Annotated in this window: 391 protein-coding genes, 17 tRNA genes, 6 rRNA genes, 5 pseudogenes, 4 riboswitches and 4 other annotated features (2 of these 427 cut by a window edge); of the genes and pseudogenes, 116 read left to right on the forward strand and 303 right to left on the reverse strand. The window is 42.9% G+C overall.

All coding sequences use genetic code 11. The features are described 5' to 3' along the window. From lonB to AC1MBV_RS12365, 6 genes are all read right to left on the reverse strand, one after another. Positions 1 to 1,113 carry the 5' portion of an ATP-dependent protease LonB gene (gene lonB, locus AC1MBV_RS12340; RefSeq protein ID WP_480948398.1) on the reverse strand. It extends 606 nt beyond the left edge of the window, so 1,113 of the gene's 1,719 nt are visible here — the first part of the coding sequence; it begins with the start codon at positions 1,111 to 1,113; its stop codon lies beyond the left edge, outside the window. Positions 1,114 to 1,546: 433 nt separating this feature from the next. Continuing rightward, a complete protein-coding gene (gene ltrA / locus AC1MBV_RS12345; protein ID WP_255749773.1) occupies positions 1,547 to 2,875 on the reverse strand; it encodes a group II intron reverse transcriptase/maturase in 1,329 nt (442 codons plus the stop codon). A gap of 906 nt (positions 2,876 to 3,781) precedes the next feature. Continuing rightward, a complete protein-coding gene (gene clpX / locus AC1MBV_RS12350) occupies positions 3,782 to 5,050 on the reverse strand; it encodes an ATP-dependent protease ATP-binding subunit ClpX (protein WP_255745604.1) in 1,269 nt (422 codons plus the stop codon). 562 nt (positions 5,051 to 5,612) lie between these two features. Beyond that, a complete protein-coding gene (gene tig, locus AC1MBV_RS12355; RefSeq protein ID WP_255745606.1) occupies positions 5,613 to 6,920 on the reverse strand; it encodes a trigger factor in 1,308 nt (435 codons plus the stop codon). A gap of 218 nt (positions 6,921 to 7,138) precedes the next feature. Continuing rightward, a complete protein-coding gene (locus AC1MBV_RS12360) occupies positions 7,139 to 8,197 on the reverse strand; it encodes a tetratricopeptide repeat protein (RefSeq protein ID WP_255745607.1) in 1,059 nt (352 codons plus the stop codon). A 90-nt stretch (positions 8,198 to 8,287) separates the two neighbouring features. After that, positions 8,288 to 9,532, reverse strand: a complete 1,245-nt coding sequence (locus AC1MBV_RS12365; RefSeq protein ID WP_255745608.1) for an aminopeptidase — start codon at positions 9,530 to 9,532, stop codon at positions 8,288 to 8,290. A gap of 176 nt (positions 9,533 to 9,708) precedes the next feature. On the opposite strand from AC1MBV_RS12365, the gene AC1MBV_RS12370 reads away from it, so the two are divergent. Further along, entirely contained in the window at positions 9,709 to 10,056 is a 348-nt protein-coding gene (locus AC1MBV_RS12370; protein WP_255745610.1) for a YolD-like family protein, read from the forward strand. Between the two features lie 39 nt (positions 10,057 to 10,095). Here AC1MBV_RS12370 and AC1MBV_RS12375 read toward each other — a convergent pair whose 3' ends face one another. Continuing rightward, positions 10,096 to 10,587 carry a hypothetical protein gene (locus tag AC1MBV_RS12375; RefSeq protein WP_255745611.1) on the reverse strand — a complete coding sequence of 164 codons (492 nt, stop codon included), beginning with the start codon at positions 10,585 to 10,587 and terminating at the stop codon, positions 10,096 to 10,098. Positions 10,588 to 10,711: 124 nt separating this feature from the next. Here AC1MBV_RS12375 and AC1MBV_RS12380 point away from each other — a divergent pair, with 124 nt between their 5' ends. Both AC1MBV_RS12380 and AC1MBV_RS12385 read left to right on the forward strand, forming a co-directional pair. Beyond that, on the forward strand, positions 10,712 to 11,383 hold the full coding sequence (locus AC1MBV_RS12380) for an SOS response-associated peptidase (protein ID WP_255745612.1): 672 nt from the start codon (positions 10,712 to 10,714) through the stop codon (positions 11,381 to 11,383). Between the two features lie 87 nt (positions 11,384 to 11,470). Continuing rightward, positions 11,471 to 11,572, forward strand: a complete 102-nt coding sequence (locus tag AC1MBV_RS12385; RefSeq protein ID WP_253064976.1) for a YjcZ family sporulation protein — start codon at positions 11,471 to 11,473, stop codon at positions 11,570 to 11,572. A 153-nt stretch (positions 11,573 to 11,725) separates the two neighbouring features. Here AC1MBV_RS12385 and AC1MBV_RS12390 read toward each other — a convergent pair whose 3' ends face one another. Together AC1MBV_RS12390 and AC1MBV_RS12395 are read right to left on the reverse strand one after the other, a co-directional pair. After that, positions 11,726 to 12,889 (reverse strand): iron-containing alcohol dehydrogenase, encoded by a 1,164-nt coding sequence (locus tag AC1MBV_RS12390; RefSeq protein ID WP_255745615.1) that lies wholly within the window; start codon positions 12,887 to 12,889, stop codon positions 11,726 to 11,728. A gap of 113 nt (positions 12,890 to 13,002) precedes the next feature. Next, positions 13,003 to 13,527 carry a cyclophilin-like fold protein gene (locus AC1MBV_RS12395; protein WP_255745617.1) on the reverse strand — a complete coding sequence of 175 codons (525 nt, stop codon included), beginning with the start codon at positions 13,525 to 13,527 and terminating at the stop codon, positions 13,003 to 13,005. 214 nt (positions 13,528 to 13,741) lie between these two features. Between AC1MBV_RS12395 and AC1MBV_RS12400 the strand changes: the two genes are divergently transcribed. Then, on the forward strand, positions 13,742 to 14,383 hold the full coding sequence (locus tag AC1MBV_RS12400; RefSeq protein WP_255745619.1) for a TIGR01906 family membrane protein: 642 nt from the start codon (positions 13,742 to 13,744) through the stop codon (positions 14,381 to 14,383). Positions 14,384 to 14,561: 178 nt separating this feature from the next. Then, complete coding sequence (locus AC1MBV_RS12405) at positions 14,562 to 15,353, forward strand: SDR family NAD(P)-dependent oxidoreductase (protein ID WP_255745620.1); 792 nt, start codon at positions 14,562 to 14,564, stop codon at positions 15,351 to 15,353. Positions 15,354 to 15,466: 113 nt separating this feature from the next. Here the strand turns inward: AC1MBV_RS12405 and AC1MBV_RS12410 are convergent, their stop codons facing one another. Further along, the gene (locus AC1MBV_RS12410) at positions 15,467 to 17,407 is read right to left on the reverse strand and encodes a fructose-1,6-bisphosphatase (RefSeq protein WP_255745621.1); all 1,941 of its coding nucleotides are present in this window, start codon (positions 17,405 to 17,407) and stop codon (positions 15,467 to 15,469) included. Between the two features lie 596 nt (positions 17,408 to 18,003). On the opposite strand from AC1MBV_RS12410, the gene AC1MBV_RS12415 reads away from it, so the two are divergent. Then, a complete protein-coding gene (locus AC1MBV_RS12415; protein ID WP_255745623.1) occupies positions 18,004 to 18,930 on the forward strand; it encodes a YczE/YyaS/YitT family protein in 927 nt (308 codons plus the stop codon). Between the two features lie 71 nt (positions 18,931 to 19,001). Continuing rightward, complete coding sequence (locus tag AC1MBV_RS12420) at positions 19,002 to 20,006, forward strand: zinc-dependent alcohol dehydrogenase family protein (protein ID WP_255745625.1); 1,005 nt, start codon at positions 19,002 to 19,004, stop codon at positions 20,004 to 20,006. 87 nt (positions 20,007 to 20,093) lie between these two features. Here AC1MBV_RS12420 and scfB read toward each other — a convergent pair whose 3' ends face one another. The 3 genes from scfB to AC1MBV_RS12435 all read right to left on the reverse strand — a co-directional run bounded on the left by scfB (position 20,094) and on the right by AC1MBV_RS12435 (position 22,081). Next, positions 20,094 to 21,500, reverse strand: a complete 1,407-nt coding sequence (gene scfB / locus AC1MBV_RS12425; protein ID WP_255745626.1) for a thioether cross-link-forming SCIFF peptide maturase — start codon at positions 21,498 to 21,500, stop codon at positions 20,094 to 20,096. A gap of 74 nt (positions 21,501 to 21,574) precedes the next feature. Continuing rightward, positions 21,575 to 21,724 (reverse strand): six-cysteine ranthipeptide SCIFF, encoded by a 150-nt coding sequence (scfA, locus tag AC1MBV_RS12430; RefSeq protein ID WP_255745628.1) that lies wholly within the window; start codon positions 21,722 to 21,724, stop codon positions 21,575 to 21,577. 216 nt (positions 21,725 to 21,940) lie between these two features. Continuing rightward, the gene (locus tag AC1MBV_RS12435) at positions 21,941 to 22,081 is read right to left on the reverse strand and encodes a hypothetical protein (protein ID WP_255745630.1); all 141 of its coding nucleotides are present in this window, start codon (positions 22,079 to 22,081) and stop codon (positions 21,941 to 21,943) included. Positions 22,082 to 22,829: 748 nt separating this feature from the next. Here AC1MBV_RS12435 and AC1MBV_RS12440 point away from each other — a divergent pair. Both AC1MBV_RS12440 and AC1MBV_RS12445 read left to right on the forward strand, forming a co-directional pair. Then, entirely contained in the window at positions 22,830 to 23,462 is a 633-nt protein-coding gene (locus AC1MBV_RS12440; protein ID WP_255745632.1) for a DUF3862 domain-containing protein, read from the forward strand. 54 nt (positions 23,463 to 23,516) lie between these two features. After that, complete coding sequence (locus AC1MBV_RS12445; RefSeq protein ID WP_255745634.1) at positions 23,517 to 23,855, forward strand: DUF4064 domain-containing protein; 339 nt, start codon at positions 23,517 to 23,519, stop codon at positions 23,853 to 23,855. 207 nt (positions 23,856 to 24,062) lie between these two features. On the opposite strand, the gene AC1MBV_RS12450 is transcribed toward AC1MBV_RS12445, so the two are convergent. Further along, positions 24,063 to 24,136 (reverse strand) — tRNA-Arg (locus tag AC1MBV_RS12450). A 163-nt stretch (positions 24,137 to 24,299) separates the two neighbouring features. On the opposite strand from AC1MBV_RS12450, the gene AC1MBV_RS12455 reads away from it, so the two are divergent. Next, positions 24,300 to 24,659: a hypothetical protein gene (locus tag AC1MBV_RS12455; RefSeq protein ID WP_255745637.1), complete on the forward strand. Its 360-nt coding sequence runs from the start codon at positions 24,300 to 24,302 to the stop codon at positions 24,657 to 24,659. A 147-nt stretch (positions 24,660 to 24,806) separates the two neighbouring features. Beyond that, positions 24,807 to 25,577, forward strand: coding sequence for a 2-keto-4-pentenoate hydratase (locus AC1MBV_RS12460; protein WP_480948399.1), 771 nt, complete (start codon positions 24,807 to 24,809; stop codon positions 25,575 to 25,577). A 272-nt stretch (positions 25,578 to 25,849) separates the two neighbouring features. Here AC1MBV_RS12460 and AC1MBV_RS12465 read toward each other — a convergent pair whose 3' ends face one another. The 5 genes from AC1MBV_RS12465 to AC1MBV_RS12485 form a co-directional block, all read right to left on the reverse strand. Then, complete coding sequence (locus AC1MBV_RS12465; protein WP_480948400.1) at positions 25,850 to 27,427, reverse strand: DUF4153 domain-containing protein; 1,578 nt, start codon at positions 27,425 to 27,427, stop codon at positions 25,850 to 25,852. A 56-nt stretch (positions 27,428 to 27,483) separates the two neighbouring features. Continuing rightward, complete coding sequence (locus AC1MBV_RS12470) at positions 27,484 to 27,696, reverse strand: helix-turn-helix domain-containing protein (RefSeq protein WP_255745642.1); 213 nt, start codon at positions 27,694 to 27,696, stop codon at positions 27,484 to 27,486. A gap of 11 nt (positions 27,697 to 27,707) precedes the next feature. Beyond that, positions 27,708 to 28,175: a DUF2975 domain-containing protein gene (locus AC1MBV_RS12475; protein ID WP_480948401.1), complete on the reverse strand. Its 468-nt coding sequence runs from the start codon at positions 28,173 to 28,175 to the stop codon at positions 27,708 to 27,710. Positions 28,176 to 28,338: 163 nt separating this feature from the next. Beyond that, the gene (locus tag AC1MBV_RS12480; RefSeq protein ID WP_480948402.1) at positions 28,339 to 30,081 is read right to left on the reverse strand and encodes a DUF4153 domain-containing protein; all 1,743 of its coding nucleotides are present in this window, start codon (positions 30,079 to 30,081) and stop codon (positions 28,339 to 28,341) included. 422 nt (positions 30,082 to 30,503) lie between these two features. Further along, positions 30,504 to 30,866 carry a 3D domain-containing protein gene (locus tag AC1MBV_RS12485; protein ID WP_255745646.1) on the reverse strand — a complete coding sequence of 121 codons (363 nt, stop codon included), beginning with the start codon at positions 30,864 to 30,866 and terminating at the stop codon, positions 30,504 to 30,506. A 215-nt stretch (positions 30,867 to 31,081) separates the two neighbouring features. On the opposite strand from AC1MBV_RS12485, the gene AC1MBV_RS12490 reads away from it, so the two are divergent. Both AC1MBV_RS12490 and AC1MBV_RS12495 read left to right on the forward strand, forming a co-directional pair. Continuing rightward, positions 31,082 to 31,429, forward strand: a complete 348-nt coding sequence (locus AC1MBV_RS12490) for a hypothetical protein (RefSeq protein WP_480948403.1) — start codon at positions 31,082 to 31,084, stop codon at positions 31,427 to 31,429. 199 nt (positions 31,430 to 31,628) lie between these two features. Further along, on the forward strand, positions 31,629 to 32,069 hold the full coding sequence (locus AC1MBV_RS12495; RefSeq protein ID WP_480948404.1) for a hypothetical protein: 441 nt from the start codon (positions 31,629 to 31,631) through the stop codon (positions 32,067 to 32,069). A gap of 156 nt (positions 32,070 to 32,225) precedes the next feature. On the opposite strand, the gene bsh is transcribed toward AC1MBV_RS12495, so the two are convergent. The 8 genes from bsh to AC1MBV_RS12535 form a co-directional block, all read right to left on the reverse strand. Then, positions 32,226 to 33,215, reverse strand: a complete 990-nt coding sequence (gene bsh, locus AC1MBV_RS12500; protein WP_255745649.1) for a choloylglycine hydrolase — start codon at positions 33,213 to 33,215, stop codon at positions 32,226 to 32,228. 79 nt (positions 33,216 to 33,294) lie between these two features. Beyond that, positions 33,295 to 34,194 (reverse strand): non-homologous end-joining DNA ligase, encoded by a 900-nt coding sequence (gene ligD / locus AC1MBV_RS12505; RefSeq protein WP_255745650.1) that lies wholly within the window; start codon positions 34,192 to 34,194, stop codon positions 33,295 to 33,297. Next, positions 34,191 to 35,144, reverse strand: a complete 954-nt coding sequence (locus AC1MBV_RS12510) for an ATP-dependent DNA ligase (RefSeq protein WP_480948405.1) — start codon at positions 35,142 to 35,144, stop codon at positions 34,191 to 34,193. The genes ligD and AC1MBV_RS12510 overlap by 4 nt, the downstream gene beginning before the upstream one ends. A gap of 3 nt (positions 35,145 to 35,147) precedes the next feature. Further along, positions 35,148 to 35,963: a non-homologous end joining protein Ku gene (ku, locus tag AC1MBV_RS12515; RefSeq protein WP_480948406.1), complete on the reverse strand. Its 816-nt coding sequence runs from the start codon at positions 35,961 to 35,963 to the stop codon at positions 35,148 to 35,150. Positions 35,964 to 36,824: 861 nt separating this feature from the next. Then, the gene (locus AC1MBV_RS12520; RefSeq protein ID WP_480948407.1) at positions 36,825 to 37,349 is read right to left on the reverse strand and encodes a metallophosphoesterase family protein; all 525 of its coding nucleotides are present in this window, start codon (positions 37,347 to 37,349) and stop codon (positions 36,825 to 36,827) included. After that, complete coding sequence (locus tag AC1MBV_RS12525) at positions 37,346 to 37,951, reverse strand: XTP/dITP diphosphatase (protein ID WP_480948408.1); 606 nt, start codon at positions 37,949 to 37,951, stop codon at positions 37,346 to 37,348. Before AC1MBV_RS12525 ends, AC1MBV_RS12520 begins: the two co-directional genes overlap by 4 nt. Beyond that, positions 37,948 to 38,700, reverse strand: a complete 753-nt coding sequence (gene rph / locus AC1MBV_RS12530) for a ribonuclease PH (RefSeq protein ID WP_255745997.1) — start codon at positions 38,698 to 38,700, stop codon at positions 37,948 to 37,950. The genes AC1MBV_RS12525 and rph overlap by 4 nt, the downstream gene beginning before the upstream one ends. 200 nt (positions 38,701 to 38,900) lie before the next feature. Beyond that, positions 38,901 to 39,920: a GerMN domain-containing protein gene (locus tag AC1MBV_RS12535; RefSeq protein WP_255745656.1), complete on the reverse strand. Its 1,020-nt coding sequence runs from the start codon at positions 39,918 to 39,920 to the stop codon at positions 38,901 to 38,903. Positions 39,921 to 40,129: 209 nt separating this feature from the next. On the opposite strand from AC1MBV_RS12535, the gene AC1MBV_RS12540 reads away from it, so the two are divergent. Continuing rightward, positions 40,130 to 41,515 carry a methyl-accepting chemotaxis protein gene (locus tag AC1MBV_RS12540; RefSeq protein ID WP_480948409.1) on the forward strand — a complete coding sequence of 462 codons (1,386 nt, stop codon included), beginning with the start codon at positions 40,130 to 40,132 and terminating at the stop codon, positions 41,513 to 41,515. A gap of 436 nt (positions 41,516 to 41,951) precedes the next feature. Here the strand turns inward: AC1MBV_RS12540 and AC1MBV_RS12545 are convergent, their stop codons facing one another. The 4 genes from AC1MBV_RS12545 to AC1MBV_RS12560 all read right to left on the reverse strand — a co-directional run bounded on the left by AC1MBV_RS12545 (position 41,952) and on the right by AC1MBV_RS12560 (position 47,420). Beyond that, complete coding sequence (locus tag AC1MBV_RS12545; RefSeq protein ID WP_255745660.1) at positions 41,952 to 42,932, reverse strand: glycosyltransferase family 2 protein; 981 nt, start codon at positions 42,930 to 42,932, stop codon at positions 41,952 to 41,954. A 36-nt stretch (positions 42,933 to 42,968) separates the two neighbouring features. Then, entirely contained in the window at positions 42,969 to 45,131 is a 2,163-nt protein-coding gene (locus AC1MBV_RS12550) for an ArnT family glycosyltransferase (protein ID WP_255745661.1), read from the reverse strand. A gap of 105 nt (positions 45,132 to 45,236) precedes the next feature. Further along, complete coding sequence (locus tag AC1MBV_RS12555) at positions 45,237 to 46,985, reverse strand: glycosyltransferase family 39 protein (protein ID WP_480948410.1); 1,749 nt, start codon at positions 46,983 to 46,985, stop codon at positions 45,237 to 45,239. Between the two features lie 174 nt (positions 46,986 to 47,159). Continuing rightward, a complete protein-coding gene (locus tag AC1MBV_RS12560) occupies positions 47,160 to 47,420 on the reverse strand; it encodes a hypothetical protein (protein ID WP_480948411.1) in 261 nt (86 codons plus the stop codon). A gap of 195 nt (positions 47,421 to 47,615) precedes the next feature. Here AC1MBV_RS12560 and AC1MBV_RS12565 point away from each other — a divergent pair, with 195 nt between their 5' ends. Continuing rightward, positions 47,616 to 48,290 carry a hypothetical protein gene (locus AC1MBV_RS12565; protein WP_480948412.1) on the forward strand — a complete coding sequence of 225 codons (675 nt, stop codon included), beginning with the start codon at positions 47,616 to 47,618 and terminating at the stop codon, positions 48,288 to 48,290. A gap of 210 nt (positions 48,291 to 48,500) precedes the next feature. Here AC1MBV_RS12565 and AC1MBV_RS12570 read toward each other — a convergent pair whose 3' ends face one another. From AC1MBV_RS12570 to AC1MBV_RS12605, 8 genes are all read right to left on the reverse strand, one after another. Continuing rightward, positions 48,501 to 49,142, reverse strand: a complete 642-nt coding sequence (locus AC1MBV_RS12570; protein WP_480948785.1) for a response regulator transcription factor — start codon at positions 49,140 to 49,142, stop codon at positions 48,501 to 48,503. A gap of 7 nt (positions 49,143 to 49,149) precedes the next feature. Then, positions 49,150 to 50,298, reverse strand: coding sequence for a sensor histidine kinase (locus AC1MBV_RS12575; RefSeq protein ID WP_480948413.1), 1,149 nt, complete (start codon positions 50,296 to 50,298; stop codon positions 49,150 to 49,152). Between the two features lie 130 nt (positions 50,299 to 50,428). Continuing rightward, on the reverse strand, positions 50,429 to 50,614 hold the full coding sequence (locus tag AC1MBV_RS12580; protein WP_480948414.1) for a hypothetical protein: 186 nt from the start codon (positions 50,612 to 50,614) through the stop codon (positions 50,429 to 50,431). A gap of 2 nt (positions 50,615 to 50,616) precedes the next feature. Continuing rightward, positions 50,617 to 51,084 (reverse strand): hypothetical protein, encoded by a 468-nt coding sequence (locus tag AC1MBV_RS12585; protein WP_480948415.1) that lies wholly within the window; start codon positions 51,082 to 51,084, stop codon positions 50,617 to 50,619. Between the two features lie 23 nt (positions 51,085 to 51,107). Next, entirely contained in the window at positions 51,108 to 52,277 is a 1,170-nt protein-coding gene (locus AC1MBV_RS12590; RefSeq protein WP_480948416.1) for an ABC transporter permease, read from the reverse strand. Next, positions 52,255 to 53,496: an ABC transporter permease gene (locus AC1MBV_RS12595; protein WP_480948417.1), complete on the reverse strand. Its 1,242-nt coding sequence runs from the start codon at positions 53,494 to 53,496 to the stop codon at positions 52,255 to 52,257. Before AC1MBV_RS12595 ends, AC1MBV_RS12590 begins: the two co-directional genes overlap by 23 nt. Positions 53,497 to 53,512: 16 nt before the next feature. Next, on the reverse strand, positions 53,513 to 54,448 hold the full coding sequence (locus AC1MBV_RS12600) for an ABC transporter ATP-binding protein (RefSeq protein WP_480948418.1): 936 nt from the start codon (positions 54,446 to 54,448) through the stop codon (positions 53,513 to 53,515). A 211-nt stretch (positions 54,449 to 54,659) separates the two neighbouring features. Further along, positions 54,660 to 56,300: an L-lactate permease gene (locus AC1MBV_RS12605; protein ID WP_480948419.1), complete on the reverse strand. Its 1,641-nt coding sequence runs from the start codon at positions 56,298 to 56,300 to the stop codon at positions 54,660 to 54,662. A gap of 667 nt (positions 56,301 to 56,967) precedes the next feature. Between AC1MBV_RS12605 and AC1MBV_RS12610 the strand changes: the two genes are divergently transcribed. Further along, the gene (locus AC1MBV_RS12610) at positions 56,968 to 57,339 is read left to right on the forward strand and encodes a hypothetical protein (protein ID WP_480948420.1); all 372 of its coding nucleotides are present in this window, start codon (positions 56,968 to 56,970) and stop codon (positions 57,337 to 57,339) included. 133 nt (positions 57,340 to 57,472) lie between these two features. Then, entirely contained in the window at positions 57,473 to 57,847 is a 375-nt protein-coding gene (locus tag AC1MBV_RS12615) for a FlxA-like family protein (protein ID WP_480948421.1), read from the forward strand. A 71-nt stretch (positions 57,848 to 57,918) separates the two neighbouring features. On the opposite strand, the gene AC1MBV_RS12620 is transcribed toward AC1MBV_RS12615, so the two are convergent. The 3 genes from AC1MBV_RS12620 to AC1MBV_RS12630 are packed head-to-tail and all read right to left on the reverse strand — an operon-like array spanning position 57,919 to position 59,626. Next, entirely contained in the window at positions 57,919 to 58,374 is a 456-nt protein-coding gene (locus tag AC1MBV_RS12620; RefSeq protein ID WP_480948422.1) for a 2-thiouracil desulfurase family protein, read from the reverse strand. A 34-nt stretch (positions 58,375 to 58,408) separates the two neighbouring features. Next, positions 58,409 to 58,990, reverse strand: a complete 582-nt coding sequence (locus AC1MBV_RS12625) for a GNAT family N-acetyltransferase (RefSeq protein ID WP_480948423.1) — start codon at positions 58,988 to 58,990, stop codon at positions 58,409 to 58,411. Between the two features lie 18 nt (positions 58,991 to 59,008). Then, positions 59,009 to 59,626, reverse strand: coding sequence for an AraC family transcriptional regulator (locus AC1MBV_RS12630; protein ID WP_480948424.1), 618 nt, complete (start codon positions 59,624 to 59,626; stop codon positions 59,009 to 59,011). Between the two features lie 590 nt (positions 59,627 to 60,216). On the opposite strand from AC1MBV_RS12630, the gene AC1MBV_RS12635 reads away from it, so the two are divergent. Then, positions 60,217 to 61,818, forward strand: a complete 1,602-nt coding sequence (locus AC1MBV_RS12635) for an AMP-binding protein (RefSeq protein WP_255745998.1) — start codon at positions 60,217 to 60,219, stop codon at positions 61,816 to 61,818. 169 nt (positions 61,819 to 61,987) lie between these two features. Here AC1MBV_RS12635 and AC1MBV_RS12640 read toward each other — a convergent pair whose 3' ends face one another. After that, positions 61,988 to 62,212: a helix-turn-helix domain-containing protein gene (locus AC1MBV_RS12640; protein WP_010026148.1), complete on the reverse strand. Its 225-nt coding sequence runs from the start codon at positions 62,210 to 62,212 to the stop codon at positions 61,988 to 61,990. A gap of 306 nt (positions 62,213 to 62,518) precedes the next feature. Further along, complete coding sequence (gene fumC, locus AC1MBV_RS12645; protein ID WP_255745684.1) at positions 62,519 to 63,907, reverse strand: class II fumarate hydratase; 1,389 nt, start codon at positions 63,905 to 63,907, stop codon at positions 62,519 to 62,521. A gap of 196 nt (positions 63,908 to 64,103) precedes the next feature. Between fumC and AC1MBV_RS12650 the strand changes: the two genes are divergently transcribed. Continuing rightward, positions 64,104 to 64,571, forward strand: a complete 468-nt coding sequence (locus AC1MBV_RS12650) for a YslB family protein (RefSeq protein ID WP_255745687.1) — start codon at positions 64,104 to 64,106, stop codon at positions 64,569 to 64,571. Between the two features lie 448 nt (positions 64,572 to 65,019). Here the strand turns inward: AC1MBV_RS12650 and AC1MBV_RS12655 are convergent, their stop codons facing one another. The 10 genes from AC1MBV_RS12655 to AC1MBV_RS12700 all read right to left on the reverse strand — a co-directional run bounded on the left by AC1MBV_RS12655 (position 65,020) and on the right by AC1MBV_RS12700 (position 77,954). Beyond that, entirely contained in the window at positions 65,020 to 66,252 is a 1,233-nt protein-coding gene (locus tag AC1MBV_RS12655) for an aspartate kinase (RefSeq protein ID WP_255745690.1), read from the reverse strand. A gap of 174 nt (positions 66,253 to 66,426) precedes the next feature. Then, positions 66,427 to 66,620: riboswitch (Lysine riboswitch) on the reverse strand. Between the two features lie 60 nt (positions 66,621 to 66,680). Continuing rightward, positions 66,681 to 68,462 (reverse strand): excinuclease ABC subunit UvrC, encoded by a 1,782-nt coding sequence (gene uvrC, locus AC1MBV_RS12660; RefSeq protein ID WP_480948425.1) that lies wholly within the window; start codon positions 68,460 to 68,462, stop codon positions 66,681 to 66,683. Between the two features lie 150 nt (positions 68,463 to 68,612). After that, positions 68,613 to 69,548: an AEC family transporter gene (locus tag AC1MBV_RS12665; protein ID WP_255745696.1), complete on the reverse strand. Its 936-nt coding sequence runs from the start codon at positions 69,546 to 69,548 to the stop codon at positions 68,613 to 68,615. Between the two features lie 255 nt (positions 69,549 to 69,803). Next, positions 69,804 to 70,121 carry a thioredoxin gene (gene trxA, locus AC1MBV_RS12670; RefSeq protein WP_253058713.1) on the reverse strand — a complete coding sequence of 106 codons (318 nt, stop codon included), beginning with the start codon at positions 70,119 to 70,121 and terminating at the stop codon, positions 69,804 to 69,806. A 95-nt stretch (positions 70,122 to 70,216) separates the two neighbouring features. Further along, positions 70,217 to 72,574 carry an endonuclease MutS2 gene (locus tag AC1MBV_RS12675; RefSeq protein ID WP_255745698.1) on the reverse strand — a complete coding sequence of 786 codons (2,358 nt, stop codon included), beginning with the start codon at positions 72,572 to 72,574 and terminating at the stop codon, positions 70,217 to 70,219. A 36-nt stretch (positions 72,575 to 72,610) separates the two neighbouring features. Continuing rightward, positions 72,611 to 74,338, reverse strand: a complete 1,728-nt coding sequence (gene polX, locus AC1MBV_RS12680) for a DNA polymerase/3'-5' exonuclease PolX (RefSeq protein WP_480948426.1) — start codon at positions 74,336 to 74,338, stop codon at positions 72,611 to 72,613. 33 nt (positions 74,339 to 74,371) lie between these two features. Beyond that, a complete protein-coding gene (locus AC1MBV_RS12685) occupies positions 74,372 to 74,923 on the reverse strand; it encodes a CvpA family protein (RefSeq protein ID WP_480948427.1) in 552 nt (183 codons plus the stop codon). Between the two features lie 322 nt (positions 74,924 to 75,245). Then, complete coding sequence (locus AC1MBV_RS12690; RefSeq protein WP_255745706.1) at positions 75,246 to 75,953, reverse strand: fructose-6-phosphate aldolase; 708 nt, start codon at positions 75,951 to 75,953, stop codon at positions 75,246 to 75,248. Positions 75,954 to 76,154: 201 nt separating this feature from the next. After that, positions 76,155 to 77,108, reverse strand: a complete 954-nt coding sequence (locus AC1MBV_RS12695; RefSeq protein ID WP_480948428.1) for a sugar-binding transcriptional regulator — start codon at positions 77,106 to 77,108, stop codon at positions 76,155 to 76,157. A 78-nt stretch (positions 77,109 to 77,186) separates the two neighbouring features. Beyond that, positions 77,187 to 77,954, reverse strand: a complete 768-nt coding sequence (locus AC1MBV_RS12700) for a DeoR/GlpR family DNA-binding transcription regulator (protein ID WP_255745712.1) — start codon at positions 77,952 to 77,954, stop codon at positions 77,187 to 77,189. Between the two features lie 272 nt (positions 77,955 to 78,226). Here AC1MBV_RS12700 and AC1MBV_RS12705 point away from each other — a divergent pair, with 272 nt between their 5' ends. After that, positions 78,227 to 80,536: a formate C-acetyltransferase gene (locus AC1MBV_RS12705; protein ID WP_480948429.1), complete on the forward strand. Its 2,310-nt coding sequence runs from the start codon at positions 78,227 to 78,229 to the stop codon at positions 80,534 to 80,536. Between the two features lie 15 nt (positions 80,537 to 80,551). After that, a complete protein-coding gene (locus AC1MBV_RS12710; RefSeq protein ID WP_255745716.1) occupies positions 80,552 to 81,331 on the forward strand; it encodes a glycyl-radical enzyme activating protein in 780 nt (259 codons plus the stop codon). 120 nt (positions 81,332 to 81,451) lie between these two features. On the opposite strand, the gene AC1MBV_RS12715 is transcribed toward AC1MBV_RS12710, so the two are convergent. Next, entirely contained in the window at positions 81,452 to 83,896 is a 2,445-nt protein-coding gene (locus tag AC1MBV_RS12715) for a glycyl radical protein (protein ID WP_480948430.1), read from the reverse strand. Between the two features lie 147 nt (positions 83,897 to 84,043). Beyond that, entirely contained in the window at positions 84,044 to 84,802 is a 759-nt protein-coding gene (locus tag AC1MBV_RS12720; RefSeq protein ID WP_480948431.1) for a DeoR/GlpR family DNA-binding transcription regulator, read from the reverse strand. 140 nt (positions 84,803 to 84,942) lie between these two features. Here AC1MBV_RS12720 and AC1MBV_RS12725 point away from each other — a divergent pair, with 140 nt between their 5' ends. Beyond that, complete coding sequence (locus tag AC1MBV_RS12725) at positions 84,943 to 85,755, forward strand: glycyl-radical enzyme activating protein (RefSeq protein WP_480948432.1); 813 nt, start codon at positions 84,943 to 84,945, stop codon at positions 85,753 to 85,755. 93 nt (positions 85,756 to 85,848) lie between these two features. On the opposite strand, the gene pheT is transcribed toward AC1MBV_RS12725, so the two are convergent. From pheT to AC1MBV_RS12740, 3 genes are all read right to left on the reverse strand, one after another. Beyond that, positions 85,849 to 88,266: a phenylalanine--tRNA ligase subunit beta gene (gene pheT / locus AC1MBV_RS12730; protein ID WP_480948433.1), complete on the reverse strand. Its 2,418-nt coding sequence runs from the start codon at positions 88,264 to 88,266 to the stop codon at positions 85,849 to 85,851. 15 nt (positions 88,267 to 88,281) lie between these two features. After that, positions 88,282 to 89,319, reverse strand: a complete 1,038-nt coding sequence (pheS, locus tag AC1MBV_RS12735) for a phenylalanine--tRNA ligase subunit alpha (RefSeq protein ID WP_255745727.1) — start codon at positions 89,317 to 89,319, stop codon at positions 88,282 to 88,284. 646 nt (positions 89,320 to 89,965) lie between these two features. Continuing rightward, entirely contained in the window at positions 89,966 to 90,724 is a 759-nt protein-coding gene (locus AC1MBV_RS12740; RefSeq protein WP_255745999.1) for a TrmH family RNA methyltransferase, read from the reverse strand. A gap of 110 nt (positions 90,725 to 90,834) precedes the next feature. Between AC1MBV_RS12740 and sspI the strand changes: the two genes are divergently transcribed. Continuing rightward, on the forward strand, positions 90,835 to 91,038 hold the full coding sequence (sspI, locus tag AC1MBV_RS12745; protein WP_253058754.1) for a small acid-soluble spore protein SspI: 204 nt from the start codon (positions 90,835 to 90,837) through the stop codon (positions 91,036 to 91,038). An 80-nt stretch (positions 91,039 to 91,118) separates the two neighbouring features. Here sspI and AC1MBV_RS12750 read toward each other — a convergent pair whose 3' ends face one another. Next, positions 91,119 to 92,285, reverse strand: a complete 1,167-nt coding sequence (locus AC1MBV_RS12750; protein ID WP_255745730.1) for a GNAT family N-acetyltransferase — start codon at positions 92,283 to 92,285, stop codon at positions 91,119 to 91,121. A 539-nt stretch (positions 92,286 to 92,824) separates the two neighbouring features. Between AC1MBV_RS12750 and AC1MBV_RS12755 the strand changes: the two genes are divergently transcribed. The 4 genes from AC1MBV_RS12755 to AC1MBV_RS12770 all read left to right on the forward strand — a co-directional run bounded on the left by AC1MBV_RS12755 (position 92,825) and on the right by AC1MBV_RS12770 (position 98,227). Next, positions 92,825 to 93,541 carry a LytR/AlgR family response regulator transcription factor gene (locus AC1MBV_RS12755; RefSeq protein WP_255745732.1) on the forward strand — a complete coding sequence of 239 codons (717 nt, stop codon included), beginning with the start codon at positions 92,825 to 92,827 and terminating at the stop codon, positions 93,539 to 93,541. Continuing rightward, positions 93,538 to 94,266, forward strand: coding sequence for a sensor histidine kinase (locus tag AC1MBV_RS12760; protein WP_255745734.1), 729 nt, complete (start codon positions 93,538 to 93,540; stop codon positions 94,264 to 94,266). The genes AC1MBV_RS12755 and AC1MBV_RS12760 overlap by 4 nt, the downstream gene beginning before the upstream one ends. Before the next feature lie 236 nt (positions 94,267 to 94,502). Then, entirely contained in the window at positions 94,503 to 96,347 is a 1,845-nt protein-coding gene (locus tag AC1MBV_RS12765; RefSeq protein ID WP_480948434.1) for an ABC transporter ATP-binding protein, read from the forward strand. Further along, entirely contained in the window at positions 96,344 to 98,227 is a 1,884-nt protein-coding gene (locus AC1MBV_RS12770; RefSeq protein WP_480948435.1) for an ABC transporter ATP-binding protein, read from the forward strand. Before AC1MBV_RS12765 ends, AC1MBV_RS12770 begins: the two co-directional genes overlap by 4 nt. Before the next feature lie 164 nt (positions 98,228 to 98,391). Here AC1MBV_RS12770 and rplT read toward each other — a convergent pair whose 3' ends face one another. The 20 genes from rplT to citZ all read right to left on the reverse strand — a co-directional run bounded on the left by rplT (position 98,392) and on the right by citZ (position 118,317). Beyond that, positions 98,392 to 98,748 carry a 50S ribosomal protein L20 gene (gene rplT, locus AC1MBV_RS12775; RefSeq protein ID WP_255745739.1) on the reverse strand — a complete coding sequence of 119 codons (357 nt, stop codon included), beginning with the start codon at positions 98,746 to 98,748 and terminating at the stop codon, positions 98,392 to 98,394. Positions 98,749 to 98,825: 77 nt separating this feature from the next. Further along, a complete protein-coding gene (rpmI, locus tag AC1MBV_RS12780) occupies positions 98,826 to 99,020 on the reverse strand; it encodes a 50S ribosomal protein L35 (RefSeq protein ID WP_255745741.1) in 195 nt (64 codons plus the stop codon). 78 nt (positions 99,021 to 99,098) lie between these two features. After that, the gene (gene infC / locus AC1MBV_RS12785; protein ID WP_255745744.1) at positions 99,099 to 99,602 is read right to left on the reverse strand and encodes a translation initiation factor IF-3; all 504 of its coding nucleotides are present in this window, start codon (positions 99,600 to 99,602) and stop codon (positions 99,099 to 99,101) included. Positions 99,603 to 99,658: 56 nt separating this feature from the next. Beyond that, positions 99,659 to 99,777: a sequence feature (ribosomal protein L20 leader region), on the reverse strand. A 59-nt stretch (positions 99,778 to 99,836) separates the two neighbouring features. Further along, a complete protein-coding gene (locus AC1MBV_RS12790; protein WP_255745745.1) occupies positions 99,837 to 100,418 on the reverse strand; it encodes a DJ-1 family glyoxalase III in 582 nt (193 codons plus the stop codon). A gap of 159 nt (positions 100,419 to 100,577) precedes the next feature. Continuing rightward, on the reverse strand, positions 100,578 to 100,820 hold the full coding sequence (locus tag AC1MBV_RS12795; protein ID WP_480948436.1) for a hypothetical protein: 243 nt from the start codon (positions 100,818 to 100,820) through the stop codon (positions 100,578 to 100,580). Between the two features lie 441 nt (positions 100,821 to 101,261). Then, positions 101,262 to 102,089, reverse strand: coding sequence for a putative sporulation protein YtxC (locus AC1MBV_RS12800; RefSeq protein ID WP_255745747.1), 828 nt, complete (start codon positions 102,087 to 102,089; stop codon positions 101,262 to 101,264). 144 nt (positions 102,090 to 102,233) lie between these two features. After that, positions 102,234 to 103,166 carry a primosomal protein DnaI gene (gene dnaI / locus AC1MBV_RS12805; RefSeq protein ID WP_255745748.1) on the reverse strand — a complete coding sequence of 311 codons (933 nt, stop codon included), beginning with the start codon at positions 103,164 to 103,166 and terminating at the stop codon, positions 102,234 to 102,236. 27 nt (positions 103,167 to 103,193) lie between these two features. Further along, positions 103,194 to 104,576, reverse strand: a complete 1,383-nt coding sequence (locus AC1MBV_RS12810; protein WP_255745749.1) for a replication initiation and membrane attachment family protein — start codon at positions 104,574 to 104,576, stop codon at positions 103,194 to 103,196. Positions 104,577 to 104,647: 71 nt separating this feature from the next. Next, positions 104,648 to 105,127 carry a transcriptional regulator NrdR gene (gene nrdR / locus AC1MBV_RS12815; protein WP_255745750.1) on the reverse strand — a complete coding sequence of 160 codons (480 nt, stop codon included), beginning with the start codon at positions 105,125 to 105,127 and terminating at the stop codon, positions 104,648 to 104,650. Between the two features lie 82 nt (positions 105,128 to 105,209). Continuing rightward, positions 105,210 to 105,815, reverse strand: coding sequence for a dephospho-CoA kinase (gene coaE / locus AC1MBV_RS12820; RefSeq protein ID WP_255745751.1), 606 nt, complete (start codon positions 105,813 to 105,815; stop codon positions 105,210 to 105,212). Further along, positions 105,812 to 106,651: a DNA-formamidopyrimidine glycosylase gene (mutM, locus tag AC1MBV_RS12825; RefSeq protein WP_255745752.1), complete on the reverse strand. Its 840-nt coding sequence runs from the start codon at positions 106,649 to 106,651 to the stop codon at positions 105,812 to 105,814. The genes coaE and mutM overlap by 4 nt, the downstream gene beginning before the upstream one ends. Positions 106,652 to 106,683: 32 nt before the next feature. Beyond that, positions 106,684 to 109,314, reverse strand: coding sequence for a DNA polymerase I (polA, locus tag AC1MBV_RS12830; RefSeq protein ID WP_255745753.1), 2,631 nt, complete (start codon positions 109,312 to 109,314; stop codon positions 106,684 to 106,686). A gap of 69 nt (positions 109,315 to 109,383) precedes the next feature. Next, a complete protein-coding gene (gene pnpS / locus AC1MBV_RS12835; protein WP_255745754.1) occupies positions 109,384 to 111,096 on the reverse strand; it encodes a two-component system histidine kinase PnpS in 1,713 nt (570 codons plus the stop codon). Beyond that, a complete protein-coding gene (locus AC1MBV_RS12840; protein ID WP_255745755.1) occupies positions 111,077 to 111,772 on the reverse strand; it encodes a response regulator transcription factor in 696 nt (231 codons plus the stop codon). The genes pnpS and AC1MBV_RS12840 overlap by 20 nt, the downstream gene beginning before the upstream one ends. Before the next feature lie 71 nt (positions 111,773 to 111,843). Then, positions 111,844 to 112,647: a phosphate ABC transporter ATP-binding protein PstB gene (gene pstB, locus AC1MBV_RS12845; protein WP_255746000.1), complete on the reverse strand. Its 804-nt coding sequence runs from the start codon at positions 112,645 to 112,647 to the stop codon at positions 111,844 to 111,846. Positions 112,648 to 112,671: 24 nt separating this feature from the next. Beyond that, positions 112,672 to 113,556, reverse strand: coding sequence for a phosphate ABC transporter permease PstA (gene pstA, locus AC1MBV_RS12850; protein WP_255745756.1), 885 nt, complete (start codon positions 113,554 to 113,556; stop codon positions 112,672 to 112,674). Next, on the reverse strand, positions 113,553 to 114,518 hold the full coding sequence (gene pstC, locus AC1MBV_RS12855; protein WP_255745758.1) for a phosphate ABC transporter permease subunit PstC: 966 nt from the start codon (positions 114,516 to 114,518) through the stop codon (positions 113,553 to 113,555). Before pstC ends, pstA begins: the two co-directional genes overlap by 4 nt. A gap of 129 nt (positions 114,519 to 114,647) precedes the next feature. Further along, positions 114,648 to 115,583, reverse strand: a complete 936-nt coding sequence (locus AC1MBV_RS12860; protein ID WP_255745760.1) for a phosphate ABC transporter substrate-binding protein — start codon at positions 115,581 to 115,583, stop codon at positions 114,648 to 114,650. Between the two features lie 262 nt (positions 115,584 to 115,845). Next, the gene (icd, locus tag AC1MBV_RS12865) at positions 115,846 to 117,129 is read right to left on the reverse strand and encodes an NADP-dependent isocitrate dehydrogenase (protein WP_480948437.1); all 1,284 of its coding nucleotides are present in this window, start codon (positions 117,127 to 117,129) and stop codon (positions 115,846 to 115,848) included. Between the two features lie 72 nt (positions 117,130 to 117,201). Beyond that, on the reverse strand, positions 117,202 to 118,317 hold the full coding sequence (gene citZ, locus AC1MBV_RS12870) for a citrate synthase (RefSeq protein ID WP_304654715.1): 1,116 nt from the start codon (positions 118,315 to 118,317) through the stop codon (positions 117,202 to 117,204). Positions 118,318 to 118,680: 363 nt separating this feature from the next. On the opposite strand from citZ, the gene ytvI reads away from it, so the two are divergent. Continuing rightward, positions 118,681 to 119,820, forward strand: coding sequence for a sporulation integral membrane protein YtvI (gene ytvI, locus AC1MBV_RS12875; RefSeq protein WP_255745765.1), 1,140 nt, complete (start codon positions 118,681 to 118,683; stop codon positions 119,818 to 119,820). A gap of 5 nt (positions 119,821 to 119,825) precedes the next feature. Here the strand turns inward: ytvI and AC1MBV_RS12880 are convergent, their stop codons facing one another. The 10 genes and pseudogenes from AC1MBV_RS12880 to AC1MBV_RS12925 all read right to left on the reverse strand — a co-directional run bounded on the left by AC1MBV_RS12880 (position 119,826) and on the right by AC1MBV_RS12925 (position 132,047). Continuing rightward, on the reverse strand, positions 119,826 to 120,227 hold the full coding sequence (locus AC1MBV_RS12880; protein ID WP_255745767.1) for an FxsA family protein: 402 nt from the start codon (positions 120,225 to 120,227) through the stop codon (positions 119,826 to 119,828). Positions 120,228 to 120,246: 19 nt separating this feature from the next. Then, positions 120,247 to 120,669 (reverse strand): acyl-CoA thioesterase, encoded by a 423-nt coding sequence (locus tag AC1MBV_RS12885; protein WP_255745769.1) that lies wholly within the window; start codon positions 120,667 to 120,669, stop codon positions 120,247 to 120,249. A 277-nt stretch (positions 120,670 to 120,946) separates the two neighbouring features. Then, positions 120,947 to 122,383: pseudogene (pyk, locus tag AC1MBV_RS12890) on the reverse strand (pyruvate kinase); the annotation flags it as partial. A 21-nt stretch (positions 122,384 to 122,404) separates the two neighbouring features. Beyond that, positions 122,405 to 123,364 (reverse strand): 6-phosphofructokinase, encoded by a 960-nt coding sequence (gene pfkA / locus AC1MBV_RS12895; RefSeq protein ID WP_255746003.1) that lies wholly within the window; start codon positions 123,362 to 123,364, stop codon positions 122,405 to 122,407. Positions 123,365 to 123,394: 30 nt separating this feature from the next. After that, complete coding sequence (gene accA / locus AC1MBV_RS12900; RefSeq protein WP_255745771.1) at positions 123,395 to 124,402, reverse strand: acetyl-CoA carboxylase carboxyl transferase subunit alpha; 1,008 nt, start codon at positions 124,400 to 124,402, stop codon at positions 123,395 to 123,397. Next, entirely contained in the window at positions 124,402 to 125,259 is an 858-nt protein-coding gene (gene accD / locus AC1MBV_RS12905) for an acetyl-CoA carboxylase, carboxyltransferase subunit beta (RefSeq protein WP_255745774.1), read from the reverse strand. Before accD ends, accA begins: the two co-directional genes overlap by 1 nt. A 324-nt stretch (positions 125,260 to 125,583) precedes the next feature. Continuing rightward, on the reverse strand, positions 125,584 to 128,976 hold the full coding sequence (gene dnaE / locus AC1MBV_RS12910; RefSeq protein WP_255745776.1) for a DNA polymerase III subunit alpha: 3,393 nt from the start codon (positions 128,974 to 128,976) through the stop codon (positions 125,584 to 125,586). Between the two features lie 62 nt (positions 128,977 to 129,038). Next, positions 129,039 to 129,968 (reverse strand): DHH family phosphoesterase, encoded by a 930-nt coding sequence (locus AC1MBV_RS12915; RefSeq protein WP_255745778.1) that lies wholly within the window; start codon positions 129,966 to 129,968, stop codon positions 129,039 to 129,041. A gap of 60 nt (positions 129,969 to 130,028) precedes the next feature. Then, entirely contained in the window at positions 130,029 to 131,342 is a 1,314-nt protein-coding gene (locus AC1MBV_RS12920; protein ID WP_255745780.1) for a DRTGG domain-containing protein, read from the reverse strand. A 21-nt stretch (positions 131,343 to 131,363) separates the two neighbouring features. Then, a complete protein-coding gene (locus AC1MBV_RS12925; protein WP_480948438.1) occupies positions 131,364 to 132,047 on the reverse strand; it encodes a metal-dependent hydrolase in 684 nt (227 codons plus the stop codon). Positions 132,048 to 132,300: 253 nt separating this feature from the next. Here AC1MBV_RS12925 and AC1MBV_RS12930 point away from each other — a divergent pair, with 253 nt between their 5' ends. Further along, complete coding sequence (locus tag AC1MBV_RS12930) at positions 132,301 to 133,398, forward strand: M24 family metallopeptidase (protein WP_255745784.1); 1,098 nt, start codon at positions 132,301 to 132,303, stop codon at positions 133,396 to 133,398. A gap of 260 nt (positions 133,399 to 133,658) precedes the next feature. On the opposite strand, the gene AC1MBV_RS12935 is transcribed toward AC1MBV_RS12930, so the two are convergent. The 17 genes from AC1MBV_RS12935 to refZ form a co-directional block, all read right to left on the reverse strand. Further along, positions 133,659 to 134,861, reverse strand: a complete 1,203-nt coding sequence (locus AC1MBV_RS12935) for an acetate/propionate family kinase (RefSeq protein ID WP_255745786.1) — start codon at positions 134,859 to 134,861, stop codon at positions 133,659 to 133,661. Between the two features lie 22 nt (positions 134,862 to 134,883). After that, positions 134,884 to 135,858, reverse strand: a complete 975-nt coding sequence (locus AC1MBV_RS12940; protein ID WP_480948439.1) for a class I SAM-dependent methyltransferase — start codon at positions 135,856 to 135,858, stop codon at positions 134,884 to 134,886. A 539-nt stretch (positions 135,859 to 136,397) separates the two neighbouring features. Next, positions 136,398 to 136,859, reverse strand: coding sequence for a GerW family sporulation protein (ytfJ, locus tag AC1MBV_RS12945; RefSeq protein WP_480948440.1), 462 nt, complete (start codon positions 136,857 to 136,859; stop codon positions 136,398 to 136,400). A 4-nt stretch (positions 136,860 to 136,863) separates the two neighbouring features. Next, on the reverse strand, positions 136,864 to 137,454 hold the full coding sequence (locus AC1MBV_RS12950) for a DUF2953 domain-containing protein (protein ID WP_480948441.1): 591 nt from the start codon (positions 137,452 to 137,454) through the stop codon (positions 136,864 to 136,866). A gap of 98 nt (positions 137,455 to 137,552) precedes the next feature. Next, positions 137,553 to 138,224, reverse strand: a complete 672-nt coding sequence (gene hisIE / locus AC1MBV_RS12955) for a bifunctional phosphoribosyl-AMP cyclohydrolase/phosphoribosyl-ATP diphosphatase HisIE (protein WP_255745793.1) — start codon at positions 138,222 to 138,224, stop codon at positions 137,553 to 137,555. After that, positions 138,221 to 138,979, reverse strand: coding sequence for an imidazole glycerol phosphate synthase subunit HisF (gene hisF, locus AC1MBV_RS12960; RefSeq protein ID WP_255745795.1), 759 nt, complete (start codon positions 138,977 to 138,979; stop codon positions 138,221 to 138,223). Before hisF ends, hisIE begins: the two co-directional genes overlap by 4 nt. Beyond that, complete coding sequence (gene hisA, locus AC1MBV_RS12965; RefSeq protein ID WP_255745797.1) at positions 138,979 to 139,701, reverse strand: 1-(5-phosphoribosyl)-5-[(5-phosphoribosylamino)methylideneamino]imidazole-4-carboxamide isomerase; 723 nt, start codon at positions 139,699 to 139,701, stop codon at positions 138,979 to 138,981. Before hisA ends, hisF begins: the two co-directional genes overlap by 1 nt. Then, the gene (hisH, locus tag AC1MBV_RS12970) at positions 139,701 to 140,360 is read right to left on the reverse strand and encodes an imidazole glycerol phosphate synthase subunit HisH (RefSeq protein WP_255745799.1); all 660 of its coding nucleotides are present in this window, start codon (positions 140,358 to 140,360) and stop codon (positions 139,701 to 139,703) included. The genes hisA and hisH overlap by 1 nt, the downstream gene beginning before the upstream one ends. Then, positions 140,357 to 140,950, reverse strand: coding sequence for an imidazoleglycerol-phosphate dehydratase HisB (hisB, locus tag AC1MBV_RS12975; protein WP_255745801.1), 594 nt, complete (start codon positions 140,948 to 140,950; stop codon positions 140,357 to 140,359). Before hisB ends, hisH begins: the two co-directional genes overlap by 4 nt. After that, entirely contained in the window at positions 140,943 to 142,226 is a 1,284-nt protein-coding gene (gene hisD, locus AC1MBV_RS12980) for a histidinol dehydrogenase (RefSeq protein WP_480948442.1), read from the reverse strand. Before hisD ends, hisB begins: the two co-directional genes overlap by 8 nt. Then, on the reverse strand, positions 142,213 to 142,863 hold the full coding sequence (hisG, locus tag AC1MBV_RS12985) for an ATP phosphoribosyltransferase (protein ID WP_480948443.1): 651 nt from the start codon (positions 142,861 to 142,863) through the stop codon (positions 142,213 to 142,215). Before hisG ends, hisD begins: the two co-directional genes overlap by 14 nt. Then, on the reverse strand, positions 142,860 to 144,056 hold the full coding sequence (locus tag AC1MBV_RS12990) for an ATP phosphoribosyltransferase regulatory subunit (protein ID WP_480948444.1): 1,197 nt from the start codon (positions 144,054 to 144,056) through the stop codon (positions 142,860 to 142,862). The genes hisG and AC1MBV_RS12990 overlap by 4 nt, the downstream gene beginning before the upstream one ends. A 326-nt stretch (positions 144,057 to 144,382) precedes the next feature. Then, a complete protein-coding gene (locus AC1MBV_RS12995; RefSeq protein WP_093671926.1) occupies positions 144,383 to 144,574 on the reverse strand; it encodes an alpha/beta-type small acid-soluble spore protein in 192 nt (63 codons plus the stop codon). Positions 144,575 to 144,680: 106 nt separating this feature from the next. Further along, the gene (gene thiI, locus AC1MBV_RS13000; protein ID WP_255745811.1) at positions 144,681 to 145,880 is read right to left on the reverse strand and encodes a tRNA uracil 4-sulfurtransferase ThiI; all 1,200 of its coding nucleotides are present in this window, start codon (positions 145,878 to 145,880) and stop codon (positions 144,681 to 144,683) included. Positions 145,881 to 145,885: 5 nt separating this feature from the next. Then, a complete protein-coding gene (locus AC1MBV_RS13005; RefSeq protein WP_480948445.1) occupies positions 145,886 to 147,028 on the reverse strand; it encodes a cysteine desulfurase family protein in 1,143 nt (380 codons plus the stop codon). A gap of 110 nt (positions 147,029 to 147,138) precedes the next feature. Continuing rightward, on the reverse strand, positions 147,139 to 148,827 hold the full coding sequence (locus AC1MBV_RS13010; protein ID WP_255745815.1) for a septation ring formation regulator EzrA: 1,689 nt from the start codon (positions 148,825 to 148,827) through the stop codon (positions 147,139 to 147,141). A 357-nt stretch (positions 148,828 to 149,184) separates the two neighbouring features. Then, entirely contained in the window at positions 149,185 to 149,823 is a 639-nt protein-coding gene (refZ, locus tag AC1MBV_RS13015) for a forespore capture DNA-binding protein RefZ (RefSeq protein ID WP_255745817.1), read from the reverse strand. 172 nt (positions 149,824 to 149,995) lie between these two features. On the opposite strand from refZ, the gene AC1MBV_RS13020 reads away from it, so the two are divergent. The 3 genes from AC1MBV_RS13020 (at position 149,996) to AC1MBV_RS13030 (ending at position 154,221) form a co-directional block, all read left to right on the forward strand. Next, positions 149,996 to 150,445 carry a GAF domain-containing protein gene (locus AC1MBV_RS13020; RefSeq protein ID WP_255745819.1) on the forward strand — a complete coding sequence of 150 codons (450 nt, stop codon included), beginning with the start codon at positions 149,996 to 149,998 and terminating at the stop codon, positions 150,443 to 150,445. Between the two features lie 266 nt (positions 150,446 to 150,711). Then, positions 150,712 to 151,314 (forward strand): 30S ribosomal protein S4, encoded by a 603-nt coding sequence (rpsD, locus tag AC1MBV_RS13025; protein WP_255745821.1) that lies wholly within the window; start codon positions 150,712 to 150,714, stop codon positions 151,312 to 151,314. A gap of 276 nt (positions 151,315 to 151,590) precedes the next feature. After that, positions 151,591 to 154,221 (forward strand): transglycosylase domain-containing protein, encoded by a 2,631-nt coding sequence (locus AC1MBV_RS13030; RefSeq protein ID WP_255745823.1) that lies wholly within the window; start codon positions 151,591 to 151,593, stop codon positions 154,219 to 154,221. 134 nt (positions 154,222 to 154,355) lie between these two features. Here the strand turns inward: AC1MBV_RS13030 and ccpA are convergent, their stop codons facing one another. The 8 genes from ccpA to AC1MBV_RS13070 all read right to left on the reverse strand — a co-directional run bounded on the left by ccpA (position 154,356) and on the right by AC1MBV_RS13070 (position 162,577). Continuing rightward, the gene (ccpA, locus tag AC1MBV_RS13035; protein WP_255745825.1) at positions 154,356 to 155,354 is read right to left on the reverse strand and encodes a catabolite control protein A; all 999 of its coding nucleotides are present in this window, start codon (positions 155,352 to 155,354) and stop codon (positions 154,356 to 154,358) included. A 256-nt stretch (positions 155,355 to 155,610) separates the two neighbouring features. Further along, complete coding sequence (locus AC1MBV_RS13040; RefSeq protein WP_255745828.1) at positions 155,611 to 155,898, reverse strand: YtxH domain-containing protein; 288 nt, start codon at positions 155,896 to 155,898, stop codon at positions 155,611 to 155,613. A gap of 17 nt (positions 155,899 to 155,915) precedes the next feature. Next, on the reverse strand, positions 155,916 to 156,341 hold the full coding sequence (locus AC1MBV_RS13045) for a DUF948 domain-containing protein (protein WP_255745830.1): 426 nt from the start codon (positions 156,339 to 156,341) through the stop codon (positions 155,916 to 155,918). Between the two features lie 156 nt (positions 156,342 to 156,497). Further along, positions 156,498 to 157,805, reverse strand: a complete 1,308-nt coding sequence (murC, locus tag AC1MBV_RS13050; protein ID WP_255745832.1) for a UDP-N-acetylmuramate--L-alanine ligase — start codon at positions 157,803 to 157,805, stop codon at positions 156,498 to 156,500. A 303-nt stretch (positions 157,806 to 158,108) separates the two neighbouring features. Next, entirely contained in the window at positions 158,109 to 160,403 is a 2,295-nt protein-coding gene (locus tag AC1MBV_RS13055; RefSeq protein ID WP_480948446.1) for a DNA translocase FtsK, read from the reverse strand. A gap of 38 nt (positions 160,404 to 160,441) precedes the next feature. Further along, the gene (ytpR, locus tag AC1MBV_RS13060; protein WP_480948447.1) at positions 160,442 to 161,065 is read right to left on the reverse strand and encodes a YtpR family tRNA-binding protein; all 624 of its coding nucleotides are present in this window, start codon (positions 161,063 to 161,065) and stop codon (positions 160,442 to 160,444) included. A 65-nt stretch (positions 161,066 to 161,130) separates the two neighbouring features. Continuing rightward, positions 161,131 to 161,946, reverse strand: coding sequence for a DUF1444 family protein (locus AC1MBV_RS13065; RefSeq protein WP_480948448.1), 816 nt, complete (start codon positions 161,944 to 161,946; stop codon positions 161,131 to 161,133). Between the two features lie 109 nt (positions 161,947 to 162,055). Continuing rightward, positions 162,056 to 162,577 (reverse strand): DUF84 family protein, encoded by a 522-nt coding sequence (locus AC1MBV_RS13070; protein WP_480948449.1) that lies wholly within the window; start codon positions 162,575 to 162,577, stop codon positions 162,056 to 162,058. Positions 162,578 to 162,800: 223 nt separating this feature from the next. On the opposite strand from AC1MBV_RS13070, the gene AC1MBV_RS13075 reads away from it, so the two are divergent. Continuing rightward, complete coding sequence (locus tag AC1MBV_RS13075) at positions 162,801 to 163,124, forward strand: hypothetical protein (RefSeq protein WP_480948450.1); 324 nt, start codon at positions 162,801 to 162,803, stop codon at positions 163,122 to 163,124. Between the two features lie 42 nt (positions 163,125 to 163,166). Here AC1MBV_RS13075 and trmB read toward each other — a convergent pair whose 3' ends face one another. From trmB to thpR, 4 genes are all read right to left on the reverse strand, one after another. Next, complete coding sequence (gene trmB / locus AC1MBV_RS13080) at positions 163,167 to 163,808, reverse strand: tRNA (guanosine(46)-N7)-methyltransferase TrmB (protein WP_255745842.1); 642 nt, start codon at positions 163,806 to 163,808, stop codon at positions 163,167 to 163,169. Positions 163,809 to 164,042: 234 nt separating this feature from the next. Beyond that, the gene (locus AC1MBV_RS13085) at positions 164,043 to 164,774 is read right to left on the reverse strand and encodes a phosphotransferase family protein (protein WP_255745843.1); all 732 of its coding nucleotides are present in this window, start codon (positions 164,772 to 164,774) and stop codon (positions 164,043 to 164,045) included. Between the two features lie 193 nt (positions 164,775 to 164,967). Next, positions 164,968 to 165,753, reverse strand: coding sequence for a hypothetical protein (locus AC1MBV_RS13090; RefSeq protein ID WP_480948451.1), 786 nt, complete (start codon positions 165,751 to 165,753; stop codon positions 164,968 to 164,970). Between the two features lie 160 nt (positions 165,754 to 165,913). Continuing rightward, the gene (gene thpR, locus AC1MBV_RS13095; RefSeq protein WP_480948452.1) at positions 165,914 to 166,471 is read right to left on the reverse strand and encodes an RNA 2',3'-cyclic phosphodiesterase; all 558 of its coding nucleotides are present in this window, start codon (positions 166,469 to 166,471) and stop codon (positions 165,914 to 165,916) included. A gap of 344 nt (positions 166,472 to 166,815) precedes the next feature. Between thpR and cysK the strand changes: the two genes are divergently transcribed. From cysK to AC1MBV_RS13110, 3 genes are all read left to right on the forward strand, one after another. Next, the gene (gene cysK / locus AC1MBV_RS13100; RefSeq protein ID WP_255745848.1) at positions 166,816 to 167,748 is read left to right on the forward strand and encodes a cysteine synthase A; all 933 of its coding nucleotides are present in this window, start codon (positions 166,816 to 166,818) and stop codon (positions 167,746 to 167,748) included. Positions 167,749 to 168,174: 426 nt separating this feature from the next. Beyond that, positions 168,175 to 168,393, forward strand: coding sequence for a DeoR family transcriptional regulator (locus tag AC1MBV_RS13105; RefSeq protein ID WP_253058988.1), 219 nt, complete (start codon positions 168,175 to 168,177; stop codon positions 168,391 to 168,393). A gap of 121 nt (positions 168,394 to 168,514) precedes the next feature. Next, entirely contained in the window at positions 168,515 to 168,949 is a 435-nt protein-coding gene (locus AC1MBV_RS13110; RefSeq protein WP_480948453.1) for a hypothetical protein, read from the forward strand. Positions 168,950 to 169,078: 129 nt separating this feature from the next. Here the strand turns inward: AC1MBV_RS13110 and AC1MBV_RS13115 are convergent, their stop codons facing one another. Next, positions 169,079 to 170,671, reverse strand: a complete 1,593-nt coding sequence (locus AC1MBV_RS13115) for a putative polysaccharide biosynthesis protein (RefSeq protein WP_480948454.1) — start codon at positions 170,669 to 170,671, stop codon at positions 169,079 to 169,081. 442 nt (positions 170,672 to 171,113) lie between these two features. After that, the gene (gene leuS, locus AC1MBV_RS13120; RefSeq protein WP_255746008.1) at positions 171,114 to 173,534 is read right to left on the reverse strand and encodes a leucine--tRNA ligase; all 2,421 of its coding nucleotides are present in this window, start codon (positions 173,532 to 173,534) and stop codon (positions 171,114 to 171,116) included. A 165-nt stretch (positions 173,535 to 173,699) separates the two neighbouring features. After that, positions 173,700 to 173,936 (reverse strand) — a binding site (T-box leader). A gap of 317 nt (positions 173,937 to 174,253) precedes the next feature. Between leuS and mnmL the strand changes: the two genes are divergently transcribed. Continuing rightward, the gene (gene mnmL / locus AC1MBV_RS13125) at positions 174,254 to 175,228 is read left to right on the forward strand and encodes a tRNA modification radical SAM protein MnmL/YtqA (RefSeq protein ID WP_255745852.1); all 975 of its coding nucleotides are present in this window, start codon (positions 174,254 to 174,256) and stop codon (positions 175,226 to 175,228) included. Here mnmL and AC1MBV_RS13130 read toward each other — a convergent pair. Further along, positions 175,225 to 176,292 carry a tetraprenyl-beta-curcumene synthase family protein gene (locus AC1MBV_RS13130; RefSeq protein ID WP_480948455.1) on the reverse strand — a complete coding sequence of 356 codons (1,068 nt, stop codon included), beginning with the start codon at positions 176,290 to 176,292 and terminating at the stop codon, positions 175,225 to 175,227. The genes mnmL and AC1MBV_RS13130 overlap by 4 nt on opposite strands. Before the next feature lie 166 nt (positions 176,293 to 176,458). Further along, on the reverse strand, positions 176,459 to 177,679 hold the full coding sequence (gene metK / locus AC1MBV_RS13135) for a methionine adenosyltransferase (RefSeq protein ID WP_480948456.1): 1,221 nt from the start codon (positions 177,677 to 177,679) through the stop codon (positions 176,459 to 176,461). A gap of 129 nt (positions 177,680 to 177,808) precedes the next feature. Next, positions 177,809 to 177,927: riboswitch (SAM riboswitch) on the reverse strand. Positions 177,928 to 178,181: 254 nt separating this feature from the next. Between metK and pckA the strand changes: the two genes are divergently transcribed. Continuing rightward, positions 178,182 to 179,765 (forward strand): phosphoenolpyruvate carboxykinase (ATP), encoded by a 1,584-nt coding sequence (pckA, locus tag AC1MBV_RS13140; RefSeq protein WP_480948457.1) that lies wholly within the window; start codon positions 178,182 to 178,184, stop codon positions 179,763 to 179,765. Between the two features lie 52 nt (positions 179,766 to 179,817). On the opposite strand, the gene ytkD is transcribed toward pckA, so the two are convergent. From ytkD to AC1MBV_RS13160, 4 genes are all read right to left on the reverse strand, one after another. Then, positions 179,818 to 180,321 carry an RNA deprotection pyrophosphohydrolase gene (ytkD, locus tag AC1MBV_RS13145; RefSeq protein ID WP_480948458.1) on the reverse strand — a complete coding sequence of 168 codons (504 nt, stop codon included), beginning with the start codon at positions 180,319 to 180,321 and terminating at the stop codon, positions 179,818 to 179,820. A gap of 87 nt (positions 180,322 to 180,408) precedes the next feature. Further along, positions 180,409 to 180,585 carry a Fur-regulated basic protein FbpA gene (gene fbpA / locus AC1MBV_RS13150; protein ID WP_255745857.1) on the reverse strand — a complete coding sequence of 59 codons (177 nt, stop codon included), beginning with the start codon at positions 180,583 to 180,585 and terminating at the stop codon, positions 180,409 to 180,411. A gap of 414 nt (positions 180,586 to 180,999) precedes the next feature. Further along, a complete protein-coding gene (tagH, locus tag AC1MBV_RS13155; RefSeq protein WP_480948459.1) occupies positions 181,000 to 181,794 on the reverse strand; it encodes a teichoic acids export ABC transporter ATP-binding subunit TagH in 795 nt (264 codons plus the stop codon). Positions 181,795 to 181,808: 14 nt separating this feature from the next. Further along, complete coding sequence (locus AC1MBV_RS13160; RefSeq protein ID WP_480948460.1) at positions 181,809 to 182,645, reverse strand: ABC transporter permease; 837 nt, start codon at positions 182,643 to 182,645, stop codon at positions 181,809 to 181,811. 223 nt (positions 182,646 to 182,868) lie between these two features. On the opposite strand from AC1MBV_RS13160, the gene AC1MBV_RS13165 reads away from it, so the two are divergent. From AC1MBV_RS13165 to AC1MBV_RS13200, 8 genes are all read left to right on the forward strand, one after another. Then, positions 182,869 to 183,072 carry a hypothetical protein gene (locus AC1MBV_RS13165; protein WP_480948461.1) on the forward strand — a complete coding sequence of 68 codons (204 nt, stop codon included), beginning with the start codon at positions 182,869 to 182,871 and terminating at the stop codon, positions 183,070 to 183,072. 21 nt (positions 183,073 to 183,093) lie between these two features. Continuing rightward, on the forward strand, positions 183,094 to 184,599 hold the full coding sequence (locus AC1MBV_RS13170) for a spore germination protein (protein ID WP_480948462.1): 1,506 nt from the start codon (positions 183,094 to 183,096) through the stop codon (positions 184,597 to 184,599). Between the two features lie 32 nt (positions 184,600 to 184,631). After that, positions 184,632 to 185,741, forward strand: a complete 1,110-nt coding sequence (locus AC1MBV_RS13175; RefSeq protein ID WP_480948463.1) for a GerAB/ArcD/ProY family transporter — start codon at positions 184,632 to 184,634, stop codon at positions 185,739 to 185,741. Continuing rightward, complete coding sequence (locus AC1MBV_RS13180) at positions 185,738 to 186,853, forward strand: Ger(x)C family spore germination protein (protein WP_480948464.1); 1,116 nt, start codon at positions 185,738 to 185,740, stop codon at positions 186,851 to 186,853. Before AC1MBV_RS13175 ends, AC1MBV_RS13180 begins: the two co-directional genes overlap by 4 nt. Positions 186,854 to 186,967: 114 nt before the next feature. Continuing rightward, positions 186,968 to 187,150: a cold-shock protein gene (locus tag AC1MBV_RS13185; RefSeq protein ID WP_253059030.1), complete on the forward strand. Its 183-nt coding sequence runs from the start codon at positions 186,968 to 186,970 to the stop codon at positions 187,148 to 187,150. A gap of 311 nt (positions 187,151 to 187,461) precedes the next feature. Then, the gene (locus AC1MBV_RS13190) at positions 187,462 to 188,013 is read left to right on the forward strand and encodes a ribonuclease FAU-1 family protein (protein ID WP_255745866.1); all 552 of its coding nucleotides are present in this window, start codon (positions 187,462 to 187,464) and stop codon (positions 188,011 to 188,013) included. Positions 188,014 to 188,034: 21 nt separating this feature from the next. Then, on the forward strand, positions 188,035 to 188,499 hold the full coding sequence (locus AC1MBV_RS13195) for a GNAT family N-acetyltransferase (RefSeq protein WP_255745868.1): 465 nt from the start codon (positions 188,035 to 188,037) through the stop codon (positions 188,497 to 188,499). A gap of 55 nt (positions 188,500 to 188,554) precedes the next feature. Beyond that, complete coding sequence (locus tag AC1MBV_RS13200) at positions 188,555 to 188,692, forward strand: hypothetical protein (RefSeq protein WP_255745870.1); 138 nt, start codon at positions 188,555 to 188,557, stop codon at positions 188,690 to 188,692. Between the two features lie 54 nt (positions 188,693 to 188,746). On the opposite strand, the gene AC1MBV_RS13205 is transcribed toward AC1MBV_RS13200, so the two are convergent. The 9 genes from AC1MBV_RS13205 to AC1MBV_RS13245 form a co-directional block, all read right to left on the reverse strand. Continuing rightward, positions 188,747 to 190,072, reverse strand: coding sequence for a (Fe-S)-binding protein (locus AC1MBV_RS13205; RefSeq protein ID WP_255745872.1), 1,326 nt, complete (start codon positions 190,070 to 190,072; stop codon positions 188,747 to 188,749). Next, a complete protein-coding gene (gene glcD, locus AC1MBV_RS13210; RefSeq protein WP_255745874.1) occupies positions 190,069 to 191,499 on the reverse strand; it encodes a glycolate oxidase subunit GlcD in 1,431 nt (476 codons plus the stop codon). Before glcD ends, AC1MBV_RS13205 begins: the two co-directional genes overlap by 4 nt. Positions 191,500 to 191,734: 235 nt before the next feature. After that, a complete protein-coding gene (gene copZ / locus AC1MBV_RS13215; RefSeq protein WP_255745876.1) occupies positions 191,735 to 191,944 on the reverse strand; it encodes a copper chaperone CopZ in 210 nt (69 codons plus the stop codon). A 34-nt stretch (positions 191,945 to 191,978) separates the two neighbouring features. Continuing rightward, positions 191,979 to 194,390: a heavy metal translocating P-type ATPase gene (locus AC1MBV_RS13220; protein WP_480948465.1), complete on the reverse strand. Its 2,412-nt coding sequence runs from the start codon at positions 194,388 to 194,390 to the stop codon at positions 191,979 to 191,981. A gap of 3 nt (positions 194,391 to 194,393) precedes the next feature. Beyond that, positions 194,394 to 194,744, reverse strand: coding sequence for a metal-sensitive transcriptional regulator (locus AC1MBV_RS13225; protein WP_255745878.1), 351 nt, complete (start codon positions 194,742 to 194,744; stop codon positions 194,394 to 194,396). Positions 194,745 to 194,951: 207 nt separating this feature from the next. Beyond that, a complete protein-coding gene (locus AC1MBV_RS13230; RefSeq protein WP_255745880.1) occupies positions 194,952 to 196,646 on the reverse strand; it encodes a glycerol-3-phosphate dehydrogenase/oxidase in 1,695 nt (564 codons plus the stop codon). A 181-nt stretch (positions 196,647 to 196,827) separates the two neighbouring features. Continuing rightward, the gene (gene glpK, locus AC1MBV_RS13235; RefSeq protein WP_480948466.1) at positions 196,828 to 198,318 is read right to left on the reverse strand and encodes a glycerol kinase GlpK; all 1,491 of its coding nucleotides are present in this window, start codon (positions 198,316 to 198,318) and stop codon (positions 196,828 to 196,830) included. A gap of 99 nt (positions 198,319 to 198,417) precedes the next feature. Then, positions 198,418 to 199,260, reverse strand: coding sequence for an MIP/aquaporin family protein (locus AC1MBV_RS13240; protein WP_255745883.1), 843 nt, complete (start codon positions 199,258 to 199,260; stop codon positions 198,418 to 198,420). Between the two features lie 253 nt (positions 199,261 to 199,513). Next, positions 199,514 to 200,083: a glycerol-3-phosphate responsive antiterminator gene (locus AC1MBV_RS13245; RefSeq protein WP_255745884.1), complete on the reverse strand. Its 570-nt coding sequence runs from the start codon at positions 200,081 to 200,083 to the stop codon at positions 199,514 to 199,516. 727 nt (positions 200,084 to 200,810) lie between these two features. Here AC1MBV_RS13245 and AC1MBV_RS13250 point away from each other — a divergent pair. From AC1MBV_RS13250 to AC1MBV_RS13265, 4 genes are all read left to right on the forward strand, one after another. Beyond that, complete coding sequence (locus AC1MBV_RS13250; RefSeq protein ID WP_255745886.1) at positions 200,811 to 201,311, forward strand: cation:proton antiporter regulatory subunit; 501 nt, start codon at positions 200,811 to 200,813, stop codon at positions 201,309 to 201,311. Further along, the gene (locus AC1MBV_RS13255) at positions 201,312 to 202,535 is read left to right on the forward strand and encodes a cation:proton antiporter (RefSeq protein WP_480948467.1); all 1,224 of its coding nucleotides are present in this window, start codon (positions 201,312 to 201,314) and stop codon (positions 202,533 to 202,535) included. It abuts the gene before it with no gap. A gap of 141 nt (positions 202,536 to 202,676) precedes the next feature. Then, on the forward strand, positions 202,677 to 203,672 hold the full coding sequence (locus AC1MBV_RS13260) for an aldo/keto reductase (protein WP_255745890.1): 996 nt from the start codon (positions 202,677 to 202,679) through the stop codon (positions 203,670 to 203,672). Positions 203,673 to 203,758: 86 nt separating this feature from the next. After that, positions 203,759 to 204,655 carry a YitT family protein gene (locus tag AC1MBV_RS13265; protein ID WP_255745892.1) on the forward strand — a complete coding sequence of 299 codons (897 nt, stop codon included), beginning with the start codon at positions 203,759 to 203,761 and terminating at the stop codon, positions 204,653 to 204,655. A 40-nt stretch (positions 204,656 to 204,695) separates the two neighbouring features. Here AC1MBV_RS13265 and AC1MBV_RS13270 read toward each other — a convergent pair whose 3' ends face one another. After that, positions 204,696 to 205,925, reverse strand: coding sequence for a multidrug efflux MFS transporter (locus AC1MBV_RS13270; protein ID WP_255745894.1), 1,230 nt, complete (start codon positions 205,923 to 205,925; stop codon positions 204,696 to 204,698). Between the two features lie 203 nt (positions 205,926 to 206,128). Between AC1MBV_RS13270 and AC1MBV_RS13275 the strand changes: the two genes are divergently transcribed. After that, the gene (locus AC1MBV_RS13275) at positions 206,129 to 207,031 is read left to right on the forward strand and encodes a LysR family transcriptional regulator (RefSeq protein ID WP_255745896.1); all 903 of its coding nucleotides are present in this window, start codon (positions 206,129 to 206,131) and stop codon (positions 207,029 to 207,031) included. 11 nt (positions 207,032 to 207,042) lie between these two features. On the opposite strand, the gene AC1MBV_RS13280 is transcribed toward AC1MBV_RS13275, so the two are convergent. From AC1MBV_RS13280 to liaF (AC1MBV_RS13300), 5 genes are all read right to left on the reverse strand, one after another. Further along, positions 207,043 to 207,747, reverse strand: a complete 705-nt coding sequence (locus AC1MBV_RS13280) for a TerC family protein (RefSeq protein WP_255745898.1) — start codon at positions 207,745 to 207,747, stop codon at positions 207,043 to 207,045. A gap of 104 nt (positions 207,748 to 207,851) precedes the next feature. Beyond that, positions 207,852 to 208,553 (reverse strand): TerC family protein, encoded by a 702-nt coding sequence (locus AC1MBV_RS13285; protein ID WP_255745900.1) that lies wholly within the window; start codon positions 208,551 to 208,553, stop codon positions 207,852 to 207,854. A 280-nt stretch (positions 208,554 to 208,833) separates the two neighbouring features. Beyond that, positions 208,834 to 209,472 (reverse strand): response regulator, encoded by a 639-nt coding sequence (locus tag AC1MBV_RS13290; protein ID WP_255745902.1) that lies wholly within the window; start codon positions 209,470 to 209,472, stop codon positions 208,834 to 208,836. Further along, a complete protein-coding gene (locus AC1MBV_RS13295) occupies positions 209,469 to 210,506 on the reverse strand; it encodes a sensor histidine kinase (RefSeq protein WP_255745904.1) in 1,038 nt (345 codons plus the stop codon). The genes AC1MBV_RS13290 and AC1MBV_RS13295 overlap by 4 nt, the downstream gene beginning before the upstream one ends. Positions 210,507 to 210,509: 3 nt before the next feature. After that, positions 210,510 to 211,328 (reverse strand): cell wall-active antibiotics response protein LiaF, encoded by an 819-nt coding sequence (gene liaF, locus AC1MBV_RS13300; RefSeq protein ID WP_255745905.1) that lies wholly within the window; start codon positions 211,326 to 211,328, stop codon positions 210,510 to 210,512. A gap of 261 nt (positions 211,329 to 211,589) precedes the next feature. On the opposite strand from liaF (AC1MBV_RS13300), the gene AC1MBV_RS13305 reads away from it, so the two are divergent. Then, a complete protein-coding gene (locus tag AC1MBV_RS13305; protein ID WP_255745907.1) occupies positions 211,590 to 212,024 on the forward strand; it encodes a ferritin-like domain-containing protein in 435 nt (144 codons plus the stop codon). Positions 212,025 to 212,079: 55 nt separating this feature from the next. Here the strand turns inward: AC1MBV_RS13305 and AC1MBV_RS13310 are convergent, their stop codons facing one another. The 3 genes from AC1MBV_RS13310 to AC1MBV_RS13320 are packed head-to-tail and all read right to left on the reverse strand — an operon-like array spanning position 212,080 to position 215,731. Further along, positions 212,080 to 213,300, reverse strand: coding sequence for an ABC transporter permease (locus tag AC1MBV_RS13310; RefSeq protein WP_480948468.1), 1,221 nt, complete (start codon positions 213,298 to 213,300; stop codon positions 212,080 to 212,082). Then, positions 213,288 to 214,040 carry an ABC transporter ATP-binding protein gene (locus tag AC1MBV_RS13315; protein ID WP_480948469.1) on the reverse strand — a complete coding sequence of 251 codons (753 nt, stop codon included), beginning with the start codon at positions 214,038 to 214,040 and terminating at the stop codon, positions 213,288 to 213,290. The genes AC1MBV_RS13310 and AC1MBV_RS13315 overlap by 13 nt, the downstream gene beginning before the upstream one ends. Positions 214,041 to 214,054: 14 nt before the next feature. Continuing rightward, positions 214,055 to 215,731 (reverse strand): hypothetical protein, encoded by a 1,677-nt coding sequence (locus AC1MBV_RS13320; protein ID WP_480948470.1) that lies wholly within the window; start codon positions 215,729 to 215,731, stop codon positions 214,055 to 214,057. Positions 215,732 to 215,927: 196 nt separating this feature from the next. Here AC1MBV_RS13320 and AC1MBV_RS13325 point away from each other — a divergent pair, with 196 nt between their 5' ends. The 3 genes from AC1MBV_RS13325 (at position 215,928) to AC1MBV_RS13335 (ending at position 217,575) form a co-directional block, all read left to right on the forward strand. Next, positions 215,928 to 216,359, forward strand: a complete 432-nt coding sequence (locus AC1MBV_RS13325; RefSeq protein ID WP_480948471.1) for an HIT family protein — start codon at positions 215,928 to 215,930, stop codon at positions 216,357 to 216,359. Positions 216,360 to 216,487: 128 nt separating this feature from the next. Further along, on the forward strand, positions 216,488 to 217,030 hold the full coding sequence (locus AC1MBV_RS13330; RefSeq protein WP_480948472.1) for a tryptophan transporter: 543 nt from the start codon (positions 216,488 to 216,490) through the stop codon (positions 217,028 to 217,030). 140 nt (positions 217,031 to 217,170) lie between these two features. Then, a complete protein-coding gene (locus tag AC1MBV_RS13335) occupies positions 217,171 to 217,575 on the forward strand; it encodes a YtxH domain-containing protein (RefSeq protein WP_255745917.1) in 405 nt (134 codons plus the stop codon). A 99-nt stretch (positions 217,576 to 217,674) separates the two neighbouring features. Here the strand turns inward: AC1MBV_RS13335 and AC1MBV_RS13340 are convergent, their stop codons facing one another. Continuing rightward, positions 217,675 to 218,907: an aminopeptidase gene (locus AC1MBV_RS13340; RefSeq protein ID WP_480948473.1), complete on the reverse strand. Its 1,233-nt coding sequence runs from the start codon at positions 218,905 to 218,907 to the stop codon at positions 217,675 to 217,677. 112 nt (positions 218,908 to 219,019) lie between these two features. Further along, a complete protein-coding gene (locus AC1MBV_RS13345) occupies positions 219,020 to 219,619 on the reverse strand; it encodes a YpmS family protein (RefSeq protein ID WP_255745921.1) in 600 nt (199 codons plus the stop codon). Between the two features lie 335 nt (positions 219,620 to 219,954). On the opposite strand from AC1MBV_RS13345, the gene AC1MBV_RS13350 reads away from it, so the two are divergent. Beyond that, entirely contained in the window at positions 219,955 to 220,836 is an 882-nt protein-coding gene (locus AC1MBV_RS13350) for a peptidylprolyl isomerase (protein WP_255745924.1), read from the forward strand. A 94-nt stretch (positions 220,837 to 220,930) separates the two neighbouring features. Here AC1MBV_RS13350 and AC1MBV_RS13355 read toward each other — a convergent pair whose 3' ends face one another. From AC1MBV_RS13355 to AC1MBV_RS13445, 19 genes are all read right to left on the reverse strand, one after another. Then, complete coding sequence (locus AC1MBV_RS13355; protein WP_480948474.1) at positions 220,931 to 221,464, reverse strand: hypothetical protein; 534 nt, start codon at positions 221,462 to 221,464, stop codon at positions 220,931 to 220,933. Positions 221,465 to 221,649: 185 nt separating this feature from the next. Further along, positions 221,650 to 221,943 (reverse strand): sporulation YhaL family protein, encoded by a 294-nt coding sequence (locus AC1MBV_RS13360; protein ID WP_370645899.1) that lies wholly within the window; start codon positions 221,941 to 221,943, stop codon positions 221,650 to 221,652. Positions 221,944 to 222,028: 85 nt separating this feature from the next. Next, complete coding sequence (yhaM, locus tag AC1MBV_RS13365; RefSeq protein ID WP_480948475.1) at positions 222,029 to 223,021, reverse strand: 3'-5' exoribonuclease YhaM; 993 nt, start codon at positions 223,019 to 223,021, stop codon at positions 222,029 to 222,031. 68 nt (positions 223,022 to 223,089) lie between these two features. Then, entirely contained in the window at positions 223,090 to 224,463 is a 1,374-nt protein-coding gene (locus AC1MBV_RS13370) for a HAMP domain-containing sensor histidine kinase (RefSeq protein ID WP_480948476.1), read from the reverse strand. A 14-nt stretch (positions 224,464 to 224,477) separates the two neighbouring features. After that, complete coding sequence (locus AC1MBV_RS13375; RefSeq protein WP_255745931.1) at positions 224,478 to 225,155, reverse strand: response regulator transcription factor; 678 nt, start codon at positions 225,153 to 225,155, stop codon at positions 224,478 to 224,480. Between the two features lie 97 nt (positions 225,156 to 225,252). Then, positions 225,253 to 228,060 carry an ATP-binding protein gene (locus AC1MBV_RS13380; protein ID WP_480948477.1) on the reverse strand — a complete coding sequence of 936 codons (2,808 nt, stop codon included), beginning with the start codon at positions 228,058 to 228,060 and terminating at the stop codon, positions 225,253 to 225,255. Positions 228,061 to 228,105: 45 nt separating this feature from the next. Further along, positions 228,106 to 229,347: a metallophosphoesterase family protein gene (locus AC1MBV_RS13385; RefSeq protein WP_255745935.1), complete on the reverse strand. Its 1,242-nt coding sequence runs from the start codon at positions 229,345 to 229,347 to the stop codon at positions 228,106 to 228,108. 229 nt (positions 229,348 to 229,576) lie between these two features. Next, positions 229,577 to 230,413 (reverse strand): HAD family hydrolase, encoded by an 837-nt coding sequence (locus tag AC1MBV_RS13390; RefSeq protein WP_255745936.1) that lies wholly within the window; start codon positions 230,411 to 230,413, stop codon positions 229,577 to 229,579. A 178-nt stretch (positions 230,414 to 230,591) separates the two neighbouring features. Beyond that, a complete protein-coding gene (locus AC1MBV_RS13395; protein WP_253059171.1) occupies positions 230,592 to 230,786 on the reverse strand; it encodes an alpha/beta-type small acid-soluble spore protein in 195 nt (64 codons plus the stop codon). 111 nt (positions 230,787 to 230,897) lie between these two features. After that, the gene (locus AC1MBV_RS13400) at positions 230,898 to 231,437 is read right to left on the reverse strand and encodes a beta-class carbonic anhydrase (protein WP_255745939.1); all 540 of its coding nucleotides are present in this window, start codon (positions 231,435 to 231,437) and stop codon (positions 230,898 to 230,900) included. Positions 231,438 to 231,571: 134 nt separating this feature from the next. Next, entirely contained in the window at positions 231,572 to 231,772 is a 201-nt protein-coding gene (locus tag AC1MBV_RS13405) for a cold-shock protein (RefSeq protein ID WP_023511572.1), read from the reverse strand. A gap of 571 nt (positions 231,773 to 232,343) precedes the next feature. Further along, a complete protein-coding gene (locus tag AC1MBV_RS13410; protein WP_255745944.1) occupies positions 232,344 to 232,802 on the reverse strand; it encodes a DUF986 family protein in 459 nt (152 codons plus the stop codon). A 227-nt stretch (positions 232,803 to 233,029) separates the two neighbouring features. Further along, a complete protein-coding gene (locus AC1MBV_RS13415; RefSeq protein ID WP_255745946.1) occupies positions 233,030 to 233,356 on the reverse strand; it encodes a bacteriocin immunity family protein in 327 nt (108 codons plus the stop codon). Between the two features lie 272 nt (positions 233,357 to 233,628). Further along, positions 233,629 to 234,012: a DUF956 family protein gene (locus AC1MBV_RS13420; protein ID WP_255745948.1), complete on the reverse strand. Its 384-nt coding sequence runs from the start codon at positions 234,010 to 234,012 to the stop codon at positions 233,629 to 233,631. A gap of 226 nt (positions 234,013 to 234,238) precedes the next feature. After that, the gene (locus tag AC1MBV_RS13425; protein ID WP_480948478.1) at positions 234,239 to 235,150 is read right to left on the reverse strand and encodes a PTS system mannose/fructose/sorbose family transporter subunit IID; all 912 of its coding nucleotides are present in this window, start codon (positions 235,148 to 235,150) and stop codon (positions 234,239 to 234,241) included. A gap of 19 nt (positions 235,151 to 235,169) precedes the next feature. Continuing rightward, positions 235,170 to 235,976 carry a PTS mannose/fructose/sorbose transporter subunit IIC gene (locus AC1MBV_RS13430; protein WP_255745952.1) on the reverse strand — a complete coding sequence of 269 codons (807 nt, stop codon included), beginning with the start codon at positions 235,974 to 235,976 and terminating at the stop codon, positions 235,170 to 235,172. Between the two features lie 35 nt (positions 235,977 to 236,011). Continuing rightward, positions 236,012 to 236,983 (reverse strand): mannose/fructose/sorbose PTS transporter subunit IIA, encoded by a 972-nt coding sequence (locus AC1MBV_RS13435; RefSeq protein ID WP_255745953.1) that lies wholly within the window; start codon positions 236,981 to 236,983, stop codon positions 236,012 to 236,014. Between the two features lie 189 nt (positions 236,984 to 237,172). Continuing rightward, on the reverse strand, positions 237,173 to 237,670 hold the full coding sequence (locus tag AC1MBV_RS13440) for a PTS sugar transporter subunit IIB (protein WP_255745955.1): 498 nt from the start codon (positions 237,668 to 237,670) through the stop codon (positions 237,173 to 237,175). A 207-nt stretch (positions 237,671 to 237,877) separates the two neighbouring features. Beyond that, entirely contained in the window at positions 237,878 to 240,730 is a 2,853-nt protein-coding gene (locus tag AC1MBV_RS13445; protein WP_480948479.1) for a sigma-54-dependent transcriptional regulator, read from the reverse strand. A gap of 339 nt (positions 240,731 to 241,069) precedes the next feature. Between AC1MBV_RS13445 and AC1MBV_RS13450 the strand changes: the two genes are divergently transcribed. Together AC1MBV_RS13450 and AC1MBV_RS13455 are read left to right on the forward strand one after the other, a co-directional pair. Then, on the forward strand, positions 241,070 to 241,843 hold the full coding sequence (locus tag AC1MBV_RS13450; RefSeq protein ID WP_255745958.1) for a DeoR/GlpR family DNA-binding transcription regulator: 774 nt from the start codon (positions 241,070 to 241,072) through the stop codon (positions 241,841 to 241,843). 36 nt (positions 241,844 to 241,879) lie between these two features. Then, positions 241,880 to 242,707: a Cof-type HAD-IIB family hydrolase gene (locus AC1MBV_RS13455; RefSeq protein WP_480948480.1), complete on the forward strand. Its 828-nt coding sequence runs from the start codon at positions 241,880 to 241,882 to the stop codon at positions 242,705 to 242,707. On the opposite strand, the gene AC1MBV_RS13460 is transcribed toward AC1MBV_RS13455, so the two are convergent. Further along, on the reverse strand, positions 242,701 to 243,411 hold the full coding sequence (locus AC1MBV_RS13460) for a type 1 glutamine amidotransferase (RefSeq protein WP_480948481.1): 711 nt from the start codon (positions 243,409 to 243,411) through the stop codon (positions 242,701 to 242,703). The genes AC1MBV_RS13455 and AC1MBV_RS13460 overlap by 7 nt on opposite strands. A 112-nt stretch (positions 243,412 to 243,523) precedes the next feature. After that, entirely contained in the window at positions 243,524 to 243,841 is a 318-nt protein-coding gene (locus tag AC1MBV_RS13465) for a TFIIB-type zinc ribbon-containing protein (protein ID WP_480948482.1), read from the reverse strand. Between the two features lie 242 nt (positions 243,842 to 244,083). Between AC1MBV_RS13465 and pflB the strand changes: the two genes are divergently transcribed. Both pflB and pflA read left to right on the forward strand, forming a co-directional pair. Beyond that, positions 244,084 to 246,339 (forward strand): formate C-acetyltransferase, encoded by a 2,256-nt coding sequence (gene pflB / locus AC1MBV_RS13470; RefSeq protein WP_255745963.1) that lies wholly within the window; start codon positions 244,084 to 244,086, stop codon positions 246,337 to 246,339. 43 nt (positions 246,340 to 246,382) lie between these two features. Further along, positions 246,383 to 247,144, forward strand: coding sequence for a pyruvate formate-lyase-activating protein (gene pflA, locus AC1MBV_RS13475; protein ID WP_255745964.1), 762 nt, complete (start codon positions 246,383 to 246,385; stop codon positions 247,142 to 247,144). Positions 247,145 to 247,206: 62 nt separating this feature from the next. Here the strand turns inward: pflA and AC1MBV_RS13480 are convergent, their stop codons facing one another. After that, entirely contained in the window at positions 247,207 to 247,779 is a 573-nt protein-coding gene (locus tag AC1MBV_RS13480; RefSeq protein WP_255745966.1) for an LOG family protein, read from the reverse strand. Between the two features lie 182 nt (positions 247,780 to 247,961). Between AC1MBV_RS13480 and AC1MBV_RS13485 the strand changes: the two genes are divergently transcribed. From AC1MBV_RS13485 to AC1MBV_RS13500, 4 genes are all read left to right on the forward strand, one after another. Further along, complete coding sequence (locus tag AC1MBV_RS13485; RefSeq protein WP_255745967.1) at positions 247,962 to 248,810, forward strand: MurR/RpiR family transcriptional regulator; 849 nt, start codon at positions 247,962 to 247,964, stop codon at positions 248,808 to 248,810. Between the two features lie 134 nt (positions 248,811 to 248,944). Continuing rightward, on the forward strand, positions 248,945 to 249,838 hold the full coding sequence (murQ, locus tag AC1MBV_RS13490; protein ID WP_255745968.1) for an N-acetylmuramic acid 6-phosphate etherase: 894 nt from the start codon (positions 248,945 to 248,947) through the stop codon (positions 249,836 to 249,838). A gap of 5 nt (positions 249,839 to 249,843) precedes the next feature. Beyond that, positions 249,844 to 251,223, forward strand: coding sequence for a PTS transporter subunit EIIC (locus tag AC1MBV_RS13495; RefSeq protein ID WP_480948483.1), 1,380 nt, complete (start codon positions 249,844 to 249,846; stop codon positions 251,221 to 251,223). Positions 251,224 to 251,389: 166 nt separating this feature from the next. Next, complete coding sequence (locus AC1MBV_RS13500) at positions 251,390 to 252,454, forward strand: DUF871 domain-containing protein (protein WP_255745972.1); 1,065 nt, start codon at positions 251,390 to 251,392, stop codon at positions 252,452 to 252,454. A gap of 87 nt (positions 252,455 to 252,541) precedes the next feature. Here the strand turns inward: AC1MBV_RS13500 and AC1MBV_RS13505 are convergent, their stop codons facing one another. The 7 genes from AC1MBV_RS13505 to AC1MBV_RS13535 form a co-directional block, all read right to left on the reverse strand. Next, a complete protein-coding gene (locus tag AC1MBV_RS13505) occupies positions 252,542 to 252,769 on the reverse strand; it encodes a hypothetical protein (protein ID WP_255745974.1) in 228 nt (75 codons plus the stop codon). A gap of 151 nt (positions 252,770 to 252,920) precedes the next feature. Beyond that, positions 252,921 to 254,339 (reverse strand): SpoVR family protein, encoded by a 1,419-nt coding sequence (locus AC1MBV_RS13510; protein ID WP_255745976.1) that lies wholly within the window; start codon positions 254,337 to 254,339, stop codon positions 252,921 to 252,923. 169 nt (positions 254,340 to 254,508) lie between these two features. Then, positions 254,509 to 256,815, reverse strand: a complete 2,307-nt coding sequence (locus AC1MBV_RS13515) for a transglutaminase TgpA family protein (RefSeq protein WP_255745977.1) — start codon at positions 256,813 to 256,815, stop codon at positions 254,509 to 254,511. Positions 256,816 to 256,820: 5 nt separating this feature from the next. Further along, complete coding sequence (locus AC1MBV_RS13520) at positions 256,821 to 257,978, reverse strand: DUF58 domain-containing protein (protein WP_480948484.1); 1,158 nt, start codon at positions 257,976 to 257,978, stop codon at positions 256,821 to 256,823. After that, a complete protein-coding gene (locus AC1MBV_RS13525; protein ID WP_255745980.1) occupies positions 257,975 to 258,940 on the reverse strand; it encodes an AAA family ATPase in 966 nt (321 codons plus the stop codon). The genes AC1MBV_RS13520 and AC1MBV_RS13525 overlap by 4 nt, the downstream gene beginning before the upstream one ends. Before the next feature lie 254 nt (positions 258,941 to 259,194). Further along, positions 259,195 to 260,481, reverse strand: a complete 1,287-nt coding sequence (locus tag AC1MBV_RS13530) for a protoglobin domain-containing protein (RefSeq protein ID WP_480948485.1) — start codon at positions 260,479 to 260,481, stop codon at positions 259,195 to 259,197. Between the two features lie 152 nt (positions 260,482 to 260,633). Next, positions 260,634 to 262,490, reverse strand: a complete 1,857-nt coding sequence (locus tag AC1MBV_RS13535) for a putative bifunctional diguanylate cyclase/phosphodiesterase (RefSeq protein ID WP_480948486.1) — start codon at positions 262,488 to 262,490, stop codon at positions 260,634 to 260,636. 220 nt (positions 262,491 to 262,710) lie between these two features. Beyond that, positions 262,711 to 262,823, forward strand: a riboswitch (SAM riboswitch). A gap of 95 nt (positions 262,824 to 262,918) precedes the next feature. Between AC1MBV_RS13535 and metE the strand changes: the two genes are divergently transcribed. Further along, positions 262,919 to 265,225, forward strand: coding sequence for a 5-methyltetrahydropteroyltriglutamate--homocysteine S-methyltransferase (gene metE, locus AC1MBV_RS13540; protein ID WP_480948487.1), 2,307 nt, complete (start codon positions 262,919 to 262,921; stop codon positions 265,223 to 265,225). Between the two features lie 110 nt (positions 265,226 to 265,335). Here the strand turns inward: metE and AC1MBV_RS13545 are convergent, their stop codons facing one another. The 5 genes from AC1MBV_RS13545 to ltrA (AC1MBV_RS13565) all read right to left on the reverse strand — a co-directional run bounded on the left by AC1MBV_RS13545 (position 265,336) and on the right by ltrA (AC1MBV_RS13565) (position 271,988). Continuing rightward, positions 265,336 to 265,980: a class I SAM-dependent methyltransferase gene (locus AC1MBV_RS13545; RefSeq protein ID WP_480948488.1), complete on the reverse strand. Its 645-nt coding sequence runs from the start codon at positions 265,978 to 265,980 to the stop codon at positions 265,336 to 265,338. Between the two features lie 52 nt (positions 265,981 to 266,032). Further along, positions 266,033 to 267,610, reverse strand: a complete 1,578-nt coding sequence (locus AC1MBV_RS13550; protein WP_480948489.1) for a peptide chain release factor 3 — start codon at positions 267,608 to 267,610, stop codon at positions 266,033 to 266,035. Positions 267,611 to 267,820: 210 nt separating this feature from the next. After that, a complete protein-coding gene (locus tag AC1MBV_RS13555) occupies positions 267,821 to 269,560 on the reverse strand; it encodes a phospho-sugar mutase (protein WP_480948490.1) in 1,740 nt (579 codons plus the stop codon). A gap of 132 nt (positions 269,561 to 269,692) precedes the next feature. Then, on the reverse strand, positions 269,693 to 270,367 hold the full coding sequence (locus AC1MBV_RS13560) for an HAD family hydrolase (RefSeq protein ID WP_480948491.1): 675 nt from the start codon (positions 270,365 to 270,367) through the stop codon (positions 269,693 to 269,695). 244 nt (positions 270,368 to 270,611) lie between these two features. Further along, positions 270,612 to 271,988, reverse strand: coding sequence for a group II intron reverse transcriptase/maturase (gene ltrA / locus AC1MBV_RS13565; RefSeq protein WP_480947509.1), 1,377 nt, complete (start codon positions 271,986 to 271,988; stop codon positions 270,612 to 270,614). A gap of 1,020 nt (positions 271,989 to 273,008) precedes the next feature. Between ltrA (AC1MBV_RS13565) and yhbH the strand changes: the two genes are divergently transcribed. Next, positions 273,009 to 274,169 carry a sporulation protein YhbH gene (yhbH, locus tag AC1MBV_RS13570; RefSeq protein ID WP_255749684.1) on the forward strand — a complete coding sequence of 387 codons (1,161 nt, stop codon included), beginning with the start codon at positions 273,009 to 273,011 and terminating at the stop codon, positions 274,167 to 274,169. 87 nt (positions 274,170 to 274,256) lie between these two features. Here the strand turns inward: yhbH and AC1MBV_RS13575 are convergent, their stop codons facing one another. Beyond that, on the reverse strand, positions 274,257 to 275,636 hold the full coding sequence (locus AC1MBV_RS13575) for a sensor histidine kinase (protein ID WP_480948492.1): 1,380 nt from the start codon (positions 275,634 to 275,636) through the stop codon (positions 274,257 to 274,259). Beyond that, positions 275,633 to 276,331, reverse strand: a complete 699-nt coding sequence (locus AC1MBV_RS13580) for a response regulator transcription factor (protein WP_255749680.1) — start codon at positions 276,329 to 276,331, stop codon at positions 275,633 to 275,635. The genes AC1MBV_RS13575 and AC1MBV_RS13580 overlap by 4 nt, the downstream gene beginning before the upstream one ends. Before the next feature lie 297 nt (positions 276,332 to 276,628). On the opposite strand from AC1MBV_RS13580, the gene AC1MBV_RS13585 reads away from it, so the two are divergent. Both AC1MBV_RS13585 and AC1MBV_RS13590 read left to right on the forward strand, forming a co-directional pair. Next, the gene (locus tag AC1MBV_RS13585) at positions 276,629 to 277,606 is read left to right on the forward strand and encodes a glycosyltransferase family 2 protein (RefSeq protein WP_255749679.1); all 978 of its coding nucleotides are present in this window, start codon (positions 276,629 to 276,631) and stop codon (positions 277,604 to 277,606) included. Positions 277,607 to 277,679: 73 nt separating this feature from the next. Beyond that, positions 277,680 to 279,881: a glycosyltransferase family 39 protein gene (locus AC1MBV_RS13590; RefSeq protein WP_255749678.1), complete on the forward strand. Its 2,202-nt coding sequence runs from the start codon at positions 277,680 to 277,682 to the stop codon at positions 279,879 to 279,881. Between the two features lie 128 nt (positions 279,882 to 280,009). Here AC1MBV_RS13590 and lepB (AC1MBV_RS13595) read toward each other — a convergent pair whose 3' ends face one another. The 7 genes from lepB (AC1MBV_RS13595) to AC1MBV_RS13625 form a co-directional block, all read right to left on the reverse strand. Then, positions 280,010 to 280,573, reverse strand: coding sequence for a signal peptidase I (lepB, locus tag AC1MBV_RS13595; RefSeq protein ID WP_480948493.1), 564 nt, complete (start codon positions 280,571 to 280,573; stop codon positions 280,010 to 280,012). Positions 280,574 to 280,771: 198 nt separating this feature from the next. Continuing rightward, positions 280,772 to 281,341 carry a signal peptidase I gene (gene lepB / locus AC1MBV_RS13600; protein WP_480948494.1) on the reverse strand — a complete coding sequence of 190 codons (570 nt, stop codon included), beginning with the start codon at positions 281,339 to 281,341 and terminating at the stop codon, positions 280,772 to 280,774. 66 nt (positions 281,342 to 281,407) lie between these two features. Beyond that, the gene (locus AC1MBV_RS13605; protein ID WP_255749676.1) at positions 281,408 to 283,303 is read right to left on the reverse strand and encodes a PrkA family serine protein kinase; all 1,896 of its coding nucleotides are present in this window, start codon (positions 283,301 to 283,303) and stop codon (positions 281,408 to 281,410) included. A gap of 199 nt (positions 283,304 to 283,502) precedes the next feature. Then, positions 283,503 to 283,976: a tRNA (cytidine(34)-2'-O)-methyltransferase gene (locus AC1MBV_RS13610; RefSeq protein ID WP_255749675.1), complete on the reverse strand. Its 474-nt coding sequence runs from the start codon at positions 283,974 to 283,976 to the stop codon at positions 283,503 to 283,505. A gap of 140 nt (positions 283,977 to 284,116) precedes the next feature. Beyond that, positions 284,117 to 285,034 carry an amidase domain-containing protein gene (locus AC1MBV_RS13615; RefSeq protein WP_480948495.1) on the reverse strand — a complete coding sequence of 306 codons (918 nt, stop codon included), beginning with the start codon at positions 285,032 to 285,034 and terminating at the stop codon, positions 284,117 to 284,119. A 54-nt stretch (positions 285,035 to 285,088) separates the two neighbouring features. Next, positions 285,089 to 285,625 (reverse strand): methylated-DNA--[protein]-cysteine S-methyltransferase, encoded by a 537-nt coding sequence (locus AC1MBV_RS13620; protein WP_255749673.1) that lies wholly within the window; start codon positions 285,623 to 285,625, stop codon positions 285,089 to 285,091. Between the two features lie 29 nt (positions 285,626 to 285,654). Beyond that, the gene (locus AC1MBV_RS13625) at positions 285,655 to 287,127 is read right to left on the reverse strand and encodes an ATP-binding cassette domain-containing protein (protein WP_255749672.1); all 1,473 of its coding nucleotides are present in this window, start codon (positions 287,125 to 287,127) and stop codon (positions 285,655 to 285,657) included. Positions 287,128 to 287,330: 203 nt separating this feature from the next. On the opposite strand from AC1MBV_RS13625, the gene AC1MBV_RS13630 reads away from it, so the two are divergent. Beyond that, on the forward strand, positions 287,331 to 287,999 hold the full coding sequence (locus tag AC1MBV_RS13630) for a B3/B4 domain-containing protein (RefSeq protein ID WP_480948496.1): 669 nt from the start codon (positions 287,331 to 287,333) through the stop codon (positions 287,997 to 287,999). 38 nt (positions 288,000 to 288,037) lie between these two features. Then, complete coding sequence (gene yvfG, locus AC1MBV_RS13635; protein ID WP_255749670.1) at positions 288,038 to 288,283, forward strand: protein YvfG; 246 nt, start codon at positions 288,038 to 288,040, stop codon at positions 288,281 to 288,283. A gap of 69 nt (positions 288,284 to 288,352) precedes the next feature. Here the strand turns inward: yvfG and AC1MBV_RS13640 are convergent, their stop codons facing one another. Both AC1MBV_RS13640 and AC1MBV_RS13645 read right to left on the reverse strand, forming a co-directional pair. Continuing rightward, complete coding sequence (locus AC1MBV_RS13640) at positions 288,353 to 289,291, reverse strand: thermonuclease family protein (RefSeq protein WP_480948497.1); 939 nt, start codon at positions 289,289 to 289,291, stop codon at positions 288,353 to 288,355. 76 nt (positions 289,292 to 289,367) lie between these two features. Then, positions 289,368 to 290,093 carry a Crp/Fnr family transcriptional regulator gene (locus AC1MBV_RS13645; RefSeq protein ID WP_255749668.1) on the reverse strand — a complete coding sequence of 242 codons (726 nt, stop codon included), beginning with the start codon at positions 290,091 to 290,093 and terminating at the stop codon, positions 289,368 to 289,370. A gap of 1,590 nt (positions 290,094 to 291,683) precedes the next feature. Between AC1MBV_RS13645 and AC1MBV_RS13650 the strand changes: the two genes are divergently transcribed. Next, positions 291,684 to 292,550 (forward strand): CvfB family protein, encoded by an 867-nt coding sequence (locus AC1MBV_RS13650; RefSeq protein ID WP_480948498.1) that lies wholly within the window; start codon positions 291,684 to 291,686, stop codon positions 292,548 to 292,550. A 48-nt stretch (positions 292,551 to 292,598) separates the two neighbouring features. Here the strand turns inward: AC1MBV_RS13650 and AC1MBV_RS13655 are convergent, their stop codons facing one another. The 5 genes from AC1MBV_RS13655 to rpsN form a co-directional block, all read right to left on the reverse strand. Next, entirely contained in the window at positions 292,599 to 293,408 is an 810-nt protein-coding gene (locus AC1MBV_RS13655) for a metal ABC transporter permease (protein ID WP_255749719.1), read from the reverse strand. 67 nt (positions 293,409 to 293,475) lie between these two features. Then, the gene (locus AC1MBV_RS13660; RefSeq protein ID WP_255749718.1) at positions 293,476 to 294,246 is read right to left on the reverse strand and encodes a metal ABC transporter ATP-binding protein; all 771 of its coding nucleotides are present in this window, start codon (positions 294,244 to 294,246) and stop codon (positions 293,476 to 293,478) included. A gap of 37 nt (positions 294,247 to 294,283) precedes the next feature. After that, the gene (locus AC1MBV_RS13665; RefSeq protein WP_480948499.1) at positions 294,284 to 294,439 is read right to left on the reverse strand and encodes a hypothetical protein; all 156 of its coding nucleotides are present in this window, start codon (positions 294,437 to 294,439) and stop codon (positions 294,284 to 294,286) included. Between the two features lie 12 nt (positions 294,440 to 294,451). Then, positions 294,452 to 295,339 (reverse strand): metal ABC transporter solute-binding protein, encoded by an 888-nt coding sequence (locus tag AC1MBV_RS13670; protein WP_480948500.1) that lies wholly within the window; start codon positions 295,337 to 295,339, stop codon positions 294,452 to 294,454. Positions 295,340 to 295,582: 243 nt separating this feature from the next. Beyond that, a complete protein-coding gene (gene rpsN / locus AC1MBV_RS13675; RefSeq protein WP_255749716.1) occupies positions 295,583 to 295,852 on the reverse strand; it encodes a 30S ribosomal protein S14 in 270 nt (89 codons plus the stop codon). A gap of 189 nt (positions 295,853 to 296,041) precedes the next feature. Between rpsN and AC1MBV_RS13680 the strand changes: the two genes are divergently transcribed. The 4 genes from AC1MBV_RS13680 (at position 296,042) to AC1MBV_RS13695 (ending at position 300,332) form a co-directional block, all read left to right on the forward strand. Then, positions 296,042 to 297,088, forward strand: coding sequence for a permease (locus tag AC1MBV_RS13680; protein ID WP_480948501.1), 1,047 nt, complete (start codon positions 296,042 to 296,044; stop codon positions 297,086 to 297,088). An 11-nt stretch (positions 297,089 to 297,099) separates the two neighbouring features. Beyond that, positions 297,100 to 297,951 carry a TIGR03943 family putative permease subunit gene (locus tag AC1MBV_RS13685; protein ID WP_480948502.1) on the forward strand — a complete coding sequence of 284 codons (852 nt, stop codon included), beginning with the start codon at positions 297,100 to 297,102 and terminating at the stop codon, positions 297,949 to 297,951. 96 nt (positions 297,952 to 298,047) lie between these two features. Further along, positions 298,048 to 298,524 carry an RpiB/LacA/LacB family sugar-phosphate isomerase gene (locus tag AC1MBV_RS13690; protein ID WP_480948503.1) on the forward strand — a complete coding sequence of 159 codons (477 nt, stop codon included), beginning with the start codon at positions 298,048 to 298,050 and terminating at the stop codon, positions 298,522 to 298,524. A gap of 815 nt (positions 298,525 to 299,339) precedes the next feature. Beyond that, positions 299,340 to 300,332 (forward strand): acyltransferase family protein, encoded by a 993-nt coding sequence (locus tag AC1MBV_RS13695; protein WP_480948504.1) that lies wholly within the window; start codon positions 299,340 to 299,342, stop codon positions 300,330 to 300,332. Positions 300,333 to 301,691: 1,359 nt separating this feature from the next. Here AC1MBV_RS13695 and thrS read toward each other — a convergent pair. Next, positions 301,692 to 303,620, reverse strand: coding sequence for a threonine--tRNA ligase (gene thrS / locus AC1MBV_RS13700; protein ID WP_480948505.1), 1,929 nt, complete (start codon positions 303,618 to 303,620; stop codon positions 301,692 to 301,694). Positions 303,621 to 303,660: 40 nt separating this feature from the next. Next, positions 303,661 to 303,881, reverse strand: a binding site (T-box leader). Positions 303,882 to 304,094: 213 nt separating this feature from the next. Between thrS and AC1MBV_RS13705 the strand changes: the two genes are divergently transcribed. Together AC1MBV_RS13705 and AC1MBV_RS13710 are read left to right on the forward strand one after the other, a co-directional pair. Next, positions 304,095 to 305,282: a hypothetical protein gene (locus AC1MBV_RS13705; RefSeq protein ID WP_255749710.1), complete on the forward strand. Its 1,188-nt coding sequence runs from the start codon at positions 304,095 to 304,097 to the stop codon at positions 305,280 to 305,282. Positions 305,283 to 305,307: 25 nt separating this feature from the next. Beyond that, positions 305,308 to 306,495: a metal-dependent hydrolase family protein gene (locus tag AC1MBV_RS13710; protein ID WP_480948506.1), complete on the forward strand. Its 1,188-nt coding sequence runs from the start codon at positions 305,308 to 305,310 to the stop codon at positions 306,493 to 306,495. Between the two features lie 125 nt (positions 306,496 to 306,620). Here AC1MBV_RS13710 and AC1MBV_RS13715 read toward each other — a convergent pair whose 3' ends face one another. Next, the gene (locus AC1MBV_RS13715; protein WP_480948507.1) at positions 306,621 to 309,542 is read right to left on the reverse strand and encodes a PAS domain S-box protein; all 2,922 of its coding nucleotides are present in this window, start codon (positions 309,540 to 309,542) and stop codon (positions 306,621 to 306,623) included. A 234-nt stretch (positions 309,543 to 309,776) separates the two neighbouring features. Next, positions 309,777 to 310,103, reverse strand: a complete 327-nt coding sequence (locus AC1MBV_RS13720; protein WP_480948508.1) for a YnfA family protein — start codon at positions 310,101 to 310,103, stop codon at positions 309,777 to 309,779. A 224-nt stretch (positions 310,104 to 310,327) separates the two neighbouring features. On the opposite strand from AC1MBV_RS13720, the gene hisC reads away from it, so the two are divergent. Next, positions 310,328 to 311,383, forward strand: a complete 1,056-nt coding sequence (hisC, locus tag AC1MBV_RS13725) for a histidinol-phosphate transaminase (protein WP_480948509.1) — start codon at positions 310,328 to 310,330, stop codon at positions 311,381 to 311,383. Between the two features lie 222 nt (positions 311,384 to 311,605). On the opposite strand, the gene AC1MBV_RS13730 is transcribed toward hisC, so the two are convergent. After that, positions 311,606 to 312,619: a hypothetical protein gene (locus AC1MBV_RS13730; RefSeq protein WP_480948510.1), complete on the reverse strand. Its 1,014-nt coding sequence runs from the start codon at positions 312,617 to 312,619 to the stop codon at positions 311,606 to 311,608. Between the two features lie 364 nt (positions 312,620 to 312,983). Between AC1MBV_RS13730 and AC1MBV_RS13735 the strand changes: the two genes are divergently transcribed. Both AC1MBV_RS13735 and AC1MBV_RS13740 read left to right on the forward strand, forming a co-directional pair. Further along, positions 312,984 to 313,463, forward strand: coding sequence for a DUF2975 domain-containing protein (locus AC1MBV_RS13735; RefSeq protein ID WP_255749228.1), 480 nt, complete (start codon positions 312,984 to 312,986; stop codon positions 313,461 to 313,463). 10 nt (positions 313,464 to 313,473) lie between these two features. Further along, positions 313,474 to 313,683 carry a helix-turn-helix domain-containing protein gene (locus AC1MBV_RS13740; RefSeq protein ID WP_480948511.1) on the forward strand — a complete coding sequence of 70 codons (210 nt, stop codon included), beginning with the start codon at positions 313,474 to 313,476 and terminating at the stop codon, positions 313,681 to 313,683. 229 nt (positions 313,684 to 313,912) lie between these two features. On the opposite strand, the gene AC1MBV_RS13745 is transcribed toward AC1MBV_RS13740, so the two are convergent. The 9 genes from AC1MBV_RS13745 to AC1MBV_RS13785 form a co-directional block, all read right to left on the reverse strand. After that, the gene (locus tag AC1MBV_RS13745) at positions 313,913 to 315,151 is read right to left on the reverse strand and encodes an aspartate aminotransferase family protein (RefSeq protein ID WP_480948512.1); all 1,239 of its coding nucleotides are present in this window, start codon (positions 315,149 to 315,151) and stop codon (positions 313,913 to 313,915) included. A 40-nt stretch (positions 315,152 to 315,191) separates the two neighbouring features. Then, a complete protein-coding gene (gene prdB, locus AC1MBV_RS13750) occupies positions 315,192 to 315,917 on the reverse strand; it encodes a D-proline reductase (dithiol) protein PrdB (RefSeq protein WP_480948513.1) in 726 nt (241 codons plus the stop codon). Positions 315,918 to 315,971: 54 nt separating this feature from the next. After that, complete coding sequence (locus AC1MBV_RS13755; protein WP_480948514.1) at positions 315,972 to 316,229, reverse strand: CBO2463/CBO2479 domain-containing protein; 258 nt, start codon at positions 316,227 to 316,229, stop codon at positions 315,972 to 315,974. After that, on the reverse strand, positions 316,184 to 317,899 hold the full coding sequence (gene prdA / locus AC1MBV_RS13760) for a D-proline reductase (dithiol) proprotein PrdA (RefSeq protein WP_480948515.1): 1,716 nt from the start codon (positions 317,897 to 317,899) through the stop codon (positions 316,184 to 316,186). Before prdA ends, AC1MBV_RS13755 begins: the two co-directional genes overlap by 46 nt. 30 nt (positions 317,900 to 317,929) lie before the next feature. Then, positions 317,930 to 319,216 (reverse strand): proline reductase-associated electron transfer protein PrdC, encoded by a 1,287-nt coding sequence (gene prdC / locus AC1MBV_RS13765; RefSeq protein WP_480948516.1) that lies wholly within the window; start codon positions 319,214 to 319,216, stop codon positions 317,930 to 317,932. Continuing rightward, the gene (locus AC1MBV_RS13770) at positions 319,200 to 320,243 is read right to left on the reverse strand and encodes a proline racemase family protein (RefSeq protein ID WP_480948517.1); all 1,044 of its coding nucleotides are present in this window, start codon (positions 320,241 to 320,243) and stop codon (positions 319,200 to 319,202) included. Before AC1MBV_RS13770 ends, prdC begins: the two co-directional genes overlap by 17 nt. A 1,154-nt stretch (positions 320,244 to 321,397) precedes the next feature. Next, complete coding sequence (locus tag AC1MBV_RS13775) at positions 321,398 to 323,146, reverse strand: sigma-54 interaction domain-containing protein (protein ID WP_480948518.1); 1,749 nt, start codon at positions 323,144 to 323,146, stop codon at positions 321,398 to 321,400. A gap of 393 nt (positions 323,147 to 323,539) precedes the next feature. Beyond that, positions 323,540 to 323,827 carry a coiled-coil domain-containing protein gene (locus tag AC1MBV_RS13780; RefSeq protein ID WP_480948519.1) on the reverse strand — a complete coding sequence of 96 codons (288 nt, stop codon included), beginning with the start codon at positions 323,825 to 323,827 and terminating at the stop codon, positions 323,540 to 323,542. Between the two features lie 219 nt (positions 323,828 to 324,046). Continuing rightward, positions 324,047 to 324,373, reverse strand: a complete 327-nt coding sequence (locus tag AC1MBV_RS13785) for a hypothetical protein (protein ID WP_480948520.1) — start codon at positions 324,371 to 324,373, stop codon at positions 324,047 to 324,049. A gap of 224 nt (positions 324,374 to 324,597) precedes the next feature. Here AC1MBV_RS13785 and AC1MBV_RS13790 point away from each other — a divergent pair, with 224 nt between their 5' ends. From AC1MBV_RS13790 to AC1MBV_RS13805, 4 genes are all read left to right on the forward strand, one after another. Continuing rightward, positions 324,598 to 325,356, forward strand: coding sequence for an ABC transporter ATP-binding protein (locus AC1MBV_RS13790; RefSeq protein ID WP_480948521.1), 759 nt, complete (start codon positions 324,598 to 324,600; stop codon positions 325,354 to 325,356). A 10-nt stretch (positions 325,357 to 325,366) separates the two neighbouring features. Then, entirely contained in the window at positions 325,367 to 327,352 is a 1,986-nt protein-coding gene (locus tag AC1MBV_RS13795; protein WP_480948522.1) for an FtsX-like permease family protein, read from the forward strand. 102 nt (positions 327,353 to 327,454) lie between these two features. Next, positions 327,455 to 328,105: a response regulator transcription factor gene (locus tag AC1MBV_RS13800; RefSeq protein ID WP_480948523.1), complete on the forward strand. Its 651-nt coding sequence runs from the start codon at positions 327,455 to 327,457 to the stop codon at positions 328,103 to 328,105. After that, positions 328,047 to 329,027, forward strand: a complete 981-nt coding sequence (locus AC1MBV_RS13805; RefSeq protein WP_480948524.1) for a sensor histidine kinase — start codon at positions 328,047 to 328,049, stop codon at positions 329,025 to 329,027. Before AC1MBV_RS13800 ends, AC1MBV_RS13805 begins: the two co-directional genes overlap by 59 nt. Positions 329,028 to 329,218: 191 nt before the next feature. Here AC1MBV_RS13805 and AC1MBV_RS13810 read toward each other — a convergent pair whose 3' ends face one another. The 5 genes from AC1MBV_RS13810 to AC1MBV_RS13830 form a co-directional block, all read right to left on the reverse strand. Continuing rightward, positions 329,219 to 329,467 carry a hypothetical protein gene (locus tag AC1MBV_RS13810; protein WP_480948525.1) on the reverse strand — a complete coding sequence of 83 codons (249 nt, stop codon included), beginning with the start codon at positions 329,465 to 329,467 and terminating at the stop codon, positions 329,219 to 329,221. 192 nt (positions 329,468 to 329,659) lie between these two features. Beyond that, on the reverse strand, positions 329,660 to 330,712 hold the full coding sequence (locus AC1MBV_RS13815) for a hypothetical protein (RefSeq protein ID WP_480948526.1): 1,053 nt from the start codon (positions 330,710 to 330,712) through the stop codon (positions 329,660 to 329,662). A gap of 104 nt (positions 330,713 to 330,816) precedes the next feature. After that, positions 330,817 to 331,347 (reverse strand): DUF1643 domain-containing protein, encoded by a 531-nt coding sequence (locus AC1MBV_RS13820; protein ID WP_480948527.1) that lies wholly within the window; start codon positions 331,345 to 331,347, stop codon positions 330,817 to 330,819. A 295-nt stretch (positions 331,348 to 331,642) separates the two neighbouring features. Then, positions 331,643 to 332,653 (reverse strand): helix-turn-helix transcriptional regulator, encoded by a 1,011-nt coding sequence (locus AC1MBV_RS13825; RefSeq protein ID WP_480948528.1) that lies wholly within the window; start codon positions 332,651 to 332,653, stop codon positions 331,643 to 331,645. A 226-nt stretch (positions 332,654 to 332,879) separates the two neighbouring features. Further along, the gene (locus AC1MBV_RS13830; RefSeq protein ID WP_480948529.1) at positions 332,880 to 333,296 is read right to left on the reverse strand and encodes a hypothetical protein; all 417 of its coding nucleotides are present in this window, start codon (positions 333,294 to 333,296) and stop codon (positions 332,880 to 332,882) included. A 266-nt stretch (positions 333,297 to 333,562) separates the two neighbouring features. Continuing rightward, positions 333,563 to 333,821, forward strand: a binding site (T-box leader). A 62-nt stretch (positions 333,822 to 333,883) separates the two neighbouring features. Between AC1MBV_RS13830 and brnQ the strand changes: the two genes are divergently transcribed. Continuing rightward, positions 333,884 to 335,284: a branched-chain amino acid transport system II carrier protein gene (gene brnQ / locus AC1MBV_RS13835; protein WP_480948530.1), complete on the forward strand. Its 1,401-nt coding sequence runs from the start codon at positions 333,884 to 333,886 to the stop codon at positions 335,282 to 335,284. A 111-nt stretch (positions 335,285 to 335,395) separates the two neighbouring features. Here the strand turns inward: brnQ and AC1MBV_RS13840 are convergent. Beyond that, positions 335,396 to 335,521, reverse strand: a pseudogene (locus AC1MBV_RS13840) (YdeI/OmpD-associated family protein); the annotation flags it as partial. 326 nt (positions 335,522 to 335,847) lie between these two features. Here AC1MBV_RS13840 and AC1MBV_RS13845 point away from each other — a divergent pair. Further along, positions 335,848 to 336,075, forward strand: a complete 228-nt coding sequence (locus AC1MBV_RS13845) for a hypothetical protein (RefSeq protein WP_480948531.1) — start codon at positions 335,848 to 335,850, stop codon at positions 336,073 to 336,075. Between the two features lie 275 nt (positions 336,076 to 336,350). Here the strand turns inward: AC1MBV_RS13845 and rrf (AC1MBV_RS13850) are convergent. The 9 genes and pseudogenes from rrf (AC1MBV_RS13850) to tnpA form a co-directional block, all read right to left on the reverse strand. After that, positions 336,351 to 336,467: ribosomal RNA gene (rrf, locus tag AC1MBV_RS13850) — 5S ribosomal RNA — on the reverse strand. Positions 336,468 to 336,539: 72 nt separating this feature from the next. Then, positions 336,540 to 339,467, reverse strand: a 23S ribosomal RNA gene (locus AC1MBV_RS13855). A 208-nt stretch (positions 339,468 to 339,675) separates the two neighbouring features. Continuing rightward, a 16S ribosomal RNA gene (locus AC1MBV_RS13860) occupies positions 339,676 to 341,224 on the reverse strand. The 16S, 23S and 5S rRNA genes sit together here, the layout of an rRNA operon. A 546-nt stretch (positions 341,225 to 341,770) precedes the next feature. Next, positions 341,771 to 342,214 (reverse strand): annotated as a pseudogene (locus tag AC1MBV_RS13865) (YdeI/OmpD-associated family protein); the annotation flags it as partial. A 102-nt stretch (positions 342,215 to 342,316) separates the two neighbouring features. Beyond that, complete coding sequence (locus tag AC1MBV_RS13870; RefSeq protein ID WP_010025795.1) at positions 342,317 to 342,748, reverse strand: hypothetical protein; 432 nt, start codon at positions 342,746 to 342,748, stop codon at positions 342,317 to 342,319. A 65-nt stretch (positions 342,749 to 342,813) separates the two neighbouring features. Beyond that, the gene (locus AC1MBV_RS13875; protein WP_010025794.1) at positions 342,814 to 343,050 is read right to left on the reverse strand and encodes a hypothetical protein; all 237 of its coding nucleotides are present in this window, start codon (positions 343,048 to 343,050) and stop codon (positions 342,814 to 342,816) included. A gap of 586 nt (positions 343,051 to 343,636) precedes the next feature. Further along, positions 343,637 to 346,945, reverse strand: a complete 3,309-nt coding sequence (locus tag AC1MBV_RS13880) for a DEAD/DEAH box helicase (protein WP_010026317.1) — start codon at positions 346,943 to 346,945, stop codon at positions 343,637 to 343,639. A 5-nt stretch (positions 346,946 to 346,950) separates the two neighbouring features. Next, positions 346,951 to 348,141, reverse strand: a complete 1,191-nt coding sequence (locus AC1MBV_RS13885) for a sigma-70 family RNA polymerase sigma factor (RefSeq protein ID WP_010026316.1) — start codon at positions 348,139 to 348,141, stop codon at positions 346,951 to 346,953. A gap of 182 nt (positions 348,142 to 348,323) precedes the next feature. Beyond that, positions 348,324 to 348,754: pseudogene (gene tnpA / locus AC1MBV_RS13890) on the reverse strand (IS200/IS605 family transposase). A gap of 555 nt (positions 348,755 to 349,309) precedes the next feature. Between tnpA and AC1MBV_RS13895 the strand changes: the two are divergent. Together AC1MBV_RS13895 and AC1MBV_RS13900 are read left to right on the forward strand one after the other, a co-directional pair. Further along, on the forward strand, positions 349,310 to 349,948 hold the full coding sequence (locus AC1MBV_RS13895; RefSeq protein ID WP_480948532.1) for a transposase: 639 nt from the start codon (positions 349,310 to 349,312) through the stop codon (positions 349,946 to 349,948). After that, positions 349,945 to 350,841: a transposase gene (locus AC1MBV_RS13900; protein ID WP_480948533.1), complete on the forward strand. Its 897-nt coding sequence runs from the start codon at positions 349,945 to 349,947 to the stop codon at positions 350,839 to 350,841. Before AC1MBV_RS13895 ends, AC1MBV_RS13900 begins: the two co-directional genes overlap by 4 nt. Positions 350,842 to 350,845: 4 nt before the next feature. Here the strand turns inward: AC1MBV_RS13900 and AC1MBV_RS13905 are convergent, their stop codons facing one another. From AC1MBV_RS13905 to AC1MBV_RS13990, 18 genes are all read right to left on the reverse strand, one after another. Beyond that, complete coding sequence (locus tag AC1MBV_RS13905) at positions 350,846 to 351,271, reverse strand: DUF1643 domain-containing protein (RefSeq protein WP_480948534.1); 426 nt, start codon at positions 351,269 to 351,271, stop codon at positions 350,846 to 350,848. A gap of 109 nt (positions 351,272 to 351,380) precedes the next feature. Next, positions 351,381 to 353,438, reverse strand: coding sequence for a protease Lon-related BREX system protein BrxL (gene brxL / locus AC1MBV_RS13910; RefSeq protein ID WP_480948535.1), 2,058 nt, complete (start codon positions 353,436 to 353,438; stop codon positions 351,381 to 351,383). A 17-nt stretch (positions 353,439 to 353,455) separates the two neighbouring features. Beyond that, positions 353,456 to 356,014, reverse strand: coding sequence for a BREX-1 system phosphatase PglZ type A (gene pglZ, locus AC1MBV_RS13915; RefSeq protein ID WP_480948536.1), 2,559 nt, complete (start codon positions 356,012 to 356,014; stop codon positions 353,456 to 353,458). 112 nt (positions 356,015 to 356,126) lie between these two features. Next, positions 356,127 to 356,792, reverse strand: a complete 666-nt coding sequence (locus AC1MBV_RS13920; RefSeq protein WP_480948537.1) for a hypothetical protein — start codon at positions 356,790 to 356,792, stop codon at positions 356,127 to 356,129. Positions 356,793 to 356,805: 13 nt separating this feature from the next. Further along, positions 356,806 to 357,351: a hypothetical protein gene (locus tag AC1MBV_RS13925; RefSeq protein ID WP_480948538.1), complete on the reverse strand. Its 546-nt coding sequence runs from the start codon at positions 357,349 to 357,351 to the stop codon at positions 356,806 to 356,808. A 96-nt stretch (positions 357,352 to 357,447) separates the two neighbouring features. Further along, the gene (gene pglX / locus AC1MBV_RS13930; RefSeq protein WP_480948539.1) at positions 357,448 to 360,915 is read right to left on the reverse strand and encodes a BREX-1 system adenine-specific DNA-methyltransferase PglX; all 3,468 of its coding nucleotides are present in this window, start codon (positions 360,913 to 360,915) and stop codon (positions 357,448 to 357,450) included. A gap of 14 nt (positions 360,916 to 360,929) precedes the next feature. Further along, positions 360,930 to 364,499, reverse strand: coding sequence for a BREX system P-loop protein BrxC (brxC, locus tag AC1MBV_RS13935; RefSeq protein WP_480948540.1), 3,570 nt, complete (start codon positions 364,497 to 364,499; stop codon positions 360,930 to 360,932). Further along, positions 364,489 to 365,085, reverse strand: a complete 597-nt coding sequence (locus AC1MBV_RS13940; RefSeq protein WP_480948541.1) for a DUF1788 domain-containing protein — start codon at positions 365,083 to 365,085, stop codon at positions 364,489 to 364,491. The genes brxC and AC1MBV_RS13940 overlap by 11 nt, the downstream gene beginning before the upstream one ends. 12 nt (positions 365,086 to 365,097) lie before the next feature. Then, a complete protein-coding gene (locus AC1MBV_RS13945) occupies positions 365,098 to 365,691 on the reverse strand; it encodes a DUF1819 family protein (RefSeq protein WP_480948542.1) in 594 nt (197 codons plus the stop codon). A 37-nt stretch (positions 365,692 to 365,728) separates the two neighbouring features. Beyond that, on the reverse strand, positions 365,729 to 371,251 hold the full coding sequence (locus AC1MBV_RS13950) for a DUF3320 domain-containing protein (protein WP_480948543.1): 5,523 nt from the start codon (positions 371,249 to 371,251) through the stop codon (positions 365,729 to 365,731). A 345-nt stretch (positions 371,252 to 371,596) separates the two neighbouring features. Next, complete coding sequence (locus tag AC1MBV_RS13955) at positions 371,597 to 372,076, reverse strand: hypothetical protein (protein WP_480948544.1); 480 nt, start codon at positions 372,074 to 372,076, stop codon at positions 371,597 to 371,599. A 35-nt stretch (positions 372,077 to 372,111) separates the two neighbouring features. After that, entirely contained in the window at positions 372,112 to 373,044 is a 933-nt protein-coding gene (locus AC1MBV_RS13960) for an HNH endonuclease (protein WP_480948545.1), read from the reverse strand. Between the two features lie 984 nt (positions 373,045 to 374,028). Next, positions 374,029 to 374,157, reverse strand: coding sequence for a putative holin-like toxin (locus AC1MBV_RS13965; RefSeq protein WP_480948546.1), 129 nt, complete (start codon positions 374,155 to 374,157; stop codon positions 374,029 to 374,031). 553 nt (positions 374,158 to 374,710) lie between these two features. Next, positions 374,711 to 375,172 (reverse strand): hypothetical protein, encoded by a 462-nt coding sequence (locus AC1MBV_RS13970; protein WP_480948547.1) that lies wholly within the window; start codon positions 375,170 to 375,172, stop codon positions 374,711 to 374,713. A 134-nt stretch (positions 375,173 to 375,306) separates the two neighbouring features. After that, positions 375,307 to 376,422, reverse strand: coding sequence for a GTPase (locus AC1MBV_RS13975; RefSeq protein WP_480948548.1), 1,116 nt, complete (start codon positions 376,420 to 376,422; stop codon positions 375,307 to 375,309). A gap of 287 nt (positions 376,423 to 376,709) precedes the next feature. After that, positions 376,710 to 378,071, reverse strand: a complete 1,362-nt coding sequence (locus AC1MBV_RS13980) for an IS4 family transposase (protein ID WP_480947869.1) — start codon at positions 378,069 to 378,071, stop codon at positions 376,710 to 376,712. Between the two features lie 309 nt (positions 378,072 to 378,380). Beyond that, a complete protein-coding gene (locus AC1MBV_RS13985; RefSeq protein ID WP_480948786.1) occupies positions 378,381 to 378,458 on the reverse strand; it encodes a putative holin-like toxin in 78 nt (25 codons plus the stop codon). Positions 378,459 to 378,624: 166 nt separating this feature from the next. After that, positions 378,625 to 379,035, reverse strand: a complete 411-nt coding sequence (locus AC1MBV_RS13990) for a YkvA family protein (protein WP_480948549.1) — start codon at positions 379,033 to 379,035, stop codon at positions 378,625 to 378,627. 147 nt (positions 379,036 to 379,182) lie between these two features. Between AC1MBV_RS13990 and AC1MBV_RS13995 the strand changes: the two genes are divergently transcribed. Beyond that, positions 379,183 to 380,109 (forward strand): DUF5655 domain-containing protein, encoded by a 927-nt coding sequence (locus AC1MBV_RS13995; RefSeq protein ID WP_480948550.1) that lies wholly within the window; start codon positions 379,183 to 379,185, stop codon positions 380,107 to 380,109. 673 nt (positions 380,110 to 380,782) lie between these two features. After that, the gene (locus AC1MBV_RS14000; RefSeq protein WP_480948551.1) at positions 380,783 to 381,049 is read left to right on the forward strand and encodes a hypothetical protein; all 267 of its coding nucleotides are present in this window, start codon (positions 380,783 to 380,785) and stop codon (positions 381,047 to 381,049) included. A 204-nt stretch (positions 381,050 to 381,253) separates the two neighbouring features. Here the strand turns inward: AC1MBV_RS14000 and AC1MBV_RS14005 are convergent, their stop codons facing one another. From AC1MBV_RS14005 to AC1MBV_RS14015, 3 genes are all read right to left on the reverse strand, one after another. After that, complete coding sequence (locus AC1MBV_RS14005; protein ID WP_480948552.1) at positions 381,254 to 383,452, reverse strand: glycoside hydrolase family 15 protein; 2,199 nt, start codon at positions 383,450 to 383,452, stop codon at positions 381,254 to 381,256. A 134-nt stretch (positions 383,453 to 383,586) separates the two neighbouring features. Then, a complete protein-coding gene (locus tag AC1MBV_RS14010) occupies positions 383,587 to 383,769 on the reverse strand; it encodes a PTS sugar transporter subunit IIB (RefSeq protein ID WP_480948553.1) in 183 nt (60 codons plus the stop codon). A gap of 534 nt (positions 383,770 to 384,303) precedes the next feature. Continuing rightward, positions 384,304 to 384,561 (reverse strand): YkvA family protein, encoded by a 258-nt coding sequence (locus AC1MBV_RS14015; RefSeq protein ID WP_255749192.1) that lies wholly within the window; start codon positions 384,559 to 384,561, stop codon positions 384,304 to 384,306. Between the two features lie 190 nt (positions 384,562 to 384,751). Here AC1MBV_RS14015 and AC1MBV_RS14020 point away from each other — a divergent pair, with 190 nt between their 5' ends. Further along, positions 384,752 to 384,907 carry a DUF1731 domain-containing protein gene (locus AC1MBV_RS14020; RefSeq protein ID WP_255749231.1) on the forward strand — a complete coding sequence of 52 codons (156 nt, stop codon included), beginning with the start codon at positions 384,752 to 384,754 and terminating at the stop codon, positions 384,905 to 384,907. Positions 384,908 to 385,108: 201 nt separating this feature from the next. Here the strand turns inward: AC1MBV_RS14020 and AC1MBV_RS14025 are convergent, their stop codons facing one another. From AC1MBV_RS14025 to AC1MBV_RS14120, 20 genes and pseudogenes are all read right to left on the reverse strand, one after another. Next, positions 385,109 to 385,186 (reverse strand): putative holin-like toxin, encoded by a 78-nt coding sequence (locus AC1MBV_RS14025; RefSeq protein WP_370646141.1) that lies wholly within the window; start codon positions 385,184 to 385,186, stop codon positions 385,109 to 385,111. 243 nt (positions 385,187 to 385,429) lie between these two features. After that, positions 385,430 to 385,591, reverse strand: coding sequence for a hypothetical protein (locus AC1MBV_RS14030; RefSeq protein WP_480948554.1), 162 nt, complete (start codon positions 385,589 to 385,591; stop codon positions 385,430 to 385,432). 10 nt (positions 385,592 to 385,601) lie between these two features. Continuing rightward, positions 385,602 to 385,730, reverse strand: a complete 129-nt coding sequence (locus tag AC1MBV_RS14035; protein ID WP_480948555.1) for a putative holin-like toxin — start codon at positions 385,728 to 385,730, stop codon at positions 385,602 to 385,604. Between the two features lie 235 nt (positions 385,731 to 385,965). After that, complete coding sequence (locus AC1MBV_RS14040; protein ID WP_480948556.1) at positions 385,966 to 389,175, reverse strand: DEAD/DEAH box helicase; 3,210 nt, start codon at positions 389,173 to 389,175, stop codon at positions 385,966 to 385,968. A gap of 298 nt (positions 389,176 to 389,473) precedes the next feature. Then, the gene (locus AC1MBV_RS14045) at positions 389,474 to 390,505 is read right to left on the reverse strand and encodes an acyltransferase family protein (protein ID WP_480948557.1); all 1,032 of its coding nucleotides are present in this window, start codon (positions 390,503 to 390,505) and stop codon (positions 389,474 to 389,476) included. A gap of 363 nt (positions 390,506 to 390,868) precedes the next feature. Further along, a tRNA-Leu gene (locus tag AC1MBV_RS14050) sits at positions 390,869 to 390,950 on the reverse strand. A 34-nt stretch (positions 390,951 to 390,984) separates the two neighbouring features. Further along, positions 390,985 to 391,058: transfer RNA gene (locus tag AC1MBV_RS14055), tRNA-Cys, on the reverse strand. A 7-nt stretch (positions 391,059 to 391,065) separates the two neighbouring features. After that, positions 391,066 to 391,140 (reverse strand) — tRNA-Gly (locus tag AC1MBV_RS14060). A 6-nt stretch (positions 391,141 to 391,146) separates the two neighbouring features. Next, positions 391,147 to 391,218, reverse strand: a tRNA-Gln gene (locus AC1MBV_RS14065). Positions 391,219 to 391,225: 7 nt separating this feature from the next. Beyond that, positions 391,226 to 391,301 (reverse strand) — tRNA-His (locus AC1MBV_RS14070). Positions 391,302 to 391,316: 15 nt separating this feature from the next. Beyond that, positions 391,317 to 391,387, reverse strand: a tRNA-Trp gene (locus tag AC1MBV_RS14075). A gap of 12 nt (positions 391,388 to 391,399) precedes the next feature. After that, positions 391,400 to 391,481 (reverse strand) — tRNA-Tyr (locus AC1MBV_RS14080). Positions 391,482 to 391,537: 56 nt separating this feature from the next. Then, positions 391,538 to 391,613, reverse strand: a tRNA-Thr gene (locus AC1MBV_RS14085). Positions 391,614 to 391,622: 9 nt separating this feature from the next. Further along, positions 391,623 to 391,698, reverse strand: a tRNA-Phe gene (locus tag AC1MBV_RS14090). Between the two features lie 67 nt (positions 391,699 to 391,765). Next, positions 391,766 to 391,841, reverse strand: a tRNA-Asp gene (locus AC1MBV_RS14095). 4 nt (positions 391,842 to 391,845) lie between these two features. Beyond that, a tRNA-Met gene (locus AC1MBV_RS14100) sits at positions 391,846 to 391,919 on the reverse strand. Positions 391,920 to 391,925: 6 nt separating this feature from the next. Further along, a tRNA-Val gene (locus AC1MBV_RS14105) sits at positions 391,926 to 392,001 on the reverse strand. Between the two features lie 74 nt (positions 392,002 to 392,075). Beyond that, positions 392,076 to 392,147: transfer RNA gene (locus AC1MBV_RS14110), tRNA-Glu, on the reverse strand. 261 nt (positions 392,148 to 392,408) lie between these two features. Then, positions 392,409 to 395,504: an EAL domain-containing protein gene (locus tag AC1MBV_RS14115; RefSeq protein ID WP_480948558.1), complete on the reverse strand. Its 3,096-nt coding sequence runs from the start codon at positions 395,502 to 395,504 to the stop codon at positions 392,409 to 392,411. A gap of 325 nt (positions 395,505 to 395,829) precedes the next feature. Beyond that, positions 395,830 to 395,952, reverse strand: a pseudogene (locus AC1MBV_RS14120) (PhzF family phenazine biosynthesis protein); the annotation flags it as partial. Between the two features lie 153 nt (positions 395,953 to 396,105). Between AC1MBV_RS14120 and AC1MBV_RS14125 the strand changes: the two are divergent. Further along, a complete protein-coding gene (locus AC1MBV_RS14125; RefSeq protein WP_255749780.1) occupies positions 396,106 to 397,464 on the forward strand; it encodes an IS4 family transposase in 1,359 nt (452 codons plus the stop codon). A gap of 274 nt (positions 397,465 to 397,738) precedes the next feature. Here the strand turns inward: AC1MBV_RS14125 and AC1MBV_RS14130 are convergent. From AC1MBV_RS14130 to bcp, 8 genes are all read right to left on the reverse strand, one after another. Further along, positions 397,739 to 397,829 (reverse strand) — tRNA-Ser (locus AC1MBV_RS14130). A gap of 112 nt (positions 397,830 to 397,941) precedes the next feature. After that, a 5S ribosomal RNA gene (rrf, locus tag AC1MBV_RS14135) occupies positions 397,942 to 398,058 on the reverse strand. Between the two features lie 73 nt (positions 398,059 to 398,131). Beyond that, positions 398,132 to 401,059: ribosomal RNA gene (locus AC1MBV_RS14140) — 23S ribosomal RNA — on the reverse strand. A gap of 151 nt (positions 401,060 to 401,210) precedes the next feature. After that, a tRNA-Ala gene (locus tag AC1MBV_RS14145) sits at positions 401,211 to 401,286 on the reverse strand. 8 nt (positions 401,287 to 401,294) lie between these two features. After that, positions 401,295 to 401,371: transfer RNA gene (locus tag AC1MBV_RS14150), tRNA-Ile, on the reverse strand. Between the two features lie 79 nt (positions 401,372 to 401,450). Continuing rightward, a 16S ribosomal RNA gene (locus AC1MBV_RS14155) occupies positions 401,451 to 402,999 on the reverse strand. Between the two features lie 1,644 nt (positions 403,000 to 404,643). Next, positions 404,644 to 405,123: a peroxide-responsive transcriptional repressor PerR gene (gene perR / locus AC1MBV_RS14160; RefSeq protein ID WP_255748835.1), complete on the reverse strand. Its 480-nt coding sequence runs from the start codon at positions 405,121 to 405,123 to the stop codon at positions 404,644 to 404,646. A gap of 378 nt (positions 405,124 to 405,501) precedes the next feature. Next, positions 405,502 to 405,969, reverse strand: coding sequence for a thioredoxin-dependent thiol peroxidase (gene bcp, locus AC1MBV_RS14165; RefSeq protein WP_255748836.1), 468 nt, complete (start codon positions 405,967 to 405,969; stop codon positions 405,502 to 405,504). A gap of 234 nt (positions 405,970 to 406,203) precedes the next feature. On the opposite strand from bcp, the gene AC1MBV_RS14170 reads away from it, so the two are divergent. From AC1MBV_RS14170 to AC1MBV_RS14205, 8 genes are all read left to right on the forward strand, one after another. Continuing rightward, positions 406,204 to 406,830, forward strand: a complete 627-nt coding sequence (locus tag AC1MBV_RS14170) for an NUDIX hydrolase (protein ID WP_480948559.1) — start codon at positions 406,204 to 406,206, stop codon at positions 406,828 to 406,830. A gap of 95 nt (positions 406,831 to 406,925) precedes the next feature. Then, on the forward strand, positions 406,926 to 408,221 hold the full coding sequence (locus AC1MBV_RS14175) for a glutamate-1-semialdehyde 2,1-aminomutase (protein ID WP_255748838.1): 1,296 nt from the start codon (positions 406,926 to 406,928) through the stop codon (positions 408,219 to 408,221). Between the two features lie 65 nt (positions 408,222 to 408,286). Further along, positions 408,287 to 409,351 (forward strand): FUSC family protein, encoded by a 1,065-nt coding sequence (locus AC1MBV_RS14180; RefSeq protein ID WP_255748839.1) that lies wholly within the window; start codon positions 408,287 to 408,289, stop codon positions 409,349 to 409,351. A 319-nt stretch (positions 409,352 to 409,670) separates the two neighbouring features. Continuing rightward, positions 409,671 to 410,009, forward strand: coding sequence for a lmo0954 family membrane protein (locus AC1MBV_RS14185; protein ID WP_255748840.1), 339 nt, complete (start codon positions 409,671 to 409,673; stop codon positions 410,007 to 410,009). A gap of 64 nt (positions 410,010 to 410,073) precedes the next feature. Then, positions 410,074 to 410,712 (forward strand): PspA/IM30 family protein, encoded by a 639-nt coding sequence (locus AC1MBV_RS14190; RefSeq protein ID WP_480948560.1) that lies wholly within the window; start codon positions 410,074 to 410,076, stop codon positions 410,710 to 410,712. 122 nt (positions 410,713 to 410,834) lie between these two features. Further along, positions 410,835 to 411,563, forward strand: a complete 729-nt coding sequence (liaF, locus tag AC1MBV_RS14195; protein WP_480948561.1) for a cell wall-active antibiotics response protein LiaF — start codon at positions 410,835 to 410,837, stop codon at positions 411,561 to 411,563. Continuing rightward, positions 411,560 to 412,600, forward strand: coding sequence for a sensor histidine kinase (locus AC1MBV_RS14200; protein ID WP_480948562.1), 1,041 nt, complete (start codon positions 411,560 to 411,562; stop codon positions 412,598 to 412,600). Before liaF (AC1MBV_RS14195) ends, AC1MBV_RS14200 begins: the two co-directional genes overlap by 4 nt. Continuing rightward, positions 412,593 to 413,225 (forward strand): response regulator transcription factor, encoded by a 633-nt coding sequence (locus tag AC1MBV_RS14205; protein WP_255748844.1) that lies wholly within the window; start codon positions 412,593 to 412,595, stop codon positions 413,223 to 413,225. Before AC1MBV_RS14200 ends, AC1MBV_RS14205 begins: the two co-directional genes overlap by 8 nt. A gap of 559 nt (positions 413,226 to 413,784) precedes the next feature. On the opposite strand, the gene AC1MBV_RS14210 is transcribed toward AC1MBV_RS14205, so the two are convergent. Together AC1MBV_RS14210 and mutY are read right to left on the reverse strand one after the other, a co-directional pair. Continuing rightward, complete coding sequence (locus AC1MBV_RS14210; RefSeq protein WP_255748845.1) at positions 413,785 to 413,940, reverse strand: gamma-type small acid-soluble spore protein; 156 nt, start codon at positions 413,938 to 413,940, stop codon at positions 413,785 to 413,787. A 45-nt stretch (positions 413,941 to 413,985) separates the two neighbouring features. After that, on the reverse strand, positions 413,986 to 415,065 hold the full coding sequence (gene mutY, locus AC1MBV_RS14215) for an A/G-specific adenine glycosylase (RefSeq protein ID WP_255748846.1): 1,080 nt from the start codon (positions 415,063 to 415,065) through the stop codon (positions 413,986 to 413,988). A gap of 155 nt (positions 415,066 to 415,220) precedes the next feature. Here mutY and AC1MBV_RS14220 point away from each other — a divergent pair, with 155 nt between their 5' ends. Further along, a complete protein-coding gene (locus tag AC1MBV_RS14220; RefSeq protein ID WP_480948563.1) occupies positions 415,221 to 416,210 on the forward strand; it encodes a metal-dependent hydrolase in 990 nt (329 codons plus the stop codon). Positions 416,211 to 416,320: 110 nt separating this feature from the next. Here the strand turns inward: AC1MBV_RS14220 and AC1MBV_RS14225 are convergent, their stop codons facing one another. The 10 genes from AC1MBV_RS14225 to AC1MBV_RS14270 form a co-directional block, all read right to left on the reverse strand. Further along, positions 416,321 to 417,139, reverse strand: a complete 819-nt coding sequence (locus AC1MBV_RS14225; protein ID WP_480948564.1) for a RecX family transcriptional regulator — start codon at positions 417,137 to 417,139, stop codon at positions 416,321 to 416,323. 145 nt (positions 417,140 to 417,284) lie between these two features. Then, positions 417,285 to 418,355 (reverse strand): ABC transporter substrate-binding protein, encoded by a 1,071-nt coding sequence (locus AC1MBV_RS14230; protein ID WP_480948565.1) that lies wholly within the window; start codon positions 418,353 to 418,355, stop codon positions 417,285 to 417,287. Then, a complete protein-coding gene (locus AC1MBV_RS14235; protein WP_480948566.1) occupies positions 418,352 to 419,161 on the reverse strand; it encodes an ABC transporter permease in 810 nt (269 codons plus the stop codon). Before AC1MBV_RS14235 ends, AC1MBV_RS14230 begins: the two co-directional genes overlap by 4 nt. Next, entirely contained in the window at positions 419,155 to 419,958 is an 804-nt protein-coding gene (locus AC1MBV_RS14240; protein ID WP_480948567.1) for an ABC transporter permease, read from the reverse strand. Before AC1MBV_RS14240 ends, AC1MBV_RS14235 begins: the two co-directional genes overlap by 7 nt. Continuing rightward, positions 419,951 to 421,051, reverse strand: a complete 1,101-nt coding sequence (locus AC1MBV_RS14245) for an ABC transporter ATP-binding protein (RefSeq protein WP_480948787.1) — start codon at positions 421,049 to 421,051, stop codon at positions 419,951 to 419,953. Before AC1MBV_RS14245 ends, AC1MBV_RS14240 begins: the two co-directional genes overlap by 8 nt. Positions 421,052 to 421,173: 122 nt before the next feature. Beyond that, complete coding sequence (locus AC1MBV_RS14250) at positions 421,174 to 421,716, reverse strand: helix-turn-helix domain-containing protein (RefSeq protein WP_255748853.1); 543 nt, start codon at positions 421,714 to 421,716, stop codon at positions 421,174 to 421,176. Positions 421,717 to 422,147: 431 nt separating this feature from the next. Further along, a complete protein-coding gene (gene pdaA / locus AC1MBV_RS14255) occupies positions 422,148 to 422,927 on the reverse strand; it encodes a delta-lactam-biosynthetic de-N-acetylase (RefSeq protein WP_480948568.1) in 780 nt (259 codons plus the stop codon). Between the two features lie 52 nt (positions 422,928 to 422,979). Then, on the reverse strand, positions 422,980 to 423,183 hold the full coding sequence (locus tag AC1MBV_RS14260) for an SE1561 family protein (RefSeq protein ID WP_255748854.1): 204 nt from the start codon (positions 423,181 to 423,183) through the stop codon (positions 422,980 to 422,982). 71 nt (positions 423,184 to 423,254) lie between these two features. Next, on the reverse strand, positions 423,255 to 424,034 hold the full coding sequence (locus AC1MBV_RS14265; protein WP_480948569.1) for a YfkD family protein: 780 nt from the start codon (positions 424,032 to 424,034) through the stop codon (positions 423,255 to 423,257). A gap of 124 nt (positions 424,035 to 424,158) precedes the next feature. Continuing rightward, positions 424,159 to 425,334: an aminotransferase class I/II-fold pyridoxal phosphate-dependent enzyme gene (locus AC1MBV_RS14270; RefSeq protein ID WP_480948570.1), complete on the reverse strand. Its 1,176-nt coding sequence runs from the start codon at positions 425,332 to 425,334 to the stop codon at positions 424,159 to 424,161. A 211-nt stretch (positions 425,335 to 425,545) separates the two neighbouring features. Between AC1MBV_RS14270 and AC1MBV_RS14275 the strand changes: the two genes are divergently transcribed. Further along, positions 425,546 to 426,763, forward strand: a complete 1,218-nt coding sequence (locus AC1MBV_RS14275; RefSeq protein ID WP_480948571.1) for an MFS transporter — start codon at positions 425,546 to 425,548, stop codon at positions 426,761 to 426,763. Positions 426,764 to 426,876: 113 nt separating this feature from the next. Continuing rightward, the gene (locus AC1MBV_RS14280) at positions 426,877 to 427,314 is read left to right on the forward strand and encodes a TlpA disulfide reductase family protein (protein ID WP_255748858.1); all 438 of its coding nucleotides are present in this window, start codon (positions 426,877 to 426,879) and stop codon (positions 427,312 to 427,314) included. A 59-nt stretch (positions 427,315 to 427,373) separates the two neighbouring features. Here AC1MBV_RS14280 and AC1MBV_RS14285 read toward each other — a convergent pair whose 3' ends face one another. Further along, a complete protein-coding gene (locus AC1MBV_RS14285) occupies positions 427,374 to 427,823 on the reverse strand; it encodes a VanZ family protein (protein WP_255748859.1) in 450 nt (149 codons plus the stop codon). Positions 427,824 to 428,171: 348 nt separating this feature from the next. Between AC1MBV_RS14285 and AC1MBV_RS14290 the strand changes: the two genes are divergently transcribed. Further along, positions 428,172 to 430,097: a heavy metal translocating P-type ATPase gene (locus AC1MBV_RS14290; protein WP_255748860.1), complete on the forward strand. Its 1,926-nt coding sequence runs from the start codon at positions 428,172 to 428,174 to the stop codon at positions 430,095 to 430,097. 62 nt (positions 430,098 to 430,159) lie between these two features. On the opposite strand, the gene AC1MBV_RS14295 is transcribed toward AC1MBV_RS14290, so the two are convergent. The 3 genes from AC1MBV_RS14295 to AC1MBV_RS14305 form a co-directional block, all read right to left on the reverse strand. Beyond that, the gene (locus AC1MBV_RS14295; protein WP_255748861.1) at positions 430,160 to 431,011 is read right to left on the reverse strand and encodes a YihY/virulence factor BrkB family protein; all 852 of its coding nucleotides are present in this window, start codon (positions 431,009 to 431,011) and stop codon (positions 430,160 to 430,162) included. A gap of 41 nt (positions 431,012 to 431,052) precedes the next feature. Continuing rightward, positions 431,053 to 431,598 carry a hypothetical protein gene (locus AC1MBV_RS14300; RefSeq protein ID WP_480948572.1) on the reverse strand — a complete coding sequence of 182 codons (546 nt, stop codon included), beginning with the start codon at positions 431,596 to 431,598 and terminating at the stop codon, positions 431,053 to 431,055. A gap of 116 nt (positions 431,599 to 431,714) precedes the next feature. Next, on the reverse strand, positions 431,715 to 432,179 hold the full coding sequence (locus AC1MBV_RS14305) for a low molecular weight protein-tyrosine-phosphatase (RefSeq protein ID WP_255748863.1): 465 nt from the start codon (positions 432,177 to 432,179) through the stop codon (positions 431,715 to 431,717). A gap of 120 nt (positions 432,180 to 432,299) precedes the next feature. Here AC1MBV_RS14305 and AC1MBV_RS14310 point away from each other — a divergent pair, with 120 nt between their 5' ends. From AC1MBV_RS14310 to AC1MBV_RS14330, 5 genes are all read left to right on the forward strand, one after another. Further along, entirely contained in the window at positions 432,300 to 434,087 is a 1,788-nt protein-coding gene (locus AC1MBV_RS14310) for a M3 family oligoendopeptidase (RefSeq protein WP_480948573.1), read from the forward strand. Between the two features lie 224 nt (positions 434,088 to 434,311). Then, positions 434,312 to 434,989, forward strand: a complete 678-nt coding sequence (locus AC1MBV_RS14315; protein WP_480948574.1) for a VIT1/CCC1 transporter family protein — start codon at positions 434,312 to 434,314, stop codon at positions 434,987 to 434,989. A 126-nt stretch (positions 434,990 to 435,115) separates the two neighbouring features. Further along, positions 435,116 to 436,852, forward strand: a complete 1,737-nt coding sequence (gene ade / locus AC1MBV_RS14320) for an adenine deaminase (RefSeq protein WP_480948575.1) — start codon at positions 435,116 to 435,118, stop codon at positions 436,850 to 436,852. 35 nt (positions 436,853 to 436,887) lie between these two features. Beyond that, positions 436,888 to 438,264, forward strand: coding sequence for an RsmF rRNA methyltransferase first C-terminal domain-containing protein (locus tag AC1MBV_RS14325; protein WP_480948788.1), 1,377 nt, complete (start codon positions 436,888 to 436,890; stop codon positions 438,262 to 438,264). Positions 438,265 to 438,288: 24 nt separating this feature from the next. After that, positions 438,289 to 439,161, forward strand: coding sequence for a S66 family peptidase (locus tag AC1MBV_RS14330; protein WP_480948576.1), 873 nt, complete (start codon positions 438,289 to 438,291; stop codon positions 439,159 to 439,161). A 218-nt stretch (positions 439,162 to 439,379) separates the two neighbouring features. On the opposite strand, the gene AC1MBV_RS14335 is transcribed toward AC1MBV_RS14330, so the two are convergent. Together AC1MBV_RS14335 and AC1MBV_RS14340 are read right to left on the reverse strand one after the other, a co-directional pair. Beyond that, positions 439,380 to 439,670 (reverse strand): DUF5316 family protein, encoded by a 291-nt coding sequence (locus AC1MBV_RS14335; RefSeq protein WP_480948577.1) that lies wholly within the window; start codon positions 439,668 to 439,670, stop codon positions 439,380 to 439,382. Between the two features lie 571 nt (positions 439,671 to 440,241). Further along, on the reverse strand, positions 440,242 to 440,781 hold the full coding sequence (locus AC1MBV_RS14340) for an isochorismatase family protein (RefSeq protein WP_480948578.1): 540 nt from the start codon (positions 440,779 to 440,781) through the stop codon (positions 440,242 to 440,244). A gap of 145 nt (positions 440,782 to 440,926) precedes the next feature. Between AC1MBV_RS14340 and AC1MBV_RS14345 the strand changes: the two genes are divergently transcribed. After that, positions 440,927 to 441,724 carry an arginase family protein gene (locus AC1MBV_RS14345; protein ID WP_480948579.1) on the forward strand — a complete coding sequence of 266 codons (798 nt, stop codon included), beginning with the start codon at positions 440,927 to 440,929 and terminating at the stop codon, positions 441,722 to 441,724. A 96-nt stretch (positions 441,725 to 441,820) separates the two neighbouring features. Here the strand turns inward: AC1MBV_RS14345 and AC1MBV_RS14350 are convergent, their stop codons facing one another. The 3 genes from AC1MBV_RS14350 to AC1MBV_RS14360 form a co-directional block, all read right to left on the reverse strand. After that, positions 441,821 to 442,330 carry a type 1 glutamine amidotransferase domain-containing protein gene (locus tag AC1MBV_RS14350; protein ID WP_255748872.1) on the reverse strand — a complete coding sequence of 170 codons (510 nt, stop codon included), beginning with the start codon at positions 442,328 to 442,330 and terminating at the stop codon, positions 441,821 to 441,823. A 129-nt stretch (positions 442,331 to 442,459) separates the two neighbouring features. Then, complete coding sequence (locus tag AC1MBV_RS14355) at positions 442,460 to 443,308, reverse strand: TIGR03943 family putative permease subunit (protein WP_480948580.1); 849 nt, start codon at positions 443,306 to 443,308, stop codon at positions 442,460 to 442,462. Between the two features lie 13 nt (positions 443,309 to 443,321). Next, a complete protein-coding gene (locus tag AC1MBV_RS14360) occupies positions 443,322 to 444,290 on the reverse strand; it encodes a permease (RefSeq protein ID WP_304654883.1) in 969 nt (322 codons plus the stop codon). 162 nt (positions 444,291 to 444,452) lie between these two features. Between AC1MBV_RS14360 and AC1MBV_RS14365 the strand changes: the two genes are divergently transcribed. After that, positions 444,453 to 445,223, forward strand: a complete 771-nt coding sequence (locus tag AC1MBV_RS14365; protein WP_255748875.1) for a MerR family transcriptional regulator — start codon at positions 444,453 to 444,455, stop codon at positions 445,221 to 445,223. 52 nt (positions 445,224 to 445,275) lie between these two features. On the opposite strand, the gene AC1MBV_RS14370 is transcribed toward AC1MBV_RS14365, so the two are convergent. Then, on the reverse strand, positions 445,276 to 446,118 hold the full coding sequence (locus AC1MBV_RS14370; RefSeq protein WP_480948581.1) for a CAP domain-containing protein: 843 nt from the start codon (positions 446,116 to 446,118) through the stop codon (positions 445,276 to 445,278). Between the two features lie 39 nt (positions 446,119 to 446,157). Continuing rightward, a riboswitch (cyclic di-GMP riboswitch) is annotated at positions 446,158 to 446,244 on the reverse strand. 293 nt (positions 446,245 to 446,537) lie between these two features. On the opposite strand from AC1MBV_RS14370, the gene AC1MBV_RS14375 reads away from it, so the two are divergent. Further along, positions 446,538 to 447,173 carry a cupin domain-containing protein gene (locus tag AC1MBV_RS14375; RefSeq protein ID WP_255748877.1) on the forward strand — a complete coding sequence of 212 codons (636 nt, stop codon included), beginning with the start codon at positions 446,538 to 446,540 and terminating at the stop codon, positions 447,171 to 447,173. A gap of 5 nt (positions 447,174 to 447,178) precedes the next feature. Here AC1MBV_RS14375 and AC1MBV_RS14380 read toward each other — a convergent pair whose 3' ends face one another. From AC1MBV_RS14380 to AC1MBV_RS14395, 4 genes are all read right to left on the reverse strand, one after another. After that, complete coding sequence (locus tag AC1MBV_RS14380) at positions 447,179 to 447,556, reverse strand: DnaJ family domain-containing protein (RefSeq protein WP_255748878.1); 378 nt, start codon at positions 447,554 to 447,556, stop codon at positions 447,179 to 447,181. 17 nt (positions 447,557 to 447,573) lie between these two features. Continuing rightward, a complete protein-coding gene (locus tag AC1MBV_RS14385; RefSeq protein ID WP_480948582.1) occupies positions 447,574 to 449,136 on the reverse strand; it encodes an FAD-dependent oxidoreductase in 1,563 nt (520 codons plus the stop codon). Positions 449,137 to 450,035: 899 nt separating this feature from the next. Then, positions 450,036 to 450,899, reverse strand: a complete 864-nt coding sequence (locus AC1MBV_RS14390; RefSeq protein WP_480948583.1) for a DUF4097 family beta strand repeat-containing protein — start codon at positions 450,897 to 450,899, stop codon at positions 450,036 to 450,038. 126 nt (positions 450,900 to 451,025) lie between these two features. Further along, positions 451,026 to 452,006, reverse strand: coding sequence for a Gfo/Idh/MocA family protein (locus AC1MBV_RS14395; RefSeq protein WP_480948584.1), 981 nt, complete (start codon positions 452,004 to 452,006; stop codon positions 451,026 to 451,028). A gap of 184 nt (positions 452,007 to 452,190) precedes the next feature. Between AC1MBV_RS14395 and AC1MBV_RS14400 the strand changes: the two genes are divergently transcribed. The 4 genes from AC1MBV_RS14400 to AC1MBV_RS14415 all read left to right on the forward strand — a co-directional run bounded on the left by AC1MBV_RS14400 (position 452,191) and on the right by AC1MBV_RS14415 (position 459,124). Then, positions 452,191 to 453,483 (forward strand): O-antigen ligase family protein, encoded by a 1,293-nt coding sequence (locus tag AC1MBV_RS14400; protein WP_255748882.1) that lies wholly within the window; start codon positions 452,191 to 452,193, stop codon positions 453,481 to 453,483. Between the two features lie 87 nt (positions 453,484 to 453,570). Continuing rightward, positions 453,571 to 454,392, forward strand: a complete 822-nt coding sequence (proC, locus tag AC1MBV_RS14405; RefSeq protein ID WP_480948585.1) for a pyrroline-5-carboxylate reductase — start codon at positions 453,571 to 453,573, stop codon at positions 454,390 to 454,392. A 529-nt stretch (positions 454,393 to 454,921) separates the two neighbouring features. Next, entirely contained in the window at positions 454,922 to 458,569 is a 3,648-nt protein-coding gene (locus tag AC1MBV_RS14410) for a GH92 family glycosyl hydrolase (protein WP_480948586.1), read from the forward strand. Positions 458,570 to 458,614: 45 nt separating this feature from the next. Continuing rightward, the gene (locus AC1MBV_RS14415; protein ID WP_480948587.1) at positions 458,615 to 459,124 is read left to right on the forward strand and encodes an N-acetyltransferase family protein; all 510 of its coding nucleotides are present in this window, start codon (positions 458,615 to 458,617) and stop codon (positions 459,122 to 459,124) included. A gap of 56 nt (positions 459,125 to 459,180) precedes the next feature. Here the strand turns inward: AC1MBV_RS14415 and murB are convergent, their stop codons facing one another. The 3 genes from murB to AC1MBV_RS14430 all read right to left on the reverse strand — a co-directional run. Next, entirely contained in the window at positions 459,181 to 460,104 is a 924-nt protein-coding gene (gene murB / locus AC1MBV_RS14420; protein ID WP_480948789.1) for a UDP-N-acetylmuramate dehydrogenase, read from the reverse strand. A gap of 204 nt (positions 460,105 to 460,308) precedes the next feature. After that, the gene (locus tag AC1MBV_RS14425; RefSeq protein ID WP_480948588.1) at positions 460,309 to 461,247 is read right to left on the reverse strand and encodes a GGDEF domain-containing protein; all 939 of its coding nucleotides are present in this window, start codon (positions 461,245 to 461,247) and stop codon (positions 460,309 to 460,311) included. Positions 461,248 to 461,253: 6 nt separating this feature from the next. Continuing rightward, positions 461,254 to 461,373, reverse strand: partial view of a chemotaxis protein CheC gene (locus AC1MBV_RS14430; protein WP_480948589.1) — the end only. Its footprint extends 510 nt past the window's final position; only the last 120 of its 630 coding nucleotides appear in the window; the start codon falls outside the window, past its right edge; it ends in the stop codon at positions 461,254 to 461,256.

A 461,373-nucleotide genomic window follows, 5' to 3' on the forward strand; every position in this document is an offset into this window, starting at 1 on the left:
AAGCAGGACGCCTAATCCCGGCCCGTAAACAGCCAGTCCATTAACGAGACCGATTTCAGGTGCAGAAGGCACCTTGCGATTTGGCTTCGGCGTGAGCCTGCTGGAACGCACGACCCATTCGATTTGTTCCAGACCAATAGTGCCCGGCTTGGAATTTTTCGATGCGGCTACACCTGCAGCAATCTGAATCATGTTCACGGCCTCTCTCCCGCTCTTCGCGTAATCAGCAATTTTCTCTAAGCATCCATCTGCCACATCAAGATTTAATTTCGTTGCAGCTCGCTTAGCAATCATACGAATATCCGAGCGGCTCAAATCAGAGAAGAAAATTTCAAGACAGCGTGAGCGGATAGCCGGAGGAATTTCTTCGGGGCGACGCGTTGTCGCGCCAATTAAGCGAAAATCCGCAGGTAATCCATTCTTAAAAATATCATGGATGTAGGCCGGAATTTGACGATTTTCTTCATTGTAATAAGCACTCTCCAGGAATACTTTGCGATCCTCCAATACTTTCAAAAGCTTGTTTAATTGAATCGGATGTAATTCACCAATTTCGTCAATAAAAAGAACACCGCCATGCGCATGTGTCACAGCGCCTTCTTTCGGCTGCGGAATACCTGCCTGGCCCATTGCTCCTGCCCCTTGGTAGATTGGATCATGAACGGAGCCAATCAATGGATCAGCAATTCCGCGTTCGTCAAAACGCGCAGTTGCTCCATCCAATTCCACAAATGGTGCCGACGGCTTAAACGGCGATTCCGTATTCTTTTTCGCCTCTTCAAGAACAAGTCGTGCTGCCGCTGTCTTGCCGATACCTGGCGGCCCGTAAATAATCACATGCTGCGGGTTTTTGCCGCATAAAGCAGCTCGTAAAGCGATAATTCCGTCGTGCTGTCCGATCACATCTTCAAGCTTTTTTGGGCGAATACGCTCAGAGAGCGGTTCAGACAGTGATTGACGACGCATCCTATTCAATTCATCCATTTCCTTTTTTGATTCCTTATCAATTGAAATTTTTTGCACATGCTGATTGCGCAGTAAACTCCAAAAATACAGACCAATAATCGCGCCAAAAAATATTTGTGTGAAAATCAGCAATACCATCCAATTCATAAACTTCTGCCTCCCATTTCAGCTGCGCTTTAACGCCTGCTTGCCGTATCATCATTCTTATAAGGCATTATTTCCAAGGCTGAAGCGAGTTAAACAGAAGGCAATAAGAAAAAAATCCAACTGCTCTCTTCAATTATGTGTTTATAAATCGTTTACCATTTCCGAGTAATACGTTTCCGCTAACCATGTTTTTGTACCTTTTCTTCATGTTTCGTAACAGATCCGAGCTCCAATTAGGTAAGGACTGTCACTTCTTTTCATTTACACATTAGAAAACTTGGCTTAGCCAAGCCTCTGACGAAGGCGAAGACTTAGTTGCACTTACACTAAATTCCTCTAAATCTTGTCGAGTAGGGCAGTGATTCACATCCTCTGTCCCCCTCACAGAACCGTGCGTGCGCTATTTACGCACACGGCTCTTCTTGTTCATGGTTCACAGAATATAGCTAAGTTCTGGGCGAAGTTGATAGATATTGACCTTGATTCGTGGTTGAGGCAATGGGCATCGTTTTAGAAATTGATTGAACTTTTCCCATGTATAAGATCGTTTTTGGCTTCTTCTGTTTAACCATTTATACAACAGCCGAATCACCTGTAATCGAAACGCATTCACACTTGGAATGTTGTCGGTGACACAATAGTAGTTGTAATAGCCGATCAGCGAGCGCTTGATCCGATCCATGATGGAGTCTATCTCTTTCGTTCGATGAGCTTTAAGCCACTGCCCGTGGGCTTTGAGCTTGGCGCAGACTTTCTTTCGACTGCTTTTTCGTTTTACTCGAAAGTGTCCACTTTTACTCCACCCACAGTAGTGGGTGAACCCCAGGAAGTCAAAGGTCTTTGGCTTCCTGTTTTCAATTCGTCTGGCATTTTCCCAAGCAAAACGTCCAAAAGGAATGATCCTCGCTTTTTCCTCTGCTAGCGTCAAATTAAATTTACCGATTCGCTGCTTGAGTTCACTATAGAATTGCTCCGCTTCCTGTTTGTACTGAAAGCAACAGACAAAGTCATCAGCGTAGCGCACCAAGTAGGCCTGTCCCTGACACTGCTTCTTCACCACTTTCATAAACCATAGATCAATCACATAGTGAAGATAGATGTTGGCTAGAATCGGCGAGATCAGTCCACCTTGCGGCGTCCCTTGTTCGCTTGCGTACCACGTCCCCTTCTCCATGTATCCAGCCTTCAGAAAACGCGCAATGAGTCTGAGTAGACTTGGATCATTAATGCGATGATTTAAGAAACGCATCATCCATTGGTGATCAACATGATCAAAGAAACCTTTGATGTCTACATCAACGATGTAGTTTGTATACCGTTTTTCGATGGAGACATTGAGCACTTTGAGCGCATCATGACAACTTCTATTTGGACGAAAGCCAAAGGAACAGTCAAGAAAATCCTGTTCATAGATGGCATTAAGGATTTTCGCAAGTCCTCGCTGTACAATTTTATCTTCATAAGCCGGAATGCCCAACGGTCTTTTCTTCGTTGAACCCGGCTTATCAATGTACACGCGACGCACCGGAAGCGGCCGATAGCTTTTCTGCTTCAGTCGCATGACTAGGTGGGAGAGGTTATCCGCCACGTTTTCTTGATAGGCAACTTTTGTTACTTGGTCAATGCCTGTTGCTTTGTTGCCTTGTAACTCCCGATGACACTGTCTCAATTCCTCTTCATCCATTAAGTGCGCCAGTGACGTGAACGCCATCCCCGGATTCGCCTTCGCTAATTCTGCTATTCTTACCTGTTTTGTGTTCATCTTTACTGCACCTCCGTGTGTGCCGATGTGTCCCCGATAAGATTCATGAACAAGAGAAACACCTTTCCTCGACTGGCATTACCCAGCGTCATTAGTACTATGTGTTTCCTCCGACTTCCCAGTAGACATTTAGCGTCCTCACATTTGATTGCTTGGTTCACTATACTTTCATTCGAAAGATCCGCTGGGATCTCCCGAGTTGCCGTCCCTTATCAATGCTCAGCGTGCCATGGTCTCAGACCCCGGGGAACCCCCAATCCTCTTACCCTATCGATGATTGGAGTGTTGCCTTCTGGAAGTATAACGCCATCGGCGTTCCCGTTTTCATAAGTTTTCGAGGCTCATTCCCTTCAACCACATGGCTTACGGCCCACTGACTCGCTGTCTACGCTTAAAAACTAACGTTGCCCTTAGTTCTCCAAGACTCGCTACGGATGAGTGGCTAACTCTTTTCCGACGGGATTCTCACCCGCTATAAGGCACGACCTTGCTCGGTCGCTCTATACTTTCTTATTTGTGTAAGAAAAACCGAGCAAAAAGCGCCCGGTCTTTAATCTCCAGCCATGTGTGATTGGTTTGTGTCTTTACAGTGTTGAATCATCACTACGATTGCTCGCATCAACTGAGCGCGACCGCGGGCGCACCGCGAGCCTCCACAGACAAGCAGAAATCTGCGGGGTCTCGCTGGCACCTGATCCCGCAGGCGTCTCGCACCTCTGCTTTGATTCTCGGCCAAGACACTGGTTTATTTGTTTAATTATGGGGCAATATCTTATACTTTTGCACGTAAATACATCACACTTTCTCACAATGGTATTTTCATTCAAGTGGGTCATGAATGTTTCTTTTCTTGCAAAAAAGCGCCCCTAATTTAGGGACGCTTGTGTTTTCAATGATTCAATTGGCTTAAGCACTTTCCTTCGGCGTTTCAACGTTGACCTCAGTTCCATCCGTCAAAATCAAGGTCGGTCGCGCTTTGCCTTCAACAGTCTCTTTTGTAATGACACACTTTTCAATATCATCACGTGAAGGGAGTTCATACATCACGTCGAGCATCATACCTTCAATGATCGAACGCAAACCACGAGCACCGGTCTTGCGCTCAATGGCCAGTTTAGCAATGGATTCAAGCGCATCGTCTGTAAATTCCAGATCGACATCGTCAAGTTCAAGCAATTTCTTATACTGCTTTACCAATGCATTCTTCGGCTTGGTTAAAATATCAACAAGCGCTTTTTCATCGAGCTGTTTCAATGTGCTGATTACCGGAAGACGCCCAATGAATTCAGGAATCAAGCCGAATTTCAACAAGTCTTCAGGAAGCACATTTTTCAGTGCATCATCGCGATGCATTTCTTGACTCTTGCTGCCCGCTCCAAATCCGATGACCTTCTTGCCGAGACGGCGTTTGATGATCTGTTCTACACCGTCAAACGCGCCGCCGCAGATGAACAGGATATTCGTTGTATCGATTTGAATAAATTCCTGATGCGGATGCTTGCGGCCACCTTGAGGCGGAACACTCGCCACTGTTCCTTCAAGAATCTTAAGCAGAGCCTGCTGCACGCCTTCGCCGGAAACATCACGCGTAATTGAAGGGTTTTCCGACTTACGCGCAATTTTATCAATTTCATCAATGTAGATAATACCTTTTTCTGCCTTCTCGACATCATAATCAGCCGCTTGAATTAATTTCAGCAGGATATTTTCCACATCTTCACCGACATAGCCGGCTTCAGTGAGTGAAGTCGCGTCCGCAATTGCGAACGGTACGTTCAAAATGCGTGCCAAGGTTTGCGCGAGCAACGTTTTCCCGCTGCCGGTCGGTCCGATCATCATAATGTTACTTTTTGACAGTTCGACATCATCCGGCTTCTGTTTGCTGTTGATACGTTTGTAATGATTATATACGGCTACAGACAAACTCTTCTTCGCGTCATTTTGGCCGATCACATAATCTTCCAAGATGGAGCAAATTTCCTGCGGCTTCGGAATATCTTTAAATTCAACTTCTTCGTCCGTGCCTAATTCTTCTTCCACGATTTCCGTGCACAGTTCAATACATTCATCACAAATATAGACGCCCGGTCCGGCTACAAGCTTGCGTACCTGATCCTGGGTTTTTCCACAAAATGAGCACTTTAATTGCCCTTTTTCTTCATTAAATTTAAACATTCTTTCACCCCTATTCATGCTTTCATTACCGAAGTTTCAGACAAGAGCGAAACCTTGACCAATTGAACCAATCAGCCATCGAAAGCCGTATTCTATAGCTTTCCCTCTTTCTCACAAATCGTATTACCGATGGAAAAGCATTTCATGCCGAAGCAAATGTCGTCTCAGCCGCCTTCAACATTAGTTTAAGGCTAACCAGCCGACCAAAAAAACGAGCAATCAGACCATGGTAAGTTTTCACAACCCTGTCAAAATGCCGATCGTTCATGCACCTGACTTCTCGCCAATCAGCAAGTTTTCTATGTAGGCATTGTAACATAAAAAAATGCTTCCGATAAGCCATATGCCTTATCCTGTAAATTATGTATGATAAAGAAAAACTTAGCGAGGCCAAGTCTTCGACGCCGGCCAAGCTTTAGTTTTTCTTATACTAATACCGCTAATCCCTTATCTTATATATGTTCTTTTTGTGCAAAGAAAAAAGCATTGGTTTCTTTGTCTGTAAAAAAATAATCATTGGGGACGAGACCGGTCGCCCGCCAACGATTTATTATGTCTTGCCTTATTTTTCTTCAGCTGCTGCTTTCGGCTTGCTGTTTTCAACAAGGAAATCAACTGCTTTACGTAGTTGAAGATCACCCTTAATGAAATCGGTGCCGCCCATTGCTGCTTTAATCTGATCAGCACTGATCTTGTATTGTTCAGCCATCTTCTTCAGTTCTTCTTCAACTTCTTCGTCCGTTGCTTCGATTGATTCCGCTTTGGCAATGGCTTCAAGTGTCAGATTGGCACGTACACGTTTTTCTGCATCGTCCTTCATCTGATCGCGAAGTGCGTCTTTGTCATTACCGGAAAACGAAGTATACATATCGAGCGTCATGCCTTGACCCTTCAGACGCTGTTCGAATTCCTTAAGGATGTTGTCCTGTTCATTGGAAATCATAATTTCAGGAATATCAATTTCAGCATTTTCGGCAGCTTGTTGAACAACGCTGTCACGTTTGCTGTTCACTGCATCTGCTTCTTTATGCTCTTTTTCATGATTCTTGATTTTTTCCTTCAGTGCGGCAAGCGTTTCAACTTCTTCATCGACATCTTTGGCGAATTCATCGTCAAGTTCAGGCAATTGTTTCTGCTTGATTTCATGAACGGTCACTTTGAAGGTCGCTTCTTTGCCTTTCAATTCTTCAGCGTGATAATCTTCCGGGAAGGTTACAACAACATCTTTTTCCGCGCCGGCTTTAACACCGATCAGTTGGTCTTCAAAACCTGGGATAAAAGATCCGGAGCCGATTTCGAGCGAATAGTTTTCTGCTTTTCCGCCTTCAAATTGCTTTCCGTCGACATAGCCGTCAAAATCAATAACAACTGTATCGCCTTTTTCTACTTCACCGTCTTCTTTAACAACGAGTTCTGCATAGCGTTCTTGAAGATGCTTGATTTCGTGGTCAACGTCTTCGTCGGTCACTTCTGCGCTTTTTTCCTCAACTTCAAGCCCTTTGTAGTCGCCGAGCTTTACTTCAGGCTTAACCGTTACGTCTGCCTTAAGCACTAATTTCTTGCCTTTGCCGATTTCTTCGACATCAACTTGCGGCTTGTCTACAGGTTCGATACCCGTTTTGTCAATCGCTTCAGAATATGCGTCTGGAAGGACAAAATCAATGGCGTCCTCATAAAGAGCTTCTACACCGAACCGTTGTTCAAAGAGCACACGCGGTACTCTGCCCTTACGGAACCCGGGTACATTAACTTTCTTAACTACCTTTTTGAAGGCTTTATCCAATGCTTGGTTAAAACTTTCGGCATCCACTTCAAAAGTCAGAGTGCCGACATTGCCTTCTTTTTTTTCCCATTTTGCTTCTACAGTCATTTATTTTTTACCTCCAACATCTATCTTCATGCTTTTTCAGCATATTGGCTTTCTGCCTGAATTGCGCACAAACATCCGCCATTTGTTATGCCGACTCGAGAGCGCCGCAAGCAGTGCTCTTCAGCAAAGCAATGACAACCCTGTTATTATAACATAAGAGTTTCCTATGAAAAACTTATTTGTAACAAATTATCGACATAAGTGCCCGTTTCAATACCTTAGGACCAAATGCCATGCGCCTCCGCCTCGCGCAGTAATTGCTCAGCCAGCTGATAGTCATCATCATTCACTTGAAAACGTTCAAGCACCCTGCTTATCTCACGTTTTGATTCTGCAGCCATTGCACGTATGCAGAACAACGCTGCCCAAACCTTTGACGAATCCGGTCTGAGCGGCTTCGGATAGAGATTCATAGTAAACGTCCGTTCCATTTCAACCGCCAGATCCGCAAGTGTTGGATTATCCGAATCCATTTCCATCCTGATTTCTTTTTCGATTTGATCGGCAAACTTCTTATGAAGAAATTCTTCGCTCTCCAATTTAGCTTTATAAATGTGTCCAAACTTTCGAACCGAAATCTCCTTTGCAAGATCGCCTTCTTTAATCGCGCAGAGAAGCATTGTCTTTATTTCAGAGTGCTGCTTCTCATCAAGAAGAAATCGTTTGATTTCCGGAAGGTGAGATGCTCTTAATTGGTTTGCCAAATTATGAAGCAGCAGCATCTGATTTTTTGAATCTGCTTTTTCAAGTGCTGGCCAATCCACCGATTGTACTTCATCATGTTCCGAGTACTCCCGATTTGGCTCATCTTCCACCTGATCGCCCAAATCATCATTGCTCCATTCAGGTTCATGAAGACGAATTTGACAGAATTTCTTCATGTGACGAAGAAATTCCTTAAGTTCCGGAGGAATCGGTCTCTTTTTGCTCACGGCCATAATTTTATGGAGTGCAGTTGTATAATCTTTACGTTCAATAAGAATCGTCAAGTAGAGACGAAACACGTCATAATAGTAAGATGTATTCTCTTCCAGCAGCATAATGACCGCTTCTTCTGCTTCACGGTAATCGCCAAGTTCAACGGAGCACACAGCCCATCCGTACAGTGCACGAATGTCATGGATGTCTTGACCAAGCAATTCCCCAAACAGCTCGCGCGCATTGCCGTATTTTTTCTCTTCAACCAGTGACATTGCCTTACTGAGCAAATGATCCTCCAAATTAGGAAACATGATCAGCTTATTATTGTCACCGTTTCGCTTACCTTTATTTTTCATCTTGCCCGTCCCGCTTCCATTACCTTTTTTTTAGAATATCAGTTTCCTTTCAGCTTAGCAATGAGTAACTTGGAAGCGATCCGTCTCTTTTCATTCAAATGAAAATGCCCATGCACCTTTTCGGAATACCGGCACTCGGGAACCATCTTCCATTATTCCATCAATATCGAGTTCACCTGACCCAACCATGAAGTCTTCATGGATCAAACTGTCATTGACGCCTGCCTTATCCAAGCCTTCTTCGTCTAAGTCATTTCCGCCTTCGATACAGGTTGGATATGCCTTCCCAAGAGCTAAATGACAGGATGCATTTTCATCAAATAGTGTATTGTAAAACACGAGCCCCGACTCAGATACCGGGGAGTGATGCGGTACAAGTGCAACCTCGCCCAGACGCCGCGCATTCGGATCTGAATCCAGCAAATGCTTCAGTGCTTCTTCACCTTTTTCTGCCTTGAAATCAACAACTTCGCCATCTTTAAAAGTCAATGAAAAATGATCAATGACACGTCCATCAGCATTCAGCGGCATTGTGCTGGAAACCGTGCCGTTTACGCCTCGCTTATCAGGCAGGGTAAAAACCTCTTCAGTTGGAATATTAGCATTAAAAGGAATTCCTGATGTTGAAGGACCTGAACCGCCGCTCCAAATATGTCCGACCGGCAAGTTGATGGTCAGGTCAGTACCCGGTGCATGATAGATCAATTGTTTGAACCTTTTGCTGTTCATAAAATCGCTCGCCTTATGTATGGTTTCATTATGAGTATCCCATGCAGCAATAGGATCGTCATTTCCGCTCACTCTGCTGATGCGAAGAATTTCTTCCATTAGAAGTGTCTGTGCTTCCGCCAGCGCTTTATCAGGGAAAACCTTTTTTGCCCATGCCTTTGTCGGATAAGCGATGATTGACCACTGTGTCTCATCCTTCATAATGCATGCCATATATGATTTGAGTCCGTTGCTGGTCGCTTTCATAAATGCGCCGACACGTGCTCCGTCCATTTGATCCAGCAAATCGGGATTTGGTCCGTAAATATGCAATACCGCATAGTTATCCTTAACCGCTGAATTCTGCGCAACGAATTTCCATTCAGGAATTTGTTTCAGGGCCTCTTCCGGTGCATATTCCAAACGAAGACGTTCGATTTCGTCATCACCCCACCGCAATGTCACATCTTTTGCGCCCGCTTTATATGCTTCTTCAGCCACAAGATGTGCAAATGGAGCTGCTTCAATCGGACAAGTAAGATAAAGTCCTTGCCCCGGTTGCAGATTAACACCTGTTTTAATTGCCAATTTCGCAAATTTTTCTAATGCTTCCTTGAATTGATCCATGTCATTACCTCCGCTTCTATTGTTTTATTATAGCGAACTTGCCGCGTATGGAAAACATTGGACACTAAAGGTGGCCAGTACAGCATGACAAGAACGTATATTCGTGTATAATAATCGTAAGGAATCTTGCTGTACCGCAATAGAAAACAAATGATTACGGAAAGGGAAGGCAAGGTATGAAAAATAATAAACTGACAAACGGATCGAACATGCGCTGGGAATCAAGCCGCATGATGCTGCCCGAGCATGTACAAGCGCTCCGCGAATTAGCACGTGAAGAGTCAAAAAGAGAACGTCCTTACTTAGATGAACAGAGACTCGAGGAGATCGAGCAGATTGTTCGTGAAGCAGCTCTCACCAAAAAGTCAGTGAATATCGACTCCTTTCATAACGGAGTCATTCAAAAGATCCCCCAATGCCACTTATCGATTGATGAAAATAAGCGATGTCTTCATATCAGCGATCAATGGGGTATGCTCCATAACATATCTCCTCGTGATATCATCGACATTCGGTTCAACTAAAAAAACCGGCATACATGAATTGCCGGTTTAAACAGACATTCAATTGTTGCGGTCGCGGTGACGCATCATTCGCAAATGGAGCGGAATGACCAGCCAATATACGAGTACGAAGACAATGAGCGAGCCAATGCCGCTCCATCCTTTATCTCTAAAATAGCCGACCCATTCAATGCCCCAGTAGGAAAGCATTGAAATCATTGTGAACAGAACAACCATAAGCCATCTATTCTTCTCCGTTCTAAAATTCGAGAAGATAACGGCTAATGAAGAAGGAATAAAAGAAAAAGCCATGAAGTCGCCCAAGCCTGTAATATGTGCACTGCCTACATCGTAGAAATCGAGCACATTCCCGGTGATCGTATCCAGCATCCATGTAATGAACCCGAATACACCATAGGTCAAATAAATTTCTCTCCACGTCAATTGCTTTTTTTTCATAAAAAGCGCAAACAAAAGGAGCAAAATTGAAAGTGTAATTGGAAACCATGAACCTTTAGATGTTAAATCCAGATTTTTCACAATCGTATTCATTTTGTTTTCTCCTCAGCAAGGATCTGCACGATTCACTTACGATTAAAGAATAGTATTTCCGTAATGAAAGGTTTCAATTCACATCAATGGATTTGTTATACTTAGAACAAGGTGAGGTGATTCCATGTGCGGTCGATTTACGCTGATTGCGCCCTATGAATACATTGTTCATCGTTTTCAAATACAACATGCTGCTGAAAAAGAAGACTATACAGCTAATTATAATATTGCACCTGGTCAAAAGATTCTTTCTGTTGTTAAAGGGAGTAAAGGAAACCGCATGGGCTATCTTCACTGGGGGTTGATTCCATCCTGGGCGATGGATGACAAAATCGGCTATAAGCTGATTAACGCTCGAGCCGAGAGCCTCTTGCAGAAGCCAAGCTTTCGAGAGCCTTTTCTCAGAAAGCGCTGCCTTATTATCGCCGATTCGTTCTATGAATGGGACCATCATGCTTCAAAGCAAAGAATTCCCTACCGGTTTACCATGAAGTCCAACGAACTCTTTGCTATGGCGGGCTTATGGGATTCATGGACGACAAAGGACCATCAATTGGTTTACAGTTGCACAATTATTACTACAGAAGCAAATGCATTAATGCAACCCATTCATGACCGTATGCCGGTTATTTTAACCAAAGAGGACGAAGACAAATGGCTGAACCCCGATACGGAAACAAAAGAACTGATGCGCATGCTTAAGCCCTTCGATCCTGAACACATGCAATCCTATGAAGTCTCGCAAGATGTAAATGCAGTGCGCAACAATGCGCCTTACCTTATCAAGAAGATGTAAGGCTACATCGGTAAATGGGCATCCGCTCAATCACGAAAACCCATCTCTTCATATAATAAATTATCAAGTGATGAGGAGGTGTCTGCCATGGGTTGCGAAACGAGCGGATGGGGCTATGGCAACGGTTTTGCGCTGCTGATTGTTCTATTTATCTTGCTTGTCATCATCGGTGCTGCTTATTGCTATTGATTCTGAAACGCCGCCCTGGCTTTACCTGTAAACTCTTTCTTTAGAGCTGCCACATGAACTAAGCCGTCTTTTAGAACTATGTGACACATACAAGTCAAAAAAAATCCGCCGTTCATCTTGAGCGGGCGGACTTTTTGATCTTGTTATTTAGTATTAAAGAGATGCCTTGTAAATAGCAAGTACATCCTCACGATTTAATTTCTTGAACTGACCAAATATACCTCTGGCCATCGCGCGATCTGCAAGCAGGTCCAGTTTGCTGTCATCAATTTCGTAATCTGCTAGCCTGCTTGGTGCACCGATCTTCGACCAGAACGAACGCAGTGACTCAATACCCTCAAGTGCAACCTCGCGATCCGTCTTACCTTCCGATTGAACATGGAAAACACGCTCAGCCATCTGTTTGAAACGGCCGACATTGACATCAAGATTATGTTTCATCCAATTTGGAAATAAAATAGCTAATCCGCCGCCATGAGGGATGTCATACACTGCAGAAACAGCATGCTCCAAATTGTGTGAAGCCCAATCTCCATTGAATCCCATCGAGACCATACCGTTCAGTGCCATCGTCCCGCAGTAAAGGATCGTTTCGCGAAGATCATAATTTTCAAGATCATCGACAAGTTTCGGAGCAGCCTCTATAACGGTTTGAAGGATGGATTCGCACAGCCTGTCTTGCAGCGGCGTATGTTCTGTCGGATGAAAATAATGTTCAAAGACATGTGCCATCATATCCACCATGCCATAAATTGTTTGATTTTTAGGCACAGAAAAGGTAAACGTCGGATCCAAGATTGAGAAAGCCGGATACGAATTGGCACAGCTCCACCCATACTTTTCATGTGTTTCCCAGTTAGTAATCACTGAGCTAGGATTCATTTCCGATCCCGTTGCGGCCAATGTTAGGACTGTACCAAACGGCAGTGCATCTGTAGGCAGTTTCTTACGGGTAATAAATTGCCATGGGTCACCGTCAAACTTTGCACCAACAGCAATCGCTTTGGTACAATCAATGACGCTCCCGCCGCCGACAGCAAGCAGAAATTCGATTCCATTATCTGCGCATAGAGCAATTCCCTTCTTAACCGTGGAAAGCCGTGGATTCGGTTCTACACCTTGCAGCTCATAAACCTCCGCATCAATTCCATTCAAGATGTCCTTGACTTGGTCATATAAACCTGAGCGTTTAATGCTGCCTCCGCCATAAACAAGCAAAACGCGCGTTCCGTATTTAGGCAGCTCGTCCTTTAATTTTTCCAGTTGACCCTTACCAAAGATCAATTTCGTCGGATTGTGAAAAATAAAGTTATCCATGATTCTACCGCCTCACTGTTCAATGTACACACGAAGAAATGTGCAGTTACGTTTCTATTATATACGCAAAACTGATCGAATCGCACCATGGAAGCCCATGCTTTGAGCTAAGATTACTTCAACTTTACAGTTACATCGACCGATCCGTCCATTGAACTGAGAGCAGAAACATCGGAGGTTATTTTTCCGAGAGGTATACCTGGGGAGTCCATCTTCGGCTGATTACCTTTGCTAACCGGTGTCGGGCCGAAGAAAACGCAGAAGGAATTTCCTTCCGGCCATAGTCCGACTTCGCCAACATCAAATTGATCTGTTTTCTTGCCTTCAGAAGGAATGGATTTTGGAATTTCACCATAGTATTCACCTTCACCCCAACGGCTGGCTTTGATTTTCATTGGCATCGTCTTGATTAGCGCCTGTGCCGAGGGGTTGTCATAGAGATCCATTTCAAACGTTTTGCCGTCAATAGTCACAATGGCCGTTTTTCCACTCCGTTTTTGGGTTGTACTAGTGCTGGTGTCACTTTTCGCCGATACCGTTGAATGCTCCGTATCCGATTTTGGACTCGAGGAAGTGTTTGATCCGCATGCAGAAAGGAGCAAAAAAAATAAGAGCATTGCTATGGCTAACTGCTTCATGAAAAAGTCTCCTTCATTCTGACTTTAACATTAATTATAACAGTAAATTTTTTATTGACTAAATATTCTGCTTATATGTGATTTAAAGTCATCATCCTGTCACAATTTTTCAAACATCCGTATCCTGATTTTTGAATTCTTGTTCCCAAAGGCGGATAATGATTGTACAAAATAGTGACAATTAATGAACATAAGCTTAAGGATGTGTTTCTGCTTGTTTTTGACCAACTATCGATTTCTCCAATGGAGTATTGCAATCAGTGTCGCCGTATTCGTTATTTGCTTTGCCATTATCGCTACGCTCGGCTTTACACCGCTGTATTATTTTGATGTCCGGCATTTAAATATTGCCGAACAAACCGGCATCGGCAATGCACGTATTGCTGAAAATTATAATTACACGATTTTATATTTGTTAAATCCGTTTTCACAGTCATTTGACCTTCCCTCACTTGCCTCTTCGACTGGCGGGCGCATTCATTTTCAGGATGTGAAAAGAATTTTTACGGCAATCGAAGTCCTGTTTGTTTTATCGGCAGTCATCAGTGCCATCGGTATCAGAAAGAATATAAGATATCGCGACTATTCTTTTTTAAAGCCGGCGGCTATCGTGCTCACTTTATTTACCATCATACCGCTGCTCATGTTCGCTATCGATTTTAATCGTACATTCATCATGTTCCATAAACTATTTTTTAGGAACAATTATTGGATTTTCGATCCAAGTACAGACCCGATCATTAACATCCTTCCGGAAACATTCTTTCTACACGCAGCCCTGCTTATTCTTGGTATTATCGCGATTTGCATTACGGCAATGGTTTTAATCAATCGAAGACTGGCAGTAAACAACTAAATCTTTGGATCTGATCGCTGTTTCAGCACGAAATCCCACTTCTCCATTTTCCATTGACACGGATCGGATACGTACTTATTCTTCGTCTCATGTCCCAGAGCGACAGCCGCTCATGTTTCAAATTCCTCAAAAAAGGAATAAGAATAAAGAGCACGACATCAAGGAGGCATTTTTTTATATGGATTTAGGCTTGGAAGATAAAGTAGTACTTGTTACCGGCGCCAACAATGGAATGGGACTTGCGATTTCAAAAGCTTTTCTAGATGAGGGAGCAAAGGTAGCGGGAGGGGACTTAAGTGGTGAACACTTAAAGGACCTTGAACCTGCAGATTCGATCTACCCCATAATTGCTGACCTAAGCACAAAGGAAGGCACTGAAAAACTTGTTCAGGAATGTGTTGATCATTTTGGCAAGATTGATATTCTGGTGAACAATGTTGGTATTGCGAACTATAAAAGCAGCTTTCTGGATTTGACTGATGACGATTGGAATCGAACGCTGCAGACAAACCTGTATGCGATGATTCGAACCTCACGAGCCGCGTTGCCGCACTTGAAAAAGCAGAGCCATTCGGCGATTATTTCAATCGGTTCTGAAAGCGGACATGTTCCGGATGAATTCGCTATCGACTACAGTGTCAGTAAAGCAGGTGTGATCAATCTGACAAGTGCTTTAGCTCATGAATTCGGCAATGACGGCATCCGTGTAAATTGTGTCTCACCCGGACCAACGCGAACAAACATGTGGGAGCAGCCTGGCGGGATGATTGATATGCTTGCCGAAAAATTTTCAATGGACGGCGAGGATGCAGTTAAGCATTTTGCTGCAAATGTTCGTCAAATACCGCGCGGCGAGATTGGAAAACCGGATGAAATTGCGCAGACAGTACTTTTTCTTGCATCAGAAAAAGCATCGTATGTTAATGGCGCTGAATTTGCCGTTAATGGCGGCTCAGTAAAATATCACTAACACACAAAAATCAATTAAAAGAAACGTTCTGAATCTTGTTGATGGATAAAGAAGAACCGGGAAACGAATCAATCATTCGATTCCCGGTTCTTTTCCGGAACATATTCGCATGATCAGCCAGACAAACCGTTTCGATATTTATAGGTCAACAGATCATTCAAAACCGCAATCTGCTCTAATATATTTTTACCGATGTTCGTCTCGCGTACCTTTTTTCTTCGCAGTTCACGATCCACAAGTCGGCGAACGGAGAGCACATCCGTTCCATTTTCCAGGACATCCTCCTTAGAATGAAACCGTTGATGCGCCACGAGCTGCATGCCATAAGAATTGTATAAGAGTGTATAGCCTGCAATGCCCGTTTTCGACTGATATGCCTTTGAAAATCCGCCGTCAATGACAATCATTTTGCCGTTCGCTTTAATCGGATTCTCTCCATTAATTTCTTCTACCGGCGTGTGTCCGTTAATGATGTGTCCTTCTTCAGCATCCAGATCAAATTCTGTGAGCATTCGGCGACATATTTCCTCTTTTTCACGAAGCTTGTAATATGGGTTTTTCTGTTCTGCATGAGTTTCCTTATCCTTAATAAAATAGCGTTCGAAGGTCGTCATATCCTTCTTTCCGAATAAAGATGAATTTTCTCCGGTCCATAGATACCAAACCATATCCGTCGCAAAGTCATCGGTTTCCGGACGGTGTGCACAGCTGTACCGCAGATAATATTCAAATACATCGAGAAGCTGCTTTCCCGAATAATCCTTGCCCTTAATGACCATATGCTTCATACTTCCGTCTTCATTAAGCGGCAGGCAGCCATGAATCAGCAAATTACCATTGTATTTTAAATAGAGACTGCCTTTCCCAATCAGAAAATTCATATGTCTCGCTAATTTTTCAGAATGGCGAATGGAAAACAACAGTTTCTCAATAACCTGTTCTTCCTCAGGCAGCAACTGCTCCGGATGATCAGAATTTACCGTCGCAAAACATGTATTCGACAGTTTGTACACCTTACCGTTAAGTCGAATGGTCTGATTGTCATAGTCAATTTTATCAAGGAGCAAGCGGTGCTCCATTTGGAATTCTGGTCGCCTTTTAATTATTGGCATTTCAAGTTTGAATTGAATCATTGAGATCGCTTGATGCATCTTCGTAATTTGCAACCGCTCACTCTCTGAAATTTGACAATCAGTGCCCATCTTCGGACGGAATGCAGGGTTATCATCGTAGTATTTTTCCGCAAGATTAAGAAGCGGAATGAGATTAATGCCATAGATATCTTCAATAATATCGAGATTGTTATAACGCGCGCAAATTCGGATGATATTGGCAAGACAAACCTTTGATCCCGCATAGGCGCCGATCCACAAGACGTCATGATTTCCCCATTGAATGTCTACAGAATGATAATTCATTAAAGTATCCATAATGCGCTCCGGATGCGGTCCACGATCATAAATATCACCAACGACATGGAGGTGATCAACAACCAGCCTCTGAATCGTGTAAGCAATCCCGATAATCAGTTTGCTCGCCTGACCCAATGCGATAATACGATTAATTATTTTTGAGTAGTACTCTTTTTTGTTGGCAAATTCATCTGTTTTATATAAAAGTTCTTCAATGATGTACACAAACTGCTCAGGCAAAGCCTTTCTCAGCTTGGAACGTGTATATTTTGATGAAGCAAAAGCTGCTAATTTGATCATTCGGCCGATTGTCGTTACATACCAGTGGTTCAATTGTTCAACAGTGAGTGATCTTTTTATCAATTGCAGCTTATCTTCAGGATAATACACGAGCACTGCGAATGAATTCACTTCTTCTGTAGAAAGTTCGTCCTTAAATAAATCGTGAATTTTCTGCTTCACATTTCCCGAACCATTTCGCAGAACATGCTGAAACGCGTAGTACTCCCCATGCAGATCACTGACAAAATGTTCTGTTCCCTTCGGCAAGTTCAAGATTGCTTCCAGGTTAATAATTTCTGTCGCCACTTTCTCTTCACAATCATACTTCTCAGCGAGTAAATCCAGATACTTTGTCTCCATCGATATCCCCTTAACCCTATGAATAATGAGTGATCGTTCACATTGCAATTGATGCTATTTTTTAGATTTCAGCCTGATTTCAACTTAAATAAATCCATTAAATCACAGTTTATAGTATAACATATTAGTTTGAATTCCGATCAATATGACATTTTATTCAATCATATATTACATACTATTAAACATTTCAAATAAATAACTCATTTTTGTCACTTCTTCCAGTTTTACTTCTAAAGAATACCAACCAATCATCAATTTCAGAATGCGCTTTCATTAAGATGATCAAGGTAAATTTGCCGCCGAACCATCGTGGATGATATTCAGTAAAAAGAGCATCCTAATTCAATGAAAAATGAAACACAATCATTTTGAAAAATTTTTTCACCCACCAAAAATACAAATGCTGTAACGAAGGAACTAATAGCGCCTTGACAAAGGAAAAAGTTATTGAAACAATAAATATAAAGTTAATTATGTGAAAATTGTTTTCTTAATAGGGAGAATAAACGACAGATTCTGCCAGTCGTATATTCAATTAATTAGTCCGCTGTTGTCATGAATTCAGCGTACTAAAAGAAGAATTGGGGGATTAACTTGTGAATGAAGATGGAACTAATCCGCATCGAAAATTTGAACTCGTAATTAAATCAATGGTTTCGCTTATTGGCGTCGCAATCCTTGCCGCCGGTGCAACATTATGCAAAATGGGTAATGTCGGCCTCGATCCGTTCACAGCACTTAATATTGGGGTATCAAACAAATTACATATGAGTCTGGGCTTATATCAGCTGCTCACGAATATCGTTATCATCATCTTCGTACTCTTGCTTGACCGAAAGAAAATCGGTATTGGTACTGTTTTTAACATGGTTTTTGCCGGTTTTATGATTGATTGGTTTTCAACACTCTACGGAACACTCTTCCACTACCAGCCAACCCTTCTGACCGCAATTGTCAATGGACTGCTCGGGTTGCTTTTATTTACACTTGGAACATCACTTTATATGACTGCAGATCTTGGTGTTGCTCCCTATGATGCGTTGGCGCCGATCGCTTCAACTCGTTTGCATATTAAATATAAATACTGCCGAATTGTTCAGGACCTTGCATTCATGATTGCAGCTTTAATCATGGCTGGACCGATTGGTCTCGCAACCATCATCATTTCATTCTTCGCCGGTCCGCTGATTACGTTCTGGGACCACAAATTCAGCGAAAAATTGATTGATTCAGTTGCTGATTTCAGCAGGGAGCCGTCCAGCAAGAAAATTGGACATGGGTTCGATGTTGCCGGAAAATCCACCTATAACTTTGTTAAAGACAGCTATTTCCATACGGTGGAAATTCAAAAGAAGCTTTCGCACTACTCCGACCAGGAACTGGAACAGAAACAAAAACAAGTGCGACAAACCGTCAGTCAAGCGCGAAGCATTCTGAAGGATTCTGTTATTCAGTTAGGTCTTCTGAGAAAAGAACAGCATCGACGAAAACAAGAGGAAAAAAGCAGTGAACATGAAAAGTAATTGACGACACGCATGTTTGCTCTAACGAATTATTTTTTTTCGTTTTTGATTAAGAAAGGAGTTTGCTTTTAATGAACGCACTCGTTTTAACGGAAAAAGAATGTCTGGAGCTTCAAAATCTTCCCGATGTTCCGCTCAAAAATCATGAAATCAAAGTTAAGGTAAGCTATGTCGGCATTTGCGGTACTGACAAGCACCTTTATAAAGGACTCCCAGGATCCGGGGATGCAAATATGCCGGTCGTGCTTGGCCATGAGATTTCCGGTGTGGTCGCTGATTTAGGTCCAGAGGTGCACAGCGCGCTGAAAATTGGCGACAGAGTTGCCATTGATCCGAATATTCCTTGCGGATTCTGTCACTATTGTCACGAAGGCCGTCCGCAGCTTTGTGAACATAATCAAGCAGTCGGCGTGACACGCCACGGTGGCATGGCCGAATTCGTGAATGTACCGGAAACGAATGTCTACCAAATTCCGGACAGTCTCAGCTTGAAGGCTGCAGCAATGGTTGAGCCGGTTAGTTGCGCTGTGCACGGACTCGATGAACTGGAGATTAAGTCTCATCAAACCGCACTGGTTATTGGCGACGGTTTTATTGGTCAGATTTTCACTGCGATGCTGGCAGCAAAAGGTTTGAAGAAAATTGCAGTCAGCGGCCGCAACCCCAAAAAAGTAGAATTGCTGAAACGGATCGGCGCCGACGAAGTTTTTAATCCGGAAAAAGTGGAGCACACTGAAACCTATGATGTTGTGATCGAATGTGTCGGTTTGCCGAAAACACAGGAGCAAGCGATTGCTTCAGCAAACCGAGGCGGTCAAGTCCTTATGTTTGGTGTTTCCGGACCCGACGATACCATCAACGTTAACTCCTATGACATCTTTTTTAAGGAATTGACCATTAAGGGTGCTTTTATCAATCCTCACGCCATGCAGGACGCGATTGAACTTATGGCAAGTGGGCAACTTGATGTTGAATCTCTGATTACCCATGACATGGAGCTTAAAGATATCCCGGATGTCCTAAGCGGCCGTATCCAGGAAAAAATCACTAAGGCTGTTGTGCAAATCAATAAATAATCGACAAGTGCGGATTCAGTCGTTTAAAAAAACGGATCAAAAAAAGCTGTCCATCGAATTGATGGGCAGCTTTTCCTACATTGTCACTTAATTATTGACCGCTTCTTTATCTTGATCCGTCACTCTCATTGATTGAGCAACCTTGATCATCATCGCGCATTCAATACGTTTGCGGAAAATGTCGCAGCTGAACTCGAAATTTCCGGTCAGTGATCCCGTCGCGTGAAGTGAGTTTGCCGGGCATCCGCCACTGCAATAGAGCTTCGCCCAACAGTCTTGGCATTCCGGTTTGGAATAGCAATTTGTTTCCTTAAATTCATCTTGAATTTCCGGAGTCTTCACGCCGTCCCAGATGTTGCCCATACTGTAGGCTTCATCGCCGACAAATTGATGGCAAGGGAACAATTCGCCCCATGGCGTGACTGCCATGTATTCCGTACCTGAACCGCAACCTGAAATACGCTTATGGATACATGGCCCTTCTGACAGATCAAGCATGTAATGGTAGAATATGAAGCCTCTGCCCTCTTCTTCGCGTTTAAGCATTTCTTTTGCGAGAAGTTCATATTGATCATAGATGACTGGGAGATCCTCTTCTTTAAGCGCATAGGGTTCTTTCGGATCACAAATCACCGGTTCCATCGACAGACGATCAAACCCAAGATCCGCCATATGGAAAAGATCATTAGTGAAATCAATGTTATTATGTGTAAACGTTCCACGCACATAATATTCCTTATCCCCGCGTTTCTTGACGAAATTCTGGAATTTAGGAACGATATAATCATAGCTTCCTTTTCCAGTGATCGTTTTGCGCAGCCGGTCATGTACTTCTTTGCGTCCGTCAAGGCTGAGAACGACATTGTGCATTTCCTTATTCAGAAAGTCAATGACTTCATCTTTGAGCAGCAAGCCGTTCGTAGTCAGCGTGAAACGGAAATGCTTGTTGCATTCCTCTTCTTTACTGCGCGCGTATGCGACAATCTGTTTCACAACTTTCCAGTTCATCAGGGGTTCGCCGCCGAAGAAATCCACGTCCAGATTGCGGTGAAAGCCGCAATTCTCAAGCAGAAAATCAATCGCCCGTTTACCGACTTCATAACTCATGATTGCCCGTGCACCATGATACTTTCCCTGGCTTGCGAAGCAATATTCACAAGTCAGATTGCAGGTGTGTGCAACGTTTAAGCACAACGCTTTGACATAGGTTTTTCTCTTCTTTAAATTAAAGGACAGATCCTTAAACTCATCTTCAGAGTATAGCTGACCATCTTTTTTGAGCTTCGCAACATCACTGATTGTTTCGCGAATGCTATCTTCCGTTACATCATCATGATCTGCATACTTATTCAGCATCCGAGCAACTATGGTTTCAGGTTTCGTATCCTCATAAAGTGCAATCACATCGTAAGCCAGATCATCGACAACATGCACCGATCCACTGTATGTGTCAAGGACAATATTGTATCCATTTAATTTATATTGATGAATCATGCAATCAGACTCCTTCTTGCAAAAAATTGCCGCCCATCTGCATAGAGCAGTTGGGCGGTACACAGTTTTCTTACTTATCGATTAGACGGTTCAGCACATTGCTGATTTGCAACACCGCAAGATGTTTTACATGCGGATTGGCAAGAAGTTTGGCATTCGCCGTGTCCGCCATGATTTGCTGATTCTCTCAGATTCATCGTGTTCAACGTTACGATTCTTTTCATCATAAATGACCCCTTTTCGTTGTCTTTTAAATAACCCGGATCCATGAGTTTCTGCTTGCATCATTACCCGATCTAGTCGCCACAGCACGGTTTCCACATCATCAACGTTCACAATCAAAAGTCAGTGAAAACCTACTTTTTTCAGTATACAAAAAGAAAATTAACTTTACTGTGATGTTTGACATTGAAAAGGAAGAAAGATGAAAAAAATAATGATTATTTTATACATTCCATAGGTTTCCGACGCTCAATCTGTTCACAGACTTCATTGACATGAATTAAGTCCCGCTCTACCCGATCCAACCGATCATGTGCATCCTTCAGCAATTCGATAAATGAACGATACTCCTGACTCATGAGTTAACCGCTCCTCTGCCATAATATTTTTCCCGTATTGAGAACTAGTCTTTTTTCCTTATTCGATAATCCAATCGTAACATTCATGCGTCCAAAGGACCTATTATGTCCATTATATTCACTTTATTAGGATAAAAGGCCTATAATTATTTACCGTTAAATAATAGTTATTATTAATAATCCGGAATCAATGACAGTTAATGGGAGTACGTTGGGAAAAGCCTCGAAAAAAACAAAATTTTAACGATTTATTTATACAATAAATGGAATAAAAGAACTATTGATATTGATAAATTGTACCGATCACTTTAAAATAAACACAATGGCATGGTTCTCAATACATCTTTAATGAATCTATGATGACAGCCCTGAGTTTCCACAGACCATACTGTATACGCAATGTATAGGTACTACAATCTAATCTTTTAATCTGAGCTATCCTATTTTTATTCCTAACGAAAAATACAATGTACTATATTCCGTGTAAGGTTTTGTCGTTTTTGAATGAGAATATAGTTTATTAAGTTCAACATAGAATAAACCCACCATGAACAACTACATTTCTAAGGCACATATCGAGACAAGTGAATCAATACCTCAAGTGCCGTTTTAATTCCAAAAGTACCCTTTATGCACAAATTGGCAAGACATACGTTTACACCTTAAATTGGACTGTATATTTCATGTCATAGGCTGATTTCTTTCTATTAGGGAATGACCAATTTAAATCAAACAGGAGGAGTTTAATGTGAAAAAAGGAATGATATGTTCACTATTAGCTGCTGTTATGCTGATTGCGGGTTTTTTAAGTGCGTGTTCAGATGGAGGTTCTACCAGTTCAAACATCTCAAAAGATTTATCATCCACTTCGACATCGACAGGTGCTTCACACTCACAAAAAAGCTCTGATCGGTCATCAATTACAAAAACAGAATTCAATAAAATTAAAGATGGGATGACTTATAAAGAGGTTGCCACCATTGTAGGCAGCAATGGTGAAGTCATGAGTGAAGCTGGAGAAAAAGGTGATCCTGCACATACAGTCATTTACTCATGGAACGGAGATAAAGGATGGGGTGCCAATGCCAATGTAACTTTTCAAAACAATAAAGTAATAAACAAAGCGCAATTTGGTGTCGATTCCGGATCCAGTGCAAAAATAACAATGAAAAAATTTGATCAAGTAAAAAATGGTATGACATACGATCAAATTAAATCAATTATTGGTGGGGACGGGGCAAAAGATTCTGAAAGTGGTACAGAGGGATCTGCTGATTATACGGTTATTTACAGCTTTCAAGGATCTAATTTAGGAAGCAATGCCACATTCATGTTTCAAGGTGGAAAACTAATTAATAAGGCGCAAGCAGGATTAAAGTAAGATGTTTACTCATTTTTGAGTTTACATATAAAAAAGTTACTGGGGGAATTTATTATGGCAATAAAAAGCACTACCGGACGTGTACCGGAGATGGTCTTGGGGATTATCGGGGGTGTATTTGGAATTATCGCTGGTATATTAGCCATGTCTATAGGTTCATTAGCAGGAGCATTTGGACAAGGTGGATCCGATGTTATTGGATTGGGTCTTGGATGTATGTTTGTTTCCGTTCTTGCAATTATATTTTCATGTATCATCAACAAAAATCGCATCCTATTTGGTGTGCTTATTTTGGTTTGTGGAATTTTGAATATCATATTCGTCAGCATGTTTGGCATTCTGAGCGGCCTATTGATTATTATCGCCGGCATACTTGCCCTAGTTAGAAAATAATTTGTTGAAAAGCCGCTTCAGCGGCTTTTCTTTTACACATTATCAGCAGGCGAGCGTTTGGGATAAGCAGGATAAGATTATTTGAGATAATATTAAGCTATTGAGAGGTCTTTTTGTCAGCACACAAAGTGAATTTGAGTCTGAATGTCTGCATTATAAAATTAAAAATATACAAAAAAAAGCCTTAACTATCAAGGCTTTTCGGTATGTCCCAGAAGGGATTCGAACCCATGACCCACGGCTTAGAAGGCCGTTGCTCTATCCAGCTGAGCTACTGGGACAAAATTAAGTTTTTTTAATGACGACCTATATTATTTTAGAGAATATGACAGGATCTGTCAATGGCTGATGAAAAATAATTAAAACTCGACTTTTCTACTGTTTATCAGTTTACCATTTTTTGAATCACCTGCAAAAAAGTAAAATTTAAAGGAGCGTTTTAGAGTGAAACGGAATGCTGAGTTTATTCTATCTTTAATTGGTTCAATACTGTCAACCATTGTTTGGCTCTTTCTGTGCATTGTTATTATCGCAACAGCAGCGGCTTATACCGGCTCAGCAGATGATGATGCGTCAATTACCATTTTTTTAATAGGCAATATCATTAGCTTACCTATAATTGTTTTTGCCTGGTTATCTACATTTAAAGTAAGAGAGGCCTCATCCGGGTGGAGCATTTATTTAATAGTCGGCGGTTCAATTTTTATCTTCTCTCCATTCTTTGTTTCTGGTGTTTTATTTCTCATCGCCGGTATTTTGTCCGTCACACATAAGACACCTACAACTCATTCAATTTCCGAATAACGATTTGTCCGTTTGTGTCCAAAATAATTCACTTTTTCTTTTTCTGATTTTTTCATCAATATGGGTTGACTCTTTTCCTGTTGGTATTATAATGGGCATTACAAAAAAGATAGAGATACAAACAAAACAGAAAAGAAGGCGTTTAGGATGTTGTTTACGAAAGATGATTTATCAGAAAAGCTGTACAATGCATTGAGCAAAAATCAACCGCTTGCGTGGAAGGATGTCGATCATTCCGATTTGACGCTTGAGCGCGCCTATGACGTGCAGCACGCATTTAACGAAAAAAAAGGTGATCCGGTCAAGGGGTACAAAATCAGCTTGACAAGCAAACAGACACAAGATATGTTCCATTCGGACTCTCCGCTCTATGGACAAATCGTTGCCTCCAGCGTCTTGAAGGATGGTGCAGAGGTTGATCTTAGTACATTGAATGAACCGTTGCTCGAACTTGAATTGGAATTCACCGCTCTGGACGATTTGTCTCCTGAAGATGATGAGCAAGCCTTGCTCGATAAAACCGAAGTTGCGCCTGGTATCGAAGTCCCCGATTCACGCTTCAAAGATTGGTTTCCTGTATTGCCTCTCGAACTCGTTATCTCAGACAGCGCCGTTTGCGGTCGGGTTGTTGTTGGCAAAGCTGCATCGAAACCGTCCGTTGAAGCATTGGCAGATGTAAAATCGACAGTTACCTTGAACGGAAAACCATTGACGTCAGGCGTTTCCTCAGAAGTGCTGGGTAATCCGCTGCACGCTTTGAAATGGCTGGTGCAGAAATTAGATCAAGAAAGTAAGAAGATAACTAAAGGCACGACCGTTTCAACCGGCACCTTCTGTTTGCCGAAGAAATTGGAAAAAGGAACTTATGTTGCGACGTTCGACCATAACCTTGGCAGCGTCACACTACATGTAAAATAAGTTGATATATTGTTAAAAAACGGTCGGATCCTGTGCTTAGGACTCGGCCGTTTTATTTTTTTGATGCGCAGTACTATATGAACCGCACATTATCTCTATTTTCGTCCTTTTGAATTTTGAAAGTTATGTTAAAACATTTGCTCTGTTCGGTTGAACTTTTTATTCGTTAGGTAGAACTTCTTTTCTTCGGTTCAACTTTCGCTCTCTTAGGTTGAACTTTCCATCCGTTAGGTGGAACTTTAGTCGTACTTTTTCTGAATCATTCCTTCGATTTAGTCACCAGATGGATCCTGTGTGTAAAAATCATAAGCTTTATTAAGGTGCAGTTCAAAATTTGCGAGCACCTTTTTCGCATGCAAGCTGGACAGGTTGAACGCTTGCCATGAACGATCCTCGTTCAATTCCTTTTTGCGTTCGTATAAATAGTTTTCTGTCTTAGCACGCACCGCCTCATCCTTTGCCTGAAGCAATCCGGTAAGCTGAGGAATAGCACTGTCAGAAAGTGAAGATAAGTAACCCACATCAATTTTTCCTGTCTGCTCATAGCGTTCTATGTTCCATTTAGTGATCAGCACGTCACTATTGATGTAGTTGATCAATACGAAAGCGGCAATCGCAGTAAGCAAATAGTATTTAAACAGCTTGACGCGCGTATTCCAGATTCTGTACAGCGTAAAAATGAACAGGATAAAGAGTACTATCATAAACGCATGAGTCAGTACGCGAAGATAAGTAAATCCATACATCTGCTCATATAAATACATGCGGATAAACGCAGAGCCGAGCATAATCAACGTACAGCCGACAAGCAATGATTCAAGAGCCTGAAGCGTTTGATCCATGATTTTGCCACTTTTTTTCGTCCAATAAACGAGTGCGAGTAAGATGCTGAAATTGATCAATGTTACAAGGACAAGCTCAAAGAATCCGCGGCGCGCGTATTCCGCATAGGTAAATGGTTTGGGGAGTTCAAGCGAAAAGCCGCCGAACAGATATGAAAATTGAATCAACGTGAAAAATACATAGATTGCGTTAATAATGCTCAAGATTGTGGCAGCAATAACTTGGTCAAAACTATTTGTTAAACTTACATAGTCCTCGGGTTGCCGGAACGTGGTTAACGGCCTTTGTTTCGTGATTAAGCTCCAAATATAGCTGAATGAACACAATGCGATCACTGTCGCAAAAATAAATCGAGGCATAAATTGATCAAGATTAATCGCTGCGAATACCTCTGGAATCGACCCTAGAAAATAGCTGAATACCTCATCTGCAGAAGCAAGCAGAGTAACAACGATAACAACGAGCGGAACCGCAATCAGCACCCCGATAAATACTTTGGTCAACGGACTGCTTTTCCTAGCGGACAATCCTCTGTTCAAACGTCTCGCAACCAAGCGGAACGGCAGAAAAAGAAAAGCAAACGGCCGATAAAAGAATCCAAGAAATACATCGCCGATGAACTTAGCAGAGTCCCAAGCGAATTTGGAGCGTCCTGCGGCGAGAGTGGTTTGCATTACAATCAATACCGATATCGCCAAAATATTTAATGCATTGAAAACCATATTTGAGAAAATCAAGTAAGTTAGTGACAGTAGAATAATCGGTATCATTAAGAACCAGGCGAAATCCCTGCGTACCGTCACAAGGTTGCGCGTATTCCATAGAAATACGCTGTAAAATGCAAAAACGAATAATGGAATTGAAATACCGGGAAGCTGTTCAAAGAAGAACCAGTTGGCCAAAATGCCGAGCAGCACAGTACAAAGTAAAAGTCTGCTGCTCCTATTATGTAGCATGGGACGATCACTTCGTTCATATAGTCTATTTGCTGTTGAAAAGTCTTCCATTACCTGACACCTCTTTTAATTAGTAATCAAAGCTGTTACGCGCGATACGTCTTTTTTTACGTTTCGTCCGCTTCATAAGCCAGCAGCTCGCCGGGCTGACAGTCGAGCGCTTTGCAGATCGCCTCAAGCGTGGAAAAACGGATCGCCTTTGCTTTATTGTTTTTCAAAATAGATAGATTTGCAGGTGTGATCTGTACCTTTGCTGCAAGTTCGGTCGCGCTCATTTTTTTCTTTGCCATAACGACATCAAGATTTACAACTATAGCCATCCTTCGCACCTCTATACTGTTAAATCATTTTCTTCTTTGACAACCACGGCCTGCCTGAAAACCTCTGCAAGGATGATGGAGAAGAATCCCGCGATAATAAAAATCATTGCAATGATAATTGTGAAAAAAGAATTGAAGCACACAACCTTAACCACATAGCAGAATGAAATAATAAAAGAAGCCATCGCGATTCGTCTCAGGCTGTGTACATTATCCATCATGAACGGATTGTGTCTGTTTAATGTCTTAAAAATCCGTCCGACTTCATACACAATCTGCAGAGCAAAAATACCCGTGACATAAAGAAAAATAAGTAAAAACCAATAATTGCGGTTCGTCTCATAGCTCAATTGATTCATATACCAATTGACCGACCATGGAAGACTTAAGAGTATGCCGATCCCTCCAAGAAAAATCAGATCAAGCATGTGCTTGACATAACCCGAAAGCCCTTTTTCATCAAGAATAACCATTCTCATTCACCTCTCATCTGATTTCCAAAATGATTATAGCATAAGAATTATTGAATAACAGCATTTATTTATTGTTTTTCGATAATTAATTTCCGTTTAAAGATAACTAACACAACTTAGGCACAAAAAAAACGGTGCAGCTAAAGTTCGCACCGATCGAAATTCATGATTATTTTATTGTAATGAGAACATAAATAGTGGCATCAAATGAGGTATTAGCTGATGCTCCCTCAATTGTGAGATTTTGAAAAACCACCTTTATTTTTGCCTTATCGTTCTCTTTTTCGAAAGACATCTGATCAACAGCTACCGTATCTGTTCCCTCAATTTTTTTACTTTTTTCTACGTGATTAATCATTGGGGCAAGCGGTGCGGATAGAATAACTCGTTCTTTCGAATCAGTAATTTGAATGGCACCGTATTTCGCATTAGGATCAAAGGACACCTGATAGGTCGATCCGCCTACCGACATCCTGCTTATCGAAAAGTCGCTCTTTCTCCCCGATTTACTGATTGAAAGACTCGCTAAATGATCATAACCGGTAATACCCACTGCATGATTCGTGCCGATGTCATAGCTTTGGTAATCGCTCTTAGCATAGGGCGAGAATCCAAAGGTTTTTTCAAAATCAGTTGAGAAGTCGAAGTTCTTCGGTAAATAGGACAAGCGTTGGAGTGCGCCAATCTGATCAAGATAGTTGATCGAACGAGCAATGGCTTCCTGATCCTTTCGATCTATATTTGGATTCGAATGAATTTGTTGATTCCGAATCATTTGATTGTGCTCAAGAACCGTGTAAAGTTGAGAAGTCTGACTGATCCGGCTGACCGTAAACGCGTCAATTGGCGGCGTCACTGCGATTACGGAGCAAACAATCGCGAGAACGGCGATATATCCCTTATTTTTCAGCGATGAGATACTTAAAAGGACGCCGCTTACTGCCGCATAAAGACAGAAAAGCAAGACAAGGTAACGCGTATGCGTCATTCCTTGATTTAAAACAATGATCAAAGTCGACACAAACTGGAAAAGGGCTACAGGGATCAGTAGTTTAGGGGCCAAGTTGCGAAAAAGCACTGTAAACCGATTCAGTAAGCTATTCGATAAAATATAGATCATCAGCACCGCGATACAGTAAGACAAAATGAGCGGTTCGAGCAAATTTTCATTCCAATCGCTGAGCACCATGGTTTTAATCATATAGATGAGCAGTACAAGACTGTATATTGCCGCTACTGGGATCATGACATAAGAAATCAGCACATCAAGGAATTTGGGAACTTTTGCTGCACGTTCGATTTCCGCTGAGTTCTCACGAAATACGGGAATCAGAGATAGAAAGAGTGTTGGTGCCCCCACCGTCCACAGAATGACCCCCGTATATGAATACGGTCGTGATCCGATTTGAACGAGCAGCGTATCCACGGCAACAAGAATCAGCAAGATGCCGCCATAAAGGATTGTGGAGAAAAAGAGTGAAATAAATACGGATTTAAATAAAATCATAAAGTTTGCATAGTAAGAACTGCCTCCTCTAAGTGAGGGAAGCCAAGCAAAAGCAATAAAAAGTCCAAAAACAACGATACTCGTTCGCGTAATCACGATTGTGCTGAAAGCCGGATCATGGCGAATCAAAAGAAAATTAAGAAAAGTGAGCAACGCTGCTCCTGCCATTGGCAATATGCATGTCCGCCATGAATGCGCATATCGCTCGACAGATACTTGAGCTGCACTAAATGCAAGCGCAGCAAAAATCAACGTAACAATCACGCTACCATATTCATGACCGGACTCAATGGTCATGCACTGCATCACTGCAAGAACAATAAGCAGCAGAAAGGTTATCGGAAATCTTACAATCGTTGCATTCAAACCTGTCAGTCGCCTTGTCATCGCAACGAGCATTTTCATAATGATCACCCCTGTGGGCTATTCTGTGTTCCAACGTTCTATTTACGAAAACAAACGCTGAGCAGCTTCATTTAAACACGATTATCTGCAAAGATAAGCAAGGTTTGATTGAAAAAATGGACGCCTTCCGGCTTGCATTGGACAAAATAAAGGGTGTAAACTATATATATGAAAGCGCTAACATTTTAACTTAGGGAGCGTGACAGAGATATGATGATACTAGGTGTGTTTGGAACGGTTTGCGTTATTATTCCGGTCGTTGGTGCTGTAATTTGGGATCGCTATCATACCCGTGTTCAATAAAAATGGGTTATCCCAAACCAGATAGAGATTTTTCCCCAATAAAAACGAATCGCTCATGCCTGCTTCCTGCAGACATGAGCTTTTATTTATTCGAGCAAATGTGTTGTTTATTGGTTCAATTAATTGTGATAAACCCTAACCTTGATCTTCTTTCTTCCCCACTTAATCGCTTGTTTTCTTGTTTTATAGTGAACATCGATGACTTTTCCTTTAATTCGTCCGCCTACATCTCTTGCGATCGCATATCCATAGCCTGGTACATATACTTTTGATCCAAGCGGAATGACGCGAGGATCAACGGCAATTGCTTTTGCCGTCGGATATTTTTTATAATTAAAACCTGTTGCGGTTCGTCCAAGCTCACAGTATGAAGTCGCGCTGACCGTAATATTTTTATATTTTGATTTTGCTGTCGCAGCATTCTCCGGAATTCCGGCCAACAGAACAGCGATCATGGCGATTAACAAAATGATTTTTTTCATGTTCAACATCCTTTGTTTTCCGTCTGACTATAAATTTACCAATTTTATATAACAGCCATGTATCATAACTGTTCTCGTTTGATTACAGCCACATAACAAATTGATTGCTCTTTTTAGGAAGGTATATAACAAATTCTGTTTACTTACTGATAGCTGTCAGAAAAACGGCGATATAGTCATATACTCTCCTTATGGGAATCATGGGAGGCATGAACATGTTGACTCAACTTGAGAAACTGGTAGGCAACACATTTAAACCGCATGAGCTTGATGAACTTTGTGCACGGATAACCGGTGGACAGCGAGAATTTCGACGCTTATATTGGGAAGATATTGTTGGCTTGGAAAATATGTCCTATCAAACAAAATCCGGAATTACCTATGTCATTGAATTTAATCTGTATAAAGATGACGGGGAGTTCGATAGTGTTCTTGAGGTCAGTGATGTTGAAGAGCTGGATCGTACAGCACCTCCTGCGAATTACCATAAGCTGTACATAATTCTTTTCGGCATTATCATTATTTCTGTAGCTGTTTACTACTTATTCTCCCTATTTCATTAGATGATGATTTAACGTAATTTGCACAAACAAGCAAACAGTGTCTTAAATGAGCGAAGGTTGCTTCCTGCGCTTGCTTGGTTCATAATAATTAACAACATGATCTGCTGGAAACTATTGCTGATTGACAAGCTGTTATTAGTCCAATCATTTTTGCCGAGCTGCCAATCTTAAAGATACGGCAGCATTTTGTTTATCTTCTGTGATTGATTATTTGGAGGTTTTTAAAATTCAATTGGAACCAACACGTATTGTAAGGCTCCCTTTTGTCACTGACTTGAAGTGTGATCAATTAATTCCCTCAAAAATAAATGATCGGAATCATTTTTATCCCTATGCCATTCATGATAACGAACGTATTTTTTCAGGAACGTTCGCTCTCAATAACCGTGACGTTGCTCTTGTCGATTACATTGGCATTAAGAACTTCAACATATGGATTATCGAACCGCGCCGCATGTTTATCGAGGGAGACCGTGTCATCGTACAAATGAACGATCGACGTCTTTTTGCCGGAAAGTCGAAACTTCTGACCGATCGTTCATTGATTTTAAGGGATAATGAAGACATTAATTGTGACGTGCTTGATTTTGCTGATGTCCTTTTCATCGGGCGATTTGCTCGCGGCATCAGTACACTGTGAACCGCATCTCGCATCTCTGTCTGTTCGAAAATGAAAAAAATATTCTTTCAATCATTAGATAAACCAAAGCCTCCAAAAGTTAGCATTGTGGTCCAACTTTTGGAGGTCAGTTCATTCTAGAGCTTTCAGTTTATATTAATGAACGAAACGATGTGATTAATTTTCGTAATGGAAGGCTTGCTCACGTATGAATGGATAGGTTTTAATCGAATGAGCGTCCAAGTCTTCATGAAACAAATGAATGGCTGTAATCTGCCGGTTATCATATCCATGATAATAGAAAGTACCCGATTCAATGCACATTGCAGAAGTATAGATGGTCACATCCTCTAAACCGTCCGGAGTCACAACAGCTCCCTTTGGAAGATCGCATGTTGATAAAATGTGAAAGAGTCCGTTGATACCATCACGTTCCGTTTCGATACCAGTAATATTATTTTTCCAGTAGGCGGCACGCACAAATCGAGACGGTGGTGTGAAATCTCCGGGCAAACCGACTGATCCAGAACCTTGGCCGAATGCAGACAATTCCAATCCTTCCCATCGAACAGGTTGCAGCTGGTTCGTCTGTAATCCGATATATTGTCTCAGATTGGTTAAATGCCACGAAAAATCAGGACTGTTTGTCATGACACCAGCCGGATTGTCATAGACTTTAATCGTCTTTTCCAGTGGCTCGACAACAATACTTTTGCCCGTCTTGTCAGATAGAATCCAGTGAAGCGGCGGGATAACACCCATCTGTTCAACCAGAAAGTCTACAAATGTGACATGAGCAAGTGCCTCTTTTAGTTCTGTAATGCTGCCGAATTGGGACAAGCTCCAGAGCACAAAATCATGAGGGGCAACTGCCTCCATTCCCTGACCACGCACAGCATTGTAAGATGCAAAACCCGAGAAATAGAGTGTTGCGCAAGTCAAGCCGGCCTCATTCATACCGTCTGCGTACACAACAAAATCGTCTGAAACCGATGCCATTCCGATTATTCCGTACTTAGTTTTTATACGATTTCCAGAAGCTGCAGACATCCAAGAATAATTTCTCGGCATAATGGTGACCGTCTGACCCAGATCCATTGCAAAGTCCATCGTTCTGCCAAACAGGTGATGCCCATCCGTTGTTTCAAGTGTCAAACTTGTACACATTTCAAGCTCCCCCTCACAATGCTATTGATTTTTTCAGTATAGCATACCATTATGGTCATTTGGGAACCTTGAAATCCTATCATCTAACACTTTTCAGATGCTTAATGATCGGAAGCAACGACTCATTTCTTTGTTCAAAATAACCACGCATCGGATTGATCCCTTTAGAAATACGTTCCAGTACCGTCGCAATCGTAAATAATTCAATACGGAGCGCATCATTTACTTCATCCCAAAACAATGGAGCTGCTACGGTTGCGCCTTCCTTGCCTCTGGGAGAGTAGGGACAGATGATTGTCTTTCCTTCTGCATGCTGAACATAATCGATATAAAGCCGACCGCCCCGATACTTTTTCAATCGCTCGGTTGTAAAGTGTTCCGGTGACTGACTCACGAGAAGATCGGAAATGAATTTAGTGAACAATCGCGTGTCTGAATAGCTGAGCCCAAGTCCTGAAATGGGAATATGGATCTGAATCCCTCTGCTTCCTGACAATTTTGGGAAGCTGACAATGGAAAGACGCTCGAAAAGCACGGACATCGCTACTGCTGCCTTAATTGCCAGCGGGAACGCCGAGCGATCAGGTGGATCTAGGTCAAAAATAATTTCTTTCGGTTGTTCCTCTCCTGCCTGTTGAAAAGGAATATGATATTCAACAGCGAGTTGATTGCCAAGCCAGACCAGAGTTGTCGCGTCGTGACACACAATGTAGCGAGTCCCGTCCTCTTCATAAGTACGAATGAATTCGGGTGCATAATCCGGACAATTTTTTTGAAAAAAAGACGTTCCGGGAACACCATGCGGAAAGCGGATAACGGTTAACGCACGATCAGATAAAAACGGCAACATCATCGGCGCCGCTCTATTTAAATAGTCGATGAATTGTTGTTTATTTATTAATGGATGCTGCCATATCGGCTTCTCCGGATGGGTAATCTGGATGCTGCGATCCAACAAAATCGATTCCGCTGTTTTCATTCATTCATCTCCTCAATCCTGCATTGTTCGGGACTTACATGAACAAAAGCCTGTATGCTCGGCTGTCTGAGTACCCCGCTAGCTGTCCATTCCTGATACGCAACCTTGACAGTAAGCTGAGGCTGCATCCATTGTGCTTCCGCACTTCGGTCCACTCGATTAACAAACGGATTCTCTTCTCGTCTCAATCGGTTGGCGAGCACAGTAACCAATTTCCAATCTTCTTCTGTTAATTTACCTGTCCCCACATGTCCAATATAAACAAAATGTCTTCCTGAATCATACAATCCGAGAAGCAGAGCATTAACTGTACCCGATCTTTTGGTTACTCCTCCAACAATTGCGATTAAATCACGTGTCACTTTAATTTTTCGCCAATTTTCATTTTTACCGTTAATAAGGTATGTGCTGTTTTGTTCTTTTGAAACAATGCCTTCCATGTGCCGCGCCTTTACAGATGCAAACAGTGACTCACCATCTTTAAACATCGGCACAAGTTGAACTTGATCACTCACCGGCAGCCATTTCTTCAACAGTTCTATGCGTTCACAAAGTGATCGCTCATTAACCCATTCTCCATTACAGAAAATCAAATCGAAGACCATATAAAAGACAGGAACGGCATGCATCAGCATTGGAATACGTGACTGATTGTGCACGCTGTCCCTCTTCATGACCTCGTGAAAAGATGGCTTTCCATGAGAATCCAACGCAATAACTTCCCCATCCAGGATGAATGAATTCGCCTTCGTGTTTTGACGAATGATATCAAGTTCAGGATAGTTTTTCGTTCGTTCATTTTTTCTTCGGTTAAACAGTCGCAGTTCATGTCCATCGTAATAAGTTAAGATGCGTATGCCGTCCCATTTCACTTGATGAATCCAATTCACTCCGGTTGGAATTTCCGTTTCACGAATCGGTTCGAAGGGTACAATTGGTTGAAGATTCATCGTTTAGACCGTCTTTTTCCGGCGTGCGGTTGTTTTTCTTTTTGGTTTGGTTTCCTTTACACTTGCTTCAAGTGCGGAAAGCAAGTCGACGACATTCGGTTGTTGCGCACGACCTTTCTTCTGTTTTGCAGGCATCCCTGAAACCTTGTCTTCAATTAATTTTTCCAGCTTTAATCGGTAGTCGTCTTTATAATGCTCCGGTTGAAAAACAGTTGTCAGCTGATCAATCAACTGATTCGCAATCATCATTTCTTTCGGTGCATTATCTGTCTTCAGGTCACCGAGGCCGGGAACCTCACTGACACTGCGGACCTCATCCGGGTAATACAATGTTTCAAGCAGCATTCCGTTCTCAAAGCTGCGGATTGCAGCAAGATGCTGTTTTGAGCGAATGATAATATTAGCAATCGCGATTTTATTTGAATCCTGAATAGCCTGCTTCAATAAAGAAAACGCGCGCAAACCATTACCACTGTCCGGACCAATGAAATAGGATTTTTCGTAATATATGGGGTCAATTTCATCTAATTTCACAAAATTAATTATTTCTACATGCTTGTCTCCGTCCTCTTGGAGATCATTTAGTTCCTGTTCGCTGATTGGTACAAACTGCCCCGGCGAATATTCGTATCCTTTAATTATTGCTTCATTCTCGACTGCTTTTCCGCATTTCGAACAGGTACGTGTATAATTAATCGGTGCCATACACTCCTTATGCAGCATTCGTAAGCGAACGTCTTTATTTTCGGTCGCTGTATATAATTTGACGGGAATATAGACGAGCCCAAACTGTATGGAGCCTTTCCACATTGTTCGCATCTTGTTCACCTCGGCATTAGTATGTGCGCGTGAGCAATCCAATAACTGCGAACTGACTATTTTCATTATTTTTACAGAAAAAGGGCAGAAAAAAAGCCTCTCAAATTATTGAGAAGCGAAAAAAGGATGTTACATATCAGAAACAGAAGGCAATTCATATTATATAACTTGGAATAAAATAAGCACAAGTTTTTTGTTTTTAAAAAATCACCCAAAAATTTTTAAATGAACAGCAACCAAGTGCAGAAACAAAAAAAAGGATCTTTCTCAAGATCCTAAAAGGGGGGTTATTACTTTCACGAGTTACAAGTTTAGCATAACAGAGAATGAACAAAAATTCTACAAATTTGCAAATATTTTATTATAATAATGTTTTTTCTTTATTATTTGTTTTTTCCCAATGCTGTAGCTCTTGCTGCACTCCTGCCTTTTCTCTAATTGTTACAATCAAACAAATAGAGCTTACCAGAACGCAATCATCAGGCTGATGACAATGACCCAAAATGGTATGCAGATCACCATTGCCCATAACGCACCTTTAAAAAAATTACCCTCCATGTCCATCACCTCGTTACTCCGAATCAAGAATGACCTTCATCGGCAGTATGTCCGTAACGACAACATGAGATACGATTTTACCCAATTTATTCAAAAGGTGCAAAAAAGGCGATTTGGCTCGTTCATATCCCCATTCAAAAGACTTGAACCAACATAATATGTATTATCAGGCAAAAAGTTCATGATGTCTGATAACCGCCATATGAGTGCCCCTCCTCATCACTCCCTAAACGCAGCGGTGTCGCTTCCGCGACAAAAAGAGAGCCGGACTGGATATCCGACTCTCTTTTCTATTGATCACATTTATTTCTTCAGCTTAAACGATTGGGAAAATGCGTCAACCGGCTTGCCGTCAAACGTATAATAAGTGGCTTGAGCAGTCTTTTGTTCATTATCATAATCAAAAATAACGAATGTTCCTTCTTGATAATTACGCGGAAGCCGCAAACTTCCGGGATTAATCACAATCATACCGTCCTTTTGGAATGCACCGGCAAAATGTGTGTGACCAAAACAAACAACATTCGCCTTCACTTCAAGTCCACGGTAGCATAGTCGTGCGGGAGATTGGCGGACGCCGAGCAAATGCCCATGCGCAACAAGAAAGGTCAATCCACCAATCTTTTTCACACATTCATTAGGATAAGCACCAGGATAATCACAGTTTCCTTCAACAGCTGCTGCAAAGCCTTCCATTTCCGGACAATCCGGCTGCAGTTCGGAATCGCCGCAATGGATCATAAAATCGACCTTGCTTGCATAGCGTTGCTTCAACTCAGCTAATTCATGAGTAAAACCGTGGGTATCACTGACAATTAAACACTTCATTCAGTGTCACCAACCCAGCTTGTCCATCGTTCTTGCAACTGCTTCAATGCACGAGCACGATGGCTGATCTTGTTCTTCTCATCATCGCCCATTTGTGCAAAGGTCAATTGCCGTTCCGGAATCAGGAATAGCGGATCATAACCGAACCCATCTTCTCCGCGTCGTTCCATTGTGATGAATCCGTCACAGCGGCCTTCGGCAAAGTGAGTCGGTTGGCCGGGCTTGCTGATTGCGAGTACACAGACAAAATGTGCTGTTCGCTCGCTTTCAGGCACGCCTGCAAGTTTTTTCAACAACAGATCAATATTATGCTCACTGTTCTTATCCAGACCTGCGTAGCGTGCGGAAAAAATCCCCGGTTCGCCGTTTAACGCATCGACACACAGCCCTGAATCATCTGCCAAGGTGATCATGCCTGTCTCTTGAGATAATGCTTCCGCTTTTAATGCAGCATTCTCACGAAATGTTGTTCCAGTTTCCGGTACATCCGTGTGAATATCCATATCTTTTAAAGAAAAAACTTCTGCATCGAATTCAGCAAGCAGTGCTTTAAATTCTTTTATTTTTCCTGGATTATTTGAGGCAATCAATACTTTAATCACTTATTTGTTCCCACCTTTTGTTCGACAACTAAATCGCCAAGAATGGTTTTTTCTGCTTCAATCAATTCATGGATTCCTTTTTTTGCAAGTGAAAGCAGTTTCGCCAATTCCTCTTCACTAAAGGTCGCTTCCTCGCCGGTTCCTTGAATTTCAATAAATTCGTCGCGACCGTTCATGACAATGTTCATATCAACATCAGTAGTCGAATCTTCTTTATAACAGAGATCCAATAACGGACCATAGATCGGATGGATGCCCACCGAGGTCGCTGCAAGATAGGATCTGATCGGCATATGGCTGATCTGCTTCCGTTCAAGTGCATGTCTGAATGCCAGTACCGCCGCGACAAAAGCACCTGTAATGGACGCGGTACGCGTACCTCCGTCCGCTTGGATGACATCGCAATCAATCCACAATGTGCGTTCGCCCATCGCCTCAAGATCGACAACGGAACGCAGCGCGCGGCCAATCAAACGCTGAATTTCCATGGTTCTGCCGGTCACTTTTCCTTTAGTAGATTCACGCATATTGCGCTCAGGCGTGGCGCGAGGAAGCATCGCATACTCTGCGGTAACCCACCCTTTTTTATGCCCACGCAAAAAAGGCGGCACGCGGTCTTCAATGCTCGCATTGCAAATCACTTTTGTTTTGCCTACCGAAATAAGTACCGAACCTTCTGGATGAATAATAAAATCCGGTTGAATTTGAATAGACCTTAGTTCGTCGCTTGCTCTGCCGTCTGGTCTCATTACTTCAATTGCCCCCGTGTCCATTATTAGGGCTCCTTTTTTAGCAATCAGCTTTGTTAAAGGATCTCGTTGTTCATACTATTATTGACTCATTCAGTGCAAATGAGCCAATAAACAACCTCATCGTTTAATCACCTAGTGCAAAAAAGAAGAGAAGCCCTGTCTGCTCCTCTTACTATACCATATTTTCATTAATTAAATTACAGGCCGGTCGCATCAACCCAATCGCGAGAAACCGCTCCGGATAATGTTTTCCCGGATTCCAAAGTCATCTTTGTCGCATGCCCTACTTGTATCGACACCTTTTGAATCGCTGGGTCCCCTGTAAGTGTGAGAACAAGACTGCGAACGACTTGATCATTGATTGTCTTCGCCTTTTTATTATCATAAATAGCACTGTTAAAATGGAGATATACCGTTCCATTCTTGATTTGCGGTTTTTCAGTCAACTGAATATCGGGGTTCATCGGTGAAATGAGTGCCCCTGCCGCCGGTTCGTGAATGAGTGCATTGACGAGGCCGGTTACGCGATCCGAACCGACAGTCCCACGAACTGTTACCGGAACATCGTAGGTTTTTCCTTTGTTGGCAGCCATATAATAGACCGTAAGCGGTTCACTGCCGCTGACATCAGCCACATCGCCGGTGACTTGATTAATCCCGTCCGCACGTGTAAGTCCTCTGCCAACTACATTTTTAGTTGACGGCCATGCTTCCATTGCTTTGCCGTCAACTGTGATTGTCACTGATTTTACAGCCTGAAATTGAGTGAGCGTCCAGACAATAGACTGAATGGCTTGCCTCTGACTCGCTGCGGGTGTATCAAGCAGGTCCTTAGAAAAATCAGCTGTTGCATTACCCCTTTGATCTGTAGATACATTCTTTACTTCCGTCCCCGAAGGCAGTGTTGCCTGAAATCCGTTTGGTAACAAGTTGGAGACCGGTCCGTCAGCAACCAAATAGTTTAATACCTGCTTTGTCACCGCATTTGTTTTCGGCAAACCGACCATTTGTGGGACAACAAATCCATTGGCATCAGTTAAATACAAGACTCTTTCAGTAAATTCCTGATGCTTGCTGGTTTTAACCAAATCGGACTTGCTGTTTACATACTTAACGCTATCCGGTTCACGATCAGCCATGCCGCCGCAACCTGCAAGCAGCGCCATCGATACTGCAAGACAAGCGCCAGCCAAAACGAATGATGTTCGACGATACATAATGTACCCTCCTCGTAAATCCCTATGGGTTGTACTAACATGTATACGAGCCATCCAATCGAATAGACCTTTGTTTTTTTGAAAAGCTGTTTTTCTTAATTCTGAAACTAAGGTTTCATTCTTATTATTTAAACAATGAGAAAATTACACCAAATAATGATATACTTTTGTATAAAATAGTGATTTTTTTACATACCTGCTTGTATCACGTGGAGGTGTTTCCCCTGATCCTTTTTAAAAGAAAGCAGCAGCACAATGAAATCCATTCACAAAATCATTCAAACAACCGTAATTCAATGGGCAGAATACAAGTGGCTGCCGATCAGCTGAAAGGCGTTGTCGAACAGCTGAAGCTCGCTGCAGAGGCTTTGAACGAGTCCTCTAGTTCAAGCCAAACCAGTGTTTCAGAGTTCAAAAGACATACAACGCATACTGCTGAAAGCGCAGCGCAAGTTAATGAACAAATGCATGTAATTCAAAACTCCGCACAAACAATACTTTCAATTGTGAGCAGTGTGCAAGCAGACAGCGAGCAGGCTTATCAAGATCTTGGTTCTTCTTTAGAAGCGGTCAGCGGATTAGAAAAGACCATGTCAGGCATCTTAAATGGTCATCGCGAGCTTATGAGTCAAATGAATGAGCTTGTCGCACATTCAAGAAAAATAGACCAAGTCTTCCAATTGATCGGTTCCATCTCCGAAGAAACGAATATTCTTTCGCTAAACGCTGCTATTGAGGCTGCCCGGGCAGGCGAAGCAGGAAAAGGATTTTCCGTTGTCGCGTCTGAAATTCGCAAACTTTCTTCTGAAACGCAGCAAGCGGTGCACGACACAAAACAGACCACACAACTGATACAGAAGGAAATCAGTCGATCGACTGAACGTGTCAATAAGGAAACAGCCGAAATTGACAAAGGATCAGAAAAATTGCAGCACATTGTCGCAAACTTAAGCGACTTTAAAGAAAAATTGGAGACGATCATGCTCGGCAGCAAGGAATCTGCAGCTTCTGTTAATGAACAAACAGGAAGCATCTCCACAATTTCTGATCTAATTAATCAAATTTCAGCAATGACACAGACGAATCAAGCGCTTGCAGAAACAGTTGAACAAGACGTGTCGAACCAATTCACCAGCATTGATCAAATGCTGGCATTGAACAAACTGCTAATTGGCACCTCAAATGAGCTTCATAACTCGATTCAACAGGATGAACGTATGGCCATTCAAATCAACGCAAATCAACTGAAATCGATGAAGCAGTCAATCCTGCAATTCAGTGAGGAACACCCGCTCGCGCCTATTGAACCTGCACAGCATAAAAGGATCCTGAGCATTCTTAAGGAAAGTTATCCCGAACTTGAAGCGGTCTGGTCGAATTTTCCCGACGGTTCGTTTGTTTATTCAGAGCCGGCAGCTGCTCTTGCAAACGCAGGTGCGCGAACTTGGTTTGTGGAGGCAATGAAGGGTTCGCCATATGTGTCAAAACCTTATTATTCTGCGATTACAAAGCAGCCTTGCGTTACGTTGTCCTTTCCTATTTTCCAATCCGGACAAGTAATCGGTGTTTTTGGAACAGATTTAACGGTTCATTGAAATGGTGTAACATAAGAAAAACCGAGCAAAAAGCGCCCGGTCTTTAATCTCCAGCCATGTGTGATTGGTTTGTGTCTTTACGGTGCTGAATCATCGCTCCGGTTGCTCGCATCAACTGAGCGCGACCGCGGGCGCACCGCGAGCCTCCTCAGACAAGCAGAAATCTGCGGGGTCTCGCTGGCACCTGATCCTGCAGGCGTCTCGCACCTTTGCTTTGATTCTCGGCCAAGACACTGGTTTATTCGTTTAAATACGGGGCAAATTCTTATACTTTCTTTACTTGTTAGAAAACTCGGCTTCGCCAAGCCTCTGGAAGGTGCGAAGCCTTAGTTGCACTTACACTAAAGTCCTCTAGATCTTTATATCTTATTTGTGCAAAAAGTCCGAACAGACTATGCGTCTATTCGGACTTTTTATTTCTATACATTGGTAATGGTCAGCCATGCTTGACACTGGATATGGAACGCACGCGATTGGCGGCACCGAATCCTTTGGCTTCTTTAATAATATACAACGGACGATCTTTTGTTTCGTCATAAATTCGACCGATATACTCTCCGATCACGCCTAGAATGAACAATGTGAACCCGCTAAACAAGAGTTGAATAACGATGAGCGAGGTCCATCCAGGCACGGTGCTTGATGTGAACAGCTTTAACGATAAGGCAACGATCATATAGACAAATCCTGCCAAAGAAAGAAATGCGCCGCCATAAGTGGCTAATTTCAGTGGTTTATATGAGAACGAAGTCAAACCATCGATTGAAAGCTTCAGCATTTTCTTCAATGGATACTTTGTCTCGCCGGCCAGCCGTTCATCACGAACATACTCAATCGCCGTTTGCTTAAACCCGACCCAGCTGACAAGCCCGCGTATAAACCGATTTTTCTCGGGTATGCGCTTCATTTCATCACATACGCGCCGATCAATCAAGCGGAAGTCACCTGTATCAAGAGGAATATCGATGTCTGTTGACATTTTCAGTGTTCGGTAGAAAAGCGATGCCGTGAGTTTCTTAAAAAAGGTTTCACCTTTTCGTTCTACTCGCTTTCCGTAAACAACATCATAACCTTCCTCCCATTTTTCAATCATTTTCAGGATCAATTCAGGTGGATCTTGAAGATCCGCATCGATGACAACGACAGCCTGGCCAGTCGCGTAATCCATGCCTGCCGTTATCGCAATTTGATGTCCGAAATTACGTGAGAACTCGATAACTTTTACGTTCGTGTCTCCTTCGGAAATATAATTCAGCAGCTCCGAAGTTCGGTCACGGCTTCCATCATTGACAAACAGCAACTCATAGGATTCATAAGTTCGATCCATGACTGTTTTCAATCGCTTATAGGATTCGTAGATCACTTTTTCTTCATTGAATACCGGCACCACTATTGAATATTTAACTGTCATGGCCATGCCTCCTTTTTCTTTTATACCGCACTGCACCATTTTTTATTTGTTATAGACATAGAGCGTCGATTGCCCTCCTGATCCGTTTTGACTGCTTGAACTCGAATCCGAACTCGACCATTCACTTGCCTTGACCTCTGTGCAGTTCTTCTTAATCCAGTTGGTTACGGATGCGTTCTGTGCACCGCCTTGATTTCCTGAGATCAGGAAGTATTTAATCTCTCCAGCCTTCACCATCTTTTCCAATTTGCTTACGGTTAATGCAGGATCACTGCCTGCGAATCCGCCCATTGCCATAACCGCATAGTTTGTTTTCATCATGATGGAATATGCGGATTGAGCGCTTGGCACGGCAAGAATAAACTTTTCACCCGTGTAATGCTTGCGCAGATAAGTAAGCAGTTTAGTACTGACTTGTTGACGCATTCCGCCACCGCGATTCATGCTTCGATCCGAAGTGCTGGTTGACGATTGGTCGGTTTGATTTTGTGACCATTCATTTGGACCTTGTGAAGCCCCTGAGGCACCAGATTCGCCATCGATCGATGGTGCCTCTCCTTGACTGCCGCCAGGTCCTCCGGTTCCGCCTCCAGGGAAGCCTTTCCCATCTGAACGTTGGCCGCCCATACCTGACTGTGTTGAACTCGGCCCGGCAATAGGAGTCGAACTATCCGTCTGATTAAACGTTGATGGAAGTGTCCAATACAATGGAGCAAACAGCATTAATAGTACACTTGATCCGGCAATTGCTCCTTGAACTTTCCGATCGGCCGTTCGCCAGACAATTCCAAAACCAATTGCTAGTATACCGGCTACAATAAGCAACACAGTCCAGATCGTTTCAATACTATTCTGGTAAAAGATAATTGCCTCAAAAAGAAGCGTTACACCAAAAGCGATCGGGAGAAGATAACCGCGCCAAGAGCTCTTTGCATCACTGAAGTCTCGCCACAGATACGAAAATCCGATACCGACCAACGCCGCAATCGGTGGTGCCATCAAACTTAAATAATATTGGTGGAAGAAACCGGCGATGCTGAAGAAGACCATTGCCGGAGCAAGCCATGCAAGCCAGAAAATTGCAAAACTATGTTTTTCATTCAGCTTTCTGCGACGGAACCAGTCAGCCACAATCGCAATAACTCCGAAGAGGGCAAAAGGTAGAAGCCAGCTTGCTTGTCCGGATAATTCTTTTGAAAAGAGGCGCAACGGTCCTGCGCTCCCGGTGCCGAACATCGACCCCTGATTTCCGCCGCGATTGCCACCCATTCCGCCTGGCGGTGTTCCGCCCATCTCGCCTCCGAAACTATTTTCTCCGGAAGAAGAATTTGGATTCTGTAAATTCTCTGATGCATTCGTTCCGGTTTGCGTTCTCGCTCCACTTGGCATTGTTCCCGTTTTTTGCCCTCCGGCACCCTGTTGACCGGTCAATCGTGATACGCCGTTATAGCCGAGGGCTAGTTCAAGAACCGAATTGGTCTGACTCCCGCCGACGTAAGGACGCTTACTGGCTGGAGTAGAATCAACAACAATCGCCCACGAAAGAGAGACTCCTGCCAAAACAACGGTTGCAGCGAGAAGATGGAGTATTTTTTTCTTCCAATTGATCTTCATAGCCATCCAATAAAAAAGATAAATCGCAGGAACAATCATAAATGCTTCAAACATTTTTACATTAAAACCAACGCCGATCATGGCAACACTGAGTAAGAGCCAGCGAAATTTAGTCGTCGATGCCGCTTTCACCACTGCCCATGCCGCAATGACCAGACAAAGAATCAGAATACTGTCCATGTTATTTGTTCGTGTTACGGCTATAAAGATCGGCGTGACCGACATGACAATACCTGAAATAAATGCAGCAAGTTTGCCAGCCTTATGCTTCACCATTTGGTATACAATCACTGTGGACACAACCGCCGCAGCGGCTCCGGGAAGCAGAACACTGAAATTGCTGAATCCGAATAATTTGGCGCTTATTGTTTGCAACCAAAGCGCAACGGGGGGCTTGTCAACCGTAATAAAACCTGCAGGGTCGAATGATGCATAGAAAAAGTTATGGAAACTTTTCATCATACTCTTTACAGCTACTGTGTAGTACTCATTTGTATCTGCTTTATTAAGCAGAAAGAAATTCATGAATCCTGAAAAAAGAATGACACCGATTAAATAAAAATCAATTCGTTTACTTTTAAATAAGTTCATCTTGAACTCCTCCTCAGGCAACAATAGATCTGAAATAAACACCTGTACTCGTCAGCACGAGCTTTTTGCTTAACAATATTATGACAAGCCAATCTTAAAGAATGCTTAACTTAATTCACTTTTTTGTTTTACAGTGAATGCTGTCCAGACAAGATACCCAAACAGCAATACATTGACTAACGAAGTGACAACAAGCGACACACTGTACGAAGCTGCCATAGTTCCAGATAAAAAATAAATGAAATAAAGATTCATAAAGTTCGTGAAGCTATAGCCGATCGCAAGCACAGCGAATCGATGATCTTCATTGATAAGCGAGCAGATGAGTGCAAGCGCCATTGCAGGATACAAATAGCGTTCATGCATTCCTGATGCAAAGGTAAAGACGCCGGCAATTTGTATTAAGCCTGCAATCATCACCATCTGGATCGAATGCTTGCGCAGTACCAGCCATAAGGACACAAGAGAAATAAGAACAATAGCAAGCATACCCCATGTGTGATAGCTGAAGATAAAGAGTTTCGCGCTGTCCGATTGAAAATTACCTCCGATTAAGCTGAAAAAATTAAAGGCGTTTACCGACGCGTAAGGATATTCGCTGATCGTTCGTTTCATCAGCTGAACAAGCCATAATACACCACCGCTTGCAAGAAAAGAAAACGGAAGTGCAATAAGCGCTGTAATCAATGCGTACCAGCCAAGCGCGAGAAAACCTTTGCCTATCCTTCGATCCTTAATAAACACATAAGCGAGCAGTGGCAGAAAAATAATTCCTTGAGGCTTCATCATGACTGATGCCGCAAAGAGCGCCGTTGAGAGAAAATAGTTGCGTTTAATTAAGAAATTCAGTGCAAGAACAATAATTAATGTGAAAAATGAATCCACCTGTCCCCAAATCACTGAATCCATCCAAATAGCAGGATTAAAGAGATAAAAAGCTCCTGCAGCCAACCCAAGCCATTCATGCCCCTTTTTTCGTGCGATACGGTAGATCAGCCAGGCGGTCAGCACATCGGCAAGGATTGAAGGAAGTTTGAGTAATAACGTATACCCGCCACTCAATCCAGGTAAAGTGACTGCTTTTCCAATTCCATAAAGAACATAAATATAAAGGGGAGGATAATCAGCATTGCTGTTTTGATAAAAATTCGTTAATCCGGAAGCCGCAGATTGAGCCCAGTTCTGGAACAGCATTAAATCCATATGCCCGGAAATCCATGGTGCCAATGCTAATTTAGCGCAGAGTGCGACTACTAAGAGCGTACCCATTGATGCGCTTATCGTTTGTTTATCCATCCTAAATTTTCTTTTCCTGTTCAAAACAAAGCATGTGATGATCGTGATCAGAAATAAAATCGAGTAAACAGCAATTAAACTCTTGGTTATAACGCTTTGCGCTCCGGTTTGCTGGTCTGGCATTGAACCGCCAGATCCGGAAGTGACCGAATGAGGTGGACCATTTGAATGATTAGCACCATTCTTAACCGTTTGCCCACCCACAGTATTCCCTGATGGGCGGCCATTTTTAGAACGCTTTCCATTCGGCGGAGCATTTTGACCGTTCACGTTCGGCAAATTATGCGTCGCAGATTTGCTATTCATCGATTTTTTCTCCTGCTTCTTTGCAGGCATTCGCGCTCCGGTGCCTCTTCCTGTTCCTGTATCGGAAATGGCGTGGGTCTGTCCCATTCCCTGACTGTTTCTCGCCGAATGTGAGGATGATAAGCTGCTCGTAATTGAAAAAACCGCTGCAGCAACGACGACAATCATGACTAAAATAAGACTTGCAGCGAATTGCTTATTCAATCCTTTCATCGTATCCCACACATCCCTTCCGTTTTCCAACCTGATCATAGATGACAAACATTAAGGAATTCTTAACTCTAGCCAGCAAATGGGTGGCAGGGGCCGATCTTTTTTTAATAATTGATCGGATTAGTTACATTGTGTTAGAAAACAATCATCTATTTATCAGCATACAAAAAAAAGCAAGCTCCGATGATTTCAGAGCTTGCCATTTTCATTTTGTTAAGGTGTAGCTAAAGTAATCACTTGAATATCCGATGCGTTAACATATGTTGTTGCTCCTGCTACAGAGAAGGTTACGACCCCTGTCAGTTTGTCATAATTCAAAAAAGTTGGAGCTGCCAAAGCAGTGCCGTTATCGGGAACAACCGAACCCAGTACTTCACCAGGATCCAATTTTGCCAGCACCGACTGAAGTTTTGAATTGTTCAACCCTGACAAACTGCTCAAGCTGCTTAAAGCGCTCAATCTACTTAATGTCATATTAATGATCATCCTTTCAGTTTTGATACTACATGTTTATGTATTTAAGTAAGTGATGCATAGACAAACTGAGTAGTCATTTGCGTTAATTCACAAGGAAGAAGTGAAAATGTGCGAAACGACTGCGTGAACTGTCCATGCAATATTGTCCCTGTGCAATAAGATATAGTATCAAAACAAAGGAGTTGATAAGCAGTGGGTTATGATTTCTTTGAAGAAGATACTCACAGTGTAAATTGCGGTTGCAACAAATGTAAAGGTGGTAAAGGTTCAAGTCATTCGGGTTTGCTGAATGATTTTGCATCAGACCAATTAGCTTCTAATTCTGACAGTCCGAGACCGAAAATCAGCAATAAATTTGCCGAGGTCAGTGTCAATGTTCAGGACCCATGTGCGCGTGTCGTACTTGATGGCACCGTTACATGGAAACCGGAAAGCATCTCGTTGCTGGAAAGCATTATTGGAATCATTAATGCAGGTATTATTTTCGGCATCCCGGCAGTTGTTCGGGTATGGAAGAAAAATGACAACGGACGCAAAGTGATCGGTGAAAGTCGTGACGCGAGTCAGTTGCTCTCTACAATTGGTGACTTGTTTAACACAACACCTGATGATGAGATTGGTTTTGTTGACTTTGCTTTCGCGACGACCCCGATTCATGCCGTTGATGCGAAACCAACATGTGGTAAAAATCAATATTTTCTAACAATTGATTTGGATACTTCAGTCATTCCAGGATCATTCTTAACGAATATCCTTGGCGTTTCTGCCGCTCCGCCGCAGCTTACTAAAGACGATGTCCGCAACTTCAGTTTTAATGCCATGGAAATTAGCGAGAATGTGAAAAAAAACAGCTGTGATTGTGATTAATGAAACTCATTAATCGCTGCAAAAAGCCTGCCTTAATTGGCAGGTTTTTTTTATGCAAATTAAAAAAACGGATGTACAGTTCGGAAGCTGCTAACAATGTATTAACATCGGATGATCCCCTCACGCTTTTGCACAAGGTATATATCACATTCTCAACGCAGATGCAAAAAGTGTTGCAACTCAAGCTCATTCGTCTAGATACTCTTCATTTTAAGTGTTCATCTGTCGCATATAGATCACTAGCTCTGAACGATTGTACAGTTCAAGTTTATCAAGAATTCGTGACACATAATTTTTTACGGTTCCTTCTGTAATGAATAATGTTTGCCCAATCGCTCGATTACTTTTCCCAAGCTTCACTTCATTCGCCACGTCGATTTCCCGCTGAGTCAGAAGAGACAGCTTTTCCTTATCAGCTGCACGTTCCGTAGTCGCTTTTGTGTGCAGTGCGGAAACAACTTTCAACGCGATCTTTTCATTAAGCAACATGCTGTTGGCGTTTGCCGCTTTAATCGCACCGACAATCTCCTCTGAGCCGGAATCTTTTAAAATATAGCCATCTGCTCCATTCTTCAGACCACCGAAAATATAGTCGTCTTCATCGAACGTTGTCAGAATAATAATCTTTATTTGAGGGTAAAGTGATTTAATTTGTTTGGTCGCTTCAATGCCATCCATGACCGGCATGCGGACATCCATAAGGATAACGTCCACACACATGTTTTGCAGCATGTCGAGCAGCTTCTGTCCATTTTCAGCTTCAGCAACAATTTGGATTTCTTTATGCATGCTTAAGATCATTTTCAGCCCTTCTCTGACAATCTTCTGATCATCACAAATCATAACGCGAATCATATTCTCATTTCCCTTCAGAGCTGCCCTTCATCGGAAGTGAACCCTCTATTGTAAAGCCAGCTTCTTTAGATGAGACAAAATGAACCATTCCACCAAGATCTCTGAATCTATTTTCAATTCCCTTTAAACCATTGGACTTAATAATCTCAGAATCTGTGACTCCATTGTTCGTCATATTCAGGATTATTTTGTCTTCATGGGAAGCGATATCAATGGTGAATAGTGTAGCACTGCCATGCCTGCATCCATTGGTAATTCCTTCACGTACCGTCTTATAAAGACAGTTTTTTATTTTGGGATCTATTATTTCATCAAGAACATTCAAGTTCAAATCAAAATGAACCTGATTGTTTTCTCTAAAAGCATCAACAAGCGCATGTAATGCTTCACTCAAATCAGGAACAGCATCGTCTTTAAGCAGTTTGACCACTTGTCTTAAATTTGTCATCGACTGTTTGGTCAATTCACGTGTTTTACCAAGTACTGCCTTTATTTCTACAGGCCTATGATCAACCACTTTTTCAGCATACTCAAGATTCATATTCAGTGCAACAAGTGCATGGCCCATCGAATCATGCAGCTCCTGTGCGATTCTCGTCCGTTCCTTTATAATCGTCAGCCTTTCAATTTTCTTCGTGTACTCTTCAAGTTTACGGTTCGATTTCCGCAGTTCCAGATTCAAGCCTTCAACGCGACGCTTTTCAATCATCAGATTACGAAACAATAGGATCGTAAGAAGCGTCAGGCCATAGGAAATCAATTCATGACGGAGCGCATGTAAAAAGTCAAATTGCAGCATGTCAACAGAAAAAGCCATCGTAAAGTGGGCTGCAATAAGGAAAATGGGCAATTTTTTATGGATGACAATTAACTCAACCAGCAAATAGATGACATAGACTTCTGCACCCGTGGAATCTTGTAATGTTACAATTAACACGATACAGAGCAGACTGAACAGGAAAGAAACCTGATGTGCAACGGTTTGCATGGTTAGGAACCGATATCGGATCAGATCATTAACATTTAAAACAACTACAGCTGTCATGAGTCCAATAAATAGTCCGGTATTGCGCTGGGCAAGTGGAATAAGTGAATAGATAATCATCACCAGCGCTATATAGCGAATGAATTTACTATAGAAATGGTTGGACATGGTAACGGCACCTTTCGCTGATGAAATACCTCATACATTCTTTAGCAGCATTCATCTGCTCCATTAATCCTTTTATTTTACAACAAGGCAAAGCAACAGTGAATAAGTGCTCTTCACTGCCGCTCGTTTTTTAGAAAAGATGAATATGCAGAATACCTAACAGTCCGTCGATCAAGAGATAAACACCGATAATACGAATGATAATCCGAGAAGTCTGCGTTTTTTTTCGAAACAGCAGAACTTGCAGTTTACCGATAAAAAGATTAATCAGCAGCCCTGCAATCAGTTCAATCAAATTCATTGTTATTAATGACATTTTTACTCCCCCACAGAATCATTTTTTACTAGTCTCCCACTCCGCAGCCATAATGCCAGATTTCTGCCGGAGAAGGATCCGAACAGTTCAAAGAAAAAACCTGCCTGGACTACTGAAAATAGATGCTCAGCGCTTCCTGAAATGGTCATTTTTTCAATCACAACTTTCGCGAAAATTAAAGCAAGTAATAGTACAACAGTGAGTACACTTCCTTTTTTCATCAATTGTTGCGACTGATCATCGAATCTGATCCTATAGAGTGAACCGCGTATTCCACCAATAATCAGGCCTAAAAAAGTCAACGCAACTATTGTAAGCAAATCAATCATTTGAAAATGATTTACTTTCTCGAACGCTGACAGGCTGATATAAAGCATGAGCATCGGCAGCAGCCATAATTTATTCCGATTCAATGCCCGTTCCCGAAGTTGCAATAAAACGATAATCAGCAGGACAAAAATAATATCCATTACGAATCAATAGCCCCCTTTCCCTACTTATTTTGCATCCGAACTGATACGCGCATCGACAATAGAGAAAGCACGGTCCCAATGCATCCGGCACCTACGAGAACTAGTAAAGGTGTCAGCTGAGCGCTCAGCAGCTGTCCGTCAAGAGTTACTCCATTCATTGCTCGAATCGCCCAAGACTCCGGAGTCAGATGGGAAAGCCATACAATAAACCGTGGCGCAAATGTTTCAATCGAGAAAAAAGAACCGCCAAGCATTCCTGTTAAAACAACAATCATCGTTGATAGAATAGTGAACTGCTGCTGTTTTCTGAAGAATGGTACAAAGACTAATGACACACCAATCAATGCAAACAGGTAAGCAGCAAATAGCACGCAAAGGGTAACGAAATGAGCAAGCAAATGAAGTTTAAAAAAATAGCCGGCGACAAGCACGATCACTGCAACATGAAAAGCAGAAAAAAGAAACGTAGCAACTATTTTCGACAGTACGATTTGACGATAACGCGCTGGCGCACTGATCATTCGGTCAAAGGCGTGATTCTCCTTCTCTTCAATCATCGTTCTTAATCCTTGAAAAACAACAAACCAGACAAACATGACGAGGAATCCGATCAGTGTGCGAAGGTTCTGTTGTCGCATTTCGTTTTGCCTACTTGGAGAATGATCGATAACAGATATGGTCGCAGATTTTAAGCTATGTCTGTAAAATTGAGACAGAAGAGTCGTTTTGACAGAATGAATGTAACGCGAGACGGTTGCTGCGTCCACCACCATCCTCTTCTGCGTGCCCACGGTTTCTGCGACGACCTGATCGATCAACGCGCTGCTGCCACTTGATTGACTTTGAATTAAGCTCAGATCAGTCTTTTGATTTGAAAGCAGGGTGCGCTCATAATGATTGCCGATTATGAGACCTTCCGAAATCGATTGATTGCCAACATCATGTTGCATTGCCGCTCTGCTTAAATGAATGAGCTGCACATTTTCCTGATTCTCAAGCAATCGAATGAGTTGTTTGGAAGATACGCTGTGATCCTGATCAAGCACTCCAAGTTGTGCTTTCCCATCACCGGACCCCACTATTGAGAAAAGCAGAGTCAACACTACAGGAGCTGCAATCATCATAAAAATAGCCAGCCGATTTCGAAACAGCAATTTCAATTGATACTTAATCATGAGCAGCAGCTGCATGACCGGATGCCCCCTTTCTGTTGAAAGCCACTAGTGCGAGAACAAGAAATACAAGACCGGTGACAAGCAGTTGTAAAAGTTCGGGAAGGATTTTCATTAATTGCTCGCCCTGCCCGATCGCTAAATAAGCGTTTATCGCCTGCCCATTGGGCAACAGCTGATGAATAACTTTCATCGCTTGCGGAAAGCTGTCAGTGTTCACCATACTTCCTCCAAGAAAGCTAAAAATATATAAAATCGGCGCGCCAAGGCTGGAGACAGTGGTCTGATTCTTTGCTAGAAAGCCGCAGAGCAGAACAATCGATCCGACCGCAAAGGCATAGACACATGTGATCAGCAGAATCTCCGGCAAACTGCCCCAGACGACACCGTAGAGCGCCCGGCTGATCAGAATAACCGCAGACATTTGCAGAAGTACAGCAACAATAATGCCGCCAAGCTTGCCAAGCGCATAGTGCAAGGATCGAACAGGCATCGCGCGAATGCGATATAATGTATGATTCAGCCGTTCCTCAACCACATTGTGGATAATCGCAAAGGCCGTACTTATCGAAAACATGACCGCCATGCCAATTGCATAATACTGCATCGCTCTGACCGGTTTGGATGAGAGATTGGGTGAGCGTTTTTCAATCATCGGTGTTTGAACTGAAACACTGGAAAACTCGCTGATGGCTGACTGAATATGTGCCGCATCGATGACATGACTTTTTGCGTAAGAAGTTAAGGACTGTCGTTCCTCACGAATCGTGTTCAAATTATTAGTGAATCCTTCTAAAACTGATTGGACGATTTTCTTCTCAGTTAACTTATCCTTATTGCCAATCAAGGTAATGTGAACATTCTTATCCCCAACATAAGCTGTGGTGAATGACTTAGGGACAGAGATCACAGCAGCTACTCTACCCTTTCTAACCCAACGCTTCGCCTGCGCAAGACTTGCCGCTTTTTTGACGTTGACCAGCTTTTTCAACTTAGCGCTCGAAAACACCTGATTTTCAAGTATTTGTCCAAGATTGAGCTGCATGTGACCTTGTGATACGGTCTGATCCGCACTGACAAACGCAACCGGGAATTTTTTTATCGGTGTTGCTGTCTTGCCAAAAATAGTCCCCAAAATCAAAATAAACAAAGGCGGCAGCAAGATGAGTCGCCATATCGTTTTATTTTTCACCAATAATTTAATGTCCAGAAAAAAGAGTTTCAGTAATTTGCTCATGCACTCGCCTCCCTCATTACTCTCTAAGTGTCTTCCCCGTTAATTTTAGAAAAATACTTTCTAGATTCGCCTCCACATAGTTGAATCCGGTCAATTGAAAGCCAATATTCTTCAATGCTTCAATCAGTGTCAGCGCATTACTGCCTGCCCTCGGATTGATTAATAGTTTCATTTGTAATCCACTGTTGGTGACGCGTGCCACACCGGACAATTGTTTCACTTGCTCATCCGCATGCGCCGGAGCCGATGTGTACGTGACGGTCAGCGTATCATAGGCTTCCGTCGTTTTTTTCAACTCATCCTTTGTTCCGATGGCGATTAATTGACCATGATCGATAATTGCGACCCGCGTGCAGAGATATTCAACTTCCTCCATGTAATGGCTTGTGTAAATGACCGTCATTCCCCGATCACTGTTCAGTCGCCGAACCGTTTCAAGAATATGGTTGCGTGACTGTGGATCAATGCCGACCGTCGGCTCATCAAGAACGAGCAGCTTCGGGTGATTCATCAGCGCAACACCGATATTCACACGTCGCTTCATGCCCCCTGAGAATTCAGCAACATCCTGATTTTGCTTATCGCGTAGTTCAATGATCTCCAATACCTCATCCACTCTGCGCCTGAGTTCTTTACCCTTCAGTCCGTAAAGACTGCCGAAAAACGATAAATTATCCTTTGCGCTCAATGATTGATAGAGTGCCAGATCCTGCGGTACAATCCCCATGATTGCCTTAGCAGCACGCGGATTCCGCCTGAGAGACTGGTTTTGAATAAATATCTCCCCGCTACTTGGCGTCACTACTGTGCTCAACATTGACACAGTCGTCGATTTTCCAGCACCATTTGGGCCAAGTAATCCGAACAATTCTCCATCTTCGATTGATATAGAAAGATCCTTTACGGCTTGAAAACTTCCATAGCTCTTCGATACATGCTTTAAATCAAGCATCCGAGCGCCTCCTTTTTTTGCTATAGGAAAAGTTTAATGCACCTGTTAATCCTTAACGACGTACTTTAGCTACAAGTTTTACGGTGCGGAAAGGTACCTTTTTTGTATGACGAAGGTCATATATTACGAGTAATCGCAGGAAAAAAAGCAAAAAGAAAGAGACGTGGGCGCACCCGCATCTCTTTCTTAATTAATCTCACGAGGAACTTATTTATGGAATCATCCACTTCAGCACGTAAGCCTGAATAAGTGTAATGATGCCGGTAATCGCGACGAAAAGCAGACTATGCTTAATTGTAAATCGGAATAAGCTGCCTTCCTTACCGACCAATCCGGTTGCCGCTGTCGCAACAGCAATGGATTGTGGTGAAATCATTTTTGCAGCAACACCGCCGGTTGAGTTGGCCGCGACAAGCAAAGTCGGATCGACACCAATTTGCTGTGCGGACACCTTCTGCAGATTAGAAAACAATGCATTTGACGAAGTATCCGAACCGGTGAGAAATACGCCGATCCAGCCGATAAACGGTGACAAGAATGGGAAAATGGTGCCCGTCGAGGCGAGCCCAAGTCCAAGTGTCGCGCTCATGCCCGAATAGTTCTCAATGTAAGCAAAGCCGAGAACAGATACAATCATTACCAAGGGAAGAGCCAGCTTTTTTAATGTTAGGCCAAAGGTTAGTGCCCACTTCTTCCAACTGATACCAATTAAGAATTTACTTAGTATACAGGTCACTAAAATAGCCGTTCCGGTAGCTGCAATCACATCAAATTTATAAATGGCACCATAAGCCGTCGTCTTGGCAACAATTGGCTTCACTTGTTCGATCATCTGATCCAGTCCGGGTATTGGAATCATTAACGTTGCTTTGCTCAGAAGCGCCTTAATGCTTGCGGATCCGCCCCATACACAAATGACAACAACGAGCAAAACGAATGGTGACCATGCTTGCACGATTCTGCCAAAAGAAAAACTGTTTTTATTTTGCAGTTGTGCCGGAATTGGCTCTTCTTTTTCATCCTTGAATCGGAAAATGGATTTCGGTTGCCAGAATTTAAGCAGAAGGATAAGACATACCATACTGACAATTGATGAAGTCACATCCGGTAATTCCGGTCCTAAGAAATTCGATGTTACGTATTGCGTACCGGCAAAGGAAATCCCGCATACAAGAATTGCCGGCAGCACTTCAATTGTCCGTTTCCAACCTGCCATAATAAACACCAGCCAGAATGGAACAAACAAGGATAAAAAAGGGACCTGCCGACCAACCATTTGGCTGATTGAAAGTACATCAATGCCAGTGACTTGCCCGGAGGTAAGAATCGGAATACCGACACCGCCAAACGCAACCGGCGCCGTGTTGGCAATTAAGCACAACCCTGCTGCATAAAAGGGATTGAAGCCAAGTCCGGCAAGCAATCCCCCTGCAATCGCTACCGGCGTGCCATAGCCCGCCGTTCCTTCAAGAAATGCGCCGAATGAAAATGCAATCAATAATGCCTGAAGACGGCGATCCTGAGTGATCGATGCAATCGAATCACTAATAATTTGGAACTTGCCTGATGCCACTGTTAATTCATACAGAAACACTGCCGTGACAATAATCCATCCAATCGGCCATAGACCCTGCAATCCGCCTAATGCAGTTGCTTCAATGGCTAAATGGACCGGCATCTTATAGACTACAATTGCTTCGACCACAGCAATTGCAACCGTTAATAAGCCCGCCTTATACCCCTTCATCTTCTTAATCGCTAAACACCAGAAAAAGAAGACAAGTGGAATACAGGCTGCCACAAACGACAGAAACATATTACCCATTGGATTGTAATTCTGGGCCCATTGCATTGATTCATTCCCCTTCCGCACGTTAAATTAGCTTGATCAGGAAAAATAAATAAAGCGCTTACATTTATTGATTTTACATGTGCACATTCAAATATGCAATTTCGGCGGCCATTTTTTGAACATTACGTGAACAAGAAAAGACAGGCTGGATCAACCCATTCGAGTAATTTGTCGAACGAATAATACTTTAGTCACATATCAGTTTTTATTAAAATCAACGATAATAAGAGGTGAAAAAATTGCTAAAGGAATGACTATTTTGAACTTTGAGTACCGGTTGACATTATTTTATAAGAAACTTTCAGTCTGGAATCTCGTATTTCGGCATATGAAAAGCCATCTCTGCATCTTTTTGGGATTAACCTTTTGCCCTACGATTGGCGTATCACTTATTGCAGCTTACATCGTCCCAATTTTTGTACAGCTTTCCTGGTTTGTCAATTCTCTTTTTTGTCTTGTCACTTTTGAAATCGCCTTCTTGATAAATCTCAACTATTTCTTATTTCCTCTAGCTGTGAAAAAAAGCAAACAGTTATATCACACATCTTTTCATTTAGAGGAATGGCGTGTTCTTATTTATGCAGCCGTCAAAGATTTTTTGAAAACGAATAATTCCATTAAAGATTTATTTTTTTTAATCAAGGATTTCAATGAACAAAAAAAGGAAATGACAAAGTCATTTAAGAAAAAAGCTTTTTATCACTTATCGTTAAGTGTGTTCATTCTTTTTACCTGCATCTGGCTTTCGTTCAATTTTTGGTTTTTTGATTATATTGTCGCTAATCGTGTCCCTGACGCTTTTCTTTATCTCGTTCTTTCTTTCATCTGTTTACTCCTATTTGTTCTCATTTTGTGGTGTATTCATAATGAACTAGATAGTTTGTTCCATTTTCCTGTACCAACTCTGTCCAATCTCATCCGGATTCTGGAAAATATAGAACTTGCGCAAAACAATGAAAGAGTCGCTGACATCATCAATAAAAAAACAGCAACCGTTGATACAGAGATTGTCAGACGCATTATTGCTGAAAACACATGACATTGCAGTATTATTTAGGAGCATCACGCCGTCAAAAGAAAGATAGAATCAAAAATTAAGGATTTATTAATAATTAACTACTATTATTAAAAATGTGTATCTTTGTTCAATAAATGAAGGGAAGCGACTCTGTATGAACATTCAATCCATTGGGTCTTCAAGCAGTACATATCAAACCGGAAGCACCTCCGATTCAAGCACAAAAATTGAAGCGCTTGAAAAGCAAGAAGAAACATTAGAAACTCAATTAAAGCAATTGGAATCCCAGAAATCGGATCAAGAGGATCAACAAAAACAAGTTCAAGTGATTCAAGCACAAATTCAACAAATTGAGGCGCAGATCCAGCAGTTAAAATCCCGTTCTTCACAAAATGGGAATACAAGCGGCGCGCAGGCACAGTCGCAGGTTGCTTCAAATCAAATTGAAGCCGGCGCTGCTGTTTCCGAGCAGTCACAGGACGGCGATCAGCTGACGATTAGTCAAAACAGTCTTGCACAAAGTGAATGAGTGAAATGAAACAGCGAGCATCCTTTAGGGGATGCCCGTTTTGTTTTATTTACTTTTTACATGGGCAGTTATTAGAAAATCTCAGCTAACTTTTCTTCCGAAACAACCTTTATCCCATTCTTTTCTAACAGGGCAGCTGTAACACCGCTGCCTTCAATTTTTTGTCCATTAAATGCACCATTATATATTTTTTTGCTCCCGCACGAAGGACTATTTTCCTTGAGAACAACCGTCGTCGCATGAAGCTCCGTGACTTTTTTCAAAGTCAGATTGGCACCTTTAATATACTGCTCTGTTACGTCTGTACCCGATTTAGTAACTACTCGAGCAGTTCCTTCAAGGACATCCTTCCCGTCACCGCCTACAATTTCTGCCGGTTCCCTGGGAATTGCAAATCCTCCCAATAATTCAGGACATACAGAAACAGCCTCTCCACGATCAATCAGCTGTTTGATTCGATTATCTAAACAATGTGTTTCATTGTACCTTACCGCGAGTCCTGCAAGGCAGGAACTTACAACAATCATTATGAACACCTCATTTTTTAATTTCAGCCATGACTCAAATGTTTTTTCGATAACATCGGCATTCATGGACCCGGTTGAATTTTTCTTTAATCATTTCCTCTTCTTCTCCTGCATAGTGTGCAAAACAACTAATTGGTCTCACTTTTTCTAGCGATGATTCAATAATACCATTCAACTCATCGTTCTCCATAAAAACATGCAGATAATGATTCACTTGATGAAAACCGTTTTTCTGATACCAGCGATTAACCCATTCATCGTCACGTGTATAGGCTTCCAGCTGATTAATATTCCGTATTTTGAGTCTCTTTTCCGCTTCATGCAGCAATTGCTGCCCAATGCCTTGACGCTGAAAGTCGGGGTGAACAGCCATATGCCAAATCATCCCGCCCAGTGACGAGCATTCTGCACAAACGGTCTTGATTTCTTTTTCACATTCAATGTCAATCAAGCCAACAATTTTCCCACCTTCAACCGCAACAAGTTCAATCGATGGATGATCATAAGTTTCCTTTTCCTGTAAAACATTATCATAATAGGCTGTATGTAAAAAGGACAGAACGCGGCAGCGCAGCCAGCCTTCTTCATCATCTGTCTGGTATTCTCTAATTAACAATTGAGAAGCTCCTTTTTATTAGGCATTTTTTATCGTGTTTATGATTTTTATGTATTGCAGATCTCCCAAACCATATTGAGGAAAAACACGAAATAATTCGTTTACGAGTTCATCTTGAGAACGATCTCTATTTTTTTTTATAAACGCCGTGATCTCGTTATCTTTCTTTAGATACTCTAAATAGAGCTTGATTCCCTGGTACATAACAGGCATTAATTGAAGATTTGGCAAACAATGATGGATTAATACCTGCACATAAATTTTTTTATAACCATCCGGAACAAGTTCCGTTTCTTCAACCTCATAAGTCGTTTCGTTCACTTTCTGGAAGAATACCTTTCCTTTGTACTCGATTTGATCCAAATAGGCCAATACAGTTAAAAAATTCATTTGACAAAACATGTCATCCCCGAACCACAAAACAAAACACTCATAATGTTTTTCAAAAAGAGGTTTTAAAGGAGCAATCGTGAGCTTCTCATATTCTGCTAATGATACTTGATGTCCGAACGCTCTCATTTTATTAAAAGGTTCACTAAAAATTGTTTGATGTGTGTCGTTTGAACACATGGCTTCATTGAAGGGAGCAAAATCACCCCTGCCCATTAACCCTTGTGTAGAAAATTCTTTATACATCATTTCGCCGTTTAAGATATTCAATATGCTCTGATCAAACTGATCCGAAATTTGATCCTGCAACGCTTCAATCGCTAGCTTCCGAGAAACATCCACCAAAACACCGCCTCCCGTATCCTGCATAGTTATTCACTATTGAACGAAGAAACCGTTCTTCTCGCAATAACTTTGACATTTTCCATATATCACAGTATCAGTTTACTTGTAGACTTAATGATTAGGATAATTTAATCTTATCGCATTTCAGAACAAAATAAAGCCGCAAAACTGCCTGTTTTCTAAAGCTAAACTTTTCACTGCCGAATCACGATACTTCACTGATTTAATTCAAATGAATCAACAGAAGCACCTGTGAAAATAATCAGTAATTCCTCTTGTAATAAATTGAAACTATCCGCAAAAAATAACGTATTTAGAAGGGATATTAAAAACTAAAAAATTATGCTCTCAATCCATTGCCTTTTGGCAACTGGATGAAAAATTGACTTAGATAAATTGCTGAATATTCATACATGACAAACAGGCGAAGGGGCAATAATTTGAGAACAAAACAGTTCAACAAAGCCACACGGTATACTGATTTTCGGGAAATGATTTACGCAAGCGCAAAGAAGTTCAGGAAAAAGTCTGCCTTCCAGATAAAGATTGGGAGCGGGAGCTACCGATATGTGAGTTATTCTCAATTTAAAGAGGGGTACAGGGCAGTAGGCACGCTTTTTCTAGATCTTGGCTTGTCCGGTAAGCGAATCGCAGTCATCGGTAAAAACAGCTATGCATGGGTGCTGCACTATGCGTGCGCCGCTTCAGTCGGTGTGGCAGTTCCAATCGATCGCGAACTGTCGCCGGAAGATATGCATCAATTCATTGTCAGTGCTGATTGTGCCGCGGTATGTGCGGACAAAGAGATACTCGAGCAATTGCAACCGATCATCAGCAGCAAACGATTACTTCTGCCTTTGCAGGACACCATGTCACCGATCCCTGCGGATGACACGCGAATTGACACGATTCCGATTGATGAAAATGAAATGAGTGTGCTTATTTTCACTTCAGGCACGTCCGGAAATCCAAAAGGTGTGTGCCTTTCTCAAAAGAATATTTGCGCTAATATTTTTGCGACTTCGCAAATCGTAAAGATCACGTCGCGCGACAAAACGCTTTCCATTCTGCCCCTTTGTCATACGTACGAATGCACTTTGGATTGCTTGCTTATTCTGTCACGCGGAGCCTGCATTGCTTACGCCGACAGTCTGAATGCCATACGCCGCAACATTCTTGAATACAGCCCAACGATTCTCGTCGTCGTTCCCGCGCTGCTTCAGCTTTTAGACAAGCGCATTCAAGCGGCTATTGTAAAGAATAGTCCGGTAAAATATCAAACCATGCTCAAAGCATCTTCAATCTCGATGACGCTTCCCAATTTGCCTGCGCTTGTAAGGATGGCGATCCGGCGAAAAGTGAAGAAATCACTTGGGGGAAAAATTCATACATGCATTGTCGGCGGAGCAGATCTTCCCTCTGCTGTGGTCGAAGATTTTCTGGCGTTTGGTATTCGAGCGTTGCAAGGCTATGGGCTCACTGAAACCGCACCTCTTTTGGCAGGAAACAATGATTTTTATTTCAATGCCAAATCGACAGGCGTTGCTGTTCCCGGCGTCGAATTGATGATCGACAGCCCCAATGATGCCGGTGTCGGCGAAATTTTGGCCAAAGGCGATAACATCATGCTTGGTTACTATAACGATCCGGTGGCCACGGCAAACACATTCCGCAACGGCTATTTTCGGACAGGTGATTTGGGATGCATTGATAAGGACGGGGCTTTATATATCAAAGGACGCATGAAGAATGTGATTGTAACAGCTAATGGCAAAAATATTTATCCTGAGGAATTAGAAGCGCGGCTCTTGGAAAAAGAGACGATTAGCGAAGCGCTTATTCTTTCTGGAAATGACCATAATGGAAGCATCTGTGTGAAGGCCAAGATATTCCCGAATTTAGATTCCATGACCGAACTAATCGGTCATCTGCCTGCAAAAGAAGAACTTCAAGCCATGATCAAATCAATTATTGATGAAGTAAACAACAAAATACCGGATTATAAACACATCCGTGTGTTCGAAATTCTAGAAAAAGAATTTGAAAAAACAACAACAAGGAAAATCAGGCGATGCGGGATAAATCTCGTTTGATAGAATTCGTCAAACAAAAACGTTCTAAAAAGACTGCACGGCTCTTACAGAACAGCCGGCCTAACGGCTACATTTAATAGGTAAACCATCTTTTTTCAGAGGAATTTTTAACTTTCTCGAATTACGATAAAAAAACAACAGCCGGCCCTTTAACAGGAACCGGCTGATGCTATAATTTGAGTTCTCCGAGCCTGAGCAGTTCAACGACTGCCTGGGAGCGTCCTTTCACACCTAATTTTTGCATGGTGTTTGAAATGTGATTACGAACAGTCTTTTCACTTATGAAGAGTTCTTTAGCTATGTCTCGGGTCGTCTTGTCTTGGACAAGCAGTTCGAAAACTTCTCTTTCCCTCTTCGTCAGCAAAGGCTTTGGACGGTGATATTCTTCCTTCAAAAATTCCCCCTCCTTGCTCAGCAAAAGAACGGTTGGGGAAGGCTTTTAGTCATTTACATTTTATGAAAACAAGGTCGATGCGTGCCAAGAATAAGTATTTTACGCAAACGCCCGTACAATGATTGCACATTGAAGATATATAGCGTTCGAAACCGCATTCAACTGCTCGATGTCGAATGTAATTCCAATCATTTAAAGCTTTCTGAGTGATTCTGCTAGGCATGGTATCACAGAACATTTTGTGACAAAAAGACCGTTCATCCGCGAATTACTGCGAATAAACGGTCGATTTAACAATCAGTGTATTTATTGATGCGGGTGCACCATTTCTTCAGGCTTAACATAGGCATCGAACTCTTCACTGGTGAGCAGGCCAAGTTTCAGAGCTGCTTCTTTTAAGCTGATGCCCTCCTGATGGGCGAGCTTTGATATTTTCGCTGATTTTTCATAGCCAATTTTGGGATTCAAGGCAGTAACCAGCATCAATGAATGATGAAGGAAATAGTCGATTTTTTCCTGATTTACTTTCATCCCTACAGTACAATGAATCGTAAACGACTGCATGACATCAGTCAATAACTTGGCAGATTGAAGAAAATTGTACCCGATAACGGGCTTGAATACGTTTAATTCAAAATTACCCTGGCTCGCTGCAAATCCAATCGCTGCATCATTCCCCATAACCTGGACGGCAACCATTGTAACGGCCTCGGCCTGGGTAGGATTTACCTTGCCGGGCATAATGGAGCTGCCCGGTTCATTTGCCGGGATCTCTAATTCGCCGAATCCGCAGCGCGGTCCGCTCGCAAGCCAGCGCACATCGTTGGCAATTTTCATTAGATCTGCCGCGAGTGCCTTTAATGCACCATGTGCCGCCACCAACGCGTCATGGCTGGTCAGCGCATGAAACTTATTATCCGATGCATAAAACTCTTTGCCAGTCATAATGCTGATTTCTTTCGCGGCCTGATCACCAAATTCCGCAGGTGCATTTAAGCCGGTTCCAACAGCAGTCCCGCCGATTGCTAAGCTCTTTAAATGATTTAGGGTTCCTTCGATGAGTGCCTTCGATTCTTTAAGCATGAACGCCCATCCGCTGATCTCTTGACCTACGGTGAGCGGAACCGCATCCTGCAAATGTGTACGACCGATTTTAACCACCTCGGCGAACTCCTGCGATTTTGCGTCAAGTGTAGCCTTCAGCTCGTCCAATGCCGGCAACAGTTGATTTTCAATCGCTTGTACGGCAGCAATATGGAGCGCAGTAGGGAACGTGTCGTTTGAGCTTTGCGCTTTATTAACATCGTCATTGGGATGAACGCGTAGGTCACTGTCTTTATCCTTCAACAGTTGATTTGCGCGATTGGCAAGCACTTCATTCATATTCATATTTGATTGCGTGCCGCTACCGGTTTGCCAAACGACAAGAGGAAACTCATCATTCCATTGTCCTGCAATTACTTCATCAGCGGCAGCTGCAATTGCCTCTGCTTTCGCTGTATTCAATGTTCCCAGTTTTTGATTTGCCAATGCTGCACTTTTTTTTAAAATTGCGAACGCATGAACAATTTCCAATGGCATCCTTTCCCAGCCTATTTTAAAATTATCCTTACTTCTTTGTGTCTGAGCTGCCCATAAGCGATCAGCCGGCACCTTAACTTCGCCGAGTGTGTCATGCTCCAGTCTATATTCCATGAATTTGTCTCTTCCCTTCCATTAATTCTATACTCAGTGTCACATAAATTACCTGATTTGTGAAATACCAATTATTAATCATTCACATTTCTGTTCATTAAGTAAAGCAGTATCGAAAAAATAAAACACATATTACGTTTATCTGTCGTAGTGAAACAGAGAAAAGACAGTTATAATAGTCAATGGAGGGATGAAGATGACGAGAAACAATACCTGTCCGCAGCCGGAACACTATGGAGACGCGACCGTACCGGCTTTCGGTTATGAACTCATAAGAAATTTACTAATTCCCGAACTGCTCGGCAAGGAAACGGCATCGATCCTGTATTGGTCGGGACGTAAAATAGCACGTCAATATCCGCTCGACAATGAGCAGCAGATTATTGACTTTTTTGATCAAGCCGGATGGGGCGTTTTGGAGCAAGTGAATAAGGAAAAAAATAAAATGACTTTTGAATGTAGTTCTCCGCTCGTTGAATCGAGAATCAAAGATTATTCGGATTCAAGCAGTTTTGCATTAGAATCAGGGTTTATTGCCGAACAGATACAGCGGCAGACCGGCTGCGTTGCTGAGAGTTATATGGAAACAAAGACCGGACGTCAAAAGAAGGTAATCTTTCTCATTAAATGGGATGTAAAGGATCCGGTTGGTACAGAAAATTAATGGTTGGCAATGATCTCAAATAAACAGCACCTCAGGGAATGAAACCCTTGAGGTGCTGTTTGATTAACTTCTAGCAAAACAGTTTACTTATATGCAGTCCACATCTTCAAACGAAAGTATCTAAGAAAAACCGGGCGAAAAGCGCCCGGTCTTTAATCTCCAGCCATGTGTGATTGGTTTGTGTCATTACAGTGTTGAATCATCGCTTCGGTTGCTCGCATCAACTGAGCGCGACCGCGGGCGCACCGCGAGCCTCCTCAGACAAGCAGAAATCTGCGGGGTCTCGCTGGCACGCGATCAACAGGGCCGCACCCGCAGGCGTCTCGCACCTCCGCTTTGATTCTCGGTCAAGGCACTGGTTTATTCGTTTAAATATGGGGTAAAATCTTATACTTTCTTTACTTGTAAAAAAAGCAGGCGGGCTGCCTGCTTTTAAAAGCCGTAATTTTTATAAACTCATGGATTCCTCTTCTGCCAAATGAAAGGTTTCATGAAGGGTATCGAGCGCCAGCATCAGTTTATTTTCATCAATAATCGTTGAGACTTTGATTTCCGACGTACTGATCATCTTGACCTTAATATCCTTTTCAGCTAAGGCATGAAACATTTCTGCCGCGACACCTGGATTTGATGCCATACCCGATCCGACAATTGAAACCTTGGCAAGTTCGGACTCAAAGATCATTTTATGATATTCAAGTTCTGCTTCCTGAGCGCGCAGCACGTCAAGTGTTTCATTGAGTACATCATGATCAACAGTGAACGAAAGACTTGTTCTTGCTTCATCGAGGACGTTCTGAACAATGACGTCAATGTTAATATGTTTCGCCGCAATTGCATCGAACACGCGCGATACCGCTGCTACATTATTTGGAAGTCCAAGCAGCGTCACCTTCGTCACATTTTTCTCAAAAGCAAGTCCTCTAACCGACTTTGTCTTCTCCATTGACACTTCCTCCTTAATTACCGTACCCTCTTCTTCGGAGAATGATGAGCATACGACCAGCTCAAGATGGCTGTTCTTCGCATACTCAACAGCGCGCGGATGTAGCACACCAGCTCCAAGATAGGCCATTTCAAGCATTTCGTCATAACTGATTTCCTTCAGCTTTCGCGCCTTTTTCACGTAGCGCGGATCTGTTGTAAAGACCCCGGTCACATCCGTGTGGATCTCACATCGCTTCGCACCGAATGCCGCTGCAATCGCCACAGCTGAAGTATCCGAACCGCCTCTGCCCAGCGTTGTGATTTCGCCGTCCTCTGTCACACCTTGGAATCCGGCCACAATCACAATCGATCCTTTCTTCAACTGTGGACGGATCAATGAGGTGTCAATTGACGAGATCTTCGCACTTTCGTGAACTGCTTCCGTTTTGATCCCGGCTTGCCAACCGGTAAATGATATTGCATGATAGCCGCGTTCGTTCAGAACCATGGACAGCAATGCGATGGTTACCTGCTCTCCTGTCGACAAAAGCACATCCATTTCCCGCTTTGACGGCCGATCGGAAATCTCTCCGGCCATTGAAACAAGTGTGTCCGTTGTTTTCCCCATTGCTGAAACAACCACAATTACTTGATTACCGGCCTCTTTTTTCTTAATAACTTTATCCGCTACCTTCTGCAACCGTTCCACTGACGCAACTGATGTTCCGCCAAACTTCATTACCGTTAAAGCCACTGCACTCGCTCCTTTAAACTATGACCGGCATTATTATCTTCGCTCTTTCCGGATCCTCTGTAATGAAGACACGGGATCACTTGATAAGAACGTGCTCCTCATTATTCGTTATCGTCAGTGACAAAAAGAACAGCGAGAGATCCCCGCTGTTGAACAGTCAATCGTTTTTCAACATGCTGAGATAGTTCTCCACACTTTTAAAAGTAATTTTAAAAAAGTATGACAGCCCTGCACTTGTTCAGTGCAGATCCAGCCCGGAACGATGATGAAGTCGTTCCGGCTTCGGCAGGTTTCCCTTTCCGCCGCGGTCAATGAATTCCATCTTTCTCGCGCGGCTTACTAATGAAGACTGCTCCTCTATCACTTCAGATATTTGAAAATTAAGTTACGGAAATTATAACAAACCTAGCGAACCGAGACAATACCCTTTATTGCTCCGTGTCCAAATAGTTTCTCATTGATTCAGCCACTTTTTCAGGTAATCCGGCTTCTTGCAATTCTTCTCGGCTTGCTTCGCGTATTTTTTTCATCGAACCGAATTTGCGTAGCAGCATTTGCTTACGCTGCCTGCCGATTCCCGGAATGTCGTCCAGCAGAGAGTGAATCATCGATTTCGCGCGGACCTGTCGATGGAAAGTAATAGCGAATCGATGCACCTCATCTTGGATACGCTGCAACAAGTAAAATGCTTGACTGTTTCGCGCCAGTGAGACGAGCTGAGGAGGTTCGCCGATGACAAGCTGTGATGTTCGATGCTTATCGTCCTTCACAAGTCCGGCAACAGGAACATAGAGGCCAAACTCATTTTCGAGCACGTCAATCGCTGCGGAAAGCTGCCCTTTACCCCCGTCAATCAGAATCAAATCGGGCAGCGGTTTGCCTTCTTTCAAAATGCGTGCGTAACGCCTGCGCACAACCTCGCGCATCGTCGCATAATCGTCCGGTCCATTTACTGTCTTCACACGATATTTCCGGTAGTCATTTTTCTTTGGGCGCCCATCCTCGAACACAACCATTGCTGAAACCGGATCGGCCCCTTGGATATTCGAGTTATCGAACGTTTCAATGCGGCGCGGTGCCGGCATGTCCAAGGCTTCTCCAAGCTGTTCAACTGCTCCGATCGTCCGCTTCTCATCACGCTCGATCAGGGCAAATTTTTCCTTAAGTGCGATGCCGGCATTTTTGACCGCCATCGCAACAAGATCTTTTTTTCGTCCGCGCTGAGGTTGAAGGACTTCGGTTTCCAACATCTGTTCAATCAGGCTCTTATCGACCGAATTCGGGATCAGAACTTCTTTCGGCTTAATGTGATTTTGATGGCTATAAAATTGACCGATAAAAGTCAGGAAGTCTTCCTCAGGCTCTTGATAAAATGGGAACAGTGACACCTTACGCTCAATCAATTTTCCTTGGCGCATGAAGAACACCTGGACACACATCCATCCTTTGTCAAAGGCGTAGCCAAAGACGTCGCGATCATCCAAATCATTAAAAATAATTTTTTGTTTCTCCATTACCGTTTCAATATTGCTAATCTGGTCACGCAGTTCCTTCGCCTTTTCAAAATTGAGCTGTTCGGAGGCTTCAAGCATTTCTTCTTTCAGGCGTTTTTTCACATCCTGGTAACCGCCATTGAGAAAACGCGTAATGTCATCGGCCATTGACTCATAGGTTTCTTTCGGAATATCGTAAACGCATGGTGCCAAACACTGCCCGATATGATAGTACAAGCAGACTCGGTTTGGCAAAGTGCGGCATTTGCGCAATGGATAGAGATGATCGAGCAGCCGCTTCGTCTCGTTTGCGGCAGTAACGTTTGGATAGGGACCGAAATACTTGCCGCTCTTTCGATTCACCTTGCGCGTAATAATCAGCCGTGGGTACTTCTCAGTCGTCAGCTTAATAAATGGATAGCTCTTATCATCCTTCAGCATGATGTTGTATCTCGGCTCATACTTCTTGATTAAATTGATCTCGAGCAGCAGTGACTCGATTTCTGATGAAACAACAATATACTCAAAATCAGCGATATCCGCAACGAGCCGCTGCGTCTTCGCATCATGGGAACCGCTGAAGTAGGAATGGACGCGATTGAACAGATTCTTCGCTTTCCCTACATATATAATCTCTCCTTGAGTGTTCTTCATTTGATAGCAGCCAGGCTGCTTCGGAAGCAAGCTCAGCTTTTCTTTTATTTTCTGATTGACCATCAGTTATCGATCATCCTTTGTTTCTTGATTCTTGCATACTATCTTTTATTATCTAAGAGATCAGAAAAACATTCAACTTTTTAGAGTCCGGAACAAAAAAGGACAGTGGCGAAAAAATAAGCGCCTCTGTCCAAGCTTAGATCTATTCGTTTAAAAAATAGTCATCAGAATAGGAATTTCAATCATACTGAGGAGCGTTGTTTCCGTCACCATTACGGCCGCATAGTCCGAATCTGCATGATACAATTCTGAGACAACCGGGGCATTCGTCATGACCGGCATCGCCGACTGCAAAATAAAGACCTCCTTCATGAGTGCGGGCATCGGTGCCGGCAGCACCAACAGGGTCATAATTGCAGGTGCTGCAACAAAACGGCCGATCAGGACACCAATATTGTCCTTATTAAGACGGAGTTTGCTCAGACCCGCCTGATGAATCGCAATACCAATAAAAATCATCGATAACGGAATGGTGAGCCCGCCGATATAGTTAAAATCGGACATTAAAAAAGCGGGCAGCTTCACATGCAGAAGAACCAGAATAACACCTACTATAAAGCCAAGCAGCGGCGGTGAAAAAATTTTACCGAGCGTTTGCTTCCAACTGATTTTGCTTAGATAGTTTCCATCACGTTGAATCAGGTAGACACCCAGTGTCCAGAAAAAAGTCGTATTGGCCATATAAAATACAAGAACATAGGGAAGACTTTGCTCACCGAACAGAGCAAGATTAACAGGCAGACCGATGAAAACCGTATTCGAGTTGCAAAACATTGATTTGAACAATCCGCTATGATTTTTCTGAACAGAAAAGATCTTAACTGCCCAAAATGAGATGGCGAACAAAATCAGCATCGACAGAATCGGGAAGCGCAGGTTCGGCAGTAATTCAATTAATTCTTTACTTGTAAAATGGTTGGTAATTGTGCTAATCATATAAGCAGGAAGCGCAATTTGCGTTACCAATTTAGCAATTAATTTACTTGTTTTTTTATCAAACCAGCCGCGATGAGCCAATACATAACCCACGCTGATCATTATAATTATGACTAAAATCCCTTGAATGCCTTGAAAAAAGGTGCCCACCTGAGTGCCTCCACAACTGACATGCGTCAACTATTCACTGTCATTTTTTACTTTCTTGTATCAATGAGCATACCTCTTAGCCAGAATCATAGTCAATAACTATTTTAAAAATTAAAACAATAATTTGTGACAGTATATTGTCAATGGTTTACAAGCCGGCATGCTGATCAGCGCACGAAAAAACCGGGCGTCGCCGCATATAAATGCGATACGTCCCGGTTTTCCATGGATTTCACTATATTTTTTACTAATCAATCAGCCGATATGCTGTTTGATGCGTTCAGCAAGGGCTTCTTTCGGTTGGAAGCCGACAACTTTGTCAACCACTTCGCCGTCTTTGAACAAGAACATGGTAGGAATACTCATAACTCCGTACTTGCTTGCTGTCGCTTGATTTTCATCAACATCCAGCTTTACGATTTTAAGATTATCTGCTAATTCGGAATTCACTTCTTCCAGAACAGGTGCCATCATTTTGCATGGTCCGCACCAAGTAGCCCAAAAATCGGCTAAAACAAGTCCCTTTGAAGTTTCATCCGCAAAATTTGCATCGTTTACCTGACTAATTGCCATTACAGAAAGACCTCCTCAAATAGTTCAATATGCTCTATGTCACACAGTATAGCATGTGCCAACACGAGATTCCATTATTCAGCTTGGCGCACACATTACTTGAATTCAACGACCGTCACGCCGCTGCCGCCTTCACCCTGGGCACCGAGACGCGACGCCTTCACACGCGGGTGGCGATCGATTAATTGAGTGACACCCTTGCGCAGTGCACCGGTACCCTTACCATGAATGATCGAGACGCGTGCATAGCCTGCAAGCAGCGCTTCATCCAAGTATTTCTCAACCTTCAGCATCGCATCTTCATAGCGTTCGCCGCGGAGGTCAAGTTCCGGACGCACCGTTTGTCCTGAAGTACGCACATTAACGACCGGTTTAACCTTCTTCTCTTCTTTAACTTTTTTCAAATCGCTTGCTTTGACATTCATTTTCAAGATACCGGCTTGTACCAGATATTCTTGATCACCGATTTTATTGACAATGTATCCGGTCTGACCGAAACTGATAATCTTTACTGCGTCGCCAGGCTGAAACCCAGATACCACTTTTTGAACAGGCTTCGACGTATTGGACGAATCTTTTTGTTCAAGAGAATCCAGCGCATGCGCCAATTTGGTCTTTGCGTCAATGAGTTGATGCTCCTTGACCAAGCCGTTATTTTTAAATTGGTGCAGCTCATTTATAATTTCCTCTGCCTCGCGCCGTGCATCTTTAAGCGCCTGCTCCGCTTTCTCGCGCGCTTTCTTCAGAATGTCCTCTTTTGAGCGTTCCAATTCATTCAAGCGCTTAGACAAATCTGCTTCTTTTGCTTCTACTTCAAGCTTCAGATGACGTGCTTTTTCTTCCTCCATCTCGGCAGCTTTCCGATTCTTTTCCAATGAAGCGATCATCTTATCGACCTGGTTGGTCTCGCGGCTGATCTGGAGTCTGGCGCCGTCAATAATATCGGCCGGTAAGCCTAATTTCCGTGAAATTTCAAACGCGTTGCTTCGTCCCGGAACACCGAGAAGCAAGCGATAAGTCGGGCTCAGTGTTTCCACATCGAATTCAACACTAGCGTTCATGACACCCGGCCGTTCATATGCATATGCTTTTAGCTCGCTGTAATGGGTCGTACAGACAATTGTGGCTCCTTTACCATAAACGGCATCGAGAATCGACATAGACAAAGCTGCACCTTCCTGAGGGTCAGTTCCTGCACCCAGCTCATCGAAGAGAACAAGGCTGTTAAAATCGACCATCTTCAAGATTTTAACAATGTTCGTCATGTGTGACGAAAAGGTACTGAGACTCTGCTCAATCGATTGTTCATCACCAATATCAGCAAAGACTTCGCGGAATACACTCGCTTCCGATTCTTCGTCAACCGGTATTTGAAGCCCGGATTGTGCCATGAGCGTAAGCAAACCAATCGTTTTCAACGATACCGTTTTGCCTCCGGTATTCGGTCCTGTGACAATTAGTGCATGTGTGTGCTCGTCAAATACAACATCAATCGGGACAACTTGGTCCTGATTAATCAATGGATGACGTGCTTTCTTCAGACGGATAATGCCGCTGTCATTCAGCTTTGGACGTGTCGCTTTCATCTGGTGTCCGTATGCGGCTTTGGCAAAAATAAAGTCGAGCTGTGCCAATCCCTCAACGTTTTCCAACATCGGTTCGGCAAATTCTGCTGTTTCTTCCGAAAGGACACGCAAGATCCGCTCAATTTCATGCCGTTCTTTTGCCCGTGCTTCACTGAGCTGATTATTTAAGTCAACGATCGCTTGTGGTTCAATAAATAAGGTTGCACCTGAAGCAGACTGATCATGGACAATACCGCCGAACGATCCGCGATATTCCTGTTTGACCGGAATTACCTGACGATCATTACGAATTGTAATAATCTGTTCGGAAAGCATTTTTGCTGTTCCACTCGAACGGACGATACTCTCCAGTTTCTGCTTCACCCTGCTGTCACAGGTTCGGATCTGGCTGCGAATATGACGCAAAGCCGGACTTGCCGAGTCCATAACACCGCCTTGATCGTCAATTGTGCTACGGATTTTCCGTTCCAGGCTGCCCGGAGGATCAATCGAATCTGCGAGTTCCATCAAAATTGGAAGTTCAAGTTCTCTTTCCTCGATCAAATCCGTAATAAAATTTTTCATCAGACGGGCGCCGCGAATGGTGTCGGCAATATCAATCAGTTCTTTTGCCTGAAGAATACCGCCTATTTTGGAACGTTTCAGCGCTTGACGCACATCAGTAATACCGCCAAAAGGTACAGATCCCCTTAATCGGAGTACCGTTGCTCCTTCATCAGTTTCCTCCTGCATTCGTTTAACTTCATTCAAGCTGTCTGCAGGCGTCAGATCCGCAATTCGGTTTTTTCCTAATGAAGAAGCTGTATAATGCATTAATTGCTGTTTGATTTTTTCATATTCTAGAATTCTCAGTGCATGTTCATTCACAAATAACATCTCCCTCTATCTGAGGATGGTCATCATTCAAAAGGCCTTTTTATTCTTAAAAAAGTCCATAAGCCGATCTGTCGGCCAAGTATTAATAACGTTCTGCGGCTCGATGCCGGCACGAATAGCCGTCTCAACACCCAATTTCATGTCTTCCATCATTTTCAGCGAGTGGCTGTCCGTATTAATCGCGATTTTCACGCCTGCCTCTTGCACCTTGCTGAGCCACTCTGAAGATAAATCCAATCGGAACCGACTGGCATTCAGTTCAAGAGCCGTTCCGGTTTCCTTAGCTAATTCAATCAACCGACTCACATCAACAGCATATCCGTGACGTTTTCCGAGCATTCGTCCGGTCGGGTGTGCAATCAGACGAACATAAGGATTTCGACAGGCGTTCTCCAAACGCTTCATAATTTGCTTCTTATCCTGCGAGAAAGAAGAATGGATGGATGCAATCACAAAGTCCAGTCTGCTCAGAACTTCATTTGGATAATCCAGTGATCCGTCAGGCAAAATATCCATCTCAATGCCCGAGAAAAGTGTAAAATCATCATAATGCTCATTAATCTTCTTTACTTTTTCATTTTGTTCTAATAAACGTTCTGAACTTAGCCCATTTGCAACACGAAGCGACTGAGAATGATCGGTCAGACATGCGTAGAGATAACCTCTTGAGCGCATTGCTTCGGCCATTTCAGAGATCGTATGCGATCCGTCGCTCCACGTTGAGTGCATATGAAGATCGCCTTTGATATCCGATAACTTTATTAAGTTCAACGGTCCCTTTTTCGCAAGATCCAATTCAGATTTTCCTTCTCGCGCTTGTGGAGGAATAAAAGACATGCCAAAGTAGCGGTAGATATCTTCTTCGCTTTTAAAAGTTTGCACGGAACCGTCTTCCCGTTCAATCCCATATTCGCTGATTTTTTCGTTGCGTTCCTTTGCCAATCTACGTAAAAGAACATTGTGCTCCTTGGATCCGGTAAAGTGTAGCAGCATCGATGCATAGATTTCCTGTGTCGCAAAGCGAAAGTCGATGGATACTTGATTCGGATCATCAAGTTGCACCGTCATTTTTGCATCACCTTGCCCGACAACCTCATGAATCGGCAGTTTCTCAATAAGCTGTCGCGACACAGCCTCAGGATCAGCAGTCTCAATCACAAAATCCAGATCCTTCATTTTCTCTTTTGCTCGTCTGAGGCTGCCTGCGTGCGCAAAACGGCTTACCGTTTCGATTGAACACAATACACGCTCGACTTTTTCAGCCAGATCAAGCATATAAGGGATTGGCAGTTCTTTCGGCCGATGAAGCTGTTCATTCAGTGATTGCAACAGATGTTCTTCCGTTTTTTTCCCGAATCCTGCCAATTGGCTGACTTTCCCCTGCTCGCAGGCATCTTTCAATGTATCACGATCAACAACGCCGAGCTCTCGATACATTTTCCCAATCTTTTTCCCGCCGAGTCCAGGCAAGCGAAGAAGATCGAGCAAACTATGAGGTATGTCTTTTTCAAGTGCCAACAAGACAGACGACTCGCCTTGCGCCATTAATTCCTCAATGACCTGCGCCGTTGATTTACCGATTCCTTTAATTTTACTTAAATCACTCATTCCTGCCATCGAACGCGGATCATTCTCCAAGGCAAGACCTGCGCGATGATAAGCAGCGACTTTAAATGGGTTTTCACCCTTTATTTCCAGATACAGTGCAATGGTATCCAGCTGATTTATAATTTGCTTTTTATTCACAATCTTCACCTTTTATATCGTGCAAATGAAAGCCCTGTTTTCTTAGCCCACCCAACCTGCGAATGCGACCCACATCTCTTTTAACATATCTGAAAAGTAGGGGGTGCTCGTAATCATTGATTGTGCCAGCGTTGATTGATCAATCGCCGATTGAATTCCGCCGACCGGTGTCAGTGAACCGGCGTACAGCAAGAAGAAAATAATCAAATAGGCTTCAACGAAACCAATCAGCGCTCCGCTCAAATGATTGACAGAACGAAGAATCGGCAGTTCAGCAAGGAAATTCAGCATTGAACCTAGGATTGTCAATACAATCTTTGTGGCGATAAATAATATAATAAAAGCGATCGCCCGATAATAAGCAGTCTGCAAATCCATATTTCCGAGGAATTGAAACAGATCACTTTGAGAAGCCGACGAAGGGAATGGAATCCAAAATTTCAACGTTCCCGCAAGCGGCTTAAAATAAATCATCGCAATGATATAGGCAACGACAAAGCCCGCAAGATGCACCAATTGCAAAATCAGACCGCGACGAAATCCATTAAAGAATCCGGATGCGAGTATGATCAATATAATGAGTGTGAGAAGCATAAGATCGATCCCAACTTTCTTTCCTATGTAAAATGAGCACCGTCCCAATAAAACAAGGCAAACGTTGACACTTTTTAGTCTTATCATATCAGAAACGGCGGCAGATGAAAAATGTGAGTATCTGTCGATTCGCCGATACTAAGAACCGTTTTTGTGAGGTTTCATTGTGATTACAGACCATCAGGTATTCATCACAATGATTCCATTCATGATCAATGATCAGCCTGTCTTTGCACCAATCAAATATCTCCTGTAAGTAACCAAAAAGGATGACAAAATTGTCATCCTTTTTAATGCCATATAACCTTGTTTATTTCACAACTTATTTACCCGTAGTAATCGTATCCTTTGCCAAGGTATAAATCGTTTCCCCTTTTCCGAAAACGGATTCCCAATCGGCAGTGAAATCAGTGACCGCTTTATTGATGGCCGGCATGCCTAAAGCGGAAGCCAAAATATCCGCGCTCATGGTCGCTGCCTGAGCACCCACTTCAAACGCTGTATTGACCTGACCGACATTTTTAAAGCTGGCGGCAAGAATTTTTGTGCGGCTGCCTGTTCGTTCAATGGCTTTAGCCAGTTCTGCTATTGATGCTTTGGCATCAATGTTCATGTTTTCCATCCGGTTGAAATAAGGGGCAATATAATCAGCACCTGCCTGGATAGCCAGATAGCCTTGAAATTTCGTATAGATTGCTGTTGCGGTAACGTTTACATTTTCTTGTTTCAAACGTTTGATGGCAGCCAAACCCGCCTCGGTTACCGGAACCTTGATGTACACATTGCGATCCACATTTTCTAACACGGTATGTGCATCCTTGATCATGTCTTCCGTATCTTCCGAGACAACCTGTACATGAAGTGTTGCCTGATCGCCAATGATCGACCGAACCGTTTTTAAGTGCGTGAACAGATCAATTTTGCCTTCTTTTTTAACAATTGACGGATTAGAGGTCACCCCGGCAAGTGGAATCACCTTAACATATCTCTTAATTGCGTCCAAATGAATCGTATCAAGTAGAAACTCCATATCGAACACTCCCTTTTCAGTATTTGCACATTTGTGATCTTATTATCCATCTCTAATGATTACGCTTTCATCGTAGCATGAAATGAATTATGAATACATACTCTCACATATTTAATATTCTTCTGTGCATAATAAATCCTGATAATAAGCGATTTTTTGGAATAAAAAGCAGATATTCATGCACATATGTGCACAAGTCAATCATAATCGTGCTATTTTTATAATCGCTTGGGCAGTTTCACTATCCGTTATAAGCGTGTTCATATAGGGAGTCTTTAGCAAAGCATGAATAGACGGCACTTTGTTTAACGAACGTGCCACACCAATTGAGTAAGGTACTTTTGCCAACAATTCCGGATCAATTCCGATCGTACGATTATAGATGCTCTCCTTCAGAATGTGTCCATCCTCATCAAAGAATCCGCAGCAAAAGTCGCCAATTGCTTGATGATTTGCCAAGTTATGATTATCCACAACCGTTAAATAATCACGCCAGCTGCTTTCTTTACTGTTCAATGGTCCGCCAGTGCCAAACATAGCGATGTCCAGTTGCTCCCAATAGGACTTAATCTCCTGAAAATCATGTCCATTCATGATCGCATCGCGCAGCATTTTGGAATCTTGAATGGCTCCCGCATTAATAAAAATGCTTTCTCCACCAAAATGCCTGGCAAGATCATAAATAATTGCGTTCACATGATAGCGTGAATTCACATGGCTCGGCCCACCAACAACAGGGACAAACGTCGCATTTGTTTTTTTGACTCCTTTCAGCTTGCCGATCATGCTTGCAAGTGAGGAACCCCAACTCAATCCGACCGTTTCTCCACCTTTGATCAGCTGCTTTAAATAAAAAGCCGCTTCTTCAGCCAGTTTTTCATCCTTTTCGGTTTCCGTATCATTCCGGCTCGTTGAAATGACCACAACCTCTTTCATGTGAAAAATCTTTTGCAGTTGAGACTCGAGTTCATAAATTTCAGGATCAAAATCGTGGATCTGAATAGCGACAATGCCCTCGGCTCTCGCCTGAGTCAACATGCGGCTGATGCTCGTCCGGTAAATGTTCAGTTCCTTCGAAATCTCGCTCTGCGTCTTGCTCTTAATATAATAAAGATAAGCGATTTTAGTTAACAGACGCTTTTTATTATTTTCCACAGTACCTCACCCTCAAATCACAGATCAACGTAATGCCAACTGATTTGGACTATACCAGTATTCGCCGATTTGCCCATCTCAATTTGCAATGATGACTTTTGTCTTTGTTGCGATTGGTTCAAGCACTTCTTCAGGTGCCCGCTTATCCGTAATCACACAATCAACGCTTCCCCAATCGGCTGCCTTTACAAATGAACTTTTAGAAAATTTCGAGTGATCAAGCAGAACAATTTTCGTCTGACATTTTGCAAGCAGTGCACGCTTCATTTCGGCATCTGCAAAACTCGATGTACAAAAACCATCTCGGTTCATGACACCGCTGGATCCGAAAAATCCGATATCAATGCGGATATCATTGAGTGCCTGACTTGTAAAGTTTCCTTGAAATGACATATCTGCCTTACTGTAATGACCGCCGACACAGTAAAAGTCATTGCTTCCATTCATTAACTCCATGATTGCGGTCAAAGAACTGGTGAGAACAGTCTTTCCCTGATAATGATTAAGATATCGTGCGAGAAGAGCAACCGTACTCCCTTGATCAAGTCCGATGACACAAGAGGTTTCAGGTAAAAATTCAAGCGCAGCTTTCACAATTTTTGTCTTGTCATCCAGAAATGTGGTCGTTCGATTGATTACCGGTTCGATTGCATCCGATTGATCAAGCACTGCTCCTCCATAAACCGTTTTAGAAATTCCTTGTTCTTCCAAGTATTTCAGATCTTTTCTAATTGTCTCATCAGACACATGGAAGTGTTCAACCAGTTGCCTAACCTTTATTTTTTTATTTTCAATGAGTAGTTGCGTCATCTGTTCGCGCCGTTGCTGAATTTCTGATGCCTTCACATGTAAACGCCCCGATCTTTTAACTGAACCAATTATACCATGAAATCGTTATAATTCATTATAAAATTTGGCACTTATGTGTTATATTCTATCAAATCCAAGTTTCTCATTGAATGTTTCTTTATATTCTTTATAATAGGGGATGTAGATGAAAAGGTTGCAACGGGTCTTAAACTCTGCACAAAATACTCAACTAAACACGATCTTCTTATTCAATTATGAAGGGGCGAACATCAACGGCTGAAATGTATGCGGTTTCAAATAATAACTTCATGAATATAAGAAAAAAAAGTCTTCTTGATGACATGAAAACCTTCCTGTTTCAAAACGAACGGCGTATTTCTCTTGAACGGGCAATTCTTTTTACGAAAAGCCATAAGCAAACGGAGGGAGAGCCGCAGATCATTCGACGTGCAAAAGCAACGGCTTATATCCTTGACCATGTAAAAATCAGCATTCGTCCCGGTGAACTATTGGTCGGCAATCGAACCGTCAGACCGAGAAGCGGCATTTTGTCTCCTGAGATGGATCCCTATTGGATTATGAAGGAAATGGACACCATCCATGACCGTCCGCAAGATGCATTCTATTTTACCGAAGCGGACAAACGTGTCTATCGTGAACAATTACTGCCCTATTGGTCCGGACGTTCCATGAAGGACTTTATAAATGGAAAAATCCCGAAGAATGCCCAAAAGGCCGTAGACGATCTTGTGATTAAACTGAACCAAACCGACAAGGGGCAAGGACATATTATTATGGATTTTCAAGCCATCTTGAACCATGGTGTCAGTTACTATATTGATTTATTAAGCAGAAAAAGCGCGGCGCAGCCTGAAAATAACTTTTTCATAGCCGCTAAGGTTATTTTTGAAGCAATGGCCCGTCACTTCTTACGCTACCGCAATGAGGCATTTCGAGAAGCCAAGAGCGCCGAAATTACTGAAGCACGGAAAGTGGAACTGCTGGAAATGGCTGACATGTGCAAGCGACTGAGCAGTCAGAAGCCGCAAAGCTTCTATGAGGCGCTGCAGCTGCTCTGGATGACCAGCATCGTCGGTCAATACGAATCGAACGCTTCTTCCCTTTCACTCGGGCGGATGGACCAATACCTCTATCCTTTTTATAAAAAATCCGTTGAGGAAGGTGTTCCGGGAGCTTTCATTCGTGAAGTGCTTGGGGATTTCTATGTTAAAACCAATGATGTCGTGCTTTTAAGAAGTCGCGAAAGTGCCAAATGCTTCGCCGGGTTTCCAACCGGTTATACGGTGGCACTGGGCGGTCTCGATCAATACGGTCAGTCATCGGTAAATGAGCTCTCTTACCTGATGCTGGATCTGTATCATAGCATCCGCTTGCCGCAGCCGAATCTGTCTGTCCGAATCAATGAGTTGATTCCGCGTCGATTCCTGAACAAGACGTGCGAAACCATTCGTCTCGGCACCGGCATTCCGCAAATTTTCAATGATGAGGTCATTATTCCTGGGTTCCTCAGCAAAGGTGTTTCTCTGGATGATGCTCGCGATTATGCGGTTGTCGGTTGCGTGGAAACAACGATTCCTGGGAAAACCTACGGCTTGCACGACATTGCCCTATTTAACTTCTTGCGCATCATGGAAATCAGCCTTTACGAATTACGCGATCGTGATGACTTGACCTTTGACCAGCTTGTTGCGTATCTCTTAAAACGAATTGACGGTTACGTAAAAGATGTCACCATCGGATCTGACATTGTTGACCTTGCTCACCGCGAATTCGCACCGATTCCCTTTCTTTCAGCGCTTGTTGAAGATTGCATCGACAACGGTAAAGATATTACCGAGGGCGGCGCGCGCTACAATTTTTCCGGAGTTCAAGGCATCGGCGAAGCAAATCTGGCAGACTCACTTTTTGTCATTAAGAAGCTTGTTTTTGAACAGCACGAAATGAAATTCAGTGAATTAGTGGATGCACTGGAGGCTGACTTTGAGGGGAAATACAAGAATCTGCAAAACCATGTGATCCATGATTTCGATAAATACGGCAACGATAATCCTGAAATTGATATGATCGCCGCAAAAATTTTCCGTCATTATGCACTTGAGCTTGGCAAATACCGGAATATTCGAGGTGGTGAATTCAACGCAGGCGCATACACCGTTTCCGCACATATCCCGCTCGGCGAAGATGTCGGAGCAACGCCGGATGGAAGAAAGGCTCATGATCAGCTGGCTGACGGGGGACTCTCGCCAATGGTCGGACGCGACAGACTCGGCCCGACAGCTGTCCTAAAATCGGTCAGCAAGATTGACAATGTGCTCTGCGTTAACGGCAGTCTGCTCAATCTTAAATTTCAGCCAAGCACGCTGCAGGGTTCATCGGGAATTCATAAATTTGCCGATTTTCTCATGGCTTTTACCAAATTGAAAATCAGACATGTCCAGTTTAACGTTCAATCACGGGATACACTGTTCGACGCACAGAAGCATCCGGAAAACTATGCCGGGCTAATCGTCCGCGTGGCCGGTTATTCAGCGTTCTTCGTTGATCTGAACAAAAAGATTCAGGACGATATTATTGCTCGCTGCGAGCATGTCCTATAAGGAAGGAAATGCGTTATGACACGAGGCCTTGTATTCAACATCCAGCGCTACTCGATTCACGACGGAACCGGCATACGCACGATTGTCTTTCTCAAGGGCTGTCCGCTCAAATGTCCCTGGTGTTCAAACCCTGAATCACAAGGTCCTGTTCGCCCATCTGTCTGGATGAAAGACGGTGCGGAAGAACCTTTAGGCAAGTGGATGTCAGTCGATGAGGTACTCCATGAAGTGGAAAAAGATGAGATTTTTTACCGCACGTCAAATGGTGGCGTGACCTTGTCCGGTGGTGAAGTTCTGATGCAAGCCGATTTTGCGGCGGAACTCTTAAAGGAGGTAAAAGCGCTCGGGATTAGCACAGCGATTGAAACCACTGGCGCGCTTCCTCTGAAACAAATCCGCAAAGTGCTGCCCTACACCGACCAAGTCCTATTTGACTTAAAAATTATGGATCCGGACAAAGCCAGACAGATCATCGGTGAAAAGATCAGCACGATCAAACAAAATTTTGAAGAAGCATTGAATTCACCAGCGCACGTTATTCCCAGAATTCCGCTGATTCCCGGATATACGACACCGCCGGAAAACTTGAGGCAGATCAGAGATTACGTGACCGGCCTCGGAATTAAAGAGATTCATATTTTGCCCTTCCATCAATATGGAAGCGGCAAATATGAGTATTTGAAGCGCAGCTATCGCTTGAAGGACACACCACTCCTCAAGCAGGAAGAAGTCAACACAGTTAAAGCCTTCTTTGAAAGTGCTCAGATCAAAACAGTTGTCAGCGGCTTGGAGTAAAAAAATGTATCGACAATGACAATAATTAAAAGACATGAATCCTATTTTCGGGCAGGATTCATGTCTTTTATTTTATTTAATATGAGTTTCCAAAATTTTAAATTTTGTTCATCTCTGCTGTTACAAGGCCTGCTCCGTTCGAGCGATAATATCATCCTGTGTTTCTTTTGAAAGACCGGTGAAGAATGCAGAATAACCGGCGACGCGTACAATTAGATCACGATAGTTTTCCGGATGTTTTTGCGCATCAATTAGCGTTTCACGAGAGACGATATTATATTGAACATGGTACCCATGCAATCTGTTGAAAAAGGTTCTAATTAGCAATACCAGCTTCATGCAGTTTTCTTCATTCTGCAGAATCTGCGGCGACATTTTTTGGTTCAGTAGCACGCCGCCTGTAATATCTGCTGTCGGCAATTTTGATACGGATTTAAAAACGGCTGTCGGTCCGTCATGATCCATCGAATGCTCCGGCGAGCATCCTTCAGCAAGTGCCGTTCGGGCATGACGGCCATCCGGAGTGGCGAGTGTGCTGTGACCTTGCCCGACATTCGCAGAAATAGAGGATGTGCCGGCATAGCGAAGTCCGCCGATTGGTCCGCGCCCGTAACGTGTATTTTTATATTTTGAAATCTCATCAATATACGGCTGATAAGCATTCTGAATCAGTTCATCTACATAATCAACATCATTGCCGTATTTTGGTGCGTCATTGAGCAGTGTCTGACGGATTTTTTCCCCTTTTTCACCGGCAAAATCATTGGTAAGCGCATCCCAAAGCTCCTTGCGGCTGATCTTCTTTTCATCATAGACCAGTTTTTTAACGGCACTCAGCGAATCGGCAAGATTAGCGATTCCAACCTGCAAGCCGCTGATAAAATCGTAGACGGCACCGCCCTCTTTAATTGTTTTTCCGCGTCCGACGCAATCATCGGTCAGCGTGGAGCAGAGAATATCCGGACAATCCTGTTCAAGCACCAGATCGCATGAATTTTCAATGATTACACTCTGCCTTGTAATTTCGCGAAGCCCTTTGTCCCAAGCTTTTTCAAGCTCCTCATAGGATTTCATATCGACAAAGTGACCACTGCCTTCGAGCAGCTTCTTTCCCGTTTCCGGATCAACGCCGTTGTTCATGATAATGAGCAGTGTACGTGGAAAGTTAATGAAGCTCATACCCGTGCAACGATAACCCCATTTTCCCGGTACTGCCGTCTCCACACAGCCGATCGCACTGTAATTGTACGCATCCTCTTCTTTTACCCCGCGTTTGATAAACGATGAAATAATGATTTCATCGTTGTTAAACGCGGGCATGCCCATCCCCAGCTTAATGACCTCGATGCACTCACGCATGAATGCGTCACTTAAACCGCGGTGATAGCGAACGGTTAAATTCGGCTGCGTCAAATGTGCCTGAGCGACACTCCGCAAAATAAGATAGGACAGACCGTTTATCGCATCCTTCTTATCCGGAGTCTGACCGCCAATGGTAACGTTTTGATACAATGGACTTCCCGCACTGAATTCTGTGTGTCCCCATGAACGTACTTTGTTAATGGTCAGCGTCTTCATCCACAGGTTAGTCAGCAATTCCGTCGCCTGTTCATCTGTCAGAATTCTGCGATCAACATCACGCTGATAGAAAGGAAACAGGTACTGATCCATCCGTCCGTAAGATACCGAATGACCATTTGATTCAATCTGAAGGACAAGATGAATGAGCCAAATCGACTGCACAGCTTCATAGAAAGTATCAGCCGGTTCGTAAGGAACCTTATTCAATATCTGAGCCATATTCCTTAATTCTGTTTGACGCTGCGGGTCCTTTTCCGTCTCAGCTTTCTCTGCTGCCAAATTTGCATAGCGCTTTGCAAAATCCCGTACTGCCTTAATTACGTTCAGACTCGCTTCATAAAAATACAATTTCTTTTGATCTTCAATATCAGTCAGATTCAAATGATCCAATGCGTCTTTGACACGTTTTTCGTACGATTTCAGCCCGTAATTGATCACATTTTTATAGTCGACGGCAAGATGACCGTCACCTGAAGTAATGTTGCCGTCTGCTCCGATGATGCCCAGATCATAAAAAATTTTGCTATGCGGCGGAAAGGCTGCCAGTCCGCGATCTTCTAGTGTATTATGTTTCCAGAAAGGCGCAATCTCTTTTAATTGTTTCTTTGTTTCTTCAGTAATATAGAAGACGTCACCCGGACGTTTTTCAAACCGGTCCAGTTCATCAATCACCCAGTTCATTGAGTATTCCGGAAAAACAGGTGCCCAGCGATTTTTTCGTGCCTGATTTCCTGCAATCAAAGTGTCGTCTTCGATGTAGATCGTCATGTGTTCCAATATATTCTCAAGCATATAAGCACGCTTAAGATCCAGCTGTTTATCTGCATGTTCTTTATAACTCTGTGTCACAAGAACTGCACGTTCAGCATCAATAAACGGTTTGGCATCAAGGATTGAATTACGGAATCGTTCCATTTTCGGTGTTAATTCTCCGAAATGCGCCGATCTTTTTGTTTGCGCTTGAATCATTGAGTCTGCTGTCATAATTAAGCCCTCCTGATCATTTTCATAAGAATCAATATAAGCTTTCTTTCGTAATCATAATAGCATCTAATGTAAGCGCAAACAATATGATTTTGTGATTCCATTAATCTTTAAAAAATAATGGTCATTTGTGCATTTTCGACTTTTTTACGCGATATGCACACATATGCCATGACCAGAGAGAAAGGCGCTTGTTTCTTCATCCAACCCACTGTCCGTGTAGATCTCGTGAATGTCTCGGACATTAAACTGCTTCACAAAGCTTTTCTCATTAAACTTACTGGAATCCGTAAGAATAACGACATGCTTGCTTGATTTTGCCATGGTCTGAACCATCTCGGCTCTCATAATGTCATTTCCAAAAAAGCCGGCATCTCGATCAAATCCATCCGTACCAATAAACAGTTTGTCAACAAAAAAATCAGCTAAATTCTGTTTTGCAATGGGCCCGACCGTTACTTGCGACTCACTTTGATAGGACCCGCCAAGCAGTTCAATGCGAACGCTGTTATATTTACCCACAAGAGACGCAATGAAAAATGAATTCGTTATGATTGTGACATTTTCTTTAACCATGGCAATTTCTTCTGCCAGCAGGGCACAAGTTGAACCTGATTCGATCATAATTGTTTCATTATCTTGTATTGACTGAACTGCAAGTTGTGCGATTTTCTTTTTCACCTCGTAATGATTTGCTAGCCGATAGCTGATATCATCAACATTATTCATCATTGCGTAGCCATGTTTCCGTTGCAACAGACCTTTCGCTTCCAAGCGATCTAAGTCTTTCCTAATCGTCACCTTGGATACGCTTAACAGCTCTGCTAATTCATTAACATCTATTTTCGTTCGATCAGTAACAATCGTTAACAAATCATTTTCACGTGTCGTTAATTCTGATGTCAAAATGACGGCCTCCTATACATTGTTTTCTTCAGTTTATCACAATTGATTGATCATCTTATTTCTTTCACAGCTTATTAACATTTCTTACGTAAATAATATGCTAAAATAAAAAAGATGAAAAGGAATTGAGGCGGTCTTAATTGAAAACGCTTACTAATGATGAAACGAGCCATTCAAAAGGACTCATCTTTAATATTCAGAAGTTCAGTATTAACGACGGACCCGGAATACGAACGGTCATCTTTTTTAAGGGCTGCCCGCTACGATGTCCTTGGTGTGCTAATCCAGAATCTCAACGAGCGTGTCCAGAAAAGATGCACGATCATGCTAACGGCAATACTACGCTTGTTGGTGAATTCAAGAGTATCGCGGAAATTATCAAAGTGATTTTACAGGATCGTGATTACTATGAGGAATCAAATGGAGGTGTCACCTTTTCAGGCGGAGAAGTGCTTAATCAAGCACCCTTTGTGATTGAACTTGCGAAAGCAATTAAAAAAGAAAACATTCACATCATTTGTGAGACAACCGGATTTACCAGGCCTGCTGTCTTTCGAGAATTCATTAAGTACATGGATTTTATGTTCTATGATGTAAAGCATTGGAACGGCGAAGCACATCGCGCCGCCACCGGCGTGGATAATGAATTAATTATCCATAACCTTGAGTCCGCATTAAAAGCACAGAAGAAGCTTATGGTCAGAATTCCGATTATTCCTTGCTTTAATGACGCCTTGAGCGATGCCGCGCATTTCGGTCAATTGTTTAAACGTATCGGTGTCACAATGGTTGAACTGCTCCCTTTCCATCAATTCGGCTTGAACAAGTACACAGAATTGGGGCGGGAATACGAAATGAAAGATGTCCGTCAATTACATGCGGAAGATCTCCTAGATTTTAAAAAAGTATTGAACGAAGCGGGAATCGCGGTCAAACTGAATGGATCTTTTTAATCCACGTCCTCGCAACAATTTATTTTCAGCTGTAATAAGTAAAAAGCCAATGTGACGAATCACATTGGCTTTTTACTTATATATATTTAGTCGTTATCCACGAAGCTCCGCGCCTAACTGCTCCGCACAGGCACTGACAATCTTTTCATGAACGACGTTCACTTCATCATCGGTCAAGGTCCGCTCCGGATCAAAATAGACAAGTGAGAATGCCATAGACTTCTCATCCGCCGCTACATGACTGCCTTCATAGACATCAAAGAGCTGTACCGATTTAAGAAGCGGAGTGCCATTCTCGCGGATGACCCGATCAAGATCAGCCGCAGCTACAGTCCGTTTCACAACAAGCGCAATATCACGTGTTGTCGATGGGAATCGCGGCAAGCCATGATACTCAATAGCAGCCTCTCCGTGACGGAGCAGCGACTCAATGGCAACTTCGAATACAAACGTTTCATTTAACCCGCAGTTCTTCTGAACTCTAGGGTGGAGTGCACCGATATAACCAATGACTTCACCGTTTAATAAAATATCTGCGGTTTGTCCCGGATGCATCCCCTCCCGTTTCGAAGGAGAATAAGTGATATGATTAGCGACACCCAGGGAATCGAACAGCGCTTCAACAATTCCTTTCACTGAGAAAAAGTCGACTGTATCCGGATCGCCTTCCCAATTTCTTTCCGTACGCTTCCCGGTAATGATTCCCGCTAAATGCTCTTCCTCAGCCGGTCTCGCTTCTCCTTTAACCGGAAGGAACACCTTGCCGATTTCATAGAATTTAATATCCGGCATCTGTCTGTTCAAGTGATATTGAGCAACGTTAATGAGTTGAGGAACAATACTCTGACGCAATGCTGCATGCTCTTCGCTCATCGGCCAAATGACTTGTGTCGGTTCTATTCCTTTATTGCTTACCGCGTAGGAAGAAGCACTTTCCTTCGATGTAAGCGAATAAGTATAAGCTTGGCTCAAGCCCATGCCGTTCATCAAGCCTTCTACTCTTCTGCGGATCTTTTGATAAGGTGTCAACGATGCATGTGAGGACGTGCCCTCAGGCAGCGTTGCCGGAATATGATTGTACCCATAAATACGTCCGACTTCTTCGACGAGATCCTCAGGAATGGTCACATCGAAGCGTCTGGCAGGTACGGATACCTGCATTATTTCGCCTTCCACGTTAACTTTAAAATTCAGCCGTTCAAGTATCCCGACGATCTGTTCGCGTGCGAATTCCGATCCTAAAACTTGATTGATTTTTTGCCAAGGCATCATAATCTGATGCTCTGCTACCGTTCGTTCACCGGCTTCGACAATACCTTTAAGTACCGTCGCATGGGCGTACTGTATTAACAGTTCAGCTGCTCGATCAGCGGCCAGAGCGACTCGATTACGATCAAGCCCTTTCTCATAGCGGCTGCTGGCATCCGAGCGCAATTGGAGCCTCGCCGCTGTTTTGCGGATTGAAATTGGATCGAAGACTGCTGCTTCAAGCAGAACATTTTCCGTATCACTTGAAACCTCTGTATTTTCACCACCCATAACGCCTGCAACAGCGACACCCTTTTTGCCATTTGTTATGAGCAGATCCTCATCTGTCAATTTTCGAAGCTGGCCGTCAAGCGTAGTGATTTCTTCATGATCTCCGGCAAAACGAACGAGTACATGATTCGAACCGAATTGATCAAAATCAAATGTATGGAGCGGCTGTCCGTATTCGAGCATCACGTAATTTGAAACATCAACGACATTGCTGATCGGGCGAACACCGGCCGCAATCAGACGCAGCTGCATCCAGCGTGGTGCCGGAGCGACTTTAATGCCGTTCATAACGCGTGCGCCATAATAAGGAACCATTTGCTCGGCATCAACGGAGACACTTATTTTTTCGCTTGCCAACTGGTCTGATTCAGCTACTACCGGCTTTTTCAGTTGGATCGGACGATCAAGAATCGCACCGACTTCATAAGCGACGCCGATCATATTCATGCAATGCGCACTGTTCACCAAAATATCCAAATCAAGAATAGCGTCGTCAAGATTCAAATAAGGGAGTGCATCTGCACCGACCGGCACCTCATCATCAAAGACATAAATGCCGTCCGCATATTCCTTAGGTACAAAATTATGATCGAAGCCCAGTTCATCAAGTGAACAGATCATGCCGTTTGAAATCTCACCACGCAGTTTTGCTCGCTTGATTTTCACATTATTCGCGATTCTTGCACCGACAGTCGCAACCGGTACCTTTTGTCCGGCGGCAACATTTGGTGCACCGCATACAATCTGAACGGTTTCTGTTCCCAGATTAACTTGACACAAATGAAGCTTTTCCGCTTCCGGATGCTGCGCGCAAGACTCAACCTTGCCGACCACAATACCCTTCAATCCCTCTCCCGGATAAACAATGTGCTCCACTTCAATTCCCGAATTTGTTATTTTATCCGCTAATTCTTCCGGCGTGACACCGCCTAAATCTATATAGTCCTGCAACCAATTATAGGAAACCAGCATCGTTCATTCTCCTCCTTATGCCCGATCAAATTGTTTCAAGAAACGAATATCATCTGTATAAAAATGACGAATGTCTTCGATGCCGTACTTCAACATCGCAATACGTTCCGGCCCCATGCCGAATGCAAAGCCTGTGTACTCGCTTGGATCAAAGCCGGACATGCGCAGCACATTCGGATGAACCATGCCGGCACCAAGAATTTCAATCCAACCTGTGCCCTTGCAGACATTGCAACCATGACCGCCGCACCTAAAACAAGAAATGTCCATTTCTACTGACGGTTCGGTAAAAGGGAAGAAGCTTGGGCGAAGACGAATTTCACGGTCCGCACCGAACATATGCTTCGCGAATACGGTCAGAATCCCCTTCAAGTCGCTCAATCGTACATTGTGATCGACATAAAGACCTTCGATCTGCATGAATTGATGCGAATGAGTCGCGTCATCATTATCGCGGCGGTACACTTTTCCAGGGCAGATAACCTTAACCGGACCGACACCCTTATGCTTTTCCAAGGTGTGCGCCTGTACAGGAGATGTATGCGTACGCATCAGTATTTCATCAGTTATATAGAACGAATCCTGCATATCACGAGCAGGATGATCCTTCGGAAGATTTAACGCTTCAAAGTTGTAGTAATCCTGTTCGACTTCAGGGCCTTCTTCAATGGAAAAGCCAAGACCGATAAACAGATCCTCAACCTCCTGAATAATTGAAGCGAGCAGATGAGGACTGCCTGTCGCTATTTTTCTTCCCGGAAGCGTTACATCAATTTTCTCATGCTCAAGCTTCAGCTCAAGCAGCTTCGCTTCCAAGTCCGCTTTCTTTTCTTCAATTTTTGCGGCAATGAGTTTACGTACTTCATTCGCCAGTTGTCCGACAATCGGGCGTTCTTCAGCAGAAAGCTTGCCCATGCTTTTCATAACTTCTGTGATCGGTCCTTTTTTGCCTAAAAAACGGATCTGTGCTTCCTGGAGCGCCTTCAGACCATCTGCTGAACCAATGTTCGATAAAGCCTGTTCGCGCAGCTCAAGCAATTTCTCTTTTAACATGTTCTTCATCCCTTCACAAACTTTTTTAAATGAAGCTTTTCAAAAAGGAGGACAAAAAGGGCCGAGAAGATCAAGGAAGTGCAGTTTCGAGCACCGGAACGTACTGCTACAGGATGTAGTGACTTCGACGTTACTCACAGGACGTGAGTGTAATTAGTCGAAGATCTCCTGTAATACGTGAGGAGCAAAGAAACCAGCTGACACAGAACTTCCACAGGATGTGGTGACTTCTGCGTTGTGCACATGACGTGCACGTCATTAGCAGAAGATCCTCCTTACTTTTTTCCCGGACTTTTTGAACATCCTCTAAAAAAAACAAAAAAGCCCCGCCCCTAAAAAGGGACGAAGCGTCGCGTTACCACCCTTGTTGACCATTCAAAAAAAACAAATAGCCCACTCGAAAACATTTAACGGCGAATGCCGGCCAATCCTAGGCCGGCTGCCCGCCGGCGTTCAAACGGCAACTCAAGAGTGAATTCGTTCGGTCCGTATCATAAGCACGCTTTCAGTCGACGACGCACTCTCCCTGAACGGCGGATACCGAATTACTATTCTCCATCACGGTTTTTACATCTATTTGGATTCATATTACCCATGAATCTAATCATTCTTTAAGTCTTTTCCTAGTATAGTCAATTGCAATCCGTTATGCAAGTCCTCCCGACTCCAACCAATACAGTAAAATACCTGATGCCACAGCGACATTCAGCGATTCCGCACGACCTGCCATCGGAATTTTCACCTGTTGATCCATCTGTGCGAGTAATTCGGGTGATGCGCCATTGCCTTCATTGCCAACGACCAAGCCATAATGAGAGCTGGCTACTTTAACTTTATGAAGTTCATCGCCTTGCAGTGAAGAACCATATAAAGGAATATTCAGTGCTTTCATCTCATCGGCAAGACTGAATAAATTTTTGTGAATGACCGGCAGGTGAAAATGGGAACCTTGAGCAGAGCGCAGAGTCTTTGCATTGTATCCGTCAACACAACCGTCGCCAAGATAGATAGCATCCAAGCCAAAAGCATCTGCAGTTCGAATCAACGTTCCAAGATTTCCTGGATCCTGCACACCGTCAACGAGCAAGTAGCGGCCGGACCGCAGGGAAACTGCTGCCTGACTCATGTCGCACACGGCGATAATGCCTTGAGGTGTCTCTGTTTGTGACAGTTCCGTAAATATTTTATGTGTGACCTGAAAAACTTCAATCGAATCAAGCGGCCAATCCGTCGGCAAATGAAACGCTTCATCAATCAAGATCGCGTTAATCTGCTGTTTTGCGGAAAAAACCGCTTCCTGCACTAGATGCGGCCCTTCAAGCAAATATTTTTGCTCACGATCACGCCACTTTCTTATTTTTAACTTTTTCCATAGTTTTACTTTTTCATTTTGCAATGACACCATTCGTCTCACACATAAGAGCCCCTTTAAAATCGGTACATATTTGTCCGTTTACTACCCATACTATACCATATCACCAGCTTTAAATGCTCACAGAAAGGGGTCTCCTATTCATGGATTTAGACATTCGCCGCGCAGTCCTGCACAATCTGTCCGGTAACGACAAGAAACAGCTTCAAGACACAGTCGTTGACGCTATTCAGGACGGTCAAGAAAAGATGCTTCCCGGACTAGGCGTTCTATTCGAAGTTCTTTGGAACAAATCGGACAATGCCTTCCGCGATCAGATGCTCACGCGACTTGAACAAGGGGTGTAAAGAAATAATCGGGGGCTTCTGGCTCCCGATTTTTCATGCGGCAATTCCTTTATAGTGGACTTTCTTGCATAGAACACTACTTAAAATCGATCCGTTTTCCAAAAAGCGTAGTCATTCTTAGGAAACAGTGCTGCATAGGTTTCCGATTGCACAGAGGTGCCAAGCAGCACATCGCTCACCAATTCGCTTGGCCTCCGCTCAATTGACGTTTGGTATGTAACTGAATCTCCCGGAACTTCAATCTCCGCTTTCCCATTCATGAGATGAACGAGCAGCTCATTGTCTCCGCTTCTGAGCAATAGTGACGTCTTGTTCCCAGTGTAATGAATCAGTCGCTCTGAAAGAACCGGTTCAATCTTCTGAAAAAAATTATGGAAACGCAGAATTTTCCACATTGCACCGTTATAGTTCTCGATACGAGCACCACACTCTTGAAATAACTTCCAGAGCGCATGGTGTTCCGGCATCTGCACCATCAGACTGCATTCCGGTGCCAGATGTTCTTTTAAATGATACACGAGCGACGCAACTGCCGCCTCATGCTCCGGCAAATAACAGCATTCAACCAATCCGATTTTATTTTCACCGAATGCTTCCCACCTGAGATAAGCAACCAGTTCATCATGGTCAAAAGCATTCAAAAATGCGCCTTTGCGATTCTTATTCCATGCCAGCTGCCCTTTCCAGTACGCATCTGTTCGAATTCTAGAACCACAAAGCGGCCCAATAAAGTGCCGATACATCTCTTGTACAGCATTAAAGTCACATTCGTTAATAGGTCGAATATGACATTCCCGCCGCTCAGCCATCTCAGGAATCTGGCTAACATCCATGACCAGTTCGTCCATAGGCAGCGTTTGCCAGCCTTCTTTTTCATAGAACGAATTGATTCCGGTAAATAAAAGAGACAAATCGTAGCCATGTTCAGCCATCCACTTCGTCTGGTGGTTCAGAATGGTGCGAATCAAATGTCTCCCGCGATACTTAGGCAAAGCCGCAACGTTTCCAATCCCTCCGCATTTAAGCTCCACCCCATGATAAGAAAGAGGAAAAGGGAAAATCTGAACAGCTCCGGCCATTTGTCCGTTCACCTTAGCAATCCACGTATGATACGACTGACAATTTGGGTCAAGCCGGATTCTTTCTTCAAAAAATGCCCGATTTTTCGGGAAAACGTTCACCCATAAGTCAAGCGCTTCTTGCCATTCATGATCGTCATGAATCTGCCTAATTTCGATTGTGTCCATAGTAAAATCACCGCCCCGCCGCTGCTTAATTATGTTTCAAAAATACTTGTTATTTGATCAAGATTAACTTTTTTAACTAACCCATTCATTTCAACTATTGTGCTCTTTTTCTTCTAGAAATTATCCTTTTTCTTATTCATTAAATAGTGCAATGCGCGTGCTGCATCAATGGCATCCCGATAATTTTTAAAATCAAAATCAACACTCCAATCAAGGTGTTGGTAATTTCTTATTGATCTTGTGCTTCATCCTTTGACGTAAACTGTAAGATCTTTGCTTTATGAATTATTGCAACATAAATTAATTATATTGGGGAAACAAGAATGAGCACAATAGAATTTCCAAGTTTATTACATTGTTTTTTAAACCTGCCTTCAACTGATTGGAAACGCTCAAGGTAAAGCCTTCATTTTAGGCAGTCAAGCGTTAATCTGACTACTCCATCTCAAGGCGGATCTCATTTGCTTCCCACGCCTCTTGGCTGATTAAAATATAGTACTGTATAATCAAGTTAATTGATGATTCCGGAGTCGAAAAAAATGAAAATCGCAATCTGTGATGATGACAAAACGCAAAGAGAATACTTGGCAACTCTCGTAAAAGAATGGGCGAGAAAGAACAACAAGATTCTTATGCTCGAACTCTTTGAAAACGCACAGGGATTTCTCTTCTCTTGGAGTACCGATCAGAGCTATGACGCGCTGCTTCTGGACATTCAAATGCCCGTTTTAAATGGAATGGAACTCGCCAGGAAAATTCGCGAGCGTGATGAACTGCTGGCGATTATCTTCATTACCGGCTTCTCTGATTATATGGATGAAGGCTATGAAGTCTCCGCATTGCACTATCTGATCAAGCCAGTGAAAGAGGAAAGACTCTTTACTGTTCTCGATCGCGCTTCAAAAAAAGTCACTAAGCAGAAAAAAACGCTGCTGATTGAACAAAACGGAGAGATGATCCGAGTGAATCAAGAAGACATCCTTTGTCTTGAGGCTTTTGCTCATACGATTGACGTGACGACGGCGGAGCAGCACTATCAAGTCAAAGTGAGCATCGATCAGTTCGAACGACAGCTTGATCCCCATCTCTTTGTGCGTCCGCATCGCTCCTATCTTGTTGGATTAAAATACATCAGTCAGCTTCGCAAAACAGGCCTTACCTTGGACACCGGCAAGAAAATTCCGGTTAGCAGACGCCGTTATCAAGCAGTGAACCAGGCGTTTATCCGCTTTTTCAGAGGAGGTACCGAGCAGTGACCGATTATCTCATTTACGGACTGATTACTCTTGTTCTGATCGTTCTAACTGCAATCATCACACACCGCCAAACCCTGCGCGCAGGCGAACGCCAGCTTGATACCTACCAGAAAGATCTGCTTGCCAAACACTATGATGAAGTCCAGAATATCTACCACAAAATGCGCGGCTGGCGCCATGACTACCACAGCCACATCCAAACGATGAAAGCCCATCTTGCTCTTGATCAAATGGATGAACTCAAATCCTATTTAGACATGCTGGACAATGATCTAGAAACTGTTGATACAGTGATTAAGACCGGCAACATTAAGCTAGACGCGATTCTGAACAGCAAGCTTTCACTGATTGCAAGCAGTAATATTAAAGTAAATGCTAAAGCCCAAGTTCCGGAAAAGCTCTCTGTAAACGAAGTCGATCTGTGCATCATCATCGGCAATTTGCTCGATAACGCGCTTGAAGGTTGTCGAGAGCTGCACAACGAAGATCAACCGTTTATCCGCATCTATATCGGTGTGTTTAAAAAGCAGCTCTACCTTTCCGTTACAAACTCGGCCCCGGAAATGCTTAAGAAAATAAGCATTGGGCGCTACCTAACCACTAAAGGCGACGGCCATGGATTCGGTCTGATGCGCATCGACACTTTAGTTAAAAAATATGACGGCTACCTAAATCGCCAAAACGAGCCCGGTGTGTTTGCCACAGAGATCATGCTCCCCCTTTAGCTATGGAGGGGTCGCAGATGGAACTATGTTGTGCTTCCTTTGTAACAAGGGAGAGGAAGCAGATAGAACTAAGTTGTGCTCCCCTATAACTAGGGAGGGATCGCAGTAAGATCTAATGTGTTCGTTTCATGCAATAGTTTTTAACCATTCGTGTCTCATTTCGTGCCATTCGTGCACGATTTTATTTTTGAAACGATTTCTGTGCTAGTTTATAGCCATGAAGGAGTTGATGTGTTGTGAAAAAAACAGAGCAAAACCCGAGTTATTCGACAATACAAAATGTCGGCTTCGTTTTGAAAAATATGTGGCGTTGGAATAAAAAGCTGTTTTTCGCTTCGGTTGCGCGCGTTCCTTTTCTGGTACTTCTGCCTTTTCTCGGTATCTTGATGCCAAAGCTCGTGATTGACAGTTTGACCGAAAAAGTAAGCCCTTTGCATTTTGCCACAGTGATCGCTTTCATGACACTTGCCATCATGATTTGCAATGTTGTTGGACGTTCACTTGATGCTTGGCTACAATGGAACGTCAACCATAATCGAATCAATTACATCGTACTCATGCAGCGGAAGATGATGGATACGGATTATGGCAACCTTGAGAGCCCTGAAGGACAGAACAAGCTGGAAAAGGCACATCAGGCTACAAATGGTAATCGTAAGGGAACAGAAGCGATCATTATGGCTTTAGTAACACTTGCCGCCAATATTTTCGGAATAATCCTTTATGGCGGGGTACTCGCCACGTTGAATCCGTTAGTCATTGCTTTTCTGCTGTTCACCGCAATTGTTGGATTCCTTTTCTCTCGTCATGCACAAGTCTATGAACATGTACATAAAGACGACTGGACACCCGTTGAAAACAAACTGGACTATCTGATTCGGGAATGCGACGACTATTCGACCGGTAAAGATCTACGTCTTTACCAAATCACACACTGGTTCAGTGAACGATTTGACACACTGATGAACGACCGAACCATTTGGCATAAACGTATCGCGCTGCGCCACTATTTTTCAGATGGTGCCGTCGGCGTCATGGCACTTTGCCGCGATGGTGTTGCTTACGCTTATCTGATTTATCTCGTGCTGAATGGACATTTGACGGTTGCCAATTTCACTCTTTATTTTGGAACGATCGCCGGTTTTTCCACTTGGCTGACCAGTTTGACCGAACAACTGGCAAAAGTACAGCATATGAGTCTAGAAATCTGTGATGTCCGCAATTATCTGAATATGGAGGATACATCCAACCGTGATGAGGGGCTGCCGCTTCCGCCTAAAAACAGCTGGCCCTGCTCGATCACCTTCGACCATGTATCCTTTTCCTATCCTGGAAATGATCGGAAAATTCTCGATGATGTCAGTCTTCATATCGATGCAGGAGAAAAAATGGCGCTTGTCGGCTTGAACGGCGCCGGAAAAACAACCTGCATTAAATTATTGTGCGGATTCTACCAGCCGACATCCGGTCACATTTTGATCAACGGAAAAGATATGACTTCCTTTAATCGTGATGATTACTACAAACTGTTTACGGCTGTTTTTCAGGACATTCATATTTTGCCGGTTTCGATTGCACGTAATATCGCGCCAAAGCTTGATGAAGCAATTGATGAGGAGAAAATGGAGCGTTGTCTGCAATTAGCGGGTTTCAAAGAGAAAATGGACAGCCTCGAACAAGGCTTAGACTCAATGATGGTTAAAGAGGTCCATGAACACGCAGTACAGTTCTCCGGCGGTGAACTACAAAAAATGCTGCTGGCACGCGCTCTGTATAAAGAGTCGCCGATCCTAATTCTCGATGAACCGACTGCGGCGCTTGACCCCATCTCCGAAAATGATCTTTACGAGCGTTATGGGACGTTAACTAAAGGACGGACCTCTCTGTTTATCTCCCATCGTCTGTCGAGCACACGCTTTTGCGATCGGATTATTTTTCTTTCTGACGGAAAAATTACTGAAATCGGCACACATGACGAACTAATGAGACAAGGCGGAAAATATGCGCAGCTTTTTGCGATTCAAAGTCATTATTATCAAGATCAGCTTCACGGAGAAGTGATAGGAGGCGAGCAGCTTTGAAAACCAGCACTCAGCAATCAAAATTCAAAACGAAATGGCATTATTTATGGCGTGGGATGGGATTTATTCAATCCAAGGTGCCTTCCCTGCTGCCAGCCGTTGCTTTTGGCGCGCTGCTCAAAGCGTTCAGTCCATTCATCACCATTTATTTAACCGCCCGGATTATTGATGAATTGTTTGGCTCGCGCTCCGTGATTCATCTTGCATGGCTGACCGGAGCAGCAATTGTATTGAACTTAATCGTTTATCTGCTGCAAAAAGCGATGGAACACATAAAGGATACGGGCGAATTTCGTTTGAATTACTTCGGTGTATTTGAGATGGATCAATTGATTCTGAACACCGATTTTGAAAATGTAGAAAAACCCGATTTTCACTTGAAGAAACAGAAAATTGATGAAGGTGCCAACATGAATATGCGAGGAATCTGGCAGCTTCCTGAATTGACGAGCTTGTTTATTTCTAACCTTTGCATCGTTGTTTTTGCTGTTATTCTTTCCTTTCCGCTGTTCTGGGCCTTTTCAACGCACTCGGATTCTTTGTTGGATTCACCTTGGCTGTCTTTGCTGTTTCTTGGGCTAGTCTTTGCTTCGTCCATCTATTCTGTCATATCAAACGCTCGCTTCAGCAAATGGGTATTCCATAAAATGGACGGCATGATGATCATTAATCGCGCGTTTAGCTTTTACGGCAATCTAATGCGCGATCATCAATTAGGGAAGGATATAAGAATTTATCAAGAACAAAAATTGATTGGAAAAGCCTATGCTGATTTTAGACAGCAAAGTATGCGTCTCTTCGGTATTGAGATGTCTAAGCGTCAAAGCCGTTTCTGGGGAATCAGCGCTGCTATTTCTTCACTGATCAGCGGATTTGTCTATCTTTTCGTCGGTATGAAAGCGCTGGTTGGACTAATCAGTATTGGTTCGGTTGTACAGTATGTCGGCGCGATCAGTCAATTCACTACTGGCTTTTCTGAACTGATTACTTCGGCAACCGACATTTGGCAGGATATTGATTACGTTGAGCTCTATTTCAATTTTCTTGATACGCCGAACCCAAAGTACCAAGGCAGCCTACCTGTTGAGAAGCGCAATGATAATGAATATGAGATTGAATTCCGCAATGTGTCCTTTAAATATCCGGGCTCTGAAACCTACGCTTTGAAAAATCTGTCACTCAAACTGAAAATAGGCGAGCATTTCGCTGTGGTTGGTCGCAACGGTTCAGGAAAAACAACTTTTATCAAGCTGCTTACCCGACTCTATGATCCGCAGGAAGGCGAGATTCTGCTCAACGGCATTAACATTCAGAAATACGACTACATCGAATATCTTCGGCTTTTCTCTGTGGTCTTCCAAGACTTTAAACTGTTTGCTTTTTCCGCCGGGCAAAACGTTGCAGCAGACGTGCATTACGACAAAGAACGCGCAATGGAATGTCTTGACAAGGCGGGCGTTGGCGATCGAATCCGTAAAATGAGCAAAGGTCTGGATACACCACTCTATAAAATAGACGCTGACGGTGTTGAGATTTCCGGTGGAGAAGCTCAGAAAATTGCCATTGCTCGCGCACTCTATAAAGACGCCCCGTTCGTTATTCTTGATGAGCCAACTGCAGCATTGGACCCTGTTGCTGAGTTTGAAGTCTATTCAAAATTCAAGGAAATTGCCAGTGATAAAACTGCGATCTATATCTCACATCGGCTCTCTTCATGCCGCTTCTGCGATCATATTCTTGTCTTCGATCAAGGCGAACTGATCCAAAACGGCAGCCATGACCAACTGATTCAAGACATAAACGGTCAGTATTATAAGCTGTGGAATGCCCAGGCGCAGTATTACCGAGAAGATCCTCGGAAATCGAGATTACTTGGGTAAGCTTATTCCCATTATTGAACGCTCTCATAAGTTTATCGAGCATTCTGGTTTTTTCTCATCGCTCAACAGATTAGATCAATCTCTCGTACCTATTTCCTATACAACAAACAACACCCCCGCATGCACCAATAGGCATGCGGGGGTGTTTATTCATTCAATCGCTCTTATTTAGCGACTGCTTTAGCTTTTTCTGCGAGTGTTGCAAATGCTGCTTCGTCATGAATGGCGAGATCAGCCAGCATCTTGCGGTTTACTTCAATGCCTGCTACCTTCAAGCCATTGATCAGCTTGCTGTAAGACAAGCCGTTGATACGTGCCGCAGCGTTGATACGCGCAATCCACAGTCTGCGGAAGTTACGCTTCGTTTGACGGCGGTCACGGTATGCATAAGACAGGGATTTGAAGACCTGTTGTTGTGCAACTTTGAATAATTTATGTTTTGCGCCGAAATAACCTTTTGCTAATTTAAGTACTCTTTTGCGTCTGCGACGAGTCACATATCCGCCTTTAACTCTTGCCATTGTAAAAACCTCCTGGAATAAACCGCCCGGCTGTACCGTGACGGCATAGAAAATAAATCTTAGTACATTGTTTAGAATCAGTTGTTGATGATTTTCTTGAGCTTCTTAGCTAGAGTTGATGTTGCAATCGTGCTCTTGTCGAGGTTGCGTTTCTGCTTATTCGACTTGTGGCTGAACATATGACTCGTGAAGCCGTGTTCCCGTTTGAACTTGCCGGTACCTGTCTTCTTGAAACGCTTTGCGGCACCTTTGTGTGTTTTCATTTTTGGCATAAAAAGAATCCTCCTAGTAAGATCAGCATCTAATAGCAGCCGAAATCGCTAATAGAGCTGTTCCGTTAAATTGCTGTATTACTTCTCGGCTTTTGGCGCAAGCACAAGAAACATGCTGCGTCCTTCCATTTTCGGCTTTGCCTCGACAACACTGATATCTGCACATTCCTCAGCGAGTTTTTCCAGCACCTGCCGTCCAAGATTAGAGTGCGTGATTGCACGACCCCTGAATCGTACGGAAGCTTTTACTTTATCGCCTTTTTCAAGAAATTTCTTGGCATTGCGCATTTTCGTATTAAAGTCATGTTCTTCAATACTCGGACTAAGCCGAATTTCTTTCAAACTGATGACTTTCTGGTTCTTTCGCGCTTCACGTTCTTTTTTCTGTTGTTCGAACCGGAATTTGCCGTAATCCATGATTCGGCAAACCGGAGGCTTAGCGCCGGGAGCAACCATCACCAAGTCAAGATTCACATTGTGAGCCATAGCTAGTGCTTCTGCTTTCGACTTAATGCCGACCTGTTCTCCGTTCTGACCAATCAGACGAACCTGCTGCGCACGAATACCTTCGTTGACAATCATATCTTTGCTAATATTGAGCCACCTCCAAATAAATTTGAGCAAATCGCTGGCTAAGTGAGCAAACAAAAATACGGGCGTGAAAACGCCCGTATTGACTATTTATTCCTTAATTCATACCTGGCAACAGCATTTCTGCGTCGAACAGGTGAGAAGCCGGGCGCCTCTGCTTTACTCATTGTCAATTCCTCAATTACTATATCATGTCTGAATCCTTATTGCAAGTTTTACTTTGCTTTAAGAATGAACTTTTTCACAATTTTTCATTAGAAAATCGAACAGCATGTCATGGCTGACTTTCTCTGCTTCTTTCTCCAATCCAAGCTGACGCAGTATTTCAAGACCGATTGGCAGCGTTGTTCCTGCAGCTCGAGATGTAATAACTTTTCCCGAAACAACCACAGGATCCTCGCTATATGTCGCATCTTTAATATGGTCCTTGAAGTCCGGATTGCTTGTTGCCGTTTCGCCTTTCAGCACTCCGGCACGTTCCAAAGCAATCGGAGCGGCGCAAATAGCAGCAACGAGTTTCCCATTCTTTTTGTAGGAACGAATCAGCTTCTGAGCACGTTCATCGTCGCGCAAAGTCGTCGCACCCTTAACGCCACCCGGAAGGTAGATCCCATCAAAATTGTGCAAACCATCACTATCAATGCTCACATCTGCTTTGACGACAATATTTCTTGAACCTTCAACGAGCAAGGTCGGGGCAAGTGAACAAAGAACAACCTTAACTCCGCCTCGACGAAGTACATCGACCGCTGTTACTGCTTCCGTCTCTTCAAATCCTTCTGCAAGCAATACGAGAAATTTCTTCATCAACACGCGCTCCCTTTTTCTTTCATCGTACCACATCAATTCGACCAATCAAAGCAGAGCGCAGTCAAAGGAATTGTGTACCCTTTCCGAAACGTCCGCGAACTGCTGAAGTCATGTTGATCATCATTTAAATCTCCTCCTCATTATTTTTTTGATTGATTATCGGATGTATCGTTCATATTCAAAACGTTTGTCAAGCATCTTATTTCTCAGCGCGTCAATACGCCTACGATCTTCATAGCGTTCACGCAACGGTCTTGGTCTTCTGACCGTAATCGTAAAGGTCAATGCAAATAAATTGAATTTCATCATGGTATGACCTCCCTCCCTATTTATTGGTCTTTCATTGAAAAATTCCTTTGCTTCAATCGGCATACTTAAATGTGCAGTTGCTGTTGACATAGTCTTCATCCTTTCATTTTAGTTGTTGGTTTAACCGCTCGGAGCCATGCTGCGCATGCCCGAGGGCAAGAATGGTTTATATAAAAGCGGAGCGCTAAGCGCTGAGCTTTACACCCAAAAGGCAAAAAAAGACCGTAACGACAATGCCGGTACGGTCAAAAAAGAGCATAAAAAGACCGCAGTCATTCGAGACCTGCGGATCCGTTCTTATTTTATACTAATCATATACTCATCATTGTTAGCGCAATAAGGAATTCGTTGAGGTCACCCGGACAGTATATTCAATTGATGATACGGCAACGTTCATTCCAAGTGTCATCATGTCTTGATGACCTCCTTTCAATTCGTTTTTTGCTCTTTCATTATATATGGTAAATGTTTCATTGTAAACCTGAAAATGAAGAATAGGCAAACTAATTCTTTAATCAATACTCATTCTCATTATTGGGACACTCGATTTTCACTGCTCAGATGCAGCGTTGAGTGAACAAAACAGACACGATCCTCGAACACACGGTGCAATGTCTTCATCATCCCATGCTCCGGTCGGTCCGTATAAACAATCACCTGTTTCGGTGCAAGCGCAATTAAGGATAGCACGATGGAAGGCTCAGCCTCGATGCCCCATTGCTTCAACAGCGGATAAAAAGAGCGTACCGATTGTACATTGCGAATCAGTCGATGGTGATCGTCAAACAACCGAAACGGATGTTCATCATAAACTTCAATTTTTTCACAGAGCGGTTTGTATGCTCTGATAATGCGTCTCAGCTTGTCTATAAAAACCTGATATTCTTGCTCCAGCTTATATTCATCAATCGCAATTTCGACATATTGGCGCAATGCTTTTTTATAGGCAGTCAAACGAAAACGAATAATGGATTCGAAGGAAAAAGAATTGTGTTCCTTCAGAATACCTTCCAATGATTCCATAATCGTTTCGCGCCGATCCTGAAGGGCATCCATCTGAGGCAAGTCATTCTTCTCACCGGCAAAAATAGCCGAAACAATATTTAAAATAGCCACCTGTTCTTCCGGCTCGGTGAAATAATAATAGCGTTTAATAATGGTCATGATCCAATCTTTTTCATGTTCTTCGATAATATAACGCGTAATTAACTGGGCAAACTCTTTATAATCTACCGTTTTCTCCGGAAAAACGGCTAAACGGCTGTTAATCAGCAGCACACCGGTTACTTGTCTGAAGGAAGAAGGCAATCTGCGATAAAAATCTGCCGCCTCCTGCTGGGTATCAAAAACAATCTCCAATGGTTCATCCTCCCCGTCCCAACTTATATTATGACTATATGGGGGGAAGTCCTCATTCATGCTTTCAACTGAAAAATTATTTTTAATATCTAAATCTTAGTGCTGTTTTTTCAAAGCAATTGTTCTGAACCCTGAACATAATTTTTATCGACGATTAGAGCCTTCCATTTTGACAAGCTTCGTAAAATGGCGAATCCGTTCCATCAGCCGCTTCGCTTTGACGTTCTCAATGCCGCTTTTCTGTGAATAAGAAAAATGGTCTTCCAATTCATCATAATTAAAGTTGGACGTGTATAGTGTCGGCAAATGATCCATCATTCGGTATTGAAGAATGCTGCCGAGCACCTCATCGCGCACCCATGGCGTAATGGTTTCAGCTCCGATATCATCAAGAATCAGAACCGGAGTTTTTTTCAGAACGTCAAGCTTAGCATCAACCGTATTATCTTGTATCGCACTTTTTATTTCTCTGAAAAAGTCGGGAACATAGACAATAAGCGAAGCAATATGGCGCCGTTCGGCCAATCGATTCATGATTGCACCCATTAGATATGTTTTCCCGATCCCGAACTGTCCGCATAGATAAAGTCCCTTAGTCTCGGCAGGATCAGCTAAATAGTCCTTAACGAACTCGCCCGCTGCAAGAATAGCCTCTTGGCGTCCGCCTTCTCCCTTGTCAAGCGTAGCAAATGTGGCGCTTAAAATATCTTTAGGCACGTAATAGCTTCGAATTAATTCGCTCTGATGCTCTTTTGATTCGCGTTCGTGAAGCAGAGGACAAGGTGAGAAGGTCAGCGAAGGTGTGCCCTTATCATTTACTAATTGCGGCCGATATCCCTTCATCATATTTGGACATTGGTCCAGTCCGGGACAATGCGCACAATGCTTCTGTTCCGAGACAAATTGATAAAGTCGCGACAAGCTTCTTGTCCACGCAGCCGAACTGATCTCCGGATTTTTTTCAGCGAATTGACGGATAGCCGGATTATTCTTAAGCGCACCCGAAAGCTGATCCCATTTTTCTTGCATCGCCTGCTGAGCGGCTAAATCTTTGAAAAAAGAATGAATCGGTTCCATCCAAACGCTCCTCCCTTATCTACATGTTCATATATTATTTAAGTAATCCTCAAGCCATTTTGCTCTCTGTTTTACAGCTTCGTCGTCATCCTTGGATTGTTGTTCCGGTTGTTTCGGATTCTTCATCCATTCTGGAACGACCTCATGATGCTCATTCTGAGATGATTTTCTTGTCCGTCGTGTACTTTGCGCTTGCCCTGATGCCTTGCCTTTCTTCTGTTGCTCTCGTTTCCTTTGCTCTTCGCGTGCGTAAGCCATTGCCTCGGGCACCGTCCGCACATTTGCCCTTGCCCATTGCGCAGCAACCTTCTCCACAAATGATTTATTAAGATTATGATCGTTCACCTGAGAAATGTAGTCAATTAATACATTGATTACTCCGGGATTCAGTTTTGTATCGAACATCAGGTTTTCAATTAAACGTAAATCGGGTGCTGCCGGCTTACTTCCCTGTCCAAGCGCTTCAAGCAATTGATAGGGCGAGTTCCGTTCATACCATGCAATCAGTTGTTCCTCTGCGTTCTGCGGCTCTCTGTCCACAATCTTCCGCTCTTCATGTGGCTGTGTTCGCTCATAAAGAGCAGGCATCTCGTCCGAGCCATGCTCAAGCAAATAAAAGTCGCGTACTTCTTTTCGCAATGCGGAGATGTCAACCGTGCCTGTATGCAGTGCTGCGGACTGCACCGCACGGCTCATATCATAGGGCTCAGTCTGATAGACGAACGCCAGCTTATCAATGGCGAGCCGCACCTCATCAGTCAGCGCATCTTCGCTAAGGATCGCATCAGAGAGATACGTCAGCATTTTCTTAAAATCAAAGTGATTGCTGAAACGGACCTTAGGGGTTTCCGACCGCATGACCCAAGATCCGTTTGAGGCCGTATTTAGCCTTTCATCTGTTGTTTCTGCAGACGGCAATGACTGAAACACTTCGTCAAAATGAGCGGATACATCTTCATAGTCATCCGTGCTGATCGATTTACTTTCAAAAAGGCTGCTCAATCGTTTATACTCTCTCGGACCAACCTGACGATATAAAAATAAATTTAAAAAACCGTCTTTAAAAAATAAATCCGGTGTCAGAGGCGGCTCAAGATAATAGGCAAATCGGCCGGGGGTTGCTCCCTTTTTCTTCAAGGTTTGCAGCAGCCCGACGGCCTCTAATTTTTTTCTTGCTTTAAGTATTCGATCCAATGGCAGGTTCATCGATCCCATGAGATGATGATGCGTCAAAAATTCCTCCGTATCATCAATTTCCTGCCAAAATGTAAAGTACATACTCGCCGCATCGATGCCGATCAGAGGCTGGTAAAGGCATGTAATAATCCTCTGGTCAAAAGGATGAAGCAGTCCATTCGTCAGTACATGATAATGATCTCCGGGCAGCACTTCTTTCCATGACTGCATCATGTTCATTCCCCCATTCTGCGTCTGTTGCGCAGAAATCAAGGATCCGTTCTTCGTCGGCCTTCCTCAATCTCTTACTTCTTGCTTTTCTTTTCTTTCTCTAATTGATCTTTCAATTCCTGGATCTTCTTGGCGAATACATTAATATCCGTAAACTGTCTATACACTGAAGCAAACCGGACATAAGCAACCTCGTCCACTTTTGCTAATTCATTCATCACAAGTTCGCCGATCTCATGGCTGTTCACTTCCGAACGTCCATCATCGCGAAGCTTCTTTTCCACATGATTTGCGAGCTGTTCGAGCCGTTCAAGGGGAACCGGGCGTTTTTCGCAGGCTTTTATAAGTCCGCGCAGCATTTTTTCATGACTGAAGGCTTCTCTCGTTTCTCCCTTTTTTACGACCACTAAAGGAGTTTCCTCCACCTTTTCAAAGGTCGTAAAACGGTGATGACATAGCTCACATTCTCTACGTCTGCGTATCGCCCGTCCATTGTCAACGGGACGGGAGTCAAGCACTTTCGTCGCCATTTGTTTACAGCTTGGACAGCGCATTTTTCTTTTCACTCCATTCGCTGTTTTCGATAAATCTATTGTATCCTACATGGCAACTTATGAAAAGGCAGGCAAGTTATGCTCATGTCTCATCCAAAATAGACCAGCGGCGCAGCAAACGGCGAAGCTGAGCTTCAGACTCCTGAATCGAACCATTATTGTCAATCACTGCATCTGCTCTTTTCACTTTATCAAGCAGCGGGATTTGCGAAGCGATACGTGCACGCGCCTGATGCTCAGTCAATTTATTTCTGGACATGAGCCGATGCAACTGATTTTCTTCAGTCACAGCTACAACCAAAGTCTGATCAACCCAAGATTCCAAGCCGTTTTCATACAGGAGCGGAATATCCAAAAAAACAACACGGGCACCTTGTTTCTCAAGTTGATCCAGTGTTTCGTTCATCCGACAACGAATGATGGGATGTAGAAGTTCATCTAATTGATGACGTTTAATGCTGTCCTGAAAGACAAGAGCACCCAATTTTCTCCGATCCAGTTCACCTGTCGGCAAAATCATCGTTTCTCCAAAATGTTCAGCGATTTTTGCAAGCGCTGGTTCTCCCGGAACAACGATCTCACGCGAGATTTTATCGGCATCAATAACCGGGTAGCCGTGTTGTATCAGCCAGTGTGAAATGGTGCTTTTCCCGCTTGCGATCCCGCCTGTCACTCCGATTTTCTTCATTTTTTCGAACCTCTTGGTTGGCAAACCGGGCAAAAATGTGTCCCGCGTCCGCCAACTTTTATTTTTTCAATTGGCGTGCCGCAACGTATGCAAGGCTCACCCGTTCTTCCGTACACATTTAATTGCTGTTGAAAAAGTCCCATATGACCTTGACTGTTCACAAACGTGCGGATTGTGCTGCCGCCCTGCTTAACGGCTTCACTCAATGTCTCAACAATTGCCTTTATAATTCGACTCAATTGATCGCCAGTTAGTGTGCAAGCGACAGTCGTCGGGTGAACACCAGCCTTAAATAAGGATTCATCAACATAAATATTCCCAAGTCCGACAAGAACGGTCTGATCAAGTAGCACTTGTTTTATCGTTCTCTTTGTATTTCGGCAGGCAGCCGCAAGATATTCTTCGGTCAGATCTGAGGACAGCGGCTCGGGACCAAGCTTTGAAAGCGGCAGATGATTCCATTCATCACCTTTATCAAAAAGATGCATGGTGCCGAATTTGCGAACATCCCGATAACGAAGTGCAGTATTATCGGTAAAGTGAAAGATCACATGAGTATAAGCATCAAGTGGCTCACTTTCCGGATCCAAGCGATATCGCCCTTCCATCCTCAGATGTGATACAAGGACAAGATCATCGAAATCAAGCAGCAAAAATTTTCCGCGACGCTGCACATCCGTCAGCGTTTCCCCAATCAATTGAGCTTTGAATTGATTAATGTCTATTGGTCGACGGATAATATTCGGCCAGCGTACGTCAACACTTTTCACCGTTTTTCCAATAACAAGCTCATTCAACGTTCTCTTCACAGTTTCCACTTCTGGTAATTCCGGCAAACGACTTCCCCCTCAACACCTGTGCTGCGACTTTATTTTGCATCATACCAAGTTGGTCCATAGGAACGCTCAACCTTTAGCGGAACGCTCAATTGAATCGCATGTTCCATGACTTCGGGCACAAGTTTGCTCATCGTTTCTAGTTCTTGCTCTGGCACCTCAAAGATCAACTCATCGTGTACCTGAAGCAGCATTCGCGATTTGAGTTTTTCTTCTTTAAGCCGTTGATCCATGACGATCATTGCCTTCTTAATTACATCGGCCGCGCTGCCCTGAATCGGCGTGTTCATCGCTGTGCGTTCAGCAAAGCTTCGGCTGTTAAAATTGCGACTGTTGATGTCGGGCAAATAGCGACGACGGTTGAGCAGTGTTGTCACATATCCTTCTGATCTCGCCTGCTTCACAATATTCTCCATATATTGGTGAACACCCGGATAGCTTTGCAGGTATTTTTCAATAAATCGAGCAGCATCTTTTCGAGTGATTCCAAGGTTTTGCGAAAGCCCATAATCGCTGATTCCGTAAATAATGCCGAAGTTGACTGCTTTCGCATGACGGCGCATTAGCGAGGTAACCTCATCCTTTTCGACGCCAAATACATCCATCGCCGTTTTCGTATGGATATCCATACCATCAATAAATGCCTGTTTCAAGTTTTCGTCATCAGCAATATGTGCCAAGACGCGCAGTTCAATTTGTGAATAGTCTGCAGAGAAAATCTGCCAGCCGTCTTCGCTTGGAAGAAATGCTTTGCGGATTTTTCTGCCTTCCTCAAGTCGAATCGGGATGTTCTGCAAGTTCGGATCGGTCGAACTGAGTCTTCCGGTTTGTGTTAACGCCTGGTTATAACACGTGTGCACTCGTCCCGTTTCCGGATTGATGACCTTGAGCAGGCCCACTACATACGTTGATTTTAATTTGCCTAACTGACGAAAATCCAGAATTTTGTCAATAATTTCATGTCGGCCGCGCAGCTTTTCAAGAACATCTGCTGCAGTTGAATAGCCTGTTTTCGTTTTCTTGACCGGCGGAAGCATCAGTTTCTCAAATAAAATTTCACCCAGCTGTTTCGGTGAATTAATATTGAAGGTTACACCTGCCATCGAATAGATATCCTGTTCAATAATATTCAGCGTTCGGTCAAGCTCATCGCCCATAGCTTTCAAGGTTTCACTGCTTGCTCGGATCCCTGTAAATTCCATCTGTGCAAGTACTCGTGCAAGCGGCAGCTCTAGATCAAAAAGCAATTTTTTCTGCTTATTCTCATTCAGTTCCTGAATCAATTTCGGTTCCAACTGCAGCAGCGCCGCTGCCTTTCTGCCAAGATGCTGCGCTTGCCCATCTCCTTCAGGTATCTTTCTTTTCGCACCTTTTCCATAGAAAGCATCGTCGGTTTCAATATTAGAAATACCGCGTTTTGTGGCAAGAAGTGCCAAGTCTTGTCCTGCTTCTGATGAATCAATCAAATAGGTGGCTAAACGGACATCAAAAGCAATGCCCTTTAGCGAAATACCGCGCCATTTCAAGGCAACTTCGGCCTGTTTGCTGTCAAGAAGCACCTTTTTCTGTTTGGGATCTTCCAGCCACTTGCGGAAGCATTCGTCTTTCAGTGCGTCTTCGGTATCAATAAAATATGTACCTGTGTCGTTTGCGACAGCAAAACCATTGATTTCGCCGTAATGATAGTTTTCCTCAAGCATTTGAACGATCAGCGCACTTGGTGAAACAAGTTGCTCTGATGAAAATTCGGTCACGGTGTGAACAGAAATAGCCACAGCCTCTGTTTCACTTTGATCCGATCCATTTGCATCTAATTTATCAAGAAGAGATTGGAAGCCTAACTCACGGAATAAATCTTTCAATTGATCGTTAAATTCATGTGTATATGCGCATGAATCGGTCGTCACTTCTATAGGCGAATCATTGTCAATCGTTGCAATTCGTTTACTCAGCAATGCCTGATCTTTATTTAATTCCAACTTTTCTTTTAGCTTTTTACCTGACACTTCATCAATATGATCATAAACGCCCTCAACGGTTTTAAACTGCTTAAGAAGTTTGATTGCTGTTTTTTCTCCGACACCGGGAACACCGGGAATATTGTCTGATGCATCGCCCATGAGCCCCTTTAGGTCAATAACTTCCCGCGGGTCGATTCCATAGCGTTCGCGTACTTTGTCTGCATCATAATCAACGGTATCAGTAATACCTTTGCGTATCAATGACACCCGAACATCTTCATCAACAAGCTGAAGGTAGTCTTTGTCCCCTGTCACAATTCGAACTTCGAATCCATCATGATGGGCTTTTCTGGCAAGCGTCCCGACAATATCATCTGCTTCGTAATTGTCAAGTTCATAGCGTTTGATTGCCATTGCATCGAGCAATTGATGTACAAGCGGAAATTGCTGTGATAATTCCGGTGGCGTCTTCTGACGACCGCCTTTATATTCTTTATAGGTTTCATGACGGAACGTCGTCTTGCCTGCGTCAAAAGCAACAAGCAAATGAGTGGGCTGTTCTTCCTCAATAACTTTCATTAACATCATCGTGAAACCGTAGACTGCGTTGGTGTACATGCCTTGATTATTGCTAAGCAGCGGCAAAGCAAAAAAAGCGCGGTATACAACATTATTTCCGTCAATTAAAACTAATTTTTTCATCATGTTCCTCCTGAAAGCAAAAGAAAACCTGTGTTGCTTATTCTTATATTCTAAAGCAACACAGGTTATTTATCCAATTAGATATGGGGATTTTTTAAAGGTGATCGTGAACGTCGACCCTTTCCCAAGTTCGCTGTCCACATGGATTTGTCCTCCATGTGCCTCAACGAGATGCTTGACTATCGCAAGTCCCAGACCTGTACCTCCCGAGTCTCTGCTCCTAGCTTTATCTACACGATAAAAGCGTTCAAAAATACGAGGTATCTGATCTTTTTCGATTCCCATTCCTGTATCAGCGACGATGAAATCTGTCTCCTGATCACGTTCGTGAATCGAAACGGAAACATCGCCATTTTCCGGTGTATATGAAATCGCGTTGGAAATGAGGTTAATCATAATCTCACGAATACGAAATGAGTCGCCCATAATAATACCTTCATCGCCTTGCTCATGTCTCAGGTGAATATCTTTAGCGTCCGCCTTTTCTTTAAGCATGAACAACACACTATCCAGCACATTACTTAATGAAACTTGACTCATTTGAAGCTTGAAATGTTCTCGCTCAATCTTCGACAGTTCAAGTAAATCAGTGATCAAGCTCTGCAGGCGCCGTCCTTCATGGAGCATAATATGCAAAAATTGGTCTTCCAATTCCTTATCGTCTCTTGCTCCGTCAATCAGCGTTTCTGCAAACCCGATCAGCGATGTGACTGGTGTTCTTAGTTCATGAGAGACATTGGCAACAAAATCTTTACGCGTATTCTCCAGTTTTTTGATCGCAGTGATGTCGTGAAAAACAACTACGATTCCTCTTACCTTATTGTGCTTATTCAGAACAGGTGCACATGAAACATCAAAATGTTTCCGTTCGATGTGGACGGAAAGATGCAGCTGACGCTTTAACTTTTCTTTTGTCTCGAAAGCCTCATCGATAAGTTCCCGAACTTCCTCATAAGGAACCACCTCATGATAATCGGCGAGTTCCCAATGTGATGCACTCGTCTGAAAGTCTTCTTTAAATGTTTGGTTGACATAATTTATACGCCCGACACCGTCAATGAATAGCAAACCGTTTCCTATATTTTCAATCAAAGTGGACATACTGTCTTGTTGGCGAGTATAGGATCGATTAAGCTCGTGCATCGCATCTGAGATACGATTCATTGCTAAGTTAAGACGAAGTATACTTTCACGTTTTGCTTGATCCGAAGCAATCATATTATAAGAACCTTCGAGAAGGTTCTCAGCCATTCTGGCGGCAAACCGTATTGGCATTGAATAAGATCGCACTAAATGATCTCGATAGGCAAGTACCGCGATACCGGCCACAACAAAAAAGAAATAGACTAAATCAAGACCGACGATCACAGTTTTAAGTCCGGTAATTTTTAAATAACCGATAGCTTCACTATCTGATTTCATTTTTTTTATGTACACTAAAGAATCGCCCGATTGATGCATACCATCCATCAGATCAAGCGTATTCTTCTCTTTGCCTGCTGTAGCAAAGATCAGCTTCCGGTCTTCGTTATAAAGTGAAATCTTTATCTGTTCCTTTTTGGCAAATTGAGAAATAGCCGATTCATATTCAGCCGGCGGAACCTGCCCACGAAGAACAGCGATCGATTCGATCGAATTGGCGCGGGCGTTCATTGTTCGCTGATCGTCGTGAAGAAGAGCCACTTGTATGACTTCGTTTGAAACATAGACGATAAAAAACAAACAAGCGAGAACAAATCCCCACCGCATCCAAATTCTTGTATCAAATCTTTGGCTCTTCAAATTTATAACCCAACCCTCGAACTGTTTTAATATATAGCGGTTTTCGCGTTACATCTTCAATTTTTTCGCGGAGATGGCTGACATGAACATCAACAATCCGGGTATCACCAGCAAAATCATAGTTCCATACTGCATTAAGTAGTTGTTCACGCGTCAGAACTCTGCCTTTATGCTCCATCATATAGACCAAGAGTTCAAACTCCTTAGGTGTCAGAACCATTTCATCGCCCTTAAAAACCGCTTCAAAATTATTCGGATATACTTTTAAGTCACCGATTGCAAGTACTTCATTTTGTTCTTGTTTGCCAAGTTCAGTACGCCTTAAGATGGCCTTAACACGAGCCACTACTTCACGCGGGCTGAATGGTTTGGTCATATAGTCATCGGCCCCTAATTCCAAACCAAGTATTTTATCAAATTCATCGTCTTTGGCAGTTAGCATCAGTATCGGAATAAATTGTTTCTCTTGGCGTAGCTGTTTGCACACATCCATACCGTCCATACCTGGAAGCATCAAGTCAAGCACGATCAAATCCGGTCGTGTATCTCTTGCAAGCTGCAAAGCATCCGTACCGTTTGTTGCAGTAAGAACATCATATCCTGATTTTTTCAGATTAAAGGATAGAAGCGTCACAATTGACGGCTCATCATCCACAACCATAATTTTCTTTGCCAAACACACCACTCCTTGCTACTCTCTTTATCATAACAATTTTGAACGAAAGATTCAGCAATGAGCTTGACGAATCAACCAAAGCGTCCGGAAATATAGTCGGACGTGCTCTGTTTTTCCGGATTGGTAAATAAAGTTCTCGTTTGACCGAATTCAATCAGCTCGCCTTGGTAGAAGAATGCCGTATAGTCCGCAATACGAGCAGCCTGCTGCATATTATGTGTCACGATAATAATTGTATAGCTGTTCTTAAGTTCAAGCAGTAGTTCTTCAATTTTCGAACTGGAAACTGGGTCCAGCGCAGATGTTGGTTCGTCGAGCAAAATGACATCTGGTTTAAGTGCGAGTGCCCGTGCAATACAGAGACGCTGCTGCTGACCACCCGAAAGACTCGTTGCTGAACGATCCAACCGATCCTTTACCTCATCCCAAAGTCCAACCTGTTTCAGGCAATCTTCCGTAGCTTCCTTCAATATTTTCTTACTGCGTACTCCGGCAAATCGAAGCGGAAGCTGAATATTCTCGCTGATCGATTTTGGGAACGGGTTAGGCTGCTGAAACACCATGCCTATTTCTTTGCGCAACTGAACAACATCTATCTTAGGATTGAGAATATTGACGTCCTTATAACCGATCGTTCCTTCACATCGCGCAGAAGGAATCAAATCATTCATTCGATTAATCGTTCGGAGAAATGTTGATTTTCCGCATCCAGACGGTCCAATCAAAGCAGTGATTGATTTCTCATGAATGGGAAGATTGACATCTTTAACTGCATGATTATCACCATAAAAAATATTGACATTCTCCACTTTGATCTGAATCGGAAGTTCCTTAGTCACTGTATTATTTGTAAAAGAAACAATATTTTTCTCCATTTGAATCATATCCATTCCTCCCGCTTATTTTCCTGAAAATTTTTGATTAATTACTTTTCCGAGCATACGTGCAAATAAGTTAAAGAGCAGAACACAGATAACTAGAACCGCAGCCGATCCATTGGCAATCGTCTGTACGTCCGGCATGATTCCCCCTGTATTTACAGACCAAATATGAACCGAAAGCGTCTCTGCTGAACGAAACAGATTCAGAGGCGAGTTTGGTGATGCAGGGTTCCAATTACCAAAATCAAGATCCGGCGTCGAAAGACCAGCGGTAAACAGTAATGCTGCTGATTCCCCAAAAACGCGTCCTGCTGACAGAATGATGCCAGTCAAAATACTTGGAAAAGCTGCAGGAAGAAGAATTGTTTTAATTGTGTGCCAGTGAGTCAGTCCAAGTGCCAGCCCACCTTCTTTTTGATGACGTGATAGTGCATGAAAGCCGTCTTCCGTAACACGTACAATGACTGGAAGGTTGAAAACAGTCAATGCGAGTGCACCGGAGAAGACCGAATATTTAAATCCAAAATAATTAACGAATACTAGCATACCGAACATACCTACAACGATTGATGGAAGAGAAGCCAGTACTTCAACGCATGTTCTGATAAAAGATGTTAATCTGCCCGGTTTGGCATATTCAGCAAGATAGATTCCCCCGCACACGCCAATAGGAACGGTCAGCAGCATCGTAATAACTAACACGTAAAATGAGTTCCATAGTTGATCTTTAATACCGCCTCCAGCTAAAAACGGGCTTGCGGATGTCGTAAGAAAATGCCAAGAAATGCTTGAGACACCCTGTACTAAAATATAACCCAGCATCGAAACCAGTATGGCTGCCATTGCCGCAGCACATGCAATAATAACAGAGAGGGCAATTCGATTCGTCATTTTACTGTTCATCGTTTTTCTCCCCTCTTTCCTATGAAACGAATGATGACGATAAACACATAGGAAATCAGCAGCAGGATTAATCCAAGTGACCATAGTGCATCATTGAGCAAACTTCCTGTCGTTGTATGACCCATACTTAAAGTAATAATTGTCGTTAGCGTTGCTGATGGATCAAGAATCGACGTAGGAATTTTTCCCACGTTACCAATAACCATCTGTACGGCAAGTGCTTCACCGAAGGCTCGTGACATGCCTAAGATAATCGCAGTAAGCAAACTAGATCCCGCTGCAGGTATCACGACACGCCAGATTGTCTGCCATTTTGTTGCACCGATGGCGTAAGAAGCTTGGCGCAGGGAATCAGGTACTGCACGGATGCTGTCTGCCGCTATACTCGCTACAGTCGGTAAAATCATGATGCCGACAACAATTGCTCCGGTGATCAGATTAAATCCGGTTCCGCCGAAATGCTGACGCATAAACGGAACTATGATCGACAAGCCAATTAAACCATAGACAACAGAAGGTATGCCAACTAATATTTCAATAACGGGCTGCATAATTTTTGCGCCCCATTTTTTTGCAATTTCAGCCATAAATATAGCAGTACCGATCGCAATCGGTGTCGCAATGAGCGCAGCCAAAAATGTTACAGCCATTGATCCGAAAATGAAAGGAAACGCGCCGAAGGAGGGGTTTTCTGCGCGATCCGGAAACCATTCTGTTCCCGTAATAAACGTCCAAAAATTAAGGCGATCAACAACAAAAGAACGAAGACCTTGTACTGTTAAAAACAATGTGATTGCTGTTACCGCAACGATCATAAGCAATGCACTGCCATAAATGAGCAGTTTTCCCCTGCTCTCGCTCGTGCGGTCGGTCAACCGTGAAAAAAAACCTTTTTCATTAATCAGCTTTGATCTGCTGCTAGATGCAGGTGCCGCATCCGTAACCATTTTGCCGATTTTCATCCTCACACCTCATTTACAATTATTCAAGAGACGCCCATATGACGACAAGCGGGACGTCACAGACCTTCCCGCTTAAGCCGCCATTGGACTTTACTTTGTATTTAATTTGTCCTGCAATATCTTGGACAATTATTTATCTGTTTGTTTACCTTCAGCATCGCGCTGTACTTTCATATTCTTAACGGAGAGATAACCTTGAGCCGGAACATCTTTAGTCTGTACAGCATCGCTCATCATGAAGTCAAGGAATGCTTTAACCAATTTCGATGGTTCGCCTTTTGTGTACATATGTTCATAAGCCCATACAGGGAATTTGCCAGAAGCAACATTGTCATCAGAAGCTTCAACGCCGTCAATAGAAAGCTTCGTTACTGAAGTATCATTTGCTGTGAAATATGAGAGTGCCATGTAGCCCACTGCGCCAGGAGTTTCAGAGATAATTTTCTTCACAGTGTTTGTTGAGTCCTGAGTAATACCTTCGGCAGGAGTCTTGTTATCAAGAGCAAATTGGTCGAATGTTGCGCGAGTACCAGAACCGTCAGGACGGTTAACCAATGTGATCTTCAGATCTTTTCCGCCGACTTCTTTCCAGTTCTTAACTTGGCCAGTAAATACTTTTTGGAGATCTGCTTTTGACAGGTTCTTAACGCCAGCTTTAGGATTTACTGCTGCTGTCATACCAACTACTGCAACTTGATAATCTTTGAGAGCTTTTGCATCGATGTTTGATTTGCTTTCTGCGAACACATCAGACATACCAATGTCAAAGTTGCCATCTTGTGCTTCGCTTAGGCCTGTACCACTGCCTCCGCCTTGCACTTCGATCTGAACATCAGGATTTTTTTCCATGAATTCCTTAGCAACTTGTGCTGCCAGCGGTTGAAGAGCTGTTGAACCGCCGATTGTGATTTTACCTGATAGTGCTGCAGATGAAGAACTTGAATCTTTAGAAGAACTGCTGCTGTCTGACGAACTGCTTCCGCTTCCGTTTCCGCAACCACTAAGAATGAGTGTTAAAGAAAGAACGAAAACCAGTGCAATCGCGAGCAAGTTTTTCTTTTTCATTTGAATATTTCCCCCTCAGAATGTTGAGTCACCTTATTGCACTTCTTATAATAAGGCTTGACTTTTAAACGAATATAAACGAATTGTAAAGGTTTTGTAAAGACGAATAATGTCGAACAAAATCCTTTGTCTATAGCATGGCCAGCACCAGATCAATAATGCACGAGAAATAGGTTTATTATGATACAAATTCACACTAAAAAAGAGAGAAGACGTTTGCCTTCTCTCTTTACCTAAGTTAAATGAAGCTATATATTGCTTTTTATAAATGATTGATTAATGCATCGGCAAACTGCGAGCACTTTACTTCAGTCGCATTTTCCATAAGCTGAGCAAAATCAAAGGTTACAATTCTGCTTGCAATCGTCTTTTCAATTGCACTGACAATTAATTCAGCCGGCTCATACCAGCCCAGATACTCAAACATCATGACCCCGGAGAGAATCACAGATGATGGATTGACTTTATCCTGGCCCGCAAATGTCGGTGCAGTACCATGAGTCGCTTCAAATAAAGCCGTGCCTGTCTCATAATTAATATTCGCACCGGGGGCAATTCCGATACCGCCGACTTGTGCTGCAAGCGCATCAGAAATGTAGTCGCCATCCAAATTCATGGTCGCAACGACATCATATTCACTCGGATGCAGCAAGATCTGTTGCAGAAAATTGTCAGCAATTGCATCTTTAATTAAAATACGTCCGCTGCTTAGTGCATCTCTCTGGGCTTTATCTGCTACTTCTTTACCTTGTTCTGCAGAAATTGCTCCATATTGCTTCCACGTAAAGGTCTGTTCCGAAAATTCACGTTCCGCAAGCGCATAGCCCCAATTTTTGAACGCACCTTCCGTAAATTTCATGATATTTCCTTTATGGACAAGTGTTACACTCTTTCGTCCTTCTTTGATTGCATAGCGGATTGCCGCACGGACCAGACGCTCAGTTCCTTCTTTAGATACAGGCTTAACGCCGATTCCCGATGTCTTTGGGAAACGAATATTTGTTACATCCATTTCATTTTGGAGGAACTGGATGATCTTCTTTGCCTTAGGAGATTCAGATTCAAATTCAATTCCGGCATAAATGTCTTCTGTATTTTCTCGAAAAATTACCATGTCAACACGTTCCGGATGCTTTACTGGTGAAGGAACACCTTCAAAGTGACGTACCGGACGCAGACAGGTGAATAGATCAAGCTGCTGGCGCAATGTGACGTTTAGTGAGCGAATGCCGCCGCCTACTGGTGTTGTAAGTGGGCCTTTAATCGCAACGACATACTTTTTCATTGCGTCAACTGTTTCCTGAGGAAGCCATTCGCCTGTTTGATCGAACGCTTTCTGACCGGCCAGCACTTCCTTCCAAATTATTTTTCGATCGCCTTGATAAGCCTTTTCTACAGCAGCGTTAAAAACGCGCGATGCCGCCGCCCAGATTTCCGGGCCAATACCGTCACCTTCCACATAAGGAATAAGCGGATTATTTGGTACGTTCAATATGCCGTTTTGTACGAAAATTTGTTGTTCATGTGTCACAGTATGTACCTCCATACATTTTTGTCATTGTCTGTTAAAGCCACATTTTCTTCTAGACTTTATGAGTTCTCCATCATCAACACCTATTTAGCGCTGATCAATCGGCACAACTTTTCTTAGATGCTCACCATTATATTCGGCACGCGGTCGGATGAGCCGGTTGTCATTGTATTGTTCCATAATGTGCGCCGCCCACCCGGATGTTCTGCTAATCGCAAAGACCGGTGTAAACAAGTCGTGATCAATACCCAAGTCATGGTAGAGGGTCGCTGAATAAAAGTCGGTATTCGGTAGTAACCCTTTTTTCTCTTTGATTAGATTCTCAATTTTAACCGACATATCATATAGCCGCGAGTCTCCTTTAAGATCACTCACTTTTTTCGCCATTGTTTTCAATATTTTGGCACGAGGATCGCCGTTTTTATAAACACGGTGACCGAACCCCATTATTTTTTTCTTATTTTGAAGTGCATTCGAAATGTAATCATTTACCCACTCAATGGAACCGATTTTCTCCAACATATGCATAACCTGTTCATTCGCACCACCATGAAGCGGTCCCTTCAAGGCACCAATCGCCGATGTAATTCCAGAGTACATATCTGATAGTGTCGCCACACATACACGTGCCGTAAACGTTGAGGCATTCAGTTCATGATCGGCATGAAGAATCAGCGCTTTATCGAACATCTTCGCCTCAGTCTCAGATGGCACTTGGTCTTTAAGCATATAGAGAAAGTTGGCTGCGAACCCCAATGACTTATTTGGAGCTATAGGATCGAGTCCTTTCCTGATTCTGGAAAATCCGGCAACAAGTGTCGCAATTTTCGCCTGAATGCGTAGTGCTTTATTCTTATTCGATTGCTGATCCATCAACTCAGCATCAGGATCATACATGGCCAAATTCGAAACTGCAGTTCTTAAGACGGCCATAGGGTGTACATGGTCAAACGGATACATCTTCATGATCGTAAACAAGTCATCTGGCACCGCTGCATTCTCTGCAAGGGCTAATTTGAATTGACTGAGCTGTTCAGCAGTAGGGAGTTCGCCATTCCAAAGCATATAAACGACTTCTTCAAAAGTAGACAATTCAGCTAAATCCTGAATACTGTACCCTCGATACATGAGCACATCATCTTTAATTGAACTAATTGCTGAAGTTGTTGCAACAATACCTTCCAAACCTCTTGTCATCACCAAATTAATCCCCTCCTTGAATGTAGCACCTAGCTCTCGGAATGCGAACAATGAATCTATTGTTGCTTCCTTTATTTGATAAATATCTAGAGTCAAAAAATCAGCACTTCATTGCAACCTATTATTTAATAGTAGTACAGTTTTCTGAACTCTTCATGAACAGATGCAAAAATAATGATGAAAAATATGATTTTTCAATTAAATATCACTGAATGTTATGGTTCTTATGCAAAATTGTTATCTTGATTATATCTGCTTAAGCAGACTTTGTGAACAATAACCACGATAAATCTTTACGCACACCTTTTTTCAAGTGTATATTAGCCGCTTGTCCGCATATGTATAAAATTGAGGTGGGGATGAGACATGAACTCTCGGGAATCACAACCGTTCATAGCCGGTCTATTCATAATTTTACGTACCCTTGTTGTCGCAGCCGCAACCGCAGTAACTGTCGCGGTCTTGATGCTCGCCTTCCGCTATGCATTGCCCTTTCTCATCGCATGTGCGCTTGCATTCTTAATCAATCCTATAGTGGTATTCATCGAAAAAAAAACGGGGCTGCCCAGGGGAGCAGCCTCATTTGTTGTTCTTTTTCTCTTCTTTTCGCTATCTATTGGTGTCCTATTGTTTTTTGCAATTGCTCTGATCAAAGGCGTATCTTCATTTTCTCGTTCAGTCCCAAATGAAATTCAAGTGCTCATCGGAGATATGCAGACATTTTTTTTCTCTAATCTGCTTCCCTCATGGGAACAGGCGCTGCATATTTTTTCTGGACTACCAAGCGTGCAGCAAAAAGCGATACAGCTTAATGTAGAGAGTATGGCGGGAACACTTGTCGAGATGCTTAATGATCTTGCAGGACAATTACTCGCGAATCTGACACAATTTGTTGCGACGATTCCAGATACAATCATTTCTGCTGTTTTTATCTTTCTCGCTTCATTTTTCTTATCAAAGGATTCTGAACGGATCAAGGTACGTTTCCATGCATTCAGTGCTCATTCTTCAATTGGAAGGCCTATTGACAAAGTTTTGACTGAGTTAAAAAAAACATGCATTGGTTTTGTACGAGCCCAATTTTTACTCGTGTTCATGACCGTTGTTATTGTCTATGCGGGACTTCTTATTCTAAGAGTACCTCACCCACTGACCATTGCGTTAATCACCGGCATCGTCGATCTCATTCCCTATCTAGGAACCGGCGCAGTCTTTATCCCATGGATTCTTTATCAGTTTTTCATGCACCATTACTTTTTCACGATCAGCCTGACTAGTCTTTACATTGCCGCCATCATTCAGAGACAACTCGTGGAACCCAAAATATTGTCAGTGAACATCGGTATCGATCCGCTTGCTTCACTCGTTTCTATTTACTTCGGCTTTCGTTGGGTCGGTATTGCCGGCATTATTATTGGACCGCTTGTCCTCGTCGTGATTAAAACATTATATTATGCCGGTACCTGGCAGGCAATATGGAGATACATTCTTGGCAAGAAAGCATGAGTAAATTATCGTTTTCTAAATGAGATGAACGTAATGCCCCCCTGATTGATCCGTTCGCGAATCCATCTTTTTAAACGCTTGATCAATAGGATTCTAAATGCAGGAATCAGGAGTAAAAGACCTGTGACATCACTAATGAGACCTGGCGCGCACAACAGTATACCGCCGAAGAGCAGGCAAGCACCATCCAGCAGCGGTTCATTGGGCATCCGTCTCTGATTTATATCATCGCTGATCTTCTGCAAAATGATAAAACCTTGTCTTCTTACAGTCCAGACACCAAGCATAATGGACAATATAAGAATCATAATTAAGTTGAATCCGCCGATCAGCTGTCCGACATAAATTAGCACGCATACCTCAGCAAGTGCATAAAGCATTAAGACAAGCAGTATTTTTTTCAGCACCAACAAGACTCCTTTAGTTTTATGCTTGCTTTGAAGCTTTGACAATTAACGCATGAAGATCCGGATTTTTTCGTCGTATCGAAACGGGACGCAGAGATAGATCTGTCCAGCAGTGGGAACTCGATCCGTCAACGAGCAATTTTCGGTCTTTTTCTCTGTAGATTTTATAATCAAACGTTAATTTAATACTGTCGTAAGCGCCAATTGTTGTTTCGACAAGGAGTGTATCGTCATATTGAGCCGGCTTATGATAGTGTACCTCAACGCCAAGAACCGGCATCATAAAGCCCTTTTCCTCAATTTCTCGATACGAAATGCCTAACTGCTGAATAAAATCTGTTCGTGCAATTTCAAAATAATTCACATATTGACTGTGATGAACAATACCCATTTTGTCCGTTTCGTTATACCGAACGACGATTTTTGTCTCATTTCCGTTCATAATAAAAACACTCCTGTTTCAAAATTTGCTTTACCCTCATAACTTCCGCAGGATGCGGTGGCTTTCGCTTTGCTCACAGAAGTGAGCCGCTGTTAATCAAAGCACTTTTTTCCTGGGCCGCTTACACTTAAATCTTTATGCTTTCTTAGTTTTGTAAAAAATTTAAGAGAAGGCACATAAATGTGCCTTCTCTTATCATAAATGATTGGTGGTACGAATAAAAATGAAACGTTGCTGGGTTTGATCATTGACCGTCCCCATAGCCATTAAATTATGCTTGTGTCAGATTTTCTCCAACAGTGTGCACACGCATAACGTTTGTTTTGCCTGATGCTGCAACTGGAAGTCCTGCAGTGATGACAACAAGATCGCCGTCTTTTACAAGATCAGTTTTCTTGCCGCTGTCAACAGCAATTTCAAACATTTGATCGGTCGTTTTTGCAATTTCGCTCAATACTGGAGTTACGCCCCAAGCAAGGCACATTTTGTGAGCAACACGTTCAGAGCTTGTTACCGCAATAACTGGAGCTTTTGGACGGTAGTGAGAAACAACACGTGCAGTATAGCCGCTCACCGTTGCTGTAATAATTGCGCCAACATTAAGGTTCAGTGCCGTATGAGCAACTGCTTCACCAATTGCAGCGGTGACAGTCGGTTCGCTTGAATCACTCAATTTCTTGAGAATGCTCTTATAGTCTAAAGCAGATTCAGCCTTCAACGCAATGTTATTCATCGTTGTAACGGCTTCTACCGGCCATTTACCGGATGCAGACTCACCAGAAAGCATGATTGCATCTGTTCCGTCAAAAATTGCGTTTGCAACGTCGCTGGCTTCAGCGCGTGTACAACGCGGGTTGCGGATCATAGAATCAAGCATCTGTGTTGCAGTGATAACCGTCTTACCGACTTTGTTGCACATTTTAATGAGTCGTTTTTGAACGAGCGGAACATCTTCCGGCGGAATTTCAACGCCAAGGTCGCCACGTGCGATCATGAGGCCGTCAGACACTTCAAGAATTTCTTCAATATTGTCGACTGCTTCTTGGCTTTCGATTTTAGGGAAGATGTGCACGTCATCAGCACCGTGTTCTTTACACAGATTACGGATGTCATTAACATCTGAAGCATGCCGAACAAATGAAGCTGCAATGAAATCGATACCTTCGCCGATGCCAAAGACAATATCGTCTGCATCTTTTTCAGTCATACCAGGAAGGTTGATGCTGACATTAGGTACGATGATACCTTTTTTGCTCTTCAAAACACCTGTGTTTAAAATCTTGTTATGAATAAGTCCGGCTTCTTTATCGATACCTGTAACTTCGAGTTCAACCAAGCCGTCATCAATCAAAATTTTAGAACCTACATTAACATCATCGATCAATTCTGCATAAGTAATGGAGAATTTGTCGGCAGTTCCGGCAACTTCGGTCGTTGAAATATCAACGGATTTGCCTTCTTCAAGAAGAACTTCCTTAGTAGCCATATCATGAGTTCTGATTTCAGGACCCTTTGTATCAAGCAGAATACCGATCGTCTTACCAGTAATCTGCATTGCCTTTCTAAGGTTAAGTACTTTTTGATGGTGTTCTTCATGATCACCGTGTGAAAAATTGAAACGCGCAACGTTCATGCCGGCGTTGATCATCTTTACAAGTGTTTCAACCGTATCGCTTGATGGTCCCAGTGTACAAACAATCTTTGTCTTTTTCATTAATTAATTCCCTCCAACAATTTATATGGATAGTACTTTTGCTAACTTATACAGATCTTCGTTAAACTCATGTTTTTTTGTAAGTAGATCAAGTATGTCATGAGCTACGATTTGATTATTCTGAATGGCGATCATCTTTCCTTTATCGCCGCTCAGAAGCAGATCGACAGCCTTATTGCCCATTCGTGCTGCCAATACACGGTCAAAAGCAGTCGGCGCACCGCCGCGTTGAACATGACCAAGAACCGTAACCCTGGTATCCATATTCGTTTTGGCTTTGATTGCCTTGGCTACTTCGTCCGCACTGCCTACACCTTCAGCTACAATAATAATACTGTGTTTCTTGCCGCGTTCAATACCACGATTTAATCGTTCAACGATGTTATCAAGATCTTCTTTTGTTTCCGGAATCAGAATTGATTCAGCTCCATCGGCAAGACCTGACCACATAGCAAGATCACCGCAGCCGCGACCCATAACTTCAATGATAAAGCGGCGCTCGTGCGATGTCGCTGTATCGCGAATTTTATCAATGGCATCGATAATCGTGTTCAATGCCGTATCAAAACCAAGGGTGAAGTCCGTTCCCGGAATATCATTGTCAATCGTTCCGGGGATCCCGATCGTAGGAAAGCCGAGCTGAGTCAATTTAACTCCGCCCATAAAAGAACCATCGCCGCCGATAACAACCAAGCCCTCAATGCCAAACTTTTTCAATTGTTCAATGGCAATGGCACGGCCTTCTTCTGTTTTAAATTCTTCACATCGCGCAGTATAGAGAACGGTTCCTCCTCGCTGTACAATATCGCCAACATCGGAGACTTCAAGCTTCTTGATATTCCCTGTAATCAAGCCTTTGTAACCATGATAAATACCGTAAACCTCAACACCGCGATAAATAGCAGACCTTACAACTGCTCGGACTGCTGCGTTCATCCCCGGCGCATCGCCGCCGCTTGTCAGAACGCCAATCTTTTTCATCACAACAATCACCTCATTTTAGTGTCAATGCTATTGCCTATCTGATGAATAAGAAAAAATTGAATGATTGGTTTGATTTTCCTGGACTGTCTCATAATTGCCGATTGCCCGGTACTTGGCTAAGCGCTGGTTGCGAATCTGGTCAGCGGTTAACTGGCTTAATTCCTCAAAGGACTCAATAAGCGCTTGATCAATGAATGCTGCCTGCTTCTTCGGATCATGATGAGCACCGCCCAAAACCTCCGGAATCAGTTTATCAATAATACCAAGTTTTTTCAAATCGGATCCGGTAATTTTCATCGTTTTCGCTGCTTCTTCTGCTTTGCCCGCATCTTTCCACAATAATGCGGCAGCTCCTTCAGGCGATATGACCGAATACCAAGCATTCTCCAACATTAAAATTTGGTTGCCAACTCCGATTGCGAGAGCGCCGCCGCTTGCACCTTCGCCAATCACCACACTAATAACCGGAACTGAAAGTCCGGACATTTCAAAAAGATTTCGAGCGATAGCTTCGCTTTGTCCTCGTTCTTCGGCAGCTTTACCGGGAAAAGCACCTTTTGTGTCAATAAACGTAATAATCGGGCGGTGAAACTTGTCCGCTTGTTTCATCAGACGCAATGCTTTGCGGTAGCCCTCCGGATGCGGACTTCCAAAATTGCGCATAATGTTTTCTTTTGTATCTCGTCCGCGCTGCTCTCCGATCACCGTAACAGGACGCCCATGAAACTTTGCAATCCCGGAGACGATCGCAGAATCATCTCCATATAGGCGGTCACCATGACATTCAATGAAATCTGTGAATAAGAGCGGAATGTAATCTAACGTCGTCGGGCGATTAAGCTTTCTCGCGACGCGAACACGTTCCCAAGGGGTCATGCTGCCATAAGTATCTTTTTCAAGATCCGCAAGGCGCTCCTGCAGATGATTCAGCTCGTCAGAAAGATCAATGCCTTTCTCATTCATGAACTTCTTTAATTCCGAAATCTTTTCTTGGAGCTCAAGAATCGGTTTTTCAAAATCTAATTCCGGTCCCATTATTCGGCACCTCCTTCAGCGTGGATCGACAAGACCTGCCCAAGAACAGTTCTCAATTCGGAACGAGGGATGACTTGGTCAAGCTGCCCGTGTTTCAGCAAAAATTCCGCAGTTTGGAAGTCATCCGGCAGTTCCTCGCCAATCGTCTGTTCAATAATGCGTCGCCCGGCAAATCCAATTAAAGCACCGGGTTCAGCAAAATTGTAATCGCCAAGGGAAGCAAAGCTTGCCGAAACCCCACCGGTTGTCGGGTGGGTCATAATGGAAATATAAAGCCCGCCGTTCTCACTGAAAGCCTTCAATGCACCGCTTGTCTTAGCCATCTGCATTAGGCTGAGAACGCCTTCCTGCATGCGAGCGCCGCCTGATGCAGAAAAGATAATGACAGGAATACCATTCTTACCGGCATATTCAATCAAACGAGTAATTTTCTCACCGACGACCGATCCCATGCTCCCCATTCGAAATCCCTTGTCCATAATGGCAACAGCTGCCTCGAAACCTTCAATCGTACCTTTACCGGTCCAAACAGCCTCGTTCAGTCCGGTTTTCTTTCGATCAGACTCCAGCTTGTTCATATAATTTGGAAACTGGAGAGGATTCAATGACACCATCTTCTCATCGAACGCTACATATGAATCTTGGTCGAAGAGCATCTCTGCACGATCATGGGCACCTATTGGATAATGATACCCGCAAGATTGGCAAACAAACAAATGCTTGCTCAACTCTTTGACATACATGATCTTTTTACATTTTGGACATTTACGGACAATGCCCTCTGGAACATCCTGCCTTGCCTTTGCGGATGGGACTGTTGCATACTTTTTTTTCTTGGTAAAAAAGTCCTTCATCAAGTATATCACCCTCTTACTTTGTCAAAGCTGAAATTTCATCTTACAATACAACATGTCACTTTTTCTTCACGCATAATTCATGAAATCGTCGATTACTTACAGAAAACGGATTGCGGAACAATGAAAAATGAAGATATAAGTAAATAAAAAAAATAAATAGTGACGTATTCCATGATCTTTCGGATATCCGTGAAAAAAATCCTAAACTTCATCATTATAACAAAGGTTCGGCAAAAAAATAAGCAACATGCAGAAGGAGCAGGCTCCTGACTGTATTTGAACATGACAGCATGTATTTTTTCTTTCTTTCTCATCCATGATGAATTAATCCGGAATTGTACCGCTTTTAATCATCACATTTTTCTCTCCAAGAAGCAACCGCATCGTTTTAACAAACGAACTGTCTAATTGAACCGCGTATTTTGGATCAAGTGCAACTGTTTTTTTATTGGACTCATAATAGAGAAAGATACGATGCTCACCAGGCTGCTTGGCAATTGATGATTTTACTTGTTCAAGTAACTGCGGATGATAATGCGCATGATCTATTCTCAAGAAAAGCACTTTCTGAAGGTCAGAGAGATAGTCTTGCAAACGCAGAGCCCGCATAAGTACCAGTTGCGGCTTATCATTTTTTCCTTTCGAATGTTTTGCACGGATCACAGCCATTTGCCCATCACGCAGGATCCCCTCAACCTTTTCATACGATGCGGGGAAACAAACGGTGTCAATCAATCCCGTTTCATCGCCGGCAGAAAAAAATGCCATTGGCTGTCCTGACTTGGTACGAATGCGTTTCACTTGTTCAATCATAACAGCTAAGTTTATGATTTGCCCTTCAGGTGCAATTTCTGCCGCACTGACCGTCACAAATGATTTGGGCAGACGGGATTTGTATTCACTGATCGGGTGAGCAGAAAGATAAAAGCCGAGCGCTTCGCTTTCATAGTGCATTTTTTCCGCTGCACTCAGCGGCGGCACATCGATATAATCCGCTTCATTCTCCACGGAGATAGGAAAAGAAGCTTGTCCTCCAGCCAGTTTCTGCTCTTCTTCGCCTAAACTGATTGCACGATCCAATGTTGCAAGCAATACGGCGCGATCAATGCCGAATGAATCAAACGCTCCTGCAAAAATCATTGATTCAATTGCCTTTCGATTTACTTTTCGTGTCGGCACACGGCGGCAAAAATCGTACAGACTTTTATAGGCTCCGCTTTGATTTCGCTCGGCTATGATTACATCAACCGCTCCGTTGCCGACATTTTTAATCCCGGCCAAACCGAAACGTATGGCATCTCCTGACGGTTCAAAACTGTTCATACTTTCATTTATTGAAGGCGGAAGCAGACTGATGCCGCGATTTCGCAACTCACGGATCGTCGCTTCAGTCTTATCAGGGTTGCCAACAATTCCGGTAAGATGCGCAGCCATAAATGCCTGGGGATAATGTGCCTTCAAATAGGCGAGCCGATACGAAACATAGCTGTAGGCAACAGCGTGTGATCGATTAAATCCATAGTTCGCAAATCGGACAATTAAATCAAAAATTTGATTAGCTGCCGCTTCCGAGTAGTGATTCTGCACGCATCCGGACATAAAGCTCTTTTTTTGATTCTCCAGAAGTCCAAGCTTCTTCTTTCCAACCGCACGCCGGAGAATGTCTGCCTGACCAAGTGAGTAGCCTGCCATTTTAACGGCAATTTGCATGATTTGCTCTTGATAAACAAGCACACCGTATGTTTGACGGAGGATCGGTTCCAGATCAGGATGTGGATAAACCACTTTTTCCTCTCCATGTTTCCGCCGCACATAATGGTCAATAAATTGAGATGGTCCCGGACGATAAAGCGAGTTAACAGCAACAATATCTTCAAATTCAGTGGGCTGAAGTTTGCGGAGCACTTGCCTCATACCATCCGACTCCAATTGAAAGATACCCATTGTATCGCCACTGCTTAGTAACTGGAATGTTTCAGAGTCATCCAAAGGGATTGAATTAATTGCAAGGGCTCCGTCTCTGTATGCAGCCGTCCTTTGAAGAATTTCTCTCATAAATGTCAGGTTGCGCAAACCAAGGAAGTCGATCTTCAATAACCCTAAAGCTTCCAAAACATCCATCGGGTATTGCGTCACAGAGACATTATCATGACCTCTTTGAACCGGGACAGTGTCCGTCAAAGGCTGATTGCTGAAGATGACACCCGCAGCATGAATGGATGAGTGTCGAGGCAGCCCCTCAATGCGACGTGCAAGCGCAAAAAGATCGCCTGCCGCAGCGGATGACTGTACAAGGCTTCGCAATTTATCCGAATCCTTAAGTGCCTTTTCCAATGTCATTTTCGGAACACCGGGGATGAGACGTGCGATACGATCGACAAGCCGCGGTTCGCTCCCGAGCACCCTGCCAACGTCGCGGATCGCCGCACGCGCAGCCAATGTGCCAAACGTGATGATCTGCGCGACATGCGCACGTCCATACTTTTCACATGCATAGTCAATCATTTTGTCACGATCGACGTCTGGAAAATCCAAATCAATATCCGGCATGGTTACTCGTTCCGGATTTAAAAAGCGTTCAAACAGAAGTTGATACTTAATGGGATCAACTTCTGTAATTTTCAATACATAAGCCACCAGTGAACCTGCAGCAGAGCCGCGACCAGGTCCCGGCATATATCCCGCTGATCGGGCATGCGCGACAAGGTCGGCGACAATGAGAAAGTAATCATTAAAGCCCATTTCATTAATGACGGATAATTCATAGTAAAGACGCTGCTTAGTCTGTTCTGATATGCTCCTATATCGTTCCTTCAATCCATTTTCGCATAATGAACGCAACCGTTGTTCAGCGGACTGGCCACTGGGAAGCGGGAAGTCCGGAAAGCGGGCTTGATTAAATGAAAAGGTAACGTTGCATGCTGCAGCAATTTCTCCCGTCAATGAAACCGCCTCTGGCAAATCCTTAAACCTGCGCGTCATTTCATCCGTTGACTTGAAATCAAAATCATAACTGCTTTGCTGGCGGTCCGCTAACTTCATACCATCTCGTATGCATGTGAGACAAGCATGTGCTCTCTCGTCTTCCTTATTGAGATAGTGAATACTGTTGGCGGCAATTAGACGAATCGAATATCGTTTTCCAAGTTCACGGAGCTGCCGTTCGACTTTTTGTTGTTCATTTAAATTTCCGTTACGCTGAATTTCAAGAAAAAAACGGTTGCCAAAAAGAGCATGCAGATTTTCCGCAAGCTGGTTTGCACGCGTCACATCCCCTGAAACAAGGAAACGGTCAATCGGTCCGCTGGGTCCCCCGGATAAAGCGATCAAACCTTCTGTGTATTTTTTTAACTGCGGTAAAGAAATACTTCCGACATTACTGAACTGTACAAGTGAAGCCAGTTTGACGAGATGCTGATAGCCCGAATTGTTTTGTGCCAATAGGATGATTGCCGGCATCTCTTCTGAGTGTTTTGAACGTGTCGCATTTTCTCCATTTGCTTTCTCATCAATCACCAGCTCCATGCCAATCAGCGGATGAATGCCTTCCCGTTCACATGCACGGTAAAAGGGGATGACGCCGTACATCACATTTCGATCAGTCAGCGCGAGCGCCTTTTGTCCGGCACGTTTAGCCAGATCAACTAAATCGTTGATCCGGCAGGTGCTGTCCAGAAGACTGTATTCACTATGTACATGAAGATGCACAAACGGCATGCGCCTTTACCCCTTTTTTTAACATATTCCTCAGTTTTTCATTTAAGTATCCTGCACTCTGTTCATTGTGTACAAAGCGCGCGTAAGTCTGCAATGAGCTGATCGGCCTCTTCCCAGCTTCCGACCGTTGCACCGGAAGCCATCGGATGTCCCCCACCATGGTATTTTGCGGCCAATTGATTGATGACGGGGGCTTTTGATCTGACTCGTGCTCGAATAACCTCGTCTTCTTCCGAAAACAGAACCCATGCTTTGAGATGCGCAACATTTGAAAAGCAATTAACAAGTGCAGATGCATCGGACGAAGTCAAATGATAGGAGCGAATAACCTCTTGCGTCAGCTTCACATAACCCACGCCTTCTTCAGTCAATGTGAAATGTTCCAACACATAGCCGTTTAAGCGGGCCTGCTCCAAACTGCGTTCATACAGCTGATCAAAGAACGCTTGACGATTAAATGGCCGCTTGACAAGTTCTGACGCTGCGAGAAAGGTTTCCGAAGTAACGTTACTGTATTGGAATCGTCCGGTGTCTCCGACAATGCCTGCATAAAGCAAACGTGCTGCCTCTGTTGACAGCGTCAGTTCCGGATGACTTCGAAAAATGGAGCAAAGCATTTCGCTTGTTGAACTCGATTCTGTATTGACCCATTCCGGATCTCCATAAGAATCAACAACCGGATGATGGTCAATCTTTATCAGATGTGCACCGTTATTGTATCGCTCATCGGAAATACGCTCCCGATTTGCTGTGTCACAGACAATTACCAAAGCATTTCTATAAATCGAGTCATCAATTTGATCCATTTTTATAAGGAACTGCAGCGATTCGGATTCTTCGCCTACACTATAAACGTTTTTTCCGGGAAAATTATCTCTGATCAGACAAGCCAAACCTCCCTGAGAGCCCAATGCATCCGGATCAGGTCGGACATGTCTATGTATAATGATTGTGTCGTACTGTCTAATCAAATCCACTATTTTGTCAATCAATGAAAATCCTCCTTTTTAATCGGACAAGCAATCCACTTATCCGCACTGCATTAATCAGAGTTAGTAACGGTCAATAAATTGAGCATTCAACAATGCCTTCCCGCAAAGCTGACCCTCAACAAACAATTCAATATCCATTTTTCCGTTTCTTCTCGTCATTTCGAGAATTTTCGGACGTACCGTTACGGTCTGCTCCAATTGTACCGGTTTGAAAAAGTAAAACGAGAGGTTGTCCACGACTAAATCGCTTCGACGCAGATGATTCAGTACGCGACGGGATACTGTCGTTACCATCGAAGTCATAACGCCGTGTGACACAGAACCCAAGTAATCGCTCATTTGCGGTGTGACATTGAATTGAAACATATAGTGATTATCCTCTGAATAATCCTTGAGCTGAGACGATACAATATCTTCAATCGTCTCCCCCATCTGCGGCTGCTGCTGAATCATCTGCAGTGCCTTAAGCACATCACGACGCGTGATCATTCCCAAGAGATGATGCTCTGTATCAACAACCGGCAGACCGTCGATTCCTTCCCAAATCATACGATGTGCAGCTGCCGCAACAGAGGTCGTTGGGTTGACAATAAGCGGCATCGGAGTCATCACTTCTTCAATGGTCCGAACTTTTTGATCCTTCAAAATGTCCTTCATGGCCACAATGCCGACCACTTTCATCTGCTGATCCACAACCGGGAAACCACTATGTGATGTTCGATGATTTAATTCATACCACCGTTTCGGCGAATCATAAGTGAAAACAAACTGCGTCTGAGCAAAGGGAATCATAATATCCGAAACATGAACGATCTCTTTTTTAATCAATTGATCATAGATCGCACGATTAATTTTGGCAGCTACGGTAAAGGTATCATATGATGTTGAAATCACCGGAAGCTGTGTTTGATCCGCAAGTTGCTTAACCCATTCGCTTGTATTGAAACCGCCGGTAATCAATACCGCTGCCCCTTCTCTAAGCGCATATTCGTGGACGGACTCGCGATTTCCGACAATCATCAGGTCATTTGCGCCAATGTAGCGTTTCATTGCGTCCATTTCCATCGCGCCGATGACAAAGTGATTCAGCATTCGCGAAAGACCCGCTTTGCCCCCAAGTACTTGTCCGTCTACGATATTGACGACCGAGTCGAATGTCAGCTTTTCGATGCTTTCTTGTGTTTTCTGCTCAATCCGAATTGTCCCGACACGTTCAACTGTGCTGACCATTCCTTGGATCTCCGCATCTTTAATTGCCCGATATGCTGTTCCTTCGCTCACTTGAAGCACTTTAGCAGTCTGCCGAACAGAGATCTTGCTTCCGATCTCAAGATCAGCGATGTATTTTAAGATTTGGTCATGTTTTGTCTCCATCTCAATCGCTCCAAACGGCTCTTACAGGTTTAGTGTTTGACCAGGCGACAAGACATATCCATGTCCATCAAGCTGATCTACAAACTTCTTAGCATCCTGAGTGATGACAGGAAATGTATTGTAATGAATCGGAACCACAGCCTTCGCCTTAAGCCATTTTGCTGCCTGCAGCGCATCGGCCGGTCCCATTGTAAAATTATCACCGATTGGCAAAAATGCGAGATCAAGATTATTTTGTTCGCCAATTAATTTCATGTCAGAAAAAAGCGCGGTATCTCCTGCATGATAGATCGTCTTGCCTTCAATAGTTAATAAAAGTCCGGCAGGCATGCCCGCATAAATAATCTGTCGACGTGCGCTATCCGTAATGCTCGATCCGTGAAATGCCTGTGTCATCTTGATCGTTCCAAATGAAAATTCATGAGCGCCGCCGATGGACATCCCGTGGACGTTCAATCCTTTCCATTTAAAATAGGTAGCAAGTTCAGCAATGGCAACAATCAGAGAGCCATCGCGTTCAGCTATCGGCTGAGTATCCTCAATATGATCACCATGACCATGTGTCAAAAGGATCGCATCGATTTTCGGCAAATCATCAATACTTAAAGGTGTGTTTTGATTTCCAGTGATGAAAGGATCAATTAATAAATTACCTTTCACCGTTTCAATTAGAACCGTTGAATGACCGACATATGTAATTCTCATTCATTTCACTCCTTATTATAGAACGTTAGTTCGCTTTTTGACAATGTAAACTTTTTGACTCTCCATTCATCCGTACTGATTGGTTTAAAATTTATTATACACTACATAGGACTAGGTTCGCATGAAACAGGCGGGTACAGAAAGCAGATCCAAACACGTTTTTAAATTTCCAATGAAATTATGACGAACGGCCCCGATGCTTCTATTTTGTGATACATTATACATATTACGAATGAAACTGGAGTGACCCTAATTGTCAGAGAAAATGAAGCAAATTGAAAAGTGGCTGCGTGAGCAAGAAGGCAGGTTCGCCTATATCGCAGATCCGACCAACGTCTTCTATCTTACTCATTTTAAATGTGATCCTCATGAACGTTTTCTTGGTTTATTTCTCTTCCCAGATGATGAACCTTTCTTAATTTGCCCTGAACTCGAAGTTGGTCAAGCACGAGCTTCTGCTTTCGGCCATGAAGTAATCGGCTATCGCGATGATCAAGATCCGTGGGATTCTGTTAAAAAAGCATTGAGCGGCCGACATGCTGAGTTCAGTAAAGTATTTATTGAACCAAGCACTCTGCCATACAACAAAGCTTTGGCTTTAACAGCTATTGACGCGCAGATTGTGTTTCAATCCATTGAAGATTATCTCGCCGACATGCGTAATATTAAAGATGCAGGCGAGCTTGCTGCAATGAAAAAAGCAGGTGAAATCGCAGATTATGCCGTTAAATTAGGCATTGATGCAATTAAAAAGGGCCGAACAGAAACGGCAATCATTGCTGAAATTGAGCACGAACTAGCCAAACAAGGCTACTCAGAGATGGCATTTGATACGATGGTCCTTGCCGGAGAGAATACCGCAAAACCTCATGGCTATCCGGGAACACGTCAGATCCGTGAAGGTGATTTCGTTCTTTTCGATCTTGGTGTCGTGATTGACGGTTATTGCTCCGATATCACACGGACCGTATGTTACAAGCATATATCCGACGAGCAGTACAAAATTTATGAAACAACGCTGCAAGCAAATTTGGCCGCGATCAAAGCAGTCCGCCAGGGACTCAGAATCGGTGATCTTGACGGAGTAGCCCGAAAAGTCATTGCTGATGCCGGTTACGGTGACTATTTTACCCACCGTCTTGGACATGGTTTGGGCCTCGGTGAACATGAACAGCCATCAATGAGCGCTGCGAATAATAGAACCTTGACTACCGGCATGGTGTTCACGATTGAACCAGGCATTTACGTCCCTGAAGTCGGCGGAGTCCGGATTGAAGACGATGTTTACCTAAGCGAGAACGGTCCGGAAACATTGACGCATTATCCAAAGAAGCTCCAAATTATCGATTGATTTTAAAGCAAATAGACAGGTCAGAGATTTGATTCTGTCCGAACACATTTTGATAGATTTCATCCGGTCTTTGACTCAAAAATGCGTTGCAGGTTTGAACCTGCAGCGCATTTTTTGTACAAGTAATGATATAGAATTGAAGAGTAGTTAGTGTGGACGGCCTTGGCAAAATACCGCAATCAACAGTTCAAGAGAAATCCGGCTGCTTATGATCATCACAACTAAGATTTGCCGAAACTAAGTTTTCTTAGAACATAACTTCAGATTTCCTGATGTTTCTTCGAAAGACGGACCGTGTCACGCGCGATCATCACTTCTTCGTTGGTCGGGATGACAAGAATATTAATTTTCGATTGATCCGTACTGATCGAGATTTCCTTGCCATTAATCTTGTTTTTTTCTGCATCCCAGTCAATACCCATAAATCCGAGTCCATCAAGTACATGTGCGCGAACCATCGAACTATGTTCACCAATGCCCGCAGTAAATACAATTGCATCAACACCGTTCATCTTCGCCGCAAATGATCCGATATACTTTTGAATCCGTTCAACGAATACCTCAATTGCGAGCTTTGCGCGTTTGTTCCCTCTTTTTGCTTCCTTCTCAATATCTCTTAAATCGCTTGAAAATCCGGACAGTCCAAGCAATCCGCTCTTTTTATTAAGCACGTTGATCACTTCATTTGCATTCATGCCGGTTTTATCCATAATAAAAGGAATCAGTGCCGGATCAATGTCGCCTGAACGCGTACCCATCGTCAAGCCGGCAAGCGGCGTAAAACCCATCGATGTATCAATGGATTTGCCGCCCTTGACAGCGGTGATACTGGCACCGTTTCCTAAGTGACAGGAAATCAAGCGAAGATTCTCAATGGGGCGCTTAAGCAGCTCTGCCGCCCGATAGGCAACATATTTGTGACTCGTACCATGAAAACCGTATTTTCGAATGCCGAATTGTTTGTAGTAGTCATAGGGAAGGCTGTACAAATACGCTTCACTGCCCATGCTTTGATGAAAGGCCGTATCGAATACGACAACTTCAGGAACATCGGGGAGCACTTCTCGAAACGCACGTATGCCGACTAAGTTAGCCGGGTTGTGCAATGGTGCAAGATCAGAAAGATCTTCTATTTTCTTAATCACATCGTCGGTCACCAGTGCAGAATCATCAAACTCTTCTCCGCCATGGACGACACGATGGCCGATTCCTTCAATTTCCTTCAAGGAATGGACAATTTTCAATTCAGTCAATCGATCAAGCAAAATCCGTACCGCCACTTCATGATCTGAAATCGAGGCGATTTCCTGCTTCTTCTCACCATTGACACTAATTGTAAAAATGGAATCCGACAAACCAATACGTTCAACAGAACCCTTGGTTACCAAATGCTCAGCAGGCATATCAAGAAGTTGAAACTTCAGTGATGAGCTGCCAGCGTTGATCGCGAGAATTAATGCCATTGTAGATCACCCTCTCGTCTTCTTAAACCGAACGGTGCAGAAACCAATGATCTAGTTGCTGCATGAACTTGCGCATCTTTACTTCGTTTGAGAAATCAGGCATCTCACCGAGAAGCGCTTGTTTTGCGAGTGCCGCGCTTCCTGATTTCTTCTGCATCAAAAGAATGCTCTTCGCTTGATCCGCCTTAGCAAATAAAGAAGCAGGAAGTTGGATCAATGCAAGGATGGTTGCATTTTTTTGAAGAAAATCATGAAAAACATGATTGCGATCATTAGAAAAGAGATGATTCGGAACAAGCGAAAGAAAATAACCTTCCGGCTTCAGCTTGCGCAGCCCCTGCTCCATAAATAAAAAATGAGTCAGTGGTTTTTCAGCGACCTCTTTGAGTGCATATGCTTCTGCTGAGTCTTGATCAGGGTAAATACCGACAGGAACATCGCAAACGACAACGTCAACAGGATCAATCAGTATTGGTTTCAATCCATCTTGATGAAAAAGCTGTATTTCTTTTTGCTGCAAATTTGCGTTTGCAGCTGCAAGGCGGATTAATAAGGGATCCGCATCAATACCAAAAGCATTTATATCGTCGGTTTCCGACTGATTCATAATGCCGGTCAATAGATTTGCCGCACCAACTGCCGGATCGAGAATTGAAAACGGCTTTTTTCCTTCTAGCATGGCAATCATATGGCCCATTAAAAGCACCAAAGTATCCGGAGTCAGTTCATGATTCGGCTGCGGTGAAGCTTTCATTCCCTTTAGAATAGCAAGCTGCAGAGCACGTCTAACGTCTTCAGAAGTCATTGTCTGGCTGTAATAGCGATCATATAACGGCTTTAATTTATCCGTTAATTCATCATCATGGATCACGTCTTGAGCCAATCCTTCAGCTGCATCACATAAACCTGTTAAATAATCCGTTTGCTTATTCTTTTTAATGAAAAGTGCTGCTTGGTCGTATACTGAAAAGAGTTCACTAACTGTTGTTGTCTGCAAAACGATATCCTCCAAATGTATAAAGCGCTTACAATGTATATTATACAGCTAAGCTGAAAAGATTACCCGCTTAATTCTTGAAATCATTACATAAATTTGTCCATAAAATGGCGAATGCTGACTTGTTTGATAGAAATTATGTATACTTTTTAATGATAGGTTGCCCATATCTCTTAACGTAAATACCTGAAACATGCACACCTGTCCGACTTTCATTCTTCTATCTCCAGTCATGATCACACTCACTCCTAGGTTCACTATAGCCTAAAAACGTACACAGAGCAATTGTCGCACAAAAGCGACAAATTTACGAAAACCATCAACTATTTACGTAAAGATTGATCCATCTGTTTCATTTAACGGTGAAAAAGTTTTTCGTACAGCTTTATTATAACCCAAACTTTTACGATGGACCTATCAATTTGGATTTCATTCTCTAGTTATTGGACAACGCATTTCTGTTGGAGAATCCATTTGCCATAAATAAAAAACAGAATGATCCGTGGACGGTCATTCTGCATCAAAAAAAGCTATTTACTTTATTCATCATCGTCCTGCCAATCGCTTCTGCGTTTTTTCCTTCTTGAAGTACTGGCCCCTCCGTTCTTCTCGATGACTTCTTTAATCTTTTCAATCGTTTGCGGGGCAAGATCAATTAATCGTTCGTATAAATGGGTATTGTTGTCCAAATGAATGGTCTTAACACCTTCACGCCCGATAATAAGAAAGGCAATCGGCGTAATGGAAACGCCTCCGCCCGTACCTCCGCCAAAAGGCAGATAAGCCTCGGTATCTTCAGTCGGATCTTCATCCTGATTTTCATTTTTTGTTGTAAACTCACTGCCGCCAGCAACAAAACCGAATCCTACTTTAGACAAAGTAATAATTGTATGCCCATCTTCAGTTTCAATCGGATCCCCGACGATTGTGCCAACGTCTACCATGGCCTGCAAGCTCTCGAGTGCTGTTTTCATCAATCCCTGTATTGGATGATCTGCCATATGTTTAACCTTCTTTCCAATGGCGTCTAATTTTCTTGATCATAGCTATAGCGTCTCCGATCTTAACTTGAAACATGCATGACAGATCTGAATTCAGAGTTTTTCTTTGAAAAGTCGGTACAACATTTATTCTCGGGCGATCACTGCAGTATCGTGAAACCCATGGCAGAATGGATGCTTTAATGGACCAAATAATTCCGCTGAGCAAAGCTGTTTCCGCGGCATCACCAGTCCCGCATGTCGTCACCCAAACCACCTGTCTGACCACTACGCTCTCTCCAAGATTCAATGAACTCAGCAATTTGAGTCCTTTGTCTAAATGTTCATTCCATAATTTAGCACTGTCTTCTTGATCGTTGCCTGCACCGCTATGCTCCGCTCTACCGCCTGCTTTCTTTTTCTTCGCTTCTGCTCTTTTCCTCGACTTAATCGTCCAAACTTGCTTTCCCCATAAATAAACTTCTGCATTCCATTGAAAATGATGCGCTCCGATCAGGAATTTGACGCGTATCGTGAGCGTGCTTCTCACAGCGATAAAACAAATAAGCAACAAGATACTCGCAAATAGTCCCGACAAAATGATGAACAGGCGCACCACAAACGCTCCTTTTTCATGCTTTTGTAAATAGTATCCGGTAAATAAGCCAAAAAAATACAAAAACCCGAGAGGACAAGCCTCCCGGGAATTAATAGTTAGTCAACATCTTTCGCTTTTTCACGTTGAAATTCACTTTTATCACGGTGGCGCTTTTCAAGAACGCGCAGCACTCGATCAAAGCCAACTCCCTGCTCGCGCAGCATGACTAAGGTATGATAGATCACATCGGAAACTTCCCACTCCAATTCAGCAACGGACCGATTCTTGGCAGCGATAATCACTTCGGAAGTTTCTTCTCCAATTTTCTTAAGGATCTTGTCAATTCCTTCGTTGAACAAGTAAGTCGTATACGTACCTTCCGGACGTTCTGCTTCACGCTCGGCTATCACATGCTCCAATTCGGCAAGAATTTCAAATCGGTCTGCTCCAGCAGCAACAGCTTCCTGCTTGTCGCTCTTTTCCGGAACAAAGCAGCTGTATTTTCCTGTATGACATGCCGGACCGGCTGGGTTTACTTTGATAAGCAAAGTATCAGCATCGCAATCCACCGACCAGTCTACAATTGTTTGCGTATTTCCTGAAGTCGCACCTTTGTGCCACAGTTCCTGGCGCTCGCGGCTAAAGAACCACGTCTCACCACTCTCCTGCGATTTTGCAATCGATTCTTTGTTCATATAAGCCATCATGAGGATTTCCTTACTTTGCGCATCCTGAATAATTGCAGGAATGAGTCCGTTATTATCAAATTTTAGTGTTTCAACATTCATCGAATGGCCACTCCTTTTTGTTTTAAAAACGTCTTTACACTTGCGACTGACGTTTCTTTGTAATGAAAAATTGAGGCAGCAAGCGCAGCATCGGCTTTGCCTTCTTCAAAAGCATTGAGAAAATCAGCAGCTTTCCCGGCGCCTCCTGAGGCAATAACAGGAACATCAACCGCTTCGCTTATCTTCTTTGTCAGATTCAGTTCAAAGCCCTTCTTTTCCCCATCCTGATCCATACTCGTCAGCAATATTTCTCCTGCGCCGAGCGCAACCGCCTTCTTCGCCCACTCAACGGCATCAAGCGGCGTCTCTTTTTGTCCGCCATGGGTATAAACCTTATATGTACCTGTTTTCGGGCTCCATTTGGCATCTATGGCACACACGATGCATTGATTACCGAAAAAGTCGGCACCTTCTGCAATCAGCTGGGGATTTGCCACTGCTGAGCTGTTCAGAGATACCTTATCGGCACCTGCGCGCAACAGTGTTTTAATATTCTCCAGTGAATGGATGCCCCCGCCAACTGTGAATGGAATGTTGAGTTTTGCCGCAACCTGCTTCACGACTTCAACCATTGTATTTCGTCCTTCATTCGATGCCGATATATCAAGAAAAACAAGCTCATCCGCACCTTCATGATTGTAGAACATGGCAAGTTCCACGGGATCGCCGGCGTCGCGTAATTGAACGAATTGTTTTCCTTTAACGACACGCCCGTCTTTCACATCCAAGCAGGGAATGATTCGTTTTGCAAGCATCAGTGTTTCACCGCCTTGATCACATCGCTGAGCTCGATTTGTTTCGTATAGAGTGCTTTGCCAATAATCGCGCCGCTTACTCTTCGATTATTAATCATCTGCTTGACTTCTTCAAGTGTCGTCACGCCACCGGAGACAACAACAGGCTTGCCAATTTCGTCGGCAAGCTGTTCGGCAGCTGCAACATTGGCGCCTTGAAGCGCGCCGTCCCTTGAGATATCCGTATAAATGAATTGCTCGGCACCCTCTTGAATCAATCGATTGGCGAGTTCGGCAGCGCTCAAATCAGAAACATCAAGCCAGCCTCGAACCGCAACCTTGCCATTCTTCACATCCAGTCCGATAACGACAGCTTCCGGGTAACAGTTTAACGCTAGTTTGCAAAATTCCGGATCACTGATTGCCGAGCTGCCCAAAATGACACGTTTAATCCCTTGATTTAAATAGCTTTCCACCGTCTCAATTGAACGGATACCGCCTCCGACCTCGATATTGATCGGCACCTCTGCAGCCATTCGAGCGATTAAACCTTGATTGATCGGACGTCCGGCTTTAGCTCCGTCAAGATCGACAACATGAAGCCATTGGGCGCCTTGTTCAAAAAAAGAGCGCGCAATAGCGACTGGATCGTCACCATAAATCGTGGATTGATCATAATCACCTTGAAACAGCCGCACACATTTGCCATCGATTAAATCAATCGCAGGATATATTGTGAACATCAGCACTTCTCCTCTCCGCATGAACAGGTATCGCCTTTTTGAGACACCAGTCGCAAATAATTTTTTAACAAGGCCTGACCGAACGTACCACTTTTTTCCGGGTGGAACTGGGTCCCGAACACATGTCCCATGCCGACAATGGCAGGTACTTCACCGTAGTAATCTGCGGCAGCAATCAATGTATCGCGGTTTTTCAGTTCTGCATAGTAAGAATGAACAAAGTACGCATAATCCGGTTTTAACCCAAGCAGCAAAGGTGATTGGGCATCGACAAAAGTCAACGTATTCCAGCCCATGTGGGGCACTTTATAGCGAACTCCGTTATCGGATACACCGGCGAAACGAACGACACGACCGGGTATCAGACCAAGCCCTCCCGTTAGAACACCTTCTTCACTTTCATCAAACAGAAGCTGCATGCCGAGACAGATACCGAGTAATGGTTTTGTTTGTGCGTAACGTTTCAAATAGTCACTTAAATGCTTCTCATTAAGTAAGCCCATGGCATCCTTAAAAGCGCCGACCCCCGGCAGAATCAATCCATCTGTCGTGTCCAGTTCACTCGGGTCATCACTGATGATATAAGATTGTTCGAGCCTTTTCAATGCCTGACTGAGACTATACAGGTTGCCCATGCCATAATCTACAATTCCGATCATCCCAGCGTTCCTTTCGTCGACAGAACCCCTTGAATTCTTGGATTTTGAACAGTCGCCGCGTCAAGGGCACGACCGAGTGCCTTAAATACCGATTCAATCATGTGGTGGGTATTTTCTCCATAACGGATGGTGACATGAAGATTCATCTGTGCCTCGATACATAGTTTATCAAGGAATTCTTTTACAAGCTCTGTATCGAATGTCCCGACCCTCTGCGAAGGAAGCTCTCCGTTAAAAACAAAATAGGGTCTCCCGCTTAAATCAATGGCAACCTCTGACAGTGCCTCATCCATCGGAACAACCGCATAGCCGTAGCGATTGATGCCCTTTTTATCGCCAATTGCCTCACGAATCGCTTTTCCGAGGCAAATTCCGATATCTTCAGTCGTATGGTGATCATCGACCTCAGTATCGCCTTGCGCATCCACATCAAGTGAAAACAGCCCGTGCTTGGTAAACAACGTAAGCATATGAGTCAGAAAAGGCACACCCGTCTCAAGATGTGATTCGCCATTTCCGTCAATGGAAAATTTTAGTTTAATTTGTGTCTCAAAAGTATCACGTTCCACGTAACCCGTTCGCTTATCCATGAATGACCGCACCTTTCATTCTTTTTTCTACCGCACGTGCGTGCCCTTCCAGTCCTTCAAATCGGGCAAATGCGGCAATTGCCTGTCCGTTCGCCTGAAGCGCCTCATCACTGTATTCAATGATACTTGAATGCTTGATAAAGCTTTCAACGCCAAGAGGACTGGCATAGCGTGCCGAACCATTGGTTGGGATAATATGATTCGGACCCGCGAAATAATCGCCAACCGGTTCCGAACTGTACTTGCCCAAGAAAATAGCGCCTGCATTATGGATCAATTCAAGAATTACATGCGGATCATGCGTCGCAAGCTCCAGATGTTCAGGTGCAATCCTGTTAATGACTGTCGCTGCTCCTCGAATATCCTTTACCAAAATAATTTTCCCCTGTTTGTTCACCGAAGCGGAGGCGATGTCAACACGTGGCAGATCCTGAAGCTGTTTTTCAATTTCTTTTTCTACATCCATTCCGAATGATTCGGAAGTCGTCACGAGCACCGGCATCGAGAGACGGTCGTGTTCAGCCTGGGACAAGAGATCCGCTGCAATCCATGCAGCATCAGCCGTCTCATCGGCCACAACAGCAATTTCACTTGGTCCTGCAAGACTGTCAATCGCAACATCGCCAAACACATGCTTTTTTGCGAGCATAACATAGAGGTTGCCGGGTCCGACAATCTTGTCCACTGGTTTTATTGATTCGGTTCCGTAAGCAAGCGCCGCTATGGCCTGCGCACCGCCAACTTGGTAAATTTCATGAATGCCGATCTCACGTGCCGCAGCAAGTACACCATCCGCAATCCGTCCGTTTTTTTGAGGAGGAGAAACGAGTACAACACGTTTTACTCCTGCCACAAGTGCCGGAATAGCGCCCATAAGAACTGATGATGGGTAGCAGGCCGTACCGCCGGGAACGTATACTCCGACCGAATCAAGTGCGGTTACTTTTTGACCAAGTACGACTCCCATATCCACGGTTTCTGTCCAAGACTTCGGTACTTGTTTTTCGTGAAAAGCGCGAATGTTCCTTGCTGCTTGTTTGATTGCTTCTAACACCTGTTCCGGAACACGAGATGCGGCCTCATGTTTCTCTTCCTCAGTCACACGAATGGATTCTAGATCAATCCCGTCAAACTGTTTCGTGTAGCTCTTCAATGCATTGTCTCCATCAGATTTCACGGTTGCGATGATGGATGCGACGGATTTTTGTGCCTCTTCCTTGGCTTCCACTTTTCTTTTGTTTAAGAAATCCAAATTTCCATCCTTAATCCATTCCAATCTTGGTCCCCTCCGTTGCTCTGATCATTTTTTCCACAATTTGATCGATCTGTGTTTTTTTCAATCGATAGCTGACCGGATTAACAATCAACCTTGAACTGATATCGAGGAGCCGGTCATACTCTACAAGTCCGTTTTCTTTCAGTGTCTGTCCCGAAGAAACGATATCAACGATGGCATCGGCAAGTCCTACAATTGGCGCCAATTCAATGGAACCGTTCAATGCGATCAAATCCACCTGTTCTCCGCGCCTGCGGTAAAAATCAGATGCGATGTTCGGATACTTTGTTGCGATCTTAAGAAAAGGATTACGGCTTTGATGACCCGGCAGCCCTGCGACCGCCATGTGACATTTGCTGATTCCCAAGTCAACCATTTCATACACATCTCTTCCACTTTCAAGCAATACATCTTTTCCGGAAATGCCAAGGTCTGCTGCCCCGTACTCAACGTAGGTCGGAACATCAACCGGCTTTGCGAGAATAAAGCGAAACGGTTCGGATTCCAAATCAAGAATCAGCTTCCGTGTTGTTTCGAAGGTATCCGGCAGCCGAAACCCGGCATTTCTTAGGAGCTTGCATGCATCACCGAAAATTCGTCCCTTAGGCATTGCTATTGTTATTACTGATTGATTCATTCTCCAGTCTCCGTTCTATCCAAAAAATAGTTGACCGATTCGAATTGTTGTTCGAATGTATCCGGGTTATCGATCCCATCCGCGTGTTGCAGAACAACGGCGTGGCCTTTTTCTCGTTCTTCAGCAGCAAATCGCATCGCAATTCCTGCGTTTTCGCGGTTATAAATGACTGCACTTTTGCGCTTGGATCTTTTATCATCAGGAATTTTAATGGCGCTCATCAGCCGGTCAAGCCGAATTCCGAATCCGGTGGCAGGACATGGGCGGTTAAATTTCGCAAGCAGATCATCATATCTTCCTCCGCTCGCAACCGGAAATCCGAGATTACCACCGAATCCTTGAAAAACGAATCCGGTGTAATAACTTAAATGAGGTACAAGAGTGATATCCAAATCGATCTGCGATTCTAAATGATCCAGTTTGAGCAAGTGAATCAATTCTAAAATATTTCGATAATAAGAATGCACCGGAGTTGCGGAACCCGACACCAAGGTTTCAATGTACGCCAATGTTTCTTCATTGTTCATTCTTCTGGAGTCAACAAATGCGTTCAGTCGTTTTGCTGCATCGATCGGCAGATTCAGTGATGCTACATATTCATGAAAGCCGACATCGTTTTTATTGTACAGCAGGTTTCGCAGCTGTTTTACAATTTCTTTATCCTTAACAAGATCATAGAAAAAGGCGTTCACAAAACCGACATGACCAACGGCAAGCCTCACTGACGCAAGTCCGCTTTTCTCAAGAAGGCTCATCATTAATGAAATCACTTCTACATCTGCATATGGCGTTGCATCGCCAATGAGTTCTGCCCCCGTCTGTTCGAATTCGCTTGGGTGGCCGCCTTCCTTACGCTGACTACGATAAAGATCTGCCGTGTACGACAGGCGAAGAGGAAGCGGTGCATTTCTCAAGCTCGATGCCGCTATTCTGGCAATCGGCGTCGTCATATCGGGCCGCAAAACCACAGGATGCCCTTCAGCATCTAGAAATTTAAAGAGACGATTGTCGGCAATTGCCGATGCCCGACCAATCGTTTCCGCATATTCCAAAGCGGGAGTCTTAATAAAATCGTACCCCCAGCGCTGCAGCTCACGCTGAAAGATAAGTTCTAATCGTGAAATTTCCTGTTGTGCTCGCGGTAATGTATCACGCAGTCCGAGCGGCTTTTCAAACATATAGGGTTGTGACATCAATCTTTTCTCCCTCTCAAAATTCATTCTCTTTATTTTATTATGTATGAAATGGATAATAAAAGAAATCCCGTTACTTTATCTCATTAGCATAGTAAAGCATGTAATGTGTATTTTAGAGGAAATACTGGAAATAGTCAATAGGTTCTATTCTTTTTCCGAATTCATTCAGTCGTATAAATATAATAAAGGTACCTGTTTCTGCAGCCCCATCGCTGCATAAGTGCGTGTACATTTTGACACCCATACAATCCAATAACAGAACAAATTGAAAAAGAGCGGCCGAAGCCGCTCTTTAAAGATCTTTTTTGAAGGTTCATTCAAGATTAGAACTTGCCGCTGCTCAATGCAGTTGCTACGAGGCGTTTCGTAATTTCACCACCAACAGAACCGTTGGCACGTGAAGTTGTATCAGGGCCAAGTTGTACACCAAATTCAGAAGCGATTTCCGTTTTCATTTGTTCAAGTGCTTTTTCTGCACCTGGAACAAGGATCTGATTGCTATTATTTTCTGCCATGTCTCTCACCTCCTTGTGCCATTATATTGTGCAGAGTCTAAGTTCTACATGCACAAGGAGGAATGGTAATTATTGCAATTCAATGATCAGATCAAAAATTCTCCGATTATAAGAGCTCGCTCACAGCATCCTGATTTGAATCGTTATCAATCACAATCGTTTCAATACCTTCTACTGCTTCATTTACTAATGCATCAACTGCAAGCTTGCGTTCAAAACGCTCCGCATGAATTCGATCCGGGCGCGTTCTCGGTGCCTTAGGCAGAAAAATGGTACAGCAATCTTCGTACGGACGAATGGAAATTTCATACGTATCAATCTGTTTTGCGATCTTAGCAATATCAATCTTATCCATTGTAATTAACGGACGAAGGATCGGAAGATTGGTTACAGCATTGATTGTATTCATGCTCTCCAGAGTCTGACTTGCCACCTGTCCCAAGCTTTCTCCAGTTGCGAGAGCCAAAGCTCCCCGTTTAACAGCCGTTTTTTCTGCAATACGAAACATCAGACGACGCATAATCGTAATTCGATAATCCTCAGGTACCGCATCGCGAATCGCGACTTGAGCATTCGTGAAAGGTACAAGATGCAAAACAAACTTGCCACCGAACTCACGCAGTTTATTTGATAAATCCATCACTTTTTGTTTGGCACGATCACTTGTATAAGGAGGACTTTGAAAATGAATGGCTTCAATCAAAGCTCCTCGTTTCGCTGTTAAATAGGCGGCAACCGGGCTGTCAATTCCACCGGACAAGAGCAGCATGACCTTTCCACTGGTGCCTACCGGAAGACCGCCGACACCGATGACTTCTTTACCATAGATACGTGCTTCATGGTAGCCCACTTCAACGCGTATCATTAAGTCAGGATTGTGCACATCAACACTCAGCCAATCGCAATGCTTTAAAACATCTCCGCCCAGTTCCTGATTTAACTCGCTTCCATGAATTGGATAACGCTTATCTTTTCGACGCGCGGCAATTTTAAATGTTTGAGCACCTTTTTCCTGCTCAGCTACTCTAAGAACGCCTGCACGGATCTCATTAAGATCAGTACCTACTTTAATCGCCGGCGAGATATTCTGAATGCCAAAAACCTTCTTCAGAACAGCAAGCACATCAGCCGATTTTTCATTATTTAGTTTAATTTCCAAATCATCAAAATGGCGTTTAATCTCAGCCTGAGGAAATCGGCGCAGCTTTTCACGTACATCATTTTCCAACTTGACAACAAATTGTTTTTTGTTCTTGCCCTTCAAGGTGATTTCTCCGAAACGAACCACCAAATAGTCATAAATCACTCAGTTCACCTCATTACCGTCTTTAACTGACCAACTTTTTCGGTCAGCGTTTGTAAAAATACATCAAGGTCCGATTCTGTTGTCTCGTAAGCCATACTGATTCGTATTGCCTGTTCGGCTTCCTGATCTGATATGCCCATAGCCGTTAGTATCCCACTTGCACCGCTTTCTTTTGATGAGCAAGCAGATTTGGTCGACACATAAATTTCATTCTTTTCTAAGGCATGCACCAGCACTTCGGATTTAATTCCAAGAAGCGACACATTGACAATACTCGGAGCAGACAATTGTTGCGGTGTATGAATAACGGCCCCATCGATATGCGCCAATCCATCAAACAATTGCTTTTGCAGCTTCGTTAAATGATCGATACCTTCGCGTTCATTCTCCAATGTCATGCGAAGTGCCTTGACCATCCCGCAAATGCCTGGCAAATTTTCAGTACCTGACCGGAGCTGATGCTCTTGACCGCCGCCTGCGAACAATGGAGAAAGCTGTGTCCCTTTACGTACGTAAAGTATCCCGGTACCTTTTGGTCCATGAATTTTATGTCCGGAAATCGTACACAGATCAATACCGCTTTCCATTAAATGCAGCGGAACCTTTGAAAAGCCTTGAACATTATCAACATGAAAGACAGTCTTCGGCTTCTGCTTCAAAAATTTACCGATTTGTTTAATCGGCTGAATCGTGCCCACTTCGTTATTTACATGCATCATGGACACTAGAATTGTATCCTCGCGATATGCGTTTACAAATTCATTAAATGATACCCGACCGTCGGTGTTAACCGGCAAATAAGTGACTTCAAACCCAAGCTCTTCCAATTGAGCAAATGCATTGCCAGCCGAGGCATGCTCAATAGCAGTTGTGATTAAATGCCTGCCCCGGTTCCGATAGGCGAATGCTGCACCTTTAATCGCAAGATTGTTTCCCTCCGTACCTCCGGAAGTAAACACGATTTCATTCGGTTCGATACCAAGCAGTGCAGCTGCCTGCTCGCGTGAGCGCGTGAGGAGATGCTCGCTCTTTCCGCCTAAGCTATGGAGCGAGGACGGATTAGCAAAATATTGTTCAGAAACCGTTTGATAGGTGTCCATAACTTCCGGATACGGTTTCGTTGTTGCACTGTTGTCTAAATAAATCATGAAAATAGGTGACTCCTTTCAGAAAATCTCAAGGTTCGGCATAAAGACTTTTATTCATTACTGCCCACCTTGCCTGAATCTTAACATGAGTTTTTCATTTTTGTCATCATTCAGGCTTGGCGGCCGGCAAATAGTTCAGCACGCTTTAATATCTTCGGTTCTTTCTTTTCGATTGCACGGACTGCAGTTTCTACCGACGCTTGATAGTCGTAATTTCTAAAATACTGTTCTGCTGTTTTTAATGCCTGTTCAATTTCAGGATTATCTGTTCGATAACGGTTGCCATATTGAATCATTTCCTCAGCAAAGTTTGCCGTATCAACCAGTTTTTCCGCTTGTTGGAATACGTCATCGATGTCTTCGCCTGCTTGGGCAAGCAATGTCTGAACGGTTGACATATTTAATGGCTTTTCATCCAGCTTCTGATACACAGACTTAAGCTGTTCACCAGCCTTTTGCAATGCTGTTGCGAACGAGCCGGGTACTCCCGGCAGATTACTCTTAAGGACTACTTGTTTTGTTTCAAATAAATGGCGTTTTAACTGTTGAATCTGATTGCGCGCATTCATTTCATCTTTGCGCAGTGCTTTAATTTTTTCATTGAATTCGTCTGCCACCGTCTCCATGTCCGTCAATTCCGTTTTTAAGCGTTCAAGCTTAACAAAGATTGAGCTGAATGCCTCCTCGTTGCCATCTTCCTGCGTTTCAGTGAATACACTTTCCAGCTTTTGAAACGATTTGCTCAGATCACGCTGCATTTTCAAATCATCATCGGTTATATGATAGCTGTCCCTGATGTTTTCGGTCTCATCATTCAGCTGCTTAATTTTTTCCTCGACACGATTCAAATTATCTTCAAGAGGCGGCGTTATTTCTTTAAGTCTGCGCCTGCTGACCACTTCTTTTTCAAGCTGTGTATAGAGCCAGTCCAGCTGCTCATGAACACCTTTCAATCCTTCGCTTGTTTCATCTAGCTCAAGATGGTCAACTGCTGTTACAAGCAGTTGGCGGTGTTTCTCAGCCTCTTCCAGCTGACTGTCCATTTGCAGATGTGCCAATAAGTAGCCTTGTTCAGTCATCTCTTGCTCGCCTTGACGAAGCTCGCGCATCTGATCCGGAATGTTCTTTTCAAGATCGTGATACAATTCCGGAACACGTTTGATTTGATCACCAAGCTGATCGGCATATTGCCTGACACTGATTAATATTTGCCGTGCGTCTAAATAATTTCCGTTCTCTGTCTCCGACTCATATTTCTTCAGTTTGTCTTCAGTTTCTTTAATGGAACTTTCGAGTGCGGGGAGTGTCCGGCCAAATTGGCTTCGTTTTGTGATAATGTCCTTCTTTATCTGATGAACAATCTCTTTAATCGGTGTAACGTCTTCGCGATTTTTCGTTTCACTCTCCACAATGATATTGAGCTCGTTTAAGATTTCCTCAATATGCTTCTCAATCGTGTCCATCTTTTTGTTCACGTCTTTTATAAGAAGCTCTGCTTTATGAAAACGATACTTTTCCGTCAGTTCTTCCGCATTGAAAAGTGTCTCTTCGATCCCGGGCAGTGACTGACTCATAATCGTGTCCCAGTCCTTATGCCATTTATCAAATTTTGTTTCCGTATCTCCAGCCATATTCAGCTGTTTAATTTTCGAAAGCTCTTTAGCCATCGGACGATTCATGAGCTCCACTCGGCGCCTCTCCGACTGATCAATTTCGCCAAATGTTCTCTTTCTCATCCAAGTGCCGTAAGCAATAATAAAGACAATAATTAAGATTAGACCGACTAAAACAAACAACATACGGAATTTCCCCCATTCTCGCATGGAACGCACACATTGTTGTAATGATTATATTGTAACAAAATAAAGTGATTTAAGGTCAATAAATTAAAGAAACTGTCGATTTTAATGTGATAAGATTGCAGGTAAAATTAAACTCGCCAGCTCCGAATGATCTCTGACGAGTGCTTTAACATTTCGACATCTGTATAAATGATCTTCGGTTAGCAATAAAATTTCTCCTGATTGATGGCCATCGCAATAAATAATACACTCAAGGAATCGGGACGGAAACAATCAAAACTCTTCATATGTAGAAGTGTAGAAGCACATTGAATCATAACTCTTCTGCTTCTTATCAAGAACACCATTAGTGACTTATTCCGATTGATTAAACAGGCGGTATGCCCAGTCATGAATGTGACGGGTATATTGTTCAAGAAAGCTGCGCCCACTTGGCTGCATGAAATAAACTTCTCTTAAATATTGCGGCTGAAGAAACGGCATGATGATCATGTCTCGATACTCAATGACCACAAACTCCGCTTGCAATTGATTCGTCCGGCTATCACTTAATACTTGCTTAAAAATGCGTTCAAAAAGAAACTTTTCCTTCACTAAATAGCTGGACATCAGTTCCCGCACCAGTTGATTGTCCAGTGTCATTTCACGATGGACAAAGCGTGAAAGATAAAAATAACGCTGCTGATAACGGATTAATTGTTCTGCGATGGTGGTCAATCGTTCTGCAGGCGATGCCTGCTCCTTCGAATCTTGTTCTGATTTTTCCAACGTGCTGAGATAACCTTCAAAAAACGCAGCCATTAAATGTTCTAATAACCCCTGTTTTCCACCAAAATAATAAGAGACAAGCGCGATATTTACCCCGGCATCCGATGCAATCGCACGCACAGATACTCCGTCATAGCCGCTCATATTAAATAATTTAAGCGCTGAGTGAATGACCGCGTCTTTCGATTTTTTTCCGCTTGCTGGATCCACGCTCTTAGTCGGCATCCCGTGATCCCCTCTCTTTTATTGACTGGGCCGGCTTCCATTGACCTCTTTACTATAAACGTTCGTCTTAAATGGCGTCTACCCTTTTAAAACCATTCGACATATATGCTGAAAAATTCGATTCATTCTGCTAAAATTAAGGTACTTTCTCTTTTGATCGGGGTGAAAAGAAATGAATTCTGTCAATATAACAAGAATTCAAGTGCTTGAATCACTAATTAAGGACGAATCAAACCAAATAGCGAACCTGGCGAATGCTTCAGCATGGCTGAACGAATGCCTCGATACAATAAATTGGGTCGGCTTCTATCTTACCGATGACAATGAGCTTGTCCTCGGTCCTTTTCAAGGGAAAACAGCTTGTGTGCGTATCACCATGGGAAAAGGTGTATGCGGAACTGCTGCCCAAAAACGAGAAATTCTTCGCGTACCTGATGTTCATGAATTTCCCGGTCACATTGCCTGTGATGCGGCATCACGCTCAGAAATTGTGATTCCCCTAATCAAAGACGGTGAACTGCTCGGCGTGCTTGATATTGATAGTCCGGTTTGCGACCGTTTTTCCGAGGACGACCAGCAATTTCTTGAGGCATATGCGGAAACCTTGGTTGCTTATTTATAAGCTTGACAAATCATTCTTGAAAAAGGTATAATTGCGTTCGTGTAAAATGAGGCAGCACTGTATGGGTCTAAAGCCTTTCTATTTTGTTCCTCTTGTTAGAAAGAGGTGTACTGCGTAACCTAGACTGCCTGGGCGAAGGTGCAAGATAGCAAAATATCTTTAGCTCGCATGCAGAGGTGTCATTTTATACCGACCAGAGTGTGTTAATGGCGGAATGATCTGTCTTGCAACACATTCGAATAAAATGACGAAGGAGGAGTCATTCAATGGCTCGCTATACTGGTCCGGTTTGGAAAAAATCACGTCGTTTGGGTATTTCACTCAGCGGCACAGGTAAAGAACTTGAAAGGCGCCCATATGCTCCGGGACAACACGGTCCGACTCAACGTATTAAGTTGTCTGAATATGGTCGTCAACAACAAGAAAAACAGAAGCTGCGTTTCATGTATGGAATTAACGAACGTCAATTCCGCCGCATTTTTGACGATGCTGCAAAAATGAAAGGCGTTCACGGTGAAAACTTCATGATTCTGCTTGAATCTCGTCTCGATAATCTTGTTTATCGTCTCGGTCTTGCAAGAACACGCAGACAGTCACGCCAGCTTGTCAATCACGGACATATCACCGTTAACGGCAAACGCGTTGACATTCCGTCTTATCGTGTAAAACCAGGCGAAACAATCGGCGTTCGCGAAAAATCACGTAACCTCGTGATTATCAAGGATTCTTTGGAAACGAACACATTCGTTCCGGAATACTTGACTTTTGACGAAAAAACGCTGGAAGGTACCTATGCACGACTTCCAGAACGTTCAGAGCTCCCTGCGGAAATCACAGAAGCGATGATCGTCGAATTCTATTCAAAATAATCGATCTTGTTGTGAAGAACCTTTCCGCTTCGGCAGAAAGGTTTTTTATTTTACAAAATGAAAACAGTATAATGAACTTTTGATGAATGGCTTTCGTATATATGGATCTTCTGCTCACTGCGTGCACATCCTTTACACAACGCGGGAGTCGTTTGTTCGCTTTTTCCTTTTCAACCTTTGCCATTTACGCTAATATATAAGGAGCTTTAATTAAATTTTTCAGAATGTTGCATCCTAAAAACGATTATATTCTAGATTTTTAGAGGAGATTTGCGAATGCATGCCCCATTGAAAAACATTTCCGATTTTTTCGACCGATTGGCGGAAAAGTGGGCTTCAAGCTCAATTATTCAAACGTTACAATCCATAGCCGGTATTATTTGGAACTCACTGCTGCTTACCTTATCCATTGTCATTATTGGATTATTTTTTGCGGCTGGCACTGTTTCTGGCTATTTCGCTGCACTTGTACGTGATCAGCCCGTGCTCAGCTATAAGACACTAAAGAAAGATATTACCAATTATTCAGAGAGTAGTGTCAGTTATTTTGCAGGAAACATCCCCATAGGTAAAATGAACAGTGATCTCGTACGTACAAAGACAAAATTGAGTGATATGTCTCCTTATTTGATTCATGCTGTAGTCGCAACAGAGGACGAGCTTTTTTATCAGCACCATGGCGTTGTGCCCAAAGCTGTCCTTCGTGCCAGTGCTGAAGAGTTACTCAATAAGCCGCAAGTTACCGGCGGCAGCTCGATCACTCAGCAGCTCGTAAAGAATCAAATTCTGACTAATGAAGTGTCACTTGACCGCAAGTTTAAAGAAATATTGCTTGCGTTGCGCGTCGAACGATTTTTCACAAAAGATGAAATTCTTGAATCCTATCTCAACATGGCTTCATTCGGACGGGATGCCTCCGGTAAAAATGTCGCCGGTGCTTCGGCAGCTGCCGAAGGAATTTTCGGTGTCAAACCAAATAAGCTTTCGCTGCCTCAAGCAGCGTTTATCGCCGGTATGCCAAAGAATCCCTTTACATACTCCCCATTTCAGAATCACGGCGGTTTAAAAAAAGATCTGTCTGCCGGGATCAATCGGGCTCATACGGTACTTAACCGCATGTACGCCGCAGGTTACATTAACAAAGAACAATTGGACAAGGCATTGACCTACGATTATAAAAAACATTTTGCTAAAGCAGGTAAATCAATTAACAGCGATTACCCCTACCTGTCAAAAGAAGTGCAGAACCGTTCGAGCATTATCCTGGCAAAGCTAATGGCGCAAAAACAAGGCTACAGCAGTGATACGCTGTACGATGATTATACAAACTATAAAAAAGTGGTCTACGAGCATAGTCATGTGTATCCAAAGCGAAGTCTGGAAGAAATTGCTAAAATGCATAAATATAACTATACTTCAATTAAAAATCATTACTCGCTATTTACTGAATTTATGAGAAACGCATCACTTGATTTAGAGAACGGCGGTTACCGCATTTACACAACCATTAACAAACCAATCTATGACGATATGGAATCATTTGCCCGTAATTATTCTGGTTACAGTCCTGACCAGTACGCAAAAAATAACAATGGGCAAATCATGGAAGTGAAAAACAAGAATGGCAAAATGGAAAAAGTCATAGATCCGATGCAGGTCGGTTCTGTTCTTATTGATAACAAAACCGGACAGATTGTCAGCTTTGTCGGAGGACGCGGCTTTGACAGCTCACAGTTAAATTATGCAACTGAAGTGCCTCGCCAGAACGGCTCGACTATGAAACCATTGCTTGTCTATGCACCAGCAATGGAACTAGGATTGATCCAACCAGGCTCAATCGTTCCCGACCTTCCCTATAAGCGGATTGTCAATGGCGTAACGTATACGCCTACCGATTATGGTTCAACCACGTCGACTTCTTCGTTTCACGGCTTTGAGACTGCTCGCGCGGCATTGGCAGCATCGCACAACGTACCAGCTGTCAGTGTCTTTACGCGATTAAGTGCTGCTACTAACAAGGCGCCGGACTATCTGAAAAAGATGGGCATCACCTCGCTGGTCGGATCAGACGGATATAATGTCTCTGCAGCGCTTGGCGGCATTACAAAGGGCATAACCATAGAGGAAAACACGAATGCGTATACAACATTCGCAAACGACGGAAAATTTATTGATGCCTACATGATTGATAAAATTACAGACAGCAGTGGAACGATCATTTATCAGCACAAAACAAAGTCCGTAAAAGTTTTCTCAGAACAAACAAATTATCTCATGCTGGACATGATGCGCGATGTCTTTAAATACGGAACAGGTGCTTCTCTGCCCCGTATGCTCAATTTTTCGGCTGATTGGGCAGGAAAAACGGGAACGTCACAGGACTGGCGTGACGGCTGGCTTGTCGCATCTAATCCCAATATTACTATGGGGGTTTGGATCGGCTACGCTCATAATCAACAGCTTAACCGGAGCACCTATTCGAATCAGAGCAAACAGCTCTTTGCCGGGTTTGCCAACAGTGCTTATAATATAGACCCAGATTTAATGGCTCCTAAGGAACACTTCAAGCAACCCCAGGGGGTAAAAAAGGAAACCTATTGCGGACTGACAGATGGCAAGCCGACCGCCTATTGCAAAGCTGCGGGCTTTGAGGTTAACGATTTAATCAATGAAAAATATACACCGACGGAAGCAATTGAAGCGCTCGAGCCTTTCAACCAGATGCAGCAGCAGAATGATCAGCCGGTTGTCGATCAAGATCAACCTGATGAAAACCAGCCGCAGGATGAAAATAAAACGGATGAGAGCGGCCTCTTTAGAATTAAACCGGATTTCTTAAAATCACGTTTCCCATACACAGACTTAAGTGCGGCTAATCCGGGAGTTCTCGGCAAAATCCGTCCTTAAAGGCACCTTTAATCAATCCAAAAAGCCCTCTGGCTAAGGTATATAACCTTAGCCAGAGGGCTTTTCTTACTCAATTAAAACGTATATATCAGAAAAATTTAGTGGTTTCTAATACTTCACTATTGATCCGTTCTTTACTTCGTTGATTTTCTTTCATCAATTCGGTGTGGAAGAACGACCGTAATCGATTCCACTTTTTCATTATTCATTAATTTAGTTAGTAAGCGCATTGCAACTGCACCAATATCGTATGTCGGTTCAGCAATGCTGGTTAGCGTCGGACGCACCATTTGGACGAGACGCGTATTTTCACTGCTGACAACCTCAATATCTTCCGGAACCTTCAAACCCTCATCCTGAATCTCGTGAATCGCTCCAATCGCCATTTCGTCTGAATCAACGAAGATTGCCGTTGGTTTGATTTCCTGGCTCAGAAACTGCGACGTTGCTTCCTTACCGGATTCATAAGTATAATCCCCCTCAGTCACAAGCGTTTCTTCAAACGGAATATGATGTGATTTAAGGGCAGCCTTATAACCATTCAGCTTATACTTACCGTTAATCGGTACATCAACCGGTCCGTTAATAAAACCGACATGCTGGTTGCCTGATTCAATCAATTTTGAAATGACTTCAAAAACAGCCTGTTCATAATCAATATTTACCGACGGGATTTCGTGCTGCTCGTCCACTGTCGATGCAAGAACAAAAGGTACATTGGATTGTTTAAATTCTTCAATATGCTCCGGATCGATTTTGCCGCCCATAAAAACGATACCGTCAACCTGCTTGCCGAGAAGTGTTTGGATCAGATGAATTTCCTTGTCCTTATTTTGATCAGAGTTGCACAGGATAATATTGTACTTGTACATGGTTGCAATATCCTCAATACCTCGTGCAAGCTCGGAAAAATAAACACTGGATATATCAGGAATAATTACGCCTACCGTCGTCGTTTTTTTGCTTGCGAGCCCGCGTGCAACGGCATTTGGACGATACCCCAGTCTTTTTATCGCTTCGGAAACCTTTTTTCTAGTTGTTGGCTTCACATTTGGATTACCGTTCACTACTCGAGAAACGGTCGCCATCGATACGCCAGCTTCTCTGGCTACATCATAAATCGTTGCGCTCAATGCTCTTTTCCTCCTCAAAATCAACCAATTTTTCTATAGTCAGCTTGAACACCGGTTCACGCTCTATACCGTTTTCATTTTATCGTAACCAAAATACGCATCAATTACTTATTGATACCTATTTCCAATACTATCAAAACTTTACTTATTTCGCTATAATTTCTTGTTCAAGCTGCGAAAAAGTGGGGATTTCTGCAATCTATTGTCTCATTGCAGACCATGAGCTCGGAACAGTAGTGCATTGGAGCTTAGCGAATCAGTAATCCTTCGGAATCGGAATCATCTGTTCCTTTTCTTCTCTTTTTTCGCTGTTGACAGCCGAAATTTTATGGGTTAAATCAATCGATTTGCGTTTTGCTGTTTGAAGCAGCTCAGCGCTTTTACCTCCCAGCACAATGCTCTCTTGCTGCAGCTGACGCACAACCTTTTTCCCCGAAGGTGCCATAAACAAATAAATAGCCAATGCGCTAAGCGCGCTTCCGGCGACAAGCCCAGAGAAAAAGGCGATACCTTTTCCAGAACAGCCTGCTCTGTCCTGTCCCATTGGAAAGCCCCCTAAATTTAGTCTTGATTCGATTTGCGAGCACTTTGCCAGCGATGAATTAAATCAATGGCTGCTTTACTCCACTGCATGGTTTGTGCGATCTTGCCTGAATTTTCAAAGCCTTTACTTTCAATATTGCTCGCAACACGCTTAACCGACGTATTAATTGAACCTAAAGACTCTCCAAACCCTTCAACAGCATCAAATACACTATTCAAACTTTTAGATTTCCTCTGAAGGTCGACCGCGAGCAGGTTCGTCCGGTGTAAAAGTTCTGTTGTCTCTTCACTCAAGCCCTTAACTTGCACTTGAACATCTTCAAGTGTTGATGCAACGTCTTCCATCGTTTTCTGTGCAGCACGTAATGTTTGTGACAGGAAATAAACAAGAACGGCAAACGCAACGGCTATAACCGCAACGGCTAAATACAAGATAATGATCACCGTAGATCCTCCCTTTCAATCGATTCTTTATTAGTTTGATGAATCATCGCATTTCTATACCTGTGCGTGATTGAAATCACGAATTACTTGTCCACTCTTATATCTTACCATTTAAAAACCGGTAAAAAAAGGCAGAAAGCATTCGGCAAGAAGGATTTACAACGTTTCTTTATAAGCGTTCTGATATTTTTGAATGTCACCGGCACCCATGAATAGCAGGACACTGTGTCGATACTGCTTCAGGTCTTCAATGTTGCTGTTATGCAAAATATGAGATCCATTAATGCGATCTTGAAGATCATGAATAGACGTTTTGCCGCTCTTCTCTCGTGCAGAGCCGAAAATATCACAAAGATAGACTTCATCGGCTGTTGCGAGAGAAGCAGCGAATTCATCCATAAACGTCATTGTCCTGGAGTACGTATGCGGCTGGAAAATGGCAACCAGCTTACGGTCCGGATACTTTTCACGAGCCGCTTCGATTGTTACACGAATTTCAGTCGGATGGTGCGCATAATCGTCAATTAGTATTTGATCCTCTTGTTCGAGTTTCGTTTCAGAAAATCTGCGTTTAACACCGTGAAATTGAGCAAGACGTTCCTTCACAAGTTCGATCGGCACATTCATATAATTGCAGAAGGAAATAACACCAAGCGCGTTGAGCACATTATGGTTGCCATACCCGGTGATTTTGAAATGTCCATAGAGATCATTGCGTACATAGACATCAAATTCAGTTCCAGAGTCATCAGGCAGGAAGGTCACATTTCTTGCCTGAAAATCATTTTCTTCATTGAAACCATAATAAATAATCGGGACATTTGATTTAATCATTTGCAACTTTTCATTATCGCCACATGCAAAGACTGCTTTATTCACCTTTAGGGCCAATTCCTGAAAAGCGCTGACAACATCATCCAAATCCCTGTAATAATCCGAATGATCAAATTCAATATTGGTGATCAAGCAATAGTCCGGATCTGAATGGAGAAAATGCCGTTTATATTCACAAGACTCCCAAATGAAATATTTACTCTTATCATTGCCTGAACCGGTACCATCGCCAATCAAGTATGAGGTCGGCGCGAACGCTTCAAAGACAAAAGAAAGCAAACCTGTCGTTGATGTTTTGCCATGTGTTCCGGTAACCGCGACACTCGTATATTTCTTTGCTAAATCGCCCAAAAAGTCGTAGTAGCGATACACAGGCACGCCGATTTCTTTTGCCTTGACAATTTCTTCGTGCTGATCTGGAAATGCATTCCCAGCAATTACGACTTCATCAGAAGTAATATTCTTTTCAGTAAAGGGCAATATCTTAATTTTTTTATCCTCAAGCGCTTTCTGTGTAAAAAAACGTTTGTCATAATCCGATCCCTGAACTTCATGATGCAGATCTTGAAGGATTTGAGCGAGTGCGCTCATTCCAGTACCCTTTATGCCAACAAAATGGTATTTCGTCATACAATGACCTCCATAAATTGCTTCGTGCATGACTAAATCGCTGCAATATGAATAGTATACTCAATTATTGACTATTCTGTGTGCTGCAGGATCGTCATCATCAATAAAAACAGAAACTGATCGACAAGTGCGGATGTGCAATCATTCTCCTTAGAGTGAATGCACAAAATTCGGGCGTGATTTAGGCGTTCAATGTGAATGCCCGCCATGCCCGACACTTATTTTAACCTTTATTTAATGTATTGTAAAAGTATATTTTTCCACCGGATGCACCATTTGAGAAATGGTTCCTGCTGCATTCATTCAAAATTGTTCCAACTCGTTTTCAGACATACGTTCTTTGAGTGCTTCCTTAGAGACCAGAACCTGACGTGGTTTGCTGCCATTATTCGCAGATATAATGCTGCGCAGTTCCAGTTCATCGACAAGACGAGCCGCGCGATTGTAGCCGACTCGAAAATGGCGTTGAATGGCAGACACTGAAGCCTGCCCCTGGTCCACAACGAACTCAGCAGCTTCACCGAGCAGTTCGTCTTCCTGTTCGGATCGCTCATAATCGGTCCGAACCGTCTCCGGTGAAAAGAGATAATCCGGCTTTGGATCATTCCGGAATGCATGAGCTACCCGATTAATTTCTTCATCGGATACATAACAAGCCTGAAGCCTGCGCAAGCTTCTGGATCCGTTTTCCGCAAACAGCAAGTCACCGCGACCCAGTAATCGTTCAGCGCCGCCACAGTCCAAAATGGTTCTGGAATCTGTTTGCGAGGAAACGCTGAAGGCAATTCTGGTTGGAATATTGGATTTAATTAATCCAGTAATAACATCCACAGATGGTCTCTGAGTAGCGACAAGTAAATGAATACCTGCTGCCCTTGCTTTTTGAGCGATGCGGCAAACGGACTCTTCAACGTCCTGCGGTGCCACCATCATTAAATCAGCGAGTTCATCAATAATAATCACTATGTAAGGAATTTTCTCGCCGCTTGCATCCCCAGAACGAACTTTTCGATTATAGCCCTCCATGTCGCGAACAGCATTTTCAGCAAATAACCGATATCTTTGCTCCATTTCTTCCACAGCCCATTTAAGTGCCGCTGCCGCTTCTTTCGGCTCTGTAATCACAGGAGCTGCTAAATGCGGTATTTCTTGATAAGGCGCCAGTTCTACGACCTTCGGATCGATCAGTAAGAAGCGAAGATCTTCAGGTGATGTTCTATAGATCAAACTTAAGATCAAGGAATGAATACAGACACTTTTTCCCGAACCCGTCGCCCCTGCAATTAAACCGTGCGGCATTTTAGCCAGATCTGTAAACACCTGATTGCCGGAAACGTCCTGACCGAGCGCTGCCGTCAACGGTGCCTGACTTTTTATATATTCTGTGGATGCAAGCAGTTCTTTGAGCAATACCGGTTTGCGCACCTTATTCGGTATTTCAATACCCACTGCACTTGTACCAGGAACCGGCGCAATACGGATTTGTCTTGCAGCAAGACTCAATTTAATATCTTCATTTAAACTGAGCACCTTGTTGATTTTCACACCCGGTTGCAGATGAAGGTCAAATCGTGTCACACTCGGTCCTTGGACGTAACCAATGACATCAGCGTCGACATGGAAATTTTCTAAGGTTTCAGTAAGTGTTTCTTGTTTATCCTCAATCCATGAATTGCTCTCCTCTTCCGAATGGCTCGGATCATTGAGTAGATTGAGGGGCAGCTGCAATCCACCTGATTTCGGCGACTCGCCGGCAGGTACAGCTACAGCCGTTTGTTTCGGTTTGCGATCCGAATGAAACATCAGAACATTGAAAGGAACCTTTGATTGTGATTCATGACGATGCGGTGAGCGAGGCAGTCTGCTGCTCACTCGAAGTGTTTCATGACGACTTTGATCTGGCTCGGTTCGTCTGAGCTCTTGAAATGAACCGTGTTCTTCCCGAACTTCATCTTTCACAGCTTCTGATTGATCAGTGTGACTTGTTTCCGACAACGTTGAGTGAACTGCACTCTCCTTTGACAGTACATGTTCATCCTCACCGATCGCTTTCTTATTTGAAGATATGTTTTCAGTAAAATCATCACGGCGTACTTCTTTTTTCCTAGTCATGGCCGGTTGATCAGTAATTTGCCGATCAAGCATCGGCTGATCTGCAGAATGAGGCAATTCAACCGGATGCAACTGTTCTTCCTTTTTCCGATCATGTATCTGCCGTTTCTCTTGCTCCTCTTTATCGTTATTTAGATAAAAAGATGGATCTGGTTTCTTCGATTTGATTGTTTCTGAAGGCTGTCGGTAGCCAAAAACAGGGGAAGGCACCTTAGTTAGACGAAAAGGAGCCTTTTTCCTCAAATGAGCCGCATGCTGCGCTTGATAAGCTATCAATTCATCTGCATTTTTTTCCTTCGCTGATTTTCTCTCGGGCTGCAGGCTATGCTCAGGATATTTGGCAAGCATCTTCACTTCAACATGCCTATTGGCATCCTTGAATCGCCCAACCGGAGCCGCAGCAGTCGTCTCTTCATGCTCGCTGCCCTGAATCTGTGTTTCATCATTATCCGAACTAAACAATCGGCGCCACCATTTATCAGCCATTTTCATTCACCTCACCTTCACACAACGCTCTCTAATGATTAAACGCGCACTTTCTTTGCTACGAGTGCATAAAAATCCTGCCCGATTTGAGTGGCGGAATCGAGTACTAATATTCCCCTCTTTTGAGGCGCATTCGGCAGTGCTAATTCTCGAGCAGAACAAATCATTCCGTCAGATGCTACTCCTCGAAGCACTGTTGGCCTTATAATCGTTCCGTTCGGCATTAAAGCCCCAAGTCTAGCAACAACCACTTTCTGGCCTTGGTCAATGTTTGGCGCACCGCAAACAATCTGCAATGTATCTTCCCCGCATTCCACGTGACACACATGCATATGATCCGAATTCGGATGTTCTTTCAAATCACGCACATATCCTGTCACGATCAATGGTTTTGGTGTTTCGGGTAGAGAATAATCCAGTTTTTCATCTGCAAGTTTCTGATTCAAGTGCTCGATCAGTGATGCATCTGCTTTGACTTCTCCAGCCAATTCATTTTTTACAAAATATGAAGCATGGGAAATATTAAAACCCAATGTCTCATTTGTTGTTTCATCGAAAATTCGTGTCACGTCGCCTTTTGTCTGAAACGTTTCTTTCTCTCCATCTTTCAAATAAATGATTAAAATATCGCCAATGCCCTCACGATTATAGTAAAGAATCATTCAATTAAACCCCTTCCAATCCATTATGCTGCTGCACACGACCCTGAGTATGCACCATTTTCCTGTTACTTTTTCGGTCTGCCTGTCATCGGCCGTTTATTCGCCATGATGAATATCGGTTCGAGCTCACCTTTTTCATCAAAAATGAACGGCAGCATGGTGATTCTTAGATTACCTGTCGTATAAAATTTCATGGTCATCTGTGCAAGAATATCATAACCCTCAGGATTAACAATATCGCCGAAAATCAATACATCCTGATGCGGCACAGCCACAGTCAAATCGCCCTTCGCCTTTGAACGCATCGTATCAATCAGTTTTCGATTCAGAATCCTGCTAGCGTCAAAGCCATCATTCATCGTGATAAAGTAAAACGTATTGTGTCGGACAACATCCTTTTTAAAAGTCGTCGGAAGTGCGCTCAAATTAAACATGGCAAGTTCTGTTAGCGTTTGCTTGTCCAGGCCTTCGCGAGCAAGAAACTGCTCATCGATGAGTCGGCATGCATTTCCAAGATCCAGCGCATAAAAAATCTTCGTTTCAGCCGTATGTTCTCTGTAAATCAACAGACGGCCGTCATGCGTATGGTTCGGAAAAGACGCAGAACGGATGACCGGAAAGATCCGATCTTCTTTTCCCTTTAAATGAGGCGAGACAGCCATCGCTTCGATTCCGCGATCAATGGCGATCAATGTCTGCTCCAGTGCTTCACTTCCATCTTCCTGTACCCGGCGCTGCAACTCGGCAAGCGACAAAGTAACGCCTTTGCCATTTGCTGCTTGCTCAATACGCACTGTTTCTTTCTTATGATCAAAACGAATCGTTCGATCTTTCGTATTAAATCTCTGCTCAAGAATCTTTATCAGTTCGGCGCGATCCATAATCAATCAGCCCCTTATTAATTTCATTCACCATCTACCTAACGGTACATCCGTCATAGAAAGAACATGCTCTTAGTTTAGCATAGACCGGATACATGATGGTAGACAGTTAGTTCTTGTTATGCGCGTACATGCCTTCAATCAGTTTTAAAATATGTAAAAACATTTCGGTACGCGTGATGCGTCCTTCCGTTAGAATACCAATTGTTCCGCCATGAGTGCTCACATCTTTTTGATGCGCATACGCATCAGCAATGTCGCCAAGTTCGCTGCCGGAACGAATACCTTCAGCAAGTGCTTCTGGGAGAAGAATTCGAGCGCCGCCTGCGCTGATCACCTTGCCGTCTCGATCAGCTCCTGCCGCCCAGTTGCATAAATACATCTCGCCTCCGATATCCGATACCCCTCCTTCCATTCCGATACCGAAATCAATTGCGGGATTTTGACTCAATACGGTCTTTGCACGGTTGATCGCTCCCTGCCTTGTTTCAAGGTCGGACATTGGCATTGCGGAAACGCCTGATGGAACATCAAAACTACGGATCTCTGCATCGATTGATCCGTCTTGCAGTAATTGTCTTACTGCATCTAATTTCGCCGGGTTCTTCGTCCCGACCCCAATAATGGTCATGAACTTTCCTTCTTTCCTTACTGAATTATTTCGTGATTCATTCTATTGAATCGTACTGCCCCAGATTCACCGGACCGCTTTCCCATTTCTAATCTTTACGGTTATTCTTGGTAAAATCGTTCGGATTCATTATACTTTTAGATAAGAAAGAAAATACAGGGAGTCCCACACAGCCCGGCAGAGCTGCTTGGAACACTCCTGTAAGAAGGGATGCGGAGATAGCATGAGCAGACGCTTTGCTGCAGCTCTTGTGGTCGGAACAATCACCGGTTATTTCGCCGGAATCGCCACGTGCCGCCTTATAAGTAAAAAAGAAACATTGAGTTCGGAACATGTGCTGGAACACGTCAAGTCCGCGATAAATAACCAGTTGCCGATCGAAGGTGCCTGGATTTACCTTTCCCCGCACATTTGGTCAAGAGACGACTTGAACTATATGGTCTACAAGGGGGGCTTGATCTCAATTGAACATGGAACCAGCCGCTATTTCGATTTTGTTGCCGATGCACATAGTGGAACGGTCCTTGAATTAACTGCACAACACTAACAACGTGTATCTCACTGCCGCTTCTCGTGCAGTGAGATTTTATTATTCACTGGATATGGCTTCACAGCGATAAATTCTTTGACCCTTTCCAGAAAATTTTTCTTCATATTCAGTCACTACATTATCCTTTGTCCCTGAATGGTGCAGATCAAGACTGATATTCTGAAGGACAAATCCATATTTAGAAAAGCTTTCAAGCGAATATTCGAATAAGCCTTGGTTATCTGTTTTGAAATTCAAGATTCCGCCTTTTTTTAACACATACTCATATTGAGCGAGAAAAGCAGAATAGGTCAGTCTTCTTTTTTCATGACGATTTTTAGGCCAAGGATCACAGAAATTCAGGTAAAGTGCATCTACTTCATCCTCAGCAAAGAACTCCGTTAAACCTCTTGCGTCCTCGTTAATCAACCGTACGTTTTCAAGGTTCTCATTCAAGCAATTATCAAGAGCAGTGACAATCACGCTTTCATGCAGTTCTATGCCAATAAAATTAATCATTGGGTATTTTTTGGCCATTCCCGTAATGAAACGGCCTTTACCGGATCCTATTTCTACGTGAAGCGGCGCATCCCTTTTAAATAAATCACGCCATTCGCCGTTATACTCTTTAGGCGATTGAATCACAATATCCGAATACTGATCAAGTTTTCCTTTTGCCCAAGGTTTATGGCGTACTCTCATGAATAACTCTCCCTTATTTTCACTTGAATCACTAATTAAAGTACCGCTTGAAGACTTGCGGTAAACTTATTCTATTGCTTTTCTTTCTATTCTACCATGGCAGTCATTAATTCCACATTGGCTGTTTCAATCAAATGCTCAAGTCCGCAACAAAGTGCATCCTCCCTCTTTTATGGGAAGATGCTTCATACGACTATTTTACAGCGGGCATCCGAATAAACAAGCGGTACAAAATTAAGGCAGGATATCTGCAGCATACTCATTAAGCCAAAGCAAATCTTTCTCAAATAAGATCATTTTTTTCATTTCGGCATGCTCTTGGTGCCAGAACATAAATCTTAAGGTCATAGCCACCATATGCCATACAAGCCGCAGCTGCAGTGACCGCGTAAGCTTAAGTCCATAGAGACCAAGCCAGTTTTCCCACTGATCCTCTTCGACGTACCAGTAGAGCAGCATCGCCAAATCCATGGCCGGATCAGCGATTACCGCCTGATCCCAATCGACAAGATATAAACTTTTTTCATCGTGACTAAGCAGCCAATTATTATGATTAATATCCGAGTGGCATACCATTTTGTTTGGAAATTCAGCGAGTTCAGCCATGTCTTTCAAGAGATTAAGCGATTGTCTAAGCGCCCGAGTCTCATTCCGCCCCTGTGCCCGGCTCTCCAATTGATTAAGTATTTGTGTGGTCGTCATCGGCTTCTTGCCCAAACGCCTCATCATATTCAGCAGAGGCTCAGACGTATGAATTTTTTTCAGCAGATCCGCAACCTGCTCTGAGGACATTTCTCTCGGCAGCAGCACTCGCCCTTTCATCCACTTCTGTGCAGTCAACACATCGCCGTTATCCATGCGCCGCGTCCACAGCAGTTTCGGGACGATGCCCTCAGCAGATAGGACAGCAAGAAATGGGGAAGAATTTCGCTTTATAAAAAGCTTATTTTCCCCTGAGCTTGCCATAAAGGCTTCTCCTGTTAATCCTCCTGCGGGAGATATCTTCCAATTATCGCCATCGAAAAATCGAATCAAAGCATTCCACCATTGCCTTTCCAGATCTGCTTTTTTTATGCAAAAAACAGACTATGCCTAAAAATATACCACGTTCGCGTTCAATCAACAATCAAAAAGATGAGAAGAATCCAAATGATTTTAATCAGATTGTCCTAGGTTCAGATACGGTTTCACTATTGTTGAGCAGGGCTTCAGCACATTCAATCTGTCCCCGCTTCATAAGTAAGGAATGCTGATCCATTTTTTGGAACCATTCAGCTTCGTTTCTCAAATCAATAAAACGCGCCTCAAACTCGCCTGCTTTAGACTCAATGTAACCATCAGGGGCATACACAACTGCTTCCACTTCCATAGACCACAGCCCTTTGCTCTGCAGAAAGGCTGAAACAACTGCTTTGGTCCGCCGCAGTGAGATCAAAGGATTTAAGAGCGGACGCTGTGCTCCATTCGTAATGACATTCCAATTTCTTTGTGAAACGGGTTGAAACACATCGCCGGGATTACCCAATAGAGGATGAACACAACAAATGACATCATTCGCGATTAACAGAGAATCGAGCTGAACGGGGCCAGACCGGGTAAGTAGCACCGGCAGGTACATGAAAAATGAGACATCGTTTATTTCTTTAATTAAATGCCTTAACCAATGCTCCGAATAAATCGTGTCTGGAAAGGATGACCATTCAAATGCGGTTCGCGTCGACCATTCCAATTGCTTGTCAAAAAGCCAATCCTCAAATTCATGTTTCAATTGGTTTTTATATATATCGGCACCATCATCTGATTGTTGAATGCCATGAACATGTTCCCAGTCTTCTTTCCACTCCGCAAACCGCCTTTTCTTCAGCCAATTATAACGATTAGCGTAACTGCGGAAGTTCATCTGATAGCGGGAAATACATTGATTTATTTTAATGAGTTGAGCCATACTCGTTCCCCTTCTCTTGAACAAATCGTGCTGTTAAAAATAGATGTGAAGTGATGCGTATGAGAAAGTCTGAGCGCTGTCGGCATTCAAAGTTGACTTCATTAATCTTTTCTTCACCATAACTATTATTTTAATTCAAAACTCTAATTAGGCGAAGTATTTATTCACCTAAAAAAGGAAATTCAAAAACCGGCAGATAATGCGGCAGAGTCTCAGGCTGAACTTTAAAAAGCATCATGCTGCATACCTCCCATGATTTTCCTGTTATGGCGCAATCAGTTATTGGCAGATCCACACGCATTTCACCGTCAATCCATCGCTTTGCTAATGTAATATGTGGATGGAACGGACGTTTTTCTATATTAAAACCGATAATGGATAACGCTTGTCCAAGATCACTTCTTAACTGGTGCAGTTCCTGGTTCGGAAAGAGCGAAGCAAACAAAACGCGCGGCCGATGTTTCTCTCCAAATCCGTCAATTCCTGACAGTTTCAAATGGAATGAATGATGCCGGCGCGAAATTTGAGAAACAGTCTGAACGACCGCTGCTCTTTTTTCTTCGTCAAGTGCACCAAAGAATAGAAGTGTACAGTGAAGATCTGCCGGATTCATCCTCCGTTTATAGTGAATGTTATTCATAAATGGCGTGGCCGTTTGACAGGTCATAATTCTTAATTCGTCAGCAAGCGGAATCGCCAAAAAATAGTGATCAGTCATCAGATATACACCTCAATTTGAGCAAAAGCCTTCACATGATAAAATTACTCTTTCTTTAATCGTTAGCATTGCTGTAATGTTTTTTAAAAATCAATTACTTCGTATCATCACTCATTAATCAATACGGTATTATTGAAATTATCTCTATAACTGGAAAATCATACGACATCGGTCGACTCAACCCCTGTAAATCCTGTATAATGTAACTAATTCAATTGGAATAGTGCGTGCTGACTGTATCCCTGTCCGTGAAACCATCACGGATCATTAGGTCACATGTTTTTTTCTTGATTTAGATACATTAAAAAAGTGTTTTACAGCGATTAAAGAAAAGAGAGGTCATTATGACAAAAATTGTCCAATCCATTGATGAACTTGTCGGCGAAACACCGATGGTTCGATTGAATCGGCTGCCCGATCCGAACGGTGCAGACATCTATGCAAAATTAGAATACTTCAATCCCACAAAAAGTGTAAAAGATCGTGCAGCATTGTATATGATCCTCGATGCTGAAAACCGAGGTATTATTGCAAAAGGCGCAACCATTATCGAACCAACATCAGGAAATATGGGCATCGGTCTTGCGATGGTCGCCGTTGCCCGCGGCTATAAAGCAATTATAGTGATGCCTGATACGATGACGCAAGAACGAATTAATTTATTAAGAGCCCTGGGAGCGGAGGTTGTGCTGACTCCGGGTAAAGATAAGATGCCCGGTGCAATAAAAAAAGCGCGTCAACTTGCCGAAATGATGCCAAACAGCTATATGCCGATGCAATTTGAAAATCAGGCAAATCCCAAGGCACACCAAAAAACTACAGGTACAGAAATTATAAAAGATATTCAGCAACTCAATCGTCCGTTTCGTGCATTTGTGGGAGCTGCCGGAACAGGAGGCACAGTCTCTGGAGCTGGAAAAGCTTTGAAGGAGGCGTTTCCTGAATTGACTGTACATATTTGCGAGCCTGCAGGATCGCCGGTCTATACCGGCGGAAAACCAGGGCGGCATAAAATCGTCGGCACGAGCCCCGGATTTATTCCGAACACAATGGATATGTCAATCATTGATGAGGTTATTGAAGTCAGCGATGAAGACGCTTATGAATTAACACGCAGATTAGCGAGCGAAGAAGGCATTCTGTGCGGTCCTTCTTCAGGCGCATCTGTTTATGTTGCCCTTCAGGTCGCTAAGCGATATAAACCAGGTGATGTGGTGGTCTGTATCATTAATGACACCGGTGAGCGCTATTTGTCCGGAGATATTTTTCCACGATAATTCAATGAATCATTCCCCTCCGTTTGCATAAAAATCGGAGGTTTTTTTATTTCCGCATACTGTGATTTTAAAGTTTAAGTTAATGATTGTTATGGCTCCGGCGTCATTTATCAAACCGGCGTCTTAAATGAACGATTAAAGAACATCTAAATTTAACATTATCTAAATAATAAAAAAAGCATTTGACTTTTTCATTGAATGAGTTATATTTAATTTGTTAACAGAAAATTATGTGACTTCTCAACTTAAAAGAAACCATTTGCTCAGTGATTTATTTTGTTTGCTCGCAACGCGAACGACCAAATGGCAAACGTATTTTACTTGAGACGTTTCGGCATTTTCAAAACTCTGTGTCGAAGCTTGCTTGAATATTTCGCTCAATAAGAGATCTGTCTTTTATTGATAAATAATCTAGGGAGTGATGATTTGAGTCCTTCAACTGATCGAATGCTAAATCGCGTTAGATCCGTATATTTGTTCATTCGCAAACAAGGTGTGGTTACGACGAAAGAGCTGGTTGAAGAATTTGACATGACACAGAGAACAATGCAAAGAGACTTGAATATTTTAACCTATAACGATTTGGTTCAAAGTCCTCGAAAAGGTCAATGGGCCGTGACAAAGAAGCGAGTTAAGGTTTCGTGAGCTGTTTAAAACAGCTCTTTTTTATTTGTTTTTTTAAATTTGGGACCCATAACAAAGTCCTTTCTTAAACATAGACTATAGGTGAATGACACGATTTATCAAATTAAGGAGGAACCTATCTATGTTTTCAAACGGCAATACTTTCCCACAAGACGCCAATGCTTTCCAGCCTTCTTCCGCGCCAAGAGGACGGATTGACAGCCAGAATCAAGAAGCCTTTCAAGACACTTCATCAATACCCCAAAATCATCCTGAATTAAATCCCGGCTACCCGCTCTCTGCACGTCAACAAGCCGGAAATTCCTATGCCGAAAATGGTTTTATATGGAATGGTCCTTCTGAAAACAGCAGGCAGATGCAGCAGCCCCCTCGTCCGCCTCAGCCGCCTTTCAATCCTCAGCAATTCGAACGCAGGCTTAGACAGATTGAACGGCAACAGGATCTCTTCCAGCGCGAGCTCCAAAGTCTTGATCGAAGGGTTCGTTCCATTGAACGAAGGCTTGGATTTCCTATTCCGCCAATCGGCGTTCCGGGATTCCCTCCGAGACAACAATAAAAAAGGAAATTCGGAGTCGATTCCGAATTTCCTTTTTTACTTTACACAAATAAGAAATTATCAAGATTTAGAGAAATTAAACGTTAATGATCCGTGACTGTTGCGACGACGAATTCATCGGTGACTCGATTAAGCCTTTCGTCTTCTGAATCCACCGGTAATCCGCCTGAGCAGACCGGTCCATCGTGCAAGAACTAAATATGCTGCAGCGCCTAAGAAAACGCTTAGAATGACCACAATAAACGCGATGCTGCGTCTGCTTGGTACATTCCCGCCAAAGAGCAGGAAAATGAGTTGAATTACCAAACACATGATGATCGTATAACCAACGATATGAATCGTTTGCCGCACGATTTGTGAATAATGATAATCGGTCGCTCTCTTTATCGCAATCAGATTAATTAAAATGCAAACCGTATAGCCGATATTTGTCGCAAGTACAGGTCCCACCATACCGAAAAATTTCATGAATGCAGGGTTCAATAATATCTTGACAATCACCCCCGCCACAAGGCTGATCAGTGTTACTCGTTGATGGTTGATGCCTTGCAATACAGAAGCGGAAACTTGAAACAGTGCAAAGAAGACGGCTGTCGGCGCATACCACTGAAGCACCCTTCCGCCAATTTGCAGCGCTTCCGGACTCATTTCGAAAAGCAGTCCGTGGATCATATATCCTAAAATAGATAGCCCAATGGCTGCCGGAACAGTCAAGAAAAGGACTAATTCAAATGCTTGAGTAATTTTACTATTGACTTCCGCGATTTTTCCATTGGAATAGGACTTTATTATCGCCGGTACTGCGCTGACCGCAAGCGAAGTTGCCAGAGTGACCGGTATCATAACCATTTTTTGATCATTCATGGTTAAATCTGTAATGACGATCTTCGTTATCTTATCAGAATAGTCAAGATAATGGTACGCCATGACCTGATCAATGAGCTGATAAAGCTGCATTGAGATTCCGACAGCTACAAAAGGAACTGCATACGTCACAAGCTCTTTATACATGGACAGATAGGAGATTCTGTAACGCTGCACCCTCTGCTGCTGCATACTATCCAAATATTTCCGTCTTCGTACCCAATAATGCAGCATAACGTACAGGCCGGCAACAGCACCGACAAATGCCGCAAAAGTGGCGAGTGCCGCCGCAGTAACGGCTGAGCCGTTGAAGACATTCATAACTAGAAAAGCTCCAATTAAAATAAAGGCCACACGCATAATTTGTTCGACAACCTGAGATACAGCAGTCGGCCCCATCGATTGAAACCCTTGAAAATATCCACGCATGAGGCTCATCACAGGCACGACAAGAATGGCAATGCTGACGACACGGGTAACCATGATCACATTGGCTAGTTCATTCTTCGGAACGCCATAAGTAGCTGCAATATGAGGTGCTCCTAAAAAGAGGATGAGAAAGCCAACGAGACCTGTCACAGACATCAAGAGAATTCCTGATTTGAAAAGACGTTTTCCGGATTCATAATCGCCAAGCGAATTATACTTGGATACGAATTTTGAAACTGCAAGCGGCAAACCCATGGTCGAAATACTCAGCATAATTCCATAGGGCGTATAAGCATACTGATAAAGGAACGCACCTTCCGTTCCGGTCATCGCATTATAGGGAATAACAAATAGAATACCTAACAATCTTGATACAAAGGAGGCAACTGTAAGAATCACAGCCCCACGGACCATAGTTGATGCGGACATCTGTCAACGCTCCTAAATCTTCAATTGGGCGAACTGCCCACAACTCTTAGTATTTTACCACATTCTGCCGTTCATACGAGATCACTTGGCGATCTATTGCATGTTTTGTCACATTTTGTTGTGAAGCCAAGACGCTGCGTCCAACCTATGTAATCTTATTGATTGAGAAAATCTAATTAAAAAATTTGAACTTCACAAATCCAAGAAACTGCAGACAGTATTTATCAGCCTATTTTCCACTAATTCTTGTAGGCTCGAGCATCTTGTTTCTCGCATACTCTGACAAATGCAGAGGTTATAGATGACTTAGTGTTCAGCACGCGGCAGCATGCGGTATTCTTCCTAATCTTAGTTTTCCCTCTTTTCGAAAAATCTCTAATGGTGTTAAAAAACCGCTCCTATGCTTTCGCATCAAGAGCGGTTTTTATGCTGGTGCTGTGATTTACTTGGCAACAATATTAACAAGTTTATCAGGAACTGCTATGACTTTCTTAACCGTTTTGCCATCAAGCTGTGCTTTCACGTTCGTATCGCTCATGGCCTTATTTTGGAGTTCTTCTCTAGATGTTCCTTTTTCAGCTTGGAAACGTGCACGAATCTTGCCGTTGACCTGGACGATGATTTCGATCTGATCTTCAACGAGCTTTTGTGCATCATAGGTTGGCCATGCTGATTTTTCAACGGATTGGTCATGACCGAGCAGCGACCAGATCTCTTCACTGATATGCGGTGCAACCGGCGAGAGCAGTTGAATGAAACCTTCTGCCATGTAAGTCGGAATTTGATCTTGTTTATTAGCTTCATTGATGAAGGTCATCATCTGAGCAATACCGGTATTAAAGTGCATGATCGCAAAGTCTTCGGTTACCTTCTTCACAGTCTGATGGTAGACCTTTTCAAAAGCTTCGCTTGCCGTTGCTGTCTCAGTAACCGCTGCGGTAAGGCTTCCTTCTGCAGTGACAAACAGCCTCCAAACTCGATCGAGGAACCGTCGTGATCCGTCAATCCCTTTTTCGGACCAAGGCTTTGCGGCATCAATTGGTCCCATAAACATTTCATACAGTCGAAGTGTATCCGCGCCGTGAGAAGCAACAATATCATCCGGATTGATCACATTGCCTTTCGATTTACTCATTTTCTCATGGTTCGTTCCGAGAATCATACCTTGATTAACCAGCTTTTGGAACGGCTCTTTTGTCGGCACGACACCGAGATCATAAAGTGCCTTATGCCAGAACCGTGCGTACAGCAGGTGAAGCACGGCGTGTTCGGCACCGCCAACGTACAGGTCGACTGACATCCAGCGTTTCAGTTTCTCCGGATCCGCTAGATTTTCTTTATTATGCGGGTCAACATAACGAAGGAAGTACCAGCTGCTGCCTGCCCACTGAGGCATGGTGTTCGTTTCACGGCGACCCTTCATACCACTCTCAGGATCAACGATATTAATCCAGTCTGTGTCATTTGCCAGTGGCGATTCTCCGGTACCGGACGGTTTGATATTCTCCGTTTTCGGCAGACGCAGCGGAAGTTCTTCTTCAGGAACCGCTTTAAGCGATCCGTCTTCCATATGAATAATGGGAATCGGTTCGCCCCAATAACGCTGGCGACTGAACAGCCAATCACGCAGCCGATACGTGATTTTGCGGTTGCCGACCTTGTGCGTCTCCAGCCAATCGATCATTTTAGTCATTGCTTCTTTTTTGCCAAGTCCGTCAAGAAAGCCTGAGTTTACATGCTTGCCGTCACCGGTATATGCTTCTTTCGACAGGTCGCCGCCTGCAACAACTTCGATAATCGGCAGATCAAATTTGGTCGCAAATTCATAGTCGCGATCATCATGGCCCGGAACCGCCATGATTGCTCCTGATCCATAAGTAATCAGGACGTAATCAGCAATCCAAACAGGTACTTTCTTGCCATTAACAGGATTGACGGCATAAGCTCCGGTAAATGCACCGGTTTTCGTTTTGTTGAGATCAGTACGTTCGAGATCGCTTTTAGCCGCCACTTCCTTGCGATATTGATCAACCTCTGCCTTTTGTTCAGGCGTTACAATTGTATCAACAAGTTTATGTTCCGGGGCGAGCACCATATAGGTCGCGCCGAACAGTGTATCAGGGCGTGTGGTAAAGACGGTAACATGTTCTTCATGTCCGTCAATCTTAAATTGAACCTCGGCGCCTTCCGAACGGCCGATCCAGTGACGCTGCATTTCTTTAACGCTTTCCGGCCAGTCCACATCGTCAAGATCATCAATCAGACGATCCGCATATGCAGTAATCTTCAGCATCCACTGACGCATCGGCCTGCGGATAACCGGGTGGCCGCCGCGTTCGCTTTTTCCATCAATGACTTCTTCATTTGCCAGAACGGTTCCAAGCGCCGGGCACCAGTTCACCGGAACTTCTGCGATATACGCAAGTCCCTTTTTGTAGAGCTGAAGGAAGATCCATTGTGTCCATTTGTAGTATTCCGGGTCCGTTGTATTGATTTCACGATTCCAGTCGTATGAGAAGCCAAGTGATTTAATCTGTCTCTTGAAAGTAGCAATATTTTGCTTCGTGAAATCTGCCGGATCATGACCGGTATCAAGTGCATATTGTTCCGCAGGAAGCCCAAACGCATCCCAGCCCATCGGATGAAGCACTTCAAAGCCTTGCATCCGTTTCATACGCGCCATAATATCGGTTGCCGTATAGCCCTCAGGATGACCGACATGCAGCCCTTTTCCTGAGGGATACGGGAACATATCGAGCACATAATATTTTGGTTTGTCGGAATGATCATCAGTTTTGAATGTTTGATGATCATCCCAATATTTTTGCCATTTCGCTTCAATTTTTTGATGATCAAAAGCCATTGCCATGGCGAGTTCCTCCTTTATAATACAAATAAACTAGCGGTTATCTGGTATAAGAAATACTAAGCAATGGCCGGCGTCTAGGACTTGACCACACCGAGCATTTCTTTGAAAAACGGGCAAACTATTCAAAAAATATAAAAACCTCCCGCCCTTAACATGTTTGTTAGGGACGAGAGGTTGATTACTGAATTAAATTCCCGCGGTACCACCCAAATTAACGACGGCATATTGCCATTCGCTCGCTTGTTTAGCCTATAACGCAGGTTTACGGCGAGGTGCCCAGTTAAGGGCTGCACTCGCAACTCAGGAGCGAGTTCACTTTTTTCCGTACCGGCTTGCACCAAACGTCGGCTCTCTGAAAGCGGATCACAAGCTACTTTTCTCCGTCATTGTCGTTTCATTGATAAGGTTGTGTTTCCATTTTATTGATATTAGTAGGAGATGTCAACTCAGGTTTAAATATAAAGGCGATTTATGATGAAGAAAGCCAGAAATCAGGTTGATTTGCATCTTGAAGTCCTTCTCACATACAAGAGGACAACTTCAATGTATTTTTTATAAAGGAAAACATTCTAATAGCCTCAAATTCATTCATAAATGACGCACGATACACAGTTACTGTTTATTCAACAACTGCTCTGTGCCCAGTCATCTGCTTTATATTTCACTAAATGTTTGCTAAAATGTGCGATAGGTTAACGAGAGGAGCCTGGGATTTGGCTGAACAAAAATGGCCGGTTCATTATGGACCGGATAAACGCTACTATACTTGGAATACTTACCTGAGGCATACATTTGGGAGCAAGGTCTTCAAGGTTCCGTTGGACGGAGGCTTTGACTGTCCGAATCGAGACGGCAAAGTTGCCTGGGGCGGATGCACCTTTTGTAGTCAGAAAGGCTCTGGCGATTTCGCAGGCAGTCGCCGAGATGACTTAACGACTCAATTCACCACGATTAAAGAACAGATGAAAAAGAAGTGGCCGCACGCCGACAAATACATCGGCTATTTTCAAGCTTTTACGAACACATACGCACCTGTTGACGTGCTTCGCGAAAGCTATGAAGTGATCTTGGAACAAGAAGGTGTCGTCGGACTTTCAATTGCAACTCGCCCGGACTGCCTTCCTGATGACGTCGTCGACTATCTTGCCGAATTAAACAAGCGCACATTCCTATGGCTTGAACTCGGACTGCAAACGGTACACGATGAAACCGGCCGCCTCATCAATCGAGCGCATGATTATGACTGTTTTGTCGAAGGAGTTGAGAAGCTCCGTAAGCACAATATTCCGGTATGCGTTCATATTATCGACGGACTGCCGCGTGAAACGCCGGAAATGATGCTTGAGACAGCAAAAGCTGTTGCAAGACTTGACGTTCAAGGAATTAAAATACATTTGCTCCATCTGTTAAAAAAAACAGCTATGGTCAAGCAATATGAAAAAGGCTTGCTTCAATTCCTTGATTTTAAAACGTACGTCAATCTTGTCTGTGATCAGCTGGAAATTCTTCCGCCCGATATGATCATTCATAGATTAACAGGCGACGGACCCGCTGATTTAATGGTCGGACCAATGTGGAGTCTGAATAAATGGGAAGTTCTAGACGCGATTGATGATGAGCTGGCAAGGCGAGACAGCTGGCAAGGCAAACTTGCCCACTCAGTTGCTGAACAATCAGCTAGGGACTAAATACTCTGGCTGATTCTGCGATAAAGCCACCCATTAACAAAGAAGAACAAGCCGCTGGCTCCTGATCTGCAGATCAGTTTTCGTGCAAGCACGCGAACATTACGCTGCCGTGCGACTTTTCGATCAGCAAGATAGATACCAAGCAAGCCGCGGTTAATCATTTTGTGAAAATTTTTATCCGGCATATTCTCAATTGCCGTATCTGCTTCTTCAATGAAGTGCTTGAAGCGACTGATCATTTCCTCATTGCTGCAATAATAGGAGCAGAAATTCAAATCGCCTTCAATCCGGTCTTCTTCTTGATCGACAAAATAATCCATTAAAATATGGAGCCCTTGAACCCAAGGAAAATAACTGTCCTTGATCCGAACCACAAGCTGCGCCATTTCACTCCCGCGTGATGCTGCATAGGAAACGATGCAGAAGATGCCCAGTGTTGATCCGGAGCACGCGGCGAATTCATACCAGCTCATCTCAGGGAGATGGGCTTTATTTTTTTGAAACCATTCGACGAGCCGAGGGACACGCTGATCTTTTTTCACGTGTTTATGCACTTGAAGATCACAATAAAAACCGGCTAACTCATGGAGCGCAGGCTGAATAAGTTTCAGCGCCGATAATTGGCCAAGTACATTTTGGCATTCAGACACAAGTCCTTGAAGATACCCTCCATCATCGCAGCTGCCGCGGTGTTTATAATAGTCCTCTGGCTCGGCACCCGGAGTCAATGCGTTCAGCATTGAGTGATGCAAACAACGAAAGTCAACCGGATCAAGCGAAATACTTCGATCACATAAGTTGTCCAAATAATCGCTGATCGTTTGATAAGCGACAATGAATGAAATGATCTCCTTCATTTGTCCCTCAGCAAGAAGGCTGTAAATGGATCCGCCTTCACAGTGAAATGTTTTCGCTTCAATACTTGCGAGTGCCTGTCTGCGCAATTCTGCATCGGGAATTTCTTCAGCTCGCTTCTTCCATTTTGCAAGATCGCGATGTACTTCGGGAAGCACTTTTCTATATATTTGTGCCATTAATTTAATCGGTCTGGACGGTACAGTCATCGTTTTGCCTCCCTGTAGAGACGCTCTTCTACTTGATTTCGTTCGGGCAATCTCCTTACTTACCATCTATTATAGCAAACGATCATTCTGCTTATGCGATCTTGTCTATAAAAAAAACGCTTTTCACAGCCGGTAGGCGTAAAAAACGTTTTTTGGGTATACATGCTCAATGAGTCTGGAAATCTGAAAGAATCTGCTTTTTCAGCAAATCTGCTTTGTCCGTCTTCTCCCAAGGAAGTTCGACATCTGTACGTCCAAAATGTCCGTACGCCGCCGTCTGGCGATAAATCGGCCTGCGCAAGTCAAGCATTTTAATGATGCCGGCCGGGCGGAGATCAAAGTTACGGCGAATCAGCTGAACGAGCTGTTCTTCAGTTGCCTGCCCTGTACCGAACGTATCAACCGAAATAGATACCGGCTCTGCAACACCGATGGCATAGGCAAACTGCACTTCGCACTTTTCTGCGAGACCTGCCGCGACAATATTCTTCGCCACATATCTTGCCGCGTAAGAAGCGGAGCGGTCGACCTTCGTCGCGTCTTTTCCTGAGAAAGCGCCGCCTCCATGCCGTGCGTATCCGCCGTACGTGTCAACAATAATTTTTCGTCCGGTCAAGCCGGCATCCCCTTGAGGCCCGCCGATGACAAAGCGTCCGGTCGGATTGATAAAGAATTTCGTCTTCTCGTCAATCAATTTCTCCGGAACAGTCGGATCAATGACAAACTCATGAATGTCCTTCTTGATTTGCGCTTCAGTCGCTTCTGGATCATGCTGTGCCGAAATCACAATCGTATCGATACGCTCCGGATGGCCCTCTTCATCGTATTCAACCGTGACCTGGGTCTTTCCATCCGGGCGAAGATAGCCGATCGTTTTGTCTTTCCGGACATCAGCCAGTCTCTTCGCTAATTTATGAGCAAGTGATACGGGAAGAGGCATCAGTTCCGGTGTTTCATTGACAGCAAATCCAAACATCAGTCCTTGATCCCCGGCACCAATCGCTTCAATTTCATCTTCCGACATCGTTCCCTCACGCGCTTCAAGCGCTTTATCGACGCCTTGAGCAATATCAGCCGACTGTTCCTCGATTGAAGTCATGACCGCACAGTTCGATGCGTCAAAACCATATTTCGCGTTGTCATAGCCGATCTCTTTAATCGTCTGACGAACGACTTTCGGAATATCCACGTAGGTGGAAGTGGATATTTCACCAGTCACAAGGACAAGTCCGGTATTAACGACTGTTTCGCATGCGACCCTGGCGTTAGGATCCCCCTTCAGCAGTTCATCAAGAATCGCGTCTGAAATCTGGTCACAAATTTTATCCGGATGACCCTCAGTTACCGATTCGGAAGTGAATAATCTTCTTGAATACTTCTTCGTCATTTTCCTTCACCCTGCCTTTCAAACATTATATACAAAATGGTGTCAACGGTACCCGATCCCTCTGCTTTTGTTTTCAAGGCATGAAAAAAGCCCGCTCCAATTATGGATAGGCCGATTCTTATCGCGCGCCTCTTATTATCAGGGGAAAGAGATCATTCTCTCTTTTCTCTGCAGGTTAGCACCGTACCGTTATTCGGCCGGTTGCCGGGCTTCATCGGGCCTGTCCCTCTGCCTACTCGGAATAAGAGCAGCCGTGTATAATCCCCATCTTAACGCAGGGAATTAAAATTGTCAATGAAAGTTCCTTTGTTTTCAAGCGTGTAAATCAATTCATTTAAAGATACTCAAAACGAAACAAAACCATATGGAGATTTCGAATTATTATCTCTTCATGATTGCGGAATATCTGAATCATCATTACAATATTAGTAGGTAACAATATTTACAATGTGTTATACAATAAAGAATGAGTGATCAATTTCACAAAGAAAGGGATGTTCTCATGAATCGTACTTTTTTGGAAACCCCAATCTCTGAATTGCTCAGTACCGGAACTCCATTCATTAATTTATCTGTTCCTGAACTCATTGAACATGCATTGAGAAAAAATGAAGGCATTTTAGTAAATAACGGAGCACTAGCCGTAACGACCGGGAAATATACGGGACGGTCTCCAAAAGACAGATTTATTGTCAAAGATGATGTTACACGTGACACGGTTGACTGGGATAGAAGTCAGCACATAAATGAAAACGCTTTTTTAAATCTTTACGAAAAGCTTGCTACCTATTTAAGTAAACAGCAAGAGAAATATGTGTTTCGAGGTTTTGCCGGGGCTGACCCAAATTACCGTCTGGCGATTCAAGTTATTAATGAGTATGCTTGGCAAAATCTCTTCTGCCGCCAATTGTTTATTGAACCCTCTGATTTGGAGCTTGGACATCATCAAGCAGAATTCACTGTTTTATCTGCACCCGGTTTTAAAGCAAATCCATTGACTGATGGTACGCGTTCCGAAGCATTTATTATTATTTCCATGAAATACCGTATTGTATTAATCGGGGGCACCGAATATGGCGGAGAAATCAAGAAATCCGTATTTACTGTAATGAATTATTTATTGCCGCAAAAAGGAGTGATGCCGATGCATTGCTCTGCAAATCAAGACGAAAACGGCAACACAACTCTTTTTTTCGGTTTGTCCGGCACCGGAAAGACAACGCTCTCCAATGTGCCTGACCGACAGTTGATTGGGGACGATGAACACGGCTGGTCAAGTAACGGTGTGTTTAACTTTGAAGGAGGATGCTATGCAAAAACGATTCGGCTGACTCAAGAGAATGAACCGCAAATTTATGACAGCATCCAATTCGGTACAGTACTTGAAAACGTCGTCATTTCTCAGGATCAGCGCAAACCCGATTATTTCAGTACCGCACTTACGGAAAACACGCGTGCTGCCTATTCACTGCAAAAGGTTGCAAATGCAGTTCTTCCAAGCGTCGGAGGGCATCCAAACGCGATTATTTTTCTGACAGCCGATGCATCCGGCGTTCTCCCGCCAATTAGTATACTGTCACCGGATCAGGCAATGTATCAGTTCCTCTCAGGTTACACGAGTAAATTGGCCGGCACCGAGCGCGGAATTGTAACTCCTGAACCAACTTTTTCCACATGCTTCGGGGCCCCGTTTATGCCGCTTCCGGCAGTCACCTATGCTGAACTTTTGGGAAAATTTATAAAACAAAACAATGTAAGCGCTTATCTGATTAACACCGGATGGACTGGGGGACCCTACGAGCTCGGTAAACGAATGAAGCTCAGTTATACAAGGCAAATGGTTTATGCAGCTTTAAATGAACGTCTTGACAAGAAAAATATAGTCACGGATCCGATTTTCGGATTGCATATTCCGCAAACATGTCCTGGTGTACCTGATCAGGTGCTTATGCCATGGAAAACATGGACTAATCCAGCTGCGTATGAGCATGCTGCAATACAGCTGGCTCAAAAATTCCAAACGAACTTCCAGCAATTCCGTCAAGCACCTGAGAACATCCGCAACGCTGGGCCTAATGTCCACTAAAAACAGCTGGCTCCCTCCAATTTTGGAGGGAGCCTTTTTTAGTGCCAAAGTCTTAAATGTGTACTTCGGACACGAGCGTCCATTGCTTCTGCCTGATTGCCTTCATCGACAGCTCAAGCACTTGGTCTTTCATCAAAAAACTATACTGTCTCCGATTCTTAATTGAGTGAGGCAGATTGCTGATCAGTCTCGGTCCGTCTGTCTCTAAATAATCCTTTTTCAGGGTTATTTGATCAATTTCCGCAAAGTAGATATTCTTAACTATTGGTTCGTCTCGCCCATCTACTTGGTATTGTCCAATAAAATAGAGATTCGCTACATGCGCGCCGGTTTCTTCAAAGATCTCTCTTTTCGCCGCTTCCTCCGGGCGTTCTCCAGACTCTACTTTGCCTCCGGGAAATTCAAGTCCCCTCCTTGAATGCATGGTAAGCAGCCATTGACAGTGAAATTTACAAATAACCCAAACATGTCTTGGATCGGCCGAAAAGGGAGTTGATGAAAGAGCTAGGGTTACTTTATTTCCATAAAAATCCGGAAAACTAGGATATTGATTCATTCGGTCATTACCTCCGCACCTGCGTTCTGCGAGCTTCAAACCTATTTTAACAAATAATGGTTCACATTCCCCACAAGATTTTTATTTTTAACCAATTTCTTCTTCGCATCTTTTTTTATAATTTTTCCATTCGTTTTCCAGATCGGACAGTGTCCATTCATTTAATTGATCGGACTCTTTTGTCACGAAATTTTTTCTTAACTCGCGAATCAAGTATTGCTTTCGGTTTTCAACAGCCCTTCTCAACAAATTGATACGATTCATGAATGAACGAAATCACAATTAAGCAAGCGTTTACATTTTGTTTGTTCAATCATGATTTCTGCCCCCTTTCCACGTGAACACGTCTTATTTCAGACGAATGATTTGTTTGATTTAATCCATAGCCCATTCATCATGCCCAGCACTGATATTTTTAAACACTATTATACAATAAAAGCGCTTACAATATATCTTTACGTATCTAAAAAAATTTAATCGAGTACTTGCAATCATTTTTTCAAAAAAATGTTTAGCAACAGAAAAATATGGCAATAGTATGAATAACCCTAACCCCAATTCACTTTTAGTTAAATCCGCATCGATTTGCGGATTTTTTTTGCTTGAAACGATAAAAATCTGTATTAAAAGAAGCTGCTCTTTGTCGTTGTATCGGCAAAGCACAGCTTCCTTTCCTACTCACGCATTCACTATTCGGCTTTTTCGCACATTTTCTTGAAAAGCTTTCTTTTCTTTCTTAGTCATCTTTTTGTACTTCTTAATAAATGCCTCATATTCAGGCATTACTTCTGACATCAGACCATATTGTTCCACATGTCCGTATTGAACCCAGAGCGCCTTTTCACAAAATTTCTTCATCTGGCTGATTGAGTGGCTGATGAAGAAAATGGTTTTTCCTTTTTCTTTAAATTCGTTCATTTTATCCAGGCATTTGTCCGCGAATGTCTGATCTCCGACAGATAATGCTTCGTCAATAACAAGAATATCCGGGTCGATATGAATGGAAATCGCAAATCCGAGGCGTGAACGCATTCCGCTCGAATAGGTCTTCACCGGCTGATCTATAAAATCGCCGATATCAGCAAATTCAATAATCTGCGGCGTCAACTCCACAATCTGCTTTTTATCAAAACCAAGCATCAGACATTTTAATTCAATATTTTCCCGGCCGGTCAGCTCTTTCTTCAAGCCCGACTGGATCGCGATCAGTGCCGCTTCACCATGAATTTCTACCGATCCAGATGTGGGAGGAATAATTCCGGCAATAATATTAGACAGCGTTGATTTTCCCGATCCGTTCACACCGATGATTCCGATAACGTCGCCTTTATTCGCTTCAAAGCTGATATCGTGAAGCGCATAAAACGATTTTCCGTAACCTTTAGGAGAAATCAAATCTAAAATTTTTTCGGAATTTTTCGCGTACATTTTATATTTTTTCGATACATTTTTTACAATGACTGATTTTTCCATGAATGGAGATCTCCTTACAAATAATCTACGAAATGATCTCTGAACTTCAGATGCACAAATGAACCGAAAATAAGGGCAACAAGAACAAAACCCCAAAAATACGCCGTATAACCGATGTGATCAATCCCGTACCAAGAAGCGCCTAGCAGTGTAGAACGGTAGCCTTGTACAAGATAATACATCGGATTCAGCAATAAGATTTTTTGGAAAAAGTCAGGCAGACCCGCATCTGCAAGACGCGCAGGCTCCCATAGGAAAGGAGTCAGATAAAACATCATACGCATGAGCGAAATCAAGACCTGATGCACATCGCGAACGATCGTTGAAAATGTAGAAGTGATCAGCGATACCGAAAACAAAAAAGCCAGCGCAGCAAACATAAAATAAGGAAGCTGGATCATATAAATACTGATTTTAAACTGTGTAAATTGCAGAATCACAATAACAATTCCAGTGATCATTAAATGCTGATAAAATTTTTCAAGAATCACGTAGCTTGGAATCGCACTCATTGGAAAATTCATTTTAGCGATAAAGCGAATCCGTGAATAAATCGATTTCGACCCTTGGATAATGGCTGGTTGGATCAAAAACCAAACAATAATTCCTGAAATCAACCAGATAATATAAGGAGCTGGGACCCCATTGTCAACGGGAATATCATTGCTTCTGCCCAATATTTTGCCAAAAACCAGCCAATAAATAAAGATCTGAATCAACGGATTAATAACGACCCATGCCATGCCTAAATAATTATTCGTATTCTCACTTTTCAACTCATAAAGGGACAATCTTCTGATTAAATATAAGCTTTTACATTGCTCCCGAATAACCTTCCATGCCGATTTCATATCAATTTCCTTCCAATAATCATCAAGATACAGTACTCCAATCCATACTTTAACACAGCTTATTTAAAAAAGAAAATGAATCCTTTGGACTTTCCGGGTATGAATGAATCTCTCCAAACTCATCATTTATAAATTTTGATAGTGAAATTCTTTTTAGGAATAAGAAGTGCTGTCTTGGAGAACATACTCAATAATACGAATCACCTATCCAAAGGAGTCTGCTATGAGTACACTTCTTTATCTCAGCTATTTTGTTCTGCTCGTTATTTTTTTTATTTTTGTTACACTCCGCATCACGATCGGAGCAAATATTTGCATGTATATGATGATCTTATATCCGGGTACCATGCCCTTTGTCATCATTTACATAGAACAGAGTAAAGCAGAAAAGAAAAAAGCGAAAAAGATGGAAAAGGATGCAAATTAAGACTGGATTGGGTTGAGAAGCTTGTTCTGGAAAAGAAAAAATAATGATCCCGCACAAACAAAAAAAACATTATCTGATTTTATGACGCAGATGCAAACCAATCCGGATTTCCGGCATTTTCATCATGAAGGAACGTTCTTTTCCTGCTGGGTCTCATTTATCGTCACATTGGTTGATCTCGAATATATTCATCGTGATTTATTGCCTGCCCTCTATTCGGATCGCGTTCACAGCATGAAAGATATTGCTCATGTGATTCCCGCCGACAAACTAATACGAACTAAAGATCTATCTGAAATACAAGCGGGAATTCTCGATGGTGCATTAGTCATTCAAGAATCGATGCATTCAAAAGATTGCCTGATCATTCCCTGTATGAAAAAGCAGGCACGTCCGGTTGAGCAATCGGAGATTGAAACAAGCATTCTCGGTCCGCATGAATCGTTCGTTGAATCACTGGAAACCAATATCAATCTTTTACGTGCTCGAATACCCATTCCTCAATTCAAAATAGAAGAACAGCGTGTCGGGAAGATTTCCCGAACAAGAGTTTCTGTTCTCTACATCGAAGGAATTGCCAACAAAGAAAATCTTAATACAATTACTCAGCGTATATCAGATCTCGAAGTAACCAACTTGATCAGTTCGAACATGCTTGCGTTAATGATTTCCGACAATAATTATTCGATTTTCCCACAGTTTATTGATACGGAACGTCCGGATCGAGTGAGCGGAGCGCTTTATGAAGGAAAGATCGCGGTTATTGTTGACGGGTCGCCAAGTGTACTGATTCTTCCAAGTACCATTGTTGAATTTTTTTCCGCATTTGACGATTATTCATTAATTTGGATTCTTGCATCGCTCTATCGCTTATTGCGCTTGTTCGCCATTGGATTTTCTGTCGTTTCTTCATCACTCTATGTTGCTTTGCTGACGTATCATTATCAACTCGTGCCAAAAGATTTACTGGCGACGCTCATCGTCTCACGAAGTTCGGTTCCCTATGATCCGATTATTGAGGTCCTGCTGCTGGAAATCATGATTGAATTGCTTCGAGAAGCAGGAGCAAGGCTTCCAACGAAGGTCGGCCAAACCATTGGTATTGTGGGTGGTATTGTTATTGGAACTGCTTCTGTACAAGCGGGTATCACAAGCAATATTCTCTTAATTATCATTGCAATGTCTGCTCTTGCTGCCTTCATTACACCAAATTACCGAATGGCTACCACCATTCGCCTGATTCGATTTCCCTTTATTTTTTCAGCACAGTTGCTCGGAATTCTAGGTATCGCACTTTGTTTTATGATTTTTGTCTGCCATATGCTTAAGCTGACTTCTCTTGGGCATCCGTACATCGAACCCATTTATCCATTGCGTGTGACGGATTTAAAAGACAGTTTTATCCGGTTACCGCTTAATGCACAAACGCAACGGCCATTATTCTTACGGACCGGTGACAAAAATCGGTCTAACCCACATCGTGTGAATAAAAAGGAGGGCAAACATACTCCTGATATTGATGAATAGCACGTTTCTTAACGAGGAGGCAATAGATCCGTATGTACAATAAAATCAATCCCACACACACAGTGGGTCCTATAGCTGCCTTTTTCCTTCCGCAAGTCATGCAAATCGGTATTGGATTTCTGTCGTTTCAGCAAATCATTACAAAATTCAGTGAGCAAGACGGCTGGCTTGCTACATTGATTTCCGGTTTATCAACCCTTCTCGTTATGTGGATTATTTTGCGTCTTCTTGAAAATGAAAGGCAATTTGGACGTCCCGATCTTTTTTCCATTCACCGCCGTGTTTTTGGTCCGTGGATTGGAAACGTGCTCACCTTTATCCTTTTGGCTCATGTACTGCTGTTTTCCTTCGTCTTCTTACGCAGTTATATTGAAATTCTTCAAGTGTGGATTTTCCCTCAACTTAATAGTTTTACTTTCTCAATCATCTTCTGCTGTATTGTCTGGTACATCGTGATGGGGGGGTTGCGGACAATCAGTGGTGTTTGTCTGCTCAGCTTTATCTATCTGATCCCTTTATTCATCCTAAGCATTTTTATTGTCCCACATGCGCATTATGAAAATTTAATGCCTCTCTTTGACCATTCACCACTAGCGATTCTGCATTCTTGCTATGAAACAACTCATGACTATCTCGGTTTCGAATTAATTCTGTATTTTTATCCGTTTATCACTCAGCCGGAAAAAGTGGGAAAATGGGCATTTCGAGGCGTTCTTACTACTGTTTTTATCTATACCACGATTATTCTGTTGGGAATTGTCTATTTCAGCCAAGGTGAAATGCAGAATACTCTATGGCCGACCATAACTTATTGGAAAAGCGTCCGATTTCCATTATTTGAACATGTTGACATTATTGCGATTGTCATTTTACTTTGGGTACTCATTACAAATATCTGCCTTTGCTCCTGGATCCTGGCCCGCGGTATCAAATTCACATTTCCTGCCATAAAAATGAAGCATTCACTCATTGGCATATTAGTGGTATTGATTACGATTACATGCATGGTTAAAAACGGACTTCAAGTACGAACAATAAATAATATTTACAATGGTTTTGGTTTTATTATCATCTACTTGTATCTACCATTACTGCTTTTTTGCCAGTGGGTTAAGAAAAAGATAGGGAGGCAATCTGCATGAAACATTTCATGCACCTTATTGCATCGATTACTGCACTGATTACTCTTAGCGGATGCTTGCCGACAAGCGTTATTGACGACGTGCTCATCGTAGAGGCAGAAGGCATAGATTATATTGGTGGTACCAGGGTTATGGGTACAATCTCAATGCCTAACTATGTACAAAATCCCAACCCCGGCAGTTCAGGTGCTGGACTGCCGACAACTGCCTCAATGATGCGCTATCTGAGTGGCATCACCTACGATGGCAAATCATTGGTCGACCGTTTTCAAGAGAATGGGCAAAGGGCAATTCGGGTTGGTAAACTCAGAGTTATGCTTTTTGATACCGATTTAGCGAAACACGGCCTTAAGAAACAAATTGATTTGCGAAATCGCGATCCTGAAGCACCGCGAGACATGAATTTTGTGATCGTGGAAGGAAGCTGTAAAAAGTTGCTGACTGCCATTGATTATCAGACACAGATACCAATCTCACGCTATATTCAGGATATGATTGAACAAAACAATCATCAAAATTATCCGGAAAGCACTTTGGAAACGTTTCTGTATGCCTACTATGGCGCTTATATGGATCCTTTTCTTCCCATGATACGAAAATCCGGAGATCATCTTGAAACGGTCGGACTCGCCCTGTTTAAAAAGGATAAATACATCATGAAGCTTCCACCAAAAAAGGTATTTATTTTTAAAATGCTGTTTCAAAAATTTGATCAGGGGGTTTATGATTTTGAATTTGCACCGCAAAAGCATGTTGCTTTAAAAAACGTGCATACAAATGTCCGCTACACAGTTAAGAACGGAAATAGCACATCTCCGGACATCTATGCTCATGTTTCAATTAATGCTCAAGTGAGACAAGCCTATCCGAAGAGTATCAGCAAAAATACCGGTCCGAGAATGGAGAAAAAAATTGAAAAACATATGTCTCGTGAAGCAAAAAAATTGGTTCAAATGCTGCAAAAAAAACAAATTGATCCGCTTCAATTAGGACAACATGTGCGCAGTTTTACACGTGGTTTCGACGGAAAGTCATGGCCGGACCGATATCCAAACGCGCGGTTCCATTGCACCGTTGAAACGAATATTATTCAAACCGGCATTTCAGACTAATTGGCAGAGCGTTACCATGCATCCAACTCATCATTGATAAATAGTCCGCTGTATTGATAAATTTCTGAAAAAAGCATATAATATAGGGATTAACAGGAAAGGGGATTTTAATTAATGGGATTTAATCGAGGCCCGCAAGAACCGGTTCCTGAAGCAGAAACAGCAATTTGGACATGTACAAATGATTCGTGTTCTGGGTGGATGCGTGATGCATTTTCCTTCGATGAAACGCCAAAGTGTCCACTTTGCCATTCGGATATGAAAAAAGAAACAAAAATGCTGCCGGTCATAGACTGATCGACGAGACAATCCTTAAAAAATTAATAACTAAGCTTTGAATAGTTTATAGAGCAGGACGGTTTTTCTGACATGGTTCAGAAAAATCGTCCTGTGTTTCTTTTTTTAGGGGGTATCGATAAGACGGAACCGTAAAAGATAAAGATGATGGTTACAAAAGAATGGAAAATCCTTAGGATAAGTTTTCAAAGATACAAAAAAAACATAGTTTGTATAGAGGAACCTAGTGGTAGATCACGTATAATTTAACCCAAATCTCCATTATTTGGTGTTTTACGTTACAATAGACAGGTAGGACAGAAGGTGAACATGTGAAACTTACGAAAATGAAAAGAAAATATGCCGATCGTCGTGGATGGCGTCGAATTATTTCAAGCCACACACGAAAAAAACAGTTTATGTGGCCAAATTTTCATGGCGAAGCCGTTCTGATTCAATTCAATGAAATCAAAGCACCGCTGTCGGTTGTTTATGGCGGGGTTCGCACCAAGACAGTCGATCAAAATTATTCCTGGCTGCAACTCTTTCCTGCGGAAACGCCGCAATTCGTTCTAACGGCGATGTTCAACGCGAAACATCGCCTCGTTCAATGTTACTTTGATGTCATTCATCAAGTCGGCCGCGATGAACAGGGAACACCCTGGTTTGATGATCTGTATCTCGATTTAATCCTTTTTCCAAATCACAAACTTTATTTAGTCGACGAAGATGAGTTGAATGAAGCACTTGAAAACGATATTATCACTCCTGAAATGTACGAAAAGGCGTGGCGGACCGCTCATCGTCTGATGCAATTCATAAAAAAAGATCCTGAGCATTTTCTTGCACTCGTACGTGAAGTCCGGGCCACGTTTCCACACTAAATTATAGGGGGCTAAGATGTCATGAGCATCCTGATTACCGATATGTCGGAAAATGATTTCGCTCCTTATCTTGAGTATTCAACTAAGGAGTACGCCAAAGAAAAACAGCAGTCCGGCACATGGACTCCCGAGCGCGCGTTAATGAACGCACGTGCTGAGATCAGTCGTCTTCTCCCGCAAGGATATCAGACAGTAAATCACCGCTTTCTTTCTCTCGTTGACGAAGCTGGAAGAAAAGTGGGTATCTTTTGGCTGCATCTTTCGCCCGAACGTAAAGAGATCTTTATTTATGATTTTGAAATTTTCGAATCGTTCCGAGGCCACGGATTAGGACAGCTTGCCATGCAAACACTCTTTGCTTACAGCCGCACTCTCGGATTCAAAAAAATTAGTCTTCATGTGTTTGCGCATAACGCGCGCGCCTATCATGTGTATCAGAAACTCGGATATCAAGCGACAGATATTAACATGAGCAAATGGTTATAATCTTGCATAACAAATGATTTGAAATCGCATACTAAGTTTCGGGAGGTGTGCGATCATGTCTGAAGCAAGAAAAAAGGAGTACCGGTCCAATAAAGGAGCGACTGCGTCAAGCGTCTCTCCAGCCGGACGTGCCAAAGATGACCATCAATCATCTGTTTCTAAATTAGAAGAACGCGCACGTAAAAATAAGTAAACAGAAGGCAGCCGGAGATAACATTCCCCGGCTGCCAATTTCTTATGATGATCATTAATCAGCAAGTGCTTCGACCAGAATATCGGCAATGTGCATGGCGCGCACTTCGCCGGTTCTATGAGCACGTTCAACTCCAAGCTTCATTTCCAGAAGACATCCGGGATTGGCTGTCACAATCGTTTGAGCATGTGTACCAGCAACCTTCTCCATCTTGTGGTCGAGAATCTGTATGGCCATATCCGGCTGCACAATGTTATAATCTCCTGCCGATCCGCAACACGTATCAGCACCTTCCATTTCTACGAATTGCGCACCTTCGATCGCGTTAAGAAGAATTCTGGGTTCATCGAAAGTTTTCATTACATTACGCAGATGACAAGAATCCTGATACGTAATGATTTGTTCCGGTAGACGCAGACGATGTGTTTTCTGAAAATCCAAGTCAACCAATAGAGCAGAAATATCCTTTAACTTAGCAACAAAATGCTTTGCCCGATCCGCCCACTCCGGCTCGTTTTTAAGCAAATGGTCGTATTCAATCAGAAACGCGCTGCATCCTCCGGCATTGGTAATAATATAATCTGCTTCTGCAGCCTCAAAGGCTTCAATATTTCGTTTTGCCATCTCTTTCGATTTTTCCAGTTCGCCATTATGTCCATGAAGTGCACCGCAGCATAATTGATTTTCAGGAATCTCAACATCGCATCCCGCTTTACGAAGCAGTTTTATAGTCGCATTGTTGGTGTCAAAAAACATGGTATCCATAAGACAGCCGGCAAACAGAGCAACCGTCGCCTTCTTCTCACCTTCATGTTCAAAGTAACGTGGGCGCTGTTTCATCTCGCTTCGTCTCGGAACTTCCGGCAAAACCTTTTCCATGGTAGCCATGCTCTCCGGGAACAAATTCATAAATCCGACTTTTCGAGCCACCTTGGACAAACCGCTGCGCTGATAAAAACCAATTAATCCGGTCACTTTCTCCATTCGATCCTGTCGCGGAAAAAGCTGCTCGAAAACACCTTTACGGATCATTTTGACACGTACGGTTTGTTTTTTATTACGCTGAAGAATTGCCCTTGCATCCTCAAGAAGATGTCCGTACTGCACGCCCGACGGACACACAGGTTCACAGGCTCGGCAGCCTAAACACAAATCAAGCGAATGAGCAAAATCATCGTCCGGTTCGATAATGCCATCGGTTACGCCTTTCATCAAGGCGATTCGTCCTCGAGGCGAATGCTTCTCTTGATGCCCCGTTTCGATATAGGTTGGGCACGAAGGCAGACAAAAACCGCAACGCATACAATTCAGCAATTCATCGTAGTCCATTTCTTCTTTAAATTCCTTTTGAATCCGCTGTTTTTCTGCCGGTGTCATCATTTGACCGTCACCATCCTTTCCTTTCCCGTTTCCGCGAATACTTTCCCGGGATTCATGATTCCTTGAGGATCAATCGATTGTTTGATTCCGCGCATCACGTCAAGACCAGCTTTTCCAAGTTTCCATTCCAAATAAGGAGCCTTGGTCGCGCCAACACCATGTTCGCCGGTTAAGGTTCCGCCCAGCTCAATTGCACGCTCAAAGATCTCCGCAAAAGCCTCCTCCACTCGCTTCATTTCTTCCTCATCTCGGGCATCGGTAAGACAAGTCGGATGAAGATTTCCATCACCGGCATGGCCGAATGTTGAAATACGCACCCTATACTTTTGAGCAACTTCAGTAATTGCACGCACCATTGCAGCGATCTCAGATCGTGGAACCGTAGCATCCTCCAGAATTGTTGTCGGCTTTAATCGGGCAAGTGCACTTAATGCCGAACGCCGTGCCGTCGCAAGCTCTTCCGCCTCTTCATCAGAAGTAGCAAGCCGGACATCGACTGCTTGCTCTTCTCGGCAGATTTCTGCTATTTTATGAATATCACGATCTACAATTTCCTTTGGACCGTCTTGCACAATAAGTAAAATCGCTTTAACATTCGTCGGCAGTCCAATGTGAGCAAATTCCTCCACAGCTCGAATGGTATCCTGGTCAAGAAATTCCAAAGTCACCGGAATCATCTTGTTCGATATAATGGCTGAAACAGATCGCCCGGCAGCTTCAATATCTTGATACAAGGCCAGAATTGTCTTTTGCGACTCCGGCTTCGGAATCAATTTTAGCGTTGCTTCCGTGATGACACCCAGCGTTCCTTCTGATCCGACAAACAGATGCGTCAAATCATAGCCTGCTACATCCTTGGTCAGCTTACCGCCCGTGCGAATCAATTCTCCGTTCGGAAGCGCAACTTGGAGCGCCATGACATAATCCTTTGTAACGCCGTACTTCAAGCCGCGCAGTCCGCCGGAATTTTCTGCAAGGTTACCGCCAATCGTCGAAATCTTCATTGAACTCGGATCTGGCGGATAAAAAAGATCTTCTTTTTCGACGAGATCGGATATCGTTTTCGTAATTGTACCCGGCTGAACGGTAATCGTTAAATTTTCTTTATCAAGTTCAAGAATGTTATTCAGATACTTCATGAGCAGGACGACTCCGCCTTTTAACGGACAGGTATCGGCACATAGATTCGTCCCGGATCCACGCGTATACACGGGTGTCGACGTCTCACTGCAGAGTTTCAGAATCTCTGCAATTTCTTCAGCTGTGCGCGGAGAAACAACAAAATCCGGAAGCGCTTGAAAATTAGGCGTTGCATCATAAGAATAGACCAGTCTCCCGCTCGTCGAATCATCCACATTTTCACTGCCCGTAATTTCCATCAGCTGTTCCTTTAATTTGTTGAGTTTCTTTTCTAGCTTTGACGTCATCTTCGACCCCCGATCTATTAATCACAGTCCAAAAAAGTAAACGCTTTCTTATTATCTATTATAATTATTTAATGGACATTATTCTATTATTAGCATTTAAAATTATGCCACAGCCTTTGTACTGAAAAAAAAGACAGTTTGAAAATTCATATTTGAACTTTCGAACCGTCTTTGGCTAATACAGCTATTCAATTATTGATTAAGTAATCTCTCGAAGTTTATGCACCAAATGACATTATTTTGCAACATCGTAGCCCTGGTCTTCAACAGCATCTTTCATTTCCGTGAACCCGACTTTTGCCTCGTCATAAGTGACATCTACTTTTCCGCTTGTCAAATCTACGTCTACTGCAGAAACACCATCGAGCTGCTTCAATGCACCGGTTACTGCCATTTTACAGTGACCACAGCTCATTCCTTTAACTTCCAATACACGTTCTGCCATTCTGTATTCACCTCCTTAAAAAGTAAGTATCAAATCAGATTTTCACCCGTTTCAAGCGCAGGCTGTTCGACACGACTGATACAGAACTGAACGCCATCGCTGCTCCGGCAACCCAGGGAGCAAGCAGACCGAGCGCGGCAACCGGAATGCCGATTGTATTGTAGAAAAGCGCCCAGAATAGGTTTTGTCTGATATTGCGCATCGTCTTCTTGCTCAGATCCAGCGCTTTTGCTACGTGAGTCAATTCGCCGCCGACCAAAGTAATGTCTGCTGCCTCAATGGCAACATCCGTACCGCTCCCGATCGCCATGCCGATATCAGCTAAAGCAAGAGCAGGTGCGTCATTTATTCCGTCGCCAACCATTGCCACACGCAGTCCTTGTTTTTGCAGTTCACGCACTTTTTTTGCCTTATCCTCGGGAAGTACTTCAGCGAATACGTGATCAATTCCAACCTTCTTTGCGATCGCTTCAGCCGTTCGCTGATTATCGCCGGTAACCATATAAACGCTTAATCCGCGCGCCTTCAGTCCTTGAATAGCCGAGACTGATGATTCCTTAATGGTATCTGCAACAGCAACCAATGCTTGTAGTTTTCCGTCAACTGCAACGAACATAACTGTCTTACCGTCCGACTCTAATCGAAGTGTGTCATCCAAAGCTTGGTGATACTCAATTTTATTTTGATTCATCAAACGACGTGTACCAATTACGACCGACTTGCCATCTGCTGACGCAGTGACTCCGGATCCGGTATGTGCCTCAAAATGAGTTACGACCGGCCATTGTTCACTTTGATAAGCGGCGACAACTGCATTGGCCAAAGGATGCTCGCTTGTTTTCTCGGCCGCTGCAGCAAGCATAAGTACGTCTTCTTTTTCTAAGTCACCGAAAAGAACAACATCGGTTACCTCTGGTTTTCCTTTTGTGATCGTTCCTGTCTTATCAAAGATTACAGACTGCAAATTTTGCGTGGTTTCCAAATATTCGCCACCCTTAAAAAGAATGCCCTGTTCTGCAGCTTTTCCGGTACCGACCATAATGGACGTTGGCGTTGCAAGTCCCAAAGCACACGGGCAAGCAATCACAAGCACACTGATCGCAGCTGCCAGTGCAGTATCCCATTGACCGGGCTGAATGGCAGCGATCCATACAACGAAAACAAATAAGGCAATGACCAGAACAATCGGTACGAAAATACCGGAAATATTGTCGGCCAGCCGCTGAATCGGTGCTTTAGAGCCCTGGGCCTCCTCGACAATGCGTACGATTCCTGCAAGTGCCGTGTCCTTGCCGACTTTTTCAGCTTTCATGACAAATGAACCGGTTGTATTCACTGTAGCACCGATTAATTGATCACCGGAACGTTTCATGATTGGCAGAGATTCACCGGTAATCATTGATTCGTCAACCGCGGATTCTCCGTCAACAAGGACTCCGTCAACCGGAATCTTTTCACCCGGTCGAACGCGAAGCAAATCTCCGCTTTTAACCTGATCAATTGGCACACGTTCTTCCGCACCGTCCACAATTTTCGCAGCATCCTTAGCCTGCAGATCCATCAGCTCCGTAATCGCCGCAGTCGTCTGCCGCTTCGCGAGCGTCTCCATGTATTTGCCAAGCAGTACCAACGTTATAAGGACAGCGCTTGTCTCAAAGTAGAGCTGCGGATGATGCAGTCCCGCAAATTGATAGCGGAACGTCTGAACAACGCTGTAAAAATAGGCGGCACTGGTTCCAAGTACAACGAGTACATCCATATTCGCACTTCGATTCAATAACGCGCGTGCTCCTCCGTTATAAAACGGCCAGCCAATGTAAAATTGGACGATACTTGCAAGCACAAATTGAGTCCATGGATTCATAAACAGCATCGGAAACGGTCCGTGATAAAACGGAAGGTGGCTCACCATCGTCAAGAGCAAAGGCAAGGACAAGACCGAAGACAAGATCAGCCGATTTCTTTTCCTTCGTATTTCTTTAGCTTTCCCATCATTTTCAACCTCTTGTTTTAATACCGCTTTATAACCAAGCTTGCGAATCTTCTCAAACATATTCTCAGGCTCAATAAAACCGGGCTGATAGTAAACAGTGGCGGATTCCGTTGCCAGGTTTACCGCAGCAGAAATAATGCCCGGCAGACGTTTCAAGCCTTTCTCAATACGTGCTGCGCAAGCCGCACACGTCATACCCGTAATCGCCAGATCAACACGCTCGCTCGCAACCCCGTAACCAAGCTTCTCAATTTTCTCAGCGATTTCGACCGGTTTGATCTGTTGATCATCATAATCAACTTTCGCCTTCTCCAATGCTAAATTCACATTTGCAGCAACGCCGTTCATCCGGTTCAGACCACGCTCGATCCTGTTGGCGCAGGCGGCACATGTCATACCGTAATTCCTATATGTGCTACTTTCTTCATCGCTGTCTCCCCTTTCTTCCGACATGACTTATTTAAAATGCTTCAATACTTTTAACAATTCATTGATCTGTTCATCGCCATGCCCTTCTTCAATAGCCTTGGCGACACATGATTTCGTGTGGCGCTCAAGTATTGAAAAACCGATTTTTTGCAGAGCAGCCTGTACTGCGGAAAGTTGGATGAGAATGTCGACACAATACCGATCGTCTTCTACCATCTTTTCGATGCCGCGTACCTGCCCTTCCACACGTTTCAGTCGATTGGCAATCTTGCGTTTCTCGTCGGAGGTTCTTGGAACAAGCGGTACGCGTTCTTCTGAATGGTTTGCATGTTTCAAGGAATCATCCGCGCATGTACAGTGTTTCTTATATTCTTCCATGAAAGATCCCCTCCAAAATCCATTATACCCTTAGGGGGTATTTAATCAAGAAATTAATCCGAGCAATGGCAATCTGACTCGCTAACTTCTTCAAAGCGAACAAACTGTTGTCATGTATGTTCGAGTATTAAACGGCCAAATCATTATGTAAAAAGACGCCTCAAATTCAAAAGGATTTGAGACGCCTTTGTCATGTGTTTTTATTCTTCAAACGATCTTCGTTTCGGAACCATCAGCAGTTACATTATATTGTGATGCTTCATTAAAAGATTTATTAAGTTCTTGAGCATACGCATTTTTTTGTTCATCCGACCAGTTAAGCTGATCTGACATAAAATTAATAATCGGTTGGGCTAATTGTTGTGCCATTTTAATAGAAAATAGGGTCATGCCGGAACGTCTTGTGAAATAATCCACGGGTGACAGGATCATTTCATATTGCAGCGCATATTGAACCGTTGCCAAAAGTGCGGGACTCACTCCGTATTGCAGGGCGGCATCCCGATTTGACCGTATATAATCAAAGATCGTATCAATGTTCGTGCCGTATTTTTTCGCAAGTCTCTCTGCTTCTCGTTCGGTCAAACCAAGGGTGATTCCGTTCTTTGTTTGTTCCTGTGCATACTTTTTGTAGTGTGCGCCTCCGCCGAAATGACCACCGGACAACGCAACATGAGTGGTCTGGCATTGTGGATAAATTGTTCCGTTTTCGCGATGTAGCTGGCTGGTTACTTCATCAACCACGCGTTCAGCCATCTTACGGTAGCCGGTCAATTTGCCTCCCGCAATCGAAATCAATCCTGAATCTGAAATAAAAATTTCGTCTTTTCTCGAAATTTCCGAAGGTGACTTTCCCTCTTCCTGGATCAATGGGCGAACCCCTGCCCAACTGGATTCCACATCGTCTGCAGTGAGATGTACGGAAGGGAACATGCCGTTAATGGCGGCAAGAATATAATCGCGATCCTCGGCTGTTGGTTTCGGATCAATTGGCCAACGTGAGTAAGTTGTATCGGTCGTTCCCGCATAAACTTTGCCTTCTCGAGGGATGACAAAAATCATCCGTTTATCGCCATTGGTTGTATCGAAATACACGGACTGTTTCATTGGAAAACGTTTGCCGTCAATAACGATATGAACACCTTTTGTCAAATGCAGGTGCTTGCCCTGCTTGGAATGATCCTGTTCACGAATGGTATCCACCCATGGACCCGCCGCATTAACGATTTTCTTTGCAAAAATGCGGTAATCTTTCTTCGTCAGTTGATCAACGATACGAACTCCGATCAGCTTCTTATCATGATCATAGATTAACTTTTCTACTTTCGCATAGTTAACGGCAAGCGCGCCGCGCTCTGATGCTTCCTTCATTGTCTCAATCGTCAGCCGTGCGTCATCGGTACGGTATTCCACATAGTAGCCACTCCCTTTTAACCCCTCTTTTTTCAAAAGCGGTTCTTTCTTCAACGTTTCATTACGGCTGAGCATGACGCGGCGTTCTTCGCGTTTCACTCCGGCTAGAAAATCATAAACCTTCAGACCAAGTGATGTGGAAAAGCGTCCGAATGTCCCATTTTTATAGATTGGCAGCATCATCTTTTCCGGAGCAGTCACATGGGGGGCGTTCTCATAAACGATTGCCCGTTCTTTTCCTACTTCAGCAACAATCTTTACCTCAAACTGTTTTAAATAGCGCAGTCCGCCGTGCACGAGCTTCGTTGAACGGCTGGACGTTCCGCCGGCAAAGTCCTGCATATCGGTTAAGCCTACTTTTAAACCGCGAACCGTTGCGTCAAGCGCAATACCTGCACCTGTAATCCCCCCGCCGATAATGAACAGATCCAGAACTTCACCAGCCATTTGATCCAGGATTTCATTTCTGTTAAATGATGATAACTTCATTTTATATTCCCTCCAATTATAATTTTTTATCTCACAATGAATCCGATGAGCTATAAGTAATTGAAAAGACCACAAATACACCTCCAAATCATCTGAACACGACTAATGCTTCGGCTGTGTACTGTGGTCTTATGCCCTTTTCATGACCTGTTATTAACTTTTATTATGCAGTACTCAAAAATTATTTGAATGCTCGCGCGGCGTTTACTGCTTTTTTCCACCCATTGTATAAATCATGCCGATTGACTTCTTGCATCTTGACAGCAAACTTTTTGCCTACTTTCCAGGCATCTGAAAGCTCAGATTCATTTTTCCAAATCCCGACGGCGAGTCCGGCAAGGTATGCAGCGCCAAGTGCTGTTGTTTCACTGCTCGTCGGCCGCTCCACTTCAACACCGAGAATGTCGCTTTGGAACTGCATGAGAAAATTATTCATTGACGCACCGCCATCGACACGAAGCTTCTTCAGATCAATTCCGGAATCCTCTTTCATCGCGTCCAGTACATCCTTCGTTCGATAAGCCAGTGATTCAAGCGTCGCACGAATAAAGTGTTCCTTGGTCGTGCCACGCGTAATCCCAAAAGCTGCTCCACGAACATCAGAATCCCAGTATGGTGTGCCTAGCCCGACGAAAGCCGGCACAAAATACATCCCGTCCGTTGATTCTACACGACGTGCATATTCTTCGCTTTCCTGTGAATAACGAAACATACGTAGCCCGTCACGCAACCACTGAATAGCAGAGCCAGCAACAAAAACGCTTCCTTCAAGTGCATAGGTAATCTTACCGTTGATGCCCCAAGCAATGGTTGTCAGCAAGCCGCTTTTCGAGCGTACCGCCTGCTCACCGGTATTCATCAGCATGAAGCAGCCGGTTCCGTACGTATTCTTTACCATTCCTGTTTCGTAGCATGCCTGACCGAATAGCGCAGACTGCTGGTCACCCGCGATCCCGGCAATCGGCACCTCCTGACCAAAAAAGTGATAGTCAATTGTTTTTGCATAGACCTCTGAAGACGATCTAACTTCCGGCAGCATTGATTTCGGTATATCTAATAGATCGAGCAGTTCTTCATCCCATTTCAAATCATAAATGTTATACATGAGCGTTCGCGAAGCATTTGAGTAGTCTGTGACGTGGACCTTTCCTCCTGACAGCTTCCAAACAAGCCAGGTATCAATCGTTCCAAACAGAAGATCACCTTTTTCTGCCTTTTCGCGTGCACCTTCCACATGATCCAGAATCCATTTGACCTTAGTTCCGGCAAAATACGGATCGAGGACGAGTCCTGTCTTATTACGGAAGGTGTCTTCATAACCGGCTTCTTTAAGGGCTCGGCATATATCTGCAGTTTGTCTCGACTGCCAAACAATTGCATGATAAATCGGGTGGCCGGTGTGGCGATCCCAAATGACCGTTGTCTCGCGTTGATTAGTAATTCCGATTCCGGCAATATCCTTTGCGTCAATTTCTCCTGTAAGCAGTGAATCAGCAATCACCGACAAAATGGATCCCCAGATTTCGTTCGCATCCTGCTCAACCCAGCCCGGCTGCGGAAAAAATTGAGTAAACTCCTTTTGTGCTACTTGCACGACCCTTGCCTGCTCGTCAAAAATCATTGAACGTACACTCGTTGTTCCCTCATCAAGTGCCAAAATATATTTTCCCATGAATGAAATCCCCTCTCAATTGTTAATCATTCTTCTCTGTTAATGGGCCGTCATGTGTCGCAAATCTATCCGCTAAATGTTGGTCCATCATGATAAACATTAGAAATTATTTTCTAATGAAGTATTAATTATCTCATTCGAATTAAGCAGTCGATGGCGCTTCTCAGCGATCAGCGAACCGGCAATGACGACGAGGATGATAGCTGCACCGATCCAAAAGGCAAGAGTTTGATGTCCAAGAAAGAAGGCTTGATAGAATAACGCGCCGAAAACACCGCCGATTACTGGCCCAACAATCGGTATCCATGCGTATCCCCAATTTGATCCGCCTTTCCCTTGAATCGGAAGAAGCGCGTGAGCAAGCCGCGGAGCAAAGTCTCTGGCAGGATTAATAGCATAACCGGTCGTGCCTCCAAGTGCCATGCCAATAACCACAATCAGAAATCCAACAATTAATGGATTCAAACCATGCGCAAATTGATTCGCACCAATCGATAGAATGGCGACAACAAGAAGAAACGTACCGATGATTTCGCTAAGCAGGTTTGCCCAACTTTGTCTGATTGCCGGACCCGTGCAAAAAACTCCGAGTTTAACTGCCGGATCCTTCGTTCCTCCCCAATGGGGCAAATAGTGCAAATAAACAACACATGCCCCGAGAAAACCTCCGATCATCTGAGCGCTGATATACACAGGCACTTCCTTCCATGGGAATTCGCCAATTGCCGCAAGTCCAAGTGTCAGTGCAGGATTCAAATGTGCGCCGCTGAATTGACCGACCGAGTAAGCGCCGATGGCAACAGCAAGCCCCCACCCGAATGTGATGACAATCCACCCGGAATTTTTTGCATAAGATTTCGTCAGATTGACACCTGCACAGACACCGTCCCCGAGAATAATTAAGATCATCGTGCCAATTAACTCGCCAAGAAAACCGGACATGCCAACGACCACCTTTTAGCTGAAATTCAAGTCAAAAGTTACGATTTCCGCCACCATAAGACAATAAAAATCCACGACAAGCAATTACGGGCAAACGTAACCCCGCGTTCCTGCGTGGATGATCCAATCTCATATCCGTGGCTTTACATTAACTTGATAGCTCTATGGTAATCACAAATGTAAGCGCTGTCAATAAATTGTCACAAAAAATATAAATTTTGTTCACAATTATCTTGGTGAAATGATAATTCAATTAATGTATTTTGTTGATTTCCGTGGAATGCCACAGTTCTGATCTTGAGGTTGAAATCGCCGCAGCTCCCGCTTTAAATGCTCTCTGTGCATCTTGAGCCGTGCGGATCAGCCCGCCGGCAATGACAGGCACGTGCACCTTCTGAATGACTTCGTGGATTAATTCTGGAATGATGCCCGGCAACAGTTCTACCATGTCCGGCTTAACGTGTTCGAACAGACGATAACCGGTCTCCATGGAACGCGAATCAAGCAGAAACATGCGCTGGATTGTAATCAATCCACGTTTTTTCCCCATTTCGAGCATATTACTCCGTGTTGAAATGATGCCGTAGGGACGAATCTGTTGACAGACGAATTCAGCTGCCGCCAAATCATTTTTTAACCCTTGAATTAAATCTGCGTGAACAAATAGTTGCTTGTTTGCCTGTTTCCCCATCCGAACCATTGTGCTGATTAATGATATATGACTGTCCAAAACAATGATCTGACGAAAAGGGAGACTCAATAATTTTTCAAAACTTTTCATGTTATTTGCCGCCGGTACTACTAATTGACCTTCAAGTGCCAAAATAATCCTCTCCTTGATCGCAGTTCCGCGCCATAGCTCCCTATGTACACTCCATACTAATCTTCCATTTTTACAGCACGCAAAAAAGCAGCATTTGCTGCTTTTTGCGGATTGTGAGGAGGTTGGGGGAATGGGAAAAAGCTGCCAATTCATGAATTGGTTAGATTGCATGGTGCAGGGAGCAGCCACACGTTGGGACTGTACTCAAACCCTGTGATGTCCGGAAAACAAGCCTGTTCATAACGAATACTGTCAGTGCGATCGTTTGTAGACTAAGATCAGATCTTGTCCTCTTAACGGATCATTTGTTTTATAAACAAAGACAGCGTTAACTTATTTGTAAGCGCGCGACTGACAATGAATCGACATGAATGCTTACATTCTTCCCTAAGCAAGCCCCGTTGCGCCTGACTTCTCTCTGCAAAAATAATCATAACCTGATTTCATAATCCGTGCAAAAGCATGTTTTACATATTTTAACCTTTCATGGAATCAATTTCATGATTAAAACAAGTTATTCGTAATGAAAAATGGCGTTTTTCATTATTTTTTGCTAATTTAATAGTTTTTGAAAAAGCCTGAAGATTGACCATTAGGTGTTCGTTTCGATACAATTAAATTAAGCGCTTGCTGAATTGAACGTTTTTTAATGGTTTCTTTTTTAGTTGTTCAGCTACTTGGACACACTGAAGAGTGGAACCAACTACATTGCAAGAGGAGCGAATAAATGAACATTAAAGAAACAGATCTTCCAGGAATCGGAAAAAAGTTTGTCCTGACAACGGATCAAGATGAGCGTGTTGTTGTCGTCCTTCACGATGACGGACGAAGAGATGTTTACCATTATGATGCATCTGACCCGGATGAATGTATTTCGTCAGTCAGCTTTACGGACTCAGAGGCTCGCCAGTTTGCCTCAATTATTGGCGGCATGGCGTATAAGCCAAAAGCAATGGAAAATGTTGAGGTTGCTTTAAGTGACTTGATTATCGAATGGTTTAAAGTCACCGCTGACGCGCCGATTATAGGAAAAACGATTGGCGGAGTTGGCATGCGACATAATTACAAAATTAACGTGATCGGGATCATCCGAAAAGATCAGACCAAGCAATTAAATCCCGGTGTGGACTCAGAGTTTCGTGCCGGAGACACCATTGTTGTATCGGGCGAACGTGTTGATTTAAAACGCGCGTACAAGGAACTGTTCACTCGAGGAAAGGAGGAATAAATGGATCATTTAGTCTTTGAAGTCGGTACCGCTCTTGTTCTTGTTGCGATTGCGGCATTGATCGCAAACAGGCTCAACTTTTCCATTATTCCATTCCTCATCCTTGCCGGTATGATCGTCGGACCGCACGCACCGCATTTTTGGGTTATCAATTTGAAATTTATTCATAGTGCGGAGCTTATTGAATTTCTCGGACGTATCGGTATCCTGTTTCTCCTTTTCTACCTCGGATTGGAATTTTCGACCAGCAAACTGATTCGTTCCGGAAAGTCGATACTTGTCGGAGGGTCTGTGTATATTGGAATCAACTTGACGCTTGGACTTCTTTATCCAATTCTGCTCGGTTTTCCTCTAAAAGAAACTTTGATTATTGCCGGAATAATCACCGTATCTTCCAGCGCAATTGTTGCAAAGGTCTTGGTTGATCTGCGTAGAACAGGTAATTCGGAAACGGAATTAATTCTCGGCATCATCATGTTCGAAGATATTTTCCTTGCCGTTTATTTGTCAGCGGTCTCCGGACTTGTGCTTGGCAAGTCACAATCCTTGATGGGCACCCTGCTCTCTATTTTACTTTCGCTCGGCTACATGCTGCTGTTTTTCATCATTGCACGAAAGGCAGCACCGCTGCTCAACAAGCTTCTCAAAATTACATCTGATGAAATTTTTATCATTGTGATTTTTGCCTCATTGTTTTTCGTTGCAGGATTTTCAGAAACCATTCATGTAGCGGAAGCAATCGGAGCGCTTCTGCTGGGACTCGTTTACTCGGAAACCGATCAAGCCGAACGGATGGAACATCTCGTCATTCCATTCCGTAATTTTTTCGGCGCTATCTTTTTCTTCAGTTTCGGTCTCAGCATCGATCCGACAAAGCTTGGGGGAGCGGTTTGGATGACCCTTGGAGCAGTTCTGATCACCATTATTGGAAATTTTGTAGCCGGCCTTGTTGCAGGGAAGCTCGCCGGACTTTCGTATAAAGCATCCACGAATATCGGCTTGACGATCGTTTCACGCGGCGAATTTTCCATCATTATGGCGAATCTTGGGATCGCCGGCTCACTCATGCCGATTCTGCAGCCGTTCTCTGCTTTGTATGTATTGATCCTTGCAATAATGGGACCAATTATGACTAAAGAATCAAAACGGATCTACACAATAATGAACAAGCTATTTCGATGGTCGGCACCTAAACAGATGGTCAAAAAAAATCAAAATGATTGAATTAGGCTCAATAATGAATGGTAGGTTCTGGTTCAACTAAAGGTTCGCTCTGCTTTTGCAAATCAAAATCTTTTGCTTCTTTCTTGCTGTTTCTTATAATTAAAGAGACCAGTACTAAAAAAGAATACGAGGCGATACTTTGTGGAAGTGACACATATTCAAGGATTAGCCATTAATCCAACACGAATCGCTCTTGGGACATGGGCAATTGGCGGATGGATGTGGGGAGGTTCTGATGATCAAGAGTCCATACGCACGATTCATCAGGCGCTTGATCGTGGTATAAATACGATTGATACCGCCCCGGCGTATGGACAGGGACATGCTGAGACTGTTGTTGGCGAGGCATTGCATGAACACGGCAAACGTGAAAATGTGGTATTGGCAACAAAGGTATGCTTGGACTGGGTTGGGACAAACGTATTTCGAAATGGCTCTGAGAAAAGAATTATGAAAGAAATTGATGACTCACTTAAACGTCTTCAAACTGATTATATTGATCTTTATCAAATCCATTGGCCCGACCCGCTAGTACCTATCGAGGAAACCGCTGAAGCACTGGGAGAGTTGTACAAGCAAGGAAAAATAAGAGCCATTGGGGTCAGCAATTTTACCGTTGAGCAAATGAAAACGTTTATGACCGTTGCACCGATTCACGCTGTTCAGCCGCCCTATAATTTGTTTGAGCGCGATATTGAGCACGACCTCTTGCCATTCGCAAAAGTAAATAACATGGTTCCGCTGTGTTACGGAAGTCTCTGCCGAGGTCTCCTCGGCGGCAAGATGAGTCTGGAACGTAAGTTTACCGGTGACGATCTGCGTTTATCCGATCCTAAGTTTCAGGCACCGCACTTCGCACATTATCTTGAAGCGGTTCACGAGCTTGCGCAACTGGCTAAGGAACGTTTTGGCAAATCAGTTCGCGCCTTAGCTGTACGCTGGATCCTTGATCAAACGGAGAATGGAATTGCACTCTGGGGGGCGCGGCATCCGGAGCAAATCACTGATGTTTCCGAAATAGACGGATTTCATTTGGACCAGCAAACCTTAACAGACATTGACGAGATTCTGCAACATCATATACCGAAACCAATTGGAACTGAGTTCATGGCACCACCTGTTCGTGATCAAATATAATTACTTTTTATCTTGCCCGGCATTTGTTCTTTGCCGGACTACATAATTGAAATTCAATGCACATAAATCGAAGGGATGGTGCGCCGTTGGAAGCAGCAGAACAAATCGGGATTCCACCTAAGCAGAAGCATAAAGGATTAAGATTTTATCAATACGTTATTCGTGCCTTACTTATTGCAATTGGTGTCACATTTGAAGCAATCGCACTTGAAGCATTTCTCGTACCGAATAAAATTATCGATGGCGGGGTTGTCGGTATCTCCATCATGATGGAGCATCTGTCGGGCTGGCCGATCGGTGTATTTCTAATCATCATAAACATACCTTTCTTCATCATTGGCTACAAGCAAATGGGCAAAACATTCACAATTACTTCTGCTTGCGGCGTCACGCTTCTGGCATTTCTTACAACTTTATTTACACCGATACCTCGGTTTACCAATGATTTGCTTCTTGCCGCAGTTTTTGGCGGAATTATCATGGGGATCGGCGTAGGACTTGTCATTCGAAATGGAGGTTCCTCAGACGGAACGGAAATTTTGGCTGTGCTTTTTAATCAAAAGACTCCTTTTTCGGTCGGTGAAGTCGTTCTGTTCATGAATATCTTTATTCTTGGATCTGCAGGATTCGTATTTGGCTGGAACTATGCTATGTATTCTTTAATCGCTTACTTCGTAGCGTTCAAGATGATTGATATTACGAGTGAAGGTCTCGAGTCCTCCAAAGCCGTATGGATCATCAGTGATCAGCACGAAGAAATCGGCGATGCCCTCAATGACCGGCTCGGACGCGGTGTCACTTATCTGAATGGTGAAGGCGCATATACCGGAAATAATAAAAATGTTATTTTTACAGTCATTAGCCGTCTTGAAGAAGCTAAAGTAAAGAACATTGTGGATTCAATTGACAAAAGTGCATTTCTTGCAATCAGTGATATTCATGACGTCAAGGGCGGTCGATTCAAAAAAAGAAGCATCCACTAATTGTAGATGCCATCACTCCTTATCTATTTGGTTTTATCCATTATCGAAGCATGCTACGCGCGGCTTCGATTTTTCTTTCCCTTTTTTTCACCAACAACTCTGAAGCGACAACCCATCCGGCATTAATGAACAGGAGCATGCTCGTGGAAAAGAAGACATATTTTATTCCGAATGCTGCTGCCATATGTCCGCCAAGCAGGGAACCTCCAAGCGTTCCAAGAAACTGTGCGGACTGATTATAGCCAAAGAGCTGACCGGTGATTTGCGACGGCGCCATTTTCTTTACAATGGTATTAATCGAAGGCAGAATGCCTGCAGTCGCAAGACCGAGAAGGAAACGCAGGACAGTCAGTTGCCAAGCGTTCGTCACGAATGCCTGCGGTATAAAAATTACTCCGGTAAAAAGCAGTGCATAAAGCAGTACACGACGGGGACCGATCCGATCGGACAACTTTCCGAGAAACGGTGCGGCAATAACGCTCGCCAAACCTGCCGCCGCCACGACGATGCCCGACATAAGTTCGAGATGTGCTGAACCTGGCGATAGAATTTTTACATAAATGGTGATAATCGGCTGAATCGACATATTCGCCAGTTGCACCATAAATGTTGTGATAAACATGGCAAAAAATAAACCTACATGAGGTGTCATTGCGCACACTTGCTTGATTGACGGTGCTTTTTTTTCAGATACAACCACTTTTTCTTTCACCAAGAAATAAGACGCGAGAAAAGCACCGAACAACAAAACACTTGTGTCGATAAAAACAAGACGCATCCCCATATATTCTGAGAGCAAACCGCCGACAAGCGGCCCAACGAGTGAACCGCTAATTCCTCCCGTTGACAGCATACCGAGTGCCCAGCCGGAGTGTGTTTTCGGTGTTTGTGTCGCGACAAGAATAATCGATGCCGGGATATAACCGGAAACAAGCCCCATTATTAGTCGCAGACCAAAGAGCTGATAAACATTCTGAGCAAAGGACATTAGGAATACAACAAGGCACATGCCCAAACTTGCGCGAAGCAGCATGGGTTTTCGACCATATTTATCAGCTAAGCGCCCCCATAGCGGGGAGACAAGAGCGGACACAAAGAATGTTGCACCAAAGATAAGACCTGCCCAGCTCTCAATTTCAGCCGTGTCTGTGACACCGAGCTTCTCAATATAAAGCGGTAAAAACGGGATAATCTGACTCATTCCTGCAGCAGTAGCGAAGGAACCGAACCAGACAACGTACAAATTTTTCTTCCATAAAGGTAAAGACAACAACTACACCTTACTTTTTTATTTATTTCCGATAGAAAAAGCGCCTTTAAGTTGGCGCCTGCTTAACAGTTACTATAATAATCTGTATTGCTCATTAATACCAATATATATATTATTATAAATGTATAGTTTTAAAACTATTAATGAATCATTATAACCCGTCAGTTTATGGAACGAACATCACCCTTTAGGAGGTCTTAGCAATGGAACTTCTACAATTAAAGTATTTTCAAACTGTTGCGCGAATCGAACACATGACAAAGGCTGCTCAAGAATTGTCCATTGCTCAGCCTTCGCTCAGTCAAACCATTAAACGGCTTGAAGATGAGATCGGCGTTCCCCTCTTTGACCGTAAAGGGCGAAGAATCAGGCTCAATCGTTATGGAAAAATCTTTCTTGAGAAGGCCGAGCTCGCCTTTTCGGCGCTCCAAGAAGGTAAGCAGGAAGTCATCGATTTGGCCAAAATTAATGAAGACAGCATTTCAATGGCTGTGATGCGGACGCCGATCGTACCTGATCTACTCGGCAGTTTTCGTAAAGAGCATCCCTTTGTTCGTTTTCGTGTCAAACAGATTTCAAGGGCAACCATACAGCATCAGCTCGAGAACGGAGAAATTGATTTATGCATCACTCCTTATCAATTGGAGCAAGACAGACCACTTCATTCGCGCTTGCTCATGCATGATGAAATTTATCTTGTCGTTCCGAAGACGCATCCGCTTGCAACTAAAAAAAGTGTCGATCTGCACGATATCGCTCATGAACCGTTTGTCCTTAAAGCAAACGGAGCCTTTCGTGAGACAACAGATACCTATTGCCGTATGGCAGGATTTCAGCCGGATATCGCTTTTGAAGTTGATGATTCCTTGTCCATTCGCGGACTGGTTTCAGAAGGCTTAGGTGTCGCTTTTTTCTCTTCACTCACTTTGCGGACGGTAAGAGACAGTTCTATTGTTCCGCTCCGAATAAGCCATCCGCATTGCAATCGATCAATCAGTCTCGTCTGGAATGAGGATCGCTATCATTCATCAATCATCACGGATTTCTACCAATTCATCATCGACTATTTCCAGCACTTCGATCAGGATACTCCACTCATTGACTAATTGAGATTATTTTAAACAGCCTGATTTTGATGATGCTCATGTGTGTTCTTTCTTTGGTTGTGCCAGCCAAGGTAGAGGACAGAAACGATAGTAACAACAACAACCGGCCATTCTGCCCATACAGCAACATCACCAAGCCATTTGAGAACGAGCGGTTCGGCGAACAGCATTCTTGCAGCCGTCATCGCTAGAATTCCGGAACCAACATAAATAAGCCAGGAAAAGCGATCCATTAGTTTTAATATTATTGCACTCCCGCCCATTAAAAGCGGAATACTGATTAACAATCCGAAAATGACAAGCAACGGATCATTTTGCGCTGCGCCTGCAACCGCAAGTACATTATCGAGTCCCATTAACGCGTCGGCAACGACAATCGTTTGAACGGCTCCCCAAAGACTCGTGCTGGCTTTGACTTCCTTCTTTGATTTCGAAGAATCGGCAGGACTAAGCAAACGATATGCGATCCAAATGAGCAACAGGCCACCGATAAAATGCAGGCCCGGAACCATGAGCAGGTAAACAACCAGAATCGTGCAAATCGCGCGCAAAACGACCGCGCCAGCCGTTCCATAAAGGATCGCGCGTCCGCGCTGATGATTGGGAAGCCGGCGTGCAGCCAGGGCAATAACGACTGCATTATCTCCCGCCAAGAACAAATCAATACCAACAATAATAATTAAGGACGACCAAAATGCCGTTGTAAATAATTCCATGAATCAACATCCTCCTATTAACCTGATATAACGAAATTCATTATGATTTAGCTGTTAAAAAACGCAAAAAGCCTTGGCCGACTACGCCAAGGCTGAAGGTTTCATTAAACGGATTTTTCAGCGGTGACTGCTTTCTTCACATGCTGGCTGCCGTGCTGGCTTCTCCATCCGAAGTAAAGCACACCTAGGATTATGAAAAGCAGCACCGGCCACTTGATCCAGGAAAAGCCAGCAACTGCATCATACACAAAATGATCGGCAAAGATCATCTTTCCCGCCGTAAACGCGAGAATTCCGGAGCCGGCATAGGTAATCCATGCATAACGGTCAACCAGCTTCAGAAACAGTGCACTGCCGCCCATGACAAGCGGGATACTGATCAGCAGACCGATAATAACGAGCAAGTAGTTTCCTGAAGCCGCTCCGCCGATGGCAAGCACATTATCCAGACCCATGAGCGCATCAGCCATAATTATGGTGCGAATAGCCGCTCCAAGACTAGTCTTCGCCACGATCTTCTTATCTTGCCCGTGATCCTTTAGCAGACTGTAGGCAATCCAGACAAGCAGAACGCCGCCGACAAGATGCAGGCCCGGCACCTTAAGCAGCCAAACAACAGCAAGTGTAGCAATTGCACGAATGGCGACCGCACCAAGTGTTCCATAAAGAATTGCACGTTTTCGTTGATGATCCTGAAGTCGTGCAGCTGCCAAGGCGATGACAATGGCATTATCACCAGCCAAAATCAAGTCAATGCCTACAATAAGCAGCAGCGCGGTCAAGAATTCCAGCGAAAAAAAATCCATTCATTCATCCTCCTCAATAATTCTTATCTGTTTGCACAATAAAAAGCAGCCGCTCCGACGTTGATCAGAAAGGCTGCATGTGCAGAAAAAAACCTTTGCCTTTTTCATCCGTCCGAGGCAAAGGTCTCGCCAACAGCCTAACGGCTGCCAGAGAAGCCGGGGATCACTCCCGTAATGACGACTTTACTCTGATGGCTACTCCCCTTTTACGAGGCTGATTCACTTGTTATATTAATTATATTATGAGGCTATAAATATGTCAACGCGGATGATCACCCGATTATTTCGTAAATAAATGATTTTGGTAGGCATAGACAGCTGCCTGAGTGCGATCAGCGACATCCAGTTTGCTGAAAATACTGCTGACATGTGTTTTCACTGTCTTGATGCCGATAAATAGCTTTTCGGCGATCTCCGCGTTATTTCTCCCGTCCGCAATTAACCGCAAGACCTCCTTTTCTCGAGCAGTCAGCTGATCAAAAGGTTGCGGACTCCTGTGCAGTCCCGCCACAAGTTTTTGTGCGACCTTACCGTCAATGACCGTTTTTCCGCGATGTGCTTTATGGATCGCCTGAATGATTTCATCGGATGACGATGTTTTCAGCAAGTAACTCATTGCACCTGCTTCAATCGCAGGAAATACCTGTTCATCATCATAGAAGCTCGTGAGAATGATGATTTTCTTTGAAGGATCTTTGGCTAAGATTTGCTTCGTTGCGTCAATTCCATTACCGTCTTCCATAATCAAATCCATTAAAATGATTTCAGGCTTCAACGCTTCAAACGATTTGACAGCCGCGTCCCCATTCGATGCCTCTCCGACAAGTTCAATATCTTCTTCTGTTGAAAGATAAGCCTTCAACCCTTTTCTGACCATATCGTGATCGTCGACGATCATCACCTTAATTTTATCTGTCATACTCCCTTTTCCTCCCTGTGAATCGGCACACGGATATGGATGGATGTACCTTCTCCTTCATGTGTCGTCAGCATAAAATGACCGCCAATCTCTTCCGCGCGTTCTTTCATCGTCTTCAACCCATACGAAGCAACTTTTTCTCGCTTCGGATCAAATCCCTGACCGTTGTCAAAAATGGTGAGTGTAACGAGCTGGTCCTTTTCATGAAGAGACAAGACGACTCTTGTTGCCTCAGAATGACGAAGTGCGTTAGAAAGTGCCTCTTGGCTGAGTCGAAACAAATGATTCTCCACGCCTTTAGTCAATCCGAGAACCGGATCAATTGCTGCCTCAAAATGAATTGTTGTCTTGCCATCCAGTTCATGGATCAAACGCCCTAACCCTTTATCAAGTGATTCGTTATTGAGACGTACCGGTCGAAGATGCAGCAGTAGAGCTCTCATTTCACCTTGAGCTTTACGGGCAATATCCGAAACATCGGCAATATTTTCAGCCGCAAGATCCGGATTGCTGTGAATCGTTTTTTCAGCGGCGGATGCAAGCATGGACAAGGCAAACAACTGCTGACTGACCGCATCATGCAGATCTCTTGCCAAACGCTGCCGTTCTGCTGTTACCGCCTCGTTTTTTACTTTTACATTCATTTGTACATTTTCATCGACCAGACGCTGCAGTGATTTCACTTGTGTGTCGATTTTATCGGCAAGTTCATTTAAAGATTGCGCCACATGACTGATCGCCCCGCCGTTCTCGATCTTCATTCTAGCCGAAAGTTTTCCGGAAGACAGTGTCTTGACAAACAGATCAACATTGTCCAAATGATCAAGCAGCAGCCGATAATCCTTTGTTAAAGCGTTTGTCTCTAAAATAAATTGGATTAGGAAGCTAAAGAAGAAGATCAAAGCACTGATAAGCAGAGCATGATCTGACGGCACAAACCAGAAGAAAATTTGCATTGCCGCAAAAAGCATGAGCGATGAAAAAAAGCTGATAATTAATTGAAATCTTGCCGTACGAATTCGATAATTTTGCATCGGTTACACCTGCGCAATACTTAAATCAATAACTTGAAAATCAAAGTTAAAGTCTAATTTTCGCGTTGCTTCATCGTAGTTCGGTGTCTGATAGCTGACATTGCGCAGCACGCCGCTCTGTTTGTTTTTTCCAATTTTCGCATCGCCTACTTTTGCTCGGAGATGGATCCGGTATGCAAGATCATCCGGTAAGGTAATTCGAATATTCCCCACCCATCCGCTCAAGGTAATCGGGATCGTTTCTTCCGGAATAAAGGCTTTAGTAAAGTCAAATGTGTAATCTCCGATGCGTACACGTTCGTTCATCGGTTTAACCATCCAATTATCGTGTTTGAAGGTAGCATCATTCACAAAGGTATAAGAATCACGCGCGTTCTTTGAAGATGCCTCACCATCTTTGTCTTCATGATCCCAAGAGAAATCAACATGATGATTGTGATGCCCTTTTCTGTGCTTCTTGTGTTCACCCGTTACGGAAACAGTGATGAAATTTTTTCCGAAGAGCATGCCTAACCCACAGTAAATAATCAGATACGGCCACAGTTTCCAGAAATCTGTCCATTTGAAGACAATGAACCCCGACTGATCAGCATACAGCAATCCGCCATAAATCAAAAAGAAAAATCCCCAGAAGAAATGCGGCCTTTTTCGGTCAAAGAGCGGAACGATGAGCAGCAGTGCTCCGAATATCATGACCAAGAATGGGAGATAAGCACTAAACATCGGCATCATTCCCTGGGAAATAAGATTAAGACTGTCAAGCAGCCAATAAACACCAAGCAAAACGACAGCAAGCGCAGCCAATAGTTTTCCAAAAGACATTTGCCTCATCCTTTCTTCTCTATCACAAGCCGTATCTCAACGGCACTTGTACAAAGTTTATAGTTTAACTATACAGAGTGACGCGCATCTTTTCCATAGACTGTGAACGGTTTTTTTCTCCGACCCAGGTCGGAACAATCTATTTAAAAATGTGAACGGATCGTGACAATAAGCATTATGTTCATCGTTTTCTGCTGAATAGGTTTATTATTAGGGCTGTGAGGGTAATTTGAAGATATGTTAAGTGAAAGGGTGAATGATATGGACAAGAAAGTCCTAGCATTAATTGATGGTTTGAACAAAGATCTTGCAGGTGAATATTCTGCAGTGATTCAGTACAATTATTACGCGACAACAGTATCCGGGCTGAATTACCAGATTCTCAAGCCTTTTTTTGAGGAAGAAATTCCTGACGAATTAGGCCATGCCGCTTATCTTTCTGAAAAAATTGCGAACCTCGGCGGTGAACCGACGACTGTTCCTGCACCGGTTGCCACGGTGAGTGATGCCAAAGCAATGCTCGAAGGAGCACGTCAGGCAGAAGCGGACACATTGGAAAACTATCGCGAACGTCGCAGTCAGGCACAAGAACTCGGCATGATCGAACTGGTTGTTAAACTGGAAGATATGATCGCTGATGAACAAAACCATTTGGAAAAATTGACAAAAACATTGACCGATCCTGTTTTTGCCTGAAAAAGAGATTTAAAAAACCGGAACGGGGGATTTCTTCCCCGTTCCGGTTTTTTATTTATTCTGCAAGCTGAATACGATGTTTTGTGTAGGCATAAGCGAAAATCAAGCTGACAGCAAAGCCTATACAAAGGAAAAAGAGAAAATCAATAAACGAGTGTGCACCAACCCCCGCTGCAGCACTGAGTACTACAACCTGTCCAATGAGAAGACGTGCGATCATTTGAACGAACGGATCCTGTTTCAGGCGCTCACCAATCGGATATAACCCAGCGAGTGCCTGTGGAAAAGGTTGACTCCAAATAGGCAAGAGCTGCAGTCCGGTTAAATAGACGACCGACACAACAATGAAAACAGAATACCAGCCTATATTAAGAAAATAGCCAAGCAGCGCGCCAATGACCGTCAAACGCATATACATGCCTAAATACTCATCAGAACGAAGGAATGTCTTAATAAATAGCTGTTCAAACACCTCTTTTTCTTCGAAATGTCGAATCGGGAATAATCTGCTGAGCACTCGGCGAGGGCGGGTACGTCTCCTCAATTGCGGCACGTCCGTAAACAGATTGGCAAAGCGAAGGAAGACCATAGCTTGACGATGATCGCTCTCAAGCATACTGTTCCAGCGCAGCAGCGCACCAGACGCTTGGCGGCGGAACAAAAAAAACAGTGTGAACAGCATAATGGCAACACATGCCGCAATAACATAAAGCGGCTGATGACTGAGTACAAAATAGAAGAGACAAAAGGTAAGAACAGTCCTAAGGAAACGGAGCGGAACTGTATCCTCAATAAATTGCTCCTGCCAGCTGCAATCAATAGTCCAAGCTTTCGCAGCGAGCGAGACAACCGCTCCAAGCAAGAGCGAGCTGCCTCCATAAGCTGCTGATCCATGAGTGTAAAGCGGTATGCTAATGATCAATACAAGCAGTAAAGTGATGCTTTGGATCAAGAAGCTGTACCATTTGGTTCTGCGAAAATAACCGTCAAGTTCTGATTCAGCTGGTAATAAAAAGACCAAATCTGCGCGTTGAATGAATGTACGAATCGGTGCATGAGAGCAGACAAGGCTTAACACTATACTGACGATAAGCGTGCCAGGGAAGTGTTCCGGCAATAGATTCAGCCATTTTTTGTAGTAGAAACCGCCGATCAGGATCATGGCATAAATAAAAAACATTAATCCGCTGTTGCGGCCGATCAGATTCCAATAGCGCAGCTGCATCTGAAAATTGTCCCGACAGCGCTTTTTCCAGAGCGTATTCATTTCATCCATTGTGTCTCGCCCCTTGCTACGGCCAGATAGATTTCATGAAGGCTTGCCTTTGGATCTCCGAACTGATTGCGTATCTTATCCAAAGTGCCCTGCACGGCGATATGCCCTTCATGCAGAATGATAAACCGATCGCAGTATTGCTCCGCAGTCGACAATATATGTGTGGACATTAAAATGGAAGCTCCTGAGCGTTTCATATCACTCATTAAGTCAAGCAGCGATTGAATGCCAATCGGGTCCAAGCCGACAAACGGCTCGTCGACAATATAGAGATCAGGTCGAATAAGGAACGCACACATGATCATCACTTTTTGGCGCATCCCTTTTGAGAAGTGAATAGGAAACCAGTGTTTCTTCTTTTCCATACGAAAAAGCTTCAGCAGTTTCTCACTTCGTTCTTCATAAGTTTTTTTATCCAGATGGTATGCCATTGCCGTCGTCTGTAAATGTTCTTCTAAAGTGAGCTGTTCATAGAGCTCCGGCATCTCGGGGACGTAGGCAATACTTTTTCTGTAAGAACTCTTGTCCTCGCGAAGTGTTTTCCCGTTTATACGTATCTCCCCGGAAAAAGGTTGTAAAAGTCCGAGAATATGTTTAATTGTCGTACTCTTGCCGGCTCCATTCAAACCGACGAGACCGACCAGTTCACCCGCGTTCATCTCAAATGACACATCATGGAGCACCGGGCGCTGCCGTGAGTAGCCGCCGCTTAATTGTTTTACAGTTAATACTGGATTCATAATTCTAGCCTCTTTCATTTTTTGCCATCAAGAGCGAATGTTTTCACAGCAGAAACGATTTCATCCGTTTCAATATAGTCTACCGAAACTTTGTCCCCAACCTTCATAAAGACACTGTATGGGTTTTGACCGGAGTTCACGGTAAAAATTTTGTCGCTGCCATCGATCATAAAATGGATCACGGTCTGATGTGAATCATCATCCTGATATTTGTAGACTTGTGTAACTTCGCCACTCAATTTCTTAATCAGTGCTTTGTTTGTCGGTGTTGCACTGTCGCCGCCTAATTTTGTAGCAACAGCATATTTATAGTTATCAAATAGGGTGCGCTTATCGGTCTCCGCACTGTAGACATTCTCATTTTTCGCATGAATCAGCATCAGTTCACGCAGAACATTGTTGCTATCCATCAAAGGGACCACCCATGTTTCCTGTCCGTAAATCGTATAGAGATTTGGAATACCCGCCTCATACTTATTCTGTTTAAACGTCTTCTCCGCAACATTCATCGCGGATTTCCCATTTAGCAAGCCGTTCGCACTTGAATAATAAGTAATTCTTCCGGTCCGTGTATTCAACATGGAATAACCGACCATCGCGCCGCTTCCGGACTTGGGACGCGTAAAGTCGGTGAACCAGTTCAATTGAAGAGCATGATCGAACACGCCGTTCACTTCATCAGAATGCGACCATTCTGTCGGCCGCTTGATATCTTCCTGCGCAAACAGCTTATTCCAGAAGCCATGCACATTCTCTCCATACCAGTCGTTCCATTGTTCAGCAACATTTGAAGGGATTGCCTGATCAATGAACGAAGGCAGTTTATCAATTGAATAGTGACGCATGTTCCCTGTTTTCGGATCAACAACAATGACTCCTTTAACATCCGGTATTTGTCGCAATTTTTCATAATAGCCATAGGCAACGACATAATAAGGTTTACCTGTTTCATCCGGTTCGAAACTCGGGCGGAATAAAATCGGCTCTGCATACTTGCTGCGCACGAGTCGCTTCAAATTCTCAGAAAAGTAGGCGGACGGTACAAATTTCATCTCTTTTTTAATCAGCGAAGCATTCGCATTTTCGTCCTCAGCACTCATCCGAATGTATCCGGGAACGCGATGACTCTTCATCCATTTAAAAAATCCGCTGTACTCAATTGGTGTGACCCAATAAAGATGTCCGTCTATTTTTTGCAACGATGTATGACCGAGCTCATAATAGGAAACATGTGCGAGCTCGCCTAACACTTTTTCACTTTTATAACGTGCATATTTTTCCGGAACGACAGGAATATGCTGCTCATTCATTGATGGCGCCGCGTGGTTTACCACCGTTGTTTTTGCAGCAGCAAAATCATATTTCGCCTTGGTTACGGTGAACGGATAAATAAAGTGCAGGAAGCAGAAAAACAAAAGCATCAGTATTCCTGCAAATACATTGATTGAGATCAGACGCTCCTTTGAATAGACAAGATCAAAAACCAGAAATAGCCCCCAAAAAAGCGATCCGTAGCTTAAGAACGCCTGCCACGTATGATCAATCAGCCCGAAGTAGGAAAGAATGAACAAAATGATCAAACCGGCCATCACCCGAGCCGCTTGAATCGACAGAAATACTTTGCTTTTAATTTTTTTCTTCCACACAAATGGATTTAAGGTTAATGCAAGTAAACTAAATAAGTAAATCATAAGTTCCCCCGTCTCTGATCTGTATCAGTCGACCGCTCATTCACCGGCGACCCTTCGTTACATTTATTGTAACGTACTTAAAGGACCACATGCCATATCTGATTTTATATTCATCATGATGCTGCCTAATCCCTTTATGAAACCGCTAAAAAAATGTGCTAAAATAAGTAAAAAAACATAGATAAGGATGATATTAATGTGTGAGGCATCAGATTGCATTTTCTGCAAAATCATTAATGGAGAAATTCCAAGCGCAAAGGTATACGAAGATGATGATGTATTTGCATTCCTCGATTTGGGGCAAGTAACTAAGGGCCATACGCTGATCATTCCTAAAGAACATCGGAAGGATATTTTTCATTTGGAACCTGAAATTGCTGAGAAGTTATTCAGCAAAGTACCGGTCATTGCTAAAGCCATTCAAAATGCCTTTCATCCGGTCGGTATGAATGTATTGAATAATAACAGCGAGCTTGCCGGTCAAAGCGTGTTTCATTATCATCTGCATCTGATTCCGCGCTATGGCAAAGACGATACGTTCTCATTCAGCTTCCAGTCGCACATGGATGAGTATTCAAATGAAGCACGCGCAGAGATTGCTCAAGCGATTGCAAAAGAAATTAATTAATTTATGTAAAAATTTCAGTATTTGAATTGCATTTTCCTGACATTACGTGTATATTATTGAATACACCTTGCAGCAGGCCGTTGGGGCACTGCTGAAGGAAACATCAGCTCAGTTGAGGAGAGATCAGCGTGAAACTTAAGAATTTGATTATTGTTGCTCTATTACTTGCCATTGGGACTATATTGCATGCGGTAGTTCCTGGATTCCCTATGAAATCCGATTTTGGACTCGTGATGCTTTTCTTATCCCTTTTTCTTTTCGCCGATATCAAGACCTTTGTCATTATCGGACTTGTCGACGGTATTTTAGCAGGATTGACTACATCGATGCCTGGAGGATTCTTTCCAAACGTGATTGATAAATTAGTGACTTCAACCGTTGTATTTTTAGTCATTTATTTATTTGCTCATTACTTTCAAGCAAAGGGCAAATACGTCTTTGGTGTCGTCTTAGCAGGTCTTGGTACTGTGCTCAGTGGAACTATATTCTTGACTATGGCTATTCTTGTTGCAGGTATGAATTTGGCAGCATTCGGTGCATTGTTTATCACTATGGTGCTCCCGACTGCACTTGCCAACTTGGTTCTGTTCGCTGTCCTCTATCCAATTATCGTCAAAATTGGCGAACGGAGCGGATTTCTAAAAACGTTACCAAAACCGACGCTTCACTAAAAAATATTGAAAACTCCGATTCTGTTTAGAATTGGAGTTTTTTTGTTCTTTGAATATATGCTTTCAAGTGATAAGCAGCGACAGCTGGGGTATAATAGAAGTAATCACGAACGTATACTTTAATTGAAGAGGTGAATAAAATGGGAAAATTTTTCTCGTACACGATTGGAGCAATTGTCGGTGGAGTAGTCGGCGGCACGATTGTTCTCCTGACAACGCCTAAAAAAGGTGAAGAAATTCGAAGCGACATAAAAGAAAAGGCAGCCTCTATTCAGCAGCCGTTAAAAGACGCGGCAAATAACTTAAGCTTAGTTAAAGATCGCGTTATTGCTCTGAAGGATGACAGCGTTCCGGTTCTTAAATCGGCAGTCTCGGATATTGGCAATCTTTTGCAAGAATGGAAAGACGATGTCCAACCTTATCTAACGAAAATCAAGAACAACGTCGTTCAATTGGAAGCAGCAAAAGAAAAGCTGACTAACAAATTGACGGAGCATTCTCCGGAGAAAAAACCGGGTGAAGAAGAGACACCGCCATCACTGTAATGGCCATTTATTTTTGAACTCTAAACGAGGATTAATGCTAAAAAGGCTGGTGCAAATAGCACCAGCCTTTTTTCTGATCTGCAGATTATCTTTTGTAAGTCAAAATGCCCAGACACCGTTCCGGAAAACCGGTTCCCATTCGCCTTCTGCATTCTCACCATCAATATCTAATTGGTCGGAGCCGACCATAAAATCAACATGAATCAAGCTGTCATTCGCTCCATGCTTTTTCAATTCTTCCGCCGACATTTCCGTTCCACCATCGAGGCAAGTCGGATAGGCTTTTCCAATTGCCAAATGGCAGGATGCATTTTCGTCATAAAGTGTCGTAAAGAAAACAAGACCTGACTTTGAGATCGGCGAATCATTAGGAACAAGCGCAACTTCCCCTAAAAAATGTGAGCCTTCATCTGTGTCAATCATGTGATTGATCAGCTCCTCGCCCTCTTTGGCATTCACGCGCGTAATACGTCCATTCTCAAAAGTGACCGATAACTTCTCAATCAATTTACCGCCGTAAACAAGCGGACGAGTCGCCATAACTGTACCATTAACTCCATTTTTTACAGGCAATGTATAAACTTCTTCAGTTGGAATATTAGGAACAAAAGGAGTTCCCGAACTGTTCACTGCTGCTCCCCCGTCCCAGTGATAATCAGGATCGAACTCGATCTCTAAATCTGTGCCTGGAGCTTTATAATGCAGCCTTTTATATTTTTTCTTATTTAGAAAAGAAACCTTATTAGCAAGTGTCTTCTTGTGATCCTCCCAAGCTTGTACCGGATCATCACAATCCACACGTGTCATTTTGAAAATAACTTCCCATAAGTCGGCAATCGCAAGCTCTCTGATTTTGCCGGGAAACAGTTTCTTCGCCCATTCAACGGTTGGAAAGATTAAAATGGTCCAGCTGACACGGTCGGACATGCGATAATCATAATAGGTGTTTAATGCGCGCCACATCGTTTCTTGGTCAAGCGCCGCCTTTTTCGGATCAATACCGTCCATCATACCAATTCCTGTTGTCCGGATGTCAATACAAGCAGCCCCCCTCTTGACCAAGTCCTCAAGCTTGTTGGCTTTCCAAACCGGATATTCGCTGATCACTGTCTCCGATGCATGCTTGAGCCGCAAATGATCCAGTTTATCGTCCGTCCAGTTAAAGAACACGCGTTTCGCTCCGGCCTCATATGCTTTTTCCGTTACAATGCGTACAAGCTCGCCTGCATCAATTGGTGCCTTGATCAGTACTTCCTGTCCTTTCTGAACATTTGCGCCTACTTTTACAGCCAATTCCGCATATTTTTCGAGTTTTTGAGCAAAGGTTTTCAAATCGAGTGCCCCCCGTCTAATTTGCAATGAACAAATTTTTCTTACCAAGTCTATTCTAACACTTGGCAAGGGTATAAATGCAAGCGTTACCAATAATTGAAGAAAACTTTTCTTAGTTCATCTGGTGAACACTGAATGTTACATCATTTTTAGCTAAATTAATCGTCTGTGCACGCAGGTAGAGACCCTTCTGCACTTGAACATCCGTTAAATTAATATAAATTTGCCGCTTGTTCGGTTGAATAGCTACCCATTTTGGAAATTTTGATCCGCTTTTCAAAAAGCTGAGCACCTGCTTGTCCGGAAGAGGAATACTGCCCAATTTAACATCAGTTTCTTTCAGCACAATATCACCATTAGATACTGAAGGTGTGAAGGTCAAGGAAAACGGAATCGCAGTAAATAAGAGCTTATACTTACCGTTCAAAACAACCTGATCGCCAATATCAATATGATAGGTGAGCCTGTTATTTCCATTAGAATCAATTTGATCATTGATCATATTCTCCAGCTGCTGCTTGTTCGCCTGCACGGAAAAAATAGCTTTTCCTTCGGTGCGATCCGTTTGCGGTGTCGGACTGTCTGTTGCAGAAAAACCATTTGTCAGCATGCCAAGTACAGCAATCACCAAGGCTAATTCAATCACAAGTAATGATAATAAAGCGATTTTCCATAAATTTTTCTTTTTCTTGGGATAAGTTGCAGCGTTCACGTTTCTTTTCCCTCTCCTTTACACACCTATATAGGTACCAGTACATGCAAGATTTACCTATTTAAACAAGCCAATAGTTTATTTATTATAACGCAATTTTCGACTCATGCGAAATATGCTGAAACAAGTACATAATTTCGGCACGCTGCAACCAGTGAATTCATGTAGAAGGAATCATCAATAACTCGACAATGGGGGCAAGTTTCAGTTAGAATGAACAGTGTCGCAAACAGATGGTAACCGTATTTGATAAAATTGCCGATTGCGACGGATAACCGCGCGCAACTACGAAATACTGTTGTAATGTGGAACAATATAAAATAGGAGTGGACGTAGTGAAGAAATTAATGATGATTCTGGCCGCTGTTATCGTTCTCGCAAGTCTCGCAGCCTGCGGGAACGGCGGAGATAACGCCGCAGTAGTGAAAACGAAAAGCGGTAATATTACAAAAGAAGAATTTTACAATGAATTGAAAAAGACCAATGGAGAAGCTGTCCTTCAAAATATGGTTTACGAAAAGCTCTTGGAAAAGAAATATAATGTATCCAAGAAGGCTGTTGACGCGAAATATGATCAAGTTCGCAAGACTTTCTCATCGGAAGACCAATTCAAGCAGGCGCTAACACAGAACAGTCTGACTGAAACTACGTTCAGACGCCAAATTAAAGACTCCCTAATGATGACGAAGGCTCAGCAGGATGGCATCAAGGTTACAGACAAAGCACTTAAGGATTACTATAATAAGAACAAGACAACATTGACAGAACTTAAAGCGAGCCACATTCTCGTTAAATCAAAGAAAACCGCACAATCCATTCAAAAGAAATTAAAGGATGGAGCAGATTTTGCTAAATTGGCGAAACAATATTCAACGGATACAGGCTCTAAAGATAAGGGCGGCGAGCTTGGCTGGTTCAAACAATCAACTATGGTTGCCGAATTCAGCAATGCAGCAATGAAACTGAAAGTCGGCGAAATCAGCCCGCTTGTTTATTCAAGCACGGACGGCGGCTATCACATTATCAAGCTTGAGGGCAAAAAAGATTCGTATAACGATCTGAAATCCTCAGTAAAAGAAGCTTACCTTGCAAGCAAAGAAAAATCTCAAGATACGGTAATCAAGAACTTGATTAAGAATGCTGATGTTCAAGTGAAGGACAAGGCTTTCAAAGATCTTTTCAATTCAACCTCAACCTCAACGACAACGCAGCAATAACACGAACAGAGAAGAACACGAATCGGAGCACCTATCTGATTCGTGTTTTTTTTTGCCTTGAGTCACTAATTTTCAAGGATCGAAGCTAGGAAAATCAATTGTCCATCTTCAATAAGGTTGCAAATAATTGATAACCGGTCACTTTTGATTGATCAAGATGAATTCCTGCAGGAGTTTCTTGATTTGCCGTAAACGTTACGACATATTCGTTTTCCTTATTGGGTGCAATATGATCTTCAACGAGAATTGTGGTGATCACCCGATTAAATAAAATGAATCCTCCAGGACCATTCCATATGACAATAGCCGAACTGGAATCTGCTTTCTCAGTGATAAGTGTATTGCCCGAAGCGTCTTTCCTCCAAATTTGAATAAGAGCAGGTACGCATATGGAAATAGAAGCGGACAAACTGCTCATCCTATTTAATGGTATTGTGCCTGTAGGACGCCACTCAATAACCGCATTAAGCCAAACTGTTTCTTCATCAGTTGTACCGTCCACCCTAAGTTCACTAATCACATGATCGCCACAAAACGGAACAGCATCCGGTTTTTTGTATTGTCTTCTTTTTTTATCGCCATCTTTGTCCGATCCGAAGCCTGCCCCCTTATTATTAGAATCATCCATATCAGTCACTTCCTTATCTGTTTACTGCCTCTCTTATATTCTATTTTTCTGCAGTTTCGTTGCATGGACCGATAACGGAAGTAATTCACACATTTTTTTCCAATAGTTTTTTGTTCTATTATGGTTGGCCGGTTCAGAGTAATTTTAGGCATTCTTAGTTATGCAAAAAAAATCCGAAAGCCTGTTCAAGACATGGCTCTCGGATCTTTACGGTTGCGGCGCCGCTCTTTCTCGGCGTCCATTCGTTTCATGTACACATTACCTTGCTCTTCGACCCACTCTTCATCGACTTCTTTATCCTGCTTGGATAAATTAAATGCTTGATAACCGCTGAATATTATACCGGCTACAACCAGATATACCCACCAAGCTACGCTTTCCAGCATGTTGATCACGGGATCAATCATTCCGAACTGCTGCATTAAAAAAAGGATGAATAGCGCAGCAACGATAAATAATGAACGTTTAGCCTGCTTCATGTTTCCGCCTCCCAGCTAGCTACTCGAGCGTTGTCCCAATTTTTACTTGCAATGTAGCCTATGCGAAGAAACGGAAAATTAGACCTTAGCTGTTCTCTTGAAATGGAGGCTGCAATTCATCTTCAGTATCGCTGGTATCAAATGACGGTCTGTAAAGCGTTCGATTGTTCATAGCAAAGATACGTTCTGAAAATTCGCCAGGACGTGTTTTACGTACAGCACGGGTCATCACGTTTATTTTAGCGTCCATGTCATCAAGGATATGGAGAATTTCAGCTTCCTTGAACATCGGCGGTTTTGGACTGCCCCATTCCGGATTTTCATGATGACTCAGCACCATATGCTTAAGAAGCAAAACCTCTTCCTTATCACCAATACCGAGTTCATCTGCTGTTTCGCCAATATTGGCGACCATAATCGAGATATGACCAAGCAGATTTCCGGGGAGTGTGTAGCTGGTCGCAGTCACTCCGGACAACTCCTCAAGCTTCCCCATATCATGGATGATAATGCCCGCGTACAATAAATCTTTATCGATTTCAGGATAGAGATTGACAACTGCCTTCGCCATATCCAACATGCAGCACACATGGTAAGCCAGTCCTGAAAGAAAATTATGATGGATACTTACTGCAGCAGGATATTCGAAAAAGTCATGATGATGTTTCTTTAAAAGAGCTCGTGTCAGGCGTTGTATTACCGGATTCTTGATTTCAAATAAGTATTGTGTAATCTTCTCATTAAGTTCCTCAATTGATAATGGAGCCGACATCACAAGTTCCGCCTTGTTCACCTGATCATGTTCTGTAGCGGGACGAATTGTACGGATTTTGAATTGATTTCTGCCTCTGAATGTCGTAATGTCTCCTTCAGCAAGCACCACTGCGCCAGCAACGTAATTCGCTTCATCTTCCGCCGTGCTGCCCCACAGCTTGGATTCGATGTCACCTGTTTTGTCCTGTAAGTATATCGTAAGAAAAGGCTTGCCATTGCTGGCCAATCCCTTGGTCACGCTCTTTATCAACAGGAATTCATGAACATGCTCGCCTTCTTTATAAAACGCGATTCCCTTCACCATGAACCCTTCCCTTCAAATAACCTTATTTTAAAATGTCATTTTAAAATAAGGTAAGTATAAGACAACAATCAATCTTTTTCATTCAATGCATCTGATCCATTGTCCGGTTTTTCCTTAGGCGGAGCCGGTAAAGTCATTTCAAATACGACGCCGTCCTCAGTATTAGCAACATGAATGACTCCATGATGATTATGAATGATTCGTTTAACAATTGCCAGCCCTAATCCAAATTGTCCTTTTTCTCCCTTTTGGAAAGGCTGAAACATAGCCTTACGTTCATGCTCCGGAATTTCCGGTCCATCATTCTTAACATTGATCAGAGACCTGTATCTGCTGCTTCCGTCAGCATCAATCCATATATTATTCTTCGCATAACGCAGTGCATTTTCTACTAAGTTTTCCAGTACGGTCTGCATTTGCTCTTGATCAGCGTAGATCAGTGTATCCTCGCCGCCAACATGGATTTCAATATCTGCCCGCTGAGTAATGAATCGCTCACGCACTAAATCTGCCAAATCACCAAAGCGAATAAGTGAATAGCGCATTTGCTTATCTCCGAGTGAATCAAATCGGGTAAAATAGAGCAGCTTGCGCACCCGTTTCTCCATCTGCTGAGATTCTTTGATAATAATATCCATCGAATCATTTAGACCGCCATTGGGGTAGATACCGTCTTTAACAGATTGCGCGTAACTTTGAACTATCATGATTGGCGTTTTCAATTCGTGAGATGCCTGCTGAAGAAATACTTTCTGGGATTGATCATACTTAATCAGGTTGAGCCGCATTTCTTCAAATTGAGCAGAAAGGCGTTCATATTCCACATCGCCTTTCCATTCGAACGGCTTTTCCCAATTTAAACGTGAAATTTCTTTAAATCGTCTGCCTAGTATATCAAGCGGCCGTTTGATATAACGTGCCAGCCAAAATGCAAGAAATAGGCTGAGGATACTCGCCATCGCAAACGTAAAGATCAAGCGGCTCCATAAATTGTTTCTTAATTCATTGTTGTAGGTATCTCGCATATAGGAAATCAGATAACTGTCAGATGATCGTCTGACGACTATATAAAATGTCGAATCATTTTGCTTCAACTCATATCGGGCTAACACACTTTTCTGATGTCTAATTTGCCCTTTCATTTGCTTCAAAATGCTACCGTCAGATGGGAGAATTCCAACCAAGGTTTGAAATTTTTTATTGACCAACACGGTCCAAACAGATCTTGTCGAGTCGTAATTATGAATACTTGTGCCAGGATTATCTACTCCATAGCCTCCGACAATCCCTTGAAAATTAAGCAATTGCTGCACTTCAATGGTTCGGAACGTATTTTCCTTGAGCGTATTTTGTATGGTATAGGGGTAGACACTGAGAATAATCAGTCCGATCACGCACTCAAGAAACGCGAATGAGAGCCAGATCCGTTTTGTCAACGTCATTTTAAATGGCAATCTCATGAGACAATCCTATACCCGGAACCATAGACCGTTTCAAGTGACAAACGCCCCATCTTTCGGCGGATGCGGCGTACCACATCATCTACCGCACGATCCGATCCGACATAATCGCCGCCCCATACCTCGGTCAGAATATCTTGACGTGATTTGGCGACATTGACGTTCTCCACTAAATAGAGCAGCACATCAAATTCTTTCGTCGTGAGCTCAATCATCTGATTCTCCTCATCAAACACTTTGCGACGAACAACATCGAGCTGATATTTAGAGATCACCATCCGATTCTCATGGATACCTGCGCCGTACACACGATGCAGCAATTTTTTAACACGAATAACCAGTTCTTTTGGCAAAAATGGCTTTGCTAAATAGTCGTCGCTGCCAAGCTCCAGTCCCAGAATTTTGTCTAGATCCTGATCCCTTGCCGAAATAAAAATAACCGGCTGTTCCGAATGGTTTTCTTTTATTTTTTTTATCAAATCATACCCTGACATACCGGGCAGCATGATGTCCAAAATCCAGAGATGGACACCGTTATGCATATAGTCCAATGCCTCTTCAGCCGTATGGAAAACAGATACATTCCAGCCTTCATTTTCCATGTAAGCTTTGAGAATGGACGCTAAGCTTTCTTCATCTTCAACAAGATTAATTTTAAAGAGTGTTTCATTCATTGTGAAATCATCCTTATACGATTCATATTGTATCTCTTAAATTATAGCATGCACGAATTGCCATAAAGATAAATGAAACAAATTCCATAATGTTTGATTATTTTTGCGAAGCAGATATCCGCTCCTGCTGATCCGACAGATTAAGTACTGCTTCAGGATGCTTATGAAGATAGACACTGTCATGACAGGTCAGCACAATAACCTGTCGTTCCTGGGCAACTTTATTAAGTAGAGTGTACACCGTTTCTGAACGCTTTCGATCAAAATTTACAAATCCGTCATCAATAATCATTGGCAAGGTTTCATAACCGCTAAAGATCCGCATCAGAGCAAGCCGTAATGAAAGATAGAGCTGTTCTGCTGTTCCACGGCTCAACTGAGAGGCAAGAAGCGTAAGACCGTCTGAGTCTTCAACGATGAATCCATCGTCACTGAGCAAAATTTTCTTATATCGCCCTGCGGTTACTGAACAGAAATAGTCCGCAGCCTCTCGGAGCACGCGCGGTAGACGTTGTTCACGATATTGTTCCTTTGCCTCACGAATCGCCCATAGTGCCGTTTGATACGCTGACCATTCCTTAGCTTTAATACCGGTTTCTGTCAAAAGTTCATGATACCGATCAAGAGTATCTCGATAGGAATCATTTTTTTCCAAGACCAAACATTGCGCTCGATCATCTGCCAGCTGGTCGCGAACACGTTTCAATTCGGATTCATACGCAGCAATACGATCTTTGAACTCCTGTTCGGTCAATCCTTCCCATTTATGATTTTCCACATAAGACACATAAACCTCAATTTGCTCGTCCGAACCGGTCAGCTCAAGCAACTGCATTCTGCTCGTCTCCAGCTGTTTATTAATGGACTTGCGGCGTTCTTCTTTTTCTACTGCCTCATAAAACTGTTTTTCATTGTCAACATGTGTCTCTGTAAACAATGCCTTTTGATCATTTTCGAGTGCCGTAATTCGGCTTACATAGCGTTCTCGTTGATTCTTATAAATCTGGCGCTGTTTCTCTAAATCTTCCCAGCGTCGCTTCTGCTCCATCTGCTCTTGGCGGCAATGCTCTAAATAATTTGCATCAGCACCAGCACTGCCCATTTTCTCTGCCAACAGTCCGGTCTCCCGTTCGAAGCCCTCGTGAAGAACAATCAATCGCTGCAGTTTAGCTTCGAGCACATCGAGTTTTTGACAAAGCTCTTGTGCGGTGTTCACCAGCCTGACTTTATCCTCAACGCCTGTCAAATCATCCACGAAATAGCCGCGTTCCTGTAACCATGACTTGATGCCGTCCTCTTGTACATCACATGACTGCGTACATGCCTTCTGCTGATCGGTTAACTGTCCAACATCTGCTTTTGCCAGACTGAGTTGTTGTTCCAGCAATGCACGTTCAGCGGAGAGTCTGTCGTCTTCTGCATAAGTCCGTCTATCTGCTTCACCATCATGGATACGAGGAGCAAAGAAAATGCTGCCAATGGCGATCGCCCCTAATAAAAGTACCGGTACTCCCGCAAACGGTGTTATTGCAATTGAAGAAAAAACAGCAAATATAACGGACAGAATGATTAATCCAATGATCAGCACTCGCGATTGCAAGGGATGGGCCGCAACCTTAGCGCTTGATTTTCTTTCTGAAAAAGCATGTTTCACATCAATTGTTCTCAGCTGTTTTTCCAAGGTTTCTTTTTTCTCTAGTGCTGCTTTCAAATCACGTGCCAAGTCGCGACGCTCATCTACGAGCTTTTTCCAAATACTGAGCTTTTCTTTTAATTGTTCGCCAAGCGTTGCTTCAGACGATGCTTTGCGAATGACGTCCAGTGTCCATCCCGCACCCAGAAGGTCACAGATTCGTCGTATAGCAACTCGTTGCTGGTCGATCTCGTCTTCAATACGATGTCTTTCTTTTTCATTTTGTTGATCATCGGCAGCTTTGCTAAATAACCGTTGAAGCGCCGGCTCTTGCTCCTTCCACCGCTCATCCACATGAATGAATTTGCCTGATTCAACCAACTTTCCGAGTTGTTCGTCCAGCTCACTAATCTCATTTTTAAGTGATCGAAGCAGTTTACACGAATCATCATAATGTTCTTTCACATTTTGCGGGAAAGACTGCTCAGGTCCCATGCATTGGCGCTCATGATTCAGTGCACGATACGTATTAATCAGCGGAAGAGCAGCCGAAAATGATGTCCACAATTGGTATTCGTGCTGCACCTTTTTCTTTTTAAGTTCCAACTGCTTCAATTGTTCTTTTCCGTCATGCACGCTGTTTTGAAGCTGCTGATAGCTGTCCAGCTTCTTCTCCCATTCCCTTAGCTGGGCGGAACAATTATTCAATTCAGCGAACAGGCGATTGATTTGTGGTTTTTTACCGCTCTTCTTAAACAAATCGGCGCACTGTTTTTCCAATTTTTGTTCCAGTTTTCCCAATGTCCCGCTGCCAATCATCCCTGCTCCAAGCAGCAGATCATTCATATCTGCGGGATTCATCTTATCAATGTTTCGGAGTCCATCCAAATCAAAACAAAAAACACTCTCGTAAAGGAGTCTGTTTGTGCTATGCAAAAATTCGTTTAGATCCGCAGACTCACCGTTTTCCGTACTAAAGCTCAGCTCTTCTTGACCGTCAAGGGTCCGTTCAAGCCGATACGTTTTGCCGTTGTCCGCCGTAAATGCTAATGAACCGCCGATCGATCCGGAACGATTTTTTCCGTTCCATTTCTCGAGTAGCTTCTTTGAAGGAAAGCCAAATAACTGGCTCAAAATAAACGCCATAATCGTTGACTTTCCTGATTCATTTTCTCCATAAATCATCGTAATCGGTGCTTGCGGCAATTCTATTTTCTTTTCTTCAAAACGGCCGAAGTGATGAACGGTCAGCGTCTTCAATTTCATCGTCATGGCGAGATCTCTCTGGAAAACTCGCCGCACCTCCCCCCAGAGCCGTCATTCGTTTTTTTCCAAGCTTGCTCCCGTTAATGCATCTGCAAGCAATTGTTCACTTTTTCTGCGAATCCATTCTTGATCTTCCTCAGACAGGCGTTCAAGATAACGTCGCCCTGAGTGGTGACCGTAAAGTACCTCGGTCGCTTGCTGTACACTGTCCCCTTCTTCTATATAACGAAATAAATCGCCAAGAAAGTGAGGACTGCTCAAAATCTGCTGCTTGTCCCAATGACTGCGGAACTCACAAGCATCCGGAACGAGCCAGATAAAGTCCCTTAATTCCTTCTCATCCTCGTTAAGTGCGTCAATGAGCTCATGAAGCAGTTCTTCTGTCTCACTGCTTTGCATTTCAGGACCTGTAAAAGAAAAACGCAGACGGATAAACGCTCCTGCTTGCTTCTTTCGTTCCTTTTCTTTGAGCGCATTTATGGTCGTTTCCAATTGATCGGCTGTCACTGTTCCTGAAAAATTGAGTTCACTGCGTCGCCATTCTATATCCGAAGTGGGGAGAAATCGGACCTGCACACCGTGCGGATCCAATTCAACCATTGACGCGCCTTTAGGACCAAGTTCAGATTCTTTGAAGGATAGTCCTTGGATATCGCCTGGATACCAAGCCGGTACCGGGGATAATAATTGCTGCCTCTTATGAATATGTCCAAGCGCCCAATACTGAAATCCTTGTTTTTCCAGCTCGCTTATTGAAAAAGGCGCGTAGTTGCTGTCATCCGTCCCTGAGTGCGGCTCTCCATGGAGAATAGCAATGTGATAATCCGCATTCCCGCTTCTTTCATAATACGGAATCATGTCTTGTTTAATCCAGCGCTGATGATAGCTGAACCCGTACAGTTTGACCGTTTGTCCGCCTGCGCATGTCACCGACATGGCGGAAGGAGTCTCGGGAAAAACATGCACATTATCTGGAAGGCTCAGATGACCCCATGCTTTATTAACAAAATCGTGATTGCCATAAATAAGGTAAACAGGAATCGATGCTTCATTTAATCGTTTCATTTCACGTACAAATGCACGCTGTGCTTTAATACTGCGATGACTGTTATCGAAAATATCTCCGGCGATGATCATAAAGTCAGGCCGTTCATGGAGTGCGGTACTCGTGAGGTGATTGAGCGCGGTAAATGTACTCTCAGCTGAGCGACGGCGAAGCGGCTCAGGGAGCTGCGTTAAACCGTCGAAGGGGCGGTCAAGATGCAAATCAGCCGCATGAATAAATCGAATCATAGGATTCCTCCTTCCAGACACGTTTATTAATTTTATTTTACCATAACCGATCACACGTTCTCAATCATCAGAACGATCAATTGAACATTGCGCCAAAAAATCAAAAAAAAATCAAAAAGCAGCCTATTCAGGCTGCTTTGTAAAAAACATTTGTTAATTTAGGTATGTTGAAACTTCAGTGTTGTTTATTCGTTCATTTATTGCAACACAAATGTCCACAAAGCAAACTTTAATGGACACGAATTTGTTTACGTAATACTTCTTTTACCATGTACGCCACACCGTCCATGTCGTTCGAACGGGTAACCCAATCTGCTTTATTCTTTACTTCAGCCGGTGCATTTCTCATCGCCACGCCAAGACCGCATTTCTCAATCATCTCGGCATCATCGAAACCGTCGCCCACGGCGACGATTTCATTAAGCGGAATACCGAGCTGCCCGGCAAAGAACAAAAGCCCATTAAACTTGGAAGTGCCTTGTCGAACCAGTGTCAGACTGTCCTGCTCAGTTCTCTGCACTTCCAGCGATGGGAAGTAGTCGTTCATTGCCTTTTCAAGGTCATCCATGACCTTCTTATCATCCAATTTTACTTTAACGTCTGTCGCCCCTTCATAATTTTCAAGCAAATATTGACTGAGCGAATCAACATAAGTTACTGGATAAAAAAGCGGTTCGTTCATCCCAATTGTCATTTTTGCGATCAAATTTTTTTGATTAGGACGATTACTGATCGATAATCGCTCATGTGACATCTGAATTTGACAAGGGTAGGTTTCGAGAAATTCAGCGAGCTGCATCAGCACACTATGATCAATTTTACTTGTGTAGACCGGGTCATCAATAGATGACGATACAAAAGCACCGTTATGTGTGATGATCGGCTGCGAGAGCCGCAATGCCCTTGCGACTTTTGCTGCAGAATGAAAATGGCGTTCAGATACTAACGTGACAACAACACCTTTTTTTTGCGCATACTGAATGGCATCCTTTGTTTGACGATCAAGCCTATTGTTGCTGCTCAATAGGGTACCATCGATGTCCAGTGCAAGTAAGCGATATACCAAGGTTATCCCCCTCTTCGGAATCCAAATCAGTACTTATTCCTTTGAAAAGCTTATGAAAGGAGAATACAAAATAGAACCAGGCATTAGACCGTGCACAAGCCAAAGTCAAGCTAACCAAACGAAGAAAAGAGAACGGCAGAAGCCGTTCCCTTTTTATCATCTATTCATTTCATTCAAATTACTTTTGATAGCCGCCAAATTGAGACTGGGCTTGTTGTACCAAACGTTTTGTAATTTCTCCACCTACGGAACCATTTGCTCTTGATGTTGTGTCTGGTCCAAGGTTTACGCCGAATTCGCGTGCAATTTCTTCTTTCATTTGATTAACTGCTTGCTGTACACCTGGCACTACTAACTGATTTGAATTTGCCATGTGTTTCACCTCCCTTATAAGCCTATTGTGCTCTGCGATGGATTTCTATATTCGAAAAGCAGCATGGAAATTTTTAGGCAAATAAAGGGATGAGGAAGCACGCAGAACAAATCAAACGACTTGAGTCAGTTTTCCGGTCTTCGGGTCCATGACTAGGCCAACAACCGGTGTATGTTCAGGTAGGAGCGGATGATTCTTAACAATCGATACACTCTTCTTCACTTCATCTTCTACGGATTGAAAACCATTCAGCCACTGATTTAAGTCAATCGCAACTTCATTAAATTTCTGATCAGCGACTCCGCGCTGCTTGATATCGTTAATCATCTTTTCTGCATGCAAGCCATGCATGCCGCAGTCCGTATGTCCGATAATATAGACAGCTTCCGATTCAAGCTCATACAGTGAAACAAGGATGCTTTTCATTGTATTGCTATATGGAGATTCCACCATTCCGCCTGCAGACTTCAGCATAATCGCATCGCCATTTTTCACATTCAACGCCTTTGGCAGCAATTCAATGAGCCTGCAATCCATGCAGGACACAATGGTCATCTTCTTTATTGGGCGACTCGGTGCTTCAAAAGGCCGATACGCTTCATCTTTAACAAATTGTTGGTTAAAATCAAGCATTTCTTTCAGCTGCGACATAATTCATTTCCCCCAAGTCAAGTATAAATGTCACAGTTAATCATAAAAGAAAATGATCTATGAATCCAATATTGTGACTTGAAAAAGCAAAAAAACCGTCTCCCTCAATGGGAAACGGTTTTTTTAATGGTTAATCACAGCTTAGTAACGTTAGCTGCTTGAGGTCCACGGTTGCCTTCGACAACTTCGAATTCAACGGCTTGACCTTCGTCAAGAGTCTTGAATCCGTCAGTTTGGATCGCGCTGAAGTGCACGAATACGTCGTTTTCGCCTGGAACTTCGATGAAACCGAAGCCTTTGTCGCTGTTAAACCATTTAACTGTACCTGTTTTCAAAAAGAAAACCTCCTAATAATAAGTGGATGTTCAATGTACTTGAACGCACTTTAAAAAATTTAATATATGCGTATGTTTTATCCGGCGTACCTTATCCTTGCAGCTGCAGATATTAAATCATTCACCAACAAGGGTCTTCCCGCAAAAATAAAAAATTCACATATTATAAAAAGTATCAATAAAAAAGTACAAACACATTGATAATCCTTTTATAACACGTGAATTATAAATGTTACCTTTTATCATACATACATAATCATAAAATTAGACCTAACAAAAAGAGCAAAAACATCAATCGGCTTTTCCGACGCCGAAACAACGAAAGCCCTACCTCTCTTCCATCCTTACGGTTCCTCTGACCGAGCCAGTATGATTCAGCGCAAGATCAATCTGCTTTTCATACAATCTGTTGCACAGTATTGACAAGAACACAATCCTATATTCAAAAAAACAATCAGTAATTTTGTCATTCACATTAGGTCTACTTTAGTATAGAGCCCAAAAGTAGAAATGTCAACTAATGAAAAGCCGAAACCTTAATTAATGAATGACAAAGGTGTCAGCCAGTTTATTAATGAACAACAAAAACGTTTAGGATCTTTTCTAAGTCCTCAATCTTACGTGCGTAGAGCAGCATTCTGCGACGATTGGTATCGACGACCAGAACGCCGTCCTCGGACAAATTCATTTTTTTTACTTGATCATACTTTATAAATCCCAATCCATAAAAGAAACCATCTTTCTTAAATCGTGCCATTGGTGCTTTAACAAATGTATTGTACAGCAGTGTCAGCACCAAGAGGATCAATGCAATATTGAGAAATATGCTGTTATCACCTCTGACCGTATTTGAAACGTAGATAATCACAAGCAATGCCGCTAAAATAAGCTGATCCAAATAGTTACGTTTTCTTAGGCGCACAGATAAAATTGTTTTTCCTTTCAGCAAGCGAACGAGCAGGTCATCATAAAGAATATAAGCCAACAGCCCAGCGAAAATAAGATACATAACAACAATGGTAAGTGTCATCTGCAGTCCCCTCTTTCAATCACGACCTATTAATAAGTACATTTTAAATCATTCAACTGGTTTATGAGACGCCTATGTGCTCTTTAATCATAATAAAACTGAAAAATAGCCGTGACAGCTTCCAACTTAGTTCGGTTGATCATAATAGAAAACAGTAAGTCGATCCTTTAAAATTTCTATATAACTCAATTTTCGCAGCTTGTTCGGCTTAGAAAATAGCCTTTCCTTTAACGAAAAGTAATTCCCATTGCGGCGAGGCCAGTACCTAGATTTTTTTTAAGCAATCCCGTGGCTGAAATTTCCATGTAAAATCCACCAACCTGAGGGCTTAGTTTCGATTGAACGGTTAATCGTTTAACTGCTATTTGCCGCAGTCCTTCAGCTAAATACATTACTCGCCTTTCAAAATCTTTGTCTTTTTCAACATTATTTTTAAAAGTGATGAACACGTTGCGTTCATCATCTTGTATTTGTTCATCAAGAATAAGATCGTAGACTTTTTCTAGAATTGCCTCTTCTTGTTCTTTCCGACTCAATTTCTTGTTTTTAGACATAAAACTTTATCCCTCTTTTTATGGAACGATATAGCTACCGGCAGCTGAACTCACCCAAACGGTGGCAATAACATGAAGGTGTTTGAAAGCAAAGTAATTATATTTTTTCCCTTTTTCTAACTCACGAGCATAATCCACAATGATTTTTGATCATTAACTTTAACTTCTTCATCAGAGTATGCTTCATTAAGGACTATGTAAAGAAAAAAACAGCCGTTTGCAAAGCGGCTGTTGATTCAAGTGAGAAGCAAATAATTCAAAAATACAGGATATTAATTACTTCTTTTTCGACCAAACAAGGCTTTCAGACCACGTTTAACAACTTGAAAGAACGTCAGCGATCGAACCATTTGTTCCGGGTTAACGTATTTTCGTATCGCACGCAAAGCGTTCTTCGGATGCTTGGAAGAAAAAGTGTATGTTCCATTTTTCTTCGTTCGTATTGCATAGCGCGGAATCCACTTTCCCTTGAACATCACTGAGGCAACGACGTAATCAACGTCAGCCCAAGGAATTCGAATGTATTTTTGAGCATTTCGGTCGTTATAAAACTCAAACCCCTTGTCTCCAATCATAATTTTACCGTAATCAGTCAGCCCAATATAAGAAGTGGCATCGGTTACAAAATCGACTTTGGTGTTAATTGATTGAACCATTTTCTTGCTTCACTTCCTTTCGCTATACTCGTTTATTATACTTTTTCCCCAGTGATCAAACAATTTTGATCGGGTAGGTTTGGGCAGAATAAACACTTGTAAATAAAGCCTGACATCCTTGACTTAAGAGGAATCAGGCTCAATTATTGGTATACAACTCCTGGAATGCAGGATTGATACTCAACTTAATAACTCAATGAATCAATAATAACTTGAATTTTCACTGTTACATCACGTTTAGTAAGTGCAAGACGATACCAACCACAAACAACCCAAGAATCATAATGATTGGTGAAACTTTCTTCTTAAGCAGCCACATGCAAAGAAGCGTTAATGCCAATCCGGCTAAACCAGGAATTAAGCTGTCCAAGTTGTTTTGTAACGTTGTTATTTTATGCGCGTCTAATGAAAGACCGGCTGCCTGCTGCTCCAACGCAGCTTTGATTCCTTGTGCTCCGGAAGGTAAGTGACTCCAATCAATGAATGCGCCTTTATCCAGTTTAACTGAAGATACAATAGGCGTGAACTTTACCGATACCCAACGGTTAACTAATGAACCCAGGATGAACATACCAAGAATGGATGCGCCTTTAGTAATGTCCTGAAGTAATCCGCCGGATAAGTCGTCTGTGATTTTAGAACCCGCTTTATAGCCGAATTCCTGCGTATACCACATGAACGCCATACGAATAATATTCCATCCAAAGAAATACAGAATAGGTCCCAAAATGTTACCGGTCATCGCAAGAGAAGCTGCTAACGCACCAAGGATTGGTTTTACCGTAAACCAGAAAGCCGGATCACCAATACCTGCCAGCGGCCCCATCATGCCTATTTTAACCCCTTGAATGGCGACGTCATCAACAGGTGCGCCATTCGCACGCTCCTCTTCCAGAGCAAGGGTCACACCGATAATTGGTGAAGCGACATAGGGGTGCGTATTAAAGAATTCCAAGTGACGTTTGAGTGCAGCCGCACGATCTTCCTTAGATTTGTATAATTTTTTGATTGCCGGAATCATTGTATACGCCCAACCGCCATTTTGCATCCGTTCATAGTTCCAAGAGCCTTGAAGGAACGTTGAGCGCCACCAAACAGAAATACGATCTTTTTTTGATAATCTCACTTCTTGTGCCATTTTTATTTCTCCCTCCTTTTTAGTAATTATCAATAATGTCGCCTAGTGGATCACCGGTGTTTGAGTTTCCGCCATTACCTGAGCCGCCTTGCTTGGAAAGCACTAAATAGATAAGGGCAAGAGATACACCGATCGCACCAAGACCGATAAGAGTGATCTGTGTCACCGTCGCGAGTACGAAACCGATCGCGAAGAATGGCCATACTTCTTTGGTAGCCATCATGTTGATAACCATGGCATAACCTACGGCAACGACCATGCCGCCACCGATGGCTAAACCAGCTGTCAGCCAAGTTGGCATGGATGCAAGCAAACCTCGCACCGGACCGGCACCAACAGCTAAAATTAATGCTGCCGGAATGGCGATACGTACGCCTTGCATACAGATCGCGCTGATGTGCCAGAGTTCAACTTTTTTGAAGTTTCCCTCATTAGCTGCAGCATCCATGAAGTGTACGAAAGCGGTTGCAATTGTACGGCAGATGATGGTTAATAATAAACCGGCAACGGCAAGCGGGATGGCAATCGCGATGGCTGACGATACACCGGCATTGCCTTGCCCACTGAGAACTAAAATAATGGCAGAGGCAACGGATGCCAGCGCTGCATCAGGCGCTACTGCGGCACCGATATTCGCCCAGCCTAGAGCAATCATTTGCAGCGTACCGCCAAGGATAAGACATGGGATTAAGTTTCCTGTCACAAGTCCGATTAACGTACAGGCGATGACTGGTTGGTGAAAATGAAATTCATCCAGGATTCCTTCCATACCCGCTAAAAATGCGACGATAACAACTAATATAATTTGAATAATGTTCAAATCCATAATGGTTAATCCTCCCTTTCTCCTGATCGTTTAGATTATCTTAATCTGTTTAATTCCTCTTGCGCTTTCCTGAGAATTTCGTTCATGTCACCTTTTGAATCGTTTGGCACTTTGCGCACATCGAATTTTAAACCGGCTTCTTTTAACTGAGCGAAAGCATCAATATCATCTTGGCTAAAGGCAAGCACCTTGTTCGGTTGAACTTTACCCGGTGAGTGGGCCATAGAACCCACATTGATGGTCGTCAATGAAACGCCGCCCTTAACCGCTCTGACTACGTCCTGCGGATTTTCGAAAAGAAGCAGCGCGCGTTCACCGCCGAAATGTTGATCATCTTTCGCAATTTTGATCATTTGGCTGACAGGAACGACGTGTGCTTTCACGCCTGGCGGAGCAGCTTGTTGGATCAATTTCTTTCGCAAATCATCCTGAGCTACCGCATCGGATACAACAATAATCCGTGTCGGTTGAGTCGTTTTAGCCCAAGCAGTTGCGACCTGACCGTGAAGTAAACGAGAGTCGACACGTGCCAGCACGTATTTAAATTTACCGGGAATGCCTTTCTTTGTCTGCTGTGCAGGAGCTGCACCAGTTGCCTTTGCCGGTTCTAATTCTTCAGGTCTGATTTTGACCCCTTCTTTAGCTGTACGTGAAATATGCGCAGCGACTTCACGCGCGGTGTTCATGGATAAGCGTGAAGCATAGGCCTCAATCAACATCGGCAAGTTCATACCCGCAACAATCGCCCATTTGTCTTTGTGTTCTTCAAACAAGCTGTTGACTTGATTAAAAGGTGTCCCGCCCCAAAGGTCGACTAAAAACAGTACTTCTTCTTGATCATTTAATGATGCAATTGCTTTTTTCATTTTTGCCTTAACGTCATTAGGGCCTTCGTTGGGCATTAAGGTAACCGTTTTGACATTCTCCTGCTCTCCAAAAATCATTGAGCCGGATTGGAAAATGCCTTCAGCAAAATTGCCGTGGCTTGCCAGAATAATACCTACCATTCTTTTATACCTCCTACTTTATAAATTTTGTTACTTTTGCACATTACTCACGCATCCAGCTCTGTTATCGCTTTCATTAATTTAAAACAATAAACTGATCGATTTGCAGTGCTGAGACGCATCTCACCCCCCTTCATGAATAGGGAAGGACACAATAAGGTAAATCAGAAAATGTAAAAATGATTTATTCTACACCAAACCTTTTTCGGAAAGCGACTTCCAAAGATTTTTCGAGCTATCATTGGAAACCTTGCGGACATCAAGCTTAATCCCATGATTGTGAAACCACTTGAAAGCCTCTACATCGGCTGCACTAACAGCAATCGCATCGGTAACCATGACGCGCGTGCTGTCAAAACTAATTGCACCAATATTGATAGAATCAACCTTTATGCCGCCTTCGACAATATATCTTGCGTCAACTGCGTTTTCAACCAGAATCATAGGCTTTAAAACGCCAAAACGCGGATCATGATACAGTCTTACCATCTTCTCCAATGTGAGGACATGCGTCCTGATCCCAGGAGGTGCAGCGTGTACAATCAATGTCTTGCGTGTCCGATCGCGTGCCACACGATCCGACACTACTAAGATGCGATTAACGTTGATGGCTTTTGCCCAATTCGTAGTCACTTGCCCATGTAACAAACGACTATCAATACGTAATAAACGAACATCCATCGTCATGACAATCCACCATCATTTCTCGTGTGACTAAAATACCTACGATCACTCCCCCACCTCTGCCGAGTATACAATCCACATTCATGACCACGAATGCATACACAACAGTATAAGCAATTTACATGCCACTTTTTGTGTATCACATAAAGGGGTTGCTATCATAGGCTTTTTTCCAAAGCAAAAAAATAATTGACACATTTAAATTGTGTATCAATTATTTTGTGTATCATTTTTTTCTTTTTCTGTATTAAATAATTCGACGATATAAAACACTTCTGCATCTGAAAGATTAATATTAAGTGTTTCACGCAGAACCTCATTCGCTTGTTTAACGATCGGATACATTTTTTCCATTTTGATGCTCGATAGTCTTTGCTCATCAACACTCATTTCTGAGCGTATTAAATAACGTTCAATCGCTCCTGCCATATGCATGATCAAACTAATTTTGAACGCATTGGACATTTTAAACTCACTTCTCAATTGAATAAAATTGCAATAGTCCCACAATATTTTCACAATTTTCGCAGGATTAATGAATGTAAAGTACTGTTCCAAATAGTTCTGACTCATTTCTTCCGTTAATAATTCCGAATCATCCAGAGCCTCTGCTTCATCTGCTGCATGATTGTTTATTTCTTCAACCAGGCTGACAAAACTCTCTCCGCCACCCTGCAATAAATTCTCTAATGATACAAATGGAGCAGCAACTTGGGGTTTCACAACGCCAGTCGTGGCTACGATTAGATAGTTTTGCTGGATCTTTGCAATTTGTTCTTTCATAGTCACAACTGAAACTGTGATCACTGTGATATCGTCAATCAAGTTGTCAACTAATATTTTATCCAACAGGTCCTTAATTTTGCTGGCTGTCCCTTCACCAGTCGAACAAATCGCAATAATAGCCTTCTCTCTTCGATCTGATCTTTTCTGAACATTATTTTTCTTTTGATGGCCCTTTTCGATCGTTCGTGAATAGCCGTCAAATTCACGTAATTCTCGGTATACCGTTTCAAGGTCACTATCGATCAGTGCTGTTTTACGAGCTGCTTCAAGCACCATCGCTGTAGTGACCATATCGATCGTTTTGACATGAACATCTGTTTTCTCTGTCAGTTTGCTGCTAAATGTACTAAGAGACCCCATATCGACCAAGAGTAAAACACCGTTGCCCTGATCGATCGTTTTAACTTGCGCGGCAATGCCATCCAATGCGATTTTAGGACTCATTTCCAGCGGCATATCATATGCGGCGATGTTGTCGACAGACAGCAGTTGTGAAACAACTTGCACCATTGAGGATGCAGTACTGTTACCATGTGCTGCCACAACAATGCCAACTTTTCCGGTTTTAGGTTCTGATTTTAAAGATACCAAAAGAATGGCCATGTAATAAACTTCAGATTCAGGTATAGGAAAATGATAATGATCCTCAATCAACTCTTTAACGCGTTCAGCGAGTTTGAGCTCATCTGGATAGTCATGGACCATTGAAATCAAATCTGCTGAAATAGTTCGCAACGGTTTCCCTGACTGAACCCGTTTAATAAAAGAACTGATGTGTAAACTCATCGCATAAATGAAATTATCCCTGGCTGGATAATTCTCTCTTTCCTGAAGCATCTGCTGGATCTGCATGGTTAAATCAATAATTTCTTGATCAACGATCTCATTCAGACTACTGACTGTTTTATCCAACTTTCCCTGACGATAAAAAGATTTCAAATGCAAATTGATATCGGTCATAATGAAGTTATTGATCGCCGCTTGATCCAATCCTTCGTCTTTTAACAGCGCAGCTTTATCGCCTATGATTTCATACAAATTATACGGCAATTCGTAACTGTCAATATCCGGAAGACCGCGCTTTGCATCGGGCTTGATCACCATCGTCGGTTCGAGCAATCGACTCAGATTCCCCAATTCTTGCCGATTGTTAGCCAAGTTGGAAAGTCCGTCTTTGATATTAGGCGGCAAGCGGCTAAAAAGCAGGGTTATTTCATTTTTATTTTGCATGCTGTTCAGAAAGCCTTGGGCACACACTAATTGAATATTAGATTTCAACTGCCCAACATTACCGTAGGTTACACTTCCCAGCAAAGCTTGAACAACATCTTCGCTTAAACGAATATTTTTATGAATCCGATTCGCTTCAAGCGTTAATAATTGCTCTAATAGTTGCAATCGTTCACGTGCGCTTCTTTGGTTGAAATCCGGCAGCTGAATGATGATAGGGATTCGACGCACAAAAGTCTGCAATAATGAGCTTTTCGGGTCTTCAGTTGTTGCATAAACAAGCCGGACGTCCGCATGATGAATTTTGGCAGTTTCACCTAAACGGCTGTATGTCCCATGATCCATAAAATAAAAAATCATTTCTTGCCCTTCAGGCGGCAGACGATGTACTTCATCAAGAAAAAGCATTCCGCCGTCTGCTTCCTGAATCAGACCATCCTTATCAGCGTTAGCGCCGGTAAAAGCTCCCTTGACGTAGCCAAACAGATGCGACATCAACAACTGCGGATTGTGTGCATAATCCGCACAATTAAATGTGGTAAATCCCTTTTGGGAAATGATCTCTTTATCCAAAGCAAAACGGTACATTTTATGAGCAAAATACGTCTTACCGGATCCCGTTGGTCCAATGATCAGTGTATTCAGTCCGTGCGGCGGATAAAGCAATGCTGCCTTGGCCTGTTCGACTTGATTCTTCAGGCTGTCGCGGCTGCCGATCATGTGCTCAAAAACATCCGTTTCGTTCTTATTCGCAGTATCTTCCTTTTCAAGGTTATGATCAATGATACGAGCATTCCCAGCAAACCCGATGTTGGGTTTCTGCTGCATCTTTATTTTGTGTTTACCGACTGCATGATCCACGAAATAGTGAACGGGTCGACCATTTGTCTTCTTCACCCTTCCCTCTCTGACAAGCAGATTTAACTCCTTGCTGACATTCGGGCGAAGCACACCAATCGCTTCGGATATTTCGCTGGTTGTCACACCGTGAGCCGTACCAAGTGCAAACTTTTCTAAATAAGTTAAGACTTTTTCACGCCGAGTCATTATTGCCCTCCTTTTTATTAAATTGTGTATCGCTAGTGTATCACAAGTCACAAATGTAAGCGAGTTCATTGTCTAAACTACAGGATTTTTAATATGATCAGCTATCCTGTATGTATCCTTTTATTAACCTTTGCATAGCACATTCATTTACTTGTAACTACTTGTAATTTTATTATTTTTACTTATAATTACTTATAAAAGGATACCATTTAACTATAATCCTGTATTTTCGATCACGGGCACATCTCTCTTAACTTTTATACGTAAAAACATGGATAATGCACAAATGTATTGATTACCGGAACAAGAAGACAAACGAATGCTAAAAAAAGAAAGGAGATGAGTATCATTTATCAAGAAGAACGACTGTCAGCAATCCTCGATAATCTGCAAGAAGCACGCAGCCTATCTGTGGCAGATATCTGCCGGCTTTACAATGTCTCACGTGACACGGCTCGTCGTGATATTGTCAAGCTCACAGAGCAGGGCGCCGCAATCCGAACGCATGGGGGCATCGCTCTACAGGATTTTCAAAACAAAATATTAGCGTACCGCGATCGTTTGCAGGCCTATTCCGACATCAAAATGCGCATAGGGAAAAAGGCGCTCACCTTTCTGAAGCCTAATGGCTATTATTTTTTCAATGCTTCAACAACCATTTCCTGTATGGTGCGTCAGATTGATATGCCCATTCACGTCTTTACACAATCGCTGGATGTTGCTGAATTGTCATCTCAGAAAGAAGGCGCAGCAGTTCATGTGTTTGGCGGGAAGTTAAATCTCGAAAATCGATTCTTCTTTTCTGCGGAAAGTATGAAGCAAATGGAGAGTATCCACTTTGATGCAGCATTTCTCGGGGCGGCGGCGGTCGCCGATGACGGGGTCTATTATGAGGATGAAGAAGATGCCTGGATCAGCAGGATCATATCAGAGCATTCCAATCAGATGGTTATCCTTACAGATCATAAAAAATTCAATCAGAAAAGCAGGTTTAAAGCATTCGATTGGAGTCATGCAGATGTTCTGATTACCGATCGTGCACTTACCGAACGATTTCAAACTTCACTAGAAGCGCAAGGCGTTCATCTCATTCTCACCGATGAAACAAAATGAAAGGCGTTTATTTATTTTCAAAGGGAGTGGATTTATATGCCGATTCAGTTGATTTTCAGTGATATCGATGGTACGTTGATCAATTCAGAGCATGTCATTACGAAGAAAACCGTCCAGGCAATTAAACAATGTGCAAGCCAAGACATTCCCTTTATTCTCGTTTCAGCGCGAATGCCGAGCGGAATTATTCCCTTACAACGACAGCTCGGCTCGCTTGACCCAATTATTTGTTACAGCGGGGCGCTTATCGTCGATCAGAATGATACTTCAAGTGAGCCTTTGCTCTCTGTCACAATGAATCCGCAAAGTGTACAGTTTGTCTATCAGCAGATTTGTAACCGTTTCCCTAAAATTAGTTTTTCTGCATACAGTTTCAATCGATGGCTTGTCCCAGAGAAAACGGATGCTTGGATCGCTCAAGAAGAGGCCATTGCACGCACCCCTTCATCTACTTATGCATTCCAAGATCAGGTACCGGAAAGTCTGCCGCCGATTCATAAACTATTGTGTATGGGTGATCCGGAAGATATTGACCAATTACAGACTGTTCTTTCTGAAGCAACTATTGATGCCGTATTTTATAAATCAAAACCGACCTATCTGGAAATCATGGCAAAAGATGTCAGTAAGGCAAACGCGATGCGCGAAATAATGATTCGTTATCATATAGCTCAAGAACATACACTCGCCTTTGGCGATAACTTTAATGATGTACCCATGCTTCGATTCGCTGGGATCGGTGTAGCGATGGGTAATGCCCCGGAACAGGTAAAAGGATCGGCTGATTTTGTGACGCTCTCTAATGATCAAGACGGTATTAAAGCTGCCCTTGAGCGATTAGGCGTGCTTACATTGAATTATTGAATCGATTCGTTTGCAAGCTGATTCATCCAGCGATCCAAGAAGTCAAACAAGATCGATTTATTCTGCTGAATCAATCCGAATCGGCCGCATAAGTCTGGAATCCCCTGGATATACTTTCCGGCAACCAGTTCATTGCGCGAATGTTCAATAATTTCACGAATGTTTTCCTCGCCAACTTCCAAATGAAATTGCAGACCCACCACCCGTTTGCCGTATAGAAACGCCTGATTTCGGCAGCCTTTGCTGAAGGCCGCATGCGACGCTCCTTGCGGAAGATCGAAGGTATCTCCGTGCCAATGAAAGACTATTATCTGCTTGGGCATGCCTAAAAATGGCAGCTCCGGCTTATTCACAAGCGAGATCGGAAACCAGCCGATCTCTTTTTCTTTTCCAGGATAAACATTCGCCCCGAGACATTCGGCCAGAAGTTGCGCGCCAAGACAAATGCCCAAAACAGGAATATTCTTCTGAATCGCTGTTTTGGTCCATTCCTTTTCTTGCTTAAGCCACGGATAGACCTGTTCATTGTCACAATTCATGGGTCCCCCCATAACAATCAGCAAGTCGATTTTTTCAAAATCAGGCTCGACAAAGTTATTTTCATAAAAACAGGTTCCTGTCAATTCATAGTGGCGCTGCCTGCACCATTCAGAAATAAATCCCGGTTTCTCAAACGAAACATGCTGAAAAAAATGTACACGCATCTTGCCCATCCTCTCATTACAATACGATTTGTGCACGCGATCGCGTGTTGAAAATACGACAAAGTCCGAAAAGGAGTTCGTTCTCCCCTTTCCGGACTTAAATAATCTTACGTCAATCGAAAAGATCCCCGAGCATATCCATCACTGATTTCTTTTTCTTTCTGCGCGGCTCATAATCTCTGCCTTTTCTCTTATCATAATATGAATCTTCCTTATAGTCACGGTCTCTGTTGCTTTTTTGTTTCTTTTCGTCATTATCTTGTTCGTACCAGTCATTGAATGGACGACGTACTTCCTTCACTCGAGTGGATAATTTATCTAACTCTCCTCGATCCAGCCAAACACCTTTGCAATTTGGGCAAGTGTCTATCAGCACACCGTCTTTTTCAACTTCTTTCATGCGGACATCATCGCATACCGGACAAAACATGGCTTCACTCCTCTTTTGGGCTTCATCATTATTTTATCAAAAATCTGATTAAAACGCGCTCACCAAACTTCTACTTTGCGTACTCTCATTTAAGTCACCGAATCGACACGATCTTTTGAATAAATGTTAACAAAAAAGTCACAACTAATGTGTAAGCGTTTACATCTGTTATTATATAATTAACATGTGCTCAAGGATAATATGTTCAATTAGTCGACCATTTAAATGAGGAGATGAACGGCATGGAAGCAGTAGTAGAAGAAAGCAAGTACGGATCTGCGTGGGACGGATTTGTTGAAGGTATTTGGAAAAATGAGATTGATGTACGCGATTTCATCATGAAAAATATACATGCATATAAAAATGATGAATCTTTTCTGGCAGGACCAACAAAGAATACAGAACTTCTATGGAAACAGGTAATGGAGCTTTCCGAACAGGAACGGAAAAATGGTGGTGTTCTGGACATGGACACCGAAATTGTTTCAACGATCACCTCTCATCAACCAGGATACTTAAACAAACAGTTGGAGAAAATCGTTGGCGTGCAGACCGACGCACCGTTCAAACGTGCGCTGATGCCTTTCGGCGGCATTCGTATGGCGAAGCAAGCCTGTGAATCCTATGGATATAAGTTAAATGATGAAGTAAATCATGTCTTTACCGAATACAGAAAAACGCATAATCAAGGTGTTTTCGACGCATACACGGACGAAATGAAGTTGGCTCGCCATGTCGGTATTATCACCGGACTTCCGGATGCCTATGGCCGTGGGCGTATTATCGGTGATTATCGCCGCATCGCTCTGTACGGCATTGATTTTCTGATTGAACAAAAGAAAATTGATAAACAAAGCACTGGCGGTAAAATGAGCGAAGAAGTCATTCGTCTGCGTGAAGAACTGACGGAACAAATTCGTGCGTTGCAGGATATTAAGAAAATGGCTGCAAGCTACGGGTTTGATATTTCTAAACCTGCAGCAAATGCACGTGAAGCATTCCAGTGGCTGTATTTCGGCTATCTGGCTGCTGTTAAAGAACAAAATGGCGCAGCAATGAGCCTAGGCAGAACGTCATCATTTCTTGACATTTACATTGAACGTGATCTTGCAAATGATGTGCTTACTGAAGAAGAGGCACAAGAACTGGTTGACCATTTTGTCATGAAGCTGCGTCTCGTTAAGTTCGCCCGTACACCTGAGTATAACGAACTGTTCAGTGGCGACCCGACCTGGGTTACCGAATCAATTGGCGGCATGTCGGTTGACGGGCGCACACTCGTGACGAAGAATTCATTCCGATTCCTTCATACACTGGAGAATCTCGGACCTGCTCCGGAACCAAACCTGACTGTACTTTGGTCAAAGCAGCTGCCTAAGCAATTCAAAGAATATTGTGCGAAAATATCAATCAAGACAAGTGCCATTCAGTATGAAAATGATGATTTGATGCGCGTACAATACGGCGATGATTATGGCATTGCCTGCTGCGTATCGGCAATGCGTATCGGGAAACAAATGCAATTCTTCGGTGCTCGTGCCAATTTGGCAAAAACACTGCTCTATTCGATTAACGGCGGCGTTGATGAAATCAAAAAAGTGCAGGTAGCGCCTGCTCTCGCACCGATTACAAGTGATGTATTGGATTACGATGAAGTGATGCAAAAATTTGATCGTATGATGGATTGGCTTTCGGAACTTTATATCAATACACTGAACGTTATTCACTTCATGCATGACAAGTATTCCTATGAACGAAGCGAAATGGCCCTGCACGATACCCATATTCTGCGCACGATGGCGACAGGTATCGCCGGTCTCAGTGTTGCGGCAGATTCACTTAGTGCGATCAAATATGCAAAAGTTCACGTACAGCGCGATGAAGACGGCTTGGCAGTCGGCTTTAACATTGAAGGAGATTTCCCTAAATACGGCAACAACGATGATCGTGTTGATACAATTGCTGTGGATCTCGTTGAACGCTTCATGAATAAATTAAGAAAAGTCGGCACATACCGTGATTCTGTTCCAACCTTATCAATTCTTACGATCACATCAAATGTCGTTTACGGCAAGAAAACCGGCAGCACTCCGGATGGACGCTTACGCGGCGAAGCATTTGCTCCAGGAGCGAACCCGATGCACGGACGTGACAGCAAAGGCGCCCTTGCCTCCCTGTCATCCGTTGCAAAACTGCCTTACCGCTACTCACTTGACGGCATTTCAAACACATTCTCCATTGTGCCGCAAGCACTTGGAAAAGATGATGTCGCTCGTGAAGCAAACCTTGACGCTATGCTAGACGGATATGCAGTCAAAGGGGGTCATCACATTAATATCAATGTGTTTAACCGCGAAACACTGATTGATGCCATGGATCATCCTGAAAAATATCCTCAGCTGACGATCCGCGTTTCAGGATATGCGGTCAACTTTATTAAACTGACTCGTGAACAACAATTGGAAGTCCTTCACCGGACCTTCCACAAGTCGATCTAAAAGAGAACGGATCGGTTTCTGTTTGAGAAAGGAGGTGCCGTACATGGTTCTTGGCTCTATTCACTCCATTGAATCGTTCGGTACGGTTGACGGACCCGGCATTCGGTTTGTCGTTTTTACCCAAGGATGTCCGCTCCGATGCAAATATTGCCATAATGTCGACACACGAGCGATCGGCACCGGCAAACAAATAAGCGTTGATGAGATCATTAATGAGCTGAAGGATTACCTGCCGTTTATTCAATCATCGGGTGGGGGAATTACCGTCAGCGGAGGCGAAGCCATGCTTCAAATTCCGTTCCTCACTGAATTGTTTAAGGCGTGCCAAGCAATCGGTGTGCACACGGCACTCGATACATCCGGATGCTGTTATGTCGATGCTCCGTTCTTTCATAAAAAGTTCGATGAGCTGGCTAAATACACTGATCTCGTGCTACTCGATATCAAAGAGATAAACTCCGAACGTCATAAGTGGCTGACCGGACAGCCGAACGAACATATTTTGGCATTCGCCCGGTTGTTATCTGAAAAGCGGATTCCGGTATGGATTCGGCATGTGCTCGTACCAACGATTACCGACTCCGAAGAGGATCTGACAGAGCTCGGAACGTTTATCAACACACTGCAGAATGTGGAGCGCGTGGAAATTCTGCCCTACCATCAATTAGGAGTCTATAAATGGGAAGCAATGGGAATTGACTATCCGCTCAAAGGCATTGAATCGCCAACAGATGCAGAAGTGACACGTGCCGCGCAATTAATTCAAAAGAACATGACAAAACAGCTCGTTGCCATGCCTCAGTGATCAATAAAATAATAATGACCTTGCAGAATTTACCGCAAGGTCATTTTTTATTGCATACATTTTCACTGTTTCGTGTACTGCCTAATTTTCGGCGGAACGTAATCAGCTATAAATGCATGAATCTTCTCAATTGAATCCGTTATGAGTACTTTTGAACGATCCGCTTGTGACAGAAAACCTTCTTCGACCATCTGATCAAAAAAGCGCTGCATCAGATCGTAATAACCATTCACATTGAAAAAGATGCACGGAGAATCATTCTCCCCTACCCTTGCCCAAGAAACTGCCTCGGAAATCTCCTCAAGTGTTCCAGGTCCGCCGGGAAGCGCGATACAACAATCAGCCAGATCCATCATTTTTTTCTTTCGTTCATCCATGTCATGAGTCACAATAAGCTGATTCAGACGATCATGAGCAATTTCCCGATCCACAAGAAATTGCGGAATTACACCGATCACGTTGCCACCGTTTTCCAGCACCGTATCGGCCACAATGCCCATCAGTCCAACTTTTCCACCGCCGTACACAAGTTCATAACCATTATCGGCAATCCACTTTGCCAGTTTCACCGCATTTTTTTCATAAACAGGATTTGTCCCCTTGCTTGCCCCGCAGTAGATTGCTATTTTTTTCATTTGGGTTCACCTTCTACTATAAAAATGATATACGTTCACTATATCATAATGAAAGATGGGCTTATGCACAATTAAGAATCAATACTCATTCACTCTAAGTTTCTTGCAACACGTCTAAATCAATAATATGATTAAGAAAATATGATGAATAGACAAATGCAAATCCGTTGGAGGACGATTGTTTGAGCACATTATTACAACAAATAAAAAACAGATTAGATCATTTATCAGAAGCCGAAAAAAGCGTTGGCCGCTACATCGCACAATATCCTGAACTAGTACCAAGTATGACTTCAAAGGACCTTTCCATCAAAGCGAATGTTAGTGAGGCAAGCGTCGTTCGCTTTTGCAAATCAATTGGTGCTGCAAACTTCAAGACTTTTAAATTAGAGCTTGCCAAGGAGCTTACTGTCTCAAGGGAAGATCTCACAGATTTCTCAAGCCTTCAAAAAGCGGATGCTCCATACGATCTTTTTTGCAAGGTTACACAATTGAACAAGCAAGCCATTGAATCCATTTTACTGTCACTTGACCGTAAGAATTTTGAAAAAGCAGTCACTCGTCTGAAAACGGCTGATCGAATTATTTTTTATGGTGTTGGAGGTTCGTCAATTGCAGCAATGGATGGAAGTTACAAATTTTCTCGTCTTGGATATCAGTCAACGATGATTTCAGATTTCCATCAAGTCGCAGCAACAACCCCATTTCTTACCTCTTCTTCCGTTTTTGTAGCTGTCAGCATGTCTGGAAAAACGAAGGATGTGCTTCAGCTTGCACAACTCACAAAAAATAAAGGTGCAAGTGTTATAGCTATTACTAACGCCGACCATTCTCCCTTATTTAAAGTTTCAGATATTCAATTGTGCACACCGCCTGTCGAGCAGGATTTCCGTATTGGGAGCATTGCTTCCACGATGACCCAACTGAATATAATCGGAGCACTCTATCTGAGTGTTTTTCACTTATCAAGCGAACGGCTTGTGAATCAATATAAGGAGGCCCGTGAAGCCATTATCAGATTTCGCAGGTGACCTCAATGTTATATTTTTTTACATTGTTTGAAAGTTTATTTCACTTTTTTTCTAATTTATATTGACTTTTTGTTTCAATTTAATAGAATATTATTAATAAACATAATAAAGAGAACAGAAAAGGTGTGTATACAGTGACTGAAAAACTCACGACTGAACGCCGCAATCAGAACACGATGAACCTGGATACCATGTCACTTCATGAACTCTTAGCGTTAATGAATCATGAAGATCAAACAGTTCCTCTCGCGATAAAGAATGCACTGACGCCGATTGAAGAAGCCGTTGGTCTTGTCGTTGCTTCTTTTGAGTCTGGAGGGCGGTTAATTTACATGGGTGCAGGAACCAGCGGAAGACTGGGAGTCCTCGATGCTTCGGAATGCCTGCCAACATTCAGTGTCTCCCCAAGCATGGTGAAAGGCCTCATTGCCGGGGGAGAAAGAGCACTGACAAGAGCTGTTGAGGGTGCGGAAGATAGTGAACAACTTGGAGGTGAAGATCTTAAGAATCAATCGGTTGGACCGGCGGACACGATCATCGGTATTGCAGCGAGTGGAAGGACCCCTTATGTAATCGGAGGACTTAAGTATGCACGAAGCAAAGGGGCGAAAACGGTTAGTCTCTCATGCAATACAAACGCGGCAATCAGTCGTTACGCCGATATTGCTATTGAAATTGCAACCGGGCCAGAGGTTCTGACCGGATCAACCCGACTGAAAGCGGGAACTGCACAGAAACTGGTCCTCAATATGATTTCGACAGCTTCTATGGTCCGGATCGGGAAAGTGTATGGGAATTTAATGGTGGATGTCCAACCATCGAATCAAAAGCTGATTGCACGTGCCAAACGGATCATCATGGAAGCAACAGGTGCTGATCTTGAAACAGCTGAAAAACAATTTGAAAAAGCAAAGCACAATGTTAAAACAGCGATCGTCATGACTTTACTTCAGTGTTCATATGATGAAGCCATAGATCGACTGAATCGTGCAAAGGGATTTGTTCGCACAACTTTGAAGGAGGAATGAACGGTATGAAAAAGGAACAGCAGATGGCCACTTCTATTTTGGAAAACATTGGAGGAAAAGATAATCTTCAGAAAATCATGTTTTGCCAAACACGTTTACGCCTCTCAATAAACAAGAAAGACAATGCGGACTTAGCAGAGTTAAAAAAAATTAATGGTGTCATGGGTGTCGTTGATGATGATACGTTGCAAATCGTTGTCGGACCGGGAATGGTTAACAAAGTAGCGGATGAACTCAGTGCATTGACAGGACTTGCTATCGGCGAAGAAAAGAATCCAGATGATCTTACACTTGAAGAGCAGGCTGCAATTAATAAGCAAAAGATTAAAAGCAAAACTAAAAAGACACCAATTAAGCAATTACTAAGAAAGATCGGCAATATTTTTATTCCGCTCATTCCCGGACTCGTTGCTTCCGGATTAATTAATGGAATTGCAAACTTTGCAATTAATGCAGGGGCTGACCCTAAATCAACATTGTTGTCTATTCTTGTTTTAATAGGAAGCAGCCTCTTTACCTTTCTCGCCATTCTCGTTGGCTGGAATACTGCAAAAGAATTTAACGGAACACCTGTACTCGGTGCAATAATGGGCATGATTCTCTTCAATCCTGCACTCGCGAACATTACTATTTATGGAGAAGCACTGACACCTGGGCGCGGAGGATTATTCGGAGTCATCTTTGCTGCATGGCTAATCACTGTAGTTGAAAAGCAGGTACGTAAAGGTGTGCCAAACAGTGTTGATATCATTATTACTCCTTTGATTTCATTGCTTGTTGTCGGACTTCTTTCTCTATACGCCATTCAGCCATTATTCGGAGTCTTTACAGACGGCATTACAAATGGTATTCAGGCAATACTGAATGTTGGCGGTGTTGTTGCAGGTGCCGTTCTCGCCGGTTTCTTCCTGCCTCTCGTTATGGTTGGACTGCACCAAGGGCTGACACCAATCCATCTCGATTTGATTCACCAGTTTGGATATACTAGCCTTCTTCCAGTGCTTGCAATGGCCGGAGCTGGTCAGGTTGGTGCAGCGATTGCCATTTATGTGAAAACGAAAAATCAAAAGCTTCGCAACAACATCAAAGGCGGTTTACCAGTTGGATTTCTGGGAATCGGCGAACCACTCTTATACGGGGTCACGTTGCCTCTTGGCCGTCCGTTTGTAACAGCATGTATCGGTGCTGCATTTGGCGGAGCATTCCAGGCAGTCATGCATACAGGAGCAGTCGGCATCGGTGTATCAGGGCTGTCACTCATTCCACTGATTGCTCAAAATAAATACGTTTACTATTTTATCGGCCTTGTGATTGCTTATGCCGCAGGTTTTATCTTCACCTACTTGTTCGGATACAACGAAAAAATGGCGGAAAACATTAAATAATTCCAACGGTACAATAATATGAGAAATGGAGCGGCTAACCTGCACGCTTCATTTTTTATTTAGATTATAATTGAAGGATCGGGCAAATTATCATCTTAACAGATAAGTTAGCACAATGACTGAACAACAATTTCTCTAATTAAATCAACGATGGGAAGTGAACAGAATGCTCGGTTTTTCCGTTTATTTAAGCAAGTCAATTAAAGAGCAGGAAGAAAAAATCACACGGTACAACACGTATGGCTTTGAAATGATCTTTTCATCACTGCACATACCCGAAGAAAACGCGAACGTATATCGGGAGAGACTCTATAAACTAGGTGCGCTCGCAAAAAAATTGAAGATGAATTTAACGATTGACGTCGCCGCAGATTCTTTAAACGTTCTTCAGCTGAGTCTCCATGAAGTTTATCGATTAAAAGAACTGGGCATAAGCGCGCTTCGTTTAGATGACGGATTTAGTGAACAAACGACCGCTCAACTGTCCAAGCAAATTCCAATCGTATTGAATGCAAGTACCCTAACTTCTTCCATGCTGCAAACCATGAAAGATAAAGGTATGAATGTGGAACAAGTAACAGCTTGTCATAATTTTTACCCGCGTCCGGAGACGGGACTTTCGCGTCGTGCTTTTCGAGAATGTAATCATGTGCTGCGGAGTGCCGGGCTGTCTATTGCCGCTTTTTTCCCCGGTGATAAAGAAAAACGCGGTCCGATTTATCAAGGATTGCCGACACTTGAAGATCATCGTACACTGACTCCATTTGCTTCTCTATTAGATTTAGATCACGAATCAGTGGATGATCTTATTCTTGGTGATCCTGACATGAGCAATTGCAGCCTTAAGCAAATCGCAGCATGGAAGAACGGTATTTTTCTGTTGCATGCCCGTCGTCAAGTGGACGATCTTCCTTTACTTCGGGCTATTGCTGCACCTCAATCCAACCGTCCTGATGAAGCACGAGACTGTATTCGATCGCAGGAATCCAGAACATTGCACCTTGTAGAGACACCTGTTCTTCCAAATCATCATTTCACGCCAAGAGCCCTCGGTTCGATTACGATCGATAACAAGCTTTACGGAAGATATCAAGGCGAGATTCAGATCACAAGACGCGACCTCCCTGCGGATCCAAAAGTAAATGTCGTTGGCAAGATCATTGACGAGGACCTGCCAGTGCTTCCATTTATCCGTGGAGGTGCAAAATTCCAAATTGAATGGCTTGCATAGATCGATGTCTCGATAGAGACTCCTATCAAATTATTTAACAAGCAGATTAAGACAATAAATCATTTTGTACGCTTATATTCTCTGCATCTATTTAATAATCGGAGCATAGACAAAGTTTTTTCGTTCGCTTTGAATGATTACGTTGCTGTCATTGAAGTCTGAGTCCTGATCCAGTTTTTCACTAGCAATCAATGGCTTCTCATTCTTCGTTATTTGAGGTGTTACCGGAGGATGGATCATCATTGGGATATAAAGCATGGATACAATAAAAAGAAGACTGACTAATCTAATGCTGTGTTTTCGGACGAAACTCAATTCGCTCAGCTCCTTAGCATGATTGGCTTCCTATAATCAAGTTTAGGAGAGAAATGTGAAGAGGGTTTTAAGCGGTAATAAAGATTGAGTCATCAAAAAACAGTTTCCTCTTTATGGGGAAACTGTTTTTAACTATGCAATCAAATTGTATTTAAGAATCTAATCTTTTTCGTCTCATTTCACCATTTTCAAAGCTGAACAGGACGGGATGATCTTCAATATAGGTTTCCAGATGAACGGTACGCCCCCACAGCTGCACAAGATACTTGAGAACGCCTTCAAGATCTCGAACATCGAGCTCCGTTCCCTCATAGCGATGTTTTAGAAGTAATTCACCGTTGTTTCTGTAATCGCCGTTCTCAACAACGATATAAGGAAATCCGCCGTTAATACGCATGGATACAAGCTGATCACGAACGTTTTTCCAATCTTTGTCTGTTATGGCGTATTTGTCGCCTTTCTTCTCAAATAAAAACAAGTCTTCTCGTTGTACGAGCCCTTTAGTTAAATAATTTCGGATGAATGACTGGTCAGATTCAAGTTCCCTTACTTCAAAAATTTTCTCCCGACCGGAGCCTTCCTGCACGCCGAATGAAGCCATCTCCTCATTCGGATGATTATAACGTTCTTCAATATCCTCAAAAATTTTCAATCCGAGATAATAAGGATTCAGACTTTGCTGTGAAGGCTGAACGACCTGCGCGTTCAACTTGGCAAACTCAACGGCCTCGTCGGATGTCAGATCAAGTTCTCGCATGATACGCGCGTGCCAATAGGAGGCCCAGCCTTCGTTCATGATTTTTGTCTCCAGCTGTGGCCAGAAATACAGCATCTCTTCTCGAAGCATCGTCAAAATGTCCCGCTGCCAGTCCTCCAGCACCTTGCTGTATTCTTCAATAAAAAACAACAGATCCTTTTCCGGACGATTTGGAAATTTGGTGTCTTCCGTTTCTTCTTCAACACGATTATCCGTGTCATCCAAATTGAGCAGATCCTGATACTGTGACAATGGTTTTTTCCTCTTCTTCACAGGCTTACCCGGTTTGCTGTCCAGCCAGTCGCCTTTACGTATAATACGCGGGTCCACATGCTCCTGAATTGCCAGTACTGCATCAATAAATTTCTCTACGTTCTTGCTTCCGTATTGCTCTTCATAGTTATGAATTCGTTCCGCAGTTGCACTCATACTTTCAACCATATCGCGTCTCGTGTTGATGAATCGGACATTATTTTTAAAGAAATCACAATGTGCCAGCACATGGGCAACAATCATTTTGTTTTGAACCAGGCTGTTGGTATTGAGCAGGAAAGCGTAGCATGGATCGGAATTGATGACTAATTCATAGATCTTGCTCAATCCCAAGTCATATTGCAGCTTCATTTTGTAAAACTGTTTACCGAAACTCCAGTGAGAAAATCGAGTCGGCATGCCATAGGCACCAAATGTATAAATAATTTCCGCGGGGCAAATTTCATACCGCATTGGATAAAAGTCAAGTCCGAATCCTTCTGCAATCTCCGTAATCTCATCAATCGATCGCTCAAGCTCTTTATGATCATCTTTTTTCATCGGATCGCAGCATCCTTTCTGTGCCATAACCGCTAGCTAGGCGCAATGACTTTATTCTTCATCATATGAACCTAGCCTGCCGGATTATACCCGGCAAATGCCTAGAAAAGCATCACCGAATGAATGATACAGAAAAAGCGTGACGTAAAAAAAGAATAAGCCGGTTGACTTATCCCTTTTTGCGTTTGACTACTGAAGTTGCATGTTTTCTCTTTGATTGACTGAGAAGCCAGCGATTTAAAAGTGAGCGAATGTGTTCTGAATCATTCGATGTTAATTGGTGATCGTTCGAATAAATGATTTGTTCATAACGCTCCGTGAGCCGCAACAGTTCTGCTCCGGCATTCGTTCCCACACGTTCTGCATATTCACGCAAAGTTTCAGATTCTGAACGTTTCATCCCATCAAACTGGAGTAATAGGAGCAGCATCCGGTACATTTTCTGGAAATCCTGGGTACTGCTGAGCGGATTCTTTTGAACTTTCCTTATATAAATGGCACGAAGCCACTTTTTTCGTGTCAACCAGGCAGCAATGGCACCGATAAGCAGGACAATCATTGTCATCCAGCCAACGTACTGCCAGTGAATCATGAGACCGGATGTTTTCTTCGCTGAATGACTTTTCGTCTGAGCATTCTCTGCTTGCTGATCCGTCTTATTCTTTGTCTGCTGATTTGTTTGTTCGTCTTGCTGTGATGAAGCATCTTGCTGATCTTCAGTTGTTTCCGACTCTCCGGATGACTGATCAGCATTTGATTGCGATGATCCGCTGTTTGACGAATTGGCGGCAAATTGACTCGGATCATTGAATGAAGGTGTAGGCTCAAATGTCACCCAGCCACTCCCTGGAAAATAAACCTCTCCCCACGAATGTGCATCTGCGTTGGTAATTTGATATTGGGTCAAATTGACCGTTTTGCCGTTGACCTTTTCTTGAAGCTGTTGCTGATAATCGCCCGAAGTAAACCCTTTTACCCAACGGGCAGGAATTCCTGCCGATCGAAGCAGGACAACCATCGCCGTTGAAAAATTATCGCAGTATCCTACCTTCGATTCGAAAAGAAACTGGTCAACATAATCCTGATTACGAGATGGTCGAGGAATATTGTCCGTCGAATATCTGAATCGTGACGACCTTAAATAATTAACGACCGCTTTCACCTGATCGTACCGATTGCTTTTCCCCGCTGTCAAACGTTGTCCAAGTTCGCGCACGCGAACCGGCAAATCCTGTGGTACTTGAAGATAGCGATCCCGGATCACCTCAGGATCACGTTCGGTAGTCGTCCTCCTCAGAACGTCCGTTTGATAAACAGGTTCTGCATAATCCAAGATTTCTGAAGTCGCCTTTTTTTCATCGATAGTCTGCAGCTGACCGGTCAGCTGTTCGACTTTCAGACGTTGTCCGGGCACTTCAACCCACTGTGGTTCACCGGTATAGGGCAAGATTGCCGGACTCGAATTTTCAAAGTGAAGAACTGCCGTCTGATTATTTGTTTTCGTTTGCGTTCCATACAAGGACAGCATCGTAGAAAATGCAGTCCGATCAGATGCCGGTAAATAAAAGTGATCGCTGTCACTCCAGCCGCGGCCGGTGTAATGATCCTTGTGCGCTACTCGCCAATAGCCCGGATTTCCGCTCACCGCCGCTGTAAACAGAGGGGTTTGATCCATACTAATGGATCCGCCGAGACTTGTGTCATCTTCATCATAACCGATTCGTTGATTTCCCGAAAAAAAAGAGCCGTTTTGAAAAAACGTAAATCCCAATCCGCTCAAATAGCTTGATGGAGCAGTCCATTGGCTGTTTGGCTTTGGAATAAGTAAACCCGCAATTAACAGAACAGCAATAGCAACACCCGATATAGCAAACCAAGGCAAAGTATTCTTCAGCTTTTTTTCTCCGAAATGATTTAATGAGAAAAGCTGCCATCTGTAAATACTGAGCATAGAAAGTGCAGTCGCAAGGATTGCTACAATTGACTTATTGCCATTATAAAACGTCAATGTGTCGATGAGCACACTGCTTATAATCGCAAGGATTACAAAAAAAACAAGCTTGCCTCTTCGCAGCCAATGCCTGACAGCAAAGGTTATCATGCCGAAAAGAATATAGAACATAAAGGCACTAAATAAATCCGTCAACTGCCCCATCTCACCTTGCCAGAGATGCCCTATATTCGCCCCTATATCAGTACTAAGCTGAATAAGCCAATCGAAACTCAGCAATGGATCATTAGGAAAGAAATAAAAGTGCACGGCATGCAGAATCATCAGCCCGCATACCGACGCGCAAAGCCATCCCGGAAGCTTCAGATAAAACATCAGCACCATCACTGCGATAAAAAGAATGAGCAGTGCTCTTGAATTCAGGATGGTCAGTTCGATGAGCGGTTTCGCACACAGCCACAAGAGAAAACCAGCAAACGCGTAAATGATTGCATTTGTCAATTTTATAAATAGTCGCTCACTCAAAGTATTCACCTGCCTTCATTTACCTCAATGATTCTGAACCTAAACCAAGAGGATTTAAAACGGTTCAGGCCACTTTCGTCAGTTTTATCAGAAATGTAGTACATGACTTGCTGTTGTTTGTTGCTTGACGCAAAGGTACCGATCGCTTCAGCAAGCCGTGCATCGGTAGTGACAGCATAGCCTAAATAACGTCTCTTTCCAGACATACGCACATCTTCAATTTCCAGCGCCTGATCCTTGGTAAGCTTTGCTAAAGCCGCATAGGCAGCATTCAAACTCTGCGATGTGTTACTTTGAAGGACTAATGGCACTTCTCCTGCACGATACGTGAGCCGGACGGTAAATCCATGCCCAAGCAATGATTTAACAAGAGATGCAGTATAAGAAATTGCTGTTTCAAAGCGTTCATCATCCTCTTGCCTTTGCGAAACCAAAACAACAGAAGCTTTTCGTTCGTGCTCGGGTTCAAACTGTTTAGTGACAAGGGCATTGGTTCTGGCCGCCGACTTCCAGTCCAGCCAAGAAGGACGATCATTAGGCCGGTAAGCACGAACGCCTGAAAAGTTTGCCGAGTCCGTCTCTTGAGATGAGGCATATCCACCTTGTCGCGGCATTTCTAATTCCGCCATTGAAAGCTGCCGCACCCTTGGGTAGACATAGACGACCGTTGCCTTCTTAAGCAGAACCGTACGTCTGAATAATCCAAAAGGATCTCCAAGCTCCAAGATGATTGTATTTAAATGATACGTTCCTCTCTGCATATGCTCTGCCGCAAGTGGAAAGCTCTTCTCTCGTGTGAACCAAGTAAGTAATTCTGCCTTATTCGTTGAAATAATTGAGGACGTTTGATCCGAGCGTTCGTAAATAGTCATGAGAAAAAAAGGAACAGCCCAGCGTCTTTTCAAACGAACAGTCAAATAGAGTGTATCTCCAGCAAATAAGCGCTGGTCGTTAATTATGCGTTCGGTCTTAATTGACTGAAATGGGTACAAGAAAAGCAAATAGTGATAAAGGACAAGGGGAACATATGTGTAGAAAAGAAACCAGCTAAGGAACCCTCCCTGTGTGAATGCAAACAGGAATAGGAAAACAGCGATAATTGATCCAACGGCTACAGACAAAATTGATCGCAACATTCTTTTGTTCAACCAAAGACCAATCATTTAACGAATTCCTTTATATCCACCGGAACCTTCGTTTTGCGGACAATCTCTTGAATCACTGAAAATGCATCCGTATTTTCATAAACAGCTTCTTGATTAAGAATGATGCGATGAGCGAGAACATAAGGTGCCACTGTCTTGACATCGTCAGGAATCGCATAATCACGCTGTTCAATAAATGCACAGGCCTGAACTGCCCGAAGCAAGCCGATGGTTCCCCGAGGGCTCACACCGAGTGCGATCATTGAGTGTTCGCGAGTCGTCTGAACAATGTCCATTAAGTAATTTTTCATATCCTCGGAAACATAGACGGAAGCGGCACGGTGACGCAGTTGAAGAACTTCGTCCACAGTCAGAATTGGGGTTAAACTGTTAACCGGGTTTTGATCGGGCGTCCGATTCAACAGCGAGAGCTCGTCCCTTCGAGAAGGATAGCCAATGGATAATTTTAATAAGAAGCGATCCAGCTGAGCCTCCGGTAATGCATACGTTCCTTCATATTCAATCGGATTTTGTGTTGCCATGACAAAAAAGAGTTTGGGGAGCTGCCTTGTGATCCCATCAACGGTAACACGTCTCTCTGCCATACCTTCGAGCAATGCCGATTGGGTCTTAGGCGATGTGCGGTTAATTTCATCAGCTAGAATGATGTTACCCATTAATGGTCCCGGACGAAATTCAAACCGTGCCTCTTTTTGATTGTAAATAGATAAACCAGTGATATCCGACGGCAGCAAATCCGGTGTGAACTGAATTCGTTTAAAATCTGCTCCGATTGATTTCGCAATGGCACGAACCAACACGGTTTTTCCAACCCCGGGTATATCCTCAATTAATACATGACCACCGGCAACGAGTGCAATCGTCATCAACTTTACAATTTTTCTTTTTCCGACAACAACTGTTTCCACATGGTCAATGAGTTCTGAAATCATTTGATGTGCTTCACTATTCGAATTCATAAGTTACCTCGATTCCACAGTTTTCCGATTTGTTCAATCATTAATTCTATTGTACAGAAAATAATTTTCGAATTCCAAAAATCAGCATTACAATGGCCTAAATCTTATATTTTCAAGGCAAACCTTTCCCCAAAGTTAAGTCGTAAAGAGCTTATGTTTTTCATAAATAATCCAATAAAGCCTAGAAAAAAAGAACACACGATAGGTTTCGTCTGTTCTGAGTCTTTTATGATATCAACTTGTATTTTTATGAGTTACAACTGGCTTTTTAATTGTTCGGCAGAAGCACTCAAGGTCTCCACACCTGTACTTAATTGTTCTGTAATTAACGCAAGCTCGTCAATGCTGTTGTCCGTAACTCCGGATAGTGAATTGTTTTGATCTGCAGATTCAATAACAAATTCAAATTTCTCCCCAGTATGCATGGATTCTTCCATGCTTTTTTTAATAATCGATGTCGTTTTATCGAGAGAAACAACAACTTGACCGGTTACCGTCGTTGATTTCTTAATTAACTCGGAAATTTGAACCATCGCGTGATTCGTTTCCTCCGCCAATTTTTGAATTTCCTGGGCAACCACAGTGAACCCTTTGCCGTATTCACCTGCCCGTGCCGCTTCAATTGCTGAATTAATCGCCAAAATATGGGTCTGTTCGGAAATGTCCTTAACCAATAAGGTTACCTGACCAATTTGCTTTGACGAGTTTTCCAGCTCACCGACCATTTTCCCCATTTCCTGAACGGAGCTGCTCGCAGCCATCACTTCAACAAAAAGTTGCTCTAACTGATTCTGTCCCTCAGAAGCATGCTTCTTTGCGTCTTGGGACATCTGATTCCGCTTTTTAGAGTTCTCACGGACAACTTCAAACTGTTCGAGCAAATGATGGACCAACTGATCACTTTGTTCAGACAAATGAGTCAGCTGGTTGCTGACCTGCAGGATCGCAGTGCGCAGATCTTCACGCCCGGTTTCATATTCCCGCTTCAATGTCTTTTCATATTCCTCATCGTAGGCTTCGAGAACAATTTGCTGTTCAAAGCTGATCATTTTATTAATGGAACGAATTACACGATCCGCTTCTTTTGTCTCTGGGACATGAGTCAAGACAATGGTAATCAGATTCGAGAGCAGATTTTGAAAGGTTCCCATGTAATAGGGAGGGGTCAACCCAATGCGATAATGCATGATGCCGACACGATACCTGCGATCAAGAAATGCTTCATCTATGACACCTGAAAAAAGTTCCATGACGTGCGTCGCAAGTGTTTTGCTCAGTTTCTCTACAGTGCTATATTTTTCAATGATCTTCCTCAATGACTCAATTTTGGTAAAGCTGGAGTAAAATTCATAGGCCATTCGATCAATTTCTTCTTCTACAAAAGGCCTCATCATTTTCATAATTTGAAGGTCATATTCTTTAATATCCAGCATCTCAAGCTTCTCAGCCACATGCGCATCCGAGATGTCGATGAGGACATCTTCCGATTCCGCCTTCTTTAGCCACGACCCTTTATTCTCGCTTCTTTTTAACAAAGGCATTCATGCCCCTCCAATCCCCCTCGTGATTCAATCACGACGAAAAAAAACCGATCTCAATCATTTTAAGTAACTCTTTTAATTGAAATAACCCTTTAACTAGTTTACCAACTCTGTCTTCTAAAAAGGGCAAGTTCACATTTTAGTCAATCATTTCATGCCAAATATTTATTTGAAAAATCATTTTCATCGAGCGGACGGCTGTAATAGTAGCCTTGAATTGCGCGACATCGGCACGATTCAATTGCACGCAATTGCTCCTTAGTCTCAATTCCCTCAACAATAACATCGATCCATAGATGTTCAGCCATCGAAACAATTGCGGTTACAATCGCTTGATCTTGATTACTTTGTGCAATATCCATCACAAAAGAACGATCAATCTTTAACTGATTGATCGGCAGGCTCTTCAAATAGCTGAGCGAACTGTATCCAGTACCGAAGTCGTCAAGACTGACGCCTACTCCCAGTGCCCGAATTTCTTTTAATAGCCTGATGGATCGTTCCAAATCCTCTGCCATCGTTGATTCAGTAATCTCCAGCTCAAGATATTCAGGTTGAAGACCGCTTGCTTCTAACGCGAAGCATACCCGTTTGACTAACGAATCATCATGAAATTGATTAAACGAGAGATTCACAGAAATGGGTACTTTGGGAGTACCGCGATCCTGCCACTTCTTCATTTGCCGGCAGGCCTCGTCAAGCACCCACCAGCCAATGTCACGAATTATTCCTGTTTCTTCAGCAACCGAAATAAAAGCGCTTGGGGGAACGATGCCGCGTTCCGGATGTTCCCACCGAACCAAAGCCTCTACACCAATCAGTGCGCCGGTACATGCGTCAACCTGAGGTTGGTAATATAACACAAATTGATGATTATATAATGCGGATTGCAATTCATTTTCCGTATTCAGCTTCATAAGCAGCTTCTGGTGAAGTTCATTATTATAAAAGAAAAAACTTTCTCTGCTGCTTTTCTTTGCCTCTCTTAGTGCTGCTTCCGCACTCGCCAATATTTGAATGCTCGAACGTCCATCATACGGAAATTGTGAGATGCCGATACTGAATGTTGCATAGATCTCTTTTCCGTCGATATGGTAGGGCTGTTCGGTTGTCCGCAATAATGTTTCGATGAGATGTGTCAAGCCGCGCTTATTCAAGCAGTCTCTGCAGATAATCATGAATTCATCACTGCTGATCCGATACAATTCTGCATTGAAGTCTTTAAGAGCTCCCTTCATTCTCCCGGATAAAGCGATCAACAGTTCATTTCCTATTTGTCGACCGAAAATTTCATTAATTATTTTTAATCGGTCGACGTTTATTTTCAGTAATGAAAACGACCGATTGCTGTTTTTATATCCTTTGACCAAATCGACAACCGATTCTTCAGCAACCAAATTATTGGGAAGCCCGGTCAGTGCATCATGATAGGCTCTGAAGCGAATAACCTCTTCTTTTTCAAGTTCACGTTCATGCTTCAGCTGCTGATAACGTTCCAGAATCAATTGCTGCTCTAGACTTAGAAATTTATCTAAAGATTCGGATAGAAATAAAGCCTGTTCAGGATGATTGACCTCATGTTCGACCGCTTCAATAAGCGCTCGACGGTACAAACTAAAAAGAGCAATTTGATTTGCAATGCTTAACTCATGGTCAAGAAAAAAAACTGCATTTTGCTCGCAATGTACTAAAACGCTCCGATCAAGAGACCCGTTGAAAAGAAGCCGAGTTTGTTCTGCATACATATTTTTCAAGTATTCTTTTGTCTTTTGAGACGGAACCGTGCTCTGTATTTTATATAAATCGAGTACATGTTGGCTCATTTGATTGACAATGTTAACGTAATAATTCATAAGATATGGACGCATCCATTTCAACAGTTGCAGATCCAGTTTATGAATTTGTGCCAGTCGAATCCGTTTTAGAACAGAATGATCTGTGATCGATTGATCAGTGATCTGCTTCTCCACTTCCTTCAGCCATCTGTCTCGATTAAATTGCTCACTCATTTCGTATCCACCCTCATTGTGTCTTCGCTGCTGTTCGTTCATGTTTGAGAGACATACTCACTCTCTTTATCGTCAGATGAAGTGAAAATGTGAATATGTTTTGCGTGCAGATCTTGCTGTTTTTAAACTATTTTTAAATGATTCAATCCACTTGCGTTGTCGAAGTAAAGCATTGACGAATCCCAAATTCCATGTTAGTATTCAAATTAACTTAATTAAACTCTTATTAAGAGCGGCGGAGGGACTGGCCCTGTGAAGCCCGGCAACCTTTCATTTTATGAAAAGGTGCTAATTCCAGCAAGATTGGTATTTTAGAATCTTGGAAGATAAGAGGGTGCGGATGATAATTCAGGCCTCTCTAAAATAGAGAGGCCTTTTGTTTTTCCCCCTCGAAAAATTTGTTATGCAGATTACAGGAGGATGAAGACATGGGTAAAGTATTAAGTGCGAATCTCGGATACCCGAGAATCGGCGAAAAAAGAGAATGGAAAAAGGCACTTGAGCAATTTTGGGCCGGTAAAATTTCGAAAGAAACGTTTCTAGATACGGTTAAAACACTGCGCTTAAGCTATTTGAAAAAACAAAAAGACATTGGAGTTGATCTGATTCCCGTTGGAGATTTCAGCCTTTATGATCATGTCCTTGATACGGCTGTTCTTTTCGGTTTAATTCCCGACCGCTTTAAATCAAATGAAAAAGAACTATCGCTTGAAACATACTTCTCAATTGCTCGTGGAAACAAAAATTCAGAAGCATCGGAAATGACCAAATGGTTTAATACAAATTATCACTACATTGTTCCGGAAATCAGCAATGAAACCAAACCTTATCTGACGGAAAACCGCCTTCTTAATTTGTTTAATGAAGCAAAGAATGAGCTCGGTATCGTCGCCAAGCCCGTTATTGTCGGACCGGTGACGCTGTTAAAGCTGTCAAAGGGTTATGATCCAGATCATTTTAATACACTGCTTGACGCACTGCTTCCATTGTACGTACAGGTGTTTCAAGAACTGAAAGAAGCCGGGGCTGAATGGGTGCAGATCGATGAACCTATTCTTGTCAAGGAACAGAGCAAAGAAGATCTTGCTGCGTTCGCGAAAGCCTACCATTTTATTAAAAATGGTGTGCCTGAACTGAAGCTTCTTCTGCAAACCTACTTTGAGGCGATTGATGATTACGAAGCTGTCGTTCAATTGCCCGTTGACGGTATCGGTCTTGATTTTGTTTACGGCAAAGAAGAAAATTTGGCATCGATCAAAGCCTATGGATTCCCTGAAGGCAAGGTACTGGCTGCAGGCGTTGTAGACGGTCGAAATATTTGGAAGACAGATTTAAAGGCGACACTTACTGAACTGCAGACACTGCTCTCATCAGTTAAGTATCACGAGAATCTGTGGGTCACACCGTCATCAAGCCTGCTCCATGTACCGGTCACGATCTCAAATGAAACCAATCTTGATCCTGTGCTTCTGAACGGTCTTTCCTTCGCCGATGAAAAGTTGACCGAGGTCGTTTACCTTACGAAAGGGCTTAATGAAAGCGAAGCCGCCATCTATGGTGCCCTTCAGAAAAACAGTGCAGATCTGCAGACACTACAGCAATCCGAACACCGCAACAATAAAGAAGTTCAAAAAGAAATTGATCAATTAGACGAGGAACTGCCGTCGCGCCCCGGCTCTTATAAACTTCGTCAGCAGGTGCAAGCCGATGCCTTCAATCTGCCACCACTGCCGACAACAACAATCGGGAGCTTCCCTCAGACGAAAGAAGTTCGTCAGGCCCGACGTAATTGGAGACGCGGCGAATGGTCCGAAGAACGCTATGAGCAATTTATTAAAGATGAAACGGCGAAATGGATCGAAATTCAGGAAGATCTCGGAATTGATGTCCTCGTCCATGGTGAATTCGAACGAAACGACATGGTTGAGTACTTTGGCGAAAAGCTGAACGGATTTGCCTTTACACGTTTCGGATGGGTTCAGTCCTATGGCTCGCGTTGTGTTAAGCCACCGCTGATCTTCGGAGATGTATCATGGCAAGATCCAATGACGGTGAAGGAAAGCGCCTATGCTCAGTCACTGACAAATAAGCCGGTAAAAGGTATGCTTACCGGACCGGTCACGATCTACAACTGGTCATTCGTCCGTGACGACATCAGTCAAGGTGACGTGTTCAACCAAATTGCGCTCGCTTTAAAGAAAGAAGTGCACGCACTTGAAGAAGCGGATATCCGCATGATCCAAGTTGACGAACCGGCACTTCGAGAAGGTCTTCCACTGAAGGAAGACAAGAAACCGGGCTATCTGCATGATGCCGTCTACTCATTCCGGCTGGCAACATCATTTGTTAATAATGACACACAAATTCATACGCATATGTGCTACTCTGAATTTGATGAAATCATCGACACCATCGACGCGCTGGATACCGATGTGATTTCAATTGAAGCAGCACGCAGCCATGGTGAAATCATTTCTGCCTTTGAAGATTTCGAATACAAAAAAGGCATCGGTCTAGGCGTCTATGACATTCACAGCCCACGTATCCCAAGCGTAGAAGAAATGAAGTCCTACGCAGAACGCGCGCTTAAGGTGCTTGATCCTAAAATCGTCTGGATCAACCCGGACTGCGGCCTCAAAACACGCCGTCCCGAAGAAACAATCCCCGCGCTCAAGAACATGGTCGAAGCCGCCAATGAGGTGCGCAAAGAACTCAGCAATACAGTAGGAAAATAAAAAGCTATAAATAATCAAAGAGGCTCACCTCTAAGTCGAAAAATGACTTTAGAGGGAGCCTCTTTTTTTACTTGCTAAAAATTAATCGTGACATACACAGGTTTGATCGTTCAGTCATTCACCAACTCTCCAATATAAACCAAACCATTTGAACGATGTCCATTCATTGTTGTATAGACGACCTTCTCGTACTCCAGACGTTCAAAAGAATCGCTCCATTCTTTCACACGCTCATCACTATGATGTCTCAAGACTGCACCATCTGAGAGTTCAAACACTCCATAGGTTTGATATTTATTCTCATAGTTCTTATAGCGGCATAAATTTCGTTCATCATTATTTAATAGGAAGTCATTAATATAAATGATACCGTTGGGCTTTAGAACCCTCTTTATCTCATCTAGAATGGCATCCTGTTCTTGACTTTTATAAACACAAGTAAGAACAGCAAATAATAGCACAGCATCAAAGGTATGATCTTCGAAAGGTAATTGACCGCTTGTAATTAAAGCGACGTTTAAATCATTGCTGCCATTTGATTGGGCACGTTTAACCATTGCTTCCGAGAAATCAACACCAAATAAATGAGTGAACTGATGCTCCTTTAACTCAAGCAAAGTTCTACCGTAACCACAACCATAGTCAAGTATCTTCGCGCCTTTATCTACATATTTAGAAAAAAGATCAATTTGAAATGGAGTCGTAAATTGTTTTTCGTCTGCAATACTGTTCCAATAGTCTTCTTGATTTAGCATGCTCTTCCTCCTTTTTCTATAATTTAAAAGAGCCCCCCCGGCTCTTTTTTTCTTACATATTATGACTGGAATCGCGAAGCTCGATTTTCGGATGCTTCTGCTGAAACCAGCGCAGAGAAAAGTCATTTTCAAAAATGATAACTGGGCGGTCCTTATAATCAGAAACGACCAGATTATTGGAATTACGACGAAGCGCATCTGCTTCCTCTCGATTAGCAATCCATTTCGCCACTTGATGCGGCATACGTTCAATATCAAGGTCAACGCCGTATTCAGCCTGCATTCGATAGACAAAAACGTCGAATTGCAGTGTCCCGACCACACCTAGGATCGTCTCTTCATATTGCGTTTTATACACCTGAATGGCGCCTTCTTGAGCGAGCTGGCTGACGCCTTTCAAGAAGTGCTTTTGCTTCATCGCATTTTTCGCGCGCACCTTAGCAAAGTGTTCAGGGGAGAATTGCGGGAGTGCGCCGAAATTAAATGTATCCTTCGACCGGCACACGGTGTCACCGATTTGATAAAATCCGGTGTCATAGAGTCCGACAATATCACCCGGATACGCATCATCAATCAATTCACGACTGTCAGCAAAGAATTGCTGCGGCTGCGCAAGCTTTAACTGTTTGCCGGTCCGATCGAGATATACGCCCATCCCTTTTTCGAATTTACCGGAAACAATACGCAAAAATGCAATTCGATCGCGGTGTGCCGGATTCATGTTCGCTTGAATTTTAAACACGAATCCGGAAAAATTAGGATCGTCCGGCTGAATAATGCCTTCACTTGACTGGCGCGGCTGCGGTTGCGGTGCCAGCTTCAAATAATGTTCCAGAAAGGTCGGTACACCGAAACTTGAAATCGCACTCCCGAAAAATACCGGTGTCTGCTTGCCTGCTTTGACAGCTTCCAGATCAAAATCGTTTCCTGCCTCATCCAACAGCATCAAATTTTCTTCAAGCTGATTGAGTGTATAATCGTCGACCGTGTCCTTTAATAGTTCAGACAGTTCATCCACTTCACTTAACGCTTGAACCTGACGTTCTCTCTTATCGTTATACCATTCAATTTTATGTTCCTGCCTGTCATAGACTCCACGGAATGACTGGCCCATGCCAATCGGGTAGTTAACCGGGTACGAATCAATACCGAGCACATTCTCGATCTCTTCGAACAACTCAAGTGGTTCTTTGCCCTGTCGATCAAGCTTATTAATAAATGTAAAAATCGGAATTCCCCGGTCGCGGCAGACCTTAAATAATTTGATGGTCTGTGGTTCGACACCCTTTGCCGCATCGATAATCATAACTACACTGTCGACAGCCATCAGTGTTCGGTACGTATCTTCACTGAAATCCTGGTGCCCAGGCGTATCAAGAATATTAATTTTGTAGCCACCGTATTCAAATTGCATGACACTGGAGGTCACCGAGATGCCCCTCTTCTTCTCCAGTTCCATCCAGTCTGAAGTCGCGAATTTTTCGGCTTTGCGTGATTTGACCGCGCCTGCCGTTCGAATGGCACCGCCAAGCACCAGCAGCTTTTCAGTCAGCGTCGTTTTACCGGCATCTGGATGAGATATGATGGCGAATGTACGACGCCTTTTTAATTCCTGCTGTAACTGATTCATTTTTTCCTCCTATAAATTTCACTCTTAACATTCGAATCATTAATTAAGGCAAAAGAAATCCCTCCGTAAAAAAGGCACTCGCATGCAGAATAAAATGGCTTTAACCATTTTATTCCGTCACTGCTGCGAATGCTTTTCAATCATTCTATGTTAATTATATACATAATTCTTGTGAATCATAAATGCTTAGTGCTCATCTCAATAGACACATTATCCAACCAGATTGTGTACCCGGTCCATAACTGCCTTCTTCACTGCATTAAATTTCTTATCACGATCAGCGGCATCACTGCCCTTGACCCCAAAATAGAATTTAATTTTCGGTTCTGTTCCGGACGGACGCAGACAGAACCATGCACCGTCGCTCAGTTTATATTTCAGAACATTGGATACGGGGAGTTCAATCGTCGACGTTGTACCAGCTGCCACATCCACCGCTTCGGATTTCTTATAATCCTCGATCACTGCCACCGGAACACCAGCCACTTCAACAGGCGGCTGATTGCGGAAATCATTCATGATCGAGTTGATTTCTTCTTTACCGCTGATTCCTTTTAGCGTAAGCGATTCAAGTCCTTCTTCAAAATAGCCGTATTTCTTAAATACATCTTGAAGCGCGTCATAGAATGACTTGCCTTGCGACTTGAAATAGGCTGCAGCTTCGCAAGCAAACAGTGCCGCTTGAACTGCATCTTTATCGCGTACAAAGGAGCCGATCAGATAACCGTAACTTTCCTCATAGCCGAACAAGAAACTGTATTTGCCGCTTAATTCGTACTCGTGGATCTTCTCGCCGATGAACTTGAATCCGGTCAATGTATCAATCGTTGGAATGCCGAAAGCCTCCGCAATTGTCCGTCCGATTTCAGAAGTAACAATCGTCTTGACAACAACGCCGTTCTTCGGCAACAATCCTTTTTCCTGCTTCTGTGTAAGCAAATAGTTTAATAGGACGGCACCGGTTTGGTTACCCGTCAGAACAACGTATTCACCTTGATCATCTTTGACTGCAACACCCAGTCGGTCGGAATCCGGATCAGTACCGATCAGAAGATCCGCATCCAGTTTCTTGCCATATTCAATAGCGATTTTGAATGCTGCATGCTCTTCAGGATTCGGTGATTTTACCGTTGAAAATTCCGGATCTGGTTCTGCCTGCTCCTTCACAACCGTTACATTGGTAAAGCCCCAGTTCTTTAAACCATTAACAATCGGATGATAGCTTGTTCCATGAAGCGGCGTGTAGACAATCTTCAAGTCGGAGCCGACCTTTTGAATGACATCCGGATTAAGCGACAGCGTCTTTACCTTTTCTTGGTAAGCCTGATCAACTCTCTCTCCGACTACTTCCAGAACACCGTTTTTCTTCAGTTCATCAACATCCGCGACTTGCACCGCCAATTCATCCTCCACGGATGCGACAAAGCGGATCACTTCATCAGCCTCAGCCGGCGGAAGCTGACCGCCGAATTCATTGTATACTTTATAGCCATTGTATTGAGGCGGATTATGGCTTGCCGTAATCACAATACCTGAGAAAGCGTTTAAGAAACGCACGGCAAAGGATAAAACCGGTGTCGGGCGCAGTGCATCAAATATAAACGTCTTGATTCCATGAGCACCAAGCGTCCTCGCTGCTTCCAATGTGAATTCAGCAGAAAAATGACGCGGATCATGTGCAATTACAACGCCTCTTTTTACTGCTTCTTCCCCAGCATTAAGAATATAACGTGCCAAGCCTTCCGATGCTTTGCGGATCGTATAGATATTTAAGCGGTTTGTGCCCGGTCCGATTTCCCCACGCATACCGCCTGTTCCAAATTCAAGATTTGTATAAAAGCAATCCTCGAGCTTCGCAGAATCCTCAGCAATTGCATCCAGTTGTTTTCTCAAATCCTGATCCAAAGCCGCATCGGAATTCCATTTCTCATATACCGTTTTCCAACCCATGTGTTCACCCCATTTTAAGTTAAAGCTTTTCAGTTGATCATAAATAATTCCACTTACATTATATATCAAAACAGAAAAAAACGCTGTCATACCTTTTAAGCGGGAAAACAGAGCCTTCCCGTAAAAAATTTTTTATGCTTTTTTTCTTAATTCAGGCGAAAAATAACGAATAAGTTTCTCCAAAGAAACATCCTGGAGTGAATTGAAGCTGCCGTCGACATGGCCGAATGGCATTTGCTTGGTGACGGCATTCGGGACGACAATGCAGTACATACCGGCTCGTTTTGCGGCAAGCGAGCCGTTGAAGGAGTCCTCAATCGCAATGGCTTCTTTCGGATTCACGCCAAGGCTGGTCAAAGATTTATTATATAATGCGGGGTCCGGCTTCACCTTTTGCACATCATCCGAAGATTTAATGCTCATGAAATAATCGGAGAGCCCCAGCCGGCTGAGATGCTTACGCGGCCAGTCGCCCTTTGAACTCGTTGCAAGCCCGATTTTCAAACCAAGCTCTTGCGCTTGATTCAGTACTGATTTAACTCCGGGAAGCACCTCTTCTCTGTCCACCAATTGATTAAATAAAGCGTAACGTTCTTCTTGAAAAGCTTCCCTATCTATCTTCACGTGGGCATGTTCTTCAAGGTAGGCCAGGGAGTCAAACCCGTGCTGTGTTCCGATTGCCTGGCTCCAAATGCTGAGCGGAAGCTCCACTCTGTATCGATGAAACATGTTCTGCATAACCAAATACATGAGTCGTTCACTATCTAAAATCACTCCGTCAAAATCAAACACAATTGCTTTAATCATCAAATACAACCCTTCTCAGTGGTCTCGTTTTCCATTTTAACATGTGCACCGTTTATTTCTATATTTGTCACAAATATTTATTAGAAAACTTGGCTTCGCCTAGCCTCTGACGAAGGCGAAGACTTAGTTGCATTTATACTATTTTCCTTAAAATCTAGTCGAGTAGGACAGCGATTCACATCTTCTGTCCCCTCACGGAACCGTGCGTGCGCTATTTACGCACACGGCTCTTCTTGTTCATGGTTCACAGAATGTAGCTCAGCTCCGACCGAAGTTGATAAATATTGACCTTGATTCGCGGTTGCGGCAGAGGGAAGCGTTTGAGAAATTGATTAAATTTTTCCCATGTGAACGATCGTTTCTGGCTCCTTCTGTTTAACCATTTATACAACAACCGAATCACCTGCAATCGAAAAGCGCTCACGCTTAGACTGTTATCGGTGATACAATAGTAGTTGTAATAGCCGGTCAATGACCTCTTGAGCCGATCCATGATGAAGTCAATCTCTTGGGTCCGATGGCCTTTCAGCCACTGCGAATAGGCTTTGAGTTTGGCACCCACTTTCTTTCGGCTGCTTTTCCTCTTGACTCGAAAATGTCCGCTTTTACTTTGCCCACAATAGTGGGTGAATCCCAGGAAGTCAAAAGTCTTTGGCTTCCTGTTTCCATTTCTCTTGGCATTTTCCTGAGCGAATCGTCCGAAAGGGATGATCCTCGCTTTCTCCTCCGCAAGCGCCAAGTTAAATTTTTCTAGGCGCCGCTTCAGATCGCAATAGAATCGTTGGGCTTCCTGTTTATACTGAAAACAACAGACAAAGTCATCGGCATAGCGCACCAGATAAGCCTGTCCCTGGCACTGTTTCTTCACCGCTTTCGTAAACCATAGGTCAATCACATAGTGCAGATAGACGTTAGCTAGGATCGGCGAGATCAGTCCGCCTTGCGGCGTCCCTTGTTCGCTTGCGTGCCAAGTTTCCTTCTCCATGTAACCCGCTTTTAGAAAACGGGCAATGAGCCTCAGAAAGCTTGGATCCTTGATCCGTAGCTTGAGAAAACGCATCATCCATTGATGGTCGACATGATCGAAAAAGCCCCTGATGTCCACATCAACAATGTAGTTCGTGTACTTCTTTTCAATGAAGACATTCAGGACTTTAAGTGCATCATGGCAGTTCCTATTTGGGCGGAAACCGAAGGAACAGTTAAGAAAGTCTTGCTCATAGATGGCATTAAGGATCTTCGCCAGACCCCGCTGAACAATTTTATCCTCATAGGCAGGGATGCCCAGTGGGCGTTTCTTCTTTGTTCCCGGTTTATCAATATATGTCCGCCGGACAGGGAGCGGCCGATAGCTTTTCTGCTTCAGGCGCTTATCCAGATCGGCAAGGTGTTCATCAAGATGTTCTTGATAGCTTGCCTTCGTCATCTGATCGATGCCCGCTGCTTTGTTTCCCTGCAGTTCCCGGTGACAGACCCTCAATTCCTCTACGCTCAATAAATGAGCCAGAGAGGTGAAGGCCATCTTCGGATTTTCCTTCGCTAGCTCTGCTATTCTTACCTGTTTTGTAGTCATCTCTACTGTCACCTCTGTGTGTGCCGATGTGTCCCAGATAAGATTCATAAACAAGGGAAAACACCTTCCCTCAACCGGCATTACCCGATATCATGGGTACTATGTGCTTCCTCCGACTTCCCAGCAGACATTTAACGTCCTTACATTTGATTGCTTGGTTCGCTATACTTTCTTTCGAAAGACCCGCTGGGATCTCCCGAGTTGCCGTACCTTATTGATGCTCAGCGTGCCATGGTCTCTGACCCCGGGGAACCCCCAGACCTCTTGCCTTAACGATGTCTGGCGTGTTGCCTTCTGGAAGTATAACGCCATCGGCATTCCCATTTCATAAGTTTTCGAGGCTCAATCCCTTCAACCACTTGGCTTACGGCCCACTGGCTCGCTGTCTACGCTTAAAAACCAAAGTTGCCTTTCGTTCTCCAAGACTCGCTACGGATGAGTGGCTAGCTCTTTTCCGACGGGCTTCCCACCCGCTATAAGGCACGACCTTGCTCGGTCGCTCTATACTTTCTTATAGTATAAGAAAAACCGAGCAAAAAGCGCCCGGTCTTTAATCTCCAGCCATGTGTGATTGGTTTGTGTCTTTACAGTGTTGAATCATCGCTTCGGTTGCTCGCATCAACAGAGCACGACCGCGGGCGCACCGCGAGCCTCCTCAGACAAGCAGAAATCTGCGGGGTCTCGCTGGCACCTGATCCCGCAGGCGTCTCGCACCTCCGCTTTGATTCTCGGTCAAGACACTGGTTTATTCGTTTAAATATGGGGTAAAATCTTATACTTTCTTTACTTGTAAAGAAAAACTTGGCGAGGCCAAGTTTTTGACGCCGGCGGATCCTTAGCTTTTCTTATACTAGATACCGCTAATCTTTTAAGATTTTATTTTTTCATTTTGTTTTATAGGAACCTATTCGTATCCCGACCGCCAGCAGAAAATTGTAGTCAATTGAACGGTCTTTGCTGAAAAACTGTCAAAGTTCTGATCAGTGTGCATAAACTAAATTAATCACCCCTCGAAGCAGCAGTCACGCATTGAACGACTCATTGTGCAAATTAAAGGAGGGATTCAAAATGAGTAACTTCTTGATATCCGAAGAAGATTGGGATTTAAACCAAAAAGGCGAACAGGATCAGCGCAGGCATTCTGAAAAGGTCAAGGAAGCAATCAAAAAGAACCTTCCTGATCTGATCAGCAGTGAAAATATTATCCTCTCAGACGGCAAAAAAATGACACGGATTCCGATTCGGTCTTTGGACGAGTACAAATTACGGTACAACTATGACAAAACGAAACATGTCGGTCAAGGAGACGGCAAAAGTAAAGTAGGCGATGTCATAGCCAAGGCACCAGGAAAACAGCAGGCACAGCAGGGTGCCGGTAAAGGTCAAGGTGCCGGCGATCGCCCCGGCATCGACTATTACGAAGCCAATGTCTCTATTATGGAAATCGAGAACCTCTTTTTCAAGGAACTGGAACTGCCTCATCTCAAAAGGAAACTGGAGGCGGATATAACCGTCAACAGCCTTGATTATCGGGATATTCGCCGTAAGGGGCTAATGGGTAATATTGATAAAAGGCGAACCATTCTATCCGCAATAAAGCGAAATGCCCGATCTGGAAAAGCACAAATCCATCCCATCCGTGAAGAGGACTTGCGTTTTAAGACTTGGGAAACGATTGTTAAGCCGGAGAGCCGCGCGGTCGTACTCGCACTTATGGACACCAGCGGTTCAATGGGGGTTTGGGAGAAATACATTGCACGCAGCTTCTTCTTCTGGATGAATCGTTTCTTGCGGACCAAGTATGAAAAAGTAACCATCCAGTTCATCGCGCACCACACCGAAGCGACAGTGGTGAGTGAAGAAGACTTCTTCACAAAAGGCGAAAGTGGCGGAACGATCTGCTCCTCCGCTTATATCAAAGCACTGGAGTTAATTCATTCATCCTATCCACCGTCAAAATACAACATCTATCCTTTTCATTTTTCCGACGGTGACAACTTATCGTCAGACAATCCGAAATGCACGCGCCTGGTCAATGAAATCATGGACATTACCGATTTCTTCGGATATGGCGAAATTAACCCTTATCACCGATCCAGCACCTTGATGAGTGCCTACCGAAGTATTAAAAATGAAGCCTTTCATTCCTTTATTTTAAAGCAAAAAAGCGATGTCTACCATGCGATGAAGTACTTCTTCCAAAAGGATCCGGAAAGCGAAGTCATTTAACTCTAGATAAAATAAAAAGCGCCATTTCAGGCGCTTTTTTCCTGCAATCATCTCTATGACCGCATGGATTCCGTCCTTCGTTCAAGCTCATGAATGTTCACTCTTTTTCGCCCTCAGCCGGACGATAAATTCACTTCCGGACGGCTTCAGATCCTCAACCTGAATCGACCCTTCCTCCAATTCAACGAGTTCCTTCACAATCGCCAGTCCCAGGCCCGATCCACCCGGTTCCCTTGATCGCGATTGATCAATGCGGTAGAACCGGGTAAAAATCTTTTCTTTTTCCTCATTTGGTATAGACGGGCCGGAATTCTGTACATGAATAGATGAAAAATCGTGATCGCCGCAGACCTTTATTCTGATCCGCCCGTCCACCGGCGTATATTTTCTTGCATTGCCTAATAATGACACCACAATTTGGTGAACATAGTCCTCATTCGCCAGTGCATACGTTTCATTCTCAATCTCTGCAGAAAATTCTTGAACGATGCCTCCCGCATAATCGTTAATGACATTGTTCACAATCATTGACAAATTAACTGTTTCTAGCGCTTTTGATCGTCTTCCCATCCGAGCGATCATCAGAAGCTGCTCAATCAGATTTTGCATTCGTTTTGATTCTTGATCAACAAAATGGATCGACCTCTCGATGACCTCAGGGTGACCGGTGCCATGACGCTGGATCAGTTCTACATGACCACGAATCGCCGAAAGCGGCGTCCTCAGTTCGTGCGACGCGTCAGATACAAAGCGCCGATCCCTTTCAATTAACTGATCCAACTGATCCATCAGCTGGTTAAAAGAAAGAGCAAGATCGTGCACTTCTCGCGGCTGGGGGGGGACTGGCACGCGCTTTTTTAAATTATTTGTTTCAGTAATCTGATTGATTAATGCCGTTACCTTCATGAGTGGTCGGTTTAGCTTCCGAGACAATTGATAAATGGCTAAAGAACCGATGAGCACACCTAATAAAGTACAGACAGCAAGCACTTTTATCATGACCACGATAAACTTCTGAATGCTGATCATTCGGACGTAAAGATCAAAGGTATAGCCATTATAGGAAAAATTGTGATGATAGATCGGTACAAATTTTTTCTTAAAGGCAACCGAAGAAAAAACGGACAGCTTGATTAAATAGTTGTTATTGTCGGTAATACTTTCACTACCCTTGGAATAAATCATCGTTTTGTCTGGGGTCTCGATATGTACATAGAAATCCGGATGTTGCGCATAAAGAATATTCTCAATGGAATCCGTCCAGTCCGGATGTTTCTCTCGTGACTCGACAATCAATTGTTTCTTTACATACTCAACTTCATGCTCCGTATCCTTGTACAGTTGATAGCTCACAACCGAGAGAACAGCCAGCCCGATGAATAAAACAGTGAGCAAAAGAATTAAAATATACCAGAAATTCATCTGAAAAAGTGTCGTTTGCTTATTGATTTTGTAGAATGACTTCATTGATCAATCCTCAACGCATAGCCGACACCGCGAATCGTGTGGATTAATTTTACCGGCTGATTTTGGTCAATTTTATTTCGCAAATAGCGGACATACACATCGACAATATTGGTTTGGCCCATGAAATCAAACCCCCAGACCTTCGAGAGCAATTCATCACGGGTCATCACTTTCCCTTCATTTTTCATTAACACTTCAAGAAGATCAAATTCCCGTTGTGTCAGGCTAAAGGTCTTGCTGTTGCGCTCAGCCGTCCGCTTCTCAATATCCAGCGTAAGATCGCCTACTTTGCATACATGGGAGACCGGAGCGGATGCATAGCTGTTTTTCCGCCTGATCGCCACGCGTACTCTCGCCAGCAATTCCTCAATATCAAATGGCTTGGTAATGTAGTCATCCGCGCCGCCATCCAACCCTGCCACTTTGTCACCGACATAATCGCGTGCAGTCATAATAATAATCGGAACAAGGCTTTTACTCCGAATCCGACGGCAAACCTCCAAACCATTTAGCTTGGGCAGCATCAAGTCAAGCAGAACAAGGTCCCATTGCGAGTCTTCTTTAAAGAACTGCTCAAGCGCTTGTTCCCCATCATAGGCTTCCTCCACATGATAATTCTCAAAGTTCAGTTCTGTAGAGACAAAGGAAGCAACACTTTGTTCATCCTCAACGAGCAATATTTTCGCCTTTTCCATAGCTAGCAGCCATCTCTTCCAATTTAAAATGTACGAACTCCGGCAAAACCGATTATTACTTTCATTATAGCGATTCAAACCATCCGCCGTAAGAAATACGAAATGAGATTTACATGAGAAAATTCTCATGATTTTTTCACATTAAATTTGTTACCCGGTAACAATTCAAGACTAACATGGTTCTTGTACGATGATCATTTAATTCATGGCATCCCCCAAAAAGCACGGTTGTTCAAACGTTCAATCGCTCCACCGTGCTTTATTTTTTAACAATCAATTATTTAGGAGGAAAAATAAATGGAAGAACCTATTTTGACCATTGTGGTCCCTTGTTATAACGAAGAAGCTGTATTAGACGAAACAACCAAACGTTTACGCACTGTATTGCTGCAGGCTTGCCGAGATCAGCTCATTTCTTTTAGAAGTACAATTCTGTTTGTGGATGATGGAAGCAACGACCGTACTTGGGAAATCATTGACAGCGCGGCACAAGAGAATCAGGAAATTACCGGACTGAAATTAAGCCGGAACTTCGGCCATCAAAATGCGCTCATTGCCGGCATGGAGACGGCAAGACCTTATTCAGACTGTGTCATTACCATTGATGCAGACCTTCAGGACGACGTCAATGCGATAAGAAAATTTCTCATCAAATTCCGTAACGGCTATGATGTTGTTTACGGCGTGCGCGACAAGCGCGATACCGATACCATGTTCAAAAAAAATACAGCACTGCTGTTTTATAAAATCATGGAACGCTTAGGTGTGAAAATGGTACCGAACCATGCCGACTATCGGCTCCTCAGCAGACGTGTGCTTGATGAATTTGTGAACTACCAGGAAGAAAATATTTTTTTACGCGGAATGATTCCATTGCTTGGATTTAAGAGCACCAAGGTATACTATAACCGCGCGGAACGCTTTGCTGGCGAATCAAAATACCCGCTGAAGAAAATGTTGAATTTTGCCATTGACGGCATCACCTCATTTTCGATCACGCCGATCCGAATGGTCACTTATCTTGGCGGAACGGTCGCAGGAATCGGTTTTCTGATCGGTTTGTATGCGATCATCCAACATGTTCTCGGTCATGTGGTGACTGGCTGGACATCTATGATTATCTCGCTTTGGACGATCGGCGGCATGCAGCTCATCGCAATCGGCGTCATCGGAGAATATATTGGGAAAATTTTTAAGGAAACGAAGCACCGCCCTCGCTACATTGTTGAGAAGCGCTTGTTGTCGAATGAATCATTCGTGACGAAGGCGCTCTGAGTCAAACAATAATTAAACCGGAAAGACTTTCTTTGGACATGCGGCGGATGCCTGGTCCAAAAAGAGATGGGATGTGGCGACTATTTCACGTGTAAAACGAAGTCTGATTTATTTGTTCAGCATCGCGTTTACCAGTTGTTTTCTAGCAGTGCTCGCGATTAGCTTTTTTTATCCTTTGATTTTCAATCATAATCAAGGGCTTTTGACAACGGCACTGTCGCTGGCTCTGTTTGCATTCATCGTCGTTTTATTTTTTATCGCATTTTTCCGCTGGATCGGTCGCTTGACCGACCGAACCGTGAAGAAAATAAGCGGTATCCTTTTTCTTCTCATGCTGCTGTTTGAAGGCGTGCTGATCGTCACGTTCCATACGATCATTCCTCCGATCATTGACGGTGGACATACGTATGCTGAAGCACTCTATTTGCTTGCACATGGGCATGCCTCAAGCAGTATCTATTTTAAAATATATCCAAACAACATACCGTTCACACTGCTTCGTTACTTTCTGTACAGCATGTTCAGTTTTGTTCACTTTTCGAGTTACATGTTTATCGATCGCTTGTTTTGTGCCTTGACTTTGGATGCAGGCATCTTTCTATCTTGGAAACTGATCCAAAAAAAATTCAATGATCAAACTGCATGCCTATTTCTCGTGATTACGCTAACCTGTTTGCCGTTATTTCTCTATACAATGTATTTCTATACAGATACGGCAGCAATCACATTTCCTGTCCTGCTGCTCTATCTTTGGCATCTCTATACACGTTCATGGAAAATACACTATATTCTTTTATTAGGCATTGCACTAGGAGTCGGTGAATTAATCCGGCCGAATCTAATTCTTTTTCTCCCTGCTTTAGGTATTTACATGTTTCTTGTTCTGAACTGGAAAAAGGCATTGATCAACCTTGCTGTCATCGGTATCTTGATCAGCTCAGTCGGATTCGCTTTCCAAGGGGTTGAACGTCATTTTGGCTATGTCCAGGATCCTTCGTTGTCGATGCCTTCAATCCACTGGGTAATGCTTGGATTATCTCGTGACGGAGGCTATAACGCGCATGATTATCAGCTCACGCGGAAGCAGCCTGATCCTGCTCTGAAAAAACAGCTGGATCGTCAGCAGATTGCTGATCGGATAAAAAAAGATGGGACCGGCGGACTTATCTACCTTTGGGCCGTCAAAACCGCAAGGACTTGGGGAGTAGGTGCACACGGTTATTATTGGTACACACATCTTTCCAGTCATCCTACAAAAGCGTACCAGTATCTGTTTAATCATAAAAATCAGGTAACGATTTATATCATTCAAGTGTTTTACATTGTCACTATTTTCTTACTGATTCTTTCGGTGTTGCGCTATTTTCGCACAAAAAAAGCCGACATGTATTTATTGATCCAGATCTGCCTGTTTGGTAATTTTATCTTTTATGTTTTTTTCTGGGAAGCAGAGCCGCGTTACAGTCTGCTCTTTACACCCTACATTCTCCTCGGTGCCGTTTACGGATTTAATGAACTTATGTATTTGCTAAGAAGTGGCGCCCGTCAAACTGATCGTGAGAAACGGATTGGAAAAGGGTTCAGAATCATGCTTGCCGGAGGCCTTCTCGCAGCGGTATACCTTTGCGCATCTGCAGGTTCCTATGCCTATACTCAGGCTCAGTCCCCGCAGCGCAGTTACATTGTCGATCAGCGCTATTCACCCGGCAAAAAGGGAATTGCTGTGGACGCGCATCACTCTGTCGCTCAGACATTTTTTGCATCCGACCAATACAATCGTATTTCCTTTGGCATACGCGATGTTAAGGGGAGCGCTGCGTATCGTCTCTCGGTCACAGATACAAGTTCTAAGCGGATCCTTTTCACAAAAACATTTGCACCGTCAGGCAAGGATCGCAAACAGGTGTTTCAACTAACTCATGCATCGGTTGGAACCCACAACCGAATCGACATTACACAAATAAAGAAAAAACCAGGATCAGCACTTATTTTGACAATGAGCGGATTTGGTTATGAACAACGCGATGCCTATCCAGGCGGATACTTAATGCAAAATGGCGTTAAAAAAGGGGAAAAAGACCTTAAGTTTGCGGTATACCAGGTTGCTGACGGTCCTTACTTGAGCAACAACAGCTACGGATTATTGTTCTCCATTCCTGCTTTAATGCTGCTCATGTATATCTATATTGCGCTCACCATGAATCAGAATGAATCGGACGGAACCTCTGCATTGAGTGCGCGTTCGCAGAAAATGGCAACAAAGCAAGGTATTTAAATAGTAGTGATCAGAAATAAAACCAGCAGGTCGTGAGGAACGAGTGTCCTCATTCACCTGCTGGTTTCTTGCTTTTTCATAAACGCACTCATGATCGATCTTGCAAATTATTTCGAGCAGCAAAGCCGCTAGTTGCGATGAATAATACCGAAATGGTTGAGCGGCCAATAGCGCAGATCCACTTTGCCGACGACCTTTTTCTCACTGACAAAATGGAACACGCGACTGTCTGTACTGTTTTGACGATTGTCACCCATCACCCAAAGCATTCCCTTAGGAACTCGTTCCTTGCCGGTCAGTTCTTTCAAAGAAAAATTCCAAGTCAATTGTCCGGCCAACATACTGTTTTTCTTCTGCTTCAAAAACGGTTCGTCAACCGGTTTGCCGTTCACATATAATTGATCATTCGTATAGCGGATCGTATCCCCCGGCAGACCAATGACACGTTTCACATAATCATCCGTCTTTGTTGCATGAAAAATCACCACATCAAACCGTTTAGGCTGCGCTATTCGGTAATTCACTTTATTGACAATTAATCGGTCTCCATTATATAAAGTCGTCTCCATTGACGGACCGTCCACAATATAATTACCCAATATAAATGTCCGTACAATAATGACAATCAGCACAGAAAGCGCGATCGCCCTGAACCAGGCAAATGTTTCATTTCTTTTTTTTCTTTGACGCATAGCTGCAACGACTCCCGACTATCATCATTCTCTAGTAAATCTTTAACCATACCTTTTTTATCCGAGCACTGACACCTTTTCTTAACTAATGTACACGAATCAGTGAACGATCACAAGAAACCGTGCTGCTTGTCCCAATAATGGATAAGTAAAGAAGCGCCGATAAACCGATCGGCGCTTGATAACTTATGGTTCGAATCAATGAATCGCAATTTCTTGCAAAACCGACCACTTATCGAACGGCCAGTAACGAACAGAAACTTTGCCAACCACAGAGTTTTCATTTATAAAACCGAAATAACGGCTGTCCTCGCTGTTTTGGCGATTGTCGCCCATGACCCAAAGCTTTCCTTTCGGCACATGGACTTTGCCGGTCTTGGACTTTAGGCTGAAATTCTCTGTAAGCTGCTGTCCTTGTGGGAGATCACTCTTATATTGCTGAAGGTAAGACTCATCAACCGCCTTGCCGTTTACATAAAGCTGATCGTTCTTGTAAGAGATTGTATCTCCGGGCAGCCCAATGATTCGTTTTACATAATCTTCAGTACTTGTCGCATGAAAAACAATAATATCGAAGCGATGCGGCGCACCAATGGAATAACCGATTTTATTGACAATCAGCCGGTTGCCGTCCTGCAACGTCGGCATCATTGATTCGCCCCGCACAATATAATTGCTGAAAATAAAATGGCGAACGAGCAATGCGACTAGAACCGCAATGGCAATTGCTCGAATCCAACTCCACAGTTCTCTCTTTGTTTTACTCATTGACTCGCGAGTGTCCCTTCTTGATTTGCCGCTCAATCCCAGTTCATGAATCATTGATCACGATTCTCAACGATTAAGCAGACTGCCTACATATCTTAGTAATTCGTTCGCCGATGTTGAATTATAGCCGTATTCGTCCACAAGTCTGGCAATAACTTCATTAACTCTTTTTAGCTGATCTTCATCCGGTGTCTTGCTTGACGTCGTGATTTTTACTACATCTTTCAGATCTGCGAACAGTTTTTTCTGAATGGCTTCTTTTAAGCGCTCATGTGACTTATAGTTGAAGCGCTTGCCTTTGCGCGCATAGGCGGAAATACGAATCAGAATTTCTTCTCTGAAGGACTTCTTCGCATTTTCAGAAATGCCGATTTGTTCTTCTATAGAGCGCATCAATTTCTCATCAGGATCGACCTCATCACCAGTGATCGGGTCAAAAATCTTGTTGCTGTTGCAGTACGCTTCGACATTATCCAGATAATTGTCCATAAGCGTCTTCGCCGACTCTTCGAATGAATAAACGAAAGCCTTCTGTACTTCGCTCTTTGCCAATTCATCGTATTCACGCCGTGCAAGCGCAATATATTCCGTATAATGTGCGCGATCCTCGTCAGAGATCGACGCATGCTGATCCAATCCTTCTTTAATCGAACGAAGAATATCCAATGCGTTAATGGAGGGAACACCTTTCTTGATAATTGCTGAAGAAATTCGGTTAATGACATAACGCGGATCAATTCCGCTCATGCCTTCATCGGAAAATTCATGCTGCAGTTCTTTAATATCTGCCGCATTATAACCTTCAACAATTTCACCGTCATACAGACGCATTTTCTTAATCAAATCAATCCCGCGGCTTTTGGATTCCTTCAACCGAGTCAGAATCGAAAATGTAGCCGCCGTCCGCAAAGCGTGCGGCGCAATATGAACATTCGCAACATCACTTTCGGAAATCAGTTTTTCATAAATCTTTTCTTCGTCACTGACCTTTAAATTATAAGGAACCGGCATCACAATCATACGTGAGTGGAGTGCTTCATTTTTCTTGTTGCTGATAAAGGTCCTGTATTCGGTCTCGTTCGTGTGCGCAATGATCAGTTCATCTGCGGAGATCAACGCGAATCGGCCTGCCTTGAAATTGCCTTCCTGTGTCAGCGACAGCAAATGCCATAAGAATTTCTCATCGCATTTCAGCATTTCCTGAAATTCCATCAGTCCGCGATTGGCTTTATTCAGTTCTCCATCAAAGCGGTAGGCTCGTGGATCCGATTCCGATCCATATTCTGCAATCGTTGAAAAATCAATGCTTCCTGTCAGATCGGCAATATCTTGAGATTTCGGATCAGAAGGACTAAAGGTGCCGATACCGACGCGCTTATCCTCAGAGAGAAAAATTCGCTCAATCGGCACATCTTCAATTTGACCGCCGTATTCCTTCTCAAGGCGCATAGCGTTCAGCGGCGAAAGATTCCCTTCGACACGAATACCCGTCTCTTCAAAGAAATCCTCGCGCAGATGAGGCGGAATTAAATGAAGCGGGTCCTCATGCATTGGGCAATCCTTAATGGCATAAAGTGCTCCTTCATCCGTCCATGAATATTTTTCCAGTCCGCGCTTAAGCATTGTCACAATGGTCGATTTACCTCCGCTGACCGGCCCCATCAGAAGCAAAATTCTCTTTTTAACATCCAAGCGCCGCGCAGCCGGATGAAAGTACTCCTCGACAAGACGTTCAATTGCTTCATCAAGGCCGTATATCTGTCCGTCAAAGAAGTGGTAGTGCTTATGTCCATCCTTCTCCGAAACACCGGCAGAAATGATCATCTGATAAACTCTGGAATGCGCGGATTGTGCGATCATCGGATTCTTCTTCACTAGTTCCAAGTAGTCTGCAAACGTGCCTTCCCACTTCAGCTGTCCCTCATAGTCGCGGAATTGTTTCAGTTTATCAAGAAAGTTCATTGTATCCCCCCTAGAAAAGATTCACCAATGCTTCCACCCATGTATCTAAGTGTATGCGGTCGGTCGGTAATCTTTCATGGAAACTACGAACAGATACAGAAACAACGTGTCACAAGAGTATGGAAAGGCCTACAGAAAAGTAAAAAATTAGAGCTTCTATTTTTTAAAATTCAAATAGTCATTAACCTTTTTTTCTAAATCAGGATAATCCGGGAAATCGCTGCTGACGCAGAGCTTCATAGACAATAATTGCAGCAGAATTAGATAAATTGAGCGAACGAATGGCTCCGGTCATCGGCAGCCGAACACAGCGATCTTGATAGGCTGCCACAAATTCTTTTGGAAGTCCGGTTGTTTCACGGCCGAAGAAGAAAAAGTAGTCTTTACTTGGATCGCTGTAATCGAAAGCGTCATAAGGTCTGCTGCCGTCGGTTTCAACAAGATAATACTCACCTTGCTGATGCTTAGAAAAGAAATCATCAAGTGAATCATAATAATGAAGATCGACCGATGCCCAATAATCAAGGCCGGCACGTTTCAAATGCTTGTCGTCCGTAGAGAATCCCAGCGGACGAATCAAATGGAGACCGCTATGTGTTCCGGCACAGGTTCGTGCGATATTTCCTGTATTCGGCGGAATCAACGGTTGATAAAGAACGACATGATTACCCATTTCAGACACTCCTATACGTGTTCAGACGACTTCTCAGCCGCTTTGTGAGATCAAATTTTTGCATTGAAAAAAGGCCGGGAGCACCGACCCTCATAACCTCTTATAATAGGGTTTATTATAGCACATCTTGAACCATGAATTTACACGTGATCTTTAATATGGAAAAATTTATAACGGATATTAGCAGTATATGCAGGTGAATCTGTATATGGCCAAGGCCTGTGATATGCATCATAAGTATGCGCATTCACCAGTGGTTCTCCGGACGCATCCATTGCCGTAACCATCGTGTTATGGTTCCAACGGCCGTCACCTTCGAAATCATAACAAATGACATCGCCAGGTACCAATTCGCTTGCCTGAGCGCGTTCAATTGCGCCAATCACGCCGTCCGGCTTGCTTAAATACATACACAAACTGTTAGCCACTGTCCAGCTGAAACTCCAGTTCGTCTGTACCTGCCACCATCCCCTGTTTCGGATCGGATTGCCCCACATTCGGATGCCACCTTCATGTAGGCATTGTGAAATAAAATTGGTACAATCATCGCTGACTATCGGATAGTGTGGATTTCGGCGATTCCACCATAAATCGGCATAGCGGACAGCAGCCAGCCGATCATAGCTCCGCGAACGGACATCGGCAGGAGCCAAATCACCCGATTCGCGCGGCAACGGCTGCTCCTCTCCTGCTGCCAGAGGTGCTAATGTGTCGGAGACAAGACGGCTGCTCCGAACAACCGCTTGCCGATCTTCCAAACGTTCTTCAAGAAAGAAATCATTCTGCTTTTTAATCAGCCACTGAGTATGCAAAGAATAGTCAATAACCAAATCCTCACGCTTGTCCTTCGTTTGCACGTTTTGCGCTTGAACAACCGCATGCTCGATCTCAGCCTGCTGGTCATTGAGTGCTTTCGTTTTATTCATCAGACGCTTTAATTCTTCAGGCGCTAATGCCATCTTGTGTGGATCAGCATTGCCTACCCAATAGTCGCCAAGCATGGTCAAATGGTTCTGAAATGCATTTTTCCAGTCCACGCTAATTCCCCGTTTCAACATGATTTCGTTATCATTTATTTATGCGTAATGTAACGAAATCATGCCGTGCCTGCTTCATTTAGCCGATACTGCAACCCCTGGTCTTTCTAAATTTAATAAGAACTGCTTTACCTCGATTCCGCCGCCATAGCCGACAAGCGAACCGTTTGCTCCAATCACACGGTGACATGGGACAACAATGGGAATCGGATTGCGATTATTCGCCATTCCAATTGCGCGCACCCCTTTTGGATTTTGCACAGCACACGCAATATCCTTATATGACCGGGTCTCTCCAAAAGGAATTTCCGACAATGCTTTCCATACCTTGCATTGAAATTCTGTTCCTTTCATGAGCAGCTTTAACGTGAATACTTTTCTTTTCCCATTAAAATAGTCATCCAGTTGCCGAGCTGCCTCCGCGCATTGTTCTTGATCCTTTATGAGAACTGATGGAAGTTCATGCTTTTCTGCCCATTGTCTTAGCCGGGATTCATTTTCTTCAAACGATCCAAAATCAATGCGGCATAGTTGATCTTCATAGACAGATAATGTCAGCGCTCCGATCGCCGTTTCCATTTCATGAACGGCGAGATAATCGTTTTGATTCATGTATGAATCTCCTTTTGTTCATTTTTGGGTCACTCGTTTTGAACGGCCGGAACAAGTTCGACGAGTGATCGGTTGGGCTGCTCCGTAAAAAGAGCATCATGTGAGATGACCAGCACAATTCTTCCTTTTTCAACCAGCTCGTTAATCAAGCGACAAACAATATGTTTATTGTTCTTATCTAGAAAATTGGTCGGTTCATCAAACAGGTAGACACTTTTATTCGTGCTCAAATCATGGCTCATTTGTGCAAGCTTCTTTTGGCCATAGGATCCGTTACTGAGCAAAAGGCGGCCGTATTCACTAATGATCGGCTCAGCGGGTACGTAAACAAAGTCCGAAGTTTCTCTGCTTCGTGATTTCCCATTGATTTGAATCTCTCCATGATAACGGCTGCTCAGGCCTAAGATCGATTCGATCATCGTCGTCTTCCCGCATCCGTTTGCTCCGCGAATGAGATAAAGCGAGCCGGGTACAAAAATCTGATTAATAGGAGCATGTAATGCTTCTCCATACTCGTTTAATCCAATATAACTGCGTAATTGAACCGAATCGATGGAAACATCTGAGCGTTTCTCGACTGGAAGCTCAAGAAATCGAGCAAAATTCGTCAGCACAGGCTTAGTCGCTAAATAATCCTTGCGAATGGTGGCAAAGAATTCTGCCGGGTCCCAAAAGCGCGATGTATACAGCTCGATGGCTGACAAAGCGCCGATTGTCATGCTTCCATGATAAACAAAATAGGCACTCAATAAAGTACTCAGTAGGATCACTCCATTAAGCATACCGTAGGATAAAAGATTATCAAAGACAGCCTCTGTCTGGATCTTCTTTTTCATATGAATCTTGTACGAACGGATCCATTCCGATATCGGCTTGAGTTGTTTGTTCTCTAAGAAGCGTTCTTCCTTCGTTAAACGGTATTGATCAGATTCATAATCTTTAAGCTTCTCCATGTCATGAACCGTTCGTTCTGTATTCTCTTTCATGGTATGCGCAAAACGAAGCGACAAAAGCAGGAAAGTAGGAATGGCTAAAGTTACAACGAGGGTAACGGGAAAGGACAGTGACACCATACAGAGGATTATCCCCACAATGTAGAGTGCATTAACGACAATTGAAAGTGGAACTTGAAAAATAAAGCGTTTCACTAGTTCATAGTTCTGACCCATAAATTGCTGCAGACTGCCTTGTGAGACGTGATTGTCTCTGAGGTTAAGTTGTTTTATTTCGCGATCAAGCGTTGAGAAAATCGATACAAAGGCTTCCCTTGTTCCGAAGCCTTCCGCCAAATCAACCGCATAGTTCAATAGCTGTGTGAGGATATAGAAGACAATTGATAATGCAACATAGATAAGCAGCTTATGAAGATTTTTCTCGACCAATGCGTCAATCATTTGCATCGTCAAGATCGGTATCATAAGAAAAGCGAGTCGATGAAGAATAAGAACCATAAAATTGATGAAAAGTGTTTTTCGGGAAATGTAGTGAATAAATTGGAACATATGGAACACCTCTTGGTCATTCCCAGATCATACTTATTTGGGAGGACAAATTTCACTGTCACAATCCGAATCGTGACGATTAATTTTTACCATTGGATCCATCCCTTTATTTTTAATTAACGCCATTATAACACAGCATTTTGACGCGAAATTCACGATTTTTATGCTACACTAAGATTAAATTGTCACTCAGGAGGCGCGTCATGTCTGATGTTTCGATCTCTTCTCAATTGAAAGAGGCAGTGACCGATTTTAAGATCGGCGTTATTTATTATCCGGCGATTGTCGTTAGCGACTTGCCGCCGCTGATTGGCGATCGTCTGCCCTTGTACTATGAAAACATTCAACTATCCTTAAACGAACATCCTGTGAGTGAGATTCCAGGCGTCAAGGAATGGAGAGGAATCTTTAAAAAGGCGGGTACAGATCCGTCGCGTTACCGACCATCTCAGGAAGCGCTGCTGCGAAAAATAAAAAAAGACGGTGCACCGCATTTTGTAAACTCAGCGGTTGATCTGCTCAACTTTTTCAGCGTTCAGTACGGTATTCCTATGGGCTTATACGATATGGCAAAGCTTCACAGTCCTATTCAAATAAGGATTGGTACCGATGAAGATCACTATGACGGATTAAACGGCCGGACCATGCATATGAAAGATAAAATTGTATCCGCGGACATCGTCGGGGCATTTGGAAGCCCGATCGTCGATTCAAAACGAACCTGTGTGACCGAACAGACGAAACAAGCCTTGCAAATTGTTTATTTGCGTCCCTCAATGGACAGCGATGAAGCGCGTCAATTGATCACAAAAATGGCGGAAATGTTTACGCAGGTACATGGCGGTACCCATGAATTAAAATTGATTCAATAGAATATAGTTTTAGTGACTGCCCGCAAGGAGGGACTACAATGAATTCAGATTTATTCAGCGTTGATTACTTTAAAGACGCACTGCATCTGCAACTAAAGAAAAATGGCGATATACAGACACCTGTTCAAACGATGAACAGCTACTATCACACCGTTGTTTCGGCAATCATTCAAGATCGGATTAATAAAAACTTCGAATTGATGCGTCGAATTCGCAATTTAGATGCGGCTTATAAGGAAGTAAAAGAAGAAGTCTCAGCGCAGCAGCAAATGCAGCAGCAGTAAATTTTTCTCAATTTGTGCAAAAAAGATCGCCAAGCATCGGAAATTGCTTGACGATCTTTTTTCAACTATTTATTTAGCTGCTCGAAAGCCTGCCTTCACAGCGTCATTTCGATTCTTAAAACAGATCTCTGCCTTCGTCACCTTATAGTATCGGTCGGATGGCATGTGATATATTTTCCCTCGAGACGAGATATTGCCCTTAATCAAGCCGCCGCAATCGCCTGCTTGATTTGGCGTACTCTGACCTTCTACCGAATTTTCGGCCACTGCTGTGCTTGACGATTGATTGCTATTCTTATGTATTTCGTCGTATGCCGCCGTTCCCTTCATAACTTCCGGATGAAAGCCATTCGCTTCGGCATATCCGTTTACCGACCAAATACCGATGTTCTTCGCTCGTGCCTGATTCTCTACCGATCGATACTGGTCAATATATTTGGTGTTTGGCGGATAGACATAGGCGACCCGTGCCAGTCCGCTGGCCAGCTGAAGTTCTTCAAACGACTTACCATCAACAAAGACATAAGCAAGCAGCCGTCCGTACTTATCACGACCGCCATCCTTGGCAAGTTCAAGCGTCACGGTTTTCCCATCAAGCAGCCGATGTGCCTGTGCGCTTGCCTCCGGTCCGTAGGGCTGAACCCCTAACTTGGGATGATGGGTTTCCGGTGTGTCAATCAACAGGACCCTGACTGTGGTTATTTTCTTTTGATAAAGCACTTGAAACGTATCGCCATCGACAACTTTAGTTACTTTTACGGTGACACCGTGCTCAGGCTTTTCGCTGTTACTTACTGCTATATCTGATGAATCGTTGACTGATGCGGCAGTTTCACTTGATGAATACGCCGAATCCGAACTTGATACAGCAGCCGTACTTGTTGAGCCTGCATTGTTCGACGTTTCACCGTTGCTGAGTTCCGCACATCCGGAAAGAAGGAACAGCGACAGGAGCATCATCATGAGCACATAGCTTACTCCGCGCCAACTTAAACTATTTCTTTTCATTGCATTCACCTATTCTTTTTGGGCATAAATTGAGCGGCCGCTGTAAAAAGAGGCCGTTCAATGGACGATTGCCGCCTCACAAGCGGCAAATATTCAATGGGCAGCGATCTTCACAATGACAGATCGCCTTAATATAATCCAAGTTTTTGATGACAATAGATCCATGATAATAATCAATAGCTCCATCATTCTTCCAAGCTTGGAGCATCCGGTTCACAGTCTCACGTGTCGAGCCAATGAGCTGAGCCAAATCGGTGTTCGTCAAACTGATGGTGTAATGAATACCGTCTTCATCCGAACGGCTGTAGCCATGGATCATTCTCAGCAAGGTAGAGGCAAGTGCGCCGTTCTTCCCATAGAAGATCAAGTCGCGCATTTTAATTTGAGTAAATTGGCCCAGCATACCGATCCATTTCATAAATTCAAACGACATCCCTGCATTCGAGAGCAGCAGTGGCTCTAACTCTTTCTCAGAAATGATTCCAATCTTGCATTCAGTAACCGCCGCAGCTGTGAACAAATTTTCGGCACTACCGAAGCAACCGATCTCACCAAACAGATCGCCTTCCATAAAGTAGTGGAGCACCAAATCTTTTCCATCGTACGCGGATTTAAATAATTTAACGCGTCCTTCAAGCACATAATAGAGCTTGTCGGCAGGGTCTCCCTCCCAGAAGACATTCGTGCCTTTTTTATATGTCGACACGGTCATCACTGACTTCAGCGACTGCATGCTTTGCTTCGAGAACATGCATGTATTGTTCAGACCATTCTGATTCAAACAAGCGAGCTCTTCCATCATATCACGCCCTTATTTTTACTATCAAACATCTATAATCAATAATTATCTTAGAAACAAGAAAAACCAAAATTGCTTTTTCCGAGAATTCCTGCCTTTTCTTCTTTCATTATACAAGAGATTTTCTTAATTTAGCGTGAAAAGTGTGACGGAAATCATACAGCTTTTAATAAGTATGCGCTTTCTATTTTTTTCAAGGAAAGAAAGCATAAGATTTTCGAATTAATAACAAAGTAGGAAACTAGACACGAAAACGCGAGACTCCTGAGGGTGCGGCTCTGTTGATCGCGTGCCAGTGATGAGACCCCGCAGATACGAGTATGTATGAGGAGGCTCGCGGTGCGCCCGCGGCAAGCGAGCGGCTGAAGTGTCACTCAAGTTATAGGATTAATGGATCAAGGCTGCATTTGGAGTAAAGGAGCTTTCGTATGTAAAGGAGTAAAGGAACTTTCGCTAAATATGCATACGTCCTGTATGCAACGCGAAAGCCATCACATCCTGTGAAAGTACGTCCTGTATGCAACGCGAAAGCCACCACGTCCTGCAGAGGTAAGGACCGGGCTTGCCCGGTTTTTCTTACAAGTAAAGAAAGTATAAGATTTTACCCCATATTTAAACGAATAAACCAGTGTCTTGACCGAGAATCAAAGCGGAGGTGCGAGACGCCTGCGGGATCAGCGTGCCAGCGAGACCCCGCAGATTTCTGCTTGTCTGAGGAGGCTCGCGGTGCGCCCGCGGCAAGCGAGCAACCGAAGCGATGATTCAACACTGTAAAGACACAAACCAATCACACATGGCTGGAGATTAAAGACCGGGCGCTTTTTGCTCGGTTTTTCTTAACAGCTAAAGAAAATTTATCGTTTTGTCTTGCTGATATCACGATAAGGTCATAAGATGCTGAATTCCAATCCGCACTTATCGGTTGAGCGATCAGGGTAAGCGCCCGATCTGATAAATAGGCGGAAAAATTACCCTTATTTAGAAAATGAACGAAAAAATAGCTTAAATAGACGGAGAAATTCCCCTTATCGAATCGAAAAACGTGAGAGTGGTAGGGTTTTACTTTGCATAACCGGAAAAATTACCCTTATTTACCGGCGAAGCACGTGCCATGATGCATATAACCGGAAAATTTCCGCTTATTTACTCGCTTGATTTAATGAAGCCAGAATGCTAGTGAAATAGAGGTGAGTTTAAGAACCGGGCTTGCCCGGTTTTTCTTACAAGGAAAGAAAGTATATGATTTTCGCCAAAGTCAAAGGTTGTGAGCCAAACGCGCAGGTGCGAGACTCCTGCGGGAGTGCAGGCCAGGGGAGACCCCGCAGATATTAGTTTGCTTGAGGAGGCTCCCGGACTGCCCGCGGTCGCGCTCAGTTGATGCGAGCAACCGGAGCGTAATCAAAATCCGGCATGATTTAAGGACCGGGCGTTTTTGTGCCCGGTTTTTCTTATTGACCAGATTAATCAAGTATTAATCCATGACATTCTTCGACTATTTGAATGGGATCTGAATAAGAAAGGCTATTACCATGTTATAATGAAAGAAAATGGGTCGATTATGATTATGATCAACGTGAGAAAGAGGGAACAAATTTGGCAGAATTAACAGCCGGCATGATTACAACCCTAGAGGTTTCACATAAAGCACCTTTTGGCTATTTTCTCAGTGACGGCGGAGATCAAGAAGTCCTTCTCCATGAGAATGACGTGACCCGCTCATTAGGCGAGCATGAAAAAATCTCCGTATTTCTCTATCAGGATCATCAAGGACGAATCGCAGCAACGATGACGCTTCCCACGGTTCGTTTTGATGCCTTTGATTGGGCAACCGCCGTTTCTCTGCATAAAAAGTACGGCACTTTTCTCGACATTGGCATTAACAAGGATCTTTTGCTTTCCAAGGACGATATGACGTATGAATGGGAAAGCTGGCCGCAGCCCGGCGATCGTGTGTACTGCAGCTTGAAACTGGATAAGAAACAGCGCCTTTTCGCAAGATTAGCGGATGAAACGGAGATCCGGAGAATTTCCATTCCGGCGCCCGAGAAACTGCAGAATAAAAATGTACATGCCACCATTTACCGTCTTGTTCTGGACGGAGCCCATGTACTGACCGATGAAGGATATATCGGATTCATTCATAACGCAGAGGTCAATGGAACCATCAGATTGGGACAAGCATTCGATTGCCGAGTCATCGATGTGAAGGAAAACGGCAGCCTGAACCTTTCCATGAAGCCGCGCAGTTACGAAATGATTGAAGGAAACTCTGAGAAAATCATCGCTTACATGAACAGTCGCGATGGGGCCATGCCTTATTGGGATAAAAGTCTTCCTGAAGACATCAAAAAGAGATTCGGTATCAGCAAAAGCGATTTCAAGAAAGCCCTTGGCCAGCTGATGAAAGAAGGCAAGCTGTTCCAAAAAGACGGCTGGAGTTATTTAAAACAAGAGGAATAAAAAAAAGGCCTAATCAGGACATCTGTCCTGACCGGGCCTTTTTGCATGTCACGCCACAGCACGCCGACGTTCCATGAGCCGATGATAGATGATGCCAAGAAAATAACTGACCGCATCAAATGCGACGATAAAGAAGCTGACCGGTGCATTGGTATAATAACCGGAAACAAGACCGAACCAAACGCTCAGTACAGCAATCAGTGAAGAAAGAAGGATCATTCCAAATATGGACTGAGTATAAAGTCTGGCGGCTGCAGCAGGCACGGTCATTAACGAAAAGACGAGTAGTGCGCCGACGATTTGAATCGTCACACTGGTTGCTACAGCCATAAGCAGTAGAAAGCCAATCGAAATCCAGCGGATCGGCAATCCGGCAGCTTGAGCTCCGACCTGATCAAAAGAATCGAACTTGAGCCAGCGGTAACCTGCGCAGAGAGCAATCAGTACAAACAGGGTAATGGCAACAATCTGCCAAATGTCCTGCAAATCAATGCCCACAACACTTCCAAACAGCAAGGTGCGCGAATAATTTCCTTGAATGTTCCCCAGCGACAAAAATAAAATACCCAGGCCAAGTGCCAAGCTGAGAATGACACTGATCGATGCATCTCGTCGAAACATTCGTACCCCCATCTGTCCGACACCAACAGATCCGGCTAATGTAAAAGCAAGCAAACCCACTAGCGGGTCAATACCGGCATAAGCCGCAAATGCAGCGCCGGCAAAGCCGATGTGAGAAATGGTGTGTGCAACAAATGAGAGCGAACGTGCAATAATGAAAACACCGATCACACCGCACATGATTGCAATGAGCGTCCCCGCGATAAATGCGTGCTGCATAAAGTCGTACTGAAACATCCTTTTCCCTCCATATTAACCATTACGAAGAACTGCTTCTCCTATATATCGTCAGTCTCATCCGGTGTTACCTAGAGGAAGCTGAAACCGACAGTCCTGAGGAGGCGGACCCCTCATGATGAGTAACGCCTTCATCGAAAGACGATTGAAAAACATTTTTTAACATCGCTTGATCATCAAGAATGCTCTGCACATCCCCTGTTTTATAGTACCCTCGAGTCATGAGCAGGATATGATCCGCATACGCTCTGACCATTTGAAAGTCATGACAAATAAAAAGAACAGTTACGCCCCATTCATGAACGGCCTTCTTCACAAGTTCCATCATGCGTGTCTGAGCATCAGGATCGAGATTCGCTGTTGATTCATCAAGTAGGAGCAAATCCGGGTGCCGCACAAGTGCCTGGGCCAGAAAAACCCGCTGACGCTCTCCTCCGGATAATTTGCCTACTGGCTTTTTTGCTAAGCGATCCGTGTCGGTAAAAATCATCATTTCATGTAGGATTCTTTTTTCACGCCTTGACGGCCATGGAAAAAATGAACTCACTTGTCCGAGTGAAATAAAATCCCTGGCACAAATCGGCATGTCATCATCAATCACCCGTGATTGCGGTACATAACCGATCACCGGTTTTTTCTGATCACAGCTCAGCACAATTTCGCCGTGTTGAGGATGAATCAAGCCAAGAATCGATTTTAACAGGGTTGATTTTCCCGCTCCGTTTGGTCCGATAATGGCATACATTTGACCTGGCGAAACATCTAGCGAAAGATCCTTCAAGATTTCTTCTCCATTAAAACTGACTTGAAGATCATTGATCTGAACGCGACGAAGCATTGAAAAACCCTCCCCTATATAAATTTTTTTCATGTTTTCATAGATAACAAATAATGTAGTAACTTTCCAGATTAAGAGAAATGTCGCACTGATAAATAGTAATGATTTCGATTTGTTTTGTCAAGACATTGGCTGCCGCCAAGGTTTGAAATAAAAAGGAGAGAAACTGATTGCCTGCTTCTCTCCAATTCATCCCGTAATTTGATTAATTGGCGCTTTGCGCTTCTTCAATTTGTTTCAGTTGATCAAGCATCCAGTTTTTATAATCTTTTCCTGCAGGCAGGGTTTCAGTCACTTTGATGACCGGTACCTTGTTTTCGTCTGCAAGTTTCATCATTTTCTTCACGGTCGGGCTGATTTCCTGTATATTGCTGACAAAGAAGGCAATACGTTTTTCTTTAATATCCTTTTGCATGGCTGCAATGTCCTTAGGCGATGGATCTGTTTCCTGCTCGACTGCAATTTCAAAATGATTATTAGCTACTTTATAGCCGAGTGCATCCAACGTATAGTCAAAAACAGGTTCGGATACATCGACAAGTCCTTGATTCGCATTTTTACTGAGTTTTGCAATGTCATCCTTAACCGGCTTAATACTTGCAATATAGGTCTTCGCATTTTCCTTGTATTCATCAGCATGCTTTGGATCTATTTTCGCTAGTTTGCCAGCAAGATAATCAGCGAGCATTGGCATCGTTTCCGGCTGATACCAAAGATGCTCATTGTCCCCATCCTTTTTGTTCATAACATCTTCACCAACGCGGACAATCGTTTGATCCTTTGAATTCTTTGCTAAGTTGCTCATCCAACCGTCATAACCGATCCCATTGTAGACTACGAGCTTCGCTTGGCTGACCGCTCTAGCGGTTCCCGTTGTCGGTTCATAGTCATGCGGATCCATGCTTGGTTTATTAATAATTGAGGTCACATCCACATGGCTGCCGCCAACCGCTTTAGCGACTTCCCCATAAAAATCTTCGGCAGCGACAATGCTGATTTTATCGGAAGATGAACGTCCTCCTGAAGCCGAATTATTGCCGCAGCCTGCTAAAATACCAACTAATAAAATTAAGGTGAGAAATAAGAAATTCATTTTTTTGAAATGGTTCATCTTTTTTAATTCCCTTCTGTTCTATGTATCAATAAAACGTAATTATTACGTTTTATCCACAAATATAAATAGTAATGATTACGTTTTAATCTGTCAAGTACCAATCTGATTAATCTCCAATTGATCCCGTGAAGGTATCCGACCACACTCATCTAATCGGCAAGCGCACACCTGAATGAGTCGAGATAAAGGTTGATTGGCCAATGTTGAAGATGCCTTCTCCTATTACCAGCTCGCTTTTCTCACGCCTGGAATCTGACCTTTATGCGCGTATTCACGAAAAGCGATACGCGACATATCGAACTTGCGCATATAGCCATGCGGACGCCCGGTCAATGGACAGCGATTGTGCAGCCTTGTGGGTGATGAATCACGAGGAAGTTGTGCTAAGGCAGCATAATCTTTCTTCTCTTTCAATTCATGTCTCAATTCAGCATATTTGGCAACGATTGCTTCACGTTTCAGTTCTTTGACTACTTTCGATTTTTTAGCCATTCAAATAATCCTTCCTTTTTTAAATCGTAATAATTACGTTTTACATTTTCTATTTAAGCACCTAATGTCTTCAATTGCAAGTCGGAGCCTGTACAAATGTTCTAAATCAGCATGTATTTCATAGGGATAGTAACAGATTATTAATTTGCCAAGATGAAGCAGCTATCGCATAAAAGGAGACAAGCATACATGCACACATCGACTCTTAAACGCATCAGCAATCCCATGACACTTATCTTTTTCGTCTTTCTCTTTCTGCTTATTTACTTTTCAGAGAAAACAAATGGTATTGCCCCAAAGCAAATACCAACGCAGTTCTACAGTTTTAACACTATCTTTTTAAGTATGGTCATTGAATCGCTGCCCTTTATTTTAATCGGCGTTGTAATTTCTGTTCTGATCCAGTCTTATGTTCATGAAAATTTTATCCATCGCTTATTTTCCGGCAGAGGTTTGCTTGCCATGATCCCGGCAGCATTGACCGGCATCGTTTTTCCGATCTGCGAGTGTGCGATCATCCCCGTTATACGCAGTCTAATTAAAAAGGGCCTTCCGCAGCATCTTGGCGTCGTCATGATCGCATCCATTCCGATCATCAATCCGATTGTTTTTTTGTCCACGTTCTACGCCTTTCAAAACAATCCTGTTATTCTTTACGCACGCATGACGATTGCGCTTCTCGCGGCACTTCTCATCGGCGGTTCTGTTTATTTTTTGTTCCGAAAGCAATCGATCTTGAAGGAAAGCGCGAGCATGCGCGAGACAGGCGTAATCAGTTGGCAGGCTTTTTATGAAGATGCACATCACCGGCACCATCATCACGAGAACGAACGACCTGAACTTCATGATATCTTTCTGCATATCAGCGGCGAATTTTTCGATACAGCCAAATATTTCATTTTCGGTGCAATCATCGCCAGTTCATTTCAGACATTCTTTAACCAGCATCTGCTCTCCACGGTTGGTGCGAATCCGTCCATCGGTCCGGCATCCATGATGGGGATGGCTTATCTTTTGTCTGTATGTTCAACATCCGACGCGTTCCTTGCTTCTTCATTTTCCGGCATGTTCTCACCCGGCGCCATTACAGCTTTTCTCGTTTTCGGCGCAATGCTGGATATTAAAAACACGATGATGCTGGTTGGCGCTTTCAAGTTCAGATTTGTCATCGTCTTTATGATTCTCTCTGTAACGGTCGTTTATATATTCAGCAGACTTATGGATCTTTTCGTGTGAGGTGACGGATATTGGATGATCAGCGACTTGCATTTCATCATTATTTAAGAGGTATTGCGCTTGGAGGAATAGCACTGTTTCTCTTTCGGCTCGCACTCTATGGTGATCTTAAATATTATTTATCGCCGAAACTTGAAGGCTACACAAAGATAGCCATCGTTGTTCTTGCTCTTCTCAGCTTCATGCACTTTATCTTGCCCCCTGATCATAACCATTGTGAAGGCTGCGAGCATGAACACGCGCATGCCATCCCCAAAAAAGGGCTGCATTCATTCGTTTTCTTTTGTCTGTTTTTTTTACCCGTCCTCTCTGGGTTCATTTTTCCGAACCATACCTTGGGCAGTGATGTGGCTGCAAACCGAGCTATGAAACAAGCGCCATCTGTTCAGAGCACAGCAAAAAAATCAGGATCTGTCAAACCCGCCGGTGCACTGAGAAATCCGATCAGCCAAAAACAATTTAATGCGTTAAAAAAGAAACTGCTTAAGCAGAAAATCATTACAGTCGACGATTCCCATTACACATATATTTTAAATATGCTTGAGCAGGACCCGAATGCTTTTAAAGGAAAGCAGTTCATTATGACCGGGTTTGTCTATCGTGACAAACAAGTGCCTGCTCATGAGATCGTCACCGCACGATTCGATATCTCTTGCTGCATTGCCGATGCCTCAGTATATGGAATACGTACAGAAGGAAATGTTGCCGATTTAAAGAAGGATAATTGGATTCGTGTCCGCGGTACCATTAATACAATGAAGCAATCAGGCAGCACGATTCCCGTACTCGCTCATGCACAGGTAACGCAAATTAAAGAACCAAGTCATCCTTATGTTTACGATAACGGCATTCTTCTCGACTAACTTTTCATAATAAGGTCTGCTTTTTCTTAACTTCACGAAAACATATATTATAATAAGGATTGAAAGACTAAATATGATCGTTAATCCCTTGGAGGTATGAATGTGAAAATTGCAATGGCAAGTGACCACGCCGGCTATGAATTAAAAGGCGAAATTAAAGCTTGGCTCGAAAACGAAGGCCATGAAGTGATTGATTTCGGTACAGACAGCAAGGAATCCTGCGATCTGTCCGACTACGTCTATCCCGCATCGCTCGCAGTCGCAAAAGGCGAAGCAGACCGTGGCATCTTTGTCGACGGCGTCGGATATGGGAGTGCACTGATCGCAAACCGAATCTATGGTTTGAATGCCGCTGTTTGTCAAGATCCGTTCTGTGCAAAGCTTGCCCGTCAGCACACTGACAGCAATGTGCTATGCATTGGTGGAAAAATCATCGGTTCAGGAATCGCTCTGGAAATCGTCAATGTATGGATGCATACCGATGTACTGAGCGGCATCGAGAAATACACGAACCGGATTAAAAAGGTTCAGGCTATTTCCGAGAAACACCTAAAAAAACTATCCGAAATCTGAAAATCGTTCAGTCAAAAACAGCCTCTCACCGAGGCTGTTTTTTTTCGTTATTCATCATTGAATGGTTAAGAACCCTCCGCTATTCTCGTGAAAAATGCAATTTAGATTTAATGCGCTTAGGCGGATTGAACCCATTATTTAAATGTGCTATAGCATAGCTTACTTCTTAATTTCTCTTCGCTTCGGAACTGATCCGTAGCAAAGGCAAGGGATACTTAAGGAGTTTTTTTGCGCGAAATTTTAGTCTATACGGCACCCATTTTTTAATCAAATATTAAAGTTTCATTGTGAAAATAACCGTAGAAACAGTTGAATCCATTGACCGTATGTTACAGTGTTACATCCTTTTTGCATTCGCATCAACACTTCATGACAACCGCATTTTTGACGCAAAAGGAAACGAACTTTTTACATTAAGAGGGTATAAAGAATTAGGGAAGTGTAAGTGCAACTAAGTTTTCAGCTCCGCCAGAGGCTTGGCGAAGCCAAGTTTTCTAACACAAATAAGAAAGTATAAAGATTTAGAGGAATTTAGTGTAAGTGCAACTAAGTCTTCGCCTTCGTCAGAGGCTTGGCGAAGCCAAGTTTTCTAACACAAATAAGAAAGTATAAAGATTTAGAGGAATTTAGTGTAAGTGCAACTAAGTCTTCGCCTTCGTCAGAGGCTTGGCGAAGCCAAGTTTTCTAACACAAATAAGAAAGTATAAAGATTTAGAGGAATTTAGTGTAAGTGCAACTAAGTCTTCGCTTTCGTCAGAGTCTTGGCGAAGCCAAGTTTTCTAATGATCATTAATCAAAAGGGAGAGAAGAAACTGATGACGAAAATCAGAGACAGTTATTTTGATAACGCCAAATTCTTCTTAATCTTGCTTGTCGTTTTCGGACACAGCCTAACGAATCTTAAATCCGATATACCTGAGATTTATTCACTGTACACGTTCATCTTTTTATTCCATATGCCTGCGTTCATCCTTATCTCAGGCTTCTTTTCGAAGCATTTCAACAAGCAAGGTTATGTGAAAAACTCGATCATAAAGATGATTACTCCATACTTAATTTTCCAGATTATTTATTCCTATTTCTATTATGTGACCGGATATACAAAAGCCTTTAAAATTGATTTAGTGTCCCCGCACTGGACACTTTGGTTTTTAATTAGTATGTTGTGCTGGAAGCTGATGATCATACCGTTCTCAAAGCTTGGAAAACTCGGCTTTCCCATTGCAGTCATGATGGGTATCGGTGCCGGTTTCATAGATTCATTTGGGACAGACTACAGCATTTCCCGTACACTTGCATTCTTCCCCTTCTTCTATCTGGGCTATTTATTGAAGAAGGAGCATTTCACAGAGTTGTTGACGCGTACTTCCATTCGAATCAGCTCTCTATTTGTATTAATGGGCGTTTACCTTGCCTGTCATTTCATTTTCCCTAAAGACCTTCAGGACTGGGTTCTGCATGATTCGTCGTATCACGCATTTGGACTGTCGAATGTGGAAGGCGGGCTCACACGTCTTGCTGTATACACCGTATCCTTTATTACGATTTTCGCTTTTATGGCGTTGATTCCGAAGAAACGATTTTCCTTTACAACACTCGGAAAAAATACATTGTACATCTATCTGCTTCACGGATTTTTTATCAAAACGTTTGTCTTGTTCCCGATTTATGACAACATTCAAGACTTATATCAATATTCATTTCTGTTTGCTGCATCGCTTGCGCTCTGTTATTTTCTCGCCAGCCGCCCTGTCAGACTGTTTACCAAACCGATTATTGAAGTTCAGATGCCTCATCTGCAGCAATAACAAAACAAGATGATGAAAATCTCCGAGCGACATCGGAGATTTTTTATTTTGATCGTACAAACAGAACTGATTCGATACTTAGGTATCGAATCTTCATGAGATTGGGGACGTTGCATTGAAAATTTCGTGCATTGAACCTTGATTTTCGTGCATTGATCCCTACTTTTCGTGCATTGAATTTCAGTTTTCATGCATGGACTTGGCTCGGACTCTTTTTTATGCGTTGAACCGGGATTTTCGTGCATTGAACCTTGGTTTTCGTGCATTGATCCCTACTTTTCGTGCATTGAATTTCAGTTTTCATGCATGGACTTGGCTCGGACTCTTTTTTATGCGTTGAACCGGGATTTTCGTGCATTGAACCTTGGTTTTCGTGCATTGATCCCTACTTTTCGTGCATTGAATTTCAGTTTTCATGCATGGACTTGGCTCGGACTCTTTTTTATGCGTTGAACCGGGATTTTCGTGCATTGAACCTTGGTTTTCGTGCATTGATCCCTACTTTTCGTGCATTGAATTTCAGTTTTCATGCATGGACTTGGCTCGGACTCTTTTTTATGCGTTGAACCGGGATTTTCGTGCATTGAACCTTGGTTTTCGTGCATTGATCCCTACTTTTCGTGCATTGAATTTCAGTTTTCATGCATGGACTTGGCTCGGACTCTTTTTTATGCGTTGAACCGGGATTTTCGTGCATTGAACCTTGGTTTTCGTGCATTGATCCCTACTTTTCGTGCATTGAATTTCAGTTTTCATGCATGGACTTGGCTCGGACTCTTTTTTATGCGTTGAACCGGGATTTTCGTGCATTGAACCTTGGTTTTCGTGCATTGATCCCTACTTTTCGTGCATTGAATTTCAGTTTTCATGCATGGACTTGGCTCGGACTCTTTTTTATGCGTTGAACCGGGATTTTCGTGCATTGAACCTTGGTTTTCGTGCATTGATCCCTACTTTTCGTGCATTGAATTTCAGTTTTCATGCATGGACTTGGCTCGGACTCTTTTTTATGCGTTGAACCGGGATTTTCGTGCATTGAACCTTGGTTTTCGTGCATTGATCCCTACTTTTCGTGCATTGAATTTCAGTTTTCATGCATGGACTTGGCTCGGACTCTTTTTTATGCGTTGAACCGGGATTTTCGTGCATTGAACCTTGGTTTTCGTGCATTGATCCCTACTTTTCGTGCATTGATCCCTACTTTTCGTGCATTGAATTTCAGTTTTCATGCATGGACTTGGCCTGGACTCCTATTTATGCTCTGAGCTTTGGTTTTCGTGCATTGAATAATTTCATCTAAAAAAAGCAGGTGGAGTCACTCCACCTGCTTCTCTCTTCTATTCAATTGATCTGCGTTGATCAAGCCTTCGGAACGGGAGTAACTCTGTTCTTAATTTCCTTCAGAATATCCGCTTTGAACACATCATAGGCGACTGTCTTAGAATCCTGTTCGCCGTATTTACGGACATTCACTGCATTTTGCTCGATTTCCTGATCACCGATTACCAGCATATACGGAATCTTGTGCGTTTGAGCATCACGAATCTTGTAACCAAGCTTCTCGCCGCGCAGATCGGCATGAGCACGAATGCCGACCTTTTTCATGTCGGTCACAAGCTTCTTGACATAGTCAATATGCACATCTGCGACCGGAATAAACTGCACTTGTGTCGGTGCAAGCCAAGTTGGGAACGCACCGGCGAAGTGCTCGATCAGGATGGCGAAGAAACGGTCAAGCGATCCGTAAACAGCGCGGTGGATAACGACCGGGCGTACCTTTTCATTATTCTCATCAATGTACGTAAGATCGAATTTCTCCGGCATTTGATAATCGAGCTGAATGGTTGCACATTGATGTTCACGTCCGATGGCATCTTTAATATGGAAGTCGATTTTCGGACCATAGAATGCACCGTCGCCAGCATTGATCGTATACGGCTGATTAATCGCTTCAAGTACATGCTTTAACCCTGCTTCTGCCTGCTGCCACAATTCCAAGCTGCCCATGTGATCTTCAGGCATGGTTGACAGTTCCACCGTATATTCAAATCCAAATGTTTTGTAGATCTTACCGATCAATTGGAAGATATTCTTGATTTCACTTTCAATCTGATCCGGGCGAACAAAGATATGTGCATCGTCCTGACAGAACGTGCGAACACGCAACATGCCGTTCAGCGCGCCACTCAATTCGTGACGGTGCACCTGACCGAATTCTGCGATACGAATCGGCAGATCGCGATAGGAATGCAAGGTATCCTTATAAATCAACATGTGACCGGGGCAGTTCATTGGTTTGAGTGCATAGTTCACATCGTCCACTTTCGTGAAATACATATTTTCATGATAGTGGTCCCAGTGGCCGGAGTTTTCCCACAGTCTCTGATTCATCATTAATGGCGTGCGCACTTCGTCGTAATCCACCTGGCGCTGTAATTCACGCGAGAAGTTCTCCAATTCCGTACGGATGATTTGGCCATTGGTCAAATAGAACGGCATGCCAGGTGCTTCTTCAGAGAACATAAACAATTCCAGCTGTTTGCCCAGCTTGCGGTGATCTCGTTTTGCTGCTTCTTCAAGAAAATGAAGATGTGCATCCAAATCCTTCTGCTTCAAGAATGCGGTCCCGTAAATACGCTGCAGCATTTCATTATCGCTGTTGCCACGCCAGTAAGCACCGGATACGTTCATCAATTTGAACACTTTAATCTTGCCGGTTGACGGAAGATGCGGTCCGCGGCAAAGATCAACATATTCGCCTTGAGAATAGATCGTGATCGTCGCGTCTTCAGGGAGGTCGCGAATTAACTCAAGCTTCAGATGGTCATCAAGCCTCTTGAAAAGATCGATGGCTTCTGAGCGGCTGACTTCCTTACGCACGATCGGCAGATTTTCACTTACAATTTTTTTCATTTCTTTTTCGATCTTAGGGAAATCTTCATTGGATAATGAATGTTCCATATCAACATCGTAATAGAAGCCATTCTTGATTACCGGACCAATGCCTAACTTAACATCCGGATAGATCCGCCTTAATGCTTGTGCCAAAAGGTGTGCACAGCTGTGACGCATGATTTCCAGACCATCTTCAGAGTCCAGTGTGACGATTTCAAGCGTTGCATTTTCTTCAATCGGGCGGGTCAAATCATACAGATTGCCGTTGACTTTACCTGCAACTGCCTTTTTCTTGAGGCTTGAACTGATTGATTCTGCGACCTGTTCCGCAGTAACGCCTTTTGGAAATTCCCGAACCGATTGATCGGGAAAGGTTAATGATACGGATGACATAACTTTCACTCCTTTGAAAAATAGAAAACACCCGTCTCTAATAAGAGACGAGTGTTTAAGCTCGTGGTTCCACCCTTGTTCCGCAACCCGCGCGAGGTCGCGACACTTGATCAGATAACGGCTGTGCCGTCAGCGACTACTACATCGTTCATCGCTGAAGCTCCAAGGTGGTAAGTTCATTGTATTTCGTTGGGAAGTTCGCAGCAGGCTTCCCTCTCTGAGAACGATCACAACAACTCGTGTCCTCTTCAACGCTTTTATACTTTAACTATTATTAATGTCCTTATTGTATGCGTTTCGACTCAGAAGTGCAAGTATCCATAAATATCAGCAACTTGTTAACTTGCTTCATAAAATTTTAACTAAAATAAATTATTATCACGCAAATATCTTATTGATTTTATTGGTACCTGGTGTTAACATTTACTAACACTTTAACTTATTAAACACTTTACATCTTTGGGAGGCACAATCATGTCATTTTTACTTTGTTTTCTGGCAGTCATGCTCTTCATGCTTATTGGAGAATGGGTGTCAACTGCATCAAAAGCTTATATTCCATCCGTCTTTGTCACAGCCGTACTTTTTATCATCGGCTTCTGGACTTTTATTCCTAAGGATGTCGTCACTCAAGCATCTTACAATACAGAGTTTGTTCAAATCTGCATCGCGCTACTACTAGTACATCTAGGCACATTAATGAACCTGAAACAGCTTATTGCTCAGTGGAAAGCCGTAGCCATTGCCCTTCTAGGTGTCTGTGGGACCATTCTTTTCACCTTGACCATCGGCACTCTAATTTTCGATTGGCATACAGTCGTTGCCGCTGTTCCTCCACTGACCGGCGGACTGGTTGCTGCACTCTTGATGACCGACGGACTTAAAGCCGCCGGAATTACTACCCTGGTCGCACTTCCGGTTTCCATGTTCATTACCCACAGTCTGATCGGCTACCCAATTACATCAATGATGCTGAAAAAAGAAAGTCAGCGTTTGATCAATAAGTTCCGTACCGAATCAATCACACTAGACCCGAACCGTCAAAAAATGACAATGAACGGTACGAACAGTGCATCGGAGAAACGTATTTTCGGGCTTCCGGACGATTATCAAACCTCTGCATTTATCCTTGTCCGTGTCGCACTGGTCGCGCTCCTTAGTCTGTATGTCGCTCAATTAATGCACGGCATCATTAATTCATTTGTCATTTGTCTCATTTTCGGTGTGATCGCACATCAACTCGGTATTCTTGAAACCAATGCGTTAAATCGTGCAGGCGTTTTTAATTGGTTGATTTACGGACTGTTAGCCTATGTCTTTTCACAGCTTAATCTGACAACACCATCCATGTTGGCACAGATCATTATTCAGATTGTTGTTTTAATTATTCTTGGTATACTAGGAATGTATCTAGCATCTCTTATTCTCGCAAAACCGTTTGGAATGAGCAGACCGATGGCATTCGCTTGCTCACTCACCGCACTATTTGGTTTTCCTGCAGACTACATATTGACTACGGAAGTTTGCAAAAACAATTCAAGCACGTCGGATGAAGAAGAATATCTTCTTGAAAATATTCTTCCGAAAATGCTGGTTGGCGGATTTGCTACTGTATCCATTGCTTCGGTAATTATCGCTTCAATATTTTTGAAATTAATCTAATGCTTAAGTGAGAGGGGCTACTGCAATGTCAAAAACACTTTATCATCATTTTGCGCTGTTTGACGGAATCACAGACCGCTTCGAACCTAATGCGTATTTTGTCGTCGATGATGAAACCGGAAAAATTGTCGAGACGGGGACAAATGCCCCATCCAAAGCAGACCGGACCGTTGACCTGGGAAATAAATTCGTCATGCCAGGTCTGATTAATGCTCATACACATATCACTTCTGATGTATCCGGAAAGCTCGAACCGCTTGGATCGCCTAAATTGACACCGATTCTTGCAACGAAGATCGCACTTGATAATCTGCAAGATCTTTTGAAGCATGGCGTCACCTATATTCGCGATGTAGGCGCAGACTTTGACGTCGATATTGAACTTTCGAAGCTGGAAAAGGGAGGCCACATTCTGTCACCGGGTATCTGTGCATCAGGACGCCCGCTTGCGATGACCGGGGGCCACTTTTGCACCATCGGCTACGAAGTGGACAGCCCTGACGAGGCACGGAAGGCAGCACGTAGTGCCTTGAAGAATGGTGCCGACAATATTAAATTGATGGCAACCGGCGGTGTTTCATTCGGTGGCGAATCTCCTGACGATGTTCAGCTGACCGAAGAAGAGATGCGTGCCGCTGTTCTTGAAGCACACCACAAAGGCAGAACCGCTAATGCACACGCCCAAGGAACCGAAGGAATTAAAAATGCACTGCGCGCAGGTGTTGATTCAGTCGAACACGCTTTTTATCTTGATGACGAGGCGATCCAAATGTTTCTTGAGAAAGATACATTTATCGTTCCGACATTAATTGCTGTTTACGGGATCTCTGATCGCGGCGAGGGACAAGTTCCCGATTTCATGCTTGACGTCGCGCGGGAAGTGAAAAAAGCACATATTGAGAGTATCAGTAAGGCTGCCAAGGCAGGAGTCAAGCTGGCGATGGGGACCGATGCCGGAACACCGAACAATGATTTTAGGAACGACTCGGCATTCGAACTCCAACTCATGGTCGAGGCAGGCTGCACACCGCTTCAGACACTGCAAGCGGCAACCGTCAATGGTGCTCGACTGCTGAAAATTGACAATGAGTTCGGCACCCTTGAAGCGGGAAAATTTGCAGACTTCATCGTTCTCGATGGAAATCCGCTTGACGATATCAAAAGTGTTCAAGAAGAAAAACGCGTCTTTAAAAAGGGCAAAGAAATTCTCTGATTTAAACCGAATTTATGAATACTTAACGCCGAAGCATTGTGCGGATAACCGCTCCGATACTTCGGCTTTTTTTCGTTTAAAATTGAGTACTGAACAAGCTCTGTCCTGATTTTATAGACCTATTTTTACTCAGCAGCCAACACTTTTGTAACAAACAAATCGACGATCTCGGGATCAAATTGCGTTCCCGCATTCTTTTTCAAAATTTCAATTGCTTTGTGCTGCGCTATTTTTTGTCGATAGGGCTGATCGGTAACCATAGAGTCATAAGCCTCAACAACACTGATAATTCTTGAAGGCAATGGAATCTCTTCGCCTTTTAAACCAAGCGGGTAGCCTTTCCCGTCCATTCGTTCATGGTGGCAGAGGATAAACTGGGATATGCTCATAAATTCATTGGATAACTTTAAAATATGGTACCCTTTTTCCGGATGAAGTCGAATACGTGCCCATTCTGACTCGGTCAGATGTTCTTTTTTGAACAAACTATCTTCAATCGTGATCTTCCCGATGTCATGAAACAGGCCCGCTGTTCGCAACTCATTCAAATCGTTTGCATCCATGTGCAATTTCCGGCCGATTTCCATGCAAAGTCTGCTCACCCTCTGCGCGTGGCGCTCTTCTGAGGGGAGCTTCGCATACAATGTATTGGTGATCATATTAATCGTTCTGCTGCGCATACTGTTGCCTTCAAACAGTTTATGCTGATACATGTTATTCTCTGCCTCGGAAAAAATATAAGTCATCGTCTCTATGGCAGATTTGCGAACCGCCCATCCAAATGAGACAGAGAGAACAGTGTGGTGGACACTGTTCGCTGCATGCAGATGACGATGAATTCGCTCAATCCTCTGTTCCGCTTCTGCCTCATCAACATTCGGCCAAAGCATGACAAATTCATCCCCGCCAACGCGTGCGATGATATCGTCAGCTCCATTATCCTTTTTCAAAATTTGAGAAATGCGGATGAGAAGATCGTCGCCTGCCTGATGTCCGAATGCATCATTTGTTAACTTAAGCCCGTTAACATCAGCCAACACCAGGGTTAAAGGATCATTTGCGGACTGCTCCAAACGCTTTAACGCTTCATCATAGAATCGTCGATTATAGAGTCCCGTCAATTGATCATGATAGCTTAAATAGGCAATATTCGCTTCTGATTTTTTTCTCTCCCCTATTTCGCGTGAAACACCAATGACTTCAAGTTCTCGTTTCTCGTTAAAACGCAGACGAATGGATGCCTCCGTCCAAATCAAGCTTCCATCGGCACAATATTGTTGCAGCTCTTTGATAAATGTGTTGGACCTGTCTTGATATTCACGCAATGCTTCTGCCTTTTCTCTGACTGTATTCTTAAGAATGCGTAGCGAGTCCGGGGCAAAAGTTTTCTCCAGGCTTAGATTTTCTGCTTCTCGCTGAGTGATTCCCCGCAAATTTTTAACCGAAGGGCTAATGTACTCGAAGAATTCATGGGTAAAATTGTACACCCAAATCACATCGGATGCGTATTCGGCAATCAACCGATACTTTTCTTCGCTTTTCTTTCGTTCTTGTTCCGCCTTAACCTGATTCGTAATGTCGTTAACAAAGTATTGCACAGCCGGCTCCCCATCCCAACTGATCCTTGTGCCGCTTGCCTGTGTCCAAATAATGGAACCGTCTTTTTTTACAATGCGCAATCTGAATTTTGAATTTTCGTTATCGGTTTCTAATCTTTTTTTGTAAGCTAGAATACACTTACTCCGGTCCTCAGGCAAAATAAACTGAGAAAAATCCGTATTCAGGAGTACTTCTAATGAATAACCGGAAGTACGTACTGTCATTGGATTAGCAATCCGGATTCTATTGTTTTGAATGACAAATATAGCCTCAGTAGAATTTTCAAAAATGACCTTGTATTTTTCCTCACTTAATTTAAGAGCTTCTTCCATTTGCCTTTGATCCGTGATGTCACTCAGAAAATTCAAGCTGGCCGGCTTGCCTTCCCAATCGATACGTACCGACTTCATCGCGATCCACCGGAGCTCGCCATCAGCTGTATAGATACGAAAACGTGAGATCGAGCCGTTTCGTTTCCCACTCATTTGTTTATAATGATTGATCATTATAGGTTCCCGATCTTGCGGCGCTATAAAGTCTGCAAATGGTCTGGAGAAGAGATAGGATTGGCTGTATTTGGTGATTTCTTGAACATAGTGATTACACATTTTCACATAGCCGTTTTGTGCGACAACTATTGCTTCCGACACATTGTCAAAGAGCAAATGGTAATTGGCCTCACTATTAACAACAGACATCTCCAAATTCTTCTGTTCTGTAATGTCCTGGTGAACAGATAAAATACACGGTTCACTATGGTATGTGAGCAGCATCGAATCGCATCTCGACCAGAATAATGTGCCATCACTTTTTCTTAGTAATACTTCATCACTCTGGGAAACTTTTTGCAATGAAATCCGATTAATAAATGTTTCACTATCCTTCTCATTAGCAAAAAAATGGTACGCTTGTTTGTTCTGAATGAAAAAATCGTCCACATCAAACAATGATTTAGCCTTATCATTTAAGTAGAGAATCTTTCCGCTTAATGCGACAATAGTAACTGCGAGCGGAACACGTTCGAGTGCTTGACTAAATGCTTGGTCATTTCCATTATTTACTTCTGAAAGTTTCTGCAATTCAAGAAACGATTCTTGTTTTGGAAAAGCATCAACGATATTCGTCCAAAATCTATTTTTTTCAAATGAATATTCACAGATCTTATAGCGATGCCTCATAATCGTTGAAGTGATGTCGAATAGCTTCGTTCCACCATGAAGTGCCACATCTGCAAGCTGTTGAAGGAGATGATGAAACTGATCTTTTCCAATTTGCGGCATGACTTCAGAGAAACGTTTGCCCAAAATCTCCACATGCTTCAAACCGAGCATTTCCTTAAATTGCTCATTTGTTTTTAAGAAAACAAAATCATATGGATAACCATCCGCATCAAGAATCATTTCTTGATATGCGACGCCTATCGGTAATTTTTCATCAATCGTCGTCATTTATTCAACCCCATAACCCTTTGCTTTTATCTGTCTCTGCTCGATCTATTTAGAATTTCCGTACTTTTGTGGATGCTCTTCGGAGGTTAATTTTCAGATGAAGTGGTTCTTTCGATCTAATCCTATTGTCGTTATTAAGTATATCGGAAAGTGACACAGAATGTTAAATCTCCGCAATTCATCATTAGTGTACGACAACTCATGCTCAGAGTGAACAATAATGCCCTGAAGTGATTAATGACGTGGTCCAAGAAGAATCACCGAGACACCGATGATACATATAAATGCGCCGATCCAATCATAAAGATCCGGAGCATGACGATCGACACCCCAGCCCCAAATGAGCGATAAAACGATAAACACGCCGCCGTAAGCTGCATATACTCTGCCGAAATTGGGAAATGCCTGTAACGTCGCGATGACCCCATAGACTGCCAAAACGACCCCGCCGGCAAGGCCAAAATATATTGATTTTCCTTCTCTTAGCCACTGCCAGATTAAATAGCCGCCGCCAATTTCGGCCAACCCGGCACAGAGAAATAAAAAGATAGCACGTACCATTTATCCATTCTCCTAAATTCATTACTAGACTTTTTCGAAAAAAACTTAATTCTATTATAATGCAACACGTGCGTCCGTCCTGTGATCTTCGTCGGAATTATAATAATTCTTTTTGCTTTTATTCAATAATACGGCATAATAGTAAAGAGAAGTTCACTAATCTAATAAAACTGTCTTAATAAAAGTATTGACTAACGCAGTTGATTAATTGAGTGAGGTGCGCCATGAGTAATTATTGGAATCAATTTACCCAGAATCTCGATCCGTATGTTCCGGGGGAACAGCCTAAGGATCGAAAGTATGTCAAACTAAACACAAATGAAAACCCATATCCGCCATCAGCAAACGTATTGGCGGCAATCAAAGAAGCCGCAAATGATCAATTGCGGTTATATCCGGATCCGAATTGCGATGCATTAAGGAGCAAAATTGCCGACCATTTTCAGCTTGATGCCGATCAGGTGTTCATCGGGAACGGCTCAGACGAAGTACTTGCATTCAGCTTTATGACCTTCTTCTCCGCTGAAAATCCGGTCACGTTTGCCGATATTACCTATAGCTTTTATAAGGTGTATGCGAACCTGTGCTCCTTGAGTCCGAAAATTATTCCGCTGAACGACGATTTCACGTTGCCGACGGATGCATTCTGTGAGCCGAACGGCGGCGCTGTTATTCCAAATCCAAATGCACCGACCGGTCGTGGTCTGCCGATTGAATCGATCAAGAACATTTTGGAAGCGAACAAAGATCAAGTCGTTATCATCGATGAAGCCTATATTGATTTTGGCGGTACCACAGTTGTCCCGCTCATTAACGACTATCCGAACCTCCTCGTTGTTCGGACGCTGTCAAAGTATTCCTCGCTTGCAGGCATTCGCGTCGGATTTGCTCTCGGGCAAAAGGATCTGATCAACGGACTTAATACCGTAAAGAATTCATTTAACTCCTATACGATCGATCGTCTCGCGATGGCAGGTGCCATCGCTGCGATTGATGACGACGCCTATTATCGCGACATGGCTCAAAAGATTATTGCGACACGTGAACATACGATCACACGACTGCAGGCCATCGGCTTCAGTATTGTCCCGTCACAATCCAACTTTATCTTTGCAAGCCATAAAATAGTAGCTGCGGAAGTCATCTTCCACGCAATGCGTGAACATGGCGTTCTGGTGCGCTACTTCAATCAACCGCGCATTTCCAATTATTTGCGAATCACAATTGGCACCGAAGAAGAAATGGACAAGCTTGTCGAAGCGTTAGAAGATATTTTATAAGAAAAAAGAAAAGCAAACACGGGCTGGGATATTCCAGTCCGTGTTTTTGTTTAACCAGGTGCGCATGACTCAAAATCATGTTCTGACGGGAGGGCTGTTTCCCCATGATCACCTGTGTAATAAGCCTCGTTAACTAAGAAATGTCAGTACTCTATGTGAATCATGGCCTTGGATCTTCTGTTGTACTGGGTGATATAGCTACTTTAGAAAAATAGTAAATTTCTATGATTCTACGATTCGTCCAAAAGACTGGAGCAGTAGCATGTTTTTAATAACTACATTCGCTTTCCACCAATTTTCACTTATTGCAAATTCCTTAATATAATTATTCCAGTTCCATGTTATATTCCAAATACCTTCCGCGTTTCTCGTGTTTATAATATAATCTAGTTCTTTATCTAGAATGTCTTCGTTACCCTTATAGAAAGAACTTTCAGGTGATTTGATAAACACGGAGGGGCTACAACCATAATCGTTCCAGCTATTTACGTCTTTTTTTATCAAATCGGTTATCTGTCGACTTAGCACATCGACCAAATTGGAATAGTCAAATTGATTTTCTAGATTCGCTTTGTCGATATAACGAAGCATATGGGTCACACACAAAAGTGGGTGCATTTCTAGTTGTGGGTTTTGCAAAAAAGAGTTTGACAGCTCTTGTGCAATGTTACCCCCCCTTAAATAAAGGTTGCTGCCCTTGCTCGCATATTCTAGAATAAATCCAGCAATAATAGCAGTCGGGTTATACTCTTTTCGGCTCACACGATCTGAATCCGTGTGCCACCATGGAGCGTGCGGGTAGTCGTTATTCGACAAAACGGTATTTTCCCACTTGCCGTCCTTAAAATCAGTTCCACGTTCTAAATACTTCAGTATTCCATTAATTAATGGATGATTACGATCATCAAAATTAATCTCTCTAAGAATTTCCATAGCCGTGGATGTCTGAATTGGTGTTGAATTGGGATTCCATGAATCAGCCTCCAATGCATGACCAAACCCACCATCCTGATTTTGATATACAGATAAACTATTTAGGACATCTTCTTGAGTACCATCTTCAAAATGATACTTCCATCTCGCTAGATCCAGAGGGCGAGCATTGCGGTACATCCAATTTCGAATAATAGCAAAATCAAACGTTGATAAGTTCATATTAGATTTCACACCCACTACTATTTTTATAATTACAGATTCTCTTAATTTCATTAAATAGAATAAAACTCCACGATACAAGTGAATATTTCGACATTTTATTGTCACTCCGCTTCTCATATATCGTTGGCTTTTCTTTTTCAATTTGAGGATAATTCACAAACATCCTCGCACAGGATATATGTTTCTCTTTGCACATCAATCAATTGCATTGAAAATCCTTTTTAATCGTTCCTAGTGTTTCACTTAATCGATCGTCACCACAGGAAAAATATACATTTCCATATTCAGCATAATACGGATGCAAAAGCATTGAGGGTAAACCACGCTGTTACAAACTATGTTGCTCTGAGATGTAATATATTGCCTTTTAACAAACATTTATTGATAAACGATAAAAAGAGAGGTAAAATCAAATGGCAAATAAAAGTGTGAGGTGCTTTTTATGAAACGAGAAACCCTCTTTCTCAAGTGTTCCGTTTTTCTTATGGGGTTGCCTATTCTTGCTTTATGTATCTTTGTATTGCCTAAGATCACTGCATTCTTTGCAGAATTAAATCCAAAGTTGGCTTATTTGCAATATCCCTTTTTAATCGGATTATACGCAACAGCTATTATATTTTTCGTCGCACTGTTCCAGACGTTAAGACTTTTAAGGTATATTGACAACAACGAGGCATTTTCGGAACTGTCTGTAGCTTCGTTAAAGATTATCAAACGCTGTGCTGTGATTATTGGTGCCCTCTATGTGGTGTTTATGCCACTTATCTATCTGATGGCAGATGCAGACGATTCACCTGGGATGATCATCATCGGGCTAATCATCATTTTCGGCTGCATGGTGGTTGCAGTCTTTGCCGCTGTTCTTCAAAAGCTTTTAAAAAACGCCATCGATATAAAATCAGAAAATGACTTAACGATCTGAGGTGAATCACATGGCGATTATCATTCATTTGGATGTCATGCTGGCAAAAAGAAAAATGAGTGTCACCGAGCTCTCTGAAAAAGTCGGCGTGACCATGGCTAATCTTTCAATATTAAAGAACGGAAAGGCAAAAGCCATTCGTTTTTCAACTTTGGAAGGAATCTGTAAGGCTTTAGACTGTCAGCCCGGAGATATTTTGGAATACAAAAATGAAAACTAATAAGTTCATTCTAAAAAATAGACTTGAAATCATTGACCAGTAATGAGGCGTTTATACTTCTTGAGGTCGAAATTAAAAATACAAATAAGGCAGAAATTCTTATTTCTGCCTTATTTGTATGCATAAACCGTACATGATTCACTATTTTGTTAAAGCAGCTGAAAACCTTGCAATTGCTGCTCATAAAGGTAACAAGGAGAAACATGAAAAATACCCCAATTAAAAAAATTTACATTACCCCTTGGTCACTCATCACGTTCGTTGCTGCTGTGGCAGCGTCTCGCAGAATCGCATACGCCTGATCGCAGTTCTCTTTGGTTGCAATGAGTGGCGGGATCAATCGAATGACACGGTCTCCGATGAGGGTGACGAGCATTTTCCGATCAAGGCATTCGTGTTTCACATCGTGACCGATTGGTGAGTCAAATTCAATACCGATCATCAGACCCTTGCCTCTCACTTCCTTTACATGAGGGAGCGTCTTTAACTTTTCTACCAAATAACGCCCAACCGCTTCGGCGTTGCCCGCGAGATCCCGATCCAATAGTTCTTTAATTTCAGCGTAAGCCGCCGCGCAACAAACCGGATTCCCGCCGAAGGTCGTTCCGTGCGATCCCATCGAGAAAGCCTTTGATACTTCCTCGGAAGCACAGATCGCGGAGATTGGCATGCCGCCGCCCATCGCTTTCGCCATCGAAACAATGTCTGGTTTGACGCCATAGTCCATATAGGCCATCGTTTTCCCGCTCCGACACCATCCGCACTGCACTTCATCAAACAAAAGCAGCAGGCCATTCTCCTTGCATAACGCAGCGATGCCGTCCATGAATTCCGGAGTCGCAGGTGTCACGCCGCCTTCACCCTGAATCGGCTCAAGCATAATCGCAATGGTATCCTCCGTAACTTTTGCTCGAAAATCATCAACATTATTAAATTCGGCATAACTGAAACCGGGAACGACCGGCTTGAATCCGATCTGGCAGGCATTATCCGGCTGACCGGTCGCGGACATCGCCCCGTAGGTTCTGCCATGGAAGCTTCCTATTGCTGTAATGATGTGATACTTGTTTGGGCCATAGTTTTCGACACCGTATTTGCGCGCCATTTTAATCATCGCTTCATTTGCTTCGGTCCCTGTACTCTGAAAGAAAATCTTATCCATCTGCAAGGTTTGACAAACTAATTCGGCGAGCAGAGCTTGAGGAACAGTATAAGGATAGTTGAATGTATGCATGATATCGCCAACCTGATCACGAACAGCAGCGACGACTTTCTCATTGCAGTTTCCCGCGCTGTTGACCGCAATACCGCCGTAGAAATCCAAATAAGCTTCGCCGTTTTCATCATACAGGTACATCCCTTTGGCACTCTGCGCGATGAAATCATACCGCTCATAGGTTTCGATCATATATTTTTTTGTCAGTGCCTTAATTTCTTCAGGCGTCTTTTGCACATCGGATAGTTTCATGATACCTCTCCTTCTTTCTCCAAATTAAACTCAATTGTTTTCATACATTCTGTCGGTATTCATAAGGCAAGGTTTTCATTTGCCCAAATGTCGTCATTTCTTCGACCTGAACCAATGTATCTTTTAAAATAGCAGTTTGCATCGCGGTATTATTGGGTTCTCCGGCATTGGATCCAATCGGAACATGGGGCGCAGTGATACGCGGTGCCCCTTGCTGCTTGGCAATCGGCGGAAGCGCCGCGATGATGATTGTCGAGATACCAACTGCTTCGACCGCGCGTTGCACTATCGTTGCAGAACGATGACAGGTGCCGCAGCCTCCCGTAAACACCGCGATGTCCACGCCTTCTCTTTTTAAAATTTGGGCAATAGCAGGACCGGTTTCCTCTTTAAATTTATTCACATTGCCGCCTCCGCCCATAAATCCAAACAGAACCGGTGCAACTTTGCCGATAAAGCCCTCACGTTCGAGTTCATGGAGCCGGTCGATGGGAAACATCGAATTGATATCCTTATTCACATCGCTGTTATCAAATCCGCCATGACTGACCATCAATTCGGAAGCAGGCGTATCGGATGGGATTTCGCGAAACGAGTAATCACCGGAGAGAATGAATCGTTTCTGTGATTTCAAATGCACACCGCCTGCCGTGCAAAAGGCAACCGTGCATTCACTCAAAGGTTTGTCTAACGACGACCACACCGGTGAAGGCGTAATCGGAACATAGATTTCAGATTTAAGCCCTCTTACTGTTGTCAATGACATTGTTATGTCCCCCTTAAAAATTGATTTCGTTGTTGACAAGATTGCCTTAGATACTCAGACAACCTGAATATAACTGAGGTAAACTTGGATCGTTTGGCCCACTTGCAACGCATGATCCGAGATGACCGATCTTAAGGGCACTTGAATAATTCCCATGCGCCCTTTCAAGGTGACTTTGACATCACGTTCAGTGACTTCGAGAATGGTTCCCGGTAAAAGCTTAGGTGTCAATTCATAATCCATGCTGCTCGCACATCCTTGTCCGTTTATGGAATCAATTGCTCGTTTGCGTCGATAACTTTCTGAGACCATTTGCGGTTTGCCGATTCAATCGGAATACCGGCCATTTTCGTTTTCAACATAACCAACGCTCGCTCAGCGTCCGATGGGCAAATGGTACTGTCGGCAAGAATTTCATTTTCAAAGCCTTCCGGGTCCTTATTGAGTTCAACCATTGCATCCATGTATTTATTGCCAACAACCAATTGTCCTTGATAAGCACAGAAGGAGACACCGACAACATGGATACCGCGACGGCCAATTTGTTCAATATTCTCCGCAAAGTCAATGTGGTTATTGCCGAAGCCTTCTGTCGTGACGATGGCACCCTCGACGTCAAGTGCTTCAGCAAGTGCGCCGAGACGAGCGGAGACATAGGATTTTTCGTCATTCACTTGCGGACTGCCAATAAAGACAACGCCTGCTAGATCAATCTCATCGTCTTCAGCCATCAGATTGACGAGTGGTTCACGGAAATAGTGACGAGTGACTTCTTTGGTCGCCGGTCCGATGCAGGTCAACGCATGAATACCGCCGTCACGGACCTCATTCGGTGAAAGCACAACAGGTACATTTCCAAGATCAACATTGCGCCGTCCGCCGATGACTCCTGCAGGTTCGTTAGGCAGAAGCACATTATCGTGCATCGCGCCCTGCCCCATAATTTCCTTAACAAGAATGACACGTGGCTTGCCGGACTTTTTCCAATCACGGAATATTTTCTGATCGGCTGAAGCATCAGCCGAAACTTCTTTTAAGACATCACGAATTTCTTGAATAATGTAGTCACAAGCTTTGTGTGCCGCATATGGTCCCCGACGTTCCATTCCGGTATTTTCTTGAACCGTCACATTGACGCGAATCATAATATCTTCAAGATCCGGGCTGCCCGGACGACCAAAACGGATTTTTTCATCCAGATAGCCTTCGCAGGAACCGAATTCATGCACCTGGATACCTTTTTCATCAACACCGGTCAGAACAACGACAACACCGTTCATCACATTGGTTATGCCCTCGCCAAGAATTCCCTCAACCTTTGTTCCAATCGGAATGACGTCCATAATCGTATTGGAGTAGACATGACGATCTTCAGGGCGAATAATGTCCAATTCGACATTTTTGACTAAAGGATCTGCTTTTAGGGATTCCTTACATAACGCTTCACGAATGGTCAGAACCTTATCTTTAAATGTAGTTTCTTCTCCCACGCACACCTGTTCAACCGGATATGCTCTCTGTGTTAAAGTACGGATGACTTTATCCTCCGCCTTTTTACTAGGGGCTGTTGCAAAGGGCAAGGCGTTAACGTTGAGTCCTGTGGGCAATTCAATTTGTCCGACAAGTTTATCGATGTTGAATCGGATGACCTGTGTTTCACGAGTTGGATCTTCATCTGTGAATGTGGACGTCGTTATTTTTTGCGATTCCGATTCATTTTTTGGATTTTCCAAAAAATGACTGACCAATTCTGGAGTGAGCGGTGTCATGGAATCCGCATCCTGCTCCAGAGTCGCACCCAATACCTGACCAATCGTGAGGGCATGCTCCGGAAACGTCAGAAGGCCGGATTCTTCCAGATCAGGAAAAATAGATGGATCTTCCAAATCGGAAGCGGAGATCACCGTACCTTTTGTTCTTAAACAACAGAGGACTGCGGGATCATTCTGATGCTGTTTGGCTGTTTCAAAAGTAATAGACATGTGCATTCTCCTTTATAGATAAAATGAACTTCATTTTTGCAATTTGCGAATCAGATGTAAATTCATGGCACGCATGGCATTGTCCGTGACATGATTCACCGGGATGTGTAACTTCGGTGCTAGTGACATCACCGTATTGCTGCAATCGCTGCAGTTACCGATGAGCAGCGCTCCGGCACCGGCTTTTCTCAGTCGAAGCACACGATCTGCCTGGCCGGGACAGACACCCGGATTCCGGCATTTCAGCGATCCGCGCGCATAAACGGCATGCTTGCATGTCTCGACTCCGGCAACCTCTGCGCCCATTTTTTTCGCCAACTCCCGCATGCGTGCTTCACTAGCACCGCATGCGCAAACTAATAAGCCGAGGGGAGCTTTTGCCTGAAGAAAGGGCATCGTCACGATAATGCCTCCGGTCGTTTTCGTGACCACATCGTCCGGTGTGACACTATGTCCCATGAATGGACCGTCCATAATGATTTCGCCGTAGTCGCCGTCGATACCGCCGGCAGCTTCAATCAGATCACCGACACGCGTGCCAATCGGTACATCCATGAAAACTTGAGCCTTTGGTCCGCCGCTCAGCCTGCCGGCAACCGTAATATTTTTCGAGAGAACAGGACGTCCGAGCTCCACAGCCTGGGTGACGCGCGACAGGGTTTCCGTATTGATGATGATCGTATTCGCCGTGATCGCACGCGCTTCAGGAGGAAGAAGGACGCCAAGAGTATCGCGGATTAACGCGCGTTCCTCGCCAATTGGATACAAATCGCGCAACGGGAAAACGGTAATACGCTCATCCCGGATCACCTTTTCTATTTGAGCTATGGCTTGTCGATGCTTTGCTTTAATCGCAATGATGCCGCTTGCCGCGCCGACCGCTTCCATGGCGTAAAGCAACCCACGGTAAACCTCATCAGGATTGGCCTCAATTTGCGTCACATTGTGATTCAGAATCGGTTCGCATTCCGCGGCGTTCGCAATCACTGTCCCGCCGTTAATCTCCTGATTTAGCTTAATTCCGGTAGGAAATCCTGCACCGCCCATACCGACAATCCCGGCAGAACTTATGCGTTCCCTAAGATCTCCGGGTGGAAGCGGCTTAAATACATCATGCTCCGGCTTTTCCCCACGGATAACGATATTCTCTGAATCGACTTTAATCACCGTGCCTGAAACACTTGCATGCAGATCAGCTCCTCTGCCGTCAACAAGCGCGATGCGTTCCCCTCGCTCGACCCAATCTCCCTCTTGCACGCAGGGAATATCCGGTTTTCCAATGTGTTGTTTTAGAAGAAGCTTATAGTCCCGATTCAACGCGGTCGCTCCTTCCCTGTGTCTCTTGCAAACTAAAACCAAATTCAAAGGGATCTTCATGATCAAAAAGGAGTTTATTTTCACCCGTCAAATAAGCCCTACCGGTGATTTCCGGAATAATCGCTGCATAGCTTCCGACCATTGTGCTTCTCACTGCCCGACCAATAAATTTTGTGCCTGTGATACTCTCGCTGACAAAGGATTCACCGAGCCTCAATTTTTCCCTTGCGCAGAGCGAGGCAATTTTGGCACTTGTTCCCGTGCCGCATGGTGAACGATCCACCTGATTGTCACCGAAAACAACAATATTTCTCATTGTCTTCGTTTCCTGATCCGTTTGAAAAAATTCAACCAGGTCAACAGAATGGATATCCTCAAGGATTGGATGGACAGCTTGAACCTGACGATTAACTGCTGCACGGACAGCAGCCCCGGTCTCTATAAATTGACTTAAACAGCTCTGATCCATTGGAATGCCAATCTTTTGCGTATCAACGAGAGCAAAAAAGTTACCACCAAATGCAATGTCCAACTTGATCGTTCCCCATCCAGGTATCGTAATTTCCGCATCTTTTTGAAACAGGAAAGAGGGAACATTGACAATTGTCGTCTCCTTCACTTTGCCGCGCTTCACCTTAACTTTCGTGTGAATCAGGCCTGCCGGTGACTCAAGCACAACATGTGTATAGGGTTCCGTGACGGGAACAAGTCCTCGAGCGACTGCAACGGTTGCGACACCGATCGAACCATGTCCGCACATATTAAGATAGCCGCCGCTGTCCATGAACACGACTCCAAGATCCGCTTCTTTGCGCGTTGGTTTCATAAGAATAGCTCCGAACATATTACGATGCCCACGGGGTTCATCAATGATGGCTCGGCGAAGATGATCAAAGTTTTTCTGCAAATTTCTTTTCTTTTCCATCATGGATTCACCGTCCACCTCGGGAAAACCGCTCACAATAATTCGGGTCGGTTCGCCCAAAGTGTGAGAATCAATAGCGAACAGGCTTTTGCAGCACTCCATCTGATCGGCTCCTTTCCTGTTAGAATCACAAGTTGCCAAGTGTTAAAAAAACATGGTTATATTACTCCAAGCAAGAAACGTGCCAAATGAAAAAGCGCAATAAATGGACTGAATTGTACAAATACTTGTAAAATAGTGTTCCGATTTTGATACATGTTTCAAAATTATGACACATCGTTGTTAACTTTTGTGTCATGAAAGCTGTGATGATCATCAGAAAGAATTATTTTGTAAGATAATATGACAATAAAATAGTAGGGAAAACCAGGCGCCCGTTCCTTACTTCCACAGGATGTGGTGACTTTCGCGTTGCATACAGGACGTACTTCCACAGGATGTGGTGACTTTCGCGTTGCTTGCAGGACCTATGCGTCATTAGCGAAAGTTCCTCTTTATAGCGAAAGTTCCATTCCACTTAGCGAAAGCTCCTTACTTAGAAAGCTCCTTTGATCCAAATACCGTTTTGAAGCATCACCCTTGTCTTGAACAGACATTTCTAGTTCACACTGGTAGGAAAGTATAAGAAAACATTTAAAGGAAACGAGTGTAAGCGGTCCGAAAAAACGCCGCGTCCTGCGGCTCACCGGACACTAGGCCGTCCATGGCCGTCGCAACTAAGTCTTCGCCTTCGCCAGAGGCTTGGCGAAGCCAAGTTTTCTAACACTGATAAAAAAGTATAAAAAAATTAGAGATTCAAGGAAACGAGTGTAAGCGCAACTAAGTCTTCGCCTTCGCCAGGGGCTTGGCGAAGCCAAGTTTTCTAATAAATCATTTTGATCCTTGATTAAGTAACGCGGCCGGAGTAAAATAAGCGGAGATTTTCCGCTTATATGCATCCTGGCGCTTGTTTTACAGGTAAATAAGGGTGATTTTTCCGCTTATGTACGGAAAAAACCTCCATTTTCACGCTTTTCGATTCGATAGGCGGAATTTCTCCGTCTATTCAAGCGATTTTTTCGTTTATTTTCTAAATAAGCGGAATTTTTCCGTTTATTTCTCGGATTGGGCGCTTACCTGATCGCCCAACCGAATCTTATGACCTTATCGTCGTACCGACAAGGCAAAACACTATACTTTTTTAAGCTTGTTAAAAAAGCACAAAGAACCTGATCTCAGATTCTTTGTGCCTTTGCTTCAAAAAAATGGACTAATGATTATGAAATGCCCAGCTGATGCATTTTATTATAAAGCGTTGTTCTAGATATTCCTAGAATCTCTGCAGCTTTGTTTTTATTTTCATGGGTATGTTCCAATGCTTTCTTGATCGTTTGTTGCTGACATTCTTTCATCGCATGATCCAACGAAACAGGCGGTTGATTTTCGAACGGCTGATTATGTGAGAAGGGGTCGGTCATCCCAATTCGGTGATTGGATTCGCGAATCTGTACGGGTAAATCGTCGACACTCAACGTTTCGTCTCTTGAAAATACAACGAGCCGCTCGATTATATTTCGCAATTCTCTAATGTTGCCCGGCCAAGAATAATCGATGAGCGCCATCATGACTTCTTTTGGAATTCTCGTGCATGACCGTCTATACTTCTCCGCAAATTCATAGAGAAACTGATGACTTAATTCGATGATATCCTCGCCTCTCTCTCTTAACGGAGGAATGGTAATGGTGATGATATTCAATCGGTAATACAGATCTTCTCTGAATTTTCCTTGATGAACACGTTCTTTTAAGTTTTTATTCGTCGCCGCAATAATGGAACAATCCGCGTGTTTGAGCTTTGTCCCGCCCACTGAGTAAAATGTTCCTTCCTGCAGAACTCTGAGCAGCTTGACCTGCATTTCAGGGGGAAGCTCAGCTATCTCGTCTAAGAAGAGTGTTCCATCCTTCGCTAGTTCAAATTTTCCTTTACTGCCAAGAGGATTGGCGCCGGAAAATGCCCCTTTTTCATAACCAAAAAGCTCGCTTTCGAACAACGCATCGGGGATCGCGCCACAGTTAATCGGGATAAAAGGAGCAGTTCCAAGCGTTCGCAAGTCATGCAACGCATTTGCGAATAGCTCCTTCCCAACCCCTGACTCACCAAGAAGCAGCACTTTCGCATTCGCCGCGCCCACTTGTTTGATCTGATCAATCGTATTTTGCAAGGCCCCGCTCGAACCCTTAATAGATCGAAACGGATCAACAGAACGGTCCATCCGCGAGACTTGTTTCTGTAAATGATTGATTGTCTCTTTTGCATTCGTCAATTTTTTAGTCAACTGAGCCTGATACGTCACATCTTGTTCGCAGGAAACAGCACCGATAATTTTGCCGTCTAATTTCACCGGATTTGAGTTAATGAGGACAAACAGATCTTCTCTAGGCTGGTGCTGTTTATGATAAAATTGCTTGCCTGTGTTGAGAATTTTAAGATTATCAAGACGGTTTTCAGGAAAGAACTGAGTCATCGGCTTGCCCAGAATTTCTTCCTTTTTAATCGAATACAATCGCTCCGCACCGCTTGTCCAAACCACCGTATCCATATTTTTATCAATCACCGAAATCGTACTGTCCGTTGTCTCCAGTATCGTATCGTAATAGGCTTTAAGATATGTATAGGCTTGTAAAACACGCGAGGCAAGTTCGCTGGTTTTAAAATAACCGATCACTGCGCCATCGCGCATAACGACCACATAATCACAGCACTTTATTTTCTCCTCAAGAGTCGTCCACGTATCATCACTATGAATACAGTAAGCGCGAAATTCTGTTAGTTCATTGATAGGAATACAGTACTTTTGAGCCATTGAATAATTGCGATGAGACAGCACGAGAAATTGCGACGGTTGCTGCTGTACAATAACAACGCTGAATCGTTGACTGTGCGCAGACTCATTCCACCGTTCCTCTGTTGTCACGACAAAATCCGTATGAAGCAAATCGTTAAAATCGGGCAGCAGATGGTTCACTGATCTTCCTCCTCATATCATCCCAACAAACAGGTCACCATTACCACAAATTTAAGCATAAAAATTCACTATTGTCTAATTATTTCGAATCCCGATACAGCAAAAAAGCCTGATTCTGATACCCGTGGTTGGGCTTCGACATGATGAATGAGACTGGGCTTGTACTGAAAGACTGTTCAAGCTATTTGATGATGTGCTTCAGGAAATGAAAAAGAAGATCAATAAGGCAGGTTTAGCCCATTACAATAAGGTTTATCTAACGAAGCGAGGAAAAAAATTGAATTATAATAAAACAAAAATATGAGACTCTCGGTATTCTAACTGAAAAATCCAAATGTGGATCATTAACAAGATAGAACGGATTTGTTCACTTGCAGAAGGAAAAAAGCTATATTATATGCCGACTTTCTTTTTGATCTTCTGAACTTCTTTACGGGTTTCCCAATATTCATCATGAACCATTTTAATCTGGTCGGACAAATCCTCACCCATCTCATCAATTCGCCGATTCGTTTTTTTCAGCTCACGTTTAATATCTGTGATGTCTTGTTTCATTTCAACGATGTCTTGCTTCATTTCAACGATATCCTGTTTCATCTCGTCCATTTCAACGCGCATGCCTTTGACGTTCGCGTCAACTTCTTTAATCGCCTGCATGATCATGCTCAATTCCTCAGCCATAATTCAGCACCTCCTTTAGCACTACTATCATAACAGCTGCCAAATGAATCCTGCAAGAACGTAGTCAGACCTTCTTACCTGTTTTTTTGTTGATTATTCACAGCTCAGCCAAGTTGAATTTATTTATTTCAAAAAAATTTTTAATGACAAAAGAAATAATTGCTGAAGTCTTGAAAATAAAAAAAGAGGCAAACCTTTTCGGCCGCCTCAAAAGTCATATCAGATTAGTTTTCTCTTAACTGTTCTAATAAATTTGTTCGTAAACAATGTATAGTTGCATGTTTTTTCGTTCAAATTCGGATTCATTCGAATAATCCGCGGTTTGGTCTTGTCACTGCTGAGTCCATGTGATTTGGCTACACAGATCCGGCCGTCAACCGAACTGATTGTCATGTAAAACGGATGATGTTCACGCACCTTATGAAGATAATGCTCAACTGCCTCATCCACATCTGTTGTTACAAAATAGAAATGTTCCTTATGATCGGCTTTCCGATCCTCTTCGAGTTCAATAAAATTAAAGCGGGGAATTTCAGTTCCTTGCAAGTCGCAACACCTCTCTCTTACTTTATTCTTGAAGAAGCGAAATGATTCCTGCATGTGACTACATAAATGAGCTGCCGGTACCCCATGATCACAGATCCATTCTCCATCATGCTTGCTTCAATCTGACAAATCTGTAAGACTGGAGGTCAGACCTGTAAGGGAGCGTTGCGCAATCTCTTGTATACTAAGCTCATCATCTAAAACAGGAACAGGGAGCGTGCATGATGTTGTTACAAGTCAATCACTTGCAGAAAATTTTCCAGACACGATTCAGTAAAGAAAAAACAATTGCCTTACAAGATGTGAACTTTAGCGTCGAGGACGGGGAGTACATCGCCATTATGGGCGAAAGCGGTTCGGGAAAAACAACGCTTTTGAACACATTGGCTACACTAGATAAACCGACATCAGGATCCGTTATCCTGAATGGTCATGATGTGACGAAAATTAAAGAAAACAAGCTGGCGGAGTTTCGCCGCGAACATCTGGGCTTTATTTTTCAGGATTTCAATCTACTTGATACGCTGTCGGTTCGCGACAACATATTCTTACCGCTTGTGCTTGGCCGTCAAAAAGTTCGCGTGATGGAGCAACGTTTAGAAAAGCTAGCACCAAAATTAAGCATTGCCGATCTGCTGAACAAACAGCCATTTGAACTGTCGGGCGGTCAGAAACAGCGCGTCGCCATCGCCCGCGCCTTGATCACCGAGCCGGAACTTGTCCTGGCCGATGAACCAACTGCGGCGCTTGATTTCAAGAACAGTGAAAGCTTGCTCGCTCTGCTTGAAGGGATCAACGAAACCGGTCAGACCATCTTGATGGTCACGCACTCGGCGATCGCCGCAAGCCACGCCAAACGCGTGTTGTTTATTAAAGACGGCCGCATTTTCCATCAACTTTACCGCGCAAAACGAGAGGCAGCCGAGTTCATGCAAGAGATCAGCATGACGATGACCAATCTTCTCGGGACAGAGGTGAGATAAGTTGTTTTACGTGAAATTAGCCAGTCGCAATATCCGTCAATCCATGAGCAATTTCCTTCCCTTTGGCCTTTCAAGTGTTGTAATGTTTCTCATGAATCTGATGATCGCGACAATTTTGTTAAGTCCGAGTTTGAAAAAGCTGCCAGGATGGGGAAATTTCGCGATGCTGCTGGGCCTAGGTTTGATCGTCCTGACCATCTTCGCGACCATCTTTATGGTTTACAGTTATCGATTTTTACTTAAAAGACGAACGAAAGAATTTGGTCTCTACAACATTCTTGGTCTGAAAAAGCGGCATATTGCTCGAATTTCCATTCTGGAACTGCTGATGATGTTCCTTGTGACCGTCGTTATCGGAACCATTTTAGGCATTATTCTTGCCAAGTTTCTCTATCTTTTCCTCATTCATCTCGTTGGTGAAAACTACTTTGACTTGCAGTGGAGCCCACTTGCGGTTGGGATCGTTACCATCATGTTTGCGTGTATCTATCTGTTGCTCATGATTATCAGCAGCTGCTCAATCCATCGGCACTCCAGTCTGGAGCTGCTTCACAATGTGAGCAAAGGAGAAAAAGAGCCCAAGTCGCGCGGCATTCTGGCTTTACTCGGCATCATTTTTTTAGCGATCGGTTATTACCTTGCCCTTACAGTAGCCTCTCCGCTCGATGCCTTGACGAAATTCTTTATCGCCGTGCTGTTTGTCATCTTCGGTACGCTCCTGTTCTACATGAGTTTTACCATCTGGCTGCTCAAACGGCAGAAAAAAAACCAACACTATTACTATCAACCCAAGCATTTTATTACCGTTTCAAGTATGCTTTATCGAATGAAACAGAATGCGGTCGGACTCGCCAACATTACGATTTTGGTCACGATGACCTTCGTTACCTTGGCGACAACGGTCGGTTTATTTTCCAGTATCAACGGATTTCTGGACGACCATTTTGTTCGCAACACGACCATCACTATTCACGCGACAGAGCCGCGAAGCACCGCGCTCATTGAACAGGTTGCTGAAAAAAACGGAATATCTTTAAAAAATGAGATTTCCTATGAACTTTCGCCCAGTTTAATCGGAACAATGAAAGACGGAACGTTTAAAAATAAGCAAAACCTTTCCGATCTTACCTCCGTGAACTTTATGACCGCAAAAACATATGAACGGCTGACAGGGAGGACGATTAATCTAAAAGGAAGTGAGGCCATTGCCTATCCGGCAGTGGGCAGCCTCATTGAGAACAAAGTGACGTTTGGAAACCACACGTTTGAAATCAAGTCAAAGATTAGTGGCATTCGAAACTTTCCATCGATCAGTATGACAGCATCAAACTGGCTGATTCTGATTGTGTCGAACAAGGAACAGATTCAGCCGATCTTAGATGACGCGGCTAAAGCAATGGGCAGTCCTAACAAGCTTGGTTTTGAGACAACGATCAGCGCGGATATGACGACAACGGATGCGAAGACTCTTCAAACTGCTTTGTCTGACTACCGAGCAAACGGTGACAAACCAATTCGGCACATTAATCAAGACAAAAAATCAACACCTGAGGGTATGCCGCCGACCTTTGAACGTTATGATGACATGCACGAGCAACTCCTATCTTTTGCCGGCGGGTTCCTGTTCATCGGTTTGATCTTGGGCTTCACCTTTATTCTCGGTACCGCATTAATCATTTACTACAAACAAATCTCTGAAGGGGAACAGGATAAACGCAGCTTCGAAATTCTTCAGGAAGTCGGTTTGAGCAGTGAGGAAGTGCGGCAAACCATTCGCTCACAGGTCCTTCTTGTGTTCTTCATGCCAATTGCCGTCGCCATCGTCCATTTCGGTTTCGCCTTCATCATGATTCAGAAACTGATCAGTTTATTCGGCACAACCCGATTCGGTTTGCTTCTGCTGACCAGCACCGGAACAATTGCTGTCGTAGCCGCCATTTACTACATTATCTACAAACAGACGAGCCGCGCGTACTATCGGATTGTAGAGCGGTAACAAATAAAAGGGTATCCTGGTTGCGGGTACCCTTTTCGTATTTGTCCCAAACCGTAAAAATCAGTAGAATAAATGTAGCCACTCATTATAGGAGAATTTTTGATGACAAAACTATTTATTGTAGAAGATGACGCGGCAATGGTGAAACAGCTGCGATCAGCACTGACTGAATGCACAGTTGTTTCCGTACAGAACTTTCGCAGCGTCCGCCAAGAAATTGAAGAAGCACTGCCGGATTTGATCTTAATGGACATTACCCTACCCTATTTTAACGGCTTTTACTGGACAACTGAACTTCGAAAGCACGCAACAACACCAATTATCTTTCTCAGTTCGGCTAATGATGAAATGAACCAAGTCATGGCAATGAACATGGGAGCTGACGACTATGTCACAAAACCGTTTTCGGTAGAATTATTGAAGGCAAAGATCAATGCTCTGCTGCGCCGAACCTACAATTTCTCTCAAGCGCAATTGACCTTCAACGGATTCATATTGGAGGGAACAGAATTGAAAAAAGGGCAGGACAGGGTCGATTTGACACCAACGGAAGCCAAGTTGCTACGCACATTATTCGAGCAACCCAACCAAACCGTTTCCAAAGACGTACTGCTCGCAAAACTCTGGGAATCCGATGACTACATCGATGCCAATGCCCTGCAAGTCAACATTGCCCGCATGCGCAAAAAATTGAATGTCATCGGATTCGATTACATCGGAACGGTGCGAGGTGTCGGCTATGTACTGGCGTGAACGAAAGCACTATTTTTATACGGTCTTGGTGATCGTGGCTGTCATGGGACTGACCTTTTATCTGCGCGGTCTGCCTACGCGTACCTTCTGGTCGAGCTTATTATTTGGAGCAACTGTCCTCGTCATTTTCGGCAGCTATGATTATTACCGATTTCAACGCCGCCATAAAGAACGCCTCAATCAAGTCGTTCCTCAGGTTGACTTGAAACCCGTGTCGCAAGCTGAAAAAGATATGCTGAAGCTGCTTGATGAACAAAAGGAATACTACGAAAATAAAATCGCTCGAATCAAACAATTTGATGAGGACTTAACCGACGTGGTGCGCATGTGGAGCCACCAGATGAAAGTGCCGCTCTCTGCACTTGACTTAATGGGCCAGACGCAAGATTTTACAGTTGAGGAAATGAACGAGCAAACCTTTCAGTTAGAGAACTACCTGGAGATGCTGCTGCATTACCTGCGCTTGAACCATGAGCAGACGGATTACCGTTTTACAAAGGTGCCGATCAAGCCGCTCGTCCAGGCGATCGTTCGCAAATTCGCCCCACTGTTTATCCGAAAAGGGCTGAGCGTAACCGTCGAAGGCGACGCATCCTGGACCACAGACGAAAAGTGGCTTTCTTTTGCCATTGAACAAATCATTAGCAACGCCGTCAAATATACCAAACAAGGCAAGGTCAGCATCCATATCGCTCCGGACTCCATACAAATCAGCGACACAGGCATCGGCATTTTAAAAGAAGATCTGCCACGCCTGTTTGAACACGGTTTTACCGGCTACAACGGTCGCCGCGACAAAAAAGCTACCGGTCTAGGCTTCTTCTTGGCAAAAGAAATTGTCGACCGACTTTCACTAAGCATTCATGTTGATTCCGAAATCGACAAAGGGACAAGTGTGACGATAAGGCGAGAGAAAAAGTGATCGATTGAATCGTTAATTTATCACCACAAGATGTGCTCTTTCTTCTATCATACGATTATTTAGGAGACATTTGAGATTGAGTACTCTTTCGTCTACAATTGTTATTAGTTCATTAGCAATTCAACACTCAAAACTAATAATATCTAACAGTAGTGTTTCTAAATATTCATATATGAAATTTACAAATAATATTATTCTTTTTTCCAGTGTATAATCAAATAATAAAATGATAGTAAAATTATATCCACAAGAAAATAAGTTCCCAAAGCATTTGTTGTTCGCATGATTGTTAGTGTACCTTCATATGCTCCAGTTAAATAATTATCAGGTGCATTCGGATCAAGAATAATAGGTTGAGAAACGCTAGGTAAGTCTCCCATAAGAAAATAGACATTAATTAGAATAAATGAGATTAGATAAATCCTCTTAAAATTTTTCATTTTAAACACACCTCACTTGAAACCAGAATCAACATATATAAATCGGCTACAGCCGCATCATCAACCAATTTCGGTTTGCTTGGTATTACTAATTCAGTGAATGAATCAAGAAAGAAAAGATCACACATTGATTCAGTAGAATTCCCGTTCACTGGCTTAGGAAACGAAAAATTATACCGATATTAGCATTTTTTATTTTCCATAAAAAGTAATAGTGTCATTCCCATTATTGTCAACTTCGATATCCATAACAGCATTTGCTTCTGAAGAGTAAATTTGAGAATGAGTATTAGGAGATACTGTATGTGAAATAACTTCAACAGGGTCTTTCACATTAGGTACAGGGCCATTACTTTTAGTAAACCCACCAAGATCATTTGCAACTGTGACACCTGTGCTTAAGAACCATAAGTAATCCGGGTTATCGACAATGCTTTGGTACTTTCCTTCTTTATTTAACAATACAAGTTTTATTGTTTTTATTCGATTTGTACTAGGGTCTATTTCAACTGAAAATTGTATGTTGCCATGGCCTAATTTTTTTATATCTGGACTAATATCACCCGACGAAGTTGGTGTAGAACTAATAGGCACATTGTGCTTTGATTTATAATATTCAGTATAATTATTATAAAAGTTATAAAATTCCCTGTAATTAATAGGCAATGGATTTTTCCCTGTATCTGTAGTTCCACTTACTTCGTTATAATACTTTTCAGACAAGTATTTATATTGTTTATCAGTAACCTTTTCATAGACTCCTAATATGTTTGATAACGCCGAATTTGATCCATTCTGTGTTAGCGTAAATTTCTTCATATTCTTTGAAAAAGTCATTGTTTCATTTACCTTCCCGAGCTTTGACAGCCCCTCTCCAAATAAATCACTTTTTTTCATGATCAACTGATTTCCTTTTATTACAACATCCTTTTCAAAAACCGCACCTTCTGGCATCTTTCCAAAGAGTATTTGATCGTACTTTGGGTCGCCAACTTGCCGAAATATTATGACATATTTATTAGAATAATTAAACCAATTCCCAGCCAATTTTTTATAATTAATTTTCGGAGAATAGACTTCACTATTGCTTTTTTGACTATTTTTTTGATGACTTGACTGATTTTTGATGGTTTGGTTATATGAAGATTTATCTTGTTGTACGTGATTGTCATTTGAGACATAACCGCATGATGAAACAAATATTAGTAAAATGCAGAAATTAACTAATATTAAGATTTTCTTCACTTTTTTCACCTCCTACAACTCGGTACAAGAAAAATTATTGAGAGAGTCGATCAAAGACAGCTGTAAGAAGTTGCCGCCTGGTAAATTCCAATGAATTAAATTTTTTATATAAACTTTTTAAGTCCAAGTCCGGCTTTCAACATTAGTGGATGCCGAGGAATCCCATCTTTTGTTAATTCGATGCAATACGGATCAATCTCGGGAAGTAACTGACGAACTTCGTTGACCCGATGCGAGAACAAATTTCCTTTAAAAGATTGACCCCAGGAAAACACTACCTTAACTCCCTTTTTAGCACACTCTATAATATACCGATCATTATCCTTTCCAACCAGATCTACACCCTTAGCTGCAGCATTTTTCAATTCTTTAGGACTTGTGGCTCTATAAGCAAATAAATTGACTGCGTAAAAACCGCCGTAACCCCAACTTTTCGAAAAATTAGCGCATCGGCGTAATGTTGGATCACTGTATATCTTATCTGCAGTGCTCGGATTCAACATGACAAAAGTGACCTTCCCCCTTGTATCATCCCATGCACAGCTAAAAGTATAGCGATAAGTCGCTTCATTCGAATCATCCACATCAAACTTTGCGTTGACTCTTTCATCTGGCTTCCATAAACTATTTGTCATTTTCTGAACACCTCGTCTTATAGTGAAGATCATCAGTTTATTCCACTATTTTCAATGATACGATACCTGTAATAAGGGGTAGTTTTTGTATTTTCAAGAGCATAGTTTATCTTTTTTGTATTTCCAATCGCTAAAGCCACATTTAGAAAGAAATAACGATGAAACCTCCCTCTCTTTTGCAATATTTTCCGTATATTTGTAGTATATTCCTTTAAAAAAATATACCATTCCCTTTTTTAGCAACGGTGTACATTCTTAGTTAGCACTTCTTTTTTACTCGCATGTCTTTAACTTATTAATATTGCTGATACATTTTTAGTGCTTCAGACTTCATACGTTCAGCGAGCTCCGTGGGTGCAATCACTTTGGCATCGCTCCCCCAGGTCAGAAGCCAACGTACAAGTCCATCACTATACACCGCTTCCGTGCTGATTCGAAAGACATGATCTCCTGCCGGGCGGATATCGATGTCTAATCCAAACCGATCGATGACGACATTGATCAAATGATTATCAAATTGAATTTCTATATGTCGTTCCACACCGGAGTACATAAAGAATAGCCGGTTCACATATTGATTAAGATTAAAATTGGGATCTGTGATAAAATGCTCATCTATTTTATCAACCTGCCTCATTCGATCAACACGATAATGCCGGATCTGCGACACCTTCACATTGTTATTTGTTTTCTTGGTTATTTCCTGCAAGTGCTCGCCGATTAAATAATAAAAATCATTATTCCAGACAAGGCAAAGCGGTTTGATAAGGTATTCATCACCATCATGGTGCAGAGTGAAAGTTTTTGTGACATCATAATTACCATATTTAAACTGAATATATTGATGTCTGAAAATAGCATTGTGCAACATAAAAATTGCATACTTCACTTGCTGACTATCTCTCTGCTCATTTTCTTCCAGTAATATATGGTTTTCCAACTGAACAGCTGATGGGATACTGGTTAACTTTCTGATTTTTTCAATAAGCTGATCTGAATCCCGCCGAGATATGAATTTGGCGGAAGACACCGCATCCACAAGCATCCTTAATTCCTGAATTTCGAACAGGCGATCCTGAATACGATAATAGTTTTTGGTACCTTCTTTCTCATGATACACGTCCACATTAAAAAAAACAGAGTTTCCCAATTCAGACAAATCTTTTCTAAGCGTCTTATATGGAATGGTCTCATCGTAAAGCTCAATAAATTTATTATTTATTGTTTCAAGATCAAGCATGTTCTCTTCATCTGAATATTTTTGTAAAATATTCAGGAGGCATAGCAAACGCTGTCGGTTATTCATAGGGATCACCAGATTTATTATGATGTAGGCTGTTCAGGTAATTAGGACTTGATAAGATCTGCAGAACTGATCAGTCTACCTCTTGTTTATGTTCTGTAAACACAAGTACACTCGAACCCGTAAAACATCCCCATTTTCTAACACTTTCTCGTAAATATCATCTCTTGATCCATGTCTCAGGAAAACATAATCATCGTTTTCCAAATATCTTCGAAGATCCTTCCACTTAGGCATGGATCAGTTTTCTTACTCCGTCACTATCTTGTTGAGACAATACATTCAAAACGTATGGAAGATGAGATTTCCTATTGGGGGCATGGTAATATTTATCAAAGTGAGCGTAATAATCTTGGGCATACTCGACTAATTGAGTTGCTGCATCATCAAGTAGATCGTTCACTGATTTTCCATAAACAACAATGTCTTGAATCGGGAGCAAAGAACCAACTAATGAACCGTCACCCTCTTGTTCATACTCCAAGGCAAATGTATAACCAGAAAAAACTTCCGTCATCATCGTTTGAGACAGAGACCAAAAAACATCGTGATTACGTTTCACTGCCTGAGGTTTATCATGAATGACTGCATCAACAAATCGGCTAAAGTCTTTTCTTACTTGGGTTGCTTGTAATGTATCCTGCATAATCACCCCTCCTCACCTCCAATTATAATATGAAATCAAATAAACGTACATTATGTACGTTTTTGAAAAATAGCACACTTAGAATTTTTCTTCATTTCTGACGTTCTTCTGGTCAGTGGGGATGAATGGATCACATAGTACTGGTAACCGACAGCCTGTAACTAGACTCTCAGAACTATTGAATCATCTAAAATTTTCATAATTCTCCCATTGACAGTTGTTCAAAAAGAGTATAAAGTAAAAACACTTTCAAGATTCGTGAACAACTAAATGCAATGATGGGGAGAGTAACTTTTATTTAACCTAACAGCGAGCTTCGTCCGGTGCAAAGGAAGCAGGCTTAACTAAAAGTGAAAGTAGCCCTTGAGCGGTGAATGCGACATTCGAGGAATGAAGTGTTCAACGGCAGCACCCGTTACAGTGCCAGCGTCTTGCCGACGTCAATGTCGGCAGTACGTGGTGAGGCGGTAAGCCAGTGATGGCGCCGCAAACAAAGGTGGTAACGCGTATTCCAACGCCCTTTAAAAGCATGATGATGCTTTTAAAGGGCGTTTTTATTTTTACCATTTTCAAGGAGGAGTTTACACATGAACACAGAGAATCAGCAATCCAAGCTGACATTCATTAACTATCTAACGATCGGATCACTGCTTTTCGGCATGTTCTTTGGTGCCGGCAATTTAATTTTTCCACTGCATCTCGGCCAACTGGCAGGCGGCAATTGGTTTCCCGCCGCGATCGGTTTCCTGCTTTCCGGCACACTGCTGCCGCTGCTTTCGATCATCGCCATCAGCATCACCCAGAGTGAAGGAATCTATGATATCGCCCGACCAATTGGCCGTCATTACGCACTGATCTTTCTCATTTTGGTTCACGCCACGCTGGGACCGATGTTTGCCACGCCGCGTACAGCCACGGTACCGTTTGAACTTGGCTTTGCGCCATATATTCTGGCAAACCAAACATGGATCTGGCTGCTCGTCTACTCTGCCGCCTTTTTCACACTGACCTATTTCTTATCACGCAGAGAATCGCGTATTATCGACGTCATCGGCAAACTGCTGAATCCCCTGTTCTTAATCTTGTTATTCATTATTTTCTTATTCGCTTTTCTCAAGCCGATGGGAGATGCCGGACAAGCAGCAGCGACGAGCGACTATGTGCACGCCGCGCTGACAAACGGTTTCCTCGAAGGCTATAACACGATGGATGCTTTGGCCGGTCTCGCTTTCGGTGTCACCATCATTACGTCCATTAAACTGATGGGTGTCCGCAACCCCAAATCCATCGCTGCGGCAACCGCAAAATCCGGAATCATTTGCATCGGTTTTGAAGCACTCATTTACCTTGGCATGATTCTGATTGGCGCCATGAGTCTGGCAAACTTTAAACTTTCGGAAAACGGCGGGATCGCTTTCGCCCAAATTGCGAATCATTACATGGGCGCAGTGGGCAGCGCCATCTTGGCCACTTTGGCTACCGTCACCTGCCTCACCACCGCAATGGGCCTAGTCACCGCCTTTGCCCAGGATTTCCATAAGCAGTTCCCGAGGATCAGTTATTTAACGTTCCTGCGTTTTACATGCGCCATTTCGTTCATCATTGCCAATGTCGGCTTAACACAAATTATCTCCTGGTCACTGCCGATCTTGATGCTTCTGTACCCGCTCGCGATCACGGTAATTCTCTTATCAATCCTGTCACCATTGTTCAAAAAATCGCCGATCGTTTACCGAGTAACCACGGCCTTCACCTTGATTCCGGCGTTATTTGACACGATCAACGCCCTGCCACCGATCTTGAAGCAGACGGCACCGATTCAATCGCTGGTTCACTTCGCAAGCAGCTATTTACCGCTCTTTAATCTCGGCTTCGCTTGGGTACCGTTCGCCCTGATCGGCTTCGTCCTCGGCATCGCCGCGTATGCTCTGTTCAACCGTGTCCCATCGTTGCAGCTGAACCCGGAGACAAACGCAAAACAAAAGTAATTCGATGTCATGAAGGACAGCCGCTGTCAAACAGGGCTGCCCTTTTTGTGTTTATTGAAAATGCTTGTGCGAGCCATCGCAGTTAGGCTGCTTTTGAGATGATCCACCAACTCAATCATTTAAGCCTTTTCCATTGAGAATATTCAGCACCGATTTTTCAACCCGTGACACGCGTGTTGCCGATCTTTTGGCTTGGGAAAAATAAAGAACATACGCTCTTTGCCGCCCCGGCGTCATCTTTCAAAAATTTGTCTATTTTTCAATTTGAACTTCAATCCCATGTACTGTGCCCCTATTGGATAACTGTTTTATCATCGCTCTGTACGAATAATTTGGATTGGATATGAATACCTCAACATTGAAACTACCATACCATAGTATCAACCTGTCCGTGCCATCTTAGGAACAGGCCAGAGAGAAAAGAGTCTCGTGGCCATTGGAGAAGGATATGGCTGATTCTGAACTTCAGGACATCCTCTTTCCCGAAAAACATCAATCGGATTTGAGAAAATAACCAGATTGTAGTTTATCTTCGTCAGGAGATGACCCGAAGTAGTGTGACAATGTCTCTACTCTGGCATGAATATGTTGAATCCTGCAGACAGCACCAAGAAATTCCTTACAGTTATCAGCAGTTTTGCCGGTTTTTACACCCCGTTAGTGATTATGTCACAGGACAAACCATCACTGCCTATGTCTTTGTATCCGTATTACCATGTAGCCAATACGCCTATGTCAAAGCCTTTTTATCCATAGATACACAGAGCTGGATTACTGCTCATGTAATTTAAAAACCGGTGTTGATCGATCTTTCCAGACAAAAAGTCAATAGAAAAACCGCTGTACAAGTGAATTTACAGCGATTTTTGGTATGATCGTTATACATTCTGGGAATGTAGGATACAGGGATGGATCAAGTATAATAAAACTAGAATCAACGAAAAACTCGGTAGTCGAAGTCCGATTCAATATCGGATTTCAACCACCGAGCAAGTCGTCTAACAAAATAATGCATAGATTTTGGGATTCAAATCAATTTTTTGACTATGAGACACCCTCATCAATTGCCTGGCAGTGACCTACTCTCACAGGGGGACAGCCCCCAATTACCATCGGCACAGAAGAGCTTAACGACCGTGTTCGGGATGGGAACGGGTGTGACCTCTTCGCTATGACCGCCAGACTAAAACCGGCTCACATGAGCCTTCAAAACCGGTAACAAAAGTTGCGTTGTCAAGTAAAACATCCAAAGTTCTGGGTTAAGCCCTCGACCGATTAGTATCTGTCCGCTTCACACGTCACCATGCTTCCACTCCAGACCTATCAACCTCATCATCTCTAAGGGGTCTTACTGATTTAAAATCATGGGAAATCTCATCTTGAAGGGGGCTTCATGCTTAGATGCTTTCAGCACTTATCCCGTCCACACATAGCTACCCAGCGTATGCTCCTGGCGGAACAACTGGTACACCAGCGGTGTGTCCATCCCGGTCCTCTCGTACTAAGGACAGCTCTTCTCAAATTTCCTACGCCCGCGACGGATAGGGACCGAACTGTCTCACGACGTTCTGAACCCAGCTCGCGTACCGCTTTAATGGGCGAACAGCCCAACCCTTGGGACCTACTTCAGCCCCAGGATGCGATGAGCCGACATCGAGGTGCCAAACCTCCCCGTCGATGTGAACTCTTGGGGGAGATAAGCCTGTTATCCCCAGGGTAGCTTTTATCCGTTGAGCGATGGCCCTTCCATGCGGTGCCACCGGATCACTAAGCCCGACTTTCGTCCCTGCTCGACTTGTAGGTCTCGCAGTCAAGCTCCCTTGTGCCTTTACACTCTGCGAATGATTTCCAACCATTCTGAGGGAACCTTTGGGCGCCTCCGTTACCTTTTAGGAGGCGACCGCCCCAGTCAAACTGCCCGCCTGACACTGTCTCCGAACCGGATCACGGTTCAGGGTTAGAATGTCGATATCGTCAGGGCAGTATCCCACCGATGCCTCCACCGAACCTAGCGGTCCGGTTTCCAAGGCTCCTGCCTATCCTGTACAAACGATACCCACATCCAATATCAAGCTGCAGTAAAGCTCCATGGGGTCTTTCCGTCCTGTCGCGGGTAACCTGCATCTTCACAGGTACTATAATTTCACCGGGTCTCTCGTTGAGACAGTATCCAAATCGTTACACCTTTCGTGCGGGTCGGAACTTACCCGACAAGGAATTTCGCTACCTTAGGACCGTTATAGTTACGGCCGCCGTTTACTGGGGCTTCAATTCAAAGCTTCTCCCGAAGGATAACCTCTCCTTTTAACCTTCCAGCACCGGGCAGGTGTCAGCCCCTATACATCACCTTACGGTTTAGCAGAAACCTGTGTTTTTGGTAAACAGTCGCTTGGATCTTTTCACTGCGGCTCATCGGACCCGTAGGTCCGACGAGCACCCCTTCTCCCGAAGTTACGGGGTGATTTTGCCGAGTTCCTTAACGAGAGTTCTCCCGAGCGTCTTAGAATTCTCTTCTTGCCCACCTGTGTCGGTTTGGGTACGGGCACCGTTTCACTCGCTAGAGGCTTTTCTTGGCAGTGTAGGATCAGGCGCTTCGGTACTTAAGTTCCCTCCTCATCACCGTTTGGCGGATAGCAGCGGGATTTGCCTCGCTGCCGGCCTCGCGGCTTGAACGCACACTTCCATCCGTGCGCTCGCCTTACCTTCCTGCGTCCCCCCATCACTCAAACGTGAAACGCTGGTACAGGAATATCAACCTGTTGTCCATCGCCTACGCCTTTCGGCCTCGGCTTAGGCCCCGACTAACCCTGAGCGGACGAACCTTCCTCAGGAACCCTTAGGCTTTCGACGGAGAAGATTCTCACTTCTCTTTTCGTTACTCATACCGGCATTCTCACTTCCAAACGCTCCAACATGCCTCACGGCACATCTTCAATGCCCTTGGAACGCTCCCCTACCATGACCTTACGGTCATCCGCGACTTCGGTGCTGTGCTTAGCCCCGTTACATTTTCGGCGCGACGCCACTCGACCAGTGAGCTATTACGCACTCTTTAAATGGTGGCTGCTTCTGAGCCAACATCCTGGTTGTCTGGGCAACGTCACATCCTTTCCCACTTAGCACAAACTTAGGGACCTTAGTCGGCGGTCTGGGCTGTTTCCCTTTCGACGACGGATCTTATCACTCGCCGTCTGACTCCCGGACGTAAGGGCTTGGCATTCGGAGTTTGACTGAACTCGGTAATCCTGTGGGGACCCCTTATTCAATCAGTGCTCTACCTCCAAGTCTCACTCATCCGAGGCTAGCCCTAAAGCTATTTCGGGGAGAACCAGCTATCTCCGTGTTCGATTGGCATTTCACCCCTACCCACACCTCATCCCCGCATTTTTCAACATGCGTGGGTTCGGGCCTCCATTCAGTGTTACCTGAACTTCACCCTGGACATGGGTAGATCACACGGTTTCGGGTCGACAACCCTAAACTCAAACGCCCTATTCAGACTCGCTTTCGCTGCGGCTCCGCCTCTTCAGCTTAACCTTGCTTAGAATCGTCACTCGCCGGTCCATTCTACAAAAGGTACGCTGTCACCCCCCGAAGGGGGCTCCAACTACTTGTAAGCACACGGTTTCAGGATCTCTTTCACTCCCCTTCCGGGGTGCTTTTCACCTTTCCCTCACGGTACTGGTTCACTATCGGTCACTGGGGAGTATTTAGCCTTGGGAGACGGTCCTCCCGGATTCCGACGGGGTTTCTCGTGTCCCGCCGTACTCAGGATCCACTCCGGAGTGCACGTTCCGTCGGCTACAGGGCGTTTGCCTTCTTTGGCCGACCCTTCCAGGTCGTTCGCCTGAAACGTGCATTTCTGACTCCATGTGGAGTGTCCTACAACCCCAAAGAGCAAGCTCTTTGGTTTGGGCTGTTTCCCTTTCGCTCGCCACTACTCAGGAAATCGCATTTGCTTTCTCTTCCTCCGGGTACTGAGATGTTTCAGTTCCCCGGGTCTGCCTTACTCTGCCTATGGATTCAGCAGAGCATCCTATCTGTTCAAGATAGGGGGTTCCCCCATTCGGAAATCTTCGGATCAATGCTTACTTACAGCTCCCCGAAGCGTATCGGCGTTCGTTCCGTCCTTCATCGGCTCCCAGTGCCAAGGCATCCACCGTGCGCTCTTTAAAACTTAACCACACTGAACGCTGACGCGTTCGTTTACTATCGATTCACAAACCATGAATCCATCATGATCTATAAACCGCTTGGATGTTTCTTGACTTTGCTTACTTTCGTTATCCAGTTTTCAAGGTTCATGGCTGCCTTTCGGCAGACCGGTGAAGGAATGTGTCCTTCAAAACCAAACAAAAGCTCAAGCGTTTCGCTATCGATCGTTTCCTTAGAAAGGAGGTGATCCAGCCGCACCTTCCGATACGGCTACCTTGTTACGACTTCACCCCAATCATTTGTCCCACCTTCGGCGGCTGAGTCCATAAAGGTTCTCGCACCGACTTCGGGTGTTACAAACTCTCGTGGTGTGACGGGCGGTGTGTACAAGGCCCGGGAACGGATTCACCGCGGCATGCTGATCCGCGATTACTAGCAATTCCGGCTTCATGCAGGCGAGTTGCAGCCTGCAATCCGAACTGGGGGTGGCTTTATGGGATTAGCTCGACCTCGCGGTTTCGCTGCCCTTTGTACCACCCATTGTAGCACGTGTGTAGCCCAGATCATAAGGGGCATGATGATTTGACGTCATCCCCACCTTCCTCCGGTTTGTCACCGGCAGTCACCTTAGAGTGCCCAACTGAATGCTGGCAACTAAGATCAAGGGTTGCGCTCGTTGCGGGACTTAACCCAACATCTCACGACACGAGCTGACGACAACCATGCACCACCTGTCACTCTGTCCCCCGAAGGGGAACGGCCTATCTCTAGACTTGTCAGAGGATGTCAAGACCTGGTAAGGTTCTTCGCGTTGCTTCGAATTAAACCACATGCTCCACTGCTTGTGCGGGCCCCCGTCAATTCCTTTGAGTTTCAACCTTGCGGTCGTACTCCCCAGGCGGAATGCTTAATGTGTTAACTTCAGCACTAAGGGTTGGACCCCCTAACACCTAGCATTCATCGTTTACGGCGTGGACTACCAGGGTATCTAATCCTGTTTGCTCCCCACGCTTTCGCGCCTCAGCGTCAGTTACAGACCAGAGAGCCGCCTTCGCCACTGGTATTCCTCCACATATCTACGCATTTCACCGCTACACGTGGAATTCTACTCTCCTCTTCTGTACTCAAGCTTCCCAGTTTCCAATGACCGTTTGCGGTTGAGCCGCAAGATTTCACATCAGACTTAAGAAGCCGCCTGCGCGCGCTTTACGCCCAATAATTCCGGACAACGCTTGCCACCTACGTATTACCGCGGCTGCTGGCACGTAGTTAGCCGTGGCTTTCTGGCCGGATACCGTCACTGCAAGAGCATTTCCTCTCCTGCACGTTCTTCTCCGGCAACAGAGCTTTACGATCCGAAAACCTTCTTCGCTCACGCGGCGTTGCTCCATCAGACTTTCGTCCATTGTGGAAGATTCCCTACTGCTGCCTCCCGTAGGAGTTTGGGCCGTGTCTCAGTCCCAATGTGGCCGATCACCCTCTCAGGTCGGCTATGCATCGCTGTCTTGGTGGGCCGTTACCCCGCCAACTAACTAATGCACCGCGGGCCCATCTGTCAGTGATGGCCGAAACCATCTTTCAACCCTGCACCATGTGGTGCAGGGGATCATTCGGTATTAGCTGCGGTTTCCCACAGTTATCCCAATCTGACAGGCAGGTTACCCACGTGTTACTCACCCATCCGCCGCTCACATCCGAGAGCAAGCTCCCTTCAATGCGCTCGACTTGCATGTATTAGGCACGCCGCCAGCGTTCGTCCTGAGCCAGGATCAAACTCTCCAAAAAGTGTCTTGCTTAATGTCGAACGCGAGGTTCGGCCTTACTTTTTCGTTCATAAGATCCATAGCAATTTGAATTTATCAGGGGTTAAACCCTTTTTAAATCACGCTTGGCTTTTGTTTAGTTTTCAAGGAACATTCTTCGTTGCATCATTCCTAACAGCAACCTTCAAATAATAACATGTCTCCATCAGGAAGTCAACACTTTTTTTCGTCGTGTTTCAGCGACAAGAAATATCTTAACACGTATGAAATATCTCGTCAACACATTTTTTTAGTTATAAATGGAAAGCAAAAAACAATTTGGATCCCGTCTAAAGACGGTGGGTATAGATCCCGTTTTCGGAAACCAAATGAAGGACAGTCGCTGTCAAACTGAGCTACCCTTTTTTTACTATAAGAAAATTTAAAATTCAGCGGAGTATAGTATAAGCGCAACTAAGTCTTCGCCTTTGCCAGAGGCTTGGCGAAGACAAGTTTTCTAATGTTTACGAAAAGATGGATTAATCCTTCGAAAGACGCTGTCACTAAAGTCTTAATGCTTGAGTGACCTTCATCGGTAAAACTTGTGCGAGCCATCGCAATTAGGCATTTTCTTTGAATGGCCGCACACGCAATCCATTAATCCCTTGCCCTTGAGGATTCTCTCCATCGACTTTTCAATTCGCGACACGCGCGTTGCCGACCGTTTAGCATTAGAAAAATAAAGAAAATAAGCTTTTTGCCGCCCCGGTGTCAATGCGTCAAAAGCCGTTTTCAACTCCGGCATTTCATCAAACTTGCTTTTCAGTTCTTCAGGAATGCCGACATCCGGACGCTCTTTAACTTCTACGGTTAAACCCGCTTTTTCAACATCAATCGCTTCATGAATATAAGCTTTCAAGATAGCTTCCATTTCAATGATTTCCTGAACATGGGTAAACCGAATCTGGCGCGCCGCCTGAACATTCTCCGTCTGCTGAACAAGAATACCCTGCGCATCCTTCAACAACGCACCTGATGATAAACAACTTTGTATTTTGCTGGTACATTCTATTGGCGTGAGTAGTTATGAATCATGGAGCCGCAACTCCAGCTAAAGTAAAAATAATGTACATGCTCATCTAAATTGCCTTTTTTGCGCTGCCAATAATAATTCTCTTTTATCTTCCCCTATATCAATGTTCATGATCTCCACATCGAAGGCTTTAAAACAAGCAGATCCCCATGATTTTCCCGTGATCGCTTTTAACACCTCATCATCGCAGATCACAATAATTTTTCGATACGTTCGGTTCGTTACCTTTTCCAAAAGAAGCATTTTTAAGATGTCCGCTAACATTTTTTTCTTTTGTGGCGGCTTTAATGAACCAATGTGTGCATAAACTTCTCCAATAATACTGGGTTCTTCAGAATAAAAATCCGGTCGAATCGTCGCTTTCCCACATTGAACGATCGGATTGGCTGCAAGGTTTACGCCTAACTTATCGCAAATGATTTGGAAAATATACTTTTCGATATTTTGTTGTTCCAGTGATGATGATGCATGCATTTCGTTAAATTCCTCTCCAAAAATTCATATCATTCTCGTAGACACTTGAAGTGTGACTACATGTATTATTGTTTTTCTCTGTCCCCATCTCTAAATACTTCTTCATATGAAAAAAGCTCCATTTTTCCAGCGTCATATTCTTCTAATGCTTTCTTCTCTTCTTCAGTCAATGGCTCATCGTCATACGGAATCAATGATTTCTGATACTCAGTTATTAATCTAAATACCTTTGAAATATCCTTCTCAGACATGTTTTTTATTATATGGATTAATAGTTCACGTTTTTGTTCGGCGCTTGCCATACAGGTCCCCCCAAATCAAAAATCAGACTTAACTGTACTCTTAATCGAAATCAAGCTGGTGAAAAACAGGTTTCCTCTTCATTACTGTGAGAGCTAATGGCTGGTTCAAGGACTTTATGCCCCAAGACACTCATTAGCAATTTTGCATTTTCAATAAACTCCTCCATCTCGGCACAATCTGATTCCGACAATGAGGATTGCGTTGGTGTTCATAGTAACTAATTGATATCTATTTACATCCTTAGCTAAGGAATATCCCCGATTCTCCAGATACTTTATGTGCGCTTTATTCAAATTGTCATCTTTGCTAATAAATACGATGCATTCAGTCCAGAATTCCTTGCTTGATAGATGCTGATTCAATCTTTCAAAAACATTCTCTGTCTCCTCTACAACGACTGTCGCGACAAGAGAGTAACATGCCTTGGGTTTTCCTAACAGATTTTGTTGTTTTCAAGAAAGCTACTTTCATATTCGCCATATTTGCCCGAGCGATTGAGCCAAACTGTCATATGAATACCTCCATTTTTGAAGCAAAAATGTTTTGGCTTTTTTAAATGCTATAATTTGATCATCTTTTTATTATTTATTGATAGAGTTCACGCTTAACTTCCTCTGGTAATTGGCCAAGAAAATATTGCTCAATAATATCCCAGAATTTTAATGTGTAATTCTCGAGTTGCTCTTCTTTTGTTCCATTCTCGGGCTCTTTGGGTAAAGTGAATAAATAATTTAACATAGCAATACTAATTTTATGTTTGAGATATACATCATGCATGATTAAGTTATCATATTTTTGAGGTGAGTGAATTGCTTTGTCCAGAGGATAAATACTGTTGATTCTTATATAAATCTGTGGACTATCACCACCAGTTATTTCGTAACTAATAAGATCAAATGATTGAGAAAGACCAAGGATAATAAGATATTTTTCAAATTCAAAAGCATCGGCTTGACGTGGCCTGTAGAGGACATATTCATCATTAGTATTCTGGGCAAAGGTTTGCCCTGTATAGAGCTTTTTTAAAGTCTGGTTAAGAAGATTTATATAGTTAATATAGTTGGGATTCACCTTATAAAGTAATTTTTGATCTTCTCTTGTAGTTATATAACGATTGTTTATTTGATTTTGTAATGTAGTGATGCGAACCATTCCATTGAGAAAAACATTTGCTAGTCCTACTGCCCGATACTTGTTTGATAGATGCAAATGATCGTTAAGAAATTCACCAAATTGATCTTCACCGAAGAATTTTCCTGAATAGGCTTGTCCCCTTAAGAATTCTTCCATAACACTTAGAAGCTGCCTAAATTCTGACATAGCAGTTGAAATATCCTTATTTTTTAAATCAATTGTTATTTTAAATGCAGGGTAAATTTCTTGAAATAATTTCCCATCCTTCAATGACTGCGGATCAGTAAAGGCTAAATGTTTAAACTTTGCAAACGAATATTTATTATATCTTTTTTCCCACAGCGCCTTGATATCGAATTGATAGAGACCTGTATAAAAATTATCACTCAGAGTCATCAGAGGCTCAAAGAATGGTTTATAGCTCGCCTTCTCTACTAATTCTTTACTTCGTTCATTGAGAAAGACTATTTCATGAGCAAAGATAGCTCGAGGCCTTGCTACGATTGGTGAGTATTCCATTTTCTTCTCAAAATCTTTTTCGATGGTCAATAATGTAATCTTTAGACGATTATCAATATCTTCATCTGAATGGTTTCCTCGATCAAAAATATAGGAGAAATCGTCAGCATTGACAACTAAATTACGGGACTTCTTTGAGTAATAAATATCGAGAATCTTCTTCATAACTTCAATAACTTCACTTTTTTTTACAGAAGATATGCCGTAGAGCCGTTTTACTTCTGTGAAATCCTTGTTCAAATAATCAAAAAATGCCTTGCCAATCATTTTTGGTTCTCGAGCCGCACGTCCGATTTCCTGAATATAATCGATAACATTTCCTGTTGGTGCGTAGTGATACACATTTTTAATATCAGGGATATCAATACCCATACCAAACGCTTTGGTCGCTAGCATTATCTTTGCTTCACCACTCAAAAATGCTTCAAAGTTACCTTTCTTCTCATCTTTATCTAATGGGCCAAAATAACGCACTGTTTTTGCAGCAAGCTTATCTTCAAATTGTTTTAGATGACTGGAATAACCATTTAGCAGTTTAACCGTTGGAAAATAAACAAGTGTTTTTTCTCCTTTTCTTATATAGCTTCTCAATCTCTTACTCAGTAATTCATACTTTGCTTTTCTATAATCATTTGAATATTTCTCAAAAGCTCTTTTTGAAGACTGGACGTACATCATAAGGTCATCCCGTTTTACATAACCAAAATACGCAATTGGATTAACCATATTAAGGCTATCCCTCGTTTCGGAATACATATCTTCAGGCCCACCGTAAATCGCTGTAGCTGTGAAAGTGACGATCGGAAACTTTTGCTTCTTTCTCAGCTTTGTTAGATACGAGCCCAAATACCAATAATCAGCGCGGAAAGATTTTCCCCAGGTGGTTACTATATGCGCCTCATCAATGACAAATAGACCAAGCTTTCGTTTGCCAATCAGCATTTCTATGTCGGATCGGCTCAATAAAGTTTCTGTAGAAATGTACAAAATATCTATCTCCCCGTTTTGAACACGGTCAATGATTTCGTTCTTTTCTATAGGAGAAATGCCTGAATTAATCGTTTTTGCATTCTTTATATTCTTCCTCTCTAGACTTTTTACCTGGTCGTCCATTAAACCGATGAGGGGAGAGATGACAATCGTTAATAATTGTTGATCTTTGTACTTTTCAGCCAAATAGAGCGCAGGAAGTTGAAACATAATTGATTTACCAGCACCTGTTGGAGAGGTGACGTAAATATCTCGTGGAGTTTTATCCTTGCCAGTCTCCATTGCAATTGACGATTGTTCAACAATATCATCGATAATTTGAGCTTGACTGACTTCTATAGTTTCATTACCTGAACTCTCGACATCCTTATACATTTTTAATACTCTAAAACTCTCATAACCCCAATACTTTGTTAATAAGTTCAGATAATCATTCAAATTGGAAATTTCGCGATTTGCTAACTTCTTGCTAGACAGATAAATATCTATTTTCGCATTAAGCATCTGATTAATGATAGAAAGTCTCTGATCATAATGATGAGGCAAATGATCCCGACCATCTACAAAAAAAGCACAAACGCTTTTTAGATTAACCCCAGATATTACTTTATCAGTGAAAGAGAGAAAAGAGTCTTCACTGTCTGTTAGTTCGAAGACATATGTATTCTGGTCTATTGAAGGATCTTCTCTGAAGTCTAGTCGTTCGAGCATTGATTCATCAAATAAGGAAATTTCATTAACAGTTTCATGATCTAGATCCACATATGTAACGTAATACTTTTGATTTAATTCATTGTAATAAATTTTCCCGTAGTAATCTGAAATAACATTTAATTGCTGCTGTTGCATTTCTGTCAATTCGTCATCATCATTTTCATATAATTCTTTGTAGGATACGAAAATACTTTCCAAAGTTTGATCATATGGGTATTGAGAATCATATAAATTGTTTTTTAAAATAATGACAGAATAAAAATTACCAATACCAATTTCCTTGGTTACTGTGATATATTCTTCAAATGTGCACCATGACATGTTATTTTGCTGACTTCGTTTATCAATAACTTCGATTAATAATTCATTTCGAGCTGCGATTAAATCACTTATTGTTGCATTTACTGAGATTGTAAAAAATTTATTTGGCTCATTAACAAGTTCTTCTCTTGAGAATCCTTTAAAAACGATCAATAAAGGCTTTTTTTCATTCTGGTATGCGCTTATTTCTGTTTGCTTCTTCTCAATGATGGACATTTTTTTCACCCTTTAATGAAGTCTTTTAATTTCTTGCTTTTACTAGGATGCCTGAGTTTTCTTAGTGCCTTTGCTTCGATCTGGCGGATCCTTTCGCGGGTCACATGGAATATTTCGCCAACTTCTTCTAACGTCATTGTGTCTGGTTTATTTATTGCAAATCGTAGTTTAATAACCTCAGCCTCGCGTGAAGTTAAACATTCGAGAGTATTTTCAAGTTCATCGTGCAGTTCCTTCTTTTCAAAAAGCTCTTCTGGGGTGAGCATATAATCCGGCGGGACACTTTTTGATCCAACTGTAATTGTGATCGGCAATAAATCTTGCAATTCAGTATCGCCTTCAGTTCCTACTATTGTTTCAAGATGAGTGATTTGATCAAATTGATAAGCTATACTTTTGAATCGCCAATATTCATCATCACTCATATTAATATTTTTGCACAGCTCACTTGCGTCTATTGCACCAAATTCATTTTCATATTGGCGCTCTTCATTCTTTATCTTCATGATTTTTTCATGAAGATGAACAGGTAGACGTATAACTCTGGATTCATCAGCAATACCTCTGGTAATTGATTGTCTGATCCACCAGGTCGCATAAGTAGAAAATTGGTACCCCATATCTGGTACAAATTTATCAATAGCTTTCAACAAGCCATGATTTCCAAACGCAATCAAGTCATCAATATTTAGACAAGTTCCACGAACCATCTTTTCATATTTTCCAGCTATTTTTTCAACTAGCCTCTGATTTATTTTACAAATATCGTTTAATTTTTCATTTTTTCTTTCATTTGAGTTGTTTATTCCTTGATAATCTTTAATTAGGCTAACGTTCCGTTTAAAAGCATCATTGTCAATATCTTCTGCATCAGATCGTTTCTTGAATTCATCTGAGTCAAAAAAATCATCGATATTAAAATCATTATCATTATCTTCAGGATATTCTTTTAAATCATTTATATCGTTAGATTCTGCTGTTGCCTTCTTTTCATCTCGCTTAAAGCCTAAAGACGCAACATCTCGCCAGAATTGATTAATATCATTTTTATAATAATTTAGGAATTGTTCTTTATTCATTAAATAATGCTTTTGAACTAAGAGACTTAATACATCCTCAATATCATAGGGTAATATTCCATCCTGAAACACATTTAGCAGAATTGTCTTTAAATTTGGTGTCTTATATAGTACCATTGCAAATACCTCTCCCAAACTAATTAAAACGATCAAAATCCATAATCACGCTTATTCTACTAAACGACCACCTGCTAAAGCAGGTGGGTTCAGACATAAATGTCTGCGACTTAAAGTCGCCATCCAAGACTGAAGTCTTCTGAAAGTCCTTGTGCTCAATGCACACTGAATTCTGACTGAACTCAGTCATCAATCCTGAAAATGTCATCCTTGATTTTATTTGATTGCTTGGCAATATAAGTACGGATAATTTCGTCTGTCACCGTGCTCACCGTTGCACAGAAATAACCTCTGGACCATAAATGCTGCCCCCAGTATCGCTTTTTCAACTCTGGAAATTCATCCTGTAATAATCGAGATGAACGTCCTTTCAGATACTGCATGACTTTACTTGGAGCCAGACTTGGTGGACAGGAGATCAGCAGGTGAATATGCTCTTTACCTACCTTCCTTGCAGTATTGTGATCCCTCTAGCATCACACCCTTGCCGGATCAGTTCCCGTAACCGGACAGCAATTTGGCCTCGCAACACTTTATAGCGATATTTTGTCACCCAGATCACGTGATACTTGATATCATAGATCGCATGACCACTTTTTTGATAACCGTCCATACTTTTCACCTCTGTAAAAAGTATGGACACGAAAAGATAAGGCTAAAAGCGGATACCGTCTAAAGACGGTGGGTTTAGACCCCGCTTTTGGAAACTAAATAAATACATACTTAAATTATAAACATTTTTCGATCAAATCTCACAATTTTTGAAATTAATATGTAGCTACTTTTAGCAAAATCATCTATAAAATTTGAAAAAAAACTCTTTAAACAAATGAGAGATTCTTAATCATTTATTATTATACGACACGATTCGATAAAGATATAATATGTCAACACGAACTAACCCAGTAATGGTAAATCTAGAGGGGTGTGGCGGATTCTGAAATTCAGTTAAGTATGATGAAGTACTACTATTTACTTTAAATACAAATACTTTTTTAGTTGAATTCACTAAACTATTTAGAATCGCTGCTGCTTGCTCAAAGTATAATATAAGAGAGAAATTCTTAGGCATTCCCCAGGCTAATACAACATAGTCTGATTTCTCCGTTATTGTCTTGACTGGAGAGTGAAAAGTTCTGTGTAAATAATACAAAAGGATAACCCTTAAATGGGATTTTATGGTATCCTCTTATCTGCTAAGAAAGAGAGGAAAAATCGCCAAGGGTTATCGTGCTTCTTATTCTATCTTGTTCCTTCGCGATTGACTAGTGCCATGTTGAAATTTATTGATTCTTTACTTCTGCTGTTCCGTTCTTGTTTCCATAGATTCGCTGCATTCAAATGGTTTGTTGTTCTTATCATCGGTCTGATGATACGTTCAGACTGTCTCGGAATCACTTCGGTGATTCGTGACTTGTCCCTAAACCCGAAGGGTTATGAGTCCATGATTCATTTCTTTCGTTCTTCCGCATGGTCTTTGGGCGAACTGCGGCAACAGTGGTTGCGCGTCGTGCTCAAATTTGCGCCGCTCAAGCGTGAAGCGGGCGCCGTGATTCTCATCGGCGACGGCGTCAAACAGGCGAAAGAAGCCCGCTACATGCCCGGTGTAAAAAAGCTGTTTCAGGAATCTGAGGATGTATGTCTGCTTTCATTTTCGGACATCTCTGGGGCTCCGTGGGCATTCTCATCGGAAACGTTGGAAAAACATTCTGCCTGCCGCTTTCTCTTCGTCTTCATGATGGCGTGCAAACACTTCGCCAGTGGGAAACGAACGATGAAGAACAGGACTCCCATGTGGTGCAGATGATTGATCAAGGGTTTTCAGCCACTCGGGTGCTGGGGCGCGCGTTGTTTCTGCTTGATCGCTATTTCTTGTCCGTTCCGGCCCTCCGTCGCTTGAATCAGCGGAATCAGGAAGGGGCCACTCGATTAGAACTGGTCACGAAAGCCAAAACCTCCTGCGTGGCTTATGAACATCCCATTCAAACTGGCGGGCGAGGACGCCCGCGAAAGAAAGGAACCAAAGTGAAGGTAAACGCGCTGTTTGACGCACAGGACAAGTTGTTCCAAACCACCCGTCTGTCGCTTTACGGTAAGGAAGAAAACGTCGCCTATCTGTGCCGCGATCTCCTTTGGGGGCGGGGACTCTATCAGGAATTGCGCTTTGTTCTTGTGGTGATGGGCGGACGACGATCCATTCTGGTCAGTACGGATCGATCGCTGGAACCAGAAGCTATCATTCGACTTTATGCGCGGCGTTTCACAACGGAAACCACTTTTCGCGCGCTGAAACAGTCACTCGGTGCCTTTGCCTATCATTTTTGGAGCCGGTCGATGCCCAAACTGAACCGTTACCGCAAATCGGAAGAACCCGATCCGCTGGATCACGTAACCGAAGGATACGCGCAAAAACGGATTCTTCAAACGGTCAAAGCGATCGAAGGATCCATGATGTGCCACTGCATCGCGATGGGCCTGCTTCAAATGATTGCGTTGCGCAATGAAAACAGGCAATCGCATAATCCCTTTCGCTTTTTGCGTACACCCTCTAAGGGAGCAGCTTCAGAAGCGACCATCATGGCTCATTTACGTCAGACGATTTTTCAACGGTTTGCCCGAAATCGACATTTAACCATAACGCAAATAATTCAAGAAAAGCAGGAAACACCCGAAGTACAGGATGAATTACTAATTTCTTAAAAACCTAAAACTTTTGACTGTGCAGTGTCTTGATTATTTTTTCTCTATTTGATTTCAATAAATCACTTAAATAATCAATTGATTTTTGAGAAATTAAAGTTTCAAGATCTTGATTCAATGTACTATTATCGGAGTTATAAATTGGAATTAAATTCATTACATTTATATATTTAATATCATCTATACTTTCACTATCATTATTAAGTGGGATTAGAACCTGCTTCTTAAAGAATGTAATAAGTTTATTTATAGTTCTATCTGAACAAGTTGAATCAGCTTTCGAAGGATTCATCATAATAATAGTTATAGTTTTACTACCTGTTTTATTTAATTCTATATTAAGTATTTCTCGTTTTTCGATTTTATTTGAAACGATAGATTGTTTATTACAATACGGTAGCCCTACAACGTCTAATTTATTATACTTCATGTTTCATCCCTCCTTATCTTTACACCGTTTATTAATTATCCTCATAAATACATAGCAAAAAATTTTAGAATCAATAACTTTACCGGTATATCAAAATTTTTTCTTAAAGTTAATTTACCCCCAAAGCCTTAAACACCGCATCAATTGCATCTGAATAAAATACCGGCTGCACTTTAACCAATAGATCAGGTGGCACTGTCTGTAGATCCATTACCGATGAAGCTGGAATAAGCACTTTCTTTGCTCCGGCATCCACACAAACTTGCAAGACATTGGCAAATTCGGCTACCTTCGAGATTGTTCCCCCAACGGTCATGTTACCAATGACGATTAAACTTTCTTGTGTTGGTTTTCCTAATGCTCCGGAGCAAAGCCCAATGAGTTCAGCAATCGCCAGTTCATCAGTTAACCCGATGCCTTGTAAATCACTAATATGCATCAGATAATCTTTTGTTTTTGTACTTATCGAATTGCTGATGCTTTTGCAATTGGCCGTGAAGTAACGAAAGGCTGTATCTAAGCTTTCTTTTGCTTCGCGATGTGAGCCCACGCCGGATTTGTCAAATTTTCCCGTACCGCTTACAACCTGGTTTTCAAGTTTATAGACGCCAATCATCCCTGAGTGCCCATGTCCTGCCACATAGACATGGCCTGGTTTGCCTAACCCTTCTGGAATGAGTTTGCCTCCGCCTTGTTCAGGAACCGAAACATAATGTTCTTCCATTGTTTCTTTATCAATATAGGAGAACATGACATCGTAAAATTCCATGCCGCCAATTTTCTTCAATTGCTCTTTGACACGGCGACGGCCTTCAAGTGCATAATTGATTATTTCCTCAATATCTTCCTTTGTATAAATTCCATTGGGATAAATGAGTTTGACGAGACCGGAGACCGTTTTTCTAACCGCAATTGTGTCCCGCTGATTTAAGTTGTTGCCAAGTTTAAAGTAATGGTCAAAAGCATCTGAATAGGATCGTTTTCTCATTTCTCGAAAGAACTCTGCTAAGTAATCAACGATAAATCCATAATTTCCTGTGAAAAAGTCAGGACGCATTTTGGGAATTTCCCATCCTGGTAAATAGTAATGCATGCGATCAAAGAACGCACTATCATTGGCCATCTCTTCTGGGAATGGAGCAAATAAATGGGATGTTTTTATTAATGAGTCTACGCTTTGATTAATATTCCCTACGAACACCATTGAGGCACTGGCATTTTTTTCTTCTTTACCTCTCGCAAAAGAACCTGATGCCATGTAGTCTTTCATGATTTGAATGCCGTCTTTATCTTTAAAGCGAATTCCAGCCACTTCATCAAAGGTCACGCAATCCCACATACCGACAAGGCCAATTTTTCGTGTAGACATGTTATAGAAAAGATTAGCCACCGTTGTCTGCCCGCCAGATACCAAAATTGAATTTGGTGAAAGTTCTTTATAGACGTGAGATTTTCCTGTACCTCTTGGACCGAGTTCACACATATTGTAATTATTTTCCACGAGCGGAACCAGTCGTAACAAAAGATGCCATTTGACACGTTCCTCTAATTGGCTTGGCTCCATTCCGATTGAACGGATTAAGGCATCAATCCACTCATCTTTTGAAAAGTTCTTTCTGCCTTCAAAAATTTCATTTATATCCATATTAGGCAGCTGGATTGGCTGCAATGCACTGACATTAAATGGGTTGGTATTTTTAACTTCTTCATCAAAAAAATAGTCAAGTTTCACCATGCACCAAATACCGCCAACAAGAAGCTTATCAAATTCTTTAACATACATTGAAGACACAGGGACACCTTTTAAGCCTAGGTTGGAGAACTCTGCTTCGTATCGATCAAACTTTGCATTAAGGGTTACTGAGACTTTATCAATGACGGAGTATTGTCCCAATTCCCGAATTCGTGATTTTATTTTTTCCGCTTCATCCGGACGGACAAAGTTCTCAGCAAGAATTTTTTTGACGCGGTCAATGCCCTCTTGTATACTTTCTTCGTCATCCGTCGCCGCGTACATGCCTAATAAATATTCAAGAACATAGACAGGAACGTTGGCTCCTTCTTTTATGAGATTCGTCAGATCTTTGCGGACAACACGCCCAGCAAATGTATCATTTAGTTTTTTATCCAGATCCACCGACAATCCCTCATTTATATTGTCCTCCAATTTCAATCCTCCTCCCCTTAAAAATCAAAATCGCTGACGATACCCAAATTAATGGTGAATGGGATTTTCTCTACAAGAACATCTGTCTCTGTGTCTTTAATGATTAAGTAATACGTTTTATTACGATCATAAGCAATGCTTTTAAGAAGGAATCGCAATCTAAAAGTGCGTTCTGTCGGATTATCAGAAATACGATCTCCAATGATCGTCTCTTCATTGGATAAAGCATTACCTTCCTCATCAGCCATAAAGATAGCAACGGTACGAGGAACAAGTTTATCCTCAACCTTCTCCGTCTGGAAAAATTCCAGATTAAAGATGCTATTTGTGATCTTACGAGTCGTATTAGTTAATTTTATATCAACCTTTTTTATTTCCTTAACACCTTTTTGTCCAACCCTTTTATTTTTAAACGTTAAAAGTGGAACTACAACTTCCTGTAGGCTTGCTCCGCCATGCACAAAATTGACACCCGATCCTTGAATCTTGAATCGAAACGTTGCCTTAGGCAAGTAAGCCGTTAAATGATTCGCATTTTTTACAATTGATGACAGATCAACGGCTAACTGTCCCGGGATCTCATGTTGCTCTTGTGACAAAATATAACGCCGTTTCACTTCCACAGCATGATCCAACTTTTGTCCAATTTTATCGCTTTCTTCTAATGGATCTCGTTGATAAAGGAAGCCATGATCTGAAGTAATCATGATGTTCGTTCCGCTCAGATCATCCCGTATAATTTTCACTAGATTATATAATTGATCCAATGCGGTCTCCACAGCGTTGAATGTATAGACTTCAGTTGAAGCCTTGTCTCCCATGGCATCAACCGTATCGTGATAGATATAGATGAGCTTTTTCCCTTTAAAGGTTTCCCTTCGACCCGCTTTATTCATGGCAAGCACATCTTGAAAATGAATGGCAATACTATCTGGTACCTTTGACTCAATAATTTTTTTTCGATTCTCTAATCCTGCGGAATCTTTTCCATCGATCAATATGCGTCCATTTGTATCGATATCCAATTCTTTGTATGGAATAAGGGATGGCATCCCAAGCTTGGTAATCGAGGGAACAACGCCTAGCAATGGTTCTATATCACACTCCCCCATTGTTTCTGTGTTTAGTCGTGCAACTAACTCTGAGCCGATTTCGTAACGCATCGCATCGGACACAATGACAAAAACACGTTCCCCATTACGTATCTTCGGTCTGACAAAAGATGCATAAAAGTCTTGTTGATTCTTCACACCTGGAAGTGTCCAATCGTGCGTCATTTCACTTTCTATCGCTTCAGACCAATGAGCACCTAATTCACCCATGTACCAGTTCGTATATAAATTCTCGACGAGTGTCTTTAATTTTTTCAACAAATCATGGTTACTTCCCTCATCAAAAGCTACATAAAACTTGCGGTAATAGGTATCCATGAGATGATATTCTTTTACATAGGATTGATATAAATCAATAGCCGGACCTTGTGGAATCCCTTGACGATAATCTTTATAAAATTCATGCATTTTCACTGTATAGTAAAGAGCTTCATAGATAGAGGAAAATCTATGATAATAATGTTTCGATCTTCTCAGTTTAATGAGCTTTGTGTATTCCTCATAATCTTCAAGATGTGTCATCAGTCCATTGGCAATATAAATGATAATTGCTCGATCAATGCACGGAAAGATGTCTGCTTGTTTAAATGTTTCAACAGGTAAATAATTAATGATTTTTGGTAAACCAATTTCCTGTTCTGCCAACTCTGCCAGTTCATCAAACACTTCGCTATTCGTAGTATGATGCATCCAATGGTCAACAAAAACTGATGCATTGGTTTTGTTCCGATCCGCTATAAAATTTTTCAGGCCTTTAATCAGTTCTTCATCTACTGATTGACTGAAAGCTGTCACCACGAGATGGATGAACAGTGTTTTTAGGCCTTTTTCGTCTCGTTCATATCCATAACGATCCGCAGCATAATTCCAGAACACTTCTTTATTAACAAATTTATTAAGAAGAGACAAATATTTATTTTGATGATCATCCAACGAATCCATGAGTACCGTTTTCAATGTATCTTCAAAATCAAGAGTTTTGACATGACATAAGGTACTCATAATTGCGAGTTCAATGTTTTCCTCTGTATACGATTCAATGTTAAGGGCAGCAAATTTTCTACGACGTTCCTGATTATTAAAAAATTTCTCGTATTTTTTAACAACCATTCGCAAAGAAGGGTCAATATGTAGTTCACTTAGAATTAATGATAACCAATCAGCATAGAATACTTTCGAATAAAGAGCTGTATCCATTAGCCAGTTGTCTTCACTATCTAATTCCATAGTGGTATAAACCAAATAAGAAGACTTAGGATCCTCTTCTTCTAACAAATACTTGGTGTAGAATTGATTATGTTCAGTTAACTGATGAATTTTCACATCGATAAGATTGATCTGATCAATAACTTCGGTAAATTCACCATCCTTATCCAACCAAAAGATGATCTTCCGTTGTTCGCCATCATTTAACGGCTCATGGAATATCTGTGTTAATTTAATTTCTATTTGATCAATGTTCATCGTTTTCCATCACCTGATCTCAAAGAATTATATCTCTTAAAAAACTACTGCGTTGTCTAGGTGAAAACAAATCCAGAGGACATGTTATACGTTGATTGATTGGGCTCACATTTCAATCGTGATCAACATCTAAAATATCGTATAAGTAATGCATAGCAATTTGCCTTAAATTTTGTCTCATTTTTTTAAAACGATCTATAAAATTCTCCAAATCTACAACTACATTGTCAAATGTATCAATATAAAAATGTGATTCATATGTCTTATCAAATGGATATCGTGAGAAGTCCATATTATCTTTCTCTTTTCCATGTACTTCCTTTTCAATTTTCGCGAATAATTCATCTATATATTCTTTTAAATTATTTGTCAGCTTAATAAACTGCTTTTTGTTATCTTTATCTATCTCGAATTCATTAACTCTCGATTGAACCACATTTAGTATTTGCTTAATATTATGTTTTCCTTCAACTCTTTTATCATTTTCGAGGATGAGATTGAGTATCCACATAATTGCCTTGAGGTATAACTCAATGGAGTGGTTAGCATTAAACAGTATAGGATAAATAATAATATCCGCTTTCTTATCCCTATTATCTTCTATACATTGCTCAGCTAACATCAAAGAAGCTTCCATAAATCCGTCTGCGAGAGTCATCATATTATGAATAGGATCAAATCTTTCTGTACGCCAATTAATATAAGCATTCTTGTCAATATCACTATTATAAGAAAATATATCCTTCATAAATACAACCCAGCTTTCAAAAGTGACCATGTATTTACTGATTTCAGTCTTTACTTTTTTTCATAACTTCTTTTAATAAATCTTTAATAATCCAGTTATTAAGTTCACTATCAAAGTTTGCACTGAAGATTCTATGATTATCATTCTTTAACTTCTGTTCTCCAAGATTCGTTACTATTTTATCCAATGCTCTATCAAATTGTTCTGCATTTTTTAAACCGTCAATTTTAAAAAAGTAATCATTAGTATTCAGATTAGTATTAACACTAACGGTAATCCCTTTTTCTTCACCCTCTCTTGGTGTTAATTTTGAATATTTCTTTCCATGTGTTGAAATCCAAATTTTCTTGACCATTAACTTAACGGCATCCCATGCCGCGTTCGTCCCAATTGATTGAACACAAGAGAGAACAAATGAAGCATCAAGTAATATAGAAATGACTCCCCTAAGTTCATCAAAACTCGCTTGTATCCTGCCTTCATAATCAATCGGCACAAATTCTATGCCATTTTTAGCCATCAACGCTTTATACTCTTCAATATCTCGCTTTGGAATAGATTCACCTATATAACGCAGTGCTATTTTCATACATATTATCCTCCAATTTTGTTTTTATTTCTCTAGATAAAATAAACAATTAGAGAAAGATACACCAGCCATTGCCGATGTATCTTCATAACTTAATTATATCTTAGCGACGAGTCCCTTAAACTTTTCATAATTCGCTTTAACTCCATCATCCAAATTAATTTCAATCTGCATATCCGCCATATGATGAAGTAGTTCGTCATATGTCTTCAGTTCATCTATTTTCTTATCAAGAGATTTCAATTTTTTCTTAGCATTACTGATTTCTTTTGCAGTAGACTCCCCATCGATGATATTAAGTAAGTCCTTCTTTTCAGCATCTAGCCGAATCTGATAATCATGTAAATAATCCGTACGGATACGTGATAAAGTTGTCTTATCATAACGATGCATGTAGATGAGACAGTTAAATGCCTTCTTCTTACCTGATGTAAAGACCCAATAAATTGGTCTTTTTTTATAAGTTTTTACATGATCCTTATAGAAATCATTCAGGAAATAACGGCGTAGCGTTTCTATTGCAGTCTCGCCCTTCTTTCTCCCCAATGCATCAGCCACAAAATCCAGATTTTCATTAAGTTTCTCTTCGCCAAATGTTATTCTAACAAAATCAACGAATTTCGAAACAATGTCATCCTCGTAATAAGCTCCAGGAAGAATTGGAAGAATATTGTCTTTATCCACAGGTAGAGTATTATATCGTGAAGGATTGAATTCGCCGCCAGCATAAACCAAACCTTCCTCATCGAGAGAATAACGACCCAAGGAACAACCTATTCCATAGGATATAAAACTTTTAACATCTCGTTCCAGATTCGCCCTTTGTATCGTAACATCATAATCTTCAACTTCAGTTGTAATTTCATTTTGCAGTTTATACATCTTAATAAAAATGTGATTAAGCTCTTCTTCATTTGATTTAAGTTCATTGAACATCTCTTCGGTATAATTAGCCCATAGGTTGAATGAATTTTCAATCTTATTTGTTCCATCATACTTTAAAAAGGGGTGCTTTTGAAAATCCCAAGATGTCTCATATGAATCCCATTCGTCATGTGATATTTTAAGATTTCTTCCCGATATTTCTTCGATTTTCGATAAAATAGATTTTTCTGGAATTATAACAGGAATATCCTTTACGTCCTGTACCTGATAATTTAGTGTTGGGTTATATAAATTCATAATTTCATTTATAACTTTACTGTTCAAGAGGCCCAAAAAGTATATGGTAAATTCTTCAGGATGAATGGTTGGCCCTCCTTTATCGTAAATATTTTTTCCAACCTTTCTAACCGAGAATGCTCTATTTGAAATTCCGTTATAGGATAACCCTTCTCTAAACCAGTACCTTTTATTCAACAAATTGGCGGTTGAATTACTACTGTAGTAATCTCTTGCTTCTTCTGACCAATCTACAACCCTTTCATTATTTCCATACCATTTTCTAAATTCTCCGCCCTTATTGTAGAAAGGCCACCTGTTGTTAATGACTTTATCTTTTTCAACTTCCCAGTGAAATCTGAGGAATTTAACATTATCCGATGTAATATTTTGAGAACCTGTCACATCAATATAACTTTCAAGGCGATCATTTTGGAAAATATTCAAAGCATTTTCAGTAAACCAATAAGCAATTCTATAACCAGTAACATTTCTAAAATGTGTAGTGTTAGCAGAATATCTATAGCTTACTGATGGATCTATTACTGCTTCAATTACTTTTTTAGGTTGGAGTTCAATACCTTTAAATTGAGCCAATTTTACATATTCGCCCCATAAATCAACTGAATAATTTCTTAGTGTGAACGTACACACTGGGACAGTCGCACCTTCAAACGAGTTATACTCAAGTTCCACCAATGAACTAATAGATTTTTGAAAAACAACTTCCTTTCTTAACTCAAAATAATCTTTTATAAACATCCATACATAAGGCGTTATTAGTCCTATTTGACCATTTTTCTTTGTCTTAGAGCCAATGTAATTTATGAATGAGGAAAATAAATCCCCTTTATAATCAGAATAATTACTTGCAATAAAGTCAGTTAGGTCTTTAGGCATATACCTCCCTCCCATATAGGGAGGGTTGGTAACTGTCACGTCGTACTGATTGTACATTATTTGTGCCTGATTTATTAAATTTGGTAATAGTTTTATTACCTTATTCCTTACTCGTTCTTCAAAAAGATCTATTGCAGGATTGTTTTGAATTATCATGAGCCTTTTTTCTATTAAATCTCTCTCAAATTCGGTAACTTTTATTAAAGAGCCAAATGTTTTTCCATTTCTAAATTGGTGAAGAAAGCTTTTTATCTTATTAAATTTTTCACCACTATTCGTTCCTGCCAAATACGCAATATCTTCATCACTAATATCATTCGTTTCTTGAATAGAAGCTAAGTTAAGTATTAAACCTTCTCTTTCAATACTTCTAAGGTACCGTTTATTATACTCAAGTGCCTTCATAACAACAGAAAAACAAGCAAGTTGATAGGCCCGATCGTCTATATCCAATCCATATAGATTATTTTCTATGATAAGCCTTGGAATTTCCCTTTCCATATATCCACACTTGGTGTATATTTCGTAGAGCACATCGAACATGTAGACAAGAATATGTCCACTACCCATGGCAGGATCAAAACATTTAATGTCTTCTACTTTTAGTTCTTTATTGATATATGGAGCGAGTTTTTCTTCTAGTTCGGGGTCAGGGTTAGGATTTTCAAGATAAAATTCCCAATCATTCAAAAGATCCCTATGTTCAGTATGAGACTCTACCCAATAACGCCCCAAAGAGTTTTGAACCATATACCGGACAATCCAATCAGGTGTAAACAATTGAGTAGCAAATGGAATTTCTTCGGTTCTATATTTCTTTTTTGCCTTAATTACTCTATCCTTTTCTTCTGCTATATAGTATTGATATAACCAGCCAATGGCTTCTACTTTCTTCCAATTATTTTCTGGTATTTCCTCAGTATTGGTCATATGGCGGATAAAGGAATCGGTTGCAAGCAGACTATCTGGAAATAGGATTTCCGTATAGTCATTAATTTTTTCAAACATGAATGGCATGTAACGGTTCAAGTCATTACAATGTTTAATAATAAGGTATTTAAACAGCTCCTCTGACTTGTTGTTTATTTTTAGATCATACACATATTCCTTATCAATATCTAAATCGAGTGAGAGAGCTTCTTTCATCATATCTGGCTCAATACTATCCGGATTTGTAGAGGAAAGCACTCTCACCCTTGTTGGTAGATAATCATTCACTTCCATAAAACGAAGAGCGGTAAATCGGTTAAACCATGTATAGGCCACTTCTTCAAGCACTCGTTTAAAACCAATTTCATGAATCCGATCAATGAGTCGTTCCCTCTGAGTCTGTTCCTCACTAGAAAGTTGCCTACCATCTATATAGATCGCATCAGAACTTTCAATTTCTACTTTTTTGATACTGTTCTCAGTAATTCCTAATTTCAGAGCTCTTGTCTCAATTTTTTTCAGCAATTCTCGGCGTGCACTGGTCGCAAATGTTTTAAGTGCTGCTTTATTCATTTCATTCACTCCGTTTAGTCAATAATTTCGATTTGCTTATTTTTCTTTATTATTTCCTTCAATTCACTGGATAGTTTATTAACATAGGCATCGACATCATCTTCATTTTTTAGCGTCGTCACGGGAACCAGTGTTGCCACCTTCACACATTGTGTTTGCTTTTGAATAGGCGGAGTTGTAGGTTCAATAACAAGGCCGCCTGGTTGTTTTCTTTCTTCATCAGCTTTTCTCCGTTGCCATTCCTCGATTTCTCTTTTAATCGCCCATTCCATTTTTTCCTTAAAACTATTGCTTTGGGAAAAAATTGCATCCGCTTTATAAATATCCTTAAAGGTATCTACATTTTTACTTAAGTTCTGATAATAATTTTCGATCTTGACTTTTGTATTCTTGGAAACACCGTATTGCGAAGTTAATAGCGACAGATAATCGCGATCTGTTTTTATTTTTGTACGGGTATTTTCCTTTTTCTCGTTTAATACGGCATTGAATTGTTCCTTCATCGTATGAATGAGTTCTGGAATATCTTTTATCTTTCTATACGGAATCGGATTATTCACAATTGATCGAAGTTGCCTTGCTGTCGCCTCAATGGTCTCTTCAAACAGATATTCCTTATTATCCTCATATTTTTTTAAAGCCGCCAACCCGTCTTCAAAAATTTGCTTTTGATCTGTATTGAAGAAGCTTTTCACATAAGTAATATCTTCTTCCCAGTCTATAAGGCTATCTTCTAGTTTCATAAGTTTATTTAAGTAAGAAACATTATCCAAGCTGCTGTCAAATTGCTGGAAATATTCAAATCCTTTATCCAACAAGCTCATTCCAGGATATTTTTTTTCGTTGTATCGATCTTTATATTTCTTGATGTCTTTAATTTGATTTTTAATAAGTTCTTTAATACCATTTAACAAGCCATCTTCATCATCAGCCAAATCTGTTTTATTGAAAACATCTTTGCATATCCTTTTTGCCGTTCGTATCAGTTTTTCATCAACTTTAACCCGTTTTAACACAATAGCAGAATCTGCTTCAGACGCTTTGGAGAAAATTGTTACAAGTGTATTTATATTACCTTCCGATTCTAAATTCTCTGCTTTGTAGCGAATCCGAATACGCTGATCTTTTAATAGTTGGGCAATCAACCCGGCAATATCCAGTTCCCGCCATCCATAAGGCTTGTTATTAAAACGGTCATACAAAATCTTCACTCGAACCTGATTTTTCAATTGATCTTGAAGATTGATAAATTCAGCTACTTCTCGTTTCGCCAGTTCATTCGTATCTGTTGCATCAAAGGATACTTGTTCATTATTTGATTTTAAAATAGAGATGAGATCTCGCCCGTCATCTAAATGCTCTTTGATATAACCTAGTTTCGTATAGACATTATCCACTAATTGTGAAAAACCTGCGTTGATTCTTTCCCGAATCGTTGCACCCTTAATATCTGCTTTCGTTCCATTAATAAAGAAAGTACTGTCTTTTATCGCTTCTTCTAATAATTCACGAACTCGCCTCTTCCGTTCACGAACTTCAGCTTGTTTACTATTAAGAATATTTTGAATGTTTTCAGGGAGTTGATTGACATTCCTCTTTTTCCTAAATTCCTCGATTTTAAGGGCCTCACTCATTTCTTCAATATAAGAATCATTTCCGCCTAGCTTGATTAGCATTTCGCCACTTCCTGAAGTCATCATCATTAATTCTTGTTCGGATTTATCGTAATGGTCTGAAAGTGGCGAGAGAATGAGCATACCGATATTGGCTGTCTGATTGCCATAATTTTTTTCATCCATCTTCTGATTGTAAGCAAATGAGTAGTCAGAGGAGTATTTATATCGTTTTTCATCATAAAGATCTTGAAAAATATAGTTGGCCAGTTCCCGTTTGATGAGATCCTCATCAATAGTAACTTGTTTGATTTCCCGGTTAATATCCTGCTCATCATCGGTCAGAAAGAGATAATTGTCACCGTTCTTCTGAACCAATGTTTGAGAAATAAGTTTTCTAAGCGATATCTTAATTTTTTCTTTCAGCTGCAGTTTATCTTCATCAATCTGCGTGATCATTAGTGTCGCAATATTATCAAGATTGGTCGGTAATTCTTTAACATATTTAATCATAAAGAGTACTTTTAAAAGCTGCATATTCAGTTCATTATCTTCTAAAGCCGGATTTTCATAAGCTCCTTCAATAACTCTTGAGATGGTCGGGCTCAAAAATTCTTTTATGGTGTCGTAGAAGGCATAAAAAGGAATTAAGACGCCTTCTTCTTCATCTTTATAGTAAACGGCTGCTTCTTTAAATGCAGACAGCATGGAGCGTTCCCCTTCAGACAAATGTTTTCCAGAAGAACCATGTTTTCGTACTTGTTCAAATACGTTCTGAAGTAATTTGAACTGATAAGGAAGGAAAGGATATACATCAGCAAATTCTTGCTCATTGCTAAAGCCACGCAGATCCGCTGTACTCTCACGGAAGCTAATCAGATTCTTTAAGATCGCACTTTTTTCAGGATAGAGAAGCCGTAATCTATCGTTGGCATAATCTTGTTTTTGAAGAATCCGCTTTTTAATGACTTCGTCAACAGAGATTGACGATAAAGAGAGTCTTGTATCAAACCTACCTTGGATTCGTGAAAAATCATTTCCCTTTACCTTGATAATACTGTCAATACTCTCTTGAGACGTTACCATAATCCAAACTTTTCCACGGCAATGAGTGCCCAAATCTTCGGCGACAGTTTGTAAATTGAGCATCAAATTTCGATCGTCGCCAATATATTGACCGATTTCATCAACAAGAAAGATAAGATGAAAATTCTTACCTTTCTCATTTATATAATCACTAACATCCTTAGCGAATTTTTCAATGCTTATTTCAAAATTATTAACACCGTTCTCAAACCAATTACGAGCTGTTTCTTCAGTCATATCCGTGACTTCCGTTAACGCTCCAATCACATAATCTCCATCAAAATAAAAACTGTTCCGACGTTCTTCCCATGATTCACCCGCTAATGCCTTAAATTCATTTTTAAATGATTCATAGACGCCTTGCTTGTCAAGATATTTCTCCATCTCTGCTACTCCAGGAATATCTCCATAGTAACCGCGATGTTCATAAAATACCTTCATAAAGACACGAAGTATTGCATCTTCCTTAGACTTATTGTCAAGAGAGCTTTTGGAATCTACATTGAATAGGATAACTTCCGTATTTACTTTATCCGTACGTTGCATGTTGGCATAAACGAGTGGATCCTGCACTTTGTCTTTAAAGAAGTCGATCGCATGCTTGCCTTTAACCTCTTTGTTTTCTAGCAAATATGCAAGGATTTTAAGAAAATGAGATTTACCAGAACCAAAGAATCCCGATATCCAGACACCCATTTTATCGGTGACACCGTCAATTCCTTTTTGATAATTCTCATAGAATTTTGAGAAATGTTTCTGTAATTCACGTGTGACGACATACTCATCTAATTCCTGATAAATATTATCTTCATCTCGTTGAGCAACTTTGATGACACCATGAATATCACGTTCAATATCTTTCTGAAACATGCTCTTAATGTTCATATGTATCCCCCATATCTTTATCATCAATCAACCGAAAGGCACGGTAATAATTATCATCTTTAAATTTGCCAAATAACTGTAAAGATTGACCATCATATTTTCCTGGGAAAAACATAATGACCGGTACTTTATCCAATACTTCTTGCAAGTTGTTTAATATATTGTGCGAGCGAACGAAAGGATAAACCTTTCCTATTCCTGTTAAGAAGACAATATTATGGTTACCCAACTGATCCACAATTTTTTTTAAGAATACTTCTGGCTTTGCAAAATTTGTGAGTGCCTTAAATAACTGATCCTTTCCTTGACGCTCTTCCATTTCAAAAATACGATCGAAGATTTTCTTCTCCTTGGCTATACTAATCAGCATTTTATATAAATCAAATTCAATAATCCTTCGATTCGATCCTTCATAGTCAAATTCTTTTTTGATGTGTTCAACGTAATCCCGTATGTATAACTCCTGCTCAGGATCATAATCAAAGATGTAAAAGCTGATTTCGTTGCCAAGGCCATGCCCTTTAATGAATTGATCTTCCTTAATTTTATTAATAATTTTATCTGTTCTTGCCCTTAATTTATTCAAACATGATCACCTCTACTCACCCATCGCATGAAGATATCGGGCATCACCTATTTGATTTAGATGATTGGTTATTTGTTCATCGATAACCAATCGACTCAATTCGTTTCCCTTGCGATTACGTACCATACCACTTTCGTACAATAATAACAGAAATACTCTTTTTAGCTTTTCAATACTTCCGTCACTCCAGCTTGCCACTTTATCACTCTGCTCTGCTTTTGCTGTGAAGAAAAGACTGATATCCTTCTTCTCAATCAGATAATCGTTATTGTGTAGTTTCTCTCCAATAACTTCATCCATAAACTCATAAAAAAGAAGATCCGTTTTCATTATGGCATACAGATTCAAGACTTTTCCCATATCTATCGTTCCATCTAATATTAGAGCGATAAGTGTGTCATCAAGGGGTTCCATTCTTCTTAAGATTGAAGGTAACGCTCGAATGGCACTCGACTTATGACCAAATTGAAATAGGTTTTCAGCTATTACTTTTTTTCTAATTTCCTGATTCGATAAACCATCTTGCCTAAGTTTCAGCACCTTTTTCAATTCAAATAACAAAAAGGAGGCCCCGGTTAAACTAGCGGAATACTCTAATTGTGTCACTTAATCGCCCCCCACTGTATTTACTTAACAAATAGACTTATTTATTAATGGTTAGTTTATCATTATTACTCTTTATTTTATCAGAACTCAATAAATCTTGATAAACCTCTTGCATCACCCGCATGATGTTATTTCCTGTTCTGCTAAAGCCAAATTCTCTTGCTGTTATTGAAATGAGGTTACTTTCATCAATACCGAAGCTATTTTTGATTATTTTAAGCATGGCATTGGCTATTTCTTCAGGGCTGATGTATTGAATCGGTCTTATCTCTTGATCAGATGCTGGTTTTCGAGCAGTAGCTTCTGTCTTGTTTTTTATCCAAAAGAAATCATTTCTAATATCGATTTTATCGGACAAATATTGGACGGTTGACTGTTGAACGATTTCTCTTACACGTTTTGTTACTCTTTGTTGTTTAAAGAATGGTAACAATCGTTTTGACAGTAGTTCCAAGTGAATAGGGCATTCTATTGAAACAACGTGGAGAATCATTTCTGTAAGATAGTTAAACTTAAGATCATCTAACTCTGCTTCTTCATAATAAACAAACCCATATGGACTCTCTGAATCATCTAATACCTTTTCATCAATCGCTTTCACATAGTCCGGATTAATATCAGAAAAATCTGTACTATTAATGTCAGGACTAATACCCAACTTATTGTCCTCTTCAGATTCATCTAAGACAATTGCTGCTTGGACAGCATCTAATAGCATTTTCCCTTCGTTTTTTTCATCTTTTATCCAATCAGTGGACCATATTCGATAAATTGTCCAGCCCATATCTTCTAAGATTGTCTGACGAAGTCGATCACGTTCCCTCGCTGTTCGTGCAGAATGATACGTGGCTCCGTCACATTCTATTCCTAAAACAAAGTGTCCTTCTTTTGTTGATGACTCAATAGCAAGATCAATTCGGAATCCGGAGCAGCCAACCCGAGTTTGAACTTTATAGCCGTTTTTTATTAAAAAATCGTATACGGAATCTTCGAAAGGCGACTCCGTGTTCCTTTCATTTGAATAATGTAGCTCTTTTTGTAGCACATCCACACCATTCTTCGCGTAGTCAATATAGGAACGAAGCATCTTCACGCCTTCTGAGTTCGTTTTCTCTAGATTAATATCTTCTGGCTGTATGGATCCTACTAATTTTACATTGTATTTCGCCCGAGTAATAGCAACGTTTAAACGCCTGTATCCGCCATCCCTGCTTAATGGTCCAAAGTTCATATACATAGTTCCATTGGGATCTTTAGCATAGCCGATACTAAAGATTATTGTATCTCTTTCATCGCCTTGAACATTTTCAAGATTTTTAATAAAGAAAGCATCTTCGCGATCTTCATTAAAGAAGGTCTCAAACCTTTGTTTCTGCTTTCTTAATTTATTTATAGCCCCTTCAATAGCTTGTTGTTGAGCCTCACTAAATGATACAACCCCTAGAGTCCGACTCGGATATTTTGTAAAGTGATCGAAGACTAATTCCGCGACTTTCTGGGCCTCTGTAACGTTGTTCTTTTTCCCGCCTCGATCATAGGTACCGTTCGGAACGTAAACATACTCGACGCCAAAATCATTATCCGTCTCCGAGCTGGATGGGAATGTGATTAAATTGCTGTTATATATTTTTCTGTTAGAAAACGCAATGAGTTGTTCACTTCTGCTTCTATAATGCCATTTTAATGTGCGTTCAGGAAGAACACTAACTGCTTGATCAAGCACCGATTCAAAGGCTTCGTTATCAGTTTCAGAGTCATCTGCTTCATCCATATCAAAGTCTCCCTCTGTTGTAGAACCAAAGAAATTGGTTGGCGGCAATTGTTTGCTGTCACCAGCAATGACCACTTGAGCCCCCCGTAAAATAGCTCCTATCGCATTTTCTGTACATACTTGGGAGGCTTCGTCAAAAACAACGAGATCGAATTTATAGTCTTCGGCGTCCAAAAAAAGACTGACAGATAGAGGCGACATCATCAAACAAGGCTTTAGAGTCAGCAATAAATTAGGTATCCGTTTAAAAAGTTTTCGTAATGGCATAATTCGACGCTGCTTATTGAGCTCACGTTTTAGAATACCGACCTCATCAAAAGCAGCGGTCATACTGTTCAAGTCTGGGAGTTTGCCTGCCAAAAAAGCTCGGATTCTTTTTTGCGTTATGTTAAATTGGATTTTATCTAACTTTTGAAAATCGTTTATTCTTTCTTCCTGAGAACGTTCACGGAAGGCATTGACTGCTGGATAATTAGGCAACACACTATCGAGCCATAGCCTGTAGAATCGTTTAAGAAAAGCACTAATTATCTCATTTTTTTGGATAGGGCGTGATTCAATTTGCTCAATAAAATCGGAAAGCCCTGCTTGTGCACACGCATCTTTGCTTTTTCTATAATCAATCCATACTTCTAACAAATTTATTCCTGAATGACAGCTTTCTATTCTCTCCAGTAGAGAAAGCAGATCGAGAGAATTGAAATCAACTTCTTCTTTGAATAAACCCAAGAACCATTCCCATTCTTGATGCAAATCATCGAGCTGTCCTTTTAGCCGGTGGCTGTATTCGTCCGCTTCTTTAATTGTTTCGTGATCCGTACAAATCTTCTCAATAAACTCACTGGGTAATGCATCCTTCTGAAGTATTTCCTTAAAACGATGGGTCCAAGACAGTGACTGATGAATATGCTCCCAGTCTGTTTCCAGTCCACGAAACAGATCATGATATTTATTTTCTAGGTCTGATCGTTGTACCTCAATCGTAGACTCGATTTGTTGTAAACGTTCAAGCTTTCCAAGATCAGCAATTAACTGCTCTATTGTGAGTGGTTTTTTAGCAAGGTTCGACAACTGACTTTCAATTTCAATGACTTTTGCCAATGATTGACTCACTTCGAAAATATTTTTCTTGAGTTGCTCAATCTCTTGTTTGCCTGGGTCTAGTGACATAATTAATCGTGAACTGATTTTCTCAGGTAATTTTTCTTCATTCTCTAGAACGTCAAACAACTTTTTGCAAGAAAGAAGGCTTTCATTATATTGTTTTTCGGAAAGTAGGAATTGTTTTATTTTATCAGGAAATAAAGCACCATCAAAAAAATGAACAATTGTTTCAAAACGATCTATTGACTGATCGAGTTTCTCCCAATCTGTATAATCATCACAATAGTCTTTACCTATTGTCTGAGACCATTTTTTTTGATTCTCATTAATCATTGCTTTTTTATCTACTATATTTTTCACTTCAGAAAGCACGGTAATAATCGAGGAATCATTCAATTTCCCTGATACGCTTTTCGCATAAGATTGCACTGTTTTTTTGTCTTGACGATATTGTTTCTTAAAGCTTTTAAAAAATGATGTATAATCTGTTTTAAACCGTTTTAGTATCGGAGCAGCATCAACTTTAAAAATGTCTGGTTCATAATCTTTTTCAATCTTTTCTGTAGATCGATTCAAGTCAATAAAGACATCTCTAGCCTCCGCCAATAGTTTTTTCATAACTGTTCGCTTACTGCTATCAAACCAATCTTCAGTTGGATGAATTTGGAATAACAATGTATCTATGAGAGGCCATAATGCAATAGATGTATTTAAGTTATCTTCAACCTGTATTGAAAACTCCTCAGCAAAAATATTTTTTACCCGTTCAACAACATTTATTTCTTCTGAAAGTTTATCTAGTTCTTTACGATACTGTTTGGCTAAAGTAATTGTCGCATTCTGATCAAATATATTTTCTCTCAGTGCTGTCCGTACACTATTTATATTTTCTTCAAATGTTTTCTTAATTTGTCTGCCATCAACCTTTAAATATTCATTACTGTAATCCTCCATTAGTCCCTTCATTAGCGATTGATGTTCTTCCTTCATGGCTTGAAATTGATCGGCCTGTTGACTCAGCAATTCGATATTTTCTTCATAAATCCATGAGACAGGAACCGTAGGAGATTGGGAAGAAATATCCATAATTGCCGTTAAACGATTAGCATTACTAATAGAAGAAGGCAGATTAATGTTATAGGCATTTGTAATTTGTTCAAATGTACCCAATAACTGCTGAATTTTAAAAATCAAACGTGGCAAATACATTTCCAAGTCATGCCTTAACTCGTGAGTAACGCTATCGACCTGACAATCCTTCCATGGATTGGAGATATAATCATTGCTTTTTTCATTTAGCAAGTTTGAGAAGTTGTGCAATAGAATTTTATACTGATTCAGTTTATCCTGAGTTGTATTCTCCACGTCCGTTATCGAGAAGAATACTTCTGGTACATCTAATAATTTTGCGATCTCTCCATTTACTTTAAAAATTGTTTTATTTAATGATGGAACCAATGTATGCAGCTCTTTATCATAATCATTTAAGGCATCTCTTTTTTGTTTTAACTCCTCATACCGATACATCGCTTCATCAGTTATTTTGAACTTATTAATCTTTAAGGTTTTTCCTAATTGTTGCATGACTTCTTTTTTATTAGCCTTATAACTATGTAATTTCAGGCAAAAATCAGCGATTTCCGCTTTTGCAAGACGCTTGTAGACGACTTCAAGTGCCGCACTTTTTTCAGATACAAAAAGCACCTTTTTTCCTGCAGCAAGACTTTCAGAAATGATGTTTGTAATGGTCTGGCTTTTCCCAGTCCCCGGAGGACCCTGCAGCACAAAACTAATTCCTTTTTTTGCAAATAAAATCGCATCCTGTTGGCTTGAATCAGCATCGACAACTTGGAAAGAATCTGCAGGTTGTGTATGAAGATCATGGTCATAGTCGTTAAACTCTTCAGGCAAAGATTGCACATCTTCAGGATTATCTGCTAATGCTTTTATAACTGGATGAGTTTCAATTTGTTCACGATTAACTTTCAAATCCTTGTACATATTTATTTTTAAAAAAGACAGTAAGCTTAATGTAGTTTCTTCAACGACTTCCCAATTATTTGTTTTGATTGTTTCTCGAACATCATCTAGGTATTCTGTTATTTTTTGGGAATGTTCATCAAGATCTGGAAGTTGAATACCATAGTCGTTCTCCAGTTTATATGCCAATGTAGGGTTAACTACTATATCATCCTCATGAAGACTCATTTCAAAAGGTGAAGTGATCGAATCTAATTTAAGGCTGACCGGTACTAATACAATAGGGGAAATAAGTTCCTGATTTGAGTCCATACTTTCTGTCCACTTTAAAAACCCAAAGGCAAGATAAAGTATATTGACACCTTGCTCCTCAATTGCAGACTTTGCTTTTCTTCTTAGACTTGCCAAAGTTTTCTGCTGCTCTTTTACAAATCGATTGGTCTTTATATCACCATTATCTGGTATTTCTTCAGATTGATCTTCTTCACTATCATCCGCCTTATCTTGAGTCGAGATTGAAATTGGGTAAGGGAACTTCAGCGATTTTTCCTCATTCACAATATCAGTGAATAGTCCAGCCAACTCCGGAAATACAATTTTTATATTTGACCGCTTTGTTTCCTTATAGTTAATGAGTCTGTTTCTTTTCCCTAAATCAAGCAGCTGATTCTCCCATTTATTTATGTATGAACTAATATCAGCCATAGAAAATCCCCCCCCACAGATCAACCTTATGTATTTCCATTACAACCTTTAGTATTTTTTCTTCCCTCAGCAGGGCATCGTACCCACAGAGAATCCCTGTTAAGCAATTTTGCGCTGGGAACAATTGATGCAGCGTTCTCCTAATCTATAATCAATTTGAGCCCAATAAAATGACCAGTCCTCGTTATGTTCTTACAAACAGTATAAATGCCAATAAGATTCATTCATACCTTATTATTATTTTACTATTACTTTAGATTCAAATATATCATTTCTCTAGATTACCAAATAATGCATCCGTAAATGGATGTTTTACTCATTCGAAGCATACCAACTATTTACAAATTAATGGAATAATTCTTCAAAACTGTTATATTTCACTTTTAAAGCCGATTCTCGTGAACCTTCTATTCGAATTCGATAACATTTTTCTTTCTTTTTCCGGCTCACTGTAAATGACATCTTACCAGCATTAATAATCTGAAGAATTTTCTCTTTATTCAATAATGCGAGCTCACTATTTGCCAAATCTTTTGATCCACAAACTAAAGCAAGAACCACATTCTTACCTTTTTCAATAAAGGCATTAAGTTCTTGATAGTCCCCTGTAATATTAAATACCCAACTATTGTAATCAGGCTTTTTGGTTTCCTGTTGCTCTGCACGATATTTCATAAATAATCTATATTCACCAGAATCTGTTGTAAAGTCATAAACCTGCCGATCATTATTCCCTTCGATTAACGCTGGATTCATTATACCCTGATTAAATAGCATTGACAGAACGGATCCATAGTAAAAATCTGCAACTTTTAATTGTGACATGTTGTTCTTCCCCCTAATTTCTTGAATAGTACTTGCTACCCCAAATAAACGTTCTCATTATGCCATTCCAAGTAATGCTGATCTGGGAGCTGATCGCCGCGTTCAGGCACAACAGCCAATTTACTGCCATGAAAGGCATAATATTCTTTGCCATTACCGAAGTCCTCTTTAATATGATGACTCACTTCTACCGTTAGAGAATCATCAATGGTGATATAGCCACGGTCAAATAAAGTGTGAAAGTCACTTCTAAGCAGCAAGCCATTTTTTATCTCATGAGGACCATTCATGCTGTACGGTTTTATATGGGCAGCCTCGAGTACCGGCAGCGTTTTTTCGCCAGTTATGGCACACCTTCTATGGTAGGCATCTGCAATCATTACTTTAAATGCGCCTTGACCGACACGTGGTTTGATTAATTGTTCCTTGCCATACCGGTTAGTTAAAGTATCTTCTTTGACGAGATACGACTCAAGGGCTTCTCTGTTTCTCAGTCGATCCTGTACTTGTTCGAATAATGATAGGCCGACCGGTTCAGTCGTTTTATAAGTTTTCCCTTGAACGATATTACTGTTCCAGTCCTTGGGTTGAGGAATCCAATCTTTTTCTTCAAAGTAAAAGGGCATTGAGAGAATGATGCATCCAATTTGAGGATCAGGATCAGAGAAACGGTTTGTTCTTCTGTATTTATAAATCCGTTCATTGAGTGCCATCAAACTGCTCGCACCATTTGCGATTCCAAATGCTTCCCAGGCGAGTGTTGATGGGAGAATGGAAAATTTCAAGAAGAAGCCGCCACCAACAATATAATTCTGCGGACTGTGCGTTTTGAATAAAAACAAATCCCCTTCATTCAAAGCTTTAAAGTTTGTCCGCCCACCAGGCTTCCAAAAATTCACTTCATCACAGTTTGCTTGTTTTAGAGTCTTAAACCAATCAAAGTCCGTAATCCCAACGTACATTTTCATTGGTATCATCGCCTTTATAGGGAGCTGAAAGAAGCTGAATTGTTATGTATCTTTAGAACCATAATTCGACAATAACTGGTAAAATTCCTTCAATAAATTGAATTATTCGCAAAAACACCAATAGAAATAATGAAAAACAACAGCAATTCCCGATCTGAATCACTGTTGCTTTTTATCCTTCTTTCTTTTTATTCAATAACCTTTTATCTCAAGAAAGGGTTGGCATGATCGTATGGAATATCATTTCTAATGTAGCAGGAAACAAATGTAATGCCCTTTCTAAGGATCGAACAGTATCATTCTCTCTTCTAAGTCGTCTGTTATCTTTACAATAATGGCAGTGGTGTGGTTTGATTATTGTTCTTAAAGTAGGATCGGTATTAGGAGCATTATGCGGGTCTTTTCCCCAACTGATGATGTGGCTTTGTTGAATTTCTTCAGAATACGTACAGAGTAACTGTTACCAGTCCAACGACTATGGCCGCCTTTTTAAACAGCCTTCAAATGGGATTCCGTACATAGCGATCCAGAAGGGTTCAAGTAAGGTTTGTGAAACACTGGGTAAGGTTAAAACCGAGTTTGGTAAATTCGGTGATATTTATTGAAAAAACCAAAAAGAAACTACAAGAAGCTACGAACAATATGGACAAAAAGTGGCAACTCGAACACGAGTGATTCAGCATAACTTAAGCGAAGTTGAAGAGCTGCCTAGCGAGGAAAAAGAAATTTCAGGACTTTTGGAATAAATTTGAAGGATAAGTTCTACACTTTGGGGACTAATTTCGTTCCAAACAATAAAAACGCATGATTGCATTAAATCCTGCAAACTGTGTATAATAATAGTAGATCAAGGCAAAATAAATCCGCCAGTGCTTCGAACACTGACGGCATGACAATATCCGCGCAGAGCGGATGCAGTGCCTATAACTGAATTACTTGTTCACGGTAATCCGTCTCAGCTTCTGCAAGAGCATATGAGGCGGATTATTTCTTTCTGTCTGACAGCATCAAGATAAGCACTCCAAAACTAATCATAAGTGTTATCGCTTGAAATACTGTCATTGGCGTCACCCCCTTTCTGAGGGTGTCACCGCATCCGCTCATATGCATCATCTATTGCCTGTTGTCATTTTAACATAGTACGTGTGTTCGCATCCTCAAGTGGTCAGTTATTGTGCCAATCTTTTTTAGCAATTTTATGATGAATTTCTGCAAGCATAGCCAATCCCCTTCTTATGTGCTTGTCTCATTTTCCTTTCTTTTAGTTTATTTTCTTTTAAACACCCATGTGATGAGGTACAGTGGAATCGTGATTGGTCCCAAAAGCACATAGACCAAAAGGAACTTAAGTATCTTCCCACCATATACAAACAACCACTTAATTATTAAAAGTGGCACTGAAATAGGAAACAGAAGCACATATAATACAAAGAATTTTATCATAAATATCTCCTCTCATAGTTCTATTTGTAATAAGATGTAACCGATATAGATTCCGCTATTGCCGTTCAACCATTAATCAGACAATCACTGATCGTTGATCTATTTACCATTTTTGGTACCTCGCTGATAAGGCATCGATAAAAAAAGATCCGGCTAAGTGCTTTCACACATGGTCGGATCAGTTTTTTCATATTTTCCTGTTTTTACTTGAACCGGTTCTCGACTACTGTCCCATTAGGCGTCCAGTCACGATCCACAGTCCGAAAAGCTGGCGAGCCTGAGTGCATGTCATCGTCACCTCATCACCAACCTTGATGAGCCGAGTCGCTTTTGAGTTAGGTAACACAATCGAGAAGCCACCGGGAGCACCGAGGCCAACGCCCATCGCGCTTGAAGAACCGACTTCCTCGACGGTTACTTCCAGCGTTTTGTCAGTAATGTCCGCCCCTTCATCCAGTTGCTTAACGAAAGCACGCCCTTCAGCTGCATCTGAAACCGTATAGTCGGCGCTTGGTAACGCCAGTCCTATGCTGAGGCTGACAACAATCAACGCCAACGCGCCTGCCAAGGTGAGCCAGTTCGCTTTTACCACTCGTCGATGCAGGATCAGCCCAATCACAAGCCACACCACACCTACCAGCAGTCCAAGCACACCACCAATCAATCCAAATCCTACGACTACCATTATTGTTACCTCCAATGAGTATTCGGTCATTGAGACCTGCCATAGAGGTTGTTTTTTTTGCGAATTCAAGTAAAAAAAAATAACTGGTGGCATCCTACAAGTCCCTGAGATGTCGCCAGATGTCTTCGTATTTCTTACACTTTGCTTTTCCCTATATTTACAGGCATTTTGGACTTGATCATTCCGATCAATATATCCGTCAGCTCAGTCGGCGCAAGGTCACTCAAATTGACCTTACCTTCGGCCACCATTTCCATCAACTGGATGTAGCCGAAACCAAGAGCACCCGTGATGGCGCTGCCGATTGCTCCCGAAACCGTATTGGTCACTAAATTGATTCCAGGCACTAAATTGAGCAGCTTTTTTGCCGCCAATTTACCCATCTTCATTGCGCCGAACAAGCCAAGCGCACTTGCCAAAACCGTTTCCACTTGATGTCCGGTTAAACTAACCTCATAGATTGAAGTAATTTTCACCAGCATTGTGCGTTGGACGTCAATCATGATTGGCGCATTCGATAGTGGCATGAAGCCGGCTCCAAAATTTGTCGCAGCTGATTTCATCACAGCTTTCGTTGCCTGCTGATGTTTCATCACCAGTTCCGGTTTCTGCGCACTCGCAAAGGAATCCTGCAGTGTCTCCGGTAATACTTCCACTGTCTGCCTCACGAGTTCATCGACGCCAAAGGCAGACACCCACTCTGAATCACTTGCCAATACTTTGACCGTCCGTAACTCCGGTAAATCCTGTTTCGCTACTGTTGCTAGTGCATCCGCCTCTTCAATTGAATAGGTCTTCGTCAGCACCATGATGACGGGAATGTGGTGTTTCATGAAGTATTTCATAAACTTTATTTCTTTTTCCTCGATTTTCGAACCGCTTGCTGCAACACAGTACCATAGACAGTGAATGTCGTCCTCTGTGGTTGGTGTCCTCTTGGTTTGGTGAATGAGCCACTTGATATGTATCGTAGCCTTCCATAGTGCCACTGGATTTAGTTCAAATCCCACGGTGTCATAGATGCGGACTGGAAAATCAGCCTTCTCGATCAGATGAATCTTATCTGTGATGGGCTTTCCAATACCGGTTTTAGCCATTTGTTCACCGAACACTGCATTGATCAGCGTTGACTTCCCCACGCCACTTTTACCCGCAACCATAATATTGACCTTCTTGAGTTTATGAAACTCGTCTCGAACACTTTCTAACGCTTCTTCAAGAACTTTCTTCATCTCTTGTTCTTCTGCCATGAGTTACCTCCAGTAATCATTGTTTTTGGTCTATGACCCTACCATGGGGTATGTTTTTTTTGCGAGTTCAACGTGGGGAAGTAGCGAATTAACTATCTTGATTTAGCATAGCACGGCCACTAATGATGTGGTATAGAAACTTGATTGAGCAATCATAAAAACGATAATCAGTACATAGTGGACACTGAGTTAAGCAACTGCTCCCTGATTCTCGGTAATCACTTTATAGTAAATCTGCATAACGATTTAAATACTTACATTAAATCGCACAAACTGTGTATAATAACTCAACTTTCGCACCCTAATTTGGGCAGATAAACCTTGATATAGTTGGGTAAGCTCTCAATCCATTGTGTCAGTTGACAAGTAACCCATCTTTTGATTGATTTTTTTGTTTTTGTTAGGGCGTCATGAAGAATATCCATGAGCTGCGTCAGTGCTACAGCCCAATCCAGTTCATTCATTTCGTCACAGAGTTCATAAAACATACCACCAAGGGTTCGATTATCTGTACTGCAACGGTTTTGCCAAGACAGAAGAATAAACCTTGTAAAGACAATGGTTGTGTGGCTAATCAGCAGATCGTACGATCTGCCCTGGAACTCTTTTTGAAGCTTAAGAAATGACTTCGTTGCTTTAAAAAATAATTCAATGTCCCATCTCATGCCGTACGTACGAATGATTTCCCGTTCTGTAAGTGTGCAGTCGGTACTTAAGATGGCTAGCCATTCACTTTGTTTATTGCGGTTTTGAACGAACACAACTTTGACCGGGACTCCATTAGCCATTGTGGTACGAATAGAACGTAAAATTTCTTTGTGACTGGTTACGGGCTTCGACAGTCGATACAGCGTTCTTAATCCAACCCATTGAGAGCCTACTCGATAGCGCTGATTCGTTGGTTTCACCATACCAATAACATCGATACCTTGATCGGTCAAAGCCTTGATCAAAGGTTGTTGGGTAAACCAGCTGTCCATCAGAACATAGGACGCATCAATTCCGTTCGACAAGGCTCGTTTAACCATGCCAGGTATTTGTTCAGGTGCTGTTTGTAAAGCTTCAATTCGCCTTTTATAGCCGGAACAACGCTTATCAATCGTCGAATCGATATCGTTAATTTTTGCCTTTTCTTTGCTTGAACTAAGGAGTGAAAAATCAATGGGCAGGAACGTTGATCCGTCTGACCATCCCAATGTCAGCATACGAAATCCTTTGTAGTGTCTTCTCTTGGCATGGTCAAAACAATGAGCCAAAAGTTCGACGCGCTTACTGCGGTCGCGATAAAAAGATGAATCATCCAGAATGAGTACTTTAGTGTGGCAGACGCTCGTCAAACGGCTGACTTTCATAATTGTGAATACACTTAATGCAGTCAGGAAGCGGCGCCAGGCAAACTTCGGGTAGTTTAAAAAACGATAAACAGCATCCTTGCCTGGTAAGTCATCAGCTTTATTACTCTCCAGTAAACGATACCAATTTCTTTGGGTAAAGATCAGGCGAAAAATAAGCTGGAAAAGATAACCACTGGAAAAGCCGAAGGCTTTTTGAATTCCTGCCTGACGTAAATGTTTTAGAATCTTCAACTCATTAAAATTCACTTTTATTTCTGATGGCAGTTGATTATTTTGACCTTTTTTCGCTATCATATAGAGGGCACCTCTTCTTTTTGGTAGTGTATTTCGTCAAAATCACTATACCAAAAATTGAGGTGTCTTTCTATTTTGTCAAGGAGTGTAATGAATAGGCTACAAGCACGTTATATCAAGGGCTATTTCGGATTTTTACTCTGCGAAAGTTGAGTAATAATATTAAATCAAGGCAAAATAAATCCGCCAGTGCTATGAACACTGACGGCATGGCAATATTCGCGTAGAGCGGAGCGATGCAATGAATTAACTTCACATTTTAACAAATGATCCGTCCATCAAGCTATTGCGAGTAGCATATGAGGCGGATTATTTTTTTCTGTCTGACAGCATCAAGATAAGCATTCCAAAACTAATCATTAGTGTCAATGCTTGAAAGAATGTCATTATCGCGCCCCGCTCATTTCAGCGGACGTGAACTGACCCCTAGAGTTGGACGACAAAATTCGACCTTTGGGGGTCAGTTCATCTACTATAATAGATGGCTATTTTCTATATGCTTATCTCCAAGTAAATATCTCTGCAAATAGATCTGTCAAATTCAAAGAAATGATTATAATAGCGCATCTAATTTTGAGACATCAACATCCTCGCCAAACCATTTTTTCAGCGCTTCTTTTGCTTTGTTTTTTGAGTAATCATCTACTGAATAAGCAACTTTACCAATGATGAAAATCAAAACAGCCAAATCATCCGAATATCCTGCAACCGGGATAAAATCAGGAACTACGTCAATCGGTAGTATAAAGTAGGCTAAACCGGCAATAATCATTGCCTTGTCTTTAGTAGGAAAATTTGGGCTTTTTGCCATGAAAAATAAGACAAGTGCCAGGTATACAACATTAATTCCTGCTTTTTTAGCTTGTCTGCCTAGTTTTTGCCAAAATTTTTCCTTTGAATAAATCTTATTTGCTTTTTTTTCATCAATAATCTCTAAATAGTTTCTTGCACCGTTATCATCCACAGGCTTTCCCTCCAAGTTATTAAATTCTATATATCTTATCGGATTATATGATCAACATTCGACAATAAATGGTGATTTCCCTTCAATAATTACAAAAAAAACATTCATTCATCATGATATAATTTGTTTACTTGGGAGGGTTGTATTGTGGGGGATATTAAACTATTTAGTCTAAACGGTGATACCGTAAATGAATTAGAAGGGCAATCCGTTGCCATTGAAAAATCATTACAAAACCTATTTGAGCTCCATTTGGAAACTTTTTTAGGTGTTCGTTTTTTAGCTTCGGAATACATTACAGGAAAGCGTCATGCGGGGCGTATTGATACTTTAGGCATCGATGAAAACCATTCACCAGTAATTATTGAATATAAGCGATCCGTCAATGAAAACGTAATAAATCAAGGGCTCTTTTACTTAGACTGGTTACTTGACCATAAAGCTGAATTCGAACTCATGACTTTACATAAATACGGTGAACAAGTTGCTGAATCGATTGATTGGAGCAGCCCACGTTTGTTGTGCATTGCAGGCGGTTTTACTAAGTACGATGAGCATGCCGTGCAACAAATCAATAGGAACATTGAACTTTATCAATATAAGCATTATAACGATGGCTTTGTTTTGCTTGATCTGGTTAATGCTGCGACTTCACAAACGGTACATATTAGTGAAGAGGCCACCCCTCCTTCGCCTACTACAAACCATAATCAACGGGTGAAAACTGTATCTGACTACCTAGAACAAGCGAACACAGAATTAACCGATCGATTTGAAGCATTGAAAGCTTATTTAATGGCGCATGGTGATGACGTACAAATGAAGATATTAAAGCATTACATTGCTTTTAAGCGTATCAAAAATTTTGCATGCGTTGAAATACATCCGCAAACCGCAAAACTATTAGTGTATTTAAAAGTTAATCCTAAAGAAATAACGTTAGAAGTAGGCTTTACACGTGATGTGAGCAACATTGGACATTTCGGCACAGGTGACTTAGAAGTAACTGTTTCGAACGATGAGGATTTGGAAAAAGCAAAACGTTTCATAAATATGGCTTACGATGCGAGTTAAGGGGAATAAGATCGCTGATATACTTGATGATGGCTCATTTAGTTAAGAGCTCAAATAATGAAATAATGCGCTTTGATTAATCACTCTCCAAACAACCGAATGATTGCATTAAATCGCACGAACTGTGTATAATAAAATTAGAATAAGGCAAAATAAATCCGCCAGTGCTGCGAACACTGACGGCATGGCAATATCCGCGTTGAGCGGAGCGATGCAATGAATTAACTTCACATTTTAACAAATGATCCGTCCATCAAGCTATCGTGAGTAGCATATGAGGCGGATTATTTTTTTGTCTGACAGCATCAAGATAAGCACTCCGAAACTAATCATAAGTATTATCGCTTCAAATACTGTCATTGGCGTCACCCCCTTTCTGAGGGTGTCCCCTTTCTGAGGGTGTCACCGCATCCGCTCATATGCATCATCTATTGCCTGTCTGTAATTATAACAGAGTATGTATGTTCGGGCCTTCAAGTGGTCAGCTATTATGTCAACTTTTTTAGGGCTGTATCCGTTTGATTCTGCTCACTGCCGCTTCAACCAGCATCTCGTGGGACAGCCTCTTTTTTATTTAATTGTAAAATACTCATTTCATCTTCGCATATTCAAATTTTCTCAGAATATAATCGTATCCGGTGAGATAATGAAAAGAGGTGTGTGTATGGGATACATGGATAATTACGAAAGGGATGCCTACGGGATCGTCGCCTTTTGGTTGCGAAATAATCTTGAGCATGGTCAATTTTTTGACCGGGAAATCAGTCATCATGAATTGGAGTTAGCCCGTGTCAACCAGAGTATGGTTCAGAATTTGGCAGGGATATGGCAGAGGGCAGAAGCGAAACAGGAAGATCTTACTCTACGTGCAGAGCTTCTATTATTACTCATCTTTCGCAGAGTAAAAATTGGGATTAATCTATGTGTTTATAACATGTAAGCGACAAATAGTCCACACCTGGTTAAAGATGTGGACTACACTCAAGATTGTTTGATAACATTTTGTTGTTGTCTGAACTACTGGACAACCATGAAAGCCATTCATCGATCTTTTCATTTGTTGCCCAAGGTCACGGAGTTACAGATGCCGCCTTATCTTTCACATTCTTAATAAGTTGGGCGCAAACGCCATCAACGCTAGTCTCTACTTCTTCTGTTGATGGTAATAATCATTGATTCCCAGGATATAGGAACCTGATCCGAATCCGCCCATTGGAACGGATCCAGCATAATCCTGCGTGTTGTAGTCTAGCAATTCCGGAATCAGATTATAATTGTTTGTTGCTTGGCTCGTCATCCAGTTAAGGAGTGTCTTTGCCTCACTATTTCTGCCCATTTTCGATAAGGCGCCCGCAATTCTTAAATCAATAAATCCCCATTCTCTGGAATCATAGAGGTCGCCATCTTGATCCCGCTTATACCCAGGGGTGCTCCCCGTTAGAATGCGCAGGTTCTGGTTGTACGCTTTGATCATGCCTGATGCCAGACTTGATTTTGGGTTGACCATGTCAAAGTTGATCGCTTCAACCGTTGACGCGTCATTTTGATATGCCGGATCACCTTTTCTCTCAAGTGACGAAGCGATTGTACGGTACCCGTTCTCACGTACAACAAGCTGTTTCTTGACAGCATCTTTAATCGAAGAAGCCGCTTTACTGTATTTCTTTTCAAGCTGATCCTTACCCATTAATTTTGCCAGGTTGGCTGCTGACTTCAACCCTTGGTATGCTGTAATATTCGTATAGGCGAATTGTTGACGCGATGGTGCTGTTTTTAAGACGTTGAACGGGGTCCAGTGTTCCTCCCAGATTGAGGAGTCCGGCTGAATCAGACCATTTTCCGGTTGAATTAATTCAATCAGCAAGTCTGCGTCCTGCTTCGTCAGTTTGTTCCAGTTCGAGAGATGATTGCTTTTCAGGAATTGTGTATCACCCGTTGCACGGACATATTGATCAACACTCCATAAGAACAAGCCCCAGCCGTCAAATTCAATATTCGGCCCGTTATTGTTCCAGTCTGATTCTTCCGTGCCGTTGCCAAAATAGCGGCATACAGAAATCAGATAATTATTACTTAGTTTGACACCAAGTCCATAAGTTGGGGCGCCCTTATCTGTACTTTCTATGAAATTTTTTTGATAATAATTCTCTCCCGAAGCATCCTCTGTCTTCTTCATCTGAGCATCAAAGAAAAACTGAAGTGCTGCACGGGCCTCCTGATAATGTCCGGACGCAATTAGTGCCTGTATCGAGTAATTTCCGTCGCGAGCCCAGGCAATACTCCATTCCCCTGGTATTAAGCTGGCTAGTACCTGTCCATAGGATGCTCCTGTCTCGCGACTTTGAGACATCTTCAAAACTGCCGTAGACTGCCGGTATACCTGTTGTTCCTGTGCTGAAAGACCCGCCGGCATTTTCTCGGTTCTGTGCCACTTGGTCCACCAGTCTTCTTCCTGCTTCAGCAAAGCCTCAGGAGTACTGCTTAAAGCATTCTGTGCATTGGCAAGAACATCACTGCTTAAGTGACTTTCATTACCATCTTCATTCAACCCGATAAGCACACCGTACCATTTCGACTTTCCGACGCTCAGCTGATTTGTCCGGTTTTCAAATCCTGTGGTGATATCGTTTCCCTGGCTGACAATCTGATCATTCAGTTTGCCGTTATTTGTGGCATCAGCCCAGGGATTGCTCTCCGATCCGCTTAACCCGGTTTCGTAATGTTCCCCCGCCAGATTCAGATTTTTATAGATCGCAAGACTACCATTCTTGCTGTTAAATTCTTTAATGTACTTGCCTTTTTGATTGTATGTGGTTTGTTCGTTTGCCGTTCCATAGTCTGTCCCGAGATGCATATTTTGGTTAGAGAAGACAGAAACATTTTTATCCGTGTTCGAATTATTGGTCACGCGCACCAACATCACTAATAGAGAAGACTGATAGTGATTTTTTCCGGAAAAAGGAGTGAAGTAATAACTGTCAAATTTCAGGCCATCATTATGTTGCGTCGATTTAATAATATTGGTACCGTTTACATATTCGGCCGTATCAACAGGTACACTGTTCAACCAGGTGGCTTTGCCTCCGTTCACCCCATAACCGAAATAAGAATCCCACATGAAATTCGGTGTCGTACTGTTTTCATCGACATGGCTGTAAATATGCCGTTGATAACGAGTCATTTTTCCCTGACCAACCGAGTAAATAGCAGCTGCCAGACCGTTGGAGGTTGTCAGCTGGTTCCAAGAATTATGCCCTTTATAGTTAGAATCACTCTTCACACCACTTGCATGAGCTATTGGTACTTGAAAGGCCCAAAGAGACACCGAAAGTATCACTGTCATTAGAATAGAAAAGATACGTTTTACCGATCGCTTTTGAGACTGCAATCGAATTCCCCCTTTTCCCAACTAATATTTAAAAGAAGTAGAATATCATAATCGTTTTGTCTTGGCGGCACTTTCATATCAATCTTTTCCTAGTCAAAAATCAAATCATCATAAACTCGACATGCTGGATCGATTTGCTGTGCTGAAACCTTCTCACCTACTTTCATGTTTAAGGAGATGCACGGGATGGCTTTTGCCCAATTCGTACTCACTTGCCCATGTAACAAACGACTGTCAATACGTAATAAACGAACATCCATCGCCATGATCATTCACCATCATTTCTTGTGTGACCAAACACCCCATATCCCCCTTCACTTTTGCCGAATAAGTAATCCTTGTGTGTATCGAGCGTTCGCATTTTCCGAGTGCACAGCAGCGTTTTGATGATTTGGGTTTCAAACCTCGAAAAGACTGAAACTCCTCAGAGAATACCTACACTACATTACAAGGCAAGCAAACTACATGCCAATTTTTGTGTATCGTATAAAAGAGCTGAAATAACAGGATTTTTCCACTAATAAAAAAAACACATGAAACACTTAGATGTGTATCATGTATTTTGTGCATCGTTTTTTCTCTTCGTGTATTAACTATTTGGGCGATATAATACACTTCAACATCTGAAGGATCTATATTAGTCATGTCATGCAGAACCTTATTCGCCTGCTTCAAATCGGATACATTTCTCCGATCTAACGCTAGATAGTCCAGCTTGTCCTAAATAGTTCTGACTTTTTCTTTCATTAATAACTCCGAGTATTCCGGAATTTCCGCAAATAGATCCGTCACATTCAAAGATACGATTATAATAGCGCATCTAATTTTGAGACATCCACATCCTCGCCAAACCATTTCTTCAGCGCTTCTTTTGCTTTGTTTTTTGAGTCTTCATCTATTGAATAGGCAACTTTACCAATGATGAAAATCAAAACAGCTAAATCATCCGAATAACCTGCAACCGGGATAAAATCAGGAACTACATCAATCGGAAGTATAAAATAGGCTAGACCGGCGATAATCATTGCCTTGTCTTTAGCAGGAACATTTGGACTTTTTGCCATGAAAAATAAGACAAGTGCAAAATATACAACATTAAGTCCTGCCTTTTTAGCATGTCTACCTAGTTTTTGCCAAAATTTTTCTTTTGAATAAATCTTATTTGCTTTTTCTTCATCAATAATCTCTAAGTAGTTTCTTGCACCGTTATCTTCCGTGCTTCACCGTCCCTATTGGCTTCCCGTTCCTTCCGTTGTGCTAAAGCTCGCGCTTGACCGAAAAAGCACGATGATTCTTGACGGTCAGCACGTCCTCCCTCAGGTGCTAACCAAAGCAGGTTTCACATTCACCTTTCCAACCCTAAAGCCAGCACTGGAAAATCTATTAAATAATGCGCGATGCGCCTTTTAATCACTCTCCAAACTAACAAACGAATGATTGCATTAAATTCTCCAAACTGTGTATAATAATAGTAGATCAAGGTAAAATAAATCCGCCAGTGCTTCGAACACTGACGGAATAGCAATATCCGCGTAGAGCGGAGCGATGCTGAAATTTCACAACCACAACGGGATAATCCGTCTCAACTCCGGCTAGAGCATATGAGGCGGATTATTTTTTTCTGTCTGACAGCATCAAGATAAGCACTCCAAAACTAATCATAAGTGTTATCGCTTCAAATACTGTCATTGGCTGCACCCCCTTTCACAAGGGTGTCACCGCATCCGCTCATATGCATCATCTATTGCCTGTTTGTAATTATATCATAGAATGTACGTTCGGTTCTTCAAGCGGTCAGTTATTGTGCCAATCTTTTTAGGAGTGTATCCGTTTAATTCTGCTCGCTGCCGCTTCATTCTACTCCAATTGAACAAGGTCCTGATCAACTGATATACTTGCTTCATGATGCGATGAGAAGAAACGTGCATTGCATTAAATCCGGCGAACTGTGTATAATGATAGTAGATTAAGGCAAAATAAATCCGTCAGTGCTGCGAGCACTGACGGTATGGCAATATCCGCGTAGAGCGGATGCTGTGCTTCATCAACATAGCGTATTTTCACAACGATCCGTCTCAGCTCCTGCAAGAGCATATGAGGCGGATTATTTCTTTCTGTCTGACAGCATCAAAATAAGCACTCCAAAACTAATCATAAGTGTCATCGCTTGAAATACTGTCATTGGCGCCACCCCCTTTCTGAGGGTGTCACCGCATCCGCTCATATGCATCATCTATTGCCTGTCTATAATTATATCATGGAATGTATGTTCGGTTTTAAAGTGGTCAGTTATTGTACCAATCTTTTTTGGACTGTATCGTTTTTTTCTGCTCGCTGCTGCTTCGTCCATCTTCACATGCATGCGTATTGAATGATTTTCAGGATCAAAAAATGCTTGAAAATCATTGATATAACAACGATTTTCAAGCATCATCCTTCAAAATTTTTGAGACGTATTCTAACCCTGCTCAGATACTCAGAATCTCTTTAATTTCTTGTTCGGACATCCGTGACAGGGATTGATCACCGGATTCTACCACCGTTTCAATGAGATCCTTTTTCTTTTGTTGCAGTTCATGTATTTTTTCTTCAATTGTACCTTGAGTGAGCATACGGACAACCTGTACGACGTTGCGCTGGCCGATACGGTGCGCTCTGCCGATTGCCTGATCCTCAACCGCCGGGTTCCACCACAAGTCATAAAGAATCACGGTATCGGCGCCGGTCAGATTCAGTCCTGTGTTGCCCGCTTTGAGCGAGAGCAGGAATACAGCGTTCTCCCCTCGGTTGAATTGTTCCACCATATTGACGCGTTCTTTTGCCGGGGTCTGCCCGTCTAGGTAAAAAAAGGACAAGCCTTTTTCCTCTAAAGCTGTACGGATAATGGCCAGCATGCTGGTAAATTGTGAAAAAATTAAAATTCTGCGGCCGTTCTCAAGATAATCGGAGATCATTTCAAGGAGCTGCTCCAGCTTGCCGGATTCTCCATGATAGTCTTCCACAAAGAGGGCAGGATGGCAGCAAATTTGCCGCAGCCGAGTGAGTCCGGCAAGGATCTTGATTCGGCTCTTCTGAAATCCTTCCTTTTCAAGGGAATCCTTTGTTTCCTTCTGAATTTTTTCAAGGTAGGCCAGATAAAGCCCCTTCTGATCCTTTGTCAGTTCGGAGCTTTGAATGGTTTCGATTTTGTCAGGAAGCTCCGATAAAACATCCTTCTTCACGCGGCGAAGCAGGAATGGCCGGATCATTCGTGCAATTTTTTCCTGATCCATCTTTTTAAACTCTGAAAGCTTCGGGAAGAATCCGGGTAGAAGCGTCTGGAAAATCGACCAAAGCTCATCAATCGAATTCTCAATCGGTGTTCCGCTCAATGCGAAGCGGTTCCTTGCCTTAATTTTGCGAACGGCTTGGGCTGTCTTCGTATTGAAATTTTTGATTGTCTGCGCTTCGTCAAGGATCAGCGTACTGAATTTTTCATTCTCATAAGTGTCAATGTCCTGCCGCAGCGTTTGGTATGAAGTGATCCAGATATCAGGTTTCTGCTCTTGCTGAAGCAAGGCCTGCCGTTCCAGCACTGTCCCTGATGCAACGACAGCATTTAGGTCAGGTGCGAATTTTGTCAGTTCATTTTTCCAGTTGTAAATCAATGATGCCGGCGTAACAATCAATACCGGTTGAACATCGGACTTCGTTTCTTTTTCCGATAAAAGAAACGCAACACTTTGTACTGTCTTGCCCAGCCCCATCTCATCGGCCAAAATGCCGCCAAGTCCGTAATTTCCCAGTGTTTTCAACCATTGATAGCCGTAATATTGATAGTCTCTGAGATCGGCATGGAGCGAATCGGGCAAATCAAATTCAATCAGTTCCGGGTTTTTCAGTCGGTTCAAAAAGCGTCGAAATCCCTTGCCAAAGCCAACGGATGCATGCTGGTCACCGAGGATTGAGTCAATTTGCCCGCCGCGATAAATCGGCACGTTCAGTTGATTATCCTGAAGCTCTTTCCTTGATATGTTCAGTTCGTCCAGCATCTGTTTGACGGACGCGAACGTCTCATCCTCTAATGGGACAAAGGTGCCGTTCGGGAGACGATAGTAGCGTTTCTTTTCAACAAGTGATTGAAGGATGTTCTGAATCTCATCTTCTTCAATCCCATCAAGCTGGAAGTGGACATCGAGCCAATTTTCGCTGTCATCCATATCAATTTTCGCAAACGGGGTCTTTTGGTCTGGCATCAAAAGCGTTCTGACTGAACTGGTCAGAAGAATTTCCGCAACATTTTCCAGTTGCGGGAGGTCCTCGTATAGAAAATCGTAGATGGCTTCCTCTCCCTCGGCATACAGCTGATTCCCGCTGATTTTTAGCGAAGAGGAGTCAATAATATCCATAATCACTTGTTCTTTTTCCGCATCGCGAATAAAGATCTGATCATCCGCCCCGGCGCCTTCATCTTGTTCGAAGGGCTTCACGACCGCATGTCCATAATGGTATTCAAGCTGAACAGTCAATTGGTCATCTTCACGATCAACCAGCAGTTTCGCATGCAGCGAATGCCATGCGATGCGCTCTGAAACCGTATCCGCAATCTTCAGTTCGCTGATTTTCTTCAAACCGGGTGCCGCGTGAGAAAGAAACGATTCAATCTGATCTTTTCTAATCGGCAGCGTAGTGATTCCGGAGCGGCTGACAATCGAGAAGAGTTCGCCAACCAACCCTTGTTGATCGGAAGAAAGATGATATAATTCTCCATTTTTTAAAAGATAACCATATTGATCGAGATACTCAGCATCGTCCAGATCGGACAGGTCCACCTCATAATCGCCTTGCGAACGCTCATCCAAACGAAGTTCAAATGGACGTTCATTTTCATGTACAGTGATCTGATTCCCGCCTAACAAGCCATTATCAAAATTAATGGAGCAGGATTGGAGTTTGTCCAGGAGCTTCGGAAACAGCATTGGAGGAATAATGAATTGACGGTCATCGGCACCCGAGTAACTTCCGGTATACGCGTTCTGCATCATCCTGTAATTTCTATAGCTCATCTGCTGACCAAGCATATCAATAACCGCCTGATCTTCAGGCGTGTACCCATGCTCCGAGGGACTATATGAAAACTTTTTCGTAAATGTATACGAATCTTGGTTAAGTACGGCAGTGATAAAGTCCCTGATATTCTTGACAACATACAGTCTTTTGGTGCCGGTCTTCATCTGCAAGGTGATCCATGATGAATGAAGGCCAATCGTCCATTCAGTTTGCATCACCTGTTTCCGATCAGCATGCTGCCGATCATATTCTTTCTGTTGAACGCGCGAAAACGTATCGATTAATTGGCCCGTTAAATCCTTGTTGAGACGAGCGATCATATGATATCCCGATACGCGCATCCCCTCTTCTTGCTCTTCTTTTATTTCCAGAAGAACAGCCGCCACATGCTTACAAGGGGTTGAAAATTGCTCAGCGGCCGGACAGTCGCAGTCATAGATAAGCGATCGCCCTTCAAAGCACACATCGACCACATATTGCTCTGTCCCTTCAATTTCCGCTTCCCAAGAATCGGTGTTCGAGTCATAATAGAGGCTTTCCACACGTCCTTCAAGGTAATAGTTATAGCCGCGTTGATAGATGGTCGGGGAAAAATAGTCTTTAATTATTTTTTCTGTTAGTTGAATCATGATTACACTACACACCTGTTCGCTTCATTTATCGTGCGACGTTTTCGTCATTTCGACTGAATCAAATTAAAAAAAGGACTAATTACCGCAACTATAACACAGATTGAAGGCGCAGCAATAGAAGGACACTTTCTAAAAATATGGCATTTGCTAGGTGTTGATCATACAAAAAAGTCGATACTGAAGAACCCGTAAACTAGAGATACTTCGGAACTCGTTGCAGCAAAAAAGTCAGCGCTTTGACTGATGCAAAGCACTGACTTTTTACAGTAGTTGATATGTTTTCACTCGATCCGGATCAGCTGCTCGCATACTGTCTTGGGCGATGGTGCATCAGAAAGTTCGTAAATTGTTTCCATACCAGCATGACTATAATAGGGATTAATAAGCCCATCAGACATTTTAACAGCCAGTGGTCAGGGAGCCCCATGATTTCCGGCAAGTCAAACAGTGCTCGATGCCAAAACATAATCAGCACCGTATGACGCCCCCAGAGAACAAGCCAATGAAAATATTTAAGTTCACTCAGTATTTGCGAGATGAGTATAATCCCTAAGCATAAAATGAGCGGTGTAATCAACGCCAGCCCCGTATGATTTAGATTATCCGATTTCAGATATAATGTGAAATTGATTTTCTTGGTGAATTGATCGTGAATAAGAAATAAATAAAAGATACCAATGGCCAAAAGGGTTATATATTTATGAGACATAGTCTGAAGCAATTTGAACCCGTAATAGCCGGCCAGCATATATGTGGTGGTAATTAATACGACTTGGACATCCCATGGGAAATAAGGGTGTCCTAGGAACTCTGGTTGCTGATGAACTGTTCCAATGGCAAACAGAGTCAGACTGATGATCCATTGTAAGACCACAGGACGCACCCAAGTGATCAAAACGATAACCACGATCAGTGTGAGAATATAGACATTAATGAACCAAAAAATGCTTAAATAATTATTAAGCGTCCTTCCACCGTAAACCAGGCGGACAAAATAGAAAGCGGTGTACGACCAGTCCTGATTACGGACAAAATGGCTAAGCATAATTAAAATGCTTCCCATTAGGAAGTAGGAAACAACTAATGGTTTGCAGCGACGTGACCAAAAGTGACGAACCGCTTCCCAATTATGAGAAAGCGGTTTTAAAAAGAATCCTCCGATAATAAAAAAGAGCGGCATATGCCACCAATAAATGGCATCATAAACGAGATCAAAAGAACGTATATCGCGCTCAGAATCAATGGCGTGCCCGAATACAACCGCTATGATTCCCAGCGCCTTTGCTATATCTACCCATGTAATCCGCCGCTTAGTAGTTGACACCATATCAACAATCACCTTTCATCCCTTAAGCATTTCTATCTTTACTTGAGATCAACCTAAACTGGAATATTTTCCTTTAAAATGGCCTCACAAATGCTTAGTTTAGCACGATTCATTTATTTTGAAAGGTCTATTCACAAGTTTAATCTAAATGTAAAAATTGAGTTTTCTGCCCCAATATAGCGCATAATTAAACTGAAATTTCGTGAATTTTATGGAGGCTTGAAGTTCGAAAATTAAGGGTCAAGCAGGGGTAAAAGGAATGAGCAGTTGGAAATCTTTTTACAAGAAGTTTAGTTGGTTTCTCAATGAAACAAAAAGGCATCTCAGAAATTTCTGAGATGCCTTTTTCGTCAAAAACACTGATACCGGTGGTCGGGGTCGAACCGACACTCCCGAAGGAACATGATTTTGAGTCATGCGCGTCTGCCAATTCCGCCACACCGGCACAATAAAAAATAATGGCAGTAAAAGTAAGTAAATGGAGGCGACACCCGGAATCGAACCGGGGATAAGGGTTTTGCAGACCCGTGCCTTACCGCTTGGCTATGCCGCCATAATAATGGAGCGGAAGACGGGATTCAAACCCGCGACCCCCACCATGGCAAGGTGATGTTCTATCACTGAACTACTTCCGCATTAAATTGGCCCAGCTGGATTCGAACCAGCGCATCACGGCACCAAAAGCCGTTGCCTTACCGCTTGGCCATGGGCCAAAATTTATGGGGCGATTAGTGGGGATCGAACCCACGCGTGCCGGAACCACAATCCGGTGTGTTAACCACTTCACCATAACCGCCATAATGATTAAAAACAGGGGTAGTAGGAATTGAACCCACACTGGAGGTTTTGGAGACCTCTGTTCTACCTTTAAACTATACCCCTATAATATGTAAATGGAGGGAGAAGGATTCGAACCTTCGAACCCGTAGGGAACGGATTTACAGTCCGTCGCGTTTAGCCTCTTCGCTATCCCTCCACAATAATAAATAAAATATAAGGAATAGATATTGGCATCTATTGTATAAAATATAATGGTGCCGATCAGAGGACTTGAACCCCCAACCTACTGATTACAAGTCAGTTGCTCTACCAATTGAGCTAGATCGGCACGAACAAATGGTGGCTCGAGGCGGAATCGAACCACCGACACGAGGATTTTCAGTCCTCTGCTCTACCGACTGAGCTACCGAGCCATTATGTAAAAAACAAATGCTGACAATATTAAGTGAACAGCCTATGTTGTAAAAAAACAAAATAAAATGGCGGATCCGAGCGGATTTGAACCGCCGATCTCCTGCGTGACAGGCAGGCATGTTAACCCCTACACCACGGATCCACAATTGCGGGGGCAGGATTTGAACCTACGACCTTCGGGTTATGAGCCCGACGAGCTACCAGACTGCTCCACCCCGCGATGATATGGTGGAGGATATAGGGCTCGAACCTATGACCCTCTGCTTGTAAGGCAGACGCTCTCCCAGCTGAGCTAATCCTCCATATAATTTTGAACAAGCCATTAAAAACACCATTACATTCTAATACATGGCTCATAAAAAATCAAGTAAAACAATGACCCGTACGGGATTCGAACCCATGAACCCACCGTGAAAGGGTGGTGTCTTAACCACTTGACGAACGGGCCAGAAAAGCAATTGTCGTAACATCTTGCCGCCGACTTTTAAAATGTTACCATCATTCATACCAAATTGCAAGTGTTTTTATAATTAATTTTTAAAAATCAACTATTCCAGTATAACCGATATATGCCAATTAATACAACAACAAATAGGCAGCACATTTTTATCATGCTGCACTGCTGCCCCTCTCTTGATTATCTCATCATGCTGCTGCATAAAAAGAGCCCACCCACAATGGATGCCCTTCTACGCCCCTCTCAGTACTCTCAAAGCAGTTTGTTGCCTGAATGGGAATCACTGTTCATAACCTTCTCAAGGTCACTGGAAGATAACGGACGATAATAATAATAGCCCTGAACTAAATCGCAGCTCCATGTTCTTAGAAACTCAAGTTGAACTTGGTTTTCAACACCTTCAGCAATCAACTGAAGGTCTAAGTACTTCGCTAAATTGATAATTGCTTTGGTAATGCCGGTTCCCTTGGCACTATAACCAATATCTTGAATAAATTGCATATCCATCTTCAGACGATCAACAGGCAATTTTTTTAAACGTCCTAATGAGGAGTACTTTGTTCCAAAATCGTCAATTGACAGCGACACGCCAAGTGCTTTTAAATCGTTAAGCACACGCACGATGTACTCGAAATCCTTTGTTGTTGCACTTTCAGTTATTTCAAGTTCAAGAAGCTCAGGATCAATGCCTGTCTCATCAAGTACTTTTTTTACCTGGTTGACAAGCAGCGGGTTGCGAAGCTGAACAACTGATAAATTGACAGCGACACGAACAGCGGGTATACCTTTATCAAGCCATTTTTTCAGCTGAGTGCACGCCGATTTTAATACCCACTCGCCTATTGGGTTAATTAAACCGGTCTGTTCCGCCAGCTCGATGAAGACACCAGGCGATATGTTCCCGAGTTCCGTATGTTTCCATCTGAGCAGTGCCTCAACACCAACGACCTGTTCCGTTTTTAGACAAACCTGGGGCTGATAGACAATGCTCAATTCATTTCTTGGGAGTGCATGAAAGAGACTGCTCATTAATCTCAGCCTCATCTGCAGCCTGTCTTTCATCTCTTTGGTACATAGAGCATATTGGTTCTTCCCCTTGCTCTTCGCCTCATACATAGCCGTATCAGCGCTTTTAACCAATGTTTCGGTATCATCTCCATCATCGGGATATAGAGCAACACCTGCACTGGCTGTAACAAATACTTCTTGTTCACGAAGCATGAATGATGTGTGAAACAATTTCATGATTTTATCAATAGTGCGGATTGCCTCTTCAGGTTCTGAAATGTGATTAAGCATGATCAGAAATTCATCACCGCCAAATCGCGAAACGGTATCCGCCGGGCTGATGCAATGCGATAATTGGCCGGTTACCTTCTTAATCAGCAGATCTCCGGCTTCATGTCCTAGTGTGTCATTCACATCTTTAAATGAATCTAGATCTAAGAAAACGATCGCAATCTTGTTGCCCGTTGATTCTGCATGGCTCATTGCTCGTTTTACACGCTCGCCAAATAACAAGCGTTTAGGAAGACCTGTGAGTTCATCAAAATAGGCCATAAAATGAATCCTTTTCTCTGCAGTTACTTTGACCAGCGCATCCGCAAAAATGTTTGCTACAATTTCAAGCAGACTCATCCAGTTAATGTTCCAATCGTTCGCTGTTTTTGTCGATTCCAGCTTTAAATGTCCAATCGCAACGTTATGAACGGTAATGGGAACAGACAGTACGGATTGAATTCCTTTCTTTTCAAGTTCTTGCCGAATAACCTCAGCCTCGCGAGGCAGCTTTTCACGATTCGAAATGTGAATGATGCTGTTTTCTCCAAATTGTTTTACCCATTCTTGTGAATAGGTCGCGAAACCATGAACAATCTGATTTGGATTTTTCTTATTCCAAAAAGAGCTGTTTTCCGGATCCATAAAATTATATTCTGCTACACTTAGGTTGAGCGAGACATGATCAATATCAAAGAATTCTCCGATCGCTTTAAGGATATTATCCATCTTTTCTTCGACATTAAGACGACTTACCGTCACAAAGTTTGCTGAGATCTTTGATGCGAATTTTTGCACACGCATCTGCTCCGAATTCTGCTTCAATCTGAGAATATAAATTCGATTCACATAAAAGGCAAAGATAACGCCCGCGGCTAAGATTGTAAGTCTGCTTATATAGACATCACTTCTCAACGTAAGATGCAAACTTTGGGCTGAAATCCACACATAGATCTGCGTGAGAAAAGAAGATAAGGATATTGCTGTAAGCATCATTCGCTGATTGAACACCAATGAGCCAATAATTGTTACAAATGGGATTGCAAAGATTACAGAACTCGTGTTTCCTGCTAATTTTATGATGAATATGGGTATAATTAAAGAAGCGATAATGGTGTAAATTGCTTCCATATCACTTCGATTCGTATGTCGTCTATTACAAATGAATAGGGAAACACCTAATCCAATAAGTAACAATCCTGTTTCAAAACTCGAGACAAAGCTTTCATTTTTTGAAAGTAAAAATTGACAGACAAAATAGACGATTCCGCACAGTACAAGAACCATCGACGACAGATCATACATTTTTGTGCGATTTTCTTCATTAAGAATCATTTCTGCTTCATCTATGGTTGGATTACTCATCAATCTGTATTTCCTGATACAGTAACAGATGGACGCAATGAAGAGCATGAAGAGGATTGGCGCCATTTGTGGCACAGGCAGAAAGTCAAATGAATTATTGATCAAGTCGGTAAATGTGCCCAATATACTAACGACAACATATCCCCCAAAAATAACCTTTGCCTGATGCTGTTCATCTTTTGTTGTTGCATGTTTTCTCCAGTTCCAAAGCATCAATAGACCCGCTACTAAAAATACCGTGAAATAGCTATAGAAAAAAAAGTCCCAGCCATTGTTTACTGCGAGATTCACCCATAGACCGTCACGCTTAATAAATTGATACTGCGCAGCGGCCATGGGGGCCGAAAGACCAAATACATAAACCGTAAGCGCAGCAGGCAGATAAAGTGCCGGATACATCCACACTTTTTTAAGAATCCGTTGATTTCCTGTCAATATAAAACAAAAGTGCAAAAGCGCTCCGTAAAAAGTGCCCCAGCCAATGGCTGAAAATCTTCTCCAAAACAAACAGATTGTACTGCTCGGTGCAATCACAGAAATTGAAAATCCAAATGACCAGATGCACAAACACATACAAACAGTAAAGAAAATACGATTTAATTGATCCTTCGCATTTTTCAAAATCACATAAGTACCTAATAGCACACTGATTATGCAAACAATCATAAATAAGAGTGAGAAAAAATGCAGATTTGACGTTTCCATTTACTAACCTTCTTTCACAGTCACCAAAACATTACATTCGTATGTATTCAAGTCAACCGGGCGTCATTATTTTAATTATTCATTTCACTAAAAATCACGCGTCAACTATTCTTTTTCGCTCTACCTTAAGTTTATTATGAACTTGGTCTACATAATACTGCATTAAGGACAAATAGTCTATGCCATTAGTATCGGTACAAATAGCCAATTGGTGAACCTATATTCACTAAAAAGCATAAAAACCGTAAAAAAGAAAACCATACACAGATTGAACAGATCTATGTATTGTCAACTACTTTTTCGCATGTTGATTTTTATCGTCATCTATTGTAGCATGGCCGCAAATCGGAACTTCGCTTGTTGGTGTGAAAAAGCGCAAGTGAACATCATAATCATCTGGATCATCAGATGGCATCATAAAAGCTGTCTCAGAATTGTTTAACTCCTTATATAATAAAATTAATATACTAAAACTTGAAACATCAAAAATGGGCTTCACAGCTTATCCTGTAAAGGATTAGCACAAAAATAAAAGCAAGAACACCGATAACTCGGTATAATTGAAGTGTCGAATCCCAATTAACCGAGGAGTGTTCATGCCATGAAAAGTATATCACGAAATGACCATCCATCTCTTGGAATTTCTTCTTCAGTCCAGGAATTTTTTACACGATTTCGTTTGAGTCAACTTGCGAGAGCCTCAAACGCCACAAAGGCAAAGGGGGTCCCCTTCCGGGTACTGTTCTGTTATCTCATTAGCACGGTCTTTTCAAACAAGTCAGCGTATCGCGATTATTTGAAGCATCAAAATCAGCTGAACTTCTCGGATAAGACCTTTCGCAACCTGCTCAACAACGGCAAGATTAACTGGCAAAAGTTTCTGATTCTGCTCTGTTGCCGGATCATTCAGTTCATTAAACCCTTGACGGATTCGGCACGGAAGCCTGTGTTCATTGTGGATGATTCCATGTATGAACGCGCCCATGCGAAACGCGTGGAGCTGGCGGCGTTTCAATTCGACCACGCCAACCATCGGCATGTGCGCGGCTTTCGGTTTCTTCAACTAGGCTGGAGTGACGGCAACACTTTTTTGCCGGTCACCTTTTCCTTGCTTTCGGGTCAGAATCAGGTATGCGGTACAAAAGCTGATGCTCGCACCCATTCTGGAAAGCGGAAGCTTCAGGCCCAGCGTAAAGCGCCTGATGTGGTTCGAGAACTGCTTTCTTCTGCCCTGAGGCATGGCGTCCGAGCATCCTATGTTTTGTTTGATTCTTGGTTCTCTAGTCCTAAAATGTTTCAGCAGCTGCGTCAACTTGGCCTTCATACCGTCGCTATGGTGAAACGGTCGAAAAAGGTTTATTACCGGTTCAATGGTCAAATGATGGACGTGAAAGCGATCTTCAACGCTCAGAAAAAACGTCGTGGACGCTCACGCTACCTACTTTCTACCGTTGTAGAAGCGGTTGTTGAGGGAGAGGTCTTACCCCTGAAACTCGTATACGTCCGCAACCGTCGTAAACGCAAAGAGTATCTGGTCTTAGCGTCAACCGATATCCAACTTTCTGAAGATGAAATCATCCAGCTTTATGGAAAACGCTGGTCCATTGAAGTGTACTTCAAGATGTGCAAGCACTATCTTCGACTCGCTAAATACCAGGGTTTGTCTTATGACGGGATTTTTGCGCACACCGCCCTGGTCGCTATCAGTTATTCCCTTCTTGCGGTTCAGCACCGTGAACAGGTGGACGATCGCACTTTGGGTGAGTTGTTTTATTTGATGGTCGATGAGCTTTCGGATGTGACCTTCGTCGAAACGCTTCAGCAGTTGATCGACTTATTTCAAGAAGTTTTCAAAGACGAGTATGTTCTTTCTGAGCAAGCAGTCCATCACATCATCGAAAATTTTCTAGAGAAGCTACCTACCAGCTACCAGAAACAGCTGACAAAAGCGGCGGCCTGACCTAAATTATTCATAGTAATCATAGAGCAGGCAAGGGATGGGTGCGCTTTTTTAACTTTCAAGTTTTAGTTAATATAAAAAAAACACAAAAGCAGATGTAACCATTTATGCGAGAATTCTTACTAAACACTGATCAAATGGTAAGTTCTATGAACCCATTGATTTTAAATTATCCTTCTTATCATTAAATGTTTATAAAAAACAAAAAACCTCGAAAACGCTTGTTTATCAACGTTTTCGAGGTTTCTATGATGCACTTATGACAGTGCCTTAGCGGAGAGCGAGGGATTCGAACCCTCGAGACGGCTCAATAACCGTCTACACGATTTCCAATCGTGCTCCTTCGGCCACTCGGACAGCTCTCCAAAAAAGGCTTCACAACAACTTATCATTCAGATCATCTAGCTCCACCACGATACAAACACTATGGAGTGATCTACCGACAAATGTCGTGAAGCACAATCAATATTATATATTGCCTGGCAGTGACCTACTCTCACAGGGGGACAGCCCCCAATTACCATCGGCACAGAAGAGCTTAACGACCGTGTTCGGGATGGGAACGGGTGTGACCTCTTCGCTATGACCGCCAGACTTCCGGCTCGCATGAGCCTTCAAAACCGGTAACGAAAGCAATCGAAACAAAACAAGTGAATCCAAGGTATTCTGGGTTAAGCCCTCGACCGATTAGTATCTGTCCGCTGCACACCTCACGGTGCTTCCACTTCAGACCTATCAACCTCATCATCTCTAAGGGGTCTTACTGATTTAAAATCATGGGAAATCTCATCTTGAAGGGGGCTTCATGCTTAGATGCTTTCAGCACTTATCCCGTCCACACATAGCTACCCAGCGTATGCTCCTGGCGGAACAACTGGTACACCAGCGGTGTGTCCATCCCGGTCCTCTCGTACTAAGGACAGCTCTTCTCAAATTTCCTACGCCCGCGACGGATAGGGACCGAACTGTCTCACGACGTTCTGAACCCAGCTCGCGTACCGCTTTAATGGGCGAACAGCCCAACCCTTGGGACCTACTTCAGCCCCAGGATGCGATGAGCCGACATCGAGGTGCCAAACCTCCCCGTCGATGTGAACTCTTGGGGGAGATAAGCCTGTTATCCCCAGGGTAGCTTTTATCCGTTGAGCGATGGCCCTTCCATGCGGTGCCACCGGATCACTAAGCCCGACTTTCGTCCCTGCTCGACTTGTAGGTCTCGCAGTCAAGCTCCCTTGTGCCTTTACACTCTGCGAATGATTTCCAACCATTCTGAGGGAACCTTTGGGCGCCTCCGTTACCTTTTAGGAGGCGACCGCCCCAGTCAAACTGCCCGCCTGACACTGTCTCCGAACCGGATCACGGTTCAGGGTTAGAATGTCGATATCGTCAGGGCAGTATCCCACCGATGCCTCCACCGAACCTAGCGGTCCGGTTTCCAAGGCTCCTGCCTATCCTGTACAAACGATACCCACATCCAATATCAAGCTGCAGTAAAGCTCCATGGGGTCTTTCCGTCCTGTCGCGGGTAACCTGCATCTTCACAGGTACTATAATTTCACCGGGTCTCTCGTTGAGACAGTATCCAAATCGTTACACCTTTCGTGCGGGTCGGAACTTACCCGACAAGGAATTTCGCTACCTTAGGACCGTTATAGTTACGGCCGCCGTTTACTGGGGCTTCAATTCAAAGCTTCTCCCGAAGGATAACCTCTCCTTTTAACCTTCCAGCACCGGGCAGGTGTCAGCCCCTATACATCACCTTACGGTTTAGCAGAAACCTGTGTTTTTGGTAAACAGTCGCTTGGATCTTTTCACTGCGGCTCATCGGACCCGTAGGTCCGACGAGCACCCCTTCTCCCGAAGTTACGGGGTGATTTTGCCGAGTTCCTTAACGAGAGTTCTCCCGAGCGTCTTAGAATTCTCTTCTTGCCCACCTGTGTCGGTTTGGGTACGGGCACCGTTTCACTCGCTAGAGGCTTTTCTTGGCAGTGTAGGATCAGGCGCTTCGGTACTTAAGTTCCCTCCTCATCACCGTTTGGCGGATAGCAGCGGGATTTGCCTCGCTGCCGGCCTCGCGGCTTGAACGCACACTTCCATCCGTGCGCTCGCCTTACCTTCCTGCGTCCCCCCATCACTCAAACGTGAAACGCTGGTACAGGAATATCAACCTGTTGTCCATCGCCTACGCCTTTCGGCCTCGGCTTAGGCCCCGACTAACCCTGAGCGGACGAACCTTCCTCAGGAACCCTTAGGCTTTCGACGGAGAAGATTCTCACTTCTCTTTTCGTTACTCATACCGGCATTCTCACTTCCAAACGCTCCAACATGCCTCACGGCACATCTTCAATGCCCTTGGAACGCTCCCCTACCATGACCTTACGGTCATCCGCGACTTCGGTGCTGTGCTTAGCCCCGTTACATTTTCGGCGCGACGCCACTCGACCAGTGAGCTATTACGCACTCTTTAAATGGTGGCTGCTTCTGAGCCAACATCCTGGTTGTCTGGGCAACGTCACATCCTTTCCCACTTAGCACAAACTTAGGGACCTTAGTCGGCGGTCTGGGCTGTTTCCCTTTCGACGACGGATCTTATCACTCGCCGTCTGACTCCCGGACGTAAGGGCTTGGCATTCGGAGTTTGACTGAACTCGGTAATCCTGTGGGGACCCCTTATTCAATCAGTGCTCTACCTCCAAGTCTCACTCATCCGAGGCTAGCCCTAAAGCTATTTCGGGGAGAACCAGCTATCTCCGTGTTCGATTGGCATTTCACCCCTACCCACACCTCATCCCCGCATTTTTCAACATGCGTGGGTTCGGGCCTCCATTCAGTGTTACCTGAACTTCACCCTGGACATGGGTAGATCACACGGTTTCGGGTCGACAACCCTAAACTAAAACGCCCTATTCAGACTCGCTTTCGCTGCGGCTCCGCCTCTTCAGCTTAACCTTGCTTAGAATCGTCACTCGCCGGTCCATTCTACAAAAGGTACGCTGTCACCCCCCGAAGGGGGCTCCAACTACTTGTAAGCACACGGTTTCAGGATCTCTTTCACTCCCCTTCCGGGGTGCTTTTCACCTTTCCCTCACGGTACTGGTTCACTATCGGTCACTGGGGAGTATTTAGCCTTGGGAGACGGTCCTCCCGGATTCCGACGGGGTTTCTCGTGTCCCGCCGTACTCAGGATCCACTCCGGAGTGCACGTTCCGTCGGCTACAGGGCGTTTGCCTTCTTTGGCCGACCCTTCCAGGTCGTTCGCCTGAAACGTGCATTTCTGACTCCATGTGGAGTGTCCTACAACCCCAAAGAGCAAGCTCTTTGGTTTGGGCTGTTTCCCTTTCGCTCGCCACTACTCAGGAAATCGCATTTGCTTTCTCTTCCTCCGGGTACTGAGATGTTTCAGTTCCCCGGGTCTGCCTTACTCTGCCTATGGATTCAGCAGAGCATCCTATCTGTTCAAGATAGGGGGTTCCCCCATTCGGAAATCTTCGGATCAAAGCTTACTTACAGCTCCCCGAAGCGTATCGGCGTTCGTTCCGTCCTTCATCGGCTCCCAGTGCCAAGGCATCCACCGTGCGCTCTTTAAAACTTAACCACTGACGATGAAAATCTTACTCCTCATTCGTCACACATACGATCAACAGATCACGAATAATCCATCAATCGTCTTGGATGTTTCTTGACTTTCTTTCGTTGCTTTCGTTATCCAGTTTTCAAGGTTCATAATGCCGTAATTGACATAATAATGGTGGAGCCTAGCGGGATCGAACCGCTGACCTCCTGCGTGCAAAGCAGGCGCTCTCCCAGCTGAGCTAAGGCCCCACAATAAATGGTGGGCCTAAGTGGACTCGAACCACCGACCTCACGCTTATCAGGCGTGCGCTCTAACCAGCTGAGCTATAGGCCCCCACCAAAATATGCTGAAGGAATGTATCCCTCAAAATCAAACAAAAGTCCAAGCGCTTCGCTATTGATCGTTTCCTTAGAAAGGAGGTGATCCAGCCGCACCTTCCGATACGGCTACCTTGTTACGACTTCACCCCAATCATTTGTCCCACCTTCGGCGGCTGAGTCCATAAAGGTTCTCGCACCGACTTCGGGTGTTACAAACTCTCGTGGTGTGACGGGCGGTGTGTACAAGGCCCGGGAACGGATTCACCGCGGCATGCTGATCCGCGATTACTAGCAATTCCGGCTTCATGCAGGCGAGTTGCAGCCTGCAATCCGAACTGGGGGTGGCTTTATGGGATTAGCTCGACCTCGCGGTTTCGCTGCCCTTTGTACCACCCATTGTAGCACGTGTGTAGCCCAGATCATAAGGGGCATGATGATTTGACGTCATCCCCACCTTCCTCCGGTTTGTCACCGGCAGTCACCTTAGAGTGCCCAACTGAATGCTGGCAACTAAGATCAAGGGTTGCGCTCGTTGCGGGACTTAACCCAACATCTCACGACACGAGCTGACGACAACCATGCACCACCTGTCACTCTGTCCCCCGAAGGGGAACGGCCTATCTCTAGACTTGTCAGAGGATGTCAAGACCTGGTAAGGTTCTTCGCGTTGCTTCGAATTAAACCACATGCTCCACTGCTTGTGCGGGCCCCCGTCAATTCCTTTGAGTTTCAACCTTGCGGTCGTACTCCCCAGGCGGAATGCTTAATGTGTTAACTTCAGCACTAAGGGTTGGACCCCCTAACACCTAGCATTCATCGTTTACGGCGTGGACTACCAGGGTATCTAATCCTGTTTGCTCCCCACGCTTTCGCGCCTCAGCGTCAGTTACAGACCAGAGAGCCGCCTTCGCCACTGGTATTCCTCCACATATCTACGCATTTCACCGCTACACGTGGAATTCTACTCTCCTCTTCTGTACTCAAGCTTCCCAGTTTCCAATGACCGTTTGCGGTTGAGCCGCAAGATTTCACATCAGACTTAAGAAGCCGCCTGCGCGCGCTTTACGCCCAATAATTCCGGACAACGCTTGCCACCTACGTATTACCGCGGCTGCTGGCACGTAGTTAGCCGTGGCTTTCTGGCCGGATACCGTCACTGCAAGAGCATTTCCTCTCCCGCACGTTCTTCTCCGGCAACAGAGCTTTACGATCCGAAAACCTTCTTCGCTCACGCGGCGTTGCTCCATCAGACTTTCGTCCATTGTGGAAGATTCCCTACTGCTGCCTCCCGTAGGAGTTTGGGCCGTGTCTCAGTCCCAATGTGGCCGATCACCCTCTCAGGTCGGCTATGCATCGCTGTCTTGGTGGGCCGTTACCCCGCCAACTAACTAATGCACCGCGGGCCCATCTGTCAGTGATGGCCGAAACCATCTTTCAGCCCTGCACCATGCGGTGCAGGGGATTATCCGGTATTAGCTGCGGTTTCCCACAGTTATCCCAGTCTGACAGGCAGGTTACCCACGTGTTACTCACCCATCCGCCGCTCACTTCCGGGAGCAAGCTCCCTTCTATGCGCTCGACTTGCATGTATTAGGCACGCCGCCAGCGTTCGTCCTGAGCCAGGATCAAACTCTCCAAAAAGTGTTACTTGATGTCGGATACTAGATCCGTCCTTACTTTTTCGTTCATAAGATCCATAGCAAAATTGAATTGATTATGGGGTTTAAAACCCTTATATCACGCTTGGCTTTTGTTTAATTTTCAAGGAACATTTCAAACAGCAACTCAATTATTATAACATTTTTACTAAGTCATGTCAACAACTTTTTTTTAAAAATGTTTCAGCGAATCTTTACTTTGCTGAGTGTAATAATTAAGTTTTCTTTAAAAAGACAAGATGTATCTTAACATGCAACATGATCTTATGTCAATAGCCAATTCATATGATAATGAATTCATCATAAGCAACCTGACATAATATGACACAATGTCGCAAAAGACAACGTAAACTAATTTATCATGGATGGAGACAATCGTCAATACTTAATTCAACATAATGGCTAAATAACTTCAAACCTTCAAAAAGATGCTTCATCTTTAACTTGCCCTTTCACATATACTGAAGCTTTTTGAACTATGATGAACCATGAAAAGATTTGGTGCGGCCGCTGCTTTCAATTGTCTTATCTTCCGCAGTACATTTTGTTTTCTCAACATACTTTTTATAATTCAAGTCTTCCCTAAAATTCTCCTAACTGAATCATAAGTTAGATTTAAAACTAATTAGAGGTTTTATTTAGATCATAAACTCTCCAGCAGCTATAAGAAAAACCGGGCAAAAAGCGCCCGGTCCTTAAATCATGCCGGATTTTGATTACGCTCCGGTTGCTCGCATCAACTGAGCGCGACCGCGGGCAGTCCGGGAGCCTCCTCAAGCAAACTAATACCTGCGGGGTCTCCCCTGGCCTGCACTCCCGCAGGAGTCTCGCACCTGCGCGTTTGGCTCACAACCTTTGGCTTTGGCGAAAATCATATACTTTCTTTCCTTGTAAGAAAAACCGGGCAAGCCCGGTTCTTACACTCACCTCTATTTCACTAGCATTCTGGCTTCATTAAATCAAGCGAGTAAATAAGCGGAAATTTTCCGGTTATATGCATCATGGCACGTGCTTCGCCGGTAAATAAGGGTAATTTTTCCGGTTATGCAAAGTAAAACCCTACCACTCTCACGTTTTTCGATTCGATAAGGGGAATTTCTCCGTCTATTTAAGCTATTTTTTCGTTCATTTTCTTAATAAGGGTAATTTTTCCGCCTATTTATCAGATCGGGCGCTTACCCTGATCGCTCAACCGATAAGTGCGGATTGGAATTCAGCATCTTATGACCTTATCGTGATATCAGCAAGACAAAACGATAAACTTTTTTTAGCTGTTAAGAAAAACCGGGCAAAAAGCGCCCGGTCTTTAATCTCCAGCCATGTGTGATTGGTTTGTGTCTTTACAGTGTTGAATCATCGCTTCGGTTGCTCGCATCAACTGAGCGCAACCGCGGGCGCACCGCGAGCCTCCTCAGACAAGCAGAAATCTGCGGGGTCTCGCTGGCACGCTGATCCCGCAGGCGTCTCGCACCTCTGCTTTGATTCTCGGCCAAGACACTGGTTTATTCGTTTAAATACGGGGCAAATTCTTATACTTTCTTTACTTGCAAAAAAAACCAGAAGCGAATCCGTCAACACAAAACGGCTCGCTTCTGGTTTTTTTAGACATATTTTTTTAATGATTGAATCAGCTAATGCTTGATTCTTGCTGTGGCTTTGAAGGAGTAGCTGATTCTTTAGCTTGACACTCCGGACAAACGCCGTAAATTTCAAGACGATGATGGTCCACTTTGAATCCGGTAACCTGTGCAGCCAGTGCTTCTACTTCATCAAGTGCCGGGTAAAAGAAATCGACGATTTTCCCGCATTTACTGCAGATCACATGATAGTGGCGCTTGGTTGAAAAATCGAAGCGGCTGGAAGCATCGCCATAGGTAAGTTCTTTGACTAAGCCGGTTTTTTTAAATACGCGTAAATTATTATATACAGTCGCAACACTCATATTAGGAAATTTGTGTTCAAGCGCTTTATAGATTTCATCCGCTGTAGGATGTGAATCTGAAAAGACTAGATATTCAAGAATCGCATGACGCTGCGGTGTAATGCGTACACCAGAGCTCTTTAGCATCTCAATCGCGTGATCTACTTTTAACATATTATCGCTCATCGTCATGCACCTCACTTTCAAAGATAGTGATTATTAAAATCAATTATCAGATTACAATGGTTATAATTATATTTTTAGTTTACATGGTTAAAGCTTGTCCTGTCAATGTTCAGTACTTGCTAAAGTCTAGAGAGCATTCACCTTATATTTTGCCACATTCACTCTGTTACATGCATCTAATCGAAAAAATTAAGCGGGCAATGAGATCCGCTTCTAGATTACGGAAGAACATTTACCGATTAAATGGTGTTTGAAAGTGCTCGAATGACCTGCTTTGATGACCGCACGCCATTCAGCCGATATTAAGCAAAAAAATCAGGATCTTGAAACACCTGATTTTTTCATTTAAGTATTCTGTTTGAGAATTACTTTACTTCATTATATGAGCTGTTCTTTAATGTACTGATACACTTCTTCAACATGTCCCGCAACTTTTACCTTCGGCCAGACTCTACTGATGGTCCCTTCTTTATCAATAACAAAGGTGGAACGAACAATCCCCATTGCTTTTTTCCCAAACATGTTCTTCAGTTGCCAGCTTCCGTACGTTTCGGCAATTTGATGATCAGGATCAGATAAAAGTGTGAAGGGCAGCATATGCTTTTCGGCAAATTTTTGGTGTTTTTCGATTGGATCAGGGCTGATTCCGAGAACGACGGTATTGAGTTTTTCAAAACGGCTGTTTTGATCACGGAAATCACACGCTTCCGTTGTGCACCCTGGAGTCATGTCTTTCGGATAAAAATACAGGACAACATTTTTTCCCTTAAAATCAGATAGAGATACTTCCATTCCATTTGTCTCTTGTAATGTAAAGTCAGGTGCTTTCGTTCCTGCTTCCAACATTGTGATCAATTCCTTTCAGTCAATTCGTTTGCGAAGGTCAAAGTCCGTTCATTTCTTAAAGATGCACGAAATGATCCGCTTTATTTCAATAGAGAAGATACTTGTACCAGTTAAATCATACCCCGATCAGACAGTAAAGTGAACTTATGCGCTTCTGCAATCACCGCAATCAGGCGGTCACTCACTAAAAATGGTAGAATAAGAAGGTAAAATCGTCTAAATGTAGGTGATCATATGGATATAAGAAGTATTACACGGAGAATAGAAAACGACGGTTCAATTATCGGCGAAGATACGGCGAAAAAATCGGCGGTCATTCTGCCGCTGATTCATAAAGACAATACATGGCATATTCTTTTGGAAATTCGTGCTGCGCAATTAAAGCGGCAGCCTGGAGATATTTGTTTCCCCGGTGGACGCAGTGAAAAAATTGATGGTTCCATGCACGCTACTGCCGTACGTGAAACATGCGAGGAATTAGGAATCCAAAAGGAATCCATTAACGTCATCGGTCAAATGGGCACATGCATCGCGACCTCTGAATTATTCATTTATCCATTTGTCGGTGTCATTGACTCGTCTGAAACACTTAATCCCAACCCTGGTGAGGTTCAGGAACTATTTACAATACCGCTCCCATGGCTCATGAAACAGATCCCCGAAAAACACTCGCTCATTTTTTCCGTGGATAAAAATGCAGAATTTCCGTTCGAACGGATTGTATCAGGAAAAAATTATGCATTTCGTAATATGCAAATTACTGAACCTTTTTACGACTATCAAGGAAAGACGATTTGGGGACTCACCGCACGCATCCTCGAACATTTTGTGTTTTTGATGAACCATCGCATGTTTGATTAATTTCTCATCAAGGTTCATTGCTTGTCATTTATTTACTTGTATTGGATACTTGAGTGAGAAATGTCACTTTATTGGTTAGAGGAGAGATCGGTACAATGAATATTACTACTTCAGAAAAACTCTATGCAGAAGCGCTTGAGCATATTGTCGGAGGCGTTAACAGTCCTTCGCGTTCTTATGCCGCGGTCGGCGGGGGTGCCGCGGTGTTCATGAAAAAAGGAAAAGGTGCATATTTCTGGGACGAAGACGGGAATCGTTACATAGACTATTTAGCTGCTTACGGACCAATTATTACCGGATTTGCTCACCCGCACATCACCGAAGCAATCAAAAAGCAAGCTGAACTCGGCGTTCTGTACGGCACACCGACGAAATTGGAAACTGAACTTGCCGTTATGCTGAAGAAGGCCATTCCTTCCTTAGACAAGGTGCGCTTCACCAATTCAGGTACGGAATCGGTGATGACAACTGTCCGTGTGGCTCGTGCATACACAGGAAGAAAGATTATTTTAAAATTTTCAGGAAGCTATCACGGACATTTTGACCTCGTTCTTGTTGCAGCAGGCTCAGGCCCTTCCACCCTTGGCTCTCCAGATTCGGCCGGTGTAACGGAAAGTACGGCTCATGAAGTCATCACAGTTCCATTTAATAATGTGGACACACTCCAGCAAGCGTTCGACAAATGGGGCTCGGATATCGCAGGCGTGCTTGTTGAACCAATCGTCGGCAACTTCGGGATGGTTATGCCTCAGCCAGGCTTCCTTGAAGCGGTTAATGAAATCGCCCATCAGTTCGGTTCAGTCGTGATCTACGATGAAGTCATTACGAACTTCCGATTCATGTACGGCGGCGCACAAAACTATCTCGGTGTGACCCCGGATCTCACGGCAATGGGCAAGATTATCGGCGGCGGACTGCCAATCGGTGCTTACGGCGGCAAAAAAGAAATTATGGATGAAGTTGCACCGCTTGGTCCGGCCTATCAGGCAGGAACTATGGCAGGAAATCCGCTTTCCATGGCGAGTGGCATCGCATGTTTGGAAGTACTTCAAACACCGGGGATTTATGAACGAATGGACCGTCTCGGAAAGAAGCTGGAAGACGGAATGCACACGATCAACGAAAAATACCGTCTCCCAATAGCGATCAATCGTATTGGCGGAGCGATGACGCTGTATTTTTCCGATCATGAAATCACAAACTACGAAGAAGCAAAAGCAACCGACAGCGAAATGTTCGGACGTTTCTTCAAATACATGCTGGAGAAGGGCATTAATTTAGCACCTTCGAAATATGAAGCATGGTTCTTGACGACCGAACACAGTGAACAAGATATTGACGATACACTGGAAGCTGTTGATTATGCTTTCGCTCAGCTCGCCAAGTCTTAATGTATTTATAAGAGGAGAGCGGCCTGAGCCGCTCTTTTTTTCTTAAGATAAGGAGGAGAAACACCATGCATCTGGGTGCCCGCAGTCTGAAAACCGGCGTTGCCGTAACTGTTGCATTAATGACCGCTTTAGCATTTGGGATGACTCCACCGATCATGGCCGGAGTCGCTGCTGCCATGACGACACGACCATCGGTCCAACGCTCCATTCGGGCGATGGTCCAGAACATCTACGGCAATTTCATCGGTGCGCTCATTGCGGTTGCCGCGGTCATCATTTTCGGCGACACATCAATTGTCGTCGGACTGACCGTCGTCTTTGTTATCTTAATCCATCTTAAATTCGGATTGCATCGGACACTCACCTTAACGATGGTGACCGTCATTTTCATCATGTCGAGCGGAATGAGCGGCGGCAACGAGTTCCTTCTTGAAGGGGTTCGACGGTTCTCCATGATTTGCATTGGTGTTGTTTCTGCGACATTAGTTAATTTGCTGATCTTCCCGCCTCATTATGAAAAGACTCTTTATGAACAAATTCTTGATCAAACCACGCAGCTTTTTAAGTGGACGCGGCTGCTCAGCGGAGGAACTTCAGATAATACGAAGATTAAAACTGAACTAGCTGCTTTCGACAGCAGAAAGCTGAAAATCGAAAATTATTACCACTGGTATAAGGAAGAACGTGTTTTCAGGAAAAAAGCGATGCCGGTGAAACTGCGGCGTACGGTTATCTTTCGTGAAATGATCACCGCAACGCGATTGCTCCATCAAGCCTTGAATGAGCTGGACCGCAATGAAAATGCTTTTCGGCTCCTACCGGATCAATTTCGGGAAACACTCAGAATTCAGTTAAGCGGATTAATGACATTTCATGAGCGCGTGCTGCTCAAATTTGACGGCAAAATTAGGGGAAAACGACATGAGGAGCAGGCAAAAAAAGATTATCAGCATCGCACCGATCTTGCCAATTCCTTTTTTTCCTTCTTCTCGCAAACTAACAACGATGAATGGCTCGACATTCTTCCACTTTTGTCAACAATCATTGATTACAGTCAGCATGTTGAACATCTCGACCTTCTCGTCAACAGCTATCAGTCGTTTCACAAGAAGTCGAATCAGATTCGATAAATTCATCTAAATCTTCATACTCATATTATGCAAAAAAGGAACGGCTCCAAGGACCGTTCCTTTTTCTTTTCTCACATTGGACTTTAATTCACCTGGATTGGTCTGAACTTTTCTCAGATTCTATTGATTTTTTCCAGATATTTACTGATCTTTGCCTGGACTAACGGTTCGCAAGTGCGCAAATGGGGTTGCAGCCTTGTTTTGCTTTCAAGTTGTAGCATGACTAAGTCCAAAGACTTAGCTCAAGATACAGCTTCGGCTCATTATCTGCACATCGCCTTTTTTATATGATTAGGACATAGAAAGGAGGATCACATACATGAAAAAATTTGCCTTGTTTCTGCTTGGAGCCGTCAGCTTGATCGTCCTGCTTACTCAGTTGGGATCCATGGTTGGTTTAATTGTCAGTCTGGCTGTCCTGTACTTTGCATTTAAGAAGTTCAACAAAGCCGCTTCCACCGGAGGAAAAGTGCTTTGGGCGATCGTGGGGATTATTGCCCTGTGCTTCTCAATTGGCAATGTTCCTGCCATCATCGGCATCATCGCACTTGCCGGTCTCTACTTTGTATACAAAACGTGGAAGAATGAAAAACCAGTGATTGTCGAACCGCGCGACCCATTTGATCACTTCGAGAAAGAATGGAAGGAATTCCGCTAAATTTTTATACGATCTTAGCTTGTGATTGTGTAACAAATACATCAAATAAAAGGAGCAACCCATAATGAGCAATCTATTTACTCGTCTGAAAGACTCAATCTCTGCCGATCTGAACGACATGCTCGACCAGAAAGAGCAAAAAAATCCAATTGCAACGCTGAATCAGCATTTGCGCCGCTGCGAAGCCGAGGTTAAGCGCGTCCGCCAATTAATTGACCGCCAGTATCTGCTTAAGGATCAGTTTATTAAGGAGTATCATGAAGCCTCTGAGATGGCTGCGAAAAGAAAGCATCAGGCTGACATCGCCGAACGCGCCGCGGATACAGAATTATACACTTTTGCATTAAAAGAACATGAGGATTATGCACAGAAAACAGAGCAACTGAAAAATGCCTACGAAACGACCGTCAAACAGCTTGATCAGCTGGAACAGAATTACGCAGAAATGAAACGAAAATTAAAGGATATGTATTTAAAACGCATGGAGCTGATGAGCCGTGAGAACATTGCCAATGCGAATCATCGCATGAACTCAATCATTCAGCCAGAGCGGGCATTTGGGCAATCGTTTTCCAAATTTGAGGAAAGCGAAATGTATCTCGAACAGCTTGAACAAAAGGTGAATACTAATTATCATCAGAATACGATTGATGCCCGAATTCGCGAAATCGAGCGCGATCTTGAAAAAGGCAAAACCAATTGAGGAAACAGTACGGTCTAGCTTGTCCCACATAACGATGCTAAAATGGAAAAAGGTGCGATGAACGCCTTTTTCTTATCTACATAATTCAACTGAACTGCAACACGAAAGGCAGATGATCCAACATGTTTGAGCAACTGAAAAATGATAAATACAGCTGGCTCATTATTGTCTGCCTGTTTCTCATTATTCTCCAAACGCTGTTCGACGGATGGGGTTTTCTATTCCCTGCTGTTCTATTCGGCGCGATGCTTTACTATGGACGAAACAACAAGCACACGCGAAAAGGGAAAATCCTGTTTTGGATTGGCGTGATCGGACTTGGATTCACCATTTTGAATCTGCTTGTTTTTAAATTCATTATCATCGCATTATTTATCTGCTTTGTTATCGATTTCATTCAAAGGAAAAAAAGTCCAAAGCAGATTACACCCGACTTTGATCATCCTTCTGCTTTTGAAGACAAAGTAACGATTCTCTCAGGGTTGCTCAAAAATAAATGGTTCGGCCACCAAGAAACCCCTGACCAAGGCTATGAATGGCAGGATATCAACATCCAAACTGGTGCCGGTGACACAATCATTGATCTCAGCCAAACCATCCTCCCGAAAAAGGAATCGATTATCTTTATACGCCATCTTGCAGGGAGAGTGCGTATCCTCGTTCCTTATGGTGTTGAGGTTGCGTTGCACTACTCAATTGTGCTTGGGCAAGTCGATTTCTTCGATCATCATGAAAGTCAGTTGATTCATGAATCGAGAATCATACAATCTGAAGGTTATGATCAATCAGAGCAAAAAGTTAAACTGATGATTTCTGCAGTTGCCGGAAGTCTGGAGGTGCTGCGCGTATGACCGCAGTCAAAAGGCAAATGATCGTCGGTATCTGCTTTTCACTTGTTTGCTTAATCTTTTTTTCTTCACTATTCTTTTTTGCCTTCCCTCCTTCTAAATGGTCTCTGCTCTGGAATCGGCAGGTGTGGCATCTGCCCTTTGCTTTTATCGTGCCGATTCTGGCGCTCTTTATCGGAGGTGTCGCCGGTCTGATTTCCGGTTTGTACTGGCGCAGGCAACTCGTCATTGTCAGCGATACACTCGATGGCGCAATTCAAGGAAAAGAGGCAGGAGGCGATGACGTCTATTCCTGTGACGTGCAGCAGATTATTGAACGCGCGCAGCAGATCAGCTCCAAAATCAATGAATTGACACAGCTGGCGCAGCAGGCTGCAAATGATAAATCGGAAATTGAGGAGAAAGCGATCCAGAAAATTGTCTCTGAAGAACGTAATCGGCTTGCCCGCGAACTGCACGACTCTGTGAGTCAGCAATTGTTTGCCGCATCGATGCTTATGTCGACGATTAACGAACTGCGACCGATATCGGATGATGTGGAGAGTCGTCAATTGAAGCTGGTAGAGCAGACGATTCATCAATCACAGCTCGAAATGAGGGCACTCTTCCTCCATTTGCGGCCGGTACAACTTCATGGCAAAGCACTTAAACAAGGAGTCGAAGAACTGCTTCTGGAACTTAAACAAAAAGTTCCGCTCAACATCAATGCGACGATCGAGCCGATCAAGCTGGAGCGCGGCATTGAAGATCAGCTTTTCCGAATTTTGCAGGAGACAGTGTCGAATACCTTGCGCCATGCCAAGGCGCAGAATCTGGACGTGCTGTTCATTCGGCGTGAAGGATTCGTCATTTTACGCGTCACCGATGACGGAGTCGGCTTTAAAGCACAAGCGACAAAACCAGGTTCATACGGTCTGCAGAATATGAAAGAGCGTGCTGCGCAGATCGGCGGTCAAATTAAATTAGTGAGCGTTCCGGATAAAGGAACGAGTTTGGAAATTAAAGTGCCCATAATCGAAAGGGATGAAAACAATGATTAACGTTGTTTTTGTTGATGATCATGAAATGGTACGCATCGGCGTATCCGCCTATTTATCAGCACAGCCGGATATCCAGGTGGTCGGAGAGGCTGATAATGGTCGCGAAGCCATTGATTTAGTCTTGAAATTAAAGCCGGATATCATTCTGATGGACCTGGTCATGGAGGAAATGGACGGCATCGAAGCAACAAAACAGATTGTGGAAAAATGGCCGGAGGCAAAAATTATCATTGTTACAAGTTTCCTTGATGATGATAAGGTCTATCCTGCGATTGAAGCCGGAGCTACGAGTTATCTTCTTAAAACATCCAAAGCAAGTGACATCGCCAAAGCGATCCGTTCAACGTACAATGGTCATTCCGTACTCGAACCTGAGGTTACGGAGAAAGTAATGTCTCGGATGAAAAAGAACCAAAATAAAGCACTGCATGACGACTTAACCAACCGTGAAATGGAAGTTCTGCTGCTCATGGCCAGTGGTAAAAGCAATCAGGAAATTGCTGATGATCTATTTATTGCTTTAAAAACCGTCAAAGTACATGTCAGCAATATTCTAAGCAAACTTGAAGTGCAGGACCGTACGCAGGCAGTTATTTATGCATTCCAGCATAAGCTGTGTCAATAACATGGATTGGCTCATTCGTGAAAAACCGAGCAAAGCGCCCGTTCATTACTCCCGCAGGACGTGATGGCTTTCGCGTTGCGTACAGGACGTACTTTCAAAGGATGTGATGGCTTTCGCGTTGCATACAGGACGTATGCGTATTTAGCGAAAGCTCCTTTACACGTGCGAAGGTTCCCTCATCTCACTTCAGTTTCATTAAACATTCTGGTCCTTCATTAAGTAATGAGCAAAATAAGCGGAATTTTTCCGCTTATATGCACCATGGGGCTTGTTTGGCGGGTAAATAAGGGTAATTTATCCGCTTATGTAAAGAAAAACCCTTCATTTTCACTTTTTTCGATTCGATAAGCGGAATTTCTCCGTCTATTTAAGCTATTTTTTCGTTCATTTTCCAATTAAGCGTAGATTTTCCGTCTATTAATCAGATTAGTCTCTTAACCTGATCGCCCAACCGATAAGTGCGGATTGGGAATCTGCATCTTATGATCATATCGTCGCACCAGCAAAGCAAAACGCCTTGTCCATTGTCTGGACAAGGCGTTTTCCGTGCGTAAGGTGATTACTGCTTATTTTGCTGCGACTTCTGGTTTTGCTGGCGAACTTCTTGTGCATTTGTTTCACTGCCATATTCACCGCTGAACTGTCCGTTTTGAGATTGGGCATTTTGTTTCTTTACTTGTTCCGCATCTGTGCCCGCATTCATCTTCTTAGCCATTGAGTATCACCTCCACCACACTACTCTAACCAAAAAGGTTAAATATTATGTATGAACGTGTCGATTATTTTTTATCCACTCAATCACTTTTTGGTGAGAAACCGGAAACGGGTAACTTTCAAGCTCGTCCAAGCCTGCCCAACGCTGCCGTTCCCTCAATTGATTATGAGCAGAACTTTTTCCTATGCGAAGAGTCAAATCCCATATTAGATGTGAGAAACGATGCATATATGAAAAAGTCTGTTCAGCAGGCGATACCTCGCAGCCGTATCGATCCTGAACATAGCTTTCTTGCTGCTCGCTGTCTTCATACTCGTCAAGCGCCATCATTGGAAATTGCCATAAACCGGCCAGCAATCCTTTATCAGGTCTGCGTTCAATCAGGTAGCGTCCCTGCTCATCTTGAATCAGCAGAACAGCATAATGCAGCAATCTTGGCTTGGCTTTTCCGCTTTTCACCGGATATTCCAGTTGTGCACCTTCATCATAAGCCAGACAATAGCGGTGAATCGGACATTCGGGGCAATCCGTGTTTTTCGGCCGACAGATCGTTGCACCAATATCCATAAGCGCTTGATTAAATGCCGCAGGCTCAGTTTCAATAATTAATTCACTCGCCAATTTTTCGAATTTCTTTCTTGTCTTTTGCTTGGCGATATCATCATCAATTAAGAATACTCGAGAAAGAACACGCATCAAATTTCCGTCGATTGCGGGCTCAGGTTCATTGTATGCAATACTGAGCAGAGCCGCGGCTGTGTAGGGTCCGATACCGGTAATGGATAATAATTCGTCTTTTTTGTTTGGGAGCGTGCCGTTATATTTCTCAACCACCTCACGGACGCCGTGCTGAAGATTGCGCGCACGTGAATAATAGCCAAGTCCTTCCCAGCATTTCAGAACCTCCTGCTCCGGTGCTTCGGCAAGTGCATCCGGCGTCGGAAAACGGCTGATAAATTGGTTATAATAAGGAATGACCGTGTTCACCTGTGTTTGTTGAAGCATCACTTCTGAAATCCAAATATAGTAAGGATTGTTTGTTTCTCGCCAGGGCAGCCTGCGCCCTTGACTGTGAAACCAATCCAGCAAGTCATGATTAAAGTGCTTAATTTCTTGGGCATTCACTATGGTTCAACCTTTCTTATGTCATTTTCAATCAAAATTGCCATAAATATCCCTTTCATTATCCTTGATTTTGTGTGACAATGAAAGCAGATTCACTTGATCTTTGGTGCCATTGAAAAAAGAAGCTTTGTTCAAAAGGGAGGACAATCTTTTTCATGGATACAGCGACACATATTGTTATGGGATTCGGGTTAGCCGGATTGGCAACACTCGATCCGCTCGTCGCCCAAAGTCCGCTGACTTATCAGGCGGTAATGATCGGCGTTGTAGCAGGTTCAGTAATTCCCGACATTGATACGGTTCTGAAATTAAAAGATAATGCTGCGTATATTCGCAATCATCGCGGCATGACACACTCGCTTCCAGCAACATTGCTTTGGCCATTCATTTTAGCAGCCATTATCCTTGCACTTGTTCCCGGTTCAAACGCGAGCCAATTGCTGATATGGACGCTTGCTGCAGTTTCCATTCACGTCTTTGTTGATATTTTCAATGCGTATGGAACTCAGGCGGCGCGGCCGTTTACGGAAAAATGGGTAGCGTTAGGAACAATCAACATATTTGACCCATTCATTTTCATCATGCATCTCATCGGTTTTGCCATTTGGCAGACCCTTGGACATCCGGGAATCACGTTCGTGATCATATACGCGACGATCTCTGTTTACTATGTCCTGCGAGGCTTTTACCACAAGCACATCATTAAGTATGTGAAAAGCCAATTGCCCGGATTAACTAAAGTTTATTTATCGCCGACCATGCGCTGGTCTCATTATCATTTGGCGGCGGAAAGCGAAGATTACTTTTATGTCGGCAAAGTGAACGGTAAAAAGCTGCATCTGATTGATCGCTTTGAACGGACGCCGATCGACTTTGACAATCAAATGATTAAAGCGGCAGCTGAAGATAAAAATGTGCGTGCTTTCCTTTCTTTCTCTCCGATCTATCACTGGTCAATGGCGCGTAGAAACGGTAGATACGTCATTCAGTTTACTGATCTGAGATATTATTCAAAAGGTACGTACCCATTTACTGCAACGGTATGGCTCGATAAACATTTATCTGTGCAAAGCTCATATACAGGTTGGGTATTCAGCGAACAAAAGCTGCGTAAGAAGCTTGTATTAGCACGTATGAATTCGTAATTCAAATTTTCACTTGAGCCATTGAAACAAAAAGGGCATCCTTGATAACAGGATGCCCTTTTTTTATTAGAATCTTTTTTATTAGAATCTTTTTTATTGCAATATTATCATTACTCATTAACGTCATGGATACGTTCGCTTAAGAACAAATTAATTGCGTCAAGCGGATAGCCTTTATGATATAAATAGTTCTTTACTTTCTGAGCGAACTCTCTTCCGGAGAATTTCTTGTATTTCTGCATAGCTTTCTCTGCCTGATGCGCCAAGGCATTTTTTTCATTTTCCTCAAGAAATTCCGTAATTTCACTAAGCACCTGATCACTGATTTCTCGAGCATAGCCTCGCTGCATCAACAGTCTGGCAAGTACCAAACGTGCTTCCACTTTCGACTTCTTATTCTTGACCGAAGACGTCTGCTTTGCCAAGTATTTTCGCGCATGCTCGACCTGATCTTCAAGCGGAAACAGATCTTCAGACCTCGAGGCAATCTCTTGCGGAACCCCGGCCTGAAGCAGCTCCCTATAGATAAGCTGCGGTCCCTTCGTGGATGTTTGAATGCGCGTGCGTACAAATGAAGCAGCAAAAACCTCATCGTCAAGCAGCTTCTCATTTTTCAAACGCTGAACCGCATAGTTGATCTGCGGCGCACCAAACTCCTTTTTCTCCAAGTATTGCTTCATTTCAAACACACTGTGCATACGATAAGACAGGTAGCGGAGTGCTGCGTTATAGGCTAGAACACCCGATGCCTCGCTATGAAGGCGTCCCAACTGCTCCGGCGTTAATTCCAGCCCCTTGCGCAATTCCTCGCGTACGAGTACGTCTTCATGAATGTTCAGGCTTTTCTCGCTTCCGTCCTCTTCTGCAACATCCACAGAAAAAAAGCCGCGCTCTTTTTCGTTCGTTCGTATCCTGGTGATAATCGCCATCGATCGATCAATCCTCCAGCACTTTTATTAAAATAATAGCATAAACAACTTTCTGTGCAATATAAATCGCCTCATACCTTCTAAAAATTTACCGACGGTCACGTTAAAAAGCAAATGGAAGGATGCATCCTTAGATCCATTATATTTAATGGCTCATTTTAAATTCAAGAAATAATTCGTTGAAGCGCGCGTTAACCGGCTTGCTGAAATTATCATACACCTCAAGACGGTCCGTCAGCTTCTTATCAGGGTAGAAGCGTTTATCATCCTTTATTTCTTTGGGAAGATAACGCATTGCCGCACGGTTTGGGGTGGCATAGCCGACGTATTCCGCATTCTTAGCAGCGTTTTTGGGGTCAAGCATGAAATTAATAAACTGCTCGGCACCCTTCTTATTCGTCGCACCCTTCGGAATGGCCATGTTGTCAAACCATACATTAGATCCTTCCTTTGGAATAACATAGGTCAATTCCGGATTTTCATCCATAATCTCTACGGCATCTCCGGACCAGAGGACCCCGATGGCTGCTTCTCGTCTTGGCAAAAGCAATTTATTCTCATCACCGACAATTGCTTTAATGTTCGGCTTCAGTTTTTTCAGCTTTTGCAACGTCTGTTCCAAATGCTGTTTATTGGTATCATTCAATGAATAATGCAGACTGTTTAATCCCATTCCCACGATTTCCCGCGCGCTGTCGACGAGCAAAATTTGATTTTTATACTTTTTATCCCACAGATCGTTCCAGCTCGTGATCTTGCTGCCGCCAAGCATTTTGGGATTGTAGACAATCCCCACCGTACCCCAGAAATAAGGGACTGAATAATAATTGTTTGGATCAAAAGACAGATTTAAAAAACGCGAATCAATATTTTTTAAATTCGGCACATTTTTGGCATTAATCGGCAGAAGCAGATGCTCATCACGCATTTTGCTGATCATGTAATCAGACGGAACAATAAGATCAAATGAAGTGCCGCCTTGTTGAATTTTCGTCAGCATCGCTTCATTAGAATCAAAGGTTTGATAGATGACGCGATAACCGTACTGTTTTTCAAATTTCGTGATCAGCGTCGGATCAATATAATCGCCCCAGTTATAGATCGTCAACGTCTTGGAATCGGCTTTCGTTGTCGACCCGGTCAGCCGCGCAGAAACAAGCGCCAGAGCGAGAACCATGACTAGGACCGCGGTAAGCATAACAACCAGCTTTTTCATGCGTCCTCACCTCCGGGAAGATGCTTCACTTTTCCCATCCCGCGGCTTGAGAAATAATAAACCAGCACAATGGCAAGCGTAATCAGAAAAATGAGTGTCGAGAGCGCATTGATCGACATTGAGATGCCTTGACGCGCTCGTGAATAGATTTCAACAGACAATGTTGAAAATCCATTGCCGGTGACAAAGAATGTAACGGCAAAATCATCGAGAGAATACGTGAGTGCCATAAAGAATCCGGCGAAGATGCCCGGCGTAATAAACGGAATAACCACCTTTAACAACACATCCAGCCTTTTCGCACCGAGATCACGCGCAGCATCAATCAGTGTGGGACTCATTTCCTGAAGCTTAGGTAGAACCATCAGCACAACGATGGGTACACTGAAGGCGATATGCGCGAGCAGCACCGAGATAAAGCCAAGCTTGATGCCGATCAGCGTAAAAAGGATAAGGAATGAAGCACCGATAATAACGTCCGGACTCACCATCAAAATATTATTTAATGAAAGCAGCATGTTCTTGTATTGACGTCGCTTCGTCAAATAGATCGCCAAGGCACCGAAAACACCGAGCACGGTCGAAAGCACTGAGGACAGCAGAGCTACGATCACCGTATCGATGACAATCACAATTAACCGTTTATCGGAGAACACTTCTTGATACCAATCAAAAGTGAAGCCTGTAAAATGTGTCATGTTCCCGGCCTTATTGAACGAGTAAAACATAAGATAAAAAATGGGCAGATAGAGCACAGCAAAGACGCAAAGGAGGTAAATGGTTGACCAAGTTCTTTTTTTCACCATCGCTTCAGCCACCCCTTTCCCATCAGTGCCATAACGACGATCATGGCTAGAATCAAAAAGACAGCGATCGTCGCACCCATTCCCCAGTCCTGCGTGACAAGAAAATGTTCCTCAATCGCCGTTCCAAGTGTAATCACACGATTACCGGCAATCAGACGCGTCAGCATAAACAAAGACAGCGCAGGGATAAATACAGCTTGAACGCCCGATTTAACACCCTCAAGTGTGAGTGGAAAAATGACACGCCGAAAGGTTGCCCAAGCAGATGCGCCTAAATCATAGGCCGCTTCAACAAAGCTGTCGTTCAGCTTTTCGAGGCTGTTGTATATAGGCAGAATCATAAAGGGAATAAATAAATACACCGAAACAAAAACAAAACTGAAGCCCGTAAACAGAATCTGCTTACGTCCGATGCCAGACAATGCCAACAGTGTATCCACAGGGCCATAGGTACTGAGCAATCCGATGAAGGCATATGCTTTCAATAGGACATTAATCCAAGTCGGCAGGATGATGAGCATAAGCCACAGCCTGCGATTTTTCATTTTTGTTAGCAAATAAGCAGTCGGATAGGCAATCAATAAAGTAAAGAAGGTGATTAAACATGCATAGCCAATCGAGCTGACTGTCATCCTTAAATAAATTGGTGTAAAGAACCGCACATAATTTTCAAAAGAAAAATGTCCCTGTATGTCAAAAAAGGAATAGTATAAGACCATCGCTAAAGGCGCAACGACAAAAAGACCGATCCACAAAACGTAAGGGATAAGATAGGTGTTCGTCAGTTTCTTAGTCATGATCGGCACCCTCATAGCTTTCCAAGCGTCGATCAAAGTCCTCTTCAGTCTCGTCATGACGCATGACGTGAATCGCTTCAGGCTCAAAAAACAGACCGATTGCCTCACCGATTTGTGCGCTCTTTGTCGAGTGAATCATCCACGAATTTCCATCCGCATCCTTACCGATCATTTCATAATGTACACCTCGGAATAACTGAGACTCAACGCGTACCTGCAGCATCCCTTCTCCCTGAGGCTTCAGCTCCAAATCTTCAGGCCGAATCACGATTTCTACAGATTCCATTTCATCAAAGCCCTGATCGACGCAATCAAAGGTTTTACCTGCAAAGGAGACGACACGATCCCTCAGCATCGTGCCAGGAATGATGTTGGATTCGCCGATAAAGTCGGCAACAAAACGGTTGATCGGTTCGTCGTAAATCGAGCGCGGCGAACCACTCTGCTCAATTTTCCCCTGATTCAGGACAAAGATCTCATCAGACATTGCCAGCGCTTCCTCTTGGTCATGCGTTACGAAAATAAACGTAATGCCAAGCCTACGCTGCAGCTGGCGAAGTTCAACCTGCATTGCAGTCCTTAGCTTAAGATCCAAAGCGGACAGGGGCTCGTCCAGCAGAAGCACCTGTGGACGATTGACAATGGCACGTGCAATCGCAACCCGTTGTTTCTGTCCACCAGACAGTTCGGCAATCTCGCGATTCTGGTAACCATCCAGATTGACGAAATGCAGTGCTTCTTTCACTCTTGGCTCAATTTCTTTATTTGCCAATTTATTAATCCGCAGGCCAAACGCCACATTTTCAAAAACGTTCAGATGCGGAAACAGTGCGTAATCCTGAAATACAGTATTGACTTGACGCTTATTCGGTGGAATTTTATTGACCAACTGCCCATCAAAAGTAATGGTTCCTTCACTCGGCTCCAGAAATCCGGCAATTAAGCGCAAAATGGTTGTTTTTCCGCATCCGGACGGACCAAGCAGTGTATAGAATTTGCCCCGTTCAATTTCAAAATTAATGTCTCTTAAAATGATTTCCCCGTCAAATCGTTTGGCCACATGGTCAAACTGAATGATTGTCTTTTCTGTCATCGGATCTCCGGCGCTGTACCTGCTATGGCACCTGCCTTGCCACATCCTTCCCACTCCATGTCTTTTTTCTTATGTTGATGTTACATGCTGTTAAACAGCACAATCTCTTAAGTCGGCTCTTCTTATAAATAAGATTCAGTCGCAACCAAAAGCACTTTTGCAGACTCATTGCCCTCATTAATCAGCTGATGCTCTTCAGATGCATGATAGTAAACCGAATCGCCTGTTTTCGCATGGTAGCGTTTCTTCCCAAGACGGACGGTGATCGACCCGGACAGTACATAGAGAAAGGTCTCTGCGGGAGACGGCTCGAATGTTTTGAATGCTCCGCGTCTCTCTAACTGCAAAAGGATCGGCTCCATCTCTTTCTCATTAGATTCGGGAACAAGCCAGCGAAGCTGATAACCCAGTTGTGCATCGGAAAATTCAGTTTGATCCTGCTGCTGATAAATCACTTTTTGCGCAAAGGTCTGATCATCAAAAAAAGATTTCGGATCGCAGCCAAGCACTTCCAAGAGATCAAAAAAGGTTTCTATAGAAGGTGAACTTAAATCATTTTCAATTTGCGATATGTAGCCTTTCGTCAGATCCGTCCGTTCCGCAAGTTCTTCTTGCGTCAGGCCGCTCTTAAGGCGCAAATTTTTGATCTTCCCGCCGATCAGCACCGACAGCCCCCACTTTCGTAAGTTTACTATTTATATACACTGAGTTTAATAAAACAAATTTATTATAAATGTTTCCTAAAAAAATACAATGTATTTCTTGAAGATCGTAATTTGTCGAAATCAAGACTGTTTAAGTTCTATTTTTCAGACTTTGTGAGAACACAAGAAGTGAAAATGTCAATAACTTTGTGGATATGTGGATAACTATGATTTACCCTTTATTAACGCTAAGTAAAAATGTGCATGATTTTGTTAATATTTATCCTCTTTTTTGTGGATTATGTGGACAATCATGTTTAAATGCTTACTATTGTGGTTTTTTTATTGTCAAGTCTGTGGATAAACTTGTGGATACTGTTCTTAACTTTTTTCGAGCTTTTTTTCAAAAAAAATACCTCGGATCCCAAATAGGATTGAGGTATGCACAAAACTCACCAAAATTCAGAAGGCAGAACACGCTTCGCCATCAGATCGTCCAAGCTGCGAAATTGATAGCCCTGTTTCTTTAAATCATGTATCACACGCGACAGCGCTTGAGCATTATCCTTGGAAACGGTATGAAGCAGAATTACTGCACCTGGATGAATACGTTTCATGATATGATCGTACGCATAATCGGCGCCGTGTTGATCGTCTCGTAGCCAATCGCGATACGCAGCCGACCAGAATACATTGGTGTAGCCAGCGTCATGACCCAACTTCAATGAACGTTCGCTGAACGTACCTCTTGGCGGGCGCAGATAGGTCATTTGTTTATCGCCGGTCAGTTTCATATAACGTCCTTTAAGTTTTGCCAATTCTTTTTTATACTTTGCGTCACTTATTTTCGATAGATCCGGATGGCTCCACGAATGATTTCCGACAATGTGGCCTTCTTTAACCATCCTTTTGACAAGCTCCGGCTGATCCGAAATATAGTGTCCGGTGATAAAAAATGTGGCGGGAACCTTTTCCTTTTTCAAGGTATCAAGCATTCCTGAAGTGTATCCTGCCTCATATCCGTTATCGAAGGTCAGATACAGTTCTTTTTTTGACGTATCTCCGATAAAAATTCCGTCATATTTCTTAAGTAATGCTTCATATTCAGGCTCTGTCGTCGCCGGCTGGTTATTCTTTGCGGGTTTGAAATACCAGTCCTTTCCGTATGAAGAAAAGGGATGGACAAAAGTTCCGCACATGGCAATCAAGAGTACTAACACTATTTTTTTCACACGATCACCCTCCGATTTTAGGGTGGACCGTTTCCGTTTGAATTATGTTTCCTTATTTTTCTACAAGCCCGTCTGCCCAATCATCCCGAAATCTACGTATTTTCACCTCAAGATTATCCATCATTGCTAAGATATTCTCCAGATCTTCATGAGCTGCAGTCTCTTCGTTAAGCGCGCAAGCAACCTGAGCAAGCAGCTTAAATCGATTCTTTAAATAAATCACTTGATCTGCTTTTGAATTCGTCGCTCTTCCCATTTCCAGCACCTCCATCACAGCTTCTTCTTTCACTTTAGCACAGATCTGAATGAAAGGCTGGGCAGATGGATTTACTGGGCAGTGTAACGAAGCGAGAGGTGATCGGTAATCGGCATCCATGCTCCGATACCCTGCTGCATCACATTTTTAACATCAAGATGCGCTTTACCTCCCTTTAAGACAAGAAAAACTTCACCATAAGTAATTTTTCCGCGTTCATTAACCGCCGGCACATAACCGTACAAATGTCCGACTTGTTTGGAAGGTACTTGATACGGGCGGTCAATTTTCGTTCCCGCCCCAACAATTGTTGAGAATGAAATTGATAGATGTGTTTTTTCCATTGTTTTTGCCAAAATCAATTGGCTCGCTTCTTCTTTTTTCGGAACTTCAGAGGTCAATCCTCCCTTAACAGTTGCCTGGATTTTCTGAAGGTAGCCGATTTGCTGAGCACTCTTGCTGCCGCGAGCATCGGCGGCATTATCATTAATCCGTTTATACTCCCAGTTGACGGATGTTTCTTTCGACTTGTAATTAAGCGGCCATTCTCCAAGATAAATACGTGCCGAATAACCGATCGACCATTTTGACGGATGAATGTATGATTCGTTGAGCAGTTTGATCAACACTGGATTTTCCACTGGGACGTTCGCTGTCTTGAGCAGGGCTTTGGTGCGTTGACTCGGCACAAGTTCAGAAGCATCATGTGTCGGATTCGGATAGGTATTTTCTTTAGAGATGTCGATCACTGATTTCGGCAATGCATTGGGCATCACGCTTTTTGCAGCTGCCTCAGAGGATATACAAAATAACAACGCAGCGCACACAAGTAAAGACATTATTTTTTTCAAGGCAGAAAACTCCTTTTTTCCTTATCTTCTGCCCAGAACTGCAAAATTATCCAAAAGAAGGCATAGAAAAAACCAGTTACAGCATGGAAGCGCCGCAACTGGCTTTCATCATTAATTATAGATGTTAATCAAATAAGTGAAGCTTGCCGATGCGCTCTACTGCTTCGGTCAGCCGTTCCGGTTCGCTCAGAAGGCCGATGCGCACGTATTTTTCGCCACCGGACCCGAATCCGACTCCCGGTGCCAGCACGACATGTGCTTTTTCCAAAACATATTCAAAGAATGATTCGGAAGTATAGCCCTTAGGAACTGGAAGCCAGCCGAAAAAGGATCCTTTGGAAGGTGTTGCATTCCAGCCGATTTTGCTAGCCGCATCAAAAAATGCATTGCGTCGTGCTTCGTAGCGTTGCACAAGTGCGCGGACACAGTCTTGCGGGCCAAGCAATGCTTTCGCGCTTGCTTCCTGTATTCCGCCGAATAAGCTGACAAAATAGTGATCCTGAAATAATTCGATCGCTTCAATAACACTCTTGTTTCCGAGCGCGAAGCCGACTCTCCAGCCAGCCATATTATAGGTCTTTGATAAAGTGTACGTTTCGATGCCGACCTCTTTAGCGCCTGGCGTCTGGAGGAAGCTGCGCGGTTTTTCACCGTCGAAACCAAGCGCGCCATAGGCAAAATCATGCAAGACACAAATATTATGTTCTTCCGCAACCTTCACCGTTTCCTCAAAGAAATCAGCAGGAGCAGTCGCCGATGTCGGGTTGTTTGGATAATTTAAGAACATTAGTTTCGCCTTATCAAGAAGTCCTTCCGGCATTGCTGCATAATCGGGAAGAAACGCGTTCTCTTCAAGGAGAGGCATCGTTTCCATCTTTAGATTTGCAAGCGCAAAACCGGACAAATAATCCGGATAGCCGGGATCCGGCATAAGGACCGTATCACCGCTGTTCAGTAAGCACTCACCGATCTCAACCAGTCCGGTCTTTGATCCGAACAAAACAGCGACTTCAGTCTTCGGATCAAGATCAACATCATATTCGCGTTTGTAAAAAGTTGCAATCGCTTCTTTCAGAAAATCATAGCCTCTGAACGGCGAGTACTTATGGTAGAGCGGGTTGGCTGCCGCTTCCTGCAGCGCTTTGACAATATGCGGCGGAGTCGGCTGATCCGGATTTCCCTGACCTAAATTAATGACGTCGTACCCCTTGGCTATTTCCGCATTTGTTTTAACAACGAGATCAGCGAAAAACTGTTTCGGCAAACGATTCAGCGCGTCTGATTTTGCAAAGTTAACCATCAATTCCACTTCCAACTCTATAAGTTAGTTTTTAATTTATCGTGACAGTATCTATATTTTCGTGGATAAGTGCTCATTTGTAAAGGAATCTTAGCCTGAAGTCTGAATTTTTATTAGGAAATAAATTGTTAAGGACGAAACAAGTAAAAACAGGTATACTGGTTTCTGCTGGGCATAAAGCTTAAATTCGCAGCACAGAAAGGACATCCCAATGAACACCGCGGCATATCAACGTTTCCAATTTTTATTGTTAATCGGCTCAGTCTTCATTTGCGGCGCCGCAGAGGGGATGCTTCTTCCACTCGTTGCTGTGCTCTTAGAAAAAAACGGTGTCTCCGCTCTTTTAAACGGGCTGGGATCTACCTCACTTTACATAGGTATGCTTATCTCTGTTCCTCTTCTGGAGAAACCGATGCGAAAGCTCGGCTACAAGCTCTTTCTCATCATCGGACTTGCCCTGATTACAGTACCTCTGTTTCTTTTTCCAATTTCGATGAATCTATGGTTTTGGTTTGCACTCAGGCTGTGTGTTGGTTTTGGCGACAGCATTCTGCATCTTGCCGCACAAACATGGATTACGATTGACAGTCCGATGAACAAGCGTGGACGAAACATTGCCTTCTACGGATTGTCCTTTGGGTTAGGCATAGCAGCGGGACCACTGCTTGTCCGATTGATTGCATTCGGTACGAATGTTCCGTTCATTACCAGCGGCTTCTTTTGCCTTGCAGTCCTCCTGCTTTTATTTCTTCTTAAAAATGAATATCCCGAGTTGAGCACTTCCGGTGGTTCAACTCTGCGACAAGTCTTTGCACGCTATAAAAAAGTCATTGCCGCAACTTGGTCCGGTTTAGCAGTAACACTTGCCTTCGGTTATCTGGAAACTTCACTGAACAATAGCTTCCCAATTTTTGCAGTGCGGCAAGGCTATAATCTTGACCAAATTTCAATTCTGCTTCCATCTTTTGTTACCGGTGCTCTGCTGACGCAGGTACCGCTTGGTATGCTTGGAGACCGATTCGGCCGTAGGCGGCTTCTTCCGCTCATTTGCTTATTCGGAGCCATGTTCATCGCATGCACTGGCCTGCTCTCCGCTTATTTCTACGGCATCTATTTCACACTACTCGGTGCCGGCATGCTGATCGGATCACTTTATTCAATGAGTATGGGCTACGTCAGCGATTTGCTCGACAGAGAGCAAATACCGCTCGGCAACATCTTGATGACCGTATGTTACAGTGCCGGATGTATGGTCGGTCCGGTAGCCGGAAGCTCGCTGATCAGTTGGATACCGAAAGGCGGGTTATTTTACGGAATAGCGGTTTTTATTTTCCTTGCCTCAATGAGCTGCTTTATTCATCAATTCATTATTGCACGAAAATCTTCTCTCAATTATTCAGCACCGAAGCAAAGAGTCTCAAATCATTGAGGCTCTTTTTTCATTTCATCGAAGCACTAGAACCACCCGCCGCAACAAAGCATAACATAACAGTGCAACAAGACCTTCAAGTGCGTTGAAGGCCCTTATAGGGGGAATTGCTCGTGAAGAAAAAATTATTTATGCCCGATCTAAGCGTTGCGACCCATTGGATGAATCAAAAAGTCACGCGCGAGCGTCTTCTTGGCACGCCAACGTTAATCCATTTCTGGTCGATAAGCTGCTCAAAATGCAAGGACGCAATGCCGGTCGTACAATCCATTCGTGAAAAATACAAAGAGGAACTCAATGTCGTCGCCATCCATATGCCGTTGTCTGAGGCTGATCTGGACGTAAACGAAGTTGCGCGAGTTGCTGCAATGCACTCAATTACGGAGCCCGTCCTCATCGACAATACTCATCGACTGGCTGATGCGTTCGGAAATCGTTTTGTCCCCGCCTATTATCTATTTAATGCCGGCGGCGAACTGATCGAATACCATATGGGAGAGCGCGGCGCGATGCGCATTCACAAAGCAGCAGATCGTCTTCTCTTTCATTAACTAGTTCAAACTTCACACCTTATTAAAAATAAGATCGGTTTGCGAAGGCCTTTGAATATTCACCTAGTATAAAAGATGATCAACTTATGTTTGCAGAATCGAATGATAACATAGCAGCCCCAACCCATCATCGCACCGATCGTATTTAATAAAACATCATCAATATCAAAAATGCGTTCAGCAAAAAAATATTGACATAACTCAATAAGCAAACTGATACAACATCCGACAAGCAGCTGCCGGATAACAAAATGCCGTTTAGGCTGAATGAGTATTGGTAATAAAAAGCCAAGTGGGAAAAACAGCAGCACATTCCCGCCAATGTTCTTTAATATAAGCAGTAAACTGCCACTGCGCAGCATAAGCCGTATGCTGCTGAAAAGGATAAGATTGCTTGACTTTCCGTATGTATAGTAATTATGCGTTAGAAGGGTTGCGAAAATGAGAATAGCAAGATAACCAATAAAGAGCACGGCGGCCATATGTTTTTTGTTCAATCTTTTGAGCATAACCGCTCTCCTCCTTTGTAGATAACTATGTGCTTTTTTCAAAAAAGATGTATGCTTGGCCTTTTTTTACTTATAAAGCATTGACCATCGAATGGACATATGTGAAAAAGTGTATTACTATAAAACTAACATAAATTAAAATAATTATAATTTATCTGATCAATGCTGTCGCTTATTATAGCGGCAGCATTGAGTGCTCTTAGGGGTTTCGATGATGATTATTATTCTCAATTAAAGAATTTATTTCTAATCACTAATTTTCTAATAATAATATATATTAAATTATATTTATTATCTTTTATAACTTTTTACTGATCAATAATTTATTAAACGAAGGGTCGGATTTTTATGATACCAGAGGCAAAGCTCGTCAAATTCCCAAGTAATCCTAATCCCAATCAACCGATCAGTGCTCTATGGAAACAGCACGGTGAACTAATCGCCGCCCTTACCGGGGGAGCACTGACGCTCATTGCCTATCTTCTCGGGCTCGCTCATATTCCATACTCATGGCTTCTCTACCCAGCTGCCTACCTGATCGGCGGTTATTTTAAAACAAAGCAAGGACTATCAGATACGTTTCGAACACGCGAGCTGAATGTTGAACTTTTAATGATTACAGCTGCAATCGGCGCAGCCTGCATCAACCATTGGCTCGAAGGGGCTGTGTTAATCTTTATTTTTGCACTCAGCGGCGCTTTGGAGACTTATTCAACAGCCAAAAGTACCAATGCTCTTTCTGCACTCATGGATCTGCAGCCTGAAGTCGCTCGTCTCGTCACAAATGGCTGCGAAACGATGATCTCAGTAAAGCAAATCACCCCCGGCGACATCATTCTTATTAAGCCGGGAGAACGAATTCCTGCTGACGCTGTCATTACCGATGGAGAAACGACGGTTAATGAAGCGACGATGACCGGCGAATCCGTACCGGTTTTCAAGAAATCCGGTGCTGATTTGATGGCGGGCACAATGAATTTGGACGGCAGTGTCTTCGCACGTGTCACGAAGCGAAGCAATGACTCTTTGTTTAGTAAGATCTTGGACCTTGTCCAATCAGCTCAAAAAGAGAAAGCTCCGACTCAGCTATTTATTGAACGTTTTGAACGCACGTATGTCAAAGTCGTCCTTATTGCCACCGCACTGATGCTCTTCGCGCCGCATGTTCTATTAGGCTGGTCGTGGAGTGAAACCATTTACCGAGCTATGGTTTTGCTTGTTGTCGCCTCGCCTTGTGCTCTGGTTGCTTCAACAACACCTGCCGTTCTATCAGCCGTTGCATCGGGTGCCCGTCACGGCATACTGATCAAAGGCGGCGTTCATTTGGAACAGTTGGCTATGATTAAAATCATCGCTTTCGATAAAACCGGAACGATTACAAACGGAACTCCTGAAGTCACGCAGTTTATTAATAACAGCACACTAAGTGATGCCACACTTCTCAGTTACATGGCCGCAATCGAAAATCAATCGTCGCATCCGCTTGGGAAAGCGATCGTCACGTATGCCTACGAGGTTTGCGGAACTGCCGCTTTGCCAAAGATAGGCAAAATTAAAGTCAAGCCAGGATTTGGTATCATCGGCTCTGTTGGTGACACGCAATACATGATCGGTAAAGAAGCGATGATGCAGCCCGAAGCATTAAATGAGTTTCTGCAGATTAGCGATTTTGCCCGTCCAAACCGTGATGAAACCTTGGTGTACATCGCTTCTGAGGAAAAAATAATCGGCCGCTTCGCCTTAAGGGACCAAATCAGAGATTCAGCAGCAGACGCAATCCGCTCACTTAATAAGTACGGAATTAAAACCGTCATGATTACCGGTGACAATGAGCAGACCGCTGCCGCGGTACAGAGAGATTCCGGGGTCAGCAGCTACATTGCTAATTGCCTTCCTGAGAACAAAGCAATGGAAATCAAGCGATTAAATCAGAAATACGGCCATGTTGCCATGTGCGGCGATGGGATTAACGATACTCCTGCACTTGCTCAAGCTTCAGTCGGGATTGCGATGGGAGCGGGAAATGATGCAGCCCTTGAAACTGCCGATATTGTTCTGATGAAAAACGACCTGACAAAAATAGCAGAAGCGGTGCGACTGTCAAAAAGAATGAGTCGGATTGTTAAGATGAATATTATTTTTGCCATGGCTATGATTGCATTTCTCATCGCCACCAACTTTTTGCAGTTTCTGACCATGCCTTTTGGTGTCGTCGGGCATGAAGGGAGCACAATTCTGGTTATTCTTAACGGTCTCAGACTCTTGCGCGGATAATTTGCAGATCGAAGCTCTCTTGGGCAGACACAGAATGTCATTACCATGCAGCAGAACAAGTGCTAATCAAAAAGGTCGTTCTTTTCTGTCTTCGTTAGTTCATGAATAATTGCATTAATTTGACCGCCGACAATAATCGTAATTGCGGTTAAATAAAACCAAAGCATGAGAACAATAATTCCTCCAAGGGTACCGTACGTGGAGGCATAATTGCCGAAATAGCGAACATAGAAGGAAAAGCCATAAGAAACAACTTGCCAGCTGACTCCGGCAATCACCGCGCCGATCATCACTTCGTCCATTTTCAGCTTCATATTCGGTCCGAGCCGGTACAAAAAAGCAAAAATAATGATAATCACGCAGAACGTGACCAGTGTGCTGATGACCGACCACATATCGGCAAACGTGTGGGAAAGACCGATATGGTTAAATAAAGTTCTCGCGACCCCAGCAGAAATGACGTTGACTGCTAGGGTCATCGCTATGGCAAAAATCATCGCTACGGTAAAGCACATGGCAAGCAGCCGGATGAGAAAAAAAGAACGTGTTTCTTCAACTTGATAAGCGCGATTCAACGTACGCATGAGCGCGTTAATTGCGCTCGAGGCAGGCCAAAGAGTGGCAATGACACCGACTGAGAGCAATCCGCCGCGTTTCGTAAATACACTGTCTAAGTTTTGATGGATCAGCGAAAGCACCTCTTTGGGCAGATAAGCGCCAAAAAGAGAAAACAGCTGGTCCTGATCAAGACCTAAATACGGAATGATTGCAAATAAAAAAATAAACAGCGGAAAAAGCGACAACAAGAAATAATATGCCAATGTTGCCGCTAAATCCGCCGTATGATCATCAATAAAACGTCTACCCAGAAGTTTGGCGAAGAGAAGAATATCTCTGAGCTTCACTTTTCCCACTTTTCCCCATCCCCGGTCTCTCTGTCCTCAACGGAATTCTGTTATGAATGCCGATTTGGACGCGTATTCCTTCCGGTCTTGTCCTTCTGACCATACTGATGAATCGATTTGCTCTGATTGTTGGGCATTGTACCCGGATTTGGTACTGGTGCTTCATTTTCCAATCTCTGCAGCGCATCTGCTTCATTATCAATCAGTACAGGTTCTTGGTAATTGGCCATGTTTTTTCCGGATTGCTTGATTTTACCAGCCATCTCGGCAAGCTCATTTCCAACCTCCATCACGTACTGATAGGTATCGCTCGTACTCGTTCTTGCCTTTTCCACACGGTCGATCATTTGCTGGAAGTCGTCGGAAACTTCTCGTGCCAGGCCTTTAAGGCGTGTGCCTGTAACCTGCATATATTTGCCGACTTGATCCGGATGCTGATAAATAGTCCGAATCAAATTGCCTCCGCCGGTCGCCGCATTCGATAGATGGTGACCCCAGACCGATCGTGTCTCGCGGCTCATCATTGACAAACCGCAGCCGACCAAGCCGCCGATCAGCATGAATTTGCCCATTTGGCTTTTGCCATAAACACTCATCAGATTCTGCCCCCTCAAAGTAGGTAATCCTTAAAAGGATCACGTGAATAGTCTGCACACACCTGTTCATTAATATGAGGGGCATTGCTTATTGCCTGCTGCTAAATAGTGGGGCTTTATCTGATTTGCCGGGCAAGCTCTTTAATTAACTGATCCGTTCCCCGATCAATCAGATCGTATACTTCATCAAAGCGGCCGGTATAATAAGGATCTGGAACATCCGCTTGAGGCTGATCATGAAGCAGGGTCATAAATCGGCTCACTTTAGATCTGTTTCGAGAATCAGCCATTTGAATCAGATCCTGCTCATTATTTCGATCCATGGCGATAATTCGGTCAAATCGTTGAAAATCTGCTTGATTTATTTGCCTTGCCTTGATTTGATCAAAGGGAATGGCCGCTGCCTCCAATTGTTTTTGTGTTCCGCGGTGCGGCGGATCACCAATATGCCAGTTGCCGGTTCCCGCAGAATCAACGCTAATTTTTTCGGACAATCCTGCTTTGTTAACCTTCATTCGTAATATGGCTTCAGCCATTGGTGAACGGCAAATATTGCCAAGACAAACAAAGAGCACACGCATTGGTCTTTTCTCCTTAATGAATTCCTATTTATAATCATATCAATAAAGTCAGGAAACAACAAAATTTGAGTGCACATCATTATGCTACAATTGGTTGCAGTATGAGAAAGAGGGGAAAAAATGAACACATTGAATCAAAAGTGGGAGCTTGACACCATTTTTAAAGGCGGTGCATCATCTGCTCCATTCCGCACTTTTTTAGATGATCTTCAACAAGCCATTTCTTCATTTAAAAATGAATTGGAGGCAAGAAAAGAACCCTATACGGTTCAAGATGCCGAAGCATTCACTGCAATGATCAAAAAATACGAGACATTGTGTAAACAATTTAATGAAGGTTCTGCTTATGTAGAATGTTTAACTGCTCAAAACATTAAAGATGCCAAGGCTGCCCAAGCAAATAATCGGATGCAAAGCCTCGGGGCTGAATTAGATGCCTCTAGCAGCATTCTGGAAAATTTGCTGCGCCAAATTTCAGACAGTAATTTTAACGGACTTATTGAAAATGGAGTCCTAAAAGAAATGCAATTTGCACTCCGGGAAAAACGTGAACTTTCTCGGAAGAAGCTAGGATCAGATCAAGAGCAGCTGATTAGCGGCCTTGCCGTTGACGGCTATCACGCATGGGAAGATCTCTATTACAGTCTGGTTGGAAAAATGGAAATCAAGCTCATCCGCAATGGGAAAGAAGAAACCTTGTCCGTCAGCCAGGCAAACAATCTGCTGGATGATCCGGATCGAACGGTAAGACAAGCGGCATTCAATGCATTGGAGTCGGCATGGTCTGAACATGCCGATCTTTTCGCTGCCGCCTTAAACCATATCGCAGGATTCCGGATTGCCGCTTATAAAGCGCGCGGCTGGGAATCCTTTCTTGATGAACCGCTCGACTACAATCGAATGCAGGCACAGACGCTGTCAACGATGTGGTCGGTCATTGATCGCTATAAGCCGAAGCTTGCACAATTTATGCAGCGCAAAGCCGAATTGCTTAACCTTGAGAAGCTGTCATGGTTTGATGTCGACGCTCCGCTCAATAAAAATAGTGAAAAATTGACCTATGAGGATGTAGCGGATTTTATCATCAAGCATTTTGGCTCATTTAATCCGAACATGGCATCGTTCGCAAAAAAAGCCTTGGAAAATCGCTGGATTGAAGCAGAAAATCGAGCAAATAAGCGTCCTGGCGGTTTCTGCACCAATTTTCCAATTGCAGGGCAGTCGCGCATCTTCATGACATTCAGCGGAACCGCCTCAAACCGATCGACGCTCGCACACGAATTAGGGCATGCCTACCATCAATCCTTAATGAATGAACTGCCCTATTTGTCACAGGACTACGCAATGAACGTTGCCGAAACAGCCTCCACCTTTTCCGAAATGATCGTCAGCGACGCTGCACAAGCTGCTGCCAAAACAAAAGAAGAAAAAATTACATTCTTATCCGACAAATTAGAGCGCTGCGTCGCGCTGCTCATGAATATCCATGCACGTTTTCTGTTTGAAACACGATTTTATGATGAACGTAAAAAAGGAACAGTCTCAGTGGAACGCTTGAATCAGCTGATGAGTGATGCAGAGCGTGAAGCCTATCATGATACATTGGACGTTTACCATCCGACTTTTTGGGCGTCCAAGCTTCACTTCTATATCACCAACTGGCCGTTTTACAATTTCCCATATACCTTTGGCTTCCTATTCAGCACTGGCATTTATGTTCAAGCACTCCGGGAAGGTCCTTCCTTTGCGGAAAAATATGACGCGCTTTTGCGCGACACCGGGCGGATGACAACGGAACAGCTTGCTGAACGTCATCTTGGTGTTGATTTAACGAAACCGGACTTCTGGTCATCAGCACTGGACTACCTCATGCGCGATGTTGATGAATTTTTGGAACTGACAAAATAATCGCCACCCACCCTCAAGCAGCTGATAAAAGGTTAATCATAGACAGAATAGCCTTTTGAATGTAAAATAAAAGCAACGACAAATAATAATCATTTTAATTTTCAAGCATGCTGTCATCCCCTTTCGGATGGCAGCATGTTCCGTTTTCAGGGTTATGAAGATGATTACTATTCTCAATTGCAATCAATTTTTTCATTTTACTTCATGAGGTGAGGGCTATAATGATGAATCATACAGCAAAAGGAATGAATCAGAAATTGAATGTGCTTCGTGCCGGTGTTCTCGGTGCGAATGACGGTATTGTATCGACCGCCGGCATCGTCATCGGTGTCGCAGGCGCGACGACGGATACCATGACACTAATGATCTCCGGACTAGCAGGCATGGTTGCCGGCGCGCTGTCCATGGGCGGAGGTGAGTATGTTTCGGTAAGCACGCAAAAGGATACGGAAAAAGCAGTGGTCGAGGCTGAAAAAATAAAGATCAGGGATAACTATGACGGGGAAGTCGACGAACTCGCTCAAATCTATCTAAAAAATGGATTATCCGCAGATTTATCAAAGAAGGTAGCTGTTGAACTCATGACCAAGGATGCGATCGGTGCCCACGCCGCTGCCGAACTTGGCGTAAATCCGAATGAATATGTCAATCCGTGGCAGGCTGCTTTTTCATCGATGATTTCGTTCTCCATCGGTGCATTTCTTCCCTTATTGTCTATTTTGCTCTTACCTGAATCCGTGCGTGTTCTCTTTACGTTTATCACGGTGCTTCTTGCACTTGGCTTGACCGGCTTTGTCAGTGCACAATTAGGCGGTGCTCCGAAGCGTCCGGCCGTTATTCGAAATATCTTAGTCGGAGCAATGACAATGGCCATCACCTATACTGTCGGCAATCTTTTGTGAAACGCAGTACCCCATGCGGCCGGTATCAATGTGTGAACCCGGAATCCGCTTCGCCGATTCTAAGTATTTCAGTTATAATGTTCTATATATATCGGGACGGAACATATAGAGAGGGGATCATGAACGTTGCAATTAAATAAAGATCAGTTAATTCATCAGATCCGTACGGCCTCAAAGAAGGAACCTGCGGATTTAGTCATAAAAAATGGAAAAGTGATTGATGTATTCAGCGGCAAACTATTAGAAACAGATATTGCGATTACAGACGGAATGATTATCGGGCTTGGCGACTACGAAGGGAAAGAAATAATCGATGCCCAGGGAAGGTTTATCAGCCCCGCTCTTATTGATGCTCATGTACACATTGAGTCATCACTACTGACACCGGGCGCTTTTTCCGATGTTCTTGCCGCACATGGCGTCACAGCCGCGATCACTGATCCGCATGAAATTGCCAACGTACTCGGTGCAAACGGTATCCGGTTCATGCTGGAACGTGCGCAAGAAAGCAGCATTGATCTCTACTTCATGCTGCCCTCTTCAGTACCGGCAACCTCATTTGAACACAACGGTGCAACACTCGAAGCTGATGATCTGGAACCGCTTTTTCAGTATGACAATGTGCTTGGCCTTGCCGAAGTCATGGATTTTCCTGCGGTCTTGAATGCCGATGAGAGAATGGTTGCTAAACTTGCCATGACGCAGAAACACAGCTGGCGCATAGACGGTCACGCTGCAGGTCTGAATGCACAGGACATCAATGTGTATAAAGCAGCCGGTATTCGTACCGATCATGAATGCATCAACGTTGATGAGGCAAAGGATCGGCTCTCGCGCGGACTTTACGTTATGATTCGCCAAGGCACAGTCGCTAAAGACCTGCCGCAGCTGGTTCCGCTTGTCAATGAAACCAACAGCCGCCGCTTCCTCTTCTGTACGGATGACAAATATCCTGACGACCTGATACAAGAAGGCAGTGTCGATTATAATGTGCGTCTGGCGATTGAACATGGCTTGGACCCGATCACCTGTATCAAGATGGCCTCGTTAAACGCTGCCGAATGCTATGGATTCCGTGAAAAAGGCGCTGTTGCCCCAGGTTATGAGGCTAATTTTCTGCTTCTTGACGACTTAAAACAGTTTTCCATTCAGCAGGTCTACGCCCATGGGAAGCTTGTCGCTGAGCAAGGGCATGCTGTTCAAGAACATACAAATTCTTCCATAAAGGCAGAGAAGCATCCGCTCACATGGCCGGAGCTTTCACCAAGTAATTTTGCCATTCCACTCGGATCTGCACAAAAAGCGCACGTCATTGAGATTATTCCGAACAGCCTTGTGACTCGCGATCTGGTTGAAAAGGTATCGGTCAAAAACGGCTGCTTCGCATGTTCACCGGACAGCGATCATTTAAAATTGGCCGTTATCGAACGGCACAATGGCCTAGGTACCATTGGTTTGGCGATTGTTAAAGGATTTGAGATGAAATCCGGTGCCATGGCAACAACGATCGCACATGATTCACATAACTTAGTCGTCACCGGATGCAGCGACGCGGACATGATTGTTGCAGCGGAACGATTGAGAGAAATAGACGGAGGTATGGTCGTCGTAAATGACGGCAAAGTGCTTGCCGAACTCGCCCTGCCGATCGCGGGATTAATGACTGATACGCCGGCAGCAAAGGTAGCTCAGACTTTAAAAAACTTAAGACAAGCAGCAACCTCACTTGGCGTTTCCGAATCGTTCAACCCTTTTCTGACCCTTTCATTTCTCAGTCTGCCTGTTATTCCGGATTTGAAGCTTACAGATACGGGATTGTTTGATGTGCGCTCGTTTCAGCATATTCCCGTATCTGCAGAATAACGGAGAGACGTTTCTAACAAGGAGGATTTTTCTTGATTGATTTACCGGAAAATTTTACAAACAAAATGAGCGAGCTATTGGGAACGAATGAAGCGTACGCCTTTTTTGAAACCTATAATCATCATCGAGCGTTCGGCTTGCGCGCCAACCCATTAAAAATCAGTTCGAATGTACTAGCAAAAAGCACACCATTCCTGCTCGAGCAGATTCCGTTTTGCCCGAATGGTTTTTATTATAAAGAATCGGACGCACCCGGAAAGCACCCCTTTCATCAAGCCGGTGTTTACTACATTCAGGAACCAAGTGCAATGTTTGTTGCACAGACACTCAATCCCCAACCCGGAGAGCGTGTGCTCGATCTATGTGCCGCTCCCGGCGGAAAATCAACGCAGCTGGCTGGCATAATGAACAATACGGGTCTATTGATCTCGAATGAACCCTATCCGAAGAGAGCAAGAATACTTTCTGAGAATATTGAACGAATGGGCGTTGCCAACGCCATAATTACGAATGAAATGCCTGAGCGTTTGGCTCATTATTTCCCGGGCTATTTTGACAAAATTCTCGTTGATGCTCCGTGCTCCGGTGAAGGAATGTTTCGAAAAGATCCGGAAGCCATGCAGTATTGGAGTCCGCAGCATGTCGCAGAATGCGCCAGTCTGCAAACACAGATTCTGGAACAAGCCTATGTCATGCTGCGTACTGATGGCATTCTCGTTTATTCAACCTGCACCTTTTCACCAGAAGAGGATGAACAAATGATTGATGCCTTTCTTGAAAAGCATCCTGATCTTGAACTTTTACCGATTGATAAAACAGCTGGTGTAGCTGACGGCCGTCCGGAATGGTCGGATACCAAAAGATCTGAACTATCCAGAACGGCCAGGTTGTGGCCGCATAAGCTGCGCGGTGAAGGTCATTTTGCCGCTAAGCTATGCAAGCGTGGGGATGCTTCAACGTGCAAACAGTCGACAGCCTCATCTGTCAAAGAGAATTTGTTAAAGGACTACCGAGTATTCGAGAACAGCACGTTGACCAAGAAATTAACCGGACTTTTTCATTTTATCGGCAACCAGCTCTTTTTACTTCCTGATGGCTGTCCAAACATTGACAAGTTGAAAATTGTTCGAGCTGGCCTGCATTTAGGCGAGCAGAAGAAGAATCGTTTTGAGCCCAATCACGCGCTTGCGCTCGCACTGCCTGTAGAATCATTTAACAACCAAATGCCGTTAACTTATTCGGGTAAAGAGTGGGATCAATATCTTCGCGGTGAAACATTGCCCTTAAATGACAGCCGCAAGGGCTGGACTGTTGTAACGATTGACGGATTTCCACTGGGCTGGGGAAAAGCAGCTGCAGGAACCTTGAAAAATTTCTACCCGAAAGGCTTGCGCCGAAGAGGATTGAAATAATAACTGTGTAAGGAGTTGAACGATTTGTCTGTATTAAAAAGCGGAGATACGGTTGGTTTGATTTCGTGTTCGGATGGAATCTGCCGTGATGATCATTCAGTCTTAAACAAAATAGAACAACAATTGAATCAACTGGGTCTAAAAGTCAAGATTGCTGAAACTATTTATCGCGGTGCACATTCACCCTTCAGCGGATCTCCTCAGCTTCGTGCTTCTGAACTTCTTCGCCTATTTCGCGATTCAGAAATCAAAGCTGTATTTGACGTGTCGGGAGGCGACAGTGCCAATCAGATTTTGCCCTTTCTTGATTTCGATACCATTCGCGAAACAGCTGTTCCGTTTGTAGGTATCAGCGATTTATCCGTGATCAATAATGCGATTTATGCCAGAACGGGATTGCCAGCCTATCATTATCGCATTAAAAACCTTGCCGGCGGATTTGCCGAAACGCAGCGCACAATCTTTGAGCACACCTTTATGGGTGATGCATCTGCTCCAACCTTTAACATGCGATGGCTGCGCGGCAATCAGATGTCGGGCATTGTTATTGGCGGCAACATTCGTTGTTTTCTAAAGCTTGCAGGTACGAACTTTCTTCCTGATCCTGCCGGCAAAATCATTTTTCTGGAAGCGCTCGGAGGCGGCTCTGCACGTATGGCTTCACTTCTTGCTCAGCTCGATCAATTATCATTCTTTAACGAGTGCTCGGGTGTATTACTTGGCACATTTTCTGCCATGCAGGCAAAATCATCTGAGCCTTCAATTGAACAGCTCGTGCTTGAAATCACTGAACGCTGTCACTTGCCGTTAGCAAAGACCGAGCAGCTCGGTCATGGTGAAGATGCCCACTCCCTGCCGATCGGTCTGCCCATGAGGTTTGTTGAAACCAGACAGTGAGATGAAGGAATTTCTAAGGTCACTTGATATACATGAAAGATATTCTTGATTAAGAAAAGACTATGTGGCAAAAAGATAAAAAAGGCGAGGGATTAGCAAACATTGAATGTGGCAAAACCAAAACAGTACTTCTCCGTATCGATGCGGATCAACTGATCAATTCTATGAAGGAAGATATCGCAGTGCGACACACGGTGTCAATTTATTAAATCAGACTTTTAAGGAAAAATAAAAAATAATAAAATGCACACTGCAAACTGTGGTATGCCGAATGAAAAGAGCAGCCAGCCTCTCTTTAACCGATGTTTCGAATCCTCTTTATTTTCACTTGCAACATCTGCCTGGGTGCGATCCCCGCTAATGATCGCACCCACAAACATTCCGGATAGAATGAGGCAAACAACCGCAATACTAAATGCTATTGTTAAAATTGCACTGTGATAAGGTGTAAAAATGCCTAGAAGCAGTAATAAAAAGGCGACAGCGATTCCCGACCACAAAGTTTTCATTATGATTCGCCTCCTAATGAACTAAGTATAGCAAGAATGGGCGAAAAAAAAGCATTAATTTTCTGAACAAAAAAAATAACAATTTCTTCATAATTCGACAATTTTACCTTGTACTATAAGAAAGTATATAAATTTTAAGGAAAATAGTATAAGTGCAACTAAGTCTTCGCCTTCGTCAGAGGCTTGGCGAAGCCAAGTTTTCTAATAAATGAACCTGTAATCCTATCGTTCAAAAGAGCTAAAATGGATTGCTGCCTATAAACTTAATTTTCATTATTACTGCATTAAATCATTACAAAAAACAGTCACATGTCCGATCAGCATCCCAAGTGGATGACGATCAGATTTAGTGACTGCCAAGAAAAACAAAAAAGAGCCGCTTGTTCCTAAACTCAGGCACAAAGCGTTTTCTTACTCAGGTCTATATGACCTGTATCTGTCATAATAAATCAAATTGATAAAAAATGGAAGAACATCTATCTAATTGCCAACTTTTTGTCAATTATAATTTTTCCACAACAGGTTTACCGAACGAAATTTTATTGAAGGCACTGTTAGTGAATAATTGCCTTTAACTGTGCTCTGCATCCATCTCAGCGAAAAACTCCTGAAGTTCATTCACAGTGACCTCACCAGAGTTGTACAGAACCGTACAGATGAAATCGGGAATATCGAGATCATTCATTTCATAAGTTTTCCCTGTATTAACGCTGGCACACGCATCCTCAATCACACGCACCTTGAACCCATGTTCAAAAGCTGCAGCAGAATTAAAGAAAATACAATATTCCGCATTAAATCCGCACAGCACCACTTCATCAACACCTGCTTTTTGCAATTTTTCCTTTAAATCTGTGTGATAAAAAGCACTAGGCAGACTTTTTTCAATGATTTCTGCAGCATAAGGAGCAAGTTTGCGGCAAATGGCACTGCCGGGCGATCCATCTTGTATTAGACTGTGCGTATTTTCAACTTTATGACGAATGAAGAAAATCGGTTCATGACTATGTTTAAATCTATGTACCAAATAGTCAATACGGTCAATAACCTTCTCGAAGTCTCCTGAATCAACGAATCCTTGCTGAACATCAATAACCAGCAACGCACGCATTTTCTTGCCCCCGTCTTTTCTTATACCATTTCGTGCGGAACCTTGCCTTTCTCAGTTTCATTTTTTCATAGATTGCATTAAAATAGAAAATGGAAACGTTTTATTTATTGTGATCTTAATTGATTCGAGAAAGAAGTGTTTGCGCATGACTTTGTTGCATCATGATATCACATTCTGCAATTTTGACAACTCATATAAATCACAACCGCAGCTGCTTGCGGCATCGCCGCATCATTGGATTGATTTCACTCAGCTTCGCGGTACGCATCTCTATTGCTCGCCCGAAGCATTTACTCACATCCGCGACAAATTAAGCACTGTTCCTGATCATGGTTTGACCTTCTGGGGCAGCGGAAACTATCACTATGCAACACTCGCATTATTAAAGAATATCCGTCGTCCCTTCTCACTGGTTCTGTTTGATCATCACACGGATCTGCAGGAAGGACGAATCGGCTCACTGCTCTCATGCGGCTCATGGGTGCGCCATGCACTTTCCCAGCTTGCAAATCTCCAAAAAGTCGTCATCATTGGTCCCGATTCGAACGAAGCATTGATGGGACATATAACCGAACGATCTCGGATTGTCATCTTCCCGGAAGAACGATTTCCCACACCGGAACAGTTATTGAACGCTCTTACGACAGATCATATTTATGTCAGTATCGACAAGGATATTCTGTCCGAAAACGATGCGAAAACAAATTGGAATCAAGGAACCGTTTCCATAGACAGCCTCATACCCCTACTTGGTGTATTAATAGAAGAAAAATGTGTGGAAGGATTGGATGTATGCGGTGAGTGGCCGATTCGGCCCCATCAACAATTTGATCATCAAACACGAACCTGGATCAACAAAAATGAGTACAGTAATCTAAGTATCGCCCGTGCATTTATGCGTCAAGTTCAAAATCGCGGAAAACAATCGAAGCATGTCATTTAATTGATTAACAGTCGCTATCTTTCATAAAAATTAGTAATGAAAAAACCGCTGCTCTTCAGAAAAATCGAAGAAGCAGCGGTTTTTAATTCACCCGTATTATGCGAGAACCTTCAAGCTTTCGCGATTAAATGCGGGAATGTCATCAGGAGTCCTGCTCGTCACAAGATTGTGGCAAACGACGACTTCCTCATCTTTGTACTTTGCACCGGCATTCTTCAAATCAACCGCAATTGATTTGTAACCGGTAATGTTGCGGTCTTTAATGGCTTCAGCTGTAATCAGCAGCTGCGGACCGTGACAGATTGCGAAAACACCTTTATCTTCGTTCATAAATGCCTTTGTGAATGCAACAAAGCGATCATCGTCGCGCAGATTATCCGGTGAATAGCCCCCGGCGATTAATAAAGCATCAAAATCGCTTGGTTTTACTTCATCGATCGAAGCATCAGCCGTCACTTTCGCACCATGCTTGCCGGTAATTACCTCACCTTTAGATTTTCCAATAACAGTGACTGTGTGACCTGCTTCCTCATACGCTTTTGCCGGTCCCGTGAATTCAACATCCTCAAAATCATTTGCAAGTACTGCAGCAATTTTCTTTGCCATGTAAATCCTCCTCACTATCATTTGGAATGAACCTGTCCAAAATATGGAGCGAACAAACAGGCAATTCCAAGTTCACAGCTTTTATTATAGGTAATTTTAGGCAGTGTATTCAAGAAATCTGCTTAGCCATTAATACTTCCGATAGGCATAAGGCGATTTCGGCTTTTCAACTTGCTTCCATTTGGTCACCTTAATTACAGGAATGGTCTGTTTAAACGGTTGATAATAGGTTTCGGTCAACGTTCCCTCAGCGCGCATCCATGTGTCGTCCTTGTAATCAACATTATGCGGGAATTGAACCATCAAGCCGAAAACCCCTGCATCAGCAATACAATGAATAATGCCGAAGCGAAAAAGAAATAATTGATTCTTTTCCAATGAATCACCATGGTAGACGAATCCCATTATGGAAATCTTCTTATTTGAAAAATCACCAGGATAATTGTAAACCGCTTCAAGCGCACGAAGAAAATTATCGTCATTGAGATACAAATAGTTCGGTTTGCTGTATTTTACCATATCTGACTTCAGCATTTTTTTGTACGTGCTGCTCTCATAATATTGGCTTGTGTCCGGTTTCAGAATTTGGTGATTTGCATACTGATCCTTGTCATTGTCGATTTCTGCGAAATGAAATCCCTTTGCGCGGACAATCGTTGAATCCAATGTTGCGATCGGCAAAAACAAGCCGGTAATGAGTGGAAAGATAACTAAGGCATAGGTTAAACCTTTTTTCCACCATGTATTATTCTCATGACTGTGATCGTGTCCAAACAGCTTTTCTTCCACTTTGGCATGCACCTTGCCGCCTTCGACGTTCCATTTCACTATTTGATAGACAGCCATAAAGCCGATAATAAAAATCATTGAAAAAGACAAATAGCCATAACGCATATTAATGTATTTGCTGATGTCTCCGGTAAGATGCAGATGCAAAAACAGGTAGGCAAATCCAAAAAGAATGATAAAACGAATCATGACCGGCCCCTCCTTAAATGAGCAACGCGCCTGCAAACACGCAGACAAAAATCAGCGTGATTAGCACAGCGACGAATTTCTTTTTAAATGTCGAGAGCATCATAATCAAGTTCTTAATATCAACCATTGCACCGAACACAAGAAATGCAGTCAATGGTCCCGGAGGAAAGGTGCTTCGGAATGATGAGGCAACAAAGGCATCAGCCTCAGAACAAAGCGACATAATAAAGGCAAGTATCATCATGACGAGAATAGCTGTAAAGGGTGTATTGGCAAATGAGAGCAAAATACTTTGTTTGATATAGGTCTGCATCGCTGCGGCTATAAATGCACCAAATACTAGATATTTACCAACGGAAAAAAATTCGTCAATAGCATGATCCATTGTACCTTTGAATTTTTCTATAAACGAAATTCGTTCTGAAGCTGCGGCTTCATCATGGTGAAGATGGTACTTTTCTATTTTTTTATCCACATAGTCTCTCAATTGATTTTCGGGAAATAAATAGGAAACTAGAATTCCGACGGCGATGGATACCGCAATCGCCAGACCAGCTCGGTAGAATACCATCTGCCAGCTGCTTCCGAAAGCGATATACGTCGCAAACAGCACCACTGGATTAATAATCGGACCGGCAAGCATGAATGCGATTGCTGCATGCAGCGGAACCTTCTTCTTCACTAGTCGCTCGGTGATTGGGACAATCCCACACTCACAAGCAGGAAAAAGAGAACCCATGCATGTTCCGAAAACGACCGATCCTATTCTGTTCTTCGGTACAATGCGCGCAAGCAAAGAATCGGTAACAAACATCTGAATGATTGCAGAAATAAACACCCCGATAATGATGAAGGGGACTGCTTCAATAATAATACTGATAAAGATTGTGTTTAATTGGAGAAATGAATGACTGAACACTAAGATCACTCCGTTCAAGGGAACTGATTGAAGAATGTCACCAATACCTTCCTTTATACGCATCAATAAAAACACTCCCAAGTCTACCACTGCATGCTGATGATGACAAAACTATGTTTTATTTTGTAAGATTTAATTCAAAATGAATATCAGATTAATTTCTAACAAAAGTCTTGAGGTTGACGCTGCGTCAAGGTGTAAAGTAAAGGTGTCAGGAGGGGTTCCATGAACTATACAATCAAACAGCTCAGTGATTTAGCCGGCGTAAGCGGACGCACACTGCGATTCTATGACAAGATCAATTTGCTGAAACCGGAGTCCATTAACACTTCCGGATATCGGATTTACGGACCAAAACAAGTGGATCGTCTGCAGCAGATTCTCTTTTTTCGTGAATTAAAATTTAGCCTCAAAGAAATATCTGACATTTTATCTGCGGACGATTTTAATCGAGTGGACGCCCTGACTGAACAGCGTAAGAAATTAATTGCGGAGAAAAAGCGCCTTGATCAACTGATCGCGACGATTGAAAAAACGCTCGCTTCGCAAAAAGGAGAGACCGTTATGAGTGATCAAGAAAAATTTGTAGGCTTTAAAAAGAAGATGCTCGATCAGAATGAACAGAAATACGGTAAAGAGATTCGTGAAAAATACGGAGAAGAAACAGTGAAGAAGTCCAATCAACAATTCGCCAATATAAGCAAGGAAGATTATGAAAAAACGGTAATGATCCAAAATGAGATGTTTGAAAATCTAAGAGAAGCACTCAGTTTGAATGATCCGGAGAGCAGTTGTGCTCAGAAAGCAGCGGATCTTCACCGGCAATGGCTCAGCTTCTTTTGGCCAAAGGGAACCTATTCAAAAAAAGCCCATGCAGGACTTGCCCAAATGTACGTCGATGATCCGCGTTTTACAAAGTATTACGAAAACAATGTCGCAAAAGGAGCTGCGGAAATGCTCCGTGATGCCATACAGATCTACACTGCGAAACCGTAACCGAAACGAAAAGAGCCCTGACAATGTCAGAGCTTTTTTCTATTCATGAACTTTAATCAGAGAAATCTTGTGTAAAGAAAGCCCAACCGTCTGAGCTGCCGTTCTTTTGTCCATAGACAACTCCGACACCAATATATTTATATTGAGGCTTTAGGATATTTGCACGATGATCCGGAGAATTCATCCAATCATTCATCGTCGCTTGAGCACTCCAAATCTGATCCCATCCGAAATAGTTTACATCACCTTTAGCATAGGCCACGTTCTGTCCTGCTATTGTATTCCGTGAGAAATTCATCATGCCGTGGCTCATTGCACTTTTGCTAAACTGCTGATGACTCCATTGACGGGCAAAGCTTTGAAGTTCCGGCTTTACTTGAAGTGCCTGCAGTCCATTTTGTGCGCGAACATTATTTACAAGCGAGACAATCTGTTGTTCCACTGATGCATTATATTGACCGGGAGCAGTTGTCTGAGCCTTTGGCGCAGCAGCTTTAACTGGTGCTTTTGCTGCTGTCTTTACCGGCGCTTTTTTTACAGCAGCCTTATGTACCGTTGCTGTCTTCTTAACTGCTTTCTTTACTGCTTTTTTAACCGTCTTTTTCTTCTTAACTGACTTCTTTGCTTTCTTTACGGTCTTCTTTATCGATTTTTTCTTTACGCTCTTTTTAATACTTTTCTTAACTGCAGGCTTTTTCGCCTTTTTCTTTGCATGCTTCTTGACCGTTTTTGCTTCAACACCGCTTGTAATCGACTCGTTCTGTTGAACAACTGGTTGGGATTGTTTCGTTGAGCCGGCAGTTGACTTCGACTGATCCGCGTTTGATATGGAGGCGGTTGTCAGGGATAGAATAATAATCAATAAACCTACTAAAGTATGCTTAAAAAAACGCATAATAAAAAAATCTCCTCTCATTTACGTTTGATAATCAAATACGGCGGCCCAGCCATCCTAGCGAATATTCGCCTTAGATCTGTGACTTTGCGTCACTACTTTTCAGTAGCTTTGCCCTTTAGAAAAAAGATTTCTTTCTAAAGTATTAGGTTAATTTAACTATACAACAATCTATTTTTTATTACAATATTAGATTTGCTTCTTTAATAGAATACTTGACAAAAGTTCTTGTTTTTTTGATGGACGCTGAGATGAACGCAAACATTCACACTCTGACCAATAAAATCGTCAATCTATCACCAATCTTAAAAAGCTACTAAACTGAAGATATTTAAAAAGTGCTTGCAAGCAGATCATTATTATCAAAATATTCGGGGTGTTATACTAATTGGTAAATCCTATCGAAGGAGGAATTCATCATGCAGAAATGGGTTCAAATAGCCGGTATTGCTCCGCTCCTGATTCTTTCCGCCTGCGGAAGCAATTCAGCCTCAAACACTCATTCAGCAGACAAAGCGAAGACATCAGTTTCTGAGCAGCACGAACCACAAGGACAAAACAACTTCGTCAAAGTGAAAACTTACACATTTAAAGATGACGGAACCATTCCCAACAATCCGTATTTTCAGGTCTTGGTTTATCCCGGTGCATTTAAAGGAAGGACCGGGCAGATTGTGAACACTTTCAAGAAAAACAATTGGGGCAATAACTGGGTCGACGGTGTCTTTCCTTTTCATCACTTTCACAGCACATCTCATGAAGTACTCGGTGTTATTTCAGGACATGCAACACTGATGATTGGCGGAGAGAAGGGCAAAAAACTCAAAGTGTCGGCTGGTGATGTACTTGTTCTTCCCGCAGGAACTGGGCATAAAAGGCTCTCTGCAAGCAGCGATTTTTCCATTGCCGGCGGATACCCGAACGGACAGGATTATGATACACAAACTAAAGAAACTCCGACATTCAAGAAAAATATTAGCAAGGTTGGAAAACCAAAACAGGATCCTGTTTATGGGAATCGTGGACCGCTTCTGACAATCTGGAAGAAAAAATAAGTATTTCAGAAGAAATGAAGCCGATTGAAAATGCGCGTACGATAGCTCTGAAAAGCTGATGAATGGGCGATCGAACGTTTTTCCATCAATTGGTTGAATTTTAATTGTTTATAGCGCAGCTGCTTATTCAGGCGGTCGCGCTCCTTATCATCTTCACAGCACTGGAGCAAGTCATTCAGTGTGACCATATCTTTTTTAATTTGCAATTCTTCAGGAAGCATGCCGGCATTTTTCAACACCTTGTAACCGGCACGCAGATCTTTCGGCACCGCCGACAGATCTTCAAGCACAAGCGGCTTTCCTTTACCCGGAAGATGGTCGAACGCACCTGCTTTTAAGCCTTCCTGAATTTTCTCTTCAGCCATGATTTCGATAATGCCCATCGTTAACACTCCCGTTCTTAGGTATTCTGTGTTTTGCTTTGATGATCAGACTCCGAAAAAAGCAATGCTAATGATTCTTTCGCCGGACCGTCGAGCACTTCTCCATTGGCTTTGAAGCGCGAGCCGTGGCAAGGGCAATCCCATGTCCGCTCGTCTTGATTCCAGTTTACTTCGCAGCCCATGTGGGAGCAAGTCGCATCAACTACAGTTAAGTCCCCGTGCTTGTCGCGGTACGCGCCGACCTTTCGTCCATGAAGCGATGCGATCATGCCACAATCTCGTTGCAAGTGATCGTCAAGCGGTGCAGGTTTGCTGACCTTCCCTTTAATCAGCTGCCCGGCGGTTTTCATATTTTCAACGAGGAAGCTTGCGAGCATTGGCGCCGCTTCAAACCGAGCGGGGCTGAACAGCTCTGCATATGAGTTCGCGCGTTCCAGGACCAAGTCAGTCATGAGCTGAGCAGCTAACGTGCCTGTGGTCATTCCCCATTTATGAAAACCTGCGGCAACCAAAATGCGCGGATTATTATTTGCAAGTCTTCCTATATAAGGGACTTGATCCAATGTCGTGAAATCTTGGGCAGACCAATGTGCTGCCGCCGTCTCCAATCCAAAATGCGTGGAGGCAAAGTCTGCTAATCGCTGGTAATGGTCAGCCATTGATTCGCCGCGCCCTGTTTTATGATTTTCACCGCCGATTAAAAGATAGTTCTTGTGGTTAAGACGCAATCCGCGAATGGAACGCTTCGGCGCGCCAGCACTAATATACATTCCATCAGGAGGATCACCGGCTGTCTCGCAAGCAATCAAGTAGGAGCGTTCCGGGAACATACGAGAAAAATAAAAACGGTTGTCGTAGAAAGGAAAATGAGAGCAGATCAGCACATGCCGGCAGTGTATCCCGAACCCTTGCTTGGTCATTACAAACGGCTCAGATTTCTGATTTTGTATATCCGTTGCCCATGTTTCTTCAAAAATGGGTACATTCAATTTCACAAGATCTGCAAGCAGTTCATGCAGATACATCAGCGGATGAAACTGCGCCTGTCCAGGCATGATGATTGCGTTTTTGATTTCTAAGGGGAGATCAATTGAATGCGCCATTGATCCCAAAATTCCAAGCCGATCGTAAGCTTCCTTTTCTTTCTCAATTTGTTTTTCTTCCTGTTCTGTCGTCGCGTAAACTACTGCCGGTTGGATTTCATAATCGCATTGAATACTGCGGTCGCTCACATGCTTGCCAATCCAATGAAGTGCCTCTTTATTTGCTTGGTAATAGAGCGCCGCTTTTTCTTCGCCAATGGTACTGATGAGATGATCATAAATTAATCCATGTTGCGCTGTGATCTTCGCGGTCGTATTGCCGCTTGTACCTCCGGCAATACGATCAGCATCAATTAACATAACCGAAACACCGCTTTTTGCAAGCATGTAGGCTGCTGTAATTCCGGTAATACCGGCACCGACAACCAGTGTGTCGGTTGTTTTATTTTCTTTCAATGGACTGAATACCGGCAGATGAACCGTGTCCCGCCACAAGGATGAGGTGTCGTCTGAAAAATTCGTGTTCTGCTGCTCCATGCGGATCATCCACCTTTCTTTTTCCGTTCAGAATCATCAAAAGACAGTGTCTCCTAAGCGCAAGAAAATATGCGTATCAGTCACAAATACACATCATGTTTGATATAGCTCCATGAACATCATCGTACTTAATGACTAAATGTATCCGTTCCGTTCATAAGAAAAACCGAGCAAAAAGCGCCCGGTCCTTCATTAAGTAACGAGTAAAATAAGTGGAGATTTTCCGGTTATATGCACCATGGCGTTAGTTTTGCCTGTAAATAAGGGTAATTTTTCCGCTTATTCAGAGAAAAAACCTCTATTTTTACGTTTTTCGATTCAATAAGGGTAATTTCTCCGTCTATTTAAGCGATTTTACCATTCATTTTCAATTTAAGCGGAATTTTTCCGTCTATTTCTCAGATTGGGCGCTTGCCTGATCGTCCACCTGAATCTTATGACGCTGATCATTGTACCAGCAAGGCAGAACGATATACTTTCTTTACTTGTTAGAAAAACCGGGCAAAAAGCGCCCGGTCCTTACGTTCACAGGATGTGATGGCTTTCGCGTTGCATACAGGACGTATGCGTAGTTAGCGAAAGTTCCTTTGCTCCAAATACGGTTTTTAATCATCAACCTTGTGCTTGAACAGACATTTCTATTTCATAAAGTATTCTGGTCCTTCATTAAGTAACGAGTAAAATAAGCGGAAATTTTCTGGTTATATGCATCATGACGCTTGTTTCGCGGGTAAATAAGGGGAATTTTTCCGTTTTTTTATCAGATTGGGCACTTACCTGATCGCCCAACCAAATCTTATGACGCTGATTATTGTACCAGCAAGGCAGAACGATAAACTTCCTTATCTTACAAAAGAAGCTTCGTCGGGTCTATCTCACCCGTCGAAGCTTTTGATTGCTTATTTTAGACTGAAATCTCCTGAACTTGTTCGGACTTTGATCTTATATTTGCCGTCGCCTTTTTGCCCGAGGATAAAATGATCGCTTTTCTCTTCATAAAGCATATCTTTAAACTGTACAGAACCATCACCTGAAGCTCCATGATAATAAACGGAAACTGAATCGGGCTCATCCCTGAAAGTAACCGTGACATCACCACTACTTGTTTCAAAGTTCAAATTGCCGATAAGCTCGTCACAAGTCAAGTCAATATCACCGGAACTGGCCGAAGCATCCAGATCGCCGCAACAGTCCGTTACTGTTATGTTACCCGAATGCGTGAGCAGTCTCAGATCATCTGCAGACGATTTGTTCAGACGAACATCACCACTCGACGTGTTCGCGTTCAGCCTTTCCTTTACATGTGTATCGCGAATAGTCAGATCACCGCTTGATGTCGTCGCATTTAATTCTTGATTTGCGGCACAATGCACCAGTTCAATATCACCTGAATGACATGAGAAATTCATCTGATTCGTTACAAGTTCATATGCGCTGATGTCGCTTGATTGACCGTCTACCACAATACGGTTATAGAGTTGTGTCGGCAACTCGATAACAACTTTTACACTTGAGAACCTAAGCGCATTGAGTCGAGCGAGCCAATCCTGTCTGTTACGAATAATACGAATCTCTAATTTATCATCCTTTTTATTGATCACCAGTTCAACAGGGCAATTCTGTACATCCAGATCTCCCGTCCAAACCTGGGCTTTTAAAAGCGTCTCTTCTGTCTGAATCAGTTCAACATCCGTTGATGAGGTGTTGACAATAAGATCATCAATTCCTTTCATATCGACAGTTTTCTCTAATATGCTCTGCATGTCGATCACGCCTTTCGAAACGATTAATTCTTTAATGTTTTTACTTTAACCGTTAATTAAGTTAACGTGATCAGTCGCAGGTCTGAATTTAATACCTGCCGCAGTCTAGATCTTTTAAAACTATCGTTAATCATTTGGAAAAATGATGCCGCTCTGCTTCCGTGCCGAACTCATGGTTTTGATAACGCTCCGACTGAGTGAGCGAAGACGTAAATACTCTTGTTTATCGTTCTGTTCAAGGATATCCGCAAAATTGCTGATTTCATAAATTTTATCGTCTTCTTCAAAATGGGTTGCAATCGGCTGTACCTCTTTATTATGGGCATCAATCCACTCAAGGCGTGCGATATTGGATGAATTATTGATCCGGAACGTTCCTTTTTCACCATGAATTTCCGATGGTGCATCAGAATGAGCGATCTTCGAGCAAAGGATCGTACATATAAATCCTGGATAAGTGAGCACCAACGTACCTCCACCATCAATACCATTGGATAATTTGACCGGATAATAAACGGCCTGCTCCGGTTCGCCGAATAGAGCGACTGCTACATAGGTCGGGTAAACGCCAAGATCTTGCAGTGCTCCCGCTGCAAATTTCGGTGAGAAGATGTTTGTAATCTCTCCGTCCAGAAATTTATCATAGCGCGAGGAATACTGAATGAGCTGCAGAAGAGCGGAACGAAGCTGTCCCGCACGCGGCAGCTCCTGCTGCAATCTTTTAAAAACCGGCGTCTGAATGTTGCGGATGGCTTCAAATAAATACACGTGATGTTCATCTGCAAGTTTCACTGCCTCATCAAATTCTTTTAAATTAGCAAAAATCGGTTTCTCACATATAACATGTTTTCCGCCGCGCAACAGGACTGACACTTGTTGAAAATGCAGCCCATTCGGAGACGCGCAATAAATGACATCCACATCTTTACTTGCAGCCAGATCTTCGAGTGTCGTGAACCACCGGCTCCCACCAAATTTTTCTGAAAACTGCTTTGCTTTTTCCTCCGACCTAGAATAGGCACCGACATAATCGAACCGCCCTGTCTTCTTAACCGCTTTCACAAATTGTTGCGTAATGCTGCTTGTTCCTATAGTGGCAAGTTTCATTGTCTTCCCCCTGCTTGATCATTTTTATTACACTAATTATAACGATCGATGTATAATTTTGGTAGCCCTTACATCGATAAACCCACAAATATATAAATTTCCCCACAAACTTAATATAGATGATCAATTTAAAGTATAAGTAATGATGCAGAGATAACGAAAACACAATTCGGAGGACGAATTTATGATGAACGGACTTGATAAAGTCAAACAAAAGCCTTTTATTTTAGGGTTTATCCTATTATATGTGCTCCCGCCTATCGGAATGGCTTGGTTTGTCGGCTGCGCCATCCTGGAATGGCGCAGTCAAATTTCGAAAAAACATGCGCTGCCTACCGATCTCATCAGCCTTTTGCTTGCCTTAATGGCCATAGCGTCGATCGGTTCTGTACTGATTAATTGGCAAGTTACTGATCTTCTTTCCACGCTCATTCTGATTGGTTACCTTGGGATCTACATGTATTGGCTGCGTCATCCCGAACATCTTCATATAAGACAATTTGTGTGGATTACAATTTGGGGCGGAGTTTATATTTTCTTCTCGGAAAAAGTATTGAATCTGATTCCTCATGATTCAATTGTCGGAACAGCGGTTTCCTTCTTAACCGGACATTTTTTATTTGGATACAGGGGTATGCCGCGTTTATACGGATCAACGTTCAATCCGAACTATGCCTGTTACCTGTTAATACTCGCACTCGCTTTTCTTTCAGTCGAACTGTTGCGAGCCTTGCAGCTAAAAAACAAGCAGCTTATTGTCTTGTCACTTTTGATTCTTCCGATTCTTGATCTAGGTATCTATCAAACGGGATCGAGAGCCGGATTCGCCATTATGTTCCTGATTCACCTTTTGTTCCTTTATAAGCTGAGCATTCGGGCATTCATTCCCGTTGCTGCCCTTGTTATGATCAGTGCTCCATTTCTCTACCAATGGATGCCGCGATCAGGCGGAACAGAATCATCGATGGCAAAACGGATTGAAATTTGGGGCAACAGCTGGCATATTTTTACGGAGAATCCGTTCTTCGGTGCCACTACGTTTGGCTTCGGCAGAGATTATGCGGCACTTAATGGCGAGATGATTCCGCATGCTCATGATCTGTTTCTGTCCGTTCTTTCTTCATCGGGCATTTTTTGCGGTCTGTTTTTTCTTGCTGTCATTGTCATTAATACGTTCCAGCTGTTCAAAGCGCAGCGAATGAGTGCTAAGACCAACTATTCAGCAGCACTGTTTCTCTTTTCATTGCCGACCATCATTCTGTATGGCATTATGGACTTCACCTTGTCCTCGCCTCAAGTTATGATTATGGTTCTTGTGCTGCTTTCCTACTGGGTAAGATATTCGGCACGCATGAATCAATTCGCGCGCCTGCACAAGACCATAAAACTGGTTCTAGGCAATAGAGTTCACTTCGGAAACAGAAGGCGGCAAAAACCCGCAATGCTGCAGACATTCAAAGGAGCATCTGGCAGGTAAGATCAATTAATGATATGATAACGTTGATATTTTTTGGTGGGCACCTTGACTCGAGGTGCCCATCTTTAAAGTGAAAGGGTGAAGAGCTTGGTTGAAAAAATAGCATTTATCGGTTCCGGCGAATTAGCGGAATCTTTATTAAAAGGCTTTCTGAATAAAAAGTTCGTAACAGCAGATCATGTCTGGATGAATAATCATGCAAACAAGGAACGCCTTGCAGAGCTTGAACAGGAGTTTCATGTCCATACAACTCAGAATAAAGAATTGGCGCTGAAAAATGCTGAGATTGTTATCTTTGCATTCAGACCCGCAGATACAAAGAATGCAGTAGAGGAAATGAAAGCCTATCTGCATCCGGAACAACTAATTATTTCATTAATGGTGGGTGTCCCTACTTCATTCATTCAATCGGCGTCCGGCATTGAACTTCCGATTGTTCGAGCGATGCCGAACACATCCGCATCCATCGGCCTCTCTGCAACCGGGATCGCAGCAGGCTCTTTTGTCACAGAAGCGCAGCTTAACCTCGCCAAACAGCTGTTTGAAACCGTCGGTACCGTTACCGTCGTTAAGGAAAACGAAATTGATATCATCGCAGGGCTTGCAGGAAGCGGACCCGCCTATTTATATTATCTAGCTCAGGCAATGCAGGAAGCAGGTATTCGTGAAGGAATCTCTGCAACTTCCTCGGCACAGCTTGTCATGCAGACGTTGCTTGGTGCATCGCATCTTCTGAATCAATCCGGAAAATCAGCCTCTGACCTGTTGAAGGCAGTTGCAACCCCCGGCGGTACAACGCAAGCAGGCATCGACACGCTGGACAACCAAGCCGTAAAGCAGGCCGTAATTGACTGTGTTCATCAGGCAATCGTACGTGCTAAGGAAATGAGCACGCCTTTTACAAAGTAAGTTCTGTCAGATCTTGCAACACAGATGTATCGACAATTTATAAAAACAAAATAATATGTCAGATTTCATGACACGTTTTATTGAATGGTGGTCAAACGGTGCTATTATGTTCTTGTAAGCTTTAACACACCTTCTGTTGCAGTTAACCTTAAGTTAAGATGTTTGATCTTGATTTAGGAAACCATCATTTACTCGTTTTGCGATGAGATGCTGACCGGCATTCTTGTCGCATATTTTTTTTGCGTTCAGCTTTGATTCGAGCGACGTCTGTTCATTTTTTGTGGGCAATATGCTGTCTGATCCGCATCATCAACGTGCTGTAAAAAAATCAATGTCATTGCAGAGCCTTCTTTATAGATAAGCTGCGTTCCGTTATAATAAAATGATTAAGTCACTGAATTACTGGCTGTTATTTTGCTGTGAAATTTTTTACATACCATAGAATAATTGATCGGCCGGCACGGCTATCAACTTCTTTGCGAATAATGAATGACAGGGTACGCCGTATAAAAAGAAGAGGGGCAGCATCATGAGTTTAAGTACTAGTTTTAAAATTTTCATCAGCTGTATTTGTCTGAGCTTGACCGCTCCATTATTACCTGGTCACGAAGTAAAGGCACAGACTAAGCAGCACCTCTTTTTCACTTCCTTTGAGAACGGCAATCCGGCACTGACTTGGAAGAACACAGCTGAAAACGGTAAAAACGGAGAAATATCGTCCAATGGTGTCAAGGCGTTCGATGGCAGCGGCAAAACTATGGCTACTTATATCTCACGCGGACCAAGCGATTTGTATAATGCTCCCTCAAAGTTAGGATGGACAGGCAGTCATGTCCTCACTTATGCAGGTTCAACTGCCAAAAAGAAGGACAGTTATGCCTATAATAAGCTCTTCAACGTACATATTCCGGTAACAAAAGATACACAGCTCTCCTATCTTATCGCTCCTGAAGCGACAAAAAAGGATCCCAATGCACAGACAGCAAGCTATGTATCCGTCGATCTTAAGTTTTCGGATGGTAGCTATCTTCATCAGCTGAAAGCAGTGGATCAGAATGGTGTGGCCATAACCCCGGAAGCTCAGGGAAAATCCGGCACGATGCTCATGAATCAATGGAATAATAAAACGATCTCGCTCGGTAAAGCTGCAAAAGGAAAAACAATTGTCCGCATTCTTCTCGCCTATAAATCATCAAGGACAGAAAGCACATTTAAAGGAGCAGTTGACGACCTGCGCATCAGCAATGTCTCCGCGGCATCTGCTGCAAAGGTGCAGCCCGTTGATCAGGTAAACGTGCTCCGCGGCACAGCTTCCGATTCACAATTTGCGCGTGGGGATACGGTTCCGGCAATTGGCGTGCCCAACGGATTCAATTATTGGTCACCGGCAATTGACAGCAGTGCGAAGAAACAGATTTATCCATATAGCCAAAATAATGATCCGAGTAATTTGCCTGAACTTCAGTCCTTTTCACTCAGCCAATCAGCAAATGATCAGAGCGGCATTAGGCAAACGTTGCAGGTGATGCCCTCAAGCTTTTCCGGTACACCAAGCGCCAATCGGCTTGGACGAAGCAAGGCGTTCAATCGATCGGACGAGTCGGCCAGCCCTTATCGCTATTCAGTCACGTTTACTGATGGCATGAGCGCTGAGCTTGCCGCAACCAGCCACGCTGCAGTCATGCGTTACACCTTTACGGGAAGCCAAGGCAATCTGCTCTTTGACAATCTGGATCGGCAAGGCAGCCTGACGTTGCATCCCAAGACACAATCAATTGAAGGTTACTCCGACATCAAAGATAAAACCACCGGCAACATGAACAGAATGTTCTTCTACGCAACCGTAGATCAGCCGGTTACCGATGCACAGCATTTGTCCGGAGAAGATCGTGATTCTGTGACCGCCTTCTTCAAATTCGATACCTCAAAGAACCGCGCAGTTACCTTAAAAGTGGGAAGTTCTTTGATCAGCATAGGGCAGGCGAAGAAAAATTTGAACCAGGAAATCGGCAAGAAGACCTCCATTAAAGATGTTGAAAAGAAAGCAAAAAAAGAATGGAATGAGCGACTCAGCCGAATTACGGTCGATGGTGCAGAAACAGATCAGCAAGCGACTCTGTATTCGAACCTCTATCGACTCTATCAATCGCCGAACGATGGTTCTGAAAATATTGGAACAAAGAAAAACCCGAAGTACCGATATGCGGACCTCAGCGTTCCGGCGAGTTCTGCGAATACAGCCGATCACACGGGAGCGTCAATCAAAAATGGGCATATTTATGTCAACAGCACGTTCGCTTATAGTGCACAAACTGCTTGGCCTGCCTATGCACTTCTTGAACCGAAACTGACCGCCCGCTTAATAAACGGATTTCTTACGGTTTATAAAAATGGCGGACGTTTCGACGCTGATGCAGGGACCGCCTTTGCTGATGCTGTTGCAAAAGGAGTTCCTGGTATCAATACGTCGCTGCTGTATACTGCTATGCTGCAAGCCGCTTCTGTACCTGAAAATGAACAGGAACAGTTACTTACCGGATATACATCGTCCAGTCAAAAAAACAGCATCAGTCAAACATTAAACCGATCGATCAACGATTTTGCCCTAGGGAATTTTGGCAAGACTTTGGCAAACAAACAGCCGAATACTTCTTCTCTTTCAGAGGACAGCAGCTATTATTTAAGCCGTTCGAAAGATTATCTTAATCTTTTTAACCGCTCACTCGATGCCTTCACACCGCGGAAAGAGAACGGAAAATGGGCGATCAGTTCATTGAAGAGCAGCCAGTTGAGCAATCAAACTGTAGAGGACTGGGCGAACGCCTTTAACGTTCCCCAGGATGGTCAAGGCCTTATTAATTTGTATGGAGGAAAGGCTGGACTGATTGATAAGCTCGATCAGTATCTCAGCACAGAGCCCTCTGCTCAATCAATTAAAAAACAAGCAAAAGCGCGTCTTGCTTTAGGCAGCAAGATGGGGATGTTCACCCTTGACAATACTTCATCGCCTTCACTTCCCTACATGTATTTATTCGCTTCCGCTCCTTGGAAGACACAAAACATGACTCGGGCACTCTTGAACCGTTTCTATACAGGCGGATCAATCGGTCAAGGCTATTTAGGCTCCGATACAGGAGCGATGCTTTCAGGCTATTATCTATTTGGCGCAGCGGGTATCTATCCGCTGCAGAAAGGAACACAGAATTATGTAATCGGCGCTCCGTATTTCAAGAAAATGACGCTGCATTTGGAGAACGGAAAAGAGCTGATCATCAGCGCTCCTAAGGTAAGCAATAAGAACAAATACGTCCAAAGTGTTTCACTCAATGGCCGTTCGTTGCAACAAACGACGTTATCAGCAAGCGATCTGGCAAACGGCGGAACACTCGTCTTTAATATGGGTGCTCAGCCATCCAGCTGGGGAACATCCGCAGATGCTGTGCCTGAATCGCTTACCGCACAATCGACAAATGGTTCATCGCTCTTTCCGAAACCGCTGAATGATCTTACTGATGAGGCGACTATCAGTCGTCAAAGCGGAGAAGGCAGTCTGACCGACTTGTTTGACAACAAGTGGCAGACTTCTGTTAAATTTAAAAAGGAGCATCCGTCAGTTATCTTCCATTTCAAAGCAGAGAATCGCAGGATCAAGGCGTATACCTTAACCTCGACGAACAGCCGAGTTTCAAGCGATCCGGAGAGCTGGGCAATGTGGGGATCAAATGATGGGACAACCTGGGATCTTCTCGATACAAGAACAAACCAGAAATTTAAATGGCGCTCCATGACACGTGCGTTCTCGATTAAAAATCCAAAGATATACTCTTATTACAAAATAACAATAACAAAAACCAGCAGCAGCTATCCGCTGTCGATCAGTGAGCTTCAGCTGCTTGGCTATTCGGGAATACGTGACGGCTTTGATACGATGCGCAATGAGATCATCCATCAATTCGGGTTGAAAAATTTGAATGAATCGGAAACTGCATCACTTTCTGATACGCTGAACAAAGCGCAAACGGCTTATATGAGCGGGAATCTTTCGTCATCTGTGCATTACTTGCAAACCTATGTCCAATTAATCAACTCATTTATTTATAAAGTGACCGCTCCTGAAAAAGTGCGCAACAGCCTTTCAGCCGATGCGCACGCAATGGTCAATTTATTATCCGATTGATCGCCAAAGATTCAGAACAAAAAATTGAAAGAATAGAGGAGTATTATGTGCCATTCAATTTGTGTCCGAGACGCCGTTGAGACGGATTTGGAGGCTATTGTGTCGATTTACAATTCAACGATACCCGGCCGCATGGTCACCGCTGACACGGAACCAGTCACCATTAATGACCGACGTCCGTGGTTTGATGCCCATCAGTCAGATCCAAATCGACCACTTTGGATTGCTGAATATGAGGGTGAAGTTTGCGGATGGCTCAGCCTCAGCAGTTTTTACGGACGACCTGCTTATCGTGCAACTGCAGAAATCAGTATTTATCTTGATGAACGCTTTCGAGGAAACGGAATCGGTTCATTTCTCATTCGTTACGCTGTTGACCACTGTGGCGAATTTGGAATCAAGACCATACTCGCATTTATTTTTGCTCAAAACGTGCCGAGCCTTCGCCTATTCGAACATTTCGGATTTGAGCGCTGGGGAACATTTCCAAAGGTCGCTGAATTGGACAGCATCGAACGCGATCTAGTCATTATGGGCAAGCGAATCGCAGAATAAGTCAATTTTTAATAACACTATAACTTAAAAATAACAGGCCGCAGCTGCGCGGCCTGTTATTTTTTCGGTTCTTCACCGATGATTTTCACTTCTGTTTCCAAATTTACTCCGAACTTCTTCTTGACTGTCTCCTGTACATGCCTTATCAGGCGTATGTAATCTGAAGCAGTGCCGTGATCAACATTAACCATAAATCCGGCATGCTTCGTCGACACTTCAACGCCGCCAATTCTCGTTCCTTGCAGTCCGCTGTCCTGAATCAGTTTCCCGGCAAAATAACCCGTCGGCCGTTTAAATACGCTGCCGCATGATGGATACTCCAATGGCTGCTTCAACTCACGCAATTCGGTCAATCGATCCATCTCTTGTTTTATTTCAGCTGGGTTGCCCTTTTTGAGGACAAAGGTTCCTTCAAGGGCTAAATAACCTTTTTGAGAAAATGCGCTGTGTCGATAGCCCATCTCAAGTTCATGATCTTCAAGCTTCAAAATAGATCCATTTGTGTCGACAACAACCGCGCCGCGCAATACATCGGCTGTTTCTCCCCCATAGGCACCGGCATTCATATACAACGCGCCGCCGACTGATCCGGGAATGCCGCAAGCAAATTCCAGACCTGTAAGTGCATGTGCCAAAGCGAAACGAGAAACATCAATAATCGATGCACCGCTTTGTGCGATCAACGTCTCACCTTCGCATTTGATTTGGTTCAGACAGCCGCAGTGAACGACAATTCCTCTGATTCCGCCGTCCCGTATAATAAGATTGGATCCCCGTCCGAGGATTGTCAGTGGCAGCTGATGCTTATTGGCATAAGCAACAGTCTTTCCTACTTCTTCATACGTTTGCGGGGTTACAAAAAGATCAGCTTCTCCGCCAGTGTGAGTAAAGGTATATGTACTTAAATTTTCATCTATTTTTACTTGTTCTTCTTTTGACATGATGTTCAACAAATCAGAATGCACTTCTTGTTTATTCATCGCAATGACCATTCCTTCTCGGCTTTTTCGCCAGCTTCCTGCTTTATTATTTATGCCATTGCCCGGCAGGTATGTCAACCATCACTTTTTTTCATACGATGAATTTTAGTTGGAAATCAGCGAATAAACTCATGATCAGCTTGAAAAGCAAGCGACGATAAACAATTAAAAATCGAGCGAATTCATGATTCGTCCGCCCGACGTTTATTCTGAAAACATATCTTTTTGCTGAGCTCTCAATTGATGCTTGTTGAAATACATGTATTCATCAGCTTTCTCGATCAAATCACCAATTGTCGCACCATCATCGGGATAAAAACTGATTCCGATACTCAGCGACAGCCAAATATCATAACCGTCCTGAACGATATGTCTTTTTTTATTCACTTCAATGCGTTCAGCGATCGCCTGATAATCTCGAACGGTTCGAATGTCAGGGAGCAGAACCAGAAATTCATCGCCGCCATATCTGCAGACAATATCATTTTTACGCGTGGATTCTGTCAGCAGACTTGCCACGCGCGTCATGACTTTATCACCTGTATTATGCCCATAGGTATCATTAATCGATTTAAATTCATTAACATCGACAAACATCAGGCCGAGCATTGTACCGTGTTCTCTGGCCATACTTAAATATTTATCTGCGAACTTGTCGAACAATGCTCGATTTGCAACACCCGTCAGTTTATCATAATAGGCGAGTTTTTCAATCACCTTTTCCTTCTGCTTCAACTGGTTGTTTAAATGGGAAAGTTGACTGACATAATCCCTTAATTGACTGATCCTTTGAAACTGATTCGTGACATCGATAAATTCAAGGAGAAGAGCACTTCGGCCTTCCAGCATCACACGATTCATTTTCAGGTTCACCCGATGATCCGGGCTCACCAATTTTCGATGCATGGCGGCTGAGAAGAAGACAGGGTTTCCACCGGAGGTCAACCGCTTTACTGCACTATAAAAGAATGGACGTTCAAGCGCAGGAAGCACCTGATCCACCTTTTTCCCGAGAGTCTCTCCGCTCTTCTTACCTGATAATCGCTCCATAAAAGGATTCCAGTAGGTAATCTCGAGGTCCTCGGTAATCATTACGATTCCCTCATTTATGCAGTTTAGAATACCAGGAATAATAGAATCCATAATCACTCATCTTCCGTTATACAATTTATCGATCTTATTCAGGATATCGTCGAGCGAATTCAACGTCATATTAATGACAATCGCTCCGGCAATCTCAGTCCCTTCAATATCAAAAGCAAGAAACAT

This window comes from Sporolactobacillus sp. PKPK-6 (genome assembly GCF_056678885.1).

Bases quoted from the DNA above. Each gene is read 5' to 3' on its own strand.
- ltrA (WP_255749773.1), bottom strand. From the start codon at position 2,875: ATGAACACAAAACAGGTAAGAATAGCAGAATTAGCGAAGGCGAATCCG.
- clpX (WP_255745604.1), bottom strand. From the start codon at position 5,050: ATGTTTAAATTTAATGAAGAAAAAGGGCAATTAAAGTGCTCATTTTGT.
- tig (WP_255745606.1), bottom strand. From the start codon at position 6,920: ATGACTGTAGAAGCAAAATGGGAAAAAAAAGAAGGCAATGTCGGCACT.
- AC1MBV_RS12360 (WP_255745607.1), bottom strand. From the start codon at position 8,197: ATGAAAAATAAAGGTAAGCGAAACGGTGACAATAATAAGCTGATCATG.
- AC1MBV_RS12365 (WP_255745608.1), bottom strand. From the start codon at position 9,532: ATGGATCAATTCAAGGAAGCATTAGAAAAATTTGCGAAATTGGCAATT.
- AC1MBV_RS12370 (WP_255745610.1), top strand. From the start codon at position 9,709: ATGAAAAATAATAAACTGACAAACGGATCGAACATGCGCTGGGAATCA.
- AC1MBV_RS12375 (WP_255745611.1), bottom strand. From the start codon at position 10,587: ATGAATACGATTGTGAAAAATCTGGATTTAACATCTAAAGGTTCATGG.
- AC1MBV_RS12380 (WP_255745612.1), top strand. From the start codon at position 10,712: ATGTGCGGTCGATTTACGCTGATTGCGCCCTATGAATACATTGTTCAT.
- AC1MBV_RS12385 (WP_253064976.1), top strand. From the start codon at position 11,471: ATGGGTTGCGAAACGAGCGGATGGGGCTATGGCAACGGTTTTGCGCTG.
- AC1MBV_RS12390 (WP_255745615.1), bottom strand. From the start codon at position 12,889: ATGGATAACTTTATTTTTCACAATCCGACGAAATTGATCTTTGGTAAG.
- AC1MBV_RS12395 (WP_255745617.1), bottom strand. From the start codon at position 13,527: ATGAAGCAGTTAGCCATAGCAATGCTCTTATTTTTTTTGCTCCTTTCT.
- AC1MBV_RS12405 (WP_255745620.1), top strand. From the start codon at position 14,562: ATGGATTTAGGCTTGGAAGATAAAGTAGTACTTGTTACCGGCGCCAAC.
- AC1MBV_RS12410 (WP_255745621.1), bottom strand. From the start codon at position 17,407: ATGGAGACAAAGTATCTGGATTTACTCGCTGAGAAGTATGATTGTGAA.
- AC1MBV_RS12420 (WP_255745625.1), top strand. From the start codon at position 19,002: ATGAACGCACTCGTTTTAACGGAAAAAGAATGTCTGGAGCTTCAAAAT.
- scfB (WP_255745626.1), bottom strand. From the start codon at position 21,500: ATGATTCATCAATATAAATTAAATGGATACAATATTGTCCTTGACACA.
- scfA (WP_255745628.1), bottom strand. From the start codon at position 21,724: ATGAAAAGAATCGTAACGTTGAACACGATGAATCTGAGAGAATCAGCA.
- AC1MBV_RS12435 (WP_255745630.1), bottom strand. From the start codon at position 22,081: ATGAGTCAGGAGTATCGTTCATTTATCGAATTGCTGAAGGATGCACAT.
- AC1MBV_RS12445 (WP_255745634.1), top strand. From the start codon at position 23,517: ATGGCAATAAAAAGCACTACCGGACGTGTACCGGAGATGGTCTTGGGG.
- AC1MBV_RS12460 (WP_480948399.1), top strand. From the start codon at position 24,807: ATGTTGTTTACGAAAGATGATTTATCAGAAAAGCTGTACAATGCATTG.
- AC1MBV_RS12465 (WP_480948400.1), bottom strand. From the start codon at position 27,427: ATGGAAGACTTTTCAACAGCAAATAGACTATATGAACGAAGTGATCGT.
- AC1MBV_RS12470 (WP_255745642.1), bottom strand. From the start codon at position 27,696: ATGGCTATAGTTGTAAATCTTGATGTCGTTATGGCAAAGAAAAAAATG.
- AC1MBV_RS12475 (WP_480948401.1), bottom strand. From the start codon at position 28,175: ATGAGAATGGTTATTCTTGATGAAAAAGGGCTTTCGGGTTATGTCAAG.
- AC1MBV_RS12480 (WP_480948402.1), bottom strand. From the start codon at position 30,081: ATGAAAATGCTCGTTGCGATGACAAGGCGACTGACAGGTTTGAATGCA.
- AC1MBV_RS12485 (WP_255745646.1), bottom strand. From the start codon at position 30,866: ATGAAAAAAATCATTTTGTTAATCGCCATGATCGCTGTTCTGTTGGCC.
- AC1MBV_RS12490 (WP_480948403.1), top strand. From the start codon at position 31,082: ATGTTGACTCAACTTGAGAAACTGGTAGGCAACACATTTAAACCGCAT.
- bsh (WP_255745649.1), bottom strand. From the start codon at position 33,215: ATGTGTACAAGTTTGACACTTGAAACAACGGATGGGCATCACCTGTTT.
- ligD (WP_255745650.1), bottom strand. From the start codon at position 34,194: ATGAAAACAGCGGAATCGATTTTGTTGGATCGCAGCATCCAGATTACC.
- AC1MBV_RS12510 (WP_480948405.1), bottom strand. From the start codon at position 35,144: ATGAATCTTCAACCAATTGTACCCTTCGAACCGATTCGTGAAACGGAA.
- ku (WP_480948406.1), bottom strand. From the start codon at position 35,963: ATGCGAACAATGTGGAAAGGCTCCATACAGTTTGGGCTCGTCTATATT.
- AC1MBV_RS12520 (WP_480948407.1), bottom strand. From the start codon at position 37,349: ATGAAGTGTTTAATTGTCAGTGATACCCACGGTTTTACTCATGAATTA.
- rph (WP_255745997.1), bottom strand. From the start codon at position 38,700: ATGAGACCAGACGGCAGAGCAAGCGACGAACTAAGGTCTATTCAAATT.
- AC1MBV_RS12535 (WP_255745656.1), bottom strand. From the start codon at position 39,920: ATGTATCGTCGAACATCATTCGTTTTGGCTGGCGCTTGTCTTGCAGTA.
- AC1MBV_RS12545 (WP_255745660.1), bottom strand. From the start codon at position 42,932: ATGGCCATGACAGTTAAATATTCAATAGTGGTGCCGGTATTCAATGAA.
- AC1MBV_RS12550 (WP_255745661.1), bottom strand. From the start codon at position 45,131: ATGAACTTATTTAAAAGTAAACGAATTGATTTTTATTTAATCGGTGTC.
- AC1MBV_RS12555 (WP_480948410.1), bottom strand. From the start codon at position 46,985: ATGATCAGGTTGGAAAACGGAAGGGATGTGTGGGATACGATGAAAGGA.
- AC1MBV_RS12560 (WP_480948411.1), bottom strand. From the start codon at position 47,420: ATGACATTAAGTAGATTGAGCGCTTTAAGCAGCTTGAGCAGTTTGTCA.
- AC1MBV_RS12575 (WP_480948413.1), bottom strand. From the start codon at position 50,298: ATGTCCAACCATTTCTATAGTAAATTCATTCGCTATATAGCGCTGGTG.
- AC1MBV_RS12580 (WP_480948414.1), bottom strand. From the start codon at position 50,614: ATGTCATTAATAACAATGAATTTGATTGAACTGATTGCAGGGCTGCTG.
- AC1MBV_RS12585 (WP_480948415.1), bottom strand. From the start codon at position 51,084: ATGGATATTATTTTTGTCCTGCTGATTATCGTTTTATTGCAACTTCGG.
- AC1MBV_RS12590 (WP_480948416.1), bottom strand. From the start codon at position 52,277: ATGCAGCTGCTGCTCATGATTAAGTATCAATTGAAATTGCTGTTTCGA.
- AC1MBV_RS12595 (WP_480948417.1), bottom strand. From the start codon at position 53,496: ATGAGCAAATTACTGAAACTCTTTTTTCTGGACATTAAATTATTGGTG.
- AC1MBV_RS12600 (WP_480948418.1), bottom strand. From the start codon at position 54,448: ATGCTTGATTTAAAGCATGTATCGAAGAGCTATGGAAGTTTTCAAGCC.
- AC1MBV_RS12605 (WP_480948419.1), bottom strand. From the start codon at position 56,300: ATGCAATGGGCCCAGAATTACAATCCAATGGGTAATATGTTTCTGTCG.
- AC1MBV_RS12610 (WP_480948420.1), top strand. From the start codon at position 56,968: ATGACAAAGTCATTTAAGAAAAAAGCTTTTTATCACTTATCGTTAAGT.
- AC1MBV_RS12615 (WP_480948421.1), top strand. From the start codon at position 57,473: ATGAACATTCAATCCATTGGGTCTTCAAGCAGTACATATCAAACCGGA.
- AC1MBV_RS12620 (WP_480948422.1), bottom strand. From the start codon at position 58,374: ATGATTGTTGTAAGTTCCTGCCTTGCAGGACTCGCGGTAAGGTACAAT.
- AC1MBV_RS12630 (WP_480948424.1), bottom strand. From the start codon at position 59,626: ATGTATAAAGAATTTTCTACACAAGGGTTAATGGGCAGGGGTGATTTT.
- AC1MBV_RS12635 (WP_255745998.1), top strand. From the start codon at position 60,217: ATGATTTACGCAAGCGCAAAGAAGTTCAGGAAAAAGTCTGCCTTCCAG.
- fumC (WP_255745684.1), bottom strand. From the start codon at position 63,907: ATGGAATATAGACTGGAGCATGACACACTCGGCGAAGTTAAGGTGCCG.
- AC1MBV_RS12650 (WP_255745687.1), top strand. From the start codon at position 64,104: ATGACGAGAAACAATACCTGTCCGCAGCCGGAACACTATGGAGACGCG.
- uvrC (WP_480948425.1), bottom strand. From the start codon at position 68,462: ATGGTCAATCAGAAAATAAAAGAAAAGCTGAGCTTGCTTCCGAAGCAG.
- trxA (WP_253058713.1), bottom strand. From the start codon at position 70,121: ATGGCAATTAGTCAGGTAAACGATGCAAATTTTGCGGATGAAACTTCA.
- AC1MBV_RS12685 (WP_480948427.1), bottom strand. From the start codon at position 74,923: ATGCTTCTCACACTCATTATATTGATCATACTCGCATCCGGATTCTTT.
- AC1MBV_RS12690 (WP_255745706.1), bottom strand. From the start codon at position 75,953: ATGGAGTTTCTACTTGATACGATTCATTTGGACGCAATTAAGAGATAT.
- AC1MBV_RS12705 (WP_480948429.1), top strand. From the start codon at position 78,227: ATGAATATAAGAAAAAAAAGTCTTCTTGATGACATGAAAACCTTCCTG.
- AC1MBV_RS12710 (WP_255745716.1), top strand. From the start codon at position 80,552: ATGACACGAGGCCTTGTATTCAACATCCAGCGCTACTCGATTCACGAC.
- AC1MBV_RS12715 (WP_480948430.1), bottom strand. From the start codon at position 83,896: ATGACAGCAGACTCAATGATTCAAGCGCAAACAAAAAGATCGGCGCAT.
- pheT (WP_480948433.1), bottom strand. From the start codon at position 88,266: ATGCTGGTTTCCTATAATTGGTTGCAGGACTATATAGATTTAGGCGGT.
- pheS (WP_255745727.1), bottom strand. From the start codon at position 89,319: ATGTTAAAAGAGAAATTGCTTGAGCTGCGCGAACAGGCTTTATCGAAC.
- AC1MBV_RS12740 (WP_255745999.1), bottom strand. From the start codon at position 90,724: ATGGTGTCATTGCAAAATGAAAAAGTAAAACTATGGAAAAAGTTAAAA.
- sspI (WP_253058754.1), top strand. From the start codon at position 90,835: ATGGATTTAGACATTCGCCGCGCAGTCCTGCACAATCTGTCCGGTAAC.
- AC1MBV_RS12750 (WP_255745730.1), bottom strand. From the start codon at position 92,285: ATGGACACAATCGAAATTAGGCAGATTCATGACGATCATGAATGGCAA.
- AC1MBV_RS12755 (WP_255745732.1), top strand. From the start codon at position 92,825: ATGAAAATCGCAATCTGTGATGATGACAAAACGCAAAGAGAATACTTG.
- rplT (WP_255745739.1), bottom strand. From the start codon at position 98,748: ATGGCAAGAGTTAAAGGCGGATATGTGACTCGTCGCAGACGCAAAAGA.
- rpmI (WP_255745741.1), bottom strand. From the start codon at position 99,020: ATGCCAAAAATGAAAACACACAAAGGTGCCGCAAAGCGTTTCAAGAAG.
- infC (WP_255745744.1), bottom strand. From the start codon at position 99,602: ATGATTGTCAACGAAGGTATTCGTGCGCAGCAGGTTCGTCTGATTGGT.
- AC1MBV_RS12790 (WP_255745745.1), bottom strand. From the start codon at position 100,418: ATGAAGAAATTTCTCGTATTGCTTGCAGAAGGATTTGAAGAGACGGAA.
- AC1MBV_RS12795 (WP_480948436.1), bottom strand. From the start codon at position 100,820: ATGTCAACAGCAACTGCACATTTAAGTATGCCGATTGAAGCAAAGGAA.
- dnaI (WP_255745748.1), bottom strand. From the start codon at position 103,166: ATGGAACCGATTCATTCTTTTTTCAAAGATTTAGCCGCTCAGCAGGCG.
- AC1MBV_RS12810 (WP_255745749.1), bottom strand. From the start codon at position 104,576: ATGATGCAGTCATGGAAAGAAGTGCTGCCCGGAGATCATTATCATGTA.
- nrdR (WP_255745750.1), bottom strand. From the start codon at position 105,127: ATGCGCTGTCCAAGCTGTAAACAAATGGCGACGAAAGTGCTTGACTCC.
- coaE (WP_255745751.1), bottom strand. From the start codon at position 105,815: ATGAAGAAAATCGGAGTGACAGGCGGGATCGCAAGCGGGAAAAGCACC.
- polA (WP_255745753.1), bottom strand. From the start codon at position 109,314: ATGAAAAAATTAGTTTTAATTGACGGAAATAATGTTGTATACCGCGCT.
- pstB (WP_255746000.1), bottom strand. From the start codon at position 112,647: ATGGAGAAAAATATTGTTTCTTTTACAAATAATACAGTGACTAAGGAA.
- pstA (WP_255745756.1), bottom strand. From the start codon at position 113,556: ATGAACAGTAAAATGACGAATCGAATTGCCCTCTCTGTTATTATTGCA.
- pstC (WP_255745758.1), bottom strand. From the start codon at position 114,518: ATGAAAATCGGCAAAATGGTTACGGATGCGGCACCTGCATCTAGCAGC.
- AC1MBV_RS12860 (WP_255745760.1), bottom strand. From the start codon at position 115,583: ATGAAAAAGAAAAACTTGCTCGCGATTGCACTGGTTTTCGTTCTTTCT.
- icd (WP_480948437.1), bottom strand. From the start codon at position 117,129: ATGGAGGTACATACTGTGACACATGAACAACAAATTTTCGTACAAAAC.
- ytvI (WP_255745765.1), top strand. From the start codon at position 118,681: ATGAACTCTCGGGAATCACAACCGTTCATAGCCGGTCTATTCATAATT.
- AC1MBV_RS12885 (WP_255745769.1), bottom strand. From the start codon at position 120,669: ATGAACGGAAATGAGACAAAAATCGTCGTTCGGTATAACGAAACGGAC.
- pfkA (WP_255746003.1), bottom strand. From the start codon at position 123,364: ATGAAAAAGATTGGCGTTCTGACAAGCGGCGGCGATGCGCCGGGGATG.
- accA (WP_255745771.1), bottom strand. From the start codon at position 124,402: ATGGGACCGGAATTAGATTTTGAAAAACCGATTCTTGAGCTCCAAGAA.
- dnaE (WP_255745776.1), bottom strand. From the start codon at position 128,976: ATGCCGTTTGTGCATCTTCATGTACATAGTGAATACAGTCTTCTGGAC.
- AC1MBV_RS12920 (WP_255745780.1), bottom strand. From the start codon at position 131,342: ATGGAGACAAAACATGACCAAATCTTAAAATACATCGCTGATCTTGAG.
- AC1MBV_RS12925 (WP_480948438.1), bottom strand. From the start codon at position 132,047: ATGAGAATTACATATGTCGGTCATTCAACGGTTCTAATTGAAACGGTG.
- AC1MBV_RS12935 (WP_255745786.1), bottom strand. From the start codon at position 134,861: ATGGCATTAATTCTCGCGATCAACGCTGGCAGCTCATCACTGAAGTTT.
- ytfJ (WP_480948440.1), bottom strand. From the start codon at position 136,859: ATGGCAGATCATCCAATACAGGGATTGATGAAAACAGCACTCGAGAGC.
- hisIE (WP_255745793.1), bottom strand. From the start codon at position 138,224: ATGAATGTTGAAACACTAAAATTTGATAATAACGGACTCATTCCTGCA.
- hisF (WP_255745795.1), bottom strand. From the start codon at position 138,979: ATGCTTGCAAAACGAATCATTCCCTGCTTGGATGTGAAAGACGGGCGT.
- hisA (WP_255745797.1), bottom strand. From the start codon at position 139,701: ATGTTCACAATATATCCTGCGATTGATTTAATCGATGGCAAATGTGTG.
- hisH (WP_255745799.1), bottom strand. From the start codon at position 140,360: ATGATCGGAATTGTAGATTATGGCATGGGCAACCTGTATAGTCTCAGT.
- hisB (WP_255745801.1), bottom strand. From the start codon at position 140,950: ATGGATAAGCGAACGGGTTACGTGGAACGTGATACTTTTGAGACACAA.
- hisG (WP_480948443.1), bottom strand. From the start codon at position 142,863: ATGAATCAATCAGTAATAACAATAGCAATGCCTAAGGGACGAATTTTC.
- AC1MBV_RS12990 (WP_480948444.1), bottom strand. From the start codon at position 144,056: ATGTCACAACCCTATATGTTTGAAAAGCCGCTCGGACTGCGTGATACA.
- AC1MBV_RS12995 (WP_093671926.1), bottom strand. From the start codon at position 144,574: ATGGCAGAAAATAATAGCAATCAGATCCTTGTTCCAGGTGCAGAAAAA.
- AC1MBV_RS13005 (WP_480948445.1), bottom strand. From the start codon at position 147,028: ATGATTTATTTAGACAACAGTGCAACAACGAAACCGTATCCGGAAGTT.
- AC1MBV_RS13010 (WP_255745815.1), bottom strand. From the start codon at position 148,827: ATGTTGTTTGTTTTAGTCGGTCTAATCTTAATTATTGTCTTTATTATT.
- refZ (WP_255745817.1), bottom strand. From the start codon at position 149,823: ATGCCGACTAAGAGCGTGGATCCAGCAAGCGGAAAAAAATCGAAAGAC.
- AC1MBV_RS13020 (WP_255745819.1), top strand. From the start codon at position 149,996: ATGAATTCTGTCAATATAACAAGAATTCAAGTGCTTGAATCACTAATT.
- rpsD (WP_255745821.1), top strand. From the start codon at position 150,712: ATGGCTCGCTATACTGGTCCGGTTTGGAAAAAATCACGTCGTTTGGGT.
- AC1MBV_RS13030 (WP_255745823.1), top strand. From the start codon at position 151,591: ATGCATGCCCCATTGAAAAACATTTCCGATTTTTTCGACCGATTGGCG.
- AC1MBV_RS13040 (WP_255745828.1), bottom strand. From the start codon at position 155,898: ATGGGACAGGACAGAGCAGGCTGTTCTGGAAAAGGTATCGCCTTTTTC.
- murC (WP_255745832.1), bottom strand. From the start codon at position 157,805: ATGACGAAATACCATTTTGTTGGCATAAAGGGTACTGGAATGAGCGCA.
- AC1MBV_RS13055 (WP_480948446.1), bottom strand. From the start codon at position 160,403: ATGGCTGATAAATGGTGGCGCCGATTGTTTAGTTCGGATAATGATGAA.
- ytpR (WP_480948447.1), bottom strand. From the start codon at position 161,065: ATGATTCTTTACTATAATCGTGAGGGCATTGGCGATATTTTAATCATT.
- AC1MBV_RS13065 (WP_480948448.1), bottom strand. From the start codon at position 161,946: ATGGATCGCGCCGAACTGATAAAGATTCTTGAGCAGAGATTTAATACG.
- AC1MBV_RS13070 (WP_480948449.1), bottom strand. From the start codon at position 162,577: ATGACCATTATTGGGGTCGGGACGAAGAACCCGGCGAAATTAGATGCA.
- AC1MBV_RS13075 (WP_480948450.1), top strand. From the start codon at position 162,801: ATGAGCAGACGCTTTGCTGCAGCTCTTGTGGTCGGAACAATCACCGGT.
- trmB (WP_255745842.1), bottom strand. From the start codon at position 163,808: ATGAGAGTACGCCATAAACCTTGGGCAAAAGGAAAACTTGATCAGTAT.
- AC1MBV_RS13085 (WP_255745843.1), bottom strand. From the start codon at position 164,774: ATGGCAAGCTCAGGGGAAAATAAGCTTTTTATAAAGCGAAATTCTTCC.
- AC1MBV_RS13090 (WP_480948451.1), bottom strand. From the start codon at position 165,753: ATGGCTCAACTCATTAAAATAAATCAATGTATTTCCCGCTATCAGATG.
- thpR (WP_480948452.1), bottom strand. From the start codon at position 166,471: ATGACTGATCACTATTTTTTGGCGATTCCGCTTGCTGACGAATTAAGA.
- cysK (WP_255745848.1), top strand. From the start codon at position 166,816: ATGACAAAAATTGTCCAATCCATTGATGAACTTGTCGGCGAAACACCG.
- AC1MBV_RS13110 (WP_480948453.1), top strand. From the start codon at position 168,515: ATGTTTTCAAACGGCAATACTTTCCCACAAGACGCCAATGCTTTCCAG.
- AC1MBV_RS13115 (WP_480948454.1), bottom strand. From the start codon at position 170,671: ATGTCCGCATCAACTATGGTCCGTGGGGCTGTGATTCTTACAGTTGCC.
- leuS (WP_255746008.1), bottom strand. From the start codon at position 173,534: ATGGCTTTTGATCATCAAAAAATTGAAGCGAAATGGCAAAAATATTGG.
- AC1MBV_RS13130 (WP_480948455.1), bottom strand. From the start codon at position 176,292: ATGACTGTACCGTCCAGACCGATTAAATTAATGGCACAAATATATAGA.
- metK (WP_480948456.1), bottom strand. From the start codon at position 177,679: ATGACGAAGAAGTATTCAAGAAGATTATTCACTTCCGAATCGGTAACT.
- pckA (WP_480948457.1), top strand. From the start codon at position 178,182: ATGAATCGTACTTTTTTGGAAACCCCAATCTCTGAATTGCTCAGTACC.
- ytkD (WP_480948458.1), bottom strand. From the start codon at position 180,321: ATGAATCAATATCCTAGTTTTCCGGATTTTTATGGAAATAAAGTAACC.
- fbpA (WP_255745857.1), bottom strand. From the start codon at position 180,585: ATGAATCGTATCAATTTGTTGAGAAGGGCTGTTGAAAACCGAAAGCAA.
- tagH (WP_480948459.1), bottom strand. From the start codon at position 181,794: ATGGAAAAATCAGTCATTGTAAAAAATGTATCGAAAAAATATAAAATG.
- AC1MBV_RS13160 (WP_480948460.1), bottom strand. From the start codon at position 182,645: ATGAAATCGGCATGGAAGGTTATTCGGGAGCAATGTAAAAGCTTATAT.
- AC1MBV_RS13165 (WP_480948461.1), top strand. From the start codon at position 182,869: ATGAGTACACTTCTTTATCTCAGCTATTTTGTTCTGCTCGTTATTTTT.
- AC1MBV_RS13175 (WP_480948463.1), top strand. From the start codon at position 184,632: ATGTACAATAAAATCAATCCCACACACACAGTGGGTCCTATAGCTGCC.
- AC1MBV_RS13180 (WP_480948464.1), top strand. From the start codon at position 185,738: ATGAAACATTTCATGCACCTTATTGCATCGATTACTGCACTGATTACT.
- AC1MBV_RS13185 (WP_253059030.1), top strand. From the start codon at position 186,968: ATGGGATTTAATCGAGGCCCGCAAGAACCGGTTCCTGAAGCAGAAACA.
- AC1MBV_RS13195 (WP_255745868.1), top strand. From the start codon at position 188,035: ATGAGCATCCTGATTACCGATATGTCGGAAAATGATTTCGCTCCTTAT.
- AC1MBV_RS13200 (WP_255745870.1), top strand. From the start codon at position 188,555: ATGTCTGAAGCAAGAAAAAAGGAGTACCGGTCCAATAAAGGAGCGACT.
- AC1MBV_RS13205 (WP_255745872.1), bottom strand. From the start codon at position 190,072: ATGATGACACCGGCAGAAAAACAGCGGATTCAAAAGGAATTTAAAGAA.
- glcD (WP_255745874.1), bottom strand. From the start codon at position 191,499: ATGACGTCAAAGCTAGAAAAGAAACTCAACAAATTAAAGGAACAGCTG.
- copZ (WP_255745876.1), bottom strand. From the start codon at position 191,944: ATGGCAGAACGTGTATTGGAAGTTAAAGGAATGAGCTGTGGTCACTGT.
- AC1MBV_RS13220 (WP_480948465.1), bottom strand. From the start codon at position 194,390: ATGTCGGAAGAAAGGGGAGACAGCGATGAAGAAAGTAGCACATATAGG.
- AC1MBV_RS13225 (WP_255745878.1), bottom strand. From the start codon at position 194,744: ATGGAAGAATATAAGAAACACTGTACATGCGCGGATGATTCCTTGAAA.
- AC1MBV_RS13230 (WP_255745880.1), bottom strand. From the start codon at position 196,646: ATGAAGTTATCATCATTTAACAGAAATGAAATCCTGGATCAAATGGCT.
- glpK (WP_480948466.1), bottom strand. From the start codon at position 198,318: ATGGGAAAATATATTTTGGCACTTGATGAGGGAACAACGAGTGTACGT.
- AC1MBV_RS13240 (WP_255745883.1), bottom strand. From the start codon at position 199,260: ATGTCCGGTTTTCTTGGCGAGTTAATTGGCACGATGATCTTAATTATT.
- AC1MBV_RS13250 (WP_255745886.1), top strand. From the start codon at position 200,811: ATGAACATTAAAGAAACAGATCTTCCAGGAATCGGAAAAAAGTTTGTC.
- AC1MBV_RS13255 (WP_480948467.1), top strand. From the start codon at position 201,312: ATGGATCATTTAGTCTTTGAAGTCGGTACCGCTCTTGTTCTTGTTGCG.
- AC1MBV_RS13275 (WP_255745896.1), top strand. From the start codon at position 206,129: ATGGAACTTCTACAATTAAAGTATTTTCAAACTGTTGCGCGAATCGAA.
- AC1MBV_RS13280 (WP_255745898.1), bottom strand. From the start codon at position 207,747: ATGGAATTATTTACAACGGCATTTTGGTCGTCCTTAATTATTATTGTT.
- AC1MBV_RS13285 (WP_255745900.1), bottom strand. From the start codon at position 208,553: ATGGATTTTTTTTCGCTGGAATTCTTGACCGCGCTGCTGCTTATTGTA.
- AC1MBV_RS13290 (WP_255745902.1), bottom strand. From the start codon at position 209,472: ATGACAGATAAAATTAAGGTGATGATCGTCGACGATCACGATATGGTC.
- AC1MBV_RS13295 (WP_255745904.1), bottom strand. From the start codon at position 210,506: ATGCAAAATTATCGAATTCGTACGGCAAGATTTCAATTAATTATCAGC.
- liaF (WP_255745905.1), bottom strand. From the start codon at position 211,328: ATGTCTTTTGGAAAACTATTGGCTGCGCTTGCTGTCGTTTTGCTTGGT.
- AC1MBV_RS13305 (WP_255745907.1), top strand. From the start codon at position 211,590: ATGGACAAGAAAGTCCTAGCATTAATTGATGGTTTGAACAAAGATCTT.
- AC1MBV_RS13310 (WP_480948468.1), bottom strand. From the start codon at position 213,300: ATGGATGAAATGAATACGCTCTGGAAAAAGCGCTGTCGGGACAATTTT.
- AC1MBV_RS13315 (WP_480948469.1), bottom strand. From the start codon at position 214,040: ATGAATCCAGTATTAACTGTAAAACAATTAAGCGGCGGCTACTCACGG.
- AC1MBV_RS13320 (WP_480948470.1), bottom strand. From the start codon at position 215,731: ATGATTTACTTATTTAGTTTACTTGCATTAACCTTAAATCCATTTGTG.
- AC1MBV_RS13325 (WP_480948471.1), top strand. From the start codon at position 215,928: ATGTGTGAGGCATCAGATTGCATTTTCTGCAAAATCATTAATGGAGAA.
- AC1MBV_RS13335 (WP_255745917.1), top strand. From the start codon at position 217,171: ATGGGAAAATTTTTCTCGTACACGATTGGAGCAATTGTCGGTGGAGTA.
- AC1MBV_RS13355 (WP_480948474.1), bottom strand. From the start codon at position 221,464: ATGGATGATTCTAATAATAAGGGGGCAGGCTTCGGATCGGACAAAGAT.
- AC1MBV_RS13360 (WP_370645899.1), bottom strand. From the start codon at position 221,943: ATGAAGCAGGCTAAACGTTCATTATTTATCGTTGCTGCGCTATTCATC.
- yhaM (WP_480948475.1), bottom strand. From the start codon at position 223,021: ATGGTGAAGGGAATCGCGTTTTATAAAGAAGGCGAGCATGTTCATGAA.
- AC1MBV_RS13370 (WP_480948476.1), bottom strand. From the start codon at position 224,463: ATGACGTTGACAAAACGGATCTGGCTCTCATTCGCGTTTCTTGAGTGC.
- AC1MBV_RS13375 (WP_255745931.1), bottom strand. From the start codon at position 225,155: ATGAATGAAACACTCTTTAAAATTAATCTTGTTGAAGATGAAGAAAGC.
- AC1MBV_RS13380 (WP_480948477.1), bottom strand. From the start codon at position 228,060: ATGACGATGAAATTGAAGACGCTGACCGTTCATCACTTCGGCCGTTTT.
- AC1MBV_RS13385 (WP_255745935.1), bottom strand. From the start codon at position 229,347: ATGATTCGATTTATTCATGCGGCTGATTTGCATCTTGACCGCCCCTTC.
- AC1MBV_RS13395 (WP_253059171.1), bottom strand. From the start codon at position 230,786: ATGGCAAATTCAAATCAGTTAGTAGTGCCAGGTGTACAGCAAGCAGTT.
- AC1MBV_RS13400 (WP_255745939.1), bottom strand. From the start codon at position 231,437: ATGTCGCAGCTGAAAGAAATGCTTGATTTTAACCAACAATTTGTTAAA.
- AC1MBV_RS13410 (WP_255745944.1), bottom strand. From the start codon at position 232,802: ATGACACTTACCATTGTTGTTATGTATCTTATTTTCGCTGGGCTGTTG.
- AC1MBV_RS13415 (WP_255745946.1), bottom strand. From the start codon at position 233,356: ATGTCTAAAAACAAGAAATTGAGTCGGAAAGAACAAGAAGAGGCAATT.
- AC1MBV_RS13420 (WP_255745948.1), bottom strand. From the start codon at position 234,012: ATGGTTCAATCAATTAACACCAAAGTCGATTTTGTAACCGATGCCACT.
- AC1MBV_RS13425 (WP_480948478.1), bottom strand. From the start codon at position 235,150: ATGGCACAAGAAGTGAGATTATCAAAAAAAGATCGTATTTCTGTTTGG.
- AC1MBV_RS13430 (WP_255745952.1), bottom strand. From the start codon at position 235,976: ATGGATTTGAACATTATTCAAATTATATTAGTTGTTATCGTCGCATTT.
- AC1MBV_RS13435 (WP_255745953.1), bottom strand. From the start codon at position 236,983: ATGGTAGGTATTATTCTGGCAAGCCACGGCAATTTTGCTGAAGGCATT.
- AC1MBV_RS13440 (WP_255745955.1), bottom strand. From the start codon at position 237,670: ATGACGATGGATGTTCGTTTATTACGTATTGATAGTCGTTTGTTACAT.
- AC1MBV_RS13445 (WP_480948479.1), bottom strand. From the start codon at position 240,730: ATGACTCGGCGTGAAAAAGTCTTAACTTATTTAGAAAAGTTTGCACTT.
- AC1MBV_RS13450 (WP_255745958.1), top strand. From the start codon at position 241,070: ATGAGTATCATTTATCAAGAAGAACGACTGTCAGCAATCCTCGATAAT.
- AC1MBV_RS13455 (WP_480948480.1), top strand. From the start codon at position 241,880: ATGCCGATTCAGTTGATTTTCAGTGATATCGATGGTACGTTGATCAAT.
- AC1MBV_RS13460 (WP_480948481.1), bottom strand. From the start codon at position 243,411: ATGCGTGTACATTTTTTTCAGCATGTTTCGTTTGAGAAACCGGGATTT.
- AC1MBV_RS13465 (WP_480948482.1), bottom strand. From the start codon at position 243,841: ATGTTTTGTCCGGTATGCGATGATGTCCGCATGAAAGAAGTTGAAAAA.
- pflB (WP_255745963.1), top strand. From the start codon at position 244,084: ATGGAAGCAGTAGTAGAAGAAAGCAAGTACGGATCTGCGTGGGACGGA.
- pflA (WP_255745964.1), top strand. From the start codon at position 246,383: ATGGTTCTTGGCTCTATTCACTCCATTGAATCGTTCGGTACGGTTGAC.
- AC1MBV_RS13480 (WP_255745966.1), bottom strand. From the start codon at position 247,779: ATGAAAAAAATAGCAATCTACTGCGGGGCAAGCAAGGGGACAAATCCT.
- AC1MBV_RS13495 (WP_480948483.1), top strand. From the start codon at position 249,844: ATGAAAAAGGAACAGCAGATGGCCACTTCTATTTTGGAAAACATTGGA.
- AC1MBV_RS13500 (WP_255745972.1), top strand. From the start codon at position 251,390: ATGCTCGGTTTTTCCGTTTATTTAAGCAAGTCAATTAAAGAGCAGGAA.
- AC1MBV_RS13510 (WP_255745976.1), bottom strand. From the start codon at position 254,339: ATGAAAAAAGATGATCATAAAGAGCTTGAGCGATCGATTGATGAGATT.
- AC1MBV_RS13520 (WP_480948484.1), bottom strand. From the start codon at position 257,978: ATGATTGGTCTTTGGTTGAACAAAAGAATGTTGCGATCAATTTTGTCT.
- AC1MBV_RS13525 (WP_255745980.1), bottom strand. From the start codon at position 258,940: ATGAATTCGAATAGTGAAGCACATCAAATGATTTCAGAACTCATTGAC.
- AC1MBV_RS13530 (WP_480948485.1), bottom strand. From the start codon at position 260,481: ATGCCTTTGTTAAAAAGAAGCGAGAATAAAGGGTCGTGGCTAAAGAAG.
- AC1MBV_RS13535 (WP_480948486.1), bottom strand. From the start codon at position 262,490: ATGAGTGAGCAATTTAATCGAGACAGATGGCTGAAGGAAGTGGAGAAG.
- metE (WP_480948487.1), top strand. From the start codon at position 262,919: ATGGGTAAAGTATTAAGTGCGAATCTCGGATACCCGAGAATCGGCGAA.
- AC1MBV_RS13545 (WP_480948488.1), bottom strand. From the start codon at position 265,980: ATGCTAAATCAAGAAGACTATTGGAACAGTATTGCAGACGAAAAACAA.
- AC1MBV_RS13550 (WP_480948489.1), bottom strand. From the start codon at position 267,610: ATGAATCAGTTACAGCAGGAATTAAAAAGGCGTCGTACATTCGCCATC.
- AC1MBV_RS13555 (WP_480948490.1), bottom strand. From the start codon at position 269,560: ATGGGTTGGAAAACGGTATATGAGAAATGGAATTCCGATGCGGCTTTG.
- AC1MBV_RS13560 (WP_480948491.1), bottom strand. From the start codon at position 270,367: ATGATTAAAGCAATTGTGTTTGATTTTGACGGAGTGATTTTAGATAGT.
- ltrA (WP_480947509.1), bottom strand. From the start codon at position 271,988: ATGAATCTTATCTGGGACACATCGGCACACACAGAGGTGACAGTAGAG.
- yhbH (WP_255749684.1), top strand. From the start codon at position 273,009: ATGAGTAACTTCTTGATATCCGAAGAAGATTGGGATTTAAACCAAAAA.
- AC1MBV_RS13575 (WP_480948492.1), bottom strand. From the start codon at position 275,636: ATGAAGTCATTCTACAAAATCAATAAGCAAACGACACTTTTTCAGATG.
- AC1MBV_RS13580 (WP_255749680.1), bottom strand. From the start codon at position 276,331: ATGGAAAAGGCGAAAATATTGCTCGTTGAGGATGAACAAAGTGTTGCT.
- AC1MBV_RS13585 (WP_255749679.1), top strand. From the start codon at position 276,629: ATGGAAGAACCTATTTTGACCATTGTGGTCCCTTGTTATAACGAAGAA.
- lepB (WP_480948493.1), bottom strand. From the start codon at position 280,573: ATGCGTCAAAGAAAAAAAAGAAATGAAACATTTGCCTGGTTCAGGGCG.
- lepB (WP_480948494.1), bottom strand. From the start codon at position 281,341: ATGAGTAAAACAAAGAGAGAACTGTGGAGTTGGATTCGAGCAATTGCC.
- AC1MBV_RS13605 (WP_255749676.1), bottom strand. From the start codon at position 283,303: ATGAACTTTCTTGATAAACTGAAACAATTCCGCGACTATGAGGGACAG.
- AC1MBV_RS13610 (WP_255749675.1), bottom strand. From the start codon at position 283,976: ATGGGTAATCATGTCGTTCTTTATCAACCGTTGATTCCGCCGAATACA.
- AC1MBV_RS13615 (WP_480948495.1), bottom strand. From the start codon at position 285,034: ATGTTGAAACGGGGAATTAGCGTGGACTGGAAAAATGCATTTCAGAAC.
- AC1MBV_RS13620 (WP_255749673.1), bottom strand. From the start codon at position 285,625: ATGAATCAAAACGATTATCTCGCCGTTCATGAAATGGAAACGGCGATC.
- AC1MBV_RS13625 (WP_255749672.1), bottom strand. From the start codon at position 287,127: ATGTTCCAATTTATTCACTACATTTCCCGAAAAACACTTTTCATCAAT.
- AC1MBV_RS13630 (WP_480948496.1), top strand. From the start codon at position 287,331: ATGTCTGATGTTTCGATCTCTTCTCAATTGAAAGAGGCAGTGACCGAT.
- yvfG (WP_255749670.1), top strand. From the start codon at position 288,038: ATGAATTCAGATTTATTCAGCGTTGATTACTTTAAAGACGCACTGCAT.
- AC1MBV_RS13640 (WP_480948497.1), bottom strand. From the start codon at position 289,291: ATGAAAAGAAATAGTTTAAGTTGGCGCGGAGTAAGCTATGTGCTCATG.
- AC1MBV_RS13645 (WP_255749668.1), bottom strand. From the start codon at position 290,093: ATGATGGAAGAGCTCGCTTGTTTGAATCAGAATGGTCTGAACAATACA.
- AC1MBV_RS13655 (WP_255749719.1), bottom strand. From the start codon at position 293,408: ATGTTTCAGTACGACTTTATGCAGCACGCATTTATCGCGGGGACGCTC.
- AC1MBV_RS13660 (WP_255749718.1), bottom strand. From the start codon at position 294,246: ATGCTTCGTCGCGTTCAGATCAATGATCTTCAAGTCAGTTTTAATGGA.
- AC1MBV_RS13665 (WP_480948499.1), bottom strand. From the start codon at position 294,439: ATGAATTGGAGAGAAGCAGGCAATCAGTTTCTCTCCTTTTTATTTCAA.
- AC1MBV_RS13670 (WP_480948500.1), bottom strand. From the start codon at position 295,339: ATGAATTTCTTATTTCTCACCTTAATTTTATTAGTTGGTATTTTAGCA.
- rpsN (WP_255749716.1), bottom strand. From the start codon at position 295,852: ATGGCTAAAAAATCGAAAGTAGTCAAAGAACTGAAACGTGAAGCAATC.
- AC1MBV_RS13680 (WP_480948501.1), top strand. From the start codon at position 296,042: ATGCACACATCGACTCTTAAACGCATCAGCAATCCCATGACACTTATC.
- AC1MBV_RS13690 (WP_480948503.1), top strand. From the start codon at position 298,048: ATGAATGTGAAAATTGCAATGGCAAGTGACCACGCCGGCTATGAATTA.
- AC1MBV_RS13695 (WP_480948504.1), top strand. From the start codon at position 299,340: ATGACGAAAATCAGAGACAGTTATTTTGATAACGCCAAATTCTTCTTA.
- thrS (WP_480948505.1), bottom strand. From the start codon at position 303,620: ATGTCATCCGTATCATTAACCTTTCCCGATCAATCGGTTCGGGAATTT.
- AC1MBV_RS13705 (WP_255749710.1), top strand. From the start codon at position 304,095: ATGTCATTTTTACTTTGTTTTCTGGCAGTCATGCTCTTCATGCTTATT.
- AC1MBV_RS13710 (WP_480948506.1), top strand. From the start codon at position 305,308: ATGTCAAAAACACTTTATCATCATTTTGCGCTGTTTGACGGAATCACA.
- AC1MBV_RS13715 (WP_480948507.1), bottom strand. From the start codon at position 309,542: ATGACGACGATTGATGAAAAATTACCGATAGGCGTCGCATATCAAGAA.
- AC1MBV_RS13720 (WP_480948508.1), bottom strand. From the start codon at position 310,103: ATGGTACGTGCTATCTTTTTATTTCTCTGTGCCGGGTTGGCCGAAATT.
- hisC (WP_480948509.1), top strand. From the start codon at position 310,328: ATGAGTAATTATTGGAATCAATTTACCCAGAATCTCGATCCGTATGTT.
- AC1MBV_RS13735 (WP_255749228.1), top strand. From the start codon at position 312,984: ATGAAACGAGAAACCCTCTTTCTCAAGTGTTCCGTTTTTCTTATGGGG.
- AC1MBV_RS13740 (WP_480948511.1), top strand. From the start codon at position 313,474: ATGGCGATTATCATTCATTTGGATGTCATGCTGGCAAAAAGAAAAATG.
- AC1MBV_RS13745 (WP_480948512.1), bottom strand. From the start codon at position 315,151: ATGAAACTATCCGATGTGCAAAAGACGCCTGAAGAAATTAAGGCACTG.
- prdB (WP_480948513.1), bottom strand. From the start codon at position 315,917: ATGTCATTGACAACAGTAAGAGGGCTTAAATCTGAAATCTATGTTCCG.
- AC1MBV_RS13755 (WP_480948514.1), bottom strand. From the start codon at position 316,229: ATGGTCTCAGAAAGTTATCGACGCAAACGAGCAATTGATTCCATAAAC.
- prdA (WP_480948515.1), bottom strand. From the start codon at position 317,899: ATGTCTATTACTTTTGAAACAGCCAAACAGCATCAGAATGATCCCGCA.
- AC1MBV_RS13770 (WP_480948517.1), bottom strand. From the start codon at position 320,243: ATGGAGTGCTGCAAAAGCCTGTTCGCTATTGATTCTCACACTTTGGGC.
- AC1MBV_RS13780 (WP_480948519.1), bottom strand. From the start codon at position 323,827: ATGGCTGAGGAATTGAGCATGATCATGCAGGCGATTAAAGAAGTTGAC.
- AC1MBV_RS13790 (WP_480948521.1), top strand. From the start codon at position 324,598: ATGTTGTTACAAGTCAATCACTTGCAGAAAATTTTCCAGACACGATTC.
- AC1MBV_RS13800 (WP_480948523.1), top strand. From the start codon at position 327,455: ATGACAAAACTATTTATTGTAGAAGATGACGCGGCAATGGTGAAACAG.
- AC1MBV_RS13805 (WP_480948524.1), top strand. From the start codon at position 328,047: ATGTCATCGGATTCGATTACATCGGAACGGTGCGAGGTGTCGGCTATG.
- AC1MBV_RS13810 (WP_480948525.1), bottom strand. From the start codon at position 329,467: ATGAAAAATTTTAAGAGGATTTATCTAATCTCATTTATTCTAATTAAT.
- AC1MBV_RS13820 (WP_480948527.1), bottom strand. From the start codon at position 331,347: ATGACAAATAGTTTATGGAAGCCAGATGAAAGAGTCAACGCAAAGTTT.
- AC1MBV_RS13825 (WP_480948528.1), bottom strand. From the start codon at position 332,653: ATGAATAACCGACAGCGTTTGCTATGCCTCCTGAATATTTTACAAAAA.
- AC1MBV_RS13830 (WP_480948529.1), bottom strand. From the start codon at position 333,296: ATGCAGGATACATTACAAGCAACCCAAGTAAGAAAAGACTTTAGCCGA.
- brnQ (WP_480948530.1), top strand. From the start codon at position 333,884: ATGAACACAGAGAATCAGCAATCCAAGCTGACATTCATTAACTATCTA.
- AC1MBV_RS13845 (WP_480948531.1), top strand. From the start codon at position 335,848: ATGTCTCTACTCTGGCATGAATATGTTGAATCCTGCAGACAGCACCAA.
- AC1MBV_RS13870 (WP_010025795.1), bottom strand. From the start codon at position 342,748: ATGCATGCATCATCATCACTGGAACAACAAAATATCGAAAAGTATATT.
- AC1MBV_RS13875 (WP_010025794.1), bottom strand. From the start codon at position 343,050: ATGGCAAGCGCCGAACAAAAACGTGAACTATTAATCCATATAATAAAA.
- AC1MBV_RS13880 (WP_010026317.1), bottom strand. From the start codon at position 346,945: ATGTCCATCATTGAGAAGAAGCAAACAGAAATAAGCGCATACCAGAAT.
- AC1MBV_RS13885 (WP_010026316.1), bottom strand. From the start codon at position 348,141: ATGGTACTATATAAGACACCAAATTTAAAGACAATTCTGCTAAATGTG.
- AC1MBV_RS13895 (WP_480948532.1), top strand. From the start codon at position 349,310: ATGGGATTTTATGGTATCCTCTTATCTGCTAAGAAAGAGAGGAAAAAT.
- AC1MBV_RS13900 (WP_480948533.1), top strand. From the start codon at position 349,945: ATGATTGATCAAGGGTTTTCAGCCACTCGGGTGCTGGGGCGCGCGTTG.
- AC1MBV_RS13905 (WP_480948534.1), bottom strand. From the start codon at position 351,271: ATGAAGTATAATAAATTAGACGTTGTAGGGCTACCGTATTGTAATAAA.
- pglZ (WP_480948536.1), bottom strand. From the start codon at position 356,014: ATGAACATTGATCAAATAGAAATTAAATTAACACAGATATTCCATGAG.
- AC1MBV_RS13920 (WP_480948537.1), bottom strand. From the start codon at position 356,792: ATGGTCACTTTTGAAAGCTGGGTTGTATTTATGAAGGATATATTTTCT.
- AC1MBV_RS13925 (WP_480948538.1), bottom strand. From the start codon at position 357,351: ATGAAAATAGCACTGCGTTATATAGGTGAATCTATTCCAAAGCGAGAT.
- pglX (WP_480948539.1), bottom strand. From the start codon at position 360,915: ATGAATAAAGCAGCACTTAAAACATTTGCGACCAGTGCACGCCGAGAA.
- brxC (WP_480948540.1), bottom strand. From the start codon at position 364,499: ATGAACATTAAGAGCATGTTTCAGAAAGATATTGAACGTGATATTCAT.
- AC1MBV_RS13950 (WP_480948543.1), bottom strand. From the start codon at position 371,251: ATGGCTGATATTAGTTCATACATAAATAAATGGGAGAATCAGCTGCTT.
- AC1MBV_RS13955 (WP_480948544.1), bottom strand. From the start codon at position 372,076: ATGTCACAATTAAAAGTTGCAGATTTTTACTATGGATCCGTTCTGTCA.
- AC1MBV_RS13960 (WP_480948545.1), bottom strand. From the start codon at position 373,044: ATGAAAATGTACGTTGGGATTACGGACTTTGATTGGTTTAAGACTCTA.
- AC1MBV_RS13965 (WP_480948546.1), bottom strand. From the start codon at position 374,157: ATGATGCATATGAGCGGATGCGGTGACACCCTCAGAAAGGGGGTGACG.
- AC1MBV_RS13970 (WP_480948547.1), bottom strand. From the start codon at position 375,172: ATGGTAGTCGTAGGATTTGGATTGATTGGTGGTGTGCTTGGACTGCTG.
- AC1MBV_RS13975 (WP_480948548.1), bottom strand. From the start codon at position 376,422: ATGGCAGAAGAACAAGAGATGAAGAAAGTTCTTGAAGAAGCGTTAGAA.
- AC1MBV_RS13980 (WP_480947869.1), bottom strand. From the start codon at position 378,071: ATGATAGCGAAAAAAGGTCAAAATAATCAACTGCCATCAGAAATAAAA.
- AC1MBV_RS13985 (WP_480948786.1), bottom strand. From the start codon at position 378,458: ATGACATTCTTTCAAGCATTGACACTAATGATTAGTTTTGGAATGCTT.
- AC1MBV_RS14000 (WP_480948551.1), top strand. From the start codon at position 380,783: ATGGATAATTACGAAAGGGATGCCTACGGGATCGTCGCCTTTTGGTTG.
- AC1MBV_RS14005 (WP_480948552.1), bottom strand. From the start codon at position 383,452: ATGACAGTGATACTTTCGGTGTCTCTTTGGGCCTTTCAAGTACCAATA.
- AC1MBV_RS14010 (WP_480948553.1), bottom strand. From the start codon at position 383,769: ATGATCATGGCGATGGATGTTCGTTTATTACGTATTGACAGTCGTTTG.
- AC1MBV_RS14015 (WP_255749192.1), bottom strand. From the start codon at position 384,561: ATGGCAAAAAGTCCAAATGTTCCTGCTAAAGACAAGGCAATGATTATC.
- AC1MBV_RS14025 (WP_370646141.1), bottom strand. From the start codon at position 385,186: ATGACAGTATTTGAAGCGATAACACTTATGATTAGTTTTGGAGTGCTT.
- AC1MBV_RS14030 (WP_480948554.1), bottom strand. From the start codon at position 385,591: ATGCTCTTGCAGGAGCTGAGACGGATCGTTGTGAAAATACGCTATGTT.
- AC1MBV_RS14035 (WP_480948555.1), bottom strand. From the start codon at position 385,730: ATGATGCATATGAGCGGATGCGGTGACACCCTCAGAAAGGGGGTGGCG.
- AC1MBV_RS14040 (WP_480948556.1), bottom strand. From the start codon at position 389,175: ATGATTCAACTAACAGAAAAAATAATTAAAGACTATTTTTCCCCGACC.
- AC1MBV_RS14045 (WP_480948557.1), bottom strand. From the start codon at position 390,505: ATGGTGTCAACTACTAAGCGGCGGATTACATGGGTAGATATAGCAAAG.
- AC1MBV_RS14115 (WP_480948558.1), bottom strand. From the start codon at position 395,504: ATGGAAACGTCAAATCTGCATTTTTTCTCACTCTTATTTATGATTGTT.
- AC1MBV_RS14125 (WP_255749780.1), top strand. From the start codon at position 396,106: ATGAAAAGTATATCACGAAATGACCATCCATCTCTTGGAATTTCTTCT.
- perR (WP_255748835.1), bottom strand. From the start codon at position 405,123: ATGAGCGATAATATGTTAAAAGTAGATCACGCGATTGAGATGCTAAAG.
- bcp (WP_255748836.1), bottom strand. From the start codon at position 405,969: ATGTTGGAAGCAGGAACGAAAGCACCTGACTTTACATTACAAGAGACA.
- AC1MBV_RS14170 (WP_480948559.1), top strand. From the start codon at position 406,204: ATGGATATAAGAAGTATTACACGGAGAATAGAAAACGACGGTTCAATT.
- AC1MBV_RS14175 (WP_255748838.1), top strand. From the start codon at position 406,926: ATGAATATTACTACTTCAGAAAAACTCTATGCAGAAGCGCTTGAGCAT.
- AC1MBV_RS14180 (WP_255748839.1), top strand. From the start codon at position 408,287: ATGCATCTGGGTGCCCGCAGTCTGAAAACCGGCGTTGCCGTAACTGTT.
- AC1MBV_RS14185 (WP_255748840.1), top strand. From the start codon at position 409,671: ATGAAAAAATTTGCCTTGTTTCTGCTTGGAGCCGTCAGCTTGATCGTC.
- AC1MBV_RS14190 (WP_480948560.1), top strand. From the start codon at position 410,074: ATGAGCAATCTATTTACTCGTCTGAAAGACTCAATCTCTGCCGATCTG.
- liaF (WP_480948561.1), top strand. From the start codon at position 410,835: ATGTTTGAGCAACTGAAAAATGATAAATACAGCTGGCTCATTATTGTC.
- AC1MBV_RS14200 (WP_480948562.1), top strand. From the start codon at position 411,560: ATGACCGCAGTCAAAAGGCAAATGATCGTCGGTATCTGCTTTTCACTT.
- AC1MBV_RS14205 (WP_255748844.1), top strand. From the start codon at position 412,593: ATGATTAACGTTGTTTTTGTTGATGATCATGAAATGGTACGCATCGGC.
- AC1MBV_RS14210 (WP_255748845.1), bottom strand. From the start codon at position 413,940: ATGGCTAAGAAGATGAATGCGGGCACAGATGCGGAACAAGTAAAGAAA.
- AC1MBV_RS14220 (WP_480948563.1), top strand. From the start codon at position 415,221: ATGGATACAGCGACACATATTGTTATGGGATTCGGGTTAGCCGGATTG.
- AC1MBV_RS14225 (WP_480948564.1), bottom strand. From the start codon at position 417,139: ATGGCGATTATCACCAGGATACGAACGAACGAAAAAGAGCGCGGCTTT.
- AC1MBV_RS14230 (WP_480948565.1), bottom strand. From the start codon at position 418,355: ATGAAAAAGCTGGTTGTTATGCTTACCGCGGTCCTAGTCATGGTTCTC.
- AC1MBV_RS14235 (WP_480948566.1), bottom strand. From the start codon at position 419,161: ATGGTGAAAAAAAGAACTTGGTCAACCATTTACCTCCTTTGCGTCTTT.
- AC1MBV_RS14240 (WP_480948567.1), bottom strand. From the start codon at position 419,958: ATGACTAAGAAACTGACGAACACCTATCTTATCCCTTACGTTTTGTGG.
- AC1MBV_RS14245 (WP_480948787.1), bottom strand. From the start codon at position 421,051: ATGACAGAAAAGACAATCATTCAGTTTGACCATGTGGCCAAACGATTT.
- AC1MBV_RS14260 (WP_255748854.1), bottom strand. From the start codon at position 423,183: ATGGGAAGAGCGACGAATTCAAAAGCAGATCAAGTGATTTATTTAAAG.
- AC1MBV_RS14270 (WP_480948570.1), bottom strand. From the start codon at position 425,334: ATGGTTAACTTTGCAAAATCAGACGCGCTGAATCGTTTGCCGAAACAG.
- AC1MBV_RS14275 (WP_480948571.1), top strand. From the start codon at position 425,546: ATGAACACCGCGGCATATCAACGTTTCCAATTTTTATTGTTAATCGGC.
- AC1MBV_RS14285 (WP_255748859.1), bottom strand. From the start codon at position 427,823: ATGCTCAAAAGATTGAACAAAAAACATATGGCCGCCGTGCTCTTTATT.
- AC1MBV_RS14290 (WP_255748860.1), top strand. From the start codon at position 428,172: ATGATACCAGAGGCAAAGCTCGTCAAATTCCCAAGTAATCCTAATCCC.
- AC1MBV_RS14300 (WP_480948572.1), bottom strand. From the start codon at position 431,598: ATGAGTGTTTATGGCAAAAGCCAAATGGGCAAATTCATGCTGATCGGC.
- AC1MBV_RS14305 (WP_255748863.1), bottom strand. From the start codon at position 432,179: ATGCGTGTGCTCTTTGTTTGTCTTGGCAATATTTGCCGTTCACCAATG.
- AC1MBV_RS14310 (WP_480948573.1), top strand. From the start codon at position 432,300: ATGAACACATTGAATCAAAAGTGGGAGCTTGACACCATTTTTAAAGGC.
- AC1MBV_RS14315 (WP_480948574.1), top strand. From the start codon at position 434,312: ATGAATCATACAGCAAAAGGAATGAATCAGAAATTGAATGTGCTTCGT.
- AC1MBV_RS14335 (WP_480948577.1), bottom strand. From the start codon at position 439,670: ATGAAAACTTTGTGGTCGGGAATCGCTGTCGCCTTTTTATTACTGCTT.
- AC1MBV_RS14340 (WP_480948578.1), bottom strand. From the start codon at position 440,781: ATGCGTGCGTTGCTGGTTATTGATGTTCAGCAAGGATTCGTTGATTCA.
- AC1MBV_RS14345 (WP_480948579.1), top strand. From the start codon at position 440,927: ATGACTTTGTTGCATCATGATATCACATTCTGCAATTTTGACAACTCA.
- AC1MBV_RS14350 (WP_255748872.1), bottom strand. From the start codon at position 442,330: ATGGCAAAGAAAATTGCTGCAGTACTTGCAAATGATTTTGAGGATGTT.
- AC1MBV_RS14355 (WP_480948580.1), bottom strand. From the start codon at position 443,308: ATGATTCGTTTTATCATTCTTTTTGGATTTGCCTACCTGTTTTTGCAT.
- AC1MBV_RS14360 (WP_304654883.1), bottom strand. From the start codon at position 444,290: ATGCGTATAAAGGAAGGTATTGGTGACATTCTTCAATCAGTTCCCTTG.
- AC1MBV_RS14365 (WP_255748875.1), top strand. From the start codon at position 444,453: ATGAACTATACAATCAAACAGCTCAGTGATTTAGCCGGCGTAAGCGGA.
- AC1MBV_RS14370 (WP_480948581.1), bottom strand. From the start codon at position 446,118: ATGCGTTTTTTTAAGCATACTTTAGTAGGTTTATTGATTATTATTCTA.
- AC1MBV_RS14375 (WP_255748877.1), top strand. From the start codon at position 446,538: ATGCAGAAATGGGTTCAAATAGCCGGTATTGCTCCGCTCCTGATTCTT.
- AC1MBV_RS14380 (WP_255748878.1), bottom strand. From the start codon at position 447,556: ATGGGCATTATCGAAATCATGGCTGAAGAGAAAATTCAGGAAGGCTTA.
- AC1MBV_RS14385 (WP_480948582.1), bottom strand. From the start codon at position 449,136: ATGGAGCAGCAGAACACGAATTTTTCAGACGACACCTCATCCTTGTGG.
- AC1MBV_RS14390 (WP_480948583.1), bottom strand. From the start codon at position 450,899: ATGCAGAGCATATTAGAGAAAACTGTCGATATGAAAGGAATTGATGAT.
- AC1MBV_RS14395 (WP_480948584.1), bottom strand. From the start codon at position 452,006: ATGAAACTTGCCACTATAGGAACAAGCAGCATTACGCAACAATTTGTG.
- AC1MBV_RS14400 (WP_255748882.1), top strand. From the start codon at position 452,191: ATGATGAACGGACTTGATAAAGTCAAACAAAAGCCTTTTATTTTAGGG.
- AC1MBV_RS14410 (WP_480948586.1), top strand. From the start codon at position 454,922: ATGAGTTTAAGTACTAGTTTTAAAATTTTCATCAGCTGTATTTGTCTG.
- AC1MBV_RS14415 (WP_480948587.1), top strand. From the start codon at position 458,615: ATGTGCCATTCAATTTGTGTCCGAGACGCCGTTGAGACGGATTTGGAG.
- murB (WP_480948789.1), bottom strand. From the start codon at position 460,104: ATGAATAAACAAGAAGTGCATTCTGATTTGTTGAACATCATGTCAAAA.
- AC1MBV_RS14425 (WP_480948588.1), bottom strand. From the start codon at position 461,247: ATGGATTCTATTATTCCTGGTATTCTAAACTGCATAAATGAGGGAATC.